Here is a 457026-nt window from a genome sequence, read left to right on the forward strand (position 1 = left end):
CGTCTGCGAGCCCAAGCTGGACGGACTCGCCATCGCGTTGCGGTACGAGAAGGGCGCGTTCGTCCAGGGCGCCACCCGGGGCGACGGCACCACCGGCGAGGACGTCACCGGCAACCTGCGCACCATCCGCAGCCTGCCCATGTCGCTGTTCCCCCAGGACGGCGTGAAGGTGCCGGACGTGCTGGAGGTCCGCGGCGAGGTCTTCATCCGCAAGAAGGACTTCCAGAAGCTCAACGAGAAGCGCGAGGAGGAAGGCGAGCCGCTCTTCGCCAACCCGCGCAACGCCGCCGCCGGCAGCCTGCGCCAGTTGGACCCGCGGATGACGGCCGCCCGGCCCCTCTCCGTGTTCCTCTACGAATGCGTCCCCGGCGATGGCGTGCCTGTCTTCAAGACGCACATCGAGAAGCTGGAGTACCTCAAGACGCTGGGCCTGCCCATCAACCAGTACCGCCGCGCCGAGGGCCTGGAGGGCGTGCGCGAGGCCTATGACGCCTCCCTCAAGGGCCGCCACGAGCTGCCCTTCGAGGTGGACGGCATGGTGGTGAAGGTCGATGACGAGGACCAGCGCAAGCGCCTGGGCCAGGTCTCCAAGAGCCCCCGCTGGGCGGTGGCGTACAAGTTCCCGCCCGAAGAGGAGTCCACGGAGGTGATGGACATCGGCATCCAGGTGGGCCGCACAGGCGCGCTGACGCCGGTGGCGCACCTCAAGCCGGTGAAGGTGGGCGGCGTCACGGTGGCGCGCGCCACGCTGCACAACGAGGACGAGCTGCGCCGCAAGGACGTGCGCCAGGGCGACACCGTCTTCGTGCGCCGCGCCGGTGACGTGATTCCGGAAATCGTCTCCGTGGTGCTGTCCAAGCGCCCCGCGGACTCCGCCCCCTTCGAGTTCCCCAAGCACTGCCCCGTCTGCGACGCGGTGGCGACCAAGGACGAGGACGGCGCCATCATCCGCTGCACGGGCGCCTCCTGCCCCGCACAGCTGGTGGAAAAGATTCGCCACTTCGCCAGCCGCCTGGCCATGGATATCGAAGGTCTGGGCGACAAACTGGCCGCGCAGCTGGTGTCCACTGGCAGGGTGAAGGCGTTCGCGGACCTCTACGCGCTCACCAAGGAGAACCTGCTGACGCTGGAGCGCATGGGCGACAAGAGCGCGGACAACCTCATCGCGTCGCTGGAGCGCTCCAAGCAGACCACGCAGCGCCGCTTCCTCTATGCCCTGGGCATCCGCCACGTGGGTGACGCCACCGCCAAGGCGCTGGCGGAGGCCTTCCCCCAGTCGGAGACGCTCTTTGAGGCCAGCCTGGAGGACATCTCCCGCGTGAAGGACGTGGGCCCCATCATGGCCCAGGTCATCCACACCTTCTTCCAGGAGCCCCAGAACCAGAAGGCCATCCGCGCGCTGCTGGCGGCGGGTGTCCAGCCCGCGGCGCCCCAGGTCGCCACGGGAGGTCCCTTCGTGGGCAAGTCGGTGGTGCTCACCGGCGCGATGACGGGTATGACGCGGGAGCAGGCCAAGGAAGAGGTCGAGCGCCGGGGCGGCAAGGTCGCCGGAAGTGTCTCGCGCAAGACCGATTTCGTCGTGGCCGGTGAGGATGCGGGCAGCAAGCTGAAGAAGGCCCAGGAACTCGGGGTAAGAATCCTGGACGAGCAGGCGTTCCTGCAGATGTTGCAGACGAACACTTAGAGGATGGGGCGGTCCATGAGTGGCACGCGGCGAGCCTCGCTGCGCATCGAAGGCAAGGTGCAGGGCGTCTTCTTCCGGGAGAGCGCCCGCGTTGAGGCCACACGCCTGGGTCTGACAGGCTGGGTGCGCAACCGGCCGGACGGGGCCGTGGAGGCCGTCGTGGAAGGGGAGCCCGCCGTGCTCGAGGAATTCATCCGTTGGTGTCATCGCGGTCCGACGCAGGCCCGGGTTTCGGGCGTTCAGCGCACGGACGGCGAAGCCACCGGCGAGTTCAGTCACTTCAACGTGGAGCGCACGTCATGACGCCCTACGCGCTGGCCTCCCTCCCGGCCATGCTGGGCATCCGGGCCGGGTCCAAGGTCTCCGTCATCAACCCGCCGCGGGGCTTCGTTCAGAAGCTCAACCCGCTGCCGGATGGGGTGGAGTTCCTCATCACCGCGGTGACGGGTCTGGATGTCATCCTCTTCTTCACCGAGGACCCACAGGAGTTGGTGCAGCGGCTGCCGGCCCTGGCCCGCGCCATGGCCCTTACTGGTGGCATCTGGGTGTGCTGGCCGGGGGGCGAAAGCGCCCGCCGGGGCCTCTCCGAGGACTTCGTCCGCCACGCGGCCCTGGACATCGGTCTGGTGGACAACAAAATCTGCACCATCGACGCCACCTGGACAGGCCTCCGGCTGGTGAGGCGGCCCCGAGGGCGACTGGACAAGCCAGGGGAGCGCAAGCAAGCCCCCGCCCAGGCCTGATGCCCTGCCGGGTAGCCGCCCGGCATCTGCCTGACAGTGGATGGAAGCCGTTTCTCGGCTTTACACACCCGGGGGGCCGTGAAAAACTCCCCGTGTTTCTGGACGGTTGTGTGACGCCCCGCGTTGTCGGGGGTCGACGTCTGGTAGGGATTTTGACGGGTTGCGTTCCCGGCTCCTCCGGGCGCGTCAGCCGCACCGAGGCTCCAGTCGCCCCCCCAAGGTGGCCCACGATGGGCACCGACCGGGTGTGGATAGAAGAGCGGGCGGCACGCGCGTCGTGGGGAAGCTCGAACGCGTTGTGAAGACAAGGCCTCGCCCGGCACGGTGCCGGTCGCAATGCGGGGCGCCAATGAACTCGGAGGAGCAGGCGGTGGTCCCCTCGGTCCTCGACAGCGCGCCCCCAGCCGCACCCGGCATGCCCGGGCCGGCGTCGCTCGCTGTAGGCCCGCCGGAGGCCGCCTCTCCCTTCGCAGCGCGCTCGGAGGCGCGGCGTCTCGCCGCCGCCCGTCCGGTGAGGTCCGCCCTACCGCGCGCGCCAGCAGGATTCATCCATGAGCAGCATCCTGGTCATCAACGCCGCGGGTCGCGAGACGCGCGTCGCGCTCGTCGAGGGCGGACACATCGCGGAGTTCTACCTCGAGCGTAAGAAGGACAAGGGCGTCGTCGGGAACATCTACAAGGGCCGCGTCGTCCGGGTGCTCCCCGGCATGCAGGCCGCCTTCGTGGACATTGGCCTGGAGAAGGCCGCGTTCCTCTATGTCAGCGACGTCGTCTACGACCCTGACTTCGCGCGAGCGCAGTTCGAGCTGACCGAAGGTGAGCACGAGGATGCGCCGGACGTCCCGGACGAGTCCGAGGCCGAGGCCGCGGAGGCCGCCGCCCGGCACGCGCCCCCCCGTCACGTGGAGCCGGAGCCGGAGGACGCCCAGTTCGAGCCTGTCGCGGCGCCCACCGAGTCCCTGCCGCGCGACACCGCCCTGGAGCTGGCCGCCAACGCCCCGACGGTGACGCCGCCGGGCGCGGAGACGCCGGTGGCGCCCGCGGAGGAAGCGCCGGCCGCCGGGTCGGAGACGGTGGTGGCCGCCGAGCCGGCCGCGCAGCCCGTCACGCCCGAGCAGATTGTCGCCGTCGAGCCGTCCACGGCAGCGCTCGTGGAGGCCGCGCCTGCTCCGGTGGGTGGTGAGGCCGAGGCCGCGCCCTCCTCCGAGCCTCAGGTGACCGAGGCCGCCGTGGAGCCCGCCGCGAAGGTGGAGTCGCCCGAGGCGGCGCTGGCCGTTGCCGCGGCGTCCGAGCCCGCCGCGGCCGTGGTGGAGACGCCCGTGGAAGCGGCCGAGGGCGAGGCCACCGGTCTTCCCGTCGAGCCCCCTCCGCCCGCCGCCGCCGCGCTGGGAGACATCATCCCCTCGCCCGCCGCGGAGGGCGCGCAGGCCGCGAAGCCGTCCGAGGTCTCCGGCGAGCGCCGCACGCCGCGCGAGGCCCGTGAGGCGCGTGAGCCCCGGAGCCGGGAGAAGGAGCGCGGAGAGAAGGACAAGGGCCGTCGGCCGCAGGAGGAGAAGCGCCGGGGCGACAAGCGCGACGAGGACAAGGAGAAGGCCAAGCCGCGCCGCACCGACAAGATTGAGGACCTGCTGAAGGTGGGCCAGGAAGTCGTCGTCCAGATTTCCAAGGACCCCATCGGCACCAAGGGCGCGCGGCTCACCTCGCACATCTCCATCCCCGGCCGTCACCTGGTGTTCATGCCCACGGTGGACCACGTGGGCATCAGCCGCCGCATCTCCAACGAGAAGGAGCGCCGGCGTCTGCGTGAAATCGTGGACCGCCTGCGCCCGCCCGGAACGGGCTTCATCGTCCGCACCGTCGCGGAGAACGTGCCGCAGGAGAAGCTCGAGAGCGACATCCGGTTCCTCATCGAGGTGTGGAACCAGGTGGTGCGCAAGAACGAGAAGCGCGGCGGCCCCGGCCTGCTGCACCCCGACCTGGACCTCATCCTGCGCGCCACGCGTGACCTCTTCGCGCACGACGTGGAGAAGCTCGTCGTCGATGACCGCGAGGAGTACGAGCGCATCCTCGGCTTCGTCACCGCGCAGGACCCGGCGCTGCGAGACAGGGTGGCCCTGCACGAGGGCGATGACACCGTCTTCGACGCGTACGGCATCGAGCAGGAGCTCCAGCGCGCCACCCAGCGCAAGGTGTGGCTGAAGAGCGGCGGCTACCTCATCATCGACCAGGCAGAGGCGCTCACCGCCATCGACGTCAACTCGGGCCGCTACGTCGGCAAGAAGAGCCTCGAGGAGACCATCACCAAGATCAACGTCGAGGCGGCCAAGGAGATTGTCTACCAGCTCCGGCTGCGCAACATCGGCGGCATCATCATCTGCGACTTCATCGACATGGAGAAGGCGCAGAACCGCGACAAGGTCTTCAAGGCGCTGCAGGAAGCGCTGGGCCGAGACAAGGCCAAGACGAACGTGCTGCGCATCTCCGAGCTGGGCCTCGTGGAGATGACGCGCAAGCGCGTGCGTGAGTCCATTGGCCGCATGCTCCACGAGGACTGCCCGTACTGCGACGGCAACGGCTTCGTGAAGACGGCCACCACCGTGGCCTACGAAATCTTCCGGGAGATTCGCCGCGAAGCGCCGGGCTACAAGGACTCCACGCTGGTCATCAACTGCAACGCGGAAGTGGCGCGCCTGCTCCAGGGCGAGGAGCGCAACGAGCTGCGGCACCTGATGGACCGGTACAACAAGTCCATCCAGGTCAAGGCGCAGCAGAACTACCACCGCGAGCAGTACGACATCTACGGACGCTCGGCCTCCGGCCCGGAGCACAAGGTGGCCTCGTCGCCCGGCTCGGGTGATGGCGAGCTGGCCATGCAGCAGCGCAAGCCCGACAGCAATGGCGGAGGCTACGGCCGCCAGGAGCAGGGCCGGCGCGGCGGTGGTGGTGGTGGCGGCGGCGGTGGTGGCAGGGACCGGGGTGGTGAGCGCGGCGGCGAACGCTCCGAGCGCAGTGAGCGGGGCGGAGACCGTCGCGAGGGCCGCCGCGAGGGCCGGGGTGGTGGAGACCGTCCTCGGGGTGGCGAGCGGGGCGACCGTTCCGAGCGCGGTGGGGAGCGTGGCGAACGCTCCGAGCGCGGCGGCGAACGGGGCGAACGCTCCGAGCGTGGCGGCGAACGGGGTGAGCGCGGCGAGCGTCCCGAGCGCGGCGAGCGGCGTGGCGACCGCGGCGAGCGTGGAGAGCGCGGCGGTTCGCAGAACACGTCTGGTGGAGGCGAGAACGCGGGTGGCTCGACGCCGCCTCCGCCTCCAGCCTCGGGTGGTGGGTCGGAGCCTTCGGGCGGCACGACCTGAGTTCTTTCCGCCGGTCAGTCGTCGGCGCCCTGCCCTGCCGGTGGTTTCAAGGCCGGGGCCGGGAGCCGGCGGCGCTGCACGCCTCGCGCCCTCTTTCCGCCGGGGCAGTAGCTGGCGCCCTTCCCTGAGTGTGGATTCAAGGCCGGGGCTGGGCGCCCGCGGCACTGGCCGGTGCATACGAAGCCCCGCACCGTGTCGGCTTGTGTACGCTGGCAAGCCACCTCAAACCGGGGTGGGCTGGCCCTGGCGGCCGCGGATTGGCTAGCGTGAGCGTCCAAGCCCCAAGGCGGTTCCCGCCTCGCGGCCCGGCCATGTCACACGGATGATGTCCTCGCGCTCCGAGCACGTATCGCCCCGTCTGGGGCCACGTTCCCTCCGCCTTCGTCAGGCCCGCGCCTGGCGCGGCCGGGCCTCTTGAGGGAATCGGTGAAGCTGACGCCCCTGCCGTGGCTCCGTCACTTCCACGAGCGGCTGGCCGCCCAGGCCACCCGGCTCTGGGCGCCCCTGCAGCACACGCCCGTGGGGCTGTTCGCGACGGACACCTTCCTGGCCGCGAAGACGGTGGCCCAGGGCTTTCGCGGGGAGAATCTCCGGCTTCGGGCCGCCGCGCTGACCTACGTCAGCATGTTCTCCCTGGTGCCCCTCCTGACGGTGGCGCTCGTGCTGCTGACCGCCTTCCACCAGGAGGAGTTCAAGGAGAAGCTGCGCTTCGTCGTCAGCGAGGTGCTCAACCCCGGGGTGCGCGGCAAGTCCTCTCAGTTCCTCGACCGGTTCCTGAACCCCACGAACACCGTCGCCATTGGCAGCGTGGGCTTCCTGGCGGTGCTCCTGTCCGCCGGCTCGCTGCTGCGGCAGCTCGACGGCGCCGTCAACGAGCTGTGGGGCATCCGGCGGCAGCGGCCGTGGCGCATCCGGCTGCTCATCTACTCGGGCCTCTTGCTCGTGGGCCCCTTCTTCCTCGCGCTGTCCTTCTCCGGGACGGGCAAGGTCCGCGTCTTCCTTCAGAGCCACGCGCCCTACGCCAGCGCCTTCATCCTGCTGGGCACCACGCTCGTCACCGTGGCCAGCCTCACCCTGCTCTACTACTGGACGCCCTACGCGCATGTCCGCGTCCGGTCCGCGCTCGCCGGAGGCCTGGTGGCCGGCCTGGGGTGGACTTTCGCCAAGCAGGTGTACGCCGCATTCGCGGAGCGCAGCTTCCAGTACAACCCCCTCTACGGTTCGCTCGGCGCGCTCCCGTTGTTCCTGGCGTGGGTCTACGTGAGCTGGCTGTTGGTGCTCTTTGGCGCCCGGCTCTCCTATGCCGTGGAACACACCGCCTTCCGGCACTCCCTCTTCGCCTTTGGAAGCCACCCGCGCGCGCACGAACTGGTCGCCGCCCGTGTCGCCCAGGAGGCCACCCTGGCCTGGGTGGACGGACTGCCGCCTCCCTCGCCGCGCGAGCTGGCGACGCGGCTGCGCGTCCCCGAGTCGCTGGTCCACGAGGTCGTCGACCGCATGGTGGCCGCCGAGTTGCTGGAGCGCCTCCGCAAAGGGGGCCTGCGTCCCGCGAAGGACCCGGCTGCCCTCACGCTGGCGGATACCACGCTCGCCGTGCACGGTGTGATGCTCACCGGCGGCGCGGAGGGATGGAACGGGCCACGGGCGCCCGGATTCGAACAGATGGAGCCCATCTTCCAGGCAGCTGACTGCGCCGGTGTCGACCTGCTACGTCGCACCCGATGGCTGGACCTGGTGGTGCCGCTCCGCCCAGGACTGGCCGAGCCTGCTCCCGCCCCTCCACCCAGGGTGGCCGCAGGGGGAAATCCGTAGAGGTTCTGGGTGGTTGGAAGCTCACCCTGCTTGCACGAAGGATGCGTTCTGTTATGTTTTCAGGATTCGACCACGGGCCAGAGCGCCCTGTTTCCAAGGGGTCACCGGGTTTGCGGGAGCGTCCGATGCTCAAGTCCGATCTGATCAACATCCTCGTGGCCAAGAGGGGCGTGACGCAGAAGCAGGCTGAGGCCACCATCGAGACGATTTTCGAGTCGATGAAGGATGCCCTCTGCCGCGGCGAGAACATCGAGATTCGCGGGCTCGGTGCCTTTCACGTGAAGAACTACCAGGGCTACCAGGGCCGCAACCCGAAGACGGGTCAGGTCATCCCGGTGAAGCCCAAGCGCGGCCTGCTCTTCCGCACGGGCAAGGAGCTGCGCGACCGCGTGAACCGTCCGGCGCCCCAGCAGGCCCAGACGGAGCTGCCCCCGCTTCCCGAAAGCAAGGGGCCGGGCAACACGGGCACGGGGCTCTAAGCCCACCTCCGTCAGCGCCCCACCGCCACCGGTGACAGCCGGCCGATGGGGCGAATCTGGAGGGCCCCATCCAGTTCGCCATAGGTGAGCACCGCGACGTCCGGAAACGCGCCCTCGCACAGTCTGCGCAGGGGCCGCCGGACATCCGGAGCGGTGAGCAGCACGGCCCGTCCCTCGGTGGCCACCTGCCGCACGCCTTCGAGGATTTCCGCCACACGCTCCGGGTCGGGCGCCAGCCCTCGCGGGCCCATGCCGCGCAGCACCTCTTCCACCTCCGGGTCCACGAGGTACGCGTACAGCGGCCCGGTGGGCGCGAACTTGTGGCTGAGGTACCGCCGCAGCGCCTGCCGGCAGCGCTCCGCGAGCGCGACGGCATCCCCTTCCGTCGTCGGCGACACCAGCGCCTCCAGGATGGCTCGCAAGTCCCGGATGCTGACGCCCTCTTGGAGCAGCTTGCGAAGCACATCTGTGAGCAGCGGCAGCGGCACCTTCTGCAGCGCCTCCTTCACGAGCACGGGCGCCTGCGCCTCCAGTCCCTCCAGCAGTCCCTGGACGTCCTGCAGCCCCAGCAGGTCCGCGGCGCGGACACGCAGGATGGCGCGCACGTGGTCCGAGACCAGCTCTCCCGGACGCCGCAGCGGCACTTGCGCCGTCTCCAGCAGGACCCGAGCCGACTCTGGAATGCGGCTGATGACCTTCCCGCTCGAGGGCTCCGTCGCGGCCTCCGCGCTCAACTGGAGGAACGCTAGTTCGTCCGGAGGCGCCAGCGCGTAGAGCGCCGCCGGCAGCACCTGCCCTCCCCCCGCTGGCACTTCGTCCACCAGGACGCGGTACTCGCCCGGGCCCAGGTAGGCGGCCTGCGTGCGCACCCGGATGCCGGGCACCCGAACCCCCAGATCGAAGAACAGCTCGTCCCGCACGCCGTTCAACGTCTTGTGGACAAAGGCCGCGCCCTCCGCTTCGGCCAGCACCGTCAGGTCGGGCGCCAGGTCCAGCGTGAGCGGGGAGACCCCCACGGGCGACGCGGCACTCTCCGGTGGGGCTCCAGCCGCGCCAGGCGCCACGCCTTCCGCGGGCGCGCCTGCTTTCTCTTCGACCTTCGAAACGCCCGCGCGGCTCAGCACATGGCCAAGCCCGCCCAGGCCTCCCGCCAGCAGAAGGAACGTCACGTGCGGCATTCCCGGCATGAGGGCCAACGCGACGCACAGGCCCGCCACCACCCAGAGCGTCCGCGCCTCTCCGAAGAACTGGGCCCCAATCTCCGCCCCCAGTGTGTCCTCTTCCTTCTCCGAGGCGACGCGCGTGACGACGAGGCCCGCGGCCACCGCGATGCACAGCGAGGGAACCTGGGACACCAGCCCGTCACCAATGGCGATGAGCGCGAATGTCGACGCCGCCTCGGCCAGGGGCATGCCTCCCTGCAGCACACCAATGACGGTGCCTCCGAGCAGGTTCACGGCGACGATGACCAGGCCCGCAATCACGTCCCCCTTCACGAACTTCATCGCGCCGTCCATGGCGCCGAACATCTGAGACTCGCGCTCCAGGTCACGCCGCCGGCGCCGGGCTTGCGCCTGGTCGATGGCGCCCGCGCGCAGATCCGCGTCGATGGACATCTGCTTGCCGGGCATCGCGTCCAGCGTGAACCTCGCGGACACCTCCGCCACCCGCTCCGCGCCCTTGGTGACGACCAACAACTGCACCAGCGTGAGGATGGCGAACACCACCGCGCCCACGACGTAGTCGCCCCGGACGACGAACTCACCGAAGGCCTGGATGACGTCTCCCGCGTGCCCCTCCGCGAGCGCGAGCCGCGTGGAGGACACGTTGAGCGCCAACCGGAACAGCGTGGTGAACAACAACAGCGTGGGGAACGACGTCACCTTCAAGGCGTCCCGGGCACGCAGCGCGGCCACCAGCAGGGAAACCGACGCCGCCAGATTGACGGCGAGCCCCGCGTCCAGGAGCCACGCGGGCAAGGGGATGATGAGCGCGCCCAGGACCGCGGCCATGGCAATCGCCAACACCACGTCCGAGGAGTTTCGCGCCTTCAGCAATACCTTCATGAGGGGGTTCATGACGTCTGTCTCCGTGGATGGCCGTCCAGTTCCCGCGCATCCATCGCCGTGCGCAGGACGACCGCCGCCGCCTGGTACAGCTCCTCCGGAATGGGCTCGCCCACGTCGTAGTGGATGAGGCTGCGTGCCAGCGGGATGTCCCGCACCACCGGAATGCCTAGTCGGCGTGCCTGCTCCCGCATGGCGAGCGCATCCCCTTCCCGGGCCTTGGCCACGAGATAGGGCGCCTCACATTCGTCGACGTCGTAGCGGAGCGCGACCGCGATGTGCGTGGGGTTGACGACCACGGCGGTCGCCTTTTGCACCCCGCGTGCCGCACCGCCCTGCGAAAGCTGGCGATGCAGGGCCTTCCGCTGCCCCTTGTGCCGGGGGTCGCCTTCACTCTCCTTGTACTCGCGCTTCATCTCCTCGCGAGTCATCATCAAATCCTTGATGTGGCGCCGCCAGGCCAGCGCGTAGTCCCCCACGCCCAGCACCACCAGCAAACAGGCCAGGCGGCTCGCGAGTCCGGACACGTGCGCGACCACCAGGCTCAAGCCCTCCGTACCGCCCAGCCACGCGGTCTTCATCGCATCCGGAGCGGCCTCCTCCGCATCGCTCCAGACGAGCGCCCCCACCAGGCAGACAATCAGCAGCGTCTTCGCCAGTTCCACCCAGGGGCGCCAACTGAAGAGCCGCTGCATGCCCGCCACGAGACTGATGCGCTCCAGCTTCGGCTCGACATGCTGGAGATCGGCTTCCAAACCCACCGTGGCCACGGACACGAGCAGCGCCGCGGCGAACGCGCCCCCCAGCACCGGGCCACAAAAACGCGCGGCAATCCAGAGCCCTTCCTGCCACGCCCCAAGGTCCTGCTGTCCCAGGAAGAGGTGCTCCGTCCATGCCTGGAGCCTCGCCATGCCCACTGGCGCGGCCTCCGTGAGCCCGAACAAGCCACCCGCCGTCACCGCGCTGGCGTTGAGCAAGCGGCTGCGGGGAATCTGTCCTTTGCGCCGTGCTTCACGAAGGCGCTTCGCGCTGGGCTTCTCTGTCTTCTCCCCACTCACCGCGCCACCTCACCCAACAGCGCCAGCGCGCCTTCCACGGACAACACGCCCGCCAACAGCCGCTCACACAACACGCCCGTCCCCAGCCACAACAAGGCGCCCCCACCCAGAATCTTCAGCGGCGTCCCCACCTCCTGAAGATTCACCTGCGGTGCCGCTCGCGAGGCCAGGCCCAGGAAACAGTCCACGGTCAGCACCGCCGCGGCGATCGGCGCCCCCACCGCCAGCCCCGTGGCCATGGCCGCGCCCGCCAGCAGGACGACATGCAGCGTGCCCGCCTCGGTTGGAACGAAGGCGCCGAGCTTCACCACACCGAACCCACGCAGCACGCTGGATGTGACGAGCGGCCACATGCCACCGGAGACCACCAGCGCCACCAGCAGATGGTAGAGCCCCTCCCCTGCCGCGGACTCACGGCTCCCCGCCAGGGGCAGACTCGCCTCGGCGGAGGTTCCACGGAGCAGGTCGATGAACCGGCCCCCCATGCGCGCGGCATCGAAGGGGAGTGCCGCGACCAACCCCACGGACGTGCCGAAGAGCAGCTCGCGAATCACCAATCCGCCCAGGGCCACCGACGACGTAACAGGCGCATCCAGCACCACGCCCGCCTCCACCCGGAGGAAAAGCGACAGGGACAGAACCAATGCCAGGCGGACCATCGTCGGCGTGGCCTGCCCTCCCAGCAGCGGACACAGGAACGTCATGGGCAGCAGCCGCGCGGCACACAGAGCCACCACGATGATGTCCGGCCCCAGTGACTCGAGCCAGACGCGGAGCGGCTCCAGATTCATGCCGCGACCTCGGAGATGAGCATCAGGAGCTGGTGGGTGAAGCGCGTGAGCTGCCCGGCAATCCAGGGCCCGGCGAGGACCAGTGCCAGGACGGCCGCGCACAGCTTGGGCACCACCGACAACGTGGACTCCTGAAGCTGGGTGGTGGCCTGGAAGAGGCTCGACAAGAACCCCACCACCAGGCTCGCGCCAATTGGCGGCAGCGACGCCATCACCATCAACAGCAGGGCCTCACGTCCCAGGGTGAGGAAGACGTCCTGGGTCATGGCGTCACCGGTAGCCGAGGATGAGGCCCCGCGCGAGCAGCGACCAGCCATCCACGGCGACGAAGAGGAGAATCTTGAAGGGTAGACTCACCTGGCTGGGTGACAGCGTCTGCATGCCCAGCGCGAGCAGCACGTTGGCAATCACCATGTCCAGCACGAGGAACGGGAGGAAGACGAGGAAGCCAATCTGGAAGGCTTCCTTCAGCTCGGTGATGACGAAGGCCGGAATGACGACGAAGAGGTCCGTCTCCCGCACCACGTCCATCTCCTCCACCGGCCGCAGCTCCCGCGCCAGGTCCACGAAGCGCGCTCGCTCCTCAGCGCTCCCGTGCTTGACCAGGAAGGCGCGCAGCGGCTCCGACACGCGGCTCGCGGCGGAGAGCATCTCCGCGCCGGAACCCGACGCCACCTCCGCGTAGGCCACCTGCCCGGCGTCGTACATGCGTTCCATCACCGGGGCCATGATGTGCCCGGTGAGCACCGCCGCCAGGCCCGTGAGCACGATGGTAGGCGGCGCCTGCTGCGTGCCCATGGCCGAGCGGGCCAGCGACAACACGACGGCGATCTTCGAGAAGCTCGTCAGCATCAGCACCGCGAACGGCAGCAGCGACATCACCGCGAGCATGCCCATCATCGACAGAGGGCTGCCCGCGTACGACATCCGCGACAGTGAGCTCTCCGCCGCGGCGGCCACGGCAGGAACCAGCAGGAGCGCTCCCAGCAAGCCGTGGCTCATGGCCCCTCCCGCCTGCCCCGAATCGTGCGGGACCTGGGCATGGGCCGCCGGGCCTGCGCCAGGACATCGCCAAACTCCGGCGCTGGCGCTGCCGTCTCGCGAATCTCCGCGAACGCGTCACCGAAGGCCACCAGGTAGCTGCGCCCATCCACCTCCACGAGCGCCACACCGCACCGCTGCGACAGTCCCGCTCGTGATACGACATTCAGCCGTGGCGCCATGGGTGCGCCCGTGACGACAGCGCCGCGCCGGTGCAACCACCACCCCAGCGCGGCCAGCGCCACGACGCCCAGCAACCACCGCGCGGCCACCATGGTGGACACCCCAGCCACCGGGCCCATCACCGCCAACCCCAGCACCAGTGCCCCCGCCAACAGCAAGCGCGAGCGCGGCGAAGGAACGAAACGCTGTGCATTCATGACGGGGCTCACGGCAGCAGCGCCAGGACGCGGGCTCCTACCTCGCCCTCGATTTCCACCAACTCGGCGCGGGCCACCGCGCGGTCTCCCACGCGCAGCACCACTGGCTCACTGACGTTGATGTGCAGGGGAAGCAGCGCGCCAGGCTTGAGCGCCGCGAGTTCCGACAGGGGAATCATCACCCGCGTCAGCTCGATTTCCACATCCACGGGCAGCGGAGGCATGCCCTCCTCCTGCTTGGTCACGGCCACCATGTCCGACTCCTGGGGAATCCCACGCCCCTGCGCGCGGGTCAGTGAAAAGCCCTCGGCGAGGAAGTCTCCCGAGAGCGCGAATCCGCGCGTCACCAGCCGCCCCGGCCCGAAGAGCTGGCCGGCCTGCTTGCGCACGCCTTCGAAGACGACGACGTCCCCCACCACGAGCGCGTCCAGAGCGTTCGCGGACAGCGGCGTCTGGCCTACGAGGCACCGGGCCTCCAGCGAGGCGGCCAGCACCTCTGGCGCGATGCCCGGCGCACGCTCCACCGGAAGCGCTTGGAACACCGTCTGGACCACCTGTGACGGCAGCAGCAACCGCGCGCCCGCGCGCGACTCGCCCACGGCCACCATCAGCTCAATGCCAACCAAGGGTTCGCGCGGGTCCAAGCGCGCCACCACGTCCGACCTGGACATCGTCACGCCCGCGAGCCGTGGACCGAGCCACGGGTATGCCCCGCCCGCCGCCCTCACCGCGGAGAGCGCGACCAGCAGGACATAGGCCAACGTCGACTCTTCCAACCGGGCCAACTCCGTCACCACGCCGGGCCGCTGCCCCGCGCCAGCGATGCGCTCCAGCCCCATGAAGGCGAGCGCGGGCTCCAGCTCCAGCACCGCCGTGCCTCCCACCGCCGACAGCTCCAGCAGCGCGAAAATCGCGGGCTCGCCCAGTCCGACCGAAGGCGAGACGACGGACTCCAGGAAACGGGCCTCCGCGTTCACCAAACAGCCGAGCTCCCGAGTCAGTGCCGTCGTCACCGCCTCCAGCGCATCCCGTCCGAGGCCCGCGGCCTGGGGCCGCTCCGCGAGCACGAGGTGCGCCCGGGTCAGCCGGCGCGTTCCCAAGCGGCGCAGGGGGCGGACCTTCCGGCTGGAGGCGTATTCGATACGGGTATTCATCGGTGGCTCCGCTGCTGCAACAGGACGCACCCCAACCATGCAGGGCCCCCGCCAGGGGCCGGGCTCGTGGAGTCGCGGGGTTGGGAAGGCATGGCATCCGTGCGCGGGACGCCGGGTACACGGGCCGGGACGGCGCCGCCTCCAGACTCAGCGCGTGGCCTCGCGAATCAGGCGCTCGGCCAGTGCCCCCAGCGCGGGAGGCACCTCTGACGCCTGATGCGCCAGACTTCCGTCGGGAAACAAGGTCCGGTGGTACGGAGGCAGACGCCGAAAGATTTCCCGGCGAAGCATGGGAGGCGCGTCACTCATGAGGCGCCGCAGCCGAGCAGCGGCATCAGCTCGTTCCCCGAACTCCACCGCCACCTTCGCCTGTCGCTGCGCGGAGGGCAGCGCGGACAGACGCTGGAGGTGCTCCCGCGCACGCACCGCCGATTCCTCGCCCAGTTCGCCCAGCAGGGTGCCCGCCCGCTCCCGCCCCAGCACCCACGCGACGAGCGCGAGGCGTTCGAGTGGAATCGGCAAGGGGCCCACGAGACGGGGCACCTCCTCGGTCGGTGCAGCGGCCCGGACGGACGCGGAGCTCCGGCCGGGCCGAGGCTTGCGCCCTACGCGTGTCGCATCCATGCGTTCGCTCTCCATGGACACCTCACGCCACCTTGCGCGCCGGTCCCGGTGACAACACGGGCCGCGCGGGTCCAGGCGGCGCGGACGGAGTCGGCGTCCGGTCGCGGTAGTGCCGCATCCGGAGCGTCACCAGCACCAGCGCTACCGACAGCCCCGTCACCATGAGGCCCAACACCGCCAGGAGGGCACGCAGTCGGGTCAGCGGAGACACGCCCACCACCGTCGGAGCCTCCACTCGGGTGGAGACCTCGTCCACCAACAGCGAGACGGCTTCTGGCGACAGGCCCTCCACACCACCCGCGAGGAGGACCTTCAACGTCTCGGAGGATTGCCGCACCCGTGCCGCATTGCCCGGCGCCACGCGAAGCATGGCCGATGCCTTCGATGGACCCGGGGCCTGTCCCACTCTCGGCGGCGCGGGCACCACCAGGTGGACGCGCGCGAGCAGCACCCCTTCCACGGATTGGAGCGTCTTCTCCAGGCTCCGCTCCATCACCCTCACTCGGCAGACGCTCTCCTCCACCGGCGTGCGCACCAGCCCGCCACCGCCGAAGACGTCACACCCCACTTCCTCCTTCAGCCTCGGCAGCCCCAGCTCCGACAGGATGCGGACCGCGTCCGAGGCGTGCTCGTCCGCCACCTCGATGGACCACGTGGGCTTCTTGCCCGCCTCGGGGACCTTGCGCGCGTCGAGCCCTCGCTCGACGAGCACGGATTGAAGCTCGTTGGCCTGCCGCTCATCCAAGCCATGCTGGATGCGCTCGCGGCAGGCCGTGACGCTCACGAGTAGGAGGACGAAGACAGCGCGACGGAAAAGCAAAAGCATCGGGTGCTCCTCAAACCTGGGTCTGGAGGACCTGCTTGACGCCGCCAGTCGCCTTCTCAACGACCTTGCCGGCGAGGTCGAGTTCCTGGCTCGCCCGGTAGACATGGGCCTGCAACGCGAGCAACTCCGCGGGCGTGAAGCTGCGGCCGGACTGCGCCAACTGAAGGATGTGGTCCAGCCGCTTTTGCGCCTGCCCCACCCGGTCCAACACCTGCGCCGCCTGCTGTGCTCGCGCCGCCTGCACCGAGTCCACGCGAGTGCCCGGCTTCACGTCCGCGCAGCCCGGCGCCGCGGGTCCCACCCCTTCGGCCCGGGAGACACCCCGCGGCGCCGCCGTGGGCGCGGGCTTCGGCGGCCCCTCCGTGGCCACCGGAACCCCTGTGCCCTTCGCAGGCCCCTTCACCTCGTCCAACACCTTGCTGAATCGCTCCCGGCTGGGCTCCACCGCGGGCGACGCGCCCGCTCCCCCCACCGGCCCCAACGTGTCCATGGCCATGGCTGGTGTCGCTCCTCAGCGGATGTTGTTGATGGCCGCCTTCGCGGAGTCGTGGCGGACCTTCATGATGTTGGAGACGGCGGTGTGCTCGCGGCTCTCCTTCTGCATCTCGTTCTGGAGCTGCAGGTAGGCCATGTTGAACTTCTGGCCCTCCGCGGCGAGCACCTTCTGCGCCTCCAGCAGGTCCCACGCCTCCTGGTTGCCCGCCGCGGCCCCCGCACCCGCCGCTCCCCCCGTCTCCGCTGTGGCGGGCATCCCCGCCCCCATCGTCTTCGGCGCCACCGCCGACACCACCGTCTTCGCGCTGGAGACGGCCGCGCTGACGATGGGCCCACCCGGAATCATGCCGCCCACCAGGCCCGCTCCCGAGCGCACCACCTCGTTCGCCGCGCGCGCCAGCACCGTGCCGAAGTCGTTCTGCGGCGTCTGACGCGGAACCGTATGGGTGATGGTCAGTGTGGGAATCCGACTGTCATTGGACACGGGCAGCCTCCTGCGGAGAGTTGCCCGGCCCCATTTCAGCCGCCGTGCCAGGGATAACCCCCGGCAATCCCAGGCGATGAGCCGCCACGGCGGGTCCGGAAGCGCTCCGCGAACCGGGAGGAGCGTCCGGGAGGCTGGACGGCGGCCCTGGCTGGAAACTTGCGTCCGCTCCGGAGTGCCTCAGAGTTGTTGCACCCTGTTGTGTGGAGAAGAGGAGAAACCCGGTGCGGACGACCGATGGCGGCCCCCAGATTGCCGAGCGCTTTCACCCACGCGTCGACGCCAACCTCCCCGTGAAGGTGCTCCTCAAGGGACGCTCGGTGATGGTTCGCGCTCGAGACGTGTCCATGGCGGGCCTGTTCTTGATGGCCCACCCGGCCGACACCGCGCGGGAGCTCGCCATCGCGGTGCCACTGCCTGGCGACCGGGAAATCGTCACCACCTGCCAGATTCGCCGCCGCGAAGTGGACGGTGTGGCGCTGGAGTTCGGCGAGCTGGACTGGGACGACCTCATCGCCCTGGCGCGCTACCTCCACCCGCGCCTGCCCTGAAGCCCGCCTGACTCAGGGCAGCTCCGGCTTCGGCCCCGCTTCGCGCAGCCGCTCCACCAGCGCCATCAGCTCGGCGCCCCGGAAGGGCTTGTGGATGTAGCCGTCCGCCCCCGCCTGGGTGGCGCTCTCCATGTCGGAGCGCTTCGCCTTCGCGGTGAGCATGTAGAGAGGCACCCCCGCGGTGGCCGGGTCCCCCTTGAGGATGCGGCACACGGAAATGCCGTCCAGCTGCGGCAACACCACATCCATCAGGATGAGGTGGAACGTCTGGCTCTTGGCCAGCTTCAGGCCCTCCAGCCCCGTGGCGGCGCACACCACGTCCACGGTGCCGTCACTCAGCATGGAGCGCACCAGCTCCCGGATGACCGGCTCATCCTCGACCAGAAGGATGTGGAAGGGTGCCTGGGAATTGCCAGCCATGGTTCTCCGGACGAAACACGATGCCAATGCCACCCGCCGCGCGCGGTATAGCCCTCCGGGGCGTAGCCGCACCAGGGAGGATGCAACGGATTGTGCAATGGCACCCGTCTCCCCCATACGTAAGCGGGACACACACTGGATGCCTTGCTTTTCGATTAGGAGGGCTGACAGGCGAGCGTAGCCAGGGGGGGCACGGCCCCGTCCAACACGGCCAGAAACCGGGCGCTATGATGACCCGGGAATGACTGCGAAACTCGAATGTCCCGAGTGCCGGGCGGCAGTGGGTGGAAACGACTTCCAGTGCACACAGTGCGGGTTGTTGCTGGACCCGCAGCAGGCCAGCGGGGAGTACGTCATCACCGAGCCCACCATCGTCCGGGCGCTGCTGTCCCCGCCGCAGCGAACGCGCACCATGGAGCTGCCGAGGCCCCCGCCCCAGCACCCCACACCGCATGACCTGGCCACCGCGCGCTTCACGGTTCCCATGGACTCGCACACCGTGCCGCACCTGCGCGCCGGGTTGGACATCGCGCTCCAGCCGCTCCACCCCTTCGAGGCGCACATCGCCTCCTTCATCGACGGGGACCATGCCGTGCCGGAGCTGGCCCAGGCGGCGCGGCTGCCCGAAATCGAGGTGAAGGTCGTCCTCAAGGCCTTGCTGGAGCGCGGCGTCGTGGAGCTCCACCGCCTGCCCGGCGCGCCCGCCATGCGCACGATGACGGACGAGCTGCCCATCCTGGACGGGCAGGACTTCCTCGTGCCAGAGCCCATGGCACTCGGGGACGAGGAGCCTCCCACGCGGCAAGTGCCCCCGAGCCCGCCCATCATCCCACCGCGCACCGTCCGGCGGCTCGGAATCGAGCCAGGGTCGGCGGAGGACTTCCTCCAGCGCGCCGTGCGGTGGGAGCGCGAGGGCCAGGTGGACCGGGCCATCGACGTGCTCACCCGCGCCATTGCCCGGGTGCCCGAAGCCGCGGTGATCTACAGCAAGCTGGCCCTCATCCTGGTCCACCAGCGCAAGGACTACCGGCGGGCTGTGGAGCTGCTGAAGCGCGCGGTGGCGCTGGAGCCGAACCATCCCGTCTTCCAGCAGAACCTGCTCAAGGTGACAGGCCTCGCGGCGGCCTCCCCGAGCCCTCACAAGGAAGAGAAACGCGGCCTCTTCGCGCGCCTCACGGGCCGCCGGAGCTGACCGGCGCCGTGCCGCGGCTCACGTCCAGCCGCCCTCCAGCAGCTGCTCCGCCTCTTCGAGGGAGAAGGCCAGGTAGGCCTCGTGCCCCACGTTCCGGCTGCTGCGCTGGAACCGCACCGCCGCCAACGCGGAGCGCCCCACCACGCGCACCACCCGGCGAAAGCCGCGGACCCGGGCCGCTTCGACAACGCGCTCAATCTGCCCCGAGCCTGACTCCGGGAGCTCCGTCACGCCCGTCAAATCAGACAGGATGTCGAAGCCCGGCCGGAGCCGCTCGAGCGCGCGCAGCGACGCATCGCCAATCTGGAGCGCTTCCTCCTCCGTGACGACACCCCAGAGGCGGATGACCAGCCGGTTCTTGCCAACGAGTGCCTCGACCGAAAACACAGGGCCACGACCTCCTGGCAATACCCGCCATCCCTCCGGAGGCAGTCTACCCTCCAAATGGCGGGCATTTCCAGGCTTTCTCGTCCCTGCCCTCCGCGCACGGCCTCAGATTTCGGCCACGCCTTCCCGCTCGGCCCAGCCCTCCAGGCCGTTGGGCAGACGGATACGGACGAAGCGGCCCGTCTCTTCGAGCAGGCGCACCTTGAGGCCGGCGTGCACCTCGAAGATGGAACGGGCGCCGGGCTGAGGCAGCTCGCGCGCCACCAGCGTGGGCGCCAGCACCACGGCCTCGTGCACCGTGGCCCCCACGTAGGCGTGCGTGGCCACCAGCAGCCCTGACGGCACCGCCACCGCGAAGAGCAGGACCGCCAGCACGCCCACCGCCGTCCGCCGGCCCCGTCCCAGCAACCGCCAGAGCAGCACGAGGACGAAGGCCGCCACCCAGGTGCCCAGGAAGGTCCACGCCACCACCGGGCCATCCGTGGCCGCGGCGACGCGAGGCAGGAAGGCGTCCTCGGCGGTGGCGCCCACCACCTTGTCCACCTGTCGCGCCCGGGCCACCGCGAGGTTGGCTTCCAAATCTGGAGCCTGGCCCCCTTCCTTCCGGGCCTGTTCGAGCGACAGCACCGCGCGGCCCAAATCGCCTTGCGCCAGGTGCGTGGTGCCCAGGTTGTAGAGCACGTCGGGGCCGCCCTGGCCGTTCGCCAGCAGCTTCTCGTAGCCCTCCTTGGCCGCCGCGTAGTCCTCGCGCGCGTAGGCCTCGTTGGCCTTGAGGAAGATGTCCTGCGCCTCTTCCGGCGTGTAGTAGCCGCTCACGCCCAGCCCTCCATGGCCGCCGCGGCGGCATCCATCACCTTCTGTCGCTCGGCCGGGTCACCCCCGCCGCCGTAACGCCCGAAGTCGCACGCCTCCAGCACGAAGAGCACCTTGGCGCGCCGCTCCTCATTCGCGCCCGCCGCTGTCAGCTTCTCGGCGAGCACCTCACGGGTGAGGCCCACCACCGGCATGCCCAGCCGCGCCTCCAGGAAGCCGTGCAGCGCCTTCTCCACCTCGCCGTAGAAGGCCCCCACGTCCCCGCTGGACTGGAGCTTCTCCGCATCCGCCAGACGCTTGCGCGCGGCCTTCGCCTGCTGACGCCCACGCCCCGCCTCGCTGCGCAGCGCCAGCCGCCCGCGCACGCCGCCCATCAGCGTCACGCCCAGCAGCAGCCCCAGCGGGGCCAGCACCGTCGGGACAAAGAAGCCCCGCTTCCACACGGGCACGCCCGGCGCCTCGAATTGGGCCTGGTAGCGCACCGGCCGCAGGCCTCCCGCTGTCAGCACGTTCTTCTGCTCGTTGGCCTGGTCCGACGAAGACTGAGGCGACGCCGAGGCGATGGACGATGCTCCGCCCGCGCCCGCCTCCACCGTAATCGTCACCGGGTCGGTGCGCGCCACCTCGTACTTGCGGGCGCGCGGGTCGAAGTAGGTGAACTCCAGCGCGGGCAACGTGAAGCTGCCCGTGCGCTGCGGCATCACCAGGTACTCCATCACCCGCCGGCCCTGCACACGGTGGCGCTGCGGCGACACCTTGTCCGTCGTGGTGGGGTCATAAATCTTGAGCGCGGCGGGGCCCTTCAGCGCGGGGGGCGTGACGTTCTTCACGTTGCCCACCCCTTCCAGGCTGACCTTCACCGTGACGGGCTGGCCCAGCTCCACGCGCGTCTGCGAGACGTCCATGGACAGCTTCCAGTTGCCCACGTGCGCGTTGGGCATGTCCTCCGGCCCACCGGGCGGCAGCGGCTTCACCTTCACCTTGAGCGCGTTGGACACCCGGTGCACGCGGTGGCCGGCGAAGAGGAAGCCGGTGGTGATGTCCGCCTCCGCGGGGGTGATGGACAGCGTGCCGGACTTCACCGGGAAGATGGCGCGGCGGCGCAGCAGGTAGGCGCGGTACGGGATGCCGTCCACCACGCGCTGCTCGCCCGACAGCTGCGTGGGGCTCTCCACCTCTTCCGTCCAGAAGCCCTCCAGCTTGGGCATGGTGACGGCGTCCACGCTGGACAGGTCCACGCGCGAATAGATGTAGAGCGACAGCGTCACCTGCTCGCCCACGTACACGTTGTCCCGGTCCAGGCTGGCGCGCAGGAAGAGGTCGGAGTCCCCACGGGGAATCGTGGGCCGGTCCGGCTCCATCATGTCGCCGAAGGCCTCTTCCATCTGCTGCATCTGCGACTGGATGCTGGAGAAGGGATCCGGCTGCCGGCCACTCCCGCGCCCCGCCTGGCCGGACGGCGGCGCACCGCCCACCCGGCCGGCCTTCACCGTCAACTCCACGGGCTGCGTGCGGTACGTCTTGCCGCGCACCGTGATTTGCGACGGTGGAATCTTGAGCCGCCCCGCGCGCGTGGCCTGCATCACCAACACGTGCCGCGTGACGTCCTGGATGACGGCGGGGCCACCGCCCGACAGGGAGATGGAGCGCTGGCTGCTGCGCGAGCTGGAGAGGATGGAGAAGTCCCCCGACTCCGGCAACTTCACCTGCGCGTTGGCGGGCGCGTCCACCACCACCACCGTGAGGCGGAAGGTGTCCTCGGTGCCCACCTCCTCACGGTCCGCCGTCTGGTAGAAATCGAGGTCGTCCGAGGCCGCCCACGCCGGCGCGCTGGCCAGCAGGGCGAACACGGCGAACACCACGCCGAGGGCGCTACCAGTCCTTCTCATTCGGCTTCCTCTGCTTCTTCTTCTGCTGGAACCGCCAGAGCTGGAGGTTCTTCTCATTCTGCTTCATCGCATCCAGCAGGCGCTCCGCCTCCTGCCGGTCCAGGTCCGACTGGCTGGAGCCGCCGTCCGCCTCGGATTCCTCCGAGTCTTCTTCTCCCGCGCTGCCGCCGTCGCTGCCACCGTCCTGGGGCTCGCCCTCTCCGTCGTCCTGTCCACCATCCGCGCCGCCGTCCGCGCCCCCGTCCCCCTTGTCCGGTGGGCCCTGGTCGCCGCCGTCCGCGCCTCCGTCGGAGCCGCCGTCGCTGCCACCATCACCGTCGCCACCGTCGGCACCGCCGTCCATGCCGCCATCGCTGGCGCCGCCATCCGCGCCTCCGTCGGCACCGCCGTCCGAGCCACCATCGGTGCCACCGTCCTGGGGCGTGCCGCCGTCGCCCTTCGTGCCGCCGTCCTCGCCGGCATCCGGGCGCCCACCATCACTGCCGCCGTCGTTGCCACCGTCCGTGCCGCCATCCTGGCCCTTGTCCTGCGGCGGCGGCAGGTTGCGCAGCACCACCTCGTAGTTGTGGCGGGCCTGCACGTCCTGCGGGTCCAGCGTGAGCGCGCGCCGGTAGGCCTTCAGCGCTTCCTGCCGGTCTCCGGTGGTCGCATGCAGGTTGCCCAGATTGTACCAGGCCTTCTGCCGGAGGTCGGCGCGGTTGGACTCCGTCACCGACTGGAACAGCGCCTTCGCATCCGCGATGCGCCCCAGCTTGGCCATCGCGTCCGCGCGATTGAAGTCCACCGTGACGTCGTTGGGGCGCTCCTTCTTCGCGGCCTCGAACGCCTCCAGCGCTTCCTCGAAGCGGCCCGCCGTGTACGCCTCGCGGCCCTGCTCCACCAACGGGTGGTCCCGCTCCAGCGGCCCCGCGGCCCACACGGGCGACGGCAACGCCAGCGACGTCACCAGGCCCCACGTCAGCCACCGCGCCGCGCGCGTCTTCACGGCGCTCATGGCGACGGCCTCCGGCGCGACGACGGCAGCAGCAACATGCCCAGCGCCAGCAAGGCCAGCCCCGGAATGGCGAACGACTGGAAGCGCTCGTCGTAGCGGACCGTCACCCGGCTCTCCAGCTCACTCTTCTGCATCTGGTCGATGCGCTCCACCACCTGCGACATGGCCACGCCACGGGGCTGGAAGTAGAAGGTGCCCCCGGTGGCCTCGGCGATGGCCGTCAGCCCCGCCCGGTCCAACCGCGTAATCACCGTCTCCCCCGCGGCGTCCTTCTTGTAGTCCACGAACGCGCCGCGCCGGTCGAAGACGGGGATGGGCTCACCGGACTCCGAGCCCACGCCCACCGCCAGCACCTGCACGCCCGCATCCTTCAGCGCCTCGGTGGCCTCCGCCACGTCGCCCACCAGGTCCTCGCCGTCCGTCAGCAGGACGACCACGCGCTCCTTCGAGCCGCGGTCCGCGTTCTCCAGCACCTGCCGCGACAGTCGCAGCGCCGCGCCCACGTTGGTGCCGCCCTGGGGCATCACCTCCGGGTCCACCGCGCGCAGGAACAGCTTCACCGCCGAGTAGTCCGACGTGAGCGGGGACTGGATGAACGCATCCCCCGCGAACACCACCAGGCCCACGCGGTCGCCCTTCAGCTCGTCCAGCAGCGTGGTCAGTTCCAGCTTCGCGCGCTCCAGGCGGCTGGGCTGGATGTCCCGCGCCAGCATGGACTTGGAGGCATCCAACGCCACCACCACGTCGATGCCGCGCCGCTTCGTCAGCTCGCTCTTGGTGCCACACTGCGGCTGCGCCAGCGCGAAGCCGAAGAGCGCCAACCCCAGGCCGTACAGCCCGCCCTGCGTGGCCGGACGCCACACCGACACGCCCGGCGTGAAGCGCTCCGCGTAGCGTTCATGCAGCAGCGCCCGCACGCGCGAGCGGCGCCGCAGCGCCCCCACCAGCGCGAGCAGGCCCAGCGTCATGCCCGCGAGCACGAACAGCAGGAAGAGGGGCTGCGCGAGCCCCGCCTGGTAGCCGAGCACGGTGAAGCGCCAGGGTTCCACGGGCGTCACGGGAAGACCCTCAGGAAGGAGGCGCGCAGGAGCAACTCCAGCGCGGCGAGGCCGAAGGCGGCCAGGAGGAAGGGATGGAACTCCTCGCGGTAGGTGGCGCTGGCGCCGCCCTCCATCAGCTTCGAGCGCTCCAGCGAATCGAGCACCTTCTGGAGTCCCTCACGCAGCTGCTCGGGGTCCGTGGCGCGGTAGTACTCGCCGCCGGTGCGGTCCGCGATGTCCTGCATCAGCTCCGGGTTGATGGGAATCTCCGTGTCACGCCACACGGTGTTGCCGAACAGGTCCGTGCCTTGCGGGAAGGGCACCTTGCCGCCCTTGCCCACCAGAATCGTGTAGATGGGCACCTTCAGCGCCTGGGCCATGTTCGCCGAGTCCATGGGCGAAATCTTCCCGGAGTTGTTGTCGCCGTCGGTGATGAGCACCACCACCCGGCTCTTCGCCTCCGAGTCCCGCAGGCGATTGAGGGACGTGGCCAGCGCGTCACCAATCGCCGTGCCGTCCTCCAGCACGCGCGTGCGCAGCTGCTTCACCACTTCCTTCAGCACGCCGTAGTCCAACGTCAGCGGCGCCTGCGTGTACGCCGCGCCCGCGAACACCACCAGGCCGATGCGGTCGTTCACCCGGTTGGCGATGAACTCGCTCAGCACTTCCTTGGCGACGTGCATGCGGTTCTGCGGACGGAAGTCACCGGCCTCCATCGACGTGGACAGGTCCAACGCCACCACGATGTCGATGCCCTCCACCGACAAGTCCCGCACGCGCGAGTCACGCACCTGCGGCCGAGCGATGGCCAGCACCGCCGCCGTCACCGCCGCCACGCGCAACAGCGGCAACAGCGGCAACAGGTACGTGCGGAAGCCGCGGCCACCCCGGGCGAAGACGTGCGCCGCGGAGAAACGCAGCGTGGCGCGGGCACGCCGCTCCCGCCAGGCCTGCCAGAGCAGCAGCGGCACGAGCAGCAGTCCCCAGAGCGCCTCGGGGTTATTGAACGCGGGGAGCGGCGGCATTGTCGGGAGCCTGGGGCGGCGGTGGCGGAACGTACGTCGTGTCGATGAGCGAGTAGCCGAAGGCCAGCGCGTCGCGGCAGGCGTCGGCGGAGGCATCCGCGCGTGCGTACTTCACCATGTCCGACTCGGACACGAAGCGCATCAGCGCGTCCTCCGGCAGGCCCGGCGTGGACATGCGCCGCAGCGACGCCATCAGCTCGGAGCTGGTGCACTCCAGCGCCTCGAAGCCGTAACGCTCGCCCAGATAACCACGGACGATTTCGGACAGCCGGAAGTAGAAGTCCTTCACCCGGCCGCGCGAAGGCAGGTCCTCCGCCTTCAGCGCGTCCAGCGCCTTGCGGGTGCGCACGTCCAGGGGCAGCGCCGGCACCACCTCCACGTGCTTGGGCCGGTTCCTCCACCAGCGGAAGAGCACCCAGGCCAGCAGTGCCGCCGCCAGCACGCCCAGCACCGTGAGCACCAAGCGCCACGAACGTATGGGCACCTCCTCCGGCGGCTTGTAGTCGAAGAGGTCCGCGCCCTGCCCTTCCGCTTCCGGCGGCAGCGTGGACGTCACGTCCACCGTGCGGCCCGGCACCGTGAACGCCTTGGGCCCCTCCGGCGTGGCCACGTCGAAGGGCAGCGCGGGCACCGCCACCGAGCCCAGGGCGAAGGCGGACATCCGCACCCGGAACGTGGTGGTCGCAGAGTCCGGCCCGTCCTGGCGCTGGCGCGTCTGGTCCAGGAACTCGAAGTCCCCCGTCTCCTGGGGCACCTTCAGTTCGTAGCGGTGGTCCTTCGGATGGGTGATGACCACCTCGTAGACGAAGGGGTCACCGATGCGGACCTGCTGCGGCTCCAGCCGCACGGACAGGTTCCGCGGTTCGACCTGGTCCGTCGTCGCGGCCGCCGGTGCAGGGGGCTGGGCCCACGCCGGAGCCGCCACCACGAGCCACACCGCCAGCAGGGGGAAGAGCCGGTTCATGCCGCCATCCTCCGGGCCCGCGCGCGGAAGAAGTTCGCCAGCGCCTTGCCGTGGTCATCACCCGCGCGCAGCTCCACGTGGTCCAGCTCCAGCTTCTTGAACAGCTTGCGCCGCTCGTCGCGCGCGGCCTGCATGGCCCGGGCGAAGCGGCCCCGCACGCGCGGGTCGCTGGTGTCGACGACGAAGCGCTCGCCCGTCTCCGGGTCCTCCATGTCCACCAGGCCCAACCGGGGGAAGGCCTCCTCCAACGGGTCCGCCACCACCACTGGCACCAGGTCGTGCTTGCGCCCCACCAGCCGTAGCGGCTTCTCGTAGTCGCGCGCCTGGAAGTCGGAGATGAGGAACGTCACGGCCTTCCGCTTCGCCACCTGCGTCAGGTAGTTGAGCCCCGCGGCCAGGTCCGTCCCACGCCCCTGCGGCTGGAACGTGAGGATGTCGCTCACCAGCCGCAGCACGTGCGTGCGGCCCTTGCGCGGCGGCACCACCTTCTCCACCCGGTCCGAGAAGAGGACGAGCCCCACCCGGTCGTTGTTGGCGATGGCGCTGAACGCAATCTGCGCCGCCACCTCCGCGGCAATCTCCGACTTGGTGCGCTCGCGCGAGCCGAACTCCTTCGACGCGGAGACGTCCACCACCAGCATCACCGTCAGCTCGCGCTCCTCGGTGAAGACCTTGACGTAGGCCTCGTCCATGCGCGCGGTGACGTTCCAGTCGATGATGCGAATCTCGTCACCGGGCTGGTACTGGCGCACCTCGGAGAAGGCCATGCCCCGGCCCTTGAAGACCGAATGGTACTGGCCGGCGAGCATGTCGGAGACCACCTTGCGGGTGCGAATCTCCAGCTTGCGGATGCGGCGGATGAGGTCCTTGGGAAGCACGGGGCGCCTGGCGGGCTCGAGGAGGAAGGGTCAGGGGACTTCGACGCGGTCGAACACGCGCTGGATGATCTTCTCCGGCGTGAGGTCCTCGGCCTCCGCCTCGTACGTCATGGCGACGCGGTGGCGGAGCACGTCGAAGGCAATGGCCTTCACGTCTTCGGGGGTGACGAAGCCGCGGTGGCGCAGGAAGGCGTGCGCGCGCGCCGCCTGGGCCAGCGCGATGGTGGCGCGCGGCGAGGCGCCGAACTGGATGTAGTCCGCCAAATCCTTGAGGCCGTACTTGCTGGGCTCACGCGTGGCGAACACCACGTTGAGGATGTACTCCTTCACCTTCTCGTCCATGTAGATGTGGTGGACGAGCTCGCGCGCACGGACCAGGTGCTGCAGGTCGATGACCCGCTGGGCGCGCGGCGACGAGCCGCCGGACATCCGGTCCATGATGACCTTCTCTTCATCGCGCGTCGGGTAGCCCACCTTCACCTTGAGCATGAAGCGGTCCACCTGCGCCTCGGGCAGCGGGTAGGTGCCTTCCTGCTCGATGGGGTTCTGCGTCGCCAGCACCAGGAAGGGCGAGGGCAACGGGAAGGATTGGTCACCGATGGTGACCTGGCGCTCGGCCATGGCCTCCAGGAGCGCGGACTGCACCTTCGCCGGGGCGCGGTTGATTTCGTCCGCGAGCACGATGTTGGCGAAGATGGGGCCCTTGCGGACGGTGAAGTTCGCCGCCTGCTGGTTGTAGATCATCGTGCCCACCACGTCCGCGGGCAGCAGGTCCGGGGTGAACTGGATGCGCATGAAGGTGGCGCTGAGCGAATCCGCCACGGTGCGCACCGTGAGCGTCTTGGCGAGGCCGGGCACGCCCTCCAGCAGCACGTGTCCGTTGCACAGCAGGCCAATGAGGATGCGCTCCAGCATGTAGCGCTGCCCGACGATGACCTTGCCGGTTTCCTGGTTGAGGACCTCGACGAAGCTGCTTTCCTGCTGCACGCGTTCGGTGAGCGCGCGAATGTCGGTGTTCATGTCGCCTCGTGTCGGACTGGCGGCGGGCAGCCTAGGGTTTACAGGGTATCCGGCTCAACACCGCTGAGGGCCGCGCATTCCAGTATGTTGCCCGTCCGTCCGCCCCTCCTGGAGTGTCCTCCCCATGTACCACTCACAGCCGCCACGCCAACCCCTGTTCCACTCCCGACGGACGGCGGTGTCGAGGAAGCCGGCATGAAGGCCCCCTCGGTGGGGCCGGTGGAAGCCGCGCTGCTGGCCCAGCTGGCCCCGGCGGTGGTCGCGACGGTTCACTGGTTGCCGGGCGGCGGGGCCCTCCGGGTCCTGGAGGCGGGCGCCGGCCCCACGGTGGTGCTGCTCCACGGGCGCGGCGGCGCGGCCTCCCAGTGGTTCACCTACCTGACGGTCCTCGCCCGGGGACACCGCATGCTGGCGGTGGACTTGCCGGGCTTCGGCATGTCGTCCGCCCCCGAAGGCCCGCTGGCCACCGGCGAGGACGCGGCGGCCTTCTTCACCGCCCCCATCGAGGCGCTGCTGTCCCAGCTCGCCCCGGGCCCGGTGGCCGTGGTGGGCCACTCGCTGGGCGGGCTCGTGGCGCTGGAGCTCGCGCTGCGCGGCCGGGTACCGGTGGAGCGGCTGGCCCTGGTGGATGCCATGGGCCTGGGCCCGGAGATGGCGCGAAAAGCCCGCCTCTTCTTCCGCGCCGGTCCCGAACGGCTGGCGCGCTCGCTGGGGCCGTGGGCCTGGGCCCAGATGATGCCGCCGCCCCCGACGCCGCTGGGTGAGCGGCTGGGCGCCCTGGAGTACGAGCTGCTCACCCGCCCGGGCGCCAGCCTTGACGCCACGCGGGCCTTCAACCGGCTCGTGCCCGTGGTCGGCCCTGTCTTTCATCGCGCGGAAAAGCTCGGCGCTGTAACGGCGCCGGTGCTGCTCGTCTGGGGCGAACACGAGGACACGCTGCCCGTCTCCATCGCCGAGCGGGCGGCACGGCGCCTTCCCCAGGCCCGGCTCCTGCGCCTGGACGCAGGCCACAGCCCCCACCAGGAACATCCGGAGCGCGTGCTCCCCGAATTGAAGGCGTTCCTCGCCGTGCCCCAGGAGGGCTAGACCAAGGATTGTGATTCTCGAACGGCTGCCCACGACGAGCTGCCCGCCCGCGATGGTGGCGACCGGCACCAGCGTCCAGGACTCCCTTCGAGGATGTAGCCTCGGCTGGAGTCCGGGTCGTTAACTGCCTGGAACTACGGCAGAGGCCGGCGGAGAAGCCCAGCAGCCGCAAGGTCGCCCGGCCTTTTCCTTGGCCTCGAGTCCTGATGTGCCCCCCTTCTACTTCGTGTGACGCAGCTGGGCTTCCCAGCGCCGGCGCAATGTAGAACGGCGCTCGGGGTAGAGCGCGTCGAGGAAATCCACGCTGAGCAATCGCTCCGTCCTGAAGATCCGAAAGTCCCGACGCAGCTCACACCATGCGATCAACACGCGAACGCCGGTCACGTAGCCCACGAGAATCGGCCACACCGTGCGCTTGCTCGTCGTGCCTTCCGCATCGGCGTAGTGAATGTGGAGCTTCAATTGCTTCCGCGACCACTCACGCAGTCGGCTCAGGTCGACAGTTCCGTCCGGATGCCTCTGCTTCGCCGGCGGAGTGCCCACCACCGGGTCGTCGACCAGCTCGCGCAGGTGCTTCGGTACGATGGCTGCGACCTTCGCCAACACATCTCCCGCTGCTGCCGACAACGTCCTGTCTGCGTTGGCCGCCACCCACTGTGCGCCGAGCACCACTGCCTCGATTTCGCTCGGCGTCAGCATCAACGGCGGCAGGTCGAAGCCGCGCGCTAGCACGTAGCCGACACCCGCTTCTCCTCGAATCGGCACGCGACGCGCCATCAACGCCGCGAGGTCCCGGTACACCGTGCGCTGACTCGTCTCGAGTTGCTCGGCGATCGCGCTGGCCGTCATCGGCCCCTTTGCCCGCCGCAGCACCTGCAGAATCTCGAACAGCCGGTCAGCGCGTCGCATGCGTCCTCTGCGCTATGCCATCGCGGTAAGAATAGCGCAGCTCACGAGGTTGCTGAGCAGGAAGTAGGGAGCGTTGATGACACCGTACAGAACCGGCCGCGGGATGTTCGGGTTGATGGCCACGTTGAACACCGTGGCGACGAGATAGCCGACTCCGCTGATGGCTCCAAACACGAGCGCATTCGACATCGCGTCGATGTGAAACGTTCGCAGCAGAATCGCGTTCGCCACCGTCACCACGAGTCCGCAGAGCAGGGGACCTGCGATGAAGATCGGCTCCGGCTTACGGCCCATGAGGTCGGTGCGCCCGAGCGCCAGCGCATACGGCTTCGGGATGACCCCCATGAACCACGCCGCGCCGAGCATCTGTAGCGCCACGGCCGAGAGAAGAACCGCGAACCAATTGATCGAAAGAGTGAACATCGTGTGCGTCCCCGGCTGAGGTGAGACGCATGAAGTACTGCCACCCTGTTGCCACCGTGGTGGCAGCAGAGAATCGCTTGCTTCACGCCGCCGTCGGTCACCACGTACTGGCCCACCAAGGAACGTGATTCACGAACGGCCGCCTAGCGGGCGCCCGGCAGGCAGGCGCCCGACGGCGTTCGGGTGACACGGGCTGGTCCGGCGGTCGGAGCTCGTCCTGGCGGCGCTTGTCCTGGCCTTCCTGGATGGCAACCGTCCCACCGTGTCACCCACGGACACCACCGCCAGGGAGGCTGCCATGAATCACAAGACGCACGAGCGCCATGACCACGTCCACGCCAAGGGCTGTGGCCATCCCGCCATCCAGCACCAGGACCACGTGGACTATCTACACGACGGGCACCTGCACCACCCGCACTCGGACCACACGGACGAATGCACGCTCGCCGAAGACGCGCGCAATCCCGCGCAATGCACGCCGCAGCATGCCTGTGGTGCCCATGAAGCCACGCACCGCCACGGTCCCTCGTGTGGCCACGCGGCCGCGCCGCACGGGGACCACATGGACTATCTCGTGGACGGCCACCTGCATCACCCGCACGACGGCCACTGCGACGACCACGGCAAGGTGCAGGTCCTGAGCTGAAACGAAGACGTGACGGGAGAGACCTCTCCCCCGGGAGGCCCCGCCCGTCTTCACGCTGGACGGAGGCGTGCCGTCTCAAGCCTGGGACGGCGCGCCCTGCTGTGCCTGCCGGTCCACCAGCTGCTTGCGCACCTCGTTCATGTCGAGCGCGCGCACCTGGCGGATGAGGTCATCCAGCGCGTTGGCCGGCAGCGCTCCCGCCTGTTCGAACAACATGATGCCGTCACGGAAGACCATCAGCGTGGGGATGGAGCGGATGGCGAAAGCCCCCGCGAGTTCCACCTCTGCGTCGGTGTCGAGCTTGCCGAAGACGAGGTCCGGATTCTTCGTGCTCGCCTGTTCGAAAACAGGTGCGAAGGTGCGGCACGGCGCGCACCATTCGGCCCACCAGTCGAGGAGGACGATTCCCTCCTTCGAGACGATTTCCTTGAAGTTGGCTTTGGTGATGTCGGTGGTTGCCATGCCCTGACACTGGGCCCTCCCCCCCGGAGGCGCCAGTGTCAGGATGAGGCCAGCCAGGCTCCCCCCAGGGCCCGACTCCCAGTCACCTTCAGCTCAGCGCGGCGGCGGCCCATGACGGGTGGGCCGCCGGGACAGCGGGCGGGCTCAGCCCCAGACGCTCGCCCGACCCATGAACTGCGCCAGGTCCAGGCGGTTGGACTGCGTCTCGCGGCGGGGGGCCTTCGCCGTGAAGGACTCCAAATCCTGGAGACTGATGTGGACCTCCTTGCTGGACTTGGACTTGCTGGCGCCCTGGTCCACCGAACGCAGCGCCGTGGGGTGGTTGATGAGGAACTGCGCCGCCTCACGGAGCTCCTTCGGCGCGCCGCTGCTCGGGTCCGCCACGCGCTTGAGTTCCGACATGCCGATGTTGTTGTCCCCAGCGCCCTTGCCGCTGGCGTTCATGCCCACGCCCTCGGCGAAGTGGAAGTGGTCCTTGAGCGTCTGGGCCGCCTTGTAGATGTCCATGGGCTCCTGGCGGCTCGCGCCGAAGGGCGGGCGGGACGGAGCGCCGAACGAAGGGCCGCACAGGTCCAGCCGCGGCGGCAGGTTGGGACGGTGCGGGTTGGGCAGGCCGCCCGGGCCACCAAGTCCGCCGCCGAAGCCCCCTCCGAACCCGGAGCCGAACAGCGACGGACGCTGCGGGAAGCCAGGCCGCTGCGGAGCCCCGGAGTCCGCCGCATTGCCCGCGCGCGCTTGGAGGTCCGCCTTGCTCAGGTGCACCTCATTATTGCCGCCTTGGGCCTTGCTGGCGCCCTGGTCCAGCGAGCGCAGGGCGATGGGGTGGTCGAGCACCCATTTCGCGGCGGCGCGGACCTCGGGCGGGAAGCCGCTGTTCGGGTCCGCCACGCGCTTGAGCTCCGACGTCCCGATGTTGTTGTCCCCGGCGCCCTTGCCGCTGGCATTCATGCCCACGCCCTCGATGGCGTCGAAGTGCTTGAGCACCGTCTGCGCCGCCTTGGACGGGTCCATCGACTGATAGGCCGCCTGGTAGCGGTCCGTGGGGCCGCAGCCACGGGTGTTGCTGGAGAAGCCGCTGCACTGGATGGACTTCGCGATGGACAGGCTCATGGTCGTGACTCCTGATAGCGATTGCTACGATGGTTTGGATTGGGGGCAGGTGGCCGTTTCAGCCGAAAGCCCCGCGCGCTAACTACATGAACATTCTCTGTCGGATACGCACGGTGTTTCGTGCGGTGTTTTTATTTGTTTTCGCGCGCTTCCGAGGGGAACGAACACAAAGCAAAAACAAACAAGCCCACCCGCGAAGCGTCTGGCCATTCAAGGCAAGACATCGCGGGTGGGCGGCTCGGTGGTGTCGTTCTCGAAGCGGCTCCAGGCCACTGCAGTGGGTGTGCCAGGGCCCTCCAGCGCCTCCGGAGCCGGGGCGAGGCGCACGCTCAAGAGGAGGACGCCCGGAAAGGCGCTCCGGCGGGCCTGGTAACCGCGGTTGTCAGGTGGCAACAACAGTTGTCACTCCCCTCCCCCGCGTGGGCGCGGTGGTAGCCTGCCCACCGTGGCGGACCCAGGTGACATGGACACAGAGGTGGACGCGCTGGTCCAGACGGCGCCCGTCCCAGTGGCGCGGCGCGGCCCCTTGCGATTGAAGCTGCTGGTGCTCTCCGGGGAACAGGCGGGACGGAGCCACGTGCTGCGCCCAGGGGTGGTCCGGCTCGGCACGTCCTCGACGAGCGACATCGTCTTGACGGACCGCGTCGTGTCCCGGCAGCACCTCCAGTTGGAGGTGACGGACGAACGGGTGGTGGCCACGGACCTGGGCTCGCGCAACGGCTCCTTCCATGAAGGGGTGCGCTTCACCGAGTTGGAGGTACGGCCCGGGGCGTCGCTGACGCTGGGCACAGTCGTCCTCAAGGTGGTGCCGGAGGATTCGCGGGAGCGGCCGCTACCGCTGTCCTCGCGGCGGAGTTTCGGCGCGCTCGTGGGCGCGAGCGTGAAGATGCGCGAGTTGTTCACCGTCCTGGAGCGGGTGGCCGCGGGCGGCGGAGACGTGCTCGTCCAGGGCGAGACGGGGACCGGCAAGGAGCTGTGCGCCGAAGCGATCCATCACGAGAGCACCCGGGCCAGCGGCCCCTTCATCATCGTGGACATCGCCGGGATTCCACCCTCCTTGATGGAGTCGGAGCTCTTCGGGCACGTGAAGGGCGCCTTCACGGGGGCCCACGGAGAGCGCGCCGGGGCCTTCGAGCGTGCCCAGGGAGGCACCGTCTTCCTGGATGAGGTCGGCGAGCTGCCGCTGGAGCTGCAACCCCGGCTCCTGCGCGTGCTGGAGCGCCGGCAGGTGAAGCGCGTGGGCGCCAACGACTACCGCACGGTGGACATGCGCGTCGTCGCGGCCACGCACGTCGACCTGGAGCAGGCCGTGCAGCAGGGCCGGTTCCGCAAGGACCTCTATCACCGGCTGGCGGTGCTCAAGGTCGTCCCGCCGCCGCTGCGGGAGCGGGTGGAGGACCTGCCGCTGCTCATCGACGCCATGCTGGAGCGGCTGCGCCGCCCGCCCAGCGCACTGTCCGAACAGACGCGCGCGCTGCTGGCCCAATACCCCTGGCCCGGCAACGTGCGCGAGCTGCGCAACGTGGTGGAGCAGGCCATCCATCTGGGCGAGGACACCCTGCCGCCCATGGAAGCCCCCTCTGGTTCGACCCGGATGCCGCAGGGCGCGCTCGATGCGGAGCTGCCCTTCAAGGAGGCCAAGGAGCGACTCATCGAGGTCTTCGAGCGGGACTACCTTCAGGGCCTCATCGCGCGCTGCGACCGGAACATCTCCCGCGCGGCCCGCGAGGCGGGCATCGCCCGGGTGTACCTGCGCAAGCTGCTCACGAAGCACGGAATGATGCTCGTGGACGACGACGACTCACGGGATTGAGGAAGACACGCCATGCGACCGACCATCCGCGCACGACCGCTCACCCAAGAGGCCTTCGCGCCATTCGGCGACGTCATCGGGCTGGAGCTCGCGGGCGGCAACAGCGCCAACCAGGGCACGGCCACGCGGTATGACAAGGTGGCCCACCTGACGGGCACGCGTCCCCAGGCAGAGCCCAATCTGGCGGTGTTCCGCTCCGTGGCGAAGTCCCTGCCCTTCGAGGTGCGCCTGCTGGAGCGCCACCCCTGCTCCACGCAAATGTTCGTGGCGCTCGCGTGCCAGCGCTTCCTGGTGGTCGTCTGTCCGGACGACACCCGAGGCGAGCCGGACCTGGACCGGCTGCAAGCCTTCGTGTGCGGCCCGGGCCAGGGCGTGAACTACCGCCCCGGCCAGTGGCACCACCCCATCATCGCACTGGATGGCCCCGCGGACCTGCTGATGCTGGCCTGGGAGGACGGCTCCGCCCTGGACTGCGAGGAGCGCCCCCTCACCACGCCCTTGCTCGTCACCAGCGACTGAACGGCGCTGCGCGCGTCAGTCCTTCAGGTCGTTCATGAAGTGGAGGGGCTCACCAGGTTCCACGGGCTGTCCATCCGGCCCGGTGAGTTCCTTCGAGGAGATGAGCCACACGTCCAGGTCGCCATCCCGGTCGAGATTGGCGACACAGGCGGCCGTGATGGCACACTCAGGGCACTCTCCCGAAAGGCCGACCTGCTTGGCCACGAGCACCGGCAGGTCGCCGAACTTGATGGCCTTCAATTCCGGGTTCGTCGCCACGTCCACACCCACGGCGACGGCGTCCTCCACCGCGGCGGCCCCAGCCGCGTCGCGAGCATCCGCCGGCTCGACACCCGCCAGGAAGGCGAAGTGATTGCCCCGCGGAATGTCATGGTTCAACTTCGCGAAGACAGGCTCATAGGCGTCGTGCTCGGCGTAGTGAGTCATCTGGGCGATGTACCACTGCCTCAACTGCAACTTGCACATGGCCTGCTTCGCCCGGTGCTTGGAACCCTGGAAGCCGCTGATGGCGCCAAGGCTGACGAAGAAGCACGGGATGAGCAGCAAGGCGAAGACACCCGCCACGATGAGGTAGACCTTCTTCCGGCTGGAGCGCGGTACGGAAGCCGTGTTTCCGCATGAGCACTGGATGGTTGAACCCGACTTGAGCCCCGTCACGTCGAGCTTCGTGCCGCACGCCGGACACTTGATATCTGCCATCGAAGAAGAATCCCCCTGTGAATGTCCGCACCCCAATGCGCGGAAGGCGCGGAAGGCGCGGAACCCTATCACCCCCATCTCGCCAACGAGTCATCAATCACAACTTTTTCATCAATAGCAGCGAGTATCCCTTGTGCCCCATTCGATGCGAACAGCGCATGCGCGGTCCCCTCACCGCGCCGGATGCCTTCGCGGACCTGCGGATGCTCGCCAGGGAGGACGGCTCCGCCTGGACTGCGCGGAGCCCCCTGTTCACGCCCCAGTTCGGCCCCAACGGCCGAGCCCGTCACCGCTCAGCGCGTCTGCTGCTCGCGGCTGGACTCGCGCGTCGAGTGGATGCTCTGGAAGCCCGCGATGCACAACTCGGCGCGCAGCGGCGCGGAGTTGTAGTACTGGCCACCGTCATACGGCGTGTCGATGCCGTCGCGGCGGTCCGGATGCGAGTAACCGGCGATGTGCATCATCTCGTGGATGAGCGTCTGGGCAATCTCCGTGTCCCCCTGCGGGAAGAGCACGCCGAAGTTGATCCAGACATCATCTCCACCCAATTCCGCCCGCGCGTTGATGCCGGCCTCGTTCGTACCCGAGTGGTGGATGGACTTGCGGTAGGCATTGCGCAGCGCGGACTTCTCCAGGTTGGTCAGGTGGGTGCAGGTCTGGATGGCGTCCTGCGCGGCCTCGTGGCGCCGCAGCGTCCGGGCCCAGTTGGCGCCCGTGACGGTGGCGGTGTCAGAGCTGAAGCGGTCCTGCATCGCCAGCACGTCCGCGAGCACGTCCCGCGTGTCGGCGTAGCCCGCGTGGATGAGGTGCATGCCGTACACCTGCGTGCCGCTGTACGTGGTGGAGTGGAAGGTGGGCAGGCCCGCGGCGAAGCCGTTCGCGGAGGCGTAGTCGTTGGCGGCGCGCATCATCGCCCCAGCGTCATTCACGTTCGGGTAGCCAATGGCCCAGCCCGGGACGTCGCGGAACTCGACGACGCTGGGGTGGAGGAAGTTGATGCCGTACTCCACAACAGAGCCGTTGAGGCCCTGCTCGAACGCGGGCAGCGCGATGCCCAACCCGTGCGCGTTGCCGTAGTCCTGCGCGCGGCGGAACAACTCCGGGATGTTGCTCAGCGCCGTGTTGCCCAGCGAGGAGCGGGGCACCGCGCGGTAGTGCGCCACGGTGCCCGGCTTGAGCAGCATGGTGCCACGCACCACGCCCGCGCCGTAGTTGGCCTCATGGAAGTTGCCGAAGCCCGCCGCGTAGCCGTGAATGCCCGCGTAGCGGTTGGCGGTGCGAAAGCGGAAGTCACTGGCCGTCTCCAGCGAGGACGCGGTGGTGCCCACGGCCTCCTCGGGCAGCGCCATGTCCGCCATGGCGTCGGCGTCCATCATCTCGCCGCCGCATCCCAGCAACGCCATCGACGTGGAAATGCACACACCCAGGGAGAGACGCTTCATCATCGAGCGCACGGTTGAAACCTTTCTGTGGATTGGCGAGCGAGGCGGAACGGGACTCAGGCCCGTCCATCCGTCGCGCTCAGAGTCAGATACGAAAAGCGCGGGATTTCCGGGTCGTCCGCCCACGGCGATTTCGCCGGGCGAAGCGCCAGCTCCCGGCGGACCGGGCTCGTCAACCGTCGACGTCGTTCACGACATTCGTCGGAGTGCCGGGAGGAACGGCCTCGCCAGACTCATCCTTGAGCGTCCCCGTGGAGATGAGCCAGACATCCACCGTGTCATCGATGTCGATGTTCCCCGCACAGGCCATGGTGACGTAGCAATCCGGGCACGTCCCAAAGACGCCCACCTGCCGAGACACCCACGCGGGGAGGTCCGCCAGGGTGATGGCCCGGCGGCTCGCGTCCCGAGAGCGGTCCACGCCAATACCACCGGCGTCCGCCGGGACCTCGTCCTCCTCCGTGTCGCGCGCCACCAACGGCCCCGTGCCCGTGAAGTACGCGTAGCGGTTGCCACGCTCGGGGATGAAGCCCGCCTTCAGGATGCGCGGCTCGAAGGTGCCGTGCTCGGCGTTGTGGCTGCGCTGGGCGCTGAAGAGGCCGCGGAGGTTCGTCTTGCACTCCTGCTGCTTGGAGCGCACCGGAAGCTTGTTGTAGTTGGGGATGGCGATGGCGGCCAGGACGCCCACACAGGGGCAGAGAAAGAACAGTCCCAGGGCCAGCACCACGCCGCGTGGGCTCCCCCAATAGGAGCGCTTCGGGACGGACGACAGGTTCCCGCAGGCACAGCGGACGATGGCGCCCGGGCCCCGCCCCGTCACGTCGAGCTCGCTGCCGCACTTCGGGCACTCCAGGTTTGCCGCCATGGACAGGGCCCCTTGGCACACGTGCGAGCCACACACGAGGGCGGGCAGCCTAGCATGACCCACGGGCCGACCTTCGGACAGGCGCGGCAGGCATGCGGATGGACGCGCCACCCGGCCGGACCGCTAGACTGCGCCCGTGCTGAAACCCTTGCTCGACCTTGACGCGACGCCTGAACGACTCCGGGCACTCGCGGACGCTGGCGTCCTGACGCCGACCACCCTGGAGCGCGCGCTGCACCTGTCCGTGGCCACCCCGCCGCGGCAGGACTGGCGGCGCTTCCTGTCCACCACGCTGATGGGCCTGGGCGTGCTGCTGGTGCTCGCGGGCGTCATCTATTTCTTCGCGTACAACTGGGCGGACATGCACCGCTTCGCGAAGCTGGGCCTCATCGCGGCGGCCATCACCGGCGCGACGGTGGGCGCCTGGAGGCAAGGCGCGACGCTGGGAGGCCAGCTGTCACTGTTCGCGGCCTCCGTGCTCGTAGGCGCGCTGCTGGCCGTGTACGGACAGGCGTATCAGACGGGCGCGGACCCGTATGAGCTGTTCATCGGCTGGGCCGTGCTCACCCTCCCCTGGGTGGTGGCGTCCCGTTTCGCGCCCCTGGGGCTGCTCACGCTGGTGCTGGTCAACACCGGCATCATCCTCTTCTGGGACCAGGTGCTGGATACGGAGATGGACCAGACGTACTGGCTGGCGGTGGTGCTGGGCGGGCTCAACGGCTTCACCTGGGCCACCTACGAGCACTTCGCCAACCTGCGCGTGTCCTGGCTCCAGGCGCGCTGGGTGCCCCGGGTGCTGGCGGTGATGGCGGTGGCGCCGGTCCTCGTCGCCTCGGTGCCACTCATCATGCACCCGTCGCGAGCCCCCACCGGCGCCGTGGTGGCGCTCCTCCTGGTCCTGGCCTCGCTCGCGGCCGAGTACGCCCTGCACCGGCACCTGAAGGGCGAGCTGTTCATGCTCACGCTCGGCGCGGTGAGCGTGATGACGCTCCTGACCTCCGGCGCCGTCAGCATCGTCTTCGATTCCTACCAGGACGTGGAGGTCCTGGGACTCTTCCTGCTGCCGCTCTTCGTCATCGCCCAGGTGGCGCTCGCGGTGTGGTGGCTCCGGCATGAAGCCCGTGTCACCGGCGCCACGGAGGAGTCCTGACATGGCCCTGCGTCCCTCGTTGCAAGACGTGCTGAACTCGCTCCAGGCCGAAGGCCAGCTCGAGCCCGACGCCGTGGACCGCGCCCGTGTGGCCCTGGAGGCCCATCAGCGCCAGTCCGTGGCCGTGCCCTGGTTCGTGAAGGCCTTCGCCGGCGTCGGCGCCTGGCTGTCCGCCATCTTCGTGCTGAGCTTCTTCGCCTGCGCGGGCCTTTGGGAGGAGCAGGTGGTGATGGGCGTGGTGGGCCTGGGCCTGTGCACGGGCGCGACGATGCTGCGTCGCACGTTGCGCGGCGTCTTCGTGGAGCAGCTCACGCTGGCCCTGTGCCTGGCCGGCGCCGCCATGGCCTCCGCCAGCTTCGGCATCGAAACGGAAAGCGAGAACGTCGGCGCGGTGGTGGCGCTGGTCATCAGCTGCGTGCTGCTCATCGCCTACCCGGACGCCATCCTCCGCTTCCTGAGCACGTTGGCGGTGGTGGGCGCGGCCGGATTCCTCGCCTGGCACGTGGTGGGCGGCTTCGCACTGGACCTGCTGATTCTGGGCTGCGCCGCGCTGATGTACTTCCTCTTCCTGGAGCAGGCCCGGCTGCGACGGGGAGCCATGGGCGAACTGGTGGGGCCGGTGGCCTTCGCGCTCGCGTGCGCCATCCCCGGCGTGCTGCTGGTGCGCGGCATGAAGGACGTGGCCCGACACTTGTTCGACACCGTCTCCGCGCTCCCGGATGCCGTGCTGACGTTGGGACTCACGGCGCTGACGCTGTACACGGCGTGGCGGGTGCTGCGTGAGCTGGCGCTGGAGCCCACCGGCGTGGCGGGCGCGGCGGTGTTCGCGGCGCTGACGCTGGTGGCCGTGCTCACGCCCCATACTCCGGCGGTCATCACCGCCGTGGGCATGCTGGTGCTCGGCTTCCACCGGCGCAGCAGCGTGCTGCTGGGGCTGGCGGTGGCGTACCTGCTCGCGTCGGGCAGTTGGTACTACTACGACCTGGGCCTCACGTTGCTGGCCAAGGCGCTGGCGTTGATGGGCAGTGGCCTGGTGTTCCTGGGCCTGCGTTCGTTCCTGCTGCGGCGCTTCCCCGCCCCGGCGACGGAGGTGCGGTGATGTCGCGCACGGCGGTCATCTTCGGCGGGCTGGCCTTCGCGCTGCTCGTCCCCACGGGGCTCGTCGTCCAGAAGGAGCACGTGCTGCGCTCGGGCACGCCGGTGCTGCTGGAGCTGGCCCCCGTCGACCCGCGCTCGCTGATTCAGGGCGACTACATGGTGCTGGACTACGCCATCAGCCGCGAGCGGGACGCGAACCCCGCCACCACCGCGACCGACGGGAACATGGTGCTGCGGCTGGACGCGAATGGCGTGGGCACCTTCGTGCGCTTCGACACGCCCGACACGCCGCTGGCGCCCGACGAACTCAAGCTCCGGTACCGTCTGCGCAAAGGCCGCTACCGCCTGGGCGCGGAGGCCTTCTTCTTCCAGGAAGGCCACGCCGACCGCTACGAGGGCGCCCGCTACGGCGAGCTGCGCGTGGCGGACAGCGGCTCCAGCGTGCTGGTGGGTCTGCGGGACGCGCAGCGCCAGCCCCTGGGCCGCTGACGCCCTCCTCTGTCGGACGCCGGTCTACCTCCCCACACCCGCTGCAGGTCGAGAAAAGGCCGGGGCTTGCTCTCCGCCGGCCTTTGGCGCATCATCACTTTGATTTCGATACTCAAAATCAAAATCAGGAATGGCGACGATGCCCGGTCAGGGATGCGGCAAGACGGTACTGGCGCGAGGTCCATGCGCTGAAGTGACGCAGTGCTCGTGCGGGCACATCCACCTGGCCATGGGGCCGGTGACGATTCGCGTGGAGGAGGAAGTCCTCCGCGCCATCGGGATGACGCTGGCGGAGGCGCTCCAGCAACTGGGGACACCGCTGGAGTCCCTGTCGAACGAGGACGCCGGGCCCCTGGCGATGAGCGCGCTGGCCGGCGGCGGGTGGAAGCAGTGAGCGCCACCGGCACACGGCGGCTGCCGCGGACGGACGTGTCCGCGCGTGTGAAGCGGTGGGTGGAGCCCCAGCCCCCTGCGTCCCCGCAGCAGCTCCAGTCCACCCCCCCGGCGCCCCTGTCCGTGTTGCTGGCGGAAGGCACGGCGAAGCTGGCCGAGCAGGCGGAGCGCTCGCTGTTCATCCAGTCCCTCTTCTTCGACGCGTGGGAGGGCGGCATCTACGGCCAGTACGTCCGGGCGCAGCACTACGTGAGCCACCTGCGGCAGCTCCACACGCTCTACACGGCGTTCGAAGCGGCGCTGCCCCACGTCATGGGCACCACGCTCACCACCGCGCTGCTGCTGCCCGAGCTGCGGCTGGCCTCCGGGCTGGAAGCGGACCTGACGTACTTCTGCGGCGAGTCCCGGACGGACACCTTCGCCTGCGTGGAGACGCGGCTGCACGCCGAGCGCATCCGGGAGGTGGCCGAGGACGCCCCGCACCTGCTGGTGGCGCACGCCTACGCGCGCTGCGTGCTGGACGTCTTCAGCGGGCACCGCCGGGCGCGGCGAATCACGGACGCCTTCGAGCTGGCGGAAGGCCAGGGCACCACCTTCTACGGCACGGTGCCCGAGGCCGGGCTGGCGGCCTTCCGCGTCCGCTTCCACTCGCGCATCGACGGGCTGGAGCTGGACGAGGACGAGGCGCGCGAGGTGGTGCAGGAAGCGCGCATGGCCTTCCGGCTCCACGCGCTCGTGTGTGACGAGCTGGCCCGGGGCGCCACGGGCATCGCCGCGGGCCCCCACGCCGACGCCCGGTAGTTCCCGGGCGCCGCGGCGGCTCAGACGGCGTCAACCTCCGACAGCAAATCGGAGAAGGGCGAGTTCTCCTCGCCCAGCGCCTTGTAGAGCGAGTCCACCTTCTCCAGCTCGCGCTTGAGCGCCTTGTGGTGGTTGCGGTTCTTCACCAGGCTCTCACGGCCCAGCAGCTTGAAGCCCTCGTCCCGCCCCACCTGGCGGATGGCCAGCCCCAGCACCATGCCGCGGAAGGCATCGGCCAGGTCCAAATCCAACGGGGCATTGCGGCGGCGCGCCTCCGCGACGAAGGCCTGGGCGGCCGCGCGCAGCGCCTCCGGCAGCGGCCGGGCGCCGGGGGCCTGCTCATAGTCGAGCGCCCGCGCGACGTGCTTCTCGTGCAGCACCAGCTCGCCCGTGGCGCCCGCGTGCTCCACCATGGCCAGCGTGTAGGCGCGGCGGACGATGTTGTCGAGCTGCCGCAGGTTTCCCGGCCAGGGGCTTCCCACCAGCAGCCGCTCCGCCTCCTTCATCAGCCGGGCATGGCCGTCCGGCGAGCGCTCGCGGTGCCGGCGGTTCACCATGTACTGCGCCCACAGGGGGATTTCGTCCTGGCGCTCCTGCAGGGCCGGCATGCGCACCGGCAGCACGTTGACGCGGTAGTAGAGGTCCTCGCGGAAGCGGCCGGCGCGAACCTCCGCGTGCAGGTCCGCGTTGGTGCCGATGATGAAGCGCACGTCCGCCTGCCGCTCACCGGTGCCCTCGCCCAGCGGCCGGTAGCTGCGCGACTCCAGCAGGTGCAGCAGCCCCGCCTGGGCCTTGAGCGACAGCTTGTCGATTTCGTCGATGAACAGCGTGCCGCCCTCCGCGCGAGCCACGCTGCCGGGGGCATCTCGCACCGCGCCGGTGAAGGCGCCCTTCTTCCAGCCGAAGAGCTCCGCCATCTGGAGGTCCTCGGGCACCGTCACCAGGTCCAGCGTCTCGAAGGGTTTGCCCCGGCGGTTGGAGCGCTCGTGGCACCAGCGCGCCAGCCGCGACTTGCCCGCGCCGGTGGCGCCGCTGATGAGGATGGTCTCATCCTGAAGCGCGAAGACGCGGAGGATGGGTAGCAGCTCCGCCATGGAGCGCCCCACCACCGGCAGGAATTCATCCACCTCCGGCCGGGCCACGGGCCGCTGCGGCAGCCGGGTCAGGTACGGCGCCGCCACGTCCGCCAGCAGTTGGAGCCGGTCCCCCGCGTCCAGCCAGACGAAGTCCTGCCCCATCGCAGCCAGGCAGTCCGCCTCCAACGAAATCATGCCCTCGATGTCGCCGCCCGGCGTGCGCAGCGGCAGTACGCAGACGTGCGTCGCGTGACGCCCCAGGAAGCGCTGCCGGCTCTCATGGCTGTTGAAGCCCGCCAGGCTCGGGTCCCCCGTCACGGGGGCGTTGGGCGCATGGGGCTGCACCGTGCCGACATTCACGTCGATGGACACCGCGCACCGGTGCTCCACCACCGCGCGCCACGCCGTGGCGGACGTGAAGAAGGGCGTGCCTACACTGGCATCCGTAATCTCCGCTGCCCCTACCTCTAGCGCGGCCAGACTGCGGTAGGCCTCTCCCGGGCGGAGGTGGACGATGCCTCGCAACACCCGGCCCCGGGCTGCGTACCGACTGGACGCAACGGCCTCCTGGGCGACAGCCTGCAGCCTCCGGAGTGTTGCGGCAGCCGCGGCCTCGAAGTCCCTGGCTCCCCGCAAATCCGTGAGGAGTTGTGCCATCTCGTCTTGCTGCATCCACTCGCCTCCGTCCAGTGCCCTCCGACAGGCTCCGTCAGGAACCACATCAGGGGGACGGAGTGTAGCGGAGATGAAGAACGCGGAAGGAGCGGCCCCTCCTTCCGCGTTCCCGAAACTCCGATACTGCGGGGCAGCCCGGTCTCCCGAAGCGCCACGGCAGAACGTCATGCGCGTCCCGTGCCAGACGCGACATTCGTGTGATTCCAGGGGGATGGGTGAACGCGGCCACCACGGAGGGGCCTGACTTGCGTTCCAGCAGGACGCGCCTGCGTCCCATCAGAACGCAGGCCACCTGAAATTCACCACGAGTATCTCTTCCGCCCTCTCAAAACGCCCTCATCGTGAAACCTTGGGCGATTTTTGGGGCGTCGAGGCCCTCTTGGGCGCTTTCCGCGTGGACGCACGCTTGGGCCCGGCAGGGTCCACGGGCTGAGACTCGGGGTCCGGCTGGAGGACGAAGACGCGATCCAACCGGAGGCTTCCCCGCTCCACAGGTGCGTTGATGTCGTAGTCGAAGGTGTACCCGGCCAGCACCCGCATGCCCGCGTCGCGGAACAGCTTCGCCGCCTGGGCATTGCTGTACGTGCGGAAGTACCACTGGGTTTCGATGAGCCAATCCTTGTCCGGCCCGGTGACGCGCAGGCGGTTGCGCATGGGCGAGCGCCGCGCCCGCTGCTCCGGAAGGCCCTCGTTCGTGTTGCAGACGACGCGGTCCTCCCCCACCTGCCCCACCCAGCGCTCGTGTTCGGGCCGGGCGCGCGCGTAGTCCGTGAGGTGGAAGCCGAGCACGTAGATGCCGCCCGGCTTCAAGAGCCGCCGCGTCCCCAGCAGGTGCTGGCGCGCCGCGGCCTCACTGTCCAGGTAGCGGAAGGTCGACACCAGACAGTGCGCCAGGTCCACCTGACCCTCCAGCGACGGGTCGGCGAAGGACTCCATGCGTGACGGCCCCAGCTTCACGCGCCGCCGCTGCGCCGGCGTCAGGCGCTTTCGCGCATGGGCCAGCATCGCCTCGGAGATGTCATAGCCCACCACCCGCAGGCCCCGGCTCGAGGCCTCCTCCACGAGCCGCCCCGCGCCGCAGGCGGGCTCGAGCCACAGCTTGCCGCCCGTGCCGAAGCGCTCGCTGAGCGTCTGGAGGAAGTCCACCTCGCGCACGGTGTCCGTGCCGAAGATGGCTTCGTAGTACTGCGGGTGTTCGTACCAGTCGGTGCGTTTTTCCATGAAGGGCGCTCAGTGGCCGGGGTGCTCGGGGTGCCCCATCAGCCGCGCGAGCAGGAACATCAGCAGCAGGCCCGCGAAGAGCGCCAGCACGTTGCGGCCCGGCTGGTCCTTGCCGTGCCGGTGCACGTGCGGCAGCAGGTCCGACACGGCGATGTAGAGGAACGTACCCGCGGAGAAAGCCAGGGCCTTGGCCGCGAGGCTTTCGAACTGCAGCATCGCGTCGAAGAGGAAGTAGAGCAGCGCGCCGGCCGGCACCATCATCCCGTACAGCGTGGACAGCGACAGGATGGAGGCCTTCGAGCGCCCCTCCGTCTTGAGGATGGAGGCCAGCGACAGCGCGGAGGGCACCTTGTGCGCGACGATGGCCAGCAGCGCCATGCCCCCCACGCCCTCCTCCACCGCCGAACCCAGGGCAATGCCGTCGAACAACGTGTGCGTGGACAGCCCCAGGAAGGCGGTGAGCCCCAGCACGTGGCCCGGATGCACGGAGTGCCCGGTGCCCGCCATGGTGTCTCCGTGGGAGATGTCCTCGCCCGCGTGCGCGACGAGGTAGCGCTCCAGCACCAGCAGGAAGGCGAAGCCCGCGGGCACCAGGGCGAAGGCCCACCATCCGCCACCCAGATACGCCTCCGGCAGCATGTGGAAGAAGGCGGCGCCCAGCATCACGCCCGCGGCGAAAGCCAGGAAGCGCACCAGATGGGTGGGTCGGTCGTTCAAGACGACGACCACGGCGCCAGCCAGCGCGCCGAGGACGATGATGAGGGAATACAGGGCCACCGTGGCCAGGACCGGCGACATGGGGCGCGCACCCTACATCAAAAAACCAAATCAGTAGCGCCGGAGCACCAACAACCCCACCCGGCCCGGTTTCACCTCCACCGGATGCTCCGTCACCTGCCCCCAGCTCGTCACACGCACGGTGTGACTTCCCGCGGGCACGCGGAAGCGCGCCACCTGGAACTCCGCGGGCAGGGAGAGCCAGGAGCGCAGGTCTGGCGCATTCATCGCGTTGAGGACGAGGAAGGTCAGCACGCCCAGTTCATCGCTCTTCGTCAGCGCGCCCACGCCCGCCGCCACGCCCGCCTTCACGGCCACGCCCGCGAGCTGCTTCGCCAGCATGCGTCCAATCCGGTCATTCAGGTGGACCACGGCCACGTCCGCCAGGGACGTCACCGTCACCGCCTGCTGGGACTGGCCCTCCAGGGCGACAGTCACGGGCGGCGCGAGCCCCCGGTTCCGGTAGGTGGGGACTTCAATCAGGTCGCCACCGCCGCCCGGGTCCCTGGAGCCGCGCTGCTTCTCGGGAGACAGGCCCGCCTCCACCACGACGACGAGCTGCCCTTCGTCCGGCGCCAGCGGCGCGTGCGGGACGTCCGGGTACTTCGCCAGCAGCTCCGCGTACATGTCGTCGCGGCCCACCTTCTTCGCCAGCCGCAGCAGGGGTTCGGCCAGCGCGTCCTTTCGGGGCGCGATTTCATAGGCCTTCGCGTAGTCGATGTAGGCCGAGTCCCAGTCCCGCTGGTCCTCCCGGATGACGCCGCCCAGGTAGCGGGCAATCGCGAGCTGCTCGTAGGGCTTCTTCTCCTCGGCGATCATCTTCTCCAGGCGCTCGTTGACCTGGCGGACCTCCACCATGGCGGCTTCGTCGTCGCCCAGTTCCGCGTAGTTGAGCGCCTGGAGGACGGAAATCATCAGCTTCTCGAAGTCCTCCCCTCGGTAGGTGCGCTGACGCTCGTTGGTGACGAGCGTCTTCGCCTCCTCGCTGACGGAGACACTGTCGATCTGCTCGCTGAGCCGTTCCGCCTCCTCGAGCACGGCGTTGCTCTCCGCCCACTGCCCGGCGGCGTGCAACACCATGCCCTTGTCCATGAGCACCAGCAGGCGGTCCTGCGCGGGCCCCTCCTTCGTCGCGGCCTCCAGGGAGGACAGCGCGCGCGAATAGTCCCCCTGTTGGTACGCGGACCGCACGCCCCGGGTGCGCGCCACATAGTCACCCGCACAGCCCGACGACAGGAGGAGCACGCTCGCGAGCGCGAGCGCGCCCCACCCGCTCAGGCGGACCGGGCTGCGGGAGTGGATGGACATGGAAGGGTGCGCCCGTTACCAGCTCACGCCGCGCTTCTCGAACTTCTTGCGGATCTGCTTCTCGTCCGTCCACTCGATGAGGCCGGTCCGCACGTTGCTGAGCTTCGCGGTCATCTTGTAATAGACGAGCTTGTCACGGCCGACCTCCTGGATGATGGAGGCGAGGTCGCCCGTCATCAGGAAGTCCACCGACGTCTGCTGACCCGGGCCCTTGGCGGTGTTCGGGTCGACGTAGCCGGACTGCTGGTACTCGTACTCCTCGGCGATGTCCTGGCGAGCCTGCTGGTCCACCAGGGCGAAGCGGCCCGTCTGCGCCAGCGCCGTCTGGATCTTGTCGCCCAGCGAGCGCATGTCGATGTGCTCGGAGGTGCTGTTCTTCAGCTTGCCCACCAGGACGATGGGCAGCGAGCCATCCGGCCGGGGCTGGGAGAAGCGCGGCGAGGTGGCGAGCGACTCCGCCATCTTCTTCGCGATGAGCTGCAGGTCGTTCTCGTTGAAGCGGTCCGACAGCATCTCGATGGTGTTCGGGTCCTCGTACGTGCCACGCGTGAAGGCGCGCGGGCCCGTGCAGGCGGACAGCGAAGCGGCGAGGCAGGCGGACAGAAGCAGGCGGCGGGTGTTCATGGTGCGGGTCACTCCTAGTTCCATTCGCATTCGAAGCGGCTGCCTTCGAAGTTCCACTTGTAGGCGAGCACCGCGTCGCGGCGGTACCCGGCCGTCAGGCGGCAGACGTTCTGCAGCGACGCACGAGGATAGTCGAAGGTGTAGCGCTGCGACCGCGACAGCTCCTGCGCGGTGAGCTGGGACGGATGCGTGAGCGTGGGGCTGGCGCTGGCGACCACCAGCACGTTGTGCTTGCCGTAGGTGCGCAGCGGCACCTCGCCCGCCAGCTGGACACGGCGCACGGTGCGCGCGACGAGGATGTCGCTGCGGTCCACCGTCGTCTCGTGGCTGTTGCGGCGGCGCAGCAGCTCCGGGATGTTGGCGGTGAAGACGCGGGTGATGTCTCCGTCGTCCACGAAGAAGTAGAGGAACGCCTCGCGCGCGGTGCGGCTCTCCCCGGTGAAGTCCAGCGTCACCAGCAGGTTCAACCCGCGGTTGGGCGCCAGTCCGTGCCGGGACACCGCGGCCAGCACATCCTTGTCCACGCCGGCCTTCTTGAGCCGGATGAGGCCGTCCGCGCTGGCGTCGCAGGCGCAGCGGCGCTCCTCAATCATCTTCACGATTTGCGCGGGCTCGAAGCCTGCCTGGGACAGCTTCGTCAGCTCCTCGTCGGTGAGGGGGAGCTGGTCGGAGCGCTCGTAGATGCGCGGGAGCTGGTTGGGGTCCCACTGGATGATGTTGTAGGTCTGCACGTCTCCGGCCGGAAACGGCAGGTTCACCTGTGGGCTTCCCCGGCCGGAAACAGAGACGGGCGCCTGGCTGGAGGTCAACGCCAGCGTGGCGGCAAGCAGCTGGGCAATCATGTCGAAGCCTCCTTGCTAGAACTTGTAGCCCACGGACATGCCCAGCCGGTGCGTGACGCCGCCACCGCCAATGGGGATGTCCGGGGTGTAGTTGAGGGCCATGAGGATGTTCTCGTGGTCACCCAGGAGGATTTCGGCACCCAGCTGCGGCGAGATGCCGAAGCGCAGGCCCTCTCCCTCCGGGATGACGATGGCACCGGCCTTCAGGCCCGCGGTGAACACCAGCGGCCAGCCCCAGGTCCGGAAGCGCGGACCCACCATGCCGACGAAGCGGCCCCCGTCGAACACGTAGGCACCACTCACGTCCAGCTGGTACCAGTCCGCGCCCCACAGCGACAGCGTGGCGCCCACGAACAGCGGCGGGCCTTCCGGCGCGCCCCGAGGCGGCTTGCGGGAGTTGATGGCCGCGCCCCAGTCGAGCTGGAGCGACACGCTCCGGCCTCCGGGGCCGCTGTAGCCGCCCTTGCCGTACTCGGACTCCTCTGGACCGTCCGTGCGGCCTCGGGATTGGGCACTGGCGGTCAGCGGCACGGTGGCGGCCACCATCGCAAGGGCCCCACACAACCTGACATGACGCATCATCTCGAAGACTCCCCCGGGCGGTAGGTGCGAATTTCCAGCGCTATGACGGCGCGGCGCGCCGACTATTCAAAACCCCATGCCCCCAGGCAAGGGCTCACTGCGCCTGGGGGGCAGCCAGCCTTCACGCCCGAGGCGGCGTGGGCGGCGAATCCGGGGAAGCGGACAGCCGCACCGGATCCAGCTCAGGCGGCGGGAAGGGACGCGCCTCCGTGCGGGTGACGGGCAACCACAGCGGGTGGGCGCGCAGGAAGGCCACCAGCTTCTCGCGCACCAGGGCCCGCAGGTCGAAGAGTTTGCTGAAGTCCGACACGCTGACCAGCGCACGCACCGTGAGGGTCCGGTCCAGCACGTCCAGGACGACCACCGTCGCCACGCGGCCGTCCCACATGGACTTGCCCTCGTTCTCCAGGATGCGGCGAAGCTCCGCGCGGAGCGCGTCAATGTCCGTCTGGAAGTCCACCTGGAGGATGACGGGCCCCAGCATCTCCGGGTTCCCCTTGCTCCAGTTCTGGAAGGGCTTGTCCAGGAACTGAACGATGGGGATGACCAGCCGGCGCTGGTCCCACGTCCGCAGCACCACGTAGGTGAGCGTGATTTTCTCCACCGTGCCCCACTCGCCCTCGGTGATGAGGGTGTCGCCAATGCTGATGGGCTGGGTGATGGAGAGCTGGATGCCGGCCAGCAGCGTACCAATGGACTTCTGCGCCGCGAGGCCGAGCACCAGGCCGGCGATACCAGCGGAGGCCAGCAGTGACACTCCGACGTTGCGCACCACCTCGAACTGGATGAGCAGCAGCGCCGCGGCGATGACGTAGGTGGCCACCTCGAAGATGGCGCGGAGCACCACCAACTGCGTGCTCACGCTGCGTGCCCGCGCCGCGTCCTTCATCTCCGACGACACGCGGCTCTGCACGAAGGCGACGGAGACGTGGAGGATGCGCAGCACGGCCCAGGCCAGCGCCACGACGCTCAACGAATAGCCGATCCGGATGAACAAGCCCTGCGCCGGACGCGGCAGCCGCAAGAGCAGCGTGCCCACCACCAGCAGCGCGGAGAAGGTGAGCAGCTTCAACGGCCCCTTCCCCGAGGAGACCACATCCTCCTCCCAGGTGAACCGGGTCCACCGCGCCACACGGCGGGCGAAGGCCAGGACCAAGCGCTCCAGCAGCACCGCCAGGCCCAGGCTGCCCAGCACCGTCACCAGCAGCCCCAGCCACTGCCAGGGCTCCAGTCCCAGCACCGTGTCACTGAAGAAGAAGGCCGGCAGGAGGCCCACCAGCCGGGGGCCATACTCCGCGAAGAGCGGGTCCACCTGCCGCACCGTGGACTCGCTGAAGACCCAGACCTGCTCCCCCTCAGCAGAGGAGACACGCTGGACGCGGACGGGGACGTTGTTCCCCTGCAACGGAATGGTGCCCAACTGGTCGTAGCGCGCGTCGGCCGGGTCGCCCTCCTGCTCCTTGCTCAGCGAGCTCACGTCCACGGGCAGCTTGCGGTCCAGCACGAACTTGAGCGCGCGGGCCAGCTGGAAGCCCCGCTCCGCCTGCTGGGCGCGGGGGATGTAGTCCAGGTCCAGGTAGTGCGCCGCCAGGGCGTAGTCCCCCCGGTGCGCGGCGGACAGAAAGCCCTGCACGGTGGCCTGCGGCGTCTTCCGGTCCACCGAGGGGGGCGGCGGGTTGAGGCCCGCGTTGAGCGCGGCGGCAGGAAGGCTCCACAGCAGCCCCAGTCCCAGGACGAGTGCTCTCAGGGTCCAACTGTCACGGTGCATCATGGCTGACTTCCATATCCCTTTTCGGATGTCTCACTGGAAAGAAGTCGTCCCCGGAGACCCAGCGGGCGAGCGTGCGGCGGTGGACATCCGAAATCAGGGAAACGCCGGCCCCGGGAGCGCACGGGAAAGCGTTGGTGCGGCGCGTGGGGGTAGGATAGAACGGAGTGAAGGAAGGTCGCCGTGTCCGAGAAGCGAAGAATCCTCCTGATTGATGACAGCGAGATTACGCTCGCGATGGAGAAGGCCGTGCTCGAAGCGCGCGGCTACGAGGTCATCGCCACCTCCACGCTCATGGAGTTCGAGAAGACGCTGCAGACCTGGCGCCCGGACCTCATCCTCACCGACATCCACATGCCCGAGGCCAAGGGCACGGATATCTGTCGCACGCTGAAGAACGAGTACGGCACGCAGGACATCCCCATCGTCCTCTTCTCCAGCCTCCCGGACGACGAGCTGTCCAAGCTGGCCGAACAGGTGGGAGCAGACGGCTCCCTGTCCAAGGTGAATGGACTGGAAGCCATGGGCGAGAAGATCGACGAACTGGTGCAGAGCATCCTCTGGTGAATCCCATGCGTGCCTTCCTCGCCGCGGCCCTGCTGGCCGCGTCGCTCGCTGGCTGTGCACGCAAGGACCCGCCCCCCAAGCCCGCGGAAGCGGACGCTTCGTCTTCGTCGGCCACCGCCGCCGCGGCAGCCAGCCAGGGCCCGGGCGCCATCCTCTTCCTCTCCGCCGACACGCGTGGCTACCTGGGCCCGTGCGGCTGTAGCGAGAACATGCGGGGCGGCATTGCCCGCGCCGCCGCGCAGGTGCAGTCGGCGCGCAAGGGCTCGCTGCCCGTCCTCTATGTGGATGGCGGCAACAGCCTCTTCGGCGAGCAGCGGCTCAAGCCGGGACAAGTGCCCCAGGAGGAGCGCAAGGCCAAGGCGCTCGCGGACGCCATGCGGCACATGGGCCTGGCGGTGCGCGCCACCGGCCCGCTGGACGACACGCAGGGCGTGGACTTCCGCAAGGGCCTGGGGCTGCCGGAGCTGGCGCCGGGCGCGGTGAAGCTGCTGCCCGCGGGCGAACGGAAGGTGGGCGTGGTGGCGGCGACCACGGCCGCGCAGCTCGCGGAGGCCAGCGCCCAGGCCCGCGCGCAGGGAGCGGACTTCGTGGTGGGCCTGCTGGACGTCACGCTGGACGTGGCCCAGCAGGCGGTGGAGCAGCCGAGCCTGAAGGCCGACGTGGTGGTGGCCACCCGCACCGCCACCGAGTTCAGCGGCGAGCAGAACCGGCTGGTGCGGTCCGCGGTGCCGGTGGTGGCGCTGCAGAGCAAGGGACGCTCGCTGCTGCGCGTGGACCTGGCCTATGCGCCCCAGGCGGGCCCCTTTGCGTTGCAGAAGGGTCAGGATGACCTGGAGCGTGAGGCCGCCGCCCTGGAGCAGCGCACGGCGCTGCTGGACAAGGACATCAACCTCCCCGGCACGGACCCGAAGCTCAAGGCGCTCAAGCAGGGCAAACGCGACGAACTGGTGGCGCGCCGGCAGTCCCTGCTGGACGCTCCGCCCGTTACCCCCGACGGCGTCAACGCCTTCACGCTGCGCTTCGTGCCCCTGGAGTCCAGCCTTCCCTCCGACGCGGAGGCGGTTGCGCTGGTGTCCGCCTACGACGCGGACGTGGGGAAGATGAACCTCGCCTGGGCGAAGGCGCATGGACAGGACTGCCCGCCTCCGGCGCCGGGCCGCGCGGGCTTCGTGGGCAACGAGCCCTGCCGCACCTGCCACGAGGACGCCTTCCCCGTCTGGGAGAAGTCCAAGCACCACCACGCCTGGGAGACGCTGGAACAGGTGGGCAAGCAGTTCCACCTCAACTGCGTGGGGTGCCACGTCACCGGCTGGGAGCAGCCCGGCGGCGTTTGCCGGCTGGACAAGGTGGCGGGCCGCGAGGACGTGGGCTGCGAGAGCTGCCACGGTCCGGGCTCGGAGCACGCGGATGCGCCTGGCACCAACAACATCATCGCCTCGCCGGGCGAGAGCGTGTGCGTCACCTGTCACAACCCGGAGAACTCGCCTCACTTCGATTTCGCGACGTACCTGCCGCGCATCGTGGGGCCGGGGCACGGGAAGCCCTAGTCATCCAGGAATCCGGGGCCTCGCCTGGGCGGTTGCTCTTACCGGCCGTCCGAACAAGACGCGCACGCGGCGACTCCTTGTTTGACTGTCAAGGAAAAGGGCGAATACTCCCCCCTTTCGCCCGCCTCCGGGCGCCCGTTCCCGCGACTGTATGCCGCCTCTACCTCTGCTTCTGCTCGCCCTGGCCTCAGCCCCTGCCTCGGGGCTCACCCCACCGCCCGTGGGGCCCGTTCCAGCCAAGGCACAGGTGGTGGCATCCGATGGTGCACACGCCCCCGCAGCGCAGTCACCGGTCGAGAAGGCGCCCACGGCCAGCCTGGAAGCAGCACCCGTTGCCGTGAAGCCGGCAGGCGAGGCTCCGTCGCCGGTGGCTGGTGGCGCGAAGGCACCAACGGCCGCCCCGGAATCTGGCGCCGCGGATACCGCGACCGATGATGTCGATGAGCCCGGTTTGGAGCCGCTGGAGCCCGGCACACCGATGGTGGCCGAGGACGCCTCCGAGCAAGACGAGGCCACGCGCGACGCGGTTGAATCCGAGTCCGCCGAGTTAGAGGAACTGCGCGCCCTGGAGGGCGCCGCGCTGGACCCCGCGTCGCGCTCCACCGCCGAGGTGATGCAGTCGCTGCGGCGGCTCGGGCTCGCCAACCCGCTGCGGATGCGCATGCTGGACGCGCTCGACGAGCACACCTTCCGCGAGGACGAAGAGCTGCCGGAGATTCCGCTCATCACGGACCTGGCCACCTTCGACGTGGGGCAGATTCAGGACCGTTACGACATCCCGGTGGAGATGCAGCCGCTGGTGGCCCAGTACGTCCAGTTCTTCCAGGGGCCCGGGCGACGCTGGTTCCGCAAGTGGATGTCGCGCGCGGCCCGGTACGTGCCGGTGATGCACCCCATCCTGGAGCAGTACGGCCTGCCGAAGGACACGGTGTACCTGGCGATGATTGAGAGCGGCTTCTCGGCGCATGCCTATTCGTGGGCGCACGCGGCGGGGCCGTGGCAGTTCATCTCCAGCACCGGCAAGCAGTACGGACTGAAGCAGGACTTCTGGGTGGACGAGCGGCGGGACCCCATCAAGGCCACCCACGCCGCGGCGTCCTATCTGAAGGACCTCAAGCGCGAGCTGGGGCACTGGTACCTGGCGTGGGCCGGCTACAACACCGGCTCCGGGCGCGTCCGGCGGATGGTGGAGCGGCACGGGACGACGAACTTCTGGCTCCTGTCCGAAGAGCGCGGCCTGGCGAAGGAGACGAAGCACTACGTGCCCAAGCTGATTGCCGCGGCACTGGTGGCCAAGCACCCGGCGGCGTTCGGCTTCAACGAGAACGAGTTCGACCCCGAGCCCGTGCTCGACTTCGACGAGGTGCAGCTCACCGACGCGGCGGACCTGGACGTCGTCGCCCGCGCGGCCGGCGTGCCCGTCAAGGTGGTGCAGGACCTCAACCCCGAGCTGAAGCGCTGGTGCACCCCGCCGGCGACGGCCAAGAAGCCCTACACGCTCCGGCTTCCCAAGGGAGCGGGGACGCTGTTCGCGGACAACTACAAGCGCATCAGCCCCGCGGAGCGACTCACCTTCCGCATCCACAACGTGAAGCGCGGCGACACCCTGTCCCAGATCGCGGAGAAGTACGGCACGGCGTCCGAGGCCATCCTCCAGATGAACCAGCTGAAGTCGGCCCGGACGTTGCGCGTGGGCGGAGAGCTGGTGATTCCGATTCCCGCCGGCAAGAGCTCGGGCGGCGCGCTGGCGACGAAGGTGGCGCAGGCCCGCCGCAGCGGCGTGGTGGTGCGGCCCGAGGACGAGGTACCGGCGGGCACGCCCAAAGGCCCGGTGGCCGCGGGCCCCGTGAAGAAGGAGACCATCAACGGGCGCACGCGCGTGACATACGGCGTGATGTCCGGCGACAGCCTCTGGGTGATTGCGAACAAGTTCAACGTGTCGGTGGACTCGCTGAAGCAGTGGAACAACCTCAAGCGGCGCAACCCCACGCTCCAGGTGGGCTCCACGCTGTTCGTCTGGCCCGATGGCAACACGGCCACCGCCAGCGTGCAGGAGCGCGGCGGCACGGTGCTGGCGAAGCACTCGGTGAGCGTCGCCAAGCCCGCGGGCAAGGCCGGCAAGGTCCACGCGCTGGCGGAGGGCGAGACGCTCTGGTCCATCGCGCAGCGCTACGGCGTCAGCGTGGACGACATCATGCGGTGGAACAAAATCAAGGACCACCGCACCCTCCCCACGGGGAAGGTGCTGCTCCTCAGCGCGCCGTAGTCTCCGGCGCGTACACGGTGAAGGCGAGCTCCGCGCCCACACTGGCGAGTTGCCGGACGACGCGTTCCGGCACAGAGAAGGCGCTCGAATGCGGCTCCAGCCCCGCCTGAATCCCGATATCGAAGCGCCGCTGCGTACAGCCGTCCCACGCCGCGCGCGCCTCTTCGGGAAGGGCCTGGATGCGCCCCGCGAACTCCATCAGCGCGGACTCCACGCTCGTCGGCCAGGAAGACAGCTCCAGACAGGCGAAGTGGGGCTCTTCGTGAAGCGCGAACGCGCCCGGAGCCAGCGCGCGGACCAGGCCCTCAAGCCGGTGCGGGCTTCGGATTTCGAGGTCCACATTCAGGAACGTCGTGGCGGAAGGTGCAGTCCTCAAAGGCAGGCCTCGCGTGGTTGCGCCGGGCGAGCGATTTGCACTGAGGCCGGGGATGACCTCATCCATCTCGCCACCGGAGTCACGCATCTCCTTCCTTCCGCCTGACGTCCCGGACGCGGCATCAACACCCGCCCTGGGGAAGGCAGCACGCAGTCCCAAGCCTGCCTCCCGAGTCACCGTCGACCAGGGTCCTCGGCCCGCGCTGGATGCACGTCCACCGCCCGGGACGCCCTTGCCTCCGGAGGGCGTGGACCGGCCCGCGCGCACTCCAGCGCCCCCTGCCAACGCGCGCTTCACCGGACTGCCCCAACTGGCGGACGTCACGTCAGGGGCCCAGGTCCTCGGCCCCGGCAGCCAGGGCGAGGGCCTCCGCGCTGTACAGGCCGCCCTGCTCGACATGGGCTTCGCCCTGCACGGCGGCGCGGACGGACGCCATGGCCCGCACACCGCCCGAGCACTGCGGAACTTCCAGCTCCACGCCTCGCGCACCTTCCCCGCCGTCCTCCCCACGGGCGCGCTGGATGCCGCCACGCTGCGCGCGCTGGATGCACTGGCGCCAGCGCCAGGGACGCGTGGGCAGACACGGGGACTGCCTTCCGCCTTCTTCGACGGACAGCAGGTCCGCGTGGTGGTGGCCCTCCGGGAGCACCGGACCTTTCTCTTCGACACCCGTGGGCAACTCGTGGACATCTTCCCCAACGCCACGGGCGCCGCGGCCTCCCCTACCCGCACGGGGCTCAAGGTGGTCCGCACGAAGTTGGATCAACTGGCCACCGAAGCGGCCGGCGCACGGCTGTGGAACGACCGCCACGTCTTCGGCGTGCGCATGCTCGACCTCTCCTGGGCGGATGGCCGGCACTCCGGTGAAGAGCTGCACGGAACGAACGCTCCGTCCTTCCTGGGCACCGACGTCTCGCACGGCTGCATCCGCCACTCGAACGAGGCCGTGCGCGTGCTGCACGACGCGCTCTCCGTGGGAGACCGCGTGGCCGTCGTCGAGCACGTGGACGACCCGAACCTGGGCGTACCGCGCCCCGTGGCGTGAGCCCGTGCACCGTGGCCGTGCTTCACCCGGAAGCGAAGCCCAGGCCGCGAAGCCCCGCGTCAGTTGCCGGGCGCGAAGCGGAACAGGCTGGCGGCGAAGTACAGACTGTTGCGCTGGAAGACGCCCTCGGCCGACGTGCCCTTCTCCAGCTTGTCCTGCACCCGCTTGGGCAGGTTTGCGTAGAGGTCCTGCCCCAGCAGCTCCTCGATGCGATCCACGGGCACGCGGTGCGAATCGAGCAGCGGAAGGATGTCCTCTTTCTTCGACGGCCCGTCCTTCATGTTGGGCACGAGGTACGCGTACATCGTGAGGCTGCCGTTCGGCAGCTCGTGGAGGACCGTCTTGAAGTTGTGCGTGGGCACGGCGAGGCGGCGCTCCCCCGCCCCCGTCGTCTCCCGCTTCTCCGGAGGCAGCGGCTGCCCCTTGTCATCCAGGTACAGGTTGCCGGTGAGGATGTACGCCTTGCCGCCCAACGAATTCACGAGGCCCGAGACGCCCTGCTCCAGCGTGCGCCACACCTGCTGGTTGTGGTTGCCATGCTGGGGAGCGATGTTGGTCATCAGGTGGCTCTCGTTCATCGCCTCCTGCGTGGGCGAGTCCTCCGCCGGCTTCATGTGGCCCCGGTCGAAGCCCGTCCGCGTGTAGTCAGAGTCGGTGACGCCGTTGCGGCCCAGCTCGGGGTCGCGAACGAAGGTGCTCTCCAGCCGGGACACCGTCGCGGGCGTCTCGCGGATGTCCGACGCGGACAGCATGTAGCTCACGAAGGTGGGGACGTTGGCCCCCTGGTCCAGCGACAGGCGCGAGTACTCCTTCACCAGGCTGAGCCCCTCCGAGCCCAGCGCTCCGGCGGGGCGCAGTGGGTCCAACTCTCCGGCCGCTTCGGCCACGCGGCTCTGGAACACGGCCATCTGCTGGTCCGGCACCCAGCGGGTGTCCGCGTGCTTGCCCGCCTTCGACGCCTGGATGAATGCGTCCAGCTCCTCCGCGCTGAGCTGGCCGTCTGCATTGCCCCCCAGCAGGTCCGCGCGCCGGGCCACCGTGGCCTGCCAGCCACGCTCGAAGGCGTCCACGTCCACCGCGGAGCCATTTCCCTGCGCGAGCTTCGCGTCCAGCGCGGAGCGCTTCTGCTGAAGCGCGGTGGACGTCAGGTATTGCCCGTCCTCGGGCGCGGCCAGGTAGCGCTCCAGCTCCGCCGCGGACACCTGCCCGTTGCCACCACGCGTCTTGCTGCCCGCCGCGTCGGCGGCCTGCATCAACCCCACCTGCCAGCTGTCATCCTTCCAGCCGAACTTCTCCTGGAGCTCGTTGATGGGCACCTCGCGGGCCGTCGAGCGTCTCCAGCTTCCTCCCGGCGTGGTGACGGCATTGAGGGGCGAAGCGGCCGATGCCGGGCGCGGGGGAACGGCTCGCGTCGTGGTGGGTCGCAGCGTCATCCTGAATGTCCTCGGGGCCGACGAGGTGAAGCACGAGGTGGGGCCCCGCCTCTCATCGTCGGCCGTTCGGCGCGCCAAGTTGCGTCACGGCTCCGTTTTCTTACGAAGAAAAAGAATCCGGGGGTCGTTTCGCACCTGGATATCCGCCTAACCCTTCTTTCCAGGGGCTTTCGACGGGCTCAGGGCCTCGGGGCCCGCCTTCTGGAGGGCCTGGACGATACGCGCCTCCGCCTGGAGCCGCTCCACGTAGTCCGGGGACAGCCCGGCCTCCTCGGCCGACAGCGCCAGGGTGACGAGGAAGGCCTCACTCACGAGCCCCTGAGCGGGCGTCGCGGGCGCCGCGGGCGTGAAGACATGGGCGCTGAGCACGGCCCCGGTGAAGGTGCGCACCTTCACCTGCCGGACCTCGGTGGCGCCCGCCATCGCAGACTCCAGGCGGACCAGCGCGTCCCAGGCGTTCGCGGAAACGCGGCGGAGCATGCCGGGGAGCTTGCGGCCCGGCGCATCCACCAGCCGGGCCACCTTCCCGCCCCAGGCCGCCGACGCCACGTCGTAGACGACGTCCACGTCGAGCGCCTCGGCCAGCTCGCCCTCCAGCACGTCGGGAATGGGCGGGAGCCCCGGGAGGCGCTCGTGCGCAATCGCCGGGGCCAGGTCGAGGGAGTACGCGAACCAGGAACGCGGAGCAGTGGGGCCAGCAGCCATGCCCCCAGTCTCAGCGGGCCGTGCGCCCAGGACAAGCACCTGGGCGTGAGACGGCACCGGCTACTGCGACTCCAGCAGCGCCTTCAGCTCGCGCACTCGCCGGGTGATGTAGTCCCGGTCCAGTTGACGGAAGCCCTCGGGCAGCAACTCGCGGCTGGTGCACTCCTGCACCGCCACCAGGTTCTGCAGCTCGATTTCCAGCGGGTAGCTGGGGGGCACGAAGTCCGCGAGCACCGCGGCCAGGTCGTCCTTCGTCACCGTCTCGCGGCCCTCCGCCAGCGCGCGGAACTTCGAGCGCACCATGACGGCTTCGATGTCCGCGCCGCTGAAGGCGCGCACGCCCTCCGGAATCAGCGTGGAGAAGGAGTCGATGCCGTCCACGGACACGCCCGTCTTCTTGGACATGACCTGGAACAGCTCGTCCCGCTCCGCGTCCGTCTGCGGATAGAAGAGCGCCAGGTGCTCCTCCGCGCGCCCCTGCCGCTTGAGGTCGATGGGCAGCAGGTCCGGCCGCGCCGTCATCAGGAACCAGACAATCTTCCCGCGGTAGAACGTGTTGCCCATGAACGAGGCGATGGAGCCGAACACGCGGCTGCTCGTCCCGGAGTCCCCGCCGGAGTCGCGGTTGCCGAGGAACGTGTCCGCCTCGTCAATCATCACCGCCACCGGCCACAGGGCCTTGAGCAGGTTGAAGATCTTCTCGAGGTTCGCCTCGGTGACGCCCTGCCACTGGCTGCGGAAGTTGAGGAACTTCACCACGGGGATGCCAATCTCCCCGGCGAAGCAGCTCACCATGAACGTCTTGCCCGTGCCCACGGGGCCCGACAGCAGGTAGCCCATGGGCATGACCTCCAGGCGCCCCTTCTTCAGGGCCCCGGCGGCCTGCCGCAGCATCTGCTTGGCCTTGGCGTGTCCCGCCACCGCGTCCAGCGTGTGCACCGGCTCGATGAACTCCAGCAGGCCGTGGCACTCCGCCTGGATGATTTCGCGCTTCTTCTCCTTGAGCAGCTCGGAGGTGATGCGCACCTCGCGCTCCAGCGCCTCGGTGAGCACGCGGTCCAGGTTGATGCGGGACAGACCCGCCGTCATCTTCGCCAAGCCCGCCAGCGGCACGTCCGACACGGACTGGAGCCGCTTGCCCTCCAGCTTGTAGCGCACGTACTCCAGCCGCTCCTCCTCCGTGGGCAGGGGCAGCTCGATGGGCGCCACGTACGGGTTGCGGCTGATGCGCGGCGACACGTCCGCCAGGTTCTCCGCCAGCAGCACCACGGACACGTCGGACGCGAGGAACTGCGGGTCGTGCGCCCACTTGTCCAACGTGGCCACCACGAAGCGGTCCTCGCTGGAGAGGTGGCTCATCTCTCCGCCGGGGACGAGCGTCTCCGCGAAGTCGACGATGAGCGCCAGCGAGCGGCCCTCGCTCAGGCGCATGCGCATGAAGTTCTCCAGAATCTGGAGCGCGCGGCCCGGGTCTCTCGGCATGACCTTGGCGTAGTCGGTGCCGTACATGGCGTCGTAGCCCGCCATGGCCCGCTGCAGGTCCTTCTGCGTCTCCGGCGTCGCGGAGCGGATGCCGGACGACCGGTCATAGAAGATGACGTGGTCCCGGCCGCCGAAGAGCTCCTCGGAGAGGAACGTCTTGAGCGTGCCGAAGCCGCGGCCGCCATCCTCCAGTTGCAGGGGCTGCAAGTCCCGCACGGCCCCGTACAGCAGGAAGGCGCTGACCGTCTTCGTGTAGTACTTCCGGGCCAGTTGCTGGGCCCAACGAGGAAGATCCGCCAGTGGATCCGCCCTGTTCACCTTGCGCACCTTGCTCACGAACTCCCGCCTCCTCTCGCTCCACCCACAGGGGAGCTGGCGCGCCCGCCCCCTGCTCGGGAGGCGGGCCTTCGGCTAACGGCAGCGCGGCTGCCGCTTGAGGGAAACGCTCGCCGTGGCCGGCTCATTGCCTGGCGCCGCGTCCGGGACGTCCACCTCGGCCTCGTTGTGGCACTTCAGCTTCAGGGTGAGCTGCCGCGCGCTGGGGGGCACCTGCACGACGGCGGGCGTGGTGGCGCCCATGTCCTTGCCGTCCACGAAGATGGTGGCACCGGCCGGCTTGGACTCCACCTTCACCGACACCCGCGTCACCGACGGCTCCAGCGTGAGCGACACCTCCACCGGTCCGCCGCCGGACACCGGCACCCGCTTGGACGCCGGCTTGTGGCCAGGCGCACTCACCTCCACCACCCACTCCGGCCCGTTGAGGGGCACGTCCTTGATGTAGGCCGCCGACTTGCCCTGCTCGCGCACCACCCGGCCATCCACCTTCACCTCGGCCATGGCGGGCTCCGTCGTGAGCACCAACGCCGCGGTGCGCACCAGGCTCTCCAGCACCGCCTGCACGGGCGTGACGTCCTTGCCCGCGGCGACCTCCACCGTCTTCGTGAAGGTGTTGTAGCCCTCCGCGCTCACCACCACCATGACCTTGCCGGCGGGCACCTCGCGCAGGAGCGTCGCGCTGCCACCCTCCAGGGGCACCAGCTGCGTGTCCAGGCGCACCTGCAGGCGGCTGCGAACCTCCGAGGGCACACCCTGCAGGTCCACCAGCACGTAGCCCACACCGGGCCCCGACACCGCCCAGCCGATCAGCGCCATCACGAGCACCGCGGCCGCGCCGATGCCGCCGAAGAGCACCTTCCTCGGAATGGGCGCTCGGCCACCCACGGGAGGCATCGCGCCGGTGGGCCGCTCCGGGGCGTCCACATCGTCTTCATCGTCGTACGCGGGGGCCACCGGCGCGGGCGGAGCCACGGGGGCAGGTTGCGGCAACGGGCGGGCCGCGGCCTGCGAGCCGTCGAGCACCGGCACGTCTCGAGTCATCCGCGGCAGGCCCCCACCCCGGCTCGTCCGAGGCGTGGGCCCCGAGGCGGGCGGCGGCGGCGCGTCCGAGGGCGACAGCGAGGGCACGGACATGGACGGCCGCACCACGGGGATGTTCGCGTGCGACAACCGTGGCGGGCCAACGGGCGGCGACAGGGGCGCGGGCGGCGAAATGACCGCCGTCCTGCCGCTGACGGGCTCGTCGTCCTCGTCGTGACCCGGCGTCGACGGCACCTCCAGCGGGGTGATGGCACGCCCGACGGCGGCACCCGGCTGCGTGGTGGGCTCTGGCGTGTCCGCGAACTCGTGGTCGCTGGAGACGAGCTGCGTCGCCCCGCCCTCGTCCTCGTCGGGCGGGGGCGCGGCGGTGGCGGCCGTCAGCTTCGGCAGCGCGGCCAGCGTGGGCGAGCGGCGCACGCCCCCGGGCGGCACCGTCGGCATGGAGCCCGTCATCCGGGGCTGCGGCGCCACCGGCTGCACCACCGGCACGGGCGCCGGAGGCGGCGCGGACGGCATGATGGGGCTGTTGAAGGACGCCGCTTCCAGCGCGGCCTGCATGCCTTCGGGCGGCTTGATGTCCGCGTAGTCCAGCAGGCGCTGCTTCTCGCGCTCCACGTCCTCAGCGAACGTGGACTTCATGTACTGCGCGAGGTCCTTGCGGCTGAAGATGGTGTCGCTGGTGATGAGGAAGCGCTGCAGGTCGTCGCCCAGCTCACTGGCGTACTGGTAGCGCTCGTCCACGTCCTTGGCCAACGCCTTGAGGACGATTCGCTCCAGCGTCTCCGGGATGCGCCGGTTGTACGTGGTGGGCGACGGCACCTCCGCCTTGCGCACCTTCTCCAGCACGCTGAAGTCGCTGTCGCCCACGAAGAGGCGCTCACCGGTCAGCATCTCGTAGAGGCACACGCCAATGGCGAACACGTCCGAACGCCGGTCCAACGGCAGGCCGCGGATCTGCTCCGGGCTCATGTAGCCGAACTTGCCCTTGAGGATGCCCGCCTGCGTCTTGGTCGCCTTGCCGGCCGCCTTCGCGATGCCGAAGTCGATGACTTTGACCTCACCCTCATAGGAGATGAGGATGTTCTGCGGCGAGATGTCGCGGTGGACGATGTTCATGTCCCGCCCCATCCCGTCCTTCTTCCGGTGGGCGTAGTCCAGGCCCTCGCACATCTTGGACACGCAGAAGGCCACCAGCGGCACCGGAGCGGGCTCCCCCTTCTTCCGGCACCGGTCGAAGATGGCCCGCATGTCCTTGCCGGGGATGTACTCCATCGAGATGAAGTAGCTGCCGACGATGTTGCCCAGCTCGTAGATGGACGCGACGTTGGCGTGAGTCAGCTGGACGCTGATCTTCGCCTCGTCGATGAACATCGAGATGAACTCGTCGTCCTCCGCGATGTTGGGGAGGATGCGCTTGATGGCGACGAGCCGCTCGAAGCCGCTCGCGCCGAACTGCTTCCCGCGCCACACCTCCGCCATGCCGCCAATGTTGATGCGGTCCAGAAGGAGGTACTTCCCAAACGGGATGGGCTGCCGCTTCGGTTGAGTGGTCGTCACGTGGGGGAGGGTCCGTTCTCGGCGAGCCTATCGACCGGGGCTCCAGGGGGTCAACCTCGTGAAAGCCCCGCCCAAACTGACCAGGCAGGCAAGCGGCGGATCAGGGCCCCGCCCGAGGAGAACCCGCGTCCGTGTCACCGGCGGGTGACGGTGGGGCAGCAAGGCTGTCGCGGAATGCGGCTCCTGGCTCCGCCTCATCGGGTGGAACGGGGCGAACCAGCAGGAAGCGCGCCTCGCCCGCGACGGACACGACGGCCGGCGGGCCGAAGCGCTCCTCCGCGGGGAGGCCCACCATCGTCACCCAGGCGCCCTGCCGCTCTGGCGCTACGCAGTAGAGAATCGTCCCGGCACGCACGCCGGGTGCATCTCGCACGGGCCCCTCGCAGTCCTTTCTGACCTGGAGGGTGTACGCCGGGAGTGGCTCCCCCCGCACGAGGTACGGCGGCCGGCCCAGTTCCTCCAGCAGGGACTGGAGGAGGCGCGGGTCATCCGGTACCTCCAGCGCGGAGGTACGTTCCTGCGCCGATTGGTGGAAGCGCTGGAGCGCCATGGACGCGATGTCCGTGGACGTCAGCGGCGTGCGGCTCTCCGACAGCACGAGGTCCACGAAGAGCGCGCCCACCAGGACGATGGGCAGCAGCCGGTAGCCCTTGAAGCCCTCCTCCTTGCGCTGGAGCAGGCCCATGACGAACGCGAGCGCGGCCACCGCGGCCACGGCCAGCACCACGGCGGGCCGCTCCAGGGAGGGAACCGTCATGAAGGCGGACACGTCCGCGGTGCGGGCGCGCACGGCGTCGGAGAGGTCGCCTCCGTAAATCCAGGCGATGGCCATCAAGCTCAGCGCGTTGCCGAGCAGCGTCTTGCGAGAAGGAAGTGTCATCCGGCGAGCGTGCGTGCGGGGTCGGTGGCGGCGGCGCGGCGGCTGGGGAAGTACGCGCCCGCGAGCGCGGCGACGAGACCCAGGACGACACCGCCGACCACCACCGGCCAGGGGAAGGAGAAGAAGCTGTCGGGCTTGAAGGGGAAGTTGGGCAGGTAGCCCGCCGCCAGGCGGTTGACGCCCAGGGCCATCAGCAGCGCGGCGATGGTTCCCGCGGCGCCGCCCGCGAGCCCCACCACGGCGGCCTCGGCCAGGACGATGGCGCGGATGTCCGCGCGCGAGGCCCCCACCGCCTGCATGACGCCAATCTCCTTGGCGCGCGCCCGGACGGAGGCGGACAGCGCGTGGGCGATGTTCACCGCCGCGAGGATGCAGATGAGCAGGGACAGCAGCGCCAACGCGGACGTGGTGAGCGCCACGGCCGCGCCCGAGTTCTCCGCCATCCGGCGCTCCTGGTCGTCGATTTCCAGCCCCATGCCCTTCACCGCGTCCACGATGACAGGCACCTGCGACGGGTCCGTGGCGACCAACGTGACGCCGGAGTAGTTCTCCGCGTCCACGCCGAACGCGCGGTTGAGGCGGATGGCCGCGTCCAGCGGAATGGTGATGCCGGCCAGCAGCGCCCGGTCGGACGCCCCCACCACCTGCGCCTGCCTGGGCTGCGTGGGCCCCGACGCGGACGCCGCGGCCACGTAGGAGCGGTTGAACTCCACCGGGAAGCCGAAGCCCACCAGCATGTTGGCGGAGAGCTGGGGCAGCTTGCGCGCCGGGGCGAACGTCTTGTTGTACAGCTCCAGAAGCCGCGTGGACACGAGCGCAGGAATCGGCTGCCCCTCCCCCGCGTCCTTGAACTCGCCCATCTGCACGTCGCCCTGCACCAGCGCCGGCTCCACGCCCAGGGCCAGCACCTCCATGCCCATGCGGAGCCTGGTGCCGAAGAAGACGCCGTCGTAGCGCGTCACCGCGGGCACGCGCACGTTCATCTTCCGGTAGGCGGCCTCCACGCCGGGCAGCTCGCGCAGGCGCTCCACCGTGGGCGCGTCCAGCTTGCCACCGCCCAGCAGCGAGCCCAGCGACACCGCCGGAGGCACCACGTCCACCAGCCGCGCGTCCGTGGGGAAGACCTTCTCCCGGATGACGTGGCCAACGCCCAGGCCCAGGCCCACGAAGAACACCAGCGCGCCCACGCCCATGGCCACGCCGAAGGCGGAGAAGAAGGCCCCCTTGCGCTCGCGGGCGAGGCTCAGCCGGACCAGCCGGGACAGGGCGTCCAGCCTCATGGCGAACCTCCCGTGGCCACCTGAAGTCCCGCGCGCTCCTCCACGAGCTGCCCGTCCTTGAGCCGCAGCACGCGTCCGGCCGCCGCGCTCATCCGTTCCTCATGGGTGACGCACAACACGGTGAGCCCTTCGCGGTGCAGTTCCTGGAACAAGGCGATGACGCCCGTGCCCGTGGCCGCGTCCAGGTTGCCCGTGGGCTCGTCGCACAGCAGCAGGCGGGGCTTGCCGAACAGGGCGCGGGCAATGGCCACGCGCTGCCGCTCGCCGCCGGACAGGCGCACCGGCGCGCGGTCCTTCTTCGCGCCCAGGCCCACGCGCTCCAGCAGCGCCTCCGCGCGCTTGCGGGCATCCGGGGGCGCCGCGCCGAAGTGCGACGGCAACAGCACGTTCTCCACCGCGGAGAGGTTGGGGATGAGGTGGAAGGACTGGAAGACGAAGCCCACGTGCGTGTTGCGGAAGTGCGCCAGGGCCTTGTCGCCCAGGCCTCGCAGCTTCACGCCGCCCACGCGGATGTCGCCGCGGTAGTCGACGTCCAGGCCGCCCAGCAGGTGGAGCAGCGTGGACTTCCCGCTGCCGGACGAGCCCACCACCGCGACGAACTCCCCTTCCGCCACGTCCAGCGACATGCCGTCGAGCACGCGCACCTGGGTGCCGTCGCCGTCCACGTACGTCTTCACGACGTCCCGGGTTTGAATCACGGCGCGGCCGACGGGCTGGAGGTGGCGGCGGAGGGCGCCAGGCGCAGGGACAGCTCCGCCTGGAGCGCCTTCTCCTTGCGGGACACGGCCAGCGTCACGGCGCGCAGGTCATCCACGGCCTCCAGCCAGCGCACGGTGGTGGCCTTGATGGCGAAGCCGCCAATGCCCCAGGCCTCCGACGGCAGGTTCTTCACCGCGTCCGACAGGCGCCGCAAATCCAGCACCGCGCTGAAGGCCGCGTCCTTGCCAGCGTCCTTCAGGTCCGCGGCCACCGGCCCGTCGCCCGAGGGCTTCGCGAGCGAGGCCAGCGTGGACTCCAGCCGCGCCTTGGGCGAGGCCACCACCAGCCGGCCGTTGGGCGCGAGCGCGAAGTGCGCGCCTTCGCCCGCGCGGTAGGACGTGAGGTACACGCGCTGGCCGCTCAGCTCCGACGCCTCCACCTTCGCGCCGAAGTTCTCCGCGATGCGCGGCAGCTGCTCCAGCGTGGACTGCATCTTCGGAGCGTCCTCGGCGTCCGCGAGCGCCACCAGGTGGACGAAGCGGAAGGGGTTGGTGCGGCGCAAATCCAGCACCGGCATGCCCGCGCCCAGATTCACGGTGGGCGACAGGGACAGGCCCAGCACCGTGCCCGGCTTGAGGTTGTCGAGCAGCTCGGCCTTCACGTTGAGGCCGCTGTTCTGCACCGCCCGGGTCAGGTAGCCGCCGGCCAGATAGGGCCACACGCCATCGAGGTGCGACGCGTCCCCGCGGAACTGGGCCACCAGGAAGCTGTCGGCGGGCAGCGAGGTGAGGAGCGTGCTCGCGGAGGGCGCCACCGCGTCCAGCGCCGCCAGGGACGCCTGGGTATCCGGCCAGGGAGCGTCCGCGTTCAGCGTCACCGCGCCGTCCTCGATGCGGCCCGTGAGCGTGACGCCCTGGACGGTGCCCGGCGGCACGAGCCCGGCGCCGCCCGGGAGCCAGACGTGGAAGTCGCGCTGGGCCGGGAGCCGTTGCAGCGACGCCGCCATCACCGGCTCCTTCGCGAGCGAGCGCTCTTCCGGCTGCGTTGCCAGCGTCCCCAGCGTGGCGGCGGTGGGTCCCGCGCCGAGCAGCGCGAAGCGCGTCCCCTTCACGAAGAAGATGCCCAGCGCGGGCGAGGCGCTGCCCGGACGGCTGAAGGTGACCAGGTCCCCACCGTCCACGGAGGACTGCTTCTTGTCGGACGCGCCCAGGCGGCTGCGCGCGAAGTTGCCGAACGTCTCCTCGAGCTTGCCCGCGTCCTTGACGCCCACCACGGAGATGGCGCGGTTGCCGCCGAGGAACGCCGCGCCCGCGCCGAGCTCCGGCGCGATGCCGGCCGTCTCGAGCGCCTGCCGGCTGCGCAGGTCCACGCCAATCTGGCGCATCACCGCGGAGACGTAGCCTTCCGCGGTGGAGAAGTTCTGGAGCTGCGCGGCGAACGAGGCGGCCTTCAGCTTCTGGAAGCGGGCGAGCTTCTCCCCCAGCGCTCCCAGGTCATGGATGACCACGGCGGCCTGCGCGTCGCGCGGCAGGTAGCGGGCCACCCCCACGGTCGCGGCCGGGGCGGCGGGGTCCACGTCCTTGCCACAACGGGAGCAGCCCGCGACGGCGAGCACGAGGAGGAGGGACGGAAGCCAGACTCGGCGGAGCATGCGGGCACCTCAGGCTGCCTGGGGCGGAGAGTCAACCGATTCGTGGAGGCCCCAGAGCCAGTCCGGGAGCCCGGAGGATGGGCAGGCGACGGCCAGTAGACGGCCCCCGGCCCTGGAGCTTCAACGCACCCGGCTGCCGTGGGGCAGCGGGCCCCGCGTCTCCTCGGAGAACTCGAGGAACTGCTCCATCTGCCGCACGGACTCCTCGGTGGCCTCCGCCTCCGCGCTCAGCATGGTGAGCTGGCGGTTGACGACCTCTGGGTCGCGGATGGCCACGGATTGCTCGTGCGTCAGCCGCATCAGGTCCTCGATGCCCGCCAGCTGGTGGCTCACCACCTCGCGGCTCTCACCGGCCTGTTCGAAGCGCGCCAGCCGCTTGCGGAGGATGTCCACGCGGTTCTGCTTCACGTCCTTCAGCCGCGGGTTCGTCTCCCGCGCCACGTCCGCCTCCAGCTCCGCCACCTCGCGCTGCAGGTGCTCGCGGTCGGAGCTGTTCAGGTACGTGCGGTACTGGTTCAGCGTGGAGATGAGCCGCAGGAAGGACGTCAGCAGCGCATCCAACCGGGGCTCGCTGTCTGCCTCCAGCACCTTGCCGCCTGGCAGCTTCCGGTAGTTGGCGAGAATCTTCTCCTTCAGCCCGACGAGCTGCTGGTAGTGCTCGCGCTGAGAGGGCGCCAGGTCCGCCTGGAGCGCGTCCAGCGCCTTGCGCGCCGCTTCCGGGTCGTCGAGCGTGTTCGCCCGCACCGCCCGCTGGAAGCGCTTCATGGACGACATGACGCCCAGGTAGAGGCCTTCCAGGCCCAGGGCCACCAGCATGGGCAGCGGCTCGCCCGTCATGGCCGCCGAGGCAGCCGCCGTGCCCAGCCCCACCAGGTTGGCGGGCATCATGAAGGCGGCCTTGATGTAGTTCGGCGACTTCGCCACGTCCGTCCTCCAGCGTCAGGGGCCGCGAGCCTCCGACACGTACTTCAAGGCCCCCAAATCCTTCGTGTCCTCCGCGGGAGGCACCGGAGGCCCTTGCTTCAACTTCTGGAAGAGCGCCGCGGCGCTCTGGAAGAGCTCGTCATAGGTGACGGGCGCCTCGCCGGAAAGCCCGAAGAAGGCCCGATTGTCCGCCAGCGTGGCCGGCGGCGCGCTGCGGATGGCTTCAATGGGGTCGCCCAGGTACGGCGCCACCTCCCCCAGCATCCGGGCCCCCGCCGTCGGGTCCTTCAAGACACTCTGCCCCGCGTCCAGGAGCCCCCGCAGCACCCGCCGCACGGCATCCGGGTAGCGCGCGGCGAAGTCCCCCCTGGCCACCAGCACCGTGGCCACCAGGTGCGGCGCATCCGCCGTCGTCGCCAGCACCGCGCCTCCCCGGTCCCGAGCCGCCAGCTCCACGTCACCCCACAGCCCCACCACGGCGTCCGCCCGGCCCTCGCGCAGCGCCCGTCCCGCATCCAAGGTGGTGGGTAACTCCACCCAGCGCACGTCCGTGATGCGCAGCCCCGCGCGCGACAGCAACCACAGCGCGAAGTAGTGCGACGAGCCATACGGATACACGCCCAGTCGCTTGCCACGCAGGGAGGCGAGGTCCGGCACGCCCACCGCGGCCAGGGCCTCCTGCCCCCGGCTGCGCCCCACCAGCAGCAGCGTGCGAGGCGCCGCGTCCCGCAGCAACGGCGCCCACGCGGCCAGCCGGTCCACGGACAGGGTGGCCATGTCCACGCCGCCGTTCTCCGCGCCAATGGACAGCGCGTGGCGCAGGTCCTCTTCCTTGGCGAAGAGCACCGCCCGCGCGTCTAGCGCATAGGCCGTCTTCAGCAACCCGTGCGCCGCGCCGGGCGGAGGCACCGGGTTGTCCAGGGTGGTGGCCCCACCCGTCGCCACCAGCAGGCCCGCGGAGGCACCGCGCGGGCTGAAGCCGATGAGCACCGGCCGCAGGGGCACGGAGGCCACGTCCGCCACCGGGGCCGCCACGCCGGCCGGGAAGTCTCCCGGCGACAGGCGGACCGCCTCACGCGTGGACGGGAAGTACCGCTCCTGCAAGCGGTCCAGGTACCCCATGCGCGACGCGAGCGCATAGCTCGCGCCGAGCACACAGAGGAACAGGAAGAGGAAGAGACCTGGACCGCGGTGGAGCTTCATTCAAGGCGGACTACTCGACGCCGACCTTCTTGCCGATGGTCTTCTCCGGACCGCTGCCCACCTCGGACACCGGCGCCGGGCTGCTGACGAGCCCCATCTCCATCTTGAACTGCTTCACCAGCTCGTTGGCCTGGATCTTCTCGGCCTCTTCCTCGATGGACGCCGCGGTGTGGTCCACCGACTCGAGGGCCATCTGCATGCGGGCCTCGTTGATGGCGGACTTCTCCTGCACCTTGCGCAGCATCTCATCGTGGGTCGAGTCGATGCCCGCCACGGTGAAGGACTCCATCGTGTCGGCCACCTTGGCCTGCCACTTGGCGCGGCGCGCCTCGCGGATGGCGTTCATGGCCTCCTGCGTCTTGCGCTCCTTCTCGCGCATGAACGCCTTCTTCACCGACAGGGCCTTCTCGTACGCCTGGCGGGCCGTGGCCAGCTGCTGCTCGTTGCGGCCCAGCGCGTCCTTCTCAATCTGGAGCTTGGAGGCGTACTGCGCGGCCAGGTCGTCACGGCCCGCCTGGATGGCGGCCTTCACCTTGGCCGTCAGCGAGCGCACGTCGTCCTGGTACTTGGCGTTCTCCTTCTCCAGCAGCGTCACGTTCGCCCGGACCATGGCGATGGACTCGTTCATCTTCGGGACCTGGTCGTTCAGGTCACGGACGTTCTGCTCGAGAATCAGCTCAGGGTCCTCGATGGAGGAGACGAAGAACCCGGCGAAGCTACGCATTGCTCTCTTGAATCGTTGCCACATATCGGCGGTCTACCTCCGTCCAGACCTACTTGCAGCCACCTTACACGATCCCCGGGGCGAGCAAGCAGACACAGTCCCAATGTCTTCTCAGTGCTTACGCGCTTCTACCTAAGGCGATTGCGGTGAATCCAAAAGCGTGACGTGACCGTTCTCCGTCGGAAAATGGAGCCCGTCCGCGCTACGCCCGCCCGTCCGTCCGCTTCCGCACGATAGGCGGCAGGGCTTGCAAGCAACGAAGGAAGCAGGGAAAACCCACGCCTCGTGACGTCTCCGCCTCCCGTGCCCGGCCCGCTCGAAGAGACGATGTCCCGGGCCATGGACGCCCAGCGGAGGAGCGTCGTCGGGGCGGGCGCGGCGGTGCGGCTGGTCGGCGCGGCCCTGTTCCTGGCCATCAGCACCACGCTGTGGCTGGCCGGAGGCCGGGACTGGGGCGTGTACCCACCCGCGCTGGGGCTCTACGCCGCGGTCGCCGGCGTGCTGTTCATGCTCCGCCAGCGGCGCGTGGCCCGGGGCCTGGGCGCGGTGCAGTCCCTGGTGGACGTGGGGCTCGTGTACTGGCTTCAGTCCACGACCCTGCCCGTCTCGCCCTTTCCCGCGGGTGTGGCGGGCTTCAGCCTGGGCTTGTTCACGCTCGTCGTCGCCCTGAGCGGGCTGGGCATGCGAGGCACCGTCGTCTACGGCACCGCGCTGTTGTCCGCCATGGCCCAGGCGACGCTCATGCGGCAGGTGGACGTGGGCTGGGGCGCGGTGGCCATCGCCGTGGTGGCGCTGGTGCTGGTGGCCGTGGTGAGCCACTACGGCACCGGGCGGCTGCGCAACCTGGCGGTGACGCTCTCCCACCTGGAAGTGGACCGGGCGCTGGAGGCCCGCCGCTTCCAGGAAGTGGAGGAGGCGCGCCGCACGATTGAGCGCATGCTGGCGGACGCCCAGGCACAGAACGCCGAACTGCAGCGGCTTCAACGGGACAAGGAACAGCTGACCGAGTTCCTGGTCCACGACCTGCGCTCGCCCCTGTCGGCGCTGATGCTGTCCTTGTCGTGGATGGAGCAGGAGGTGCCCCAGCAGGGCATCCTCGGCGAGTCCGTCCGCACGGGACTGGCCGTCACCGCGCGGTTGGACCGGATGATTTCCGACCTCCTGGACGTGCCCCGTCTGGAGGAAGGCCGGCTGGAGCCGCAGCGGGCCACCTTCCCCGCCACGCGCATCGTGGAAGACGTGCGCCGCTCCCTGGAGGGCGTGGCCCGCGCGCGCAAGCTCACCCTGGACGCGGAGGTCCCCGTCCAACTGGAGCTGGAGGGCGACGCCGACCTGCTGGTCCGCGTCCTGGAGAACCTCACCACCAATGCCCTGCGCTACGCCCCGTCGGGCGGGAGGGTGCGCCTGGAAGCCGGCGCGGATGTGGACGGCCGCTGGCTCGCGGTGCGCAACGACGGCCCGCCCATCTCCGAAGAGGCGCGCGGGCGCATCTTCGACAAGTACGGGCAGGCCGACGCGGAGCGGGACAGCCGCCGTGGCTACGGCCTGGGGCTCTACTTCTGCCGGCTCGCCGCGGAGGCCCACGGCGGGCGGTTGGCGGTGGAGGACGCGCCCGGCTGGTCCACGTCCTTCGTGCTGCGGCTGCCGGCCTGAGCCTCAGCCGCTGCGCGCCTTCTTCTGGCGGCGCTTGAGGATGCGCGCCACCTGCGCGTTCGCGTTCGCCAGGACGGAGGGCGCGTCCAACGTGGTGAGCACCCCATCGCGCAGCACCGGCTGGCCGTCGATGAAGACGTGCGTCACGTCGCTGCCCCGCGCGGAGTGCACCAGCGGCACCAGCACGTCCTCGGGCGTGGGGCCCGCGTGCAAGCCACTGACGTCCACCACGGTGATGTCGGCGCGCTTGCCGGGCTCCAGCGAGCCCACCTCGTCCTCCAGGCCCAGCGCCCGGGCGCCGTGCAGCGTGGCCATCTCCAGCACGCGCATGGGCGTCATCGCGCACGGCCCCACGCGCGGGTTGTGCATCACCGCGGCGAGCTTCATCTCGTAGAAGATGTCGAGCGTGTTGTTGCAGGGCGCGCCGTCCGCGCCCAGCGCCACCGCCACGCCGGCCTCCAGCAGCTCCGGCACCTTGGCGATGCCCGACGCCAGCTTGAGGTTGGAGCCGGGGCAGTGGCACACCACCGTGCGGGTGTCGCGCAGGATGTCCTGCTCCTCCTGGGACAGCCACACGCAGTGGGCCATCGTCACATGCGGGCCGGACATCCCCACCGTGTGGAAGAAGGCCACGTTGTCCTCGCCACCGGTGTACTGGCGGACCGCGTCCGTCTCCTTCGCGTTCTCACTGGCGTGGGTGTGGATGCGCAGGCCGTGCTCCTTGGCCAGTCGCGCCACCTCGCGCAACAGCTCCGGGGTGCAGGACAGCACGAAGCGCGGGGCGAAGGCGTAGCGCAGCCGGCCGTCGTGCGTGCCGTGCCAGCGCTCCTTCAGCGCCAGGCTCTCCCGCAGCGACTCCTCGGTGCTCTCGCGCAGGCCCGCGGGCACGCCCGCGCCCGCGTCCATCATCGCCTTGCCGCCCACCAGCCGGAAGCCGGAGTCCCGCGCCGACTCGAAGACGGCGTCGTAGTGGTACACGCTGCCCATATCGAGCGCCGCCGTGGCGCCCGAGCGGATGAGCTCCGCGAAGGTCAGGTCCGCCGAGGCCCGCATGGACGCGGCGTCGTGCGAGGCCTCGAAGGGCCAGATGCGCTCGCGGAGCCAGTCCAGCAGCTCCAGCCCGTCCGCGCGGCCACGGAAGAGCGTCTGACAGGCGTGGAGGTGGCCGTGGATGAGGCCCGGAAGCACCACCTTTCCCGTCACGTCCACCACCCGCCGGGTGCCGCGAGGCTTGAGGCCCCGGCCCACCTTGGCGATGCGGCCATCCTGGACGAGGACGTCCGCATCCACGAGCACCTCGCGCTCGCGGTTCATCGTTACAACCGTGCCACCAGTCAGGAGCAAATCCACGGCGTGCTCAGGCTCTCTCGCTAGAAGAAGTCTTTGGTGAAGGCATGCGGCAGCAGGCCTCCCAGGGTGTAGCGCGCCTCTCCGCCCTTCGGCGTCCGGCTGCGCACGGGCAGCTCCTGCCCGCCAAACTCGGCCATGACCTGCCGGCACATGCCGCACGGAGGACAGGGCTCGGGGGTGTCCACGACGATGGCCACGGCCACCGGCTGGGTGTGCCCCTGGGCCACGCCCGCTGCGAAGGCATTGCGCTCCGCGCAGACGGTGAGCCCGTAGGTGGCGTTCTCCACGTTGCAGCCGGCCACCACGGCGCCGTCCGCATAGAGGACGGCGGCCCCTACGGGGAACCGCGAATAGGGCACGTGGGCGCGCGCTCGCACGCGCGCGGCTTCCTCGAACAGGCGCTCCCAGGGAATCTCGTCCACCATGACGCCCTCCTACACAAAGCCGGATTGAGGTCCGTTACGAGCGGGCCGTGCCGCTCTGCACATCATCCAGGTGGCGCGCGATGGCCAGCTCGGACTCCACCGGCAGGTCCACGAAGCGGACCCGCGCCGCCGGACCGTTGGCGCCCGGGGCGACCTGGAGCACCTCGCCCTTCGCTTCCACCTCATCGGGAAGGATGGGCAGCCGGAAGCGCACTTCCACGCGCGTCCCCTGCTCCCAACCGGAGCCCTGCCAGGCGCAGCCGCCCAGGGACAGGTCCCCCTCATGCTGCTCGAAGTCCCCCGAGCTGCCTTCCCGGCGCACCTTCAGGCGCATGGGGACCCGGGGCGAATCCCGTCGGTCCTCGGCCTTGTCGCTCATCGAGTCGTTCCTCTCGGCCATCGCCGTTACCTCCCTGCCGCTCATGCTCGCGCCACCGCCAGTCATTGAAAACCCACGTGGGTCCTGGCCCGCGAGCCCATACCGTAGACGCGTGCCGCCGTCTCGTGCGAGGCGACGCCCACCCCTCCGACAGCCCTCTCCGCCATGACACGACGTCCCGTCACCCACGCATCATACGGGGGAACACGGGCCCGCGAGGCCGGGAAAATGGGGCCCCCAACCGTTCCAGGCGGGGCCACCTGGCGGATTGCCCGCGCCCCCCGCCCGGTGCTGGCCCCGTGATTCCTGGGGGTGGCGCTCAGGCTGGAACGCCCTGATCCCGGGACGCCCACCAGTCCTCGCCGTAGCTGATGAAGAGCTGCTCGCCGGGGTGGATGTCCCGCAGCGCGTGGTAGCAGAAGACGTCCCGGGTCGCCTCGCGGTGATAGGACGTGTTGGGCTCTCGGGCGTGGTTGTAGATCATCCCATACCCCAGCACGAGCGCCACCCACTCCCCCTCCCGGGGCACCTCGTGCTCGGCCCACTGGAGCAGGAAGACGTAGTCCTGGAGCTGGGGGTTCTGGGAGAGGGCACGCGGCAGCTTGAGGTAGTGGCATTCCTCGATGAGGGCGCCCGCCTTGATGAAGGCGTCGGTGAAGACGCCGTAGCCCCACTCGCACGGACGGACCTTCACGCCCGGATGGATGTACAGCGCCGCGCCCTGGTTCATGGCCCCCTGCTCCGCATGGCTCAGAGCTGAAGGATGGCGCCTTCCCGGTGCGGGGTGAAGCCACAAGTTGCCGCCGTGCTAATGGCGGAAGGGCGGGTCCGGACCACCTCTGTGCGACGGTGCGCCAGGCCGCTAGAGTGCGCGTCCGAAGTTCCTCCCCGCCCGCCCCCATCCCATCCAACGCGCGATGCGTGCGCGGCGGCCTGCCCTTGCCCTGACAACACCATGCTGACCGAATCCGCCGTTTCCGAAACAGCCCCCGTCTGCCCTGACCATGCTGGCGAACCATCCACGGGGACGTGTGAGCGGTGCGGGCGCTTCTTCTGCGCGAAGTGCCGAACAGCCCAGGCGGGTGTCTGCGCCGCCTGCTTCGCCCGGCAGGTCCAGGCACTGCCCTTCACTCGGGCCCGGACGCGGTGGGCGAGCGTGGCCCTGGTGGCGAGCGCGGTCCTCGCCGTCCCTGTCGCCATCCTCAACCTCTGGCTCTACCTGAGCTTCGACAATGGGAGCCCCAGCCTCGAGGACGCCCAGTCCTTCGACCAACTGAACGCGCTGCTCGCGCTCCCCGCCCTGCTGACGATGCTCGCCACCGTGGTCCTCTACCTGCGCTGGCTGCGCCTGAGTGTGAAGACCGCCAATGCCCTGGGCTTGAGCAACGAATCGACGGGCTGGGCCACGTTCTGCTGGTTCATTCCGTTCGCCAACCTCATCAAGCCGCTCGAGGTGGTGAGAGGCCTCTGGCAAGGCTTGGGCGGCCCCCCTGAGAGGCGGTCCATGCTCACGGCCTGGTGGGCGACGTGGATCCTCAGCAACATCATCAGCAACGTCGGCAACACCTTCGCCAGGGCGGATAGCACGAGCGCCACTTCGCTGTCCGTGTCGCTCCTCGCCGGGATTCTGTCAGAGGGCCTCTCCATCGCGGCGGCGGTGCTGTGCATCCGCGTCATCGCGGACATCGAGTCGCTGCTCGTGGCCCGCAGGGCGGAGGCGGAGGCGGCCATGACCGGCGCCACCCCCTGAGGCGCCACGTGAAAGGAGCCCCGCGCCGCGCCCAGGCAGGGCATCGACGGGGGCTCCCAGGTCACCACACGGCTCGGCGCCCTACTCCACCCGCTCGCGGATGAGCGGACGGGCCGCGGGGGCCGCGTCGCCGAACCGGTACGCGGCCAGCAGGCGCGCCTTCACGTTCTCCAGCGAGGCCGCGTCGTTGTAGTGCACGCGCACCACGGGCTCGCCCTGCTTCACGGCCTCGCCCGTCTTCTTCAGCAGCGTGAAGCCCACGGCCGGGTCGATCTTGCTGTCCGTCCGCTGCCGGCCCGCGCCCAGCGCCACCGCCGCCAGGCCCACGCCCTCCGTGTCGATGCCGGTGACGAACCCGTCCCGGGGCGCCACCACGTCCGTGGTGGACTTCGCCTGCGGCAGCAGGGAGTAGTCATCGATGGAGCGCGGGTCTCCGCCCTGCACCTGGACAATCTCCTTCAGCTTGCGCACCGCGCTGCCGTCCTCCACCACCTTGCGCAGCTTCTCGCGCGCCTCCTCCACCGTGGCGGCCTTCTTGCCCAGCACCAGCATCTCCGCCGTGAGGGCATACGTGACCTCGGTGTAGTCCTCCGGAGCGTTGCCGCGGAGCATGTCCACCGCCTCGATGACCTCCAGCGCGTTGCCCACCTTGCGGCCCAGCGGCTGGTCCATGTCGGTGAGCAGGGCCACGACCTTCTTCCCCATCTCCGCGCCCAGGCCAATCATCGTCTTCGCCAGCGTGCGCGCGTCCTCGTCGCGCTTCATGAAGGCGCCACTGCCCACCTTCACGTCCAGCACCAGCGCGTCGATGCCCTCCGCCAGCTTCTTGCTCATGATGGAGGACGCGATCAGCGGGATGCAGTCCACCGTCGCCGTCACGTCCCGCAGGGCATAGAGCTTCTTGTCCGCCGGGGCCACCTGCGCCGTCTGGCCAATCAGGCAGCAGTTCACCTCACGCACCAGCCGCCGGTACTCCGACGTCGGCAGGTTGACGTTGAAGCCGGGGATGGACTCCAGTTTGTCCAGCGTCCCACCCGTGTGCCCCAGGCCCCGGCCCGAAATCATGGGCACCGGAACCCCACACGCGGCGGCCAGCGGCGCCAGGCTGAGGGAGACCTTGTCACCCACCCCGCCCGTCGAATGCTTGTCCACCTTCACACCCGGCGTGTCGGACAGGTCCAGGACCTCGCCGGACTCCAGCATGGCGCGGGCCCAGGCGCCCAGCTCCCGGGAGTCCATGCCCCGGAAGAAGATGGCCATGCTCATGGCCGCCATCTGGTAGTCCGCCACCGTCCCCGCCGTATACGCCTCGATGAATGCACGGATGTCCGCCGGATCCAGCCGGCCGCCATCCCGCTTGGCCTTGATGAGTTCGTAGGGTTGCACGAGGCGAGCCCATAGCAGGAACCCACCCCTTCATGCACTCCGGGAAAGGGCGGGCATCTGGTAGATAGGCGCCTCATGATGCTCCGCCTCCACGTCCTTGCCCTCACCGCCCTCCTGTGCGCGTGCTCCAAGCAGAAGGAAGAAGCGCCCCCCTCCGGCGCCCAGACCCCCGCCGCCGGGAGGACGGAAAAGAAGGCCCTCCCCGTGGGGCTCGTCATCGACGTGGGCGGTCGCGGAGACCACTCCTTCAATGACGCGGCGCTCCGTGGCCTGGAACTGTGGGCCGCGGGCAAGCGCTACGAGGGCGGCAAGTATGTGGACGCCACCCCCGATGAGGTCCGCCAGTCCCTGCCGCCCCACCTGACCTCGGACGCCGCCAGCTTCAAGTCGCTGGCCATCCAGCCCATCGTCCTGCAGAGCAAGGCCCAAGAGGACTACGTCCCCAATCTCCAGCTCCTGGTGGACCAGGGCGCCCGGCTCACCGTGGGCAATGGCTACATGCTGGCCAACGCGGTGCGTACCTCCGCCCAGGAAAACCCAAAGGCCCAGTTCCTGCTCATCGACAGTCAGGTGCTGGACGCGCAGGGCAAGCCCATGAAGCTGCCCAACGTGCGCACCGTCCTCTTCAAGGAGCAGGAGGGCAGCTTCCTCGTGGGCGCGCTGGCCGGGCTGGTGACGAAGACGAACAAGGTGGGCTTCGTGGGCGGCATCGAGGTCCCCCTCATCCAGCGCTTCGAGGTGGGCTACCGCGCGGGCGTGAAGACAACCAACGCCCAGGCGTCCCAGGCGCTCATGTCCGTCTACACGGGCAGCTTCAACAACATGGCCGCCGGCAAGCAGGTGGCGCAGGACCTCATCTCCAAGGGCGCGGACGTCCTCTTCCACGCCGCGGGCGCGGACGGCATCGGCGTCATCCAGGCGGTGAAGGAAGCGCGCGCCGCGGGCAAGAGCGTGTACGCCATTGGCGTGGACTCCGACCAGGCGCACGTGGCGCCGGACGCCATCCTCACGTCGATGATGAAGTACTCCGACCTGGCCGTGTACCAGGCGGCGAAGGACCTGGTGGACGGCACGTTCTCCGCGGGTGAGCAGGTGCTCGGCCTCAAGGAGAACGGCGTGGGCATGGCGCAGGTGCGGGTGGACTTCCCCGGCAAGGCGGAGGCGCTCCAGAAGGTGGAGGCGCTGCGCCAGCGCATCATCTCCGGGACGATCCAGGTCCCGGCCGTCCCGGCGGACCTCGCCTCCTTCCAGGCTGCCGCCCCCTGATTTCCCTCCAGAACATCCACAAGGCCTTCGGCACCTGCGTCTCGCTGGCGGACGCGTCGCTGGACGTGCACCGTGGCGAGCTGCTCGCCGTGGTGGGTGAGAATGGCGCGGGCAAGTCCAGCCTGATGAACGTCCTCTACGGGCTCTACCAGCCGGACGCGGGCGTGCTGTCACTGGACGGCCAGCCCGTGCGCTTCAAGAGCCCTCGGGACGCGATTGCGCGGGGCATCGGCATGGTGCACCAGCACTTCATGCTCGTGCCCACGCTGTCGGTGGCGGAGAACGTGGTGCTGGGCCGCGAGCCCACCCGCAACGGACTGCTGGACCTGGAGCGCGCGGTGCAGGAGGTGTCCGCCACCTGCGCCCGCTTCGGCTTCCAGTTGGAGCCCCGGGCACGGGTGGACACGCTCAGCGTGGGCTCGCAGCAGAAGGTGGAAATCGTCAAGGCGCTGCACCGCGGCGCCCAGGTGCTCATCCTCGACGAGCCCACCGCCGTCCTCACGCCGCAGGAATCCGACGAGCTGGCCCGGGTCATGCGCGGACTCGTCGCTCAGGGCCACACCGTGGTGCTCATCAGCCACAAGCTGAAGGAGGTGCTCGGCGTGGCGGACCGCATCGCCGTCATGCGCCGGGGCCGCTGCGTGGCGGAGGTCCGCGCCGCCGACACCACGGCCGAACAGCTCGCCGCGCTCATGGTGGGTGAAGGACAGCGCGCTCCGGCCGCCGCCACTCCAACCACGGCCGTGTCCCAGGCCCCCGGCGAGTCGCTGCTGGACATACGAGGGCTCCAGGCCACCGGCGACAACGGGCGCCCTGCCCTGCGCGGCGTGGACCTGGAGGTGCGCGCGGGTGAAATCGTCGGCATCGCGGGCGTGGACGGCAACGGGCAGCGCGAGCTGGCGGAGGTCCTCACCGGCCTGCGCCCGCTGACGTCCGGAAGCGGCACGCTGCTGGGGGGGCCCTTGAGCGGTCTCACTCCAGCCCAGGCGCGGACGCGCGGCGTGGGACACATCCCCGAGGACCGGCTCCACCGCGCGGTGGTGAAGGCGCTCAGCGTGGAGGAGAACGTGGCCCTGGGCCGGCACACGCGGCCGCCCTTCGCGAAGGGCCCGTGGATTGATTTCAAGGGCCGCCGCGAGCGCACGCGCGCGCTGACCGTGGCCTACGACGTGCGGCCTCCCGACCCGGAAGTCGCTCTGCGGGCCCTGTCCGGGGGCAACCAGCAGAAGGTGGTGGTGGCGCGCGAGCTGGATGCGCGACCCCGGTTGCTGGTGGTGGTGCAGCCCACGCGCGGGCTGGACGTGGGCGCGGTGGCGCAGGTCCACGCGAAGCTGCGCGAGGCGCGCGACCAGGGCACGGGCGTGCTGCTGGTGTCACTCGATTTGGAAGAGGTGCTGGCCCTGTCGGACCGCGTCTATGTCTTCTTCGAAGGCCGCGTGACGGGCCACTTCCTCCGTCACGAGTTCGACGAGCGCGAGCTGGGACGGCGCATGCTGGGGACCACGGAGCCGGGCCATGCCTGAGCGCGTCAGACAGATGCTGCCGTCGGTGCTCTCCGTGCTGCTGGCGCTGGGCGTGTGCTGGGCGCTCATCGCGCTCACCATGGAGCCGGGCACCGCGACGGACGCCTATCTGCAGATGTTGTGGGGTGGCATCGGCAACTGGCCCGCGTACCTGGACGGCGCCGCGGCCACCGTCATCACCCGTCCGCTGGGCGAGTCCGCGATGAAGGCCGCGATTCTCACCCTCACCGGCCTGTCTGTGGCGGTGGCGTTCAAGGTGGGCCTGTTCAACATCGGCGCGCAGGGACAGATGCTGCTGGGCGCGCTGGCCGCCGCGGTGGTGGGCGCCCAGGTGTCACTGCCGGGCGTGCTGCACGTGCCCGCGGCCTTGCTGGGCGCGGCGCTCGCGGGCGCGGCGTGGGCAGGCATCGCCGGGCTGCTGCGCATCTACCGGGGCGTGCACGAGGTCATCTCCACCATCATGCTCAACTGGGTGGCGCTGAGCCTGGTGGACAACTGGCTGGTCGTGGGCCCGCTGCGCGGCGCGGCCGAAGGCGGCCAGTCCATCACCGGCACCGCCGAAATCCAGGCCACCGCGGTGCTGCCCCGGCTTCTGGGGGAAGGCTCGCGGCTCAACCTGGGCTTCCCGCTGGCGCTCGCCGCGGCGCTGGCGGTGTGGGTGTGGCTGACACGCACGCGCTCCGGCTTCGAGACGCGCGCGGTGGGCATGGGCGCCGAGGCCGCGCGCGCCGCGGGCATCCCCGTGGCCCGGCGCATGGGAATGGCCATGGCGCTCGCGGGGGCCATGGCGGGGCTGGCGGGCGCGGTGCTGGTGCTGGGGACGGAGGGGCGCTACCCCGGCACGTTGGGCGCGCCCTACGGCTTCGACGGCATCGCCATCGCGCTCATCGGCAACAACCACCCGCTGGGCGCCACCGTGTCCGCGCTCTTCTTCGGCGTGCTGCGCGCGGGCGGAACGCGCATGCAGCTGCTCGGCGTGCACAAGAGCTTCCCCGAGCTCATCCAGGGCCTGGCGCTGCTCTTCGTCGCCGGGCGCATGGTGTGGCTGGCGCTGCTGCGCCGGCGGAGCGTGGCGCCCGCTGCGTCGGCGGAGGTGCCCCGTGCTTGATGTCCTCCACTCGCTGCTGTTCTCCACCCTGGACGCGGCGCCGGCGCTCATCTTCGCCGCCCTGGGCGCGGTGCTCTCCGAGCGCGCGGGCGTGATTGCCGTGGGCATGGAGGGGATGATGCGCGTGGGCGCCTTCTGCGCGGCGGTGGCGGCGCTGACGATGCCCACGCCCCTGGCCGTCGTCATGGGCATGCTCGCGGGCGCGGCCCTGGCCGGCGTGCATGGCTTTCTGAGCATCCGCTGGCGCTCGGACCAGGTGGTGTCCGGCATCGCCCTCAACCTGGTGGCCCTGGCCGGCGGCACCTTCCTGCTGGAGTCGCTCTACGGCCCCAACGGCACGCCGCCCATCCAACAGCTCACCCGCTGGAACATCCCCGGGCTCGGCTCCGTGCCGGTGCTGGGCGCACTGTCCGGGCACTCGGCGCCCACGTATCTGGCGCTGCTGCTGCCCTTCGCCTTCCAGGGCCTGCTGACCCGCACGCCCCTGGGCCTGCGGCTGCGCGCGGTGGGCGACAAGCCCCAGGCCGTGGCGACGCTGGGCCTGTCGGTACCGGGGCTGCGCTGGGGCGCGGTGCTGGGCAGCGGGCTGCTGGCGGGCCTGGGCGGCGCGGTGCTGTCCACCGCCGTGCTGGACCGCTTCGAGCAGCACACCCCCGCGGGCCTGGGCTTCATGGCCCTGGCCGCCATGGTGTTCGGCCGGTGGACGCCCGTGGGCGCCTTCCTCGCCGCCACCTTCTTCGCCTTCGGTAACGCGCTGCGCATCGGCCTGGTGTCGAGCGCCCCCGGGCTGGTCGAGCTGATCCCCCAGGGCGTCCTCCTGGCCCTGCCCTATCTGCTCACGCTGGTGGTGCTGACCCTCCAGGGCCAGCGCAGCAGCGCCCCCGCCGCGCTCGGAACGCCCTACGAACAAGAGTCGCGCTGACACTTTGCGCGCAAGCGAGGTCATTTCATACCCGGGTGAAAATCGATTTCGGGTCGGGAGTGACCTCGCCTTTCGTTGGCCGGATTCCAGTTGAGATAACTTTCTCCAGTGTCGCAACGATTCAAACCCCTGACGTTACAGGGCTACCACCGTTGGAGGTGCAATGGGCGGCTCCGACGCGCCGGGACGAAGCGCGGCATGAGCCTCGCATAGACACAGCGCGGTATCGGATCACGTACCGGACTGGACGCAAGCGCCCGGGGGGGAGCTCCATCCAGGGCGAGAGGGGTCCGTAGGACGGCCTGGAACACCCGGGTGAAGTGAAGGCTCACCTGGTCACCATGTAGGGGTGGCGTGATGCTGGAGACGACGGAGACCGCGACGTATCGGCCCCGAGTTCTGGCCGTGGACGTGGAGTCGGGCGGCATGGAGCGGCTGTGCTCCATCCTCGCGCCGGCGGGTTATGACGTGCTGACCGCGAGCGGACTGGCGGCGGCCGCGGCGGCGCATCAATCCGCGGACCTGGTGCTGCTCGACGTGGAGCGCCCTGGCACGGACGGCCTCGCGACGTACCGGCGCCTTCAGGACGCGCTGGGAAGCCCGGCCCTCCCCGTGCTCATGCTGACGCCCAGCGCGGACCGGGAGACGCGCCGAGAGGTGCTCGAGGCGGGCGTGGATGATCTGCTCATCACGGAGCCCCTGGACCCGCTGGAGCTGAAGGTCCGCATCCACACGCTGCTGGAACTCAAGGCGCACCGCGAGCGCGGTGGCCAGCGCGCCGAAGCCCTCAAGGACCCGCGCGCCCGCTGGGTGGAGATGGAGCGGCTGGCCCGCGTGGGCACGCTGGCCGCGGACGTGGCGCAGAACCTGGGTCGCGTGGGCGAAGGCCTCCAGCGGGCGCTGGAGCACGTGCGCACGCGCGCGCTGCAGGGCCTGCCGCCAGACGCCGACGAGCTCAAGAAGCTGGGCGTGGCGGGCGAGCAGATGCGCCTGCACGGCCAGCACCTGCTGTCGCTGGGCACCACCAGTCCGAAGGACATCCAGCGCTTCGACCTGCGCGACCTCATCCCCGCGGTGGTGGAGCGGATGCGTGACGCCGGCCGCCTGGGCACCGCCGAGGTGAAGGTGCAGCTGCCGGACGAGGCCATCGCCGTCGTCTTCAACCGCCGCCAGCTGGAGCAGGTGCTGGTGGAGCTGCTGGCCAACGCGGTGGACGCTGTGGAGGACGTGACGGACCGCCCGCGTCGCATCCACGTGGGCGTGGAGCTGCCGGACATCTTTGGGGACTTCGGCCCGCGCCTGTACGTGAAGGACACAGGCATCGGCATCTTCGAGGACGAGCTGCAGGCCGTCTTCGAGCCCTACTACACGACGAAGGCGCCCGAGAAGGGCGCCGGGTTGGGCCTCACCGTCGCGCGCACCCTGGTGGAAGCCATGGGCGGCGCGGTGACGGTGCAGAGCCGCGTCAACCTGGGCAGCACCTTCACGGTGGAGCTGCCCGAGCAGACGTCGTCCTGGTAGCTAGAAGCGGTAGGCGACGCCGAAGAGCGCTTCCAGCGTGAACTCGGTGTCGTCGATGTCCGGGATGACGGCGGGCCCCAGCCGGACGTTGAAGGTGACGCCCAGCTGGCGGTTGACGAAGTACTCCAGGCCGCCGCCCACGAGGACAGGGAACACCGGACCGATTCCCTCGCCGAAGTAGACGTGGAAGGGGATGTCCAGGCCCAGGTTCACCATGACGGCGCTGCCGGCGGGGATGCCCACCACCAGGCCCACGGGCAGCGCCAGGCCCACGTCGGTGTCATGCCGGTTGAAGTAGAAGAACGGGCCCGGCTGGAAGGTGAGCGCCAGCGAGAAGTTGCGCTCCTTGACGAGCTGCAACCGCATCCACGCCTGGAGCTTGATGCCTGGGTCCGTGTAGCGGACCCAGCCCTCGCGGCCCCAGTTGAAGCTGAACTTGCCGCCGATGTCGAAGCGCTCCGAGCCACCGTGCAGCAGGCCCAGGGAGATGCCGGGCCAGCCAATCTGGCCATGGAAGGCGGTATTGCCCCGTCCCAGCGTTTCACCGGCGAGGACAGACCAACCCTGTCCCCCGCGCTGCGCCAGCGCGGTGGCGGGGAGGGCCAGGAAGCAAGCGAGGAGGACTCCGGGGAGCAGTCGCTTCACACGGTACCTTTCTGCGAGGGCCGCCGAGGAGGGCGGGCGGCGGGTGTGGTGCTGCGTCTCTAGACTCACGCCGGCTGCCCGCGCTCACGCGCGAGGCCGAGGAAAGCATCGATGAAGCGGGCCAGCCGGGACTCGGCGCGCGCACGGGCCTGAGCCAGGGGCTCACCGTCGGCGAGCGTCTCCTTCAGCTCGAAGTAGTATTTGATTTTCGGCTCGGTGCCGGAGGGACGCAGCGTGACGCGGCCGCCGCTCTCCAGCTCGAACGCGACCACGTTGGAGGGAGGCAGGCCCCGCTCGCCCTTCTTGTAGTCACTCACGGCGCGGACGGCGTCACCGCCGATGTGCTTCGGAGGCGAGGCGCGGAACGCGTCCATGATGCCGCGGATGACCTGCGCGCCCGCCGCGCCGGGGAACGTGAAGTTGCGCTGCGAGCCCACGTACAGGCCATGCGCGCGCTGAATCTCCTCCAGGTAGCCCAGCACCGTGGTGCCGCGCGCCTGGCACCACGCCGCCAGGTCCGCCATGACGAGCGCCGAGCCCACGCCGTCCTTGTCGCGCGTCACCGTGCCCACGGTGTAGCCCAGCGCTTCCTCATAACCGAAGACGAAGCGGGTGCCCTCGGCCTGCTCGCGCTCCAGCGCGCGGTTGGCGATCCACTTGAAGCCGGTGAGCACCTCGTCACACGCGGCGCCCAGCGAACGCGCGATGTCCCCCAGCTGCGCCGAGGAGACGATGGTGGTGACGACGTGTGGCTTCCCCTGCTTCGACCCCTGGGTGAGGACGTAGTGGCCCAACAGCACGCCCACCTCGTTGCCCGTCAGCAGCCGCAGCGCCCCATCCGCGTCGCGCGCCATGACGGCCAGCCGGTCCGCGTCCGGGTCATTGGCCAGCACCACGTCCGCCTTCACGCGCTCGGCGGTGGCGGTGGCCAGGTCCATGGCGCCCGGCTCCTCCGGGTTGGGGAAGCGCACGGTGGGGAAGCGGCCATCCGGCTGCTGCTGCTCGGCCACCGGGGTGACGCGCGGGAAGCCCGCCTCGCGCAGGGCCCGCACGGCCCAGTCGCCGCCCACGCCGTGCATGGCGGTGTAGACGATGGACAGCGAGTCGGAGCCCTTGCCCACCACGCGCAGCCCCAGGATGGCGCGCACGTAGGCGTCGCCGATGGCCGCGGGCAAATCCCGCCACAGGCCATTGGCGCGGGCGTCGGCCGGGGTCAGCAGCGGCACGCGGTTGGCGGGCTCCACCCGGGCGATGGCGGAGGCAATGCCCGTGTCATGCGGCGGGATGATCTGCGCGCCGTTGCCCCAATAGACCTTGTAGCCATTGTACTCGGGCGGGTTGTGGCTGGCCGTCACCATGACGGCCGCGGCGGCGTTCAGGTGCAGCGCGGCGAAGGCCACCAGCGGCGTGGGCACCGGCTCCGGGAAGACGTGGGCGGGGATGCCCTCGGCGGCCAGCACCGCGGCGGTGTCCTCGGCCAGTTCGGCGCTCAGGTTGCGCGCGTCGCGGCCCACCACCACGCCCCGGGTGGCGACGTCCGGCACCTGCTCCTTGAGGTAGCGCGCCAGGCCCGCGGTGGTGCGGCGGATGACGGCGCGGTTCATCCGGTTGGGACCGGCGCCCAGCACGCCGCGCAGGCCCGCGGTGCCGAACTCCAGGTCCTGCGAGAAGCGGTCCTCCAGCTCGGCCCAGTCCGCCTTCGCCAGCAGCGCCGCCAGCTCCGCCGCGGTGGACGGGTCCGGGTCCGCCTGACGCCACGCCTCCGCCCGCTCCTTCAGTCCGGTGGTGTCCATGAGCCCTCGAAGCCTCGTGTAGCCGTTGAGGGCGCGCGAGGCACGGGGCTCGCACGCCGGTTGTTCAGGTGTAGTCGGTCAGCTTGCTGCGGGTGGCGCGGCCCTTGGGGCCGTCCTTGTTGCCCTGGCACGTCACGCAGAACTCCGCGTAGGGCATGGCGCGCAGCCTGCCGAGCGGAATCTCGTCGCCGCACTCCTCGCACTCGCCGTAGCCGTCCGGGTCCTCGCGCAGCTTGCCCAGCGCCTTGAGCACGCGGGCCAGCACGCCGTCCATGTTCCGGTTCCGGTTGGAGGCGATGGCCTGCATCATCTCGTTGAGCGGCTGCTCGTCCTCGTCGCCGCCGATGCGCGCGTCATCGGTACGGTTGGGCTCGATTCTCGACGGCGTCTTCTCCGTCAGCTCCGAGTGGAGCGCGAGCAGCAGCGCCTGGAGTTCCTCTCGCTGTTTCGCGTTCACGGTGTCCGCCTCGGGTCAGTACTTCGAGGTGGAGGTCTGCCCGGAGACGATGGCCACCGACGCGGACGCGCCCAGGCGGTTGGCCCCCGCGCGCAGCATCTTCATCGCGTCCTCGGCGGAGCGGATGCCGCCGGACGCCTTCACGCCCACCGTGTCCCCCACCACCCGGCGCATCAGCGCCACGTCCGCCTCGGTGGCCCCGCCCGGACCGAAGCCCGTGGACGTCTTCACGAAGGCGGCGCCCGCGGCCTTGGAGAGCGAGCAGGCAATGACCTTCTCCTCGTCCGTCAGCAGGGCCGTCTCCAGGATGACCTTCACCGGCACGGGCCGGCTGGCCTCCACCACGGCGGCGATGTCCTGGTGCACCAGCGCGTAGTCGTGCGCCTTGAGCGCGCCGACGTTCAGCACCATGTCGATTTCCCGCGCCCCGGCGCGGATGGACTCCCGGGCCTCGAAGGCCTTGGCGGACGGCAGCGAGGCGCCCAGCGGGAAGCCCACCACGGCGATGGGCAGCGTGGACGTGCCAGCCAGCACCCGCGCGGCGGTGGCCACGTGCGTGCTGTTCACGCAGACGGTGGCGAAGCCGTACTGGCGAGCCTCCTCGGCCACCTTCACCACGTCCTCGGCGCGAGCCTCGGGCTTGAGCAGCGTGTGGTCGATGTACGGCGCCAGGTCCGCGTGGGAGCGCACCGTCTCCATGGCCACACGGGCGGTGGACGGGCCCGACGCGGGAGCACTGGCCCCGGGCGTCTGCCCCTCCTTCCACGCCTCGAGCCGGCGGCGCGCCTGGTTGGCAATGTCCTCGACGAAATGGAAGAGGTCTTCGGAGTCGGACATGCCCGGCCCCTTAGCCCACTTCCAGGCCCTCGGGAAGCGCTCGCGGGAGAAGCTCGCATCATCCGATGCCCCTGGGTGCCAGGGGGGGGACGGAGCGGTAGAGTCCACCTCGTGATGTCCTTTGTCCGGTGGCTCGCACTCCTCGTCCTTCTCCTCGCCTCGATTCCAGGCCTGGCGCTGGCCCAATCGGCCGGCCAGCCGCTCACGGTGCATTTCTTCGACGTGGGACAGGGGGACGCCGCGCTCATCATCTCCCCCACCGGCAAGACGGTGCTCATCGACAGCGGCCCGCCCGACGCGCGACACCGCCTGGAGCAGCGGCTGCGCGAGCTGGTGAAGGAGCCGCTGGACCTCGCCATCCTCACGCACCCCCACCTGGACCACCTGGGCGGCATGTCCACCGCGCTGCGCTCGGTGGGGGCCCGGCGCTTCATGGACCCGGGCTTCGACCACCCGAGCGAGGCGTACCGCGACCTGCTCAACGTCGTGGGTGACGAAGTGGGCCAGGTGATGACGCCCGTTCCCAATCCCCAGGACCCGCGCTCCCTGGTCACCATCGGCCTGGGGGATGGCGCGGCCCTCACCGTGCTATGGCCGCGCGTGCCGGAAGACCCCTTCCTCACGGGCACCCGCTCGGACCCGAACTCCAACTCCATCGTCGCCAAGCTGACCTACGGCAAGACGGCCTTCCTCTTCACCGGGGACGCCGAACCGGACACCGAAGCCACGCTGCTGCGCAAGCCCATCAACCTCACCTCCACCGTGCTGAAGGTGGCCCACCACGGCGGGCGGCACTCGTCCACCGCGGACTTCCTGGCCGCGGTGAAGCCCCAGGCCGCCGTCATCTCCGTGGGCGCGAAGAACGACTACGGCCACCCTACCTCCGCGGTGCTGGAGCGCCTGCGCGCGGTGAAGGCCACCGTGTTCCGCACCGACCAGGACGGCGAGGTGGTGGCGACCAGCGACGGCAACGTCGTCTCCCTGCGCGCGGAGAAGCGCGGAGGGGCGTCGGAGCTGGTTCCCGGAGGACTGAAGCCGGGCCCGGTCGCGCTCGGGCCCATCACCCGGGGAACGCGCCGGACCAGCACGCCCCGTGGGCGCGGCGCCGCGTCCGCCCCGGCGGAGGCCCCCGGCACCGACACCACGCAACGCGGCGCGGACGCGTCCCGATACTTCAGCCTCAAGGGCAGCAAGGTGTTTCACAAAGAGAGCTGCCGGACCCTGAAGCGCTCCAAGTCGGACCGCACCGCCTATTCGAGCCGCGCCGAAGCCATGCGCGAGCGCCGCCCCGCCGAGGACTGCCATCCATGAGCTTCCGCCCGCGCTTCGTCCTCGCCGTCCTGCTGGCTCTGGCGGCCTGCAAGGAACCGCCGCCACCTCCCCCGCAGCCGGCGGCCACGCGCCCGGCGGAGCCCCCTCGGCGCTACTTCGGTGGCACCCCGGACGGGAAGCTCCACGTCTACTTCTTCGACGTGGGCCAGGGCGACGCCGCGCTCATCGTGTCGCCAGACGGGTATACGGCGCTGGTGGACACAGGCCCCGCTTCCGCGGCGGAGCACCTGGTGAACCGGCTGCCCGAGCTGCTCACGCAGCGGCTGGACCTGGTGGTGCTCACCCACCCGCATTCGGACCACCATGGCGCGCTGGAGCCGGTGTTGAAGCGCGTGGGCGCCAGGCAACTGCTGGAGCCGCAGCTGGGCGCCACGCCCAAGGCCTATGACGCCCTGCTCGGCGCCGTGGCCAGCCAGGGCGTGGAGTTCATCTCTCCGTCCCCCTCCCCCGCTACGCCCAACGCGCTCCAGCGGCTGCCCCTGGGCGCGGGCGTGTCCCTCACGGTGCTGTGGCCGCGCGCGCCCACCGAGCCGCTGCTCGACGTGCCCGAGGCCGCGCTGGAGGCCAACTCCGTCATCCTCCGGCTCACCTATGGGGACACCGCGGTGCTCTTCATGGCGGACGCGCATGCCCGGACGGTGGACCACCTGCTGGCGCGCAATGCCCCCATGCAGGCCACGCTGCTCAAGGTGGCCGCGCACGGCACCGAAGGGCCCACCACCGCCGCCTTCCTGTCGGCGGTGGGGCCTCGCGCCGCCGTCATCTCCGCGGGCGAAGGCAACCTGATTGGCGCTCCCGCGCCGGCCACGCTCAAGCAGTTGGAGGCCACCGGCGCGCAGGTGTTCCGCACCGACCTGCACGGCGAGGTGCAGGTGGTGAGCGACGGGAAGACGCTCGTCGTCACGCCGCAGCGGCTGTCCGCCGGCGTCCCGGAAGACACGCGCTACAGCTACCTGGGCCTGGGCACGCCCATGCCCCGGGACGCCGCGCTCGCGGGGGACCCCCGGCGTTCGACGGGCCGCTCCGGCACGCGTGACGTCTCGGGCAAGCAGCCCACGGGGAAGATGTACACCCTGAGCCTCGACGACCCGACAGACGAAGGGGCTCCCTCTCGCGCGGGCTCGCGCTCGCGAAGCGGGTCCTCCGATTCAGGCGCCGTGAAGGTGGGGACCTACGTCGGCAGCGTCCGCAGCGACGTGTTCCACAGGCCCACCTGCCGCAACGTCGTGAAGATCAAGTCATCGAACCTGGTGACCTTCTCCAGCCGGGAAGAGGCCTCGCGTGGACGGCGGCCCGCCCGGGACTGCAACCCCTGAGGAGCCACGCCCCATGACGACCCGGGCCACGCTGGACCGCATCGAAGACGACATCGCCGTGTTGGTGGTGGAGGGCCGAGAGGTGACGCGCCCCCTGAGCGAGCTGCCCGAGGGCATCCGCGAGGGCGACGTGCTCGACCTCGACACCCTGGAGGTGGACCGGGAGGCCACCGAGGCCCTGCGCGAGGAGGTGCGCAGGGCCCGCGAGAAGGCGACACGCGGCAAGAAGCCGCCGCCGGCCGGGAGCTTCGACCTCTAGACGGCTACATCGACTTGGAGAGGACCAGCGGAATCTCCAGGTCCACGTCCTCGCCGGCGAAGGCGGAGAAGACCATCCCCTTCGCGCGGTCGCGGATGCAGGTGCCCACCGGGCTGTTGCGGTTCAGGTCCTTGCGGTCGAACGTGGCCGCCTTCACCGTGCCCGAGCTGCCCACGGTGGCCGTCAGCGTCACCTTGCCGCCCTTGAAGGACGGGTTCTTCCGCAGCTCGGCCTCCACGCAGTCCCGGAAGGCGGGCTGCGCCTTCGCCAGGACGCGCTCCACCTCTTCATCGGACGGGCCGCCGACGTCCTCGGTGTCGGCGGCGGCCACTTCCTCGCCGCTGCGCACCGCCGGGTCCACGTCCTTCTTGTCCGGGTCCACGTAGACGGCCTCCAGCGCCCCCTTGGACGGCGCCGCGGCGGCCTCCGGGTCCGCCACCCCGCCGGTACCGGCGGGCGCGGTGGCCGGACGATTGCCCTCCGAGGGGGGCACCGGGCGCTTGCCCTCGGCCGGCGGCTTGGAGGGCGCGGGCGGCGGCGCACGGCCCATCAGCTTGTCGCGCAGCGCGCCCACGCCTTCCGACGAGAAGACGGGTTGCTCCACCGCGTTGCCGCTGGCATCCACTGTCTGCACGCGCAGCGGCACCACGCCCAGCGTCTCTGACAGGACATACGCCAGGCCCAGCGGGACGATGAGCAGCAGCAACGCGAAGACGGCGTACTTCCAGGCGGGGTTGCGGCGCGTGACACCCGACTTCTTGGCGAAGTGGCGCGTGTCCTCCACGGCCTTGCCTTCGTCGTCGTCCTCGCCGCCGCCCAGCGCGGCCCGCGGATCCTCGGGGTACGGCACTCCGTTGTCGTCCTGGGGCTCCGCGTCGTCACCGCCGTTGCGGTTGCCCGGCAGGTCCAGGTCGGAGAACAGCGCGTCGTCCAGCGGCGCGGCTGCGGCGGCCTGGGGCTGCTGCGCGCGGCGGGTCACCTGGGCCTGCTGCTGGGGCTGCTGCTGCGCGCGCGGCAAGGGGTCGCCGTAATAGGTGTTGTCCGGCGCTTCGTCTTCCTCATCCGGCCAGGGCTGCTCGGGCTCGGCGTGCCGCGGCTCGGGCTCTGGAATGAAGGCCTGCGGTTCCGGCTCCCGGCGCGCGGGCGCGCCGCGCGCGGGGCGTGCGGGCTCCGGCGGAGGCGGCGCGGCGATGGCGGGCGGCGGCGGGGGCGGCTCGGCGGCGGGCGGAGGCTCGAAGAGGCCGGCCAGCTCGGGGATGTCCGAACCGCGCTTCCAGTCCGCCATGCCCTGCTGCCAGAAGAAGCTGCGGCCATTCACGGTGTTGGTGGCCACCAGCTCGCGGAGGGCGCCCTCGTCCAGCGGGCCCTCCTGCTTGTTGCGCACCATGACGAACCAGGGCGAACCCGTGGCCTTCATGGGCGCGGCGCGCGTGGGCTCATCGTCCCAGGGCGTCTGCAAGGCGGCCGCGGGCGCCTTCGCCACCGGGGCGGCCGCGATGGGCGCGCTGATGACGGCCGCCGGGGCGGCGCTCGCTTCAGGCTCCGCCAGGGAACGCTCCTGGGCGCGGATGCGTTCCACGTCCGCCAGGGACACCACGCGGGTGTTCTCTTCCTCGGCGGGCCCTTCGACGGTGATGACGTTCTGGCAGTTCTTGCAGCGGACCTTGACCGTCTTGCCGCGGACCTTTTCGTCCGCAATGGAATACCGCTTCTGGCAATTGTCGCAGGTAAAGTTCAAGAGGGGCGTCCAGCTTCCGGGGGAAAACGCGGGCGGGATGCTACCGCTAGAAATCTCCGGCGCAAACCACAGGTTGACTCTGTCTTGCGGCCCAACTATTGAGCCGCCCTCCCCCCTGTCTTCACTCGCCTTTTACACAAGGTGGCGAATGCCGGCGAAGGACCTCGGAACAAAACACGTCTGCTTCAAGTGCCAGACGAAGTTCTACGACATGAAGAAGCCGGACCCGATCTGCCCGAAGTGTGGGGCGGATCAACGGGAAAGCCCGGCGCTCAAGCCACAGCCCGAGGGAAGGCGCGGCCGTCTCGCCGCCGCCCCGAAGGTCATTGAGCCTATCGAACCGGAGGAACCCACCGGTCGCGGCGAAGAAGAGGAGGAGGAGCTGGACTCCTTCGACGACGACGAGGCGGCGGGAGGCGAAAGCGAAGAGGACGAAATCTAGGTTCGCAAGCAACGAGGGGCTCCACGGCGCAAGCTGGGAGCCCCTTCGCTATTCAGGCCATGGCGCTCGCGCCCGGACGGCCTGGCTTCAGTTGGACGAGACGGGCGTCAGCTCCACCAGCGCACGGCGGAGCTGCTCGTACAGGGTCGGCCCCATCTCCTGCATGCCGATGGGCCGGACCGCCGCCTTGCGGGGCGCCTCCAGGCCGCGCATGCCGTTACTCGGGAATGCTTGCTTCTTTGGCTGCTGCTGCATGACTCGGCCCCCTCTTCTCGGTCGTGGCTTCTGCCGTCCGTATAACAATTTTTCCACAGGAACGGAAACCCCAATCGATTCGCGGCTTCTCAACCTTTTAGACGTCGAGCGCCGGAATCCTTCAGGGAGACGGCCTGGCGGGCTACTTCAGGTCAGCCACCGGCCACTCCGCGTCCACCTGGACGCGCTCGCCGGCGCGAACCGTCACGGTGCGGGCTTGTTCTGGAAGCCGCTCGTGCCAGAGGACCAGGGTGTGGGTGCCCTCGGGGACCTCCAGTTGGAAGCGCCCATCCGCGCCGCTGGTCGCGAAGTACCCATGGTTGAAGATGCGCACGCGCGCGCGCATCCAGGGATGGATGTCGCAGTGGATGGGGACTTCGCCCGGCTCGGTGGGCAACTGCCGCTTCACCGTCATTCCCTCCAGCGGCATGGCCACGTTGAAGAAGGCGCGGTTGGTTCCAGAGGCGGCGCGAACGTTGTGGACCAACGGGTCCGAGTTCCGAATGACCAGGGTGCTTCCAGTGCGAGCAGCGAGCACGGGCGGGTCATAGACGCACTGCTTCTGGTCCAGCACGGGCTCCGGCGCGGCGCGGCTGGACGCGGGCAGCGCGTGGCCGTCTCTAAGGGAAACCACGGTGTGGGCCAACGCGCCCTCGCTGCCCACCACGAGCGTGCGCTCCTCCGTCTCCTCGCCGCACACGGAGACGACAGTGCCGATAGTGGGCTGGCGGGCGGGCGATGGGGGAGTGCCGGCAAGACGGACGCGCCCCTCAATGACACCCCACTTCGTGTTCGTGGCGGCGGGCGCTACGGCCGGCGCGGTGGTGGTGGCGGGCGGCGGGGACGCGGACTCCTTGCAGGCGGGAGCGAGCGCGAAGAGAACGATGACGAAGGATGGACGAAGCACGCGCTCCGGTCTAACGGGTGCGTGAAGCTGTTTCAAATGCAGCATGGCAGCAAGGGCCACGAGGGATGACTCATGGCCCATTTGGACGTTGGACCCTCATTATCCTTGTTGGTACAAGAACTAGGCCGTTGCCGTACACGGTGCGGCCCTGTGGGAGGCAGCAACTTTGCGGGAGAAATTGAAAGCGCTGGCGGAGCTGCAGAACGTGGACCTCGAGGTCGCCTCGCTCCGGAAGGCCGCGGACGTTCACCCCCGTCAGATTGCCGAGTTGGAGCGGGAACTGGGTGTGGCCCGCAGCGCCATCGAGGCGGAACGGGCACGCGTCTCCGACATGGAGAAGCAGAAGGCCCAGCTCGAGCAGAACATCACGGACGAGAAGGACAAGGTGAAGAAGTGGGAGACGCGGCTCAGCGAGCAGCGTTCCACCCGCGAGTACTCCGCCCTGGCCCGTGAAATCGACATCGCCAAGAAGGCCAATCTGACGATGGCGGAGGAGCTGGCGGAGCTGACGAAGCAGCTCGGCGGCGCTCGCGAGGCCATCAAGGGCAAGGAGGCCGACTACGCGACGAAGCAGCAGGGCCTTTCCGGCCGGATGACGGAGCTGCGCGGCAAGCTGGGCGAGGCCGAGTCGCAGGTGAAGGGACTGGAAGGCCGTCGCTCGGAAGTCGCGTCGGGCGTGGATGCCACCCTGCTGCGCCGCTACGAGGCGGTGCGCAAGAAGAAGCTGCCCGCCATGGTCGGCGTGGTCGCCGGCACCTGCCAGGGCTGCAACATGAACGTGCCCCCGCAGCTCTACAACCAGCTTCGTACCGGGCTGGGCACGGACATCTGTCCTTCGTGCAACCGCATCATCTACGCGGTGGAAGCGCTGCAGGAAACCCCAGCGGCGGCGAAGTAGCGGCGCGGCTTCGTGGACATGCCCGCGCCGTCCATCATCGACATCCTCCGCCACATCGCGCGTGAGGAGCCGTTGCAAGGGACGGTGCGAGAGTTCCGGGGCCTCACCCGGGAGCACCTCGGGCAGCTCATCGAGGAGGCCGCGCAGCGGCTCGGCGGGATGCTGCCGACCTCCGCCTCGGCGACTCCGGGCTCGCAGGAAACGCCTGGGGCCGTGAGCCCGCCGGTGGATGCGGCGCCTGCTTCCGAATCGCATCCGCGGCTGCGCGTCTATTCGGACGGCGCGGCCCGGGGCAATCCAGGGCCCGCGGGCGCGGGCGCGGTGCTGATGGACCCCTCGGGCAACGTGGTGGCCCGGTTGGGGCGGTTCCTGGGGCATCAGACGAACAACAGCGCGGAGTACATGGGCCTGCTGCTGGGCCTGAAGCACGCGCAGTCCCTGGGCGCGCGCGAGGTGGAAGTCTTCGCGGACAGCGAGCTGCTGATTCGTCAGCTCGGCGGGCGCTACCAGGTGAAGAGCCCGACGCTGAAACCGCTGTATGAAGAGGCGCGGAAGCTACTCAAGGGTTTCACCAAGGTGAAGCTGCACCACGTCCCCCGCGCGCAGAACGCCGAGGCGGATGAGATGAGCAACCGCGCCATTGATGAGCGGCTGTAGTTCTTCCAGTACGGACATCAGGGGGAGTGGTGACTGCCAACAAGCGCCTGTGGTTCATCCGTGCGGGCCGCGATGCCGCGTTCTTCGATGCCTTCCGGACGGAGGGGTACGTCGGCATTGGCTGGGACAAGCTCGGCCAGCTCGCGCCGGACGTGAGTGCGGACGAGCTCGACGCCCGGTTCGCCAAGGCCTACCCGGAGGACAAGGAAGGCACTCGGAGGGTCTGGGCCGCGCAGGTCCGCCGGTTCATGCGCGATGTTGAGCAAGGCGACAGCGCGGTGACCTATGACCCGAACGAGCGCATCTACCTCCTGGGGCGCATCGAATCGAACGTCGAGAACCACGCCGGGCCGCCTCCGCTGGTCCGACGCGTTCGCTGGACGCACCACGTGCTGCGAAACCAGTTGAGCGCGGCGACTCGCAATGGCCTCGGGTCCATCGCCACATTGTTCCGGCCCAACGCGGAAGCCACCACGGAACTCTGGGCGCAAGCCGTGGAACTGGAACGTCCCGTGGCGTCCCTGCCGCCCACGTCGGCCCCCACCGTGGACAGCGACGAGGGCACCGAAGCGGTGCTCCGGGAGGAGCAGTTCGAGAAGGCGGAGCAGTTCATCGAGGACCGTATCGCGAGACTGAACTGGAGCGAGATGCAGGAACTCGTCGCAGGCATCCTCCGCGCCATGGGTTATCGCACGCGCGTCGCCGCGCCTGGCGCGGACCGGGGTGTCGACATCTTCGCTTCACCCGACGGCCTGGGCCTCCAGGAACCCCGCATCTTCTGTGAGGTGAAGCACCGCGTGGGCGAGTCCATGGATTCACAATCCATTCGCGCCTTTCTCGGGGGCCGCAAGCAGGGCGACCGGTGCCTCTACGTCAGCACAGGCGGCTTTACCAAGGATGCGCGTTATGAAGCGGACCGCTCCTCGGTTCCGCTTCGCCTCCTCACCCTCTCCGACCTTCGTGAGCTTCTGGTCGAGCAGTATGAGCACCTCGACGCGGAGACGCGGGCGCTGGTCCCCCTGAAGAAGCTTTACTGGCCCGTCGGGTAGTCGAAGGGCGGGGCGTCAGTCCCACGCAATCTGGTCGAAGGTAGCGCGCAGTTTCGCACCTCGGGCTGGGTGCAGGTGTGCGACCCAGGCGATGCGGCCCAGCAGGTGCGCGCGGAAGTCGGGATGCCCCTCGGTGTTCTGGCTCGCGGGGCCTCGCGTGCGGCACAGGTGGAGAATGGCCTTCAGCCGCTCGTAGTCCACACGGCGAACCGAAGGATGCTCATTCACCACCACGCCCGCGAGCCGCTGCTGGGTACTCCGGTGCATCACCCGCGTCTTCCCTGTGCGTGGCGTGAAGCCCTCCTCGCGGAGAATCTGGCTCACGTAGCGCAGCAACTTGTGCGTGCGCCGGGCCAATGCGTCACCACCCGAGAACGCCAGGTCATCCGCGTAGCGCGTGTACTTCGCGCCCATCGCAGCAGCGAGCGCCGACAGCCGGACATCGAGCCGGTACGCCGCGAGGTTGGCCAGCGCGGGTGACGTGGGCGCCCCCTGGGGCAGGTGACGCGATTCGAGCCTCCGCCCCAGACGCCAGCGCGCGCTCGCCGCGGCGAGTGAATCCGGCCGCCGCGCCTGCGACACCACCGCGCTGGGTGTACGGTTCGTGCAGAGTCCCGCGAGCGCGCTCACCACGCCGTCCGGATAGCCCGCCGTGCGGAACACCGCCCAGATTCGCGCGGGCCGCACGGAGAAGAAGAAGTCCTCAAGGTCCACCCGGACCACCACGGCCTGCCGTGCGTGGGGCTCAGCGAAGCTGCGGACACTCCGACCCGCGACGAAGCCATGCGCCGCGTCGTGCGGCGGGATGTGGGCCAGGATGCCGTGCAGCAGCTTCCGCTGAACCAGCGACAGGTCCAATCCCGGTCGTTCCAACAGGCGCTCTCCGCCGCTGCGCTTCGGAATCCAGGTGTACCGATACCGCCGCCACCGTCCTGGCGAGGACGTGCGCTCGATGCCCGGTACATCCGCCAGCCAGTCCAACTGCGCCACTGTTACGCCCAACCATGCCGCGAGATCGGCTTGAGTCGGCAGCTCTGGCACGGGCCACGGCTGCCGCGCCATCCGCGGCTCGGAAGCAATCCAGCGCACGATGCGCGCACGTGCCGAAGGATCTGTGAAGCCCCGCACGAACGCGGGACGCGAAGCCAACAGGTCCCCGAGCAACTCCATCCGCGCATGCGGCGGACGCGGGAAGAAGATCATCGCGCTGCGAGCCAGGGACGCCACCCAGTGCGCCCGTCCTCCGACGACCTCCGTGCCCCTTTCAACGAGCCCCTTGAGCGTCCAGGGTCCCGCGAGGAACGCGGACGCGAGCGCCTGAGCCACGACACGCCGCTCGCTCATCTTCCACACTCACGCCATGCGGCGGCGTGGCCCCACCTGTCGTGTCTTGCGTGGCCCGGACCGCGGCTTGCCGCGGAGACGGCCGCGCGTGACGGTGTGCTCCTGATGAGTTGTCCCCGGGGGTGCCCCGGAGAGGCAGCGGACCGCAGCTTCACGGACCGGCTACCCGCTGGGTGTCCAAACCGCCGCATGGCCCTCCGACGGTACACGTCGCACTTTCAAAAAGAAAATGCCGTGCACGCACGCCACTTGTGCCGCGAGCGAACGGTGATTGAGTTGCGCCCGTGACGGCTTCCACCGAGACCCAGCGGACCATTCAAGCGGTCTGGAGAATCGAGTCAGCCCGCCTCATCGCGGGCCTCGCACGGATGGTGCGCGACGTGGGCCGCGCGGAGGAACTCGCACAGGACGCGCTCGTCGCCGCGCTCGAGAAATGGCCAGAGTCGGGCGTCCCGGACAACCCGGGCGCGTGGCTCATGGCCACCGCCAAGCGCCGTGCCATCGACGAACTGCGGCGGGACAAGCTCCTCGAGCGCAAGCACGAGGAACTCGGTCACGAACTGGAGTCACTGCAAGGCTCGACCGCGCCGGACCTCGACGCCGCGCTCGACGACGTCGTGGGCGATGACCTGCTGCGCTTGATGTTCGTCTCCTGCCACCCCGTGCTCTCGAAGGAGACACGGGTAGCGCTCACGCTCCGGCTGCTCGGAGGCCTGACGACCGAGGAGATTGCACGCGCCTTCCTCGTCCCCGTCCCCACCGTGGCCCAGCGCATCGTCCGGGCCAAGCGCATGCTCGCGGAGGCACACGTCCCCTTCGAAGTCCCCGAAGGCGGGGAACTGGCCGCCCGACTGTCGACCGTGCTGGAGGTCATCTACCTCGTCTTCAACGAAGGCTACGCGGCGACGGCCGGCGACGACTGGATGCGCCCCGCGCTCTGCGAGGACGCCCTGCGCCTGGGCCGAATCCTGGCGGGACTCGCACCGAAGGAGCCCGAGGTCCATGGTCTCGTCGCGTTGATGGAGATTCAGTCGTCACGCGCACGAGCGCGCGTCGGGCCGAAGGGCGAGCCCGTCCTCCTGCTGGAGCAGAACCGAGCCCTCTGGGACCATCTCCTCATCCGCCGGGGCCTCGCGGCGCTCGAACGCGCCGAGGCGCTGGGAGGCGCCCAGGGCCCCTATGCGCTCCAGGCCGCCATCGCCGCGTGCCACGGCCGCGCCCCCACGGCCGAGGCGACGGACTGGGCACGCATCGCCGCTCTCTACGACACGCTGGCCCAGGTCGTCCCCTCCCCTGTCGTGGAGCTCAATCGGGCGGTCGCCCATTCCATGGCGTTCGGCCCGGAGGAGGGACTGACCCTCGTGGACGCGTTGACCTCGGAGCCATCACTCCAGGGCTACCACCTGCTGCCCAGCGTCCGTGGAGACCTGCTCGGCAAGCTGGGCCGGCTCGGCGAGGCCCGCGCGGAGTTCGAGCAGGCCGCCGCCCTCACGGCGAACACGCGAGAACGCGCTCTGCTCCTCGAACGGGCCGCCGCGTGCGCGCGCGGAACCGGACGTTCTTGAGGTCGGCGGACGCCCCTACCCACCTCCCGGAGTGGACCGCCCCTGCCCGGCTGTTGTAAGCGCAAGGTGCCGGAGCGGCCCGGGTGAACGCCGGTCACCGCAGTCATGGGTGGCGGGAGGAAAGTCCGAGCTCCAGAGGGCAGGGTGCTGGCTAACGGCCAGTCGAGGCGACTCGCAGGAAAGTGCCACAGAAAACAGACCGCCCGTTCCGCAAGGGGCGGGTAAGGGTGAAACGGTGCGGTAAGAGCGCACCGCGTCCGGGGTGACTCGGACGGCTCGGTAAACCCCACCTGGAGCAAGAGCCAATAGGAGCGCGTCCTCGCCGTACGGAGGACAGGGATTGCCCGTCCCACGCGTTCGGGTTGCTCGCTGATGAGGCCCCTGGGCAACCAGGGCCCTAGATGAATGTTCACCGCCCATCCCGAAAGGGGTGGGAACAGAACTCGGCTTACACGGCCGCTCCGGCGTTTTCCCTCTGAAGTCAGCGCGTGGCCCCCCTCCTCGGCGTGGGAACTGCGGTTCTCCACGATGGAGGGGCTTTGCTTCACGGGCCTAGTGTCTCCGGCATGCAAATGCAAACCGGTAGGCACTGGCAACGAAGCGTCCTGGCGGCAGTCGCAGTCCTGGCCCTGTCCGCCTGCAACGTGGGCGACGCGCACGAGGAGCCCCTGGAACTGGGCAGCAACGAAGCGGAGCTCTCCTGTCAGGTGAGCCAGCAGTGCGCGAATGGCACGTCCATCACCTGCGGCTCCGCGAGCGGCATCTGTACCTCCGGCGCTGACAACGGAGGCTGGGTGGAGTGCAACGGGAGCCGGACCTACTGTCCGACGACGACGCCGTGTACCTGCGAGAGCACGCAGCGCACATCCCAGGGCTATGCCTCCAGCTTCAACTGCCCGGCCGCATGGTCCCTGGCGGAGGAAAACGCGTTGGCCCTCGCCGAACAGGCGTGTCCACGGGGGCTCTGCAACGTCGTCACGACGCAGGGCACCTGCACCCGCGTCAACACCACCACGATGAGGGCCGGGTACACCGCCACCTACTCCTGCATGGGGCCCCCGAACTGCCAGTAGCCGGCAGCCCCCAGGTGCCCGCTCAGGCGCGACTCAACGCGCCACGGGCACCTGGCCCAGCAGGATGCGGTCCTTGCCGTCGTTGCGCACGGCGTTCGGGTTGAGGATGCGCAGCCGGGAGTCCGTGCGCGGCTCCCAGAACCCCAGCCAGATGTTCAGCGCGCGGGCCGTCGAGCCGGGCGGCACGTAGATGGGGAACTCGTCCTTCACCGTCTCACCGGGCTTCCACTGCGACGTGGGCAGCATGCCGCCCGCGGGCTTGTGGTCCACGTTGATGCGCTCGGCGCGGCCGTCCGCGTCCTCCACATGGACGAAGATGAGGTAGTCGTCGTCCATGGGCTGGAGCACCTTGAAGTAGAGCGCCACCTTCGCCTGGTCTCCGGGCGTCAGCCGCCCGGGCTCCACCGTGGCCCCCACCAGCTCCACCTTGCCGCCCAGGTTGGCGCCGCTCTTCACGGACAGCGGGGGCACCTGGGTGACGGTAGCCGCGCGCCGCTCCTGCGCGCTGGCGCCGCCGGGCGCCTCCACGATGCAGGCGCTGCCGAGCAGCAGGAGCGACGGGAGCAGGACACAAGAGGGCTTGAGACGCATCACGACTGGGTTCTACCCGGCCACGGGCGCTGCATCCACCGGCGCGTTGGTGTATGCGAACCCGCGCACATGAAGACGCCCAACGCCCTCGACGCCCTGACCGCGCAGGTGCCGCCCGCCCCCTCTCCCGCTCCCACCCCGGGCGGGGGTTCCACGCAGCCGGGCACCGGTACGCCCCCTCCGGACAGCTCCCCCGCGGGCGACGTCGTCGGCATTGGCGCCGCCGCCCTCTTCGTCCTGCTGATGGTGCTGGCCGCCCGGAAGCTGTTCTTCCGCAAGCGCCCCGAGGAGAAGAAGCCCCCCACCGTCCCTCCCGCGGCCGAAAAGCCCGCCCTCCCCGCCGAGCAGCCCCGGCTGCGCGTGGAGCTGCCCCCCTCCGAGGCGGAGGCCGCCCGGCTCCGCGAGGCCGAGGCCGCCCACGACCGCGCCGAGGCCCTGGCCCGCCAGCGCACCGAGGCCGCCCAGGCCGCCCGCACCGCCACGGACGCCGCCGAGCGCGCCCGGCTGGAGGCGGAGGCCCGCGACCTCAAGGAGCGCGAGGAGGAAGAGAAGCGCGCCGAGTACCGCGCCAAGAAGGCTGCGGACGACGAGGCCCGGGAGCGCCGCAAGCGCGAGCAGGTCGAAGCCCAGCGGCTGATGGAGGAGGAGCGCGCCCGCGAGGCCGCCGCCGCCGAGGAAGCCCGCCGCGCCGAGGAGGCCGCCGCGCGCGCCAAGGTGGAGGCCGAGGCCGGCCGCACCCTGGCCCAGGGCCTGGACAAGACCCGGAACCAGGGCTTCATGGCCCGGCTCAATGGCCTGTTCGGCCAGCAGCGCCAGGTGGACGAGTCCGTCCTGGCGGAGCTGGAGGAAATCCTCTTCACCGCCGACATCGGCGTGCGCACCGCCAACCACCTAGTGGAGGTGGCCCGCGAGAAGCTCAAGCGCAACGAGCTGAAGGACCCGGAGCGCATCAAGGGCCTCATCCGCGACGAGGTCGCCCGCATCTGCGACTTGCCCGTGCCGCGCTCCCTGGAAGGCGGCGGCCCGCCGCACGTCGTCATGGTGGTGGGCGTCAACGGCGCCGGGAAGACGACGACCATCGGCAAGCTGGCCGCGAAGCTCACCAGCGAGGGCAAGAAGGTGGTGCTCGCCGCGGGTGACACCTTCCGCGCCGCCGCCACCGAGCAGCTCGACGTGTGGGCCGAGCGCGCCCAGGCCCAGTTGGTGAAGGGCGCCGAGGGCGGAGACCCCAGCGCCGTCATCTTCGAGGCCGTCAAGAAGGCGAAGGAGGAAGGCGCGGACGTCATCATCGCGGACACCGCCGGCCGGCTCCACACCAAGGCTCCGCTGATGGAGGAGCTGAAGAAGGTGAAGCGCGTCATGGACAAGGCCCTGCCCGGCGCGCCGCACGAGGTGCTGCTGGTGCTGGACTCCACCAACGGCCAGAACGCGATTCAGCAGGCCAAGCAGTTCCACGAGGCCGTGGGCGTCAGCGCCATCGCCCTGACGAAGCTGGACGGCACCGCGAAGGGCGGCGTCGTCATTGGCATCTGCGACGAGCTGAAGCTCCCCGTCGTCTGGGTGGGCGTGGGCGAGAAGGTGGCCGACCTGCGCCGCTTCGAGCCGCGCGAGTTCGTCCGCGCCCTCTTCGACTGAGGGCCCGCGTCACTCTCCCATCAGCCCGGGGATGAGCTGCTCCAGCAGCTCCTTCGACTGGGCGTCTATCTCCTGGAAGGCCTCGAAGCCCTGCATGCCCTGGAGCGCCTCCAGGTCCATGCCGGGCAGCGACTGCAGGGCCTCCAGCCCTTCCAGTCCCTCGAAGCCGCCCAGCAGCGACTCCAGACGGGGCTTGCCCAAGTCCTCGTCGCCCTTCGCTTCCCGCCACCAGCGCGTGCGCAGCCGCTCCAGCGCGCTCGCGTTGGCGGGGCTCGCCTTCGCCAGTTCCTTCGTGAAGCAGTCCTTGCACGTCCACTTGAAGCGGTACATGTCCACGTAGGCGCGCAGGGCCTTGAGGAAGGCGGCGTCTCCCACCAGCTTCCGCGAGGCGTGGTGCAGCAGGGGCGCCTTGCCGTAGACGAGCGCGCCGTACTCCATCTCATCCGCGAAGTGGCCCGTGGGCCGGTCCGCGCGGCCGTCCTTCCCACCTGTCATCCGGTACAGGTGGTACTGACCCACCAGCGTCTCCTGGCGCACCGACTCCGCCACCTTCTTGCCGTGCTTCCATTCGAGGTAGAGGAGCGCGGCGTACTGGGCCAGCGACTCATCCACCACGGGCTCCAGGATGGGGTCCGAGCCCACGAGCCCCGCGAAGTACTGGTGCGCCACCTCGTGCGCCACGGTGAACTCCAGCGTGCGCTCCATGGCGCCGTTCAGCTGTCCCAGCACCCCTCCTCCCCCGCCCCCGCTCTGCCCCAGCATGCCCAGCATCGCCTCCAGGTCCTCCATGCCCTGCATGCCGCCGCCCAGCAGCTCGGAGGCCCCCGCCGCGCCGCGGTACAGCTGCGTCGCGATGGTGACCAGCCCCGGGAACTCCATGCCGCCCGCGCCTCCGGACAGAGGCGCCTGCACCACGCGGAAGTGCGTGTACGGCAGCGGCCCCAGACGGCGCTCGAACTCCGCCAGCATCGACGTGGCGTACTTCAACACGCGCTCGCCCGCGGCCTGGTCCGCCGCGGCGTAGTGGCTCTCCACCGTGACGCCATTCACCGTGGCGGTGGAGCTGGCGTAGCCCCGCGACACGAAGAGGGGAAAGTCGCGCACCGCCGCGGCGGCGAAGGCGTAGCGCACCCGCCCATCCCGCTCCGGGACCTCGCCCATGGGCACGCCGGTGGCGTGCACCGCCCAGCCCGTGGGCACGGTGATGGTGGCCAGCACGTGCGCCGGCTCATAGAGGCCCAGGTCTCCAATCCCCTGCGGGCCCTCCCAGGGCCTGCCGTCCTCGCCCACCGGCGGAACCTGGGGCACCACGCCCACCAGACTGATGAAGTCCGCCGTGGCGGAGAACGCCCCGTGGTCGCCGCCCGAAGGACGCCCGCCCCCACCGCCCATCAAACCGCCGAGGAGGCCTCCCGCGGCCCCGCTCGAGGGCGCGGCGGCACGCGGCACCAGGCCCTCCACCGCGACGTCCAGCACCGCGGCGGCACCCGGCGGCACCGGCTCGGACTCCAGGGACAGGCGGTACAGCGTGGGCTCCGGTCGCTCCAGTTTGACGGGCCGGCCGCCCAGCTTCGCGTCCGACAGCGTCACCCGGCGGCCCTGCGCGTTGGGCGTCAGCCGCAGGTACAGCTCGGTGAGCGGATGCTTCCGGGCCAGCACCTCCACCTGCACCCGGCCCTTCACCCCACGGGTCTCCGGGTCCACCTCCAACTGCACGCGGTAGAGCGGCAGCTCCTCCAGGGGCCCCAGCGCCTTCGCGGCCCGCTCACGCTCGGCGGGCTTCAGGTGCTGGAGGCACAGCTGAACCTCGGGAGAAACCAGGGGTTCCGCGGGCGCACCGCCCCACGCCGGCGTCCCGGAGAGCACACACCACAGCAGGCACCCATGGAGGAAGGTCCGCATGCGGCCATGCTAATTGACCCGGGTCACCCCTGCTCATCTACCCTGGACCTCCCATGCATTCTCGAACGCTCGTCATGGCCGCCACCCTGGGGCTGATGGCCTGTGCGCGGCAGGTGCCCGCCTCGGCCACGCCCACCTCCACCTCGACCGAGCCCCGTGCCGTTCGGCTCCTGCTGGACACGCCCGCCCGGGAGACACACACGCTGACCAAGCTGCGCGAAGACATCGAGGTGGACGCCACCGAAGGCGAGCGCACGCCGCGCGTCGTCGCCACCGGCCAGACGCCCACGATGAGCCTGGACGGACGCCGGGCCCGCCTCTACGGCGATGCGAAGGGGACGCTCGGCATCGCCGTGGACAACTTCCTGCTGCTGGAGGTGCTGGACGCCAGTGGACAGGTGACCCGGCGCACCACCGTGGGCTTCACCGAAGCGGTGCACATGGGCCGAGAGCAGGTGGACAGCGTGGGGCGCCGCGCCTTCACCTTCGAAGCGGGCGAAGTGGACATCACCCACCTGCTGCCCGACTCCGCCCCCTTCCAGGTCCGCGCGACCGCGCTGGACACCTGGGGCGTGGGACGGGTGAGCGACGTGTACCTGCTGCTCGCCCCGGACAGCCGCGGCGACAACGACGACCTGCGCGACCAGTAGAACCCGTGGCGCCGTCCCGCCCTCGACGTGGGCGGGACGATTCACGACCGCATCAGAAGCGAATCGCGCCCGCGGGCGGAGGGGCCTGAAGCCCCGCGCCACCACCGCGCACCGAGCGGATGCCGCCCAGCACGGCGTCACACCCCGCTGGACCGCACACAGCCTCGGGGCTCAGCGGGCTGGCACCACCGCCCTGCGTCGCCATCACCGCGCCCACCGTGCCGGCCGCCACCACCGCGCCAATGCCGGCCCACACGTACCAGCGGCCGTACCACGGCTTGGAGCCTTCCACCTCGGGCGTCTCCGGGTCCCCAGTGAACGACAGGCCGGGGGCCGTCTCGTCGTCGCGGTCGAGCTTGGAAGACGGCTCCAACACCGGGCTCTTCGGCACGTCGGCGGTGGCCACGGACGTGTCCAGCAGCGGCCGCAGGTTGCCCGTCACCTCGTACGTCCGTCCCGCGAACACGGTGATGTTGTGCACGTCCGGCTTGAAGCCCGGGGCCCGGAACTCAATCTCGCGTGAACCCGGGCGCAGCAACACGTTGGCCTGCGGCACGGCGCCCACCTGCTGCCCGTCCACCATCACCACCGCGTCCGCTACGTCCGCCGTCAGCGTGGCGAAGCCCATGGTGGCGTCCATGGACACCAGCACCTCCGCCTGCGTGCCCGACTTCACGTCGATGCGCCGCGTGAAGTCGGCGTAACCCTGCCGGCGCACCACCAGGTGGTGCTCGCCCGGGCGGACCTCCACCGGCACGACGGCCGAGGAGAGGACGCCGAACTCCTTCCCATCCACGAACAGCTTCGCGCCGCGCACGTTGCCCGTCATGCGGACGAGCACCTCCGTCTTCGCGGGCGTCAGCGGCGCCAGCAGCAGGTCGTCCTCGGCCGCGGGCTTCTTGCTGCCCTTCGCGGGCGCCTTCGCGCGCGCGGGCTTCTTGGCGGGTGCCTTCGCGGGCTTCTTCTTCACCACCTTGGGCTTGCCCGTGTTGGGCTTCGACGGCGTGGTGAGCGGCGCCAGGAAGTCATCCTGCGCGAGCGCGGCCGAAGGGGCGGCCAGGACAGTCACCAGGGCGAAGACGACGATGCGGTGGAGGCTCATGACGAACCGAAGGTTAGAGAGTCATCCCAAGGGAATCAAACAGAGTCCCAGGGCCTTGCGGATTGGGAGAATATCCGCCCCCCATGCACCGCGTCCTGCCCACACTGGTCCTCCACCTCAGCGTCCTCTCCCTCACCGCGTGCTCCGCGAAGGCGCCGCCCAGGACGGAGCCCGTGCCGCCCGCACCGCCCGCGGTGAAGATTCCCGCCGGCTGCGAGCAGAACCAGGGCGGCGAGTACCACCACGCGGGGAACCCGGCCTTCCGGTACTACGGCGACGATGACGGCAGCACACTCTCACTCGCCGTCGTCCGCGCACATGACTCGGAAGCGGTGGACGCCCCGGACGCGGGCTCGCCATCCATCGTCCTGCGGCGTACACCCGCGGGCTTCGTGGGCGAAACGCGTGCCACCGGCTTCTCCGGCGCGGGGACGCCCTGCCCCGTCACCTTTCCGACAGAGGTGGTGCGGTGCACGGACGCGGGCCTGACGCTGCGCTCGGCGACCAGTACCTCCATCGACGAGGACTGCCGCACGGCCCCGGCGGGCGCCCCCAGCGTGCGGATGGAGCAGGTGCTGCTGCGGGGGCCGCCGGATGCGGGCAGCTCGACGGACGCGGGCACCTAGAAACGCGAAAGGGGTGAGGCGGCGCGGTGCCAGCCTCACCCCTGGCCTTCCCGAAGGAAGGACGCCGCTCAGGCCGCGCGGCGGGGCTGCTCGTCGGCGGCGTCCACCGCGGGGGTGGACTCCACCAGCTTCATCCGGCCGGACAGGCCCTGCAGCAGGCTGGAGCTGCCCACGTACAGGAAGCCCGCCAGGAACAGGACGATGAAGGGCACCGACGTGTAGATGCGCGCGTCGATGGCGAACCACAGCGCGCCGGTGAAGTACGCGGCGAACAGCAGCTCCACCAGCGGCAGCAGCGACTTGCTGCCCCGGTACGCCTTCTTGACGGTGACGGCCTTCTTGCCCTCGGCGCCCGTCTTCGGCGTGCGCGCGAAGCCCGACTGCTGGTTGAGCAGCGCCTCGGCCACCGCCTTGGCGTTGCTGATGGCCATGCCAATCCCCAGGCTCATGAGGAACGGCAGGTACTTCACCCGCTCCCAGCCCTTCGCGCCGCGCTCACGCTGCGCCGCCACATAGAAGAAGCAGACACTGGCGGTGGCCGTGAGGAAGAAGGGCAGGTCCAGGAACAGCGTGCCGTACAGGCCGTGCTGGAAGCGCACCACCATGCTGATGGGCATCAGCACCGACAGCAGCACCATCAACAGGTACGCCATGTTGTTGGTGAGGTGGAAGAAGGCCTCGCGCTTCACCACCAGAGGCAGGTCGCTCTTGAGGATGGTGGGCAGCAGCTTCTTCGCCGTCTGGATGGAGCCCTTGGCCCAGCGATGCTGCTGGCTCTTGAAGGCGTTCATGTCCACCGGCACCTCGGCCGGGGAGATGACCTCGGGCAGGAACACGAACTGCCAGCCCTTCAGCTGGGCGCGGTAGCTCAGGTCCAGGTCCTCGGTGAGCGTGTCGTGCTGCCAGCCGCCCGCGTCGGAAATCGTGTCACGGCGCCAGATGCCGGCGGTGCCGTTGAAGTTGAAGAAGCAGCCCGCGCGGTTGCGCGCGGTGTGCTCGATGATGAAGTGGCCGTCCAGGAAGATGCTCTGGGCCTGCGTCAGCAGCGAGAACTCGCGGTTCAGGTGCCCCCAGCGCACCTGCACCATGCCCACCTTGTCGTCCGAGAAGAACGGCACGGTGCGCATCAGGAAGTCGGGGCTGGGCACGAAGTCCGCGTCGAACACGGCCACGAACTGGCCCTTCGCCAGCTTCAGGCCGTTCTCCAACGCCCCCGCCTTGAAGCCCTGGCGGTTGACGCGGTGGATGTAGACGATGTCGTGACCCTTCTGGCGCTGGCGCTCCACGCATGCCCGGGCGATGCCACATGTCTCATCCGTCGAGTCGTCGAGGACCTGGATTTCGAGCAGGTCGCGCGGGTAGTCGATGCGGCACACCGACTCCACCAGGCGCTCCACCACGTACATCTCATTGAAGATGGGGAGCTGGATGGTGACCTTGGGCAGCGACTCCAGCGCACCCTTCGGCGTCGGCAGCTTGAACTTGTGCCGGTAGTACAGGAACGCCATCCGGTACCTGTGCGAGCCGTAGACTCCCAGCACGCACAAGAGACTGAAATAGACGCCCAGGAAGATGATCTCGACGGTGGTCATCGGTGACGCTCAACCCCTGCCACAGCCCAGAGGGCCTGCGGTCCTTCCGTGCGGGGCGGCCCGGCTGATTCCGTCTCGCGCGGACCGGCGCGAGATGGGTCGTCCAAGCCCCCACATCGTATGTACCCGAAAAGACAAGGTTTTGACCTTCGGGGAGTGATCGGCGCCGGACAATAGGAACGCGTTCAAGGCCGTGTCAAACTATTCCCCGGATTTGAACGTTCCGTTCACGGGGTCCTGACACCCTGCGTCACTCCTACCACACCCAGCTTGTGTCCCTGGCGCCGGGGTTGAAACAACGCCAGGGGTTGACCGACCTGGAGGGTCAGCTCACCGCGCGGCGAGGCGCGCCCAGGCCCGGCGGGGTCTCCACGACGGGGGCCTCCAGGACACCGGCTTCGTCACGGGTGGCCAGCGCCAGGATGCGCTCCGTGAGCGCGGCGAAGTCCAGCCCGGCCCTGGCGGCGATTTTCGGCAGCAGGCTGGTGGGGGTGAAGCCCGGCAGCGTGTTCACCTCCAGCACCACGTCGTTCTCCGTGTCCGAGCACATCATGTCCACCCGCGCCTGCCCGCGGCAGCCCAGCGCGCGGTAGGCCGCCAGCGCCAGGGCCTCCACGTTGGCCACGCGCGTGGGAGACAGCCGGGGTGGGCAGAAGTACGCGGCCCCGCCCTTGTATTTGGCGTCGAAGTCGAAGCCCTCGCGCGGCGTGGCCACCTCGCAGCTGCCCAGCACCTGGCCGCCGAGGATGCCCACCGTGACTTCCCGGCCCGCCACGTAGCGCTCTACCAGGGCCTCGCCGCCGAACCGGCTGGCCTGAGCCACCGCGAACGCCAGCGCCTCCGGCTCACGCACCACGGCCAGCCCCACCGACGAACCGCCGCACGCGGGCTTCACCACGCACGGGAAGCCCAGGTCGCCGTGCAGGGCCAGGGCGCGCCACGCGTCCTCGCGCGCCACCGTGTAGCCATGGGGCGTGGCCAGGTTGTGCAGGCGGAAGAGCCGCTTGGCGAAGGGCTTGTTCATGGCCAGCGCCGACGCCAGCACGCCCGAGCCCGTGTACGGCAGCTCCAGCAGTTCCAGCAGGCCCTGCACCCGGCCGTCCTCGCCCATGCGCCCGTGGAGCGCGACGAAGGCCACGTCCAGTTCGGCCGCGCGCAGTGCCCGGTCCAGGCCCGGCCCCGCGAAGATGCGAGTCACCTGATGGCCCCGGGACTCGAGCGCCGCCACCACGGCCTCTCCCGTCTTGAGCGAAATCTCCCGCTCCTCGCCCCACCCGCCCATCAGCACTCCCACGCGCTTGCCCATGTCGATGTTGCCTCCTGGGCGGAGCACAGAGCATGGATGATGCCAGCCACGCGGCGGTGGGCGGAGCGGGACGGTCTCCCTCGGAAACCGCCTGGGTGAGGGACTTCAGCCACGCCGTGCGCGAAGAGCAGGCGTGTCCTCCGGGCCGCGGCGTGGCCGGGGCGCCACGGAGCGGGCGGCCCGCGTCAGGCGCCGCTCCGTCTCCACGCCGCGAGCCGCGGACCTCGGGTGAGGCAGGTCAGCTGGCCGGGAACTCCGGCTCCAGGACGGGGCCCGGTCCGGTGGTGCCCGCGTCGTCCGGGAGCCCGGCGTCCGGCGCTTCCGAGCCCGCGTCCGGGTCAGTGGTTCCCGAATCCGTGTTCAGGCCACCGTCGGTGTTCAGGCCACCATCGGTGCCAGCATCGGTGCCGCCATCGGACGGCGCGGCGCCGTCGGGGACGCACGCGTTGTCGACGCAGGCGTAGCCCTCCAGGCACTGGTTGAGCTCATCGCAGGGCTGCCCTTCCTCGTCGAAGTCGACGAGGAGGCTGCACGCGGACAGCCCGGTGCCCAGGGCCATGAAAGCAACGAGGTTTCGCAAGGGACGGCGCATGGCTAGTAGTTCCGGAGATCGTCATCGTCGAGTGCGGGCCGCTTCTTCTTCTTCTCTTCCTCTCGCCGCCGCTCCTCCTGCCGCCGCCGCTCTTCCTGCTCGCGCTGCGCCGCGGACTCCTCCTGCTTGCGCCGCTCCTCCAACTCCTTGCGCTGGCGCTCCACCTCTTCACGGCGCTTGCGGAGCTCTTCCTCACGCTGGCGCGCCTCATCCTCCTGCGCGCGCTTGTTGGACGTGCTGGGCTCCTTCTGCGTCGAGGCCGGCACCGCCTGCGCGGGAGGCGGAGGCATGGGCAGCGGCTCCTTCGCCGCGGCGGGGGCCGCCTTCGGCGCGGGAGGCGTGTCCTGCGGCGGCGCGGCCGCGGGGACGGGCGCCGGCGCGGGGCGGCTCGCGCGGGAGGACGACTTCGAACCACCGCTGCCGCCATTGGCGAAGGCCAGGTAGCCGCCCGCGCCCGCCGACGCGAGGCCCAGGAGGATGCCGACGTCGGCCACCAGCGCGTACGACTTGCCCGTGCTCTTGAGGTCCTGGGCGCGGCTGCTGTTCTGCGCCGCGCGCTTGAAGTCATCCGACTTCGCGGAGGCCTCCATGCCGAAGTAGACGCCGCCGGCCAGCAGCGCCACGCCGGTGGCCATCAGCACGTAGCCCACGGTGCGGCGCGTGTTGCTGACGCCACCCGAGAAGTGCGTCACCGGCTTGCCGCCCTGGCGCGGCGCATCCGCCGACACCAGCTGCGCCAGCAGCGCCTGCGAACCGTCCACCAGCCCCTCCCCACGCGGCACCGTCCCCAGCGCGTAGGCCTGGTTGTGGCCATCCGACACGTCCAGGCGCAGGCCCGTCACCTCCAGCGGCGCGGTCCCGGCACCACCGCGCACCAGGAGCGCCAGCACCTGGGACACGCCCGCGAGCGTCCCCAGCTCACGAAGGGCCGCGTCGCGCTCCTGACTCTCCGGCTTGCGCGCCGCCTGCTCGGTGAACGTCTGCAGGCCCTTCTGCGCCGCCACGGGGGCCAGCGTCAGGCTGACCTCGCCCTCGCGCTCCCGGCGCTGCGTCAGCGCGTAGCCCGGCGCCACCACCGTCACGTAGTGGTCCGCGGCCGTGAGGTCGGCGACGTCCACCGGCGAGATGCCCCGGAACTGGCCGTCCACGAACACCTGGGCCGGTACTGGCTCGGTGCTCACGCGCAGGCTGGCCTTGGTGCCGGTGAGCACCGCCTTGCGCTCCTTCTCCACGAAGGTCATCTCCTCCGGCGGGAAGAAGTTGGGCGAGAAGCGCGCCTCCGGGTTCAGCGCCAGCGCGGTGCGAATCTCCAGCTGCGCGGCGGTGTTCTCACCGTTGGCCACCTGCGACGCGGCCTTCATCACCCGCGCGCGGCTCAGCTCGGTGAAGCGCTGGGAGAGGTCGGCGACCTCGTAGCCGCGCACCGCCTTGTCGAAGTGCTCGAGCGCCTTCTCGGTGTCGAGCTCGTCGTAGGCGCGCTGGCCCGCCTTCATCGCCTCGGCGGCCTCGGCCTCACGGGCCTGGCGCTCGCGCTGCCCGTCCGCGTCCAGCGCGTCCGACAGGCGCACCAGCTTCAGCCGCCCCGAGCGCGTCACCGCCAGCTCCGCCTCGCGCGCCAGCCGGGCCGCGTCGCCACGGGCCTCCGCGTCCAGCGCAATGGCCACCACGGTGACCGTAGCCGCATCGGCCGGCGCATCCGCCGTCGCCGCGCTCAAGGCCCGGGGCACCAGCCGCGAGGACACCGGCGTCTGCGCCGCCGCGGGTCCCACGGCCAGCAGTCCCACCAGCCATCCACTCAACGCGGCGTGAACCGCTCGCACATTCGAAGGTCGCATCTCTCGTTCACCTTTTGCTCGTTGCGCATCAAACGGACTGCACAGCGAAATGCAAGTGAGAAGGAGTCCTCAGCGACCCGCTGCCCGAGCTGGAGTACGCGCGGGAGCGGATGCCATGCCATGGAGATAGTCCAGGGCGACCCTCAAGGGATAGTCCTCCAGCTTCGCGGTGACGTCCCAGGGCTTGAGATTCTCCGGCAGGCCTCGGGGCTCCGGCGCGGCGGGCTCGGTCGCGGCCGTCGGCTCGGCGCGGAAGTGGCGCTGCAGGTCCTTCTCCCGCACCACATCGCGCGGCACCTTGCCTCCCGCTTCGTCGGGGACGAGGAAGTCCGGGGTGATGCCGCGCTCCTGGATGCTGCGGCCCTTGGGCGTGTAGTAGCGCGCGATGGTCAGCTTCAGCCCGGAGCCATCCTCCAGCTCGATGACCGTCTGGACGCTGCCCTTGCCGAAGGTGGGCGTGCCCAGGATGCTCGCGCGGCCATGGTCCTGGAGCGCGCCCGCCACGATTTCGGACGCGGAGGCACTGCCCGCGTTGACCAGCACCACGACGGGGTAGTCCTTCTCCGTGTCGCGGTCCTTGCTGCGCTCCACGGTGGCGCTTCGGCCATCCCGCCCCCGCGTGGAGACGATGGGCAGATTGCCCGGCAGGAACCGGTCGCTCACCGCCACCGCCTGGTCCAGCAGCCCGCCCGGGTTGTTGCGCAGGTCCAGCACCAGGCCGCGCAGCTCCTTGCCGCCGTTGAGCGCGCGCAGCCGGTCCAGCTCCTTGCGAAGGTACAGGTCGGTGCGGTCCTGGAAGTTCTTCACCTTCACATGGCCGATACCGCCATGCAGCGCGCCTTCCACGGACACGATGCGGATGTGGTCCCGGATGATGGCGATTTCGCGCGGCGCGCTGAAGCCCTCGCGCATGATGGTCAGCAGCACGCGTCCGCCGGCCGGGCCGCGCATCTTCTGCAGCGCGCGCCCCACGTCCATGCCCTCGGTCCGCTCACCGTCGATGCCGACCAGCTCATCGCCGGCCTTGATGCCCGCGCGCGCCGCGGGGGTGTCGTCGATGGGCGCCACCACCACGATGCGCTCGCCCTTGCGCGCGATTTCGATGCCCAGGCCGCCCCACTCGCCCGAGGTGTCGATTTTCATCTCCCGGTACACGTCGGGCGGGAGGAACACCGTGTGCGGATCCAACGTCTCCAGCATGCCCTGGATGGCGCCGTAGATGAGCCGCTGGCGGTCCGGCGACTCCACGTAGTTGTTCTCCACGTAGGAGAGCACCCGCGCGAACACCTCCAGCTGCCGGTACGTGGCGTCGTCGCGCTCGGCCTGCTCCGCGCGGCCCGCCGTCCCCGCGTCCTTCCTGGGCGGCTCCGCGGCATGCGCCCACGGAGCACTCAGGAGGAAGAAGGCGGTCAGCGCCGCGCGCCATGGCTGGGAGGAACCCGTCACGTCGGTACGTCCTTTCCCGGGGCGGCCCCGGAAGGCTCCGTACCAGTCTACCCGGCCCTCACAGCTCCGCCGAGTCGGCGAAACGCACCAGGTGCGACACCAGCTCGTCCGGGCGCTCCAACTGCGGCACGTGCCCGAAGCCATCCACCACGCGCACCTGCGCATGGGCAGGCAGGTGGGCGCGATACCAGTTCAGCGTCTCCGACGGCAGCAGCCGCTCACTGCCGCCCCACAGGAACAGCAGCGGCATGGCCAGGTTGCGCACCTGCTCCGGCTCCAGGCAGGCGCGCGTGGCCAGCGCCTCCGCGGTCAGCGCCCGCACGGTGGGTGTGTCGTAGAAGTGCCGCAGCTCGTAGGCGAACAGCAGCGCGGGCAGGGGCGGACGGTGGAACAACCGCCGCGTGAAGGCACGCGCCTCCGCGGGGGACTTCACGACGAACGAGTTGAGCAGCGCGGTGTTCTCCGCCTCCGGCAGCTGCGCGCCCGCGGGAGCCACCAGCGCCAGCGCGCGGACCCATTCGGGGTGATCCGCCGCCAGGTTCACCGCCATGGCGCCCCCCAGCGAGTTGCCCACCACGAAGGCCGGCGCCTTCACCACCTCTTCCACGTAGGCGCGCAGCACCTCGAACTGGTTGCGCACACACACCTCTCCGCCGCAGTACTCCACGGAGAAGCCGTGTCCCGGCAGGTCCGGGGCGTACACGCGGGAGAAGCGCTTCGCCATGCCGAAGAGCGTGCGCCCAAAGCCGTTCGCCGAGCCGCCCAGCCCGTGCACCAGCACCACTGGCGGCCCCTTGCCCTGCCCCGTCAACGCGTAGTGGTGCACCGTCTGGTCACCGACCTGCATTGTCGTGGACTCGACACCACGCGCCACCAGCATGTGCCGCAGCGCCTTTTGCATTCCGCCCATCAGGTCCATGCGCTCGCCTGCTCCTCGCAGAAGGGTCCCACGACAATAACAACGCGTCCGCGCATTTGCCGCAACGCGTCAGGGCCCGGGCGCCAGCCACAGGGCGGGGTCGACCGCCTGCCCGCCCTTGCGCACCTCGAAGTACAGGTAGGCGCCCTTGAGGGAACCAGTGTCCCCCACCTCGCCCACCACGTCTCCGGGAAGCACCATGCCGCCCAGTTCGGGGGTGATGGAGGACAGGTGGGCCATGAGGGTGTGGTAGCCGTCGCCGTGGTCCAGGATGAGCAGGTTGCCGTAGCCGCGCAGGGCGCCGGCATAGGCGACGGTGCCCTCGGCCACGGCCCGTACCGGCGTGCCCGCGGCGGCGCGGATGTCCAGACCCTTCTGGACGGTGACGGTGTTGAAGCGCGGGTTGACGACCTTGCCGAAGCCCACCTCGACGATGCCTGACACGGGCCGGGGGAGCTTGCCGCGCAGCGCGCCGAAGCCGCTCGTCGCGGGCAGCTCCTTCAGGTCCTGCACCATCCGCGTCAGCTCCGCGTCGGCCTGCTCCAGCTCGCGCACCGCGCGCCGGGCCAGCTCCGCTTCGCCCGCGAGCGTGCCCACCACCTCCTCCAGCCCTTCTTGCTGCATGCGGGCCAGTCGCTCCTGCTCCTGGAGGAAGGCCATTCGCGCGGCGAGCGACGCCTGGAGCCGCTCCAACTCCCGCGTCGCCTGACGCTGCAAGCGCGCCACGCGCTGTACGGTGCGCAGCAGCTCCAGGTCGCCGGACATGCTGGCCTCCAGCGCCCGGGCTCGCCACACCAGCGCGGCGAAATCCTCGGCCGACAGCAGCACCTCCAGCGGGCGGCGGCGCATCAGGCGGTACAGCGTGCGCAGGCGCGGCGACAGCCGGCGCAGTTGCAACTTCAAAGCCTCGGCCAGCACGGCCTGCTCACGCTCCGCCAGCAGCACGCGCCGGCGGAACACCGCCAGGTCGCCTTCCAGCGAGCGCACGCGCCGGCGGGAGAAGGCGGCCATCTCCTGCATCAGCTCCACGCCCTCCAGCACGGAGAGCTTCTTCGCCTCCACCAACGCCAGCGTCGCGCGCTGCGCGCTCAGCCGCTCACGCACCGCGGCCTGTTCGGCATCCTCGGCCGCCGTCGCCGGAGCCGCCGCCATGGCCGTCGAGGCCCACAGCCCCAGTGCCAGCAGGAGGAGGCGCCAGCTCATACGCGGAGGAAGCGCCCCACGGCGACGAAGCTGCCGCCCAGTCCCAGGCCGCAGCCAGCGCACAGCAACTCCAGCGCCAGCCGGGGCTCCACCCATGGCGCCGCGACACCGGGCCCCAACAGGAAGGCGAAGAGCGCGCCCAACGTGGGCCCCAGCATCCGGCCGAAGGCCCACAGCCCCAAGAGCGCCACCGCCGCGCCGAGCACGCCCTGGAGCAGGCCCTCCAGCAGGAAAGGCGCCTTGACGAAGCGGTCCGTGGCGCCCACCAGCTTCTGGATTTCAATCTCGCCGCGCCGCGAATAGATGGCCAGTTGCAGCGTCGCCGCCACGATGACCACGGTGGCGCCCAGCACCACCGCGAAGGCCACCAGCGAGCCGAAGCGCAGCGCCCGGGCGATGGCGGACAGCCGCTGCACCGCCGCTTCACCGTAGTCCACGCCGGCCACGCCAGGCGCCGCTCGCAGCGTCTTCGCCAGCGCCAGGAGCGCGTCCGGGTTGCGCCGCTCCGGCGGCACGCGCAGTTCCAGCGACACTGGCAGCGGGTTCTCCGGCAGCTCCGCCAGCGCCTCGCCCAGGTCGCCCAACTCCGTGCGCAGCCGTGAAAGCGCGGCGTCTGGCGACACCAGCGTCACCTCGCCGCCGCTGAGCGCCAGCACGCGGGCACGCACCCCGTGGACCTCGTCCGCGTCCAGCTCGGGCGCCAGGTACACCGTCACCTCCACCTCGCCGCCGAGCGACGCCAGGAGGTTGTCCAGCACCCGCGCCGCGCCCCGGGCCATGCCCGCGGAGAACAGGGCGATGGCGATGGTCGTCACCGCGATGAAGTGCACGAAGGGCGAATGCTTCAGCCCCACCGCCGCCGAGCGGCAGAAGTACGCCACCTTCGACAGCGCGCTCATACCACCATCCGGCGCGCCGCCTTGACGCCGTCCTCGTCGGACACAATCTGCCCGCGCTCCAGGCGCACGGTGCGCTTCTGGTAGCGCGACAGCAGCGTCGCATCGTGCGTGGCCACCATCACCGTGGTGCCGCGCACGTTGACCTGCGTGAGCAGGTCCATGATTTCGACGGTGAGCGCCGGGTCCAGGTTGCCGGTGGGCTCGTCCGCCAGGAGGATGGTGGGGTCATTGACGAGCGCCCGCGCGATGACGACGCGCTGCTGCTCTCCACCCGACAGGCGCAGGGGGTAGGAGTCCGCCTTGTGCTCCAACCCCACCAGCTTGAGCATGCGCCGCACCTTCTCGCGCGCCTCCGCGCGGGGCACGCCCAACACGTCCAGCGTGAAGGACACGTTGTCCTCCACCGTCCGGTGCGGCAGCAGCTTGAAGTCCTGGAACACCACCCCGATGTTGCGCCGCAGGTACGGCACCGCGGACTCACGGATGCGGGCGATGTTGCGGCCGCCCACGAGAATCTGCCCCTTGGTGGCCTTCTCCGCGCAGAAGATGAGCTTCAGCAGCGTCGTCTTCCCCGCGCCCGAAGGGCCCGTGAGGAACACGAACTCGCCCTTCTCCACGTTGAGGTTGATGTCCGACAACACCGGTGGGTCGCCGGGATACGCCTTATATACGTGGAAGAACTGAATCATGGCGGCGGGCGGAAGGCCGCCAACCTAGCACGCCCGGGCGGCATCCCCCACGCACGCCCCGCGAGAGGGATTCCTGCCCGTTCGCCCAGGCCGCACGAATATCTGGAGCGATGTCCGGATGGGCACGCCAGGCGCCCACATCCGGAAGACCGCGTGGGCGGGCTACTGCTCGCCTTCGCCCGCCAGGTAGCTGAGGATGACCTCGTCGAGGCTCTTCTCCGAGATGAGGTCCTCGCCGAAGAGCGTCTCCACGCCAATCTCGTTGATCTTCGGCTTCTCCTTGAGGGCGCGCGCCGCGGCGACCTCCGGAGGAACCACCACGGGCGCGGGAACCGCCACGGGCGGAGGAGGCGGAGGCGGCCGCTGCGCCATGGACTGGCCAGGCTGCAGCTTCACCTGCGCCGGGTCCGTATCCGCCGCGAGCTGACCGGGCTGGTAGCTGCGCGCGGTGGACTCGTAGCTGTCGTACACCCCGTTGATGAGGTTGCGCAGCATCTCCTTGTGCTGCTCCTCCATCAACTCACGCACGACCTCCGCGAGGTTCTCCGCGTTGAGGATGTCCGCGTAGGACGTCTTCTTCGACGCGAGGATGTTCCCGCCCACGAACAGGTGGGTGATGATGTGGGGGTTGTTGACGCCCGAGTCCTCGGTCTGGACGTGGTAGACCTTCCCCTTGTGCTTGATGTTGTGATTGAAGCCGGTGACGGCTTTTTCGAAGGTTTTCGTCATCGCCGAGGTCGCGGACCGTACCAGCCGCATCCGCACGACACAAGGTAAGCGTGACCTGCTCTCGTCCTTCGTGCTGCCACACGCACACGAGTGACTCCCTGGCCCACCAGCCGTGCAGGCCACGGCGATTGCCCGGCAGTTCCGTTGAAAAGCTGAAAGCGGCTGGGATACGTACAGGCTGACGGACGGGGTTCTCGACCCCCCCACCAACGGCGAGGACGCCCGGATGAAGACCCAAGAGATTGAAAAGAAGGTGCGCCAGCAAGACGCCCAGGTGCTGGCCCAGGGGTACTCGCCCGCCATCCGCGCGATGGAGATTGCCGCCATCGTCTCCTTCGTCTCCCTGGAGGTGGCGCTGGTGTACCGGCTGTGGGGCAACCCCTATGCGGGCACGTGGCTGCTGCTCAGCGCGGTGCTGCTGGGCTACCTCGCCGCGGACTTCGTCTCCGGCTTCGTCCACTGGATGGGCGACACGTGGGGCTCCACGGAGATGCCGCTGCTGGGCAAGGCGCTCATCCGCCCCTTCCGCGAGCACCACGTGGACGAGAAGGCCATCACCCGCCACGACTTCGTGGAGACCAACGGCAACAACTGCCTCATCTCCCTGCCGGTGGCCATCATGGCCCTGTGCATGCCCATGAGCGGCCCGGGCTGGGTGTTCTGCGCGTCCTTCCTCGGCGCGATGATTTTCTGGGTGATGGCGACCAATCAGTTCCACAAGTGGTCGCACATGGACTCGCCGCCCGCGCTCGTCGGCTTCCTCCAGCGCGTGCACCTCATCCTGCCCCCCGACCACCACCGCATCCATCACACCAAGCCGTACAACAAGTACTACTGCATCACCGTAGGCTGGATGAACAAGCCGCTGACGATGGTCCACTTCTTCCCCACCGCCGAGCGGCTCATCACCTGGGCCACGGGCCTGCTGCCGCGCCAGGACGACATCGGCGCGGAGGCGGCGCGCGCGCTGGTGGTCGCCGCGGGTGGCAGCGAGGCCCCGGTGGTCCAGGCGGCCAAGGAGCTGCTCACCCAGGCCACCGTGCAGGAGAAGCCCGCCTCAACGCGGCCGTAGTCCTCCGCCGTACCAGGACGCCCGCCCGGCCTGCCGCGGCGGGCGTTCGTGCGTCCGCGCCGCGTCACCCGTCAGAAGGTCAGGTCCACCTGCTCCGCGGCGGTGATGGGCCGGCCCAGGAAACGGGCTCCCACCTCCATGAAGCGCTCCGGCACGTCGGTGACGTAGTACGCGTGCTCCGGAGTGCCTCGCGACGCCGGCGCCAGTCCGTCCCGCTCGGACAGCAGCGCGGCCACGGCGTCCGCGGTGGCCTCCGCCGAGTCCACCAGCGCCACGTGCGGCCCCACCACCTCCGCGATGACCCCCTTGAGCAGCGGGTAGTGCGTGCAGCCCAGCACCAGGGTGTCCACGCCGTCGCGGGTGAACTCGGCCAGGTAGTCGCGCGCCACCAGCAGGGGCACGTCGCCCGTGGTCCACCCCTCCTCCGCCAGCGGCACGAAGAGCGGACAGGCGCGGGCCTTCGCCCGCACCCGTGGGTCCGCGGACTCAAGGGCGCGCTGGTAGGCGCCCGATCGGATGGTGCCGGGTGTGCCGATGATACCCACCCCGCCCCCCTGCGTGCGCGCCAGCGCCGCCCGCGCGCCGGGGAGGATGACGCCCACCACCGGCACTGGCAGCGCCGCCTCCAGCGCGGGCAGCGCCACGGCCGAGGCGGTGTTGCACGCCACCACCAGCAGCTTGATGCCGCGCTCCAGGAGGAACTCCGCGTTCTTCAGCGAATAGCGCGTCACCACCTCGCCGGACTTGGTGCCGTAGGGCACCCGCGCGGTGTCCCCCAGGTACACCGTGCTCTCGTGAGGGAGCCGGGACATGAGGGCCTTGAGGACGGTGAGCCCTCCGACGCCTGAATCGAAGACACCAATGGGACTGTGGCTGCCTTGCCGCATGGAGCGTGTCCCTATCACGTTTGATGCCAGCGTCAGCGGCAGCCCCGCTGAACGCACGAAGGGCCGGGATGCATCATCCCGGCCCTCCGCTCACTGCCCAGCCCACCTGACGCGCTCAGTCCTCGATGAGGTACACCGGCAGCGAGGAGTTCGGGCCCGGGAACTGGTGGGCGACCACGTCGATGACAGGCGAGTTGTTCGGCGAGAAGTACTCGCGACCGTCGCGAGCGCTGGCGTACATCTCCACCACGTAACGGCCGGGCCGCAGGAACTGGTACACCACCACCGAGCTTTCATTCGGGCCATCGACGCAGTCGTGCCAGTCACCGACGTCGCCGTACACCAGTTCACCGGTGTGGATGTCGCGGAAGTTGATGCCCACGCGCTGCAGGCCGGCCTCGTAGCAGGTCTGGCGGTTCCCGTAACGCGAGCGCAGCTCCCACCGGACAGAGGCCCCGCCAATGGCCCACATCGACCCGGTGTGGGAGGTCGGCTGCCCCAACTGGGTGAGGATGTCGCCCCCGAAGTAGTACCAGGGCAGGCCATTCCTATCGACGGCGACGAGCTCCAACCCGTGGTAGCCCGGGTCCAGGTACGGCGTGCGGATCTGGTTGGCGGCGTGCCCTTCCCAGCACTCGAAGCGCGCCCAGTCACCGCCATCCACGCTCGCCTCGACGTGGGTGATCCCCGCCTGGTTGCAGTTGGGGCTGGGGCTGTAGCTGTTCGGCGGGAAGAGCCAGCTCAGGTAGGCGAAGGACGGCGGAGCGCCCGTCGGGGTCAGGTCCACGTTCACCGTCACGTTGCCGTCCACGGTGAAGGTTCCATGGGTCTCGTACAGCAACTCATTGCCGTAGCCGACGCCTTCCAGGCGGAACGAGTAGGTCCCCGGCGCGAATCGGTGGAGGACGATGCCGTCGAAGCCGTTCGCCTGGCAGTTGTAGCGGCCGTCGTTGGCCAGCACCTCGCCGGGGATGATGACGTTGACGCCATGGACCGCGCGGACATCGTCGCAGCGCTGACCACCGAAGCTCCAGCGGAAGGTCACATCCCCCTCGTAGCGGGGCACATCGCAGCACGGCTCTTCATGGACGACACAGCCAGGGAGGATCGCAAACAAGCAGAGGAATGCGACCAGCAACCGGGAGTTCATGGGGCACCTGTCGGTGGGGCAGTAAGGTGTTCGGCCCGCTTCTGCTCCATCCGACGGGCGGCGGCGGGAATTATTCACCGCCCTGGGCAATCCAGCTCAAGCAAGCAACCGTTTCCCCATTGTTTGACCCTGTCTTATCGGAGTGTTACGCGCTGCTCCCCATGACGCCCCACCTGCCCCTGGCGCTTGGCGCCATGAACTACGTGGAGATCATCCGCGACGCCTCCCTCATCGAGCTGGCAGTCCTGCTGCTCCTGATGGGCGTATCCGTGGCCTCCTGGGCCCTCATCGCCATGAAGGCGTCCCAGCTCGCCAAGGCTCGCGCACAATCTCTCACCTTCCTCGACACCTTCTGGAAGGCCTCGCGCCTGGAAGCCATCTACCAGACGGCCCAGAAGCTGGACGGCTCGCCGCTGTCGAAGGTCTTCTGCGCTGGCTATGAGGAGCTGACCAAGCTGGCGCAAGCCAAGGAGGGCGGCACCGAAGGCGCGCTGGCCGAACGGCTGGGCGGCATCGAGAACGTGGAGCGCGCGCTCCACCGGGCCTCCACGGCGCAAATCACCGAGCTGGAGAACCGGGTGTCCTTCCTGGGTACCGTGGGCGCGGCGTCGCCCTTCGTGGGCCTGTTCGGCACCGTTATCGGCATCCTGAGCGCGTTCAACCAGATTGCCGAACAGGGCAACGCGACGCTGGCCACGGTGGCCGCGCCGGTGGGCAACGCGCTCTTCGCTACCGCCGCGGGCCTGTTCGCGGCGATTCCGGCGGTGGTCGCCTACAACTCGTTCGTCAGCCGCATCAAGGTGTTCGACACGGAGATGTCGAACTTCTCCGCGGACTTCCTCAACATCATCAAGCGTCACTTCTTCCGGTAGCCGGGGGCCACCATGGGAATGGGCGGAGGAAACCGCGGCGGTGGCCGCACCACCATGAGCGAAATCAACGTCACGCCCATGGTGGACGTGATGTTGGTGCTGCTCATCATCTTCATGGTGACGGCGCCCCTCATCCAGCAGGGCGTGAAGGTGAACCTGCCGGAGACCAAGGCCGCGCCGGTGGAGGCCACGGAGAAGAAGCTGGTCCTCTCCATCGACGCGGGGCGCAAGGTCTACATCGGTGATGCGGAAGTGGCGCTGGAGGAGCTGGAGCAGAAGCTCGCCGCCAACGCCAAGGCGCAGGCCGACAAGGAAGTCTATCTCCACGCGGACCGGGACGTGCCGTACGGTGTGGTGGTGGAGGTCATGGCCGCGGCCCAGCGCGCGGGCATTGGCAACGTGGGCATGATTACGGACCCGTCGACCGGGGGTCGGACGTCCAACACTGGCAAAGGCAAGTCGAAGGAAGCGAAGCGCTAGCCCATGACGCCCTCCGCGGTAAGCCACAGCCTGCTCGTCACGCGCTCCACGCGGCTGTCGCGCTTCGTGGTGGTGTCCGTCGTGGGGCACATCCTGGTGCTGGTGGCGGCGATTGCGTACGCGCGCTACTCCGCCACGCCCAAGGTGGACCTGGACACCAAGCCCATTCGCGCCACGCTGGTGCGCCTGGGCAAGCCGCGCGACTCCAAGCTGCTGCCGCGCAAGGAGCAGCTGCCACCGCCCCCCAAGAAGGTGGACGCACCCAAGCCCGCTCCGGAGGCCCCGCCCCCGGAGCCCTCCCCCGCCAAGGTGGCGGTGCCCATCCCGGGTGTGCAGCCGGAGCCCTCCACGTCCAAGCCCACGCCGCAGAAGGGCGAGACGACCGGCGAGGACCGGCGCAAGCGGCTCTTCGGTGCCTTCGACAAGACGGCCAAGGCGGCCGAGCCCGAGGAGGCGGAGGGCGCCGAGGACGGCGACCCGGACGGCGACTCGGCCACCGCGGAAGGCGAGCGCTACTTCGGCCTGCTCCAGTCGCAGGTCCGCCGCCACTACAGCGTGGCGGACACCATCCCCGAATCCGAGCGGCTGCACCTCAAGGCCATGGTGGCGGTGCGCCTGGGCCGCACGGGTGAAGTGCTGGACGTGAATCTCACCAAGGCCAGTGGGAACGACCTCTTCGACTCGGCCGTCGTCACGGCCGTGCGCAAGGCCGCGCCCTTTTCTCCTCCGCCTGACCATCTCCGGGACGCCCTGCAGAAGAGCGGCGTCAACCTGGTGTTCAACGCCCTATGAAAGCCCTGCTCCTCTCCCTGCTGCTCCTCCCCGTCGTCGCGCTCGCGCAGGCGCCCACCATCGAAATCTCCGGCGCCAACTTCCGCCCGCTGCCCGTGGCGGTACCCGCGCCCCTGACGCAGAACGATGGCGCGAAGGCGTTGGTGGCGCCCTTCGACTTGGCCTTCAGCTTCGACCTGGCCGCCTCCGGCATCCTCCAGGTGCTGGACCGCAAGGGCTTCACGGCGGACGCGAAGGAAGGCATGGCCGCGGCCAGCATCAACTTCAGCCGCTGGGCGGACGTGGGCGCCGAAGCGCTCGTGAAGGTGTCGCTGGCGCAGGACGGCGGCGTGGTGCGCGGTGAGCTACGCCTGTTCAACGTGGGCACCGGCCGCGAGGACCTGAAGGTGTCCAAGGACGCGCCCGCCGATAATGCCTCGCTGCTGGCGCACCGCCTGGCGGACGCGCTCTACCGGCACTTCACCCGCGAGCCCAGCCCCTTCCTGTCCCGCATTACCTATGTGCGCAAGGCGGGCACCAATCGCGACGTCTACGTGGCGGACTGGGACGGCGGCAACGCCCGGGCGCTCACCAAGGGCGGCATCAACATCCTGCCCGCGCTGAGCCAGGACGGCTCGCAGGTCGCCTTCACGACGTACCGCAAGAATCGCCCGGACATCTACGTGCAGTCCCCTGGCGGTGAGGCGAAGGCCGTCATCTCCGGCGGGCAGATGGCCACCGGCGCGGCCTTCTCTCCGGACGGCAAGCGCATCGCGTACTCGCTGGCGGAGGGCGAGAGCGCCCAGGTGTACGTGGCCAACGCGGATGGCAGCGGCGCGCGCGCGCTCACCGACACGCCCTACGGCCTCAACACCAGCCCCACCTGGTCGCCGGACGGCAAGCGCCTTGCCTTCGTGTCCAACCGGGGCGGCAGCCCGCAGGTCTACATCATGAACGCGGATGGCACGGGCGTGCGCCGGCTCACCTTCCAGGGCAACTACAACCAGACGCCGGACTGGTCGCCGCGTGGGGACCTCATCGTCTTCACCGCTCGCGACGAGCGCAACGCCTTCGACCTCTTCACCGTCAGCGTGGAGACGGGCAAGGTGACGCGCCTCACGCAGGACCAGGGCAGCAACGAGGAGCCCGCCTTCTCTCCCAACGGGCGGCTCATCGTCTTCACGTCCACCCGCAATGGCGGCTCGCAGCTCTATGTCATGACGGCGGACGGCAACAACCAGCTGCCGCTGCGCGCCGAGAAGGGCGTCTACCAGACGCCGGACTGGTCGCCGCTGCCGCAGGCGCAGTAGCCGTCCCCTGGGCCTGTGGGGCGCCAGCGAGCGCCCCGCGCCCGGCACCGGGACGTCCGTTGACAGCCGGGGCGCGCTCGGGTCGAGTCCTCCCGCATGAGCGTGCCCTTCCGCATCCACTGGAGCCTGGACCCCGAAGTCGTCTTCCTGAACCACGGTTCGTTCGGCGCCTGCCCGACAGCCGTCCTCCAGCGGCAGGCCGAGCTGCGCGCGCGCCTGGAAGCCGAGCCGGTGCGCTTCCTCCACCGCGAAATCGAGCCGCTGCTGGATGACGCCCGCGCCGCGCTCGCCACGTTCCTCGACGCGGACGCGGACGACCTGGGCTTCGTCCCCAACGCGACGGCGGGGGTGAGCACGGTGCTGCGCTCGCTGCGCTTCGCTCCCGGCGACGAGCTGCTCACCACCGACCACGAGTACAACGCCAGCCGCAACGCGCTGGACTTCGTGGCCGCCCAGTGGGGCGCCAAGGTGGTGGTGGCGAAGCTGCCCTGGCCGGTACCGTCCGCGCAGTCCGTGGTGGACGCGGTGCTGCCCCACGTCACCCCGCGCACGCGTCTGTTCCTGGTGGACCACGTCTCCAGTCAGACGGCCCTGGTGCTGCCGCTGGCGCAGCTCGTCACCGCCCTGCGCGAGCGCGGCGTGGAGACGCTCGTGGATGGCGCGCACGGGCCGGGCATGCTGCCGCTGTCGCTGCGCACGCTGGGCGCCGGCTACTACACGGGCAACTGCCACAAGTGGCTGTGCGCCCCCAAGAGCGCCGCGTTCCTCCACGTCCGGCGCGACCTCCAGCCCGCCATCAAGCCCCTGTCCGTGAGCCACGGGCACAACTCCCGGCGGACGGACCGCTCCCGCTTCCGGCTGGACTTCGACTGGACGGGGACGCACGACCCTTCGGCCGTGCTCTGCGTGCCCGAGGTGATTCGCTTCATGGGCGGGCTGCTTCCCGGCGGCTGGCCGGAAGTCATGGCCTCGAACCGGGCCAAGGTGCTGGCGGCGCAGAACCTGCTGTGCGCGCGGCTGGGCACCCAGCCCACCTGCCCCGAGGACATGGTCGGCAGCATGGCCACGGTGACGCTGCCGGACGGCTTCCCCGAAGTCCCCCAGCCCCCGCTCTACGTGGACCCGCTCCACCTGCGCCTGTTCGACGAATACCGCATCGAGGCGCAAATCACCCCCTGGCCCCGGCCGCCGCACCGGCATGTGCGTCTGTCCGCGCAGCTCTACAACACCCCCGCCGACTACCAGGCCCTGGGCGATGCTTTGGAAGCGCTGCTGCGTTGAGTAGGCTGCCGCGCATGTCGCGTTTCGCCACCATCGACGTCGGAAGCAACTCGGTCCTCCTGCTCGTCGCGGAGCGCACCCCGGAGGGCCGTTTCGAGGCCGTGCGGGAGCGCGCGGAAATCACCCGCCTGGGCCGAGGCGTGGATGCGACGCGCAAGCTCTCCGCCGAAGGCATGGAGGCGACGCTCCAGGTGCTGGAGTCCTTCGCCCGCGAGGCACGCGACCTGGGCGCGGAAGGCATCGCAGTGTCCGCCACCAGCGCCGCGCGTGACGCGGAGAACGGCGCGGAGTTCCTCGCGGCCGCGAAGGCGCGGGCGGACGTGACAGTGGAAATCATCTCCGGCGCCATGGAGGCGGAGCTGTCCTTCGCAGCGGTGCACGCGGACTTCGCGTCGGACGCGGCGGGCCCCCTTCTGGTGCTCGACATCGGCGGCGGCTCCACGGAGTTCATCTACGGCAACCGCGGCGGCCACGTGGACTTCCGCCACAGCTTCGACGTGGGCGCGGTGCGCATGACGGAGCGCTTCGTCGGCTCGGACCCGATGACGTCCGAGGACCGCGCGCGTGTCGAAGCCCACCTGCGCGACACCTTCCGCGCCCTCCCCGCCCCGCCGCCCGGCGCGGCCCTGGTGGGCGTCGCGGGCACGGTGACGACGCTGTACGCCGTGCAGCACGCCATCCACCCCTACGTCCCGGAGCAGGTCCACGGCGGCACGCTGTCCGTGGGCCAGCTGTCCGCCCTGACGGACCGGCTGTGCGCCATGCCGCTGGAAGAGCGGCGCGCCCTGCCCGGCATGCAGCCCAAGCGCGCGGACGTCATCCCCGCGGGCGCCCTCATCCTGCTGGAGTCGGTGAAGGCACTGGGACTGGAGGCCTGCCGCGTCAGTGACAGGGGCCTGCGCTGGGGCCTGCTCGCGCACCGCTTTGGCGCCGGAGCCACCTCTTCATGAACGCCCAACCCGCGGCCTCACCGGCCGCGTCCGCCGTGCCCGCCAGCAACGCGGGTTACGCGCTGCTCATCCTCACCCTCATCAACCTGGTCAACTACCTCGACCGCTACATCGTCGCGGTGGCGCTGCCAGGCATCCAGAAGGAATTCGGCATCAACGACACGCAGTCCGGCCTGCTGGGCACCATGTTCATCGTGGTGTTCATGCTGGCCTCGCCGCTGGGCGGGTTCCTCGGGGACCGCTACCCGCGGCGGCTGCTGGTGGCGGGCGGCGTGATTCTCTGGAGCCTGGCCACCGGGGCCAGCGGACTGGCCACCTCGTTTGGCGCGCTGCTCCTGGCCCGCGCGGTGATTGGCATCGGAGAGGCCGGCTACGGCGCGGTGGCGCCCAGCATCATCTCCGACTTGTACCCGCGCGCGCAGCGCACGCGGATGCTGGCGTTCTTCTACATCGCCATCCCCGTGGGCGCCGCGGCGGGCTACGGCCTGGGCGGGTGGCTGACGCAGGCGTACTCGTGGCACGTCGCCTTCTTCGCGGGCGGCGTGCCCGGCCTGATTCTGGGCGCCATGGCCTTCTTCATGCCGGAGCCCCAGCGCGGCGCCATGGACGGGCCGGATGCGCAGACGAAGATGCCCTTCATGGTGGGCCTGAAGGGGCTGGCGAGGAACTCGGCCTTCTGGGCGGTGACGGCCGGATACACGCTGATGACGTTCTCCATTGGAGGCCTGGGCTTCTGGATGCCCACGTACCTGGTGCGCGAGCGCGGCCTGGCGCAGGACAGCTCGGGCTTCATCTTCGGCGCGATTACGGCGGTGGCCGGCCTGCTGGGGACGGTGGCGGGCGGATGGCTTGGCGACAAGCTGGACCGCAAGCGCGAGGGCGGCGGACTGTGGATGTCCGGCATCGGCCTGATACTGGCGGCCCCGTGCATGTACCTGGCGGTGAACCTGAAGGCCGTGGGCCCCACCTTCGCGGCGATTGCCCTGGCGCAGTTCCTCATCTTCCTCAACAGCGGCCCCATCAACGCGGCCATCGTCAACTGCGTGCAGCCCGCGTTCCGCGCCTTCGCCATGGGCCTGAACGTGCTGTGCATCCACCTGCTGGGTGACGCGATTTCGCCCACGCTCATCGGCAAAATCGCGGACGCGTCCAGCCTGCATACCGCCATCGCGGTGAATGCCCTGCCCGTCCTCCTCGGCGGCTTCGCGCTGCTGCTGGGCGCCAGGCTGTTCCGTGAAGCGGTGCCCCTCGCGCGTCAGGGCTGAGCGGCGGCGTCCAGCCTCGGCCGGTACTCGTCGGCCAGACGCTCCATCTCCAAGGCCAGCCGCTCGCCATCCGCGAGCAGCAGGCCCTTGAGGCGCGCGCGGTTGCCCAGCGTGAAGAACACGCGGATGTCGTGCTGGAGCGACTCCCAGCGCTCGGCGAAGTACAGGGTGAACAGCGCCAGCGGCGGCACGGCGAGGAAGACGGCCACGGCCAGGAGCGCGCTTCCCCACACCGCCGCGGCGGCTGTCAGCACGCCCCACCACACCAGCGCCACCACGAAGGCGGTGAGGAACTTCACCGTGGCCTGCACGTCCAGTTCGGCGTTGCGGCTGGCGAGCCGGGGCAGCTGGTAGGGCAGCCAGAACAGGCCCAGCCCCAGGGCGAACAGCGGCAGGCCCAGCACCAGCGCCAGCACGTTCTTCACCACGAAGGGCACCACGTTCCCCGGCCGGTACACGAGCGCCAGGTCCTCCGGCCCCGTCGCCTGCACCAGCGCCATGCGGTGCCGGAAGTCGGCGAGCTGCGCGCGCAGGGGCTCGAAGCGCTCCGGCTCCTCGGCGCGGAACATCTGGACGCCGCGCGCCCACAGTCGCAGGCGCTCCGCGTCGAGCGCCCCACCCTGCTTGAAGGCGAAGAGCTGCTCGGCCAACTGCGCCAGCGGGAGGTCCGCCCACTGCTCCAGGTTGAGCGTCACCGCGCGAAGCCCGCTGGCGATGCGCTCGGTGAGGGCGCGGACGGCATCGGGCTCCGCGGCGGCGTCCGCGGGCAGGAAGGCCTGCACTTCGATGGCGGGCCCCACGTCGATGAGCACCTCGCTGCGGAACACGTGCTTCTCCGCGTAGGTGAGCCCCACGGGGACGATGCGCACCGGAGCCCCGGCCTTCGCCGCGCTCAGGGCAATGCGCGCCGCGCCCGTCTTCAACTCCGCGAGCCCGGGCTCGGAGTGGCTCTTGCCCTCGGGGAAGATGGTGATGGCGCGCCCCTGCACCAGCGCGCCCTTCGCGGCATCCAGCGTGCCTTCATTGCCGCCCATCTTCGCCGGGTCATCCTGCTTCCGGTACACCGGCAGCGCGTCCAACCCCTTCAGCAGCCAGCCGATGACGGGCATCCGGAACAGCGGCGCCTTCGCCAGGAAGGTCACCTTGCGCCGCGTGAGGATGAACACCAGCGCCGGGTCGATGAGGCCATTGGGGTGGTTGCCCACGAAGAGCACGGGGCCGTCCGGCTCCAGCGCCGGGGCATTCACCTTCACCCGGTAGAAGAGTCGGAGACACAGCGCCACCACCGCACGCACGCACGCGTAGAACACGGAGGAGACTGTACTCCACGTCTCAGGGATACCGGTCCACCACCTGGATGACGCCGGTGTTGTCCTGCACCACGGAGAAGCCCTTCATCGGGCTCGGGTAGGCAATCAGGCCCTCGCCGTCCTTGTCCCAGCGCGAGTCCAGGAGGATGCCGCAAAAGGGCACCGACATCGCCCCGGACTCCGGCAGGAAGATGCGGTCATACCGGCCGAAGACGCGGTGCTTCGTCACGTACAGGCGGCCGCCGATGCGCGCGCCGGGAAGCTGCTGCTCGCCCTGCTCGCGCGGCAGCGCAATCACGAAGCTGTAGTTGTAACGCGCCGGGCCCGGGTGGTCCTGGATGGCATCCACGATGACGGGGACCTTGTCCCCGGGCTTCAGGCCCAGGCGCTCCATCTGCAGCAACGCGCCCCGAGGGCACGTCCCCTCTGGCGGCATCCACTTGGGCCGCGCTGGCCCCTGCGAGGACGCGGAGGTGGTCCGGCAGCCCGCCGCAACCAGGAGCCCCAGGCCCACCACCGTCCACCGCAGCCAGCGCATGCGCACCATCGCCTCCCTCAGAACGTCCCGATGCTGAAGTGGAACTGCGTGGTGGCCTCATTCACCGACTCGTCCGGGTCCAGGTTGAAGCCCACATCGAAGGCCAGCGGCCCCACGGGCGTCACGTAGCGCAGGCCCGCGCCCGCCGTGTAGCGCAGCCGGCCTGGGTCGAACTGCGTCCGGTCCAGCCACAGGTTGCCCGCTTCGACGAAGAGCCCCAGGTCCACGGAGGACAGGGCCGGCAGGCGCAACTCCGCCTTGCCCAGGGTGAAGAGCTCGCCGCCCTGGCTCGCCGGCACCTGCCCCGCGAGCACGGCCTTCAGCTCTGCGGAGCACCCCGACGGAGAAATCAGCGCCCGGCAGTCGCGCAGCCGCTGCTGCAACGCGCCGCGGACGTCCTCCGGCAGCACGCCGTCCTCGCGGAAGCCGCGCAGGCTCGAAGAGCCGCCCAGGTAGAACAGCTTCGAGCCAATGGCCTGGGCATCCTCCTCCAACGGGATGATGGTGCCCGCGCGCGCGGACAGCGCCACGCTCGCCCGCCGCCCCAGGGGGATGTAACCACTGAGGCTGCCCGACAGCTTCACGCCGTCGATGGGGTACGCATCCACGCGGTTGCCCGCTACGTCCGTGGGACGCACGCTCAAGCCACGGGTGAACTCCGCGCTGGAGACGAACACCACGCCTCGGCGAGGGTTGGCCGGGTCGTCCCGGAAGTCGAGCGTGGCGGAGGGACGCAACGAATGCAGCGCGAAGTCGCCGAACGGGTAGCGCAGCCGCTCCCGGTCGGCGCGGTTGAGCAACTCCAGCACGCCCGCGCGCGAGCGCAGCCGGTTGTTCTCCACCTCGTAGGACAGCGACAGGTTGAGCCACGTCGCCGCGGCCCAGTCCATGGCGGCCGCCGCCGCGAACCGCGAGGACACGTAGGAAGGCCGGTGCACGCGCTCGCCAATGAGGTCCAGGCGGGCGCCCACCTGCAGCGGCAGCAGGAAGAACAGCCGCGGCTGCGCCAGCGCGAGGTTGCCCCGGCCTCCCAGGCCATTGAGCCCCTGGAGCTCCACGTCACAGCCCGGAGCCGGACCACCACCGGGAGCCGTCTGCTGGCAGGCGATGCGCCGGTCCCGAGACAGCGCCTCCGCGCTCCAACCCGCGTAGTTGATCTTCCCGCGCGCCAGCAGGCTGAGCCCCAGCCCGTCCAGGTTGCGGTAGGCCGTGTCGAGCGTGATGCGGGGACCATCCACCAGGAAGTAACCGCCAGACACCTGGCCATCCAGCCGGGGCCGCTCCTGGACCGTCACCAGCACGTCCTTGGTGTCCTCGCGCCGGGTGGGGTCCGCCAGCGCGATGTCCACCTGACGGAACACGCCCAGGCGCGCCAACCGGCGCTGGCCCTCCGTCAGCTCATCCAGCGCGACGGGCTTGCCCTCCTCCACCGCGAGATTGGCCAGCACCAGGTCCGGGTCCGTGCGCGTCAGGCCCTGCACCAGAATCTTCCCGACCTTCACCTGCGGGCCCGCGTCCGCGCGGAAGATGACGGTCGCCTGCGTCCCGTCCTCGCCCACGCCCGTCTCCGTGGTGACGCGCGCGAAGAGGTAACCCTGCCGCCCCAGCTCCTGCTCCAGCGCCTGACGCGAGGACTCCACCGTGTCGAAGCTCAGCGGCGCGCCCTCGCGCATGCGCCGGCCCATGACCCAGGCCGTCAGGCCCGGTGGCACACCCTGGAAGTCCACCTTCACCAGGCGCGCCTGGGGGCCCTCCTCCACGTCGAAGTCCGCGACCGCCGTGCGCCCCACCACATCCACCGTCAGGCCCCGGAACGCCACCACCGCGGAGAGGAAGCCCTGCTCGCGGTAGGCCTCGTTCATGGCCTCCACGGCCTCCAGCCACGCATCCTCCACGTACACAGTGGACGCGGGCGGCGGCGGCGCGACGCCCGGGAGCTCCGGGCCGTGACGTCCCTCGGTGTTCAGCGGGTCGTCGAGCATCCGCAGGTCCAGCTCCGGCCGCGTCATGCCCGCCAACACCCGCTCCGCGAGCAGCGCGCGCAGCGTCTCCATTGGCAGCCCGTGGTTGCCGTGGAAGCGCACGTCGGCCACGCGCAGGGGGTGCCCCTCCTCCACGTCGAACACCAGCGCCGCCACCTCGCCATCCGAACGCAGCACCTCGCGGGGACGCACGCGCACGTCGTGGAAGCCGCGGTAGCGGTAGAAGACCTCCATGCGTCGCGCGAGCCGGCCAGCGACGACCTCGTCCATGGGCTCCGAGACGTCGTGCGCCAGCACGCGCTCCAGCACACCCGGCGGGAAGTGGCGGTTGCCGTGGAAGCGCACCACGTAGCGAGGCCCCGCCATCAGCGGCACCGCCACCGACGCGAAGCTGCCCTCCACCAGCACCGCCGGCGCTCCCACCTGCGCACGCCAGTAGCCCTCGCCGCGCAGCAACGTGCGCAGCTCTTCCAGCGAGTTGGACAGACGCGCCCGGTCGAACACCTGCCCCGGCTGCAGCGCCAGCACCTCCAGCAGCCGGGACAGCGGCAGGCCAGGGCTGCCAGAGAAGGTCACCTGCCGCACCCGCGTGGGCAGACCTTCGTCCACGGCGAGCACCACCGCGATGCCATCCGTCACCGGCTCCTGCGTCACCGAGACTCTCGCCGAGTCGTACCCCTTGCGCTGATACGCCTGGAGCACGGACGACACCGCGCCCTGCAGCTCCTCCGCGTCCAGCGGCCCGCCCTCCAGCAAGCTGCTGGCCTCCAGCAGCTCCCCATCCGACAGCACGGCGTTGCCTTCGAAGCGCAGCCGCGCCAGCCGCGCAACGGGCGTGAGCTGGAACATCAGCCGCACCCCGCCTCGCACCGGCTCCGTGCGCGCCACCACGTCCGTGAAGCGGCCCGTGGCCCACAGCCGCTCCACCGAGCGCCGCACCGCGCCCGGTGTCAACGTCTGCCCCTTGCGCACCGCCACCAGGTCGCTCAGCCCCTGCGCGTCGGCGCCTCCGGACAGGTGCAGCTCCACGGCGATGACTTCGGCGCCGAAGCCACCGCCGTCGTCCGCCTGCGCGCGCGCCGCGCCCGGCACGAGGACGCAGAGCACCAGCGCCAGCACCGCGAGGGCCCGGACTACTCGACCTCCCAGCTCAGCTTCAGCTCGAGCCCGAGGTTTCCAAACGAGGCTTCGTTGTTCTCGTTGTCCCACTGGGCCTGCGCGGAGAGTCGGTCATCGAAACGGTACTCGGCCCGCGCCCGCGTGCCGCGCCCGCTCACGGGTTGCGTCATACCGATTTTAAGCTGCTCGCTCAGGAACTTCGACTCCAGTTGCGCGGTGGGCTCCGCTTGCCGGGTGGCGTCGTTGTAGGTGGTCGAAATCTGCAGGGACAAATCCCTCAACACCGGATTGCTGGGCAGGAAGCGCTGGAGCTGCCGGTCCAGGCCCGACACGTTGAAGAGGGCCTCGGCCGCCAGGCCGGCGCTCGCCGAAGCCGCGGTATCCTGGTCTGACGAGGTGAAACCCAGGGTGAGAAGCGAGACGATGTCGCCCTCCACCAGCGCCGGCTCCGAGGAAAGGAGAATCTGCGGGTCTGACGGCTTGCCGAAGGCGTGCAGCTTCACCACGTACTCGCGCACCTGCGTCTGGGCCTGGACCTCGAAGATGGGGTCGATTTGCGTGGGGTCCTGGAACTCGAGCTGCCCCTGACTGATGGTGAAGGGGTTGTTCCGGAAGAAGGCCTGGCTGCCCTCGGCCAGCTCCACCCGGCCCAGCAGTCCCGGCCGCAAGTCCGTCCCCGTCAGTCGCACGTCCCCCAGCAGGCGGGCCTTCGCCAGGTTGTTGTCCACGCGGACGTCGCCGAAGTGGACGTTCACGTCCCAGATGACCCAGGGCTTCGGAGGCTCACCGGACGATGAGGACGAGCCCGCCGCCAGGTGGGTGGTGCGCTTCTGCATCGTCTTCAGCAGCGCATCCACGTCCAGCGCCTTCTGGTAGCGCATCTTCACGATGTCCATGCCACCGGTGACGGTGAAGCCCTTGGGCGGACCAATCACCTGGAGCAGGCCGGAGAAGGTCGCGGGCAGGTCCTCCGTGAGCCGGTAGGGCACCTCGTCCAGTTGGATGGTGAGCCCCAGCCGCTGCGGCAGGAAGCGCTCCAGCCGCACGTCGCCGCGCGCGGACACGCGGCCTTCGTTGAGCTGGCCCTGCAGGTGCTCCACCAGCACGCGCTGGCCCGTCATCTCCACGCGCCCGGCCATGTTGCGCACCTGGACGGGCCAGTCCCGCAACGCCAACCGCATGTCGAACAGCTCCGCGGAGCCGACCACGGAGGGCTTCTCCAGCGTCCCGGAGGCCTCGGCGTCCACGGTGATGCGCCCGGAGGAGCGCTCCACCATGGCGGGCATCAACGACTCCAGCAGACGCAAATCCAACCCGCCCCGCAGCGTCACATTCAGGCCGCGCGGGCTCATCCACCCGCCCAGCGACAGGTCCACGTGCTGCCCCGTGAAGCGGAAGGGCTGCACATCCGTCCGCCCGGCCGCGTACGCCAGCACGATGGGGCCCGCGTTCTCCCCGCGCAGGTCGTCGCGGGAGAGGACCAGCCGCTCCACGGTGGCATTCACTTGCGAGCCCGCGGGCTCCAAAAGCAGGCCCTTGGCGCTCACCGTGCCCGACAGGGCCCCGCTGACGCCCGCCCACAGCGGCGCGTCCGGCAGCAGCGGGCGAATCTCTGGCAACGAGAACGAGCCCTGGGCTTCATAGGGCCAGTTCTCCTGCACCTTCATGCGGATGCGGCCGGTGGCGTCCCGGAAGGGGTGACCCCACACCTCGAAGTTTTTCCCCACCATGCGCCCGGTGAGGTCCATGGCGCCCAGGTTCCGCTCGGCGAAGGTGACGCGCGGCGCGCGCAGCGTGACGTCCACCACCGGCACGTCGGCGGTGCCCGACACAACGCCGTCCATCACCATCGTGCCCTGAATGCCCATGCGCTCGGCGAGCTCCGGGTCCACCGCCTCGGCCAGCGACAGGCCGTCTCCGCCGAAGCGGTAGTCCAACCCGCCCGCGAACGCGAAGGTGCCCTCCGCCCAGGTGCGGCCCAGCGGCCCCGTGAGGGTGGTGCGCTCCAGCACCATCGCCTTGCCATCCACGAAGCGCAGCCGCGCCGCGCCGTCACCCATGCGCCGCCCCAGGTACGTGGTGTCCTTGACGTCGAACGCCACCAGCCCCTCCAGCTTCTCCACGGGGCTGTCCACCTCCACGCGGCCGGTAGCCGTTCCCCCCAGCGTGCCCTGCATCACCGCGAGCGACGGACTCAGGCCCGCCACCACGTCCACCAGGTCCTCGTTTCGCCCCTGGGGGACGTTCACCTCCAGGCGCAGGTTGAGCAGCCGCCCGAAGGACACGCCCGCCTTGCCGTAGTACTGCGTGCGCCCCTTCTGGCCGGAGAAGGCGGGGAACGTGAGCAGGTTGTCCTTGTAGGCCAGCTTCCCCTGCATCACCCCCAACGACAGGTTCCAGAACTCGAAGTCGCGGAAGGACAGGCCCGCCTCCACCTTCACGTCCGCCGCGGGTCCCGTAATCGCGTACGTGGCGTGGCCCCGTCCGGCCCAGGGCAGGCCCGCGATGTGGCCGAAGTCCGCCAGGTCCACGTCGCCCTGCCCGTGGATGTCCAGGCCCAGCCCGCCCGCCAGCAGGAGCACGACATCGCCCGTCACGCGCGAGTGGCCCACCTCCGCGTTGACGTGGCTGAAGGCCACGCGGTCCGGCTGGAGCTTCACCTGCGCCTGCGCGCGGGCCTTGTCGAACTCCAGAATCGTGAGCCCGTCCTTAGGCTGCGTGTCGAACGCATGTGTGGCCAGCACGAACTTCCCGGTCCGCAGGTCCAACGGGCCCGACAGGGAGAAGCGCGGCAGCAGGTTGCCGGACAGCCGAGCGTCCAGCGTGGCCGGGAAATCCACCCAGGAACCCTTCACGCCTGCCCGGTCCAGGATGCGGCCCAACGACGCGTCCTCCGTCGTCAGCGACACCTCCAGCGGGAAGTTCGGCGTGAGCCCCAGCCGCCCCGTCGCGCGCACCTTGCCCGCGCCCACGGGCAGGGTGAGCTCCTCCAGCCGGACGTCTTCACCCGAGTACGACAGGCGCGCGTGCAGGTTCGTCGGGCCGAAGTCCCCGTAGCCCAGGCTGTTGCCCGACAGCTCCAGCGACACCGCGGGGGACGCCACCTTCCCCGCGATGGACACACGCGACCAGAGGTGCCCTGTCGCGGGGCTGGGAATCAGCCGCGCCTGGTAGAGCGCGCGCAGCGGGAGGAACACCTGCGCGTCCAAGGCCAGCCGCGGCGCGCACAGCGAATCCACGCGGCCGGACACCGTGGTGGTGATGTCGTCCAGCGACACCTCGGCGCGCTCCAGCTCCAGCAGGGCCTCGTCCGGGTCCAACGCGCCCGCGATGACCAGCTGCCCTAGCGCCAGCTCGCGTCCGTCCGGGCCCAGGCGCACCCGGCCGCGCCGGGCCTCCACGTCCAACTCGATGACACCCCACTGCTCGTCCCAGCGGACGTCCAGTTCGTCCACCTCCACGCGCCGGCCCTCGGGCAGCGCCAGGCGCAGCTCCGCGCCGGAGATGTCGAGCTTCGCCACGCGCAGGTGCTCGAGCGGCTCCAGGAAGCAGAAGTTGGATTTGGGCTCGGACGGTGCGGAGGGCTGCGACAAATCCAGCGCCACGCGCGGCCGGGACGCCTTCACCTGGGCCAGCGTCAGCCGGCCCCGAAGCGGCTGGAGGAAACCAAGCTGCACCTCCGCCCTGTCCACGGCCACCAGCGGCGAGTCCGTGCCGGGAAGGAACAGCGAGAAGCCGTGCACCACCACGCGGGAGCCCAGCGGGTCCAACTCGCAGCGGCCGAGCCCCACGTCCAGGCCCAGCACGTCGGGCAGGTGCCGGCGGCCCAGCGTGCACGCCACCTCCCAGGTCTCCGGCATGCGCAACAGGAGCACGCTCCCCGACAAGACGAGGAGCACCAACAGCAGCGCCCTGCGCGCACCGTGGCGGCTCTGAGAGGACAAAGCCGCTACAGCTTACCCAGCCCTTCGAGGTAGCGGTCGATCTCCGCGAGGTCCACCTTGCTGCTCGCCGTCCTGGGGAGCGTCGACGCCGAAGCGCTCGGCCGCTCGGCCGCTTGCCCGGCGGGCGTGTTCACCCCGAGCAGGCCCAGGTTCTTCCCGATGCGATGCACCAACTCCGCGGACACCGTCTGCTCGCGCGCGAGGAAGGCCTCGAAGAGCGCGTTGTCGCACAGCGTGTTGATGACGCGGGGCGAGCCGGACGAGTGCTGGTGCACGGCCAGCAGCGCCTCCGGGCTGAAGGGCATGCGCGGGCAGCCCGCGAGCCGGAGGCGGTGCTTGACGTAGGCCTCCGTCGACTCGGCGGTGAAGGGCTCCAGCCGGTAGCGCATGGCCACGCGCTGCGCGAGCGGTGGGTCCAGCTTCAGGTTCTTTTCGATTTCCGGCAGGCCGAAGAAGACGAAGGAGATGAGCTTGCGCTCCGGCACTTCCAGGTTGAGCAGCCCCCGGAACTCCTCCATCAACTCGCGCGTCTCCAGCATCTGCGCCTCGTCGATGAGGACGACGGCCTTCTTGCCGGACTCGTAGATTTGGAGCAGCCGCTGATAGAGCTGCGACAGCAGCGCCAGCTTCTCCTGCGCCGGATTCTCCACACCCAACTGCAGCGCGATGCGGCGTAGCAGCCAGTTGGCGGTGATGCCGGAGTGAATGATGACGAGCAGCGCGGCCTCGTACTCGGACTCCGGAAGCGAGTCGAGCATGCGGCGGGCCAGCGTCGTCTTCCCCGCGCCGATGTCCCCGACGAGGATGGACAGGCCCTTCATGTAGCTCACCGCGTGCATCAGCCGGGTGAGCGCCTGCGAGTGCTGCGCCGAGTTGTAATAGAAGCGGCTGACGGGAGCGTTGGAGAAGGGCTCCTGGGTCAGCTCGAAGAAGTCCAGGTACGTAGTCATGGGCTCGCCGGACCTCGCGGGGTGCAACTACAGGTAGCCGACCTTGCGCGCCTTGGACGCGCCAGCCGCTGGTATCGGAGTGGTGGGCGCCGCGGCCCCCGCGGGTGCGGGCGGACTGCTGGTGGCCTTGGCCCCATTGCCAGAAGGCGTCGGAAGCGGATCCTCCACCGGCTCCACGGAAGCCGCAAGCCGGGACACGTGCCCGGCGACATCCCGGTACTTCCCGTCCATCGCGGCCACGCGCTGGTAGTGGAAGAGCGCCTTGCCCGCATCCCCCTGGGCCTCGTAGGCCGCCGCCAGCTCGAAGCCGAGCGCCTTGGCCGCCTCGCCCGTGGCGTGGGGGTTGCCCAAACCCTCGCGGAAGGCCTCCACGGCCGCGGAGGCGTCGCCGCGCAGCAGCTGGAGCATGCCCATCATGGTGATGCAGTCCAGCTCGCGCTTGCCGCCCGCGCTCCCCTGGCGGGCCACGTCGAACTCGTGGAGCGCGTCGTCGAGCAGGCCCATTTCCTTGTACGCGATGCCCAGGTCGTAGTGCGTGTCCACGTCCTCGGGCTTCACCACCTTGGCCAGGCTCTTCTTGAACTCGGAGAAGACCTCCTCCACCGAGTACTGGAAGTCCTCTTCCGCCGGCAGCGCCGAGGCCCCGGCGTCGTCGCCGAGGTTGTCGATCTCCCCGGCCAGCTCCGCCGCGAGGTCGAACGCGTCGCGCTCGCCGGTGGTCTCCTCGGCGTCCTCGTAGCCGTCCGTGACGGGCTGCACGCTCGGAATCTGCGCCGGCTCCGCGGCCGCGTCCTCCTGCTCCGCGCCGCCTCCCGCCTCCGCCGCCTCCAGCCGCTCCATCAGCTCGGCTGCGCGCGCGTGGCCCGGGAAGGCAATCATCACCGTCTCGAGAATCTCGCGCGCCTCTTCCAGCAGTCCCTGGTCGAGGAAGAACGACGCCTCGTCGCACTCCTCCGCCGCGGGCTCCTCTTCATCGGCGGCGGCCTCGACTTCCGGCTCGGGCTCGGGTTCCGGCTCGACCGCGGGCTCCTCGTAGGCGACCGGCTCGGACAGCTCGTCCGCGGACAGGTCCGGCGCGTCTTCCACGAAGGACTCGTCGTCCACCGCCACGATGGCGTGCGAGGCCGTGGGCTCCTCGAACTCCATCGGGTCGCCCAGCGCCGGAGTCCCGAACGGGTCCTCGTCCAGGTCAGCGGCCGTCAACGGCGCGGCGCCCACGCGCGTGGGCACATCCTCCAGGTCCAGCGGCGGAGGCGCCTCGTCGTCCAGCGTAGGCACATCCAGCGAGTCCAGCGTGGGAACCTGGAGCGTGTCCGGCGAGGCCTCGTCGAGCAGCGCCTGCGTGGGCGCGTGCATCTGCGTGGGCTGCGGCTCGTCCTGGTCCCCGAGCGACAGCGCCTCCATGGACGTGGCGGCGCCGTCGTCCACCAGCGACTCGTCGTCGAGCGAGTAAGCCGCCGCTGCCGCCAGGTCATCATCGCTGGAGGCGACGAGCGGCTCGTCGTCGGTGACGCTGAGGCCCGGCTCGTCGGTCAGCACCAGCCGGTCGTCGTCCGTCACCAGCGTCTCGTCCACCGACGCCGCCGCCAGGTCCTCTGGATCGGGCGTGCCGTACACCTCGAACTCGCCCGAGGTGATGGCCTCGCCCACCAGCGCCTCTTCGCTGATGACGGCGGAGTCGCTGTCCTCCTCGATGACCTCGTCGGAGTCACTCGAGGGCAGCGTGGTCAGCGCCAGTTCGTCACCGGGCGGGTGCAGGAGCGCGTCTTCCGGCGGCGGCGCGACGAGAATCTCGTCGTCGCTGGAGTCCACCAGGATGGCGTCCTCGCCCACCGACTCCACCACGGACACCGTCGGCGCGGCGACCACGGGCCCCGTCGTCCGCAGCACGGACAGGAACGCGGGCACCTCGGGATGGGCGGGATTCTCCTGGAGGATGGTGGCCAGGTACGGCTGCGCGCGCTGCACGTCCGCCGTGCGCGTGCACAGGCGGAGCACGTTCAGCAGCTGCTCCGACGCCTGGGCCATGTTCCCGGACGCGACGTAGATTTGGTACGCCTTCTCGTGGGCGTCGAGGTTCTCCGGCTCGACGGAGAAGACCTTGCGTAGGTGCTCCAGCGCTTTGTCGTGGAGCCCGTACTTGACGTAGACGTCCGTCTCCGTGAGCAGCTTGGAGAGCTGCTCGCGCCCCATCCCCGCCGGAGCGGGAGGTGCCACGGGCGCCGGCGCGGGTGCTGCCGCCGCGGGCTGAGGCGCGGGGCGCGGGGCGGGCTGAGGTGCCGCCGCGGGCTGGGGTGCCGCCGGAGCGGGCTCGGGCGCGCGGCGCGCGACCAGGTCCGGGTCCTCGGGGTCCAGCACTTCAATCTGCGTCCAGACAGCCTCGGCCTCGGTGACGCGGCCGCGCTCCTGATGAATCTTGGCCAGCTCCTTGTAGACGGAGATGGTCTTCGACGTCTGGCCCAGGCCCTGGAACGCCTGCGCCAGCAGCGTGAGCGTCTCCACGTCGCGGCCATCGGCCTTGAAACACACCTGCAGCTTCGCCAGCGCGCGCTTCTGGTCGCCGCGCTGCAGGTACGACGTGGCCAGCTCCTTCGACAGCGGAAGGTTGTCCGGCTCCAGCGCGGACAGCCGCTCGGCCACGCGGAGCCAGTCATCCGCGCGGCTGTTGCGCTTGAGGTACTCGGCGGCGCGCTTGAACTCCTGGGCCGCCTCGCGCGTCATGTTCTCGCGCGCATACAGCTCCGCCAGCTTGATCTTCGACGCCACGTTCTCCGGGTCGAGATCCACCATCTTCTTCAAGGTATCGAGCGACGACTTCGTGTCGCCCGCCTTGTCGTAGTGGTTGGCGACAATCTGGAAGTACGCCATCGCCTCGGACATCAGCCCGAGCTGCTGGTGAAGCTCCGCCAGCTTGAGGTTCACCTCCAGCAGGTTCGGATTGAGCTTGAGGACCTGCTTGTAGAGCGCGACGGCCTTGAGGAAGAAGCCGTCCGACGAGTAGCTCTCCGCGACCTTGGTGAAGAAATGGGCGGCCTGCGGGTTGTCGTTCTTCTTCTGGTACAGCTCCCCCATCTTCTGGAGGACCCGGATGTCCTTCGGGTCGACCTCCAGGACCTTCTGGTACTCCTTGATGGCTTTGTCGTAGGCGCCCTTCGCGACGAGCTTCGCGGCGGCTTCGATGATCTTGTTCTTGTCCATCGAGCGGTGGGCTTCCAGCAGGCCGAAACCCCTTGAACTTCGCGGGTTTCCATCCTCAGCAAGGGGGAGTGTCGGAGGCTAACGGAAAGCTCCGACGCGGGTCAAGAAACGGCCCGGCTCCCCCCCGGGGCCGGATCACCTGCTCGCGTGGCGGCCCGACAAGCGGGAATCCACACCAAGTGTAGGGATGCTACGGCGTCTCCTCGACGGCCTTCTTGAGCCGCCGGGAGCCCGTCTCGCTCGCGAGCAAGCGCTCCACGAACCGGGTGTCGTAATTGCCCTCCTGGAAGGACTCTTCCGCGAGTGCAGCCCGGTGGAACGGGATGTTGGTGCGGATGCCTTCCACGACGTACTCGCCCAGGGCGCGCTGCATGCGGCGGATGGCCGTGGCCCGGTCATCCGCGTGGACGATGAGCTTCGACAGCAGGCTGTCGTAGTACGGCAGCACCGTGTAGTTCTCGTAGGCGCCCGAGTCCACGCGCACCCCATAGCCGCCCGGCACGCTGTAGCCGGTAATCTTCCCGGGCCAAGGGGCGAAGGTGATGGGGTCCTCGGCGTTCACCCGGCACTCGATGGCGTGGCCACGAATCTGGATGTCCTCCTGCTTGAAGCGCAGGGGTTCCCCGTAGGCCAGGCGGATCTGCTCGCTCACCAGATCCACGCCCGTGACGAGCTCCGTCACCGGGTGCTCCACCTGGATTCGCGTGTTCATCTCCATGAAGTAGAACTCGCCGCGCTCGTCGAGCAGGTACTCGATGGTGCCCACGTTGTTGTACGCGAGCCTGCGCATGGCGTTCACGGACACCTCGCCCATGCGCTTGCGCAGCTCAGGCGTCAGCGCCGGCGACGGGCTCTCCTCGATGAGCTTCTGGTGCCGGCGCTGCACCGAGCACTCACGCTCGTTGAGGTGGACGATGTTGCCGTGCTCGTCCGCGACAATCTGGATTTCGATGTGGCGAGGCTTCTCCACGTAGCGCTCGATGTAGAGGTCGCCATTGGAGAACGACGCCACGGCCTCCGCCTGCGCGGTGGAGAACGCCTGCGCCAGCGCGCCCGGCTCGCGGACGATCTTCATCCCCTTGCCACCGCCACCAGCGGCCGCCTTGAGGATGACGGGGAAGCCAATCTCGCGGGCGAAGGCCTCCGCCTCACGCGGGTCCTTCACGGTGCCCGGGCTGCCCGGAAGCAGTGGCAGTCCCGCCTCGCGCGCGGCCTGGCGGGCACGCACCTTGTTGCCCATCAGCCGGAGCATCTCCGGCCGGGGGCCAATGAAGCGGATCTTGCAGTTCTCGCAGACCTCCGCGAACTCGGCGTTCTCCGACAGGAAGCCGTAGCCCGGGTGGATGGCGTCCGCGCGGGTGATTTCGGCGGCGGACAGCAGCTGCGGGACGTTGAGGTAGCTCTCCTTGGACGCCGGCGGGCCGATGCACACCGCCTCGTCTGCGAAGCGGACATGGAGCGCGTTGGCGTCCGCCGTGGAGTGCACCGCGACCGTTGCGATGCCCAACTCCCGGCAGGCGCGGATGACCCGCAGGGCAATCTCCCCGCGGTTGGCGATCAGCACCTTCTTGAACACGTGGGTGTCTCCGTCAGGGCCGTCATGAGGAGCGGCTCGCCCGTGGGACACGGGCGGCGCGCGGACCTCTTCGTCAGGCCACTTCGATGCGGAACAGCGCCTGGCCGAACTCCACCGGCCGGCCGTTCTCCACGAGGATCTCCGCCACCCGGCCGGAGACCTCGGACTCAATCTCGTTCATCAGCTTCATCGCTTCGATGATGCAGAGCACCTGGCCCTTCTTCACCAGGGAGCCCACATCCACGAAGGGAGGCTGGTCCGGCGCCGGGGTCCGGTAGAACGTCCCCACGAAGGGGCTCGTCACCTGGTGGCCGGGCTTCTCCACCGGCTTCTCGGCGGCCGGAGCCGGCGCCGCGGGAGCAGCGGCCGGTGCCGGAGCGGCAACGCGAGGAGCGGCCGGGGCGGTGTATTCCACCCCGGCACTCGCGGCGACGGGAGCCGGCGCGGCGTGATGGACGATGGTCGTCTCGGGCCCCTGGCCGCGGCGGATGAAGAGCTTCTCCTCGCCGCGCTTCCAGACCAGCCGCGTGACGTCAGAGGACTCAAGAATCTCCACGATCTGCCGCAGGGCTTCCACGTCCAGGGACGTGCTCCCCGTGTCAGCGGGACCGCTCGAGGCGGCCTCCGTCCGCGCGGGCGACTGGGCCCGGGTCGACTTGCGCTTCGTTGCCATATCTCGCGTCCCCTTCCCTCCGGCGTCGCTGCCGAGCTGCGAACTAGCCCCTGGTGGCCACGCGCGTCAGGTACTTGCCGTCGCGCGTATCAATCTTCAGCACGTCGCCCTCTTCGATGAAGAGCGGGACGTTGACGGAGTAGCCGGTCTCCAGAACGGCGGGCTTCAGCGCGCCGGAGACGGTATCGCCGCGGATGCCCGGGTCACACTGGGTGACCTTGAGGTCCACGGAGTTCGGCAGCGTCACACCAATGGCCTTGCCATTGTAGAAGAGGACACTGACGTTGATGTTCTCCTTCAGGAAGTTCTTCGCCTCTCCGAGCACCTTCTCACCGAGGAAGGTCTGCTCGTAGTTGCGGGTGTCCATGAAGTAGAACTCTTCGCCCTGGACATAGAGGTACTGCATGTCCTTCTCTTCGATGTCGGGCTTGCCCACCTTCTCGCCGGACTTCAGCGTGGGCTGGAGCACGCGGCCCGTCAGGAGGCTACGAATCGTGGTGCGCACGAACGCGGAGCCCTTGCCGGGCTTGACGTGCTGGAAATCGGCGATTTCAAACGGCTCACCGTCGATTTCGATCTTCAGACCCTTGCGGAACTCGGACGTATCGATGACACCGGCCATGGGGACCGACTCCTTACAGACTCGCAGCAGCGAAAGCTTGAAAAGTCCGGGGTGTCTAGCCCATGCGCCCCTTCCATGGAAGGGGAAAGCAGCGGCGGAAGCGTCGCCTGGATGACTGCTGGCCGGGCATCCGACTAGAGCTCGGCGCGCACCTTGGGTGCGGTGACGCGCAGCACGTAGCGGCCCTTGCCGAAGTTGCCATCCGCGTGAAGGGCGAGCACCAGGAAGTAGTCCGGTGACACCAGCCGCATCACGGTCAGCACCTTCTCACTGTTGACGCTGACCTCACTCACGGTGCCCGTCTTGAGGGTCTCCGCGGCGTTGCGCAGCTGAGTGAGGAGGTTGGCGTACTCCACCCAGGCGCCGTTGAGGTCCAGCTCGGCGCTCTCGTCCTTCTGGAACGTGTCGACGGAGATGCCATCGAAGCCCATCACGCTGCACGCGAGGGCTCCATCGACCTGGTTGACCACCGACTCGAGGTGCGTGCGGAAGGACATGGGCAGAGGCTCTTAGAAAGACGGCCGGGGCCCAGTCAAGGGCCCCGGCGGGCATTGGGACTACGTTTCCTCGGGCTCGGAACACTCGGGAGGGAAGCCATCCTGCCCACCCGGAAGCCCACAGGGCCCGGTGGCCTCGAGCTGCGTTCCCACCGGGCAAGTGAAGCCCGAATCGTAGAAAGTGACGGGGTACGTGGCCTCGTTCGACTCGGTCGACTTGCCGTTGATGGTCTTGCCGATCAGCTTCAGTCGAACGACGACGCTTACGGGCGCAGTACCCCCACCGCCGTAATAGGCGGCGAGGTCAGCGCTCGCATTGGCCCCCAGCAGATCCAGGACCGCGCTGCTGCTCTGCGTCGCGTTCGCAGGCAGGTTGAAGTAGTACGGGTAGACGTCACTCCTGAGCGTCGGCCCCGTGCCTTGCGTTTCGTAGTTCAGCTCGACGTTGGTGACGTAGATGGAAGACTCGTCGCCACCGCCTGTAACGGGGGCATCACCGACGACGACCTCCTGAGAGGAGAGACTGTTCCGTACCTGGAACGCAGCCAGGTAACGGCCCGACGTCGCGAGGTCCAGTGACCCGCCAGGACTGGCGAGCCCCGACTGATTGACCGCACAGGCAGCATCCGGAATGAACGCGTTGAACAACTGGATGTCCGGAGGACTGTCAACACATCCAGTCATGGCCAGCGCCAACGGCACCGCGAGATAGAAGTTCTTCATGAGCGAACGCTCTCCTGCAAGAGGACGCAAAGGAAACCCTACAGGGTCTGCGCGATGGTCTGCCGGTTGAGAATGCGGGGCGTGATGAAGATGAGCAGTTCCTGCCGGGTGTCGGTCTCCGAGTTGTTCTTGAAGAGCAGGCCCAGCACCGGAATCCGCGACAGGAACGGCACCGAATTGACCTGCGTTGCGCCGCGGCGAACGTAGATGCCACCGATGACCGTCGTGTCGCCATCCTTCACGAGCACCTGGGTGTTGGCTTCCTTGCGCTGAATGGAAGGCTGACCGTTGGCACCCGTGCTGGACGGGTCAGGCTGGTTGTTGGACGCATTGATGGACATCAGAACGCTGCCATCCTGGGTGATGTGCGGCGTCACCTCCAACGACAGACGCGCTTCCACGAAGGTGGTGTTCACACCCTGCGCCGACGTCTGGCTGAAGGGAATGGACACACCCTGGCTGATGCGGGCCGTGTTGTTGTCCAGCGTCGTCACCTTCGGCGCGGAGATGGTCTTCACCGAGCCCTCGTTCTCTGCCGCAGACAGACGCAGGTTGAGCTGAAGCGCCCCGCCCGCCGAACCGAACGTGAATCCCATGGCGCCGCCCACACCCTGTCCAGTACCAGTGGGCAGATTGACCGCAAAGTTCGGATTATCAGGGAGACCTGCGCCGGTCCCCGTAACGCCACCCGTCACGGCCAGGTTGTTCGGGAAGATGAGACCAGTTGAGTTTCCAGTCGCCTGCCCCGCGCGAGCCTGACCACCCCACTGAACGCCCAGCGACCGGCTAAAGCTGGTGTTGGCTTCTACGATGCGGCTCTCGATGAGCACTTGCGGCGTCTGCGTATCCAGGCTGCGCACCAGCGAGCGGGCGCGCTCCGTGTTGGAACGCACGTCCTTGACGATGAGGACGTTGGTGCGCTGATCCACCGTCACCGAACCTCGCTCACTCAGCACGTCCTTCACCCTCGCCGCCATATCGGCAGCCACGGCGTAGTTGACCGGGATGAGGTTGACCATCAGGTCCTCCTGCCGCTGGAGCGACGCCTTGCGCTCTTGACGCAGCCGGGCCTCCTCCTCGAGCGTCTTCAGGGGAGCGATTCGGATGATGTTGCCGAACTCCTCCTTGCCCAGCGCCTTGGTACGGAGGACGAGATCCAGCGCCTGATCCCAGGGGACATTGCGCAGGCGGATGGTCACCTTGCCACTGACATCATCCGCCACCACGATGTTCTTCTTGGAGATCTCCGCGATGACGCGGAGGAGATTCTGGATGTCGATGTCCTTGAACTCGAAGGATACGCGCTTCCCACGGTAGCGGGCCTGCTGGGGCGCGCCCTCTGCGGCGTAGGCAGGCGCCTCGGTGGTGAAGCCAGCGGTACGCTGAGCCACGGCCACCTCCTCCGTCTTCACGCCCTTCACATCCAGACGCCACGACAGCGTTCCCGCGCTCTGGGATACCTTTTCTTCAATGGCACCATCGGCGGCCACCACAAGACGCACCTTGCCGCCCTCTCCCGGAACACTGAAGGCGCTGATCATCTTCACCGGCGTATCCAACGCACTGGTGTCGAGGCTGCGCTCGAACTTCTTCGGAAGGCGCGCGTTTTCCAGCGTCAGCACCGCGCTGCGAGGATCCGGCCGGTCCACCTTCCACGCGGAGGTGCCCGACAGCTTCATCACAATGCGGCCCCCCGCGCTGCTCTCCTCGAAGCGCACGTCCTTCACCTCGACCACGGGGGAGGCTTCGGACTTCACGGGCGCCTGACGCAGCGGCTCGACTTCTGCCACGGAGGCTACGACTGCCTGGGTCTCAACGGCCGGCGCAGCCTTCCGCGCAACCGCACGTCCAAGCACCACCTCGAGGCCACGGTTCGCGCGGTCCACTCGGTAGGCAGGCATCGTTCCGCGCACGTCCAGCACCAGGCGAACCTTGTCTGCATGCGCGCCCACACGTACATCGCGCAGCGCCCCCGACTTCACGCGAGGAGCACGCGTCGCGAGGCCGACACCAAACAGGTCGACCGCGAGCCGAGGCGGGTCGGCAAGCTCCAGTACCTCGTAGCGGGCGATGTCACCATCCGCACGAATGCTGAGCGTATCGTCCGCGAACGACATGGCAGTGATGTGCTGGGCCGGATTCGACACCTCCCGCTCATCAGCCTCGGCAGCCACCACGTTTTCCGGGAGCGCGGCCTTGGAGACAGGCGCTGATTCAGCCTGCACCACTTTGGCGGGAGCTGCGGCAGCGACCGAGTGTGGCTTCACCTCCACCGACGCGGTCACCCCTTCCGTCCTGGCCGGAGGCTCGGCGCGCTTCGCTTCAACGGACTGCGCGGCACCATCCACGGAGATGACGACCCGGTTTCCGTCCGCGCGCACGTCATACTGAGACGCCTTGTCCAGCGCCAGCAGCACCCGGCCAACGCTCGCGCGCTGATCAGAGAACTGTGACGCCACGACACCGGAAACCGGTCCAGAGCCCTCGTGGTGTCCCTTGATGCCGGTTGCATCCGCCGACGACAGGTCCACGACAAGGCGCTCCGGCCCGCTCAGCCGGAACACGGTAAAGGTCGGTGGCCGGGTGCCGGTCACCACCACCTGGGCACCCGAGCCCGTGCGGGACACATCAAGTCCCCGCAGCGTATTCAGCTCGGCACCATGCACCCTGGCGCCCACAAGAACGACCGCCCATGCGGCCGCCAACATCCACTTGCCCCTCGTCACAGCGCTCTCCTCGAGCATGCGTCCCCTCAACAAGTTGGAAGCGGGCCACCGCCCGCGGGAGCGCCTTGGAGGGCGCTACTCTCCGTAGTTCCTGCCCGTCATCATGTTGTAGGCGGGGTCCTGCTTCGCATCAGGCTTCAACTGCAGCGTCACCGGATTCTTGATGATCTCTCCGTTGCCGGAGAACACCTCTGTCACCGTCACCGAGTCACGAAGAATCTGAGTGACCTTGCCGCCCTGACGTCCCATGCGAGTGTTGCGACGCACGATGTGCCCACGTCCGGCCGGGTCTTCGACCATCGCGACGGGGCTTGCATCCCCTGTCACCACAGCAACGAGCTTCAGCTGATCCAAGTCGAACGAGCAGAGGGGCTCGTTGCAGGCGGTCACGGGATTGGCGTTCACCGGCCCCAGTTCGTCGATCGGACTCCGGAAAGGGTCGCGCTTGCCCACCGGATTGTACACATAGCTGTAGGAGGGAGCCGCCTGCGCACCAGTCTCGGTGGGGGCCGCCTTCACAGGGACTGCCACCGCAGCCTTGGGCTTTGCAGGCGGGGGCGCAGGAGCCGGCGGCTCCTCGCACGCAGCAAGCACCAGTGCGAGCATCGCGGTGGTCATGGTGGCCTTGAACGTCTTCATCCTCGCTCCCCTTGTCGCCCTACTTCTTGAGCGGATCAAGTTTCTATTTCTTCGAGTTCGAGTTCGAGTTGCCCGCGGTCGACGAAGCGGCCTTCTGCTCGACGAACCGGAACGTCGTGGCCTGGAACTCGCTCTGCAAGACGACCTTCTCGTTCTTGAGTTTGGCCGAGTCGAACTTGATGTTGTTGACGTTGACGATGCGGCGCATGTTGGCCATCTCCTGAAGGAAGAGCGCAATCTCGTGGTAGTTGCCGCTCACCGTCATCTTGATGGGGATGCGTGCGAAGAAATCCCCTCCCCCGACAGACTCCTTGCCAGGGGTCACGCTGGAGAGTTCCAGACCGCTCTTCTTCCCGATGTCGTTGATCTGTGCGAGCAGCTCCTCGATGTCACGCTGCTCCGGAAGTTCCGTGAGCGCCTCCGAGAGCTTCTGCTCCAGCACGTCCATCTCGCGCCGACGCTCATTCAGGTTCTGAGCAATCTCGCTCTTGTCCGCCAGTTCCAGGTCCAGCTTGCGGCGCTCGGCCACGGCCCAACCGATTTCTTCCTCCGTGGGCTGGATGACCATGAAGAAGTTGGCGACGGTGAGGGCACCGACGACGAACGCCAGGCCCCCGAACTTGATGGCTGGCGGCGCCTTGACGAATTGATCCAGGTACTTGTCCATGACGGGCAGCCTTGTCAGATGGCGTAGTTGGAAGTCAGCGTGATCTTGAACTCGACCAGGATCGGGACCCCGACCTGCGCACCGCCAACCTGCTTGGCAGTCTGCAGGTCGATGTTCTTGAAGAACGGGGACACCTGCGCCTCCGGGAACTCTTCGATCGTGGCATCCGAGGTGAGCATCTCTACTCGTGCCGTCTTGCTGTCCCGGCGCCGGTCCACCAGGCGCCCCATGCCCTTGGGCGTCCACACAACGCCGTTGAGCCCGCGCATGAACTCGGCGACTTCGTCATGACTGACGGCCGAGCCATCAATGGAGACGGCGTTGTTGTTCTCCGAGAACGTCTTCACCCACACCTTCTTGGGTGTCGCAGACGCGAGGGCGTCCATCATGCGAACAGGCCCGCTACGGCCCTTGCGCAGCGCATCCAAGACGGCCAGCTTCTTCTCCACTTCGGCCTTCCGGGTGTTGATGTTCTTGACCTCGCCGATGATCTTCTCCAACTCGGCAATCCTCGCCTTGGTGGAAGCGACGCCCGCTTGGTGCGTCTCAAGCTCGCTCTGTCGGTCGTCGTACCAGAGGTAGTTGGCAACGCCAGCGCCAATCAGGACCACCGCGAAGAGGACCAGCACCTGCCGGCCCATCTCACGCTTCTTCACCGCCCGGACGGGCAGCAGGTTGATGCGAATCATCATGTGCGTCGTCTCCAGAGGGTGGTCCGGTCAGGCCAGCTTGTCGCCCGGGCGCCGCAGCGCCAGTCCCACGGCCACCGCCGCCATGGGCGCCACGTCCATGATGAACGCGGGGTCGAACTTCCGGTTGTCCACTTCGATCTTGCGGAAGGGGTTGAGGATCTCCACCGGTACGCCCGTGCGCGCTTCGATGGTCTTGAACAGCGCGGGAATCTTCGCCGTGCCGCCCGACAGGTAGACCTTGCTGAAGTTCGAGTCGGCCGCGGTACCCGCGTAGAAGTCCAGCGAGCGCTGGATTTCGCCCGCGACCTGTTCGGCGACGCTGGAGAGCACCCGCTCCACGTCCTGTGGCACCACCGCGTCCGCGTCAGCGCCGTTGCCACCGATCTTCAGCGCCTCGGCCTCCTCGTAGGAGACGTTCAGCTGCTTCTGGATCTCCTCGGTGAACTGGTTGCCACCGATGGTGACGTCGCGCGTGAACACCGTCGCGCCGTTGGAGATGATGTTGATGTTCACCACCGAAGCGCCCGCGTTGATGAGCACCACCGTCTCACGCTCCGGCACGTCATAGTTGACGGAGAACATGTTCTGGACGGCGAAGGCATCCACGTCCACCACCACCGGGGCCAGGCCCGCCTCGGAGACCACCGTGGTGTAGTCGTTGATCATGTCCTTCTTGGCCGCGACCAGCAGCACGTCCATCTGTCCCGTGGCGTCGTTGCCGCCGCCATCGAGGATCTGCGTGTCGATGTTTACGTCCTTCACATCGAACGGGATGTACTGCTCCGCCTCCCACTGGATGCTCTCCTCGAGCTCGTCCTGGGACATGCGAGGCATCTGAATCTTCTTGATGATGACCGAGTGGCCGGACACGCCGATGGCCACGTCCTTGCCCTTCACCTTCAGCTCGGACATCAGGTCCTGCACGGCCTGGACGATGGCCGTGGAGTTCATCAGCGCGCCGTCGACGATGGCCTCCGGAGGCAGCGGCTTCATCCCGAAGCTCTGCAGCGCGTAGATGACCTCACCGCGCTTGCGCTGCTCCTTGAGGAGAATCATCTTGATGGACGTCGATCCGATATCCAGGCCGAGTACCAGTTTGCCCTTCGCCATGCGTGACTCCGTCGAGAGGCAGCCAGCGTAGCACTGGCCGTCAACCCCTCCTAAAAAGTGCCTGGAGCCCGCCTGCCCTCCGGACGGACGGGAGCCTCGCACCACCCCAACTGCGCCGGGCCCCTCAACACCGTCGCGGAGGCCCGATTTTCCGGCCTCCGGCGCGTTCCGTCAAATGCCAGTCGGCAGTCCGGTTCCTGGACCAGCCCCGCACATCACCCGCGCTCCGCCTCGGCGTCCGGATCGATGCCGTACTCCTTGATTTTGTAGAGGAGCGCCCGGTGGCTGATGTCCAGCAACTCTGCGGCCCGGGTGCGGTTGCCCTTCGTCTTTCGCAGGGCGGCTCGGATGTAGGACTCTTCCAGCTCCCGGATGGCTCGCTTGAGCGACAGGTCACCACCATCCTGTAGCACCGGCTCCCCTTGTTGCTTCTCGCCATGAGGGCCAGGTGGGGACGCGGCCCACAGCCTTTCGGGCAGGTTCGCAGGAAGGATGTGCGGCTCGTCCGCCAACAACACGGCACGCTCCATGGCGTTTTCCAACTCACGGACGTTTCCAGGCCATGCGTAGGACTTCAGGAGCGCCTCAGCCTCTGCGGTGAGCCCGGCGACGGGAGGCTCTCGGTTCAGCTCGCGGTTGAACCGAGCGATGAAGGCTCGCGCCAGCAGTGGCACGTCCTCACGGCGCTCCCGCAGGGGAGGGACGCGGAGGTTCACCACGTTGAGGCGGTAGTACAGGTCCTCACGAAAATCCCCCTTCGCGACCAGGCGAGACAGGTCGCGCAAGGTGGCTGCCACCACGCGCACGTTGACCTTCTCGACGCGATTCTCCCCTACCGGCCGGATTTCTCCCTCCTGGAGGACACGCAGCAGCTTCACCTGGGCGGACAAGGGAAGCTCCCCCACCTCATCCAGGAAGAGGGTGCCCCCATCGGCCTCCGCGAAGAGGCCTCTCTTGGCGGTGCGTGCGTCCGTGAAGGCGCCCTTCGCGTGGCCAAACAGCTCACTCTCGATGAGGCCGGAGGGAATGGCACCACAGTTGACCGCGACGAAAGACATGGGCGCGCGGGGACTGCGAACATGAAGCTCCCGCGCGATGAGCTCCTTCCCGGTGCCGCTCTCGCCACTGATGAGCACGGTGGTGTCCACCGGCGCGAGCCGCGCGACCTGGCGCAGCAACGCATGCAGCGCCGGGCTCTCTCCGAGGATGTGCCCCCCGGGCGTTGAAGGCAGGCTGGCCTGCTTCAGCCGCCGGTTCTCGCGAACCAGCCGCTCCCGCTCCTCCGCCTTTCGGAGGACGAAGACGATTTCGTCCGGTTTGAATGGCTTCTGGACGTAGTCGAACGCTCCCGCGGCGACGGCTTGGAGCGCCTGTTCCTGCGAGCCGTAGGCGCTCATCACTACTGCCGTCAGCGCGGGGTGCGAAGCCAGGGCCTCACGCAGGACGACGAGGCCATCCTTCTTCGGCATGCGCACGTCGCACAACAGCACGTCGTAGTCACGCGCGGCGAGTTCCTTCAGCGCGTCTTCGCCATCGGCCACCGCGCGCACTTCGTAACCGTGGCCGGTGAGCACCAACGTGAGGATGTGCCGGATGGAGGGCTCATCATCGGCAACGAGAATGGTGCGGAACAGGGGCATGGCCGTCTCCACGCATCATCGCCTACCCGCGACAGGGCCGATAGCTCCTGTCCCGAAGACGCAAGCATTTTCCTCAGGGTACGGGCAAGCACACGGTGAAGCGGGCTCCACCACTGGGGATGTTCTCTGCCTCGAGCCTACCGCCCATGACCTGCGCCAGGCGCTGCGACACCGCCAGTCCCAATCCCGTCCCCTCACGTCCTTTGGTCGTGAAGAAGGGCTCGAACAGGCGCGGCATGACGTCCTCGGGGATGCCCGTCCCGTCATCCTCCACGAGCAAACGAACTTCACCCGCCGCCTGTCGCGTGGCAACCCGCACACGTCCCTGCCCCCCCATGGCCTGGGCGGCGTTGAGCAGCAAGTTGATGACAATCTGCGAAAGCGGGCCTGCGTCCGTGCGTGCAAGCGCCCCAGGCTCCAAGTCGAGCATCACCGTCACGCCTGACAGCTCAGGGGAGGCACGAACCAGGCGCACACACGTCTCTACCACCGGGCCAACCTCTACCGGCCCTGGCGACGTGGCCCCGGGGCGTCCCAGGTCAAGCAAGCCCCGGATGATGCGGTCGATGCGCTGCACTTCGTGGTCGATACGCTCCAGGAAGTCCTTCAGCTCCGGCGTGTCCGCCTTGACACGCGCAAGTGCCACGTAGCCCAGGATTCCCGCCAGCGGGTTGCCTACTTCGTGGGCGACGCCCGCGGCCAGCCGTCCGACTGTGGCCATGCGCTCCGAAGCAACCAACTCCGTCTGCGTGCGAGCCAGTTGGGCATGCGACGCGCGCAAAGACGCCATCTGCGCACGAGTGAGCGCCTGTTCCTCGCGGAGCGCCTCCGCCATCCGCTGCAAGGCGCGCTGGATGCGAGACACCAGCGTTCCTCCCTGGGTCGGAACCAGGTGAGCCTCCCAGTCCAACCGACCGAACTGCTCGACCACCGCCTCGGTGCGGCGCAGCGGGCGTCCCACCATCAGGTCCAACACCACGTAGGTGAGGACCGTCAACGCGACCAGGTCGAGCCCCAACACCCAGGGTAGGAGGCCTTGCACACGAGCCAGCGTCGCTTCTTCCGCGCTTCCTTCGGGGACCCAGCGGCGGAGCGCGTCCAACAGCCGGAGGAGTACCGGTTGTACGGACAACCAGGTGAGCCCCGACGACAAAGCCCCCAGTAGGAACGCGACGCTGGCAATCCGCCACTTCATCGCATCCCCGCACGACTCATGGCAGGCCGCCCAGCATCATGGCGATATCCGCAGGCAACACCCGGGAAAGCCACGGCCCCAGCAACAGGAGCTCCAGCCCTGCGAGCGCCAGCCAAGGTCCAAAGGGAATGCTGGTGCGCTCCGGGACCCATTCTTCTTCCTCACCCTCTTCGTCCAAGGGCGCATCAGGGATGGGCTGGACCAGCAGGCACACGGGAACCAACAGCAACCGCTTCCAAAGTGGGAGGCCCGGCTGAGTGAATTCCCAGGTCATCGTGAGCGGGGGCGCATCCTCCACAGGCTCCTCTGGGGTGTTCTCCGTGCGGGGTCCGGCACGCCCCGTTACCAGCAGCATCAGGATGCCCACCACGGCGCCCTGCATGGACGCGAAGAGCAGGACCCCTAGCAGCGCGCGCCAGGACAGGAAGGCTCCGAGCATGGCAACGAGGTACTTGTCCCCCGCGCCCAGGGCCTCTCGCTGGAACACCTTCCATCCGACGTACTCCATCGCCCGAAAGGACAGGAAGCCCACCACCGCGCCAATCAGCGAATCACGAAAGGCGTCCATCCCCAAGGGGAGCGCCAGGGCAATCCCCGCCAGCATTCCCGACACCGTCATGGACAGCGGCAGAATCCAATGGTCCAGGTCAATGAAGGCGAGCGGCACCAGCAAGGATACGAGCACCAGCGCCGGCACCAATTCGTACGTCCAGCCAAAACGGCGCAGGCACGCGAAGAACAGGAGCCCCGTCAGGAGTTCCACCAACGGGTAGCGCACGGAGATGGGCGCGCCGCAGCCCCGACAGCGCGCCCGAAGCGCCAGCCAGGACAGCAGCGGGATGTTTTCGTACCACGCCAGGACGTGCCCGCACCGAGGGCATCGCGAGCGTGGCCGCACGATGCTCTGGTCCAGCGGCACCCGCGCGATGACGACGTTGAGAAAGCTGCCCACGCACAAGCCGAGCACGAACAGGAACACGGCGAACAGGGGCCCGAAGTATCCCGGCAGGGAAGAATGCGTCACAGGGGACGCATCCTACCCGAGCTTCAGCGGAAGTCGCGCCGCTCGAACACAATCGCAGCCAGCACGCAGAAAAGTGCTCCCCACCCTAGTGCGTAGAGCGTGGCCGAGCCCAGCTCCACCGCCGTCACCTCGATGCCATAGGTCGCGCGCGGCCGGAAGTTCAGTCGCTCCAGGTTGGGCAGGGCGTAGTAGGTGGCCTTGCTAACCCATTGGATGAGCTCCACCTTCGACGCGGCCCCCAGGTTGTAGATGTCCGAGCAGAGGTGACCCGCGAAGTACAACCCCGTTGTCACCAGCGCGGAGACAAGCTGGCTGGCGAAAGTGGACATCAGGAACCCGGCGCTGGTGAGGACGAACAACTCCAGGTAGAGCCCTCCGAGCGCGGCCAGCTGCGGCTGGGTGATGGGTGAGCGGTGAAGGACGAGCTGCACCCAGAACAGCAACGTCATCGCGACCAGCAACACGCCCAGAGTCAACATGTTGCCCGCGAGCCGGGCCAGCAAGAACCGGGTTCGCGACAGCGGCTTGGACACCATCAAGAAGATGGTTCTCCGCTCGATTTCGCGGCTGATGAGCCCGGACGACAGGTAGATGGAGAGGAAGACGAGCAGCAGGCTCATCACCCCAAGGCCGAAGTCCGTCACCACCCTGTCGAAGGTGCTGACCGTGACCTCCGTGACGAGCGTCGTGGCCAGGAGGAGTAGCAAGGCGAACGCGGCGACCAGCACCGTCACCCGGTTGCGACGCGCCTCGCGGAACCCATTCCACGCCATGGCAGCGAAGGCCCCCATTACTGAATCTCCCCGCCCACGGTCTGCCCACCTGCCTGCTTCATCGCGTCCAGGAAGAGGTCCTCCAAGGAGAAGCGCGCGGGCTGAACCCGGCTGACACGCCCGCCCTTGTTGATGACGGTCTGCAGCAGCCCATGCGAATCAGCGTCCGGGACCCGCAACAGCACGCGACTGTCCAATTGCTGCGCGTGCTCATACCTGAATCCCAGCGACTGGAGCACCTCCAGCGGCAGCCCGTGCACCACCATCTCCACCGAGGGAGCCTTCGCGGACACCAATTCCTGAACGCTGCCCTCCTGGACCCTCCGCCCCCCCACCAGCACCACCACTCGGTCACAAAGCGATTCGACATCCGAGATGATGTGCGTACAGAAGAGGATGGTCGTCCCCTTCGCGCGCTCGGCCAGGATCAAGTCCCGCATCTGCCGGCGCCCCAGCGGATCCAAACCGGAGGTGGGCTCATCCAGCACCAGCAAGCGAGGCCCACTGATGAGCGCCTGAGCCAGCGCCGTACGTTGCACCATGCCTTTGGAGTAACGGCGAATCTGCAAATCGGACGCTCGCCCCATCCCGACATCGCCGAGCACCCGCTCCACGCGCTGGTCCAACTCATGACCGCTCAGGCCGAAGATGCGCCCAGCCAACGTCACGAACTCACGCCCGGTGAGGTACTCATAAAGCGAAGGGTTCTCCGGCAGAAAGCCCACTTGCCGCCGAACATGCGGCCGATCTGGTGGCTCTCCGAAGAGCAAGGCCTGCCCCTGCGAGGCCCGCACCAACCCCATGAGAATCTTGATGGTCGTGGACTTGCCCGCCCCGTTCGGCCCCAGCAGTCCGTAGACCTGGCCTGGGGCAATCTCAAGGTCCAGTCCCTGGAGCGCCTTGACCTGCTTGTTGAGGAAGAAGCCCACCTTGTACGTCTTGGACAACCCCCGGATGGAAACTGGCAGGTTCGGATCCGACGCGCCCGCGACTGTCATGGCATCTCCTCCGGAAGGTCGAACTGAATGCCACCCGCCGCGATGTCTTCCCGCAGCTCATCCTTCTTCTTCTGGTCGAACATCTCCAACCTGTAGATTCCCGAGGTGGAACGCGCGCGGCCCTGCCTGTCGATGAAGAACTGTCCCTCCAGCGGATCTACGGGCATGGCCCTCAAGTAGCCCGCGCGCACCAGGACAGGGACCGCCTTGGGGCGTTCTCCCCGGTCACGCTGGTAGGCCGCAACAGCCTCGTCGATCTGCGTCAGAAAGCGCTCTCGAAGCAGTTCCTTGATGCGGTGTTCGTACAAGGCTCGTGACTCGTCGTCCTCCGCACCGTCACGCAGCATCTGCGCCAGCTGAAGCCCCATATCGATGTTGCCAGCCTGCGCATAGAGGCGCGTGGCGAGTTGCAGCAGATAGGGGGGCGTCTCAGGGTACTTCGACAACTTCATGAGCTGGTCGGCAGCGGCCTTGTAGTCCCTGTCATACGTCATCTTGTTGTAGGCCAGTTGGAACAGGAACCGGCGGTCGTCCGGGAACTCAACCAGCCCCTTGCTCAGCAGCCGGGATGACAGGTCCGTGTTCGCCCATTCGTCCCTCCCCAGGTTGACGGGGGTGGTGATGGCGCCCCACTCGTAGACGTACCTGAACTTGGGATCGAGGTCCGTCGCCAGATCCGCGAAGAAGAACACGTCCCGGTATTCCGTGTCCGTGTTCGCGCGACCGACCTGCTGGATGGACTGGAGCCAGTAGAAGTCGGCCAACAGCGGCTTCTGCGCCGCCCCCACGATTTCGAGGAACTCTCGCCGGGGGAGGATGGGCCCATCCTTCGTCCGCAATGGCTTGGCCGGCTTCTCTGCCATCACTGCGATGGCGCATACAGCCAGACACAGCACGACGCTCCGCATGAGTTCCCTGGGGTTGTAGAATTGAGAAAGGCCGCCCTCCTGGGGGAGAGCGGCCCGAAGAACAGTGGACCCTCCACTGCTCATTCCACTGAAGGAATGCGAGTTACTGGGCCGCGCCGTCGCAGGCAACGTCGTTGCGCGTGTTGTAGGGGGTGCCGGAGGCAACGTTACCCGCCTCGGAGCACGGACCCACCTGGCCAGAGCCCTCGAAACCGGCGATCACCCAGTCATCGAAGGTCGCCTCGTTGTCCGCGTTGCCACGCGCACCAGCGAAGAAGTTGCAGTTGGGGCAATCTGCGATGGTCGGCTGCACACCGAGGGTCGTGTTCCACCCGGCAGCGCCCTGGGGCACGAAGCGGGCGACAACCGGGGTCGGATCGTCGATGGCGCTGTTGGCACCGAAGCGGAACGAGTCGTTGGAGATGCACGGAACGCCGGCAGCAGGCACCGGAAGGTCAGCCGCATTGCGCACCTCGCAATCGCCGGCCGCAGCGGACACACGGTAACCGTAACGGTTGCCGCGCTCCGGCGCGAAGCCGATTTCGTTAGCGAAGTCGGAGTAACGGTCCTTCTCGGAGAAGAACGACTTCTGCGCGGTGTACAGCGCCTTGAGGTTCGTCTTCGCCTCGGACTGCTTCGAGCGGGCCTGGAACTTGATGAAGTTCGGGATGGCGATGGCGGCCAGGATGCCGATGATGGCGACCACGATCATGAGCTCGATGAGCGTGAAGCCACGGTTGCGGGGGTTGAATCGCGAGACGCGCATGGGGGTCCTCAGAGAAGGTTGCAACGGGGGGCACTGCGCCCGCGGATGGGAGTAGCACTACGCATGCCAACCCAGGTGCGCACGCCAAGCCCCCCAATTCTCAAGGCTTGGAGAAATCCACTCCGCGAGGATGGGTCCAGGGCTGACAAAATTCGGCAGTGACGCTGACGATAACTGTCGATCAGCCTACGCATCCGAAGCGCTCCCGGGCTCCAAGTCATCCGTCAGCCCATGCTTGGCCAACCGGTAGCGGAATGAACGGAACGAAAGGCCCAGCAGCTCCGCGGCACGGGTCTTCACGCCCCCGGCCTGCTTCATCGCCGCGACGAGATAGCGCCGCTCGCTGTCGTCGAGATGCCGCTCCAGGTTGAAGCCCGCCCCCAGCCCTGGCTCGCTGCCCTCCACGGGACGCACGGCGGGGTCTGTATCGCCCCGCACTGCGGGTGGAAGCGTGGAGGGCCCCAGGAGGTCTGAATCCGACAGGGTCGCAGCCCGCTCCACCATGTTCTGCAGCTGCCGCACGTTGCCTGGGAAGGGATAGCGCTCCAATAGCCCCAGTGTCTCGGGGGAGAAACGCAGACCGGGTCGCCCCAACTCCTCCGACATCCTGGACAGGAAGTAGTTCGCCAGCAACGACACGTCGCCGGAACGCTCGCGCAGCGGAGGCAGCTCCAACGTGATGACGTTGAGCCGGTAGAAGAGGTCCTCACGAAACCGTCCGGCCTTTACTTCGGCTTCGAGCCGCCGGTTCGTTGCCGCGATGACACGCGCCTGAAAGGGAATCTCCGCTGCGCTGCCGACCGGCTTCACCTTCCGCTCCTGGAGCACACGAAGCAGCTTCACCTGCGTCGCGAGCGGCATCTCCCCGACCTCGTCCAACATGACGGTGCCGTCGCCTGCCGCCACCAGGAGGCCAGAACGGTCGGTGGTCGCGCCAGTGAATGCCCCCTTCACATGCCCGAAGAGCTCGCTCTCCAGCGTCCCCTCGTTCAACGCCGCGCAGTTGAAGGGCAGGAAGGGACGCGCAGCTCGACTGCCGCGCATATGGATGGCCCGCGCCACCAGTTCCTTCCCCGTCCCGCTCTCCCCCGTCACCAGCACCGTGCTGCGACCGGAAGCGACCTTCTCCACCAAGGCCCAGACCGCCTGCATACGCTCGCTCTGTCCCACCGCGCCATCCAGGCCAGGAAACAGCCGCGCCCTGAGCCCACTGTTCTCCTGACGGAGCGTCCGCTTCTCCAGCGCCTTCTGCACCAGGAGCCGCAACTCCTCGTTGTCGAAGGGCTTGCAGATGTAGTCGTACGCGCCCTCCCGCATCGCCTCGACCGCTGCCGCGGGCGTGCCATAGGCGGTGATGAGCACCACCTCGGGAGACGCCGGCCGGGCCCGAGCCGCCCGCAGGACGTCGAGGCCACTGCCGGTGCCCAGCTTCAAGTCGGAGATGACCAGGTCCACCCCATCCAGGACCAGCACATCACATGCGGCCTTCACACCGGCCACACTCGTCACCGCGTACCCTTCCCGCTGCAGCAGCAGTTCGAGGTACTCACGCATGGACAGCTCGTCATCGACCACGAGGATGTGGCCGCGCGACCCCAGGTCCCCTCCCTGTGCGGATGTCACAGCGGCAACCCCACCACGAACTCGGTGCCCTCATCTCGGTTCGAGCGCACCCTGATGGAGCCGCCGTGGGCCCGGATGATGGAGTGCGCGGTGGACAACCCCAGCCCCGTGCCGCCATCGCGTGTGGTGAAGAACGGCTCGAACAAGTGCCCCATCATCTCCTCCGTGATGCTCCCCCCCGAGTCCCAGATGCGGATTCTCGCCTCATTCTCGCTCCGAGTCAGCGCGACCTTCACCTCACCGCGCGGGCCTGCGGCCAGGAACCCGTTGCGCACGAGGTTGATGAGCACCTGCCGCAGCTGATCCGGGTCAACCGAGACCGGGAGGGGCTCGGGCGCGGTGACTTCGACCCGCACGTCACGTGCCAGTGGATCCACCCGGAGCATGTCCATGGTTTCCGTCACGAGCGAGGCAAGCGGAACCCTCCGCAAGCTGGGCACCGGGGGACGAGCAAAGCGCAGGAAATCCTCGACGAGCCGTGCCAGACGATCCGACTCGCGCATCAAGATGTTGGTGAGCTTCTGGGCCACGTCATCCCGTGCATCCTGCGCCAGCAACTGCGCCGAGCCGCGCATGGACGCCAGCGGGTTGCGCAGTTCGTGCGCCAGCTGCGCAGAGAGTGCGCCCAGGCTGGCGAGCCGATCGGCCCTCTTCAGGTCATCCTCCATCCGGCGGAGCTGGGTGAGGTCCTGGAAGACCATGAGCAAGGCCCCGGGCTCACCCTCCAGTGGCGTTACCGACAGCCCCAGGATGCGCCGTTTCGCGCCCTTTCCCACCACCAATTCACTGCGAGGAGATCGAGGCGCCAGGACCGAAACGCCAGGAAGAAGCGCTTCGACTTCGACGCCAGCGACCTGCGTGGGGTCGACCTGGAGGATTCCGCAACCGGCGGGATTGACATACGTCACGCGGCGCCGCGCATCACACGTCGCCAGCCCCGAGGGCATGGAGGAGAGAATCTGCTGTTGAAGCCGCCCCAACCGCTGGAGGTCCGCCTCGCGAGCAGACAGGGCACCACCTGTCGCGGAGAGCTGACGTGAGAGATAACCCGACAGCACAGCGATGAGGCCCAGGGCCAGGGAGTTGCTGCCCAGGACGAAGAGCACCCGCGTGGGCGGAATCAGCCCACCAGACTCGCCGTCCAGGAGTCGTGAGCCCATGACCAAGGCCCCGAAACACAGGGCAGACGCAGCAGCAGCCCAGAGCGCGCCTCGGCGGTCCAGGACGACCGACGCGCCGATGACGGCCAGGCTATAGAGAAACGTCAGGGGCGAGTCAGAGCCACCGCTGAGGTACACGAGGCCGGTGGCGATGACGACGTCGCCCACGACCTGCACCCAGGCGTCCCCGAGCCCCCCCTGCCCCTTGCGCAGCCGCAGCCCCACCACCACCGTCGACACGTACGCGATGATGATGACCGCGAGCGACAGGGTGTCCGCGTGATTCAGCTCCTGGGAAGGCTGAAGGAGAAGCCGCGCCAGGGTGATGACGAGCGAGAGGCTCGCGGCAACCGTGCGGAACAACACCAACCACACGAGCCGTGAACGAAAAGCGCCCCTCTCCAAAGGGCGCGATCCCGCCACGACAGACCTACTGGATGGCGCCGGCAAGCGAGAAGATCGGCAGGTACATGCCGATGAGGAAGCCACCGACCACGCCGCCGAGGAACACCATCAGCACCGGCTCAATCATCGCCGTGAGGCTGTTGATGGCCGCGTCCACTTCGTCATCGTAAAAGTCGGCGATCTTGTTGAGCATGGTGTCCATGGCGCCCGTCGCCTCACCCACGCCGATCATCTGCACCACCATCGACGGGAACACCTTCGTCTCGGCCAGGGGGCCCGCGATGTTCTTGCCCTCGGCGATCTTCCCGCGAACGTAGATGATGGCGTCTTCCACCGTGCGGTTACCGGCCGTCTTCGCGGTGACGTCCAGCGCGTCCAGGATGGGCACGCCCGAGGAGATCATGGTGCCCAGCGTGCGGGTGAACCGGGCCACGGCCACCTTGCGAAGCACGGGTCCGAAAACGGGCATGAAGAGGAACACCTTGTCCCAGAACTTCCGGCCCCGCGGTTGGCGGTAGCTCCACGAGAACGCCATCACCAACGCGGTGATGGAGCCCGCCACATGGAAGAAGTACTCCTGCGCCATGTGCGAGAAGTTCACGATCATCTGCGTCGGCCCCGGCAGCTCCGAGCCGAAGTCCGCGAACATCTTCTCGAAGACCGGCGTCACCTTCAGCAGAAGCACCGCCGTCACGCCGATGGCAACCAGGATGACGATGATCGGGTAGGTCATCGCGCTCTTGACCTTGGACTTGAGCTTCTCGTTCTTCTCCCGGTACGCCGCGAGCCGGTTGAGAATGGCGTCGAGGATACCGCCCACCTCACCTGCCGCGCAGAGCTGGACGTAGAGTTCGTCGAAGACCTTGGGGTGCTCCTTCAGCGCGTCCGCGAAGGTGCTGCCCTGCTCCACCTTGCCCTTGATGGCGAACAGCACCTTCTTGAAGGAAGGGTTGTCCATCTGGCTCGCAAGGATGTCGAGGCACTGCACCAGCGGGAGGCCGGCGTCGATCATCGTGGCGAACTGACGGGTGAAGATGAGGATGTCCTTGCCTTCGACACCGCCAAAGCCGGGGATCGTGATGTCCCCGTCCAGCATGCTCTTCTTGCGCACCTTGACGGGGTTCAGCCCGAGGGACTTGAGGCGCGCGTTGACGGCCTCGACGTCCATCGCCTCCATCTCACCCTTTTTCGACTCCCCGCTCTTGGTCTTCGCCTCCCAGAGGAACTGGGCGGTGGCCTTCTTGGGAGTTGATGCCGACTTCACTGCTGGGGCTGCCATGAGCTGGACCTCCGCGGGTGCCGCGCCACTCTAACCGCTGATCTCTAAATCCCGGAACTAACGACCACCCGCTCCCCCGCCTGGTCGCTGCATCCCGGGCAGGGCCCCGCCGCCGCCCGTGGCCAGGATGTTGCGCAGCTCCTCCGCGTCGCTAGAGCGCCCGAAGGCCTCGTCCTGGGTGATGAGCCGCCGCAGCAGCAGCGCCGCCAGAGCCTGGTTGAAGGTCTGCATGCCGAACTTCGCCTGGCCGACCTGCATGGACGAGTAGATCTGGTGGACCTTGTCCTCGCGGATGAGGTTCCGGATTGCGGGGTTGGGCACCATCACCTCCAGCGCCAGGATGCGGCCAGGGCCGCCCGCCTTCGCGACCAGCGCCTGGCTCATCACGCCTTCCAGCACGAAGGACATCTGCGCGCGGACCTGCGGCTGCTGGTACGGCGGGAACACGTCCAGCACGCGGTTGATGGTCTGCACCGCGCTATTGGTGTGTAGCGTCGCGTAGCAGATGTGACCCGTCTCGGCGATGGTGAGCGCCGCCTCAATCGTCTCCAGGTCGCGAAGCTCACCGACGAGCACGATGTCCGGGTCCTGGCGGAGGATGTACTTGAGGGCCGTCTTGAAGTTCCGCGTGTCCGCTCCCACCTCGCGCTGATTCACGAGGCAGTTCTTGTGCGGGTGCAGGTACTCGATGGGGTCCTCGATGGTCATGATGTGCTCATGACGCTCGGTGTTGATCTTGTCGATCATCGAGGCCAGCGTGGTGGACTTGCCTGAACCCGTGGGGCCCGTCACCAGGATGAGCCCGCGCGGCTTCTTCACCAGCTCCGCCACCACCGGCGGTAGCCCCAGCTCCTGGAACGTCAGAATCTTGAAGGGAATGGTCCGGAACGCCGCGGCGACCGCGCCACGCTGCATGAAGATGTTGGCGCGGAAGCGCGACAGGCCCTTCACACCGAAGGACAAGTCCAGCTCGTTCTCCTCCTCGAACTTGTGCTTCTGGGCGTCCGTGAGGATGGAGTAGCAGAGCTGCTTCGTCTCCACCGGGGTCAGCGGCGCCGTCTTCAAGGGAACGAGCTCGCCGTCGACGCGAAGCTGCGGCGGAGAGCCGGTGGTGACGTGGAGGTCGGAAGCGCCCTTCTCGACCATCGCCTTGAGGAGCTGGTGCAGGTTGGCCACGGGGGGATGTCCTTCGGGGGGAGTGCGGTGGGAGGGAGGTTGACTAGAAGCGGTCCGGGGCGGTGTTTCCCACCACCTCTTCCAACGTGGTGGCGCCGTCCATCATCTTGCGAAGACCGCTCATGCGCAGGCTGCTCATGCCCAGGCGGATGGCCTCCTGCTTCAGCTCCGCGGCGGAGGCGCCGTTGATGACCAGTTCCTTGAGGCCGTCCCAAAAGGGCATGACCTCGTAGATGGCCACGCGGCCCCGGTAACCACGGTCGTTGCAGTCGCGGCAGCCGACCTTCTCGTACATCGTGAAGGTGCCAATCTTGTCCGGCGGAACACCGGCGTCGATGAGCGCCTGCTCGTCCACGTTCTCCGCCGGCTTCTTGCACGCCGGGCACAGACGGCGCGCCAGACGCTGGGCGAGGATGAGGTTGAGCGACGCCGTCACGAGGAACGGCTCGATGCCCATGTTGAGCAAACGGCTCACCGTACCCGGGGCATCGTTGGTGTGCAGCGTGGAGAGCACCAGGTGGCCCGTGAGCGCCGCCTTCACGCCGATTTCCGCCGTCTCGAAGTCACGGATCTCACCAATCATGATGATGTCCGGGTCCTGGCGAAGGAAGGAGCGCAGCGCCGCGGCGAAGTTCAGGCCGATGTCGTCATGCATCTGCACCTGGTTGATGCCGGCGAAGTTGAACTCGACCGGGTCCTCCGCGGTGCAGATGTTGGTGTCCAGGCCGTTGAGGCTGGAGAGCGCCGAGTACAGCGTCGTCGTCTTGCCCGAGCCCGTGGGGCCCGTCACCAGCACCATGCCGTAGGGACGGTCGATGGCCTCCTTGAACCAGGCCAGCGGCTGCGCGTCGAAGCCCAGCTTCGTCATGTCGAGCTGGAGGTTGCTCTTGTCGAGCAGACGCATCACGACCTTCTCGCCGAAGAGCGTGGGACACACGCTCACGCGGAAGTCCATCTCCTTGCCGCCGCCCATCTTGATCTTGATGCGGCCGTCCTGCGGAAGGCGCCGCTCGGAGATGTCCAGCGAGGCCATGATCTTCAGACGCGACGTAATCGCATTGCGCAGCTTCATCGGCGGGCGCATCACCTCGTACATCACGCCGTCGATGCGGAAGCGGACCCGGAAGTCCTTCTCGTACGGCTCGACGTGGATGTCGGACGCGCGCTTCTTGATGGCGTCCATGAGGATGAGGTTCACCAGCTTGACCACGGGCGCGTCATCCGCGGCCTTGGCCATCTCATCGATGTTCTCCGTCTCCTCCTTGGTGACCTCGATGTCGTCACCGACGTCGCCGACGATGTCCTCCAGCGACGGGCCCTTCTCCGCGTAGTAACGCTCGATGGCCTCGCGGATGGAGACCTCGGAGGCGACCACCGTCTCGATGTTGTAGCCGGTGAGGAACTTCAGGTCGTCCACGGCGAAGATGTTGGACGGGTCGCACATGGCCACGATGAGCGACGGGCCCGCGCGGTTGACGGGCACCACCAGGTGCTTCTCCGCCACTTCCTTCGGCACCAGCTTGATGATGTCCGGCTCGACGTCGAAGTCCTTCAGGTTGATGGCCGGCACGCCGTACTGCTTGGAGAGGAAGTCGGTCAGCTTCGACTCCTCGATGGCGCCCGTCTTGACGAGCGCGGTGCCGATGCGCGTGCCGTTCTTCTGCTGCTCTTCCTGGGCCTTGCGCAGCTGCTGCACGGAGATGAGGTTCTCGCGAACCAGCAGTTCACCGAGTCGACCGGACATTCGTTGATGCCTCTTCCTTGAAGAAGAAAGAAGCGGGCGGGGGCCCGCCTCCGAGCTCAAAGACGCTGGAGCGGTGCCCGGGTGATCCACACCCCATGGCACGGTTCCTGATTGCGAATTAGAGGGGAGCGGCGCGCGCGCGTCAAGGCGCCCTCGCCTGCTCCCCTGCTGTCACAAACCGTTGAACGGACACGGGAAAATTGCTCAGCTCTCCTCGCGCGCAATCACGGCGCGCGCGGCCTCCACGTCACGCTTGATCTGCCCCGTCAGCTCCACCACCGAACCGAACCGCTGCTCGGGGCGCAGGCGGTCGAGGAACTGCACGCGCAGCTCCTTGCCGTACAGGTCGCCGGTGAAGTCGAGCAGGTGCGCTTCGATCGTCACCTCCGTGCCGCCAAAGGTGGGCTTCACACCGATGTTCGCTGCACCGCCATGCCAGGTGCCTTTTGACTCGCCCGGCAGCTGGACGCGGATGGCATAGACGCCCGGTGCGGGGCGCAGCTCGTTCTGCGTGTCCACGTTCGCGGTGGGGAACCCGATGCCCCGCCCCCGCCCTGCGCCCGTCACCACCGTGCCGTCCAGGTCGAAGGGACGGCCCAGCAGTCGCCGCGCCGCGGACACGCGCCCCTCCAGGATGTACTCGCGCACACGTGATGACGACGCCACCACGCCATCCACCGTGACGGGCGGAACCACGTGCACCGTCGCCCCGCGCCGGGCTGCCGCCTCGCGCAGCGTCTCCACGGTGCCGCGCCGGGCAGCGCCGTAGGTGAAGTCGCTGCCCACCACGACGTGCGCGACGCCGAGCACGTCGAAGAGCGCGGCCTCGAAGTCCGCGGGCGGCGTGCGCGCGTATTCGCGCGAGAAGGGCTGCACCACCGCCGCGTCCAGTCCGCACTCCTCGAACAGCTCCAGCTTGCGCGGCAGCAGCGTGATGAGCTTCGGCGCCAGCTCCGGCTGGAGCACCTTGCCCGGGTGGGGATTGAAGGTGAAGGCAGCGGCCCGCCCGTGACGACGCGCCTCCGCGAAGAGGGCCTGATGGCCCACGTGCACACCGTCGAAGTTGCCCAGCGCGAGTGCCTGTCCGGCCAGCGCCCGGCCCGCGTCCGCCACCGCAGGGAAGACCTTCATGGGCTCCCGTATACTCCAGGCCTCGCGTTTTTCCCTGGCCAAACCCGTCGCCGCCGTGGTTGGTGGCGCCCGCCCATGTCCCGTCCTCGCCTGCTCCCCGAGCCCGTCGGCCTCAAGTTCGTCACCCAGGAGACCCCGCCGGACTGGGACGCCGAATTCGGCTTCAGCGGACCGCTCGAGCTGGAAATCGGCTCCGGCGCGGGCGGCCACGCCCTGGAGTACTGCCGCCGTCACCCCGAGGTGCGCTTCGTCGCCTTCGAGTGGCGCAAGAAATACGCGCGCGACACCCAGGACCGCGCGGACAAGGCGGGCCTGCGCAACCTGCGCGTCGTCGAATCCGACGCCCGCTTCATCGTGCCCCGCATCTTCGCACCCGGCTCGCTCGCCGCCATCCACCTCCAGTTCCCCGACCCCTGGTGGAAGCGCTCCCACGCCAAGCGCGCCGTGATTCAGCCCGCGTTCGCCGAGCTGCTGTACGGCAAGCTCGCACCGGGCGGCCTCTTCGACATGCGCACCGACGTCCAGGACCGCGGCGTGACGATGCTCGCCATCCTGGAATCCGCCGGTTTCAAGAACCCCCTGGGTTCAGGTGTTTTCCATCCCTATGACCCAGAGGAAGTGCCCTCCACGAGGGAGCGCCGCTACCTGGCCAGCGGTGAGCCCGTGTATCGGGCGCGGCTATTGAAGCCTGCCTGACGTCGGCGCCCCGGGCGCGCGCCGAGCCCCTTGCATCCCCGGTGCGGGCAGTGAGAATGGCGGGCAACCCCGCACCGCGCGCGGGACGATTGCACCGGGGGCGAGACATTCATGGCGGATGGCGAACGGAAGAGGACGCTGGAGGTCGCCCGCCGTGCCCCCCCCGCAGGGGAACTCAGTGGCCGCACGGTGCTCATCGTGGACGATGACCCGGTGCATGTCCGGCACGTGCGCGACGGCCTGGCTCCTCACGGGTACGTCTTCACCGAGGCCCATGACGGCACCCAGGCGCTGTCCGCCATCCGGGAGTCCCGCCCCGACCTCATCCTCATGGACGTGGAGATGCCGGGATTGGGCGGCGTGGAGGTGTGCCGCATCATCAAGGCGAACGCGGGTGAGGACGGCTTCGGCTTCATCCCCGTGATTCTCATGACGGCCCGGCAGGCCGCGGGAAAGGTGGAGGGGCTGGAGTTGGGGGCGGATGACTACCTGGTGAAGCCCTTCGACATGCTCGAGCTGTCGGCCCGCGTGAAGTCCATGCTGCGGCTGAAGGCGCTGCAAGACGCGCTGGTGGAGAAGAACCGGGAGCTGGACCGCGCCAACAAGGAGCTGGCGGCGCGGCGCGAAGAGCTGCTGGCGCTCACCCGCACGGATGCACTCACCGGCCTGTCGAACCGGCGCGCCTTGGAAGAGCGGCTGAACGACGAGTTCGCCCGCTCGCGACGTTACGGGGCGCCCCTGTCCCTGGTGATGCTGGACATCGACCACTTCAAGCGCATCAACGACAGCTTCGGGCACCCCTTCGGGGACCACGTGCTGAAGGCCGTGGCCCAGACGGCGCGGGCGCGGCTGCGGGAGGTGGACCTGCTGGCGCGTTACGGCGGCGAGGAGTTCATCGCCCTGCTCCCGGAGACAGGCCCCGCGGACGCGCTCCGGGTCTGCGAGCGGGTGCGCGACGCCATCGCTGCCCTGGAGTTGGAGCATGTGGGGGGGAGTGGCAAGCCGCAGTGCGTGCGGCTGACCGCGTCATTGGGCGTGGCCACGGTGCCGTCGGGCGACCTCCCGAGCGCGGAGGCGCTGCTGCGGGCTGCCGACGCCAGCCTCTATGCGGCCAAGGGAGCAGGCCGCAATCGCGTCCATCAGCACGCCGCGTGACATGTCCGAACCTCGGGCTTTCCCCCGGCGGCGCTTTGACCTAAACCCCTGTCCCCATGCGTCTCTCCGCGACGATGCCCTGGCTGGTAGCGCTGGTCCTGCTGCTGGGCCTGGGTGGCTGCAACCGGCCGCGCTTCGGCACCCCGCAGGACGCCTACACGTCCTTCCACCGGCTGGTGAAGCGAGGGGAGCTGCAGCAGGCGTGGGGCGCGCTGTCCAAGCCCACCCAGGACGCGCTGGCGCAGCGTGCACAGGTGGTGGGAGAAGCCTCCGGGGGTGAAGAAAAACCGGAGCCCATGGCCCTCTTCTTCGCGAATGTCCCTCCGCCTCCGGATGTTACGGAGGTCTCACTGGTCCGGGAGGAGGGAGACGTCGCGACAGTGCTCGTGCGCGCGGGAGAAAGCTCCCACGAGGTCCGGATGGTCCGTGAGCCGTCCGGGTGGAAGGTCGACCTTTCAGCATCCCTCCAGCCGTGAAGCCGGGCATGCCCGGAAAACTCGCATCAGGTAACGTACGACTGTGAACGACAGGAAGACACGGCGGGTGATTCCCGCGGTCGAAGTCATCCGGCGCCCGGCAACGACGCCCGGCACTGCCGCTCCGACCCCGACTCCGGCGCCCACGCCGCGCCCCACGCCTACCCCGCGCCCCACGGGCGTGGCGCCCACGCCCCGGCCTGCTGCTGGCTCGGCGCCCCTGCCGACGCCTCGTCCCGCGCCCACGGGTACCGCACCGGCGGCAGCGCCAGCGACAGCGGCCCCCACGCCCCGCCCGACGACGAGCGTGACGCCTGGCGCTCGCCCGCTGGCTCCCCGCCCCTCGGGCCCTGGCATGGGTGCGCCTCCGGGCAGAGCCCCCGGTGGTGGGTTCGGCGGACGCCCCGGCGGCTTCCGGCCGTCCACGCCCCGGCCGCCCCCCACGCCCGAACAGATTCAGGCGCTGGCGGTGCGCGAGCGCGTCCCCGCCCGCATCGCGAAGGGCGAGCTCGAAGGGAAGATGAAGTGCCGCATCTGGCGCAAGCTGCACGCCGAGGAGGCGAAGCGCTTCGACCAGGTGTACGAGCTGATGGGCCAGACGCCCAGCCTGTCCCTGGGTGACGCCTTCGGCGTGCTCCAGAGCGGCATGACGGTGGCCGAGTTCATGGCCCGCAAGGAGCGCACCCAGCGCAAGGCGGCCATCAAGCAGGCGCGCGGCGAGGTCGAAAACGCCGTGGTGGCGGACTTCCTGGCCCGGCTCATCAGCGACAAGGCAGAAGTCTCCGTGGTGCTGGCGGAGCGCTCCCTGTTGGACACGCTGCAGGTCGAGGAGCCCATCGCCTTCACGCTGGAGCGCACGGGCCGCCTGGAGAAGCTCCAGGTGGTGCTGCTGGCCCGGCGCACGGATTGGGAGCGGCTGCTGCCCGGTCTGGAGCGCGATGCCAAGCTGACGCAGAAGCCGTCCGCGGTGGCGCGTCAGCCGGACAAGCGCCCCCACTCGGACCCGCGCGCCTTCCTGGACCACATCGGGCAGACGGTGCGGATGGTGCTGCGCAACGGCATCACCCTCCAGCTTCCGCTGATTCGCGTGGGCCGGTTCGACCTGCTGCTGGGCGAGGAGGGCCACGAAGTCTTCGTCCCGCTCCACGCCCTGCTGCGCTTCGAGCCTGTCGCCTCCACCTCCGACGAGAGCGCCCCCACGGACGAGGCCTGAGGCCCATCCCCGCGGGGGGGCTCGCCCCCTCACCGCCGAGAGAGACATCCATGCGTCAGTTCATCTCCCGCATCATCAAGCCCTGGCTTGCCCTGGCCGCGACGGCCGCCATGGTGGGCATCACCCAGCAAGGGTGCGCGAAGGACGCCGACGCGGCGAAGCCGCCCGCCGTCCCGGAGAAGCGGGAGAACGGCGTACGCATCGTCGAGCTGTCCGTCACCGAGAAGGGCTACGAGCCCAGCCCTGTGAATCTCAAGAAGGGTGAGCCGGTGAAGCTGGTGGTGACGCGCAAGACGGACCACACCTGCGCCACCGAGGTCGTCATGGACGGCTACGACATCAACACGCCGCTGCCGCTCGACCAGCCGGTGGAGATTGCCTTCACGCCGAAGGAGTCCGGCAAGCTGGTGTACGGCTGCGCCATGAACAAGATGATTTCCGGCGTTTTCATGGTCGACTGACGGACGCTGGCCGATTTCTGGGCAGCGCCGCCGGGAGGAGTAGTCTCCGCGGCCTGAATGGGCGGCGCGGCGGAGCTCTTCACCCGGCATGTCTTCCTCGACCTCGAAACCACGGGGCTGGACCCGCGCGTGGACGAGGTCATCGAGCTGGGCTGCATCTTCTTCGAGAACGGGCGCGAGGTGGAACGCTTCGCTCGCATGTACTCGGCGTCGCGGCCCCTCCCCCTCACCATCCGGCGGCTGACGGGCCTGACGGACGCGGACCTCGCAGGGCATCCGCGCTTCGGCACCGACATCGCCGAGCTTCGCGAGAAGCTCTCCGGCTGGACGGTGGTGGCGCACAACGCGCCCTTTGAAAAAGGCTTCCTGCCGGACCTGCTGGGCCCCATCCGCGCCCCGGTGCTCGACTCGTGCGAGTTGATGCACTACCTGCACCCGGAGCTGCCCAGCCACTCGCTGGAGTCGCTGCTGCGCTGGGGCGGGCTCGCGTTGAGGCAGCCACACCGCGCGGTGTCGGACTGCGAGGCGGTGTACTCGGTGCTCGTGCACGCCATGGAGCGCTGCGTCCGCGAGGGCCGTGGCGATGACGTGGTGGACCTGCTCGCCGCGTTGGACCCGCGCAAGGGCGCGGAGCTGCGCCTGGCGATGGAGGGCGTGGGCCTGAAGGACGGCGGCGCGAGCGGCGCGTTCGACTACGAGGAATGGCCGCTGGTGGACCTGCTGTCGCGCCTGGCCGCCGCGTGCCGTGAGGAGGCCGCGCCGCTTTCGCTGGAGGCTCAGGGCTTCCTTCGCGGGAAGCCGGAGCGGCGGCGTGCCGGAGGCGCCACGGCGCTGCCCGAGCCCGAGGCCGATGCCCCCGTGCTGCCGGTGCGTCCGGATGAGGTCTCCGCGCTGCTGGGCGCGGGAGGGGCGCTGGAGCAGGCCGGTGAAGGGTTCATGAGCCGGGCCGCGCAGCTTGACGTCGCGCAGGCGGTGGCGCGGGCGATGTCGGACGGCGGGCAACTGGCGGTGGAGGCCGGCACGGGCACGGGCAAGTCGCTGGCGTACCTGGCTCCCGCGGCGCTCTTCGCCGCGCGCAACGGACGCAAGGTCGGCGTGGCGCCGCACACCAAGACGCTCCAGGACCAGCTCCTGGAGAAGGACCTGCCTCGGCTTCACCGCGCCACGAAGGGCGCCTTCGGCTACGCCCTGCTGAAGGGCCAGACGAACTACCTGTGCCGCCGCCGCGCGCTGGAAGCCACTCGGGTGGAGCCCGGCATGGGGCACTCCGCGCGCGCGCCTCGGGCGTATCTGCGTGCGTACCTGCGTCGCAGTGGCGAAGGAGACCTGGACCGGCTGAGCCACTGGTTCCGCGAGCGCTTCCCGGTGCTGATGGCGCTGGTGCCCGCCGTGCGCTCCGAGGCGTCAACGACGCTGGGCGAGAAGTGCCCGCACTTCCACCGCTGCTTCTATCACTCGGCCGTGGCGCAGGCCCGTGAGGCGGACGTGCTGGTCATCAACCAGTCGCTCGCCTTCGCGTGGCCCGCGCGCTACCCGAAGCTGGACCACCTGGTCCTCGACGAGGCGCACGAGGTGGAAGATGTCGCCACCACCGCACTGACGCTGGAGCTGTCGGACCTGGCCTTCCTCCGCCTCACCGAACGGCTGCATGGCAGGGACGGACGGCGCGGCCTTTTCGCCGAGCTGCGCAAGGCGCTGAGCGCTTCTCGCCGGACGGAGACACGATCGCTGATGGGCGAGGTGGAGGATGGCCTTCGCCGGTTGCTTGACGACGCGCGCGACCTCGGTGCGCGCGTGACGGAGCTGTGCGAGCCCACCGCCACAGCCGTGGGCGAGGACCCGGATGAAGGTGCGTACTCTCCGGAGCTGCGCATCACCGCGACCGTGCGAACCCTGCCCGCCTGGGAGCCGGTACGCGAAGGACTGGAAGGCGTGCGCGGCGCACTCCAGGCGCTGCATGTCCTGCTGTCCGTGCGCGTGCTGGCCGCCCTTCCTGAGCTGGCGGCTCGACAACCCGCGCTGGAGCGGGAGCTGTCTGGTGCCACCACCGAGCTTGGCGAACTGGCGGTGCTCGCGGGCGAGCTGTCCGGAGAGGCCGCGCCAGGACGGTGCTACGCGGCCACCGCGGAACCGAAGCGGCAGCGGTGGAGCTTGAGCGCCCAGCCGGTGGATGTCTCCGCCTACGTGTCGAAGGACTTCGCGGAGAGCAAGCGCACGCTGGTGCTCGCGTCCGCCACGCTGGGCACTGGCGACGGCTTCCCCTTCGTCCTCCGGCGCTTGGGGCTCGACGGGCGCGGAGGCCGACCCGCGCCCCGACTGGTACGCGCGGCCACGCCCTTCAAGCTGCATGAGCAGGCGCTGGTCGTGCTCGTCACCGATGCGCCTCGTGCGCACGAGGAAGCCTTCGTGGAGTGGGCCTCGCTCCGGATTTCGGGCCTGGCACAGACGATGGGAGGCCGGGTGCTGGGGCTGTTCGCGTCGACGCGCCGCATGGAGCGCGTGGGCACGAGCGTCCGCGGACGGCTGGACCCGCTGGGCATCGAGGTGCTGCGGCAGTCACGCGGGCACAGCCGCTCGCTGGCGGCACGGCAGGAGAAGGACACGGGCACCGTGCTGCTGGGGACCAAGAGCTTCTGGCAGGGCGTGGACATCCCCGGCCGAGGCGTCGGCTGCGTGTTCATCGACAAGCTGCCCCTGGAGCCCGCAATGCGTCCGCTGGTGGCCGCGCGCGAGGAGCCCCTCTCTCGCAGCGGCGGCGAATACATGGGCTTCCTCCACTACCGGCTCCCCCGCGCCCTGCTGCAACTGCGCCAGGGCGTGGGCCGGCTCATCCGGGCGACGACGGACCGGGGCGTGGTCATCATCTCGGACCCGGGGCACCCCAGCTACCGTGGCCACCTGATGAACGCGCTGGAGGGCTATCGCGTCGAGGCGCTTCCGTGGGCCCAGGCGCGCCTGCGCATCCACGCGATGCTGAAGGAGACGGGACTCACCGTGGAGTCAGGACCCGCGCGGTCCTGGGGGTGAGCCCCGGAAGGGCTCAGTCTTCGAGCCGGGTGCGGTAGCGCGCATCCAGGGCGCGCAGCTCATGGATGAGTTCAGGGGACGCGCCCGAGCGCTCCGCGGCCAGGAGGACGTTCGCCAAGGTCCTCGCGTCCTCCTCGTTCTGCTCGCGGAGGCGCTGCACCATCTTCCGCGTGGCATCGAAGAGGTCCTGGAGGTCGTCGCCATCCCGAAGCCCGTGCTGGGGTGGACGCAGCCGGCCGTCGTGGACCTCCTGCACCATGCGGCGGATGCGGAAGAGCGGGCCCGCCACCTTGTGCGTCACCACGATGGTCCCCAATCCCACCACCGCGATGAAGGCCACCAGAAAGCCCCCCAGCGCCCACCAGGTGAGCTTCTGCTGCCGCTCCAGCTCAGCGCGTTGGGCAACGATGGCGGCACGCTCGGCCTCGTAGGCCGCGTCGATGGCCCCTGCCTTCTCGCGGAAGCTCGCCTCGAACGTGGGGTCGTCCATCCGAGTCAGCAGCTCGTTGGAGAGCGTGGCGCCGGACAGCTCGCGGCTGACCTCCGCCGCGCGGGAGCGGGCTTCCACCGCCGTCGCTGTCTCGCGCATCAGCGCCTGCGCGCCTCTCACGAGGAAAACGCCCAGCAGCGCCGACAGCACGAGCGTCACTGAGACGATGTACGCCGTCAGCTTGAGCTGGAAGCCCGTTTCGAGAAGGAAGTTGCGCCAGCGCCGCTTGGCTGGCGTCAGGGGCGCCGTGGTCGTCGTCATGTCTCGCTGCTCCACTCGAAGGTCTCCGCCGCTTCCTCCACCGCGCGAGGTACCAGCGCCTTAAGGAGATCGCCAGGCTGAGCGCCCGCGGCATTCACTTCCACCTGCCCCATCAGCGACAGGTCCGGATAGGTGAGGCATACCAGCGCCACCCGCAGTCCGCCGCCGTCCGTCGCATGAAGCTCCGGGGTGATGCGGTAGCCCCGCACCCGAAGCTTCTTCAGCGTGCCCTTCGCCGCCGCCTTCGTCTCCTTCGCGGGCGCGAGCTGGGCCCCGCTCCGCATCAGCCGCGAGCGCAGCCGCGCCTCCGTCGCCTTCACCAGGTCGGCGGGGAGCTTGCCCGTGCGGTCCTTGACCGCCTCGAGCTGCACGTAGAAGCGCGGCGGGCGGGACTGGTACTCCTTCAGGGCCCCCACCGCCTCGCTCACCGCGGATTGGACCGACGCGTCCGCGTCCGCCTTGTGGGCCTGGAGGCAGTCGAGCCCGCCGGGCTCCAGCAGCTTCGCCAGCCCCTTCGCCGCGGCCACGCGCACCAGCTCGCTCTCGTCCTTCAATCCGTTGCACAGCAGCGGCACGGCCTCCGGGTCCTCCGTGGCGCCGAGCACCAGCGCCGCCTGCGAGCGCGAGCGCGGGTCCTTGCTCTTCTGGAGCTGCTTGCCCAGGAAGGCAATACGGGAGTCACCCTGGGCCAGGGCCGCGCAAGGCGCGAGGAGCAACAGGACGAGGGCAGAGGAAAGCAGCTGCATGTGCAGGGAAGGAGTCCGAAGAGTCTAACGCCGTCTGACGATTGGCGAACAGTTGCATGGCCTTGCACATGGAAGACAGTGGGTCATGCCCACTCCCGCCCTGAAGGGCCGTCCCCGCCTCTGTCAGTCCCGGTGTCTGTTCAGACCTGGGGATGCCGTGGGGAGGGCACGGCGCGGGGCGCCAACCCGGGCGGCATATCCACGGCACAGCGGCTCGGGCTCGGCCCCTGGAGCCCCCACAGCCGGTGCCTCCCGCCCCCTCCACGGCAGCAGGACTGGCAGGAATCGAGCCATCCGCTCGGGGATGTGGCCTTCATGCGGTAATGTGCGCGTCTCCAGGAGGGCTCACCAGGTGTCTTTCACGTCCCGGTTGGAAGGTCTGCTCCAGAACGTGGGGTTGGGCGGTATCGTGGGTGAGGTGCGCGCGCGCCTCGGGCTCAAAGAGCCTCGAGACGCATCCGTGCCCCGGGCCTCGGACTTCCCTTCACCGCCTCCCCGTGGCGCCACGCAGCAGACCGTGGTCGAGCGCACGCCGCGTCCCAGGCAAGTCGTCTCCCAGCCGTCCGACGCGCCGCCGCCGGAGCCGACCGTGGCAGAGCGCACTCCGCTACGTAGTGCGGTAACCACCGACGCTGTCGCACCTTCGGCTGCCCAGTCCGCTACGCCTGACCCATCCCGAAAGGTGACGGCGAAGGCGCCTCGCACCGGGGCGAAAAAGAAGAAGCCCGCAGCACGGCAGGCTCAGAGCAGCACGGGAACCAAGTCGGAGAAGCGGACGGCCCGCCCGACTACGAAGGTCAAGAAGCGAGCGCGCCCCGCGAAGGAGGCCGCTTCGCGCGCGACCGGGAATGGCAGCACGGCTGTGGACCAGTTGCTGTCCGCGCTGCGCAGCCATCCGCGGCAGCAGGATCTCATCTCGGCAGGCAAGCAGAAGGACCAGCTCGTGCGGTCGCTCATCCCCCTCTATCTCGCACGCTCGCTCAACGCGGAGCTGGAGGTGACGTCTGGAACAACGTCGCGATTCTGGGGGGAGCTCGGTGTCACCTACGCCGCGCCGAACGCGGCCAAGGCGCTCCGCCTGCACGGTGGTTACGCACAGGACACCCAGAAGGGCAAAGCCATCACGGCTCGGGGCGTCCAGTACGTGGAAGAAATGCTGAGTCGTTTCGGGAACGCCTCCTCGGGTACTTGAACGACGAGCAGCCGCGATGGGCCATAGGGCGCGGGGCGCCCCGTCCTCGCCTCACCCCATCGCGAGCAGACACTTCGTTGAGGCCACCATCACTCGGTTTGAACCGTCCCTGGTGTATCGGCAATCGCCCATGCGCGAGAGTGAACGCCATACTGGACCCAAGCCTGATGCATCGCACCTTCCAGGCACGAGTGCCATGTATCGCCCAAGCATCTGCCAGAGTCACCCCAGACAAACACCAGGTAGGCTCCGTCCTCTTCTTCGGCAATCTCAAGCGACACCGTCTGCCCGAGTTCCCTATGCAGCGACGACTCATGTGTCGCCGAATCAGACAATGAGGTCACACGCGAGCACGGAATCTGGGCAACAAACCTCGGTCCCATCGAAGTCACCTTGCCCTCCGAAAACGTCCTGCCTCACTCCAGTGGCAGTCCCTGTACTCGACTGACTACACGAGCCCTCCGGGCATTCACGGCGCCTGCATCCCTCACCCGTGGATTCCGTCACGCAGTGAACGAGGGTAGGCCACGCGAATCGAAGCACCGAGCCGCCAGTACGCCAATGACTCACGATGAGAGGGCTGGGCAAAGCCGAGCGCCATTCGTGGCCCGTGACAGCGGTACGGCTTCACCTGCCGCCCAAGCGCATGCCGGACAGGTCGCCCTCCTGGCGGGAATCCTTGGAGCCGAAACGGCGAGGACGATGCTGGCGCCCACGTCTCACACCTGATGCGCCGCCAGTATCCCCCTGACTCCCAAAGCCCGCGTCCCGCTGCCCCCCCGCCCGGGCCACCGACCGGGTCAGTCCGGGGTTCCCGGGGTCGTCCGGCACCTCATGCAACCTCCAAGAACTCCTGCGAAGCCGCCTCTTGTGGCATATACCCACACCATGCCTTCCGCCCTGACCGCCTCCGAGATCCGCGAGGCGTTCCTCAAGTTCTTCGAGGAGCGCGGCCACCGCCGTGTGGCGTCCTCCTCCCTGGTGCCCGCCAACGACCCGACGCTGATGTTCACCAACGCGGGCATGGTGCAGTTCAAGGACGTCTTCACCGGCCGTGAGACGCGCGACTACCGCCGCGCCACCACGTCGCAGAAGTGCGTGCGCGCCGGCGGCAAGCACAACGACCTCGACAACGTCGGCTTCACCGCCCGGCACCACACGTTCTTCGAGATGCTCGGGAACTTCTCCTTCGGCGACTACTTCAAGGCCGACGCCATCGCGTATGGCTGGGAGTTCGTCACCCGGACGCTCGGCCTGTCCACCGACCGGCTCGCCGTCACCGTGTTCAACGGCGAGGGCGGCACCCCCTGGGACGAAGAGGCCTACGAGCTGTGGAAGAAGCAGGGCGTCCCCGCCGAGCGCCTCTACAAGCTCGGCCTCAAGGACAACTTCTGGGCCATGGGCGACACCGGCCCCTGCGGCCCCTGCTCCGAAATCCACTACCACCAGGGCGACGACATCCCCTGTGTCGAAGAGGCCGAGGGCAAGAAGTGTCAGGGCGTCGCCTGTGACTGCGACCGGTGGCTCGAAATCTGGAACCTCGTGTTCATGCAGTTCGAGCGCAAGGAGAAGGACGGACCCCTCATCCCCCTGCCGAAGCCGTCCATCGACACCGGCGCGGGCCTGGAGCGCATCGCCTCCGTCGTCCAGGGCAAGCGGTCCAACTACGAGACCGACCTCTTCCAGAACATCCTCGCCACCGTCAGCGGGCTGTGCGGCAAGCCCTACTCGCAGGAGTCCGGCGCGTCCCAGCGCGTGGTCGCGGACCACAGCCGCGCGGCGGCGTTCCTCATCTCGGACGGCGTCCAGCCCTCCAACGAGGGCCGCGGCTACGTCCTGCGCCGCATCATGCGCCGCGCCATCCGGCACGGCACCCAGCAGTTGGGCCTGGAGGACGTCTTCTTCTTCAAGGTCGTCGACCGCGTCATCGAGCTGATGGGCGACGCCTACCCCGAGCTCCGGGAGAGCCGCACCTTCGTCCTGGAGGTCTGCCGGCACGAGGAGACGAGCTTCCGCCAGACGCTCAGCCGCGGCCTCAAGCTCATCGAGGAGGAGCTGTCCGAGCTGCAGAAGGCCGGCGGCAAGCAGCTCTCCGGCGACGTCGTCTTCCTGCTCCACGGCACCTACGGCTTCCCGTGGGACCTTACGCAAATCATCGCCCGGGAGCGCGGACTCGACGTGGACCTGGTCCGCTTCGAGGAGCGCCTCAAGGAAGAGGCGGACAAGAACAAGTTCGCGGGCTCTGGCGACAAGGCCACGGGCGAGATCTACCTGAAGCTGGCGGAGCGGCTCGGGACGACGGAGTTCCTCGGCTATGAGGGCGAGGGACACGAAGGCGAGGGCAGCATCCGGGCCATCGTCAAGGATGGCGCCGAAGTCACGCAAGCCACGCAAGGCGACACGGTGGAGCTGGTCCTGGACCGCACGCCCTTCTACGGCGAGTCCGGCGGCCAGATGGGCGACACCGGCCGCATCGTCGGCCACGGTGGCAAGGCGGTGGCGAAGGTCACCGACGCGCAGCGCCCCGTGCCGGGCCTCGTGGTTCACTCGGTCGAAGTCTCCGAGGGCACCTTCAAGGTCGGCGACATGGTCCAGGCCGGCGTGGACTCGGAGCGCCGCAAGTCCATCCGTGCGAACCACTCCGCGACGCACCTGCTCCACAAGGCGCTCAAGCTCGTGCTCGGTGAGCACGTGAAGCAGGCGGGTTCCGTCGTCGCGCCGGACTACCTGCGCTTCGACTTCGCGCACTTCTCGCCCGCCACGTCCGCGCAGCTCGAGCAGGTCGAGGACCTGGTCAACAACTGGATTCGCGACAACGCGGGGGCCGAGACGCGCGTCATGAGCCTGGAGGACGCGAAGAAGTCCGGCGCCGTCGCCATGTTCGGCGAGAAGTACGGCGAGACGGTTCGCGTCGTTACCGTACACCCCGAGTCCACCGAGCTGTGCGGCGGCACCCACGTGCGCCGCAGCGGTGACATCGGCCTGTTCAAGATTGCCAGCGAGAGCGGCGTGGCGTCCGGCGTGCGCCGCATCGTCGCGCTGACGGGCATCGGCGCGCTCCAGTACGTCCGCGAACAGGAGCACGAGCTGCGCAAGGTGGCCGAGCTGTTCAAGTCGAGCCCGAAGGAAGTCTCCAAGCGCGTCGAGGCGACCCAGAAGCGCGTGAAGGAGCTGGAGCGCAAGGTCGAAGAAGTGGCCGTCAAGGCGCAGACGGCCAGCAGCAAGGACCTGCTGGAGCAGGCTCGCGACGTGAATGGCATGAAGGTCCTGGCCACCCAGGTGGACGCGGCGGACGACAACGTCCTGCGCGGCATGGCGGACCAGCTTCGTGACCGCATCCGCTCGGGCGTGGTCGCCATCGGCGGCGAGAAGGACGGCCGAGCCATCATCCTGGTCGCGGCCACCAAGGACGTCGTGGCCAAGGGCATCAACGCCGGCGCGCTGGTGCGCGAGATGGCCAAGGAAGTCGGCGGCAAGGGCGGCGGCAAGGCGGAGATGGCTCAGGCCGGCGGCCCGGATGCCTCGAAGCTCCCCGCGGCACTGGAGAAGCTGTACGAACTCGTGAAGGGCATGGGCACCGCGTGATGAACCACCGGGCCTCCGCTTCCGTGGCGCTCCTGGCGGCCACCCTCGTTCTGGGTGGCTGCAAGGAGGAGTCCGTGCCTGACTACGCGGGTACGGGTGATGACCGGACGCTTCAGAAGCTCCGCCAGGAAGTGGACCGGGTGAACCAGGGGGGCCGCCCCTCCCAGGGCCCCGAGGCCACGCGCGGAGACCCGAACGCGAACCTCGCGGGCCTGGCCGCGGGCATCAACGTCCCCACCGAGCGCGAATGGGAGCTTCCCTCCCCCAACGACGCCGTGCGCCTGGAGACCCTGTCCGTGAAGCTCACCGGACTGGAGGCGTCGCACTCGGCGAAGGGCTCGGGGAAGGTGAGCCTGACCTCCGAGGACCTGTTCTTCCGCGTGCAGCTCTTGACGCAGAACGTGGGCGGCGCGCCGCTCACCCTGGACCTGGACGGGGCGAAGCTCTTCGGGGCTGAAGGCCAGTCGTACGCCGTGGCCCGGGATGCACAGGTCGTCGGGGGCACCCGCCCCCTTCGGCGCACCTGGGCCCCGGACGAGCGCACCGACGTGGTCCTCCTGTTCGAGCTTCCTCCGGAGGCCCTTCGGGATGACGGGCTGCACCTGTTGCTTCAGGGCTCCGGGGGGGATGTGCGGATTCCCTTGAAATGAGCGGGACCGCGTCCAAGCTCCTCCCGCTTCGCATCCGCCTCCCGTACACGACGGAGGAGGAGTTCATCGACAAGTACGGCTCGAACGTGGCGCGCGGCGGCGTGTTCGTCGCCACGCGCGCCATGAAGCCCGAAGGCACCGGGCTGGCGTTCGAGTTCGTCCTGGCCGATGGGACACGGCTGCTTCGCGGCGAGGGCGTCGTCGTGAAGGCCCAGGTGGACGCGGTGGGCGGGCGTACCGGCATGACCGTGCGCTTCGTGAAGCTGGACGCAGCAAGCAAGGCGCTCATTGACCGGGTGGTGGCGAAACGTACCGGAAGCGTGGAGCCACAAGCTCCCGCCCAGGTCACGCTCCCTCCTCCGGTCCCTGCGCCCGCGCCACCTCCGGGACTCGTTCGCCGCACACCCGGCGCGAAGGCTTCGAATGCGGTGCGTGCCTCGATTCCACCCCACGAGCCCTCGCGGGAGAATGCGCGCGTCGAAGGCACGACGGCTGGAGTTCCTGACGCGGTGGCTGCCAACGGAGCCGCTCTCGCGAGCGCGGTGGCGGCTCCGGAACCCACGCCCATTTCCGATACTGCTACGGCAGATGATGGTGCGCGCGCGGAAGTGCCGGACTCCGGTACGGCTGCTCCGTTCTCCGAGTCCGAGCAAGTGCTGGATGAGCCTGCGTCCAGCACGGACGCGCATGAGGTGTCCGGTGAGGCGGACACGGGCTCAATCGATGCCTCTGACGCGTTCGGCGGGAGTGCTTTCACTGATTCAGGGGCTCCGAGAACACAAGAGGCGGACGCGCGTCCGGGACCTGTCGCCTTTGAAGCTGATTCGAGTGACGGGCTCGACTTCGCCATCACCGCGAGCCTCGCGGCGTCCGAGGATGAAGGCGGCAATGCGAATGCCGTAGCCGAGCGACACGGCCTCGGTGAGCCCGCCCAAACGCCACTCGTCCCGGAGGATTCGTCAACCGACGCCGGCACTGCGCCGACAGCTACCGCGACTCCGGACCTGACGGCGGAAACCTTCGACGCGCTGACCTTGAGCGAGCCAGTGGAGGCGCCTCGAACGCTGCTTCGTGTCCCGCCCGCTCTCCACGCATCCCCGCCTGGTCCTGGTGGACCCGCGCCCGCTGAACTCGACGAAGCTGTCGGTGACGAAACTTCCACCCCGGCATTGCCTGCGCCTGACGAGTCCAAGCCCATACATGGAACGAGTGACGACTCGGCGAGTGATAAGCAGACCGGTGCAACAGCGAGCGATGGACCCGCATCGACAACGGGGCCGGTCGCGGCAGGAGCCGTTGCCTCGACGAAGCACGATGAACCAGCGCCGCGCCTGCATGCGACCTCCGCTCCGGCGACGGATGCAGATGCAGCGGCCTCCCACGGAGCATCTGTCTCTCAGGCGAGCACCCCAATCGTCGCGGAAGCTGGCACTTCCGCAACGAGGGAACCCTCCGCGACGATTCCGGCTACGGGCACCGCTCCCGCCAACGAAGCAGCCACAGAATCCTCCGCGACATCTGCAACCACGAGTGCCGAGCCCACCGCCAAGGGCAGCGATACATCCACGATTCGAGCAGCCGCAGAGGCATCGACCACAAGCGTCGAGCCCGACACTGACACGGGCAACGAAGCAGGTCCGACACCCTCGGGAACGGTTGCCCCCGCGAGCGAAAAGCGCGATGCCAAAGCAGGCGACGCATCACCAACTGAAGCGCCAACTGCCACTTCGACCACAAGCGTCGAGCCCACCACCGAGGCAGGCCACGTAGCAGCCCCGGAGGCTTCCGCGACGGCCGCGCGCCCTCGTGCAAAGCACGCCGCCAAAGCAGGCGACGCATCATCCATCACGAAGCCCTCCGCCGCGACGTCACCACTGAGCGATGCGCCCGTCGCCGAGGCATGCAACGAGGCAGCTACAGAGCCCGAAGCAGCAGCACCGAACACCGAAGAAAGTGGTTCGGTTGTCGCATCCGAATCCACGACGACGACCAACACGGATGACCAAATCGGTAGTGCTCCGCGCGAGGAATCATCTGCGCCGAACACCGAAAAAAGTGGCCTGGGTGTCGCGTCCGAATCCACGACGACAACCAGCACGGATGACCCATCCGGCAGTGCTCCCGGCGAGGCACCATCCACACAGGCGGTGGCCGAGCTCCCGAGCGCACCTGACGTCGCCAAGACGGCGCCCGACGCTCCAGGGGCAAAGTCCGCTGAGCGTTCGCAGGACGCCTCCGCATCAGGTGTCACATCGCCCCAGGTGTCAGTCAGTGCAGCCCCCGCGGCCGAGTCGAGCCGACCAGAGCCGACACGCGCGACCACCGAGCCGCAAGGGGACACCGCCGCTTCCGAAAGCGCGCCCCCCAGCGCGGCCTCGGATGAAGCTTCTCTGCCCAACACGGAAGCAGGCTCCGCGCCCACAGTGGCTGCCACTAAAGCAGCCCCAGCCCGTACCGAATCCGAGCCCACGCCCCCCGTCCCTCAGGACGCGGACGTGCCACGCAACCGCCGCCGTGCCCTGCTCGAAGTCCCCCTTCCCCAGCCGGCCTCGACGCCCGCGCTCCCCGAGGTGGTGCTGGGCATCGACCTGGGCACCTCCCATGCGCGCGTCGCCATAGTCCAGGACGGGACACCCAAGCTCATTCCCCTCCCCGGCACCAACACCACGGACCTCCCCGCGCTCATCGCGGTGAATGGCACCGGAGACCTCGTCGTCGGCGCCGCGGCCCAGACAGAAGGCCAACGCGCTCCCCGCCGTGCCATCTCCGGCCTCAAGCGGCTGCTGGGCCTGAAGCCGCGTTCTCCACAGCTCCGCTGGCTCGCCCCGCTGCTCCCCTTCCCCGTCACCACGGACACGAATGGGGACTCCGCCGTGGAGGTCCGTGGCCGCGTCATCTCGCCCACCCTCTTCACGGCCATGCTGCTTCGCGAGCTGAAGCATGCCGCCGCGACGCACCTGGGCCGCAAGGCGACCCGCGCCGTCATCTGTGCCCCCACGCACTTCACCGACCGCCAGTGCGCGGCCCTTCGCGAAGCCGCCACGCTCGCGGGGCTCGATGCCCAGCGCATCCTCATCGCCCCCGCGGCGGCGGCGCTCGCGTATGCGCATGGCCGAGGGCTCGCGCGAAAGCGGGTGCTCGTCGTGGACCTGGGCGGCGGCGGTCTCCAAGTCTGCGTGGTGCAAGTCACAGGTGACGACCTCGAGGTCATCACCACCGGGGGCGACGCCACCCTCGGCGGCATGGACTTCGATGCACGCATCGCCGAGGCCATCGCCAGCGACCTATCCGAACAAGGCGTGCCCAAGCCGGACCATCCCCTCGACTGGGCCCCCCTGCGCACCGCCGCCGAGTCCACGAAAGTGGCCCTCTCCAGCCGGGAGCAGGTGGACGTCACCCTTCCCTCGGGCACCGTGCCCCCCATCAACCGGGAGCGCGTGGAAGCCCTCACCGCCGACCTCGCCCAGCGCGTCACCACCGTGGTCCGCGACGTGCTCGAATCCAATGCGCTCTCCCCCCAGGGGCTGGACGCGGTGCTCCTCGTCGGCGGGCAGAGTGCCGCGCCCCTGGTCCGCCGCCGGCTCGAAGAGAGCCTGGGCGTGAGCGTGCGTGACGACGTGGACGCGCGAGGCAGCGTGGCCCTGGGCGCCGCGCTGCTCGGACAGGGACTCCTCCTCGCCAAGGCCGGCAAGCCTGCGGCCACTGTCTCCGAGGTGCTCTCCTCACCGCTCGCGGTTGCCGAGCGCGGTGGCACCCTGCGCCGCGTCCTCGAACGGAACACCCGCCTGCCCGCCACCAAGACGCTGGTGCTTCCCACTGTACCGGGTCCACTCGAGCTGGCCCTCTTCCAGGGAGCCGCCACACAGGCATCCGACGCCGAGTACCTCGGCCGGCTCACCCTCAACGTGGAGCGCGCGGGTGAGGTGGAACTGCACCTCGCGCTCTCCGTTGATGGGGCCCTTTCGCTCGAAGCCACCCTGCCCGGCGTGAAGCGGCACGCGGTGTCACTGGCCACGGAGCACCTGGACGACGCGGCCTTCGATGCGCTCATCGCCCGTTCGCCGCTCATCCCCGAGCCGGAGCGGCGCCCGGGTGGCGTGCTGTCCGGTCTGAAGAAGCTCTTCGGCCGCCGCTGAGCCCCTCCCCGCCCGTCCGCGCACAAGACACGGCGTCCTTCGCCCCGTGGGCCGATGTGCCGGCGGCCATCCAGGCCACCGTGCGTCCCTGCGGCTCTCTCTGTAACCGTGGCGACAGATGGCCAGCTTTCCGGTGACTGATTTCCCGGGGAGGAATGCGATGCGACGTTCGATTGTGGGTGGAGCCGCCACGGCGGCGCTGGGCCTGGCGGGACCGGCCTTCGCCATCGAGGCACAGCAGGTGGGCGAGCGACTTCGCGTCGAGGAGCGGCCGCTGGTGGGCATCGACGTCCGGCTGGGCCTCGGCAACTTCACCGGAGACCTCGGCAGCAACACCAAGGTGGGCCCGCTGCTGGGCATCAACGCCAGCGCCTATCCCTGGCAGTACGGCGGCGTCGAGGTCGGCTACGAAGGCCAGCGCTTCCCCATCGACGACTCGCGCCTGCGCGACAACGGCGATGGCGAGGGCGTCTGGCGCCACAACGCCACCCTGCTCGCCAAGGCGGGACCGCTCATCGACGAGAAGTGGCGCCCCTTCGTCGGCGCGGGCGTCGGCCTGAGCTACCTCAACCCCTCGGACGGCGCGGACCGCTTCTACAACAATGACTGGCAGACGGAGCTCCCGCTGGCCGCGGGCCTGGACTACCGCTTCGGCAACCTGGTGGCCGGCGCGCGCGCCACGTACCGCTTCGTCGGCGGGGAGGGCCTCCTCCGAAACCCCGTCACCAACGCCGACGAGAAAGGCAGTCTCTTCAACGGCAACGTGATGATTGGCGGGCAGTTCTAGCCCGCCCCCACGTCACAGGCCGAAGCCGTCCAGCAGCGCCTCGGGGCGGGGATTCTTCTCCCACGCCTCGAGCACCGCCACCGCGGGCGAGCGCCCCGACGCGGCCACCGCGTCCAGCGCGTCCAACAGGGGCGCATCCTGCGCATCCAGCCGCATCAGGCCCCGACGGGAGATGGCCAGCATCTCCGCCGCCAGGCGGTGCAGTTCCTGCGAACCCAGCCGACCGCCGAGCCCCTCGCGCCGCGCCGTGTCATGGAAGGCCAGGTGCTCGGCGTAGGTCAGCTTCGGCAACAGGCGCTCGGCCTCATCCAGCGCGGTGGCATCGTACAGGATGCCGCGCCAGAGGGCGGCGAGCGCTCCCGTCATCGCGGGGTTCACACAGTCCGCGCCGCGCACCTCGATCACCGTCTTCAGCCGCACCTCGGGGAAGAGCGTGGACAGGTGGTCGGTCCAGTCGTTCAGGTCGGGCGGTTTGCCCTCGAAGCCCTCCTTCATCAACTGCCGGAAGGTCAGCTTCGGGTACAGGTACTCGTTGTTGCGCCGCAGGAAGAGCAGCGGCGCGTCCAGCGCCCACTCCACATAGGCGCGATACGAGAACGAGCCGTCGAAGAACGCGGGCAGGTAACCACATCGCGTGGGGTCCACCTCGTCCCAAACGCGGTTGCGGAAAGACAGGTAACCCGACGGTTTGCCCTCCACGATGGGGCTGTTGGCGTACAACGCATTCATCAGCGGGGCGAGCCGCGCCACCACCACCGTCTTGCGGACACAGTCCGCCTCGTCCGCCCAGTCCAGGGACACCTGGCCGGTGGACGTCATCAACATCATGTTCAGCGCCAGCCGGCCGCGCTCCGGCAGCGTGCGACGCATGATGAGGTAGCGCGTCTTCGGCATCCACGGCATCTGCTCCGTCGTGCCAAACGGGCGGTAGCCCAGGAAGACGAGCCGCAAACCCAGCTCCTTTGCGGCGGCGGACACCTCCGACAGGTGCGTCAGGTTCTCCGCATGCGCCTCGCGCGCGGTGACGAAGGGGCTTCCGGACAGCTCCACCTGGCCGCCGGGCTCCAGGGAGATGGTGGCTCCGCCGCGCTGCAGCGCGATGACAGGCGACTCCGGTGTCTCCCGGAACGGCGTGTAGCCCGCCGAGGCCACCCGGTTCAGCAGCGCGCCGACGCCCCGCTCACCGTCATAGGTCGGAGGCTCCGCGGCGCCCACCGGGTAGAGGAACTTCTCATGCTCGAGCCCCAGACGGTGCGCACCGCGGGGCTTCTCGGCGGCTCGGAATCCAGCCAACAGCATGTCGACGGAGGAGATGGGCTCTGAGGCCGCGCGCTTGAGGTCGAGTGACATGGGCGCGCCCTATATAACCTAGACCTTTCGACCCGCCCGGATTTGCGCACTGGCCTTTATGAGCCCACATTCCACCCTCCCCACCATCTCCCCCCAGCCCCGCCTGTCCGATTTCTTCCAGGGGATGGGGCTCCTCGGCCGGGCCTTCTCCCTCATCCTGCGCGACCGCCGGCTGTTCCTGCTGTCCGCCCTCTGTGCCGCCGTCACCGCCGCCGCCCTCGTGGGGCTCGTCTGGCTGCTGTGGCGCTACGCCCCCGGTGCCCTGGAATCCGTCTGGACCCGCCCGGAGAGCTGGTACGGCCAGGCCGCTTGGACCACGGTGCTGGTGTTGTCCGGCCTGGTGCTCTGGGTCGTGGGCGCCAACGTGCTGCCGCCCCTGTTGCTGGCCCCGCTCCAGGATCCACTGTCCGAGCTGACCGAAGAGGCCTGTGGCGGCGGCCCGGGAACCTCTTTCACCGTGGCGGGTTTCGTCCGGGGGCTCGTCACCGGCATCGCCCATACGCTCGCGCGGCTGTTCTTCCTCCTCGCGGGCCTGGCTGTGCTCCTGCCCCTCCACCTGATACCGGGGGTGGGCAGCGTGCTGTGGACGCTCCTCGCCAGCCTGTACACCATGACGTGGATGGCGGGCGAGTACCTGGCCGCTCCCATGACGCGTCACCTGTATCCCTTCGCCGAGGTGCGCCGGATGCTGCGCGAGCGCCGGGCGCTCTGCCTGGGCCTGGGCGCGGGCATCTACGTGCTGCTCTGGGTCCCCATCCTCAACGCCTTCTTCCTCCCGGTGGCCATCGTCGCCGGCACCCTGCTTTATGGCGGGCTGCGCGAGGCCCGGCTGCTGGCGCCCCCTCCTGGGGAGTCCACTACCGCTGCGTTGAAATAAACGCCCGAGCCGGGTGTCCAACCCGGGGAACCGGGAACGCAATGCCCGCCAGGGACGTTCTGCTCCACCAGCAGAGAGGCGATGCCTTGAAGCACCAGGAGCCCGTGATTAGGCTTGCCCGGCCGCTTACAGTGTTCGCCTACTCGGTATAAACGGTCGAAATCTCAAGGCTTCTCGCCACACCCGGGGTGCCGGACAGCGCGCCCCAGCTTGGATGAACCAAATGCCGCGTTTCCTCCGCCGAATCACAGCCGTTGCCGTGCTCCTCGGCGCCTGGGCCCTGGTGGGCAGTGACCGGGCTCCCTTGCCGCTGACCATGGGTGCAGCCGAGGCCGGGCAAGGCTCGTGGGACGGCAGTCTTCCTGCCGTCAAAGGCGAGAAGGCCCCGCACGACCTCAACAGCCTGCGCGTCCTGACGAAGGTCATCCTCTACGTGAAGGAGAACTACGTCGACCCCAAGCGGGTGAAGCCGAAGGAGATGATGATCGCCTCGCTGGAGTACGTCGAGAAGAGCGTTCCCGACGTGCTCGTGGACGGCAACGCGGAGACGGGCAAGCTCAACGTCAACGTGAACGGCAAGCAGCGCGAGTTCGACATCGCCCACGTGGACTCGCTGTGGAAGATGTCCTTCGCGCTCAAGGACGTCTTCGACTTCCTGTCGAAGAACATGCGGCCCATCGAGGACACGCGCGACGTGGAGTACGCGGCCGTCAACGGCATGCTGTCCACGTTGGATCCGCACTCGGTGCTTCTGCGCCCGGAGCTGTACCGGGAGATGAAGCTGTCCACCAAGGGTGAGTTCGGCGGCCTGGGCTTCGTCATCCAGATGCGCGAAGGCAACCTCACCGTGGTCAAGGTGATCCCGAAGACGCCCGCGCACCGCTCCGGCATCCAGAAGGACGACCGCATCAAGAAGATTGGCGAGGAGTCCACCGTCAACATGGACCTCAACGAGGCCGTGTCGAAGCTGCGCGGCCCGGTGGACAGCCGCATCACGATTACCGTGGAGCGCGACGGCTGGGACAAGCCCCGCATCATGACGCTCTCGCGCGCCATGATTTCCATCGAGAGCGTGCAGCACAAGATGCTCTCCAACAACGTGGGCTACATCCGCCTGAAAAACTTCCAGGGCAACACCACCCGTGACCTCGAGGCGGCGCTGACGCAGCTGCGCAAGCAGGCGGACGCGAAGGGCGGCTTCAAGGGCCTGGTGCTCGACATGCGCGGCAACCCGGGCGGCCTCTTGGAGCAGGCCATCCAAGTGTCCGACACGTTCCTGTCCAGCGGCACCATCGTCGCGACGGTGGGCCTGTCCGACAAGCTGCGCGAGGAGAAGCGCGCGCGCGCCACGGATGGCGAGGACAGCTACCCCATCGCCGTGCTGGTGAACGCCGGCAGCGCCTCCGCGTCCGAAATCGTCGCCGGCGCGCTGAAGAACCTCGACCGCGCGACCATCATCGGCCGTCAGACGTTCGGCAAGGGCAGCGTGCAGGTGCTGTACGACTTCCCGGATGACAGCGCGCTGAAGCTGACCATCGCCAAGTACCTGACCCCGGGCGACGTCTCCATCCAGGAGGTCGGTATCGTCCCGGACATCCAACTGGTCCCCACCCGCGCCACCGATGAGCGCGTGGACGTGTTCGCGCCGCGCCGCTCCATGGGCGAGGCCGACCTGGACCAGCACTTCGGCAACCCGGACTCCAGCACCGTCGCCAAGAAGCGCGAGGACGTGCTCGACCGCGAGAAGCCGCTGGAGAGCCTCAAGTACCTGAAGGTGGACGAGAAGCAGGCCCAGGCCACCGCCAAGAAGGAAGAGAGCAAGGCCGCGCCGAAGACGGCCGCCAACGCCAAGAAGCACGGGGACAAGGACCCGCTGCTGGACGTGGACGTGGCCGGCATGGGTGAGGACCTGGACGACCAGCTCGACGCCGAGGCCCAGGAGGAAATCAAGGAGGACTTCGAGGTCCAGTTCGCCCGCGACTTCGTGCTGCGCGCTCCGGCCACCACGCGCAAGGAGCAGCTCAAGCAGGGCAAGGCGTTCATCGACCAGAAGCGCGCCGAGGAGGAGTCCCGCATCAACGCCGCCATCGCCGCGCTGGGCGTGGACTGGAGCGCGGGTCCCACGCCGAAGAACGTGCAGATGGCCGTGTCGCTGACGCCGGGCCCGGACGCGAAGATTCTGGCGGGCGAGGTGATGGAGATGGCGCTGACCGCGGAGAACCGTGGCACCGAGCCGCTCAAGCGCGTGCGCGCCTGGACGGAGAGCGACAACGCCTTCCTGGACCGCCGCGAGTTCCTGTTCGGCGCGCTGGCGCCGGGTGAGAAGAAGACGTGGAAGGTGAAGGTGCGCCTGCCCAAGGACCTCACCAGCCGCCGCGACGACGTGACGGTGCGCTTCTTCGATGACCACGGCGCCCTGCCTGAGACGCGGGTGGCCGAGCTCAACTTCGTGGAGCTGCCCCGCCCCGCCTTCGCCTTCAACTGGCAGGTCATCGACGACTGCGCCACCTGCAACGGCGACGGCACCGTGCAGCGTGGGGAGACTGTCTCCGTGCTGCTGGACGTGACGAACGCGGGCACCGGCACGGCGCTCGACTCCTTCACGCAGATCAAGAATGGCGGCGACGCCAACATCTTCATCGAGAAGGGCCGCTTCAAACTGGGCGAGCTGAAGCCCGGTGAGACGAAGACGGCGCGCTTCCAACTGGAGGTGAAGAAGGGCTTCAAGGGCAACACCTTCCCGCTGAAGCTGGCCATCATCGACGAGCCGCTCGAGGAGTTCGTGATGGAGAAGCTGGAGCTCCCCGTCACCGACGCCGCGATCGCCACGATGGAGCCGAAGAAGGGCTTCGTCCGCGTGGGCGACAAGGTGGACCTGTATGGCGCTCCCGCGCAGGGCGCGCGCGCAGTGGCGAAGCTGAGCGGGACGACGGTGCTGCCCGCCGAGGCGGTCACCAAGGGCTACTACCGCGTGGAGCTGGAGAAGGACCGCTTCGCCTTCGTGCGCAGCCAGGACGCGAAGGAGCTGAAGACGGGCAAGGCCACCGCGCCGAAGGTCACGCTGGTCACCAACCACCGGCCGCCCGACATCCGCCTGGACGTGGATCCGGCCGCTGGCGGCCTGGTGGCCAACGGGGACAAGTTCACGCTCTCCGGCGTGGTGACGGACCCCCACGGGCTCCTGGACGTCTACGTGCTGGTGAACGACCAGAAGGTCTACTTCAAGGGCGTGGACCCCAAGGGCTCCGAGCCGAACACGCTGAAGTTCTCCACGGAGTTCGCGCTGAAGGAGGGCAACAACAACGTGCTGGTGGTGGCGCGCGAGGACAATGACTTTGCCAGCCGCCGCACGCTGGTCATCCGCCGCCGCCCGGCCGAGGTCGCCCAGAAGATGGCGTCCCCCACCGGGAGCCCCTCCAGCAAGCCGCAGCCGCAGTAGGCGCCCCGCGCCCACCTGGCGCGCCGCCTCCTTCCGGGCGGCCTTTCCAGCGAGACTCCCTGAGAGGAGACCGCGGGAGGGGTCGCCCGTTTTGTTGACGCTCCTCGCGAGCAGGCGTTAGCGTCCGGCGCGGTGGGCGCCTTACCGGCCGGTCGCGCGCCCTGGAGGCGGTGACTCGAATGCGGACGTTCAGTCGGTGGGTGGCCCTCGCGGCCTGGGCGTCAGGCGCGTCCGTTGTCGCGGCGCCCAATGACCTGCAGATCGCGCGGTTCGGCAACCCCACGGGCGACAACCCTGTGGCGTCCGCTGACGCGGATTTCCAGGCCTTCGCCCGCATCATGGGCGCGGCCATCACCTCCGTGAACCTGATGCCCCCGGAGACGACGGGCCACTCGGCCTGGGCCATCAACGCGGAGCTCTCCGTGGTGTCGCTGCCCGGCAGCGTGAACATCCCCACGCAGAACGAGCAGCCCTCCACGGTGCTCATCCCCTCCTTCCACGCGCGCAAGGGCCTGCCCTTCTCGCTGGAGCTGGGTGGGCGCGTGGGCTGGGTGGAGAAGAGCAGCCAGGTGGTGGCCACCGGCGAGCTGAAGTGGGCCGCCAACGAGGGCTTCACCTACCTGCCCGACTTCGGCGTGCGCGGACACGTGACGAAGCTGTTCGGCGCCCGGGATTTGGGCCTCACCGTCATGGGCCTGGACTTCGGCGTGGGCAAGCAGTTCCCGCTGGGCGGCATGGTGACGCTGACGCCCTACGGCGGCCTGGACCTGGGCTTCGTCGGCGCGACGTCCAGCCGCATCGACTTCAACCCGGACCGCAGCTTCGATGACACGACGGGGGACGACTCGCGCGTGGCGCTGACGGATACCGCCGCGTACCGGAAGGTGTCCTTCGGCAGCAACATCAACCAGCGCATCTACGGCGGCGTCCGCTTCATCGGCGGCGTGCTCCAGCTGGGCGCGGAGCTGTCGCTGACGCGCACGGGCAGCGTCTCCTACGAGGAGAACGGCAGCACCGTGGACCGGGGCCTGCCGGCCGTCTTCGCCTTCAACACCACGCTCGGCCTGGACTTCTGAGCGCTACGCGGCGGGGTGCAGGGCCTGACGGACCACCCCCGGCCGGTTGGTGATGAGGTAGCTGACCCCCATCCGCTCCAGGACATGGGCGCGCTGGGGGTCATCCACCGTCCACGCCGCCACGCTCATCCCGGCCGCGCGCCATGCGGCCACCCGCTCCGGGGTGCAGGCCTCGTGGAAGGGGTGGACCGAGTGTGACGACACGAGCGGGCTCACCCCGTAGGCCTGCATGGCCCAGGACTTGTCCGGGTCGATGAGCAGCCCCCGGCGCAGCTCCGGCGCCGCGGCCGCCAGGCGGAAGAGACACAGCGGGTTGAAGCTGGAGATGACGACCCGGCCCGCCAGCCCGCGCCGACGCACCAGCCGCGCCACCTGCTCCGCCAGGCCTCCGTCGTCGGCGCGCTCGCACTTGAGCTCGATGTTGACCAGGAACTGAGGTGGCAGGGCCTCCAGCACCTCTTCCAGCAGCGGGATTCGGGCGGGGGCGAAGCCCAGCGGCGAGCCGACGTCCGCCCGCTGGAGCTTCCACCACGGGGTGAGGCGAACCTCCCACGGCAGCCGCGCGAGGCGCTCCAGGCGCTCGTCGTGACAGACGACGACCTCGCCCGAGCCACAGAGCATCGCGTCCAGTTCCACACCATCCGCGCCTTGGCGGACCGCCTCGGCGAAGGCTTCCAGGGTGTTCTCGGGGGCATCGGCGCTGGCGCCACGGTGGGCAAGCAGGAGCATGCCCTCCAGTCTGCGCGGGTGGCCGCCGCCGTGCATCAGAAGTCCAACCGGGCGTGCGGCGGTGGACGCATGGCTTGCCTCCCCCCGCCCTTTGCTGCACTGTGCTCCATCATGCTGGGCCTCGGCCTCGGAGAAATCATCGTCCTCGGCTTCATCCTGTTGGTGGTCTTCTCGGCCGCCCGCATGGGTCAGCTCGGCAATGCCGTGGGCAAGTTCGTGTACTCGTTCCGCAAGGCGTCGCGCGGCGAGGACCTGGTGGATGCGAAGCCGCTGCCTCCGGGCCGCCGCAGCACCACGGACGCCGAGTTCACGGAGCCCGAGCAGCCGCGCCGCCGCTAGGCCCCTCCCCTCCCCAGGATGCGAAGCCCGTCAGTCGTGCCCGCGATGCCCGGGGATGAGTGACGCGGCCGCGGGCCCTGTCCCATGGCCTTCGGCGAGCAGCCGGGAGGCCTGTGCCCGCAAGGCGGGATGCAGGGCAGCGTTCGAGACAAGCTCCCTCAAGTCCGCCGTGTTGAGCAGCGGGACGATTTTCGCGCCCGTCTCCGGCGGCAGGTAGGGGTTGAAGACGAGCGCGCGCCGGATGGCATGGCGCACGGACCAGCGGGATGACTTCCAGATTTCGATGAGCGGCTCGGGTCGGGCCGGGCGGCGCGCGGCGATGCGAACCACCAGCTCCTCGGTGAGCCGGGGGTTGATGAGCACGTTGCGCAGGACGGTGGGATTGCTGACGGTGGCCAGGCGAGACAGGGTGTCCGGGTCCCTCGTGAGGCGGGCCTGCTGCTTCAGGTGCCCGAGCGACTGGGAGAAGGCGTTGGCGTCCGCACGGGCAGCGGCGTCCGCGTCCATCTCCAGCTTCGCGGGGCCTTGGGCGAACAGGTCCGCCACGGTGTCGAGCGATTGGACGTACGCGAGCCGCCGCAGCGACTCCACGTGGGGGATGTGCTCGGCCTCCTGCTCGAGCGCGGCCATGAAGTCCGACAACGCACAGGAGGCGGGCCCCCACCCCGCGCGAGAGAGGGCGATGAGGTGGCCCACCAGCTCGTTGGAGTCGAGCGGATCTCTCCAGGCGAGCTCACGGGCGGCGGCCTTGCGACGGACCTCCGCCCCCCCGCTCAAGGCATGGATGAAGCGCGCGACGGTCCGGGCATCCTCCTGCGTGGGCATGGTGGCTCACTCCGGCCGGGGGGCGGCCTCCGCCGCCTTGGAACGCTCGGGCTCCAGTGTCAGCTCCAACCGGTAGCCCCCCGGATCCACGGGGTGCTCGGGAAAGATGACGACGAAGGGGGCCTTGGCGCCGGGCGCCACGGAGACGGCGGCCTCGTCGACGCGCTGGCGCAGGGCCACGGCCGCGTCGAGTGAGCCCACGGCGTAGAGTTCCTCGGGCGTGGGGACCCCGCCCACGAGCGCCTCGGCGGAGGCCACACGCTGGCTGCCGTCATACAGCGCGGCGCGCACGCGGATGCGGGCAGCGGTGTCCGAATGGTTCGCCGCGTCCCCTCGGACGTAGAAGAGCGACCGGCCCTCGCGCGTCTCGTACAGCCCATTCGTCACATCCACGGCCACGAGCGGCTTCGGCGCGGGCACGAAGAGCGCGCGCAGGGAGTCCAGCGACAGGGCCGACACATCCAGGCGACCCTCGCTCAGATACACCCGGCCGACCGTGCCCAGCACGGCCACCAGGGCCGCGGCCAACACGAAGTTGACGGTGAAGCCCAACGCCTTGCGAAGCCGGCTCGACGGACGGCTCTGCGGGATGCCCACGTCCTCGGGACGCGCGGTGGGCTTGGCCACGGTGACCACGGGCTTCGACGGCAGCCCGTCCATGTCCAGCACCTCGCGCTGGACGCCGCTGGGTGCCCCGACCCGGCCCAGGGTGACGCCAAGGGCCTCCGCGTCATCCACGGCGAGGGGGACATCGCCAAGCAGGGAGGCGTCCGAGGCATCCGAGGTCCCGAACAGCGCGGCGCGGCCCGTGTCCGTGGGCAGCAGGCCGGAATCCTCGCCGTGCCCGCCCACGTCCGAGCCAAGGTCGAACAAGTCCCGGGGATTCGCGGAAGGCTGTATCGCGGCCGGAGGGTCGGCGTGGAGGTCGACGGACGCGAACGGGTCACTCCCGCCTGGAACAGGCCCACTGCCGGACGCGGCGGAAGCGTCAGCGTGGAGGTCGATAGAGGCGAACGGGTCGCTCCCGGCAGGCGGCGGCGCTGCCTTCCGGGTCGACGCGGCAGGTGCCCGCAGGTCAATGGCGGCGAAGGGGTCGTTGCCGCCCGCAGCGGCCGGCGACGACGCATGGAGGTCGACCGCCGAGAGAGGACCACTTTCACCTGAAGGCGACGCGGCCTTGGAGGGCTTCGTGGGCCCGGCGGCGTGAATGTCGGCCGCCGCGAGAGGACCGCTTCCGACTGAAGGTGACGCAGCCCTAGGGGACTTCGCGGGCCCCGCCGCATGGATGTCGATGGACGCGAACGGGTCGCTCCCCACGGGCCGAGGCAGCCCGGGAGCCGCCGACGGAACCGCTGCATCGTCGATGCTGAAGGACGCGAACGGGTCGCTCCCCACGGGCCGAGGCAGCCCGGGAGCCGCTGACGGAACCGTCGCATCGTCGATGTCGATGGATGCGAACGGGTCGTTCTCCACCGGTGGCGGCGCCCCCGTGGCCGTCGATGGCATCGCTGCCGCATCATCGATGTCGATGGACGCGAACGGATCGTCCCCACCATAAGCGGGCGGAGCAGCGGGAGGCGGAGCCGCGCCCGGGCGCATCGTCCCGAGCGCCACGGCGCCCGCAGGCGCGCCCCCCGGAGGCGGCGTCACCGCGCTTCGGCGGAGCGCATTCGTGGCCGCAGCCGACGGCTCGGCAGGCGAAGACGGCCCCAAGAGCTCCGAGAACGGGTCGGCCACCGGCGGCGCGGCGTTTCGGCGAGCACTGGCCGGGGACACGGAGGGCCCAGCGGACTCGGGGACGGGAGGCACGGAGCGGTCCTCCATGCCAGCGGAGCCACCCGCCCCTCGGGCCCCCGCCGCTCGCGCAGGTGCGCTTCCCGGACCAGGGGGCGCAGGCACTGCGGCGGGTGGACGCCCCGAACGCTCAGGGCCTGGAACCACGAAAGCGCCCGGCGGTGGCGCGCGGCCAACCGGCGCATCGGGCGGACGCGCGGCGGGAGGCAGCGGCAGCGACGTAATTCGCGTGGGCTCCCGGAAAACACCGTCTTCCAAGCCCAGGTCCCCGTCCATGCTGTTCCAGTTCGACGCGGGGGCACTGGGGCGAGCAGGCATCGGCTTGCTCGCCTCGACGCCCAGCTCGAAGTAGCCCGGCTTGGTGACGTCCACTGACGTGGGGTCTGGCGCGACCCCAAATTGGGCGAAAGGGTCCACCTGCCCGTCCGAGGAGGGGGCTGGCGGCTCGCCCGGAGCGCCGACAGCGGCCTCGCGGGTGACCCGGAACGTGTTCTGACATTTGGTGCAGCGGACCTTGACCCCCTTCTCGGTCACCTTCTCGTCGGGGATCTTGAACCGCGTCTGGCACCGTTCACACTTGACGATCATTCAGCAGGCCCGGCTGGAAGCACGAGTATAGGACGACGGGGTAGGCACGGCGAGCCGGGTTCACGTTGCTTGCTCGCCCCCACCCCCTCTGCTACGAGAAACGCCCCTGCGAGACTCAGGCGGGGCACGTGGCTTGATGTCGAGCCCAAAAGGGGCGGAGAGACACATGAGCGAGGCTGAGCAAGCAGGCGCTCCGAGCAAGGAGCCGAAGATCATCAAGCGGTACACGAACCGGAAGCTCTACGACACCGTGGAGAGCCGATACGTCACCCTTGATGAGATCGCAGCGATGATCAAGGAGGGCACCGAGGTACGGATTGTCGATAATCGTACCAAGGAGGACCTGACCTCCGTCACCCTCGCGCAGATCATCTTCGAAGAGGAGAAGAAGAAGAACCAGATGCCGCTGTCGGTGCTGCGGGAAATCATCCGCCACCCCGGCGAGTCCATCTCCGGGTTCATCCAGAAGGAGGTCTCCCCGCGAGTCGCCTCCATCCGCGAGGAGGCCGAGTCCCGTCTCGACAAGCTCCTGCGCCGGGACGAGAACGCCCCCCGGGCAGAGGGAGAGCCCGAAGCCCCCGTCGCCCCCCCTGAGGACACCACCGCCGCAGACAACGCCGCGGCAGCTGGGCTCAGCCCGGCCGACCTGCTCAAGGCCAGCCAGCGCGCCTTCGAGGAGTGGCAGCGGCGAATCGACGAGCGCGTGAAGCACGTCGTGGAGAACCTCACCGGCAACCTGCCCGCGCTTGGCCGCGACATGGCTTCGCTCACCCAGCGCCTCGAGGAGCTGGAGAAGAAGCTGGAGCAGGCCGAGCAGCAGAAGAGCCCGCCGAAGCAGGAGTAACCGCGCGGCTTCAGGCCTTCTGTGAGGCCCGCCTCCGCTTGGGGGCGGGCTCTCCGTGCAACTCCGCGGCGATGGCGGCCAGCATCTGTGCGCCCCGGCTGCGCGGCGCGTACTCCCAGATGGTCTGCCCGTGGCTCTGGGCCTCGTCGACCTTCACGTCGTAGCCCAGCGGCGTGGCCGCCAGCGCGTCCGGGAAGTAGGCCTTCAGGCGCTCCAGAATCGCCGTGGCCAGCGCCGTCTTCCGGTACAGCGTGGGCACCACCTTCGTGACGCGAAGGTCCGGCCGCCCTTCCGCCTCGCCCACCTGGCGCACGGTGTCCGCCACCTCCGCGCAGCCATCCAGCGCCAGGTACGTCAGCGCCACCGGCACCACCACCTCGGTGGCGGCCACCAGGATGTTGCGCGTGGTGGTCCCCATGGAGGGCGGCGCGTCGAAGACGATGGCGTCATAGCCCGCCGCTTCCGCCGCGCGCAGGCGGTCCGCCAGCCGGTGGGCCCGGCGTTCATCCGCGGCCACCACGATGGGAAAGTCCGCCATCTCCTTGTAGGCGGGCAGCACATCCAGGCCCTCGAGAGCCGAGCGCTGGACCACGTCCTCGAAGCGCACCGACGAGTCCGTCAGCAGGTGAAACACGTTGCGCGGCAAGGTGCGCACGTCCACGCCCAGGGCCTTGCCCGCGTGGCCCTGCGTGTCCAGGTCCACCAGCAGCACCCGCAGGCCGCGCTCCTTGGCCAGCCAGGCGGCGGTGTTCACCGCCAGGGTCGTCTTGCAGGTCCCGCCCTTCTCATTGATGAACGCGATGCGCCTCATGCCTGGGCACTCCTCATCCACCGAGAAGGTGGCGGCTTCTGACGTGCGGACTACTTCTTCGGGGACTTCGCCGCCAGCAGCGTGTCGACCTTGCCCTCGACGGACGAGAGCAGACGCTCCAGGTCGTCCACCTTCGAACGAAGCTGCTCCAGGTCCGCGGTGGACGGCAGGTTCGCGGCGGACAGGGCCGTGCGCAGGGCGCTGTCCAAGGTGCCCTTCGCCGCCAGGGAGCGCGACACCAGCGTCTGCACCGCCGCCACGAACTTCTCGTTCGAGAGCAGCTGCTGCGCCAGCTTGCCGATGCGCTCCTCGCCCGTCTCCACGAGCTTCTTCATCACCGGGTTGTTCTTGAGCATGAAAACGCGCGTCCTCGCGAGCAAAGCCCTACCGGGCCGTCTGGAAGTCTTGAAGAAAACGCCGCACTCTGCGAGGGGGCAACGCGACGTGTCAAGCAGAGCAACAAGCCGAGGCCAAACGCGTTGACTCCTGTGAACACGATTCCTACGGTTCGCCGCTCTCATTCTATGGCCGGACTACTCGACAAGCGCCTGTGGATCGTCTCCGGCAAGGGCGGAGTCGGCAAAAGCACCGTTGCAGCGGCCCTGGCCCTGCGCTCGGCGCGCGCGGGCAAGCGCACCCTGGTGTGCGAAGTGAACACCCAGGAGCGCGTCAGCCGCTTCCTGGAGCGCCCCGAAGCCGGGCCCGAAGTGGCCCAGTTGGAGCAGAACCTCTGGGCCGTCAACGTGCGCCCCCAGGAGGCCATGCGCGAGTACGGCCTCATGGTCCTCCGCTTCGAGACCCTCTACAAGACGGTCTTCGAGAACCGGCTGGTGCGCCAGTTCCTCCGCTTCATCCCGTCCCTGCAGGAGCTGGTGCTGCTGGGAAAAATCATGTTCCACCTGCAGGAGAAGCTCCCGGACGGGCGCTGGCGGTTCGACACCGTCATCATGGACGCGCCGGCCACGGGCCACGCCATCTCCTTCCTCAGCGTGCCGCAGGTGCTGATTCAAACGGTGCCGCCGGGGCCCATGGCCCGCGAGGCCCAGAAGATGCGCGACCTCCTGGTGGACCCGGCGGTGACGGCCGCCGTGCTGGTGGCGCTCCCCGAGGAGATGCCGGTGAACGAGGCGCTGGAGCTGCACGCGGCGCTGCGGGACAAGGTGAGCCTGCGCACGCACGCGGCGGTGCTCAACCAATCCTTTCCGGAGCGCTTCACCGAAGCGGACCTGGAGGCCCTGGGGGGCCATCCGGAGCTGCTCGCCGTGGCCCAGGCGCACCACGACCGCGCGGCGCAGGCGGTGCTCGCCGGGACGAAGCTGGAGCGCAACCTGCACGCGCCCGTCTACCCCGTCCCCCGGCTCTTCACGCCCGAGTTCGGGCGCAAGGCGATTGAACAGGTCATGGAGCACCTCGAACCTCTCGTGACGGGGGCGGCGTGAGCACGACGGCCCTGTCGCCCGCGCTTGCGGGCAAGCGCGTCCTCATCTGCGTGGGCTCCGGCGGCGTGGGCAAGACGACGGCGGCGGCCGCATTGGCCCTGCGCGCGTCGGTGGATGGGCGCTCCAGCATGGTGTGCACCATCGACCCGGCGCGGCGGCTGGCCAACTCGCTGGGCCTCACGGCGCTGGGCAACGCGGAGACGCGCGTCCCCGCCACCGCGCTGGAGCCACTGGGCGTCCATCCCCGCGCGTCGCTGTACGCGATGATGCTGGACATGAAGCAGACGTGGGACGAGCTCATCACCCGCGTCGCTCCGCCCGAGCAGCGCGAGCGCATCCTGTCCAACCGCTTCTACCAGTCGCTCTCCACGGCCCTGGCGGGCAGCCAGGAATACATCTCCATGGAGAAGCTGTGGGAGCTGCGCCGCAGCAGCAACTACGAGCTCATCGTCCTGGACACGCCGCCCACCGCGCACGCACTGGACTTCCTGGATGCGCCCAACCGCGTGCTGGACTTCCTGGACAACGACGCGGCGAAGTGGCTCCTCACCCCGGCGCTCAAGGCCGGCAAGCTGGGGATGTCCCTGTTCAACCGCGGCGGCTATGTCATGCGGGGCCTGGCCAAGTTCACCGGCACGGAGATGCTCCAGGAGCTCTCCAACTTCATGCTCGCCATCTCCTCGCTCAACGAGGGCTTTCGCGAGCGCGCCCGGGGCGTGCGCCAGCTGCTGGAGGACCCGAACACCGGCTTCGTGCTGGTGACGAGCCCCCACCCCGAGCGAATGGACGAAGCCATCCACTTCCACAAGATGCTCAAGCAGCACCGCATGGAAGTGGTGTCGCTGGTGGTCAACCGTGTGCACCCCATGCCCACGGAGGCACTGTGGGCGGACGCGGCCACGCTGACGCCCAGCCGCCGCGCCAAGGTGGAAGAGACGCTGCGCGAGCAGCAAATCATGGCTGAGCAGGACCGCACCGGCATCGCCCAGCTCCAGGCCGCCTGTCCGGGTGTCCCCATCGTCCAGGTGCCCCGCTTCGCGATGGATGTGCACGATATCTCCGCCCTTTGGCGTACCGGACGCTACCTGGTGGGCGACGAGACACTCGGCTGACACGGCCTGGGGCCCACACGCTTCGGGTCCACCGCCGCGTTTCCCGGTTTCGCACGGTGCTTGTGTGAAACCGCCGCACTTCTTCAGTCCAGCCGTCCGCGGGAAGCAGGCGGCCGGGGAGGCGCGCACGGGTCGGGCGCATTAAGCTGGCGGACCCGATGACGGTGGTGGGAACCCCGCGGTGCCCGGTGCTGTCCGGGAGGGGGAGCCGGTCCAGGAGGATGATGTGGTGAACGGGAGAACGCTGAAGCAGAAGCCTGTCAGCCGGTGGTGGTGGATGGCCGCGCTGGGCGTCGTCGTGTCCGGGTGCCGGACGACGGGCTCCGCCGCGCGGGAGGAGCCGCGGGCGACCGCGCCCAAACAGGAGCTCCACTTCGACGCGGTGACGGTGACGGCGGACCTGGAGCTGGACAAGCTCAACGACGAGGAGCTCTTCGCGGGCGGCACGTCGGCCTTCGCCGCGAACGACTTCCAGCAGGCGGCGCGCTACTTCGGCCGGCTCGTGGACTTCTTCCCCGACAGCCGCCACCGCCGCGCGGCGCTCTACAACGCGGGCCTTGCCCACCAGCGCCTCAAGGAGTGGGAAGAGGCCGGCCACCGTTTCTCCGAGCTGTCGGACCCGGCCAAGGGCCAGGGGGACGCGTTGGACGCGGCCTTCCGCGTGGCGGAGGTGGACTACCACCTGGAGCGCTTTGAACAGGCCTCGAAGCTGCTGGGCATCATCGCCGCGCGCGAGGACCTCCCCCTCAACCGCCGCCTCGAAGCGCAGGTGCAGCAGGGCATCTGCCAGTTGGAGAGTGGCTCGCCGGAAACCGCCGAGGTCACCCTGCGCAAGGCGCTCTCCACCTATGACGCCCTGGAGGACAAGGGCGAGGTGGACGACTACTTCCCCGCCCAGGCCCACTTCTTCATCGGTGAGCTGTACCGCCTCCACTACGACGGTGTGAAGCTGGACCCGGCGAAGGGCGCGGACAAGCTCGCCCAGGACCTCAACTACAAAGCCGAGCTGCTCCTGTCCGCGCAGGGCCACTACCTGCGCTCCATCCGCGTGGGCAACGGCTACTGGGCCACCGCTGCGGGTACGCAGATTGGTTCGCTGTACGAGAACCTCTACGAGCACATGGTGAACTCGCCCGCCCCCGCGGAGCTGGATGCCAGCGAGGCGGAAATCTACCGGCAGGAGCTGCGGAAGAAGATTCGGGTGCTGCTCACCAAATCCATCAACATCTACGAGCGCACGTTGGAGACGGCCGAGCGCATCGGCTCGCAGAGCACCTTCGTGGACCGCACGCGTGAGAGCCTGGCCAAGGTGAAGGCCCTGCTGCTGGCGGACGCGGAGGGCGAGCCCGCGTCGGCGGCGCCTTCCTCCGAGAGAGAGCCGCATACCTGAGCGCAGCAGTAACGCCCCTGGCTGGGCAGGTCGGGGCGCACGGCGTAGCCTGGGGCTTCCATGGAGCCCCTCTTCACGCCCGAGCAACTGGCGGAGATTCACGCCTTCCACCAGCCCTATTACATCCGGGCCGCGGTGGGGCCTTTCGCCAACCTGGCCCTGATGCTGCTCATGTTGGGCGTACTCGTCCAACCGCTCCACCGTCTGGCCGTGGCGGCCGCCGCGGGCCTGGAGCGGCGGCTCGGCTTCCTCCGGGCGGCGCCGGTCAGCCGCGCCTTCTTCCGCGCCATGGACCGGCTGTGGGGCGAGCCCGGCTGGGGCGCGGCGGTGCTCTTCGCCCTCTTCACGGACCTGTTCGTGTCGCTCGTCTACCTGCCGGTGGACGTCTGGTTCAGCTACACGCTGGAGCACCGGCACGGCATGTCCACGCAGACGCCCGCCACCTTCGCCTATGACATGGTCAAGGCCCAACTGCTGGCGGCCTTCGCCATTTCCGCGCTCGTCATCGGCATGTTCGGCCTGGCGCGCAAGCTGCGCCAATGGTGGCTGGTGCTGGGCGTGCCCGTGGCGTTGCTGCTCCTCGTCTCCGGGGCACTGGACCCGTATCGCAGCAGGCTCTTCTTCAACCAGAAACCGCTGCCCGAGGGGCCCCTGCGAACCCGCATCGTGGACCTCATGGAGCAGGCGGACATCGCCTTCGCCGACGTCCTCGTGGAGGAGACCTCCGTCGCCTCGCGCCGGCTGCAAGCCTACTTCGCCGGGCAGGGCCCCACGCGCACCATCGTCCTCAACGACATCATCCTCAAGGAACTCTCGGAGGACGAAGTGCTGGCCGCGGTGGCACACGAAGCGGGCCATGTGAACGAGTCGAAGTGGCCCGCCCGCATCGCTTCATCGCTGATGCTGGTGGCCCTGCTCTTCGCGCTCGACCGCCTCTTGCGCCTGTCCGCGTCGCGGGGCTGGTTCGGCGCCACCCACTTCGCGGACATCCGCAACCTGCCCCTCATCTCCCTGCTCTTCTTCCTCCTCGTGCTGACGGCCAAGCCCCTCTCGGGCGCCTTCTCCCGGGAACGTGAGCGTGAAGCGGACCGCTATGCCCTGCGGCTCACGGGTGACGTGGACGCCTTCCGGCGCATGCTGGTGAAGGCCGCGCGCGTCAACAAGATGGACCCCGAGCCCCCCCGCTGGGTCGTCCTCAAGGGCATGAGCCATCCGCCCATCGGCGAACGGATTGCGTCGCTTCCCACGCCCTGAAACAGCGGTCGACAGGTGGGCTCCCCCCTCCCCTTCCGGCCACGCCTCTTCCCCGAGCCCACCCGCCGACTGCCTCCACCCGGCCGCTCCCCGACAGCCGGGTGGCCCCACTCCCCCCGACTCCGGCACTACGGCTGCGAGTTCTCCTTCAGCTTCTCCACCGCCACCAAGGTGATGGCCTTCACCAGCGCCCGCGCCCGGCGGCCTCCCGCCGTCTCGCCATGCGGGTCCGCCTCCACCGCGTTCGCCAGGTCGGTGAAGCCCTGACGCTCTCCCTTGCGGAGGTAGAGCTCGCCACGGTTCGCCAACGCCACCGGGTTGTCGGGCTCGCGCTCCAGCGCGGCGCTGTACTCGGCGATGGCGTCTTCCAGCTTGCCCAGCTTCTGGTACACGGTGCCCAGCGCCGCCCGCGCCGCCGCGTCCTTCGGGTTTCCCTCCACCAGGCCTTCGAAGAGGATGCGGGCTTCCTCCAGACGACCCGCCGCCGCCAGGTCACACCCCACCTGGGCAATGGCCTTCGCTTCCTCGAAGGTCATCCCCTCCACTTCGGCCCACGTCGCCTCTCCCCGGGCGAACGCCTTCAAGCCCTGCACCGCGCCGCGCTGCATCCGCATGGCCACCGCTCCCTCGTGTTTGATGATGCGTCCCATGACGGCTCAGGCGCTCCGCAGGTTGGAGATGGCCGTCTTCGCCATCTCGTGGAACTTCGAGGACATGTTGCTCATCAGGTCGAACATCGCCTTGCGCTTCTCCACCAGCCGCTGAAGGCGCAGCTCCAGTTCCTGCATGCTGCTCTCCAGCTTCGCGCCCGCCTTCCGGTCCGATTCACCGTTGCCCAACGAGGCCCGCTGCTCGCGCACGTTCGCCATCTGCTCCATCACGTCGAGAATCTCCTCGTCCGTGTCGCTGGAGATGGACATCAAGATGGCTTGAATCTTGTCCTCGATGCTCATGTTGGGGTTGTCGACGATGCTCCGCACATTCGACGAAGCGCCGCCCACTGGCCGGCTTCCGCCGGAGCCATTCGTGGACGACGTTCCGGATGACGCCAGCGCCGCGTCCGCCTGGCGCAGCGCGGCCGTGACATCGGGCCGGCCCACGATGCCGTCCCGAGGCCCCACGCCCGCGGCCATCTCCAGCCGGTCGTAGTAGGCGGGGTGGTCCTTGAAGAACTGCGCGGCGCGCTTCAGCGTCGACGACGCGGCCGGGCTGTTCAGGATGGCATCCAGGTTGTCGCGCGTGAGCACGTTGTCCCGGGCCCCCACCGCGGTATCGAAGGTGTCCCAGTTCGCATTCAGCACGCGCAATGCGTCGTGGTACTCGTGGAAGTCCGGGTCCAGCGGGCTCGCCGTCGAAGTCGGCGGGCTGCCCGGTACAGGCGCGGAGCCACCGCCGCCGGACGTGCCGCCCGTCCCCGGCGCCGTCGTGCCACCACCGCCGGGCGTGCATCCCGTCCCGGGAGGCGTCGTGCCACCGCTTCCAGGGCGCACGGGCCGGCCATACCGCGCGAACTCCGCATCCACCGACTTGAGCTCGCGCTGCAGGTCCTTCACCGAGAAGGTGTCGAGGTTGTACAGCGGAGAGAAGACGCCAATCCTCGCCAGCGGCCCCTGCCGGTCGAGCCGCTCGAAGAGGGCCGTGTTGTCCACCATGAAGCGGGCCGCGTCCCGCAACTGAGGTGACAGGCTGGAGTCCGTGGAGATGCGCTGCAGGTCCTTCTTCGACAGCGAGCCGCTCTTCGTGCCATCCAGCAGGTCCAGTTGCTGGAAGTTCGCCTCCAGCACCTTCAGGGCGTCCGAGTAGTCGAGCATCTTCGGATCCAACGGGCTGCTGCCCGGATTCAGGATGGGCGACGAGGACGCGGAGGGCGCGTAGCCGCTGTCGGCCTTCGAGTTGCCCGAGGAGGACGAGTGGTACTCCGTCTTCGCGGGCGGGTTCTTCGACAGCTCCTGCGCCACGCCCATGGCGCCACTGGCCGCCAGCATGACGTTGCCTGTCGCGACCCCCGCCGCGGTCTTGATGGAGTTGGTGATGAGCGGCGGCAATCCCAGCGCGTTGCCCGCGAAATCCACCGCGGTGGACATGGGGCCAGCCAGCAGGTTGGCCGCACCTTTGAGGAAGTCGAGCATGAACCCTCTCGCGCGACGGGGTTGAAGTGGACGCCGCGCAGTCGTCCTTCGGACGGGACCGCTGGATTGCAGCGGCGGTGCCGTCAGTGGGCGTGGGAGGCCCCCAGCGAATTCCGGCGGTTAGCACTCGCCGAAGCAGGGGCACGTCCCCAGGCGCGGACGGAGCGGTCCACGACGAAGGATTGCGGTTAAGTTCCGCGGCATGCGCACCATGGGCCTGGACCTGGGCACCAAAACCATTGGAGTGGCCGTCTCGGACGGCCTGGGCCTCACGGCCCAAGGCGTCACCACCGTTCGCCGCACGTCGCTCAAGGCGGACCTCGCGGCGCTGGCCACCGTCGCGAGCGAACACGAGGTGACCCACGTCGTGCTGGGCCTGCCGCTCAACATGGACGGCAGCGAGGGCCCGCGCGCCGAGGCGTCCCGGAAGTTCGCGGACACCCTGACTCAGTCGCTGGGCGTGACGGTGGAGCTATGGGACGAGCGGCTGTCGACCGTGGCCGCCACACGGACCCTGCTCGAGGCGGACGTCAGCCGGGCCCGTCGCCGGGAGGTCATCGACCAGGTGGCCGCGCAGTTCATCCTCCAAGGATGGCTGGACGCCCACCGGCCGCCTGATACCGACTACCACCCCGACGACTACGACTCGGAGCCCTGAGGGGGCTTGAGGGCTCCTCCAGGTACCCGCGCTACGGCTGACGCCTGTACACGTGCAGCGGCGCGGTGAAGCCATCCAGCTTCTGGTAGGCCACGCCGTCCAGCAGCAGCGAGCGCTCCTCCAGCTTCACGCCCGCCTCCTTCGCCAGCGCTCCACCGTCGAAGCGGACCAGCACGTCCGGCCGGGCCTCCTGCATGCGCTGGCGGAAGGTGTCCCAGCGCACGCGCGCCAGCCGCTCCTCGGGAAGGCCGGAGAAGAAGGCCAGCTGCAGGTCCATGTAGTTCGGGTCGATGTCGAGCGCGGCGGCCCCACCCTTGGCGGCGACTTCCGCCTTCAGGAACTTCGCCACCTGCATCAGCGCCACGGGATTCGTGGACGTGGGGCTGATGGGGCGCATCGTGGTCTGCAGCGGCCCGTCGGCACGGAACGTATAGATGCCCATCGCCACCGGCACGGCCACGGCGACCAGCACCGTCACGCCCGCCAGGGCCTTGCGCAGCACGGGCCCTCCACGAGCTCCCACCAGCCCGGCGAAGCCGAAGGCCACGAAGACGGGGACCAGCGCGACCTGCGTCACCGTGAAGCGGCCCAGCGGAACGAAGGTCAGCAGCACCGCCGCCCGGAAGGTGAAGTAGGCAGCGGGAAGCACCGCCGCGGCCACCAGCCAGCGAGTGTCCGGACGCGAGCGCCACGCGCGGACCATGCCCGCCATGCCCAGGAGCGCCACGAGGGGCGACAGCGTGAGCATGGCGATGCCGGGCCAGAACCCCAGTTGCTGCAGCCGCCAGAGCACGTTCGACCCCGAGCCCAGGGACGACTTCACCCAGTTGTGGTGGAAGTCCTCCACCGCCGCCACCGGGAAGAACGGGTTGCCGTGCATCAGCTCATTTCCCTGCATCCACAACAGGGGGAACGGCAGGCACACCAAGCCGAAGCCCACGGCCCGGGTCAGCGACACCACCTTGTCCTGGCTGCTGAAGCACAACGCCCCCGTGAGCAGCGGGATGTACATCCACGCGTCGTAGCGAAGCGCGCACGCCAGGTTGAGCATCAACGCCGCCTGGAACAGGGGCAGGAAGCGGTTGTCATCCACGCCTTCCGCGTACAGGGCGAAGGTGGCCAGCATGAAGAAGAGGGACACCGCCTCGCTGCAGGCCGTGGTGGAGAACTGCATGTGCATGCCCCACGCCGCGAAGGACAGGCCAGCCACCACGCCCGCGCGCCAGCCGAAGAGCCGGCGCGTCAGCGCGAACAGCGGCACCACCGACAGCACGCCGAACAGCAGGCTCACCACGCGGCCCGCGACCTCCCGGTCGAACACCGACAGCGCCGCGCCCACCAGGTACATGTGCAACGGACCGAACTGGTAGGCCCCGTCCCCATAGGCGGTGATGATGTGCGGCGCCCGCAACCAGCGCTCCGCCAGCTCCGTGCGCACCACCGCGTCACCGAAGAGGTTCTCATTGACGAAGAACACGCCCAGCCGCGGCACCAGCGCCGCCACCAGCAACAGCCCGACGAGCAGCCAGGTGCCTGGCTCGTGCTGAGGGGCAGGCACCGCCGACAGGCCAGGTGCGTGGGGAGGCGAAACGGAGAGGGGGGCGGGGGCGGTGGCCATGACGCGCGGCAGGATACGCAGGCACGGCCCAAAGCCAAGCCAACGCCCATTGTTCCCTTGCTCGGGGAGCGCGGCCGATTTCACGGTGCGCGAACCTGCTCCCCTTCCGATATCCAGGGGGCTGCAATCATTTCAGGGTGCGCCGGGGCCAAGGGGCTGCCGGACTCCAGCGTCACCCGCGTGCGGCGGACCACCTCCAGCCGCCGGGCGCCCTGCGTCCCCAGCTCGGCGCGCGACGTGTAACTGACCTCCAGCCGCTCGGGAAACGGGCGGCTCAGGTCGAAACGCAGCTCGCCCTCGGCCCTGGGGGTTGGAGGGCCGTCCGCGCCCTGGGACAGAAGAAGGAAGCGCACCCGGCCGCGGGCGCCATCCAGCTCCACCAACTCGTACGTGACGACGGCCAGCCATCCCTCCATGGCCCGCGCCACGACCCAGCGCCCTCCTGCTCCCACGGGCTCTTCTGGAAACCGCGGGGTGACGAGCCAGTCCGAGGACAGCGCCGCCCGCACCAGGGTGCTCAATGCCGCGGAAGCCCCGGGCCCCAGTTGCAGCCATGCCTGAACCGGCGTCCCCCGGTCGGAGAGCACCACGACTCCATCCCGGCCACTCACCGCGCCCAGCTCCTCCGCCAACCGCCACGCTGGCTCCATCCCCTCATCGTCCACGGCGCGGACCTCGGGACGCCCCACCCGCACGTGGTAATGCGCCTGTCCCCTCCCCGCCCCCGCCTGCCATTCCATGTAGAGCGGCACCGAGACCTCGGGGCCATACTCCGTTCGCGACTCGCGGCCGGCCCCCACTCCCAGCACCGTCTCAACCTCGGGAGAGACCGACACCACCATGCCCTGGCTCCACCCTGGCCGCTGCGCCAGCCGCAGCGCGCGGCGGGGTGCGCGCCCCGCATCGAGCAGCGCCGTCGCCACCACGTCTCCCTCCGCAGGAGGGACTGTTGCTTGAACCCATGCGCCAAGAAGACAGGTTGCGACGAGCAGGACGGGCACCAGGAGGCTCCACGGAAGGACAGGCGCCGAGCCCCGTTGCACACGCCATGCTCAGAGGCCTTCCTCTCGTGCACTCCCGATGAGCCGTCCAGGATGGGAGACCCTTCGAGTGAAGCATGGGCTGCACCGCGCCGACGCGGATGAGCCGTGTCGCGTTTCATTCACGGCAAAGCACGCCAACGACGGGCCCCCTTCCCGCGTGCCCGATACCTGGCATGGCATGAAGCGATGTCCGTCGCGCCTCATCGTGACGTGAGCGACGCATCATCCCGTTGTCGCCTCGCGGACGCGTGTCCGGCGCTCAACGCTCACTCGGCACCCGATACCCATCCCGCACGACCGCTCGTCTGCTTTCATGCATGCGACGCCAGCCTCGCCCGTGAAGGCTCCGCGCCGACATGTGGAGTGAACGGGCACGCTGCCCCACAACCCACACGAGCATTGCTGCTGCCGGGCGCTGGGGAAATGACCGTTCAGGCGTTCACTACCCCTCGTGCAGCCGGTGTGCGCCTACCCCCGTGGGCGAGGGCCCTTATAATCAAGATGCCTTTTCACCCCGTGAAGGGGGTGCGCCTTCGGGCGTTCCACCCCTGACACGAGCGTAACGCGCGGTCCCACTCCGCGGCGGGGTCCCGAAGGGGCAGCAGGGCTGTCGTGCCTGGGACCTCGTCGGGGTGGGTGTGGAATGGCAGTCATGCCCTCCAGGTTGACCATTTTGGCCCCCCTGTCGGCGCGGCTTTCCGCGTCCCCGGGTGGCTCCGAGGGAGAGACATGAAGGACGCTGAGAAGGGTTCGTGGGTCTCCAGAATCGCCGCGTTGCAGGACGTGAAGACCTACGCGGAGCTCAACTGGGAAGGCTCGTTCGAGGAGTACCTCGAAATCGTCCGGCAGAACCCCAAGGTCACCCGCACCGCCTTCCAGAGGATCTACGACATGATCCTCAGCCACGGAAAGACGGAGTACATCGACAACAAGAAGAAGCTCATCCGCTACCACTTCTTCAGTGACGAGAAGTTCGGCGGCCGTGACGCCATCTTCGGGCTCGATGTCCCGCTCATGAAGCTGGTCAACGTCTTCAAGTCCGCCGCCCAGGGCTACGGCACCGAGAAGCGCGTCATCCTCCTCCACGGCCCCGTGGGCTCGTCCAAGTCCACCATCGCTCGCCTGCTGAAGAAGGGCACCGAGGACTACTCGAAGACGCCGGAGGGCGCCGCGTACACCTTCTCCTGGCTCACCGACAAGAAGGGCGCCGACGGCGCCCCGGTGAAGGAGAAGATGAAGTGCCCGATGAACGAGGAGCCGCTCAACCTCATCCCCCGGGAGTGGCGCTCCAAGGTCTACGCCGAGGTGTCCCCGCCCGAGTCCGGCTACACCATTCCGGACGGCTCCGAGCTGTGCCCCGCCTGCCGCTTCGTCTTCAAGGAACTGATGACGCAGTACCAGGGCGACTTCGCCAAGGTCATGGGCCACATCCGCGTCAACCGGCTCGTCTTCAGCGAGAAGGACCGCGTGGGCATCGGCACCTTCCAGCCCAAGGACGAGAAGAACCAGGACTCCACCGAGCTCACCGGTGACATCAACTACCGGAAGATCGCCGAGTACGGCTCCGACTCCGACCCGCGCGCCTTCAACTTCGATGGCGAGTTCAACATCGCCAACCGCGGCATCATTGAGTTCGTCGAGGTGCTGAAGCTGGACGTCGCGTTCCTCTACGACCTGCTCGGCGCGTCGCAGGAGCACAAGATCAAGCCGAAGAAGTTCCCGCAGACGGACATCGACGAGGTCATCCTCGGCCACACCAACGAGCCCGAGTACAAGAAGCTCGAGAACAACGAGTTCATGGAGGCCCTGAGAGACCGCACGGTGAAGATTGACGTCCCGTACATCACCAAGCTGTCCGAAGAGGTGAAGATCTACGAGAAGGACTTCAACTCCCGCGCCATCAAGGGCAAGCACATCGCTCCGCACACGCTGGAGATGGCCGCCATGTGGGCCGTCCTCACGCGCCTGGAGGAGCCCAAGAAGCACAACCTGTCGCTGCTCCAGAAGCTCAAGCTCTACAACGGCAAGACGCTCCCGAACTTCACCGAGGACAACATCAAGGAGCTGCGCAAGGAGAGCAACCGCGAGGGCCTGGAGGGCATCTCCCCGCGCTACATCCAGGACAAGATCTCCAACGCCCTGGTGAGCGACAAGGGCGAGGGCTGCATCAACCCCTTCATGGTCCTCAACGAGTTGGAAGCCGGCCTCAAGACGCACTCCCTCATCAACAACGAGGACACGCGCAAGGGAATGAAGGAGCTGCTCACGTCCGTGAAGCAGGAGTACGAGGACATCGTCAAGAACGAGGTCCAGCGCGCCATCTCCGCGGACGAGGACGCCATCGCCAAGCTGTGCGGCAACTACATCGACAACATCAAGGCCTACACCCAGAAGGAGAAGGTCAAGAACAAGTACACCGGCCTCTACGAGGAGCCCGATGAGCGGCTGATGCGGTCCATCGAGGAGAAGATCGACATCCCCGATACCCGCAAGGACGACTTCCGCCGCGAAATCATGAACTACATCGGCGCGCTCGCGGTGGAGGGGAAGACCTTCAACTACCGGACCAACGAGCGGCTCCACAAGTCGCTGGAGCTGAAGCTGTTCGAGGACCAGAAGGACAGCATCAAGCTCAAGAACCTGGTGTCCTCCGTCGTCGACAAGGAGACGCAGGAGAAGATCGACCTGGTGAAGGACCGGATGATGAAGAACTACGGCTACTGCGAGATCTGCTCCACGGACGTGCTGAACTTCGTGGCCAGCATCTTCGCCCGCGGCGACGCGAAGGAGTAACACCAGAGAGGGGCGAGCCGTCGTGACCTTGAAGATCCACCAGGACCACTCCCGCTTCAAACAGATCGTCCGGGGGAAGATCAAAGCCAACCTGCGCAAGTACGTGCAGAAGGGCGAGATGATTGGGAAGAAGGGGAAGGACGCCATCTCCATCCCCATCCCCTTCATCGACATCCCCCGCTTCAAGTACGGCCACAAGGAACAGGGTGGCGTCGGACAGGGTGACGGCGAGGTCGGCCAGCAGCTCGGCCCCGGGGCGGTGGAGCCCGGGGAGGGCAAGCAGGCCGGCCAGGGCGAAGGCGACCACGCCATGGAGGTGGACGTCACGCTCGACGAGCTCGCTCAGATTCTGGGCGAGGAGCTGCAGCTGCCCAACATCGAGCGGCGGCAGAACGAGCGCATCATCACCCAGAAGATCCGCTACACCGGCGTCAACACCACCGGCCCGGAGTCGCTGCGACACTTCAAGCGGACCTTCAAGCAGGCCCTGCGGCGGCAGATTGCCGCTGGCACATATGACCCGGCGCGGCCCGTCATCATCCCCACGCGCGAGGACCGCCGCTACCGCAGCTACAAGCTCCAGGACCTGCCCGAAACGAACGCGGTCATCATCTACATGATGGACGTGTCCGGCTCCATGGGTGACGAGCAGAAGGAGATCGTCCGCATCGAGAGCTTCTGGCTCGATACGTGGCTGCGCCACCAATACAAGGGCCTGGAGGCGCGCTACATCATCCACGACGCGGTGGCGCGCGAGGTGGACCGCGACACGTTCTTCCACACCCGCGAGTCCGGCGGGACGATGATCTCCAGCGCCTACAAGCTCTGCCGGGACATCATCCTGGCGGACTACCCGAAGAGCGCTTGGAACATCTACCCGTTCCACTTCAGCGACGGGGACAACTGGAGCGCGGACGACACGCGGCAGTGCATTGAGATGCTGCGCAACGACGTGCTGCCCAACGTCAACCAGTTCGCCTACGGCCAGGTGGAGTCACCCTACGGCAGCGGCCAGTTCATCAAGGATTTGCGCGAGGCGGTGGGGGACACGCCCAACGTCGCGCTGAGCGAAATCGCGGACAAGGACGCCATCTACGCGTCCATCAAGGACTTCCTCGGCAAGGGCCGCTGACTTCAGCGGTCCTTTCCCACCGGAGCGACTGCCCGATGCCCAAGAGCCTCACCCCTCGCCTCGCCGCGCTCCGGGACGAAATCCATGGCTACGCCAAGGAGTTCGGCCTGGACTTCTTCGACACGCGCTTCGAGATGGTGTCCTACGACGAAATGAACATGGTGGCCGCCTACGGCGGCTTCCCCACCCGCTATCCCCACTGGCGCTGGGGCATGGAGTACGAGCAGCTCGCCAAGGGCTACGAGTACGGGCTGAGTAAAATCTACGAGCTCGTCATCAACAACGACCCTTGCTACGCCTACTTGATGGAGAGCAACCCGGAGGTGGACCAGAAGCTCGTCATGGCCCACGTCTACGGCCACTGCGACTTCTTCAAGAACAACTTCTCCTTCCGGCACACCAACCGCCGGATGATTGATGAGATGGCCAACCACGCCACACGGGTGCGGCGCTGGGTGGACAAGATTGGCGTGGAGAAGGTCGAGGACTTCATCGACCGGACGCTGAGCCTGGAGAACCTCATCGACCAGCACGCGCCGCACATCCGGCGCAACCCGGACCCGAAGAAGGCCGAGGACGAGCTCAAGGCCAACGAGCGCGTGGAGGGCTTCAAGGTGGGCCGCGAGTACATGCGCGGCTACATCAACCCGTCCGAGTTCCTCGACTCGCAGCGCAAGAAGGTGGAGGACGAGAAGCAGCGCGCCAAGAAGTTCCCCGAGCGCCCGCAACGCGACGTGCTGCTCTTCCTGCTGGAGGAGGCGCCGCTGGAGCCGTGGGAAGCGGACATCCTCGCGATTCTGCGCGACGAGGCCTACTACTTCGCGCCCCAGGGCCAGACGAAGATCATGAACGAGGGGTGGGCCAGCTACTGGCACTCCACCATCATGACGCGCCGGGCCCTCAAGGACGACGAAATCATCGACTACGCGGACCACCACTCCGGCACCATGGGGACCCGCCCTGGCGCCATCAACCCATACAAGCTGGGCATCGAGCTGTGGCGGGACATCGAGGAGCGGTGGAACAAGGGCCGCTTCGGCAAGGAGTGGGACGAGTGCGATGATTTGCGCGCGCGCCGCGCCTGGGACAAGAAGCTGGGCGCCGGCCGCGAGAAGATTTTCGAGGTCCGCAAGCACTACAACGACATCACCTTCATCGACACGTTCCTGACACCCGAGTTCGCGATGGAGCAGAAGCTCTTCGTGTACGGCTTCAACGACAAGCGCAACTCGTGGGAGATCCTCGACCGCGAGTTCCGGAAGGTGAAGAACAAGCTCCTCCAGGGGCTCACCAACTTCGGCCAGCCCATCATCGAAGTGGTGGACGGCAACTTCGAGAACCGCAGCGAGCTGCTGCTGGCGCACCGCCACGACGGTCAAGACCTCAAGGGCGACTACGCGCGCGAGACGCTGCGCAACCTCCAGTCCCTGTGGCGCCGGCCCGTCAACATCCTCACGCGGTATGACAACAAGGGCGCCATGCTGCGCTTCGACGGGCAGAGCCACTCCGAGCGGAAGGTGGAACTCTGAGCGGCCCTGCCCGGCCCCGGGCAGTGCGTCAGAGGTTCACCGACGGCATCGCCTGTTCGAGGTAGCGCGGGCCCGCGGACACAGCCTCGTCGATGCGCCGGAGGCCCTGAGGAAACCAGGTGGGCAGCGTCTCCCCGGGGGCAAAGGGAGGCCGGGCCAGGCGCTCCTCGGTGGCTTCAAGCAGCCAGGCAGCCGAGCCCGGAAATTTCCCGGCCCTTCGCTGGGCGAGCGCCAGGGTGTCCACTACACTCGGCCGCCGCCCCCATGAGAATCGCTCCCCTGCTCTGCCTGGCCGCCGCGCTGCTGGCTTCGACGTCCGAAGCCGCGGTCCGTCACGTCATCAAGAACCGCCGTATCGAGCCGCGCCAGACGCTCGCGCAGGCGTTGCACGACGCGCAGCTCCCGGACGCGCAGGTGGCCGCCGTCATCTCCGCGCTGGAGGGCGTGTTCGACTTTCGCAAGTCGCGCGTGGGTGACCAGCTGCGGCTCGTCATGCGCGACGGGGAGTTGGACTTCTTCGACTACCGCCAGAGCATGGTGGACGAGTGGCAGGTCCGCCGCGACGGCGAGAAGTACGTGGGCAGCAAGCGCGCCATCGAAGTGGAGAAGCAGGTCGCTGTCGTTGCGCTGGAAATCCAGTCGTCGCTGTACGAGGCGGCGGTGGCCGCCGGTGAGGACCCGGCCATCGGCATGGTGCTGGCGGACGTGTTCGCCTGGGACATCGACTTCTACCGTGACGTGCGCAAGGGCGACACGGCGCGCGCGCTGGTGGAGAAGTTCGTCTCCAAGGGCCGCCTGCTGCGCTACGGCGACGTGCTGGCGGCGACGTATGCGGGCGGCCTGGTGGGCAACAAGAAGGTGTACCGCTACGTGCTCCCGGACGGGCAGCCCAACTACTTCAACGAGGAGGGCGCCAGCGCGAAGAAGACCTTCCTCAAGACGCCCCTGAAGTACGCCAACGTCACCAGCCGCTTCGGCTCGCGCTTCCACCCGGTGCTCAAGTACCTCAAGGCCCACAACGGCGTGGACTACGGCACCCCCATTGGAACCCCGGTGTGGGCGGTGGCGGACGGCACGGTGACGCAGGCGGGCTACTCGGGCGCCGCAGGCAACATGGTGGTCATCCGCCACGCCAACGGCTTCGAGACGCAGTACATGCACCTGTCGCGCTTCGGCGAAGGCGTCCGCGCGGGCACCCGCGTGCGGCAGAAGCAGGTCATCGCCTACTCCGGCAACACCGGCCGCTCCACCGGGCCGCACCTGCACTTCGGCCTCAAGCGCAACGGCCAGTACACCAACCCGCTCAACCAGCAGTTCCCCCGCGCGGACCCGCTGCCCAAGGAGCTGCTGCCGGACTTCCTCGCCAAGGCACAGGAGCTGACGGGGCAGATGGAGGCCGTGTCCATGGCCGCCGTCGCCGGGCAGGCTGCGGCCATGCCGTGACGCCGTGCGCGTCCCATCCCTGGGACGCGCGCCGCGGGCCTACTCCCAGGTGATGACGTAGTCAGCGCCCGTCACGCCGCGAGGCGTGCCCACCACCCGGCTCTTGCAGCCGACGACGCTCAGCGCCTCCTGCAAGACGCCCTCGTGGTACTGCACCGGCTGCATGTCCCCGTGGAAGGCCAGGCGCACCTGCTTGTCTCCCAGCACGGCGAATTCGCGCCGGCCGTAGCTCACCAGCGTCGAGTACGCGGTGGGCGCGTGGGAGAGGAGCCGCTTGGGGTCGCCCTTGCCGATGAGCCGGTTGAGCGTCTGCCCCACCGTGGACTGGAAGAAGTGCGTGACGGCCGCGGCGCCGCAGGCCCGCACCGCGTCCTCCCTGGAGCCATAGACGGGCGTCAACGCCTCCGAGGTCGCGTACAAGAGGCGCAGGGCATCCACAGCCGGGTAGGAGAAGAAGTCCACCGGGGAGCGCTTGAAGAAGGGCTCACGCAGGCGCGTGGCCGCCTCCGCGCCCAGCTTCCTCTCCGCCAGGTTGAACACCGCGTTGAAGACGAGCCCGCGCACCGTGTCGTCGGGACGGATGACGGCCAATCGTTGTTCGAGGTCGTTCTGCAGAAAGCCCATGGCGGATGGATTTCTACATCAATCCGTCTCCGGGTTGGCGCGCCATCCACCGACAGGCAGTCTGCCGCCCTTCCAGGTGAGCTGTCCCGAGGGGCTGGGACGCGCTTTACCGGTGCGATGCGAGACACGGCTGCGCTAGCCTGACGCACCTTCGCGTACCCGGGAAACCCCGGGGCCCGCGAAACCATGAACCCGCAGCAACTCCGTCCAGAGATACCCAGCGACATGGCCCCTCCTGCCTCCGCCTCCCAGCAGCCCCGCCCCGCCCAGCCGGCCACGACCGACGACAGCGGGCTCGGGCATGACGCGGCCAGCTTGCGCCGTTCCTTCCTCGACCACGTCCGCTATTCGCGCGGAAAGAACTACGAGTCGTCCACCCCTCACGACCGCTTCATGGCGCTGTCGCTCGCGGTGCGTGACAGGCTGGCGGACCGGTGGGTGAAGACGTCGCGCACGTATTACGAGAAGGACGTCAAGCGCGCCTATTACCTGTCCGCCGAGTACCTGCTGGGTCGGGCCCTGGGCAACAACCTGCTGAACCTGGGGATGTACGAAGCGGCCGCCGAGTCGATGCAGGAGGTGGGGGTGGACCTCACCAACCTGCTGGAGATGGAGCCGGACGCGGGCCTGGGCAACGGCGGCCTGGGCCGCCTGGCCGCGTGTTTCATGGAGTCGCTGGCCACGCTGGCCTACCCCGGCATGGGGTACGGCATCCGCTACGAGTTCGGCATCTTCACGCAGGACATCGTCGACGGGTACCAGGTGGAGCGCGCCGACGAGTGGCTCAAGTTCGGCAACCCGTGGGAAATCGTCCGGCCGGAGAAGGCGGTGCCGGTGCGCTTCTTCGGGCGCGTGGAGCACCACCAGGGCCCGGATGGCCGCCCCGTGGCGCGCTGGGTGGGCGGCAAGACGGTGGTGGGTGTTCCGTATGACACGCCCATCGCCGGGTACCACAACAACACCGTCAACACGCTGCGGCTGTGGCAGGCGCGCGCCTCCGAGGAGTTCGACCTGCTGCTGTTCAACGCGGGCGACTACGAGCGCTCGGTGGTGGAGAAGAACGACTCGGAGGTCATCTCCAAGGTCCTCTACCCCAACGACGCGTTCCAGGCCGGCAAGGAGCTGCGGCTCAAGCAGCAGTACTTCTTCGTCGCGTGCTCCATCGCGGACATCGTCCGGCGCTATCTGAAGAACCACACGGACTTCAAGGACTTCTCCCGCAAGGCGGCCATCCAGCTCAACGACACGCACCCGGCCATTGGCGTGGCGGAGCTGATGCGCGTGCTGGTGGACGAGAAGCGCCTGCTCTGGGACGAGGCGTGGACGATTACCCAGGAGACGTTCGGCTACACCAACCACACGCTGCTGGCCGAGGCGATGGAGAAGTGGCCGGCGACGCTCTTCGAGCGACTGCTGCCCCGCCACCTGGAAATCATCTACGAAATCAACTCGCGCTTCCTGCGGCAGGTGCAGATTCGCTACCCGTACGACCAGGAGAAGATGCAGCGGATGAGCCTGGTGGAGGAAGGGGCCGAGAAGAAGATTCGCATGGCCCACCTCGCCGTCGTCGGCAGCCACAGTGTCAACGGCGTGGCCGCGCTGCACACAGACCTGCTGCGCCGGGACGTGCTGACGGACTTCGCGGCCATGAACCCGGAGCGCTTCAACAACAAGACGAACGGCGTGACGCCGCGCCGCTGGCTGGCGTGGTGCAACCCCCGCCTGTCCAAGCTGATTACGTCCCGCATCGGCGAGGGCTGGGCCACGGACCTGGACAAGCTCACCCAGTTGGAGGCGCACGCGGAGGACCCGGAGTTCCGCAAGGCCTTCCGCGACGTGAAGCGCGCCAACAAGGAAGACCTGGCCCGGCACATCCGTGACTTGCGCTGGGTGCAGCTCAATCCGGACGCCATCTTCGACGTGCAGATCAAGCGCCTGCACGAGTACAAGCGCCAGCTCCTCAACGCGCTGCACATCGTGGCGCTGTGGATGAAGGCGCGCAGGGATCCGTCCACCATCATCCACCCGCGGGCGTTCATCTTCGGCGCCAAGGCGGCGCCGGGCTACCACCTGGCGAAGCTGACCATCCGACTCATCAACGGCATCGCCGAGGTGGTGAACAGCGACGCGGGCACCACGGGCCTGCAGGTGGTCTTCGCCCCCAACTACCGGGTGAGCCTGGCCGAGCGCATCATCCCCGCCGCGGACGTGTCCGAGCAGATCTCCACCGCGGGCATGGAGGCGTCCGGCACCGGCAACATGAAGCTGATGCTCAACGGCGCGCTGACGCTGGGCACGCTGGACGGCGCCAACGTGGAGATTCGCGACGCGGTGGGCGACGAGAACTTCTTCCTCTTCGGCCTCACGGCGGACGAGGTGATTGCCCGCAAGCGCGAGGGCTACCGCCCGCGCGACGAGTACAACCAGCACCAGGAGCTGCGCGAGGCGCTGGACCTGATTTCCACCGGCTTCTTCTCGCCGGAGGACAAGCACCTCTTCAAGCCGCTGGTGGACAGCCTCCTGGAGGAGGACCGCTACCTCATGCTGGCGGACTTCCCGTCGTACATGGCGAAGCAAGAGGACGTCGCGCACGCCTACAAAGACGCCGACGGCTGGGCGCGCAAGTGCATCATCAACGTGGCGCGCGGCGGCATCTTCTCCTCGGACCGGACCATCAAGCAGTACGCCGAGGAGATCTGGCGCATCCAGCCGACGCCGGTGGATCCGTGAGCGCAGGGCCCGCCTCCCCTCCCGGCCGGTGACGACGCCGGCCGGAGGGCGTGGTGCGGGCCTTCGTCAACGCCTTCAACCACGACGACCTGGACGCGGTGATGTCGTACCGGACGCACGGTACGAGACGGACGACGGAAAGCTGTCCCGGGGCCTCACGCAGGTGCGTGAGGCCTTCGCGGCGCAGTTTCGCGGTGACTTCGGGCGCATCCGCTTTCTCACCGAGGACATGGTGGTGGATGCGCCCACAGCCCGTGCCAGCTCATGTACCGGCTGTGGTACGGCCAGCACTTCGACTGGTGCGGGCAGGTATTCCCAGGATGGGCTGCCCCTGGTACGACGTGGGAGGCCTTGAGGTCAGGCCGGGACGGGCTCAGTGACTCCAGCAGGCGCCGTAGGCCGTGCGCCCGCAAACACGGTTCGCCTCGCTCTGGCAATTGCCGTAGGTGACGCCGTGGAGGTAGGTCCAATTGGACGTGCTGGTGCACTTGAAGGTACACACGGCGCCCGGGATATGGCCCTCACAGATTGCCTGCTCCGCCGTGGTCAGCGTTGAGCCGTCGGCATCCTCCATCTCCGGCCCGCCGCACGCGCTGACGAGGAATCCGAGCGAAACGCTGGCAAACAAGGTCATCGCCTTCTTCATGGTGTCTTCCCCTTTTGAATGCCAGACATCGCGCCTGGCCCGAAGGGTCATACCCTGCCTCAAAACAGGATAACAAGAATTAACCTAAAAATCTAAATATCCCACATTTCCACCGCGTACCTGCGTTGTACTGAAAACATCCCCGGTGTCCGCCTCGCTTCAGCGGACGTCCAAGGCATCCGGCTCCGCGCACAGGACTGGAGGGTGATTGGCATTGGAGTCGTCACGTCCGAGGACCTGGCGGCATGAGCGTGCAAGCCAAACGGATGCTGGGGACGAGTGCGGTCATCCTGGGACTGCTCTTGGGATGGCGACTCCTTCCCCTGGGACAGACTTCTGGCGCGCCCGCCGACGCAGGCACCGTGAGGGCACAGGGTCGCGGCCGGCCTGCTCTCGTGGGAGGCCCCTCGGGCCGACCGCCCATGCCAGGCGCCGTCAACGCAGCCGCCCCGGTAGCGGAGCCCCTGGACGAGGAATTGGAGGTGCTGCGCCTCTCTTTGCTCGATCGCTTCGGCTCGCGCCTGGATGAGCCGGCTGTCCAACTCCGGATGCTGGAGCAGCTCATGCGGTATTTCCAGGCGCGCTCGCCAGACCAGTGGCGAGAAGAACTCCAGACCTTCCTCCGCAAGGCCTTTCCCAGCCAGTACGAAGCGCTGGCCGCCCTGCTGCGCGACCGTATGGATTATGAAAAGTGGGTCAAGGACAACGACACCTACCTGCGAGGGTTGGACTCAAAGCAGCGCCGTGCCGCCGTCTGGGATGCGCGCAATCGTCTCTTCGGGAAGGAGACCGCGCATCGACTTTGGGACTCGGAACTGAAGCATCAGGCGCTGGTGGACGCGCTTCAGGTGATTGATGCGAGGCAGGACCTGCCCCTCTCCGAGAAGCTGTCTGCCTACAAGGCGCGGCTGGGCGAGGTCTACGGTGACGAGGCACCAGCCCACCTCGCCCGGCATCCGCAGGAGTCGATGAATCGCTTCCTTGCGCTGCCTTCCGTCCAACGCGAGCTGACTGGCATGTCACCGGCCGAACGCGCCCGCAGCCTATGGGCCGTGCGCCAGGAGCTGGGACTGGATGACGAAGCGCTGCGGCGATGGGACGCGCTGGACCAGACACGGGATGCCCGCTGGGAAGCGGGCCTCCGGTACATGGCGGAGCGCGCGACCCTGGCACGGACGCTCTCCGGCGATGCGCTGGAGGCCCGGCTCCAGGAGGTGCGCGCCCGCTACTTCGGCACCGAGGCGGACGTCATCGCCCAGGAGGAGGCCAGTGGCCTCTTCCGCTTCACGCGCCCCCGGCAGTGGGGGCGCAACTGAAACGCGGACGGGACGTCACGCCGCCTGATTGAGCCACTCCTCATAGGCGCGGAAGTCGTAGTCGCGCCCCAGGAAGGCATTCACCAGCCGGGCCGCGTCGTCCGAGCCACCCGGCTCCAGCACCGCGCGCCGGTAGGCCTGAGCGGGCTCAGGGGACAGCATCCCCTTCTGCTGGAACACCGTGAACAGGTCCTTCGCGATGACGAGCGACCACATGTACGTGTAGTAGTTGGACGAGTACCCGTCGAGGTGGCCGAAGGAGAGGTGGAAGTAGGTGCCCTCCACGTACGGGAAGGGTGTGAACTTCCCCTGGAGCTCGCGCACGAGCGACACCGCGTCCACGCCCTCCGGCTTCCGCCGGTACAGCTCCAGGCTGAGCGCCGCGTAGAACATCTGCTGGCGCACCCACAGCCCCTTGCCGAACTCTTCCGCGCGGCGCATGCGCTCCACCACGTCCGCGGGGATGGGCTCGTTCGTCTGATAGTGCTTCGCGAATGTCTGGAGGCTGGCGGTGTCACGCGCCCACTCCTCCAGCATCTGCGAAGGCGCCTCCACGAAGTCCCACTCCGTGCGGACACCGGACACGCCCGCCCAGCGAGTGTGGCCGCCGAAGATGTGGTGCAGCAGGTGGCCGAACTCGTGGAAGAAGGTCTCCACGTCGCTGTGCTGGAGCAGCGCGGGCTCCGCGCCAGGACGGGGGAAGTTGCAGACAAGCACCCCTTCCGGCAGCCGCCGTCCCGACTTCCCGCTCGTCAGCGTGAACTGGGCCGCGTGCTTGTACTTGTCGTCGCGCGGGTGCATGTCCAGGTAGAAGCGCCCGCGCAGCGTGGTGCCCTCGAACACGTCGTAGGCCTCCACGTCCGGGTGCCACACCGGGGCGTCCGCGACGCGGCGGTAGGTGACGCCGAACAGGCGCGCCGTCAGGTCGAGCACGCCCTGCTTCACGCGCGAGTACTCGTAATAGGGCCGCACCACCTGCGAGTCGAAGGCGTACTGCTCCGCCTTCACGCGGTCCTCCAGGTAGGCTTGGTCCCACGGGTTGACGCGCTCGGCGCCGGGAACGTCGCGGCGCTTGCGCTCCAGCAGCGTGGCGTAGTCGCGCTCCATGCGCGCGCCGGACGCGGCGGCGATCTTCTCGATGAAGTCCGAGGCGGCCCCCTCATCCCGAATCATCTTGTCCTCGGTCGCGTAGGCCGCCCAGTTCCGGTAGCCCAGCAGCGTGGCCAGCTCGTTCCGGCGGGACACCATGCGCTGCAGGACGTCCGCGTTGGCGGGATGGCCGCGCTGGCGGAAGACGCGCCACATCTGCTCGCGGGCCTGAGCATCACGCGAGTACGTCATGAAGGGGACGATGTCCGGGTAGTCCGTGGTGATGCGCACCTTGCCGTCCGGCCCGGGCGGGTGGGCGCGCACGTAGTCGTCGGGCAGGCCCTCCAGCGCCGACGGCGCCAGCGCTTCCGTGCGCGTGTCCTGGCGGATGTTGCGGCTGAACTCCTGACCGATGCGGACCAGCTCCTCCTGGAGCGCCTTCACCCGGGCGCGGGTGGCGTCATCCCGGTCCACGCCCGCGCGGCGGAACTCCCGCCGCACCTTCTCCATCCACTTCCGCGTGGCGGCGTCCTCGCCGGACAAATCCAGCGCGGCCAGCACGTCATAGACGCCCCGGTCCATGCGGATGTCGTTGCTGAGCGTCTCCAGGGCCTGCTCGGCGGCCTCGGCGGCCTCGCGCATGGCGGCGTCCGGGTGCGCATGACGGGCAACGCTGGCGCGGGCTCCCGCGTCGTCGAGCGCCGCCGTGGCCTCGTCGTATATCTCCAGCACCTCGCGCGTGACGTAGGGGGGACGGAGGGCCTTGAGCTGGGCGATTCCCTCTCGGGCGGCGGCCATGGCCTCCTCACCGGCGCGCGTGAATTCGGCCGGTGGGCAGGTGACGAGGCGGGCGGCGTCGGGGACTTGGCTCTCTGACACAGTCTGCTCCTGAGCGTGGTGACGGCGAAGGTACGGCCGCAAAGGTAATGCGCCGGACGCCGCGGAGCAGCAGGGATTGGCGGCGGAAATGCGAGAGGCCGCCCGGCGCATGCACGCCCGGCGGCCTCCGTGGGAAACGCGGTGCTTCCAGCCCGGCTACGGCTGTTCCGTCGGGCTCAGGGAGTTCTGTGGCTGACGGATGGCCCGGGTGACGAAGTCCGCGTTGTTGTTGTCCGAGTCCCGGCCGTTGCCGAAGTCCTCGTCACTGCTGCCCGCGGCCATGGTGGCGGAGGTCGAGGTGGACAGGGCCTTCCGCTCCAGGCTGCCACCCGACGCGGGGTGAAAGGGCGCCACCGTGCCTTCGGGCGAGTTCCCTGTGCCCCACGCCACCTTGTCCACCGCCACGTCATTGACGTTGGTCGTCAGCCCAGGACCGATGCGGACATGGCCTCCGGCCGTCGGTGACGCCGAGATGTCGAACACCGTGCCGTAGTTCAGGTCTCGCGCCACGGGACCGGTATAGCCATTGTGCCCCAGCAGGAAGTACCCATGAGCCCGGATGAAAGTCCCCGCGGGAATGGTGTAGCTGCCGCTGTACGAGCCCCCCGTCGCGGACTTGTACTGGAGCCGCCAGCCGCTGATGTCGACGTCCGCATCCGTCGGGTTGTGGAGCTCCACGAACTCGTTCGTCGCCGAGTTCGAAAGGCCGCCGCTCACCTCGCTGATGACGACGTGGTTGGCCACGGCCGGCGCCGGTACCACCGTCACCGTGCCGTAGTTGCCCGTGCTCGCCTGCGCGACGACGCCGTCCTGGTCGCAGTAAACCCACTCCTGGGCCACCTCGGGCCCCTGGGTGAAGCGGTAGCGGAAGCCGTAGATGTAGCTGCCCGGCGCCGCGATGTTCAGCGGGGCCACCAGCTCATCGTTGTTGCCCGGCGTGGCGAAGCCCGCGTTCGCCTGCGCTGGCACCCACGTCCACGAGTCCGGTGACGCGGCGTCAGTCCCATAGCCCAGCTCGGCCACCAGGTGCGGGAAGCCGTCGTTGCCATTCTGGTTCCTGGTGCTCACCTGGGACTCGTAGAACTGGCTGAAGACGGACTCCGCGCGGCCCGCCCGGATGGGCGTGGCGAAGGACTTCGGATACTGGATGGCGCAGTAGTCCACCGGGCCGGTGATCTCCACGCCGCAGGACGCGTTGGCGCCGCCCGGCGTGCCCTGTCCACCGCCAGGAAGTGACGCCTCCGAGTCACACCAGTACCAGGCGTGCTGGCTCGCCCGAGTCCCCACCACCACGGACGACAGGTTCATCGAGCGCCCCGTCGTCTGCGGGAAGGAGGCCGAGTACGCCACGTCATCCACCACGGTGGCGCCCATCTCGACGAAGAGGTGCCCCGTATGGCCAAGCTCGAAGAGCGTGCTCCCGTAGCCGTACTGCGCCGCCACACCGCCGTTGGTGGCCACATCCGTGTTGTTCGCGAGGACGAAGGTGCCCCGGCCTGGGACGATGAGGGGTCGGTCCCCGGCCGTCAGCACGCTGAAGTCCGTCTCGCCGCCCGCGCCATTGTCGAAGCGGATGCGCAGGTTCGTGATGTCCCGCGGTGCGTCGACGGTGCTGGTCAGCTCCACGTATTCGGTGGTGTTCGCATCCGGGCGGTGCATGACCTCGCTGATGACCAACTCCCGTGCCCCGGGCGCGGGCGCCGTGTCACAGGCGCCCTCGATGCAGACACCGTCCTGGCCCGGGCAGACCTCCGAAGCGGGCGTGTACTCGCACTCCGCCAGGCCCGCCGTCACCACGCACGCCTCCGCGTAGGTCACACGCTGTACTCCGTCCGCGGCGCACTCCGGCGCGCGCGGCGTGCAGACGACATCACCGCAGGGCCCCGGCACTTCGATGGAGGCGAAAGCCACGGTGCTGCCATTGTTCGCGCCATCGAAGACGCGGAGCGCGAAGTACCAGGTGGCCGCCTGGGACGGCGGCAGCGCGTGAATCACTTCCTCCGCCTGTCCCGGCGCCCGTGGCGCCGCCGTGGGCACCTCGCTGGCCAGCGCGAAGCTCTGTGGGTCAATCGGCCCCGCGCTGTAGCGCAGCTCGTAGCGAGCGGCGTTGCCCACGCCGCCGTTATCTCCCGTGGCCAGCCACGTCAGGCGCACCGTCATGTTGTCCACGAGGCTGACGCTCAGCACGGGCTCGGCGGGCGCGACGTCGTCGGTGATGGTGACCATCGTGTCAACGGTAGGCAGCGCCGGGTTCTCCGTGGTCGCGGAGAGGACGAAGCTACCCGCCTGATCCACCGTGAGGTCGTTGAAGACGGCCACGCCCGCAACCGGCGCCACCGTCAAGGTGCCGCCCAGCGTCACCCCGACCGCCCCCACCAACTGGAGCGTCACGGACGGCGCCGTGGCGTTCGAGACGTTGCCGAACGCATCCTGCAAGGCCACCCGCGTCTCGGACAGCGGCTCCAGGACGGTGCCCGGCTCCGGAGGCGCGACGAACGCGAGCTGCACGGGCGCACCCGCCTCCACGGAGAAGTCATACGTGTCGGCCACCGCGGCATCGCCGTCCGTGAACGTCACTGACTGCGCACCCGCCGTCTCGAAGGTGATGGTGAAGGTGTGCGCCCCCTGGTCCGCCTCCGTGTACGTGTACGTCGACAACGGCGCGGCCTCCGGGTCCGTGGACGTGGGCTCCACCGTTCCCGCGTACGCCGTCAGCACGTTGCCGAAGCGGTCATGCGCGGAGACGGCGAAGGACTGCGGCTCGCCCGCGACGATGGACTCCGTCGGCCCCACCACCGACAACGCCGTGAGGAGTCCGGGCTGCACCGTCACAGTGGAAGTCCCCGTCAGCGTCGCCGCCGCGGTGTCCGTGACGACGAGCTGGCCACTGCCCACCGCGGCGAACGTCACATTGAAGAGGCGCTGGCCGGCGTCAGACTCAGTGAAGGTGTAGTCCGCAGGGATGGTGGCCTGGGCGTCCCCCGGAATCTCGAAGTGGACCGAGCCCCGGTAACCCGAGGTGAGGTTGCCGTGTGCATCCCGCACCGACACAGTGGCCGCCACGGGCTCGCCCGCGAGGGTCGTCGCGGAAGCCAACTGCACCGTCAACTGTGCAGCGGGGCCAGACAGGACCTGGGTGCTCACCGTCACCGTCAGCCCCGCGTTGCCCGTATCCCGCACCGTCACCGAACGCGCCCCGGAGGTCATCAGCGTCACCGAGAACGTGTGCTGCCCCGCGTCCTGCCCGGGAACGAAGGTGTAGTCCGCGGGCAGCGTCGCCTCCGGGTCATCCGACTCGAAGCGCACCGTGCCAGTGTAGCCCGTGACGATGTTTCCGAAGCCGTCGCGCGCGGTGACGGTGAGGCTCTGCGCCTCGCCGGCCGCCACTGCCGCGGGAAGCGCGCTCAGCTCCAACTCGGCGGCCGCACCGGTGCTCACCTCCACCTCGAGCGTGTCGGTCAGCACCGGCCGCGCCGTGTCCACCACGGTGACGCTCTGGGTCCCCGACGTCAGCAGCATCACGCCGCTGAAGGTCCGCCGGCCCGCATCCGCCACGGTGAACGTGTAGTCACCAGGCAGTTCCGCCTCGGCGTCGGTGGACGTGAAGCGCACCGCACCGGTGTAGCCCGTGGCCACGTTGTCGAAGGCGTCATGGGCCGTCACCACCACGCTGCCCTCGGCGCCCGCGGCCACGGGTGAAACAAGGCCCGTGAGCGCCAGACGGACAGCGTCGCCCGGCTCGACGGTGAACGTGTCGCTGGGCTCCGGGCCCAACCCCGTGGCCGCCGCGATGAAGCGGTGCGTACCCGCCTGCTCCACCACCACGCCCGAGAAGGTCGCCACGCCCGCGACCGCCGCTACCTGCAACGGCGTGAAGCCGGGTTCATCCTCCAGCGTGAGCGTCACCGGCGACGTGGCCGTGGTGACGACCTGTCCGTCGCCATCCAGCAGCGAGACGCGGATGTCCGGCTGCGTGTCGCCCGCGTCACCATCCACGGGCTGCTGGGAGAAGACGAGCCGCGTGACGCCCTGTACCTGCGTCTGCACCATCAAGCTGGCGGAGCGGACCGCGTTGCCCTGGTTGTCCGCCACGCGCAGCGCCACGTGGTAGTTCGTGCCAGGCTGAAGGCCCGTGAGGACGGCGGACTCCTGCGTGCCAGCCTCCGCGGGCTCGCCCAGGCCGCCCACCGGCGTCGCCTGGTTGAAGTCCGCATCCGTCTCAATCGGGTTCAGCGAGTAATGCAGGGCATGCGACGCGGCCCGCCCCTGGTCGCCGTCATCACCCACGGCCATCCAGGACACCGTGACGCTGTCGGGCGTGGCCGTGGTCGCGGCGAGGACAGGGACGGAGGGGAACACATTGTCGATGATGTCGATGTCCGTGCTCGTGGCGGGCGTCAGTCCATCCGCGGTGGCCTGAAGCTGGAAGCGGCCCTCCGTGTCCACGTGCACGCTGGAGAACGACGCCAGCCCCTCCACGGGCGCCACCTCGGTGACACCACGCAGTGGCACGCCACCCGCCGGCACCAGGGACAGCGTCACCGAAGGTGCGCCCACGGGCGTCCGGTTGCCATGCGCATCCTGGAGCACCACCTCCACGGCGGTCAGCGCGGCGCGAACGGACGCATGCGAAGGCACGCGCGCGAAAGCCAATGCCGCGGTCCGGTCCGCCGAGACGCGCACGTCCTGGCGCCCCGCCAGGCCCGCTTGCGCGGCGTCCTGCACGTCGACGCGCTGGGTGCCCGCCCGCCGCAGGGTGATGCCCGTGAAACGGAAGCGGCCCGCGTTCACCTCCGTGAAGGTGTGCCCGCCCGGCAGCGTGGCCGTGGCGTCCGAGGACTGCACGCTCAGCGTGCCGCGATAGCCACTGGCGACGTTGCCGAACGCGTCACGCACCGTCACCTCCGCATCATGCGTGGAGCCCGCGATGGCGGTCTGCGGCAGCCCCGTCACCTCGACGGTGGCGGCGGCGGCCGGCGTCACGTCGAACGAAGGGCTGACCGCGCCCTCGACGCCGGTGGCCTCGGCCTTGAGCTGATAGCCCAGGCCTGCGCGCGTCAGCACCACTTCCTGGAAGCGGGCGACGCCGTCCACGGCCTGAGCCCGGAGCGTGCCTCCCAGGGAAGCCCCACCCGGGCCAGCGGCCAGCGAGAGCGTCACCTCCCCCGTGACGGACGGAACCGGGCGGCCATCGGCGTCCCGGAACTCGACGTCCAGCCCGCCAATGGGTGCACCGGCTCGGGCCGACAGCGAGGCCGCCGCGAAGGCCAGCCTCGAGGCCCGCAGCACGGTGAAGCCGACGACGGGACGCGAACCCAACACCACCGCGCCTCCCTCGGCATCCACCGAGGCCGTCACCCGCTTCGAGCCGCCTCGCGTGGACACCACGGACGCGGTGGCCACGCCCTGGGCATTCGTCCGGTCCGCGGGCTGCGTCACGGTGTTCCCGTCGCCGGAGACCTCCACCCGCACCGTGCGGCCCGCCATGGGCGAGCCGTCCTTCTGCCGCACCGTCACGGTGATGGCGACCCGGTCCACGCCGTCCGCCAGCACCTGCTCCGCCCGGTCCACCTGCACCGTGGAGAGCGCCGCGTCGGGCAGGGACTTCGCTGGCGGCGGGAGCGGCGACGTGGCGCTGTCACCACACCCCACCAGCACAACGCCGAGGCACAGCACGCCCAACCCCAGCAACCGGGTGAGCGCGAGAGGACAACGGGACATGAGCGGCTCCGGGAACGAACGGACCCCGCACGGAAGAGAGCACTCGCGAGGTCCCAGTGCCTTCTACCAGACAACTCCCGTCACCACGTAGACCTCCACCAGAGCTTTGCATCCCGGGTGGAACCCGCGGGGCTATCGTGACCCATGCCCCGTTGAGTGCGTCCCCGTTACATGCCGAGCGCGGCCATGAGCGCCCCGCCGCCCATCAGGGACTGGCCACCGTCGCAGACCATGATGGATCCGGTGATGTAGGACGAGCCTTCCGACGCCAGGAAGAGCGCGAGCTGGGCGATGTCCTGCTTCTTCCCGAAACGCTGGAGCGGCAGGGCCTGGGCGAGCTTGTCGCGGCCCTCGTCGCTGGGGGCCAGCCGGCGCATGCCTTCCGTGTCGTCGATGGGGCCGGGGGTAATCGAGTTGACGCGCACGCCGGAGCCACCCCACTCGATGGCCAGCACGCGGGTGAGCATGTCCACGCCGGCCTTGGCGGCACAGACGTGGGCCTGCATGGCCATGGGGAGATAGGCCTGGGGCGCGGAGATGTTGATGAGGGACGCGCCCGGCTTGCGCAGGTGCTCGAAGGCGGCGCGGCTGATGTTGAAGGTGCCCAGCACGTCGATGTCCATGACGGCCTTGAAGCCGTTGGAGGACATGCCCAGCGCGGGCGCGGGGAAGTTGCCAGCGGCGCCGCACACGACGACGTCCAGCTCACCGTAGGCCTCGCGCACCGTCTGGAGGGCCTTCTCCACGGCGGCATAGTCCCGGACGTCGGCCGCCACGCCCATGGCGGTGCCGTGCGCCTGAAGCCCCTTCACCGCGGCCTCGAGCTTCTCCACGTTGCGGCCGTTGATGGCCACCTTGGCGCCCGCCTTCACGAAGGACTCGGCGATGCCGAGGTTGATGCCACTGCTGCCGCCAGAAATGAACGCCACCTTGCCCGCGAGCAGCCCGTCCCGGAACACGCCATCAGCCATTTGGACCCGTCTCCTGTGGAAGCAACCGGGCAGGGACTTGAACAAACCTGCCGCACTGCGTCCATGACGTTCGCCGGGCGGACAGCGGAACCAGGGGCCGTGTGTTAGAGGTCGCGCCATGACCCGCCGCCGCCCCGAAATCCTCGCCCCCGCAGGGGACCTCGACTCGATGAAGGCCGCGCTCGCCAGTGGCGCGGACGCCATCTATTTCGGACTGGACGAAGGGTTCAACGCACGCGCACGCGCGGAGAACTTCTCGCTCGCCACCCTGCCCGGAACGCTGGCGCTCGTGCACCGCGCCGGCGCCCGCGCCTATCTGACGCTGAACACCCTGGTCTTCGAGCCCGAGCTCCCGGTGGTGGAGAACATCCTGCGCCGCATCGCCGAAGCTGGCGTGGACGCGCTCATCGTCCAGGACCCGGCGATTGCGCTGGTGGCCCGCGCGGTGTGTCCGCAGATGGAGGTCCATGCCTCCACGCAGATGACGATTTCGAGCGCGGAAGGCGCGCGCTTCGCGAAGGGCCTGGGCGCCACGCGCGTGGTGGTGCCGCGCGAGCTGTCCGTGGCGGAGATTCGCCGGCTGGCGTCGGAGACGGACGTGGAGCTGGAGGTCTTCATCCACGGCGCGCTCTGCATGTCGTGGAGCGGTCAGTGCCTCACCAGCGAGGCGTGGGGTGGACGCTCCGCCAACCGGGGACAGTGCGCGCAGTCGTGCCGGCTTCCGTACGACCTGGTGGTGGATGGCCAAACGCGGGAGTTGGGCGACGTGCAGTACCTGCTCAGCCCCAAGGACCTCGCGGGTGTCATGGCGGTGCCGCAGCTGGTGGAGATTGGCGTCCACTCGCTGAAGATTGAAGGCCGGCAGAAGGGGCCGCAGTACGTCGCCACGGCGGTACAGGGCTACCGGCGCTGGGTGGATGGCGTGTCCGCGGGGACGCCGGACACGGGTGCGCTGCGCAAGGACCTGGCGGACATGACGCTGTCGTACAGCCGGGGCTTCTCGCACGGCTTCTTCGCGGGCTCGGACCACCAGACGCTGGTGGAGGGGCGCTTCCCGAAGCACCGGGGCGCGTACCTGGGCCGCGTGGAGTCCGTGCACGGTCGTGACGTGCGCGTGGTGGACGACACGGAGGGACGTCCCTGGACGGGCGGGCTGGGCCAGGACGACGAGAAGGCGCGCCCGGATGCGCCCGTGGGCAAGGTGTCCTCTCCGCTGGAGACGGCGACACCGGTCGCGGCCGAGGTGTCGCCCCGGCCCGGCATGGGCGTGGTGTTCGACGACGGGCACCCCGAGGACAAGCACGAGCCCGGCGGCCCGCTGTTCCGAGTGGAGCGCAAGGGCCGTGGGTGGGTGCTGGGCTTCGGCAATCCCGGTCCGGACATGGGCCGGGTGAAGCCCGGCCAGCGCGTCTGGATGACGAGCGACCCGGCCCTGGCGAAGCGCACGGAGGAACTGCTGGGGCGCGGCGAGCCCGAAGGCCGCGTGCCCTTGGCGCTGACCGTGACCGGCGCCGCCGGTTCGCCGCTGACGGTGCTGGGCCGGGCGCGCGGTGGACACGTCTACTCGGTGTCCAGCGAGGTGCTGCTGGCCGAGGCACGCGGTGGTGGCCTCGACGAAGCGCTGCTGCGCGACAAGCTGGCGGCGCTGGGCGGAACGCCTTTCACGCTGACGGGGCTGGATACGTCCGGACTGGCGGCGGGGCTGCATCTGCCAGTGTCGGAGATGAAGGCGCTGCGTCGCCGCCTGGTGGCGGAGCTGTCGGAAGCCGTGGCGCGCGGTCCGGTGCGGACCGTGAACGAGGGCTCCACGTTGGAGCCCCTGCGCGCGTCGCTGCGCGAGCGGGTGCAGCCTGCGCCCCGGGCGGTGGAGGACGCGCGCTTGCTGCCCCTGTGCCGCACGGACGAGCAGCTCGAAGCGGTGATTGCCGCGGGCCTGCCCGAGGTGGAGCTGGATTGGATGGAGCTGGTGGGCCTGCAGCGCGCGGTGGAGCGTGCGCGCGCGGCGGGGCTGCGCGTGACGATTGCCACGGTGCGCGTGCAGAAGCCGGGCGAGGAAGGCTACGACGCCCGCATCGCGAAGCTGAAGCCGGACGCGGTGCTCGTGCGACACTGGGGCGCGATGATGCACTTCCTGGAGCGGCCGCCCGCGCCCGGGGAGGCGCGCCCTGCCCTGCACGCGGACTTCTCACTCAACGTCACCAACTCCGTGACGGCGCTGCACCTGCTGGGGCTCGGGCTGGACACGCTGACGTTCGCGCATGACCTGGACGCGGTGCAGCTCGGGGCCATGCTGGAGCACCTGCCCGCGGAGCGCTTCACGGTGACGGTGCACCACCACATCTCCACGTTCCACACCGAGCACTGCGTGTATTCCCACACGCTGTCCCACGGGCGTGACTACCGGAGCTGTGGACGGCCGTGCGAGAAGCACCGTGTGTCCTTGAGAGACCACAAGGGGCTGGAGCATCCGGTGGTGGTGGACGTGGGGTGCCGGAACACGGTGTTCAACGCGCAGGCGCAGAGCGCGGCGTCGCTCGTGCCGTCGCTGCTCGCGCGGGGCGTGCGGCGCTTCCGGGTGGAGTTCGTGCGCGAGTCTCGCGAGGAGGCTTCGCGCGTGCTCTCCGCGTATCAGGAGCTGCTGGCCGGCCGCATCTCCCCCGCCGAGACCGTGCGCCGCGCGGCGGTGCATGAACAGTTCGGTGTGACGAAGGGAACGATGAAGGTGCTCAACCCCACGTTCACCGTGCAGCGCTGACACTGAAGCCCGCTGCGTTCAACGGGAGCGCGTGGGCACGGCACGGCGTGAGAAGCGCAGGACGGCACGGAACACGTCTTCCGTGTCGTCCGCGTCCATCCCCTGCTCCGCGGCCCACTGACGCCGGGTCTCCAGCAAGCTCGCCTCGCGCTCCGCGTCTGGCAGCGGGAGTCCATGCCCGGCCTTCAGGTGTGCCGCCTGCTGGATGAGCTGGGCGCGACGATTCAGCAGTTGCACCAGCTCTCGGTCCAACGCATCCACGCGCTCCCGGACGTCCGTCAGCCCAGGCGGCGTGGCGACAGGCTCCGGCGCGCCCGAGCGCCCTGATTCACAACCCAGGTGGAGCCGCGTGAGGGCATCCAGCAGCCGCACCCGTGCGTCCCGCGCGTAGGGATTCTCCGACTGCACGACGCCGAAGAGATGGGGCACCTCCATCCGTGCGTACTCCTCCAGGCGGGCCACGGGCTGGAAGCTGGGCGGCGCGAAGGGCAGGTCCTTTCCGGCCTCCGCCTTGAGCAGTCCGTGCGCCAGGAAGAAGGTGAGCACGTGCGTGCGCGCCATCAGCGCGTCGTGCGCATCCGGCGACAGCTCCGTCACTTCACAGCCGATGCGTTCGAACAGTACCCAGGCCTTGCGCACGGCCTCCGGGTGCAGCTCGTTCGGGCACACCACCGTGCGGCGAGGCAGGTCGCCCCTCGCCAGACTGGCCGGGCCGAACAGCGGATGCGTGCCCACCCAGGGGATGTCCCGCCCCAGCACGGAGGCCAGCACCTGCACGGGCCGCACCTTGACGCTTCCGACGTCGAGCACCGTCTGCGCGGGCGACAGGCGCGGGCGAAGCGCCTCCAGCACCGAGCGCATTCCAGACACGGGCATGGCGAGCACCACCAACTCCGCGCCCTCGACGGCCTCCGCGAGCGTCGGTGCCCTCAGCGCGTCGGGCACGTCGTCCTGGCGCGGCTCGAACACCCGATGCGAGATGCCCGCTTCCAGCAGGAGGCCAGACAGGGCACGGCCAAAGCGGCCGTACCCCAGCAGCGCGATGCTTTCCGTCATGTCGCCGGACTCCGAATCCAAGCTGTTCCTGGAATTCTCGCATCGGCAACACGCGGGACGAAAGCCCCTACGGCCGGGGGCTCAGCGCCCCTGAAAGTGAGGGGGTCGGCGTTCCACGAATGCGGAAAAGGCTTCGGCCAGGTCATGGGACTGGAGGAACGCGGAGTTCCATACCGCCACATAACGCAGGCCATCCGCGATGGATTTGTCCGCGCAGTACTCCATGACCTGCTTGGCGCCCTGGACGACAAGCGGGGCATTTTCGGAGATGCGTTTCGCGGTCGCCCGGGCCTCCTCCAGCAGGGCCTCCGGCGAGGGGAACACCTCGTTCACGAGCCCCATGCGCAAGGCACGCGCCGCGTCCACGTCGCCACCGGTGTAGGCCAGCTCACGCGTGTGGCCCTCGCCGATGATGCGAGGCAGGCGCTGGAGCGCGCCCAGGTCGGCGACGATGCCCACCTTCACCTCGCGCAGGGAGAACTTCGCGTCCTGGGAGCAGTACCGGAAATCACACGCGGCGATGAGGTCCATGCCGCCACCGATGCACCAACCGTGCACGGCGGCGATGACGGGCTTGCGACAGCGGGCCATGCCCTCGGTGGCCTGCTGCATGTCGCCAATCAGCGACAGCAGCTTCAAGCGCTCCAGGGCCAGGTTGCCGTCGCCGGTGAGCAGCGGCCCCAGGGATTCCATCATCCCCATGAGGTCCAGGCCGAAGGTGAAGTGCTTGCCCTCGCCGCGAACCAGCACGACGCGGACGGAGTCATCCGCATCCAGCGCGCGGATGGCCTCGGGCATTTCCCGCCAGAAGTCGGGCCCCATGGCGTTGCCCTTGCCGGGGCCGGTCAGCACCAGCTCGGCGACGCCTTCGTTCTTCTCGATGCGCAGCGACTTGTAGGTCCCGTCCATTCAGGCCTCCGATTCAAGACGTCAGCCGAACTCCACCACCCGCATGCCGAACAGGCGGTCCACCGCGAGCAGCAGGTCGTCATTCACCTGCACCTTGATGGACGTGTTGCCGATGAGCGCCTCGCCCTCGCCCTTGAAGAGCACACTCACCGCCACGGGCGTGGCGCCGGCGTACTTCTTCGCCAGTTCGTGCAGCTTCGCCACCCGCTCCTCCGTGAGCAGGTCCGCCGGCACGCGCAACTCCAGGCGCTTGGTGCGCTTCTCACGCACCGCCTTGAGGCTCTGGATGTCGTCGACGATGAGCTCCGGCGTCGGCGAGTCCTCGTCACGCTGGCTGATCTGCACCGTGCCGGACACCAGGATGGGGTCGTCCGACTTGAGCAGGTGCTCCCAGTTCTCGAACCCCGGCTTGGGCCCCTGCTTCGCCCACTTGCCGTCCCGGCCCATCACGTTGCGCGTGCCGTCCTTGCCCGGGAAGCACACCAGCTCGATGGAGCCGGACAAGTCCTCAATCGTCACCCACGCCATGCGCTTGCCCGTCTTCGTGGGCCGCTCGCGCAGCACCGTGACGATGCCCGCCACCGTGAGCTTGTCGTCCTTGCGCGCGCGCTGCACCGCCGTAATCGGCCGCGCGTAGCGCTTCAGCTCCTTGTCGTACTGGTGCAGCGGATGGCCGGACACGTAGAAGCCAATGGCCTCCTTCTCCAGCGACAGCCGCTCCTTCTCCGACCAGTCCTCCACCTCGACGTAGTCGTCCTTCAGCCCGCCGCCACCGCCATCCGTGGACGGGCCGGCCAACATGCCGAACAGCGAGCTCTGCCCGGCCGCCTTGTCCTTCTGGCTGGCCGAGCCGCGGTTCATCGCCTTCTCGATGGTGTCGAAAATCTGCCGGCGTGAGCGCTTCTCGAAGTCGAAGGAGCCCGCCTTCACCAGCGCTTCCATCACCTTCCGGTTCACCTTGCGGCTGTCCACGCGCTCGCAGAAGTCGAACAGGCTCTTGAAGGGGCCGTCCTTGCGCGCCTCCAGGATGGACTCGATGGCGCCCTCGCCCACGCCCTTGATGGCGCCCAGGCCGAAGCGAATCTTCCCGCTCACCGCGCCGAATTCCATGTCGGACTGATTCACGTCCGGCGGCAGCACCTCGAGGCCCGACTCGCGCGCCTCGCCGATGTGCTTCACCACCTTGTCCGTGTTGTCCTTCTCACTGGAGAGAAGGGCCGCCATGAACTCGCAGGGGAAGTGCGCCTTCAGCCAGGCCGTGTGGATGGTGACCAGGCCGTAGGCCGCCGAGTGGCTCTTGTTGAAGCCGTACTCGGCGAACTTCTCCATCAGGTCGAAGATTTCACCGGCGACCTTGAGGTCGACGTTGTTCTTCGCGCAGCCCTCGAGGAAGCCGGCCCGTTCGGCCTGCATGACCTCGGCCTTCTTCTTGCCCATGGCGCGGCGAAGCAGGTCCGCGCGGCCCAGGGTGTAGCCACCCAGGACCTGCGAAATCTGCATCACCTGCTCCTGGTACACGATGACGCCGTAGGTGTCCTTGAGCACCGGCTCCAGCGCGGGGTGCGGGTACGACACCTTCTCCCGGCCGTGCTTGCGGTTGATGAAGACGTCCACCATGCCGGAGTCCAGCGGACCCGGGCGGTAGAGCGCGCCGGCGGCGATGACGTCTTCGAAGCAGTTCGGCTTGAGCTTCACGACCATTTCCGTGAAGCCGCTGGACTCCATCTGGAAGACGCCGGCCGTGTCGCCCTTGGCCATCAGCTCCCAGGTCTTCTCGTCGTTGAGCGGGATCTCGTGCCGCGGGATGTCCTTGTCGTGGTTGCGCTTCACCAGGTCCAGCGCGTGCTGAATCACCGTGAGCGTCTTCAGACCGAGGAAGTCGAACTTCACCAGGCCGGCCGCTTCCACCTCGTCCTTGGCGAACTGGGTGATGAGCGTCTTCTCACCCGGCGGCTGGTAGACGGGCACGAACTCCCACAGCGGCTTGTCGGCAATCACCACACCCGCGGCGTGCATGCCGGGCTGGCGGTGCAGGCCCTCCAGCGCGAGCGCGATTTCGAGCACGTCCTTCGTGGTGACGGGCTTGCCTTCCACCTCACCGATGTTGGAGGGCGTCTCCATCATCTCCTTGAGGCGAGGCTCCATCTCGATGGCCTCCTTCAAGGTGATGTTGAGCACCTCCGGGACCAGCTTCGCGATGCGGTCACCTTCGCTGAAGGGCAGCGCGAACACGCGGCACACGTCGCGCAGCACGCTCTTCGCCTTCAGCGAGCCGAAGGTGATGATCTGCCCCACGTTCATCTCGCCGTACTTGCGGCCGACGTACTGGATGACCTCGTCCCGGCGGTCCTGGCAGAAGTCGATATCGAAGTCGGGCATCGACACGCGTTCCGGGTTGAGGAAGCGCTCGAACAGGAGGTTGTACGGGATGGGGTCCACGTCGGTGATGCGCAGCGCGTAGGCGACGAGGCTGCCGGCGCCGGAGCCACGGCCGGGGCCCACGGGGATGTTCATCTTCTTCGCCCAGTTGATGAAGTCCTGGACGATGAGGAAGTAGCCGCAGAACCCCATCTTCTGGATGACGCCAATCTCCAGCGCCAGCCGCGCCTGGTACTGCTCGCGGTCGATGGGATAGGTGACAGTGGCCGCCAGCTCCTTGAAGCGCTCGCGCAGGCCCTCATACGCCAGCTCCGCCATGTAGCTGTCCGGCGTGTGGCTGTCGGGCACCTTGAAGGTGGGCAGCATGGGCTTGCCCAGCTTGAGCTCCAGGTTGCACTGCTCGGCGATGCGCTGGGTGTTGTGGACCGCCTCGGGCGTGTCCTTGAAGAACTCCAGCATCTCCGTGGGACTGGTGACGTAGAGCTTGTCCGTGGAGTGCTTCATGCGCTTGCCATCCGCCAGCGTCTTGCCGCTTGCGATGCACATGAGCAGTTCGTGGGCGCGCGCGTCCTCGCGCTTGATGTAGTGCGCGTCCGCGGTGGCGCACAGCGGGATGTCCAGGTCGCGCGAGAGCTGCTTGAGGTTCTCGTTCGCCTTGTCCTGCTCCGGCATCCCGTTGGACTGCACCTCCAGGAAGAAGTGCCCCGGGTCGAAGATGTCCTTGTACTCCTGCGCCGCGCGCCGGGCGTGGTCCATGTCGCCGCGGAAGCACGCGCTGGTGACTTCACCACCCAGGCACGCGGTGAGCGCGAACAGGCCCTTGCTGTGCTCGGCGAGCACCTTCTTGTCGATGCGCGGGTGGTAGTAGAACCCGTGCATGTACGCGGTGGAGGAGAGGTAGCGCAGGTTGGCGTAGCCCTCCGCGTTCTTCGCCACCAGGATGAGGTGGTGGGAGACCTTCTCGGAGCGGTCCTCACGCCCCTTCGGTCCGGCGACGTAGGCCTCCATGCCCAGAATCGGCTTGATGCCGGCGTCCTTCGCCTTCTTGTAGAAGTCGATGGCGCCGAACATGTTGCCGTGGTCCGTCACGGCAACGCTGCTCATCCCCTTCTCCTTCACCGTCTTGATGAGGTCCTTCATCCGGATCGCCCCATCGAGGAGCGAGTAGAGGGTGTGCAGGTGGAGGTGGGTAAAGGACATAAGCGCGTTCCGCTCCTGGAGGCCGGGGTGCCGCCGAACACTAGGGCCGTGCTCCCCTGCTCGCCAGTCCAGTGTTGCCCCTGGCGGAGAAGCGCGGGCGAGGCCGGAAAATCGGCCTCTTGCGGCGTTCCGCCACGAGCGGAAGCCCTGGACGGAAGGCTAACGGCCCGCCCTTCCCACCGCCCGTCTCCGTGGAAGTCACGATGCGTCCAAGCCTCGGGCGCCGGGACGTGGCCCCTGGCCCGGTGAGCGTACGGGCGGCTTCATACTTCTTCACGCCTCGTACAAATCCCAGCAACGGCGGGCCGGCACATTGCCCACCGTCGCCGCGAGTGGTGGCGACTTCACGTGGAGCCGTCCGCGCTCCACCCAGGAGAGAGCCATGATGAAGAGGTTCGCCGTGGTCGGTTCCGCGATGCTCGCCGTCGCGCTGCTCAGCGGCTTCGCGCTGAGGGGAGGCCCCCGCTGGGGCAAGGACCCGGAGCGCGTGAAGCAGTTGGTGACGTGGAAGCTCGACGACAAGCTGGACACGCTGGACGCCACCGAGTCCCAGCGCCAGTCCATCCACGCGGTGAAGGACCGCCTGTTCTCCGACGGGGTGCAGCTGATGCAGGAGCACCGCGCGGTGCGCGAGGAGGCCTTCCAACAGCTCGCGTCGGACACGCCGGACCGGCAGAAGCTCCACGCACTGGTGGACGCGCGCATCGAGGCCATGCGCGCCTTCGCTCACCAGGCGACAGACGCCGCCCTGGAGGTCCACGGCACGCTGACGCCGCAGCAGCGCAAGGAGCTGGCCGAACAGTTCCGCGAACACGTAGGCCCGTAGTCCACGCGCACGCCACCGTGGCGGCAGGACAGGTGGGGTGTGTGCTTGCGGGAAAGGGTGGGCGGGGCGGCGGAGCACGGCTAGTTTAGGTGCGTGAATTACACCGACTACGCAAAGCGGATCCGCGCCCACGCTCAGGTCGCGGACGTCTCCGAATACGGCCGCGTGACGGAAGGGGACCAGGACTACCCCCTCTTCCGGCTCGTCGTCCCGGGAGAGCGTTGGCTGGTCATCACCTCCGGTTTCCACGGGGAGGAACCCGCCGGTCCCCTCACCCTGGCCGAGCACTTCCCGGCGGTGGCGGCGTACGCGGTGGAGCGCGGCGTGGGGCTGCGCGTCTACCCCTGCATCAACCCGTCCGGCTTCGAGGCGGGTACCCGGTATAACCGCAGCGGCGAGAAGCCCAACAACGACTTCCTCCGCTACGAAGTCGCCCCCGGGGAGTGGGTGGGCGAGCTGAACGTCGCGCGGCCCATCCTCCGCTGGGCGCTGTATGACGGCGGCCCCAAGGAGACGCGCGCGATACGCAGCGAGCTGGCGCGCTATGCCGCTCCGGCCGCCGCGCTCGACATCCATCAGGATGACTACCTGGGCGGCGCGTCGACGTACGCGTACACCTTCGGAGACAAGGCCGCCTACCGCCCGCTGGTAGAGGCCAGCGCGAAGCACGTCGCGGTGGTGCGCAGCCAGAAGGTGGACGACCACAGCGTCACCGACGCGGACGGCCTCATCGAGTACCACGACGGCAGCGTCACCGACTGGTACTCGCGCCAGGGAGTGCCCTACACGGCCGCGCTGGAGACGACGACGCCGACACCACGTGACATCTGCGACGCCGTGAATCTCATCTGGATTCGCGGCTTCATCGACCTGGTGGCGCGCGGCGGCTGACGGCGGCGCACCGGGCGAAGCGGCCGGCTACGGCGACCGCGCGTTGCCCACCCGCCGCGACCACAGCGTAAGGAGGTTGCGGACCACCGCGCCCTCGGGGACCTCCGCGCCGTCTGGCACGTCCACCTGGAGACCGCGCGCGGCCAGCGGGGGGAAGGGGCTGTCCTCGCCGGGTGACGTCAGCGGCACGGAGGCATCCGCGGGGCGGAAGCCGAAGGCCAGCGCGCGCTGCTGCACCGGCCGGCTGTGCAGATAGCGCAGCCACTCCAGCGCGGCCTCACGCTGGCGGGGCAGCACCCAGTCCCCTTCCAGCACCGCCGCCGGATGGTCGCTCCAGGACGTGAGCGTCGGATACAAGACCTTCAGCGCCCCCCAGTTCCCCGGCGGCTGGGAGAGCTGGGCGATGGCCAGGTTCTCGTACACCACGGCGATGTCGTAGCGGGCCGGGCCGAAGCGGACCATGTCCGCCATCAGCGCGCCCGTGGACTGCTCGAAGCGGCCCGTGCCCCGCTCCAACTGGCTCAGCCACGTCTGGAACCGCGGCTCCAGCAGGTCGGCCACCGTCAGTCCGCTCTGCTTGCCGTAGAACTCCAGCGACGCCAGCAGCAGCGCCTGGAGCCCGGAGTTGGAGCGCGTGGGGTCCGTGTGGCCCAGCTTCACGAAGCCCCACTCCGGCTGGCCGCCCACCGCGGGCCAGCCCTGGTCGCTGGCCACCGCGTCGTGGATGACCTTCCAGGACACCGCGCCCCCACCACTGGCGCGCTGGAGCACCTCCGCCCGGTCCTCCCACGCCACGAAGACGAGCGGCGTCTTCACCAACGGCCGCGGCGCCGCTTCGCCCTCCGAAGCGAACAGCGGCTCGCGCGTGGCGTCCGTGGCCCAGTCCGACTCCAGCATCCGCAGCACCGCGCTGTCGGCGGGGCTCCACACGGTGGGCCGCTCACGGCCTTCGAGGATGGCCTGCGCGGCCTCCAGTGAGCCCCGGCCCACCAGGTTCACCCGGATGAGCGGATGCGCCTTCTGGAAGTCCGCCGCCGCCTCCTCCACCCACGCCTTCTTCTCCGAGCTGTAGAGGAACGTGATTTCCGTCCGCACCGCGCGGGTGGACACGGGCGCCTGCGCCGCGGGACGTGCCTCCCCCGCGCCGCGCTCCGCGGCGCGCCGCGAGGACAGGTAGAGGGCCCCACCCAACGCCGTGAGCACCCCGATGATGATGAGGACCGCGGGCTTCATGTACCGGCTCGCCCTTCTGGGAACGGGTGCTCTGCGCCTGAGCAGTCTTGTAGGCAACCTCCGCGACGCCGTACAGGGGCGGCACGTCCGCCTCGGAATCCGGGCCTGACCCCGAAGCGTCCGATTTCGCACGTTTGTTTGAACACAAATGACATGTCAGAATGGGCGGATGACGGCAAACATTCGGCAGCTCGTGCTCGCGGGCCTGGGCACGGCGCTGAGCGCGTGCGCGACCAGGCCCGCTCCTCCGGTGGAGCATTATTCGCTCGGCATGTCCCGAGCGGACTACCGGGACTACAAGAAGGCGAAGGCGGACCCCTGTGCGTCCTCGGAGCCGCGGTGGCTGGCGGACGAGCTGACGACGGTGAATGGAACGATGGCCCGCTTCCTCCGGGAGACGGAGAACCTCTCCAAGCTGGACGCGCCGGACCACGCCCAGCAAATGGCGATGATGCGGGAGGCCACCGAGTCCCTTCCTCCCCTCATGGAGGTGCACCGCTACACGCTCAACCGGCTGAAGGAGTGCGGCTTCCGCAACACCGGGGCCTTCCCGGAGATTGCCCGTCGGGGCCACGAGCTGCTGACGGAGGTGGATGCCCGGCTGGAAGAAGGGCCCAAGGTGCTGGCGGAGGTGGCGCTGAAGAATGCCCGCCGGCAGTGGCGCGCGGAGACGCCCGAGCGGGAGGAGGCCGCCCGCCGCACGTGGTGCCCGCCCAATCCCCAGGTGGGGCAGCCGGACCTGTACTACGCCCGGCAGGAGGTGGACGGCCGCAAGCTGTGGCGCTTCTGCGACGGCCACGTGGTGGAGCAGCGCGCCGAGGGTGAGCCCGTGCTCGTGCAGCCCGACAACCTGACGTCGCGCATGCGCCGGCGAATCAAACCCCAGTCCTACCTGGAAGCCGCGCGCGACTACCCGACGGCGGAGATGGACCGTCAGCCCGACAGCGTCTCCTCCTCGGGCCAGGGCGCCGCCAAGAAGTCGTCCGCGCCCGTCGGCAACGGCGGCCCGGGCTAGCCCACCGTTTCCCCTGGAGCGCGAGGGGCCCGCCCACGCGCGCCCAGCAGCCAGCGACGCCGGCGCTTCACGCCTGCAGCCGAGCCAACCGGCTGGCCAGGTGCGCGTCCTTCGCGGCATCGACGGACTGCGCCCAGGTGGCCAACGAGCCACCGCTGGAGGACAGCTGCTCCTCCACGTGCGGCCGCAGATGCGTCCACCGCTTGCTCCACCCTTCCTCAGAAGGCGCGCCCGCCTGACCGGGGCGTTCCGCCAGCAGCATGCCCATGCGCAGCGCCAGCTCGGGCTGCCCCAGCGCCGACGCCTGCCGGGCCACGGTCGTCGCGGCGGGGACGGCGTCCGGCGCGGCGAGCCACACCTCGGCCGCGCGGGTGAAGGCAGCCACGTCCAGTTCGCCCAGCAACGCCAGCGCGTGCCGCAGCGGGAGCCGGCCATCCTTCCTGGGAGCGACGACGCGCTCCATCAGCGCGGTGAAGGTGCCCGCCAGCTCCGCGTGGGCCGCGGGGTCCACGCCGCCCAGGGCCCGCAGCGCGCGCTTCGCACGCCGGGCCCGCGACGTCACCTCCCAGCTCCGCCACCCCAGCCGGGCCCGGAGCGCGGCCAGGGCCTCGGCGGCGGCCTTCAGCGACTCGGGCGTGGGCGTGGCCGCGGGCACGCGACGGGGCAACTCCGCCTTCTTCGGCGCGGACGGCGGCGCGGGCGCGGCCTCGGGGGCGCCGCCCCCCGTCACCTCGCGGTACCCCTCGCGCAGCTTCTCAGCGACCTTCTTCTCGTATTCCTTCCGGGCGCCGGCTTCGTCCGCGAAAGCCTTCTCCCGCCGCTGACCGGCGGTGCCGATGCGGCCGAAGGTGACGATGAAGGTGTTGCCCTTGAGCTCCGGCTCCCAGAACTTGGAGCTGGAGCCTTCCACGAACTCGAACCTTCGCATGCCTCAGAGCATACGCGACGCCGTGCCCTGATGCTCCGCCTTCATCTCGCGGAGCCCTTCTTCACGGGAGCGGCGGCCCTCGTACCCCAGCTCCCGGCGGGCCTTGTCGTCCCGCACCGTCACCTCGCGCCCCATGAGCAGCACCTCGGTGCGGGTGAGCGGAGGCCTGCCGCCCAGGCCGAAGGTGCCCCACAGCAAGTCCCCCACCGTGGCCACCGTCGCGGCCACGCCATATGGCAGGGTGCGCTCGCCCGCGTCCACGCCCTGCGTCGCGAGCATGGCGGTGATGAAGCCTCGGAACTCCACGGGTTCCCCGTCGGTGAGGAAATAGGCCTCGCCGCCGCGGCCCTTCTCCGCCGCCAGCAGCATGCCCTCCACGCAGTTGGCCACGTGGCAGGTGGACGTCAGGTAACGGCCGCCGCCGAACCACCGGAAGCGCCCGGTCCGCACCGCCTCCTGGAACTGCGGCAGCAGCGACGTGTCACCGGCGCCCCAGATGAAGCGGGGACGCACCGCCACGGTGACGAAATCCGGGGCATTCACGCTGAGCACCCGGCGCTCCGCCTCGCCCTTGGTGGAGGGGTAGTCGCCAATGGGGCGCTCGGGCAGGGGCATCGTCTCATCCACCCGCTCCAGGGGCGAGCCATCCGCCAGCACCGCCTCCGTGCTGACGTGGACCAACCGCTTGACGCCCGCGGCGCGCGCCGCCTCCAGCACCCGCTCCGTGCCGCGCACGTTCGTCTCGTAGAACTCGCTGCGCGCGCCCCAGCCCTTCACCACCGCGGCGCAATGAAAGACGGTGTCACAGCCCTCCATGCCCGCCTTCAGCTTCTCCACGTCCGACAGGTCGCCCTCGAAGGGCTCGGCGCCGGCCTCCGTCACCGAGGCCAGCGCCGCGGCGGAGCGCGCCAGGGCCCGAGCGGGCGTCCCGCGCACCTTCAGCGCGGTGAGGAGGTGCCTTCCCACGAAGCCTGAACCACCGGTGACGAATGCCCGCATTGCCCGCACGCTCCTGGGAAGGACTGCTCGCGCTCCTAGCACTCCCGCGCCGGGCCCGATAGAGCGCCCGGCCCGGTTCAGAACATGTCGCGCAGGGAGGGCGGCGGGCCGGCGAAGAGACTGTTCGCCGCGCGCACCGAGGCATCATCGCCCTCCAGCGCGCCCATGGCCCGCAGCGACTCCGCGGACAGGTGACCGGTGTACAGCGGCGCCAACTGCCGCACGTGCAGCCGCAGACCTCCGTCGCCGCCACGGCGGACGCGCGCCTGACCGTCCGAGACCTCCAACACGAAGCGGCCCTGGTTCTCCGGAAAGAGGTCGTCCTCGACGTCCAGATGGAGGGTACCCGTGAGTCCCTCCGGCCAGCCGCGTGCCTCCAGCGCGGAGGCCACGTCCAGCACCCGCACCATCCAGTGCATGTACAGCTTCACCGAGTACGTCTGCTCGCGCAGCAGCAGGAGCAGCGGGTCGTCCACGCCGCCGTACCAGAAGGCGTCCGTGGCCAGGGAGCGGTGGTCCCCCAGGAAGCTCAGAATCCTCCGCGCCGCCGCGGGCGTATGGGCCACGACGTCAGCGAGGAACAGCTCCTGCTTGAAGTCCTTGAGCGGCCGGCGGATGACGTAGAGGTAGCCCTCCACACCGGCGCGGCCCTCCACCAGGTAGCCATGTGCCACCTCGCCGCGCATGTTGCGGACACGGCCCCATGAGAAGTCCCCACGGTCCAGCCAGCCCGGCCGGTGACGCGCGTGGCGCTGGTAGCTCAGGACGATGGCCTGCGTGTCCTTCTCCTCGATGGGCCGGAGCGACAACGTCCGCTCACTGAAGTCCAGCGATGGGACCTGGATGCGAATCTCCTGCCGCGTGCCCGCGTGCTCGTAACCCACGCGCCGGTAGAGCGGCTGCGTCGCGGGATAGAGCACCGACAGCGGGGCGCCCGTCGCGCGGGCCTCGCGCAGCAGGTGCTGCATCAGTCGCGTGGCGGTGCCGCGTCCCCGGTGGACGGGAGACACGCCCACGCCGCCCACGCCGATGACGGGCACGCTGCGCCCGCCGTACCACTGCCCCATGCGGATGAGCACGAGCGTGGCCGCCACCTCGCCGCCCTCGCGCAACAACCGCAGGTCCGGCCGCGACGCCCGCTGCACCCAGGCGGCGTTGTCGGCGGGGGACATGGCATACGACTGCATCATGATGTCCGCGACGGCGGCCATCTCACGTTCGTCTCGCGGCGGTCCGAAGTCGCCAGGCTGCGTCTCCACGCGCATCTCCGTTCACCGATGGCGCACGCAGGCGCCTCTCGGCCGCCCACATTCTCACGACGGCCCGGCCTGCCTGTCGAGCCACAATCCACGGCCAGGCAGGCCCGTGCGCCCGCGTCCGGACAGCAGGTGCGCCGTGAGGCTGCTCCTCCCGCGCCCGGCGAACCGAACCACCGCTTCCACACGACGCACATGGCGGCCTCGTCACCCGAAGGCGACGCGGCTGGTATCCTCGCCGCCATGAAGCGCCCTACCGAGCCCGACGCCCCCGTGATGCCGTCGCTGCTCGTCTTCGCCGTCGCGGTGCTCCTCTTCGGCTCCCCCCTGCGCCGGCTCTGGCTGGCGGAGGGCGCGCCGGGGTACCTGCCCTTCGCGGTGTGGCTGGGCGTCATCCTCCTGGGCGGCTGGGCGGCGCGCCGGAGTCGTGGCCCATGACGCTCGAGCTCGGCTCGCTCGTCGCCGCGTCCGTCGCCTACCTGCTGGTGCTCTTCCTGGTGGCCTACGCGGCGGAGCGAGGCGCCATCCCCGCGCGCATCACCCAGCATCCGCTCGTCTACGCGCTGGCCCTGGGCGTGTACGCCACGTCGTGGTCCTACTTCGGCAGCGTGGGCTACGCGGCCCGGCATGGCTTCCGCTACCTGGGCATCTACCTGGGCGTCACCCTGGCGTGCCTGCTGATTCCCGTGCTGTGGCGCCCGCTGCTGCGCCTGTCCCGCGAGCTGCAACTCACCTCGCTGGCGGACGTGCTGGCCTTCCGCTACCCGGGGCAGTCCACCGGCACGGCGGTGACGCTGTTCCTGCTGGCGGGCAGCCTGCCCTATCTGGCGCTCCAGGTGCGGGCCGTCGTGGAGTCCGCGCGCGTGCTCAGTCCCTCCGCGTCTCCCACGCTAGTGGGCCTTGGCTTCTGCGCGGTCCTCACCGTCTTCTCCGTCCTCTTCGGCGCACGGCACCTCACCCCGCGCGAGCGGCACGAAGGCCTGATGTTGGCCATCGCCTTCGAGTCCGCGGTGAAGCTCGTCGCCCTGGTGGCCGTGGGCGCCTGGGCGGTCTGCAACGTGTTCGGCGGCGTGGACGGGCTGCTGGCCTGGGTGGACGCGCATCCAGAGGCCATCGAAGGGCTCCAGCGCCCGGCGCGGGATGCCTCCTGGTCACCGCTGCTGGTGCTCTCTTGCGCGGCCGCGTTCCTCACGCCTCGCAGCTACCACGTGGCCTTCACCGAGGCCCCGGAGCGAGAGGGACTGGCCACCGCCACCTGGGCCTTCCCGCTCCTGTTGCTGGTGATGAACCTGGTGGTCCCCGTGGTGCTCTGGAGCGGCGAGGCGCTGGGGCTGCCCTGGCCCGCGGACTTTCACGTGCTGGCGGTGCCCGCGTCGCGCGGCGCCACGTGGCTGGCGCTGGGCGCGTTCCTGGGCGGCGTCTCCGCGGCCAGCGCCATGGTCATCGTCACCACGCTGGCCCTGGCGCCCATGTGCCTCACGCACCTGGTGCTGCCGCTGGGCTACGCACGCGGGCAGCCGCATCTCTACGGCTGGCTGCTGTGGGCGCGCCGGCTGCTCATCGGCATCATCATCCTGGCCGGCTACGGCTTCCACTGGCTGCTGAACATCAGCGGCACGGGGCTGGTGGACCTGGGGCTGGTGTCCTTCGTCGCGGTGGCGCAGTTCATCCCGGGCGTGCTGGGGCTGCTGTTCTGGAAGCGGGGCACGCGCGCCGGGCTGCTGACGGGCCTGGCGGTGGGCGCCAGCTTGTGGTTCCTGACGCTGGTGGTGCCCCTGTGGGCGTCGCCGGGCGTCGTCGCGTGGACGCACCGCATGGCGGCGCTGCTCGGGTTCTCCGACAGTGAGCCCTGGGGCTTCGCCACCTTCGCCTCGCTCACGCTCAACGGGCTGGCCTTCATCGGCGTGTCGCTGGCGACGCGCCAGTCCGCCGAGGAAGCGGAGGCCGCGCGGGCCTGCACACGCGAGGAGGCCGCGCCCGCCGCGGGTGGCGTGGTGGCGGGCTCGCCCGACGAGTTCCGTCGCAAGCTGGCCCCGCTGCTGGGTGAGGAGGCCGCGACGGCGGAGGTGGACCGGGCGCTGAAGTCCCTGTCGCTGCCGCAGGACGAGCGCCGGCCCTCCGAGCTGCGCCGCCTGCGCGACGGCGTGGAGCGAAACCTGTCGGGCCTGCTGGGCCCCGTGCTCGCGCGGATGACGGTGGAGGAGGCGCTGCGGCTGGAGCCCGGCGCGCGCACGGCCCTGGCCGAACAACTCCGCTTCGTCGAGGAGCGCCTTCGCGACGCGAGGGGACTGCAAGGCCCGGTGCCCGCGCTGGAGGCCGTGCGCCGCTACCTGCGCCGCATCCTGGAGGACCTTCCGGTGGGCGTCTGCGCCGTGGGGCCGGATGGTGAGGTCGTCATCTGGAACGCGACGCTCGAGCAGCTCTCCGGCGTGCCAGTGGACACAGTGCGTGGCCATCCCCTGGAGGCCCTGCCCGCACCCTGGGGCCCGCTGCTGTCCGGTTTCGCCAGCGGTGTGGACGGAGACACGGAGACGCGTGTCACCGTGGCGGGCGTCGAGCGCATCCTCCGGCTGCACCGCTCGCGGCTCTCTCCCGCGGAGCAGGGCACGGGCACGTCCGAGGGCATGGCCCTCCTGGTGGAGGACTTCACGGCACGAAAGGCCGTGGACGCGCGCATGGCGCATCAGGACCGGCTGGCCTCGCTGGGGCGCGTGGCCGCGGGCGTGGCCCATGAGATTGGCAACCCGCTGACGGCCATCGCCAGCCTGACGCAGAACCTCAAGTACGAGTTGGAGGACCCGGCGGCGGTGCAGGAGCGCGCGGGGCTCATCCTCCAGCAGTGCCGGCGCATCGACGCCATCGTCCGGACGCTGGTGGGCTTCAGCCACGAAGGCACGGTGGGCGGACAGGCGCGGCCCTTCACGCGCGTCGCCGTGGCGCCACTGCTGAGCGAAGCCGTGCAACTGGCGCGGCTGGCGCGCAAGCAGCATGGGGTGAGCTTCGAGCATCGCTGTCCAGAGGGCCTGGAGGTGCAAGGCGACGCGCAGCGGCTGGAGCAGGTGCTCGTCAACCTGCTGACCAACGCGATGGACGCCTCACCCGAGCACGGCATGGTGGAGCTGGAAGCGGACACCGACGGTGGCGCGGTGCGCCTGCGCGTCATGGACCGGGGACACGGGATTCCCACCGAGCTGGCGCAGCGCGTGTTCGAGCCCTTCTTCACCACGAAGGGCCCCGGCGAGGGAACGGGCCTGGGCCTGGCGCTCGCGGCGGGCATCGTCCGAGAGCACGGCGGAACGATGCAGGTGGACAAGCGGCAGGGGGGAGGGACTAGCGTCGTGGTGAGCCTTCCGGAGCCACGCCGGATGGAAGCCAGCGTGAACCCCGAGCGGGAGTCCCCGGCATGAGCCGCATCCTGGTCATCGAAGACGAGCCCATCATCCGCACGGAGCTGCGCCGGCTGCTCGTGCGCGCGGGGCATGACGTGTCCGAGGCGGGCTCGGTCCAGGAGGCGTCGAGCGACTACCCGTTGGACTCGTTCGACCTGGTGCTGTCGGACCTGCGCCTGCCGGGCGCCCCGGGGACGGACATCATCTCCATGTGTCCGGGTGTGCCGGTGCTCATCATGACCAGCTACGCCACCGTGAAGTCGGCGGTGGACGCGATGAAGCTGGGCGCGGTGGACTACATCGCCAAGCCCTTCGACCACGACGAGCTGCTGATGCAGGTGGAGCGGGTGCTGCGCGAAGGCCTGCTGACGCGGCAGAACGCGGCGCTCAAGCGCGAGGTGGAGCAGGCCCACCCCGTCAGCGGCATGGTGGGCAACAGCGCCGCGATGCGCGAGGTCTTCGAGCGCGTCCGCAAGGTGGCGCCCTCCCCCGCCACCGTGCTGGTGCTGGGCGAATCCGGCACGGGCAAGGAGCTGGTGGCGCGGGCCCTCCACGCCCAGAGCCCCCGGGCGGACGGGCCGCTGGTGGCGGTGAACTGCGCGGCCATTCCCGAAGGCCTGCTGGAGAGCGAGCTGTTCGGCCACGAGAAGGGCGCCTTCACCGGCGCGCAGGCCGCGCACCCGGGGCTCGTGGAGGCGGCGCACGGCGGCACGCTCTTCCTGGACGAAATTGGCGAGCTGCCCGCGCCCGCCCAGGCGCGCCTGTTGCGCATGCTCCAGGACGGCGAAGTGCGGCGAGTGGGCGCGACGCGGCCCCGAAAGGTGGACGTGCGCATCGTCGCGGCGACCCACCGGGACCTGCCCCGCCGGGTGCAGGAGGGGTCCTTCCGTCAGGACCTCTACTTCCGCCTGCGCGTGGTGGAGATTCGCCTGCCGCCGCTGCGGGAGCGCACGGAGGACGTGCCCGCGCTGGCCAGGCACCTGCTGGAGAAGGCGAGCCGCAAGATTGGCCGCCCCACGGCGAGCCTGTCTCCCGAGGCCCTGGAAGCGCTCACCTCCCATCCCTGGCCGGGCAACGTGCGCGAGCTGGAGAACGCCCTGGAGCGCGCCGTCATCCTCGCGGATGGCCCGGTGGTGACAGCGGGACTCCTGGCGCTGGAGCTGCCCGACACGGCGGACAGCTTCGGAGCGTCCACCGAGTCCACCGACACAAGCCCTGCCGCCGCCGAGGACGCCACCGGCGCCTCCCCGGACTCCATGGAGGAGTACTTCCGCCGCTTCGTCATGGAGAACCAGGAGCACATGGGCGAGACGGAGCTGGCGAAGCGCCTGGGCATCAGCCGCAAGGCTTTGTGGGAGAAGCGCCAGAAGCTGGGCATCCCTCGCACGCGAGCCTGAGGCACGGCGCCCGCGCGCCTGTCCACTGCCCTCCAGTGCTGGAAGCCCGTCCGCCATGGGCGCCGCCCCGGCACGGCGGAACGCCCGCCGCGCCCCATCGCTAGGATTCCCGCCAACACACCCCAGGGGGGAACTCATGGCAGACAGCGTGCCTGTGATTGGCAGTGGGGCTGGCAATCGCGCGGGGGAAGTCGTTGGCGTCATTCCTCGCGCGGAGTACGGGCGGATGGTGGTGCTCACCACGGTCATGCCCCTGGCCGTCCTCACCACGACGTGGTTCCTGCCGCCGGGATGGAACCTGCTCGGAACGGCCGCCATGCTCACCGGCTTCCTGCTGGTGTTGGGCAAGGCCATCGCGGGCGTACCGCTGGCGCTTCTCATCAGTGAGCGCAACCTGATGAGCCTCTCCCGCTTCCAGGCGCTCGTGTGGACCGTGGTGGTGATGGCGGGCTACCTGACGATGACGCTCTCCCGCGCGAAGTCAGGCGCGTCCAACGCCGTGGGGGTCGACATCCCCCAGGAACTCTGGATTGCCATGGGCATCTCCACCACGTCCCTGCTGGGCACACCGCTGGTGCTGGGCGGCAAGCGCGCGCGCAGCCCGGACGAGAAGCTGGTGCAGAACACCTCCGTCCAGCTCGCGGAGGCGACAGAGGACATCGACGCTCACCGCCAGGGCGTGCTCTACGCCAACGCGAACATGACGGACGCGCGCATGGCGGACATGTTCCAGGGAGACGAGGTGGGCAACACCGCGCACATCGACCTGGCCAAGGTGCAGATGTTCTATTTCACGCTCATCGCCGCGGTGGGCTACTTCATGGACGTGGCCATGTCGGTGGCGCGCGGGATGACCAGCGCGATGCCCGCCCTGTCGCAAGGCATGCTCGCCCTGCTGGCCATCAGCCATGGTGGATACCTGCTAGGAAAGACAGGCGACCACTCGAACTCCAAGCAGACCTGACGCCGCGCGCGAAGCGTTACGACGCAGCGCACGAAGCGTTACCGCGGTAACGCGAACGTCACCTTCGGTAACGTCCTGACGCGCCGAGCCAACCTGCAACGTCTTGAATCTCCGAGCGCGGGGCGTTGGCAGACACGTTGCTCTGTGCTGGAGCATGCGCACTGCCCCCGCACGCATGCTGTCGTTCATGGCCGCGCTCGCGGTCCTGCTGTCAGCCACTCCGTCGAGCGCATTCAAGATTCCCCTCAGCGAGGAGTCCTACCTCAACGTCGCCATCCTCCTGCAGCCGCAGCTCCAGATTGTCGACAAAGGCGCGCCGTCCGGCGGCCCCAGCTCCGACATGTTCCTGCGGCGCACGCGCCTGCTCGTCTTCGGCAACATCACCCAGAAACTGTCGTTCTTCGCCGAAACGGACCAGCCCAACTACGGCAAGAACGGCGACTGGAACGTCGCCTTCTTCATCCAGGACGCGTTCATCTCCTACGAGGTGGCGGAGAAAGTCTGGATTGACGTGGGCATGCTGCTGCCGCCGCTGACGCGCCATGTCCTCCAGGGCGCCATCGCGTTGCAGGCAGTGGACTACCACTCCAACCTGGTCCGCTGGGCACCTGGCGTGGGCAAGGTGTGGCGGGACATCGGCGTGCAGGTCCGCGGCTTCGCCGGCCCCTTGGGCTTCCGGGCCGCCATCTTCAATGGCGTCAACGGCAAGACGACCCCGGATGGCACCGTGCTCAACCCGGACGATTTGCCTCGCGTCACGGCGATGGCGCGCTGGAACTTCTTCACGCGCGAGGAGGACCTCTTCTTCCAAGGCATCTACTTCGCCTCCGAGCCGCGCTTGTCGGTGGGCATCGGCGCCGACTACCAGCCCAAAGCAGTGGCCACGGAGTCCGGTCTCCATGACTCGTTGGGCACGGCCGCGGACGTGTTCCTCGACGTGCCCCTGGCGAACGACCAGGAGTTCGTCTTCAACGCCACCCTCTTCCACTACCGCCAGGGCCTGGACAACCCACAGAGCGGCACGGGCTTCTACGCGGAGACGGGCTGGCGCTTCGGCAAGCTCCAGCCGCTCATCTCCGGCGAGTACTTCAAGGCGCGCGTGGACGGCCAGGACCTGCTCGCGCTCAAGCCCGGCTTCAACATCTGGTTCCAGAAGCACACGCTCAACCTCCGGACAGAGGTCGCCGTCGCGTGGACGGGCGACATCTCCCAGGCGCGTGCCTCCGTGACGGGCACGAGCCAGCTGCAGCTCTTCTACTAACCCTCCTCCACCCCCAAGGATGCCGACGATGGCCCAGACGCAGGACGCGCTCATTCCCACGAAGGACGCCTTCAGCCGCAAAGCCCACGTGAAGAGCCTGGAGGACTACCAGCGCCTCTACCAGCGCAGCATCCAGCAGCCCGAGGCCTTCTGGAGTGAGATGGCCGAACAGCTCACCTGGTTCCACAAGCCAGACGCCATCATGGACCTGGACGCCGAACAGGTGGACTTCTCCTGGTTCGGCGGCGGCAAGCTCAACGCGGCCTACAACTGCATCGACCGGCACGCCAAGGAGCGCCCCGGCAAGGTCGCCATCATCTGGGCGAAGAACGAGCCGGGCGAATACGAATCCATCACCTACCGCGACCTCCAGCACCACGTGGGCCGCGTGGCCAACGTGCTGAAGGCGCACGGCGTGCGCAAGGGCGACCGCGTCTGCATCTACCTGCCCATGGTGCCGGAGCTCGCCTACACCATGCTCGCGTGCGCGCGCATCGGCGCGGTGCACTCCGTGGTGTTCGCCGGCTTCTCATCGGAGGCCCTGCGCGAGCGGATTCTCGACTCCGGCGCCAAGGTGCTCATCACCGCCAACGAAGGTCCGCGAGGCCCCAAGTTCGTGGCCACCAAGGCCATCGCAGACGAGGCCGTGGAGGGCCTGTCCCTGGTGGAGTCCATCCTCGTGGTGCGCCGCACGGGCAAGGATGTGCCCATGCTCGCCGGCCGCGACTACTGGCTGGACGCGGAGATGGCGAAGCACCGCGGCGTCTGTCCCGCGGAGTGGATGGACTCCGAGGACCCGCTCTTCATCCTCTATACGTCCGGCTCCACGGGGAAGCCCAAGGGCGTGCTGCACACCACGGGCGGCTACCTCGTCTACGCGGCCACCACGTTCCGCTACGTCTTCGACATCCAGCCGGAGGACGTCTACTTCTGCGCGGCGGACCTGGGCTGGGTCACCGGCCACAGCTACATCCTCTACGGGCCGCTGATGAACGGCACCACCACGGTGATGTTCGAGTCCACGCCCACCTTCCCGGACGCGGGGCGGCTGTGGCGCGTGGTGGACGACCTCAAGGCCACCATCCTCTACACCGCGCCCACCGCGCTGCGCTCGCTCATCAAGGAGGGTGACGCGTGGGTGAAGAAGTCCTCGCGCCAGTCGCTGCGCCTCCTGGGCAGCGTGGGCGAGCCCATCAACCCGGAGGTGTGGCGCTGGTACCACGACGTCGTGGGCGAAGGCCGCTGCCCGGTGGTGGACACGTGGTGGCAGACGGAGACGGGCGGCATCCTGATTGCGCCGCTGCCGGGGGCCACGCCCACCAAGCCGGGCTCCGCCACCCTGCCCTTCTTCGGCGTGGAGCCGGTGCTGGTGGACGACGAGGGCCGCGTCATCGAAGGCAACGGCGTCAGCGGCAACCTGTGCCTGGCGCGCTCGTGGCCGGGGCAGGCCCGCACGCTGTACGGCCACCACCAGCGCTTCAAGGAGACGTACTACGCGCGCTTCCCCAACCTGTACTTCACCGGTGACGGGTGCCGCCGCGACGAGGACGGGTACTACTGGATTACCGGCCGCGTGGATGACGTGCTCAACGTCTCCGGGCACCGCCTGGGCACCGCCGAGGTGGAGAGCGCGCTGGTGGCCCATGAGGCCGTCGCCGAGGCCGCCGTGGTGGGCTTCCCGCACGACCTCAAGGGCACGGGCGTGTGCGCGTTCGTCACGGTGAAGCCGGACTGGCAGGAGTCCAGCTCCGAGCAAATGGTGGGCGCGCTCAAGGAGCAGGTCCGGCATGTCATTGGCCCCATCGCCACGCCGGACCGGGTGGTGCTGGTCAACGGCCTGCCGAAGACGCGCTCCGGGAAGATTCTGCGCCGCATGCTCCGCAAGATTGCCTCGGGCGAGGTGGAGAACCTGGGTGACGCCAGCACCCTGGCGGACCCGGCGGTGCTCGACGAACTGCTCGCGAAGGCCACACCCCCACAGGCGAAGCGCTGACCGGAGGAGAAACCCCATGTCCACGAATCCGAATGAGGAAGCGCTGGAAGCACTCGCGGCGGCGCGCTGGCGCGTGGCCGGCGTGCTCACCGTGACGACGCTGGTGGCGTACCTGGGCTTCATCCTGCTGGTGGCGTTCAACAAGCCGCTCATGGGGCAGCAGTTCGTCCCCGGCCTGTCCATTGGCATCCTGCTGGGCGCGCTGGTCATCGTCGCGGCCTGGGCGCTGACGGGCATCTACATGCTGTGGGCGAACGGGAAGTACGACCGCGCCCTGCACCAACTCCGCGGTGGGAAGTGAGGCAGGCATGAACCCGGCAGAAACGACGACGCAGCTCGGCCAGCCGAACGCGACGGCCATCCTGTTCTTCCTCATCTTCGTCGGCATCACCCTGGCGATTACTTACTGGGCGGCACGCAAGACGAAGACGACCTCGGAGTTCTTCGCCGCGGGCGGCGGCGTGAGCGCGGCGCAGAACGGCTTCGCGCTCGCGGGCGACTACATGAGCGCCGCCAGCTTCCTGGGCATCGCGGGCCTGGTGGCGACGTCCGGCTTCGACGGGCTCATCTACTCCGTGGGCTGGCTGGTGGGCTGGCCGGTCGTGACGTTCCTCATCGCCGAGCCCCTGCGCAACCTGGGCAAGTACACCTTCGCGGACGTGGTGGCCTACCGGCTGAAGCAGACCCCGGTGCGGCTGTCGGCCGCGGTGGGCACGCTCACCGTGGTCAGCTTCTATCTGATTGCGCAGATGGTGGGCGCCGGCAATCTCATCCACCTGCTGTTCGGCCTGTCCTACGAGATGGCGGTCATCATCGTGGGCGCGGTGATGATTCTCTACGTGCTCTTCGGCGGGATGATTGCCACCACGTGGGTGCAGATCGTCAAGGCGGTGCTGCTGCTGGCAGGCGCCACGGGGCTCGCGGGCATGGTGCTGTCCAAGTTCGGCTTCAGCCCGCTGCGGCTCTTCAACGAGGCCGCCACCCAATACGGCGCGGAGGTGCTGGCACCTGGGAAGCTGGTGAACAACCCGCTGGAGGCCATCTCCCTGGGCGTGGCGCTGATGTTCGGCACCGCGGGCCTGCCGCACATCCTGATGCGCTTCTACACCGTGCCGGACGCGAAGGCGGCGCGCAGCAGCGTCTTCTACGCCACGGGGCTCATCGGCTACTTCTACCTGGTGACGTTCATCCTGGGCTTCGGCGCGTCCGTGCTGGTGGGCCGTCAGGCGATTACCGGCGTGGACAAGGGCGGCAACATGGCAGCGCCCATGCTCGCCGAAGTCGTGGGTGGCACGGGCTTCCTGGGCTTCATCTCCGCCGTCGCCTTCGCCACGATTCTGGCGGTGGTGGCCGGCCTGACGCTGTCCGGCGCGGCGGCGCTGTCCCATGACTTGTGGTCCAGCGTGGTGCGCAAGGGCCAGGCCCCCGAGGCGGAGCAGCTCAAGGTAGCCCGGCTGGCCAGCCTCTTCCTGGGCGTCCTGGCCATCATCCTGGGCGTGGCCTTCAAGGGGCAGAACGTGGCCTTCATGGTGGGTCTTGCCTTCGCCATCGCGGCGAGCGCCAACTTCCCGGCGCTGCTCCTGTCCATGGCCTGGAAGAAGTTCACCACGAATGGCGCGGTGGCCAGCATGCTCACGGGCGCCATCAGCTCGGTGCTCTTCATCTTCCTGTCCCCCACGGTGCAGGTGGACCTCCTGGGCAACACGTCCGCGCTGTTCCCCCTGCGCAACCCGGGCGTCATCACCATTCCCCTGGCGTTCATCGTGGGCGCGGCGGTGTCGCTGCTCTTCCCCGAGCACGAGTCCGCCGCCCGCTTCGCCGAGGTGAAGCACCGGATGCACGTGGGGGCGCCCCAGCCGGCCCCCGCGGTGGCGTCGGTGGCATCGAAGCCGGCCGCGGAGCAGTCCCGCCCCGCTGCCTCGGGTAGCGAAGCCGAGGCCTGAGGACGGGCATTCCCCTGGGGCACGGGTCGCCTACACTGGGCCCGTGTCCAACGCCTCAGAGCAGGGCCCCACCGAGGGCCTCCGCGGTCGGTTGCACGAAATCATCTTCGAGGCGGAGACGCCCGCGGGCAGGGCATTCGACGTCGGCCTCCTGTGGGCCATCCTCTTCAGCATCATCGCGGTGATGCTGGAGAGCGTCGCCTCGGTGCGGGCCCAGTACGGGAGCGTGCTGCTCGGCGTCGAGTGGTTCTTCACGGGCCTGTTCACCCTGGAGTACCTGCTCCGGCTCTTCTCCGTCAGCAAGCCGCTGCGTTACGCCCGCAGCTTCTTCGGGCTGGTGGATTTGCTGGCGATCCTGCCCACCTTCCTGAGCGTGCTGATTCCCGGGGCGCAGTCCCTGCTGGCGATTCGAGTGCTGCGGCTGCTGCGCGTCTTCCGCGTGCTCAAGCTGACGCACCTGCTCGGCCAGGCGGAGGTGCTGCTCACCGCGCTGCGCGCCAGCCGCCCGAAAATCACCGTCTTCCTGGGTACCGTGCTGACCATCGTCGTCATCATGGGCGCGCTGATGTACGTGGTGGAGGGCCAGGAGAACGGCTTCGACAGCATCCCGCGCGCCATGTACTGGGCCATCGTCACCGTGACGACGGTCGGCTTTGGCGACATCACCCCCAAGACGGCACCTGGGCAGTTCATCGCCTCCATCCTGATGGTGATGGGCTACGGCATCATCGCGGTGCCCACGGGCATCGTCTCCGTGGAGCTGGCCGCCGCCACGCGGCACGCGGTGGACAACCGGGCGTGCCCCGCCTGTGGCCAGCAGGGGCATGACCTGGATGCGCATTTCTGCAAGCACTGCGGCCACGGGCTCTAGGTCGCGGGCGCTCGCATGGCCCCCGTACCGGCGGCCGGGCACTTCCTGGACGGGACGGAGGCGGAACGGGCGTCCGATTCCAGCCAATGCTCCTCACAGGGTGAAGCTTATCGACGGAGCCCTGGCTCTCGATGCCCTGGAGGCAACCATGCTCTTCCGCCAGCTCTTCGACACGACGTCGTCGACGTACACCTATCTGCTTGGGGACGAGGAACGAGGAACGGCACTCCTCATCGACCCCTTCGCGGAGAAGCTCGACCGGGACCTCACGCTGCTGCGGGAGCTTGGCCTCTCCCTCACCCATGTGCTCGACACGCACGTGCACGCGGACCATGTCACTGCGTCCGGCCTGCTCCGGACTCGCACGGGCGCCAAGGTGGTGGGCGGCACAGCTGGGGCACCGTGCGCTGACATCCACGTGAAGCATGGCGACACGCTGCGCGCCGGGACCTTCACGCTCCAGGTGCTCGCGACGCCGGGCCACACGGATGACAGCGTGAGCTACCTTTTGGGAGACCGTGTCTTCACCGGGGATGCCCTGCTCATCCGTGGCAATGGCAGGACAGACTTCCAGAATGGGAACGCCGGCACCTTGTATGACTCCATCACCCGAGTGCTGTTCGCGCTTCCCGATGAGACGCTCGTGTACCCGGCCCATGACTACAAAGGGCTGACGGTGACGACCATCGGCGAGGAGAAGCGGCACAACCCGCGCGTGGCCGGCCGGAGCCGCGACGGCTTCATCCAGCTCATGAACAACCTGGGCCTGCCGAAGCCCAAGCTCATCGACGTGGCGGTTCCCGCCAACCGCGCTTGTGGACTGACGGCACCGGTCAGCACGCAAGACAGCCTCACACATTGAGGCACAGGAGGGGCGGCACCAGCTCAAGGCTTGCTGCCCATCCGGCCCGGAGCCCACGCAAACACGCCACGACATCGACTCGCGAGCCTCCGGGAATCTTGGCGCACCCGCCACGTTCCTGAGCCAACCTGTAACAACACGGCAGCGAGCCCCCAGGCATCACACACGCCTGCGACTCCAGGGCAGGTATGTTGATGCCAAGCGCACAACTCGCTGAAACACCCGCCAGAAAGCAGGCCCTCGACGTTCACTCCGCACCACGCTGGGTAGGATGCGGTTCCATGCCACGCACCGCGCATAGGCCGCTGGAAGTGGATGAGGAGAAGCTCGTCCTTCAATTCCCCAGCCTGGACCGTAAGGCCGTGGGTGCTTTCTTCACGCCTGCACCGCTGGCGGAACGCACCCTCGCGCTCGCACTCCAGCACGTAGGGGGAGGCCCCCTCACCGTCGTGGACCCCTCGTGCGGCGCGGGCGCCTTCCTCACCGCCGCTTCGCGGCTGCGGCCCGGCGTCCGGCTCTGCGGCCTTGAGTTGGACCCCGAGGTCGCCCGCCTCTGCCAGGCCCGCGTGCCCGAGGCCACCGTGCGCGCGGGAGACGCGCTGCGAGACGGACTGGAGCCCCTGCTCGCCACCACTCCGCCGGAGCACCAGGAGCTGTGGGTGGGCAACCCGCCCTACAACGGAACCTCCTCCGTGCTGAAGGACCCGGGCACCTATGCCCGGCTGCGCGCCCTGCTCCCCCTGGCGCTGATGCCCGGCACCAGCCTGCGCGACGACTTCGCCTTCTTCCTCCTGGTGGCCGCGCACCGGCTGGCCACCCGCCCCGGCGCGCTCGCCTTCATCACCCCCGCGAGCTTCCTCGACGCCTTCATGTACGCGCCGCTGCGCCAGTCGCTGCTGGAGACGCTCTCCCTGCGCGAGGTGGTGGACCTGGGCCCCGGCGCATTCGCGGGCACGCAGGTGCGGACCTGCATCACCGTGTGGAGCTCCCTCCCGGGCCCCCACCCCGCCCCGCGCTTCGAGCGCCGGGGCATCGGAACTCACTTCACCCCCGAGCCCCCCGAGTGGCGGCTCGCGCCCACCGCGCCCGAGGCCTCCGCCCTGGATGCCCGCTGGCGACAGAGCGGTGAGCCCCTGACACGGCTCGTCCCCGTCAGCCTCCCCGGCGTGAAGACACGCTTCGACGAATTGCTGGTGGACGCCGACCCGGAGCGGCTCCTCACGCGCGTGAAGGACTTCGCGGCCACGCCGGAAGAAGCCCTGCCCGAGTTCGCGAAGGCGCACGGCCTGCCAGAGGAGTTGATGCCCAAGCTGCGCGCACTGAAGGCCGGGCCACCGCTGGAGGTGGACGCCAGCTACGTGCGGCCCTTCTATCGCTACGGCGGCGCGCGCCACCGCGGCAGCGTTCCCCCCGAGGCCCGCGCCTACTGCTACCTGGACCGTCGGCTCGTCCCCCGTGGCGACCACCGGCTGCGCGGCCCCTATGACCCGCACCTGGGCGCGGTGAAGCTGCTCTTCAACGTGCGCGAGCTGCCCCTGTCGGCAGCGCTGCTGGAGGACGAAGGCTGCGTGCATGACCACCGCCACGCGCGCTTCGCCCCGCTCTATGTGCCGCAGCGCCTGCGCGACGAGGGCCTGGGCCTCACCCGGTCCGTGAAGACACGGGACGAACTGGGCCCGCTGGTGCCCAACCTCTCTCCCCAGGGCCTGGCGTGGGCCGAACGCCTGGGCGGCCCCCTGCCCGCCTTCCAGGCACTGGTCCGATTCCTCAACGGGCCGGAAGTCCAAGGCATCTGGGCGCCCGCCTTCGGCGCCTCTCGCGTGGTGCCCGTGCCCCTCACGGAGGAGTGAGCGCTACAGGGCAGATGGCTCGCGTGCCCGCTTGCTTTCCCCAGCGGCGGGCACGAGCAACCGCTAGTGTCCATCTTCGCTCCGTAGCGCACGTCCCAGGAGGAAGACACACTCATGAAGATTCGAGCCCTGCTCACCGCCGCCGCACTGACCGCCGCCCTCCCCGCCCTGGCTCAGGAGAACGCGGGCACGCCGCCGCCGGCGGACAAGAAGACGCAGCCCAAGGGCCAGACGGCCAAGGCCCAGGTGAAGGACTCCGAGGGCAAGGACGTGGGCGAAATCACCCTCGAGCAGACCCAGCAAGGCGTCCTCATCAAGGGCAAGCTGAGCAACCTGCCGCCGGGCCAGCACGCCTTCCACATCCACGAGGTGGGCAAGTGCGAGGGGCCCGCCTTCACCACGGCTGGCGGCCACTTCAACCCCAGCAAGAAGGCCCACGGCCTGCTGGCGCCCAAGGGCAAGCACCAAGGCGACCTGCCCAACCTCTACGTGGCGAGCGACGGCACGGTGCAGTTCGACATCTTTTCGCAGAACGGTCTCACCCTGAAGTCGCTGTTCGACAAGGACGGCTCCGCGGTGGTGGTGCACGCCAAGGAGGACGACTACCACACCGACCCGACGGGCGACGCGGGCGGCCGCATCGCCTGCGGCGTGGTGGAGAAGTCGTAGTCCGCCCCACGCGAGAAGCAACCGGGCCTCTCCCTCGCACTGGGAGAGGCCGCTGTCACACGTAGCCGAAGCGCCGGCGGGCGAACCACTCCGCGCCCAGCAGCGCGATGAGCGCCACCAGGTAGTACCAGCGGTCCCACAGCGGCTGGTCCCTGGCGCGGCCCACCTCCACCACCGGCGGATCCAACAGCGGCACATCCGGAAGGCCGTCCTGCGGCAGCTTGTACGACTTGCCGCCCGTCTCCTTCGCGATCTGCGCCATCAACTCCGGCCGCACGGACGCGTCCGACAACTCGGGCCCCACGGCGCGCACGGCCACCGCGTCCTCGCCCTTGCCCAGGTCCGTCTCGCCCTTCTTCGCGGAGGCCAGCAGCTTGTAGGGCCCGGGCGCGGGGGGCTCGAACTCCAGCCGCACCACGCCGTCCGTCCCCGTGGTGCCCGTCTGCACCGCCACCGGCTTCTGCGTGGCGACGGAGAAGAGCTCCACCCGCACCTGCGCGTCCTGCGCCGGCTGGTAGTCCGCCATCCGCGCCTGCACCACCACGCCCACGGGCCGGCCCGGCTCCACGGACGGCGGGTCCGCCGTCACCTTCAGCGTCGTCAGGTCCGGGTCTCTCACCAGCCACCGGAGCGCATTGCCCCAGAAGCGGTCATACGCGCGGCTGGGCGAGCCATCCTTGTGCGCCGCGAAGGCCCAGTACCAGGAGGCGTCCGTGGCCATCACCAGCGAGCGGCCGCGGCCGTAGTCCCACACGGCCACCAGCGGCGCGTTCTTCCCGCCCACTGTCTGGTGCGGGTGGTCCAGCAGCACCGTGGCCCCCGGACGCGCCTGCGTCATGTTGGCGCCAGGGATGGGCGGCAGCTCCGCCCACGCGGCCTCCGTGCTGGCGGCGCCCATGCCAATGCCCGTCACCGGGTGGCGCAGGCCCTCGGGCGTCAGACGCGGCTTGAAGGCGTCCAGGTTGGCGGGGCCCGCGGCCGCCACCGGCAGCGCCTCCATCAGCGTGGGCATGGTGGCGCGGCCTTCGCCCAGCACACTGTCGCCGCCAATCATCACGAAGGCGCCGCCGTTGTGGACGTAGCGCTCCAGGTTGCGCTCGTACTCGGCGATGGAGAGCGACGGGTCCGAGTGCCCGAAGTTCTGGAAGATGACGACGTCGAAGGTGTCCAGCTTCGTGTCGAAAATCTCCTCCATGGGGAACGGGATGAGGGACAGCTCGCGCTGGTCGTTCACCACGCCCGGGTCGTCCGACAGCGTGCGCAGGATGTAGAAGGACACCAGGTCCACGTTGGCGTCCTGGCGCAAGAGGCCACGCAGGTAGCGCTCGTCCCAGGAGGGCCGTCCCACCACCAGCAGCACGCGCACGCGGTCCCGAATCACCTTCAGCGTGAAGGAGCGCGTGTTGTTGTCCGCCACGGCCTCGCCCGGGAAGGTGGGCACCGTCACCGTGTAGACGAAGCGCCCCGTCTGGTCCGGGGTGAAGGTGAAGGCCACGGGCTTCACGTCGTCCGCGGACTCCATCCGCACCACCTTGCTGGCGACCGTCTTGCCTTCCTGGCTGAGCACCACGGGGATGTCCTGCCCCGCGAAGCCGCGGCCGTGAATCTCCACCTCCACGGTGAGCGAGTTGCGCACGAAGGCGAAGTCATCCACCTTCAGCCCCTCCACGGCGACGTCCTTCAGCGTCTCCTGCCCCACGGTGAAGGTGGAGACGGGGACGTTCAGGTCCGCCAGCGCCGCGCGCGCCCGGCCCACCACGCCCGCCTTGAGCTCGGTGTTGTCCGCGCCGTCGCTGAAGAGCAGCACCCCGGACAGCTTGCGCGAGCCCTGCCCCGCCCCCGCCGCGGCACGCACCGCCGCGAGCAGGTCCGTGGTGCCCGCGCGCGCGGGCGTCTTCAGCGCCTCAGGCGTCACTGGCGCCAGCTCCGGGTCGAAGCCATACAGCTCCACCGTGAAGCGGTCCTGCAGCTCCGCCAGGCGCGGCGCCGCCCGTTCCAGGAAGTCGGCCACTTCTTCGGAGCGCGTGCGTCCGCCCACCTCCGCGGGGAAGCTCATGGACGCGGAGCGGTCCACCAGCACCGCGACGCGGTTCTTCATGCGCGCCACCTGCAGGTGACGGATGCCGGGCTCCAGCAGGAAGAAGAGCGCGGCCAGGCCGGCTCCGACGCGCAGGGCCCAGAGCAGGACCCGGCGCCCGCGCGAGGGCTCACGGCGCACGCCCCAGGCGGCCAGCGCCACGCCCAGCACCAGCCCCAGGGCGAGCAGGACCAACGCCCACGGTGGCAATGGCGAGAGGGTGACGAGCTTCCAGGCGTTGAACGTGGGGGAATTCATCCAGGCTTTCGGCGGAGGGCCGGTGCTTCAGCGCCGCTTGTTGAGGATGAGCGGCAGGTGGACGGCATCGTCCTTGTAGTCCAGGCAGAGGGCATACATGCAGACGTTGATGCCCAGCCGTACCGCCAGCTCGCGCTGGGGCTCGCCACCCGGCGAGACGTCGAACTCGTAGTCACCCGACTCGCTGCGGCTCCACGCCCCGGCCAGGTCGTTCTGCGAGTACAGCACCGCGGCGCGCTTACCCAGGTTGCAGCCCATCAACTGGGGCTTGTTGAGCACCCGCCCGGGCGCCGCGTCCAGCAGGAAGAAGGACTTGAACACCACGTGCTTCGACGGCACCTCGGCCAGCGGGCTCTGCGGCAGCACCCGCGCCATCTCCCGGCGGAAGGACGCATCGAAGCCGGCGCCGTCGCTGGCGTCGTTGGCGTCCGCGAGCATGAAGCCGCCGTACGTCAGGTAGCGGCGCAGGTTGGCCACCTCCGCCTCCTCCAGCGGGGGGAACTCCCCCTCGCCGCCGAAGTAGAGGAACGGGTATTCGAAGAGGTCCGGTGAGCTGAGCGGAAACGGGCGCGCGTCCGGCACGACTTCCACGGAGGTGCGGCGCTGGAGCTCCCAGGCGATGCGGCGCAGCCCGGACAGCCGTGTATCCCAGCGGCCCTTGTGACGGGCCACGGCGGGGATGAAGCGGTTCTTCTCACCGAAGGCATGCGCCCGCCGGGCCAGCAGTGGGGCGAGCGCGGCGGTGCCGAGCAAGAGGTTTCGACGGGTCAGACGCCGCGCGGACATAGGGCGTATCTATATACCGTCGACGGGTATGCGCATTCCCCGGTATAGAACGGCGTCATGGCGAAAGGCGGACAGACGCCCCCGGCGCCCGGCTCGGCGGAGGCACATGCCGCCTGGGCCCGGAAGGAGGCGGGCGACGTGGCTGGTGCACGGCGCGACGCCGAGCGAATCCTCGCGGGCAGTCCGTCCGCCGAGGACCGCGCGGAGGCGGAGGAGTTGCTGCGGCGCACCGCCACCCCGCGCGCCCTCTACGGCTTCGCCCTGCTCGCCGCCACCGTCTTCGTGCTCCTGCTCGTACTCGCAATCGTCCGATACGCGTAAGCTTCGGCGGACCGCATCAAGGAGAATCTGCCATGGAAGGCCTCCTCCAGGCCCTCGGGGCTTACCAGACGTTCAATCCAACCGGCTGGGTGGCCATCTACCGGATGCTGCCCATGTGGGCCGGCATCGTGTGCTGTGTCGCCGGCGTGACGTTGCTCGTCGCCGGTGGGGGCAAGCTGTTCCGCGTGCTCGCGGGCCCCATTGGCGCGGTGCTGGGCCTGCTGTGGACGCCCGTGCTCGTCATGAAACTGGGCCTGCCGGACGTGACGAAGATGGCCACCATCGCCGCCGCGGTGCTGATGGCGCTGGGCTTCCTGCTCCCCACGGCCATCACCTTCCTGGGCGTGGGGGTGCCGCTGGGCCTGCTGGCCGGGCAGATCGCCGGGCAGCAGGACTTCCTGCTGGGCTTCGTGCCGGGCTTCATCATCGGCGGGCTGGTGGGCGCGATGTTGCAACGCCCGGTGGCAGTGATGGTGGCTTCCGCGGTGGGTGCGTGGATGCTCGTCATCGGCGCGCTCGCGGCGCTCCATCAGGTGGGCGGCGTGGTGCAGGCGGTGGCCAGCAAGCCCTGGGGCGTCATCATCGCCGCGGGCCTCTTCGCCGTGGCCGGCGCGGTGTACCAGTTGGCCGTCCGGCCCTCTCCCGAGGAGGCGGACAAGCTTCGCGCGGAGCGTGAGCGGCTCAAGGTGCGGCAGGCGGAGCAACATGCGCTCGAAAAACGGTGGGGGGTCAAGTAGCCCCCAGAGACTGGTGGCCGTGCTTTACGTCCACCTGCCCGGGGCGTAGATTCCGCCGCCTTTCCCCCCGGAAGGATTGATGGGCCAGGCCAGGCGTCAGGAGAAGCAGCACGAGTCCCCCACGGAGCCCGCTCCCCGGCAGGAGCCTCCCGCGAGCACCGCGTGGGTGAAGCCGACGGGACTGACTCGCAAGGGGTGGGCCGTGCTCGTCGGCCTCATCCTGGTCATCCAGTTCCCGCTCATCCACTACGCGCTGCTGCGCGGACAGGCGGAGGTGACGGCGAAGCTGCCCTACACGCAGGACTTCTCCGACCCGAGCGTGGTGGAGCGCGACTTCTTCTCCACGGGTGGCTACTGGCGCGTGCTGCAGGGCGAACTGCTCGCTCCCGGCGTGAAGAACAACCCGCTGTGGCTGCAGGCCCCGCTGCCGGATGACGTCGCCGTGGAATTCGACGTTCGCTCGGAGCTGCCCGCCGGTGACATCCGGGTGGAGCTCTTCGGCAACGGCGTGGACCCGGCCTCCGGCTACATCCTGGTGCAGGGCGGGTGGAACAACTCCACGTCCGTCATTGGCCGGCGCGACATGAACGCGCCCTCCCTGGACGCCCTCCGGCGCCGCGCCGCTCGCGGAGGCCAGGAGAACGTGGACCTGAAGGCCAGCGGCTATTTCAAGGAGAACACCAAGGTCCGGGTGGAGCTGCGAGGCCAGCCGGTGCAGGCGGGGCGCACGTACCACTGGCGCATCGAGCGCCGGGGCTCGCTGCTGCGCTGGTTCGTCGACGGCGAGCTGATGCTGGAGCTGGACGACCCCTTCCCACTCAAGGGCCCAGGGCAGGACCGGCTGGGCCTGTCCGGCTTCGAGTCCCAGATTTTCTACGACAACCTGCGCGTGGACACGCCGGACCGGCTGCCCTTCACGGCGGCGCCGCGCGCGCCCACGCCGCCCCCCGGCCCCTACGCGGACGACTTCAACCGCGACACGCTGGGTGACGCGTGGAACGCCACCAACCCCTCCGCGGTGAAACTGGTGGATGGGGCGCTGGTGGTGGAGCTGATGCACAACCGGCCGGTGTGGCTGAAGCAGCCCATTCCCACCAACGCCACCATTGAATTCGACGCCTGGACGGACAACCCGGAGGGCGACATCAAGGTGGAGGTGTGGGGCGACGGGCGCTCGTTCTACGCGGGCGACCTGCGGCTGCAGTACACCGCCACCGGGTACGTCATCATCTTCGGTGGCTGGCGCAACACCCAGTCCGCCATCGCCCGGCAGAACGAGCACACGAATGATCGGGCGGTGCGCGATGGCGCCGCGGTGGTGCCCGGCAAGCGCCACCACATCAAGATTACCCGCAACGGCGGCACCCTGGCGTGGGAGCTGGATGGCCAGCCCTACCTGACGCTCAAGGACCCCGTCCCGCTGGAGGGCCCACGCAATCAGTACTTCGGCTTCTCCGGTTGGAAGAACCGGGTTCACTTCGACAACTTGAAGATTCAGCCGCTCGCCCCCTAGCGGCGAAGGACAATCACACGTGCGCAGAGTAGGCATCTTCGGCTGGGGCGTCGTCGCCCCCCGGTCCAGGAACATCGAGGCGTTCGAGCGCAACCTCTCGTCGTCCGAAAGCTGGCTGTCCCCCTTCAACGGCTTCGGCCCCGACAACTTCCTCGTCGGCATGCCAGAGTTCGACCTGGCCGACTACAAGCCGTGGATTGACGCGCGCTTCCCGGGCAGCCGCTTCTCGCAGCTCGAGCGGAAGATGGGCCAGCCGACGCAGTTCGCCATTGGCGCCTTCATCCAGTCCCTGGCGCAGAACCCGGGCCTGGAGCAGGAGCTGCAGGCGCTGGGGCCCCGCGCGCACGTCTACGTGGGCACCGGCCTGGGCGACCTGCCCACCATCCGCTCCATCTCCCTGGACCTGTACCGCGCCCAGCGCCGGTGGGACCGCTTCTGGTCCGCGCCGGAGCGCAACGGCGCCCTGCGGAAGTGGCGTGAGACGCAGGAGCCACTGCCCGGCCTTCCGCCGGAGCCGTCCACGGTGGACGAGGCCACGCGCGACGAGGCCGAGGACGCGTGGTGGCACTTCTGGGCGGGCCGCTCGCCGGAGCTGCGCGAGTACCTGGACGAGCTGCGCGAAATCGAAGCCATTGGCGTGCCCGAGGACGGCGACGTGGAGTCCGCCAAGCTGGCCGTCATCAAGGAGAAGCGCACGCGCAACGCCCGGCTCCAGAAGAAGTGGATGTCGCCGGAGCCGCCGTGGAACGCCGTGTCCTCCAACGTGCTGTGGAACATCCACAACACGCCGGCCTCGCAGATTTCGATGATGGGCCGCATCACCGGCATGACGTTCGCCCCGGTGGCCGCGTGCTCGTCGTTCGGCTACGGCCTGCGGCTGGCCATCAACGCGATTCAATTGGGCCAGGCGAAGGCCGTCGTCATGGGCATGACGGACCCGCCGCCGATGCCGCTCACGGTGGGCGGCTTCTACAACGCCCGCGTCATCTCCGCGGACGCCGCCATCTCCAAGCCCCTCACCGCGCTGCGCGGGACGCACATCGCGGGCGGCTCGGTGGTGTGGGTGCTGGGTGACTTGGAGCACTTCGCGGCCAAGGGCTTCAAGCCGCTGGGCATGGAGCCCATCGCGGTGGGCGTCACCGCGGACGCCGACCACATCATCACCCCGTCCAAGGAAGGCCCCACGCTGGCCATCCGCGAGGCCCTGGCCGCCGCTGGCTGCGCCCCGGAGGACGTGGGCAGCTGGGACTTGCACGCCACCGCCACCCCGGGTGACTACCTGGAGGTCCAGAACCTGCGCGACGTGCTGCCCGAGCAGGTGCTGATTACGGCGCGCAAGGGCACCTTCGGCCACGGCATGTCCGCCGGCGGCGGCTGGGAGCTGACGGCGCAGTACCTGGGCTACGGCCAGGGCAAGGTGTTCCCCACGCCGCTGAAGGAAGCGGAGCTCAACAAGCAGATTTCCCGCGTGCACGGCCGCTTCGTCTTCGACGAAGCCGTCGAGGCGCCCGCGGGCTGCGCGGGCAAGCTGTCCATGGGCGTGGGCGGCATCAACGCCTGCGTCATCTCCCGCCCCTGGTCGAAGTAGGGGCGGGTTCCGCCGCGGGACTCAGGGGTGTGCGGCCAGCGCGTCCGCGTCGAAGCGCGCGGCCGCCTCCGGGTCACTGCGACGGAGAATCTCCAGCTCGATTTCCAGGTCCCGGAAGTAGTTCTGCCGGGTGGGGAGGACGCCGCTGGCCTGGCTGCTGTTGACGGCCTGGGCGTAGTCCTCGTCCGTCTTGATTTCCTTGTCCACGTAACCCACGCCAATGGACTGGGTGATGCGGTCTCCGCGCATCACCCGCAGGGCCGTGCCGCCGCTGGTGAGCACGATGCCCTGGACCAGGAAGCGAGACGCCGTGCCTGGGCCCAGGCTGCCGCCGCCGGAGTCCAGCCACTCCGTCTCCAGGACGTAGCGGCCCGGCATCTCCTTCCACGAGTAGCCGTGGCCCCGCAGCACCTCCTGGACGTGGGGCCACAGCTGCGCCAACTCCTGGCGGTAGACGTGGCTGGCCGCCTTGTCACGCACATAGTTCTTGCGCATCGAGCCGGAACAACCCGTGAGCGCCAGCAACGTGGCGACGACGAGACACACTCCCGAGAGGCGGGTGGAGCGGTGCATGAGGGGGTCCCCTGAAGGTGCGAGGAGAACGGCCGGGCGCCCCCAGCATATCGCCAGTGCCCGGCCGGACGCCTCGCCCCTCCCCCGCCGTCAGGCCTTGGGACTGGCCACCAGGTCGAAGTCCGGGATGTGCTCACGCATGAACTCACGCATCCGGTTGATGAGGGCCGCTTCAATCTGCCGGGCCCGCTCCCGGCTGACGCCGTACTTGTCGCCGATGTCCTGGAGCGTCAGGGGCTCGTCGGAGACGAGGCGGCTCTCGAAGATGAAGCGCTCCTTGCCCTCCAGCGTCCGGGCGAACTCGGACAGCTTCTCCCGGAAGAGGGCCTTGAGCTGCTCGGCGCCCAGGCGCTCGTCCGCCGGCATCGAGTTGGACGGCAGGTAGCGGTCCGCCCGGGTGGTCCGCGAGTCGTCGTCGTTGCCCAGGGGCGCGTCGATGGACATCTCGTCGTGTCCCAGCCGCTGGTCCATCTCCACCACGTCCTGCTCGGTGACGTTCAACCGCTCGGCGAGCAGCTTGGGGCTGGCCTCGAAGCCCTGGGCGATGAGCTTCTCCTGCTCCTGGCGCAACTTGAAGAAGAGCTTCCGCTGGGCCTCGGTGGTCCCCAGCTTCACCATCTTCCAGTTGTCCATGATGTAGCGAAGGATGTACGCGCGAATCCACCAGGCGGCGTAGCTGCTCAGCTTCACGCCGCGCTCGGGGTCGTACTTCTTCACCGCCTGCATCAGCCCGATGTTGCCCTCCTGGACCAGGTCCAGCAGGGACAACGGGTTGCGGTGGTACTCATGGGCCAGCTTGACGACCAGGCGCAGGTTGGATGCCACCAGCCGGTAGGCGGCGTTCACATCCCCGGATTCCTTGTAGTGCCGGGCCAGTTGGAGCTCTTCCTCCCGCGTCAGGAGCGGATGGCGCTGCACCTCGGCCATGTAGGCCTGGAGGGGGTCCCTGGGCGTGAGCCCCGTCTCCGCCGAGCGGACGAGCGCCCGGGGGGGCACCACGGGGGTGTCCAGTTCGGCCTCCGGTTCGACCTCCGCCAGCTCCGCCGCGTCCGGCTCCAGGGAATCCGGGTCCGATTGAGCCTCGACTTCCGCCCCCTCCACCTCGGCGTCCACGACGTCGCCAGCCCCGGGCGAGGCCGGCCGTTTCACGCGGGGTCGGGGGGACGTACCTTTGGTTCTTTTCCTCCCATTCGCCATGGGGGCTCCATACAGCAAAGTGCCGCGATTGTTGCCACAGGGTAATGCAGGGGCTATGCCCATGCCTGATGAGCGACATCCAAGAGCCAAACGTGCCGGGGAGTCCGGCGCCTGACGAAGCCCCGACGCGTCCCGCCGAGTACATCGCGGACATCGGCTTCGACGACATGAACCTGTCAGAACCCATCCGCCTCGCCCTGGCGGAGCGCGGTTATACCAACCCCACCCCTGTCCAGGCCCGCGCCTTCCGGCCCGCCATGGAGGGAAAAGACCTCATCGTTCGCAGCAAGACGGGCACCGGTAAGACGGCCGCGTTCGGCCTACCCCTGCTCGAGAAGATTCCCGCCGATGAGCGCCGCGTCCGAGCGCTCATCCTCTGCCCCACTCGCGAGCTCGCCCTCCAGGTGGCGGACGAGCTGAAGATGCTCGCCAAGCACAAGGGGCTGAAAATCGCGGCCATCTACGGCGGCGCCTCCATGAAGCAGCAGGAGGACGCGCTGGAGGAAGGCACCCCCATCATCGTCGGCACGCCGGGACGCGTGTTCGACCACATCAACCGCGGCAACCTGAAGCTCGACGCGTGCGACCACGCCGTCCTGGATGAAGCGGATGAGATGCTGAACCAGGGCTTCTACGAGGAAGTCACGCGCATCCTCGACCGCCTTCCGAAGACGCGCCAGGTGCTGCTCTTCAGCGCCACCGTCCCCACGGACATCCAGAACCTCATCGCGCGCTACACGACGAACGCGGAAACGCTGCTGCTGTCCGGCGACGTCTTCACGGTGGAGCACATCCACCACATCCGCTACGACGTGTCGGACGCCTTCCCCAAGCCGCGCAACCTCATCTACGTGCTGGAGAAGGAAGAGCCGCAGAACGCCATCATCTTCTGCAACACGCGGGATGACACGGCGCTGGTGACGGCGGTGCTCAACCGCAACGGCTTCGACGCGGAGCTGCTCAATGGCGACCTGCCGCAGAAGGAGCGCGAGCGGGTCATGGGCAAGGTGAAGCGCGGCGAGGTGGCCTTCATGGTCGCCACGGACATCGCGGCGCGCGGCATCGACATCTCCGGCCTGGAGTACGTCATCAACTACTCGCTGCCGGAGGACCCGGCGGTGTACCTGCACCGCGTGGGCCGCACCGGCCGCATCGGCAACAAGGGCACCGCCATCAACCTCTTCTCCGGGCGCGAGCTGGCCACGTACACCGCGCTGGAGAAGAAGTACGGCATCAAGTTCGACAAGCGCGAGATGCCGGCCCCGGAAGAGGCCATGCGCCTGTGGACGGAGCGCCACGTGCGCGAAATCCAGGAGGCCGCGGGCGGCTCCGTCTTCGAGGGCTTCCTGCCGCTGGCCGCGCAGCTCAAGCCCCGCGCGGACGCCGACGACCTCATCGCCTTCCTGCTGAAGTACTTCTTCAGCCACCTGCGCATGGAGAAGGCCGCCGCGGCGATGGCGGCGGAGGGGCGTGAGCCTCCGCAGGAGCGCAAGTTCGAGAGCCGCGAGGGCGGCCGGCGCGAGCGCGGCGAGCGCAAGGAGCGTGGCGGTGAGCGCCGCGACCGGGAGCGCGACGACCGGCGCGAGAAGCGTGGCGAGTCCTCCGAGCGCGAGCGCGAGCGCCGGCCCCGCCGTGACGACGCGCGGCGCGAGCGCGGCGGCGAGAGTGGCCGCGGCGCGGCGGCGCTGGAGGCGGGTCCGGGCGAAGCCAAGCTGTGGGTGAACCTGGGGACCGCGGATGGCCTGGGGCCGGGCAGCATCGCCACGGCGCTGGAAGACGCGGGCGCCCCGGTGGGCAAGGTGGTGCGCGCCGAGCTGCGCCCCACCTTCGCCTATGTCTTCGTGGCGGAGGAGGACGCCGCCGCCTTCGAGACCATCAACGGCAAGCAGCACGGCACCAAGACGCTGCGCGTGGAGAAGAGCAAGCCGCGCACGGAGCGTGACGCCACGCCCCGCCCGCCCCCGTCTCCGGACGCGGGCCCCGGCGAGGCGAAGCTGTGGATCAACCTGGGCATGGACGACGGCATGGACGAGGCGAAGCTGCCCGCCGCGCTGGAGGCCGCGGGCGCTCCGGCCGGCAAGGTGCTGCGCACCCTGCTGCGCCCCACCTACGGCTACGCCTACGTGGCCGAGGAGGACGCGCCCGGCTTCGAGGCCGTCAACGGCAAGCCCCACGGCGAGAAGGCGCTGAAGGTGGAGCGTCACCGTCCGCGTGGCGCGCGCACGGAGCGCCGTCCCCGCACGGAGGCCCTGCCGGAGGTTCCCGGCCAGACACGTCTGTGGGTGGGCCTGGGCAAGCAGGACGGGCTGGACGAGGCGGGCGTCGCCGCCGCGCTGGAGGCCGCGGGCGCTCCGGCTGGCAAGGTGCTGCGCACGGACCTGCGCCCCACCTACGCGTATGTCTTCGTCGCCGACGAGGACGTGGCGGCCTTCGAGACCACGCACGGCAAGCCCCACGGCGAGCGCACGCTCAAGGTGGAGCAGGCCAAGCGGAAGTAGTCCCTCAGGTGCCGCCGGTCCCTGGACTGGCGGCCTTCCTGCGCCGCTCACGGTGGTAGTGGGCGGCGCACAGGCTCCGGGCGAGCACCGGCTTCTCACAGCCGGGCTCGCCGCAGCGGGCGGGCTCCGGCCGGACGGCCTGGATGTCCTCCGTTGCCCACGTGGGCTCGTCGAACATCACCTCCGCCACCGACAGCAACCGGTCCACGTCCGCGCGAGCCAGGCCGCGCCCCCGGACGAAGGCCTCCAGCCGGTGGCCACCCGCGTCCTGCGTGTCCTCCAGCCGCAAGAGTTCCCACAGTGGGAGATGGAGCGCGGCGGCCACCTGGAGCAGCGTCTCGTAGCTGGGGCTGCGCTCGCCCCGCTCCAGCAGGGACGCGAAGGACACGGAGATGCCGCAGCGGGCGGCGAAGTCCTCCTGGGTGAGTCCCCGCCGCTCCCGCAGTGTCCGGATGCGCCGGGCCAGTCCCTGGAGGTGTCCGCTCACGGTGGAAGCGTCCGGCGGTTCGGGCGGCATGGCAGTTTCCTATGGTAGCGCACCCCTTCTGTTAAGGTCTCGCGCGCCGCCATCCAGGAGTTTGCCGACACATGAGCGCCGTCGAGGGTACCAACTACTACTTCCGCAAAGCCGCGCGGATCATGGACGTGGGCACCCCCATCGAAACGCTGCTCGCCACGCCCCTGCGCGAGGTGAAGGTCCAGGTCTCCATCGAGATGGACTCCGGGGAGATTCGCACCTTCCTCGGCTACCGGATTCAGCACGACAACAGCCGCGGCCCCATGAAGGGCGGCCTGCGCTACCACCCGATGCTGGACCAGGACGAGTGCGCGTCGCTCGCCTCGCTGATGACGTGGAAGACGGCCGTGGTGAATGTCCCCTATGGCGGCGCCAAGGGCGGCATCGCCTGTGACCCGTCCCAGCTGAGCATCAAGGAGCTGGAGCGCCTCACCCGGAAGTTCGTGGACCAGGTGCAGGACGTCATCGGCCCCACGCGCGACATCCCCGCCCCCGACGTCAACACCAACCCCCAGGTGATGGCGTGGATCATGGACCAGTATTCGCGCTACCACGGCCACTCTCCCGCGGTGGTGACGGGCAAGCCGCTGGAGCTCTACGGCTCCAAGGGCCGCGAGGCCGCCACCGGCCGCGGACTGCTCTACGTGGCGCGTGAAATCCTGCGTGATTTGGGCCTGCCGGTGAAGGGCACGCGCTTCGCGCTCCAGGGCTTCGGCAACGTGGGCGGCCACACCGCGCAGCTCCTCTGGGAGGACGGCGGCGTGGTGGTGGCGGTGGCGGACGCGCTGGGCGGCGTGCGCAACCCGCAGGGCCTGGACATCCCGTCCCTCTTCGAGCACGTGAAGCGCACCGGCACGGTGGCGGGCTTCAGCGGTGGTGCTTCGTGCAGCAACGATGACGTGCTGGGCGCGGACTGTGAGGTCCTCATCCCCGCGGCGCTGGGCCACGTGCTCACCCGGGAGAATGCCCACGCGGTGCGCGCCAAGCTCATCATCGAAGGCGCCAACGGCCCCACCCAGCCGGAGGCCGACGAAATCTTCGAGAAGCGCGGCATCTTCGTGGTGCCGGACGTGCTCGCCAGCGCCGGCGGCGTGACGGTGAGCTACTTCGAGTGGGTGCAGAACCTCCAGCACCTGTCGTGGGAGGAGGACCGCGTCAACGCGGAGCTGGAGAAGTCCATGAAGGAGGCCTACGAGCGCGTGGCGCAGGTGGCGCGCTCCCGGAAGGTCTCCATGCGGACGGCCGCGTACATCCTGGCGATTGGCCGGGTGGGCAAGGCCACCGTGCTGCGCGGCATCTGACGCGGCCCGCCGTGTCACGCGCTGGACGTAGCGCGGCGCGGCAGGCAGCCAGCGGAGCACGCTCTTTCCTCGTGTCGCTTCCGCCCGGGGCTCGCATCCGATAGAGGCGCGCCCATGGTCACCCTCGAGGACATCCAGGCCGCGCGCGAGCGCCTTCGCTCGGCCATCCGCCCCACGCCGTGCCCGCAGTCGGACTACTTCACGGAGCGGACGGAGTGCGCCGCGGTGTTCTTCAAGCTGGAGAACCTCCAGCGCACCGGGGCATTCAAGGAGCGCGGCGCCCTCAACAAGCTGCTGACGCTGACCGAGGACGAGCGGCGCCGGGGCGTCATCGCCGCGTCCGCCGGCAACCACGCGCAGGGCGTGGCGTACCACGCGCGTCGGCTGGGCGTGAGCGCCACCATCGTCATGCCGGAGCGCACCCCGCTCATCAAGGTGTCGCGCACGCGGGATGACTACGGCGCGCGCGTGGTGCTCAAGGGCACCAACTACGACGAGGCCTACGCGGAGGCGCTGCGCATCCAGAAGGCGGAGGACCGCGTCTTCATCCACCCCTTCAATGACGCGCACGTCATCGCCGGCCAGGGCACCATCGGCCTGGAGCTGCTGGAGCAGTGCCCCGACCTGGAGGTGGTGCTCGTCCCCATTGGCGGTGGCGGGCTCATCTCCGGCATCGCGTGCGCGCTGAAGGAGACGCGGCCCGACATCCGCGTGGTGGGCGTGCAGGCGGAGACCATCGCCAGCATGAAGGCGTCGGTGGAGGCGGGCGAGCGCGTGCTGCTGGCCGCCGCGGGCACCACCATCGCGGACGGCATCGCCGTCAAGCGCGTGGGCGACCTCACCTTCCCCATGGTGCAGAAGTACGTGGACGAGGTGGTGGCGGTGGACGAGGAGGAGATTGCCGCCGCCATCCTCACCCTCCTGGAGCAGGAGAAGAGCGTGGTGGAGGGCGCCGGCGCGGTGGGCCTGGCGGCGCTGCTCAGCGGTGACGTTCCCTCCGCGCGGGGCCGGCGCACCGCCATCATCTTGAGCGGTGGCAACATCGACATGAACGTCATCAGCCGCATCATCGAGCGCGGCCTGGTGAAGGCCGGTCGTCTGGTGCAACTGGAGGTCCGGCTGCCGGACCGGCCCGGCATGCTGGCGAAGCTCACCACGCAGGTGGCCGACCTGCGCGCCAATGTCGTGGAGATCCACCACGAGCGCGCCTTCTCCAAGGCGGGCCTGGGGGAGGCCATGGTGGAGGTGACGCTGGAGACCACCGGGCCCGCGCAAATCGAGGAGCTGGAGCGCGCGCTCCACCGGCTGGGCTGGCAGGTGGCCCGCAAGTAACACCCATCCGGGGGCAGGGCCTTGCGCCCGTGCGCCCGTGTCCGGCGATACTCAGGGCATGAGCCCCGCCGCCCTGCTCTCCGCCCTGCTGCTGACCGCCGCCCCTTCTTCTCCCGGACAGAAGGCGAAGTCGCTCGCCGCCAGCCGCGCCTGGGAGGAGCTCTATCTGGCCTTCTCGGCCGGAGAGGCATCGGACGTGCCCGCCCCGCAGCGGGGCACCGTCGCCACGGCGCTCCAGAAGGGCTGCGAGGCGCTGAAGGACGAGGACCCGGTAATGGCGTACTCACTGGGCGAGCGCGCCACCGTCTACGAGGAGTCCGCGGGCGCGCTGCGGTGCCTGGCCCGGGCCGCGCGGAAGACGGACCAGCGGGCCACCGCGGAAGCCGCCCTGCGCAAGGGGCTGGCCCAGTACCCCAAGGACGGTGCCTTCGGCCTGGAGCTGGGGCGGCTGCTGATGGAGGAACAGGACGCGGCGGGCGCCGTGGCGGCGCTGGAGAAGGTGCCGGCGAAGTCGAAGGAGGCCACGGAAGCGAAGCGGCTGCTCGTGCAGGCCCGCGCCAAGACGACGGAGGAGACCGCCGCGCGGCGGGAGGCGGAGCGCCTGGAGCTGCGGATGAATGGCGCCACGAGCGGGCGGCCCACCGTCACGGCCGAAGCCCAGCCCGCGGTGGCCGGCCAGGGCCGGGGCTCCACGCGCTCGGCCAGCCTCAACTACGAGTCGGGCACCGGCGCGGACGGCATGCGGACGCGCTCCAACAGCCGCTTCGTCATCAAGTACTTCAACAACCAGCGCGACTTCGGCCAGCGCGCGGAGTACGAGGGACGAATCGTCGCCGCGCTGGACGAGGCCTACGACTTCACCCGCAGCATGCTGGGCGAGGTGCGACAGGCGCCGGTGGACATCATCCTGTACACACTCGCGGAGTTCCAGACGCACTTCGGCGCGGCGAAGGCGCGAGCGGTGGCCGGGCTCTATTCCGACAACGCCATCCGCATCAACGACGCCGCGGAGCTGACGCAGCAGACCAAGGCCACCCTGGTCCACGAGTACGTACACGCCGCGCTGGATGACTTCTGCGACGGCGACGGCAACAACCTCCCCGTCTGGCTCAACGAGGGCCTGGCCGAGTACGTCGAGTGGCGCTACCTGGGAGGCGAGGACCCCGAGCGGTCGGTCCGGAACTACATGGCCCAGGCCGCCAAGGCGAACTCCCTGCCCAAGCTGGCGCAGATGGAGGGCGCGTCCCTCATCATGCAGCGGAACCCGACGGTCGCCTATGCCACCTCCGCCGTGGCGGTCCGCGAGCTGGTGAAGCGGGGCGGCACGGGCCGGTTCCTCACGATGGTCCGCGAGGTGGGACGGGGAAGACCCATCGACGAGGCCCTGTCGGACCACTACGGCAAGACTCGGGCGAGCCTCGACGAGGACGTCCGGGCCGCTCTCCAGTAGGGGAGGCTGGCAGCCGGGCCCGGGCCAATTGGTTTACCCGTTCCCGGGAGTCCCCTAGACTCGCAGCCCCTCTATTTACGCTGCGACAGAGGCTCGGCTGTACGCTGTCCGCAGCAAGGTGACGGATGTCGGACACGCGCGCAGCGATGAGAGAATTCCGCTTTCTCGACGAGAAGCGGAAGCTGGGAAGCCTGTCTCCGGTGGAGGAGGCTCGCTGGAACGAGCTGCGCGCACAACTGGGCGTGGATGACGCGCCAGCCGCGGACGCCGCCGCCTGGCAGCAGCAGGCCGCGCCCCAGGGCTACTACGCCGCTGACGGCCAGTGGTACCCCTACCCCGCCGGCTACGAGCAGCAGCCCCAGGGCTACTACGCCGACGACGGCCAGTGGTACCCCTACCCCACCGGCTACGAGCAGCAGCCCCAGGGCTACTACGCCGACGACGGCCAGTGGTACCCCTACCCCGTCGGCTACGACCCGAACCAAGGGTACGATCCGAACGCGCAGGCATACGCGCAGCAGGGCTACGACCCGAACGCTCAGGCGTATGACCCGAATGCGCAGGCGTACGCGCAGCAGGGTTACGACCCGAACGCTCAGGCCTACGCACAGCAAGGCTACGACCCGAACGCTCAGGCATATGCGCAGCAGGGTTACGACCCGAATGCGCAGGCGTATGCGCAGCAGGCGTATGATCCGAATGCGGGCTACGCCCAGGGCACTGCCGAAGCGTGGCAGGCGGATCCGCAGGCCTATGCCGCGGAGTCCGTGCAGCAGCAGCCCTACCCCACCGCTCCCGAACCCCAGCCGGCTGTCGAGCCGGACAACCTCAGCCTTTCGGACGACATCGACATTCCCGCGCTGAGCGAGCCCGCGCCGTGGATGACGCCGGGCGCCGGTGGACAGGCGCAGAATGCACTGAGCGCTGAGCAGGAACCCGACATCGAGGCGATGCCCGCCGACGAGGAACCGGCCGCGGCGGATGACCCGTCTGCGTCGTTCGCGGACGTCACCGCGGACCTCCAGCAGGATGCGCAGCCCGTGTCCGAGGAGGCGCAGCCGGAAGCCCTGAGCGTTGCGGAGGATGACTTCTCCGAAGTGGGGTCGGACACCCCGGCGGTGGCCGCCAGCGCCGAGCCCGAGCCTTCCCTGGAGGCGTCGTTCGCCGACCTGTCGATGGAGGTCGAGTCGGCACCGGATGCGCCGGTGGCGCCCACGGGCGACGCCCTGGCCTCGACGGAAGTGGAGGTCCCTTCCTCCGAGGTCGAGTTGCTGGACGGCACCGCCGACAGCGAGCCTGTCCTGGCCCACGAGCAGTCTCCCACCCCCATCGATGATGCGTGGGCCTCCGCGCCGCTCGCCGTCGAGCCTGAGCACGTGGACGTCGCCGATGCGGGCGACATCATCGACGTTGCCGCCATGGCGGAGCCGGAGGCGGCCTCGCAGGTTGCGGATTCCGAAATCGCGCTTGATGCCTCCGACATGGTCGAAGCGTCGGCTGCGGATACGACGGATGCGTGGGACGCGGGTGCGACGACCGACGTGACGGCTGATGCCATTGCGACGGCCGACCACGGCGCGACGGATTTCATCGCGGCCAGCGCGGGCGATACGTACGAGGCACAGCCCGCCGAATTTGCACTCGACACCGCGGATGTGGCTTCGGCCGAAGCCGAGCCCACCGAGATTGCGCTCGATGCAGCCGACGTGAGCGATGCGGCGGTTGAGCACGCCTCGGAGATGGCGTTCGACGCGTCTGCCGAAATCGCGCTCGACACTTCCGATGTCGCCGTGGCGGAGACCTATCCCGAGACGGCCCTCACGGCGTCTGACGCCAGCGATGCCTCGACGGCGGAAGCCTACCCCGCTGCCGACTTCGCGACGGCAGAGGCTTACCCTGCGACGGACTTCGCGACGGCGGAGGCCTACCCCGCGACGGACTTCGCGACGGCCGACGTCAGCGAGGCCGCGACGGCGGAGGCTTATCCCGAGGCGACGCTGACTGCCTTCGAGGCAAGTGATTCGACCGCAGCCGCTCCCGAGTTCGCGCTCGCGGCGTCGGATGTCATCGAAACGTCTGTTCCCGAGCCGGAGCTGGCGGCCGCGGATTCCAGCAGCGAAGTTGTCGCCGAGGCCTCCCCCTACGGCAGCGCAGCAGCCTCGTTCGAGCCCTTCGCCGAGACTGCCTTCAGCGAAGGCGATGCAACCGCCGCTGGCGAACCGTACACCGAAGCGGTGCTCGACGCCGCAGAGGTCAGCGACACGGCAGTGAGCGAGCACGCTTTCGCGACGTCCGAAGCGAGCGAGTCGGCCACTGCCGAGGCGTATCCGGAAGTAGCGCTCGACACCGCCGATGTCAGTGACGCGGCCACGATGGAGTTGGACTCGGCGACGACCGCTGCTGAAGCCACCTCCGACACGGCGCTCGCATCCAGCGAATGGGGCAGCACGGACGCGGTCGAGGAGTTTGCCACTACGGCGCATGCGGCCTCCGACGTCAGCGAATTGGCTGCCTTCGAGACTGCACCCGAGACGGCTCACAGCACCTACGACCACTCGAGTGAGACCTCTGCTGAGAACGAGCTCGTCCTCGACGCGACCGAGATGAGCGAGCCCGAAATCGCTCTCGATGCGTCCGATGTCGCCGAATCGCCTTCCGCCCAGTCGCCTTCCGAAATCACGCTCGACGCCACGGACGTCGCCGAGTCCGCTCCGATTGAGCCGGCCGCGGAGATTTCCCTGGAGGCCTCCGACGTCGCCGAGCCGCAGTCGGCTGAAATCACCCTCGATGCCTCGGAGGTGAGCGAAGAGTCTCCCGCGCAGCAGGGAAGCGTCCCGACGCTGGAGCTCAACGCGGCCGAGGTGTCGTCCGACGAGCCCTCGCTCGATGTCATCGATGTCGAGTCCGCGCCCGGACACGCCGGGGACGAGGCATCGTTCCAGGCCGCTGACGCCGGGAGCGAGCAGCCCACGCTCGAGGTTATCGAAGTCGGTACGGAGGCCACCGCTTCGGAAGTGGACTTTCCGCAGGGGGCTGCGCCCTTCGCGTCGTCGGATGTCCCATCGCTCAAGATCCGGCCGGTCCAGGCGGGTCCGGACCTCCACGCGGAAACGATCGAGGTGGTGGGAGATCCGCCGCATTCGTCCGCACGGCACTCCGCGCGCACGCCTTCCGCCGAGGAGATGTTCGACCTGAGCGGGAACCCCGAAGAGGCCGTGCCTCTCGTGGCAGCGAACGAGTTCCTGGCCCACGGCCACTTCACGCCGACCGATGAGCGCAGTGTGGCGATGGCGGAGGGTGACGCGGGCGCCATCGAGCTGCAGCCTGAATGGGCTTCCACTTCCGAGCAGCCCGCTGCGGAAGCGGCTCAGACGGAATGGGCCACTTCCGGTGAGCAGGCCGCTTCCAACGATGCGTATGCAGGCTGGGAGGATCCTGTTTCGGAAACCGTCGAACTCCAGGCGGAGTGGACAGAGCCTGTCACCGCTTCCGCGTGGACGACCTCCGAGCAAACGGTGCCTGCCACGAGCCACGCGGCGTGGGCGGCTTCCGATGCAGGCATCGCCTCCGAGGCTGGCCAGGCCGAGTGGACCGACTCCACCACCGAGCTCCAGCCCGAATGGGTTGCGGCCGAAGACGCGGCAGCCACTGAAGCTCAACCCGAGTGGGCCACCACCGCGGAGCAGACGCCCACCGAAGCGCAGGCGCAGTGGACCGAGACCGCCGCGCACGCCGCCCCCGGCAGCGAGCAGACGGAATGGGCTGCGAACACGCCAGACGCCACGCTCGAGGCGGCCCAGGCCGACTGGGCTTCCCCCTCCTCCGAGGCCGCGCCCGTCGAACCCCAAGCGGAGTGGGCTGAGCCGACCGCCGAGGACGGCCAGGCCCACTGGGCCACGGCTGAAGCGTCCCCGAGCGAAGGCTGGAACACGGCGTCGACTGAAGCAGCGCCCGTGGAAGTCCAGGCCGAGTGGGCCGAGTCTTCTGAGGCCGCGCCCACTGAGGTTCAGACCGATTGGTCGGCCCCTACGCCCGACGCGGCGCCGGTGGAAGTGCAAGCCGAGTGGGCCGACCCCGCCCAGCAGGATGGCGCCGCCCTGACGGCTGAACCTGCGGCGACGGAGGCCCAGGCCGGATGGGCTGCGCCAGAAACCGCTGACGCCACCACGGATGCCCAGGCAGGTTGGACGACGCCGGGAGCCGACACCGCTCAGTCGGAATGGACTGCCGCTTCGGAAAACGGGTGGGCGACCGCCGAGGCCGCGCAGCCCGAGTGGGCCACGCCCGTCGAGGAAGTCCAGACCGAATGGACTGCGCCTGCGACCGAAGCCGCCGCACAGCCCGAGTGGGCCACGCCTGCGACCGAAGCCGTGCCCGGCGAAGGTCCTCAGCCCGAATGGGCTTCGCCTGCGACCGAGGAAGTCCAGGCCGAGTGGGCGACGCCCGCAGCCGAAGCCGCCACATCGTCGGAGTGGGCTTCGCCTGAGACCGAGGGAGCCCAGTCCGAGTGGGCCACTCCCGCTGCCGATGCCGCGCAGGCCAGCTGGGCCGCAGCGCCCGTGGAAGCCGCGCAGCCGGAGTGGGCTGCGCCTGCGGCTGAAGAGGTTCAGGGCGAGTGGGCCTCTCCCGCTGCCGATGCCGCCGCCCCATCCGAATGGGCTTCGCCTGCGATGGAAGAGGCGCAAGGCGAGTGGGCCACTCCCGCAGCCGATGCCGCCGCTCCGTCGGAATGGGCTTCGCCTGCGACGGAAGAGGCGCAAGGCGAGTGGGCGAATCCCGCTGCCGAGGAAGCTCAGGCCGAGTGGGTAACGCCCGCGGAAGGCGCTGCGCCGTCGTCGGAGTGGGCTTCTCCTGCGACCGAGGAAGTCCAGGCTGAGTGGGCGACGCCCGCCGAAGGCGCTGCACCAGCATCGGAGTGGGCTTCGCCCGCGACGGAGGAAGTCCAGGCTGAGTGGGCGGCGCCTGCGACCGATGCCGCTGCAACGGCGTCGGAATGGGCTTCGCCCGCCACCGAGGAAATCCAGGCCGAGTGGGCCACGCCCACCACCGAAACCGCTGCCCAGCCGGAGTGGGCCTCGCCTGCGCCCGAAGCCGCCCAGCCCGCCTGGGCCGCCCCCACGGAAGGCGCGCAGGCAGAGTGGGCCGCCCCCGAGGCAGAAGAAGTCCAGGGCGAGTGGGCCGCCGCTCCGGCGGAGGGCGCTCAGCAGGAGTGGGCAACCCCCACGGAAGCCCCCCACGCCGAGTGGTCCACGCCCGCCACCGAGGAAGTCCAGGCCGAATGGGCCGACCCCATCGAGGAAGCCGCTCCGGCCGCCGAATGGGCCTCAACGAGCGCGCCTGCTGCCTCGCAGTGGGACACGCCCGCGGACAACGCCCCCGCGGCCTCCGAATGGAACGCGCCCTCAGGTGACGTGCCTGCCAACGCGTGGGCCTCCCCCACGCCGGACACGACACCTGCGGCGAGCGCGGAATGGTCCGCGACCAGCCACGACACCAGCGCGACCTGGGACGCCTCCGCCACCACCGAGTGGTCCTCGGAGCAGACGGCGAACTGGAACGAAGCGCCCGCTGAAGAGGTCTCCCTCGCGGACACGGCCACGCCTGCCTCCACGGAGTGGAATGACGCCTCCGTGGACGTGGAGCCCGTCATGGAGGAGGCCGAGCCCATCGAAGAGGCGTCCGAGTGGGAAGCCGAGCCCATCCAGGACAGCGCGCCCGTGACGTCGCAGTGGGCCGCCGCCAGCACGGACAGCCCCTTCGGCGCGGAGGCACAGGACTTCACCGAGGCCACGCCCATCGAGGAAGAAGAAGTCTCGATGGAGCTCGAGCAGGAGGTCTCCGAAATCGACGTCGAGGAAGAAGCCGTGGTGCCGCCGCCCGCGCCCATCGCCGCCTTCCCCGTCACCGCGCCGGCGCCCGCGCACTTCGCTCAAGCTGCCTCACTGGCCACCGCCGCGCAGCCGCAGCACACCGCCGTCGTCATGCCGGCCGCGCCCGCCAACAGCATCGCCGTGGAGCGTGAGCCGCTCTTCGACGACACCGCCATCGTCGGAGGCACGGCCCTCACCTCCTTCGTGGAAGGCGAGCACCGCGTCATCATCCACACCGTCGAAGGCCAGGTGAAGCGCGGCACCATCCGCGACGCGGACCTGCTCGACGAGGTCATCTCCCTGGAGCAGCAGAGCGGCTTCGCCGCCGAGCAGATTCCGGGCAAGCGCGTGAAGGCCATCTTCTTCATGCTCGCCGCCGGCGCGCGTCAGCCGCAGGTGGAGGGTCAGAAGATTCGGGTCACCTTCAACGACGGACGTCAGGTCGCGGGCTTCTCCCAGGACTTCCAGGGCAGCACGCCGGGCTTCTTCGTCATCCCCGCCGACCAGCGCACCAACACCGCGCGCATCTTCATCTACCGCTCCAGCGTGCAGGCGGTGGCCGAGGGCTGAGCGGGCGCGTCCCCGAAGGACGGGCGGGGCCACCGTGCCCCGCAAATGAAAGAGGGGCCCCCACCACCGTGGGAGGCCCCTCCGTCATTTCAGAAGCAGCGAAGGCTTACTTCTTGTCCGTCGCGGCCGGGGCGCCGGCGTCGGCCTGCTTCACCAGCGACAGCTCCAGGTTCACGGTGACTTCCTCACCCACCGCGACGCCGCCCGCCTCCAGCGCCTGGTTGTAGGCCAGGCCGAAGTCCTTGCGGTTCAGCTTGGTGGTCGCCGTCACGCCCGTGCGGGTGTTGCCCCAGGGGTCCTTGGACTCCTTCGACGGGCCCGTGACGTCCAGGACGACCGGCTTGGTGACGCCGTGCATGGTCAGGTCACCGGTGACCTTCAGCTTGCCCTGGCCCGCCTTCTGGACCTTGGTGGACTTGAAGGTGATCTCCGGGAACTTGGCCGTGTCGAAGAAGTCAGGGGCCCGCAGGTGCTCGTCGCGCTTGGCGTTGCCGGTGTTGACGGTGGACGCGTCCAGCACGGCCTCGACCTTGGACTTGGTGACGTCCTTGTCATCCAGGTTCACCGTGCCGCTCTTCACGTTGAACGAGCCGGTGACGTTCGACACCATCATGTGACGGACGGAAAAGCCGGCGCTGGAGTGCGAGTCATCCACCTTCCAGGTGGAGGCCAGCGCGATGGACGGGAGGGCGAAAAACAGGGCAACGGCGCTCTTCATGGACGTCTTCATAGGAAGTGTACTCCTTGGGGATACGGCGAAGTCAGGCGCGCAGCGCGAAGCTGCGCATGGACAAGGTTCCGTGATGGAAGCCCTCGAATACGGGGGTGAGACGGTCCTCGGGGAGGGCAGCTCCGAGGACGAAATAGAGCGGCATCAAATGTTCGGCCCTTGGATGCGCGAGCCGCGCGTTCGGTGCATCCAACCATGCTTGAAGGCCGGTGAAGTCTCGCGCCTCCAGCTTCTGCGCAATCCACGCATCAAAGGCCGCGGCCCACGGCTCGACGGACGCCGCCTTCTCGTGGAAATTCAGCCGGCGCAGGTTGTGGACGATGCCGCCGCTGCCCATCAACAGCACGCCCTGTGCGCGCAGCGGCCGGAGGAGCTCGCCCATCCGCGCGATGACCGCGGGGCTCGCGCCCAGCGGCATGGAGACCTGGACGACGGGGAGCTTCGCCTCCGGAAAGGCATGCAGCAGCGGCACCCACGCGCCGTGGTCCCACCCGCGCTCCGCGTCAGCCACGGTGGGCAACCCGCCCGCCTTCAACCGGGCGACCACGTCCTCGGCCAGGGACGGCGCACCCGGCGCGCCGTAGCGCAGGCGGTAGAGCGGCTCGGGAAAGCCATAGAAGTCATGGATGAGTGACGGCTGCGCGCTGGCGGTGACGCGAATCTCGCCGGGCGTCTCCCAATGGGCGGACACCACCACCAGGGCCCGCGCCTGGGCCTCGCCGCCGAAGCGCCGCAGTGCCTGCGGGTAGGCATCCGCGTCCAGGGCCACCATCGGTGAGCCGTGAGAGATGAACGCCGCGGGGGCCACGGCCTGGCCGCCGCCAGGGCCACCCGCCCCCAGCACGCCCGCCACCCCGGCCGCCGCCACGCCTTGAAGCACCACGCGTCTGTCGAGTTCGTCGCCCATGACGGCCGCCTTCTAATGCAACCGGAAGACCACGACACCCAAAACCCCAACCTATTGAATTTACTCCACTCCATAAACCTCCCGTGCAACCAGCCTCTCAAAACGATAGAGACTCAACTCATTCTGGAAGGAGTCGTACAGCGTGGGTGGCCGTTTCGAGCTGGACTTGAGTGAGCTGCTGTCCTTCGAGCCGGGGGGCGGGCTCATCCACTTCGGGGGACAGCGCGTGCTGCTGATGGACCCGGTGGCGCTGGGGCTGCTTCGCAAGGAGCTCATCAAGCTGATGGGGATGACGGCGGCGCGCGGCACCTTCACGCGCCTGGGCTACGCGCACGGCTGGCGCACGGCCGAAGCGATGAAGGGCGCGGTTCCCTGGAAGGACGAATCCCTGTGGCGCCGTGCCGGTGGGCGGCTGCACACCCTCCAGGGACAGGTCCGGGTGGAGCCCGTCCAGCGCCGCGCGGACGAAGGCCCGGAGCCCTTCGCCGAGGCGCAGTGGCGCGACTCCTATGAAGCCGAGCAGCACCTGCTGCACCTGGGCCAGTCCGATCAGCCGGTGTGCTGGAGCCTCACCGGCTTCGCGTCCGGCTACATGAGCTACGTCAACGGCAAGCCCATCTACGGCACGGAGCTGCGCTGCGTGGGCAAGGGCGACGCGGCATGCCACTACGTGGGCCGGCCCGCCGAGGAGTGGAGCACCGAGTGCACGGAGGTGCTGCGCCTCTACGAGACTCAGTGCATGGAAGGCATGCTGGCGCAGGTGACGGAGGCGCTGCGGCAGGCGGAGCGCAAGCTGCGCGCAAAGCGGCAGTCGCTGGCGCGCGCGGGCGTGACTGAGGACCCCGCGGGCATGGTGGCGCGCTCGGAGGAGATGCAGCGGGTCATCAACCTGGCGCGCAGGGCGGCGAAGGTGGACTCCACGGTGCTCGTCACGGGTGAAAGCGGCGTGGGCAAGGAGCGCATCGCCCGTCTCATCCATGACGAGTCAGGCCGCGCGCACAAGGCCTTCGTCGCAGTCAACTGCGCCGCCGTCACGGAGAGCCTGCTGGAGAGCGAGCTGTTCGGCCACGCGCGCGGCGCCTTCACCGGCGCCACCCACGACAGGGCCGGCCTCTTCGAAGCGGCCCATGGCGGCACCCTCTTCCTGGATGAAGTGGGCGAGGTGCCCCCGTCCATGCAGGCCAAGCTGCTGCGCGTGCTGCAGGAGCGCGAGGTGCGCCGCGTGGGCGAGAATGCCAGCCGCAAGGTGGACGTGCGGCTGGTGGCCGCCACCAACCGAGACCTCGCGGAGGAGGTCCGCCAGGGACGCTTCCGCCAGGACCTCTACTACCGGCTGCGCGTCATCGAGCTGAAGATTCCGCCGCTGCGTGAGCGCCGCGACGACGTGCTCCCCCTGGCGCGGCTGCTGCTCGCCGAGGCCGCGGAGCGCCTGGGCCGCAGGGTGTCTGGCCTGTCCCCGGACGCGGCGGACCAGTTGCTGCGCTATGCGTGGCCCGGCAACGTGCGTGAGCTGGGAAACGCCGTGGAGCGCGCGGTGGCGCTGTGCGAGGGCACTCGGGTGGAGCGGGAGGACCTGCCGGAGGAGGTCCGCGCCGCGCCCCCCAGCCTGGTGCCCACCGGCAATCCGCAGCGGCTGGAGGACATGGAGAAGCACTACATCCTGGCGGTGCTGGCGCAGAACGGCGGAAACCGCGCGCGCACCGCCGAGCAGCTCGACATCGGCGTGGCGACGCTCTACCGCAAGCTCAAGCAGTACGGCCACCCGGAGGCGGCCCACTGAGTCGCGGAGGGCCCGGCGTCAGTTGAGGTACTGGTCCCGGTCCGGCCGGTCCTGCCGCACCACCTGCAGGTGCTTGGAGCGGCCCTTCAACTGACGCTGCAGCCGCCAGTGCTGCAGGTGCAGCCACAGCTTGCGCGGGTTGGCGCCACGCACGTAGGCGAACGCCATGCAGAGGCCCAGCAGGTCCGGCACCTGCGTCTGCCAGCCACTGGTGACGGCCGACAGCACGACGAAGCCCGCGCCGATGCCCGCCAGGGCGTTGCCCGACAGCGGCAGGCCCCAGAAGTTCGTCTGCCCCCGGCCAATGGTGAGTCCGTAGGACACCCACAGCACCGACGTCATGACGTTGCCGCCCGCGTACGCCTGCACCGTCGCGCCGGGCACCAGCATGGCCAGCAGCGAGGTGATGAGGCCCGCGCTCACCGCGATGCCCAGCACCACCATCAACAGGCGCCTGCCGCCCCAGACGGACTCCAGGTAGCCGCCAATGGACCAGGTGATGATGGCGCCGAAGATGATGCCAATGGGGCTGGACTCGATGAAGGCGTACGTCAGCGGCTGCCACAGGAAGAGCTTCCCGAACACCAGGTCCGGGAACAGCAGCAGCAAGCCACCCGACTGCGACTTCGTGAGGTGAAACATCACGGAGCCAGCCACCAGCGCCACCGCCAACTTGGACGCCGTGGTCTCCAGGCCGGGCAGACCCATGCCGCCGCCCCCGCCTCCGAAGCTCCTCATCGGTCGCATTCAGTACACCATCCTCTCGTTGCTCAGAGCCGTCCAAAGGTGGTGGAACACCGCTCGCTTCGCAACCCCAAATGACGAAGGGCGCCCATCCCCGACACCGGGGAGAGCGCCCTCGAACACCCACGCCTCGTCAACTGCCTCGCGGCCGTTCAAGCCTTCGGCTTGTAGAAGAGCGTGATGGTCAAACAGTGGAACTCCTTGTCGGAGGACTGCGTCACCACCCTGTCGACCACCTCGAGGTTGGAGTTCTCCTTGAGCCACTTGGTGATGTTCTCACCCATGTTCTCGCGGTCACGCGCGAGCGTGGTGGAGAACACCTTGACGCCCGTGAAGCTGATAACGCCCATTCCGACCCTCGTCATAAACCAGAGATTCTGGACGTTTACCCCGAGACGATTCCGCCATCAAGAATCGGGCCCGACAATCCGGCCCTTGCGCGTCCTGGGCATCCCACCCGGGAGGTGGGCTCCCGGGCCTCGCACGGAGCGCGCGGGCCCGGGGGCTGGGACTTCACCGGCCGCTGGCGGCCTTGCGCGACAGGCAGGTGACCTCGTCCTTGCAGGCCGGGCCAATGCCCTCGGGGTGTGCCGTCAGGGGCGTCTTGTCGCTCTCCTCCACGCCACACACCACGCACTTGCGCTTGCGGTTGCGACGCTCGGCGCGGCGCTGCTCCGCGATGGCCTTGGCCCGCTCACGCGCCGTCTTCGCGTCCACCTCGTTGCTCATCTCGCGTCCTGGTTGGAAGTCCTGTGCCATCAGAGCGCCTCGACGAGCACCGCGATGCCCTGGCCGCCACCGATGCAGGCGGACCCGATACCATAGCGGGCGCCGCGACGCTTCAGCTCGTACACCAGCGTGGTGGTGATGCGCGCGCCGGAAGCCCCCAGCGGGTGCCCCACGGCGATGGCGCCGCCGTTGACGTTGGTGCGCTCGCGGGGCAGCCCCAGCTCCTTCTCCACCGCCAGGTACTGCGGCGCGAAGGCCTCGTTGACCTCGAAGAGGTCGATGTCCGACAGCTGACACTGGGCGCGCTCCAGCAGCTGGCGGATGGCCGGCGCGGGGCCGATGCCCATGATTTTCGGATCGCACCCGGAGACGCCCCAGTTGACGAGCCGGCCAATGGGCTGCAGGCCGTGCTTCTTCACGAAGCTGCCGGTGGCCATCACCATGGAGCCGGCGCCGTCGCAGATGCCGCTGGCCGCGCCCGCGTGCACCACGCCGTCCTTCTTGAAGACCTTGGGCAGCTTGCGCAGGCTCTCCACCGTCGTCTCCGGGCGGTTGTGCTCGTCCCGGGACACCACCGTCTCGCCCTTCTTCGTCTTCAGCGTGACGGGGGCGATTTCATCCTGGAAGCGGCCCGCCTCCTGCGCGGCGGCGAAGCGCTTCTGGGTGAGGACGGCGTACTCGTCCACCTGCTCCTGCGTGAGCGAGTAGTCCACCGCGAGTTGCTCGGCGGTGAGCGCCATGGCCTGGCCGGTGTAGCTGTCGGTGAGGGCCGTCCACAGCATGTCCTCCAGGCTGCCCTTGCCCAGCGGCAGGCCCCAGCGGGCGCCGCGGATGACGTGGGGCGCCTGGCTCATGGACTCGGTGCCACCGGCCAGCACGACGGAGGCCTGCTCGGTGAGCATCAGCTCCGCCGCCGTGACGAAGGCCTGGAAGCCGGAGCCACACAGCCGGTTGACGCCCAGCGCGGGCACGGGGACGGGGACGCCGGTGCGCAGGCCCACGTGGCGCGGCAGGTAGATGGCATCCGCGCTGGTCTGCACCACGTTGCCGTAGACGACGTGCTGGACGTCCTCCGGAGACACCTTCGCCTGGGCCAGCGCGGCCTTCGCCGACTCCACGGCGAGGTCGGTGGCGCTGAGGTCCTTCAGGCTTCCCCCGTAGGTACCGAACGGGGTGCGCTTGCCGGACAGGAAGTAGATTTCCTCGTTCTTGGACACGCTCTTCATGGTGGTCGTCTACCTACTCTCATGGGGCGCGCGGTGCACGCGCGCCGTGACGTCGTGACGTGTGGGACGGGCGGGCCTAGGGCGCGCGCGGCCCGAAAAAGGCGCTGGCGACGATGGCAAGCGCGATGACGGTCCACAACAAACCTTGAAGGTTCTGTCTCCGGATTTCCTTGCGGCCGAGCCCCTGGTACCAGGAACGCCCGGCGGCCACCCTGCCTTCCCAGGTGAAATCCCCGGCGGGCTGCAACCCGTCCAGGCGGCGCAGGTGCGCGCGCAGCAGGCGGTCGGGCGGAGCGTCCTCCAGTGAACCCGTCAGGTAGACGCCGGGGACCTCCAGCGCAGGGCGCCGGTAGTCCGCGGTGATGACGAAGCCCCCGGAAGCCAGGGGCGTGAGAAGGTACAGCCGGGGCACGCCGCCCTGCCCCGCATGGAGCGTGGCGAAGACGCGCTCACCCGGGTGGGCCCAATCGTAGGAGCGCGTGGCGCGCTGGAGGCGCGGCTTCTCCTCGTGGCTGCCCAGCGGCACGAACCCCAGCGCCTGGAGCTGGTTGGCGCGCCCCGACAGCTCCAGGGGCAAATCCATCTGGTCCGCGGGCGCCTCGGGCTCCACCCGCACGCTGGACGGGAAGAGGAAGAGGATGCTGCGCCACAGATTCATGGACAGCAGCACGAGCGCCAGCACCAGGCCGGCGACGACGATGCCCAGTTCGGCGAGGACGTTCATGAAGGGAGGACCTCCAGGTGCATCGCCCCCCACGCCATGGGCGCGAGGAGCCGAATGAGGGAGGTCAACAAGGCGGGCCGACCGGAGACCATGGCTCCGGGACCCTAGCGGAAAGCGGCGCCCGCGTGCGCTGGCTTCAGCGCCGGGACGCGCTGGCCGGCAGCGCGCTCCAGCGCTCGACGTCCGCCAGGGTGAGCGGGTCCTCGCCGCGCAGGAACTGCTCCAGGTGCCCCAGCGAGTCCACGCCGAAGAACAGCTCGTCGTCCGCCAGGTAGGTGGGCACGCCAAAGGCCCCGGCGGCCACCGCCGCCTCGGTGTTCCGCCGGACCCGGTCCTTCACCTCCTGCGTCTGGGCCGCCGCGAGCAGCGCCTGGGCGTCCAGCCCCGCGGCCTGAATCGCCGCGCCCACGGCCTCGGGCGACTCCGCCCCCTTCCCGCCGCCCCAGGCGGAGGCATACAGGGCGCTCACCAGCCGGCTCCGGGCCTCCACGTCATCCACGGCGGCCGTCACGCGCAGCGCGAGCAGCGGATTGAAGGGATGCGTCGGCGGCGGCGCGAAGGGCACGCCGAAGTCATGGGCGATGCGGAAGGTCTGCTTGAAGATATAGCTCCGCTTGGGCACGACCTCCGCGGGACCGATGTTTCCCGTCGCGTTGAGCACCCCCGCCAGCAGCACGGGCACCGGCTCCACGGTGCGGCCATGGCGCGCGGCGAGCGCCGGCAGGCGCGTCCAGGCCAGGTAGGCATACGGCGAGATGAAATCCAGCAGGAACCGCAGTGGGGTGTGGGCCATGGCCCGAGTCTAACGCCCCACGTCCGGGCTGTGAGGACACAGTCCCGTCGACTTTCCAGCGTCACATCAGGCGCTCTGACGCAGCTCCCCGGCCCGGCGCTGGAGCGCCCCCCGCAGGGAGCTGGCCAGGGCCAGCAGGCTGGAGGCCCGGGCATCCGTGAAGGCCGCCTCGGCCGCCTCCAGCGCCACCACCGACGACTCCGCGTCCCGCGCGCGCTCCGCGAGCGACAGGCGCACCAGCCCCACCTGGAGCACGTTGCCCGTCAGCTCCGCCAGCGCGAGCGCCCGGCGCAGGTGCACCAGTCCCTCCTCACCGGGCAGCAGCGCCGCCAGCGCCCGGCGGGAGAGGATTTCATCCCACGGGTTGGCCAGCACCGGGTCCGTGGCCCGCGCCAGCGCCGCCTCCGCCGCGTCCTGCGCCGCCACCAGGTTGCCCTGCTCCCGTTCGAAGCGGGACTGGTAGACGCGCAGCAGCGTCTCCATGCGGACGCCGCTCTCGCGCGCGGCGGCCAGGGCCGCGGGAAGTGACCGGCGCGCCGCACCCGCATCCTCGAAGAGCACGTCGCGGCAGGCCTGGTACACCCGCAGGTGACACTGGAGCCACCGGTCCTCCGGCAGCACCCGCGCCAGCGCCTCGGCGCGGGCCACCACCGCGGCCACGTGCTCGTGCTCGCCGCGCTCCAGGTAGTACGGCGGCGTGAAGAGGGCCAGGTTGCGCTCCATCAACCGGGGGTTGCCCAGCCGCCGCACCAGCTCCGTCTTCTCCGTGAAGGCCGGGACGAACGCCGCGCCGTCGCCCGTGAAGGCCGCGCGCGTCACCACCGAGAACAGATGGAAGCCGCGCACGTCCGTGAACCCCTGGGCCTCCGCCACGGCGTACCCGTCGCGGAGCGCCTGCGCGTCCAGCGGCTCCCCGCGCAGCGCCAGGTTCATGTTCATCGTGAAGCCGCCCATGCCCAGCGCCCACGCCAGGCGCTTGGGCAGACGGCCCATCACCTCGCACAGCCCGCGAAGCCGCTTCAGTTGCTCGTACTGCGTCTCCAGCACGCCGGCGAAGCGGCCCGTGTAGGCACACAACTGAGCGGGCGCCAGCTGCGTCGCGGCGCGATAGGGCGACACCTCTGGCTGCTCGGCCCGCACGCGCTCCAGCAGCGCCGTCAACTCGTCCGTGCGCCCCACGCTGGCCAGCGCCATGGCCTGGAGGATGCGCAGCTCGGCCTGCTTCCAGAAGACGTCCGAGGAGCTGGCGAACGCATCCGCCTCGCGCTCGCGGAACAGCGCCTTCAGGCGCGCGGGACGCTCTGCTTCGGGCGCGGCGCACGCGGCCTCCAGCGCGGCCACCGCCTGCGTCCGCCCGTCCACCAGGTCCACCGTGGAGGCCCAGTGGTCGCTCAGCTTCCGCGCGAAGACGAGCGAGGTGGGCGGGTCGCTCGAATAGCCCACCTCCACCATCGTCACCCAGATGCGCAAGAGCAACCTGTCACGGCCCGGGAAGTCCGGCGCGGCCTCCAGCAGCATCGCCGCTTCCTTCAGCAGCAGCGTGGCCTCCAGCAGCGCCTGCGCCTCGATGGCGGCCCGGCCCGCGTCCAGCAGCGGGCCAATGGCCAGCTCCGGCTCCGACGAGCGCAGGTAGTGCCACCCCACCGTGCGAGACAGCTCCGGCCGCGACGAGTGCAGCGTCTGGAGCGCCAGCGCCACGCGGCCGTGCGCCACGCGCCGCGCCTCCTCGGGCGTGCTGTCGTAGACGGCCTGGTGCACGGTGTCGTGCGTGAAGACGTAGCGGCCCTCCACCTCCTGGAGGAACTGCCGCTCCACGATGCCGTCCAGCACCGCGAACAGCTCAGACTCGGGCAGCTCCGCCAGCGCGCGGAGCATGGGCAGCTCCAGGCTGCGGCCCGCAGGCGCCAGCTGGCGCAGCAGCGACACCTGCTCCGCGGGAGCACTGCCCAGACGCGCGAGCACCGCGTCGTGGATGCTGGCGGGCAGCGGCCGTGTGTCCAGTCCCTCGACGGCGTTCCACCGGCCGCCCACCCGCGTCAGCGCGCCTTCCTCCACCAGCGCGCGCAGGCACTCGGTGGCGAAGAAGGCGTTGCCGCCCGTGGTCTCATGCAACCGAGTGACGAAGGCCTCGGGCACGGCCAGCCCCGGCAGCGCCAGCTCCACCAGCGTGCGCACGTGCTCGGCGGCCAGCGGCTCCAGGTCCATGCGGGTGGTTATTTTCTCGTCCACCGTCTGGAAGGCCAGACTCAGGCGGCTCAGCTCGCCGTTCCGGAACGTGCCCACCACCATGCCACGCGTGCCGTACAGCGCGCGGATGAGGACGTTGAGCACCTCCAGCGTGGCGCTGTCGGCCCACTGCAGGTCCTCGAAGCACAGCACCAGCGTCATCCGCCGGCCCAGCGCCTGCACCCACTCCGCCAGCGCGCCGAAGAAGGCCAGCTTCTCCTCGCCCGCCACCGGGCGCACTTCGCCCGCGTCCGGCGTCAGGCCCGGGAGCAGCTGCCGCAGCTTCGGCCCGAGGCGCTCCATCATCTCCGCGGGCGTAAGCGGCACCAGACACCGCACCGCCTGGACGATGGGCGTCAGCGGTGCCTGCCCCTCCGCGCGGCACTGGCCCCGGCCGAAGGGCAGCTCCGCCAGCTTCGCCTGGAGTTCGAACTCCTGGAGCAGCCGCGTCTTGCCCACGCCCGCGGGCGCGCCGATGAGCACCGCGCGGGATTGGCCCCAGTCCGCCTCGGCCAGGCCGTTCATCAGCGCTTCCAGCTCCGCGGCGCGGCCCACCACTTCCGGCACGTGCAGGTAGCTGGCGCGCGCCGACAGCGGCTCCTCCGGCATCGGCTCGCCGCTGGCGTGGCAGAGCGCCTCCATCAGCTCGCTGGCGTCCTGGAAGCGCTCGCGCGGATCCTTCGCCAACAGCAGGAGGATGATCTCCTCCAGCTGCGGATCCACCGGGCAAATCGTGGACGGCTTCGGCGGCGGCCGCGTCAGGTGGTCCGCCAGGAGCGCCGCCGGGGTGTTGCGCTTGAAGGGCAGCCGACGCGTGACCAGGTAGTAGGCCATGACGCCCAGCGAATAGAGGTCCGCGCGCCCGTCGATGCTCGCGCCGCGCTGCCACTCTGGCGCCAGGTACTCCAACGTGCCCTTGAGGCGGCCGGGGCTGGGTGTGCCCAGTTGGTGCATGACGCCGAAGTCCATCAGCTTCACCGCGCCCGCGCTGGTGATGCGGATGTTGCTGGCCTTGATGTCGCAGTGCACGTACAGCCGCGAGTGCAGGAAGGCCAGGACCTGGGACATCTGGATGAGCACGCGGTACAGCGTGCGCGTGTCCAGCGGCGACTCACGCCCCAGCGAACTCAGGTCCTGCCCGTCCACCACCTCCATGGTGATGAAGCGGTTGCCGGCCTCCGTCATGCCCCAGTCGAAGACCTTGAGCGTGCCGGGGTGCTGGAGCTTCTTCATGGCGAAGAACTCGTGCCGGAACATCAGCACCAGCTCCTCCGTCTTGCCCGCCGTCAGGCCCGCGGGGACCTGCATCTCCTTGAGCGCCACCCGGCGGTGCTCGTGCAGGTCCGTGGCCAGCCAGATGCGGCCCATGCCGCCTTCGCCCAGCAGCCCTTCCACCCGATAGCGCCCCGTCACCACCATGCCCACGGCCAACGAGCGGCGCTCCCCGGCGCGCGCTCCCGGCAGGGTGATGGGCGTGCGGATGCGGTCCCCCCACGAACTTGGAGGACGGCTGCGCTCGTCCAGGACTGCTGTCTTCTCCTCGTCGCTCACGAAGGGGAACCGGCGGGGTCAGCGAAATGCAGAAGTTAATGGGATATCACGTTTCCTTGCGGCAGGCACACATCATCAGTGCCGTGTCGGCGTTGAGTGTCGCACCGCGCGTGCCATCCCAGGCGACAAGCACCTGACAACACGGGCCCCGGCTGGACGGCTGCCCAGCAGCCCTGCCCGAAGCCCTGGACGCGTGGGTGCACATCCTCCCTCGGAAGGCGCCGGCCGGATGAGCGGGCCACGAGGGTGACGGATGAGCAACGCGGGCTGGAGGGCGTGGCTGGGGGCGGGCGTGGGGGCGTTGCTGCTGACGGCATGCCACACGTCGGAGGAGGAGACACCGCCGGACCTCGACGACGTGGCGGCGGCGACGGTGACGCTGGAGCCGGGCCACTGTGCGGGCGTGGTGGTGGAAGACGGCCGGCACGTCCTCACCGCCGCGCACTGCCTCCGGAATGAGGACACGGGGGTGCCCTTGTCCTTCCTGGACGGACGCCGGATGGACGGCAGCGCCGTGCACGTGGACCGGGGCCGGGACATCGCCATCCTCCGCCTGGACGCGCCGGCGCCGGTGCGCCCGCTGGACGTCGCCCAGGCCCTGCCCGCTCCGGGCGAGCCGCTGGTGTTCGCGGGCCGCAATGACCGTCCCGACGAGCCTCAGCAGGCCGTGCTGGAGCGGCTGGGCACCTGCCCTTCGCTTCCCGAGGTGCCCGCCGCGCTCTTCACCACCATCCGGGGCCGGCCGGGAGACTCCGGCGCGCCGTTGGTGGACGCGCGCATGCGGGTGGTGGGGCTGGTCCACGGCGGGGCCGCCTGCCGCATCGCCGCGCCCACCGCGGGGCTCGCGGAGGTGGTGGCGCAGCTGTCGCGAAGGGGGCCGGCCCTGGCGCGGCAGGCGCCGCCTCCGCCTCGCTAGGCGGCCCTCCCGTCAGTGGGCCCTGGCGTCGTTGCCCCAGGGGCCGCCCGCTCCGAACTTGAAACTCGAGGCGAACGGGGCGGACCCCTCACGCTCGCCCTACCCACGGAGACGGCACCATGGCTGGCAAGAAGGACAAGGGGCCCCAGGACGCGCGGCCCAGGGACATTGGCGATGACCAGCAGGCGGGCTTCCACGCCGGGGAGAATTTCCAACCGCGCAACCGCGGGCAGGTGGCGGACGCGCAGGACCGTGGCGCGGCGGACGCCTCCCGGCACCTCGCCCACGAGCACGGCGACGCGGCGCCCCACGCCGACACACCGTGGGAGGCGCGCGTGGAGCGCGGCGAGGAGTGGACGTCCCAAGATGTCCCGGAGAGGGAGGCCCGAGGCGACGAGGAGCCGGACTCCGCCGTCTCACGTCAGGGCCTCGTGAGCCCCCCTCCCGAGGAGTAGGCGCCGCGCCACGCACCCCACGGACCCCAGGGGTGCTGGGCACCCCCTCTTGCCCCGGCTGGCGCGTGGGGTGATGCTGGGCCTTTCGCCGGGGGAGAGCGTGTGCACCGGGCACCGCCGGGCGGCTGCCTCCCTGAGAGTCGGGGTGTCGTGAAGCCGAAGGTCCTCATCGTCGAGAATTCGTGGACGATGCGGGAGACGCTCCGTCTCCTGCTCTCCGGCGAGTTTGACTGCACCACGGCGGCCGACGGCGAGTCGGGGCTTCAGCAGGCCCTGGCGCACCCGCCTAATGTGCTCATCTCCGATGTGAACATGGACGGAATGGACGGCTACGCGCTCTGTGGCCACTTCCGCTCCGAGCCCACGCTCAAGCACATCCCCGTCGTCTTCGTCAGCGGCTATGCGCCTCGCACGGAAGGGCCCGCGGACCAGCCCGTCCCGGACGCGTACCTGGTCAAGCCGGTGAAGCCGCCCGTGCTCATCGCCCAGATTCACGCGCTGCTGGCTCGCGCGGAGGCCGTCACCCCGGCCGCGCCCACCATCCAGCCCGCGTGGAAGAGCTGAGGCCGCCCACCCCGAAGCACCCGGCACGGCGCGTCGCGAGTGAGAAGACGGGCGCCGGCCACGCTGGCGCGCGGGACGGTCGCATGGCGCCCGGGCGTTGCCACCAACGAACGGGTGACACGCGGGGGGGGCCGGTGACGATTCGACTCAAGCGGGCGTACGAAGCAGCAAGCCGCACGGATGGGCGGCGCTTCCTGGTGGAACGGCTGTGGCCGCGAGGCGTACGGAAGACAGCGCTTCCCATCGAAGCCTGGCTGAAGGACGCGGCCCCCAGCACCGAGCTGCGGAAGTGGTTTGCACACGACCCCGACCGCTGGTCCGAGTTCTGCCGAAGATACACCGCCGAGCTCGCGGCGAATCCCGCGGCATGGCAGCCCCTGCTCGAGGCCGCGCGCCACGGCACGGTGACGCTCGTCTACAGCGCCCATGACACCGAGCACAACAACGCGGCGGCCCTCCAACAGTTCCTCGAAGAGGCGTCCGGCGGCGCCGCTCCGAAGAAGCCTCCATGCGCCTCGCGGCGAGGCCGGGGCCGCTCGACGCGACACACCTGACGTGCCGCCAAAGGAAAGCGCGCCGTGGCTCAACTCCCCCGGTACGTGGAGTAGCCGAAGGGGCTCAGCAGCAGCGGGACGTGGTAGTGCTCGTCTGGCGCCGTGAGTTCGAACACCACCGTCACCGACGGGTAGAAGCCGCGCACGCCAAGCGCCCGGAAGTACGCCCCGGTGTCGAAGGCCATCCGGTAGACGCCCGGCTCCACGCGCGCCCCCTGGGGCAGGAAGTCGCGCACGCGGCCGTCCTCATTGGTGACGCCGCGAGCCAGTTGCTTCCATTCGCCCGAGTCGCCTTGCAGCTCCAGGGTGATGGGAACACCGGACGCCGGCCGGCCCCGGTGCGTGTCGAGGACGTGAGTGGACAGGGTGCTCATGGCGCCAGCAGCTTCTCCAGTCGGATGCGGGTGATTTTCGCCTGCTCACCGGCCGCGATGCGCAGCTCCTCGTCCGGTGCGTTGTCCAGCCGCTCGCGCAAGAGCTCCAGCATCTCCGCCGCGCTCTTGCCCGTGGCGCACACCAGGAAGATGAAACCGAAGCGTTGCTCGTAGGCGGCATTGCCCTCCGCCAGCCCTTGCAGCACCGCCTCGTCCGCGCCCTGCACCCCACCCTGCTCCTGTGAGGACCACGAGGCGGTTGACGCGAACTTCGCGCGCAACTGGGACACGTCACCGATGCGCGGATGATGCGTCATGGCCTCGCGCCAGTCGTCCGGCCCCGTCTGCTTCCAGAGCCACGCCGACTCCGAGAACAGGTGCTCCGCGTCGCGGAAGGGCCGCGAGCGCACCATGCCGTCCGCCCAGCGGGACGCGCCACAGCAGCGCATCAGCTCCGCGCGCGCCTCCGACGGCAACAGCGAATTGAGTCGAGTCAGTCCGCTGCTCATGCTGGCCACCCGTGGACCCGCAGCCGGCTGACGCCGCCGTCGGGATAGATTTTCAGGCGCACGTGGGTGAAGGGCCCCTTCGCCGCCAGCTCGGACTCGTAGAAGTGGCGGTGGTGCGCTTGGAGCTTCGTGCGCGGCAGCAGCTCCGTCCACGCGATGTCATGCGCGTTGGCGAAGTCCACCACCGGCTCGCGCAGGTAGCAGCCTTCGATGGAGCACGTGTCCGGGTAGTTGCCCTTGAAGAAGGCCGTATCCACCTCCACGCGCTGCACGGTGCCCGGGACGGCGAGCTTCACCACAATCCAGTCGAAGCCCGGCAGCACGCGCTTGCGCCGCGTCTCCCAGCCCTCGCCCATGTTGGCGGCGCGCCCCGGGAGGATGAGGTTGTCCTTGGGGCCGAAGAAGGAGTCATTGCACGCCACCACCGTGCCGCCATTCTCCGCCGCCGCCAGGTCCACCGCACCGCCGGCGTGGGACAGGCGCTCGAAGTCCGGCCGCACCTCGCCATGGACGCGGAAGCGGGCCACGCCGCCATCCGGGAAGATGTTGAGCCGCAGGTGCGTCCAGCGCTTGTCGCTGGCGATGGGGAACAGGTTGCGCGTGCCGCCCTGCAGCTTGAGCTGCGGGAGGATGGGCGTCCAGGTGGCCTCGGCCAGGGCCTCGGGCGTGGGCGAGCCCTCCACCTCCAGCGCATCCACCGAGGCGTACTCGGGGAAGTTGCCGAGGAAGTGGTTGGTGTCGATGTCCACGCCGCGCACCACGCCCGGCAGGCCGAGCTTGAGGATGCACCAGTCATGGCCCGGGACGCGCTTGCGGCGCGACTCCCAGCCGTCCATCCACTTGCCATTCTCGGTGAACTTGCCGGGGATGAAGACGCCCCGGCCGGGCTTCAGCAGGTTCTCCTTCCCCGCGAAGAACTCATCGCTGGCCAGCAGCGCCTGACCGCCCACGTTCTCCGCGGCCAGGTCGATGAATTCCGTGAAGGCAATCCGCAGCTTTCCCTCTTCGGGTGCGTGCATGGTGTGTGTCTCCCAAGTGCTTCAAGCAGCGGCGCGCGTCCCCACGGGGCGGCGCACCCAGAGTCCCGACGGGCGCGGCATCGGCTGGCCGCGCTCGAAAACCTTCGTCCCTCGCAGGAACGTCATCTCCACCACGCCCGTCAACGTCCGGCCCGCGTACGGTGTTATCGGATGACGGTGTAGCAGGCGCTGTGGCTCCACGGCGAATGAAGCGTCCGGGTCGAACACCACCAGGTCCGCGTCCGCGCCGGGCGCCAGCGTCCCCTTGATACCCGCGAGGCCCACCAGCCGCGCGGGAGCTTCGCACATCCAGCGCACCAGCGACTCCAGCCCCAGGCTGCGCCGCTTCGCCTCCGTCCACACCGCCGGCAGGCTGAGCTGCAACGACGCGATGCCGCCCCAGGCCGCGCCGAAGTCGCCGCGATCCAGGTGCTTCAGCGCGGGCGTGCACGGCGAGTGGTCCGACACCACCAGCTCGATGTCCCCCTGCGCCAGCCCGGCCCACAGCCGCTCGCGGTTCTCCGCCTCGCGGATGGGTGGCGCGCACTTGAAGTGAGTAGCGCCGTCCTCAATCTCCTCCGCCGTGAAGCTCAGGTAGTGCGGGCACGTCTCCACCGACACATCCAGGCCCTCGCGCCGGGCCTCGCGCAGCACGGGCAGCGCCTCCGCGGAGGACAGGTGGACGATGTGCACGCGGCAGCGGTGCGCGCGCGCCAGCCCCACCATCATCCGGATGGCCTCGTTCTCCCAGCGCTTCGGACGGGACTCCAGGTAGCCGCGATACGTGCGCGCGTCCCCACCGGCGACCAGCCCCTCCACCGGGGACTCCAGCTCCGCGTGGACGATGAGCGGGACACCCCGGCGCGCGAGGATGGGCATCGCCACATCCAGCACCTCGCGCGTCGCATGCGGGAACTCGTCCACACCGGAGGGGCACAGGAAGCACTTGAAGCCGGAGATGCCCGCGTCGATGAGCGCCTCCAACTCCCCCGCGTTGCCCGGGATGACGCCGCCCCAGAAGGCGTGGTCCACCTGACAACGGCCCTGGGCCGCCTCGGCCTTCAGCTTCAGCGCCGCCAGCGTGGTGGTGGGTGGCAGCGAGTTGAGCGGCATGTCCACCACCGTGGTGATGCCTCCCGCCGCCGCCGCGCGTGTGGCCGTCTCGAAGCCCTCCCATTCCGTGCGGCCGGGCTCGTTGATGTGCGCGTGGCTGTCCACCACACCTGGCATCACCACCTTGTCGCCCACGTCCACCACTGGCAGTCCGGAGGGAGTCTCCGCGTGAGACACCACCGCGGCCACCTTGCCGCCACGCACCACGACCGCCGCCTCGCGCACGCCTTCGCCCGTGACCACGCGCCGGCCGCGCACCACGAACTGCTCTCCACTCATGGCTCGAATTCCTTCTCGTCGTAACCCGCAAGGGACTCGAAGAACGCGTCCCGGTCATCCACGTAGAGCTGCCGCGTCACCCCGGACACGAGCCGGGGCAGGCCGTACTTCATGCCGGAGATGCTCGCGCCCCCGAAGCCCAGCGAGAGCAGGCAGCCAAAGGTGAAGTTGAAGATGCCCTGGAGCCATGGCGCCTGCCCCGGTTGCTTCTCCTGAAGCTCGAAGTGCGCGCCCAGGTACGGGTGCCGCAGCAGGTCCGCGTGCGACTGCCCCTCGGGCGGCGTGTACCGGTCCTTCCACAGGGCGATGTCGCCGTGGAGGCCCGCCAGTTCCGGACGCAGCGACAGGTCCGTCACCGTGCCGCTGCCGATGATGAGCTTGTCGAACACGAACTGCCCATGAGGCGTGGTGACGCGCGCCTGTCCGCCCACCTCTTCCGCGCCGAGCCAGGGACTGCCGCCGTGCAGGTGGAACTGGGGAAAGGCACGCGCCCGGCTGAAAGTGTCCGACGGTGGCAACTGCCCCATCTCGATGATGCGGTGGATGAAACGCCAGCGGTCCGCGTCCGGCAGGTCCGCGTGGTGCTTGAGAAAGCCCACGAACTCCGCCCAGCGGTAGGGATTCACGTTGGGCAGCGTCTTGCGCCGGTAGAAGAGGTGGACCTCGGCCGCGCCGTGCTCCAGCGCAACGGAGGCATTGTCGAACGCGGAGGCCCCGGCGCCGAGCACCCCCACGCGCTTGCCACGCAGGGCCTCGAAGTCGATGGCGTCGCGCGTGTGGGCGTACAGCTCGCGCCGCAGCCCGGCCACCACGGACGGCACCTCCCAGCAACCGGAGCCGTCAATGCCCATGGCCAGCACCACCTTGCGCGCATGCGCCATGTCCGTGGTGCCCTTGCGCGTGTCGACGAGTGGAACGGAGAAGCAGCCCTCCTCCGCGCCCCAGGCGATGGCCCCCGCGCGCGTGCCACACCGCACGGGGATGGCGAGCGTGCGGCGATACCAGTCGAGGTAGTCCGCCCACAGCTCCTTGGGGATTCGGACCATCGCCTCCCACGAACCTTCGCCGTGCTGCGCCTCGTACCAGGACTGGAAGCAGAGGTTGGGCAGGTTGTGGTCCGGGCCCGTCAGGTGCTTGGGTGTCCGCAGCGTGTGCATGCGGGCGAAGGTCTTCCACGGTCCGGCGAGGCCCTGCTCGCAGTCATCCACCACGAGCAGGTTCGTGACGCGCTCACGCATCAGCCCGAAGGCGGCGGTGAGCCCGCTCTGCCCACCACCGATGACGAGCACGTCCAACACGGCCCGTCCGTCCCGCGTGCGGCGCGGCAGCACCCACGGTCTGCGTGGGTACTCCAACTGCTCCAGGTCCTTTCGGATTCGAGTTTCCAGCGCGGCGAGAGCAGAGGCGGAAGGCAGCTCGGCGGGGCTCGAGGGGACGCGCATGGGCCTCATCGTACCCGCGCACCGCGTCAGTGAGCCAAGACGCCCCGGAATGACAGGGAATTGTCCAAAACCTCAAAGGTTCATTGGAGATTACGCCACCTTCAACGCTTCCCCCACTGGGCTGCTTGGCTATGCTGCGCGCCCTTCGTTTCCGCCCGAGGTGAATCCGCGTGATCAACGCCAATACCCGCGTCCCGCCGCCGAAGAACGAGCCTGTCCTCTCCTATGCGCCCGGCACGACCGAGCGCCGGGAGGTGCAGGCCGAGCTGAAGCGCATGGCCGGTGAGCAGATCGACATCCCCGTCATCATCGGCGGCAAGCACATCCGCACCGGCAAGACGGACACCGTGCGCATGCCGCACAACCACTCGCACGTGCTGGCCACGCTGCACGAGGCGGATGCCAGCCACGCGGAGCAGGCCATCCAGGCCGCCCTGGCCGTCAAGGACGACTGGGCTCGCATGCCCTTCCAGTCGCGCGCCGCCATCTTCCTGCGCGCCGCGGAGCTGCTGGCCTCGCGCTACCGCCCCATCCTCAACGCCGCCACCATGCTGGGGCAGTCCAAGACGGCCCACCAGGCGGAGATTGACGCGACGTGCGAGGCCGTGGACTTCCTGCGCTACAACGTCCACTTCGCCGAGCAGATTCTCGGCTGGCAGCCGGAGGCCGCGCACCAGACGTGGAACATGACGGACTACCGTCCGCTGGACGGCTTCGTCTTCGCGGTGGCACCGTTCAACTTCACGGCCATTGCCCTCAACCTGGCCACCGCGCCGGCCATCATGGGCAACGTGGTGCTCTTCAAGCCGTCGTCCACCGCGGCCCTGAGCGCCTGGTACATCATGGAGCTGCTACGCGAGGCGGGCCTGCCCGACGGCGTCATCAACATGCTCCCGGGTGACGGCCCCACGGTGGGCAACCCGGTGCTGGCCAGCCCGCACCTGGGCGGCATCCACTTCACCGGCTCCACGCCGACGTTCAACGCCATGTGGCGCACGGTGGGAGAGAACATCTCCCGCTACAAGCAGTACCCCCGCATCGTCGGCGAGACGGGCGGCAAGGACTTCATCGTCGCCCACCCGTCCGCGGCGGACGACCTGGAGGCGCTCGCGGTGGCCATCGTCCGCGGCGGCTTCGAGTACCAGGGCCAGAAGTGCTCCGCGGCCAGCCGCGTCTTCATCCCCGAATCCCTGTGGCCCAAGCTGAAGCCGCGCCTCCAGGCGCTCATCAGCGAGGTTCGCATGGGCGACGTGTCGGACTTCCGCAACTTCATGGGCGCCGTCATCGACGAGAAGTCCTTCAAGAAGGTCTCCTCGTACATCGACCTGGCCAAGAGCGACAGCGGGGCCAGCATCGTGGCCGGTGGTGACGTGGACCGGAAGCAGGGCTGGTTCGTGAAGCCCACGCTGGTGCAGCTCGACAGCCCCACCCACCGAATCCTCCGCGAGGAGATCTTCGCGCCGCTGGTGGGCCTGCACGTCTACCCGGATGCGAAGTACGAGGAGACGCTGCGTGAGGTCGACCAGGCCGCGTCCTACGCCCTCACCGGCGCGGTGTTCGCGCGCGACCGGAAGGCCATCGACACGGCGCTGCGCGAGCTGCGCCACGCGGCGGGCAACTTCTACATCAACGACAAGCCCACCGGCGCTGTCGTGGGCCAGCAGCCCTTCGGCGGTGGACGCGCGTCCGGCACCAACGACAAGGCGGGCTCGGCGCTCAACCTGGTGCGGTGGACCAGCCCCCGCACCATCAAGGAGACCTTCGTCCCGCCCGTGAAGGTGCCCTACCCCTTCATGGACAACGACCCGAACGAAGGCGCCATCTGAGGCACGTATGAACGGTCCGTTCCCCGGCATCGCAGGACTGGACACGTACGCGCTGGTGGACGGCGGGTGCCGCGTGGAGGTCATTCCTTCACGCGGGGCCCTCGTCAGCCGGATGTACGTAGACGGCGACGAGTGGCTGTACCTCGACGAGGCCACCGTCGCGGACCCGGCGAAGAACGTGCGCGGGGGCATCCCCGTGCTGTTCCCCAACGCCGGGCCGCTGCCGGGGGACACCTACTCCGTGGACCGTCATCAATACACGCTGCAGCAGCACGGCTTCGCGCGGAAGCTGCCGTGGAAGGTGCGGCAGGCGGACGCGTCACAGCTGGTGGTGGAGCTGTCTTCCAACGAGGAGACGCTGCGCCACTTCCCGTGGCGGTTCGACGCACGGCTCACCTTCTCGCTGGCCGGCCAACGGCTCACGCTGGAGAGCGAGTTCGAGAACCAGGACACGCGGCCCATGCCGCTGCACCTGGGCTTCCATCCGTACTTCCGCGTGCCGGACGCGGCGAAGGCCCAAGCGGGCGTGGACACGGACGCCACGCGCGCGTGGGACAACTGGCGCAAGCAGGACGTGGCCGTCACCGGGCTGAACCTCACCGAGGAGGAAGTGGACCTTCACTTGAAGGACCACTCGAAGCCGGGCACGACGCTAGAGCGGGGCCCCGGGCTCAAGCCCATCCGCCTGTCGTGGAGCCCGGAGTACCGCGTCCTCGTCGTGTGGACACTGCGCGGGAAGGACTTCGTCTGCGTGGAGCCGTGGACGGCCGCGAAGGGTGCGCTGGCCACGGGCGAAGGGCTGCCTCACGTGCAGCCCGGGGCGCGGACGTCGCTTCGCTTCGATATCCAAGGCTGAGCGGCAGGGCCCGGAGCCTCCCGGGGCGACTCCTGCACCTTGCTGTTCGGAAATGTCGGGACATTTGCCCGCGCAAAACCCCCGACATTTCCGAACAGCGAGCGCATGGTCCCATTCCGGGCCGGGCCCCTACCCCGTCAGCGCGAGCAACTCGCCTCGCAACCAGCGGTTGCGCGGGTCCGCGTCCGTCTGTCGGTGCCAGTAGACATGAAGCTCCAGTGGGGGCAGTGACAGCGGCATCGGCAGGAGGTGGTTGCCCAGCAGCGCGTGCAACTCCGCCGCGCGCCGCCTCGGCATCGTCAGCAGCAAGTCGGAGTCCGCGACGAGTTTGAACGCGGCCTCGTAGTGCTGGCAGCGGACGACGACGTCACGCTGGTAGCCCAGGCGGCTGAGCACCAGGTCCTCCACGGCCAGCCCGGTGCGGCGCGAGGACACGGTGACGTGCCGGGCCGCCATGTACTTCGCCACGTCCAGCTTGCGCCTGCGTTGGCTCACCACGCAGAAGGTGTCTTGCAACAGGGCCGCGCGCTTCAGCTCCGCGCCGGTCTGCTGCTCCACGTCGATGGAGAGGTCGAGCCGCCCCGACGCGAGGTCCCGCTCCAGCCGCGCCCGGTCGAGCCGGACACTGGAGATGCGGACCTCCGGCGCGTGTGCCCGTAACCGAGCCACGAGCAGCGGGAGAATCGACGGCTCCAGCACGTCGTTCATCGCCACCGTGAACTGGCTTACGTCCCGGCGAGGGTCGAAGCCGCGTCCGCGATGAACCGCCTGTTCGAACAGCGCCAGCGCCTCCCGAATCTCCGGCGCCAGGCGCTCCGCGAACGCCGTGGGCGCCACACCGCGCCCCTCCCGGACGAACAGCGGCGCTCCCAGCTGCTCACGCAGGCGGGCCAGCGCATGGCTCACGGCTGACTGGCTGAGGAACAGGACCTCCGCCGCGCGCGTCAGGTTCCGCTCCCGGAGCACCACGTCGAACACGCGGAAGAGGTTGAGGTCCAGCCGGGCGAGCCGTGCCGAATCCTGAACAGGGTTCATGGTTACACATGACCAACATTCACTGGATGCATCAAGGCCCCATGCGCAGGATGAAGGCCATGGACTTCGAGCCCAGTGAGCGAGCCAAGGACTACCTGGAGCGCGTGAAGCGCTTCATGAGCGAGCACATCCTCCCTGCGGAAAACCGCTACCACGAGGAGCTGCGAGCCACGGCCCAGGGCGGCGACTGGAAGACGTGGCGTGTGCCCCCCGTCATGGAGGAGCTCAAGGCCAAGGCGAAGGCCCAGGGCCTGTGGAACCTGTTCCTCCCCGACGAGAAGCTCGGCGCAGGGCTCAGCACGCTCGAATACGCCCCCATCGCCGAGGAGACGGGCCGCAGCTTCATCGCCCCCGAGGTCTTCAACTGCAGCGCCCCGGACACCGGCAACATGGAGGTGCTCTGGAAGTACGGCTCCGAGACGCAGCAGGATCGCTGGCTGAAGCCGCTGCTGGCCGGGGACATCCGCTCGGTGTTCTGCATGACGGAGCCGGACGTGGCCTCGTCGGATGCCACCAATATGGCGGCCACCGCCATCGTCGACGGCGACGAGGTGGTCCTCAATGGCACCAAGTGGTGGTCCAGCGGCCTGGGGCACCCCAACGCGCAGGTGGTCATCTTCATGGCCCGCACGCCCGACACCGGTGGGGACCGCCACCACCAGCACTCCATGGTGCTGGTGCCGCTGGACGCGCCGGGCGTGAGCATCCGCCGCATGCTTCCCGTGTACGGCGACTATGACGCGCCCCACGGCCACGGCGAAGTCCACTTCCAAGACGTGCGGGTGCCACGCGACAACATCATCGCCGGAGCGGGGATGGGCTTCGAGATTGCCCAGGGCCGGCTCGGGCCGGGGCGCATCCACCACTGCATGCGCTGCATCGGCGCGGCGGAGCGCTCCTTGGAGCTGATGATTGACCGGGGCATGAAGCGCACGGCCTTCGGAAAACCGCTCCTCAACCTGGGTGGCAACCGCGAGAAGGTGGCGGAGGCGCGCATCGCCATCGACCAGGCGCGGCTCTTGACGCTCTACGCGGCCTGGAAGATGGACCAGGTGGGAGCACTTGGAGCCATGACCGAGATTTCCGCCATCAAGGTCGTCGCGCCAAGTGTCCTCCAGAAGGTGGTGGATGACGCCATCCAGCTTCACGGCGGCGCGGGCGTATCCCAAGATACGCCGCTGGCGGGCTTCTTCGCCCAGGCGCGCAGCCTGCGCCTCGCGGATGGCCCGGACGAAGTGCACAAGGGTCTCATCGCCCGCATCGAGCTGTCGAAGCGGGGCTTCTCCCGGAGCTGACGGCCATGGCAACTCAACGCATCTTCATTACCGGTGGTGCCAGCGGACTTGGCAAGGCCATCGCCGTGCGCTTCGCTCGCGCTGGCTGGAAGGTCTGCATCGGCGACGTCAACGACGCACGAGGCGAAGAGGCCTTGAAGGAACTCTCCGCCCTGGCGCCCCAGGCCCATTACCTGCGCTGTGACGTGCGGCGCGAGGAAGACCTGCGCGAGGCCCTGGACTGGCTCACGGACCAGTGGGGCGGCGTGGACGTGGTCATCAACAACGCCGGTGTCGCGCAGGCCGGCGCCATCGAGGACGTGTCGATTGACGACTGGCAGTGGATCATCGACATCAACCTGCTGGGCGTCGTGCGCGGGTGCAAGGTGTTCACGCCTGCCTTCAAGCAGCAGGGCCACGGCCACATCGTCAACGTCGCGTCCATGGCGGGCCTGCTCGATGTGCCGCTGATGAGCAGCTACAACGCGACCAAGGCCGCCGTGGTGTCGCTGTCCGAGACGCTGCACAACGAACTGGCGGAGCACGGCATCGGCGTCAGCGTCGTGTGTCCGTCCTTCTTCAAGACGAACCTGGGTGATTCGCTGCGCACCACGGACCCTCGGCTGGGGGCCACCATGGCGCGGCTGCTGGAGCGCTCCGCCATCACCGCGGATGACATCGCCAACGACGTCTTCGACGCGGTGGCCGAGCGCGGTTTCTACATCCTGCCCCACGCGGACGGCCGCAGGGCTTGGCGGATGAAGCGCCTGCTGCCACGCGAACTCTACGCGTGGGTCATGCGCCGGAACACGCGGGGCATGCGCCCTGGCGCTCATCCAAAGGCCGGCTGAACAAGGGGCCATCACGCATGCCACCGACCGCGACCATCGACCCCGCTGGCACAGTGCGCCCGGGCGAAGAGCTGAACCTCCCCGCCGTGGATGCCTGGCTCAAGGCCCAGGTGCCCACGCTGGAGGGCTCGCCGGAAGTCACGCAGTACGCGGGCGGCGCCTCCAACTGGACGTACCGGCTGAAGTACGCCAACCGGGACCTCATCCTGCGCCGGCCTCCCGCGGGGACAAAGGCGAAGTCCGCGCACGACATGGCCCGTGAGTTCACGGTGCAGCGGGCGCTGAAGCCGGCCTATCCCGTCGTCCCCACCATGGTGGGCCTGTGCCAGGACCCGGCCGTGCTGGGCTCCGACTTCTACGTCATGGAGCGCATCGAGGGGCTCATCCCGCGCAAGCACCTGCCCCGAGGGCTGGCGCTGGACGCGAAGCAGACGCGCGAGCTGTGCCTCAACGTCATCTCCAAGCTCGTGGAGCTGCACGCCGTGGACCCGGCGGCGGTGGGCCTGACGTCACTGGGCAAGGGGCCGGGTTATCCCACGCGGCAGGTGGAGGGCTGGTCGGCGCGCTACGAGAAGGCACAGACGTGGAACGTCGCCAGCTTCCGCTACGTGCGTGACTGGCTCAAGGCGAACACACCCGCGGACATCGCCACCTGCGTCATCCACAACGACTGGCGCTTCGACAACGTGGTGCTCGCCCCGGAGGAGCCCACGCGCATCATCGGCGTGCTCGACTGGGAGATGGCCACCCTGGGTGACCCGCTGATGGACCTGGGCAGCGCGCTGGCCTACTGGGTCCATGCCGATGACGACTTCCTCCTACGCTCCACGCGGCGCCAGCCCACGCACCTGCCCGGCATGCTCCGGCGCGAAGAGGTGGTGGAGTACTACCTGGACCAGACGAAGCTGAAGCCCGCCAACTGGACCTTCTACGAGGTGTTCGGCCTCTTCCGGCTCGCCGTCATCGCCCAGCAGATCTACTACCGGTACCACCACAAGCAGACGCGCAACCCCGCGTTCAGGAACTTCTGGGTGCTGGTCAATTACCTGGGCTGGCGCTGCCACCGGCTCATCCGCAAGGGGGCGCGCTGATGGGCGTGGTGTACCTCGTCCGGCACGGCCAGGCCTCGTTCGGCGCGGCGAACTACGACCAGCTCTCGGAGACGGGCCTCGTGCAGGCCCGGGTGCTTGGTGAGGCCCTTCGCGAGCGGCTGCCCCGCGTGGACGCCGTCGTCACCGGCACCATGGCGCGGCACCAGCAGACGGCGGAGGCGTGTCTCGCCGCGCTCGGCTGCGGCACCGTGGCCGTGCAGACTGCGGGCTTCAACGAGTTCGACCACGAGGAAATCGTCGCCCGGCACACGCCGCGCTACGCGGACCCGGACGTGCTGCGAGCGGAGCTGTCTCAAACGGAGTCGCCCTGGCGCGCCTACCAGGCGCTCTTCACCGACGCCGTGGCCCGCTGGGTGGCCGGCCAGCACGACGCCGAGTACACCGAGCCCTGGTCCGCCTTCGGCAAGCGGTGCCTCCGCGCGATGGATGCCCTCATCCAGGAGATGGGCGCGTCGAAGAACGCGCTCGTCTTCACCTCCGGGGGCACCATCACCGCCATCTGCCAGGAGCTGCTCCGCATCCCCGACGAGCACGCCTTCCGACTCAACCTGACGCTGGCGAACTGCGGCCTCACCAAGGTCATCTACAGCGAGCGCGGCCGTTACCTGTCCACGCTCAACGAGCACAGCCACTTCGAGGGCGCCCAGCGCGCGCTGCTCACATACCGCTGAGCGGCGCACCGTCGTACCGCAAGTCCTCCCACGCCAGCATCGCCCGCTTGCGTGAGGCGCCCCAGCGGTACTCCCCGAAGACGCCCGTCTTGCGCAGCACGCGGTGGCAGGGAATCAAGAGCCCCACGGGATTCTCGCCTACCGCCGAACCCACCGCGCGCATCGCCTTGGGCTTGCCAATGGCGCGCGCGAGGTCCTCGTACGTCGTCACCTCGCCCGACGGCACACGCAGCAGCGCCTGCCACACCTGCACCTGGAAGGGCGTTCCCCGTACCAGCACCGCCAAGGGGCTCGACTCCGAGCCGCCGTGCTCCGCCTGGAAGATGCGCTCCATCCATGGGGCCGTGTCCTCGGCGGACGCCACGAATGTGGCGCGCGGCCACTGCTTGCGCAGCGAGGCGAGCGCCTCCTCCTCGGATTCGCCCGTGAGGAAGTGCAGGCCACAGATGCCACGCTCGCAGACCGCGAGCAGACACGCGCCGAACGGAGACAGGTGGACGCCATGGCGCACGGTGAGCCCTTCGCCGCCCAGCTTGTATTCCCCTGGCGTCATCGACGTCAGCGTCACGAAGAGTTCGTGCAGCCGGCCGCTGCCCGACAAGCCCACCTCCAGCGACGTCTCCAGCACGCTGCGACGCTCGTCGAGCAGGCGCCGGGCCGAACTCAGTGTGTGCACCTGGACGAAGCGCTTGGGGCTGATGCCCGCCCAGCGCGAGAAGAGCCGCTGGAAGTGGAAGGTGCTCAGCCCCACGTGCGCGGCCACGTCGTCCAGGGACGGCTGCTCGCGGGCATGTGCGTCGAGATAGAGGATGGCTTGTTCGATGCGGGCGTAGTCGCTGGATGCCATGCCGATGCTCCTGGGATGCGCTTCGCGAAAACGTATGTCCGCCAACACATGGTGGAGCAACCCGGTTCTTGCGCTGTCCTTGCGCGCCGGGCGTGCGTTGACATGAGGTGTCATTGTGCAACAACGGGAAGGCCCACCCCGCACATCGCCTCAGGCAAGGAGCGCCATGCTTCCAGAGGAAGACTTCCTGGCCGCGGAGGAGGCGCTCAGACAGGCCATGCTCTCGAGCGATGTCACCGCGCTCGACGCCCTCCTCTCCGACGACCTCATCTTCGTCAGCCACACCGGCCGCGTCCTCGACAAGGAAGCCGACCTGGAATCGCATCGCTCGGGAGCCCTGCGCCTCACACGGGTGGACTTCACCGACACACACTTCCGCTACCTTTCCGCGGGCGCCGTGGTCGTCGTTCATGCCGCGCTATCCGGTGAGTTCCAGGGAGCCCACTTCGAAGGAAACTTCCGCTACACGCGCGTGTGGCAGGTCGTGGACGACGCGCCGCAGGTCGTCGCGGCCCAGTGCACGGCGATGGGTTGACTTGACTCCTGAGAGGCGAGCGCTTATCCGTTACCGCCAATGACGTCGCTAAGCGCCATGTGTCGAATGTCGATGCCGGGTGGGCTCTCGCCCTCCAGGTTCGGCTGATGTCCGTCCGACCCTGGTGAGCCACCGAGCCCATCCACCCGCGAGGGTTGGTGGGCTCCGTCGTTTCTGGACGCGCGCTGCCCTCGCACTTTCCCACCGAGGCGCCGCGCTCCATGAGCACGCCGAACAAACGTCCTCTGCATTTCAACTTGCCGCGCGGCCTGTTCCCGGTGCGCGACTGCCCCTGACGGCACGCCGTCTTCTCCCAGCCCTCCGCGTCCAGGAGGGCCGTTCCCGCATCACTCCCGGAGAATCTCCGTGCCCATCACCCACCTCCCCGCTCCACGCCTCTTCGACGCCTCCCTGCCCGACCTGACGCTGGAGGCGGGCGCCCGCATCACGAACCACCTCGTCCGCGGCTGGTGGTGGGGCCCCTCGGAGGACGTCCCCTGGCTCGAGTCGCGCGCACGCGTTCTCTCCGAGGACGAAGCCCAGGCGAGCGCGCTGCGCGTCGTCCGCCGCACCGTGGCCGAACAGCAGGCGCTCGCGGCGGAAGCCCGTCACCGAGGCCCGGCCCGGGCCCCCACGTCCGTCCCCACGGTGCTGCTGGTCCACGCGCTCACCGGCGACATGCGCGCGGGCGGCAAGGGCGGCTGGTGGGAGCCGCTCATCGGCCCGCGGCGCGCGCTGGACCCGTCCCGCGTGCGGCTCCTGTGCTTCAACAACCTGGGCTCCTGCTACGGCACCACCGGCCCCGCCGACGAGGGCTTCCCGCTGCGGACGGACGACGCGCGCTTCGGTCCGCCGTTGCCACTGCCCAAGGGCGACCTGCGCCAGGACGAACAGCGCCTGCCCGCCACCGTCACGCCGTGGGACCAGGCCCGGAGCATCCTGCTGGCCATGGACGCGCTGGGACTGGACGAAGTGGAGCTCGTCACTGGCGGCTCGCTGGGCGGCATGGTGGTGCTCTGCCTCGCGGCGCTGGCGCCAGAGCGCTTCGCGCGGCTCTTCCCCATCGCCACCACGGAGTCCGCCACCGCGTGGGTGGTGGGCCTCAACCACGTGGCGAGGCAGGCCCTGCTGATGGACCCGGGCTTCCCCGAGTCCCCCCGCCGGGGCCTGGAACTGGCCCGGCAGCTCGCGATGCTCACCTACCGCGCGGAGCCCGGCCTGGACGCGCACCAGGGCCGCCCCGACGAGTGGTCCTCACGCGCGCTGCACCCCATGCACAGCTACCTGGAGTACCAGGGCCAGAAGCTGGAGAGCCGCTTCGACGCGCGCGCTTACCTGGCGCAGCTGGGCGCCATGGACCACCACGACTTGTCACGCTTCCCGGGAGGCGGCCTGGCCCGCATCCGCGCGAGCGCGCTGTGCGTGGGCATCGACACCGACCAGCTCTTCTTCCCCAGCCACATGGCGACGCTGGCGCGGCGGCTGCGCGAGCACGGCCTCCACGCCGAGCACGCCACGCTGTCCAGTCAGCACGGGCACGACGGCTTCCTGCTGGAGTGGGACGCCATGGCCGTCCTGCTCGCGCGGGCGCTCGCCCTGCCTACCGCCAGGAGTCCGGTGCACGCCTTCCCGCGCTGGCCGGAAGCGCGCCCCGCCCTCAGCTCACCTTGCGGGACGAAGGCGTGACCACGGCCACCGGCTCGTGGTGGGACCACAGGGGCGGCTCGGCCTCGTGAGTGAAGGCGCGCAGCCGCCGGTACTCCGGATAGGACGCCTGGAGCGACAGCACGTCTCCAGGCCGGATGACCTCGTCCCCCTGCGGGTGGAGCCGCTCCTCGCCACTGCGTTGCAGCGACAGCGCCAGGCAGCCGAACCGGTCCCGCACCTCGGAGATGGTGAGACCCGGCAGGCCCAGGCGCGCCTCGAACAGGGAGACGACCATCAGGTGCTTCGCCAGGTGGAACGAGTGGACGATGCGCGGGTCCATGGCCGCCAGCGCCATGGCCGGGGCCGCCAGCGACGAGCTGGAGAGCGCTTCCGCCTTGAACGTCTCGCGCACCTTGCCGCTCAAGTCGTCATCGAAGAGGCGGATGACCACGCGAATGTCCGGGTTGAGCTTGCGCGCGTCCAGGGCGATGTTGAGGTTCGCCAGGTCGTCGTCCGTCGCGCAGACGATAGCGGACGCGTCCTTCACGTTGGTGCGAGGCAGGCACAGCGGGCTGCGCGTGTCGTCGATGAGCAGCGGCACCAGCTCGTCGCGCAGCGCGGACACGAAGGCCGCGTCCTCGCGCTTCTCCACCACCACCACGTCCTTGCCCATCTCCCGCAGCTGCGTCACCACGCGGTAGCCCACCCGCCCCGCTCCACACACCACGACGTGGCCCTTCATCGTCTCGGAGACCACTTCGATCCACTCCTTGTCGTTCTTGTGCCGGGCGAAGAAGAGGTACGCGAAGCGCACCACACCATCCGCGACCAGCGCAATGCCTGATGGCGGAATCACCAGGTTGAGCATCTCCACCAGCCAGTCGTCCACATAGGGCAGCGACGGCTGGCCATAGAGCAGGAAGTAGGTGTGGTGCAGCGCCTCGCCGAAGTCGATGCGATCGCCGCCCGGTCCCCGGAAGCGCCAGTGGAAGAGCAGCGGCGCTCCCAGGAACAGCACGGCGGACAGCATCAGCGTGGTGCGAAAGCGCCGCACCAGCGCCCGCAGGTAGCGCAGATTGGCCCGGAAGTGCCTGCGGGACTGCTTCATGGAGGCTCCTCGACTACGACGCCGGGGTGATGCCCGTTTCCGCCGAGTTCCGCGCGCGACGCCGCTCCACCATCCACACCAGCAGCACGCCCAGCTCGTAGCAGAGCAGCATGGGGCCGGCCATCAGCGACAGGTTCACCACGTCTCCCGTGGGGGTGATGATGGCCGCCGCGATGAGGCACACCACGAAGGCGTGGCGCTGATACCTGAAGAGCCAGGACGACTTCACCACGCCCACCACGCCCAGCAGGGCCATGACGAGCGGCAGCTCGAAGATGATGCCGAAGGCGAGGATGAGCAGCAGCACCAGCGAGAGCTGCTCGTGCATGGACAACATGGGCCGCGTCCAGCGCGCCGCCTCATGTGCCGCGTGCGCCGTGGCCAGCTCCTTCTCCAGCCGCCACAGCCCCGCCAGTTCCTCGGTGCGCGTGGGGGCGATGCCCGCCAGCAGGCTCGCCGAGCCGTCCATGGCCGCCGCCGCCGCCGCGAAGTCCTTCTTCTCGTAGGCCGTCACGGCCTCCACGCGCTTCTCCACCGCCTGCCGAAGCACGCCGCGGGACTGCGCGCCATAGCCCACCGACGCCGCGTCCAAGAGCCGCCCCAGGCCATCCAGCCGCCCCGTCATCTCCACGCTGGCGGCGGGCGCGACCTCCGGCGCGGGCGCCTGCCCCTCGCCCTCCGCGCGCAGTTGGGTGCTCGTCTCCTTCGCGATGCGCCCCGCTTCCTCCGCTTCACCCAGGCGCAGGAAGCGCAAGGCGTCGTCCGCGCGCAGCCGGGCCGTGTCCAGGCGCTGCTCCAGCGCGAGCGTCTCCTCCTCGTTGAGGAGGAAGGTGAACATGGAGGGCAGCACCGCGAAGTAGCAGAAGGCGGCGCCGAGGAGGAAGGCGATGGAGCCGAACGCCACGAAGGGCGCGGCGAAGCGGCGCTCCTCCGGATACAGGCCGGGCGAGACGAAGCCCCAGATCTGCATCAGGATGACGGGCGTGGTGAGGAAGATGCCGCAGTACACGCCCACCTTCATCAGGACGTTCAGCTCTTCGATGCCGGACGTGTAGATGAGCGAGCGATTCTCGGGCGGCAGCGCATCCAGCACCGGCTGCATCAGCAGGCCGAAAATCGGCTTGGCGAAGACGAGCGAAATCGTCCCCAGGACGAGCACCGCGATGGTGCACCGCATGAGGCGCGAGCGGAGCTCCGTCAGGTGGTCCGCCAGACTCATGCGCAGCTCGGAGTCGGCACCGGGGTTGATGGGCGGGGGGCTCAGGGCTCAGCTCCGTTTCGGGGCGTTGCGCGCCACCGTCCCCGGGATGGGAGACAGCGTGGGCGAGGTGGCGGAGGAAGCAGTCGGCTCGGGAGACGCCTCGGCGGTGGGCTCCGCGCCCGGCTCCGCGGCCACGGCGTCCTGCGCGGGCGTCTCCCCGGCATGCACGTCCGCGGCGGACACGTCACGAGGCCCCTGCGCGTCCATTTCCAGCACCTGCGTGGGCGACGAGGGCTGAGGGGATGCCGCATCGGCCGGAGGCGGCGCGCCGTCCGTGGCGGGAGGCAGGGTGGCCTCGGGCCCACCCACGGCCTGCGGCGGCTGGGGCGCGAAGCGCGTCCCGGGCCTCACGGGCGCGGTGGGAGGCTCTCCGATTTCCTGGTCCATGGCGTAGAACTCACGCTCCACGACGTTGCGGACCTCATCCGTCTGGCGGCGGAATTCGCGCAGGAACTTGCCGATGCCGCGCGCGAGCTCGGGCAACCGCTGCGGCCCGAGAATGAGCAGCGCGGCCACCAGGATGAACACCATTTCGCCTGCGCCGATGTTGAACATTTTTCCTGACGCGCTCCCCGGAGCAGCCCGGTTTATCGCGCCCCAGGGAGACAGGCGCAACCGTTCGTCTCGCCAAAGCATCCGCCCGCCACCCGGAATGGGCGGCAGGCAACCCGAAGGCGCCCTTTCATACTACGCGTGAGAATCCGCCCCGGGCGAGAGCGGAACCGCCATTCCTTGCGAGGGAGCCACCGCCAGCGCCCGTGCCTGCTCCCTGCTGTGCACCCGCCGCTCCACCACCCACAGCAAGGCGGGCAGCAACAGCGTCAGGACCATGGACACTCCGGCCATCCGGGGGATGCCGCCCAGGGTCCCGTCTGGCAGGTCCGTCAGCAGCCGGGCGCTGAGGAAGGCCCCCACGGCGGCGGCCATGTGCTGGACGGCGGACTGAAGGGACATGAAGCGCGCACGCACCGGGTTGTCCGGCACCCGTGACGTCAGCGTGTTGTACGCGACGTTGCGCGTCCCCATGGCCACCATGAAGAGCGTGAAGATGACGGGCACGGGCATCCAGCGCGGCAGGTGGACGAAGCCCACATACGTGGACAGCAGCACCAGCATGGAGCCCACCGTGCCCACCGCGAAGGAGCCGTACCGGTCCACCATGGGCCCCGCCACCCGGAGCGTCGCGAAGCTGGCGATGCCGCCAATGAAGTACGGCAGCCAGAGCAGCTCCCGCGGGTAGCCCACGTTCTGCTGCAGATAGGCGGACAGGTTGGGGATGAGGACGAAGCCCGCCATCATCACCAACGCCGTCATCACGTACGACAATTGGATGTCCCGGTGGCCCAGCAGCTCGAGCACGCCGGCCTGTTGGCGGGGCCCCGCGTCCAGATGGCCGCGCACGGGTGGCAGGTAGAAGATGGCGCCCATCACCACCAGCAGGCCCATGGCGGCCACCGCGAAGAAGGGCACGCGCCAGCCTCCGAACTCGGCCAGCTTCAGCGCCATGGGCACGCCCGCCACCGAGGCCACGGAGAAGGCGCCCATCACCGCGCCCAGCGCGCGTCCGCGCCGCTCCACTGGGACCAGGTCCGCGATGATGGACAGCGACAGCGACGTGGCCGGCCCGCCGAAGATGCCCGCCACCACGCGCGCCAGCAGCAGCGTGGACATCCCCGTGGCGAAGCCACCCGCCGCGGTGGCCACCACCAGGCCCAGCATGGACACCGCCAGCGCCTTGCGGCGGTCGAAGCGGTCCAGGAAGTAGCCACCGGCCAGCCCCGCCACGCTGGCGGCAGCCGTGTACGCGCCGCCAATGATGCCGATGTGCGACGACGCGATGCCCAGCCCCTGCGCGAAGTCCGGGCCCAGCGGCATCACCATCACGAAGTCCAGGATGTTGACGAACTGGACCGCGCCGATGAGCGCCACCACAGCGCGCTCGGAGACCTGTCGTTGATTCGGCATGAAGACGTGTCTACACCCGGAAGCGGCGAACCTCCGCACGGAGGATTTCCGCCTGACGCTGGAGGTTGTCGATGGCCTCCTCCAGCTGCTTCACGGAGCGTGTCTGGTGCTCGGACACCCCCTTGATGGTCTCCACCGCCTTGAGCACCTGCTCGCTGCCCTTCGTCTGCTCCTTCTGGGCGCGGTTCAGGTGGGTGACCATCTCGTTGATGCTCTCGATGGAGCGGGTGATCTGCTTGCTGCCGTGCGCCTGCTCCTGGCTGCTGCGCTGCACGTGGGCGGTGAGCGCCTTCATCTTCTCCGCGCTCTTCATGATCTGCTCGCCGCCGCGGGCCTGCTCGTTGGAGGCCTTGGAAATCTGCTGCACCGTCTCGCTGATGCGGTGGATGGAGGCCGTCACCTGCTTGCTGCCGCGCGCCTGCTCCACGGTGGCCCGGGCAATGGCCTTCACCATCTGCGTGGACTTCTGGGTGCTGTCGTTGATTTTCCGCAGCGCCCCTTCCGCCTCCCGGCCCAGTTGCACGCCCTCCTCCACGCTGCGCACGCCCTGGTTCATCACCACCACGGCGTTGCGGCTCTCCTCCTGGATGCTGCGGATGAGCTCGGCAATCTCCTTCGTGGACGCGCCGGTGCGCTCGGCCAGGTCCTTGATTTCCTCCGCCACCACCGCGAAGCCCTTGCCGTGCTCACCCGCCTGCGCGGCGATGATGGCCGCGTTGAGCGCCAGCAGGTTCGTCTGCTCCGCCACGTCGTCGATGACGTTGAGGATGTTGCCAATCTCGGAGATGCGCCGGCCCAGGCTCTCGATGACGTGGGCCGCGCTGCGGCTGGTCTCCTTGATGCGGTCGATGCCACTGAGCGTCTTGCGCAGCGACTCCACGCCCGTCTGCGCGTCGTCGAAGACCTGCTCGGACAGCCGGGCTGTCTCCTTCGCGTTGGCCTCCACCTGACCGATGGCGGCGTCCATCTGGCTGATGGCCGAGGACGTCTCCTCCGTGGAGGCGGACAGCTCCTGGATGTTGGTGGCCACCTCCTTGATGGAGAACGTCATCTCCTCGATGGCGCTGGTGGTCTCCTCCACGCTGGCGGCCATGGCCTGGACGTTCTCCGCCACCTCGTCGTTGGTAGCGGCCATCTCCATGATGGAGGAGCTGCTCTCCTCGGCGCTCTGGTAGAGGACCTCCACGTTCTCCGCGATGCCACGCAGCGAGGCCATCATCTCCACCATGGAGGAGGACGTCTCCTCCACGCGCGCCTGCACCGTGCCCGCGCCGGACGACACCGTGGTGCCGGTGCGGTGAATCTGCTCCACCACGCCCGCCACCACGTCCGACACGCCGCGCACCCGGCCCAGCGTGTCGCGCCAGCTCTGGGCGATGCGGTTGAGCGCCTCGGCGAGCTGGCCCAGCTCGTCCCGCGTCCCCACGTCCACGCGGCCGGTGAGGTCCGCCTCCGCCAGCCGCCGCGCCATGCCCATCATCGCGTCCAGCGGCACCAGGATGAAGGCGCGGGAGATGAAGAAGGCCACCAGCAGGAACAGCGTCAGGCCGATGCCGAATGCGAGCATCACGACGCGCTGGAGTTCGGTGACGACCGCGTCCAGCCCGGAGTTGTCGAGCACCAGCAGCGCCTGCCCCACCACGCCGCCCGACAGCGTCACCGAGCGCGCCACGGAACGGTCGCCGTTGGCGAAGCGGAAGCCATCCAGCGGCTGGCCCTGCCGGGCCTTCAGCTCCGCATGGAACCACGCGGGCGGCTCGGCCGGGTGGGTGGCCAGCACCTGTCCCTCGCTGGAGAGGACGGCCAGCACCTTGAAGTCGTCGTCGCCCGTGCGCAGCCGCTCCAGGCTGTCGGGCAGGGCCGCGGCGGGTTGGGCCGTGAGCATGCTGACGGCCTGGCTGGCACGGGCCTCGCCCCGCTTCTGCAGGCGCTGCTCCAAGTGGGCTTCCACGCGCGAAGGGACGACGAAGAAGAGCGTCCCCAGGATGAGGGCGAGGACGAGCGCGAAGGAGCCCAGCAGCAGGCTGCGCAGGCCGGGTTTCTTGAACCGGAGAGCCAAGACGAGGCACTGTAGGGAGGGAAACACCGGCAGGGCAAGAACAGGGCGCCAACGCGGCCTGTCCTCCGGGGGCGCTGACTTCCCGCCTGGCGGATGCGTAAGGTCTTTCCGATGTCCTCCACCCTGCTACTGACGGACCCGCTCTTCTTCCAGCACGACCCCGGGCAGGGCCACCCCGAGTCGCCCTCCCGGCTGCGCCGCATCCTCGGGGTGCTGGCCAGCACGCCGGTGAAGGGCACGGTGATGACCGCCCCGCGCTCCGCCACGGAGGCGGAGCTGGCGTCGGTCCACACGCCGGAGCTGCTGGCGTACCTCCAGCGCATCAACGGGCACCGCGCGCAAATCGACCCGGACACCCAGGTGTCCCCCGACAGCGTGGACGCGGCGCGGCTGGCCGCGGGCGCCTCCGTGCAGGCGGTGGAGGCGGTGATGAAGGGCGAGGCCCGCAACGCCTTCGCGCTGGTGCGTCCGCCCGGGCACCATGCCGAGCCCGACAAGGCCATGGGCTTCTGCCTGTACAACAACGCGGCCATCGCCGCGGAGGCTGGCCGGAAGCTGGGCGCCGAGCGCGTGCTGGTGCTCGACTGGGACGTGCACCACGGCAACGGCACGCAAGCGGCGTTCTGGTCTCGCCGGGACGTCATGTACCAGTCGGTGCACCAGTTCCCCTACTTCCCGGGCACCGGCGCCGCGCCGGAGGTGGGCGTTGGCGCGGGCGAGGGCTACACCGTCAACGTGGGCCTGCCGGGCGGCAACTCGGACGCGGACTACGGGATGATTTTCGAGGAGCTGCTGCTGCCCGTGGCGGAGGCGTACCGGCCCCAGCTCATCCTCGTCTCCGCGGGCTTCGACTCGCACCAGCACGACCCGATTGGCGGCATGGACGTCAGCGAGCGCGGCTTCGCGGCCATGTGCTCGGCGATGAAGTCCCTGGCCGACAGCGTGTGCCAGGGCCGGCTGGTGCTGCTGCTGGAGGGCGGCTACTCGCTGGAGGGCCTGTCCCAATCCGTGCATGCCTGCGTGGAGGTGCTCGCCGGGCGCAAGGACAGCTTCCCCACGGGTGACACTCACGCGGACGCGAAGGACGCGCTGCGGATGAGCCGCGAGGCGATGCGGCATTACTGGCCTCGCGTGTAGACGTTGGCAGGACGGCGTGCCAGAAGCCCGGCAGCACACGGGAGGACTGCATGGCGGAGATGAACTACCGGACGGCGTTGGTGACGGGTGCATCCAGCGGCCTGGGACGCGGGCTGGCGCTGTGGCTCGCCAAGCGGGGCGTCCGCGTGTTCGCCGCCGGACGCCGCCTGCCGCAGCTGCACGCCCTGCGGGACGAGGCCCAGGCGGCCGGCGTCACCGTGGAGCCCGTGGAGTTGGACGTCACGAAGGCGGACGCCACCCTGGAGCGCATCCGCGCGTTGGATGCGGAAGCGGGCGGGCTGGACCTGGTGGTGGCCAACGCGGGCGTGGGCGGAACCACGAATGCGAAGCGCCTCCCATGGGAGCGCGTGCGCGGCATCATCGACACCAACGTCACCGGCGCCGCGGCCACGCTGAGCGCCGTGCTGCCCCAAATGGTGGAGCGCAAGCGCGGGCACCTGGTGGGGGTCTCCAGCCTCGCGGGCTTCCGAGGGCTGGCCGGCCACGCGGCCTACTCCGCGTCCAAGGCCTTCCTGTCCACCTTCATGGAGAGCTTGCGCGTGGACCTGCGCGGCACCGGCGTGCGCGTCACCTGCATCTATCCCGGCTTCGTGAAGAGCGAGCTGACGGCCACCAACAACTTCCCCATGCCCTTCCTCATGGAGACGCATGACGCGGTGGAGCTGATGGGCAATGGCATCGTCCGGGGCGACGCGGAGGTGTCCTTCCCCTGGCAGCTCGCGGTGCCCACGCGCCTGGCGAAGGTGCTGCCCAACCCCCTCTTCGACGCTGCCGCGCGGCGGCTGCGCTGACGTTCCCCTTCCCCTTTCCCGGAGACGCCCGGTGACGACGCCACAGCCCTTCGCCCACCGTTTCAGTCAGCTGGCCGAGCAGCGCTCGCCGTTCTGCCTTGGCATCGACCCGTCGAGAGACTTGCTGACGCGTTGGGGCCTGCCCGACAACGCACAGGGACTGCGCGACTTCTGCGAGCGCGTGGCCGACGCGGCGGGGAACTCCGTCGCGGTGGTGAAGCCGCAAAGCGCCTTCTTCGAGCGCCACGGCCCCGCGGGCCTCCAGGTCCTCCAGGAGCTGATGCGGCGCTTCAAGTCCGTGGGCACCCTCACGCTGCTGGACGTGAAGCGCGGGGACATCGGCTCCACCATGGAGGCCTACGCCGAGACTGTCTTCGGCGAGGGCAGCGCCTACGAAGCGGACGCGGCCACCTTCACCGCCTACCTGGGCCTGGGCGCGCTGCTGAAGACGCTGGAGCGGGCGCGCGCGTCCGGCGCCGCCGCCTTCCTGGTGGTGCGCTCCTCCAACCCGGAGGGCACGTCACTCCAGATGTCACGCGGCGACGACGGCCGCACCGTGGCGGAGGCCCTGGCGGACGGCCTGCGCGCCTTCAACGAGAAGCCCGGCCAGGACGCGGCGCCGGTGGCGGGCGCCGTCATGGGCGCCACCCTCCCCGACACGGACCGCGGCGTCATCGAGCGGCTCGGCGGCGCGTTGCTGCTCACGCCCGGCATCGGCGCGCAGGGCGCCGGTTTCGACGACTTGAAGCGCCTGTTCGCCGGGCGCGAGGCGCAGGTCATCCCCACCGCCACGCGCTCGGTGCTGGAGGCGGGGCCGGACACCGCCGCCCTGCGCCAGGCGCTGGAGCGGCACCTGGCGCCCGCCCGCGCCTTCCGGGCTACTGCGCGCCCATCATGAACTGATCCACGTCGACCGTGTTCTTGTCGGGCACCGCGTCCTTCGGCTCGGTGCCCTTCTTGAAGAACATCAGCTCCGAATCCCTGGAGCCCGCGGGGGCAATCTTCCCCGTCTTCTTGTCGATGTGGAGCCGCACCAGGTCCATGGACTGCCACGGGTAGAACTCGGACTGCGGCCGGCCCTCCAGCGCGCTCTTCATGTAGTTGAGCCAGATGGGGAGCGCGGCGCGGCCGCCCGTCTCGTAGCGGCCCAGCGGATGCGGGTTCAAGTCGTAGCCCACCCACGCCACCGTCACCAGGTCGCGGGAGTAGCCGGCGAACCACGCGTCAAAGGAGTCGTTGGTGGTGCCCGTCTTTCCCGCCGCCGGCTTGCCCAGGCGCTGCGCCGGGCCACCGGTGCCCTGGAGCACCACGCCACGCAGCAGGTGCGTGAGGATGAAGCCAGCCTCCGGGCTCATCACCTGCTCGCCCGGCTCGAAGAGGCGCGCGTAGCCGGCGGCCACGCGGTCCTGCAGGGGCGCCCACGCGTCGTCGAAGGCCGTGTGGTCTTCCAGCGTGCGGCCCCAGCGGTCCTCAATCTTGCGGATGAAGAACGTGGGCTTCTTGCGGCCGTAGCGGTTGAAGGTGGCGTAGGCGTTGGCCAGGTCCACCGGATACACGCACGAGGAGCCGAGCGCCGCGGAGAAGTCCATGTTCATGGGCGTGGTGATGCCGAGCTTCGTGCTCCACGCGGCCATGTTCTTCACGCCCACCGCGCCGAACGTCTTCACCGCGGGCACGTTCAGTGAGTTGACCAGCGCCGTGCGCAGCAGCACCTCGCCTTCGAACTTGTCGCTGTAGTTGGCCGGCTTCCACGACACCTTGGTGTCCGGGTCGTGCTCCACAATCGGCGAGTCCACCAGGACGGTGGCCTGCGTCCAGTTCAGCTGCTCCAGCGCCGCCGAGTACACGAAGGGCTTGAAGGAGCTGCCCGGCTGACGGCACGCCTGGAAGGCGCGGTTGAACTCGTTGTCGTCGAAGTCGTAGCCGCCCACCATCGCGGTGAGGTACTGGCGGTGGGGGTCGATGGAGACGAGCGCGCTCTGTGCTTCGGGCGTCTGCTCCAGGCGGAAGAGCTTCACGCCCTCGCTGGGGATTTCGTCCGCGAGCTTCTTGTCCCACTGCTCCTTGTCGTCCGTCAGGTCCTTCTTCGTGACGTGGCGCACCACGATGACGTCGCCCTCGGAGATGGCCTTCTTCACCGAGGTAATCATCATCGCCGGGTAGTAGCCCTCCGGGTTCACCTTGCGCGCCCAGCGCATGCCCAGGAGCGGCAGCCGGCCGGTGTGCCCGCCCACCTGTACGTCCGCGCCCTTGCCGTCCCCGTCAATGGACGTGACGACGGCGACGTAGAGCCGGTTCTCCACCAGCTCCTTCGCGCCCATGAGCTTCTTCGAGCGGTCGATGAAGGCGCGGATGGCCTCCTTCGACGCGAGCTGCTCCACCGGACCGCGCCAGCCCTGGCGCTTGTCCACCGACAGCAGGCCGTGGAGCACCGCGTCCTGCGCGGCGCGCTGACGCTCGCTGTCCATGGTGGTGAAGACCTTGAGGCCGGCCTTGAGCAGCACGGGGTTTCCGTACCGGTCCACCACGTCCTTGCGCACCTGCTCCACGAAGTACGGCGCGAACTCGTGGAACACGTCCTCCACCGGGTACACCTTCACCTCTTCGGCGTTGGCGGCGTCGTGCTCCTCCTGCGAAATCATGCCCTCCACCAGCATGCGGCGCAGCACGTAGGAGCGGCGCTTGCGGGCCGCCTCCGGGCGCAGGAAGGGCGAGTAGCGGCTGGGCGCCTGCGGAAGGCCCGCGATGAGCGTCATCTCGCCCAGCGTCAGGTCGCGCACGTCCTTGCGGTAGTAGTTCTCCGCCGCGCTCTGCACGCCGTAGCTGTGGTGCCCGAGGAAGACGTTGTTGAGGTAGAGGTAGAGAATCTCCTCCTTCGTCAGCGACTCCTCCAGGCGCCGGGCGAGGATGGCCTCGCGAATCTTGCGGGTGAGCGTCTTGGCGGTGGCGGACTTGTAGCCCTCCGCGGAGATGAGCACCGCCTTCGCGGTCTGCTGCGTCAGCGTGGAGCCGCCCTGGATGCCGCCCGAGCGCAGGCCCAGCTTGGAGCTCACCGTCTTGAAGCCGGCGCGCGCGGTGCCCAGCACGTCCACGCCGAAGTGGTCGAAGAAGCTGGAGTCCTCCGACGCGATGAAGGCCTGCACCAGGCGCTTCGGAATCCGCTCGTAGGGCACCACCTTGCGGCGCTCTTCGTAGAACTCGCCGGCCAGCACCGCGTCATCCGTGTAGACCTCGGTGACGATGGGCGGCCAGTACTCGTCCACCTTGGGGATGGCGGGCAGTCCATCCGCGTACACGTAGTACACGGCCGTCACGGCAATCACGGCGGCCGTGGCCCCGGTCAGCGAAAGCCATCCCGCGGTCTTCAGGAGGAACTTCCACCAGCGCTTGGAGGGGACGCCGTCGAGCACCAGCTTCGAGCGGCTGCGGTCAGCGGATTTAGGGTCGGACATACGCGTTTCTTTGTGCCTCGCGGGCGTCAGGGCACCAATGCGGCCCGCTTGAGCACATCTCGGAGCTCGACGGCGAGGGGAGCCTCGACGACCACCTTCGCGCCGCCTTCGGGATGCGGGAATTCGATGCGCTCGGCGTGCAGGAACAACCTTTTGAGCCCCCAGCGCGCCCGCACGTCGCGGTTGAAGGCGAAGTCACCGTACTTCTTGTCCCCAGCCACCGGATGTCCGATGGCGGCCAGATGCCTTCTTATCTGATGCGTGCGCCCGGTCTCGATGGCGCAGGACAGGAGCGCCGCCTCGCTCGACTGCTTCACGACCTTCCACCGGGTGACGGCCGCCTGCATGTTCACCCCTCGACGGGCCTTGGACTCGGCCGTCTGTTGGTGCTCTGACAGGGGCAGGTCGATGACCCCGGAGTCCCGGGGCATCTTTCCCTTCACCAGGGTGAGGTAGCGCTTGCGGGACAGGCCGTGGGTGAAGACCTCGGTGAAATGCACCATGGCCGGGCGCCGCTTGGCCACCAGGATGACGCCGGAGGTCTCCCGGTCCAGCCGGTGTGCGGGCGAGGCCGCGAAGTCGTTGCGGACGGCCTTGGGCCCCAGGTAGGCGCGCACGTAGTCCACCAGCGTTCCGCCGGTGATGCCACTGCCGGTATGGACGGCCATTCCGCTGGGCTTGTCCACGGCCATGAGCCAGTCGTCCTCTCGAAGGATGACCAACCGGCTGGGGTCCACCGGTGGCGGAGGCGGGTCCACTTTCGGACGTTCCGCCCCCACGAGCTGCTGCTCGTCGCCGCGGATGGTGAGCACGTCTCCTTCGGACAGCAACTGCTCGGGTTGCGCACGCTTCCCGTTCACCCGCACCTTCTTGGTGCGAATCATCTTGAAGAGGTGGCTCACCGGAACATTGGGGAGCCGTTTGCGCAGGTGCTTGTCCAGCCGCATCCCGGCGGTGTCGGCTTCGATTCGATACTCGATCATTTGTGCTGGCGCATGGACCAGACCATACGAATAATCCCGGGTCCATGGCGAAAGCCCAGAGTATCGAGAAGCTTCTTCAGAGTGGCTCGGCGGAATGGAACCGGATGCGTAAGTCCGGCCAGGTCGCCACCGACCATACCGGCGCCACCTTCACTCAACTGTTCTCCGCCAACACGGACCTGTCCGGACTGGGCCTCATCGGCTCGGAGTGGGACCGGTGCGACCTGTCCAAGGTCAACTTCCGGGACGCGGACCTTTCCAATGCCTACTTCCACGGCGGCCGGCTCCAGGACTGCGACTTCCGGGGTGCGAACCTCGAAGGCGCGACGTTCGAAAAGCTGAAGCTGCTGCGGTGCGACTTCACGGGCGCCAAGGGGCTCGACGACATCGAGATGGACGACGTGGACATGGACCGCGTCGTCGGTCTGGACGGCGAGGAGGCCCCGCCGCCTCCTCCGCCCCCCGCCCAGGGCATCACCGCCTTCACCCGTGAGCAACGGGAGAAGGCGCTGGGCGTACAGGCCGCCGCGGCGCTCCAGGGTGAGCCCGTTGGCGACGAGCTGCCCCCCTTCCGGCCCCAGGACCCTCCAGGCTCGCTCTTCTTCCGGGCGCTGAAGCGGATGGGCGTGCCCCCGCTGTGGGTGCTGGACGTGCCGGGCCTGCGCCCGCTCCTGCCGCAGCGGCTGCCCCCGGGCAGCTCGCTGGAGACGCTCTACCGCGAGGCGGTGAAGACGCGGCTGGAGAACAAGAAGCCCGCGGCGGACCCGGCGGTGGTGGACCGCGCGCAGAAGGCGCTCCGCATGGGCGCCAAGGACGCCCCGGTGGCGGCCATGTACCTGCGCGAGGTGGGCGTGCTGCCCCTGTTCCGCTTCTCCGCGGCGCAGGTGCTGAAGGGTGCGCTGCGGGAAGAGGTGGAGGTGGATGACCTGACGGGCTCCATCGACCCGCGCACCACGGGCGCGCTCCTGGAGCTGCGCTTGACGCACGAAGTCGTGGAGCACCTGCAGGAGGCGCGGCGCCGGCTGGCGGCCACGCAGCTCTACACGTCGCTCTTGGAGGCGGGCTTCAACCCGGAGAACAACTGGGACGAGGCGCTGGAGTCGAGCGACGCGTCGATGGAGCTGGCGCAGCTGGCCACGGGTGAGGACCGCAATGCCCTGCTGGAGGGCTTCCAGGTCTTCGCGGCGCTGCCGGACGAGGCCCGGCTGCGGCGGCTGGCCTACCTGGCCGAGTCCGTCACCAACCTGGAGCTGGTGAGCCGGCTGCCGGAGGGCATGGAGCCGTCGTGGCTCACGGGCCCCGAGACGCGCGAGTGCCACGAGCGGGAGATGACGTACGTCCAGTCGCTGAAGGCGGAGGAGATTCCCGCCAAGGTGGCGGCGCTGGCGAAGGAAGAGCTGGGCGTGCCCGAGGGTGAAGTTCCCGAGGAGAGCGACGGCGACCTCTTCGTCCACCTGCGCTGTGACGTGTGTGGCAAGGAGAAGCTCATCGTCCAATCACCGGAGGAGTAGCCGTCCGGTGCAGGTCGAGGCCCGCGGGGCCGCGGGGTCCGGGATACGTTCCGGACCTGGCGGCCCCGTGGTGTTTCTGGAGTAAGGGCTCGCGGTGCTACACGCCGGACGAAGGCAGCATGTACGTCACTGGCCTGGGCAGCAGCACCTTCACGGTGTCCCCAGCCCGGATGATGCCGGGGCGCTCCACCCAGGCCACCAGTCCCCGGCGCTGCCACGCCGCCTTCACGAAGCGACTCGCCAGCTTCTGCACGTCTGGATGATGCGCCTCGATGACGCGTCCCGGGCCCGTGCAGGGCTCGTTCTCCCCTTCCACCACCAGCGTCGCGTCCTCGGGGAAGAACAGGCGCGTGCCCGGAGGCAGGTGCGTCAGCCGCGGCACGCCCGCCACTTCCAGGTTCGCGCCCAGCCATGACGCCAGCACGCGCGGAATGCCGAGCGCCTGCGCGACCTGCGCCAGCTCCTCGCTCGACACCAGTGAGAACTGCCGCGTGTTGCGGATGGGCGTCCCCTTGGGGAACCACGGCGTGCGCACGTCCGCCGCTCGCGTCAGGCCCGCGTGGCGGTCGCCCTCCAAGCCCTCGAAGGACACCCGCGCCTCGGGCAGCTCCTTCGTGACGAAGCTCTTGCGCTCGGTGCACACGAGGACGTGCACGATGCGTCCTTCCAGCTGCGGTGTCTTGCGGGCCATCGCCATCCTTCTACCGAACCCGGCCTCCCGCCGCCTGTCAGAACAGCCCGAGCTGCTGCGGCTTCCCGCCCAGCGGGCGCGCGTCCATCCCCGCGTCGCGCAGCGCCTGCGCCAACTCCTCCGCGAAACCGTGGCATGTCAGCACCTCCCGCGCCCCCGTGGCCTTCGCGTAGGACACCAGCCCGGGGAAGTCCGCGTGGTCCGACAGCGGGAAGGCCACGTCCGCGCCGTAACGCCGCACCGCGCCCCGGTCCACCGCCCACCCCGTCAACACCGCCGTCGCCCGAGGCCACAGCGGCGCCAGTGCACCGCCCCGCGCGTGGTGCGGCGGGAAGAAGAGCACCTCCCCCGGCTCCACCTTCCCGTCGTAGCAACGCAGATTTTCAATCGGTACGCCCAGCTCCGCGTAGAGCTGCGCCACCTCGTAGATGGAGGAATGCGCCACCAGTGGGAAGCCGCGTCCCGCCAGGTGCTTCATCGCCTCCTGGCTCTTGCCCAGCGGATAGCCCAGCAGCACCGGCACCGCGCCACGCTCCAACTGCATCCGCAGCCACTGCTCCACCTGCCCCAGCACCTCCGGACGCGGCGGGAAGCGGTAGCGCGGATGACCAAAGGTGGACTCGATGACGAGCGTGTCGCACTCCGCCACCTCCGTCGCCTCGGCGGTGAGCGACGGCGCCACGTTGAGGTCCCCGGTGTAGACGATGCGGCGCCCATCCGGCCGCGTCACGCGAAGCTGCGCGCTGCCCAGGATGTGACCCGCCGGTAGCAGCTCCAGCACCAGCGGACCCAGCTCGAAGGGCTGCCGGAAGGGCACCTCGCGCGGCTCACGCACCGGCCCCAGGCGATGCGTCATGAAACGCAGCGTCGCCGCCGTGGCGATGGTGCTCTCGTGACGGGCAATGTGGTCCGAATGCCCGTGACTCACGAAGCACAGCGGCGACTTGCGCTTCGCATCCAGGGACAGAGGGGTGCCCGTCAGGTGCATCCCGTTTCGCCGCAGCTCCACACTCATGGGAAGGGCCCCGGGTATAGCGCGTCCACCCGCCGGTGGCCGCCTTCACTTCACCGCCCTGCCCGCCCGGCTGGTGGACAGGCCCGATTTGGCTTCACGCATGCCCCGCGACAGGGCCGCTACCGCGCTGGTGCCCTCGCGCGCCACCACCCCCAGGCCGCCGCGCCCACCTCCGACATCAACACGCCCGACAGGATGAGCGCGCCGCCCAGCCACTCGCGAGGCCCGAGCGTCTCGTAGCCCAGCAACACCGAGTACAGCGCGGCGAACACCGACTCCAGCGAGTAGATGAGCGCCGCGCGCACCGCCGTGGTGCGCGCCTGCCCCCACGTCTGGAGGCTGATGGCCAGCGCGCTGGCGAACACCCCGCAGACGAGCACCGCCCCCACGAAGGACGGATGCCACACCACGCGCCGTTCCACGAAGGGCAGGCACAGCGCGGACAGCAGCGCCACCGTCCAGAGCTGCACCGCCACCAGCCCCAGCACGCCCTGCTTCGGCGCATGTCGCTCCGTCATGAGGATGTGGCACGCGTAAGCCACCGCGCAGCCCAGCGACAGCACATCTCCGGACGACAGGCCGCCACTGCCAAGCCCCGCGTCGGGCTGCGTGAAGAGGTAGAGCCCCACCGCCGCGACGCCCACCCCCAGCAGCGAGGTGAACTTCGGCGCCTTCCGGTAGAGCACCATCGACAGCAGCGGCACCAGCAGCACGCACAGCCCGGTGATGAACGCCGAGCGCGAAGGCGTGGTGGTGGTGAGCCCCACCGTCTGCAGCGAGAACCCCAGGAAGAGAAAGGTCCCCAGCATCGTGCCACTGCGCAGGTTGCGCGCCGTCAGCACCTGCCGCCCCGCCAGGGCGCTCAACACCACCGCGCCCACGATGAAGCGCAGCGTGAGGAAGCTGAACGGGTCGCCATGCCCGAGCGCGTCCTTCACCACCACGAAGGTGATGCCCCAGAACGAAGTGATGAGCGCCAGCGCCCCATCCGCACGGAGTCGCTGCGACCGCGACGGGGTCTCCGTGGCGCCCCGCAGCATGTCGGATGTCGAGGTGCTCATAGCGCGCAGTCCATCGGAGAGGATGACGCCGGGCTCGCCACGTGACGTCACGGCGGCCACGGCCGCGGGCTTTTTGACGCAGCCAGGGCGGCCGCGCAACCTCCGGAGGCGCACCTACAGGGTGCGCTCGACGACGACCAGCCGCTTGGAGCGGCCCGTGGCGTCCCAGGCCTCGTTGGCCTGCTGGGTCAGCGTCGCGTCCGCTCGCCGGAACGCCAGCCGCTCGAACGTGCGCAGCGACGCCGTGTTGTCGTCGTCCACGTCCGCGAAGACGTGCGACTGCCCCTGGCGTCGTGCCTCCTCCATCAGGCACTCCAGCAGCCCCGTGGCCACGCCCATGCGTCGCACGCGGGGCGCCACCACCAGGGAGCGCACCCAGACGCCCTCTAGCTGCAAGCCCTCCTGCCGGTAGGAGTCCACCCAGGCGAAGCCGTGCATCCGTCCCTGGGCGTCGAAGGCGCCCGCCGCGGCCCCCCGGCGCCCCGCGTCTGGCAGACCCCAGCGCTCGCGCAGCTGACGGCGCAGGAAACCCGGAGACACCACCAGCCGCTCACTGGCGAAGGCCAGGAGCGGGTCCAGGTCACCGGCCGTCAGGAGCCGCACCTCCAACGGCCCCACCAGGCGGCGACGAAGCGGCAGCGACCATCCGGCGAAGAGGAAGTCCCACACGCCCCGAGACACTATCCGGGTCCGGGGCCAGGCCCACGCCGTGGACGCGGCCTGCTGCGCCAGCCGCAGCGCCGGACGCAGCGGTCTGGGCAGCGGAACCACCCAGCGGCCCCTGCGGATGGCCACCACCCGGCCCAGCGTCACGCCGCCCGGGGCGTCCTGGGGCCCCAGCAGCGAGGCCGTCCGCCACGGCTGCGTGGACACCACCACGTGCGCCACCAGCTCGCGCCCCTGCCGCATCAGCGCGACGTCCCCGGTCGCCAGCGAGCCCGGGCCACAGCGCATCACCCGCACCGAGTCCCCGGCCCGCAGCAGCGGAAACAGGCTTCGCCCCGCGCCACGCACCCACAGCCGGTGCCCCGGAGGCAGTGCCTCCAGCACGTCCAACAACACCTCTGCGGAGGAGGATCTGCGCGAAGGCATGCACCCAGCCTCACGTGCTCCCCGGCCCTTGGGAGCACTCGCGAAATCTACCTGTTGCCCGGTACACACACCAACCGCTGGCGGTGCCGGACGGCTTCCACGCGTTCCCCGCGAGCCTCGGGAGCGAATAAGAGGAAGCCGCGCGCGAAGTGGGAGGAGGTGGCCATGGACACAGCACAGGAAGGTTCAATGGCGCCTCGGCCTGGCTGGTGGAGCCGCCATTGGCGCTGGGTCCTTCCGCTGGGATGCCTGGGGCTCCTCGCCTCGTGTATCGGCCTGGGCGTGCTCGCCACGTACCTGGGCTTCTCCTCCCTGGGGCAGTCCGACGCGCACCGGGAAGCCGTGGCCATCGCCAGCGGCGACGCGCTGGTGCAGCGCGCGCTGGGGACGCCCATCGAAAGTGGCCTGCCCCGGCGCAGCTCCGTGCAGAGCCGCAACGGTGTCTCTCGCGCGCAGTTCTCCCTCCCGCTTGAGGGGCCCGACGGCAAGGGCACGCTGCACGCGCAGGGTGAGAAACGCGGAGACGGCCCCTGGCAGTTCAACAACCTCATCGTCGCCCTGAGCGACGGCACGCTCATCGACCTGCTCCGAGCCGAACCACTCAAGCGCCCTGAGCTGCCACTGCCCGCCGAGCCGCCTTACGCGGACCAGGCCCCGGAGCCCGGAAAAGTGGCGCCGCGCGACGCGGGCCGCGACATCGAGCTGTGAGGTGAAAATGCGAAGGGGCGGCGCGGGGAGGTCCCCACGTCGCCCCTTGCTTCAGGACACATCCGTGCCCTTCGGAACTACTTCAGCTTCGCCAGCTCCGCGCGCAGCTCGGGCAGCACCTTGAAGAGGTCCGCCACCATGCCGTAGTCCGCCACCTGGAAGATGGGGGCCTCGGGGTCCTTGTTGATGGCGACGATGGTCTTCGAGCTCTTCATGCCCGCCAGGTGCTGGATGGCGCCGCTGATGCCCGCCGCGATGTAGAGCGCCGGAGCCACCACCTTGCCCGTCTGGCCGACCTGCAGGTCGTTGGGAACCCAACCCGCGTCGCACACCGCGCGGGACGCGCCCACCGCGGCGCCCAGGTCGTCCGCCAGGCCTTCAATCTCCTTGAAGTCGCCCTTGGTGCCACGACCACCGGAGATGACGACGCGAGCCTCGGTCAGTTCGGGACGCGCGCTCTTCACTTCCTTGAAGTCGACGAACTTCGTCTTGGAGGCCTCGACCTTCGGGCTGAAGGTCTTCACCTCGGCGGCGCCCTGACCGCCAGCGGCGGCGGGGAACTCGGTGGCGCGCAGGGTGAGCACCTTCACCGGCGTGGTGAGCTTCACGTCGGCGAAGACGTTACCGGCCCACATGGGACGGGTGAAGGTGATGTCCGCGCCGCTGCCGTTGATGGCCATGACGTCGGTGGCCATGGCGGCGCGCAGACGGCCTGCCACGCGCGGCAGCAGGTCCTTGCCCTGCGCGGTGGACGCCATGCCGATGTAGTCCGCCTTCAGCTCCTGGGCCAGGGCGGCGATGGCGGGCGCGTAGGTCTCCGCGAGGTAGTGCTCCAACTCGGCGGCGGCGCCCAGGTGGACGGCCTTCGCGCCGTAACCCTTGAGCTCATCAGCGACCTTCGAGGGGTCCTTGCCCACCAGGGCGATGTGAAGCTCACCACCGGCCTTCTCCGCGAGCTGCTTACCGGCGGAGATGGCGTTGAGGGTGGCCTTGCGGAGGTTCCCGTCCGGCTGCTGCTCGGCGACAATGAGAACGATAGGCATTTGGATGACTCCGTAGAGAGTGTGCGGAAGGGCCGCTCAGACGACCTTCGCCTCGTTGTGCAGCTTCTCGACCAGGGCAGGGACGTCCGCGACCTTGATGCCGGCCTTGCGCGCCGGGGGAGCGGACATCTTCAGGACCTGGATGGCGGGGGTGACATCCACGCTCAGCTTGGCCGGCGTCAGCTCCTCGATGGGCTTGCTCTTCGCCTTCATGATGCCCGGGAGGCTGGCGTAGCGCGGCTGGTTGAGCCGCAGGTCCGTGGTGACGACGGCGGGCAGCTGGCACTCCACCGTGGCGAGCCCGTTGTCGACCTCGCGAATCACCTGCACGCTCTTCTTGTCGGCGGAGACGACGATGGCGGGGACCTTGTTCTTCTCCTGCTCGCTCTCCATGGACTCCACCTTGGAGGCGAACGTGGCCTGGCCCCAGCCGAGGAACTCGGCGAGGTACTGGCCCACCTGGTTCTGGTCATCGTCGATGGACTGCTTGCCGAGGATGACGAGGTCCGGCTGCTCCTTCTCAACGACCTTCTGGAGCAGGGCCGCGATGCCGAGCTGGTCCACCGGACCGGTGTGGTTCACCCACACGGCGCGGTGCGCACCCATGGCCAGGGCGTGCCGGAGCTGCTCCTGCACTTCCTTGCCGCCGATGGACACCACGACGACCTCGCCCTGGTGCTTCGCGACGAGCCGAAGTCCTTCTTCGACGCCGATTTCATCGAAGGGGTTGATCTTGTACTTCAGCCCCTCCTGAACGATGCCCGAGCCATCCGGCTTGACCTTGATCTTCGACTCGGGGTCTTCCACGCGCTTGGCGGTGACGAGGATCTTCACGGCGGTGCTTCTCCTTACGGGGAGGAGTTTGGAATCTGGAAAAAACGGTCTGGGTTAATAGGCATTGGCGCGTCGCGGCGGCAATGGGAAACGGCCGCCAGACGCGGTGCCGCGGCGCTACTTGAACAGTTCCCGCGCGATGACGAGCCGCTGAACCTGGCTGGTGCCCTCGTAGACCTGGATGAGCTTGGCGTCGCGCATCAGCTTCTCCACGGGGTACTCCTTGATGTAGCCGTAGCCGCCGTACACCTGGACGGCGTCGGTGGCGACCTTCATGGCCATGTCCGCGGCGAAGCACTTCGCGTAGCTGGACTGGAGGGAGTTGCGCTTGCCCTCGTCCAAGAGCCACGCGCTCTCGTAGGTGAGCATGCGCGCCGCGTGGGTGTTCATGGCCATGTCGGCAATCATGAACTGGATGGCCTGGTGCTCGATGATGGGCTTGCCGAAGGTGCGGCGCTGCGTGGAGTACTCCATGGAGTGCTCCAGCGCGGCGCGGGCGATGCCCACGGAGAACATGGCCGTCAGCGGGCGGCTGTTGTCCAGCGTGGCCATGGCGATGGCGAAGCCCTGACCCTCTTCGCCAATGCGGTTGGCCACCGGGACGCGCACGTCCTCGAACGTCAGCGACACCGTCTCGCTGGCACGCTGGCCCATCTTGTTCTCGTGCTTGCTGACGGAGAGCCCTTCGGGGCGGCCCTCCACCACGAAGCAGGTGATGCCCTTGTGCTTCCTGCCCTTATCCACCGTGGCGAACACCGTGTACTGGCTCGCCTGGCCGCCGTTGGTGATGAAGCACTTGGCGCCGTTGAGGACGTAGTGGTCTCCGTCCAGCCGCGCCGTGGTCTGCATGTTGGCCACGTCGCTGCCGGCCTCGGGCTCCGTGAGACAGAACGAGGAGAACTTCAGCTTCTCCGTGAAGGGCGTGAGCAGCCGCTTCTTCTGCTCCTCGGTCGCGTGGAGGATGATGGGGAGGTTGGCCAGGTCGTTGGCGATGATGGACGTCGCCACGCCCGCACAGCCCCAGCTCAGCTCCTCCGCGACGATGGTCTGGTCCAGGTGGGACAGGCCCACGCCGCCGTACTCGGCGGGTATCGCCATGTTGAGCAGCCCCAGCTCCCACGCGGTCGTCAGCAAATCGAGTGGGAAGGTGGCCGTCTCGTCGTAGTGGGCGGCCTTCGGACGCACCACTTCGCGGGCGAACTTGCGTGCCGCGTCCTGCAGCGCGCGCTGGGCGTCGGTGAGCTGGAATTCCATGGGGACCTCGTGACGGGTTCGGCTCGTTGACTCGGGAGTCAACGAATACATGCCGCGGCGCGAAATCGCCAGTGCAACCCACCGGGAACCGGAGGAGGACGGGCTCCATTTTTCTCAAAAAAACAGGCCCCAACCCCGCAGAGGGATTGGAGCCAAGAAAACCGACGTTAGTCTGTATTTCCGGAGGGTCTATTTGGACGCGGGCGGCTTGGCTGCCTTGGGGACCTTCTCCCAGTCGGCCAGGAACTTCTTGATGCCGGCGTCGGTGAGCGGGTGGTTCGCCAGCTGGGTGATGACGTTGTAGGGCAGCGTGGCCACGTCCGCGCCCAGGCGGGCGGCCTGGAGCACGTGCACGGGGTTGCGCACGCTGGCCACCAGCACCTGCGTGTTGAAGTGCTCGTAGTTCCGGTAGATTTCCAGGATGTGGGAGATGAGCTCCATGCCGTCCTGGGAGATGTCATCCAACCGGCCCACGAAGGGCGACACGTAGGTGGCGCCGGCCTTGGCGCACAGCAGTGCCTGGTTGGCGGAGAAACACAGCGTGACGTTGGTGCGGATGCCCTCGGCGGTCAGCGCCTTGGTGGCCTTCATGCCCTCCACGCCCATGGGAATCTTCACCACGACGTTGTCGTGGATCTTCGCCAGGGAGCGGCCTTCCTTGATGAGCTCGTCCGCTTCCATGGACACACATTCGGCGCTGATGGGGCCATCCACGATGGAGCAGATTTCGCGGATGGTCTCCTCCAGGCCCCGGCCCACCTTGGCGAGCAAGGACGGGTTGGTCGTCACTCCGTCCACGCAGCCCATGGCGTGGGCCTTGCGAATCTCCTCCACGTCGGCGCTGTCGATGAAGAACTTCATCTCGTCCCTCTCTTGAAGGTGGAATGTGCCCCGGCCAAAGGAGGCCGGGCGAGCAGGCGCGTAACCGATGCCCCCCCATGCGTCAAGGGTGGCCACCGCGGGGGGGCGGAGGTAGAAGGCCGGACACTGAACATGGCCCGCCCTTCCCGCTCCGCCGCCAAGAAGCCCCGCCTTCGCGCCCTCCCCGGCCGTCCCGCACAGGCACCTGCCGTCCTCCCCGACGCGGAGGCCACGCTCGCCTATGCGCGCAGCGTGCTGGAGGCCGAGGCCCGCGCCATCCTCGGCGTGACGGAACGTCTGGGAGACGACTTCCTGCGCGCCGTGCAGTTGGTGCGCGACTGCCGGGGCCAGGTCATCGTCACCGGCATGGGCAAGGCGGGCCACATCGGCCAGAAGCTGTCCGCCACCCTGGCCTCCACGGGCATCCGCTCCGTGTACCTCCACCCCGCCGAGGCCGTGCACGGGGACTTGGGCCGCGTGGGCCGGGGCGACGTCATCCTCGCGCTGTCCAACAGTGGCTCCACGGAAGAGCTGATTCGCCTGCTCCCCTCCTTCAAGCGGATGGAGACGCCGGTCATCGCCCTCACCGGCGACGCGAAGAGCCCGCTGGGCCGCGGCGCGGACGTGGTGCTGGACATCGGCGCCATCGCGGAGGCCTGCCCCATGGGCCTCGTGCCCACGGCCTCCACCGCCGCGCTGCACGCGATTGGCGACGCGCTGGCCATGACGGTGCTGCGCTCGCGGCCCTTCGGTACGGAGGATTACGCGCTGCTGCACCCGGGCGGGAAGCTGGGGCGCTCCGTGCAGCGCGTCTTCGAGCTGATGCGCACCGGCAACGCCAACCCGCTGGTGCGCGACACATCCCCCCTGTCCGCGGTGGTGGCGGTGATGACGAAGACGCCCGGCCGTCCGGGCGCCGCGTGCGTGGTGGACAAGGCGGGGAAGCTGGTGGGCATCTTCACCGACGGCGACTTGCGCCGCCGCGTGGAGGCGGGCCTCACCGACTTCACCGTGCCCGTGCGCGAGCTGATGGGGAAGAACCCTCGCTGCGTGACGCCGGAGACACTGGTGCTGGCCGCGGCCACGCAGATGCGCGAGCTGCGGGTGGACCAGCTCCCCGTGGTGGACGTGGAGGGCCGCGCCGTGGGCCTGCTCGACGTGCAGGACCTGCTGGCCGCGAAGTTCGTCTGATGCGAGGGCCGCGGAGGGCCGCCGCGCGGTCCTGCTGAACGTGCAGGACCCGCTGGCCGCGAAGCACTTCTAGCGCGCGGACACTACTTGCCCAGCTTCGCCTGCAGACTCGCCTTGTTGGGATAGTCCGGCGCGTCGGTGGCGAGCTTCTCCCAGAGCGCCTTCGCGCCCTTGTCGTCGCCCTTGGCCTTGAGCGCGTCGCCCAGCTTCTCCACGGAGAGCGGGTCGGTCTGCACGGCCACGCCCCACACGCGCGCCGCCATGGGGCGCTCCAGGCTCACCAGGGACCAGGCCATGCCCGCCTTCGCGCGCCCGTTCTCCGGCTGGAAGGGAACCACGCGCGTGTAGTTCGCGAGCGCTTCCTGGTACTGGCCCTTCGCCAGGAGCTCCTCGCCCTCGTCCACCAGCTTCGCCAGGCCCTGCTCCAGCTCCGGCGTGCGCTCGGTGTTCTTCACCGCGTCCACCATCTCCTGCGACAGCGGCCGAGGCGCATCCGGCGTGGCGGCAGCGGGTGCCTGCGACAGGCGGATGCGGCGGTCCTCCGCGCGCGAGGCCAGCAGTTGCTTGCGGCCCCCCGCCTTCACCGTCTCCTCCACCAGCGCCACCATCCGCTTCGCCATGGGCGCGCGGAACGAATCGGGGTACGTGGTAGCGACCGCCTCGAAGCCCTCGCCCGCCTTCTTCAGCGCCGCCACGTCGTCGCCCTTCGTCTCGAAGAGCAGCGCCGCGCGCGCGTAGAGGGCGTCCTCGTGCAGGGGCTCCACCTCCAGCACGGCGTCGTAGGCCACCAGCGCCTTGCCACTGTCGTTGGACAGGTAGAGCGCGTTGGCCTGCATCACCGCCACGTCCAGCACCGGCGCCAGTGCCGCGCGAGCACAGGCCGCCGCGCCCGCGGCGTCACCCTTCTTCGCGCGCGCCTGCGCGGCGGCGCCCATGTCCTCCACCGGCATGTTCGGGGTGAAGCCGCAGCCCGCCGCCTCCGGGGTGGGCACCACGGCCTTGCCCAGCTTCTTGCGCTGCGCCAGGAACAGCTCCCGCGTGGGCTTCGCGCGCTCCAGCGCCTGCTGGAGGTAGGTGCTGGCCTCCGCGTTGCGGCCATTCACGTAGTACAGGCGGCCCAGCGACGCGGCGATTTCGAAGGTCTTCTCCCGGTCCGCCAGCCCCTCCGTGGAGTCGAGCTGGCGCAGCAGCTCCTCCGCGGACGGCGGCGCCCGGCCCGTGCCCGACATGGGCGGGTGGCCCGGGGGCAGCTGCTCCGGGTTGATGCTGGGAGCCACGCCCCCCGTCGGCGGGTGGCCCTCCGGCATGCCAGAGGTGGCGGGCGAGGCCGTGGTCCCCGGCGGGATGACCGGGTGACCGGGAGGCAACGTCGAGGGCTCGGCGGTCAGCAGCGCCGCGGTGGCCAGGGCAAGGGGCAGGTTCATGTGTCGTTGCTCGAGTAGCTCGCTTCGGGCCACCACGTGGCCTCGCTCCTGCGGACATCCTGCGGGGCGAGTTTCCCGAGGAGCTCCTTCACCGACATCCCCAGTACCGGATGACGCAGGTGAGGCGCCAGTTCCACGAGCGGCTCCAGGGCGAAGCGGCGCTTGTGCAGCTCCAGGTGGGGCACCTGGAGCGAGGGGTCGGCCACCACCTGTCCCTCCCAGAAGAGGATGTCCAGGTCGATGGTGCGCGGGCCCCAGCGCACATCCCGCCTGCGGCCCAGGTCCTTCTCAATCTGCTGAAGGATGCAGAGCAGCCGCTGCGGCGGCAGGCCACACTCCAGGGCCACCACCGCGTTGAGGAAGCGCGGCTGCGGCGGCCCCACGGGGGCGCTGTCGAAAAGCGAGGAGCAGTGGAGCACCGCCACCGCGTCGATGCGGGACAGCGCGGACAGGGCGGCGACGAGGTGATTCTCGCGCTCCCCCTCGTTGGAACCCAACCCGACGTAGACGGTGTCGCTCACGGCTCCATCTCAACAGGGTTCACCAGGGTTCCGATTCCCTCCAGCTCCACCTCCACCGTGTCCCCGGCCGACAGCTTCCCCACACCCGACGGCGTCCCGGTGCTGACGATGTCCCCGGGCAGCAGCGTCATGATGTGGGAGATGAACGACACCAGGCGCGCGGGACTGAAAATCATGTCGGACGTGCGGCTGTCCTGGCGCACCTGCCCGTTCACCCGGCACACAATGTGGAGGTCGTCGGGGGACAGGCCCGTCACCGCCCACGGCCCCGCGCACGCGAAGGTGTCGTAGCCCTTGGCGCGGGTGTGCTGAATCTCGCGGCGCTGGACGTCGCGCGCCGTCACGTCGTTGAAGCAGGTGAGGCCCCAGATGGCGCGCGCGGCGGTGGACTCGTCGGCGTTCTTCAGCTTCTCGCCGATGACGAGCGCCAGCTCCGCCTCGTAGTGGACCTCCTGGCTCGCCTTGGGGATGCGGATGGGCGAGCCCGTGCCGTTGAGCGCCGTGGAGGGCTTGGTGAAGATGAGCGGCTCGGGCGGCACCGGCTTACCCATCTCCTCCGCGTGCTTGCGGTAGTTCTGACCGATACACACGACCTTGGACGCGTCCGACGGCACCAGCAGCGTCAGCGAGGACAGCGAGCGGTGGATGCCCGTCTCCTTCGCGCCGGCCCAGGGTGCGGCGGTGAGGACCGCCACCTCGGAGCCTTCCACCCGGCCGTGGTGCGCACGGCCCTCGTGCAGGAAGCGGCAGTAGCGCGCGGTCGTCATGAAGTCCTCTGGAAGCCGAGCACGTCGGCCATGTCATGGAGACCAGGCGCGCGCCCCGCCACCCAGCGCGCGGCCCTCAGCGCGCCAGCAGCGAACTGGTCTCGGTTGGTGGCGCGGTGCGTGAGTTCGATGCGCTCACCCTCGCCAAGGAAGTACACGGTGTGCTCGCCCACCACGTCGCCGCCCCGGAGCGTCTGCACACCAATCTCGCGCGCGGGCCGCGCGCCAATCTGCCCATGCCGCGCGAAGGTGAGGTCCTCCTGGGTGCGCCCCAGGGCCTCCGCCAGCACGTCCGCCAGCCGCAGCGCGGTGCCGCTGGGCGCGTCCTTCTTCATGCGATGGTGCGCCTCCAGCACCTCCACGTCGAAGCCCGGCCCCAGCACCCGCGCCAGCTCCGCGGCCATGCGGATGACCAGGTTGACGCCCACCGACATGTTCGGCGCGGCGACGATGGGCACCGTCTTCGCGCTCTCCGCCAGCGACGCGGACGCCTCCGGCGTGAAGCCGGTGGAGCCCACCACCAGGGCCACGCCGCGCGCGGCACACACCTTCGCGTGCGCCACGCTCAGCTCCGCGCTGGTGAAGTCGATGACGACGTCCGCCTGCGCGGCGTCCAGCGCCCGCTCCAGGCTGTCCACCACCGTCACGTCCACCGGGCCCAGCCGTGTGGCCACCCCGGCGTCCTGGCCCACCGAGGCGCTGCCCGGCCGCGCCGTGCCTCCCACCACCCGCAGGTCTCCCGAGTCGCGCGCCAGGCGGAGCAACGTGCTGCCCATGCGGCCGGTGATGCCGGTGATGACGGTGCGAATCATGTCTGCCGCGCTCCAGGTAACGGCGGGATGAGGGAAAGCTCAGCCCGTGAGCAGGCCCAGCTGGCGCAGGGTGTCGCGAAGCTTCGCGGCGTTGGGCTCGGTCATCTGCACCAGGGGCAACCGCACTTCGGGCCCGAACAATCCCATCACGTGCAATCCCCACTTCACGGGTGTGGGGCTGGACTCGATGAAGAGCAGGCGGTGCAGCTCGTTCATCCGCACCTGGAGGTCGCGCGCCACCGCGATATTCCCCGCGCGCGCCGCCGCCACCAGGTCCGCCATCATCCGCGGCGCCACGTTGGACGACACGGAGATGACGCCCTTGCCGCCGCAGGCGATGAAGGGCAGCACGGTGAAGTCGTCACCGGACAAGAGCGTCATCCGGTCGCCGCACTTCTCCAGGATGTCGATGGCCCGCGGCATGCTCCCGGTGGCCTCCTTGAGCGCCACCACCTCGGGGATGTCGCACAGCCGCAGCACGGTGTCGGGCAGCAGGTCCACGCCCGTCCGGCCCGGCACGTTGTAGGCGATGATGGGGAAGCCCGGGTGCGCCTTGGCCACCGCGCGGTAGTGCTCCAGCAAGCCCGCCTGCGTGGGCTTGTTGTAGTAGGGCGTGACGATGAGCGTGCCGTCCGCGCCCGCGTCGCGCACGCGGCGCACGCCTTCAATGGTCTCCGCGGTGCTGTTGGAGCCGGCGCCGCCCACCACCGTCACGCGGCCCTTCGCCTCCTCCACCACCACCTTCACCGCGCGGGCCCGCTCATCGGCCGTCATCGTCACGGCTTCACCGGTGGTGCCCATGGGGACCAGCACGCTGGTGCCCCCTTCAATCTGCTGGCGCACCAGCGCCCGGTAGGCGGGCTCATCGAGCGCTCCGTTGCGAAACGGAGTGGCCAGCGCCGTCATGGAGCCTTCGAAGGTCTTCATGCCGGCGCTTATACGTTCAGGCCCGCTCGCCGCGCCAGAGATCCTCGACGCGCTCCCGCTCCCGGACCACGCGCCACGCCTCACCGTCCACCAGCACTTCGGCCGGGCGCGGCCGGGAATTATAAGTGGACGACATACTCATGCCGTATGCGCCCGCGCTCATGATGGCGAACAACTCGCCTGCCTGCGGAAGCACCAGGGGCCGTGCCTTCGCCAGCACGTCGGTGGATTCACACACCGGCCCCACCACGTCTACCTCCACCGCCTTGCCCCTCCGCTTCATGAGGGGTTGCAAGCCGTGGTGCGCCTCGTAGAGCGCAGGGCGCAGCAAGTCATTCATGCCCGCGTCCACCACCACGAAGTGCCGCGCCGGCGTCTTCTTCCGGTACAGCACGCGCGTGAGCAGCACGCCCGCGTTGCCCATCAGCGCCCGGCCCGGCTCCAGGATGAGCGTGGCCCCAGTGGCTCCAGCCGCGGCCATCACGGTGCGGGCGTACTCGTCCGGAGACGGCGGCGTCTCGTCCGAATAGGTGATGCCCAGCCCGCCGCCCACGTCCAGGTAGGCCAGCGGATGGCCCTTCTCCTTGAGCGCGGAGTACAGGCCCGCGACCTTGGACAAGGCCGCGCGAATGGGCGCCGTCTGGGTGAGCTGCGAACCGATGTGGCAATCCAACCCGGCGGCCAGCAGGCCCTTCATCTTCTTCGCGCGCGCGTAGAGGGCCACCGCCTCCTCGAACGGCACGCCGAACTTCGACGTCTTCAGGCCGGTGGAGATGTAACGGTGCGTGCGCGCATCCACGTCCGGATTCACTCGCAGGGCGAATGGCGCGCGGCGCCCCAGGCGGCGGCCCACGGCGTCCAGCGCCTCCAACTCCTCGGCGCTCTCCACGTTGAAGAGGAGGATGCCCGCGGCCAGCGCCGCCTCCATCTCCTCCTGCGTCTTGCCCACGCCAGCGAACACCGTCTTCGCCGTGTCCCCGCCCACATGCCGCACCCGGGCCAGCTCGCCGCCGGAGACGATGTCAAACCCACCGCCCCGCTCGGCGATGAGCCGGAGGATGGCCAGGTTCGAGTTGGCCTTCACCGAGTAGCAGATGAGGTGCGGCCGGTCTCCGAAGGCCTCCGTTACCACCCGGACGTGCCGGGTGAGCGTGGCGGTGGAGTACACGTAGGTGGGCGTGCCCACGGACTCGGCGATGGCCGCCAGCGGCACATCCTCCGCGTGGAGCACGCCCTTGCGGTAGGCGAAGTGATTCACGGGACTCCCGCGTCCTCGGACTCCGGCGGTGACAGCGGCGTCTCCACCCCGGTCTCCGGCGTGGGAGACAGGGTGGGCCCCGACGGCTCCAGGGGCCCTCGCTCCGACTCAGGGGGCGGCGGCTGCGTCTGGGTCGCGGGCGCTGGCGGCGGCCCGGGCGGCCTCGGGGGCCCCTTGATGCCACACGCCGCCAGCGTCAGTGACACGCTGGCGGCCACGCACAGCCGCGCGAGGACCTGGCGCATGGCTAGAACTGCATCCCCAGCCACGCGCGGATGGTCTGCGGCGTGTCCAGGTCGGTGGGCACCGTCGCGTTGAACTCCCGCAGGCCGCTCATCGGGAACAGGATGCCGTAGGCGATGCCGGCGATGAACCCATCCTCCGTCTTGTAGTCCGCGCCCACGTTGACCTCGAGACCCAGCGCCTTGTTCGTGAAGGACGGCGTGGACTGCGCGTACATGGCCTGCGAGTAGATGACGCGGCCGTAGATGTCGAAGCCCTCGGTGATGGTGTACTTCGCCGACGGGCGAACGTAGAACGCGTCCGTCACCCCGACCAGCAGCTCGCGCCATAGGATGAGGTCGATGCGGTAGTCGCGGTTGAAGCGGAAGTTGCGGATGGCGTTGTCCCTGCAGCCGCCCGTGCCGCAGTCGTACTGCGGGCCCTCGAAGTCACCCGGCTCCGTCCGACCGTTGGTGCCCGAACCCGGACGGCTCGGCTGGTTGCCGAAGCCCGGCGCCTTGTCGCCGGAGGCGAAGCCCAGCTCCATGTTCAGCGACAGCTTCTGGTTCAGCAGCCGCAGCTCACCCTGCGCCACGCCGCCGAACTGGGCCACGGTGAGGCTCTGGTTGAGCGTGGGGTCGTTGATGCCGCCCACGTCCAGCGCGCGGTTGCCGATGCGGCCCAACTGGGCGGCGGCCTCGAACTCCAGCCGCCAGTTCTTCTCCTCGTACTTCAGCCACAGGTCCGGCACGAACAGCGACGCGTCGCGCGGGATGAAGCCGGTGTTCTGGCCGTTCGTGGTGGAGCCGTCGTACTCCCACTTCTGGGTGCGGTAGGTGAAGTGCAGGCCGTACTGGAGCACGCCCTGGTTGTTGTCCAGCTTGGAGCGGATGACCTGGTCGGTGTCCCGGCGCGCGATGGCAATCACCCAGCTGTGCGCGTCATCGGACTGGGTCAGGTCGATGGGCTCGCCCACGGTGCCGCGCGTGTCGGTGACGCCCTCCGAGTTGAAGTCCAGCATCGGCGTCACGTACCAGCCCTCGAAGGGGTTGGTGACGAACTGGACGCGGTCCACGGTGTCGCCGAAGTCGCAGTCGAAGCAGGTGCCGTCGTTGCGCAGCATGCCCAGACCCCACTGGCTGCCCATGCGGCCGAAGCGCAGGATGCCCACCGGCGTCTTCACTTCGCCGTAGGCGCGGCGCAGCTTGATGGAGTCCTGGAGCGCGTCCGCCAGCGGGTCCTGGCTCTCGGAGAAGATGCCGAAGAGGTTGCGCGTGTTGCCGGGCAGCAGCGTGTCCGGCATGGCGCCCATGATGAAGTTGTCCAGGCCGAGGACCTCCATCTTCAACGCCACCTGCTCGGAGATGTTGAAGGTGGGCGCCAGGCGCACGCGCATGGTGGCGAAGGACTGGGTGTTCTCCTGCGCGCTGCGAGGCGAGCGCGGGAAGAGCTCCTTGCCGGGCGCCTTGCCCAGGTCGAACTTGTAGAAGAGCGTGGGGCGGACGCGGAAGTAGCCGTCGAGCGTGAAGACCTCGAGCTTGCGCTTCTCCTCCGGGAACTCCTCGGCCCACTCGTCCGTGGCGCCAATGGACTGCTTGGCGGCCTCGGCGCGAATCTCCTCGCGCAGCTCCTCCTTCAGCGCTTCCAGGTCGTCACGGCTGACGCCCTCGCGAGTGGAGGACACAGGCGCGGTCTCCGCGGAAACAGACTCCGCGGGGGCGGGAGCAGCGGGTGCGGCTTCCGCGGGCGCGGGCGGGCTACCCTCCGGCACCGGCGTCTGAGCGGTGGCCGTGGACGAAGCGACGAGTAGCGCCGCCAGCAGGGCGTGAGACATGGGCAACGATCTCCAGGGCCACCTGGGGCGGCCGGGTCTGAAAGGCGGGCGATTCAAGCGACGGGACCAAGGGGTGTCAACGCTTACCAGGGCGGGCCTTCGCGCCGTCAACGGCCGGCGACCCCGCCTCACTTCGGCGTCCGTCCCCCGGCTGGCACCGGGGGCAGTAGTGGGTGGTACGGCCTCCCTGGGTGAAGGACTCGACCCGGGTGCCACACTGGGAGCATGGGCTCCCCGCGCGGCCGTACACCCTGAATGGATTCTCCGAGCGCCCCTCCTCCAGGTACACCGGCTCCTCCCCCTCCTGCTCCTTGAGGCCGAAGTCGATGGAGGCGCGGATGGCCTGGACCAGGCGTTTCCACTCGTCCGGCGTCAGGGAGCCGGGCTGGCGCGAGGGGTGAAGGCCCGCGCGGAAGAGCGCCTCGGCGGCGTGGATGTTGCCCAGGCCGGAGATGCGCTCCTGGTCCATCAGCGCCACCTTCAGCTCTTTCCGTGAGGAGCCCACGGCCTGCTGGAGCTGCCCCGCGGTGAGGCCATCCGCCAGCGGATCCCTCCCCAGGATTCGCACCGCCTCCAGCTCCCGCAGGCGCGCGGCTGGCGCCGGCTCCAGGCGGCCGAACATTCGTGGATCGGAAAAGTGGATGACATGGCCGTCGTCCAGATGAAACCGGGCGCGGCTGTAGGGCGCCACCTGCCCCTCGGTGCGGCGGACGAACTTGCCCGTCATCCCCAGGTGCCCCATCAGCCCCTTGCCGCCCTCGAAGGCGAAGAGCAGGTACTTGCCCCGGCGGACCAGCGACTCCAACCGGCCCGTCAGCGTGTCGAACTGCTGGCGCTCGGCGCCTCGGAAGATGCGGGTGTTCTCCGACTCGGCACGCACGAGGCGCCGGTCGCTGAACCAGCGCACCAGGTTGCGCCGCGCGATTTCGACTTCGGGTAGCTCTGGCATCCTGCCGGGGCACATACACCGGCGGGCGTCCCCACGCACCGCCTACCTGCCGGGCAGCGAACACGGGTGTGGTGGCGGCGCGAAAGCCGGATGCCTGGATGCTTGCACCACGTGGCCCTTGAAGGCAGGTGCCGATGTGGGCCAGCGTCGCGCCTCCCGCGGAGCGACGCGGCGTAGACCTCTGGAAAGAAAGGCAGCACTCGTCATGCAGCGCATCCTCGTGGCGGTACTGGGAGTCACCCTGGCATTGGGCCTGTCGACGGGCTGCACCAAGCAGCGCATCTCCGCCGAGAAGGCCGTGGCCCGCACCCTCATCTCCGACGAGCAGGAGGAGCAGCTCGGCAAGCAGGTCAAGGCGGAGTTGGAGACGAAGGAGAAAATCAAATACGTGCAGAACGCGGCCGTCGTCGACTACGTGCGCGGCATCTCCGCCAGCATCCTGAACCAGGCCTCCAAGGACCGGCCCGGGGTGAAGTGGAAGATCAACGTCATCGACGACCCGAAGATGGTCAACGCCTTCGCCACGCCCGGCGGCTACCTGTACGTCTACACCGGCCTCATCCTGGCCGCGGACACGGAGGCGGAGCTGGCCGGCGTCATGGCGCACGAGGCGGGCCACGTCGTGGGCCGTCACTCCGCGCGCGCCATGGTCAACCAGATGGGCCTGCAGGCCATCACCCAGGCGGCGCTGGGACAGAACCCGGGCACCGTGGCGCAGATCGCCGCGTCGCTGGTGAGCGGCGGCACGCTGCTGGCGCACGGCCGCGGCGAGGAGATTGAAGCCGACGAGTACGGCGCCCGCTACGCCTCCGGTGCGGGCTACGACCCGCGGGGCCTCATCACCTTCTTCGAGAAGCTCCAGAAGGAGCAGGGCGACACGCCCGCGCTGATGAAATGGCTGAGCACGCACCCCACCAACCGGGACCGCATCGCGAACATCCAGAAGATCATCTCGCAGAAGAACCTGCGGGGCAGCAACAACGGCCCGGGCGGGCTTCCCGCCATCAAGCAGGCCCTGGGCGGAAAGTAGTTCCCCAGCCCTCAGTGCAGCGTGGAGGAGCGAGGGTCCTGCTCCTCCACGGTGGGCTCGGGCTCCTGGCCCCGGGCCACGCGTCGCCGCCACCGGAAGCGCGCCAGCTTCGACCGCATGGCGCTGCTGGCGCTCTTGGCCGCGCCGGGCGTCTTCAGGGGCGGCTCCAGCGGCGCGGGCTCCCCGAAGCCGCGGGCGCCCTTCGACTTCCCCTCCACCGAGGCGTGCTCGAGGATGGCGTTGATTTCGCCTCCGACGATGAAGATGAGCCCGGAGAGGTAGAGCCACAGCAGCAGCACCATCACACCACCGATGGAGCCGTAGGTGACGTTGTACTTGCCGAAGTGCTCCACGTACTGCGTGAAGCCCCAGGTGCTCGTCAGCCACAGGCCCGTGCCCAGGACGGAGCCGGGGGTGATGTACTTGAAGCGCTGCTTCACGTCGGGCAGCAGGTAGTAGCAGCACGCCAGCACCAGCATCACCAGTGACGCGGTGAAGGGCCAGCGCAGCCAGGACCACACGAGGTGGAAGGCGTCCACGAGTTGCAGCTTCCCCGCCAGCCACAGCCCCAGCCGCCCGCCGAGCAGGAACACGGCGAAGGACAGCGGGATGAGCAGCGAGCCCATCAGCGTCACCAGCATCGCCAGGCCCTGCGTCTTCCAGAGGGGCCGGGATTCGGAGACGTCGTAGGCCAGGTTGAGCGCGGTGCGCAGCGCATTCACGCCGCGCGACGCGGACCACAGCGTGATGACCAGACCGGCCGTCAGCAGCTTGGGCTGGGGTTGGTTGACCAGGGACCGCAGGTGGCCGGTGATGAGCCCCAACGCGTCACCCGGCACCAAGGGGCGGATGCGGTCCAACATCGCGTCCACCGCGCCCGGGGCGAACGGCAGGTACGCCACCAGCGTGACGAGGAAGAAGAGGAAGGGGAACAGCGAGAACAGCAGGTAGTACGACAGCTGCGCCGCGATGTCGGTGACGCTGTCCTCCTGGAATTCCTTCACGAAGCGTCGGCTGAACTCGCGCCAGGACAGGTGCTTGAGTCTGGGCAACCGCATGCTCGCCTCCTCGCTCCGAGTCGTACCGGGGCTCAGAAGGTGAAAACGGAAGCGCGCTTTGGCAGCAGGCGGCCAGGCGAGCGCACGGCGTGTGGCTCGGCCAAATGGCCTGGTGCGGTGTCGTCAGGCGACGTTGGGCGGGAGGTATCTGCCCAGCAGCGGACGGAGGCGGCCGCGCACCTCGTCGGGGATGCGGCTGCGCTCGGTGCCGATGGCCAGGGCCAGCGCGGTGTCGCAGCGGCAGGTGGCGCGGGCTTCGCCGATGCGAGGCAACGCGCGGCGGATGAGCGCGGCGCCGCTGGCGGTGACGGCCTTCCGGTTGTGGGAGATCTGCGCCAGCAGGTCGTCATGCTCCTGCCCTGGCGCGCGCGGCTGCCACGAATCGTAGTCGGTGGGCAGGGCCACCATGGCGTAGTGGAGCTCCGCCTCGCGGGCGAGCCGGGCCTCGGGCATGCCCGTCATGCCCACCAGGTCTCCTCCCCACGTGCGGTAGAGCATGCTCTCCGCGCGAGTGCTGAGGGACGGGCCTTCGATGCAGACGTAGGTGGCCTCGGTGTGCACGGTCGGCCCCAGCGGGTCCCTGGCGTGCTCGAGCACCTGGCGCAGGGTGCCGCAGAAGGGGTTGCCCAGGTCCACGTGGACGGCGACGTCGTCGAAGAAGGTGCAGGGACGGCGGTAGGTGCGGTCGATGACCTGGTCCGGCAGGGCGAGGTGGAGCGGATGGATGTGCTCGCGCAGGCTGCCCACGGTGCCGGTGGAGAGGACGTGGGTGACGCCCAGGACCTTCAGCGCGTACAGGTTGGCGCGGTAGGGCGCGCGGGTGGCGTTGTAGACGTGGCCGGTGCCATGGCGGGCGACGAAGGTGACGGAGACGCCGTCGAGCTCGGTGGTGACGATGGGGCCCGCGTGAGGACCAAAGGGCGTCTCCAAGATGTGGGACTCGCCCTTCCCGGGGATGCCCAGTGCCTGGGCCAACCCGGGGCTCCCGATGATGCCCACCCTGACAGCCATGTGCCTCCTCATGGCGCGACCATCGCGCCAGGGGACCATAACGCGCCCCCCTGGCGCCGGAACCCCAGAAGACTGGTAGTTTTCGTAATCGCCATGCGAGCCCTTCTGATTCTTGGCCTGACCCTCGCCGCCGGCCCCGCCGCGGCCGCCGTCCCTTCTGGTTGCCAGGAGGACTACGCGACCTGCAAGGAGGACTGCTCCATCCAGTACGGAGGCAGTGGGCGCACCATCAAGCAGCTCACGCACTGTCTGGCCGAATGTCAGGAGGGCGTGGGCCTGTGCGCGGACCGGCACTCGTCGCTGAAGGGCCTGCCCGCCGGCGTCGTGGCGGATCCGCCGAAGAGGCGGAATGGGAAGAAGCTGACCCGCGAGGAGGACCCGTTCGGCGACGGTGATGCGCAGCCCTCGCGCAAGCGCAACAGCCGCGAGGAGGACCCGTTCGGGGATGAGAAGCCCTCGGGCCGGCGGGACGGCTACCGCGCGTCGGAGTCCTCCGCCGCGGCGGAGCCTTCGCGCCGCGCGCCGGAGCCTGTTCCTCCGCCGCCTCCGTCCTCCGGTGTCGCGGTGGAGGCCACGCGGACGGGCGTGTACCGGGCGAGTGAATCGGACCCACCTCCGTCCCCTACCCCCGCATCGGCCCCCGCCGACCCGACGTCCCTGGGCGACCTGGACTCTCCGGATGATGAGCCCGCGGTGATGGCGGCGCCAGAGCCCGCGCCCGCGCCGGCCGCGCCCGAGCCGGTGAAGCCTGCTCCGCCTGCTGTCTCCGCGAGCCCGGCGAAGAAGGACCCGCTGCTCGACGAAGACGTGTCCGACGCTCCGCCTCCGGTGGTGAAGAAGCCCGCGCCCAGCAAGTCCAGCAAGCCGCCGCTGCCGCCCGAGCCCAAGTACGACATCTCCGAGTGGGACCCGAACGGGGACTGACGCGCGCTAGGCCGCTCCGGTTCCGCGCTCGACGTCCAGGATGGCCTGCCAGAGCGCGAACGGGGAAAGGATGCCCGCTTCCGCCAACTCGCGGTAGCGCTCGGCGTAGTCGTTCCAGACGCCGGCCCTGGCCACGACCTCCATGGACTCAGGCAGCACGTACGGACGGCGGCATGCGAAGAAGCGGTCGAAGGCGAAGTCGTAGATGCCTTGCCCGGTCGGCGCGGACAAAAGCCACAGCCGCTTTTCCACCTGAAACAGGTCCTCACCCGGACGAAGCATGGACGCATTCTACGGCGTTCACCGCCGTCCACCCTTTCCAACCGGCGGCCCATCAAGGCCCGTCCTCATCGCGAGACTGAAGCACAGGGAGGCCCCAGCCCTGCTCCGGACATCAACGCGCCTTCCGGAACGTCAGGTTGATGCGATGCCCACCCACCTGCGGATGGTGGCCCGGCTTGAGCGGCGTGACGCCGTGGTAGCGCAGGCGGGCTGGCCCGCCCCAGACGACCACGTCGCCATGGCTCAACCGTACTCGCGCCGGCCTGTCCGCTCGCTCCGCGCCACCGAAGAGGAAGACCGCCGGGAGCCCCAGTGAGACGGAGACGATGGGCGCGGTGAAATCACGCTCGTCCTTGTCCTGGTGCAGCGACATCTTCGCACCGGGCTCGTAGCGATTCACCAGGCACGCATCAGGGATGAACCCTTCGAAGCCCGCCTTCGCGGCGGCCAACTGCGCGAGCCGCGGGAAGACCGCCGGCATCTGCGGCCAGGGCTGCCCCCGCACCGGGTCCACCGCGTCGTAGCGATACCCCGTCCGGTCCGTCACCCAGCCCCACGAACCGCAGCTCGTCATCGCCACCGACATGCGGAAGCCGCCCGGCGTCTCCATGTGGCGGAAGGGTGAAGCGAGCGCGACGTCCTGGACCGCGCTCAGCAACTCCGCGTCGTGAGCCAGCACGAAGCCTCGAAGCACCATGGCACCGGGGCCCAGCGATTCCTCGCGAGGACCCATGCCACCCAGGCCGTCGAACAAGTCCATCGTCATTCGCGCGCCTCAAGCCGCATCATGGAAGATGACGCCGACTGTGTGGCGCTGTCCTGAGCGGATGCGGCTGACGCCGTGCCGGAGGTTGACGCGGTACACGCCTCGCGTGCCCTGCACCGGGCGGTGGTGGACGGCGAACACCACCGCGTCTCCCTGGCGCAGCGGGACGACCTCCGCCCGTGACTGCATGCGCGGACGCTGCTCGGTGAGGACGAACTCGCCTCCCGTGAAGTCCCGCCCGGGCTCCGACAGCAGAATCGCCACCTGGAGCGGGAAGACGTGCTCCCCATAGAGGTCCTGGTGCAGGCAGTTGTAGTCGTCCGCCTCGTACCGCAACAGCAGCGGCGTCGGCCGCACCTGCCCCGCCGCGTGGCAGCGTTCGAGGTACGCCGCATGCGCCTCCGGGTACCGCACCTCGATGCCCATGGCCGTGTTCCAGCGGTTCGCAATCGGCGCGAGCCGGGGGTACAGCGCCTCGCGCAGCCCGGTGACCACGTCCGGCAGCGGGTACTCGAAGTACTTGTACTCGCCCCGCCCGAAGCCGTGGCGAGCCATCACCACGCGGCCGCGGAACACGGCGTCTTCCGGGTACAGCGCCGTCAGGGCATCACACTCGGCCGGCGTGACGAGCCGCTCCAACGTCGCGCAACCTCGCGCGTCCAACTCCTCCGAGACTCGTGCCCAGTCGACGTCGGCCACCCGCTCCGGGACATGATTCACGGAACCTGCGGCGCTGGACGAACGGGCCTTTCGCGCCGTCACCTTCTGCGTGGACACGGTGTCTGCCTCCCTCCAGGAAACCTTGCGGCCATGACTGGACGCTAAAGGGCGAAGGCAGGCACGGCACTCCGAGTCTTGCTACCCGATGCGCGGCGAGGCCTGCGAAGGCGCGGGCGCCACGGCGGGCGACCGGACGTGCGCCGCCTGCGTCAGTCGCACGCCCAGGAGCACGAGCACGCCGCCCACCGCAATCTCCCAGTGCAGCGCCTCGTCCAGGATGGCCCAGGCGGCCAGCGCGGTCGCCGCGGGCTGGAGGTTGGAGAACACGGCCACCTTCGACGCCGGCACCCTCGACAGCGCGAAATACCAGAGCAGATACGCCACCACCGACGTGAGCAGGCTCAGGTAGACGATGGAGTAACGGGCCGCGGGGCTCGCCGCGAGCACCGCCTCCGGCTTCGCGAAGAACGGCGCCATCAGCAGCATCATGAACGTGGAGGCCACCATGCTCCACGACGTCGCGCGAATCGGTCCGTGGATGGCGACGAACGGCTTGCCCTCCGTCGTGTACACCACCCACGACATCACCGCGCCCAGGATGAGCAGGTCTCCCATCAACGAGCCGCTCGCATCCGCCAGCCCGCGCCCCAACAGCAACACCACCACGCCCGCGAACGCCGTGATGATGCCGCCCATCGCCCGGAGCGAGGCCCGCTCATGGCCCCGTCTCAGGCTGAGCAGGTACACGCCCAGCGGCGTCAGCGCGTAGAGCAGCGCCGCGTGCGCCGCCGTCGACTGGGACAGGCCATAGAAGAAGAACACCTGGTTCACCGGCCCCGCCAGCAGGCCCAGCAGCAGCACCCGCCCCCACTCGTTGCGCGGCGGCAGCCGGGGCCCAGGCAGGAAACACAGCAGCAGCATGAACACCGAGCCACTCAACACGAAACGCCACAACACCACCGTGAGCGGCGCCAGCTCCGCCATCGCGCGCTTGCCCGCAAGGTACGTTCCCGCGCTGATGAGGACCTGGAGGATGAGCCCGGCGTAGACAGGGCCCAATGACTGCGGAGAGGTGGACGTCAGGGGTCGAGCTGAAGGAGCGCCCATTGCGCGGCGGTACGTACCAATTCGCTCGAATCGCCGCTGAGCTTTTCCAGTAACGGTTTCGCGTCCGCCTGCTTCGCCACACCCAACGCATACACGGCGTTGCGGCGCAGCCCGTCGTAGCGTGCGCGCGCCAGCGCGGTGCCAGGTATTAGGTGCTCATACTGTTCCACGGTGAGTCCCGCGAGCTCGCGCACGCCCAACTCCGCCACCGCCCGGGGCGCGAAGCGCGGGTGCTCCGCGAACACCGGCCGGCGGTTCAGCGGACACACCTGCTGGCAGATGTCGCAGCCGAAAACCAGGTTGTCGAACTTGAACCGGAACGCCTCCGGCACCTGCTGCTCGCGGTTCTCGATGGTCTGGTAGGACAGGCACGCACGCGCGTCCACGCGCCCGTTGCCCACCAGCGCGCCCGTGGGGCAGGACATGAGGCAGCGGCGGCACGCACCACACCGGTCCGCCGCCGGGCCATTGCCATAGTCGTCGACCTCGGCATCCACCACGAGCGTGGCCAGCAGCACCCACGAGCCATAGGGCTCGGTGATGAAGCAGCCATTCTTCCCCACGTAGCCGAGCCCCGCGCGCGCCGCCCACACCTTCTCCATCAGCGGGCCACTGTCCACGCCTCCGTAGGAGCCCAGCCCCGGGTACATCACGTTGAGCGCCTTGCGGAACGCCTTCATCCGGTCGCGCAGCGTGGAGTGGTAGTCGCGTCCGCGGGCATAACGCGCGATGGGGGAGTCCACCGTCTCCGCGTCGTCGCGCCAGTAGTTGTTCGCGAAGGAGATGACCGTCTTCGCGCCCGGCAGCAGGAGCGAGACGTCCAGACGCTCGGCGGCCCGCTCGCCCATCCAGTCCATGTCCGCCGCGTAGCCCGCCGCCACCCACGACATCAGGAAGTCGGGTGGAATGGGCTCGGCGCGGGCGAACCCCACCAGGTCGAAGCCAACCGAGCTGGCGAGATCACGCAGATGGGCGGTGGGCAGCACGTTCACGGGGCGCGTCCGACTACTTGGAGGGCTTCGCCGGAATCCACTTCACGTCTTCCACGCTCGCCCGGTGGTTGACCACGCGCGCCAGGACGAAGAGCAGGTCGGAGAGCCTGTTGAGATAGACGACCACCGCCTGCGGAATCTTCCCTTCGCGCAACAGCGGCACCGTGCGGCGCTCGGCGCGGCGGCAGACGGTACGCGCCAGGTGCAGTGCGCTCGCGGCCCGCGTGCCTCCAGGCAGGATGAAGTGGGTCATCTGCGGCAGCTCCGCCTCGAAGCCGTCGATGGCGCGCTCCATGTCCTCGGCCCACTCAGGCTTCAGCTCGGGAATGTGCGCCGACGCCTTGGTGCCCTCGGGCGTGGCCAGCACCGCGCCCACCGTGAAGAGCTGGTCCTGGAGCCGGTGGAGCAGCGCGTCCACATCCGTGGGCCCCTCGAAGCTCCGTACGAGGCCGAGGGTCGCGTTCAGCTCGTCCACTTCCCCATACGCGTCCACACGCACGTCGTCCTTCGAGACGCGTCCGCCACCGAACAGACCGGTCTCTCCCGCATCACCCGTCTTCGTATAGAGTTTCATGCCCCGGCTTCTAACGGTGCGTGACGACTGGCGTCCATGAGAAGCCGCACCACGACGTACAGCCCTGTACGGAGTTCACCGCTGGCACGAGCCCCTTGTATCCAGGCGGGGCGCGATCGTACATGGCCCCATGCAGCCCTATCTGTCCCTGCTCGACCACGTCCTGCACCACGGGGTGAAGAAGGGCGACCGGACCGGCACGGGGACGCTCAGCGTCTTCGGACCCCAGCTCCGGTTCGACCTCACGCAAGGCTTCCCGCTCCTCACCACGAAGAAGGTGCACACGAAGTCCATCCTCCATGAGCTGCTGTGGATGCTCGCGGGGGACACCAACGTGCGCACGCTCCAGGCCCAGGGCGTCACCATCTGGGACGAATGGGCCAACGCCGACGGCAGCCTCGGCCCCGTGTACGGGCACCAGTGGCGCTCGTGGACGGCGCCCGATGGTGGGCACATCGACCAGATGGAGGCGCTGGTGGAGGGGCTGAAGAAGAACCCCGACTCGCGCCGCCACATCATCAGCGCGTGGAACGTGGCGGACCTGCCGTCCATGAAGCTGCCGCCCTGCCACGTCCTCTTCCAGTTCTACGTGGCCAACGGGCGGCTGTCCTGCCAGCTCTATCAGCGCAGCGCGGACCTCTTCCTGGGGCTGCCCTTCAACATCGCCTCGTACTCATTGCTGACGATGATGGTGGCGCAGGTGACGGGGCTGCAGGCGCACGAGTTCATCCACACCGTGGGTGACGCGCACCTGTACCTGAACCACGTCGAGCAGGCGAAGACGCAACTGTCGCGCGAGCCGCGCGCCCTGCCTCGCATGCGCATCAACCCCGATGTGACGGACCTCTTCGCCTTCAAGTACGAGGACTTCACGCTCGAAGGCTACGACCCGCACCCCGCCATCAAGGCGCCCGTGGCCGTATGAAGCTGTCCGCCATCGTCGCCATGGCGGCGAACCGTGTCATCGGCGCCGGCAACCAGCTCCCGTGGCGGCTGCCCGCGGACCTCGCGCACTTCAAGCGCATCACCATGGGCCACACCCTGGTGATGGGGCGCAAGACGTACGAGTCCATCGGCCGCCCACTGCCAGGCCGCACCTTCATCGTCGTCACCCGTCAGCGCGACTTCGCGCCCCCGGGCGTCCAGGTGGCGCACTCCGTGGACGAAGCGCTCTCCGTGGCGGAAGCCAGCGGCGACCCGGAGGTCTTCATCGCCGGAGGCGCGGACCTCTACGCCCAGACGATGGACCGCGTGCGGCGCCTCTACCTCACGCGCATCGCCCGGGACTTCCCTGGCGACACCTGGTTTCCTGACGTGGACCTGTCGGGTTGGACGCGCGTCGAAGAGGAAGCACATCCCGACGCCGAGCCACCCCACACCTTCCTCACCTACGAGCGCTGACGCACCCCTCCGCCCGGCGGCGTCTACATGCATGCCCGGGCGAGGGCGCGCGCCCACATTCCCTCCTTCAAACGTTAAGCGCACAATCCAGACCTCACCCGTCAGTCCCAAGGAGCTCCGGATGCACAAGACGTGGATGCGAGGACTTGGATTGGTTGCGGCGGCGGTGATGCTGGCCTGTGGTGGCCCCGTGGAGGAGGCCCCCGTGGACGAAACGGGCAGCGCCGAGCAGGAGCTGCGCCGGTGTGACCTGCAGGGGCGCTGTGCCGCCAACGAGGTCTGCGTGGGCGGCCCCGATGGCACCTGCTACCCGTGCAACCGCTACCCGCAGTACTGCGAAATCATCATCGAGCAGTAGCGCGAAGGTGAAGCACGAGGCGCCCGGCCATCCATCCGGCCGGGGGCCTCCCATCCCGCCACGTGGCACGTCCTGACGCCATGCACACTTCCACGGGATGCAGACCACCCTCCTCTCTCGTCCCATTGAAGTGCCGTGGCGAACCGCGGCCCTCTCCAGCGCCGCCGTGCTCACGGCGTCCAACGTGGCCGCGCTCGTGGCCAGCCTCCGGCTTGCTCCCTTGCTGCGCCACCGGCTGAGGCCGCGGCCTCGTGCCCTGCCCGCACTGGCCGTGGGAGCCACCGCGCTGGGAGCGCTCGCCATCGGCGCGCTCAGCATCGGCACCCTGGCCATCCGAGCGCTGACTATTGGCAAGCTGCGGGGTGACGACTGGCAGGTGGACTCACTCCGCGTGGGCTCGCTCCAGGTCGTGGAGACGATTGGACCCGCGGGCCTGTCTGGCGTGGGCGCGACCTGATGCCGGCTGATTTTGAAGTTGCCTCGCAAGATTGAAAGGCCACCACCCCGCTGGTAGAGGGGGTGGCATGACTCGCGCCGCCTCGCTGCTGCTGTTCCTCCTGCTTGCCCTGCCTGTTGCATCCCGCGCGGACGACGGCGCCTCCGAGGAACGCACGTGGCACCGGCTCATCGGCATCCTCCAGTACCTGGAAGCGGACTATCCGCTCGCCATCGAGTCGCAGTCCGCGTTCGAGCTGGCGGAGCAGAAGAGCTTCGCGGCGGAGGCGGTGGACGCGGCGCGCGGCCTGGGCCCCGCGGCAGCGGCCTTCCTGCCGCGCGTACAGGACATCCAGGCCCGCGTGGACAAGGGTGAGGACCCTGACGGCGTCAGCCGCGACTGCGGTGAGCTGGTGGAGAACCTCGTCACGGCCGGAGGGCTGGCCCGCAGCCCACGCCGCCCGCCGGACCTGGCGCTGGGCCAGTCGCTGTTCGCCACCAACTGCGCCGCGTGCCATGGCGCCGACGGCAGCGCGAACGTGGCCATCGCCGCCAACATGGAGCCGGCGCCCGCCAACTTCCAGGACGCGGAGCTGATGGAAGGCCTCACGCCGTACAAGGCCTTCAACACCACCAGCTTCGGTGTGCCGGGCACCGCGATGCCGGCCTACCCCACCCTGTCCGAGGAGGAGCGCTGGTCGCTGGCCTTCTACGTCTTCACCATGCGCCTGCCCGAGTGCGAGGGCACGCCGCCACGCGTCTCCCTGGAGCGGCTCGCCAACGCCACCGACGCGGACCTGGTGAAGGAGTTCGGCCAGGAGAACCTCGCCTGTCTGCGCCGGAAGATGCTGGACGCGGACGAGGAGCGCTCGCTGCTCGCCGCCCGGGAGAACGTGCAGCAGGCCATGCGCCTGGGCGCCGCGGGTGACATCGCGGGCGCGAAGGCGGCCCTGCTGGACGGCTACCTCAACGGCGTGGAGCCGGTGGAGCCCAAGCTCAGCGCGCGCGACTCGGCGCTGACGCTGAAAATCGAGCAGGGCTTCCTCAAGGCCCGCATGGCGGCGGAGCGCGGCAGCCCGCACCTCCAGGACGAAGGCCGTGAGCTGCTGGCGCTGCTAGACCAGGCGCGGCGTGACTCGGGCACCACCGCGAGCCTGCTGTCCACGATGTGGCTGACGCTGCTCATCCTGCTGCGCGAGGGCTTCGAGGCGACCATCATCGTCGCGGCGCTGCTGGCCGCGCTGCGGAAGATGAAGGCCACCGAGCACGCCCGCGTGGTGCACTTCGGATGGATTTCCGCGCTGATTGTCGGCGCGCTGTCCTACGTGCTCGGCCGCCACCTGCTGGCCGGTGCCCAGCGCGAGTGGATGGAAGGCATCGCCGCGCTCGTGGCGGTGGCCATGCTGCTGTACGCGGCGATGTGGCTCAACGCCCGCTCCAACATCAGCCAGTTCATGGGCGAGCTGCGCGAGAAGATGCAGGGCGCGCTGGGCCGCGGCAGCATGCTGGGCCTGTTCCTCATCGCCTTCACCGCCGTGCTGCGCGAGAGCTTCGAGACGGCCATCTTCCTCCAGGGGCTCGCGCTGGACTCGCCGGAGGGCGTGGCCTGGGGCGCGCTCGCGGGCGCGGTGGCCATGGCGGTGATGGTCCTCTTCATCAACCGGCTGGGTTACCGCCTGCCGATGAAGACGCTCTTCAACGCATCCACCGTCATCCTGGTCCTCACCGCGGTGATGCTGCTGGGCAAGGGCCTGCACTCGCTGCAGGAAGTCGGTGCGCTGCCGCTCGAGCCCCTGCCCTTCCCCTTCATCACCGTGGACATGCTGGGCATCTATCCGGACGCGCTCTCGCTCGTTCCCCAGCTCCTGCTGGGCGGCATTCCGCTGGCCCTTGTCCTGCTCCGCCGAAAGGGCCGTGCCCAGCCTGTTTCCGAGGCCTCCGCGGGTTAGGGCGACGCGCGCCCGTCGTTGCGGTAGCGTGTCCCAGGTGAAGGTTTCGCGAGCGCACTCCATCGGGTTGGCCATGCTGGTCCTCTCCTCGGGCCAGAACGCCGCCTGGGCGCAGGAGCCCCCCGCGAGCGAGCCCGCCCGGGCGCCCGCCTCCGAGCTGACGCCGCCGCCCCTGGTTCCAGCCCCCGGCGGCTGGGACGCGCCGACGCGCCGCGACGAAGACGCCGGGGACGACTCCCGCCCGAGTCAGGAGACGGAAGGCACGACCTCCGTCAACGAACAGGCCCTTCCCAGCAAGGCCCACGCCCGCCCCGCGGACCCCGTGCCAAGGGTGGCGGTGGAGTTCCTGGCCGGCGCCGGTGGCGGCATCATCGCGGGCTCCGTGGGAATGCTCACCGGCTTCATCGTGGGTGCGTCCACGGTGGGCTGCGACGAGTGCGGCATCGTCGCGGGCGTCGGTGGCATCACCGGCGTGGTGGTGGGAATCCCCGCTGGGACGTGGATGGGCGGCAAGCTCATGGGCGGCCAGGGCACCTTCCTCGCCACCGCGGGGGGCAGCCTCGTGGGCTGGGGTGGCGCGCTGATCGGCTCCGCGCTACTGGGCATCGGAGACAACGAACCCGGCGGAGCGGTGTTCCTGCTGCTGCTTCCCGTGGTGGGCGCCGTCGCGGGCTATGAGCTGTCGTCGCCGGGAGAAGAGCGCCCCGCGCTCACCCGCAAGGCCCCGAGCACGTTCCAGGTGGTCCCCGTCGCCGGGATGGGCGAACGCGGGCCGCGCCTGGGCCTCGCCGGAAGCTTCTGAGGCAAAGCCCCCCGGGCTGTTGCGATGACCGGTTGAAAGCGCCGCCCAAAACCCCCGACATTTCCAAACAGCGCACCACGGGACTCGCGCCCGACCCGCGCCGTCCGTTCAGCGCGAAACCCATCACGGAGGCGATGGCATCCGAGCCCGCGCCGTGCTCTCACTACGAGCATCAGCCCCCATGCTCTCCCATCCGAATTGCCCCATCCTGCTGACGCTCCTGCTGCCCGCCCTCGCGCTCGCCCAGCCAACGGATGACGCACCGCGGATGCCAGAGCCCGTGACGCCCGCGCGGCAACGGCCCGTGGTGGATCGGCCATCACCGGCCTCCAGGCCACCGGTCTCTCCCCAGTTGCATCCGTCCCAGGATGCGCCGTTTCCGCTGGGCGCGCGCCTCGTGGGCGAAACGGTGGGCGGCGCGCTGATTGGCGCCTCCAGCCTCGCGGTGACCTTCCTCGGAGGTGTCCTCGTGTCGGACCGGGTGTCCTGCGGCTACAGCGAGTGCCGCTCCGGGAGGAACCTCAGCCTCATCAGCGCTTCGATTGGGATGGGGCTCGGCGCGGCGTCAGGCGTGTACCTGGGAGGCTCGCTGATGGATGCACGCGGCGGATTCCTGCCCACGCTGCTGGGCGGACTGGTGGGAACAGCCGCGCCATTGACCGTCGTGGCGCTGTCGGACGAAGCGTCCTGGGCGGTCCTCACCGCCACCTTCGCCGTACCCGTGGCGACGTCCATCCTCGCATTCGAGCTGTCCCATGGCGCCTACGAGCGGCGACGCCAGCAGGAGCGCCCCGTGGAAATGGTGCCCACGGTGAGCCTGGCCCCGGGAGGAGGGGCGCTCGGACTCGCCGGCCGCTTCTAGGCGCGGAAGTACTGGAGCGACTCCTCACGCACGAGGCCCTCCTCCACCAGCTTCTCCAGGGTGGCCAGCGCGCTGCGCTCCGCGATGGGGTGCATCAGCGGCGGCGTGTCCGCGTAGGCCAGGGACACCACCTGCGCCAGCGTGGCGCCGTTGGGTGGCACGGACTGGAGGATGAGCGCCTCCCGCGCCGCCCGGTGGTCCAGGTACTCCTGGAGCTTCGCGGGCCCGTCCGGAATCGGCGAGCCGTGCGCCGGGTACAGCGTGCTCACGGGCCAGTCCCGCAGCCGCGCGAGCTGCGACAGGTAGTCCCGCATGTGCCCTTCCGGCGGGTCGATGACGATGGTCCCCACGCCGGCCACCATGTCTCCCACCACCGCCGAGCGGCTGCGCTCGTCCACGAGGCACACGTGCCCCTGCGCATGCCCCGGCGTGTGCAACACGCGCCAGCGCTGCGGAACCGCACCCGCCAGCTCCAGCACGTCGCCATCCTCGAGCAACCGCTCCACGGGGAAGTCCAGCCGGTCCGCCGTGCGCGCATGGCACCACAGCGGGATGCCCAGGCGCTCCTTCACCGCGCGCGCGCCGCCCACGTGGTCACCGTGATGGTGGGTGAGCACCACCGCCACTGGCCGCAGCCCCTCCGCCTTCAGGCCGGACACCAGCGACAGCAGCTTCGCGTACTGCTTCACGTCCGCGGCGCCCGGGTCCACGATGAGCAGCTCGCCGTTGCCCAGCACATACGCGTTGGTATGCGCGGCCGGCGGCAGCGTGGGCGTCTCCAGCGCCACCACGCGCACGCCCTGCTGGAATTCGATGCGCTGCGAGACGTAACCCGGACAGAACGGAGGCGTCGCCAGGCGCGCCAGGACGTCGGACGCATCCGTGAAGGCGCCCAGCACCTGGAAGGCATGCACCGCGGGCGGGTGCAGCAGCGCCGTGCCATCTCCCCACCGCGCCAGGGCATCAGCGGGCTTCACCCAGGCGCCCTCCGCGAGCTCGCCGGGCCACCACTCCGCGCGCGCGTGGGCGGGCATCTCCACCAGGTAGAAGCGCGTATCGAAGCGCACGGGCAACGCCGGCGGCGTCACCCACCGGCCCGCGGCCCGGAAGTCATCCGCGTTCAGCGACAACCCCTCCGCCTTCAACAAAGCGCCCCACCCCAGCGTCCCGTCCAGGAGCGCCTTGCGCAGCGACTCCACCTTCACGGCGGACAGCGCCTCGGCGCCGCTGGCCACCAGCACACCCGTCTCCTCGAAGAGCTCGCGCGCCGCGGCCGAGCGCAGCGCCGCCTCCTCCCCGCTGGCGCCCGCCACCGGAACGTCCGCGTCCGCCGCGTCCAGCTTGCCTCCGGGAAAGGCATAGAAGCCGCCCGCGAAGCGAAGCGCCTTGCCGCGCTTCACCCAGAAGACCTCCACGCCCTCCCCCGCGCGCCGGTACAGCAGCGCCACGGAAGAAGGGCGGGCCTCCACCGGACTGTGGGTCAGCAGGTCCAGGCCCAGGCCCAGACTGGGAAGACGCTCGCTCATGATTCCACCGCCTGGCCAAGTACCCGGCCCATCAACGCATGTGCCTTGTCCGCCTGGTCTGGCCGGACGTACAGCCGGACGAGCCGCACCGCGCCACTGTAGCGTTGGTACAGCGGCGTGTAGCGCGCCACCTCGGTCAGCCGGCCGGTGGAGGCGTCGATGATGTACAGGCTCGGCCCACGGCCAGACGGCCCGGAGGTGTACTTGCTGAGCACGTTCTGGGACTCGACGACGTAGTGGTCGAACTTGTGGGACACCAGCGCGCTGCGCAGCACGTCCAGGTCGTAGCCCGTGTCCCGCTCCGTGAACTGCGCCAGCAGCTTGTAGCCCTGCCGCCGGCTGATGCGCTGGGCCCACGGATTCTTGGAGCGGCGCAGCGTGTACCAGAGCGCCGAATCGTCACAGAGCAGGAACTCTTCCGGATCCGAAGGAATCTCGAACTCGCCGGGCGACTCCTCGTAGTAGCGCCGCAGCATGTAGTCGAAGTTCACCGAGGTGTGGTGCAGGTACACCGACACGAACATGTGGTAGCGGCTGAGGAGGAAGTCCTCGAAGGCGAAGGCCGCCGCCCGGCTGAGGGCGAGGTAGGCCCGCCCGTCCTTCATCGCGGGATTGAGGTTGCTGACAATCCAATCCATGTCGTACCGGCCATAGTTGACTCCTGTGTAGAAGGAGTCGCGCAGCAGGTAGTCCATGCGGTCCGCGTCCAGCTCGCCGGAGACGATGGCGCGTAGCAGCGGCGTCCAGTCCACGCCCTGGTGCGTGAAGCCCGGGTCCTTCGGCGGCTTCGCTCCCGACACCAGCGCCACCGCCGCCATGGGCGTAATCCCCATGCCGCCGAAGTGCTTCTCGATGATGGGCGTCAGCGAGCTGTCGAGGAGGATTTTCGCCGTGTAGTCCTCGTGCGTGGCCAGCTCGCCCTCCGCGGTGCCGTCCAGCCAGGACGGCAGGCGCAGGAGCGAGCGCTTCGGAGCGATGCGCTCCGAGGCATGTGACAGCGGCATGTGCCCCAGGTCATGGCAGAGGACCGCCAGACGCACCGCCGCGCAGAAGCGCTCCCGCACGTCCTCCGGCAGCGACGAGCGAGCAGCCACCGCGCCGAACACGCGCGAGGCGACATGCATGGCGCCCAGGGAATGGATGTGGCGCGTGTGCGTGGCCCCGGGAAAGGCCAGGTCCCCGAAGCCAAGCTGTCGGACATACCGCAGCCGCTGGTAGTGCCGGCTGTCGATGACGGCCTTCTCGGGGTCGCTGACCGGGATGGTGCCGTGGATGGGGTCACGGATGCGCATGATTCCCTTTCCATACTCCTGGATACCCCCTCGGGAGGTCATCAAACGTACCGCGAACCTTTCCGGGGGGCAGCCGACCTCGCGTGTGGACTGTGATGGAGGCAGGGGACGTGGTAACCCTCCCGCACCACCGAATGCACATCATCCTGCTGCACAACCGCGACCACGACCTCCTCGAGGACGACCCTGGGCGGGAGGCCCGGGAGGATGTGGTCCGTGTCGTCTCCTCCATGGCGGACGCCCTCAACCGGGGCGATACCCTGGTCGAACCGCTCGCCATCGAAGGTGACCGGTTCGACTTCGTGGACACCCTGCGCCGGCGCCAGCCGGACCTGGTCGTCAACCTCTGCGAATCGTTGGCGGCCGACAGCCGGGGCGAGATGGCCGTCCCCTGCCTGCTGGACGCGCTGGGGCTGGCCTACACGGGCTCGAGCGCGCTGTCCCTGGGCCTGGCGCTGCACAAGCCCAAGGCGAAGGAAGTCCTCGCCGCGCGCGGCGTGTCCACCCCGCCCTTCCGCGTGGTGGAGCGACTGGAGGATGCGCTGGCGGTGGACCTGCCCTGGCCGCTCATCGTCAAGCCCGCGCGCGAAGACGCCAGCATGGGCGTGACGTCGGAGTCCGTGGTGCACGAGCGCGCCGCGCTGGTCCGCGCCTGTGACGCGGTGCTCCGCGAGTTTCATCAGCCGGCCCTGGTGGAGCAGTTCATCCCCGGGCGGGAAATCTATGTGCCGCTGCTCGGCAACCGGCCGCGCCAGGCGCTGCCCCTGACGGAAATCGTCTTCGGTCGTACGTTCGAGGACAGACCCAACATCGTCTCCTACAACGCCAAGTGGGAGGCGGCGTCGGCGGAGTATCGGGACACCACCAGCGGATTGTGCCGGCTGGACGCGAACCTGGAGTCCCGTTGCGTGCAGGTTGCGCTGGAAGCCTTTGCAGCACTGGACTGTCAGGACTATGGACGGGTCGACCTCCGGGTATCCCCGGAGGGCGTGCCCTACGTCATCGACATCAACCCCAACTGCGACCTTCATCCGAGCGCGGGGTTCGCCAAGGCCGCCCTGGCCGCCGGAATGGACTATCCGGCCCTGGCGTCCCGGCTCGTGGAGGTCGCGCTCGAGAGAGCACATGGACATCCGTCCCATCGAAGAAAAGGATCGGGCGCCAATCGCCGCCCTGATTCGAAAGATCGAAACCTTCTCGCCGCAGGAGGTTGAGGTCGCCATCGAGCTGGCGAACACCACGCTCACGCCGGGCAACACGGACTACGCCATCATCGTCGCGGACCGCGGCGGCGAGCTCGTGGGCTACGTCTGCTACGGCCCCACGCCGATGACGGAGGACACCTATGACTTGTACTGGATTGCGTCCGCACCGGAAGTTCGCGGTCAGGGCGTAGGCGCGGCGCTGGTCTCCGCCATGGAGGGCGACCTGCGCCGCCGCAACGGACGCCTCATCCGCGTGGAGACGAGCGCCACCGAGGCCTACGGCCCCACGCGCGGCTTCTACGCCTCCATGAAGTACGGCGAGGAGGCCCGCATCCGGGACTTCTACAAGGTGGGGGACGACCTCATCATCCTCACCAAGCGGCTGTAGTCCCCGCGCCGCCAGGCCGGGCGGGTGAAGACAACGGCCCCTTCCCTCGTTAGAAGGGGCACGATGACTCGCACGCACCGACCGACCTTGCTGGCCCTCGTGCCCCTGTGCGCCCTGCTGGTGGGCGCACCGTCCGCGCTCGCGAGGGCGCCCGCCCCGGCGGCCAAGGCCGCTGCCACCCAGGCTCCCGTCTCCGACGTGGTGAAGGCCGCCCGGCCCAAGGGCGGCGAGTACTTCGGCCTGTACCTCATGGACAAGAAGGTCGGCTGGCTCTTCACCGACCTGGAAGTCCTGCCGGGCCAGCCCGCACGGGTGAAGACGACCAACCAGCTCGTCTTCAAGGCCATGGTGGGCTCGCGCGTGTCGGAGCGCATGCATGACGAGGAGCGCATCTACGAGGCGAAGCCCGGTGGGCGCCTGCTGTCCTTCGTCGTGAAGCAGACGGGTGATGGCGGCACGCAGACGCTGGAGGGCACGGCCACCGCGAACGGCTTCCAGGTGGTGCGCAAGCGCCCGGGCCGCCCCGACGAGACGCTGCCCAAGCTGCCGCCGACGAAGGAGCGAGTGGAGGACGCCGACCCGCCGCGTGTGGCGCTGCTGCGCAAGGCGAAGGTGACGGGCTTCTCGTTGGATGGAATGGACCTGGAGTCCTACGGCCTCTCCACCACCGTGGAGCCCGAGGAGCAGCGGACCATCAACGGCGTGCAGGTGAAGCTGGGCAAGGCCGTCACCGTGTCGGAGAAGGAGAAGGTCCCCGTCGTCTCGTACATCACCCAGCGCGGGGAGATGGTGCTGGTGGACTACGGCACGACGATGCAGGCCCGGAAGGAGACGGAGGCCGTCGCGAAGCGGCTGGACCTGGTGGAAGTCTTCGGCCTCACCCGCGTGGTGCTGCCCAAGCCGCTGCCCGAGTCCGCTCGCACCGTGCCCGGCAACGTCACGCTGGTGGTGCAGGGCCTGCCCGCGAAGTTCCAGGAGCAGACGTACCGCCAGCAGTTCAAGCCGCAGCCGGACGGCAGCGTGGAAGTGACGCTGTCCGCCGCCGCGCCCAAGGCGCGCAAGCCCCTGCCGCTGAAGGACCCGGAGGGCGGAGAGAATCTCAAGTCCACCCTCGTGGTGGAGAGCGAAGCGCCGGCCATCCGCGAGCTGGCGAAGCAGATTGTGGGGACGGAGAAGGACGCGTACCGCATCGCCCAGAAGGTGAACACCTGGGTGTACTCCAACCTGGAGAAGGACTACGGCGCCAGCGCGGACCGGGCCACGGACGTGCTGAGCCAGAAGAAGGGCGACTGCACGGAGCACTCGCTCCTGTCGGTGGCGCTGCTGCGCGCGGCGGGAGTGCCCGCCCGGCGCGTGGACGGCGTCATCTACATGGTGAACCAGGACGGCGTGCCCGCCCTCTACTGGCACGAATGGGTGGAGGCCTTCGTGGGCGAGTGGACCCAACTGGACCCCACCTTCAACCAGGTGGTGGCGGACGCGACCCACTTCGCCTTCGGCAAGGAAGGCAACGCCGAAATCACGCCGCTCATCGGCGCGCTGAAGGTGACGGCCGTCAAGTAACGCAGGCCGCGCCGGCCCCTGCTCAGGGGCCGGTGAGCGCCGCCAGCCGCTGGGCCAACACGTCCGGCTCGGTGACGGGCAGCTCGCAGACGAAGCCCCGGCACAGGTAGGCGGCGGCCCGTCCCTTCACGGGCTCACGTCCTTCGAAAGTCCCTTGCAGCAACGCAGGCACGGGCTGCCCTGGTGCCTTCCAGGCCAGCGCCACCGTGGGCGCGAAGGCACGGTCCATGGCGGCCCGCAGCGGCGCCACGTCGTCGGACGCGCCCGCGACGGTGACGGACGCCGCGCCCTCCAGCAGCGCATCCGCCGCCAGGCCCAGGTAGCCGTAGCCCATGGCGTTTCGCACGAGCCCGTCGTGCATCCGCGCCACGTAGCGCTCCGGCAGCTCCAGGTGCTGCTTGTCACCCGTGAGCGCCGCCAGCTCCACCTGCGCCTCCGTCAGCGTGGAGGCGCCGGACGGGAAGGCGTTGTCGAAGAGGCCATACGTCGCCACCACCAGGTCCTTCTGTCCCCGGGGCGCGGTGAGGTACGCCGCCTTCTCCGAATCCCAGAAGAGGTCCACGGCCCGGCGCACCAGCGCGTCCGCCGCCTCCAGGTACTTCACGTCGAAGGTGGCCTGGTAGAGCGCGGTGAGGCCCGAGGCCAGGTCGCCGTAGTCCTCCAGGAAGCCGTCGATGCGCGCCTGTCCCTCCTGGTACGAGCGCGCCAGCCGCGTCCCGTCCCACGCCTTCTCCAGCACGAAGTCCGCGGCGTCCGCCGCCCACTTCGCCCACTCCGGCTTGCCGAAGACACGTGAGGCCAACGCGAGCCCGCGAATCATGAGCCCGTTCCATCCCGACAGCAGCTTGTCATCCCGGCCCGGCTTCACCCGCCGCTCCCGCACGTCGAAGAGCGTCTGCTTCGCCGCGGCCAGCTCGCGCTCCACGGCGTCTTCGGAGACGCCGCGCTCCCGCGCCAGCTCCGACACGGGCACCACCACCTCCAGCACCGTGGCGCCGTGCTCGAAGTTGCCGCCGGGCTTGATGCCGAAGTGGCGCAGCACCAGCTCCGCCTGCCCTTCCGGCAAGGCCGCGCGGACCTCCTCCGGGCGCCAGACGAAGAACTTCCCCTCCTCGCCCTCGCTGTCAGCGTCCTGCGCCGCGTAGAAGCCGCCACCCACGTCGGTCATCTCGCGGCGAACGTAGGCCACCGTCTCCTCCACCACCTTGCGCCACAGCGGGCGAGGCTCCACCTGCTGCGCCTGCGCGTAGAGGTGCAGGAGCTGCGCGTTGTCGTAGAGCATCTTCTCGAAGTGGGGCACCAGCCAGCGCTCGTCCACCGAGTACCGGTGGAAGCCGCCTCCCAACTGGTCATAGATGCCGCCCAGGGCCATGCGCTCCAACGTCAGGAACACCGCGTCCTTCAACGGCGCGCCCCCGCCTCTTCGCCATGCGCGCAGCATCAGCGCGAAGTTCATCGGGTTGGGGAACTTGGGCGCGCCGCCGAAGCCTCCGTGGACCGCGTCCACCTGCTTCGCCATGCGCTGGCCCATGCCCACCACGTCCGCCGCCGTCAGCACGGCGGGCGCGGCCTCCAGCCCGTAGGTGGCCAGCTCCCCGAGCCCCTCCTCGAACTGGGCCGACTGCCGCTGCACCTCGTCCTGCTTGTTCTCCCACGCGTCCCGCAGCGCCATCAGCAGCCGGGGGAAGCCCGGGCGGCCATAGCGGTCCTGCGGCGGGAAGTAGGTGCCGCCGTAGAAGGGCTTCAGGTCTGGCGTGAGGAACACCGTGAGCGGCCAGCCGCCCCCCTGCCCCATGAGCTGCACCACGCCTTGATAAATCTGGTCCAGGTCTGGCCGCTCCTCGCGGTCCACCTTGATGTTGATGAAACCCTCGTTCATCAGCCGGGCCGTCTCGGGTGACTCGAACGACTCGTGCGCCATGACGTGGCACCAGTGACAGGCGGAGTAGCCCACGGACAGCAGGATGGGCTTGTTCTCCGCCTTCGCCTTCGCGAGCGCCTCTTCCCCCCAGGGAAACCAGTCCACGGGGTTGTGTGCGTGTTGGCGCAGATACGGAGAGGGTTCCCGGGCCAGACGATTGGAAGTGTCAGCTGACGGAGGGGGCGTGGCCATCGGGACTCCAGGAAGAGGAATTGCTGTCGAGATACGAACCCGCGTGAGGGCGGGCAAGCCGAAAGCACTGGAGGGATGGTGGTCAACAGAGGGGCGGACGGAGTAGGTCGCCACCGTGTCTCCGCCGTCTCCCGCCGTCCAACGTCCCGCCTCGACGGGACTCAGTCTGAAGACCTGCGTGGCGCTGCTCGGCGTGGCGATGGGGGCGCGGCTCGCCCTGGTGCTGGGCACGGATGTCTACTTCGACACCGCCTATTACTGGCAATGGGCCCGCAAGCTCGACTGGGGCTACTTCGACCACCCACCCTTGGTGGCATGGCACATCGCCCTGCTGGGCATCGAGGGCACGGCGATGCTGTGCGGCGTGGGGACGGTGGCCGCGGTGTGGCGGCTGGCACGCGACGTCCATGGTGACACGGCGACAGCCTGGCGAGCGGCGGCGCTGTGGAGCGCCGTCCCCGCGGGCGCCGTGGCGGGAGTATGGCCCACGCCTGACTCCCCCCTGCTCCTGTTCTGGACGCTGACCCTGTGGGCCCTGTGGCGGGAGCGATGGGTGGTGGCGGGACTGGCTGGAGGGTGCGCCCTGCTGTCGAAGTACCCGGCCGTGCTGCTGGGCGTGGCGTTCCTCATCACCGCGGTGCGAGCGCGGCGCATGCCTTGGGGCGCGTGGCGCACGGCGACGCTGGCGGGCGCCGTCTTCGCGCCGGTGGTGTTCTGGAACGCGGGCCATGACTGGGTGGGCTTCGCCTTCCAGCTCAGCCATGGCCTGGGACGCGATTGGCGCAGCAGTTGGCACACCTTCGGCGAGTTCCTCGCGGGCCAGCTCGCCCTGGGAGGACCGGTGCTCTTTCCCCTCGCGCTGGTGTACGGCGTGCGCGGTCCGCGCGAGCACTTCCTGCTGCGCATGGCGGCCTGCGTCCCCCTGCTCTTCTTCGGCTACGCGTCGCTGCGCACAAGGGGGGAGGCCAACTGGCCGTCCGCGGCGTACATCGCGGCCTGCGTGGGCGTGGCGGGCATGCGGCCGCTCTGGCAGCGCGCGGCGGCGTTCAGCGGGCTGGCGGTGGTGCTGGTGATGGGCTCGCACCTGCTCTTCCCCTTGCTCCACTTCCGCCGGGATACGGCGCTATGGCGGACGCACGGATGGAGCGTGCTGCGCGAGCTGGCCACACCGCAGCGGCTGTTCCCGGACCTGTCGCCCGACGGCGTGGCCGCCGTGTACGCGCCCAACTACCAACTGGCGTCCCAGGTGGCCTACTACGCGCGGCGGCTCACGAAGACAGGGGCTCCGGCCCGCTTCAGTCAGTACGACCTCTGGTCCGCCCCGGACGTGACGCCCGGACACGACGTGCTGTGGGTGAGCGAGGGAGGGCCTCAGCCTCCCGAGGACCTGGCCTCTCGCTTCACCGCGCTGGAAGGCCCCGTGGAGCTCTTCGGCGACTTCCATGGACGCCGGTTGCACACCTTCCAGGTGTGGCGACTGCGAGCGCGAAAGCCCTGAGCGTCGACTCCGGGGACCTCCGTGTCCCAGCCAACGGGCCTTGTTCACCGACGGGCAGTCTGGTCCCCTGCCTTTGACGGTGCCACGGGTGAGCCATAGGTTGCCGGCTCCAGGTGCGTTGGTGGAGCCGGTCTCTCCCAGGGGCCCGCGGACCTGCTTCCAGGAGGGGCTTGCCGTGACGCACGCATTCCAATCCCCTGCCGCGCCGGATGACGTGGCCCGGATGAACCGCTCCCGGCGGCTCGTGGTGGAGGCGCTGGGGTGTGGCCTGCTCGTGGTGGCCCTGGAGGGTGCCCACCACGGCGCCGAGCACCTGGGCGTGAGCGCCACGGATGGACGTCTCTTCATGTCCCTGGCGGCGGGCGCGGTACTGGCATGCCTGGCCTTCGTGCTTCAGCCGCTCACGGGCGCGCACTTCAATCCCGCGCTCACCTTCGCGGATGCGCTCGAAGACGGCACCCCGTGGCGTGACGTTCCCCTGTACGTGCTGGCCCAGGTGGGAGGCGCCGTCGCGGGCCGGTTGGTGGCCCACGTCATGTGCCATGAGCCGATGCTCGTCGCCGCGCGTGAGCCCGCGGCCAGCTCGGCGCAGTTCGTCACGGAGCTGGTGTCCACCTTCGGGTTGCTCGTCATGGTGCGCGGCTGCGTGCGGAATCGCCCCGCTGCGATTCCTCTGGTGGTCGCCGGCTATCTGGCCGCCACCGTCTGGTTCACCGACTCCCGTGCCCTGGCGAATCCGGCGCTCATCCTCGCCCGGGCGTTCAGCACCCGCCCCAGCGCCATGCACCCCATGGATGTGGAGTCCATCATCGCCGCGCAGTTGCTGGGCGCCGCGCTCGCGGTGCTGCTCTTCCGCTGGTTGCAGCGGGCGCCGCGAATGAAGCAGGCCCGCGTCTGGTCCATCGTCTTCGAATGCTCACAGCCGGAGGTCGCGCAGCAGGCCGTGGGCATCTTCAACCACCTGGCCTCGCCGCAGCGCGCACGGGCCACGGCGCAATGGCGCGCCAGCGAGGACACGGACCTGCCACCGCTCATCATCCGGCTGGTGCTCGCGGGCGAATCCCCCGCGCCATCGCAGCTCGGCGGTGTCTCCTGGCAACTGCCAGTCTCCGCCGACGCGGTGACCACCGAGGAACCCCGGCTCCGCGCGGAGCTCCGAGCCCCCATCCACCAACTCCTCCGAAACCGGGGATGGCTGCGGCTCTACGCTGTCGGCGACGCGGCGCGGGAAGGTCCGGGCGGGCCGCGGCCCTAAGCCAGCCGGCGGTGACGCGCCCGGAACAGGCCGTCGTACAGGCCCAGGAAGAGGTGCCCGCCCAGCGCCAGGCCCTGCTCAATCTCGGCCGCCCCCGCCTCCGTCTCGTAGGGCACATCGAGCTGCCGGTAGAAGCCTTCCGCGTGCTCCTCGTCGAGGTCCGCGTGCGTGGGGTAGTGCACCACCTCGCCATGCTGGAGCCAGCCCCGCGCGACGATGCCGCGTCCCAGTTCCAGGGAGATGCCACTGAACAGGTCCTCGATGATGCCGAACACGGCCAGCCCGGTGAGCGGCCCCTCGAACGCGGCGATGCCCGTGAGTGCGACGTTGAAGGCACGCACCTCCGGCCATGTCCCATGTCGCTCCGCGCGAGCCGTCTCAACTCCCAGGCGCGCGAGGAGCAAGTGGAACGTGCGTTCGTGGCCGTGAGCCAACGTGCCGCGGCCGTGCTCGTCGAAGATGTTCTCCACCAGCGGCAACCGCTGGTTGGGATGTGGCAGACGGCTGACGAGCATCGCCATGGGCCTGGAGAAGTGCGCCACCGCGGAGAAGAACTGGAGCTGCGTCTCGACGAAGTCCTCCCGCGCGAAGGTGCCGTCTCTCAGCGCACACAGGTAGGGCGCGTCCAACGCGTTCCACGCCGCCTTGAGTCCGGCGATGTACTGACGCAGCTTCAGATTTCGGACGAGGGAAGGTGCACCCATGCTGGCGCTCTGACTGGAAAGGAGAGGTCGAGAGAATAGACGGTGCACACCGAATCCTGGGCGATGCCCACCTCACGCAGCCAGCGGACATGGTCCTCCAGCCGCTCGTCGATGCTGAAACAGGTGAGCGCCTCGCCCCCGCGCGCCGCCAACTCCACACCGCAGGTACGAAGGTACTCGCCCCAGCCGTGCGTCCAGGCTTCGGGCGGTGCCGCCAGGTGGACCAGTGGCCACGGGCGTCCCGTGGACAGCCGCTGAAGGTCCTTGTCCCCCGCCGTGGTGCACCACCCCGCCCCTTCCAGCGTCCTGGCGGGAGCGGGTCCCAGGCGGAGCCCCGCTCCCGTGGGACGCGGGGGCGCACGCCGGGTATCCAACGCCTCGAGCCGCGAGGGCGGTACGAAGTAGAGCGCGAGCCGGCTCGCCGGACGTCCCATGCGCAGCGGGTTCCAGCCTCGGGCGATACGCATCACGTCGCCCCGGGCGCCGCGCATGGCCGCGCCGTAGAGGAAACGAATCCGGCGCAGCGGGGGAATGAGGAAGAGGTGCTTGAGGCCCTGAAGCAGGAGCTTCGTGGAGAGCCCGGAGCCCCGCGCGTGCTTCGCCAGCTTGAGGTCGCAGATGTAGAGCGCGTCCACCTTTCGCGACCCGTGCCACACCGGACGCAAGACCCCCGTCACGGAACCGAGCAAGTCGTCGCCACGGAGCGCCAGAAGGAAGTACGCCTCTCCCATGGAGGAGAAGAACGGGTGGTACCCGGGCCCATGGTCGATGAAGAAGTGGTCGGCTCCATCCGCGAGCGGATAGAGGATTTCGCGCTCCAGCAGGCGCAGCCGCTCGACGTAGGGCCCGAGCGAGTCGGGCCGGGCAACGATGAAGCGCACGTCACTCATGGGCTGTCTGGCACGCGGAAGCCGACCTCGATGCGCTCGTAGAACAGGCTCCTGTCCCTGGCAAGCAACTCCGCGCCGAGCGCGTCATCGAACTCGAAGGCAGGCTGGAAGAAGCGGCGAAGGTCCCGGCGGTTGTTGAGCTGACGGATGAGGACGGCGCAACCGGGCCGCGCCTCACGCGCGAGTAAACCTGCCCACTCCGCCACCAGCGCGTCTTCCGACCAGTCGAAGATGTTGGAGAGCGAGATGACGTCGAAGCGGTCCAGGCGCGGCACATCCGGCAACGAGCCCTGGACGAGCGTCAGCGCCAGCGGGCCTTCGGCCCGGAGATACTCGGGGGCATCCTCACGCAGGTACCCGCCGAGCAGCACGTGCTGGAGGAAGGGATTTCGAGGCGCATCCTCGCGCTGGAGCCCGCGTTCGAAGACCGCCTGGAAATAGCCAGGATACGAGCCGGGCTCGGCATGTTGTGTCGCCGCGGGACCGAACATGGTGTTCAGCAGCGGCGCCGCCAGGGCCAGCTCGAAGGCCACGGGCCAGTAGGGCGAAGCGAACCAGCGGGCACAGACCTCCCGGCGTTGTGAGGCCGTGGTGGCCGGCGCGAAGAAGGCGGCGAGTTCATGCGCGGGCGCGACGAACTCCTCGATGAACCGGCGGAGCGTGCGGAAGAGCCCCTCGAATTCGCCGCGCTGATTCAGAGCCGTGGTGTCCTCCTCTTCCACGCTGTAACGCGCCAGCGGAAGGCGACCGAGCCCCTCCGCCTTCTCCCGGACATGCGCGAGCTGACGCGGGTTGAAATCGAAGCCCACCAGTTCGAGCGCTGGATGGCGCCGCGCCAGGGTGAGGAGTGTGCAACCTCCCGAGGCCACCGTGAGCACGGCCCGTGCCCGCGTGCGCTCGACGAGCGCCAGTTCCAGCGCGGCATCCTCCCGGACAACGGCGAACTTCAAGCGAAGGGGCGGCGTCGAAACCAAGCCAGGTTCCATGGCATGGTTCTACCTCGGAACCCCCATGCCGCTCGCGACAGAATCCCTCACCCCTTCGCAGTTGCGTGAATTGGAGCAGGTCGATGCGCGGCACGTTCCGCGGCTCGCCGTGTTCCTCCTGTTCTACCTCGGCGCGGCGGCGCTGTCCGTGGTGCTCGCGGCGCGGGACGCGGCCTGGACAGACTGGCTCGCTCGCGCCCCGCTGTACCTCATCGCCGCGGCGTCGTTGCATGGCATCAGCCTGTTCACCCACGAGGCCGTCCACGGTGGCCTCGCGCGGCGGCCCTGGTTGAACCGGCTGGGTGGCATCGCCTGCGCGCTCCCGGTGTTGCAGAACTACGCGGCCTACAAGGTGCTGCACCTGAAGCACCATGCCGACCTGGGCGGCGGGAAGGACCCGGACCACTACGCCAACTACACGGGTCGGCGCTGGCTGGAGCTGTTGATGCATGTGGGCCGGCTGCTGCTCGGTTACCCCGCGTACATCACGATGATTCCCATCCTGGGCTGGCGGCAGGGGACGGCCGCCGAGCGGCGATGGGTGCTGTTCGAGGTGGCGCTGGCCGTCGCGGGCCTGACGGCCGCGGTCATCTTCATCCCCGGACAGGTGCTGCTCCATGCATGGGCGATTCCGATGCTCCTCCTCAACACCCTGGTCAACGTCCGGGGCATGAGCCAGCACACCTTCCTGCCAGAGAGCACGCACCCGGTCCGAGGCTCCCGGACCATCCTGTCGAACCCGGTGACGCGCTTCTTCATGTGCAACGAGAACTACCACCTGGAGCACCACCTGTATCCCCGCGTGCCCTGGTACAACCTGCCCGAGCTGCACCGGACGCTGCGCGCGGACCTCGTCGCGCAGGGGGCCCCCTTCATCCCGTCCTACTTCTCGTTCGTACGCGGCGTCCTCTCCGGTTCGCTCATCCGAGGGGCGAAACCCGCCACGCCCAATGCCTGAGCGGCTGTACCCGCACGAAGTCCTGCTGGCGGCGTTCGGCATCACCCTCTCGACGGCGCTGGTGTTCGTCGCGGGAGTCTCCGCGGCCGTCACCGTGCAAGCGGTTGGCGGCACGGTGATGTTCATGGGCAGCGTGGCGCTGCTGGCGCGACTGGACGCAGTGGCCCATGTCTTCCGGGCGCGGCTGCTGCTCGCCTACCTCGCGACGTTCTTCTTCTATGCCTCCGTGAAGCAGGCCGTCCCCGCGCTGGGGCTCGTGACGCGTGACGCGTGGCTCCTGTCCGCTGACGTGTTCCTGTTCGGCATCACCCCGGCCGCATGGCTCCAGCGGTGGAGCACGCCCTGGGTCAGCGAGTTCTTCAGTGCCAGCTATCTGGCGTTCCACGGCTACCTGCACCTCGCCATGGCCTGGGCGCTGGTGGGGCCGCGTGCGCGGGCGGAGCGCTTCTTCATCGACGTCTTCTCCGCCTATGTCCCGGGCATCGCCGGCTACTACCTGATGCCCGCCGTCGGGCCCGTGGCCGCCTGGCCGGAGCTGTTCACCCTCCCCATTGAAGGTGGCTGGTTCACACAACTGAATGCCGCCGTCGTGGCGAGCGGCTCGTCCACCTACGACCTCTTCCCCAGCCTGCACACGTACATCACGCTGGTGCTGCTCGAACACGACCGGCGTCAGCACCCGTGGCGATTCCGTCTGATGGTGCCCGTCGCCGTGGCCATCCTCATGTCCACGCTGGTGCTGCGTTATCACTATGCCGTGGACCTGCTGGCGGGCGCCGTGTGGTTCATGGTGTTTCGCGCCTGCTTCCCCCGGCTCCAGGCGCGCTGGGAGGCGCGGACGGCGCTATCGAACCTGGCCCAGGCAGGACAGTGATTGGCCAGACGCCCCGCCCGTGAAAGATTTCAAATCCTCTCAGGAGAACTTCTCCACCATGCTGGTCGGCGCGAACCGCGTCCGGGTGGTGGGGCAGCGCAGCGCGGGCACCAACGGCAACATCACCAAGCTGGTGCTCCCGGACGGCTTCCGGTTCATGTACACCGGGATGGAAGTTCTTCGTCCCGACCGCCCCACATTCCATGGCGTGGGAATTGTCCCGGATGAAGAGATTGTGCCCACCACGGAAGACTTCGCGATGGGCAGAGACGCAGCGCTTTTGAAGGCCATCGACGTGCTCCAAGCACGCGAGCAGGCGCTTGCCGGAGTGAGTGCGAGCGGCGCCTTTCGATGCGGGCGTGTGCAGCGGCAGGATGGCGCTCCACACCCCGTGGAAAGGAGCAGTCATGAACTCACGTTTTCTTGCTGTCGCTGTCCTGGGTGCCGCGATGTTCACCGGCTGTGGTGAGCCGGAGCCCCCCCCTGAGACACCCGCCGGTGAAGGCGTCATCATCCCCTCAGCGGAGACGCAGGGAGGGTCCGCCACCGTCACTGCCGCCGCGTACTGCGACGACGTGACGACGTGGAATTCCGCGTGGGCGGCCCTGGAAGACCAGGTGCTCGTGCTCGTCAACGAGCACCGCGCCGCCGGAGCCGTCTGTGGCGGCGTGGCCAAGCCTCCCGCGCCCCCACTCAGCAACAACGCCCAGCTGCGGTGTGCGGCGCGCAAGCACTCCAAGGACATGGGCACCAACAACTTCATGAGCCACACGGGCTCGGACGGCTCCACGCCCTGGCAGCGGATGAACTGGGCGGGCTACACGTACCGCAACGCCGCGGAGAACGTCGCGGCCGGCTACTCCACGGCCCTGGCCGTGGTGAATGGCTGGATGACCAGCACCGGGCACTGCAACAACATCATGAACCCGGCGCTGCTGGAGATGGGCGTCGGCTACTTCAACGCGCCGAGCAGCACGTACCGGCACTACTGGACGCAGGCCTTCGGCCGGCAGTAACACCGGGATAGAATGCGCGGCCGGGCGCTCATCCAGGGCGCCCGGCTCGCCTCGCTCGTCATGGACCTCGTCCTGCTATTCGTCGGTCTCATCAAGGTGGTGTTCGGCGGCCTCGTCGCCGCGCTGGGCATCTGGCTCGCGCTGCGTGGACTGAGCCGCATCCTCGGCGCCAACCCCGTGGAGGAGCTGCGCCAGGGCAACGTTGCCGCCTGCCTCGTCCACGCCTCCAGCATGGTGTCACTGGGGCTGCTGGTGCAGCACGCGGTGCAGGCCACGTCGGACGCGCTGGACCTCACCGTGCAGAATCCGCCCCTGCATCTGCTGGTCGTCGGCCGCCTGGTCGCGGTGGCCGTCCTGCACGTGGGGCTGTCACTGGGCGTGGGCGTCACGGTGCTCGGCACGGGTGTGCTGCTGTTCGACCGGATGACGCCGGGCATCGACGAGCTGGCGGAAGTGCGCAAGGGCAACGTCGCGGCGGCGCTCATCCTCTCCGCCATCCTGCTGGTCCTGGCGCTGCTGACCGCCCCGGGCCTCCAGGCGGCGCTCAACGGGCTCATCCCCTTCCCCCAGCTCCCTGAAGGGACGCTGCGCGCGCCCGCGTGAAGACGTTCTTCAAATGGATGCTCGGCGTGGTGGGCCTCGCCAGCTGCATCTGCTGCTGCGGCCTGGGCACGCTGGGCCATCTGGCGGGCATGGACATCGCGCCACCGGAGCCCGGCCATCCCAGCGGCGCCCGCGCGGTGGATTTGGGACTGGTGCTGCTCCCGCCGGGCACCTCACCGCAGCGGGCCCGTGACTACGACTGGCGAGCGGACAGCATCCAGCCCCCCGAGCACCACGTCTCCTACGGCCTGGGGACGGCGCTGGCGCAGACCCTGGCGGATGAACACGCGGCGCTGGGCCGCCGGCTGAACTACCGCTCATTGGGCAGGGAGCGCTTCTCGTTCAACGCACCGCCCGGCTGTAGCGCCGACATGCGCTGCATCTACGAGGAACTGATGCGAACCAACGCCGAGCCCGTGCGGAGGCTGGGTGACACGTTCGTCGCCTCCATCCGCGAGCGGAGGCTGGATGCCGCGCAGGCCACGCAGCTCATCGTCGGCTTCGTGCAGCGCATCGACTACGAACTGCCGGAGCACGAGGCCTTCGGCATCGTCCCACCGGCGCTGGTCCCCGCCGAGAATCGCGGCGACTGCGACTCCAAGGCGGTGCTCGCGGTGATGCTGCTGCGGCAGGCGGGAATCGACGCGGTGGTGCTGTACTCCGACCCGCTGTCCCACGCGGCGGTGGGCGTGGGGCTGCCCGGCAAGGGCACGGCGCTGCGCTACGCCGGGCGCAGCTACCTGTACGCGGAGGTCACCTCCCCGGGCTGGCCGCTGGGCATGATTCCGCCCCAATACGACAAGCCCCGGCTGTGGAAGGTGCTGCCCTTGAACGGGGGGCCGGACACGGCGGGCTGACGCCCCTGGGCCTCAGTCCGCCTCGGCGCCTGGCGCCGCGAGCAGGCCCTGCACCAGGTGCTCGTAGGCCTCCTTCATCGGCAGCTCGGAGTCGACCTTGAGCCGCCGCCGGAGTGTCTGGGTCCGCCGGCCATCCCGTGGGTCCACGCCCTCCTTCTGGTACGCCTCCCACCACACCCCGCTTCCACGCCGTTGCCACAGGGGCACGTCGTTGAAGTTGATGCCTCGCTGGAAGAGCAGCTCGTTCTTGTAGCTCACGGGCTTGCCGTCCAGCTCACGGGTGGCCTGCGCCGCGCTCCGGCCCTCCTTGCGCAGCGTCCAGTAGCACCAGCCATGCAGCGAACACCGGCTGCCGTCCGCCTGTCGCCAGAGGAAGTAGTCCAGCACCGCGCGCTCCGAGGCGCCCAGCCATGCCCGGCCGTCGAACACCGCCGGGACACCCGCCGCATGCGTGAAGGTTGCGCTGGCCAGGCCCGCCGCCAGGGACACGACCTTCTCGACGGAGCGGTCGAAGAGCGCCCAGTCCGGCCGGAAGAGCACGGAGATTTCGTCGCTCTGCGTGTAGGCGTAGACGCCTTGGAGTTCCTCCAGCATCACGCTGGCGGTGCGCACCATGAACTGGTGGAACACCGGGTCGAAGGGCTTCTCGTAGCGGGCCTCGGTGAAGCGCGAGAAGCCCCGCCCATCCACGCGCAGCACCACCCAGGCGCCCGGCAGCATGCGCTGGCCGTGGAACACCTCGCCCTGCCTTGCTCGCGCCGCCAGTTCCTCAGGGTCCATCGGGTTCCTCCATCCAGGGTTGGACGCGAATGCCACCGTCGGCGGCCAGCGTCACGTAGAACAGTGCGTCGAAGCCCTCCTCGAGCCGGGGCCGCTCGAGTTGCTTCACGGTGGCGCGCAACGCCACCTCCGGCACCCGGGCACGCCCTTCACGCAAGGCATTGCGCGCCAGGCAGTCCTCCAGCTTCGACGCGAAGTAGTAGCCAATGATTCGGGCCTGGTACTCGCGCCCCAGGGCGATGAGGGGCGCGCGCACGTCCGCGGAGGGATTGGTGTTGTCCACCACCACCGGCCGGCCCGCCGCCAGCGCCTCCGCGATGTAGCGGCGCTGGCGGGCCTCCTTGCGAACGGCGTGAGGCCACAAGTCCTTGCTGACGTGCACGTGCGTGGCCGCGAAACGCTGCCGGTAGAGGCTGCTCTTGCCCGAGCCCTGCAAGCCAACGAAGAGAACCAGGTCCATGACGTGCGGCTCCGGACGCCTCCGATTGAGAGGGGCTGACAGCGATGGCCCCAGCCATAACGCTGCCACGCGAAAAAGACAGTCAACCCGACGAATCTGTCGCGTCCGCAGTGTCATCCCAACGTCACGAATGCCTGTCATTCCAATGAATTCCCAGACTTGGGCATGCATTGACACATTCCGCTTAAGCAGACTAACAAGCACGTCTCGTTTTTCGAGGATTCAAGCGTCGTGCAGCACGGAAGTCCCTCTCAAGGAGACACCGCCATGCGTATGCCGTCCTCGTTGTCCCCGCTGTCCCTCCTGGCCCTCGGTTGGGGCTTGTCCGCGCCAGTCACGGCGCTCGCCGCGAACACGCCGGACCTGCGCCCCGGCGTCATCCGGAGCACCGCGGCGCTGGGCCCCGCCCGGGTCCTCACCGGTGCCGAGGCGGAGAAGGCTCGCCTCGTCACGGGCATCGACCGTGCGGCGAGCGGCACGTATGCCCTTGCCACGGGCGCCGGGCATGTCTTCCACCGGACGGCCCAGCCCATCCATGCGTTGAAGACGCTCGACGTGCCGCGTGCGTCGGTCCAGCTCCACACCTGGCAGGAAGAGACGGCGGACGGCAGGCGCCAGGACTTCTTCGCCTACAGTCAGGGCGGCGTGGCGTTGCTGGGCCGCGTGCAGCCGACCGAGTACCTGGTGCGGCTGGAGCACGCGCGCTTCGACCCGCTGAAGGGCGCACAGCCCCTGGTCGCCGGCCTGCTCACCGCGGACGCAAGCAACACGCTGCACCTGGTGCAGTTCCAAGCCACGCCCCTGCCGGAGTACCGCGACGCCATCAAGGCCGCGGGGGGCAAGGTGCTGCGCTTCCTCACGGACCACACCTTCCTCGTGGAGATGAACGCCAGCACGCACAAGCGCGTCGCCGGGCTGCCCTACGTCCGCTGGGTGGGCGCGTACCATCCGGAGTACCGGGTGGAAGGCGTGCTGCGCGAGTCCCTCCAGGGCCGCGCGTTGAAGCTGGAGCCGCAGCGCTACTCCATCATGGTGGGCGAGCGCGGCGCGGCGCGGCAGGGCGAGGTCGCCTCGCTGGTCCGCACGCTGGGCGGCACGGTGGAGCTCATCGAGGCGGGCGGCCTGCGCGTGGAGGCCACCCTCACCCAGTCCCAGCTGGAGCGGCTGGTGCGCTCCAATGCCGTGCAGTACGTCGACCGCTGGGGCGGTCCGGGTGAGCTCGACAACAACAACGTCCGCGACGTGGGCGGCGCGACCTACCTTGAAGGCGTGGAGGGCTTCACGGGTCAGGGCGTCCGCGGCGAAATCTTCGACACCGAGCTACGCACCACGCACCAGGAGTGGGCAACCCCGCCGCTCATCCACAGCACGTCCACCACGGGCAGCTTCCACGGCACCGCCTGCTACAGCATCAACTTCGCCCGAGGCGTGGACGCGAACGCACGCGGCCTGATTCCGTCCGGACAGGGCATCTTCTACCGCTACAACGAGTCCTCCCAGTTCGGCGGCCCCAAGTCCCGCTACGACATCAACCGGGAGCTCATCGACCCAGCCGGGCCGTACCGCGCCGTGTTCCAGACATCCAGCGTGGGCAGTGCGCAGGTGACGGGCTACACGACCATCTCCGCGGAGGTGGATGACTACCTGTTCCAGTACCCCATCCTCAGCACGCAGTCGCAGAGCAACACCGGCAACCAGAACTCGCGGCCACAGGCGTGGGCGAAGAACATCGTGTCCGTGGGTGGCATGTACCACTACGACGACGCCAGCCGCGGGAATGACCGGTGGAACGGCGGCGCCAGCGTGGGCCCGGCGGCGGACGGCCGCCTCAAGCCGGACCTGTCGTACTACTACGACCTCATCCGCTCCGCGTCGAACACCAGCAACACGTCCTACACCAACTTCGGTGGTACCAGCGCGGCCACGCCGCAGACGTCGGGGCACTTCGGCCTGCTGTTCCAGATGTGGCACGAGGGCGTCTGGGCGGGCTTCGGTGGTGGCGCGGATGTCTTCGCCAGCCGTCCGAAGATGGCCACGGCGAAGGCGCTGATGATCAACATGGCGCATCGCTACAACTGGCTCGCGGGTGGCTCCAACGGCGACCTGACGCGCGCGCGGCAGGGCTGGGGCACCGCGGACGTGAGGCGCCTGTATGACCGCGCCGCCGTGACGAGCATCATCAACGAGACGGACACCCTGCTCCCGCTCGGCACGAACACGTACAACGTCACCGTGGCTCCCGGGGAGACGGAGCTCAACGTCACCATGGTCTACACCGACCCCGCCGGCACGGTGGGCGCGGCGCACGCCCGAATCAACGACCTGTCGCTGCGCGTGACGTCCCCCACCGGCGTCGTCTACTGGGGCAACAACGGCCTGACGGCGAGCAACGTCTCCACGCCGGGCGGTGTGTCGAACACGGTGGATACGGTGGAGAACGTGTTCCTCGCCACCCCCGCCGCCGGCACGTGGACCGTGGAGGTGATTGGTGACGAAATCATCGAGGACACGAATCTGGCGACTCGCGTGCTGGACGCGACCTACGCGCTGGTCGTGAGCGGCGGCAAGATTTAGTAGGCCAGGGTTGAGCTGACGCAGGCGCCGGGCCGGTGTTCCCTTCGTGGGAGTGCCGGCCCGGACTGTTTCTGGAGGGCTACCGCGAGCCGCTCGTACGCCGTGCCAGAAGTTTCGGCGTCACAGGGTGCTCGCGGAGGAGTTCGATGAGCAGGGGCTGGAGCTGCTTGCGGATGGCCTCTTCCAGTCCTGGGATGGCCAGCAACTCCTTGGTGGGGCCCGCGAACGCCATCTGCCTCCGGGGTCCACTCACGGCGACGATAGCCGTCAGTCCCTGCGCCACCCGATCCCAGGGGAATGCCCCCCGCGTCTCACCTGAGAGCTTCGCCAGTGCACCCCGGAGCGCCTGAGTGACGCCCTTCACGTGTGCGCCATGCCGCACGGTCCGCACGGCGTTGGCAAATGACAGCAACGTGCTGCCCTCGTCTTCGCACCACTGCAATGCACACTGGACACGCAGTCCGTCCCACGTGAAATCGAAGGCGATCGGCTCGGGGTGGAGACGCGTCCTCGCCTCCGTGAGGACGTGAGCCCACTGCGCCACACCGCCAGGCAAGTGCCACAGCGTGCGCTCCTCCCGCTGGAGGTCCACGAAAGCAACGCGCAGCCCGGGAGCGAGCGCCGCCAGCTCGCTACAGCGCCGGGAAAGGCGCTCCCGGTCGAAGGCGAGCACCTCGAAGATGGTGGCGTCTGGAACGAAGTGGAGACGTATTCCTCTTTCCGCGGAGACGGGCATCGGCGCCATCGGCGTCACCTCAGACACGTCTCCCTGAGGACGGCCATGCTCGCCCATCAAGCGCCACTGACGCCCCTCCGCCCAGATGTCCACCTGGTAGCGTGACGACAGGGCGAGAGATACGACGAGCATGCTGTCCCAGAACAGCCCCACTTCCAGTGGCTGCCCCAAGAATCGCTTCCCTTCCACCACGGGGACCACATCACCGATAGGTACCGTACGGCTGGTAGAGAAGAGGGCAATGGAGTTGTCCCCGCCCAGCTCCAACACCACGTCTCCGCACTGCCCAAGGATCGCCTCTTCGAGAACCGACTCCAGGAGGAAATAGACGAGGTGATGCAGCCCGAGTTCGCCCGTGTCGCCACAGTACATGCCAGGACGCTTGCGCATCGCATCGAGGATGTCGGTGGGTGGCACCATCCCGACACTCTACTCTGGCCTCGATTGCCCATCCCGTGGACACGAGAGTCCTCGTCCCACTGGCTCCGGCCCCGCCCCAATGGCATGACAGGCCCATGGCCCGTGACGTCTCCTTCTTCGACCAGCTCGGCTCGCTCCTCGCCCAGGAACGCGAGGCCGAGAAAGCCCGCCTGGCCGCGCTCGCCCAGAGCCTCACGCTGCATGAGCGCGAGGAGCACGGCCTGTCCGTCCTGGACCTGGAGTCCATCGAGGAAGAGGTCGGCCTGGGAGGCCGCTTCCTCGTCACCCTGGGCCGCGCGGACCGCCGCCCTCTGCCCACCCGGCTGCACAACGGTGACCTGGTGGCCGTGCTGCCCCGCCGCGCGGAGGTGAAGGAGCCCGCCCGCGCCCTCATCTCCCGTGCCACCGCCACGCGCATCCAGCTCGCCTTCGACCGCTCCCCGCCGCCCTACGTCCACGAGGGCCTCCTGCGCCTGGACGTCGTCCCCAACGACGTCACCTATGACCGGCTGCGCGCCGGGCTCCAGCGCATCAAGGCCCTGGACAAGGGCGCCGAGCGGCACAAGCGCGAGGTCGTCCTGGGCAACGAGCCGCCCCGCTTCGACAAGCCCCGCGAGTTCGAGCCCACCCGCCCCCTCAACCCCGAACAACAGGACGCCACCGCCCGCGCGCTCGCCGCCGAGGACTTCTTCCTGGTCCACGGCCCCCCGGGCACCGGCAAGTCCACCGTGCTGGCCGAGGTCGCCGCCCAGGCCGTGGCGGACGGCAAGCGCCTGTTGTGCACCGCCGCCAGCAACGCCGCCGTGGACCACCTGTTGGACTTGTGCCTGGACAAGGGCCTGCGCGCCATCCGCGTGGGTCACCCCGCCCGCGTGGCCGCGCGGCTCCAGGAGCACACCCTGGACATCGTCGTGGAGTCCCACCCGGACCGCGCCGTCTCCCGCGACCTCTTCGACGAGGCCTTCTCCCTGCTGGGCTACGCGCGCCGCCAGCGCAACCAGGGTCGCAGCCGCGAGCGCTTCGCCAACGCCCGCGCGTCCACCTCGGAAGCCAAGGGCATGCTCGACGAGGCCCGCGCCCTGGAGCGCAAGGCCGTGAAGTCCGTGCTCGCCAACGCGGACGTCATCTGCGTGACGCTCTCCAGCCTCGACTCCGGCGTGCTCTCTGGACAGCAGTTCGACCTGGCGCTGCTCGATGAAGCCACCCAGGCCACCGAGCCCCTGGCGCTGCTGGGCTTCCTGCGCGCGCCCCGCGTCATCCTCGCTGGCGACCCGCAGCAGCTACCGCCCACCGTCCTCTCCCAGGAGGCCGCGAAGGCCGGCCTGGGCGTGAGCCTCTTCGAGCGATTGCTCAAGGACCACGGCGAGGGCGTCAAACGCATGCTGCGCGAGCAGTACCGGATGAACGCGCGCATCATGGATTTCCCCTCGCGGGAGATGTACGGCGGCGAGCTTCGCGCCCACCCCTCCATCGCGGACCGCACGATGGACGCCGTCCTCACGCCCGGCGCGGACGTGGATGCGCCCCCCGTGCTCTACCTGGACACCGCGGGCAAGGGCTTCGACGAAGAAGTCGAGCCCACCACGCGAAGCCTCTTCAACCCCGGCGAGGCTGGACTGGTGGAGGCCCGCGTGCGCGCCCTGCTCGCCGCCGGACTGGCGCCCCGAGAGCTGGCGGTGATTACCCCCTACAGCGCCCAGGCCCATCAGCTCCGCGAGCGCATCGAGGCGCTCAGCCCGGAGGTGGAGGTCGACACCGTCGACGCGTTCCAGGGCCGGGAGAAGGACGCCATCATCGTCTCCCTCACCCGCTCCAACAGCGAGGGGCAGCTCGGCTTCCTCACGGACCTGCGCCGCATGAACGTGGCCCTCACCCGCGCCCGCCGCCACCTCTTCGTCGTGGGCGACTCCGCCACCCTCAGCGGGCACCCCTTCTACGCGCGCTTCGTCGAGGGCACCCAGGCCAGCGGCGGCTACCGCTCCGCCTGGGAATGGCCCGACGCCCAGGACACCTGACACCTCGGGTTGTAACAGGGTAAAGGCAGACCCGCCCTGGGGCACTACGCAATCTATGCGAGGCTTTCCGGCCAAAATTGTCGCAACTGTGCACAATTTTTGTCACCCAGCTCGACAGGCGAGGCGGTGCAGTGCCGGAAATTCGGGCCTTTGAGGCCTCTCTCCTGTGCGGCATGAAACATGCTCTTCCCCGCGGCGGGGAGGAACCGCCACATGTCCCAGCAGGCGAATGTTACGAAGGAAAACGATGTCTGGGTTCTCCGTATCGAGAAGGACAACGGCAAGCAGCAGGAGTACCGCTGCGCCACCGAGAATCAGGCGCGCCAGCTCGCGATGATTCTCTCCCGGCCCGACACGGGTGGGCCGCCGCGGCAACCCGCCGGGCCCCGCTGAACGCGCGCCGCGCCCGGGCGTGGATGACGGTTCTCCCGGGCGCGTGAACCGGGTAAGGCACGGGGCAGGAGGCTCCCGTGTCCGACGCGCTCGAATCCCTCACTGTTGATGCCGAAGGCCTGGCGCTGCATGTCCGGCAGCGCCCCGCGCCCAACGCGCCCGCCGTGCTGTTCCTGCACGGATGGCTGGACCATTCCCACAGCTTCGATGCCCTCATCCCGCACCTGCCCCAGACATGGCGGCTGGTGCTGCTCGACTTCCGGGGCATGGGCCGCAGCGCCCACGTGGGCCCCGGCGCCACCTACCAGTTCAGCGACTACGCGCTCGACGTGGAGGCCACGTTGGACGGGCTGGGCCTGGACGCGGTGCACCTGGTGGGGCACTCGCTGGGCGGCATCGTCTCACAGGCCTACGCCGCCGCCCGCCCGGGGCGCGTGAAGAGCGTGACGCTCATCGAAAGCCTGGGCCCCGCTGGCGGGCCCGCGGAAGGCGCCCTGGGCCGGCTGCGCAGCGCCCTGGATGACGCGCGCCGCCCGCCCAACCGCAAGCGCTACCCCACCGTGGAGACCGCCGCGGCGCGGCTGCTGGAGAACAGCCCCACGCTGACGCAGGACGCGGCGCTGTACCTCGCCCGGCACGGGACGGAGCCCTACGAGGGCGGCTTCGCCTTCACCTTCGACCCGCGCCACCGCCGCCGCTTCGGCATGGGTTATGACGAGGCCCAGTGGATGGCGCTCCAGGCCGGCGTCACCTGCCCGCTGCAGCTCATCCTCGCCACCGGCGGGCTGCGCCACGATGAAGCCCTCATGCGCAACCGTACGCAGGCGCTCCAAACCCTCGCCCATCCACCGCTGCACCTCCCCGGCGGGCACCACGTCCACATGGAGCAGCCCGAAATGGTCGCGGAGGCGCTCATTCGCCTCGCCTCCTGATACTCACCTACACTTCCTCACCGACAGAAGGACGGGAAAGTCTTTCACCCTCCAGAGTATCGCCCTTCCTCTTTGCCAACCTGATGACACCCACATCACGCCAACTTCCTGAAATCAGGGAGACTCCCCCTCGCTCCCTGGGTTGGTACGCAAATTGATGGAGGTGCAGGGGGCGGATCACTCACCGGGCACGGGCCGGTGGGTGTGGGGAGAAGGGTGGGGAGCGGGCAATGAGGATGGGGCTGACAGGGCGTGGACTCACACTGGCGTTGCTCGTAACCGTCGGGACGGCGTGCCACGAGGGGATGGAGACCCGCGCGGTGCAGGCCACCGCGGTGGTGGACACGGACCTCCTCGACTTTGGCGATGTGCCCGTGGGCGAGTGGCGGGAGCGGAAGGTCCGCATCCGCAACGTCGGGTACGTGCCCTTCTCCGCCCTGGACGCGCTGGGTCTGGCCAACAACCCCTCCTACCAAGTGGAGCTGGGCGAAGGCGCCGAGCGGGTGCTGCCGGGCGAGTCCCACGTGGTGCACGTCCGCTTCCACCCGCTCACCGAAGGCCTGGCGACGGAGACGGTGCACGTCAAGACGGACGCCAACCAGGGCGCGGAAGCCCAGGTGCAGGTGATGGGCATGGGCACGCCCACCCCAATCGGCGTGGAGCCGTCCTTCCTGGACTACGAGACGCTCGAGGTGGACAGCGAGCGCACGCTGGAGGTCACGGTGACGAATCCCGTGGACCTGCCGCTGACGCTGACGGTGGTGGGCACGCACCCGGACCCTTTCTCCGCGGACACCCTCACCATCCCCCCACTGTCGTCGCGCAAGGTGAGCACCAGGTACCTGCCCCGCGCGCTGGGGAACATGGGCGCGCGCATGGAGATTCTCTCCTGTGAGGGCTGCACACCGTCCACCGTGGAGCTGAAGGGCAACTCGGTGGCCTCCGCCTTCGTGTTCGACCCGGCGCCCGTCCCCTTCGATTTGATTCCGGTGCATGAGCGCACGCAGTCGTACACACGCGCGCGCAACATCACCTGGCGCCCCGTCACCATCGAGCGGCTGGTGACCAGCGACCATGCCTTCGTGCCGATTTCCCGGCCGGAGGGTTCCCTCGTCGGCCCGGGCGAAGTCGTCGAGATGCAGATGGAGTTCGCGGCGCGCTTCTCCGGTCCCAACGTGGGCGACCTCACGGTGCACTACACGTCCGACAAGGCGCGCAATTCGCAAGTGATTCTGGACGCGCGCGGCGGCCGGCCCACGCTGGCGGTGACGCCGGTGTCGCTGGACTTCGGCGAGGTGCCGGTGGGCGGCAAGGTGGAGCGCGTCATCCGCATCTCCAACGCGGGCACCAACGGCCCCCTCCAGTTCATCGGCGTGGCGGCGGGCGGCGACAGTCCGCAGTTCAGCGTGGACGTGCCCACGCGCGGCACCGAGGCCTATCCGTGGAGCGGCGGCGTCTGGCCCGTGCTGGAGGCGACGCCCGGGCTGCCCATTGCCCCCGGCACCGACGCGCTGGAGCTGAAGGTCTACTTCGAGCCCACCGCGGCGGGCACGTGGACGGCCGCGCTGCGCGTGCGCTCGGATGACCTGTTCAACCCGGAGCGCGAAATCATCCTCACCGGCCGCTCGCGCCCCACCGCGCCGTGCGTGTACGAGTTGACGCCGCAGCCGGTGATGGACTTCGGCAACGTGACGCCGGGCCGGGGCGCGGTGCAGGGCTTCCACTTCCGCAACCCGGGCAGCGCCGAGTGCGCCGTGAAGAACATCCACATCAGCAACGATGGCGGCGGCGTCTTCTTCATGCCGGGCGGCCGGCTCACGGGTGGCGTGGTGCCGTACGACTCGGGCTTCAGCGCCATGGTGGCCTTCCGGCCGCAGGCGGAGGGTGACTTCACCGGCGAGCTGCAGTTGACGGTGAGCAACCCGGCCGCGCCCATGGTGCGCCTGCCCCTCAAGGGCGTGTCCCGGCAGAGCTGCCTGGTGGCGACGCCGTCCTTCGTGGACTTCGGCCCCATCCGCTACGACTGCGCCGCGGCGCCCCGGAAGACGTACGTGGCCAACCGGTGCGGCAGCCCCGTCACTGTGACGGGCGCGGACATCGGCAACGGCACCAGCCACCAGTTCTCGCTGGTGATGCCCATGACGGCGCCCGTCACGCTGGCGCCGGGCGCGGGCTTCGAGTTGGAGGTCGGCTACGCGCGCAACGTGCACGGCCAGCACTTCAGCCCGCTGTACCTGCGCACGCCCAATGAGCCTTCACCCTTGCTCGTGCCGCTGCTGGCGGAGACGAACCACGAGGGCATCCAGGTGGACCGCTTCACGCAGGGCGCCGACAGCCAACTGGACGTCCTCTTCGTGGTGTCCAACACCACCACCATGCAGCAGTACCAGGACCGGCTGAAGGCGGCGATTCCTCAGTGGCTGCAGGCGGCCCAGACGAACGGCGTGGACGTGCGCGTGGGCGTCACCAGCACGGGCCTGGTGGCCCGGGGTCCGCAGTGCGGCGGCGGCGCCAACGGCGGCGAGGCCGGGCGCCTCTTCCCGGTGGATGGCAGCCGGCCTCGCGTGGTCTCCGGCTCCAGCGCCACCGCGGCCGCGGCCATCCAGGCCAACCTGGGCGTGGGCATGTGCCACAACCTGGTGCAGGGCCTGGAGACGATGCGCCAGGCACTCTCCGCGCCCCTGTCCGAGCACATGGATGACCCGCGCACCCCGCAACCCAATGACGGCAACTCCGGCTTCGTCCGCGCGGCGGCCCGCATGGCGGTGGTGGTCCTGGCCGACGAGGACGACAACTCCGGCTTCGGTCCAGAGAGCTACATCCAGTTCCTCCAGACGATGAAGGGGACGGGCATGTCCCACCGCAGCCGGCTCTACGGGCTGGTGCCCACCGACGCCGGCTGCGCGACCGCGGGCAGTGGCTCGGCCCGCTTCACCGCCGTGGCCAACGGCACGGGGGGACAGGTGGCCAACATCTGCGGACAAAACTACGGCGGGCTGCTGGAGCAGGTCATCCAGGGCGCCGGGGAGCCGCAGGCGGACTTCCCGCTCACCGCGGCGCCCACGGGCCTGGGGGAGATGGGCGTGCGCGTCCAGGGCCAGCCGGTGCCCGCGACGCAGTGGGTCTACGACGCGGAGCAGAACGCCATCGTCTTCCAGCCGGGGGCCATCCCCCTGGCCGGCCAGTCGGTGGAGGTCCGCTACCGCAGCCTCTGCGCGGTCCCGTAGGCCCGGCAGGGAGGTCCGGGTCACCCCGGCCAAGACAGGGAAGTCGCGGTGTTACAGGAAATGATGCACCGTGGACTTCCGTGTTCCCACCCGGCGCGGCTATCGTGGCGGACGTCGTGGAAACATTCGGCCGCTACGAGCTGCTTCGGAAACTCGCCATCGGCGGCATGGGCGCCGTCTACCTCGCCCGGCAGAAGGGGCCGGTGGGGTTCCAGAAGCTGCTGGTGGTGAAGCGGCTCCTGCCCCACCTGTCCGAGGACGACGAGTTCATCGACATGTTCCTGGATGAGGGGCGCATCGCCGCGCACCTCAACCACCCCAACATCGCGCAGATCTACGACTTGGGAGACGTGGACGGGCAGTACTTCATCGCCATGGAGTACGTGCATGGCGAGGCCGTGGGCCCCCTGGGCGCCCGGGCCCAGCAGCACGGCATCACCATCCCGCTGGGGCTCAAGTGCCGCATCATCGCGGACGCCGCCGCGGGCCTGGACGCGGCCCACAACGCGCGCAGCCCTTCGGGCCGGAAGCTGGCGTTGATCCACCGCGACGTGTCCCCACAGAACGTGCTGGTGGGCTTCAACGGCGGCGTGAAGCTCATCGACTTCGGCGTGGCCAAGGCGTCCGGGAAGCTGTCCCAGACGATTGTCGGCACCATCAAGGGCAAGCACGCGTACATGTCCCCGGAGCAGGCCCGCGGTGAGCCGCTGGACTCGCGCTCGGACGTGTTCGGCCTGGGGACGGTGTTCTACGAGCTGCTGACTCAGCAGCGCCTCTTCAAGCGAGAGACGGAGCTGGCCACGCTCAAGGCGGTGGTGGGCACGAAGATTGTCCCTCCGTCGGAGGTGGTGCCAGAGATTCCCAAGGCGCTGGACGCCATCGTCTTCAAGGCGCTGGCGCGCAAGCGGGACGAGCGCTTCTCCACGGCCGGTGAGCTGCAGCTCGCGTTGGAGGAGTTCCTCCTCACCCAGAAGCTGCACGCGACGACGGCGCACCTGGCGGCCTTCATGCGGGACATGTACGCGGAGGAGCTGGAAGAGGACCGCTTCGCCACCGAGCCCACCGTCATCAACTTCGACCCGCGTCAGGCGGCGAGGGCCCAGTCCCCCCGGCCTCCTGCTCGCGCCAGCGGTGGGTCCTCCCCCGCGGCGGCGCCTGTACCCGCCGGACAGGCGCGGCCCGCCGCCACTGCCCGTCCGCCGGCCGCCGCGCCGGGTGCGAAACCCGCCCCAGCGAAGCGGCCTCCACCGAAGGGCCCCGGCGGACAGGGCGACGGCGGCAAGTAGCCCGCGGACTAGAAGTTCTTTCCGTCCACCTTCATCACCGGCAGGCCGTCCAGCTCGACGCCGTCCAGGCAGCGGACGTTGATGGCGCGCATCTCCTTGCCATCCGGCATCGTGCCCTTCCCGAACGAGCGGACCCCACACGTGCCACAGAACAGGTGGTGGATGCTCTTCTTGCCGAACTGGTAGTCGGTGATGTGCTCGGCCCCCTTCTGGAGGTTGAACTGCTCCGCGGGGGCGAAGCCCAGCAGCATGCCCGTCTTGAGACAGATGGAACAGTTGCAGGACACCAGCGGCTGGCTCAGGTCCAGGCTCACGTCGTAACGGACCAGACCACAGTGGCAACCACCCTCGTAGCGCTTGGATTCGGACATGCGCGCATCCTGCCCCAACGCGCACGGAAAGAGCGGCACGAAACGATGACGCCTGGCGGTGCGGCTACAGGCTGGCCAGCGCCACGCGGTACAGCGCGCGGTAGCCCATGCGCGGCGCGGATTCGAAGCGCTCCGCGTTGAAGATGTCCTTCAGCAGCGCCTGCCCATCCGGCGACGACTGGAGGCTCAGCAACGTGGACTCCAGCGAGGTCACCAGCTGCGGCGGCAGCCCCATGGCCACCGGGACACCGTCGTTGGGGGCCTCGTCGGTGTACGCAATCAGCTCGAAGCGTCGGCCGGCGCCCGCGCCCAGCACGTCCTCCACGCCGGTGGCGAACGTCAGCCCCGTGGACGCAGGCGGACAGAAGACGCTGGTGACGTCCGCCTTGCCGTCCAGCACCGCCTCCAGCGCGCCCTGGTACGAGCCCGCGAAGTGCTGCGCGAAGAAGGCCCGCGTCGGCTCCAGGCCCTGCGTCTTGAGGTAGGCGGTGGGCAGCAGGTAGCCCGCCACCGAATCCCGGTCCACCCACGCGGCGGTGGTGCCCTTCAGCCGCTCCACCGTCAGCCCCGCGCCCGCCCGGCACACCAGGGCGGAGCGGTAGGACGACATGCCCCGGCGAACGCCGCGCACCACCACGCGCACGCCCATGGCTTCCATGCGCGCGCAGACGAAGGGCGGGGCCCAGGCCGCGTCCGCGCGGCCAGAGAGCAAGTCCTTGGCGAGCGTCTCGTAGCTGGACGCGACGCTCACCTCCACCAGCTTGCCCAGCGCGCGCTGGAGGAACGAGGCAAGTCGGTCTGCGCGCTCTCGCGCCGTTTCGCTGCCCAGCGAAGGGGGCAGGCCGAACCGGAAGGAATGCCGGGGCGTCGAGGGGGCTTGCAGGGTCATACGCCCCCCTAACTACCCCTCCCTGCCCAGGCGCGCCACTTCATCGTCGGCCAGGCCGAACGTGGCCTGGAGCATATCCAGGATTCGCTGCTCGGGATGGCTCGGGGCGCCCCCCGCGTGGGCAATCTTGATGGCCAGCCGGAAGGCCTTCACCCGCTGGGCGTGCGTCGTCAGGCCGTGGGCCAGCACATGGAGTCGCTGGGGCAGGCCCTCGGCGGCCAGGGCCGACACGGACTCACTGACGAAGCTCTGCGCGCGCTCGGGGCTGACGTTCTCGAAGAGGGGGTCGGCCGCGAAGCTCTCCACCAGCGCCCGGGCCTCGGCCTCCTGGAGCTTCCCGTCCGCGGCGCTCACCAGCACCATGACCTCCGCGAACAGGCGCTCCAGCGGCTCGCCCAGCGCCTCCGCCAGGCTGCCGCCGTTCTCGATGACGTCGATGATTTGCGCCACCTCGTCCTCGGAGATGCCCAGCGCGGCCTGGAACGTCTTGAGCAGGCCCAGCTCGTCCCGCGTGGCGCGCTGGTCCGCCAGGGCCACCGCCGCCGCCAGCCCGAAGGCCAGCATCCGGTTCTTGTGGTCCGGCAGCCGGCGCCGCAGCGACGCGAGCACGTCCTCCAGATTCTTCGCCTCCGACAGCCGCTCGGCGCTGGTCTCCACCAGGGCGTTGAGCTCGTCCGGGCGGGTGCCCTCGAACTCCGGGCGCTCCAGCACGCGGCTGAGGAGCGTCTGCATCTCCCGCTGCGAGACGCGCCCGTCGGCCATCGCGGCCAGCAGCATCGCCTCCACCAGTGCGCCGTTGCGGTCGTTCCGCGCCTTCACTGCCTGCTCTCGAGCCATGGGCTGGCGCTCCCTTGCGTGTCCTTCGGTTCGGTCGTCGTGGCCCCTTCCTCGCTGGCGTGCAGCGGGTCGGGGTTGAGCGTCTTGTCCAGCAGGTGACTCGGCCGCACGTTCGCCATGGCGTTGAGGACGCTCTGGCGGACGTTGGGAATTTCCTTGCCCAGCTCCTCCATCAGCCGCTGCATCCGCTTGCGCTGGAGGTTCTCCTGCGTGCCACACAAGTCGCACGGGATGATGGGGAAGGCCATCAACTCCGCGAACTTCGCGATGTCCTTCTCCGGCGCGTAGCACAGCGGGCGGATGACCACGTTGCGCCCGTCGTCGCTGCGCAAGAGCGGCGGCATCGCCTTGATGGAGCCGGCGAAGAAGAGGTTGAGCAGCAGCGTATGGATGAGGTCGTCGCGGTGGTGGCCCAGGGCAATCTTGGTGCACCCCAGCTCCACCGCCGCCGTGTAGAGGATGCCGCGCCGCATGCGCGAGCACACCGAGCACTGCGTCTTCCCCGGAGGCGTCTTCTCCAGGACGATGCTGTAGGTGTCCTCCTTCAGCAGCTTGTACGGGTAGCCCTCCCGCTGGAAGTACGCCTCAAGCTTGTCCGCTGGGAAGCCGGGGTGGCCCTGGTCCAGGTTCACCGCCAGCAATTCGAACTTCACGGGAGCGCGACGCTGGAGCTCCCGCAGGAGGTGCAGCATCGTGTAGGAGTCCTTGCCTCCGGACACGCCCACCATGATGCGGTCCCCGTCCTCAATGAGGCGGTGGTCCGCGATGGCTCGGCCCATGTGGCCAAGCAGACTCTTTTCCAGGCGCTGGACGTCGTTCATCGGCGCGGCCATCCTAGCGGCGGCCCGGGAAAAAACACCTCAATCCCAAGGTCCGGTCCGCTAGCCTGCCCCCCGCAATGCCGACCTACCCGCAAGGTGCCGTTGACGTAGTAGATGCCTCAGGTGAAGAGAGCGCGACCCGCACGCTGGAAGCCGCGCGCGAAATCGCCGTGGACCTGGAGGCGGACTCGATGCACGCCTTCCGCGCCCGGCTGTGCTTCCTTCAGCTCGCCACCGACGACCAGGTCTTCCTGTTGGACACGCTCCAGCCGGGCGTGGTGCCGGGCATGCTCGCCCCGCTGATGGCCGACCCGGCGCGCACCAAGTTCTTCCACGCCGCCCAGGGCGACCTCCAGTTCCTCGCCGAGGTGGGCGTCCGGGTGCGGGGCCTCTTCGACACCCACCGGGCGGCCACCCTGCTGGGGTGGCCCAAGGTGGGCCTGGCCGACCTCGCCCGGGAACGGCTGGGCGTGGAGCTGCCGAAGGAGCACCAGCAGTCGGACTTCTCCATCCGCCCCCTGCCCCCGGGCATGAGGGAGTACATCGCCAATGACGTGCGCTACCTGTGCGAGCTGGGCCGCCAGGTGCGCGACGCCTGCCGCGAGGCCGACATCCTGGAGGAGGTCCTCCTGGACTGCGTCCGCCTGTGTGACGAGGCCGCGGCGCGCCCCGACGTGGGCGCGGACTTCAAGCCCAAGCTGCCCCGCGCCGGGCTGAATCCCACGCAGATGACGCTGGCCCACGCCATTGCCCACGCCCTGCACCGCAAGCGGCTGGAGTGGGCGGAGAAGGACAACGTCCCCATGGGGCGGATGCTCTCCAACATGGCGATGGGTGACATCGCGGTGAAGCTGCCCACCAACCCCAAGGAGCTGGCGCGCATGGCCGGCGTGCGGGGCTCCTTCATCCGCACGCACGGGGAGGAGCTCCTGGCCGTGGTGCGCGAACTGCTGGAGAAGTCGCGCCGGGGCGAACTGGCGCCGGAGCGCGAGCCCAAGGGGCCCAAGGACGCCAACAAGCGCAAGCGCGAGGAGGCCCTCAAGGCCTTCCGCGTGGAGAAGGCCACCGAGCGCAAGGTGACGCCCAGCGTGGTGCTGACCAACCCGTTGATGGACGCGCTGGCCTCGCAGCCCCCGAAGGACGTGGAGGCGCTGGCGCAGGTGCCGTACCTCGGCGAGAAGCGGGTGCGGCTGTACGGCCCCGCGCTCCTTGAGCTGCTGGCCGCCTACCCCGTCCTCAACGCCTGAAGTGAAGGGGGGCCGCGACCTGCTCGCGGCCCTGGCGCCAGTCATGGAGAATGTCCGCCCGCGCGCCCCTTCCCGCCGCGGATGGAGATGCTCCCGGTGCGGTGCCGACACTTCATCCTTCCGCTGCTCGTCCTCTGCCTCGGCGCCTGTGCGGGCTCGCGGCCCCAGCCCGCCCCCACTCCGTCCGCCTCCGCTCGCCCCGTCACGCATGCCGTGACGCCCGAGGAGGAGGCCCCCGTCCTCACCCCGCCGGGCCTGCGGCTGTCTCCGGCCGTGCGGCCCGTGCGGCAGACGGTGACGCTGGAGCTGGACCCGCGGCGGGAGATGTTCAGCGGGACGACGGACATCGAAATCGAGCTGCCCCAGGCCACGCACGAGGTGTGGCTGCACGGGGAGGAGCTCTCCGTGAAGGACGCGGCCTTCATCGTGGCGGGCGCACGGGTGAAGACATCCACGCTGCCCCTGGGCGACACGCTCGTCTTCCTCCCACGTGAGGCGGTGGGCCCCGGCACCGTCATCCTGCGCGTGGCGTACACGGGCCGGGCACGTGCCCGGGAGAGCTCGGGCGTCTACCGCGAGCAGGACGCGGGACGCTGGTACACGATGACGCAGTTCCAGCCGATGGCCGCGCGGCGCGCCTTCCCCTGCTTCGACGAACCCGCCTTCAAGATTCCCTGGCGGCTCACCTTGCGCGTACGTGAGGAGGACGGCGCCTTCGCCAATTCACCGGTGGAGGCGGAGACGCACGGCCCGGATGGATGGAAGACGGTGCGCTTCCAGACGACGCCCCCGCTGCCCTCGTACCTGGTCGCCTTCGCAGTGGGCCCCTTCCAGGCCGTGGACGCGGGCGTCGCGGGCCAACACCGCGTGCCGGTGCGGATGCTGGTGCCGCAGGGCCGCGCCGCGGAGACGGCCTGGGCCGCGCAGACCACGCCCCCGCTGCTGGAGGCGTTGGAGTCCTGGTTCGGCACGCCCTACCCCTACGCGAAGCTGGACGTGCTGGCCCTGCCCGGCACGCAGGGTGGCGCCATGGAGCACCCGGGCCTCATCACCTTCAGCGCCCCGCTCATGCTGGGCCCCGTGGAGGGGGACTCCCTGTGGCGCCAGCGCTACTTCGCGCTGACGCAGGCACACGAGCTGGCCCACCAGTGGTTCGGCAACCTCGTGACGCCCGCGTGGTGGGACGACCTCTGGCTCAACGAGTCCTTCGCGGACTGGCTCGCCTACAAAGTCGTGACGCAGTGGAAGCCCGAATGGCGCGGTGACGTGCGCCGCGTGGAGGCGCGGGGTGATGCCCTGGTGGAGGACCGGCTCGTCAGCGCGCGCAGTGTCCGGCAGCCCATCCAAGCGCCGGGAGACATCCACTCCGCCTTCGACGGCATCACCTACAACAAGGGCGCCGCGGTGCTGGCCATGTTCGAGTCCTGGGTGGGCCCCAACGCCTTCCAGCAAGGCGTGCGGCACTACCTGGACACCCACGCGAGGGGCACCGCCACCACCGAGGACTTCTTCGAAGCCCTCACCCAAGCCACCGGCAAGGACGTGGCGCCCGCCTTCTCCTCCTTCCTGGACCAGCCGGGCGCGCCGCGCGTCGCCATGACGCTGGAGTGCCCCAAGGAGGGACCGCCCCGGCTGGCCCTGGAGCAGCGGCGCTATCTCCCTCTGGGCTCGCCGGGCGGACGCGGCGAGGAACAGGCGTGGCAGGTGCCGGTGTGCGTGCGCTACGCCGCCGGGGGCACGGAGGGCCGCGCCTGCACGGTGCTCTCGGAGTCCAAGGGCACGCTGTCCCTGGATGGCGCGAAGGCCTGCCCGGACTGGGTCCACCCCAACGCGGAAGGCCGCGGCTACTACCACGCGCTGCTGCGCGGTGACGCGCTGGAGCGGCTGACGCGGCAGGGAGGCCGGGGGCTCAGCATCGCCGAGCGCCGCGTCCTGCTGGATGACGCCGAGGCCCTGGTGGCCAGCGGCGACCTGGACGTGGCCCAGGCCCTCACACTGGCCACGCGTCTGCTGCGTGCGGACGACCCGGACCTCGTCATGGGCGCGGCGGCCCTGGTCGCCAGCGTTCGGGATGACTTCGTCCCGCGAGCCGCGTGGCCGAACCGGGCGCGCTTCGTCCGTGGCCTCTTTGGCGGTCAGGCTCGCCAGTTGGGCTTCGTGCCGCGCCCGGACGAAAGCGACGACGTGCGCATGCTGCGGCCCCGGCTGGTGTGGATGGTGGCCCAGTCCGGCGAGGACGCCCTCCTGCGAACGGAGGCCCGGAAGCTCGCGCTGCGCTGGCTGGACGACCGGCGCTCCCTGTCCATGGACGCGGCGCAGGGCGTGCTGGGCGCCGCCGCGGTCTCGGGGGATGCCGTCCTCCACCAGCGCATGCTCGAAGCCCTGCGCACCACCACGGAGAGCCGCGAGCGCGACCTGCTCTTCACCGCCCTGGGAGGCTTCCAGGATGCCGCGCTCGCCAGCGCCAGCCGGGCCCTGCTGCTGGCGCCGGACGTGGACACGCGCGAGGCCCTGCCCATCCTCTTCCGGCAGTTGGAGGAGCAGCCCACCCGCGCGGGTGCGTTCGACTTCCTGCGCGAGCACTTCGAGACGCTCCGGGAGCGGTTGCCGCGCGACATCGCGCCCTGGCTGCTGGGCACCGGCGGATTCTTCTGCGACGCCGAACACCGCGCGCGGTTCGCGGCCTTCTTCGCGTCCTACGCGCCCACCTTTGAAGGGGGTGAGCGCGCCCTGGCGCAGGCGCTGGAGCGCGTGGACCTGTGCATCGCCCAGCGCGAAGCCCTGCGCCCCGGCCTGGAACGCTTCCTGCGCCGCTACTGACGTCAGCGTTTGCGCGCGAGCATCATCCCGTCACGCACCGTGAGCAGCACGTGCTCCACGCGAGGGTCCGCCGCCACCTTCGCGTTGAAGTCGACAATCGCATGGTCACTGGGGCCCTCCGGCTGGAGCACCCGGCCCGACCACAGCACGTTGTCCGCGATGATGAGCCCGCCCGGCCGCAGCAGCGGCAACACCGCGTCCCAGTAGGCGGCGTAGCTCGGCTTGTCCGCGTCGATGAACGCCAGGTCGAATGGCCCCTGGAGCGTCTTCAGGGTGTCCAGCGCCGGACCCATGCGCAGGTCGATTTTCCGCCCATGCGGACTGCGCAGGAAGAAGGCGCGCGCCACGTCGGTGGCCTCGGGGTTGATGTCGCAGGTGATGAGCGACCCGTCATCCGGCAGCGCTTCCGCCATCATCAAGGCCGAGTAGCCGGTGAAGGTCCCGATTTCCAACACCCGCCGCGCACCCGTCAGGGCGACCAGCATGCGCAGGAAGGTGCCTTCCACGGACCCGACCTGCATGTTGGGGGAGGACATCCGCGCATACGTGACATCACGGAGTTCATCGAAGAGGGGCGCGGGTGCCGTGGTGTGAGCGTCCGCGTACGCCTCGATTTCGGGAGGAACGAGGGTGAGCTTGGGCATGTCCCATCGATTAGCACGTACCGCGGGGCCCCCCACTTCAGGTTGCCGTCAGACGCCTCGTGCATAACTTTGTCGTCGCTCTGGATGGAGGAGGTCTCGATGCTGGCAGCCAGAATTGGTGGTGCGCACGCGGATGTGTCCCGGTGCATCGCCGCGAGCCTCCAGTGTCAGGTTTCCTGCGAAGAGGGCATGGCCCGCCGGGTCGCCCGAGGGGAGCCGCTGTCCGGCGAAGTGGTACGCCTGCTTCGACAGTGTGCTGAACTGTGCGAACTGAATGCACGCGCGCTCCAGAAGGAGAGCCGGCTCGCCCGGCGCACCGCGAGCCTGTGCTTCGACCTGGCCAACCTGGTTGCCCGGACCGCGTGGCTGGACGCGGAGGACCGCGATTCGTACACGCTCGCGCGGGACGCGCTGCAATTGGCCCGCGCGTGCAGGCCCCTGCTGTTCGCCTGAGTCAGAAGCGCAGGTGCGGACTGAGCACCAGCGTGGGGCCCGCGCCTGTACAGATGTTGTCCGCAGGCTCCTTGTTGATGTCGCAGCGCTGATAGTAGCCACTCAGGGTGACGCCCAGCGGCCCATGGATGCGGACGTCCATGCCGGCCCCCGCGGCCAGTGCGAGATGCGAACCGGTGTACAGGCGCGGAACAAAGGCATCTGTATCGATATTGGTGGAGGTGCTTCGCCCCACGCGAAGCGCCACCCAGGGTGACACACGCCGGTCCCGCAGGAAGCGGTAGCGCGCCTCCGCGGCAATGCCCCGGAAGGCGCCCCAAGGATGCTGTCGGATTTCCATGTTCCCAGGAGGCTTGGCGTCCAGATCCGCGGCAGGGGACGTGTTGAAGGTCCGGCCCCACTGCAACGCGAGGCCGACTTCCAAATCGAGGGGAGTCACCAGGAGCAGGTGGGCGCTCAGGAGCCCGCCTCGATTGGCGCTGTTTCTACCTGCGAAGAGTCCTCCGCCGCCGGAGAGCAAGACGCCCCACCTCGGCGACGACGGTGTCTCTGACCTCGCAATGCCAGGCAGCAACAGGCTGAACAGCAGAACAGACATCATCAGGCGCGCAGACATCAATACCATCCTCACGGGCGCACGCGCCGACCCGAGTGCTGTCGCGAGTATAGTGACCGGCGCAGCCAATAGGCAAACATTCGTGAGGGAGCCCCATGGACGTCCGCCCTCTGGCTGCTCGACTTCTCAATACCGTCGCCCGCGCGCAGTCGCGGGGCGCTCACGCCGCCCGCTGGACGGGAATCTCAGACAGCATCTCGTTGAGCGCGTCGACCTGTTGCTGCTCGTGGCCCGGCTGAGCCTGGACGATGTCGATGGCGCGCTGGAGCACGCGCCGCGCCGCTTCGGGAGCGTCATGTTGGACGTGGAGGCGGGCCAACTCCACGAGCTGCGGCACCAGATATGGGTCCTGCGCTCCCGCCGCCTGCTCCAACCGCACCAGGGACTCCTGGAGCAGTGAATACGCATCCGTGTGGTTGCGCTCCTTCAAATCGAACGCGGAGCTCTGCAGGACGATGGCGCTCGCGAGCCGGTCCTGCTCCTCGTCCGTCGCGGCCAGGGGCGTCGGCGCCTCGTACCCTCGCGCTTTGAGTGTGCTGTCGAGCTCCTCCAGGACCTTACCTCCCAGTTCGGCGGCGAGCGCCGCGGGGTCCGCGAACAGGCTCAGCGCCGGCTCGCGCTCCTCGGGACGCTGCCCCGGAATGCCCGCGACCCGTGCGACGCGCTCCGTCGGAGGTGGATGCGAGTCATAGGCATCCACGGGCCGGGAAAACAGCTCCTCCCGGATGAGCGACTGGAGCACCGGGGGCGTGTTCAGCGCGACCGAGTCCACGGTGCGGAACAGGTCCCGCGTGGGCCGGCCGGCCTCGCGAAGCCGGAGCGCGACGACGATGCCCCGGTCATAGGCGTCGCTGTTCTCCACCACTTTCGACAGCGCCGCGCCGAAGGCGTCGCCGCCGTACGCGAGCGCGGAGACACGGTCCGCGAGCAACTCCCGGCGGCGCCCATGGCCGGCGGTGATGCGCAGGTAGACAAAGAAGTAGGCGCGCAGGAACCAGCCCACCGGATTGAGGTTGCCTCCTCCCATGGAAAAGATGCTCTGGATGACCTGGATGACCTGCGTCTGGATGCGCGAGATGATGGGCGTCAGGCGCGTCTCGCCGTGCGAGAAGTGCCCGTACTCGTGCGCGAGAATGGACTTCAGCTCCGTCACCGTGAGGCCGCGCATCGCACCAAGCCCCAGATGCAGGATGCGCTCGCCACGTCCCATCAGCACACGGAACCGGCCGCCCGCCTCCCGCACGCCAATCCCCGTGCCCGCGTCGACCAGGACGCGGTCCACCTTGCGAGACTTCGCGACGTCCGCCACCTCCTCCAGGGCCCTGAACAAGGCGGGAGCCTCCGAGACGGCGAGCTCACGGCCCTCTTCGCCCTGCTCGGGGCTGGTGAACACGCCGCGAAGGATGGCGAACAAGCCGCCCAGGCCAATCACCCCGATGACGACGAGCAGCTTCACGGGGACGACGGGCATCATGAACACCAGCAGCAACACGCCGCCAGCGATGGCCACCGTCAGCACCAGCATCATCGGCACGGACACGTAGAACAGGAGTGAAGCGAACCACAGGACGGCGGCATAGAGCCGGTCCACCCGGCGCTCCTGGTGCGTCTGCTCCGCGCGCAGCAAGTGGAGATTGTCCGACTGGAGCTGGCCCAATTGCAGCTTCGAGAGCGCGAGCCCCGCGCCCCACGAGAACAGCAGTGCGCCCCCCAGGAACAGCGCCATCCCCAACGGGATCTGCCAGATGCGATGCATCCAGCGCTGCCGCGACACCTCTTCCTCGATGGCGGACATGAACGGGCTGGGCTCCGCTCCCAGCTCCTTCGCACGCTCGACCGCCTCCAGCGCCTCTTCCAGCGCTCCCGTTTCCGCCAATGCCGCACTCAGCGCCATGTGCGACATGGGCGCGTCCGGCGCGAGTTCCACCAACCGTCGCGCGTGTCTCAGCGCGACGAAAACCTGCTGGCGCTTCATGTAGAGCAGCCACAACTGGTGGTGCGCCACGACATCATCGGGCCAGATTTCGAGGGCGGCGTTCAGGAGTTCCTGCGCCTCGACAGGCCGTTCCTTCCGAAGCTTGATGGCCCCCAAGGCGCTCAGGACATCTCCCCGGCGCGGTCCGTCGATTCCCTGTTCCAGGGCGAGCTTCAAGTACCTCTCGGCATCGTCGAGCTGCCCGAGGTTGAAGTAGTACTTTCCCGCGAGCCGGGAGACGCGAGGATTGTCTGCGGCCTCTTTCAGGAGCCGCTCGATGGCTGGCCCTGCATCGGCGGGAGACGCGCTCTGCGCGACCTCGAACGCCGAGTCATAGACAGTCTCGAGTTCCTCACTAAATGGGAAGAGTTCGGGCGCCTTCTGCTCCGTGCCGGGAGCCTGGAAGGCGAAGAACAGGGCCAGTACGAGCGCGTGCATGCAACCCCCGATGATGTTTCGCGTTCTAGCACGACGGGCAACAGCGCCACCGATGCCCCTCCCGGACTCGATGCGCGGCCAGCGTCATGCACATGGGGCGCGAGAGGACTGATTCTTCTCCCGCGCCCCGGTATCACGTTCCAGCGGTCAAGATGACGCCGGGATTACAGGTCCAGCAGACGCGCCTGGAAGCCGCTGCTCCCCGTCGCCGTGAGCAACACCAGTTGATCGTTGTGGACGAAGACCCGCTGGGCCTTGCCCGGGTAGTACGCCGCCGAGAGGATGTCGAACTGGTGGTTGAGCACCCGAAGCTGCGTCCTGTCTCCCACCGTGTCGATGAGGTAGAGCCGCTCACCGTGGAAGGCGATGTCCACGAACGACAGGCCGATGCTGGTGCGGTACGTCAGGTCCGCCGTGTTGAAGAGGAGGCCACTCCCCGTCACGACCGCGGAGCCATCCGGCCACAGCCGCAGCGGCGCCCTCAGGTTGTAGGCACCATGGTAGGGCGAGTCGATTTCAGCGCCCAGCGTGCCCGCCTCCATGTCCACCTGCACCCGGTTCAGGTCCTGTGGCGAGACGCCGCTATCGGCGAAGTAGATGGTGTTGTTCGCCTCCGAAAACAGCAGGTTCACCGCCGTATCCCGCCAGTCCACCGCTGCGACCCGCGCCCCCGTGGACCGCTGATAGAGCGCGTGCGTATCCCAGGCCCCGGAACCATCGATGGTGAACAGGAAGCGGTCAGCCACCACCATGTTCGACACCGACTCAGGCGCCGCGGCGAAGAAGCGCCCCGCGCCGCCCTCCGTCGGAGCGAAGGCGTCAATGCGTCCCCCTGTGTAGGACAGGTACGTGGCCTGACCATCCGGAGCGACCGCCATCGCGGTCACATCCCCCGTACCGATGTAGGCGGGCAGGAAGCTCCGGGACGACAGATCGAACCGCCGGATCTGATCCGCATTGCCGTCCAGGAAGTGGATGACGCCATCATGCGTCAGCGTTGCATCCTGGTAGGCGAAGGCAAACGCGGCCCCGCCCAGCACCACGCCAGCATCCGGGTCCACGCCGCCATCACTGCCACCATCCGGAGTGGGCTCACCGGTCTCCAGTTCGCCCGTGATGTCGATGCCACCGTTGGTCGTACCCGGGCAGTTGGTGGGGTTGCGATGCAGCACGAGGCTCGCCGAAACCACCTCCCCTGCCACGACATCGACCTGGGAACTACCCGCGTAGACCTCCAACATGGACGCGTTGTACGCAACCACCCGCACGGTCCGGCTCGTGCCCGCGGGCACTTCTGACACCTGCCCCCGGATGGCCGTGCCGTCCACTTGAAGCGGAACAGGCCCGATGACCGACATGCCCAGGCCGGAAACAACGGCATCGGCGGACACGACGCCGCAGACATCCCCCGCCAGGGAGATTTCCATTCGGACGGATTCGGTTTCACCTGCGTTCTCGGACGGTCCCTCGCTGTTGCACGCCGCCACCAGCGCACAGGCCGCCCACATCAGCCCAACTCGACTCGGAATTCTCATGAATGTTCCCCCTCCGCGCGGGTCCACTACGACAAGTGCGGTTCCCGTGCCATGCGTTGCAAACGTGGACTCGGAACTCCCGAGCCCACGGCCACGCAATGACGGCAGACCCTGCAAAGCCTGACACACCCACTGAATTCGCGGCGACCGCCGATGCGCTGGGGCGCAAGAAAGCGTGTCACGCATTAGCGATGGGTTACGACGACCTCATGCATTCCTTGATGCAAGGCCACTGCGGACATTGCCCATGCACGTCTATGAATGCGATTCGCGTCACAACCCCTGGCACATGCCTGTCTGCGGCAGGAGCCCCCCTGAGCCATCGCTCCTCCCGCCGCTACAGTCGCTTCGAACGGCGGCGGACACTGAAACGGCGACGCCACGGCCCGCTCCGGCAAGAGCGGGCACGTCTGGTGTGCCCATACCGGCCTATTCCCACTGCTTCGCGATGTCCTTCTGAGTCGGCTGCGCAGGCGGCGGAACGTAATAGCGCGCCGGGTGGTAATCCCTGTCCGACCAGGTCACCTTCTTCCCGAACTCGCCCACCGCGCCGCGAACCTGGCCGACCGGATACTGACGCTCACGCCCGTCCGTGAAGGCCTCGGCGACGCGCCCATCCTTGAAGACGGCCCGGTAGATGAGCGTCTCCTCATGGCACCGGATGCCCGTGTAGATGGGCTCGTAGCGGACACCGTCGGCACGGAGCAGGTGGTACTCCAGCTTGTTGTACTTCTGGTTGGGCTCGAAGCGCCCCTTGCTGCACCGGGCCACCACCTCGGAGACTTCCTTCAGGAACGCCCGCGAATTGGCCGCCGCTTCCGGAATCAGCCCCGGGGAATGCGTGGGATTCATCCTCGCGATGGCCGCGTCGATGCTCTCATTGAGCAGCTTCGCCAGCGTCGGACTCGAGATGTTCCCTGGCTCCGCGGGTGGCGACAGGTACGGGGTCAAGAAGAAGTAGACGCCCACGCCGATGGCACCCGCGCCCCAGCCCAGCAGCATTGTTTTTCCAGGTTTGATTTGCATCCCCCTTTACAGTGTTGCTCCTCAGCTATCACAGAACGGACAGCCCAGGTACGAGGCGGCATGAATGCCACCTCCTGACTGACGCACGCTCTCTCAACCTCTCAAAGCGAGACACCGTAGAGCGCGCCGTACTTCTCCTTCAGGTACGCCAGGAAGTCCGTGTCGGTGAGCCCCTGCCCCGTCACCTGCTTCACGCGCTCCTCCGCGGAGTGGCGGAAGCCATGCTGGTGCACATGCGTGCGCAGCCAGTCACGCAGGGGCAGCAACTCACCCCGGCCCAGGTGCTCCTCCAACTCCGGCAGGTCGCGCTTCGCGGCGCGGTAGAGCGACGCCGCGTACAGGTTGCCCAGCGAATACGTGGGAAAGTAGCCCAGCTCGCCCCAGGCCCAGTGGATGTCCTGGAGCACGCCTTGCGTGTCATCCGGCGGAGTGACGCCCAGGTACTTCTCCATGCGTGCGTTCCACGCGGCGGGCAGGTCCTCCACCGGCAGCTCGTCGCGCACCAGCAGCAGCTCCAACTCGTAGCGCAGCGCGATGTGCAGGTTGTACGTCACCTCGTCCGACTCGATGCGGATGAGCGACGGCCCCACCGCATTCACCGCGGCGTGGAAGGTCTCCACGTCGGTGCCGGACAGCGCCTCCGGGAAGGCGGCGCGCAGCACGGGGAAGTAGTGCCGCCAGAACGGCAGGCCGCGGCCCACCATGTTCTCCCACAGGCGTGACTGCGACTCGTGCAGTCCCATGGAAGGCGCGGCGGCCAGTGGTGTGCGGTAGAGCTCGGGAGCGAAGCCCTGCTCATACAGGCCGTGGCCGGCTTCGTGGATGGTGCTGAAGATGGACGGGAACGGCGTGGCCGTGTCCACGTGCGTGGTGAGCCGCACGTCCAAGGGGTGCGTGCCCCCGGTGAAGGGGTGGATGCTCAGGTCCTGCCGGCCCGCGTCCAGGTCGAACCCGATGTCCTTCAACAACCGCAGGGTGAAGGCCCACTGCGCGTCCTTGTCGTAGTGACGGCCCATCAGGAAGGGCGCCACCGGCCGGCTCACCGCGGTGAGCTTGCCCACCATGGGGATGAGGTGCTCGCGCAGCGCCGACAGGACCGGCGTCAGGCGCGCCACGCGCATGCCTGGCTCATGACCTTCCAGCAGCGCGTCATAACGCTCCCCGTCATGGCCATACGCGTCCGCCTGCTCCCGGCGCAGCGACAGCAGGCGATGGAGCGCGGGCTGGAAGACGGTGAAGCGCCTTGCCTGCCGGGCTTCCCGCCAGGCATGGATGGCGTCGCTGATGGCTCCCGCGAGCGCCCGTACCAGGGGCGCGGGGACGCGCACCTCCCGCTCCCGCTCCCGCGTCAGCACCGTCACCATGGCCCGGGCGTCGTCGGACAGGTCCGCCTGAGCGGCGGCCTGGGCCAGGGCGTCCCCAAGCCGGGGGTCCACCAGGCGCTCGTGGTGCAGCCCCTGCAGGGTGGAGAGCTGATGGGAGCGGGCGGGGCCGGCCTTGGCGGGCAGGTACGTCTCCATGTCCCACGTGGCCAGGCCGATGAGGCCCTGAAGGTCGCGAAGCTCCTGCATCCGGGTCAGCAGCCAGGTATCCATGCCCGGATTCATAGCCCGCTTCGCGGCGCACTATCGCGAAAGACGCACTCGGGAGTATGAGGGCTGCGCGATGGCCAACGTCATTCAGTTCTTCATGTCCCCCGACGACGAACTCGCCTTCTTCCGCTTCCTGGAGCGCTTCGTCCTGGAGGTGTACCCCCGGCGCGTCCCACAGGATTGGGAGACCTTCCGCGCGAACACGGAGAACCTGGAGCGGCTGCCCCCAGAGGACCTCTACATGGTGGCCTCCGAGCTGGGCGCGGCCATCGTCGACAAGGTGAAGCGGGGCCCGGACAAGGGCTACTGGCGCATCGACGAGGTGCGCTCGCCCGTCATCTTCATGGAGCGCTGCCGCCCCAACGAAGAGGGCGAGCTGCTCAGCGGCAAGATGTGGGCGGAGCTGGACATCACCGCGCAGACGGGCCGGAAGAACGCGGCGCCCGACAAGTTCCGGAGCCTGTTCCTCGAGGTCGAGGAGTACATCAAGAAGACGTACCGCAAGGGCGATCCCAAGGGCTTCTTCGTGGGCCCCAAGACGGCGCGGCTCTGCAAGGAAGGGCTCGTGCTGCGCGACTCCGCCTTCCGCGGCGGCACGGTGTCTCCCTACAAGTAGCCGCGGCGCCTCAGGGCAGGGCCACGGGCAGGGTGAAGGAGAAGGTGCTCCCCTGCCCTTCGTGGCTCTCCACGTTGAGCGTCCCGCCGTGCGCGGCCACCAGACTCCAGGCGATGCTCAGCCCCAGCCCCGTGCCGCGTCCCGGTGAATGGCTGGCCCGCCAGAAGCGCTCGAAGAGGTGCGGCGCGTCCTCGGCGGGGATGCCGGGTCCGGAGTCCTTCACGAAGACGCCCACCTTCGCCCCCTCCACCAGGCGGGCCTGCACCTCAATGGCGCCGCCGGGGGGCGTGAACTTGATGGCGTTGCTCACCAGGTTGGCCAGCACCTGGAGGATGCGCTCGCGGTCGGCGAGCACCGGCGGCAGCTCTGGCGCCAGCGCCACCGTCAGGACCTGCCCCTTCTCCAGCGCGAGCGGCCGGAGCACCTCCAGCGCCTGCGCCAGCAAGGCGTCCACTGGAAGGGGCTGGAGCGTCAGGGGAATGGGCATGCCGCGCAGGCGCGCCCGGTCCAGCAGGTTGCCGATGAGGCTGCTCATCTGCTGCTCGGCGAGGACGATGTTCTCCAGGTAGCGGCGCCGGCGGTGCTCCTTCTCCGGTGCCGTGCCCGCATTCAGAATCATCTCCGCGTTCATCCGCACCGCGAGCAGCGGCGTCTTGATGTCATGGGAGACGACGGTGAGCAGCTCGTCGCGCCAGCGCACGGCCTCCTGGGCCTGAAAGAACAGCGCCTCCGCGCGCTCACGCAGGCGAACTTCGCGGCGCAGGACATGCTCCTTCGCCAGGGCCACGGCCAGAAGGTTCGCCACCGCGTCCAGCAGCGACAGCCCGTCCTCCCCCAGCCCCACCGACTCCACGTGGAGCACGCCCAGGACACCTTCCTTCGCCACCAGCGGCAGGGTGACCGTCCCGGGAACCCGGGCCGGTCCCGTCTTGAACACGCCCTCGATGGCGTCACGCCCTGGCGGGGTTACGCGCTCCAGGCCCACGAGGTACGCGTACGCGGCGGCGGCATGCGCCACGGCCTGGGACGGAGGGGACTCCATGCCCACGGACGAATGCCACGCCACCAGACAGGGCCGCTCCGGAACGGGCACTCCGGACGCATCCACCCCCTCCATCAGGAGCGCGACGCGGACCGGCAGCCATCGGGAAAGGCGGTCCACCAGCGAGGGAAAGCTGGCCGCGACGCCATCGGAAGCGCAGAGCAGCTGGCCGACCTCATGGAGCCGCGCCAGATGGCGGCGGGCCTGCCCCTGCTTTCGCCAGGCGCGACGGGGCCACCGGCGGGAGGCTGGGACGTCCGGGCGGGCGGAGTCATCCCCCGCTGGGCTGCGCGGCGCCTTCACCGGGGGTGCCTCGTCCCTTCCACCGCCGGGCGTTCCACGGCCAGCAGCTCCTCACGGAGCGCGGCGGAGAGGACCTCGCCCGTCAGCGCCCCGAGGACGCGCAGCCACTCCTCGACCAGGACCACCAGCGACTCCTCCAGCCGCTCCGGGTCCAATTCAGCCACGACCGGATGCAGCCCCTCGAAGCGAAGCCCCTCCGACGTGACGGCGAGCGCCGACAAGTGCGGATGGGCCTGGACCACCCGCTGGAGCACCCGCTCCAGGATGACCACCAGGGTGACCTCCCCCAGGGCCGAACGGCCACGGCGCCACAGCGCCTGGAAGCCACGCTCGAACAAGTCCAACAGCGCGGGAGGAGATGGGTGCGGCAGCTGGCGTTGACGCCAGGCACGCACGACCTCGTGAGGTGGAAGGTGCCGCTCTGACATGCAGTGGGCCGGCTGCGGTGCGTCGCGAAAAAGCCCCCGTCGCTTAATGAAGCCCCTGGCGAAAGTCCACTCGCCCAGGGGCTGATACAACCCGGCCGGCGGGCCTCAGCCGCCCGAGGCCACGGTGGTGGCCTGCCGCAACTGCGGGGCCTCCGAGACGAACTTCAGCTCCGGGTGCTTGTCCTCGGCGTGCTGGAGCGCCCAGTCATCCCGGAAGAGCACCAGGGGCAATCCGTCCCGGTCCTGCACCGTCTGACGGTTGCCTTCCCAGTCGAACGCCTTCGGGTCGAAGTTGGCGCCCACCACCCAGCGCGCATGGCTGAAGGGCAGCCGGTCGAGTGCGATCTTCGCGCCGTACTCGTGCTCCAGGCGGTACTGGAGGACCTCGAACTGGAGCGCGCCTACCACGCCGACGATGGGGTCCTTCATGCCCATCTGCAGCTGCTGGAAGATTTGCACCGTGCCCTCCTCGGAGAGCTGCTCCAGGCCCTTCTCCATCTGCTTGCGGCGGAGCGGATCCCGGCTGCGGACGACGGCGAAGAACTCCGGACTGAAGCGCGGCACGCCCTCGAACTCCACGCCGGTGCCCTCCGCCAGCGTGTCGCCGATGCGGTACAGCCCCGGGTCGAACAGGCCGATGACGTCCCCAGGCCACGCGTCCTCGATGGAGGTGCGCTCGGCGGCCATGAACTGGCTCGGCTTGGCCAGACGGACGTCCTTGCCCAGGCGCGAGTGGAAGGCGCTCATGCCCTTCACGTACCGGCCGCTCACCACGCGCATGAAGGCGATGCGGTCGCGGTGCGCGGGGTCCATGTTCGCCTGAATCTTGAAGACGAAGCCGGCGAACTTCGGGTGGGTGGGCTCGCGCGGCCCCTGCGTCGTCAGGCGCGACGTGGGCGCGGGGGCCAGGTCCAGGAAGGCATCCAGGAACGGGCGCACGCCGAAGTTGGTCATCGCGCTGCCGAAGAACATGGGCGTGAGCTGCCCCGCATCGCTCTTCTCGCGGGTGAACTCGTCGCCGCCGATGTCCAGCAGCTCGATCTCCTCGTGCAGCTTCGCCAGCTCCGTCTCGGTGAGGACCGTCTTGATTTCGTCCGAGTCGATGGAGACCGAGCGCTCGCTCACCTCGGACTCACCGTGGGAACCCTCGGTGGAGAAGACGTGGACGACGCGGGCCTGCCGGTCATAGACGCCGCGGAAGTCCGGGCCCATGCCGATGGGCCAGTTCATCGGATAGGAGCGGATGCCGAGCACCTGCTCCAGCTCGTTCATCAACTCCAACGGCTCGCGGCCGTAGCGGTCCAGCTTGTTGACGAAGGTGAAGATGGGGATGCCCCGCAGGCGGCAGACCTTGAAGAGCTTCTTGGTCTGCGGCTCCACGCCCTTGGCGGCGTCGATGAGCATCACCGCCGCGTCCGCCGCGGCCAGGGTGCGGTAGGTGTCCTCGGAGAAGTCCTGGTGGCCCGGCGTGTCCAGCAGGTTCACCGAGTGGTCGCGGTAGCTGAACTGGAGGACGGACGAGGTGACGGAGATGCCGCGCTCCTTCTCCAGCTCCATCCAGTCGGACGTGGCATGCCGCCGCGCCCGCTTGGCCTTCACACTTCCGGCCAGATGGATGGCGCCGCCGTAGAGCAGCAGCTTCTCGGTGAGGGTCGTCTTGCCCGCGTCGGGGTGGGAGATGATCGCGAAGGTGCGCCGCCGGGCGACCTCCCTTTGGAGCTCGTTCGTCATGACCCGGGGCCAACTATCACGGGCGGTGTTTCCTTGCAGCTTGCAAGCGGCGCTTGCCGGCCGGTCGGGGGCCCATGCAAGGCTGCCGACCCACACCTACCTTCGGAGACCGAATGAAGCGCACCCAGCATTCCACTGGAACCCCGTGGGAGCCCCAAGTGGGCTACTCGCGCGCCGTGCGTGTGGGCCCCTTCGTCTCCGTGTCCGGGACGACGGCCACCGATGCCCAGGGAAACATCGTGGGCGTGGGGGACGCCTACCTGCAGGCCCGGCAGACGCTCCAGAACATCCAATCCGCCCTGGAGGCCCTGGGCGCCCGGCTGGAGGACGTGGTGCGCACGCGCATGTACGTCGTGGACATCCAGCAGTGGGAAGCGGTCGGCCGGGCGCATGGCGAGTTCTTCGCCCACATCCGCCCCGCCACGTCGATGGTGGAGGTCAGCCGCCTCATCTCCCCCGAAATCCTGGTGGAGATTGAAGCGGACGCTGTCGTCGCGGACGACCGCTGAAGGCGCGCTCCACAGTCCCTCAACACTTCTCCCGCATCGTGGGCCCCTCAACTCAGCAGGGGGTACCCACGTGTCGAGCCTCAGCAAGTCGTTCAAGAAGGCGGTGAAGAAGGTCAAGAAGACGGCGAAGAAGGCGGGTAACACGGTGGTGGACACCGCCAACAAGGCGGCCGATACCGTCACAGGGACTGCCGGCACGGTCTCCAACCAGGTGAGCCGCGAGGCCGAGCAGCTCGCCCGGGAAGTGGACACACTCACTCGCGACACCGCGAAGCTGGCGGAGCAGGCGTATGCGGAGTCCCTGGCTGCTGGGGAAGCCGCGTGGAACGAGGTGGTGGAGCTGTCCACCCGCTTCCTCACGGACGCGCTGAGCGACGTCGCCGAGGCGCTGGCCGAGGACGTCTACCGCAAGCACCTGGCCCTCCTCGAGAACATGGCCGAGACGGGCTACGCGCTGCTGACGAATCCCACCCGCCGCAAGGAGGTGGACTTCCTCGTGGGCCAGTCCTCCCAGAAGAAGAAGGACGAGGACACGAACAAGACGGTCAGCTCGCTGTCTCAGGACGAGTCGGTCCAGCGCACCGGTAACGAGGCCCGGAGCAAGGGGCTCGGAACCCTCTCCATCGGCAGCGGTGGCGGCGGGACCTTCGGCGCGGGCCTCGAGGGCAGCGTCGGCGTCGCCTTCGACCACCCGGGGCAGACGCAACTCCGGGGCTTCTTCGGCATCGGGGGCGTCGCGGGCATCACCAAGGGTGTGTCGATGACCTTCCAGTTTGGCGTGTGGGCCGACATGCCCTCCAAGCTCGCCGGCCCCGTGCTCGCGGTCAGCCTCGGCGCCAGCGCCGGCAAGTTTTGCGGTAGCACCCAGGTCATCTTCAAGATGCCCGTCACCGAGAAGGAATGGACGGCCTTCGCCACGAGTGGCAGGCTCGACCTCGCGGGCCTCGTCATGTGCCTCGGCGCGGAAGTCAGCACCTTCGCAGAAGACGGCGTGAGCGCCACTGTCGGCTGCGGCTACACCTGGGTGTACTGAGCGACAGCGCTGACACGACGAGACCCACCTGGGGACCGTGTCCATGAACCCATCGGCGCGCATCCTGGTCGTTGAGGACGACGCCCCCATCGCCGCGGGCATCGTTCGTGGATTGAAGCTCGCCGGCTTCCAGGTGGTGCTCGCCACGGATGGCGTGCTCGCGCTCGAGATGGCCGAGCGCGAGCACCCCGACCTGGTGGTGTTGGACCTCAACCTGCCCGGACAGGACGGCTTCGAGTTGCTGGAAGCCTGGCGCTTCCGGCTCCGTGTCCCCGTCATCGTCCTCACCGCGAGACAGGAACTGGAGGCCCGGCTGCGCTCCTTCGGCCTGGGGGCGGTGGACTACCTCCCCAAGCCCTTCTGGATGGAGGAGCTGGTCGCCCGCATCCGCGCGCGCCTCCTTCTCCAGGAGGAGCGCCCGCGACGCGTGCTGCACTGGGACGACGTGAGCCTGGACCTCGACGCACGCGAGGCGAGCCGCGAAGGCACCGGCGCCCTGCCCTTCACGCGCCACGAGTTCGACGTGCTCGCCTATCTCGCGGAGCGCCCGGGACGGGCCCTGACACGCGCCCAGATTGCCCAGCACGCGCTGCCGCCCAGCGAGGAGCGCGATGACCGGACCGTGGACTCTCACATCGCGCGCATCCGCAAGAAGCTGGGGCCGGCGGGCGCGCGCATCCAGACGTCCTGGGGAATTGGCTACCGGTTCGTCCCCGACGAGGAGCCACGGTGAGGCTTCGCAATCGCCTGGCCCAGCGCATCCTCGTGGCCTCGGCGCTCCTGGGCCTGCTGGGCACGCTGGGCGCGTCCGTCCTCGCGATTGTCCTGGGCGTGGATGCCGCGCTGACGCATGGCGTACGGATGTCCGCCGCGCTCGTGCTTGCGCCCCAGGCTTCGGAGTGCCGGACGACGCAGGGATGGCACTTCCGGAGCCCGGACGGTGTGGAGGTGGAGGCGTATGACCTTGCCCAGGTAGGGGCGGGCTCGCCCGGCGCACGTCCGGACCCCAGGCTTCTCGCACGGCTCGCGCAAGGCGAGCGTGAGCCCTCCATCTTCTACCTCCCGCTCTTCCGTCCGGACTCCGCGTGGGCGGGGGCCTCGCTGCTGAAGCTCGCGGAGTCCGGTCCCTGCAGCCTCCTGGAGTTCCGCTGGCCGCGCATGCGCGAGCGCGCCACGGTGGGCTCGTGGGTCCTCGTGTCCGCCGTCCTCTTCACGATGCTCGCGGCGACGCTGTCCACCTTCGCCGTCGTCCACCCCCTTCTCCAGCGCCTCCGCCGTCTGCACCGGGCGGCGGGAATGCTCGGGGCGACCCGGTATCACTCCGCGGCGGATGGCCAGGACGATGAGCTGGGCGAGCTGTCACGGGTGCTCGACACCACCCATGCCCGTGTCCAGGAGGACGCCACCCGCATCGAGGCCCAGAAACACGCGTTGGAGCGACACCTGGCGGACGTCGCGCACGATTTGAAGACACCCATCGCCTCGCTCCAATTGTCGCTGGAGCTGGCCTCGACGACACCCACCGAGCCGACCGCGGCGCTCCTCCGCCAGGGCATCGAGGACACCGTCTACCTCACCTCCCTGGTGGACAACCTCCACCTCGCCTGCCAGCTCGGAGAGGGCATCGACCCGACGGCGGGCGACCCGCGCGTGGAGCTGGGGCAGACCGTGGAGCGCGTGGTGCGCAGGCTCCAGCAGCTCGCGCGGCTGCTTGGGCTGACCGTGGAGTGCTCTCGACCCGACGAGGCGCTCTGGGTGCGCTGCAATCCCACGATGCTGGAGCAGGCCCTGGGCAACCTGCTCCACAACGCCGTCACGCATGGTGAGGCGGGGGGCCACGTCGTGGCTGTCCTGGAGGATACGGAACCCGGACGCTTCCGGCTCACCGTGCTCGACGACGGCCCAGGACTCTCTGCGGAGGAGCTCGAGCGCCTGGGCGAACGCGGGTTCCGCACGCAGGCCACGCGGCGGCGAGCGACCCGGGGCAGCGGGCTTGGCCTGTCCATCGTCCGCGAGCTGTGCCACCGCGTCGGCTTCTCACTCGCCTTCGCGCCCAACCCGCCGCGCGGCCTGAAGGTCGTCATTGAAGGACCTCGCGCCTCCGCGAGCGAGCCGGGCTGAGCGCCTCGGTCGTGAGAGCGGGCTGCAAGTCGGCCGCCCGCCGAGCCCGGTGCCACGGCGCGACCTGAGCGACAGGGGTGGCCATCGTCTTCGACGCGCCCCACCTTGAAGGCAGCCATGGGCGTTTCCTGGAAGGACAACATCGACGTCGCGGATGCGCTGGAGCGCGTCGCGGACCTGCTGGAGGAGCAGGACGCGATGCCCTTCCGGGTCGGCGCCTACCGGAAGGCCGCGGACACCATCGCGCAGTGGCCTCAACCCGTGGCGGAGCTGCTGGCCGAGGAAGGTGAAGCAGGGCTGCGCAAGCTCCCGGGCGTGGGGAAGAGCATCGCCGCGGCGATGGCGGAGCTGATTCGCACAGGACAGCTTTCCCTGCTCCAGCGGCTGGAGACAGACCACTCTCCGGAGCAACTCCTGGCCAGCGTGCCGGGCATCGGCGCGGGGCTGGCGCGCCGCATCCATGACGAGCTGAGCGTGCGGACGCTGGAGGAGTTGGAGCAGGCCGCACACGACGGACGGCTGGAGCGCGTGGAGGGCTTCGGCCCCCGGCGCAGCGAACAGGTGCGCGAGCTGCTGGGCGCACGGCTGGGCAGGGAGCGGCGCGGCGCCGCGCGCCGGAGCGAAGGACGGGATGAAGGCCCCCGGCCGGACGTGGGCGTGCTGCTCCAGGTGGACGAGGAGTACCGGCGGCGCGCGGACGCAGGCGAGCTGCGCCGGATTGCGCCGCGCCGGTTCAACCCCTCTGGCGAAGCATGGCTGCCTGTGCTCAGCAAGAAGCTGGAGGGATGGAACTTCCGCGCGCTCTTCTCCAACACCGCGCTGGCCCACCAGCAGAATGCCACCCATGACTGGGTGGTGCTCTACTTCGACCAGGAAGGCGACGAGGGCCAATGCACCATCGTCACCGCGCATGGCGGTCCGCTCGACGGCCGGCGTGTGGTGCGCGGACGCGAGGTGGAGTGCCTCGCGTACTACGGCGTGGAGTCCGAGGAGGTCGAAGCCCCGCAGCCCGGGGCCTGACGCGCCAGCACGTCAATCATGCAGTGAGATGTAATGGATGAGGGCGGCGTAGAACTCCGGCTCATCGAAGGCGTCCGGCCCGACCCCCACCACATCCACATGGTCCTGAGGCACCACGCTGGACATGGACGTGCTCTGCGGACGCGATGGCGCGTTCAAATCATTGAGCGCGGGAATGGACGCGTCGTCCGTCACCGAGTCGAAGCCGAAGAAGGCGTCGTGGTAGCGCAGCCGACGCCCCATCTGCTGAGAGTTGATGCCCACCATGCCATCGTCATCCGCCTCGTTGCGCACGCCGTCGCCGCAGCCTGCCGCGCCGTCGTTGTCCCCATCCCCCGCGCAGTAGCCGTTGCCGTCGATGTCGAAGAGGAACTCCTTCAACAGGTACAGCGCCGGATTCACATTCCCCCCGAACTGCGCGGTGATGAGTGACACGTAGCGCTCCGCGTAGTTGCTGCTCACCGGATACTTCTCGTTGAAGACCTTCATGCCCGTGACGACACCGTCCGAGGATGAATAGTCATTGAAGACGAGCTGCTTCGCCGCGGCGTAGGCATCATTGCCCGGCGCGTAGACGGAGTCGCCGTAGTAGCGCGCCAGCGCCGCGATGACGCTGGTGACGCCCGGTTTCTGGTCGAGGATGTACTTCGCCACCGGCGAGCCCCGGTGCGGCGAAGACACACTGGCCAGCACCGCCACCGACGTGGCGCCCCTTCGCTCCCGCAGCACGCGCGCCGCCTTCCGCGCGTCGATGCCCCCTTGAGAGTGGCCAATGATGCTCACCTTCGAGGCCCCCGTCGTCGCCATGAAGCCCTCGATGTCGTCCGCCAGGTCCAACCCGCGGACCTCCGAGGACTGGAACGCCGCCACCTGTGCAACGAAGGCGCGCTGTCCCGGGTCGAGGTCGCTGTTGCAGTTCGTGTCGAAGCGCGATTCACAGGCCTCGCCCACGAAGGTGCCGAAGTCGTTCCCCCAGTAGTCGTAGCCGAGCAGGTCATCGAACCCGCCCATGCCGTGCGCGAACACCACGGGGTATTGCGTCTTCGCCGCGCCGGCCCAGGACGCAGGAGCCCCTCCCAGCACTCCGGCGAACAACCCCGTCATGACCACCCTTTGAATCCGATTCATACGTCCCCCCTCGAATGCACCGCAGGGAGGATTGGAGCAGTGGATACGCGGCTCAAGTCACCCGAAAGCGAGCCGCCATCACCCAGGCGACACCCCAGCCCTCGAGCTGTCTTGCGGGCCGCATCCGAAAGCCCGCCCCGGTGACACAAGCCCCCGGGGCGGGACGTGGACTCAGGGCGCAGGCGAATACAATCCGGCGGAGGACAGCGAGCCGCTGGGGCCCAGACCTCCCGACACCAGCACGCGGCCAGAGCCCACCAGCGTCACCACACTCGCGCTGGTGAGCGCCGTGGGCAGCGTTCCGGCGCCGTGCCATTGACCACTGGCCGGGTCATACACCTCGGACGAGGCCAACAAGCCCACGGTGCCTCCTCCGTCACCGCCCAACACCAGCACGCGGCCGGAGGGCAGCAGCGCGGACATCGGCCCGTAGCGGGAGTGCTGCATGGACGTGAGCGAGGTCCAGGTGCCCGTCGCCGGGTCGTAGAGCTCAGCCGTGGCGAGCGCCCCCCGCGAGCCCCAGCCTCCGGCCACCAGCACCTTGCCCGACGGCAGCGCCACCGCCGTGTGTCCATAACGCGTCCCGGACAGGGAGCCGGTGAGCGTCCACTGCCCCGTGGACACGTCATAGAGCTCCGCCGAGGACGTGTCTCCGTCCTGCGTGTTGCCTCCCACCACCAGCACCTTGCCGGACGGCAGTGACGTCGCGGTGTGGTACTGCCGACGGCGGCTCATCACCCCGGTGGCGGTCCACGTCCCGGTCGCCGCGTCATACAGCTCCGCGGTCGCCAGCATGCCGGAGAAGCTGGAGCTCATCCGGCCTCCCGCCACCAGCACCTTGCCATTGGGCAGCAGCGTCGCGGTGTGGCGCGCACGCGGCGCAGCCAGCGCACCCGTGGAAGTCCACGTGCCCGTAGCCGCATCATAGAGCTCCGCCGAGGGCAGATAGCTGGACGACGTGCCCTGGCCTCCCGCGGCCAGCACCTTGCCATTGGGCAGCAGCGTCGCGGTGTGGAGATAGCGCGCGGTGAGCAGCGTGCCCGCCTGCAGCCAGTGGCCCGTGGCCTCGGAGTAGCGCTCCGCGCCCGTCAAAGCCGTGCTGCCATTCGCGGTGCCACCCGCCGCGAGGACCTCGCCCGAAGACAACACCGTCAATGAATGGTGATACCGCGCGGACAGCATGACGTTCGCCGCGCGCCAGGGGAGCGTGGGCGGGACGTAGCGCTCGGCGGAAGCGGTGCGCAGGACGCCGTCCGGGCTGCCGCCCGCGACCAGCACATCCCCCGTTCCCAGCAGCGCGGCGGTATGGCCCAGCCGGCTGGTGCCCATCGAAACAGTGGAGGTCCAGAGCGCGTTGACAGGGTCATACAATGCAGCGCTCTGGAGGTAGGGCTCGCTGCCGTCCGAGCCACCGGTGATGAACACCTCGCCGGAGTGCAGCACCGTCGCGGTGTGGTGCGCGCGCTCGACGGGCATCAGGTTCCCCGCGGAACCCCAGACACCTGTCTCCACGGTGTACAGCTCCGTGCTGCGCGTCGCGGTGATGTCATCCACCAGTCCGCCGGACACCAGCACCTTGCCATTCAGCAGCGCCGTCGAAGCATGCCCCGTGCGCGGCGAGCTCATGGCGGCGGTGGAGGACCAGGTTCCCGTGGCGGGGTCATAGAGCTCCGCGGTCCGGAGGACGGTGCCCCACGAGTTGGAGCGCCCGCCCGACACCAGGACCTTGCCATTGGGCAGCAGCGTCGCCGCGTGTCCCATGCGCGGGACGGTCATGCTGTGGGTGGCGCTCCAGGTCCCCGTGTCGGTGTCATACAGGCGCGCCGTCCTCAACGCGGTTCCCGTGCCGTCCTCGCCGCCCATCACCATCACTTTGCCGTCGAGCAGCAACGTGGCGGTGTGTCCCGAGCGAAGGGAGTCCAGGCTGCCGGTGGAAGACCAGGTCCCGGTGGCCACGTCGTACAGCTCCGCGGTGCCGGTGGTCGCGGCGGCGACGTCACCGCCCACCACCAGCACCTTGCCGGTGGGCAGCAGCGTCGCGGTGTGGCGCCGGCGGATGACATTCATGCTCCCCGCGCTGAGCCACCGCGCGGTCGCCACGTCGTATTGCTCGGCGCTCGTGGAGGACTGGCCACCAGCGACCAGCACGCGGCCATTGGGCAGCACCGTGGCCGTATGGTCCAGCCGCTGAGTGGACATGCTGGGGGTGCCTACCCAACTGACGGAAGCGAGCTCGGCGTCCTGGGTCCATGGCTCATTCAGCGCGTCTGCAAAATCCTCGTGTGAGCATCCTGCGAACACGAGCGTCATCAAGAGCGCGGCCTTGCGGCCGAACCCGACAGGTTCAAACATGAGTGGGGGTCCTTTGTGTGACGGGGGGATGCGCGGAGGGACCGCGCCCGGCGCCTTTACCCCAGCCCTGCACGGGCGGACCATCGCACCACCCAAAACTGAACACATTCAACACATGGGGCATTGGGCACCCACCCGTGCGGGGTGAAAGCCAAAGGTTGCCGCGCCAGGCCATGCAATTCGCGCAATTAAAGAATTGCCAGCCATGCGAACGACGACCTGTATTGAGACGCAGCCCGGGGCAATGAGCACCCATCCCGCCGTCGCGCCACGAACCGCCGTCCTTCTCCGCACGGGCATTCACCAAGGGATGAGACTGCGCTCGCGGCGCTCGTGCTCGCCGCCGCATCTCCCCGCCCGCCCGCACCGCTCCACCACGCCCCAGGACGGGAGACCCTTCGCGGGTTCGCCATTCTGCTGGTGCGCTTCTTCCACCGCCGCCTCCTTCGAATCCTCCCGGCCTGTTTCGTAGGGCTGACTGTCTACGCGCTTGTCCCAGGCGCGCATGAACAGAGCACCCTGGCGCCGCTCTGGCGGTTCCTCGCCTTCACGATGAACCTGAGCCTGGAGGGCAGGACGTTCTCCCATGCCGTGCAAGTCCGCCCTACGTGAAGGACAGGAACGCTCGGAGGGGCGCAGCGGCGACAAACGCGCGGCATCTATCGATAATGCAAACTAATCTCAAAATGAAAATATGAACCATCCAGAGCTCCTTGACTCGGACGGTGCCGCTGTCGACCCGCGGAGCGACGTGGCATATCCGCCGGAACGTCCCTCGGTTTTCGCGGTCACGTTTCGGAGAACTTCCCATGCGCCGTTTCCATCGCCCGCTCGTCGCGGCACTGTTCGCCTCCGGTCTGGCTACCGCTCTTCCCGCCGCTGCTTTCGAGCTGAAGCATGAGACTGGCACGCTGAGCGTGCCAGCCACGCCGTCCCGCCTCGCCGTCTATGACCTCGGCGTGCTCGACACGCTGAACGCGCTCGGCATCCGTGCCGTGGCCGTGCCGAAGTCCACCTTCCCGGCCACGCTGTCCGCCTACAACGGCAATGGCGTGACCCAGGCCGGCAGCCTGTTCGAGCCCGACACCAAGGTCCTCGCGGAGCTGAAGCCGGACCTCATCGTGGTGGGTGGCCGCTCGCGGAAGCAGGCCGAAGCCCTGAGCGCGCTTGCGCCCACCGTGAACATGTCCGTTCGCGCCGACCACTTCGTGGAGGACGTGACGGGCCAGACGCTGGCGCTGGGCAAGTCCTTCGGCAAGCAGAAGGAAGCCGACACGCTGGTGAAGAGCTTCGAGAAGGAGCGGGCGGCGCTGAAGAAGCTGACGGGCGGCAAGTCCGCCGTGATGCTGTTCACCCTGAATGGCAACGTCATGGTGCACGCGCCCGGCGACCGCTTCGGTTATCTCCACGAGCTGACGGGCTTCAACGCCGTGGTCCCGAAGGCGGAGGGCAGCAACGACGGCCCGCGCCCGCAGGCCGGGTCGCCCGAAGCGAAGGCCCGTCAGGAAGCCGCGGCCGCCCTGCTGAAGAAGGCCGTGGCCGCCAACCCGGAGTGGCTGGTGGTGCTGGACCGCGGCGCCGCGACCGGCGGGGGTGAGAACAAGGCCCTGGAGACGCTGGCCAAGCACCCGGAGCTCAGCCAGACCCGCGCCTTCAAGCAGGGCCAGGTCATCGTGGTCGACGCCCCGAGCTGGTACATCGTCGGTGGCGGTATCGCGAACGTGACCAAGCTCGTCCAGGACATGGCCCGCGGCCTGAAGAAGTAGGCCCTGGCGGTCAGCCTCTCCCCAGGGCGGCGCGAGTCACCGCGCTGGGGAGCGGCGTTTCACGCCCCCGTCAACTGCTCGCCGACGTGTACCGGCGGATGGAGCGCAGCCACACCTGACGCGAGCCCCAGGCGAAGAGCCCCGCGCCCACTACCGCGCCCACGAGCGACTGGGGCGGCAGCCGGCCCAGCATGGCCTGCGCCGGGAAGGTCGTCATCAGCGCCAGCGGGATGACGTACGTGAAGACCATCGTCAGCGCGCCGCGCCCCACGCCCTGGAACACCGAGGACGGCCAGCGCGCGAAGTCGAAGATGGACGTGAACAGGTACGTCAGGTTGTCCACCCGCACGACGAAGAACGCCGCGCTCACCGTCAGAATCCACAGCGAGTAGAGCAGGAGCGTGCTCGTCCCCAGCAGCAGCACGGAGGCCAGCAGCCCCGTCACCGACGGCCACCGTCCCAGCAGCGTGAAGGCGTAGGCGAACAACCCGATTCCCGTCAGCACGTTGAAGGCCCGCCACGGTTGGAAGCGCTGCGTGGACACCAGGAACTGCGCGTCCGCCGGCTTGAGCAACACGAAGTCCAGCGTGCCCTTGCGGATGTGCTCCACCACCCCCGTGAGGCTGGGGTTGATAGCGCCCTCCAGGATGCCCTGCAGCAGCGTGAACCAGCCCACCACCAGCAAGGCCTCGCCGAAGCTCCAGCCCTCGATGTTGGGCCGCTCGCTGTAGACGACGAACAGCGGCGCCAGCGCCGTGAAGGTCCAGAAGAGGGACGTCAGCCCCTCCGTGAAGAAGTCCGCGCGGTACTGCAGGGACAGCAGCCCCGACGCCTTGAGTTGAATGCCCAGCAGCCGCAGATAGCGCTTCACCTTCACTTCAGCCCCCGAACGCCGCGAAGCGCCGCACGCCCTGCTTCCACGTCACCGCCGCCAACACGCCCAGCACCGCCACCCAGGCCCACTGGGCCGCAAGCAGCCGCAGGGACTCCTCCCAGCCGTAGGCCCCCGTCAGCATCTCCACCGGGACGCCAATCTGATAGCGGAAGGGCAACCAGTCGATGATGGTGCGCAGCGTGGGCGGCAGCAGCTCCACCGGGTACATGTAGCCGGAGCACACGAAGAAGAGCACCAGCCACACCTCCAGCACCTTCTGGCTGCTCTCCAGGAAGAAGCACAGCGCGCCAATGGCCACGTTGGCCAGGAAGGCCACGGCCCACCCGCCAATCACCGCCAGCACGACGAAGCCCCACTGCCACGCGTGCTGGGGCACCGCCTTCTGCCCCACCAGCGCCACGCTCAGCAGAATCACCGGCACCGCGACCATCAACCGCATGGGGAAGGCGGCGATGCTCTCCACCGCGTAGGCCCACAGCGGGGAGATGGGACGAAGCAGGCGCATGGCCAGCGTCCCCTGCTTCACCTCCCAGTTGATGAGCCACGCCGCCCACGACGTGGCGAGCTGCCGCACCGCGAAGGTGGCCAGGAAGTAGCTGATGAAGTCCGCCTCGCCGAAGCGGCCCACGGGCGCCTCGCGTGACACCGCCATCCACAGCACCATGTTGACCAGCGGCATGGTGGTGGACAGCACCCAGATGAGCATCTCCGCGCGGTAGGCCACCGCCTCCGCGAACCCCACCCGTAGCAGCGTGGGAAAGGCGCGCAGTGTGGTCCGGGCGCTCATGCGGACACCGGCTCCGACGCCGCCGCCCGGCGCGCCTTCGACTCCGCGAACAGCTCGCTCATCACCTCTTCCAGCGGCGCGTTCTCCACCGTGAGGTCCATCACCGGCAACGTGGACAGCGCGCGGGTGATGGTGGCGTTGACCGCCTCCTGCTGGACCTGGAGCACCGCGGTACCGGGCTCATGCGTCACCACCCGGCCCAGCGGAGACAGGCGCTCGGCGTCCACTTCTGCCGACAGGCGCAGCACCACGCGCTTCTCCGGCCGCACCCGCTGCACCAGCGCGTCCAGGCCGCCGTCGTACGACAGGAGGCCCTTGTCGATGACGATGACGCGGGGGCATAGCGCCGCCACGTCGTCCATGTAGTGGCTGGTGAGGATGAGCGTGGCGCCGTACTTCTCGTTGTACTCCTTGATGAACGTCCGCATGGTGGCCTGCATGGCCACGTCCAGCCCGATGGTCGGCTCGTCCAGGAAGAGCACCCGCGGCTGATGGATGAGCGCCGCGGCCAGCTCGCACTTCATCCGCTCCCCCAGCGACAGCTGACGGGTGGGCTTGCCGATGAGGTCCCCGATTTCCAGGAGCTCAATCAGGTCCGACATCGTCTTCTTGTACTGGGCCTGGGGCACGTCGTAGATGGCGCGGTTGAGTTCGAACGTCTCCGCCGGAGGCAGGTCCCACAGGAGCTGCTGTTTCTGCCCCATGACGAGCATGATTTTCTTGAGGAAGGCCTCCTCCCGCTTCTGCGGGACATGGCCGTCCACCGTCACCTCGCCGTCGGAGGGATAGAGCAGGCCGGAGAGGACCTTGAGCGTCGTCGTCTTCCCGGCGCCATTGGGGCCCAGGAAGCCCACCCGCTCCCCAGGGCGGATGTCGAAGGAAATCCCATCCACGGCCTTCACCGTGGTGTAGCTACGGTGGACGAGCGAGCGGAGGGCCGCCTTCAAGCCCGGCGGGCGCTTATGGACTTTGTAGTGCTTGCGAAGGCCACGAACGGAAATCATGTGCGACCAGGATTTAACGCGGTCTCCCCCTCCATGGCGATCTCGCCGTTGACGGCTTGGCGGGACGACAATGGTTTGGCAACGGCCGCGGAGGGACGCGGCCCCACAGGTGAAGGCTGGGTTCGATGAGCAACGCATACAGCAAGGACCTGGAGCGATGGATGCCGCGGCTCATCGCCGTCTGGCGCGCGTCACGCGGCCGGGGCGGTGGCGGCGCCCCGGAGACGCGCCTGACGCCCCAGGAGGTGAAGGAGGTGGCCGCGGGTGTCCGCCAGCTCTCCCTGGGCCTCACCCGGGAGCGGCAGCTCGCCGGCGCGCGGTACATGGACGACCCGAAGCTCCTGGGCGCCTATCTCCTCTTCTACTGGCCGGTGTCCTATGCGCAGGCCCGGCAGGTGCTCGGCGAGCTGCCGAACCGCCCCCGGCAGGTGCTGGACCTGGGCAGCGGTCCGGGCCCGGTGGCCTTCGCCGCCCTGGACGCGGGCGGGGGCCAGGTCACCGCCGCCGACCGCAGCAAGGCCGCCCTCACCCTGGCGCGGAACCTGGCCGCCGAGGCCGGTGAGGCCCTGGCCACCCGAGACTGGGACCCGACGAAGAAGGGCGCCACGCTGCCCGAAGGCCAGTTCGACCTGATTACGATGGGCCACGTCGTCAACGAGCTGTACGGCACGGGAGACGCGGCCACGGCCCCCCGCGCCGCACTGCTGGAGACGATTCTAGCGAAGGTGAAGCGCGGCGGCAGCCTGCTGGTGATGGAGCCCGCGCTGCGCGAGACGAGCCGCGGCCTGCTGCACGTGCGCGACGCCATGGTGGCCAAGGGCTACGCCGTCCGCGCGCCCTGCATGTACCGCGGCCCCTGCCCCGCCCTGGTGAAGGAGACGGACTGGTGCCACGCCGAGCGCGCCTGGCCCATGCCTCGCGTGGTGGAGGAGCTGGCGCGCGCGGCGAGCCTGCACAAGGAATCGCTGAAGATGAGCTACCTGGTGCTGGCCCCCAAGGACGAGGCGTGGCCGGAGCTGACGCCTGGGCGACTGTTCCGCATCGTCTCCGAGCCCCTGGAGGGCAAGGGCCGGCACCGCTACATCGGCTGTGGCCCCGAGGGCCGCGTGGGCCTGGCGATGCAGGAGCGCCACCGCAACGAGCGCAACGAGCGCTTCCTCAAGCTGAACCGGGGCGACGTCATCTCCGTGACGGAGACGGAGCCCAAGGGTGACGGGCTCGCGCTCGACGAGCGCACCGAGGTGCGGGTGGTGGCTCCCGCGGGCAAGGGTGTGCCGCCCCCGCCTCCGAAGGAGGACGCGCCCTCGAGCCCGGGAACCGGCCCACGCCCGGGCGCGCCCTCCTGAGTGAAGCACCCGGCCCCTGACTCCCCGGGGCCGGAAGACGCATGGCCTGGCTCAGTGCCGGGCCTGGGCATCGCCTCCCGTAAGGACGTCGCACATGTGGCGGAAGGCCTTCACGCCGTCCTTCATGGCGCCCACCGCGCCCTGCGCGAGGACGGTGGCCTGCACGCGAACCAGCCGCAGCCGGCGCGGCGCGGGCATGTGAGGCGAAGTCGAAGGACGGATGAGCGAAGCGATGTTCATGGCGTGCTCCGTGGGGTGTGGGAGACAGCCGGCAGTCTCCATGCCGTCCGCGAAGCCCGCGTTGCGGCGCGGTGAACTCGCCGTCACATCGTCCGTGGCATGCCTGACAGAGCGCCCTCCGGGCAGGAAGCCCGCCGCACATTCCAGACCACCTGCCCCCGGCGGACGGAAGGCCCACGGCGGGGCCCCTGTTAGGGTCAGCCGCTCCCACCGCTACGGAAGGCCTGCCCGTGTCCGTGTCCCACCGGCCGCTGCGTTCGCTGTACCCGCCCCTGGAGCCCTACCGCACCGGACGCCTGCGCGTCTCCGGTGGGCATGAGGTGTACTTCGAGGAGAGTGGCAATCCGGAGGGCAAGCCGGTGCTCTTCGTCCACGGGGGGCCCGGCGGAGGAACGGACCCGCGCCAGCGCCGCTTCTTCGACCCGACCGCGTACCGCATCATCCTATTCGACCAGCGTGGCTGCGGACGCAGCACCCCGCATGCGAGCCTGGAGGAGAACACCACCTGGGACCTGGTGGCCGACATGGAGCGGCTGCGCGAGTTCCTGGACATCTCCCGGTGGCAGCTCTTCGGCGGCTCATGGGGCAGCACCCTGTCCCTGGCCTATGCCCAGACACATCCCGAGCGCGTCTCGGAGCTGGTGCTGCGCGGCATCTTCCTGCTGCGCAAGCAGGAGATTGACTGGTTCTATCAGCGAGGCGCCAGCGCCCTCTTCCCGGATGCCTGGGAGTACTACCTGGAGCCCATCCCCCCCGAGGAGCGCGGGGACCTGCTGGCGGCCTACCACCGCCGGCTGATGGGTTCCGACGTGAGGGCGCAGCAGGAGGCCGCGCGCGCGTGGAGCGTGTGGGAAGGACGCACCAGTTGCCTGTACCCCAACGCGGAGCTGGTGGCGCGCAACAGCGGGGACACCTTCGCGCTCGCCTTCGCCCGCATCGAATGCCACTACTTCGTCAACCGGGGCTTCCTGCGCGGCGACACCCAGTTGCTCGACGACGTGCACCGCATCCGCAACATCCCCGCCGTCATCGTCCAGGGGCGCTATGACGTGGTGTGCCCGCCAGAGAGCGCCTGGGCCCTGCACAAGGCCTGGCCAGAGGCGGAGTTCGTCATGGTGTCCGACGCGGGGCACTCCGCGAACGAGCCGGGCAATACCTCCGCGCTGGTGGAAGCCACGGACCGCTTCCGCGGGCGCTAGCGCCGGCTCACGTCAGCGCCGGAACCGCCGCCGTGTCGCGCTCCGAGTCCACGCGGCGGAAATAGAGGATGACCCACAGGCCCACCAGCGCGGCCACCGTCACCATGGCTTCGCCCGCGAACGCCCCTGCCTGCTTTCCCCACGCCGCGGTGGCCTGCTTCCCCACCACCACCGTCAGCGTGTTGAAGAAGGCATGGGCGCCCACCGCGAGCCAGTACCACTTCACCTCGTCGCGGATGAAGCGCTGGAGCACCACCACCGACAGCGCGATGTGCACCACCATGGAGCCCAGCCGCTCGTAGGCCCCCAGCAGCGGCATCCACCAGTCCAGCGCGGCGATGGTGGCCTTGGCCTCCACCACCTGCGCCACCTGCTCCGGCTTCAGCGGCAAGGTGGAGGGGTCCAACGCTGACAGGGCGATGACGTTGACGAGCCCCAGCGCCGACAGCCCGCCCACCAGCAGCGCCGACTCCAGGCCACCGTGGCCCACGCCGAAGCCCACCGCGTCGCGCCAACGGCGGAAGTCCTTCAGCGGCTTGCGGAAGGCCCACAGCCGCGCCGTCTCCTCGAAGAGGCCCGCGGTGAGGGACAGCACGACAATCCAGACGCCCAGAAGCACCGAGGACGTCTTCAGCGCGTCGCGCATGAAGTACTGCGCCACCTGCACCAGGGGCAGCCGGGTGAGCAACTGCGACAGCGCGAACGCCGCCGCGCCCCAGCCCACCACCTTCCAGGCCACGCCCAGCCGCCGGCGCGCCCACAGCACCATGCCCACCGGCATCAGCACGTCGAAGGCAATGGCGACCGCGTAACTGGTGACCAGCCTCGTATCCACAGCGTCCACGCTGCCTCTCCCCTCCAGGAAGCACAGGTTCCTGACGCCCAGCATCGAGGACACCAGCGAAGCGCCGCCCGAATCCAGGGGAAAGTGCCGGCCTCCAAGACTTAACGGCTTTGACCCGAAAAACAGGCGGGGCCGCTCTCTGCGGGGTGGAGCCTCCGGGCCCGCCATTCCCCCAGCAGAAAAGGCAGACGCCATGCAGCTTCCAGGACACCTCCACCGGACGGGCCTCGCGGCCCTGGTGGTCCTCACCACCCTGCTCAGCTTCCTGCTCCCCGCGCATGTCCTGGCGGCGGACCGGGGCGCGTGGGCACCCAACATCCCGTACACCGTGGGCGACATCGTCTCCCATGGAGGCAAGGGCTACGACTGCCGCCAGTCGCATCACTCCATCGTCGGCTGGGAGCCCCCCAACACACCGGCACTCTGGCTGGAACGTACGGGGAACCCACCACCGGACACCCAGGCTCCTTCCGCTCCACCTTCGCTCACGTCGACCGCGAAGACGCATGAGAGCGTGTCGCTGTCCTGGGGCGCCGCCACGGACAACGTGGGCGTCACCGGCTACGAGGTCTTCACCAACGGGGGCACGGCCGCGTCCGCGACCACCTCGGGCGCCACCAGCGCCACGGTGACGGGGCTCTCGGAGAACACGACGTACACGTTCACCGTGAGGGCGCGGGACGCCGCGGGCAACCGCTCCGCGGCGAGCAACGCGCACAGCGTGACGACCTCACCGCGTCCCGCGCCCGACACCGTGCCGCCCTCCACGCCCGGCGCCCTGCGCTCCACCGGCGTGAGCAACAGCAGCGTGTCGCTGTCCTGGAGCGCGTCCACCGACAACGTGGGCGTCACTGGCTACGAAATCTTCGTCAACGGGGGCAGCAACGCGTCCGCGACCACCTCGGGCGCCACCACCGTCACGGTGACGGGCCTGGCCGCGAACACGACCTACTCCTTCACCGTGAAGGCGCGGGATGCCGCGGGCAACCGCTCGGCGGTGAGCAACAGCGTCTCCGCGACGACGGGGACGCCGCCCGCGGGGAACAAAATCATCGTGGGCTACTGGCACAACTTCGACAACGGCTCGACGAACATCCGGCTGCGGGACGTCTCCGCGAAGTACAACATCATCCAGGTCGCCTTCGCCGAGCCCGTGGGTGGCCCGGGCTCCGGCCGCATGGCCTTCGCGCCGTACAACTCGAGCATCGCGGACTTCAAGGCGGACGTCGCCCTGCTCAAGAGCCAGGGCCGCAAGGTGCTCATCTCCATCGGCGGCGCGAATGGCACCGTCCACCTGGATGACGCCACCACGCGGCAGGACTTCGTCACCAGCATGCAGGCCCTCATCGACACCTACGGCTTCGACGGGTTGGATTTGGACCTGGAGGGCAGCTCGCTGTCTCTCAATGGCGGCGACACCGACTTCCGCAACCCCACCACGCCGCGAATCGTCAACGTCATCCAGGCCACGCGCCAGCTCCTCAACCAGAACGGCCCGGGCTTCATCCTCACCATGGCGCCCGAGACGGCCTACGTCCAAGGCGGCATGGCCGCGTACGGCGGCCCCTGGGGCGCGTACCTGCCGGTCATCCACGCGCTCCGAGACAGACTGACGTACCTGCACGTGCAGCACTACAACACCGGCACCGTCATGGCGCTCGACGGCCGGGCCTACGCGCAGAGCACGCCGGACTTCCACGTGGCCATGGCGGAGATGATGCTCCAGGGGTTCCCCGTCGGCGGCAATCCCCAGGCGATGTTCCCAGCGCTGCGGCCGGACCAGGTGCTCATCGGCCTGCCGTCGTCACCGCAGGCGGCGGGCGGCGGGTACACGACGCCGGCCAACGTGCACAAGGCGCTCGACTATCTGCTCAAGGGCCAGCCCTTCGGCGGAACCTACGTGCTGCGCAATCCCGCCGGCTACCCCGGCTTCAAGGGCCTGATGACCTGGTCCATCAACTGGGACGCGTTCACGAACTTCGAGTTCTCCGACAGCCATCGCGCGTACCTGGACACCTCTCCCTAGAGAGCCCCGGCGCGAGGGTGGCGGTCGCTGGATGACAGCGGCCGCTACCCGCGACAGTGCCCCAGCTCGGCCCGCGCCTCCGCCGTCTCCTGGACATAGGCCGTGCGCCACACGGACAGCTCCTCCCAGGCGCGGCGGGCCTCTCCGCAGGCCTCTTCCACCGCGCCCGTCAACCGAAGCGCCCGCGCGAGCCGGCGGCGCAGCCTGGGAACGCGGGCGGAGACCACCTGCCGGGCCGTGAGGTCCGCCAGCGCGGTCCGCAGTGGCGCCAGGGCCTCGGAGGGCTGACCTCGCGCGAGATGGACGTCCCCCAGCAGCAGGAGCGCCTCGATGCGCTCGGACGACGAAGGCCCCAGGTCCCGCTCCATGGCCACGAGCGCCTGGTCCACGTGACGACGGGCCTCGTCCACCTGCCCTAAAAAGAGGAGAGCATCCGCCAGGTAGCGCAGTCCCGAACCGTCCACCTCCCCCTTGTCGGCCAGGGGCCGCTGGAGCGAGACGCCGCGAGCGTGGAAGCCGCGGGCCTCGTCCGGACGCCCCAGGAGACGCAGCAGCCGGCCCACCTCGTGCGCATCCAGCGCCACCTCCGGGTGGGTGGCGCCATAGGCACGCTCGCGATGCGCCAGGAGGCCTCGGGCATACTCCAGCTCCGGCAAACGCTCGCCCTGCTCGCCCAGCACCCCCAGCCGATTGGACTTCACCCCTATCAACACCGGGCTGTCGGCGGCCACGCTCTTGAGCGCCACGGCCCAGCTCTCCTCCGCGGCCTCCCGCGCCTGGGCCCCATGCCCCCGCTCGAAGTAGACGAGGGCCAGGTTGGACAAGGTCCGGGCCACCGACAGGTTCTCCGCACCCAGCGTCTGGCGAAGGATGCCCAGCGCCCGCTTGAGGACGGCCTCGGCGCTCGATAGCTCCCCCAGGAGGGCCAGCGTGCCCCCCAGGTTCGACAGGGCCCGTCCCGTGTCCCGGTGCGCCAGCCCGTGGTGCTTCTCATGGACGCGCAGCGCTTCCTCCTGCCAACGCTTCGCCTCCAGCAACCGCCCCTGTTGCCGGGCCAGCAATCCCAGCCGGCCGTTCAGCTCCGCGCGCGCGAACGTCTGGCCCCGGGCGCTGGCGGTTTCCAGCGAGGCACGTAGCAGCGACTCGGCCTCCGAGAAGCGGCCCTCCTGCTCCAGGAGCTCCGCCTGCACCTGGTCCAGCAGGGTGTCCAGCTCGGCGTCTCGCAGCGTCTCCGCCAATGCCCGGGCGCGATGGAGGAAGGGCCACGCCTCCTGGGGCCGTCCCATTCCGTACCCATGCAGCCAGGCCTGGAAGTGCAGCACCCGCGCGAGCACGCCCAGATGCCGCCCTGCCTCGGCCGCCAGAGAGCCCTGGACCAGGGACTCGCGCGCGTCCTCGAACGCCCCCGCGTCCTCCTGCAATCGCGAGCAGAGAAGATGCGCCTCGGCTTCCAGCGGCCGATGATGGGTGGCGAGCGCGCGCTCCCGGGCGGCCAGCGCGATTCGCAGCGCCTCGGGGGTATGCCCCGCGAGCCTCTCCGCGTTCGCCCGCGCGAGCTCCGCGCGCACCGCGTCCACCTCCGCACGCGCCTTCGGGTCCTCCGGCGGAGACACGGCCTCCTGCAACGTGCGCACGTCCGCGCACCCGCCCACGCCCCCGAGCGAGGCCCCCAGCCCGAAGCCCCGCTCCACCGTCCGCGCGTCCGCGCCCTGGAGCGCCACCGTCAGCCGCGACAGCTCTCCCAGCCGTTGGTCCAGGCACGTCATCCGCAGCCCCAGCGCCGCTTCCGACTGCTCGCCGAAGACACGCGTCGCCTCGCACGCGGACTGATGCGCGCGCGTCCAGTCCTGCGTCCACTGCTCCAGCGTGGAGGCCACGGCCTGGAACGAGGCCTCGGCCGCGGGGGCTCCCGTCCCCAGGAAGGCCTGACGCGTGGCCTCACGCACGGACGCGTCCCAGATGCCCTCGAGGTGCCGCTCACTGCCCTGGCAGGCTTCGCTCGGCGCCGCCGCGGAAGGCCCCAGCACGAGGAACCCCAGGCCCACCAGTCCTCCCGCGAGCACCGCCGTGGCCGCGCTGCGCTTCCAGGCCCCCACCTCCCGCGCGAGGCGGGCTCGCAGCACCTGCATGGACTCGAAGCGCCGCGACGGGTCCACGGAGAGGCCCCGCCGCACCACGGCCTTGAGCCACGAGGGCACGCCCCGCTGCTCCGGACGCACCTCCTGGCGCTGCATGGACGCCAGGAGTTCCTCGCGCGTGGCACCCGCGAAGGGCCGCTGCCCGTTGAGCGCCTCGTAGAGCGCGACGCAGAAGGCGAACTGGTCCGAACGGGCATCCCCCCGCTCTCCGCGAAGCTGCTCCGGCGCGCCGTAGGCGGGGGTCCCCAGGAAGGTCCCCGTGACGGTGAGCGGCGCCTCGCCGGAGTCGATGGCCGCATCCTCCCGAGGAGGCCCCAGTCCCACCGCGGCGTTGGCCAGGCCAAAGTCGGTGATGCGCACCTGACCGTCGCGCGTCAGCAGGACGTTGTCGGGCTTGAAGTCGCGGTGGATGATGCCCAGCGCGTGCGTGGCCGCGAGCCCATCCGCCGCCTGGATGAAGCGCGCCAGGATTTCCCGGCGCGTGCGCGGCTTCTCCGCCAGCCACCGCCGGAGCGTGCCGCCCTCGACGAGCTCCATCACCAGGAAGAGCTGTCCCTGGAACTCGCCCACGTCATGCAGCCGGGCGACATGGGGATGCGACAGGCGGGCCATCGTGCGGGCCTCGCGCTCCAATCGCTGACGCGCCTGGGCCAGCGAGTCCTCACCGAGCCTCGCGAGGTTCAGCAGCTTGAGCGCCACCTTGCGGTCCAGCTCCGGGTCATAGGCGGCATGGACGCGCCCCATGCCACCTTCGCCGAGCAGCCCGAGCACCACGTACCGTCCCACCCGCGCACCGGAGACGAGCAGCCCCGTGTCAACCAACGGGGGAGGATTCTCCAGCCCCCCTAGCGCGGCAAGCACGCTCCGGCACTCCGAGCAGCCGGAGACATGCTGGCGCACCGTCGTCATGCCATCCGGGTCCAACGCGCCGTTCGCAAACCCCGACAGTGCGTTCTCATCCGGGCAGCTCATTCGCGCCCCTCCAGCAGGCCCGAGAGGCTCAAGTCCAGCCGCCCATGGATGGCGCGCATCACGCTGTCCACTTCCGGCTCGGGCAACGACAGGCGTTCAGCGAGCGCGCGCCGCGTCCGCTTCTCCAGCAGCGACTGCACCGCGGTGAGCCGGCGTGACAGGGTGGACTTGTGCAGGTCGAACAGGGCGCCCATGCGCTCCAGGGAGAGGCGCTCGACGAAGTGCAGCCGCAGCAACTCCCGGTCCTCATCGTCCAGCGAGGCCACCGCCCGGACAAAGGCCGCACGCACATGCCCCCGGGCCTCCTCCCGCACGAAGCCCAGCTCCAGGCCGCCCGGCGCGGGGTGTGCGGCGAGCACCTCGGCCTCGACGTGGGACTCTTCTCCCAGCGCCTTGCGCATCCGCAGCGCGAGCCGCGTCGCGGAGATGCTCACCCAGTGCAGCAACGGGCCCGCGCCCGCGTAGCCGAGCAACCGGGACGGCGCCTCCGCGCGAGGCATCAAGAGGTTGGCCCGGAGCGCTTGCAACACCTCGTCCGTGAACACCGGCGAGGGGTGGATGCGCGCCAAGGGAACGCGCAGCTTGAGGAGGACCTCCTGCTCCAGGAGCGCACGGGCCGCTGGCAGTCCCTGCGCGCAGGAGAGCGCGAGCGCGACGTCCCTGGCATGCAGTCGCTCCAGCGCGAGCACCGGGTCCACCGCTCGCGACAGCAGCGCCCCCAGGTGTTGGGCGAAGGCCTTGGACTCGGGCGCGGCGGCGTGGAGGGCCGCGGCCAGGGAGACGGCGCGGTCCACGGCCTCCCTGGCACTCGGCGCCGCACGGAGGCGAGCGGAGGACGGCTCGCCAGCGGCTTGCAACACCCACTCGAAGAACTCCGCGTTCGCCCCATGCATCCCAAGCGCTCCTGACATCACGCTGACGATACATCAAGCCCACGATTCAACGAGACCAGGGCCCGGAGTCACCGGGTGCTCAAACCTTCCGCGCGCTCAGGGCCTCGGCCAGCTCCGCGTAGAGGTGGATGGCGCTGCGGATGGACTTCTCCCAGTCGCCCAGGTGCAGGCTTTCATTCTCCGAATGGGCATAGGTGTACGGGTCCTCCACGCCGATGAGCAGCGCGGGCACGCCGCCCAGCTCCTTCGCGAAGGGCTCCACGAAGGGAATGGAGGCGCCGCAGCCAATGGCGACCGCCTTCGTGCCGTAGCCCTTCTCCAGCGCGCGGAAGGCCGCCTGGAACGCGGGGTGAGACGGGTCCGTGTACCACCAGCCGGACGCGCCCTCCGTGTCGAAGTGGACCTCCAACCCCCACGGGCACACCTTGCGCAGGTGCTCCTTCAGGCGCTGCTCCACGTCGCGCGCCTCCAGGTCCGGGACGATGCGGATGCCCACCCGCGCCCAGGCCGAATCACAGATGATGTTGCGCGCGTCCTTGCGGCTGCTGGCCTGGATGGCATTGATGGCGATGCTCGGCTGACGCCAGTTCATCTCCCACGGATGCGCCCCGCCTCCCAGCACCTGCGCGCCCGGCAGCAGGCCCGACTGCGCGCGGAAGTGCGCCTCGTCTCCGGGCAGGGACTGGATGCTCTGGCGCTCCGCGTCCGTCAGCGGCTTCACGCGCTCACGGATGCCTTCAATGGCGATGGAGCCATCCTCGTGCGTCAGCGTGGCCAGCATGCGGCACAGCGCCATGACGGGGTCCGGCACCGGCCCGCCCCACATGCCCGAGTGCACCGCCTGCCGCAGCGCCCGCACCTCCACGTCCACCGTGACGAGCCCGCGCAGCGCGGTGGTGATGGACGGCAGGCCGGTGTCGAAGTTGGACGTGTCGGTGAGGACGATGGCGTCCGCCTTCAGGAGCGCCGCGTGCTCCTGGAGGAAGGCGCCCAGGAAGTTGCTGCCAATCTCCTCCTCACCCTCGATGATGACCTTCACGTTGAGCGGCAACGCTCCCGCGCCCTTCAGCCACGACTCCACCGCGGACGTGTGCACGACGATGCCCGCCTTGTCGTCCGCCGAGCCGCGGCCGTACAGCCGGCCGTCGCGCTCCACCGGCTCGAACGGAGGGCTCTTCCACGCGGCCTCGTCGCCCGCGGGCTGCACGTCATGGTGCGCGTAGAGCAGCAGCGTGGGCTTGCCCGGCGCCTTGAGCACCTCGCCATAGACGTAGGGGTGCGTGCCCTCGATTTCGAGTAGCTGAACGTTTTCAAAACCACGGTCTTTCAACAGCCGTGCAGTCGCTTCCGCGCTGCGTCGTACCTGCGTCGCATCAAAGCCAGGAAATGAGACACTGGGAATCCGGACGAGGGACTTGAGGTCCTCCAGGTACGTCTGCTTCTTCGACTCGAAGTGTGAGAGAGCGTTGTCGGTGGACATGCTCACCCCTTAACCCAAAAAGGCGGGCAGGCGTGCCATGTCCCCGCGCGGATGTTGCGCGGTCCAAGTATCATCCAGGGCCATGTCCGACACCCCGACCCTGCTGCTCGTCGATGACGACAGTTTCGTGCGCCGTATCCTCAAGGACGTCATCGCCGACACAGGCATCGAGCTGCGGCTGCTCGAGGCCGCGGACGGTGAGGAAGGATTGGCCGTGGCCGCGCGGGAGAAGCCCGCGGTGATGTTCCTGGACCTGTTCATGCCGAAGAAGAGTGGACTGGAGGTCCTGGGCGCCATCAAGACGGTGTCGCCCACCACGCGCGTGTTGGTCATCAGCAGCATGGACGCGGAGCCCGTCGTGGAGCAGGCCATGGCGGCAGGCGCCGTGGGCTTCGTGGGCAAGCCCTTCCATCCGCTCGAGATCGCCTCGGCAGTGCGCCAGGCGCTGGCTCACTGACCCCAGGGGTGTCTGCGTGTCGTCTTCTGCTGTCGGTTACTGGGTCGCGGACAATCTCGGACGTGTGCTGGGGCCCCTGGCGCTCCAGGCCCTCCGGGAACTGATTTCCTCCGGACGCTTGAAGGCCGCGGTGCGCGCCTCGCGGGATGGGACGAACTGGGTCGCCCTGCCGGAGCTGCCCGAGCTGAGCGACTTGTTCGCCAGCGCGCGGCCCTCGCCCTCCCTGGAGCTGCAGCAAGCCGAGCGCCTGCGCGCGCAGATGCGCGCCATGCAGAGCCTGCCGGCCCACGAAGTCTTCGGCCTCAAGCCCACCGCCAACCTGGACGAGCTGCGTCTGGCCTACTTCCGCATGGCCAAGCGCTTCACGCCGGACCACGTATCCCCGGACACGCACCCGGAGCTGAAGAAGGTGTCGGCGGAGATCTTCGACTTCCTGTCGCGCCGCATGCGCGACGCGGAGGCCACCTGGACGCAGGCGGCGCAGGCCCCCCGCCCTCCGCCGCCCGTCGTGCCGGCCGCGCCGCCCCGGCCCCCGCCGGTGGTGCACGCGGCCCCCGCGGCGGTGCGCGCGCCCGTCGTGTCCGCCGCGCCCCCGCCGCGCCCCGTGCAGGCCGCGCCGGTGATGGCGCGGGCACCCATTGCCCCGCCGCCGCCCGCTCCGCCGCCGTCCGCGCCTCCACCGCCCGCCCCGGCCATGCGCCGGGCCGCGGCGGCGCCCACCTATTCCAGCGCGGAGTTCGTCGGCCTGGAGCGGCGTTCGGACGACCGCATCCACGCGGACGTGAAGGTGACGCTGCAGAACGCGGGCATCTTCACCGACCACCGCATCATCAACCTGTCATCGGGCGGACTGTTCATCGCCACGGACAAGCCGCTGCGGCTGGGGACGCTGGTGGAGCTCACCTTGCGCTTCGATGAGCCGTCCCGGGTGCTGACGCTCCGCAGCTCCGTCATCTGGGAGAACTCGCTGGAGGACGGAAAGAACCCGCGCGGCTACGGGTTGCGTCTGAGCCACCTTCGCCCGGAGGAGAAGGAATTCGTTCAGAAGTATCTGGCTCGCGCAAAGGACCTGAAAAAGAAGCCCTGAGGCCAGGCGCTACAGCATCTGTCCCAGGAAGACGGCGCCCGTCATCACGAAGGCCGCCATCACGGCCATGACAGCCTTCAGCTCCAGGTCATCGCGGTCCATCAGGTTCATGAAGTTCATCGTCGTGCCCTCCGAGTGTTGCCCCTCGCCCTTCCATACGGGGTGCGGGAAAACCCATTGCGTCCGCCGCCGCCGGCTCCGCTGAAGTTCCCTTGCGGACGGGGCGGTGGACCCAGAGGATGACCGCCGTGTCCACCGCCTCCGCCGAATACCGGCTGCTCGAAGCGATGCCCCTCCCCACCGCCCTCATCCGCGGTGAGCAGGTGCTACGGGTCAACGCGGCGCTCGCTACCCTGCTGGGCGTTCCGGCGGCGGAGCTGGAAGCCCTGTCACTCTCCGAAAGCATCCGCCGCTTCGTCCCCGCGGAGCGCGGCTGGGTGGAGCCGCTGTACGAATCCCTCGTCCGGGGTGGGCCGCTGCCCGAAGGGCCCGTGTGGGTGCGCGTGCAGCCGGCGAGGGGCCCCCAGCGCACGCTGGCCCTGAGGCATGCGCCCGGAGCGCACCCGGACGAGCTGGTGGTGGTGCTGCTGGAGGCGGAAGCGGAGGACTCCGTGCGGCGCCTCTCGGAGGCGTTGGTGGCGGCCGCCGCGACGATGCTGCGCTGCCGCGACGAGCGGTCGGTGCTGGAGACGGCCGTGGACGCCATCTACCGCCAGGGCTTCTCCGTGTCCGTCATCCACGTGGACGGCGACGCCTTCCGGTACGGGCCCCTGCGGCAGAACCCCTTCATCGTCGCCGAGGCCGAGCAGCTCTACGGCATGCCCCTGGCGGACGTGCGCATTCCGAATGCCGCGCTGCCGCACTTCCTGGAGGTGCTCGAGCGGCGCAAGGCGGCCTTCCACCACGACATGCTTGGCGTGGCGCGCTTCCCGTCTTCAACCCACGGGGGGAGCCCCGTGTGCCAGCTGCATCCGCCAGACATGCGCGGGCTGGACGCGCCCATCCTCGTGGACGGGCATCCGTTCGGCGTGCTCTCCGTGCAGGGTCCCGCCCTCACCCCCGCGGGCGCCAGCACCCTGGAGCTGTTCGCGCAGCTGGTGGGCGGCGCGCTGGAGAACGTGCGCCATCACCAGACGTCCGCGGTGCGGCTGGAGGAGGTGTCCCGGCTCCAGGACGAGCTGGTGGCGCGCGAGCGGCTGGAGGTGCTGGGCGAGGCCGCGGGCGTCGTGGCCCACGAGGTGCGCAATCCCCTGGGCGCCATCCTCAACGCGGTGGCGGTGCTGCGCCGCGAGGCCCACCTGGGGCCCACGGGCCAGGCCGCGGTGGGCATGCTGGAGGAGGAGGCCATCCGGCTGGAGGACATCGTCCGGGACCTGCTGGACGTGGTGCGCCCGTTGGAGCCGCGCCCCCGCCCCGTGCAGTTGGGCGAGCTGGTGCGCCGCGCGCTGGGGCAGATGCATGGCCCGCCGGACGCCCCCACGCTGCGCTTCAGCGTGGACGAGGCCGCGGAGACGCCTCCACTCGAAGGTGACGAGACGCTGCTCCAGCTGGCGGTGACGCACCTGGTGCGCAACGCCGTGCAGGCCTCACCCGCGGGCGGCAAGGTGCGCATGACGGTGGAGCCCGTGGACGGCGGCGTGCGCCTGGTGGTGGAGGACGAAGGGCCCGGCATTCCCGATGTGGACCCGCAGCGCGTCTTCCAGCCCTTCTTCCTCACCCGCGCCAATGGACGGGGGCTGGGGCTGGCCATTGTCCGGCGCGTGGTGCTGGCACACGAGGGCAGCGTACGCGCCAGCAGCCGGCCTCGCGGCGGTGCTCGCTTCGAGCTGTGGCTGCCGCGAGCGCCTAGCCGTATGTCTCCCGTTTGATGCGCTTGTCCTCGATGCCCAGCGCGTGGAGGTGGCCCAGCACCGTCTCCATGAAGCGCGGCGTGGAGGGCGTGCGCGTCTCCAGCGCCTTGCGCCGGTCCCACGGCGTAATCGCCGGGCCGCAGGCGTACACCAGGCACGTGTCCCGGTCCTGAATCAGCTCCTCCAGCAGGGACTGGTGGATGCGGCCCTTCCGCACGGCGGCGCCGAAGCGCGACTCGTCCGTCTCACGGGTGAGCGTGTGCACCACGCGCACGCGGTCCGGGTGCTGGCGCTCCAGGGCGGCCAGCTCTTCGCCGTACAGCACGTCCCCCCACGTCTTGTTGGAGAAGAGGAAGGTGTGGCGCAGCTTCAGCCCCCGGTGGAGCGCGTCCTTGAGGATGGCGAAGTTGGGCACCGCGCCGGAACCGGCCACCAGGTGGACGACGTGCCCGGTGCGCTCCTCCACGTCCTCCGGCAGCACGTAGGGCCCCATGAAGGCCATCACCTTCATCCGCGCGCCGGTGAGCCGGCCATGCACGAGGTAGGGCGACAAGAGCGGCGGATAGCGGGTGAGGCCGGGGATGAACTCCTCGTCCTTCACGGTGATGGCCACCAGCGGCTCGTGCGGCGCGGAGGCGAGCGAGTAGGAACGCTGCGGCTCCTTCCGCCCCTTCTGCTCCTGGAGGTAGGCCGACAGGCGGCCCAATGCGGGGAACTGGTGCGGGTCGATGTTGAGGAACTGCCCGGCCTTGTAATCCAGCGGGACTCCGCCGAAATCCAGGAACAGCGTCGCCGTGTCGTGCGTGTCCATCCGCACGTGGTCGACGGTGACCTCGTATTCCACGGGCTTCCTGGCGCGCGACGCGCGGGCTTCGACCAGACTCATGCGCCCTCCCATAGCCAACCCGCATGGAGGGTGGGAAGAGGGGAAGGAAAAACCGTCCCGCCCCCCAGTCCCACATGAGCGTTGGCTGTACGACGGCCCGCCCGGCAGGCGAGGCGCCGGGACAGGAGGGGTGCTGACGCGCGACACTTGTCGGAACTACATCTGCGGGTGGAGCGTTGAGGGCCTGGGACGACTGCCCCCCTGAGCTAGAGGCGACCGATACGTGCTGCGCATTCTCTTCTTCCTGATGTCGAAGCTGCCAGAAGGCGCCCGCCAGCAGGTGGTCCGCGCCCTGATGGACGGCGTCTGGGACACCCTGGCGAACGAGAAGGTCCTGGGGCGGGAGAACATCCCGGACCAACCCTGCCTCTTTCTCTGCAACCACCTGTCCAACGCGGACGGCTTCACGCTGGACCGGGCCTTCCGGCCGCGCAAGGTCGTCTTCCTGGCCGGAGTGAAGCTGAAGAGCACGGTGATGACGCGCCTGGCGGCGGAGACGATGGAGACCATCGCCATCAAGCCCAACTCGCCCGACATCGAGGCGATGCGGCGGGCGCTGGAGACCATCAAGGCCGGCAAGTCGGTGCTCATCTTCCCGGAAGGCGCGCGCAGCCGCACGGGCACCCTCACCCAGGCGAAGAAGGGACTGTCGCTGATTGCCAAGCGCGCGGGCGTGCCCGTGGTGCCAGTGGCGTTGCAGGGCACGGAGAAGCTGATGCCCATCAACGACTCGGACATGGGCGGCGAGCGGCTCTTCAACGCCGACGTCTTCGTGCGCTTCGGCCCGCCCTTCCGCGTGGAGGCGCTGGAGGCCGAGGTAGCGGGCGCCGAGGACCCGCGCCAGGCCCTGGTGGATGCGATGATGCGCCGGGTGGCGGAGCTGCTGCCGCCCGAGTACCGCGGCTTCTACGCGGATACCCCCGCTCCCGCGGCTCCGGCCCCGGACTGGGAGCGGCCTTCCGCCCCCGCGCCCTGAATGAAGCATTGCGGCGCGCGCCGGGACGCGGACAATGGACGCTCCCGTGACACGCGCCCGCACCGACGAACAGCTCTTTGTCTCCACCCTCCCCGGCCTGGAGCCCGCCCTGGAGGCAGAAGCCTCCGCGCTGGGCTGGAAGCCCCGCCGCGTGGACGGCGGCGTGGAGCTGGAGGGCCCGGCCGGCCTGCACCAGGACGCCAACCTGCGCCTTCGCTGCGCCAGCCGGGTGCTGCTGCGCGTGGGCCACTTCCGCGCGGGAGACTCCGACACCCTTTCCGACCGGCTGGCCGAGTTGGACCTGTCTCACGTCTGGGATGGCCGCTCGCCACCGAAGCTGTCGGTGAGCCTGAACCGCTCCCGCGTGCCAGGGCCCGACGTGGTGTTCTCCGCGGCGGCGTATGCGTGGAACGTGCCCTCGGTGGAGCGCGCGGGGCCGCTCGATGAAGAGGGCGGAGGCCTGGGCCTGACATTGCTGGTGCGGGTGGATGGCGACGCGTTCACCGTGAGCGCCGACACCAGCGGGGATGCGCTGCACCGCCGGGGCTACCGCCAGGAAGTGAGCCGCGCGCCCCTGCGTGAGACGCTGGCGGCGGGCATCCTCCGGCTGGCGGGCTACGACGGCACGCAGCCCCTGGTGGACCCGATGTGCGGCTCGGGCACCTTCCTGGTGGAGGCCGCGTGGATGGCCATGCGCCGGGCGCCAGGACTGCTGCGCGCCTTTGCCTTTGAATCCTTCCCCTCCTTCGATGCCCAGACCTGGGCCGGGCGCAAGGCGCGCGCGGAGGCGGACGCCCTGCCCGCGCCAGGGGCGGCGATTCATGGCTACGACATCAACGCGGGCTCGCTGGGGACGGCGCGGCGCAATGCCCGGCGCGCGGGGGTGACGCTCACGCTGGAGCGGCAAGACGCGCGGACGCTGAAGGCCCCCGTGGAAGGCCCGGGGTTGGTGGTGGTGAATCCGCCCTATGGCAAGCGCGTGGGCGAAGCCGAAGACCTGCCCGCGCTGTACCGGGCGCTGGGGAACACGCTGCGCCAGGGCTTCGCGGGGTGGCGCGCGGCGGTCATCCTTCCGGATGAGGCGCCGCTGATGAAGGCGCTGGGACTGGCGGGGGCGACGAGCCTTCCAGTGCGAAACGGCGGGCTGCGGTGCCGGCTGCTGCTGTCGGGACCGGGGGTGACGTGAGGCCCCGGCCGCCGCCCGCCGCGGCGTGAGGGATGCGAGCCCCGAGCCGCTGCTGCATCGGCGCGAGCGGCACGAGGCTCGGAGCCGCTGCCACCTCGGAACGAGGTGCGCTGACCTGAACGCGCGGCCCCCTGGCCTCCAGGAAGAGGCCAGGCCACAGGGCCCCGGCAAATGCGCCACCGTGAGCGGCGAGGCACCCGAACCGGCAACAACCTGGACTGGTACCTGGAACGACGCGGCGGGAACGCGGACCACACCTTCATCATCACCCAAGGACTGGCTCCGGATGCCATCACGGCGAAGTACGGCGCGCCCCGGGACGTGCTCCACTGCGATGCGTTCGAGGTCTTCCTCTACGGCAAGGACCTGGATGCGCCGATGCGCGCCGGCTTCGCGGCCGAGACAGCCGAGCGAGACGGCACCCGCGCCGGCCCCCCATGAAGACGGCCGTCCGGATGCGCCGTGCCGCCGTGCCGTGGTAACGCGGGCATGTGGAAACCTGGTTCACGCCCTTCGAGCCGAAGCCCCTCGCGGACGAACTCCCCGGGCAATTCCCAAACCCCTTCGACGAGGGCGCGCCCCACGCGCTGGCGCGCCGGGCGGCGGAATGGCTCCAGAGGGAACTCCGGGAAGGCCATCTCGCGCCTGGACTTGCGGCCTCGTGCCTCGACACGTCCGAGGGTGGAAAGATGTTCGGCATCCTCGTGGTCCAGGCGCCTGACGGACGTGTCGGATTCCTCCGCGCCTTCTCGGGCATGCTTGCTGGCCGATGGGACCTCCCCGGATTCGTGCCTCCCCTCTTCGCCCGTGACGAGCGCGAACGACTGGAGCCCGCGGGCGACGCCCTGGTGAAGCGCCTGATGGCCCGTGAGGCGTCCTTCCGCCAGTCCCCCGAGCGCGCCGCCGTCCTGACCGCGCACGACGCGCTGCAAGCACGCCAGACCGAGGCCCGCGCGGCGCTGCGCGCTACACACGACGCCCGGAAGAAGCAGCGCCATGCGAGGCGCACGGACGTCATGGCCTCGGACTCGCTGAGTGAGGAGGCGAAGCGAGCGACGCTGCATGCGCTCGACCAGGAAAGCCGGGGGGACAAGGCGGAATTGCGGAGACTGGAGGCGGAACACGACGAGGCGCAGCGGGCGCTCGCGCCCCAGCGGGCCCGCATGGAGCGGCGGCTTCGCGCCATGGAGCGACTGCGGCGCATCGTCTGCCGTGCGCTGATGAAGCGCCTGCACGACACCTACGTGGTGCCCAATGCACGAGGAGAACACCGTTACCTGCGCGGCCTCTACGCCAGAGGCGAGCCCCCATCGGGCGCGGCGGACTGCGCCGGGCCCAAGCTTCTGGCACATGCCCTCAGCCAGGGCTTCCGTCCGCTTGCGCTCGCCGAGTTCTGGTGGGGTGCTCCTCCTCCCGCGGGAGGCCGGGCCGCCGGCGCGTACTACCCCGCTTGCAAGGACAAGTGCGGGCCGCTGCTGCCGTACATGCTGGACGGTCTCCCTGTCTCCGCGCCCCGGCCCTTCACGGTGCCCGTGCTGCCGTCACGAGGGCTGGACATCGTCTTCGAGGACGAATGGCTCGTGGTGGTGGACAAGCCGGAGGGCCTGCTCTCCCTGCCCGCGAAGGACGTCTCGGTGGAGGACTCCGTGCTCGCCCGGCTGCGCGCGCGATCTCCGGAAGCGACGGGGACGATGCCCGCGCACCGGCTCGACCTGGACACGTCGGGGCTGCTCGTCGCGGCGAAGGACGCGCGCACCTACACGGCCTTGCAGCGCCAGTTCGCCGGGCGCGAGGTGTACAAGCGCTACGTCGCATGGGTCGAAGGAAACGTCCGGGGCGAGCGCGGCACCATCGACTTTCCCATGCGCGTGGACCTGGACGACCGGCCCCGGCAGATTCATGACCCCGTGCACGGCAAGCCCGCGGTGACGGAGTGGCACGCGCTTGAACGCAGCCACGGCCGCACGAAGGTGGCCCTCTTTCCGCTCACCGGGAGGACACACCAGCTGCGCGTTCACGCGGCCCATCCGCTCGGCCTTGGCGCACCCATCGTTGGCGACCGCCTCTATGGCCACCCGGGTCCCCGATTGCATCTGCATGCGGAGGCCCTGTCGTTCCAGCACCCTGTCACGGGACAGCGCATCACGCTGGAGCGGCCGGCGCCCTTCTGACCTCGCGTATCTCGACCGCCAGCCTGCGCCGCACGAGGGCGCCGCGACGCCCGGAGCACCATCGACGCGGGCCCTGGGTGAGAGGTCCCGACCTCGCTGTTCGAACGCGCCGCCCCCTCTGCGCATCCACCGTTCCCGGGCACGCGAAGCAGAGCCCCTCCCTGGGGACGCCCCCCTCAAAGGCGGTGACTTCAATGAGGCGTGCGTCCCTGTCACTGCCCCGGTGGGGCCCCCGCTATCAGCGCGAAGACCAGCACCTGGCGACCGCAGCAGGCAAGGCATGCGTCCTGACCAGCGAGGTGCCAGGCCGCATCGCTATTACAGGCGCCCGCATTCATCCCGGGCCGCGCACCTGGACACCACAGGTGGCGATGTGCGGAGCCTGGCGCCACGACAGGCCGCGTCGCCATGGCAGACGCCCGCGTTCAGCGCGCGACGACGTGCCTAGAAACCACAGCAGGCGATGTACGCGTCCTGGCAAGCGCTGCGGCAAGCCGCGTCGCCATTGCAGGCCGTGAGACCGGCCACGCGGTCCGGCCCACAGAACGAGGGACACGCCTCGAGCGGCCTCGATGCCGCGCGCTCCGCGGACGCGGAGGCGACACAGAGAGGGTCGCCTCCCATGGCCGCATCCACGGCCTCACGCTGCGAGGTCAGGGTGACACCCGCAACCGCCAGGAACAGCAACGCGACAGACACGCCCTTCCTGTTGCGCATGGGAGCCTCTTCCGGCTTGGCACCGCGAACACGCGCCCCGCCCGTCCAGGCGCGAGGCGCGCGCATGACGATGCCAAGCCCCTCATGCGCTGCCAATCCACGCCGGGCGTACGCCCGCGGCGCAGTGCGGCTCACGCCTCTGAGGTGGAAGAAGACACCTCTGGCTCGGAGGCATCTTCGGAGGCATCCGGCTCCGGCGCGGAGACAGTCTCCACCACGGCCGACACCGCCGGCTTCACGCCCAGCTCACGCGTCAGCTTGGGATTCACCCCGGTCTCCGCCAACAGCCGCTCCAGCTGCATGCGCGCGCGCCGGTTCTCCCGGTGTACGCGGCGCCCCAGAATCAGCTCGTTCTTCAGCGAGTGCTCCCAGCCCGTCAGCTCCGTCACCGTCACCTGGTAGCCGAAAGCCTCCAGCGTCAGCGCGCGGATGACGTTCGTCAGGTGCGAGCCGAACTCGCGCCGGTGCCACGCATGCGCGTACAGCAGCGACATGCTACCGCTGCTGGCCACGACGGGGCGCTTCTCCTTGAGCTGCGCGGACACCTCCGCCTGGCAGCACGGCACCACCGCCACGTGGTCCGCGCCATGGCGGATGGCCGCGACGAGCGCATCATCCGTGGCCGTGTCACACGCGTGCAGCGCCATCAGCAGATGGATGCGCTCCGGGTACTGCGCCGTATCGATGTGCGCCGTCTGGAACTGCATCCGCGTGAAGCCCAGCCGTTGAGCGCGGCCCTGGGCCCGCTCCGTCAGGTCCGGCCGGCCTTCGATGGACAGCAGCGTGCCGCTGGCGGCGCCCTTGAGGAACAGCTCGTAGAGGACGAAGCCCAGGTAGGCGTTGCCACTGCCCGCGTCCACCATCACCGCGTTCGGGTGGCGCGCCTGGACATCCTCCACGGCGGGACGCAGCAGGCCCATCAGGTGGTTCACCTGCTTGAGCTTGCGCAGCGCGTCCGCGTTGAGATGCCCCTCGCGCGTGAGCAGGTGCAGCTCGCGCAGCAGCGCGGGGGACTGGTCCGGCAGCAGCTCCCGCCGGACCTGCGAGGCTTTGACGTTGCGCCTCAGACGGACACCACCTCGAGGACCTCGGGAATCATTTCCCGCAGGCGACCCTCGATGCCCATCTTCAGCGTCGCCGTGGACGACGGGCATCCCGCACACGAGCCCTTCATGTGCAGGTAGACGATGCCGTCCTCGAAGCGGTCCAGGGTGATGTCACCACCGTCCATGGCCACCGCCGGGCGGATTTCGCTGTCCAGGATGTCCTGGATGCGCCCTTCCACCGTGCCACCACCGGCCTGTCCCGCCGCCTCGCGGGCCGCCGCCAGCGCCGCCTCGTCCACCACCGGCTCATTCGCCGTCAGGTGGGTGTCCAGCGTGGACATGACCTCGTCATTGAGTTCGTCCCACTCGCCCTCTTCCCCCTTCGTCACCGTCACGAAGTTGGTGCCAATCATCACCGCCGTGACGCCGCGCACGTCCATCAGCTTGCGCGCCAGCGGGGACTTCGCCTGGGCCTCCTCGGGGTTCGTGAAGTTCACCGCCCCGCCCGCCAACAACCGCCGGTCCACCACGTACTTCAGCGTGCTGGGGTTTGGGGTCCACTCGAGCTGGATGTTCACCGACATTCAAATCTCCTTGGACGACTCCTCTAAGGCGCTCGCGGCCCCATAGCAACCCGGCTCGCGGGCTGGCAATCGCCCCTCGCCCCCCTCCGCTCCGGCACCAACCGGTAATCCCAGAAAAATATGAACTCGTAGTGGATTTTGCGTAGACTGGGGGCATGCCCCCGCCACCGCCCCGCGTGCCCGCCAGCGTGTTCGAGGGGTTGTTCGTGCGGGGTCTCCAGGCCGAGGGCCGGCTGGCCCAGGAACTGGAGGCGCTGGGGTACGACAGCCGAAAGCCGGAGTTGGACTACCCCATTTCTCTCTGGCAGCGGGCAGTGGCCCTGGCACGGCGGGAGCGCTACTCGGAGCTCGGTGACGAGGACGCCTACCGGCAGCTGGGCCGCCAGGGCGTCTTCGGCTTCGCGCAGACGCTGGTAGGCCGCGTGGCCGCGGTGGCCCTGCCCATGATTGGGCCTGCGCGGGCCCTGGAGCGGGTGCCTCGCTACCTGGCGATGATGGGCCGCTCGGATGTGGACGTCTCGATGTCCTCCGAAGGCGAGCGCGGCCGCCGCCTCTCCCTGTCGGACCGCTACAACCGGCCCGAGCTGATGGCGGGGGGCCTGGAGGGAATGTTGGAGATGGCCAACGCCCGGCCTCGAATCTCCGTGGAGGAGCGCAGCAGCGGGGGGTACCGTCTGTTCGTGCGCTGGTAGCCCGCCAGCCCCACCCTGGAGCCCCGCGTGTCCTACCCGCCCAGACTCGCCCATCTCGCCACCCGCGCCGTGGTGGTGGCGAAGCTCGTCCCCACCTACGCGCAGGCCCACCACATCGACGAGGAAGAAGCAGCGCAGCGGCTGTCCAGCGCGCTCTCCGGACGGATGCTGCCCACGCTGCTGGATGTCGCGTGGACCGCCATGCGCGGCAAGGCGAAGCGGCTCACCGACGACGGGCTGGTGGAGAAGGTGGCCGCCACCTTGAGTGAGCGGCCCCTGCGGCCGGGACGCATCGCCCCCGTGGGTCCGGCGCTCAGCGCGTTCTTCATCCTGGTGGACCTGGAGGTGGGCACCGCGGGTGACGCCGCGCGGCGGGTCATGGAATCGGACGAGGGACGCCGCCGGGGGGAGGAAGGACTGGCGGAAGCCGGACGCTTCCTCGCCGCGGAGCTGACTCGCGGGAAGTAGCGCCCGGACAGTCGTGGCAGCAGCGGGTACGCATCGTTATAGGCTCGCCCTGGCCCAGGCTCCGACGATGTCGACACCGCTCCCCACCACGCTGCGCATCCTGCGCTCCCTCACCGACGTCCCCCGTGCCACGTGGGATGCGCTGGTGGACGCCCGGGCCACGCCGTTCCTGGAGTGGACCTTCCTCACCGCGCTGGAGGAGAGCGGCTGCGCGGTGCCGGCGCGGGGCTGGCACCCCCGGCACCTGACGCTCTGGCGCGGCTCGCGTCTGGTGGCCGCCGCGCCCGCCTATCTCAAGGACGACAGCGACGGGGAGTTCGTCTTCGACAGCCCCTGGGCCACCGCCGCCGAGCGCGCGGGCCTGCGCTACTACCCGAAGCTCGTGCTCGCCGTCCCCTTCACCCCCGCCACGGGGCGCCGCGTGCTGGTGGCCCCGGGCGAGGACCGCGCCGCGCGCGAGGCGGAGCTGTACGCCGCCGCCCAGGAGTTCGCCCGGGCCGAGCGCCTGTCCGGCATCCACGTCCTCTTCTCCACCGAGGAGGAGCTGCCCGTCCTGGAGGCCCAGGGCTTCGCCGTGCGGCTGGGCGTGCAGTACCACTGGCGCAACCAGGGCTACCGGACGCTGGAGGACTTCCTCGCCCGCTTCCACGCCAAGCGCCGCAACCAGCTGCGCCGGGAGCTGCGCGCCCTGACCGAGCGCGGCATCGAGGTCCGCACCCTGCGCGGGGACGCGCTGGCGGACGTGGACGCGGACACCGTCTACCGCCTGTACGCCACCACGGTGGACAAGTACCCGTGGGGCCAGCGCTTCCTCACCCCGGACTTCTTCGCTCGCGTGCTCGCCCGCTTCCAGCACCGCTGCGAGTGGGTGGAGGCCCGCCGGGAAGGCCGACTGGTGGCCGGTGCGTTCAACTTCACCGGTGCCAACGTTCTGTATGGCCGTTACTGGGGCTGCTTCGAGGAGCACCCCTTCCTTCACTTCAACGTCTGCCTGTACCACCCCGTCTCGGAGGGCATCACCTCCGGGCTGGAGCGCTTCGAGCCGGGCGCGGGGGGAGAGCACAAGCTCACCCGGGGATTCGAGCCGCACCTCACGTACAGTGCGCACCTGCTCCTCCACCCGGGCATGGACAGGGCCGTGCGCGGCTTCCTGGCCCACGAGCGGGCAGCCGTCGAAGGAGGCCTGCCCCAGTGGCGGGCGGAGACTGGTTTCAAGGAGGGGGACTGAAAATCCCCCGCCCGTTCAGCAAAGGGAGTCCGAACGACTTATGGCGCAGAAGCATGAGCACGACACCTCCGTCATCACGGAGTCCGCCCCCAAGCAGAAGCTCAAGAAACCGCCGCTCTACAAGGTGCTCCTGCACAACGACAACTACACGACCCGGGAGTTCGTCGTGGCGGTGCTCAAGGAGGTCTTCCACAAGTCGGAGACGGATGCCGTGCAGATCATGCTGCACGTTCATTACAACGGTGTCGGGGTGGCCGGCGTTTATACGTACGACGTCGCCGAAACGAAGATTCAGACGGTGGAGGCCGCGGCGCAGGAGAACGACATGCCGCTGCGACTCTCCATGGAACCCGAGGAAGGTTGAAACGTGGCAGGACCGCTGATTGCCAAAGAGTTGCAGGCCAGCTTCCGCACCGCCCTGGACGAGGCGCGGAAGATGCGCCACGAGTACCTGACGCTGGAACACCTGCTCCTGGCGCTCACCCGGGACGCGCGCACGCGCGAAGTCTTGAAGGGGTGCGGCGCCAACGTGAAGCAACTCCAGGAGCGCCTGGTCTCCTTCCTGGAGGAGACGGTTGAACGCCTGCCGGAGGGCGTGGACGCCGAGCCGCAGCAGACCATCGGCGTGGAGCGGGTGCTCCACCGCGCCGCCATGCACGCGCTGTCCGCCGAGCAGAAGCTCATCGACGGTGGGGACGTGCTGGTGGCCCTCTTCCGCGAGGACGAGAGCCACGCGCTCTACCTGCTCCAGCAGGAGGGCGTCACCCGGTTGGATTTGCTCAACTACATCTCCCACGGCGTCACCAAGGACGGCGAGGGTGAGGGTGAAGGCGAGGAGAGCGCCGGCCACGCCGCCCCCGCGGGCGACGACGACGAGGGCGAGTCCCCGAAGAAAAGCCCGCTCGAGGCCTACACGGTGCAGCTCAACATCGAGGCCAAGGAGGGGCGCATCGACCCGCTCATCGGCCGCGAGAAGGAGCTGGAGCGCACCATCCAGGTGCTCTGCCGCCGCCGGAAGAACAACCCGCTCTACGTAGGTGAGGCGGGCGTGGGCAAGACGGCCATCGCCGAAGGCCTGGCGCTGCACATCCACGAAGGCCGAGTGCCGGAGGTGCTGAAGGACGCCGTCGTCTACTCGCTGGACATGGGCGCGCTGCTCGCGGGCACCAAGTTCCGCGGCCAGTTCGAGGAGCGGCTCAAGGGTGTGCTCAAGGCCCTGAAGGAGCAGCCGAACGCCATCCTCTTCATCGACGAAATCCACACCATCGTCGGCGCGGGCGCCACCAGCGGCGGCTCCATGGACGCGTCCAACCTGCTCAAGCCGGCGCTGGCCAGCGGGCGGCTGCGCTGCATCGGCTCGACGACGTACCAGGAGTACAAGTCCGCCTTCGAGCGGGACCGGGCCCTGTCACGCCGCTTCCAGAAGATTGAGGTGGGTGAGCCCTCCGTCGAGGACACCATCCTCATCCTGGAAGGGCTGAAGAGCCGCTACGAGGAGCACCACGGGGTGAAGTACCAGCCCGAGGCCATCCGCGCGGCGGCGGAGCTGTCCGCCAAGCACATCAACGACCGGTTCCTGCCGGACAAGGCCATCGACGTCATCGACGAGACGGGCTCGGCCGAGCGGCTCAAGCCGGAGGGCCAGCGCTCCAACACCGTCAGCGGCGCGGACGTGGAGGCCGTCGTCGCGAAGATGGCGCGCATCCCCGCCAAGAGCGTGTCCGCCAGCGAGGGCGTGCAGCTGCAGAATCTGGAGAAGGACCTCCAGGGCGTCATCTTCGGGCAGGACCCGGCCATCAAGGACCTGGTCAGCGCCATCATGCTGGCCCGCTCCGGCCTGCGCGCGCCGGAGAAGCCCATTGGCTCGTTCCTCTTCTCCGGCCCCACGGGCGTGGGCAAGACGGAGCTGGCCAAGCAGCTGGCGCAGTCGCTGGGCGTGGAGTTCCTGCGCTACGACATGAGCGAGTACTCGGAGAAGCACACGGTGAGCCGGCTCATCGGCGCGCCGCCGGGCTACGTCGGCTTCGACCAGGGCGGCCTGCTCACGGACGCCGTGCGCAAGCACCCCTACGCGGTGGTGGTGCTGGATGAAATCGAGAAGGCCCACCCGGACCTCTTCAACATCCTGCTCCAGGTGATGGACCACGCGACGCTGACGGACAACAACGGCCGCAAGGCCGACTTCCGCAACATCGTCCTCATCCTCACCACCAACGCGGGTGCCCAGGAGATGAGCACCAAGGCCATTGGCTTCGGGGACCTCGCGAAGCCGGTGGACGCCACCCGCGCGAAGAAGGCGATTGAGCGCACCTTCACGCCGGAGTTCCGCAACCGCCTGGACGGGTGGATTCTCTTCTCCGGCCTGCCGCCCGAGGTCATCCTCAAGGTGGTGGACAAGGAAGTGCGCCTCCTCCAGAAGATGCTGGACGAGAAGAAGGTGAAGCTGGCGCTGACGCCCGCCGCCCGCGCATGGCTGGCCGAGCACGGCTACGACCCGGCCTTCGGCGCACGCCCCATGGCCCGGCTGGTGGACAACTCGCTGAAGAAGCCGCTCGCCCAGGCGCTCCTCTTCGGGGACCTCAAGAACGGAGGCACCGCCCACTACGACGTGGAGGATGACAACCTCAAGCTGCGCACGGAGCCCGCCACCGCCGAGGTGGCGTAGTCCCCTGCCCGCGCTGGCCGCGGACATGACAAGGCCCCGGTCCCCTTCCCTGGGAGCCGGGGCCTTCGTCTGTCCGCCCGTGACAGCGGGCGAGCGACTACTCGACGCGGTAGCTCTTCACCGCGCTGGAGAGCTGCTCGGAGATGATTTGCAGCGTGGTGGCGGCCTCGCCGGTGGAGCCGATGCGGGCCACCGTCTCATCCATCATCTTGGACAAGTCATTCACCGCCAGGGTGATTTGGTTGATGCCCACGTTCTGCTGGCTGACGGCGGCGGCAATCTGACGGACGGCGGCGGCGTTGTCCTGGACGATGGAGGACAGCTCGCGCAGGTTCTGCCCGCTGGTGCGCACCTGGGCCAGGCCCGACTCCATGCGCTCGGCACCGCGCTCCGTGATTCGCACCGCCAACGTCACCTGGCTGGCGATGTCGTCCAGCAGCTCACGCACGCGCGTGGTGGCTTCGATGGACTGGTCCGCCAGGGCGCGGATTTCGCGCGCCACCACGCCGAAGCCCTTGCCGTGCTCGCCGGAGCGGACGGACTCGATGGCGGCGTTGAGCGCCAGCATGTTGGACTGGTCCGCCAGGTCCTTCACCGTCTGGGTGATGCCGCCAATCTGCTGCGTGCGCTCGCCCAGCTCGACGATTTTCTGGGCAATCTCCCCCACCTGGGCGCGGATGTCGTTGAGCCCCGCCATGGTGAGCTCGATGGAGGCCTCGCCGGACTTGGCCAGCGCGTCGGCGCGCTCGGCCACCGACAGCACGCTCTCCGCCTTCTGCGCGGCCAGCATGGAGGTCTGCTTGATTTCCTGCGCCGTCACCTGCGTCTCCTGCAGCGCCGCGGCCTGCCGGGAGATGGTCTGCGCCTGCTCCGTGGAGGACGAATTCAGGTGCTCGGTGGACTGGGTGAGCGCCACGGCCGCCTGCTGGAGGTTGAGCGTCACCTCGCGCAGCCGCTCCACCATCTGCGAGAAGGAGTTGGCCAGCCGGCCCACCTCGTCACCGCTCTTCACCTGGATGGGGCGCGTCAGGTCACCGGACTCCACGATGTGGCCGGCCACCTCCGTCAGGCTCTTCAGCGGGCCGACGATGCTGCGGCCGAACAGCGCGGACACCGCCACGCCCAGGGCCACCAGCAGCGCCGCGAAGCCCACCATCCGCACGCGCAGCGCGGACACCAGCTCGTCGATGTGGTCCCGGGACACGCCTACGTGCACGGAGCCCAGGCGGCCACCGGCCACCGGCGCCACCACGTCCATGGCGCGCAGGCGGAGGCCCCCGGCGTCTGCTTCCAGCACCGAGCCCGCGCCCGCGGTGGCGACCGCGTCCTTCAGCGCGTCCGGGAAGCCGTCCGGGAAGGTGTGGGCCACCACGTTGCCAGCCGAGTCTTGAATGAAGGCATAAGCCAGGTCCGAATGGCCCACGCTGGCGTCCAGCATGGGTTGGAGCGCGCTGGCCCCCGCCGACACCCCCTGCTCCGCCGCCACCGCCAGCCCGCGGGCCACGTGCCGCCCCGCGCCCAGGTAGCTGTCCGCCAGGTCGCTCTCCAGCCGCCGCGTGGCGACACCGGTGAGCAGGGTGGCCGCCGTCGCGCTGATGAGCGCGGTGACGAGCACGAACTTCGGCGCCAGCCCCAGCGACTGGCGGAACTGCTGCGACAACTGGGAGGCGAAGGATTGTTGCGGGAGGCTCACGGAATCACCGCCGGGGAAACGACGTCAGCACGGCACCCGCGCGGAGGCGGGCAGGTGAAACAGGCACAGGAGGAGCTCACCGGGTGGGTCCTCCCTCGGGGCGTCCGCCCCGGAAGGGGGCGAAGGTACAGCTCTGGAGGATGAGCTCCGGCATGGAAGCCAGGGGCACGCCCTGGTCGGTGGCCTTCACATCCAGCGCGGCGCGAGGCATGCCGAAGACGACCGACGACGCCTCGTCCTGGGAGAAGGTGACGCCGCCCGCCCTGCGGATGGCCAGCAGGCCGCGTGCGCCGTCCTCGCCCATGCCGGTGAGCACCACCCCGCCGCTGCGCCGGCCAAATGCGGCGGCCAGCGACGTCAGCATCACATCCCCGCTGGGGCACGGTCCGCCCCGGCTGGGCTGCAGGCGCGCCAGTCCGGCCGCGTCCACCAGCAGGTCATGCCCGTCCAGCGGGAAGTACACGCGGCCCGGCTCCAGCCGCTCGCCGTCCTTGGCGATGGCCACCGGCAGCGGCGTCACCTGGGACAGCCAGCGCACCATGCCCTGGGTGAAGCCCACGGTGATGTGCTGGGCGATGAGCAGCGGCACCGGCAGCGAGCGAGGCAGCTTGGACAGCACGTCCGCCAGCGCGGGCGGCCCCCCCGTGGAGGCCACCACGCCGAAGATGTCCACCCGCGCGCCAGTGGGGGGCGGCGGCGCGGTGGCCGCACGCGGCCGGCGGGAGATGACGGGCACCTCCGCCATGAGGCACACCGAGTGCGCCAGCTCCTTGCCCCAGCGGCGCAGCTCCTCCGCGTTCGTCACGTTGGGCTTGCCGATGAGCTCCAGCGCGCCGGCGCTCATCGCCTGGAAGCCCAGGTCCACGCCGCGCTGCTCCGCCACCGCGCTCACCACGAGGATGCGCGCGGGGGACTGGGACATGATGGCGGCGATGGCCCCCGGTCCATCCAGGCCGGGCAAGAGCAGGTCCATGGTGATGACATCGGGGCGCAGCAGGCGCGCCAGCTGCACGGCGCGGTTGCCGTCTCCCGCCCGGCCCACGACTTCGATGCGCGGCTCCTCCGTGAGGAGGGCCGTCAGCATGTTCGCCATGGTGGGCGAATCGTCCACCACGAGGACCCGAATGGGCCGCTTGACGCTCACGCGCGACTCCCCCGGCGGCTCATGACGTCCAGCACCTCTGCCAGCAGACGGCCCGCGGCGCACTCGCGCTTGCTGAGGTAGCCGTCCGCGCCCGCCTTCAGGCCCCGCTCGCGCGCCACCGAGCTGTCGTGCGCGGAGACCAGGATGACGGGCAGCGACGCCGTCTCCGGGCGCTCACGCAGCTTCGCGATGAGCTGGATGCCGTCCATCTCCTCCATGTCCAGGTCGCAGATGACGACGTCGTAGGTGTCCGACTGGAGCCGGTCCAGGGCCCGGGCCCCGCTGGCCGCCAGGTGCACCGTGAAGCCGCCCGCCTCCAGCATGGCCCGGTGCAGCGCCCGCGCGGTGAGCGAGTCGTCCACCACCAGCGCCCGCCGCTGCGCCGACACCTGCACCTGCACCGTCTCCGTCACCAGCCAGTCCGGGCGGCAGATGAGCAGCAGCTCGCCACGGCTGAGCGTGGCCGCGCCCTGCCAGGCCGGCACGTCGCGGACTTCCGACGGCAGCGGGCGGATGACCAGATCCCGGTCCCCCACCACCGCGTCCACCACCAGCGCCACGCGCTTGCCACCGCTCTGGACAATCAGCAGCGGCTGCCCTTCGGCCGGCGGCGCCAGGGCGCGCAGGCCCAGCCGCGCCCCCAGGTCCACCACCGACAACAGCTGCCCCTGGTACTCCAAATGCGCCCGGCGCTTGCCCAGGCGCAGCGACTCCGCGCGCGCCAGCTGCGTGGCCTCCACCGCCAGCATGGGCAGGCCCACCAGCTGCTCCAGCACGCGCACCACCAGCACCGGTGAGCTGCCCAGGTCCGTGGGCAGCGTCAGCATGAACCGCGTGCCCTGCCCCGGCGTGCTCGCGACCTCGATGCGGCCCTGCAGCGCCTCCACCGACGCGCGCACCGCGTCCAGGCCCACGCCGCGGCCGGAGGTGTCCGTCACGTCCGTGCGGGTGCTGAAGCCGGACCGGAAGATGAGGTCCCGCAGCTGGTTTTCGTTGAAGCGCGCCGTCTCCTCCGCGGTGACGACGCCGCGCTGCTCGGCCAGGCGTCGCACCACCTCCACGTCGATGCCGGCGCCGTCGTCGGACGCCTCCAGGTAGAGCAGGTTGCCCTGCTGCTCCACGCGCAGGGTGAGCGCGCCCTCGTGGTGCTTGCCCGCGCGCTCACGGTCCGCCGGCAGCTCCAGCCCGTGGTCCACGGCGTTGCGCAGCAGGTGCACCAGCGAGCCCTGCAGCTTCTCCAGCAGGCGCCGGTCCAGCGACACCTCCGAGCCCACCACCGACAGCCGCGCTTCCTTGCCCAGCTGACGGGACAAATCACGCACCATGCGCTGGAGCGGATCCAGGATGGTGCGCACCGGGCGCGTGGTGATGGCCTTGAGGCCATCCTCCAGCGCGTCGACGATGTCACTCGTCTCCTCACCGTCGGTGCGCAGCGAGCGCGCGGTGCCCGACAGCGCCGTACGCGCCTCCGCCGTCTCCGCCAGCAGCCCCTGCTTCGCCAGCAGCACGGCCACCCGCTCCAACTCGCGGCCCCGCTCCTCCACGCGCAGGCGCACCTCGCGCAGGCGCTCCACCTCGCGCATCAGCGCCGTCACCTGCCACGACGACACGCGCCAGCCTGCGTCCGCGGACTCCGGCAGCGCGTCCGGCACGGACACGGGCTCCGCGGACGGAGCCGGCGCGGCGACGGCGGCCACGCCCCCGGAGGCGGCGACCATGGCCGCGGCCTCTTCGGGCGGCGGCGCGTCCGCCACCAGCTGCGCCAGGGCGGCCGCCGGGTCCGGAAGCGCGTCCCCGCGCCCGTCCGCGTGGGCCTGCGCGCGCAGCAGGAAGAGGTCCAGGCCGTGGAGCAGGATGTCCACCACTGGCCGCGGCATCTTCTGAGGGTTGGCCTTCAGCGGGGCGAGCGCGTCCTCCAGCTTGTGGGCGATGTCGCTCAGGTCCTGCATGCCCAGCGAGGCGGCGCTGCCCTTCAAGGTGTGCAGGTGGCGGCCCAGCCGGACGTAGAGCCTGGTGAGGGCGTCCGTCTCCAGGCCCTCGCGCTCCAGCTCCAGCAGGTCCATGGTGACCTTCTGGACCACTTCCTGGGCCTCGACGGCGAAGCCCGCGACGAGCCCCTGCAGCATCGGATCAACGGGCATGACGGGCTCCCGTGCCGCGCGTGGCGGAGAACAGCCGCTTCAGGTCGATAAGGTGGATGAGCTGCCGGTCCTGCGTGAAGACCTCCATCACCGCCCCCTCCGCGCGCACCCGCGCGGCTTCCACCGCGCTCATGGGCAGCGTGGTGGGGCGGGGAATGGCCTCGCAGTCCAGCGCGCACAGCTCGCCGTCACCGCGGTCCACCACCAGCAGCACCGCCGGGTCCTGCCGCCAGCCGTGGCCACCCAGCAGCGACGCCAGGCTGAGCGCGGCCAGCACCTGGCCCTGGAAGCGCAGCACCCCGACGACGTGCGGCGCCGACAGCGGCACCGGCGACACCATCTTCAGGGGCAGCGCGGCGCGCAGCGCCTCCAGGGAGAGCGCGTAGCGCTCCTCACCGAGCGGGAACTCGGCAATCCAGTGGACCGCCTCCTCGACGGTGTTCTCCCCCTGCTCTCGCAGGCGGGACGCGCGCCGCTCCAACAGCTCGCGCGCCTCGGCCTCCTGGGCCTCTTCCAACGTCCGCGGGGTGACCTTCATTCGAGCGCCCCCTGGTTGAGGTAGGCGTCAGCGGACGCCTGGTAGAAACGCGCGGGCAGGGCCTCTGGCCCCTCCACGAGTTGGTCGGGTGGAAGCCGCTCGGCGCGCGAGCGCAAGGCGCGCATCAGCGGCACCGCGCCTTCCCGCGCCCCGGAGCGCTCCCGCAGCAGGGCCAGCTCCAGCAGCCCCGGCAGATAGTCCGGCGCCTGGCGGACCAGGGCCTCCAGCACGGAGGACGCGCCCACCTCGTCGCCTTCCTCGATGCGCTCCAGCGCATTCAGGTGCAGCCGCGTGGGCGGCGGCGGAGGCGCCACGGGCGCCGGAGCGGGCATCAGCGGCGCCACCGGACGGCGGACCGGCGCCGCCACTGGACGGGCACGGGCGGCGGCGCGGGACGCGGCGGCGGCGCGGGCGTTCAGCTCTTCCGGCGTGAGGAGGCGGAAGGCCTGCAGCTCCGGCGGCCCCTCGCGGACCATGCCCGCGGGGACCCGGTCCACCTCCACGGCGCCCAGGAACAACCAGCCGCCGGGGTTGAGCGTGCGCGACAGGAGGGAGATGGCCGCGTCACGCGCGGCGGGAGTGAAATAGGTGAGCACGTTGCGGCAGAGGATGAAGTCGAAGCGGCCGAAGCGCTCGGGCAGCGGCGCCAGCAGGTTCGCCTGGGCGAAGGTGGTGATGCGGCGGACGGGGGGAAGGATGGTGACCTCGCGCTCGCCCGTCTCCGAGTAGAGCGGGAAGAGGCGCGGTGCGGACTCGCGGCGGGACCACGTCCCGTAGGTGGCGCGGCGGGCCGCCTCCAGGCTGGCCTCGTGGATGTCCGTGCCCAGCACCTCCACCGGAAAGCCGTGCGGCAGCGACGCCTGGAGGCACGCGGCCAGCGAATACGCCTCCTCGCCAGACGCGCAGCCCGCGCTCCAGCCCCGCAGGGCCAGGGCACCACGCTGGAGCGCCGCGGGCACGGCCTCGTGGGAGATGAAGCGGAAGTGCTCCGGGTGGCGGAAGAAGTACGTCTCCCCCACCAGGATGGCCTTCACCAGCGCGGTGGCCAGGTGGGAGACGGGATGGAGCAGCTCGCCCAGCAAGTCGGGCGCGGTGCGCCCCCGGGCCAGCTCCGCGCGAACGACGCGGTCCACCGCCTCGGAGGCGATGGCGTCATTGCGAAAGCCAGTGATGCTGGCCACCACTTCCCGCGCGCGGGCCAGCAGCCGCGGGTCGAGCGCTCCGCTCATGCGTTCCGCCCGGCCTCCGCGGCCTCGAGCATCGCGGGCAGCTCCCGCAGGAGCCCCCGCGCGATGAATACCCGCGGGTCCAGGATGGGCAGCGAACGCCCTCCCGACCGCAGCATGCCGATGAGCCCATCGCGCAGCGGGCCATGGTCGGCGCCGCCCACGCGCTCACGCCGGTCGATGTCCGCCGACGCGTACTCCTCGGGGTCCTTCACCGTGTCCACGGCGAGCGCCAGCGACACGCCGTCCGCCTCGATGACGACGAGCATGCGCTCCACGCGCGTCAGCTTGTGCTCCACGCCCAGCCGGCGCGCCACGTCCAGCACGCACAGCGCCGCGCCCCGCACCTCCACGTATTCGCGCAGGTACGCCGGCCCGGTGGGCAGCGGCCGGGTCGCCGGATGCAGCAGGACCTCCCGCACCGCGTCCAGCGGAATGGCGAACTCCAGCTCGCCCACCGTCACGCGAAGCACCAACAGCGAGCCCGTGCGCGCCCGCTGCCGCGCGCTCGTCATGGCCTCGCCCACCGTCTGCAGCAGCTCGTCCGCGCGGAACGGCTTGGCCAGGAAGGCCTCCGCGCCCAGGCCCAGGCACGCCTCCGCGCGCGACTTCTCCGAGGAGATGATGATGACGGGGATGTCGGCCGTGGCCGGATCCGCCTTCATCCGCTGGAGGACCTCGTCGCCGTCCATCTCCGGCATGGACAAATCGAGCAACACCGCCGCCGGACGCAGGCGCCCCACCTTCTCCAGGGCCTCGCGGCCGTTGCTGGCGGTGTGGATGGTGTAGTGGCCGGAGAGGATGGCCCGCTCCAGCGCGAGAATCGCGTCGCTGTCGTCGACGAGCAGCAGGGACGGCAGGCTCACGGCGGTCAGGCCTTGGTGAGGAACTGACGGACCGTTTCCGTCAGCTCGTGGTGGGACAC

397 protein-coding genes, 1 other RNA gene and 2 pseudogenes (2 of these 400 running past the window's edge) are annotated in these 457026 nt (G+C 69.3%); 172 read left to right on the forward strand and 228 right to left on the reverse strand.

Annotated elements, in window-relative coordinates:
• The 6 genes from ligA to BHS09_RS28990 all read left to right on the forward strand — a co-directional run.
• A protein-coding gene (ligA, locus tag BHS09_RS28965) for an NAD-dependent DNA ligase LigA (protein WP_140799643.1) crosses the window boundary here: on the forward strand, positions 1 to 1684 show its 3' portion. It extends 335 nt beyond the left edge of the window; 1684 of the gene's 2019 nt are visible here — the last part of the coding sequence; its start codon lies off the left edge, out of view; the stop codon is at positions 1682 to 1684.
• A gap of 3 nt (positions 1685 to 1687) precedes the next feature.
• Complete coding sequence (locus BHS09_RS28970; RefSeq protein WP_140794665.1) at positions 1688 to 1987, forward strand: acylphosphatase; 300 nt, start codon at positions 1688 to 1690, stop codon at positions 1985 to 1987.
• A complete protein-coding gene (locus BHS09_RS28975; RefSeq protein WP_140794666.1) occupies positions 1984 to 2427 on the forward strand; it encodes a DUF3052 family protein in 444 nt (147 codons plus the stop codon). The genes BHS09_RS28970 and BHS09_RS28975 overlap by 4 nt, the downstream gene beginning before the upstream one ends.
• Before the next feature lie 551 nt (positions 2428 to 2978).
• On the forward strand, positions 2979 to 5777 hold the full coding sequence (locus tag BHS09_RS28980) for an Rne/Rng family ribonuclease (RefSeq protein WP_140794667.1): 2799 nt from the start codon (positions 2979 to 2981) through the stop codon (positions 5775 to 5777).
• 426 nt (positions 5778 to 6203) lie between these two features.
• Positions 6204 to 7589, forward strand: a complete 1386-nt coding sequence (locus BHS09_RS28985; protein ID WP_237077541.1) for a YhjD/YihY/BrkB family envelope integrity protein — start codon at positions 6204 to 6206, stop codon at positions 7587 to 7589.
• Positions 7590 to 7714: 125 nt separating this feature from the next.
• Positions 7715 to 8068 (forward strand): HU family DNA-binding protein, encoded by a 354-nt coding sequence (locus BHS09_RS28990; protein ID WP_011555596.1) that lies wholly within the window; start codon positions 7715 to 7717, stop codon positions 8066 to 8068.
• Positions 8069 to 8079: 11 nt separating this feature from the next.
• Here the strand turns inward: BHS09_RS28990 and BHS09_RS28995 are convergent, their stop codons facing one another.
• The 11 genes from BHS09_RS28995 to BHS09_RS29045 all read right to left on the reverse strand — a co-directional run bounded on the left by BHS09_RS28995 (position 8080) and on the right by BHS09_RS29045 (position 16987).
• Positions 8080 to 10146, reverse strand: coding sequence for a flagellar biosynthesis protein FlhA (locus tag BHS09_RS28995; protein WP_140799644.1), 2067 nt, complete (start codon positions 10144 to 10146; stop codon positions 8080 to 8082).
• Positions 10143 to 11192: an EscU/YscU/HrcU family type III secretion system export apparatus switch protein gene (locus BHS09_RS29000; protein ID WP_140799645.1), complete on the reverse strand. Its 1050-nt coding sequence runs from the start codon at positions 11190 to 11192 to the stop codon at positions 10143 to 10145. The genes BHS09_RS28995 and BHS09_RS29000 overlap by 4 nt, the downstream gene beginning before the upstream one ends.
• The gene (locus BHS09_RS29005; protein WP_140799646.1) at positions 11189 to 11983 is read right to left on the reverse strand and encodes an EscT/YscT/HrcT family type III secretion system export apparatus protein; all 795 of its coding nucleotides are present in this window, start codon (positions 11981 to 11983) and stop codon (positions 11189 to 11191) included. The genes BHS09_RS29000 and BHS09_RS29005 overlap by 4 nt, the downstream gene beginning before the upstream one ends.
• Positions 11980 to 12249 carry a flagellar biosynthetic protein FliQ gene (locus tag BHS09_RS29010; protein WP_011555600.1) on the reverse strand — a complete coding sequence of 90 codons (270 nt, stop codon included), beginning with the start codon at positions 12247 to 12249 and terminating at the stop codon, positions 11980 to 11982. Before BHS09_RS29010 ends, BHS09_RS29005 begins: the two co-directional genes overlap by 4 nt.
• A gap of 4 nt (positions 12250 to 12253) precedes the next feature.
• The gene (gene sctR, locus BHS09_RS29015; RefSeq protein WP_140794672.1) at positions 12254 to 12985 is read right to left on the reverse strand and encodes a type III secretion system export apparatus subunit SctR; all 732 of its coding nucleotides are present in this window, start codon (positions 12983 to 12985) and stop codon (positions 12254 to 12256) included.
• On the reverse strand, positions 12982 to 13404 hold the full coding sequence (locus BHS09_RS29020) for a flagellar biosynthetic protein FliO (RefSeq protein ID WP_237079893.1): 423 nt from the start codon (positions 13402 to 13404) through the stop codon (positions 12982 to 12984). The genes sctR and BHS09_RS29020 overlap by 4 nt, the downstream gene beginning before the upstream one ends.
• Before the next feature lie 8 nt (positions 13405 to 13412).
• Positions 13413 to 14558 carry a type III secretion system cytoplasmic ring protein SctQ gene (gene sctQ / locus BHS09_RS29025; RefSeq protein WP_174260597.1) on the reverse strand — a complete coding sequence of 382 codons (1146 nt, stop codon included), beginning with the start codon at positions 14556 to 14558 and terminating at the stop codon, positions 13413 to 13415.
• A 147-nt stretch (positions 14559 to 14705) separates the two neighbouring features.
• On the reverse strand, positions 14706 to 15089 hold the full coding sequence (locus tag BHS09_RS29030) for a hypothetical protein (RefSeq protein ID WP_237077543.1): 384 nt from the start codon (positions 15087 to 15089) through the stop codon (positions 14706 to 14708).
• A gap of 115 nt (positions 15090 to 15204) precedes the next feature.
• Entirely contained in the window at positions 15205 to 16008 is an 804-nt protein-coding gene (locus tag BHS09_RS29035) for a flagellar M-ring protein FliF (RefSeq protein ID WP_140794675.1), read from the reverse strand.
• A gap of 10 nt (positions 16009 to 16018) precedes the next feature.
• A complete protein-coding gene (locus tag BHS09_RS29040; RefSeq protein WP_140794676.1) occupies positions 16019 to 16504 on the reverse strand; it encodes an ATP-dependent helicase HrpB in 486 nt (161 codons plus the stop codon).
• Positions 16505 to 16519: 15 nt separating this feature from the next.
• A complete protein-coding gene (locus tag BHS09_RS29045; RefSeq protein ID WP_140794677.1) occupies positions 16520 to 16987 on the reverse strand; it encodes a hypothetical protein in 468 nt (155 codons plus the stop codon).
• 224 nt (positions 16988 to 17211) lie between these two features.
• Between BHS09_RS29045 and BHS09_RS29050 the strand changes: the two genes are divergently transcribed.
• Positions 17212 to 17538: a PilZ domain-containing protein gene (locus tag BHS09_RS29050; RefSeq protein WP_174258925.1), complete on the forward strand. Its 327-nt coding sequence runs from the start codon at positions 17212 to 17214 to the stop codon at positions 17536 to 17538.
• A 12-nt stretch (positions 17539 to 17550) separates the two neighbouring features.
• Here the strand turns inward: BHS09_RS29050 and BHS09_RS29055 are convergent, their stop codons facing one another.
• Entirely contained in the window at positions 17551 to 17958 is a 408-nt protein-coding gene (locus BHS09_RS29055) for a response regulator (RefSeq protein WP_140794679.1), read from the reverse strand.
• 241 nt (positions 17959 to 18199) lie between these two features.
• Here BHS09_RS29055 and BHS09_RS29060 point away from each other — a divergent pair, with 241 nt between their 5' ends.
• Positions 18200 to 19150 carry a tetratricopeptide repeat protein gene (locus BHS09_RS29060; protein ID WP_237077544.1) on the forward strand — a complete coding sequence of 317 codons (951 nt, stop codon included), beginning with the start codon at positions 18200 to 18202 and terminating at the stop codon, positions 19148 to 19150.
• Positions 19151 to 19168: 18 nt separating this feature from the next.
• Here the strand turns inward: BHS09_RS29060 and BHS09_RS29065 are convergent, their stop codons facing one another.
• From BHS09_RS29065 to BHS09_RS29105, 9 genes are all read right to left on the reverse strand, one after another.
• Positions 19169 to 19537: a hypothetical protein gene (locus BHS09_RS29065; protein ID WP_237077545.1), complete on the reverse strand. Its 369-nt coding sequence runs from the start codon at positions 19535 to 19537 to the stop codon at positions 19169 to 19171.
• 105 nt (positions 19538 to 19642) lie between these two features.
• Positions 19643 to 20353 carry an SH3 domain-containing protein gene (locus BHS09_RS29070; RefSeq protein ID WP_140794681.1) on the reverse strand — a complete coding sequence of 237 codons (711 nt, stop codon included), beginning with the start codon at positions 20351 to 20353 and terminating at the stop codon, positions 19643 to 19645.
• Positions 20350 to 22239, reverse strand: a complete 1890-nt coding sequence (locus BHS09_RS29075) for a BatD family protein (protein WP_140794682.1) — start codon at positions 22237 to 22239, stop codon at positions 20350 to 20352. The genes BHS09_RS29070 and BHS09_RS29075 overlap by 4 nt, the downstream gene beginning before the upstream one ends.
• The gene (locus BHS09_RS29080) at positions 22223 to 23233 is read right to left on the reverse strand and encodes a tetratricopeptide repeat protein (protein ID WP_140794683.1); all 1011 of its coding nucleotides are present in this window, start codon (positions 23231 to 23233) and stop codon (positions 22223 to 22225) included. Before BHS09_RS29080 ends, BHS09_RS29075 begins: the two co-directional genes overlap by 17 nt.
• Positions 23230 to 24291, reverse strand: coding sequence for a VWA domain-containing protein (locus BHS09_RS29085; RefSeq protein WP_140799648.1), 1062 nt, complete (start codon positions 24289 to 24291; stop codon positions 23230 to 23232). Before BHS09_RS29085 ends, BHS09_RS29080 begins: the two co-directional genes overlap by 4 nt.
• Positions 24288 to 25298 carry a vWA domain-containing protein gene (locus tag BHS09_RS29090; protein ID WP_140794684.1) on the reverse strand — a complete coding sequence of 337 codons (1011 nt, stop codon included), beginning with the start codon at positions 25296 to 25298 and terminating at the stop codon, positions 24288 to 24290. Before BHS09_RS29090 ends, BHS09_RS29085 begins: the two co-directional genes overlap by 4 nt.
• Positions 25273 to 26262 (reverse strand): hypothetical protein, encoded by a 990-nt coding sequence (locus tag BHS09_RS29095; protein WP_140799649.1) that lies wholly within the window; start codon positions 26260 to 26262, stop codon positions 25273 to 25275. Before BHS09_RS29095 ends, BHS09_RS29090 begins: the two co-directional genes overlap by 26 nt.
• Positions 26259 to 27140 (reverse strand): DUF58 domain-containing protein, encoded by an 882-nt coding sequence (locus BHS09_RS29100; RefSeq protein WP_140794686.1) that lies wholly within the window; start codon positions 27138 to 27140, stop codon positions 26259 to 26261. The genes BHS09_RS29095 and BHS09_RS29100 overlap by 4 nt, the downstream gene beginning before the upstream one ends.
• A gap of 30 nt (positions 27141 to 27170) precedes the next feature.
• Positions 27171 to 28160, reverse strand: coding sequence for an AAA family ATPase (locus BHS09_RS29105; RefSeq protein ID WP_140794687.1), 990 nt, complete (start codon positions 28158 to 28160; stop codon positions 27171 to 27173).
• Between the two features lie 195 nt (positions 28161 to 28355).
• Here BHS09_RS29105 and BHS09_RS29110 point away from each other — a divergent pair, with 195 nt between their 5' ends.
• Positions 28356 to 29246 (forward strand): alpha/beta fold hydrolase, encoded by an 891-nt coding sequence (locus BHS09_RS29110; protein ID WP_140799650.1) that lies wholly within the window; start codon positions 28356 to 28358, stop codon positions 29244 to 29246.
• 219 nt (positions 29247 to 29465) lie between these two features.
• On the opposite strand, the gene BHS09_RS29115 is transcribed toward BHS09_RS29110, so the two are convergent.
• A complete protein-coding gene (locus tag BHS09_RS29115) occupies positions 29466 to 30155 on the reverse strand; it encodes a helix-turn-helix transcriptional regulator (protein WP_140799651.1) in 690 nt (229 codons plus the stop codon).
• A gap of 12 nt (positions 30156 to 30167) precedes the next feature.
• Complete coding sequence (locus BHS09_RS29120; RefSeq protein WP_140799652.1) at positions 30168 to 30578, reverse strand: DUF1761 domain-containing protein; 411 nt, start codon at positions 30576 to 30578, stop codon at positions 30168 to 30170.
• Positions 30579 to 30876: 298 nt separating this feature from the next.
• On the opposite strand from BHS09_RS29120, the gene BHS09_RS29125 reads away from it, so the two are divergent.
• Entirely contained in the window at positions 30877 to 31224 is a 348-nt protein-coding gene (locus BHS09_RS29125) for a hypothetical protein (RefSeq protein ID WP_026113776.1), read from the forward strand.
• Between the two features lie 75 nt (positions 31225 to 31299).
• On the opposite strand, the gene trxA is transcribed toward BHS09_RS29125, so the two are convergent.
• Together trxA and BHS09_RS29135 are read right to left on the reverse strand one after the other, a co-directional pair.
• Complete coding sequence (gene trxA, locus BHS09_RS29130) at positions 31300 to 31686, reverse strand: thioredoxin (protein ID WP_140799653.1); 387 nt, start codon at positions 31684 to 31686, stop codon at positions 31300 to 31302.
• Between the two features lie 144 nt (positions 31687 to 31830).
• The gene (locus BHS09_RS29135; RefSeq protein WP_140799654.1) at positions 31831 to 32796 is read right to left on the reverse strand and encodes a hypothetical protein; all 966 of its coding nucleotides are present in this window, start codon (positions 32794 to 32796) and stop codon (positions 31831 to 31833) included.
• A gap of 463 nt (positions 32797 to 33259) precedes the next feature.
• Here BHS09_RS29135 and BHS09_RS29140 point away from each other — a divergent pair, with 463 nt between their 5' ends.
• Together BHS09_RS29140 and BHS09_RS29145 are read left to right on the forward strand one after the other, a co-directional pair.
• Positions 33260 to 34609: a sigma 54-interacting transcriptional regulator gene (locus BHS09_RS29140; protein ID WP_140799655.1), complete on the forward strand. Its 1350-nt coding sequence runs from the start codon at positions 33260 to 33262 to the stop codon at positions 34607 to 34609.
• A 12-nt stretch (positions 34610 to 34621) separates the two neighbouring features.
• Entirely contained in the window at positions 34622 to 35128 is a 507-nt protein-coding gene (locus tag BHS09_RS29145) for an ureidoglycolate lyase (protein WP_140794694.1), read from the forward strand.
• 15 nt (positions 35129 to 35143) lie between these two features.
• Here the strand turns inward: BHS09_RS29145 and BHS09_RS39665 are convergent, their stop codons facing one another.
• The 3 genes from BHS09_RS39665 to BHS09_RS29160 all read right to left on the reverse strand — a co-directional run bounded on the left by BHS09_RS39665 (position 35144) and on the right by BHS09_RS29160 (position 38134).
• Positions 35144 to 35827: a fimbrial protein gene (locus tag BHS09_RS39665; protein WP_237079894.1), complete on the reverse strand. Its 684-nt coding sequence runs from the start codon at positions 35825 to 35827 to the stop codon at positions 35144 to 35146.
• Between the two features lie 293 nt (positions 35828 to 36120).
• Positions 36121 to 37272, reverse strand: coding sequence for a hypothetical protein (locus tag BHS09_RS29155; RefSeq protein ID WP_237077547.1), 1152 nt, complete (start codon positions 37270 to 37272; stop codon positions 36121 to 36123).
• Positions 37273 to 37441: 169 nt separating this feature from the next.
• On the reverse strand, positions 37442 to 38134 hold the full coding sequence (locus BHS09_RS29160) for a type IV pilin protein (RefSeq protein WP_237079895.1): 693 nt from the start codon (positions 38132 to 38134) through the stop codon (positions 37442 to 37444).
• Positions 38135 to 38270: 136 nt separating this feature from the next.
• Between BHS09_RS29160 and BHS09_RS29165 the strand changes: the two genes are divergently transcribed.
• From BHS09_RS29165 to BHS09_RS29185, 5 genes are all read left to right on the forward strand, one after another.
• Positions 38271 to 39284, forward strand: a complete 1014-nt coding sequence (locus BHS09_RS29165; protein ID WP_140799656.1) for a DUF2157 domain-containing protein — start codon at positions 38271 to 38273, stop codon at positions 39282 to 39284.
• Position 39285: 1 nt separating this feature from the next.
• Positions 39286 to 40383 (forward strand): DUF4401 domain-containing protein, encoded by a 1098-nt coding sequence (locus BHS09_RS29170; protein WP_140799657.1) that lies wholly within the window; start codon positions 39286 to 39288, stop codon positions 40381 to 40383.
• Positions 40383 to 40871 (forward strand): GDYXXLXY domain-containing protein, encoded by a 489-nt coding sequence (locus tag BHS09_RS29175; protein ID WP_174260100.1) that lies wholly within the window; start codon positions 40383 to 40385, stop codon positions 40869 to 40871. The genes BHS09_RS29170 and BHS09_RS29175 overlap by 1 nt, the downstream gene beginning before the upstream one ends.
• A gap of 139 nt (positions 40872 to 41010) precedes the next feature.
• Positions 41011 to 41265, forward strand: a complete 255-nt coding sequence (locus tag BHS09_RS29180; RefSeq protein ID WP_174258927.1) for a hypothetical protein — start codon at positions 41011 to 41013, stop codon at positions 41263 to 41265.
• Positions 41262 to 42065, forward strand: coding sequence for a biliverdin-producing heme oxygenase (locus tag BHS09_RS29185; RefSeq protein WP_140794698.1), 804 nt, complete (start codon positions 41262 to 41264; stop codon positions 42063 to 42065). The genes BHS09_RS29180 and BHS09_RS29185 overlap by 4 nt, the downstream gene beginning before the upstream one ends.
• A gap of 20 nt (positions 42066 to 42085) precedes the next feature.
• On the opposite strand, the gene BHS09_RS29190 is transcribed toward BHS09_RS29185, so the two are convergent.
• The 8 genes from BHS09_RS29190 to BHS09_RS29225 form a co-directional block, all read right to left on the reverse strand.
• Positions 42086 to 43813 (reverse strand): sigma-54-dependent transcriptional regulator, encoded by a 1728-nt coding sequence (locus BHS09_RS29190; RefSeq protein ID WP_140794699.1) that lies wholly within the window; start codon positions 43811 to 43813, stop codon positions 42086 to 42088.
• A gap of 339 nt (positions 43814 to 44152) precedes the next feature.
• A complete protein-coding gene (locus BHS09_RS29195; protein ID WP_140799658.1) occupies positions 44153 to 45037 on the reverse strand; it encodes a class I SAM-dependent methyltransferase in 885 nt (294 codons plus the stop codon).
• Positions 45038 to 45046: 9 nt separating this feature from the next.
• On the reverse strand, positions 45047 to 45835 hold the full coding sequence (locus BHS09_RS29200; RefSeq protein ID WP_090490250.1) for a ZIP family metal transporter: 789 nt from the start codon (positions 45833 to 45835) through the stop codon (positions 45047 to 45049).
• A 30-nt stretch (positions 45836 to 45865) separates the two neighbouring features.
• Positions 45866 to 47122 carry a COG3014 family protein gene (locus BHS09_RS29205; RefSeq protein WP_140794702.1) on the reverse strand — a complete coding sequence of 419 codons (1257 nt, stop codon included), beginning with the start codon at positions 47120 to 47122 and terminating at the stop codon, positions 45866 to 45868.
• 15 nt (positions 47123 to 47137) lie between these two features.
• A complete protein-coding gene (gene lpoB / locus BHS09_RS29210) occupies positions 47138 to 47746 on the reverse strand; it encodes a penicillin-binding protein activator LpoB (RefSeq protein WP_090490447.1) in 609 nt (202 codons plus the stop codon).
• A 14-nt stretch (positions 47747 to 47760) separates the two neighbouring features.
• A complete protein-coding gene (locus BHS09_RS29215; RefSeq protein WP_140794703.1) occupies positions 47761 to 48588 on the reverse strand; it encodes a hypothetical protein in 828 nt (275 codons plus the stop codon).
• 15 nt (positions 48589 to 48603) lie between these two features.
• The gene (locus BHS09_RS29220; protein WP_140794704.1) at positions 48604 to 49170 is read right to left on the reverse strand and encodes a hypothetical protein; all 567 of its coding nucleotides are present in this window, start codon (positions 49168 to 49170) and stop codon (positions 48604 to 48606) included.
• A 121-nt stretch (positions 49171 to 49291) separates the two neighbouring features.
• Positions 49292 to 50941: a mechanosensitive ion channel family protein gene (locus BHS09_RS29225; RefSeq protein WP_140799659.1), complete on the reverse strand. Its 1650-nt coding sequence runs from the start codon at positions 50939 to 50941 to the stop codon at positions 49292 to 49294.
• A 180-nt stretch (positions 50942 to 51121) separates the two neighbouring features.
• Between BHS09_RS29225 and BHS09_RS29230 the strand changes: the two genes are divergently transcribed.
• From BHS09_RS29230 to BHS09_RS29240, 3 genes are all read left to right on the forward strand, one after another.
• Positions 51122 to 51505 carry a response regulator gene (locus BHS09_RS29230; RefSeq protein ID WP_002634498.1) on the forward strand — a complete coding sequence of 128 codons (384 nt, stop codon included), beginning with the start codon at positions 51122 to 51124 and terminating at the stop codon, positions 51503 to 51505.
• A 5-nt stretch (positions 51506 to 51510) separates the two neighbouring features.
• On the forward strand, positions 51511 to 53052 hold the full coding sequence (locus tag BHS09_RS29235) for a multiheme c-type cytochrome (protein WP_174260598.1): 1542 nt from the start codon (positions 51511 to 51513) through the stop codon (positions 53050 to 53052).
• A gap of 151 nt (positions 53053 to 53203) precedes the next feature.
• Positions 53204 to 55318 (forward strand): LysM peptidoglycan-binding domain-containing protein, encoded by a 2115-nt coding sequence (locus BHS09_RS29240; RefSeq protein ID WP_140799661.1) that lies wholly within the window; start codon positions 53204 to 53206, stop codon positions 55316 to 55318.
• On the opposite strand, the gene BHS09_RS29245 is transcribed toward BHS09_RS29240, so the two are convergent.
• Complete coding sequence (locus BHS09_RS29245; protein ID WP_237079896.1) at positions 55305 to 55694, reverse strand: hypothetical protein; 390 nt, start codon at positions 55692 to 55694, stop codon at positions 55305 to 55307. The genes BHS09_RS29240 and BHS09_RS29245 overlap by 14 nt on opposite strands.
• A 52-nt stretch (positions 55695 to 55746) precedes the next feature.
• Between BHS09_RS29245 and BHS09_RS29250 the strand changes: the two genes are divergently transcribed.
• Positions 55747 to 56739 (forward strand): L,D-transpeptidase family protein, encoded by a 993-nt coding sequence (locus tag BHS09_RS29250; protein WP_140799662.1) that lies wholly within the window; start codon positions 55747 to 55749, stop codon positions 56737 to 56739.
• A 59-nt stretch (positions 56740 to 56798) separates the two neighbouring features.
• On the opposite strand, the gene BHS09_RS29255 is transcribed toward BHS09_RS29250, so the two are convergent.
• From BHS09_RS29255 to BHS09_RS29305, 11 genes are all read right to left on the reverse strand, one after another.
• A complete protein-coding gene (locus BHS09_RS29255; RefSeq protein WP_140799663.1) occupies positions 56799 to 58250 on the reverse strand; it encodes a DNA/RNA non-specific endonuclease in 1452 nt (483 codons plus the stop codon).
• Between the two features lie 69 nt (positions 58251 to 58319).
• A complete protein-coding gene (locus tag BHS09_RS29260; protein ID WP_174260599.1) occupies positions 58320 to 58877 on the reverse strand; it encodes a gamma-glutamylcyclotransferase family protein in 558 nt (185 codons plus the stop codon).
• A gap of 60 nt (positions 58878 to 58937) precedes the next feature.
• Positions 58938 to 60695: an ATP-binding protein gene (locus BHS09_RS29265; protein ID WP_140794712.1), complete on the reverse strand. Its 1758-nt coding sequence runs from the start codon at positions 60693 to 60695 to the stop codon at positions 58938 to 58940.
• Between the two features lie 75 nt (positions 60696 to 60770).
• Positions 60771 to 63296, reverse strand: coding sequence for a serine/threonine-protein kinase (locus BHS09_RS29270; RefSeq protein WP_140799665.1), 2526 nt, complete (start codon positions 63294 to 63296; stop codon positions 60771 to 60773).
• 100 nt (positions 63297 to 63396) lie between these two features.
• Positions 63397 to 64176, reverse strand: a complete 780-nt coding sequence (locus BHS09_RS29275) for a hypothetical protein (protein WP_140794714.1) — start codon at positions 64174 to 64176, stop codon at positions 63397 to 63399.
• A complete protein-coding gene (locus tag BHS09_RS29280; RefSeq protein WP_140799666.1) occupies positions 64173 to 65456 on the reverse strand; it encodes an FtsX-like permease family protein in 1284 nt (427 codons plus the stop codon). Before BHS09_RS29280 ends, BHS09_RS29275 begins: the two co-directional genes overlap by 4 nt.
• A complete protein-coding gene (locus BHS09_RS29285; RefSeq protein WP_140794716.1) occupies positions 65453 to 66154 on the reverse strand; it encodes an ABC transporter ATP-binding protein in 702 nt (233 codons plus the stop codon). Before BHS09_RS29285 ends, BHS09_RS29280 begins: the two co-directional genes overlap by 4 nt.
• Complete coding sequence (locus BHS09_RS29290; protein ID WP_140799667.1) at positions 66151 to 67806, reverse strand: hypothetical protein; 1656 nt, start codon at positions 67804 to 67806, stop codon at positions 66151 to 66153. The genes BHS09_RS29285 and BHS09_RS29290 overlap by 4 nt, the downstream gene beginning before the upstream one ends.
• 120 nt (positions 67807 to 67926) lie before the next feature.
• Complete coding sequence (locus BHS09_RS29295) at positions 67927 to 68730, reverse strand: hypothetical protein (protein ID WP_140794718.1); 804 nt, start codon at positions 68728 to 68730, stop codon at positions 67927 to 67929.
• A 15-nt stretch (positions 68731 to 68745) separates the two neighbouring features.
• On the reverse strand, positions 68746 to 69933 hold the full coding sequence (locus BHS09_RS29300; RefSeq protein ID WP_140794719.1) for an ABC transporter substrate-binding protein: 1188 nt from the start codon (positions 69931 to 69933) through the stop codon (positions 68746 to 68748).
• A gap of 10 nt (positions 69934 to 69943) precedes the next feature.
• Complete coding sequence (locus BHS09_RS29305; protein ID WP_140794720.1) at positions 69944 to 70681, reverse strand: PspA/IM30 family protein; 738 nt, start codon at positions 70679 to 70681, stop codon at positions 69944 to 69946.
• Between the two features lie 261 nt (positions 70682 to 70942).
• Between BHS09_RS29305 and BHS09_RS29310 the strand changes: the two genes are divergently transcribed.
• The gene (locus BHS09_RS29310; protein ID WP_140794721.1) at positions 70943 to 72310 is read left to right on the forward strand and encodes a sensor histidine kinase; all 1368 of its coding nucleotides are present in this window, start codon (positions 70943 to 70945) and stop codon (positions 72308 to 72310) included.
• A gap of 3 nt (positions 72311 to 72313) precedes the next feature.
• Here the strand turns inward: BHS09_RS29310 and BHS09_RS29315 are convergent, their stop codons facing one another.
• The 4 genes from BHS09_RS29315 to BHS09_RS29330 all read right to left on the reverse strand — a co-directional run bounded on the left by BHS09_RS29315 (position 72314) and on the right by BHS09_RS29330 (position 75194).
• Positions 72314 to 73660 (reverse strand): 5'-deoxyadenosine deaminase, encoded by a 1347-nt coding sequence (locus tag BHS09_RS29315; RefSeq protein WP_140794722.1) that lies wholly within the window; start codon positions 73658 to 73660, stop codon positions 72314 to 72316.
• Between the two features lie 20 nt (positions 73661 to 73680).
• Positions 73681 to 74085, reverse strand: coding sequence for a cytidine deaminase (locus tag BHS09_RS29320; RefSeq protein WP_140794723.1), 405 nt, complete (start codon positions 74083 to 74085; stop codon positions 73681 to 73683).
• 34 nt (positions 74086 to 74119) lie between these two features.
• Positions 74120 to 74485 carry a TIGR02266 family protein gene (locus tag BHS09_RS29325; protein ID WP_237077551.1) on the reverse strand — a complete coding sequence of 122 codons (366 nt, stop codon included), beginning with the start codon at positions 74483 to 74485 and terminating at the stop codon, positions 74120 to 74122.
• 298 nt (positions 74486 to 74783) lie between these two features.
• A complete protein-coding gene (locus tag BHS09_RS29330; RefSeq protein ID WP_140794725.1) occupies positions 74784 to 75194 on the reverse strand; it encodes an SET domain-containing protein-lysine N-methyltransferase in 411 nt (136 codons plus the stop codon).
• A 426-nt stretch (positions 75195 to 75620) separates the two neighbouring features.
• Between BHS09_RS29330 and BHS09_RS29335 the strand changes: the two genes are divergently transcribed.
• Complete coding sequence (locus BHS09_RS29335; protein WP_237079898.1) at positions 75621 to 76214, forward strand: DUF4328 domain-containing protein; 594 nt, start codon at positions 75621 to 75623, stop codon at positions 76212 to 76214.
• An 81-nt stretch (positions 76215 to 76295) separates the two neighbouring features.
• On the opposite strand, the gene BHS09_RS29340 is transcribed toward BHS09_RS29335, so the two are convergent.
• Positions 76296 to 77600 carry a thymidine phosphorylase gene (locus BHS09_RS29340; RefSeq protein WP_140799669.1) on the reverse strand — a complete coding sequence of 435 codons (1305 nt, stop codon included), beginning with the start codon at positions 77598 to 77600 and terminating at the stop codon, positions 76296 to 76298.
• A gap of 75 nt (positions 77601 to 77675) precedes the next feature.
• On the opposite strand from BHS09_RS29340, the gene BHS09_RS29345 reads away from it, so the two are divergent.
• From BHS09_RS29345 to BHS09_RS29365, 5 genes are all read left to right on the forward strand, one after another.
• The gene (locus tag BHS09_RS29345; protein ID WP_140799670.1) at positions 77676 to 78866 is read left to right on the forward strand and encodes a BMP family lipoprotein; all 1191 of its coding nucleotides are present in this window, start codon (positions 77676 to 77678) and stop codon (positions 78864 to 78866) included.
• A gap of 65 nt (positions 78867 to 78931) precedes the next feature.
• Positions 78932 to 80389, forward strand: a complete 1458-nt coding sequence (locus BHS09_RS29350) for an ABC transporter ATP-binding protein (protein ID WP_237079899.1) — start codon at positions 78932 to 78934, stop codon at positions 80387 to 80389.
• On the forward strand, positions 80382 to 81497 hold the full coding sequence (locus BHS09_RS29355; RefSeq protein WP_140794730.1) for an ABC transporter permease: 1116 nt from the start codon (positions 80382 to 80384) through the stop codon (positions 81495 to 81497). Before BHS09_RS29350 ends, BHS09_RS29355 begins: the two co-directional genes overlap by 8 nt.
• Positions 81490 to 82419 carry an ABC transporter permease gene (locus tag BHS09_RS29360; RefSeq protein ID WP_090490275.1) on the forward strand — a complete coding sequence of 310 codons (930 nt, stop codon included), beginning with the start codon at positions 81490 to 81492 and terminating at the stop codon, positions 82417 to 82419. The genes BHS09_RS29355 and BHS09_RS29360 overlap by 8 nt, the downstream gene beginning before the upstream one ends.
• A 357-nt stretch (positions 82420 to 82776) precedes the next feature.
• A complete protein-coding gene (locus tag BHS09_RS29365) occupies positions 82777 to 83940 on the forward strand; it encodes a sensor histidine kinase (protein WP_140794731.1) in 1164 nt (387 codons plus the stop codon).
• Here BHS09_RS29365 and BHS09_RS29370 read toward each other — a convergent pair whose 3' ends face one another.
• From BHS09_RS29370 to deoC, 4 genes are all read right to left on the reverse strand, one after another.
• On the reverse strand, positions 83941 to 84585 hold the full coding sequence (locus tag BHS09_RS29370) for a hypothetical protein (protein ID WP_237077553.1): 645 nt from the start codon (positions 84583 to 84585) through the stop codon (positions 83941 to 83943).
• 65 nt (positions 84586 to 84650) lie between these two features.
• Positions 84651 to 86378: a phospho-sugar mutase gene (locus BHS09_RS29375; protein WP_140799672.1), complete on the reverse strand. Its 1728-nt coding sequence runs from the start codon at positions 86376 to 86378 to the stop codon at positions 84651 to 84653.
• A 64-nt stretch (positions 86379 to 86442) separates the two neighbouring features.
• A complete protein-coding gene (locus BHS09_RS29380) occupies positions 86443 to 86835 on the reverse strand; it encodes a TraR/DksA family transcriptional regulator (protein ID WP_140794734.1) in 393 nt (130 codons plus the stop codon).
• A 15-nt stretch (positions 86836 to 86850) separates the two neighbouring features.
• Positions 86851 to 87672, reverse strand: coding sequence for a deoxyribose-phosphate aldolase (gene deoC / locus BHS09_RS29385; RefSeq protein WP_140799673.1), 822 nt, complete (start codon positions 87670 to 87672; stop codon positions 86851 to 86853).
• Positions 87673 to 87786: 114 nt separating this feature from the next.
• Between deoC and BHS09_RS29390 the strand changes: the two genes are divergently transcribed.
• The 3 genes from BHS09_RS29390 to BHS09_RS29400 are packed head-to-tail and all read left to right on the forward strand — an operon-like array spanning position 87787 to position 90579.
• Complete coding sequence (locus tag BHS09_RS29390; protein WP_140800790.1) at positions 87787 to 88983, forward strand: ComEC/Rec2 family competence protein; 1197 nt, start codon at positions 87787 to 87789, stop codon at positions 88981 to 88983.
• Positions 88980 to 90320, forward strand: a complete 1341-nt coding sequence (locus tag BHS09_RS29395) for a ComEC/Rec2 family competence protein (RefSeq protein ID WP_140799674.1) — start codon at positions 88980 to 88982, stop codon at positions 90318 to 90320. Before BHS09_RS29390 ends, BHS09_RS29395 begins: the two co-directional genes overlap by 4 nt.
• A 13-nt stretch (positions 90321 to 90333) precedes the next feature.
• Positions 90334 to 90579, forward strand: coding sequence for a DUF3006 domain-containing protein (locus BHS09_RS29400; RefSeq protein ID WP_140794737.1), 246 nt, complete (start codon positions 90334 to 90336; stop codon positions 90577 to 90579).
• A gap of 4 nt (positions 90580 to 90583) precedes the next feature.
• Here the strand turns inward: BHS09_RS29400 and BHS09_RS29405 are convergent, their stop codons facing one another.
• Complete coding sequence (locus BHS09_RS29405; protein WP_140799675.1) at positions 90584 to 92317, reverse strand: AgmX/PglI C-terminal domain-containing protein; 1734 nt, start codon at positions 92315 to 92317, stop codon at positions 90584 to 90586.
• A 148-nt stretch (positions 92318 to 92465) separates the two neighbouring features.
• Between BHS09_RS29405 and BHS09_RS29410 the strand changes: the two genes are divergently transcribed.
• Entirely contained in the window at positions 92466 to 92759 is a 294-nt protein-coding gene (locus tag BHS09_RS29410) for a TIGR02300 family protein (protein ID WP_140794739.1), read from the forward strand.
• A gap of 87 nt (positions 92760 to 92846) precedes the next feature.
• On the opposite strand, the gene BHS09_RS38930 is transcribed toward BHS09_RS29410, so the two are convergent.
• A complete protein-coding gene (locus tag BHS09_RS38930; RefSeq protein WP_020478388.1) occupies positions 92847 to 93014 on the reverse strand; it encodes a hypothetical protein in 168 nt (55 codons plus the stop codon).
• A 142-nt stretch (positions 93015 to 93156) separates the two neighbouring features.
• Positions 93157 to 93981, reverse strand: coding sequence for a cupredoxin domain-containing protein (locus BHS09_RS29415; RefSeq protein ID WP_140799676.1), 825 nt, complete (start codon positions 93979 to 93981; stop codon positions 93157 to 93159).
• A gap of 106 nt (positions 93982 to 94087) precedes the next feature.
• Between BHS09_RS29415 and BHS09_RS29420 the strand changes: the two genes are divergently transcribed.
• From BHS09_RS29420 to BHS09_RS29430, 3 genes are read left to right on the forward strand one after another with little or no spacing between them, the layout of a single operon-like run.
• Positions 94088 to 94819, forward strand: coding sequence for a zinc ribbon domain-containing protein (locus tag BHS09_RS29420; protein ID WP_140794741.1), 732 nt, complete (start codon positions 94088 to 94090; stop codon positions 94817 to 94819).
• Between the two features lie 18 nt (positions 94820 to 94837).
• The gene (locus BHS09_RS29425) at positions 94838 to 95476 is read left to right on the forward strand and encodes a ribonuclease HI family protein (RefSeq protein ID WP_140794742.1); all 639 of its coding nucleotides are present in this window, start codon (positions 94838 to 94840) and stop codon (positions 95474 to 95476) included.
• A gap of 29 nt (positions 95477 to 95505) precedes the next feature.
• Positions 95506 to 96525 carry a restriction endonuclease gene (locus BHS09_RS29430; protein ID WP_140794743.1) on the forward strand — a complete coding sequence of 340 codons (1020 nt, stop codon included), beginning with the start codon at positions 95506 to 95508 and terminating at the stop codon, positions 96523 to 96525.
• A gap of 15 nt (positions 96526 to 96540) precedes the next feature.
• On the opposite strand, the gene BHS09_RS29435 is transcribed toward BHS09_RS29430, so the two are convergent.
• Complete coding sequence (locus BHS09_RS29435; RefSeq protein WP_140799677.1) at positions 96541 to 97869, reverse strand: reverse transcriptase family protein; 1329 nt, start codon at positions 97867 to 97869, stop codon at positions 96541 to 96543.
• Positions 97870 to 98153: 284 nt separating this feature from the next.
• On the opposite strand from BHS09_RS29435, the gene BHS09_RS29440 reads away from it, so the two are divergent.
• The 3 genes from BHS09_RS29440 (at position 98154) to BHS09_RS29450 (ending at position 100507) form a co-directional block, all read left to right on the forward strand.
• The gene (locus BHS09_RS29440) at positions 98154 to 99434 is read left to right on the forward strand and encodes an RNA polymerase sigma factor (RefSeq protein WP_140799678.1); all 1281 of its coding nucleotides are present in this window, start codon (positions 98154 to 98156) and stop codon (positions 99432 to 99434) included.
• Positions 99435 to 99505: 71 nt separating this feature from the next.
• An RNA gene (gene rnpB, locus BHS09_RS29445) (RNase P RNA component class A) lies at positions 99506 to 99901 on the forward strand.
• Positions 99902 to 100000: 99 nt separating this feature from the next.
• Positions 100001 to 100507 carry a lipoprotein gene (locus BHS09_RS29450; protein WP_140799679.1) on the forward strand — a complete coding sequence of 169 codons (507 nt, stop codon included), beginning with the start codon at positions 100001 to 100003 and terminating at the stop codon, positions 100505 to 100507.
• A 33-nt stretch (positions 100508 to 100540) separates the two neighbouring features.
• On the opposite strand, the gene BHS09_RS29455 is transcribed toward BHS09_RS29450, so the two are convergent.
• Positions 100541 to 101098: a hypothetical protein gene (locus BHS09_RS29455; protein WP_171445472.1), complete on the reverse strand. Its 558-nt coding sequence runs from the start codon at positions 101096 to 101098 to the stop codon at positions 100541 to 100543.
• Positions 101099 to 101167: 69 nt separating this feature from the next.
• On the opposite strand from BHS09_RS29455, the gene ftsY reads away from it, so the two are divergent.
• Entirely contained in the window at positions 101168 to 102733 is a 1566-nt protein-coding gene (ftsY, locus tag BHS09_RS29460; RefSeq protein ID WP_140794748.1) for a signal recognition particle-docking protein FtsY, read from the forward strand.
• Between the two features lie 9 nt (positions 102734 to 102742).
• Here the strand turns inward: ftsY and BHS09_RS29465 are convergent, their stop codons facing one another.
• On the reverse strand, positions 102743 to 104635 hold the full coding sequence (locus tag BHS09_RS29465) for a M1 family aminopeptidase (protein WP_140794749.1): 1893 nt from the start codon (positions 104633 to 104635) through the stop codon (positions 102743 to 102745).
• A gap of 53 nt (positions 104636 to 104688) precedes the next feature.
• Between BHS09_RS29465 and BHS09_RS29470 the strand changes: the two genes are divergently transcribed.
• Complete coding sequence (locus BHS09_RS29470; RefSeq protein ID WP_140799680.1) at positions 104689 to 105285, forward strand: hypothetical protein; 597 nt, start codon at positions 104689 to 104691, stop codon at positions 105283 to 105285.
• Between the two features lie 52 nt (positions 105286 to 105337).
• Here BHS09_RS29470 and BHS09_RS29475 read toward each other — a convergent pair whose 3' ends face one another.
• Positions 105338 to 106387 (reverse strand): PEGA domain-containing protein, encoded by a 1050-nt coding sequence (locus BHS09_RS29475; RefSeq protein WP_140799681.1) that lies wholly within the window; start codon positions 106385 to 106387, stop codon positions 105338 to 105340.
• A gap of 83 nt (positions 106388 to 106470) precedes the next feature.
• On the opposite strand from BHS09_RS29475, the gene BHS09_RS29480 reads away from it, so the two are divergent.
• Positions 106471 to 107013, forward strand: a complete 543-nt coding sequence (locus BHS09_RS29480) for a hypothetical protein (protein WP_174260600.1) — start codon at positions 106471 to 106473, stop codon at positions 107011 to 107013.
• A gap of 68 nt (positions 107014 to 107081) precedes the next feature.
• Here the strand turns inward: BHS09_RS29480 and BHS09_RS29485 are convergent, their stop codons facing one another.
• From BHS09_RS29485 to BHS09_RS29530, 10 genes are all read right to left on the reverse strand, one after another.
• Positions 107082 to 108605, reverse strand: a complete 1524-nt coding sequence (locus BHS09_RS29485; protein ID WP_011555691.1) for a cellulose synthase family protein — start codon at positions 108603 to 108605, stop codon at positions 107082 to 107084.
• A gap of 325 nt (positions 108606 to 108930) precedes the next feature.
• On the reverse strand, positions 108931 to 109911 hold the full coding sequence (locus tag BHS09_RS29490; protein WP_140799683.1) for a D-alanine--D-alanine ligase: 981 nt from the start codon (positions 109909 to 109911) through the stop codon (positions 108931 to 108933).
• Positions 109912 to 110149: 238 nt separating this feature from the next.
• Positions 110150 to 110503: a hypothetical protein gene (locus BHS09_RS29495; RefSeq protein ID WP_140799684.1), complete on the reverse strand. Its 354-nt coding sequence runs from the start codon at positions 110501 to 110503 to the stop codon at positions 110150 to 110152.
• A 2-nt stretch (positions 110504 to 110505) separates the two neighbouring features.
• The gene (locus BHS09_RS29500) at positions 110506 to 112338 is read right to left on the reverse strand and encodes a PEGA domain-containing protein (protein WP_140799685.1); all 1833 of its coding nucleotides are present in this window, start codon (positions 112336 to 112338) and stop codon (positions 110506 to 110508) included.
• Positions 112339 to 112407: 69 nt separating this feature from the next.
• The gene (locus BHS09_RS29505) at positions 112408 to 113784 is read right to left on the reverse strand and encodes a S41 family peptidase (RefSeq protein WP_140794756.1); all 1377 of its coding nucleotides are present in this window, start codon (positions 113782 to 113784) and stop codon (positions 112408 to 112410) included.
• A gap of 58 nt (positions 113785 to 113842) precedes the next feature.
• Positions 113843 to 114703 carry an alpha/beta fold hydrolase gene (locus BHS09_RS29510; protein WP_140794757.1) on the reverse strand — a complete coding sequence of 287 codons (861 nt, stop codon included), beginning with the start codon at positions 114701 to 114703 and terminating at the stop codon, positions 113843 to 113845.
• Between the two features lie 69 nt (positions 114704 to 114772).
• Positions 114773 to 115906, reverse strand: a complete 1134-nt coding sequence (locus BHS09_RS29515; protein WP_418763969.1) for a murein hydrolase activator EnvC family protein — start codon at positions 115904 to 115906, stop codon at positions 114773 to 114775.
• Positions 115903 to 116805, reverse strand: coding sequence for a cell division protein FtsX (locus tag BHS09_RS29520; protein ID WP_140794759.1), 903 nt, complete (start codon positions 116803 to 116805; stop codon positions 115903 to 115905). The genes BHS09_RS29515 and BHS09_RS29520 overlap by 4 nt, the downstream gene beginning before the upstream one ends.
• Positions 116802 to 117494 carry a cell division ATP-binding protein FtsE gene (gene ftsE, locus BHS09_RS29525; RefSeq protein ID WP_140794760.1) on the reverse strand — a complete coding sequence of 231 codons (693 nt, stop codon included), beginning with the start codon at positions 117492 to 117494 and terminating at the stop codon, positions 116802 to 116804. Before ftsE ends, BHS09_RS29520 begins: the two co-directional genes overlap by 4 nt.
• A gap of 162 nt (positions 117495 to 117656) precedes the next feature.
• Entirely contained in the window at positions 117657 to 118223 is a 567-nt protein-coding gene (locus tag BHS09_RS29530; RefSeq protein ID WP_090490308.1) for a hypothetical protein, read from the reverse strand.
• Positions 118224 to 118449: 226 nt separating this feature from the next.
• Between BHS09_RS29530 and carF the strand changes: the two genes are divergently transcribed.
• On the forward strand, positions 118450 to 119295 hold the full coding sequence (gene carF / locus BHS09_RS29535) for a plasmanylethanolamine desaturase (protein WP_140794761.1): 846 nt from the start codon (positions 118450 to 118452) through the stop codon (positions 119293 to 119295).
• A gap of 71 nt (positions 119296 to 119366) precedes the next feature.
• On the opposite strand, the gene murI is transcribed toward carF, so the two are convergent.
• Together murI and BHS09_RS29545 are read right to left on the reverse strand one after the other, a co-directional pair.
• Positions 119367 to 120182: a glutamate racemase gene (gene murI, locus BHS09_RS29540; RefSeq protein WP_140799686.1), complete on the reverse strand. Its 816-nt coding sequence runs from the start codon at positions 120180 to 120182 to the stop codon at positions 119367 to 119369.
• Positions 120183 to 120297: 115 nt separating this feature from the next.
• A complete protein-coding gene (locus BHS09_RS29545) occupies positions 120298 to 121248 on the reverse strand; it encodes a hypothetical protein (RefSeq protein WP_225888078.1) in 951 nt (316 codons plus the stop codon).
• Between the two features lie 245 nt (positions 121249 to 121493).
• Here BHS09_RS29545 and BHS09_RS29550 point away from each other — a divergent pair, with 245 nt between their 5' ends.
• The 7 genes from BHS09_RS29550 to BHS09_RS29580 all read left to right on the forward strand — a co-directional run bounded on the left by BHS09_RS29550 (position 121494) and on the right by BHS09_RS29580 (position 128261).
• Positions 121494 to 122204, forward strand: coding sequence for a MotA/TolQ/ExbB proton channel family protein (locus BHS09_RS29550; protein ID WP_011555704.1), 711 nt, complete (start codon positions 121494 to 121496; stop codon positions 122202 to 122204).
• Positions 122205 to 122216: 12 nt separating this feature from the next.
• Positions 122217 to 122684 carry a protein TolR gene (gene tolR / locus BHS09_RS29555; RefSeq protein ID WP_140794764.1) on the forward strand — a complete coding sequence of 156 codons (468 nt, stop codon included), beginning with the start codon at positions 122217 to 122219 and terminating at the stop codon, positions 122682 to 122684.
• Positions 122685 to 122687: 3 nt separating this feature from the next.
• Entirely contained in the window at positions 122688 to 123476 is a 789-nt protein-coding gene (locus BHS09_RS29560) for an energy transducer TonB (RefSeq protein ID WP_140799687.1), read from the forward strand.
• Positions 123473 to 124765 (forward strand): Tol-Pal system beta propeller repeat protein TolB, encoded by a 1293-nt coding sequence (gene tolB / locus BHS09_RS29565; protein ID WP_140799688.1) that lies wholly within the window; start codon positions 123473 to 123475, stop codon positions 124763 to 124765. Before BHS09_RS29560 ends, tolB begins: the two co-directional genes overlap by 4 nt.
• A 96-nt stretch (positions 124766 to 124861) precedes the next feature.
• Positions 124862 to 126046, forward strand: coding sequence for an aminotransferase class V-fold PLP-dependent enzyme (locus BHS09_RS29570; RefSeq protein WP_140799689.1), 1185 nt, complete (start codon positions 124862 to 124864; stop codon positions 126044 to 126046).
• Between the two features lie 14 nt (positions 126047 to 126060).
• Positions 126061 to 126996 (forward strand): Ppx/GppA phosphatase family protein, encoded by a 936-nt coding sequence (locus tag BHS09_RS29575; RefSeq protein WP_140799690.1) that lies wholly within the window; start codon positions 126061 to 126063, stop codon positions 126994 to 126996.
• Complete coding sequence (locus tag BHS09_RS29580; protein WP_140794769.1) at positions 126993 to 128261, forward strand: spinster family MFS transporter; 1269 nt, start codon at positions 126993 to 126995, stop codon at positions 128259 to 128261. The genes BHS09_RS29575 and BHS09_RS29580 overlap by 4 nt, the downstream gene beginning before the upstream one ends.
• Here the strand turns inward: BHS09_RS29580 and BHS09_RS29585 are convergent.
• The 29 genes from BHS09_RS29585 to BHS09_RS29725 all read right to left on the reverse strand — a co-directional run bounded on the left by BHS09_RS29585 (position 128252) and on the right by BHS09_RS29725 (position 167049).
• Entirely contained in the window at positions 128252 to 129571 is a 1320-nt protein-coding gene (locus BHS09_RS29585) for a lysophospholipid acyltransferase family protein (RefSeq protein WP_140799691.1), read from the reverse strand. The two genes, BHS09_RS29580 and BHS09_RS29585, sit on opposite strands and share 10 nt — an antisense overlap.
• 22 nt (positions 129572 to 129593) lie before the next feature.
• On the reverse strand, positions 129594 to 130109 hold the full coding sequence (locus BHS09_RS29590; RefSeq protein WP_237077554.1) for a hypothetical protein: 516 nt from the start codon (positions 130107 to 130109) through the stop codon (positions 129594 to 129596).
• A gap of 17 nt (positions 130110 to 130126) precedes the next feature.
• Entirely contained in the window at positions 130127 to 133210 is a 3084-nt protein-coding gene (locus BHS09_RS29595) for a POTRA domain-containing protein (protein WP_140799692.1), read from the reverse strand.
• A 14-nt stretch (positions 133211 to 133224) separates the two neighbouring features.
• A complete protein-coding gene (locus tag BHS09_RS29600) occupies positions 133225 to 137154 on the reverse strand; it encodes a translocation/assembly module TamB domain-containing protein (protein WP_140794773.1) in 3930 nt (1309 codons plus the stop codon).
• Between the two features lie 5 nt (positions 137155 to 137159).
• Entirely contained in the window at positions 137160 to 138104 is a 945-nt protein-coding gene (locus BHS09_RS29605; protein ID WP_140799693.1) for an ExeA family protein, read from the reverse strand.
• Positions 138105 to 138131: 27 nt separating this feature from the next.
• The gene (gene sgmX, locus BHS09_RS29610; protein WP_140799694.1) at positions 138132 to 141302 is read right to left on the reverse strand and encodes a type IV pili formation protein SgmX; all 3171 of its coding nucleotides are present in this window, start codon (positions 141300 to 141302) and stop codon (positions 138132 to 138134) included.
• A gap of 190 nt (positions 141303 to 141492) precedes the next feature.
• Positions 141493 to 142878: an acetyl-CoA carboxylase biotin carboxylase subunit gene (accC, locus tag BHS09_RS29615; protein ID WP_140794776.1), complete on the reverse strand. Its 1386-nt coding sequence runs from the start codon at positions 142876 to 142878 to the stop codon at positions 141493 to 141495.
• A gap of 73 nt (positions 142879 to 142951) precedes the next feature.
• Positions 142952 to 143551, reverse strand: a complete 600-nt coding sequence (gene accB / locus BHS09_RS29620) for an acetyl-CoA carboxylase biotin carboxyl carrier protein (RefSeq protein ID WP_140799695.1) — start codon at positions 143549 to 143551, stop codon at positions 142952 to 142954.
• 43 nt (positions 143552 to 143594) lie between these two features.
• The gene (gene efp, locus BHS09_RS29625; protein ID WP_140794778.1) at positions 143595 to 144173 is read right to left on the reverse strand and encodes an elongation factor P; all 579 of its coding nucleotides are present in this window, start codon (positions 144171 to 144173) and stop codon (positions 143595 to 143597) included.
• A gap of 134 nt (positions 144174 to 144307) precedes the next feature.
• Positions 144308 to 144670: a roadblock/LC7 domain-containing protein gene (locus BHS09_RS29630; RefSeq protein ID WP_140794779.1), complete on the reverse strand. Its 363-nt coding sequence runs from the start codon at positions 144668 to 144670 to the stop codon at positions 144308 to 144310.
• 60 nt (positions 144671 to 144730) lie between these two features.
• Entirely contained in the window at positions 144731 to 145393 is a 663-nt protein-coding gene (locus BHS09_RS29635) for a hypothetical protein (RefSeq protein WP_237077555.1), read from the reverse strand.
• A gap of 38 nt (positions 145394 to 145431) precedes the next feature.
• A complete protein-coding gene (pilQ, locus tag BHS09_RS29640; RefSeq protein ID WP_140799696.1) occupies positions 145432 to 148137 on the reverse strand; it encodes a type IV pilus secretin PilQ in 2706 nt (901 codons plus the stop codon).
• A gap of 57 nt (positions 148138 to 148194) precedes the next feature.
• Entirely contained in the window at positions 148195 to 148758 is a 564-nt protein-coding gene (locus BHS09_RS29645) for a pilus assembly protein PilP (protein WP_174259355.1), read from the reverse strand.
• 43 nt (positions 148759 to 148801) lie between these two features.
• Positions 148802 to 149425, reverse strand: a complete 624-nt coding sequence (locus BHS09_RS29650; protein WP_140794783.1) for a type IV pilus inner membrane component PilO — start codon at positions 149423 to 149425, stop codon at positions 148802 to 148804.
• Between the two features lie 14 nt (positions 149426 to 149439).
• Positions 149440 to 150117 (reverse strand): PilN domain-containing protein, encoded by a 678-nt coding sequence (locus tag BHS09_RS29655; RefSeq protein ID WP_140794784.1) that lies wholly within the window; start codon positions 150115 to 150117, stop codon positions 149440 to 149442.
• Positions 150118 to 150144: 27 nt separating this feature from the next.
• A complete protein-coding gene (gene pilM, locus BHS09_RS29660; RefSeq protein WP_174259356.1) occupies positions 150145 to 151227 on the reverse strand; it encodes a type IV pilus assembly protein PilM in 1083 nt (360 codons plus the stop codon).
• A 215-nt stretch (positions 151228 to 151442) separates the two neighbouring features.
• Complete coding sequence (locus tag BHS09_RS29665) at positions 151443 to 152867, reverse strand: sigma-54-dependent transcriptional regulator (RefSeq protein ID WP_140794786.1); 1425 nt, start codon at positions 152865 to 152867, stop codon at positions 151443 to 151445.
• A gap of 73 nt (positions 152868 to 152940) precedes the next feature.
• Positions 152941 to 154062 carry a sensor histidine kinase gene (locus BHS09_RS29670; RefSeq protein WP_140794787.1) on the reverse strand — a complete coding sequence of 374 codons (1122 nt, stop codon included), beginning with the start codon at positions 154060 to 154062 and terminating at the stop codon, positions 152941 to 152943.
• 16 nt (positions 154063 to 154078) lie between these two features.
• Entirely contained in the window at positions 154079 to 155086 is a 1008-nt protein-coding gene (locus tag BHS09_RS29675) for a prepilin peptidase (RefSeq protein ID WP_140794788.1), read from the reverse strand.
• Between the two features lie 23 nt (positions 155087 to 155109).
• A complete protein-coding gene (locus tag BHS09_RS29680) occupies positions 155110 to 155877 on the reverse strand; it encodes an ABC transporter permease (protein WP_140794789.1) in 768 nt (255 codons plus the stop codon).
• Positions 155877 to 156857, reverse strand: a complete 981-nt coding sequence (locus BHS09_RS29685) for an ABC transporter ATP-binding protein (RefSeq protein WP_140799697.1) — start codon at positions 156855 to 156857, stop codon at positions 155877 to 155879. Before BHS09_RS29685 ends, BHS09_RS29680 begins: the two co-directional genes overlap by 1 nt.
• Positions 156854 to 157720 (reverse strand): ABC transporter, encoded by an 867-nt coding sequence (locus tag BHS09_RS29690; RefSeq protein ID WP_237079900.1) that lies wholly within the window; start codon positions 157718 to 157720, stop codon positions 156854 to 156856. The genes BHS09_RS29685 and BHS09_RS29690 overlap by 4 nt, the downstream gene beginning before the upstream one ends.
• A 148-nt stretch (positions 157721 to 157868) precedes the next feature.
• Entirely contained in the window at positions 157869 to 158531 is a 663-nt protein-coding gene (gene pilA, locus BHS09_RS29695) for a type IV pilin protein PilA (RefSeq protein WP_011555734.1), read from the reverse strand.
• A 186-nt stretch (positions 158532 to 158717) separates the two neighbouring features.
• Entirely contained in the window at positions 158718 to 160154 is a 1437-nt protein-coding gene (locus tag BHS09_RS29700; protein WP_140799699.1) for a sigma-54-dependent transcriptional regulator, read from the reverse strand.
• A complete protein-coding gene (locus tag BHS09_RS29705; RefSeq protein ID WP_140800791.1) occupies positions 160151 to 161683 on the reverse strand; it encodes a two-component system sensor histidine kinase NtrB in 1533 nt (510 codons plus the stop codon). The genes BHS09_RS29700 and BHS09_RS29705 overlap by 4 nt, the downstream gene beginning before the upstream one ends.
• A gap of 61 nt (positions 161684 to 161744) precedes the next feature.
• The gene (pilC, locus tag BHS09_RS29710) at positions 161745 to 162998 is read right to left on the reverse strand and encodes a type IV pilus assembly protein PilC (protein ID WP_140794793.1); all 1254 of its coding nucleotides are present in this window, start codon (positions 162996 to 162998) and stop codon (positions 161745 to 161747) included.
• A 57-nt stretch (positions 162999 to 163055) separates the two neighbouring features.
• Positions 163056 to 164174, reverse strand: coding sequence for a type IV pilus twitching motility protein PilT (locus tag BHS09_RS29715; RefSeq protein ID WP_140794794.1), 1119 nt, complete (start codon positions 164172 to 164174; stop codon positions 163056 to 163058).
• 43 nt (positions 164175 to 164217) lie between these two features.
• A complete protein-coding gene (gene pilB, locus BHS09_RS29720; RefSeq protein WP_011555739.1) occupies positions 164218 to 165918 on the reverse strand; it encodes a type IV-A pilus assembly ATPase PilB in 1701 nt (566 codons plus the stop codon).
• Positions 165919 to 166122: 204 nt separating this feature from the next.
• A complete protein-coding gene (locus BHS09_RS29725) occupies positions 166123 to 167049 on the reverse strand; it encodes a bifunctional riboflavin kinase/FAD synthetase (protein WP_140794795.1) in 927 nt (308 codons plus the stop codon).
• 75 nt (positions 167050 to 167124) lie between these two features.
• On the opposite strand from BHS09_RS29725, the gene trmB reads away from it, so the two are divergent.
• The 6 genes from trmB to BHS09_RS29755 all read left to right on the forward strand — a co-directional run bounded on the left by trmB (position 167125) and on the right by BHS09_RS29755 (position 174077).
• Complete coding sequence (gene trmB / locus BHS09_RS29730) at positions 167125 to 167745, forward strand: tRNA (guanine(46)-N(7))-methyltransferase TrmB (protein WP_140794796.1); 621 nt, start codon at positions 167125 to 167127, stop codon at positions 167743 to 167745.
• A 111-nt stretch (positions 167746 to 167856) separates the two neighbouring features.
• Positions 167857 to 168900 (forward strand): diguanylate cyclase, encoded by a 1044-nt coding sequence (locus BHS09_RS29735; protein WP_140794797.1) that lies wholly within the window; start codon positions 167857 to 167859, stop codon positions 168898 to 168900.
• A gap of 56 nt (positions 168901 to 168956) precedes the next feature.
• Positions 168957 to 169376, forward strand: coding sequence for a nuclear transport factor 2 family protein (locus BHS09_RS29740; protein WP_140794798.1), 420 nt, complete (start codon positions 168957 to 168959; stop codon positions 169374 to 169376).
• 355 nt (positions 169377 to 169731) lie between these two features.
• On the forward strand, positions 169732 to 170589 hold the full coding sequence (locus tag BHS09_RS29745; protein WP_237079901.1) for a hypothetical protein: 858 nt from the start codon (positions 169732 to 169734) through the stop codon (positions 170587 to 170589).
• A 50-nt stretch (positions 170590 to 170639) separates the two neighbouring features.
• Positions 170640 to 171050 (forward strand): cupredoxin domain-containing protein, encoded by a 411-nt coding sequence (locus BHS09_RS29750; protein ID WP_140794800.1) that lies wholly within the window; start codon positions 170640 to 170642, stop codon positions 171048 to 171050.
• Positions 171051 to 171107: 57 nt separating this feature from the next.
• Positions 171108 to 174077: a helicase C-terminal domain-containing protein gene (locus BHS09_RS29755; protein ID WP_140799701.1), complete on the forward strand. Its 2970-nt coding sequence runs from the start codon at positions 171108 to 171110 to the stop codon at positions 174075 to 174077.
• A 13-nt stretch (positions 174078 to 174090) separates the two neighbouring features.
• Here BHS09_RS29755 and BHS09_RS29760 read toward each other — a convergent pair whose 3' ends face one another.
• Both BHS09_RS29760 and BHS09_RS29765 read right to left on the reverse strand, forming a co-directional pair.
• Positions 174091 to 174828 (reverse strand): hypothetical protein, encoded by a 738-nt coding sequence (locus tag BHS09_RS29760; protein WP_011555747.1) that lies wholly within the window; start codon positions 174826 to 174828, stop codon positions 174091 to 174093.
• Positions 174825 to 175574 carry a HEAT repeat domain-containing protein gene (locus BHS09_RS29765; RefSeq protein ID WP_140799702.1) on the reverse strand — a complete coding sequence of 250 codons (750 nt, stop codon included), beginning with the start codon at positions 175572 to 175574 and terminating at the stop codon, positions 174825 to 174827. The genes BHS09_RS29760 and BHS09_RS29765 overlap by 4 nt, the downstream gene beginning before the upstream one ends.
• Positions 175575 to 176256: 682 nt before the next feature.
• Between BHS09_RS29765 and BHS09_RS39670 the strand changes: the two genes are divergently transcribed.
• The 4 genes and pseudogenes from BHS09_RS39670 to BHS09_RS39675 all read left to right on the forward strand — a co-directional run.
• Positions 176257 to 176766 carry a hypothetical protein gene (locus tag BHS09_RS39670; RefSeq protein WP_237077558.1) on the forward strand — a complete coding sequence of 170 codons (510 nt, stop codon included), beginning with the start codon at positions 176257 to 176259 and terminating at the stop codon, positions 176764 to 176766.
• 888 nt (positions 176767 to 177654) lie between these two features.
• Positions 177655 to 180351: an alanine--tRNA ligase gene (gene alaS / locus BHS09_RS29775; RefSeq protein WP_140799704.1), complete on the forward strand. Its 2697-nt coding sequence runs from the start codon at positions 177655 to 177657 to the stop codon at positions 180349 to 180351.
• On the forward strand, positions 180348 to 181001 hold the full coding sequence (locus BHS09_RS29780; protein WP_140799705.1) for a hypothetical protein: 654 nt from the start codon (positions 180348 to 180350) through the stop codon (positions 180999 to 181001). Before alaS ends, BHS09_RS29780 begins: the two co-directional genes overlap by 4 nt.
• Positions 180998 to 181294: pseudogene (locus BHS09_RS39675) on the forward strand (TIGR02266 family protein); the annotation flags it as partial. The gene BHS09_RS29780 and the pseudogene BHS09_RS39675, both read left to right, overlap by 4 nt.
• Positions 181295 to 182397: 1103 nt before the next feature.
• On the opposite strand, the gene BHS09_RS38755 reads toward BHS09_RS39675, so the two are convergent.
• Positions 182398 to 183099, reverse strand: coding sequence for a hypothetical protein (locus tag BHS09_RS38755; RefSeq protein WP_162520986.1), 702 nt, complete (start codon positions 183097 to 183099; stop codon positions 182398 to 182400).
• Between the two features lie 397 nt (positions 183100 to 183496).
• Between BHS09_RS38755 and BHS09_RS29790 the strand changes: the two genes are divergently transcribed.
• Together BHS09_RS29790 and BHS09_RS29795 are read left to right on the forward strand one after the other, a co-directional pair.
• Positions 183497 to 185137 (forward strand): Hsp70 family protein, encoded by a 1641-nt coding sequence (locus tag BHS09_RS29790; RefSeq protein ID WP_237080473.1) that lies wholly within the window; start codon positions 183497 to 183499, stop codon positions 185135 to 185137.
• A gap of 118 nt (positions 185138 to 185255) precedes the next feature.
• On the forward strand, positions 185256 to 185924 hold the full coding sequence (locus tag BHS09_RS29795) for a hypothetical protein (RefSeq protein ID WP_140799706.1): 669 nt from the start codon (positions 185256 to 185258) through the stop codon (positions 185922 to 185924).
• A gap of 12 nt (positions 185925 to 185936) precedes the next feature.
• Here BHS09_RS29795 and BHS09_RS29800 read toward each other — a convergent pair whose 3' ends face one another.
• Positions 185937 to 187274, reverse strand: coding sequence for a glutamate--cysteine ligase (locus BHS09_RS29800; protein ID WP_140799707.1), 1338 nt, complete (start codon positions 187272 to 187274; stop codon positions 185937 to 185939).
• 58 nt (positions 187275 to 187332) lie between these two features.
• On the opposite strand from BHS09_RS29800, the gene BHS09_RS29805 reads away from it, so the two are divergent.
• The 3 genes from BHS09_RS29805 (at position 187333) to BHS09_RS29815 (ending at position 192666) form a co-directional block, all read left to right on the forward strand.
• Complete coding sequence (locus BHS09_RS29805; RefSeq protein WP_140799708.1) at positions 187333 to 188151, forward strand: EI24 domain-containing protein; 819 nt, start codon at positions 187333 to 187335, stop codon at positions 188149 to 188151.
• 214 nt (positions 188152 to 188365) lie between these two features.
• The gene (locus BHS09_RS29810) at positions 188366 to 191590 is read left to right on the forward strand and encodes an MXAN_5808 family serine peptidase (RefSeq protein ID WP_140799709.1); all 3225 of its coding nucleotides are present in this window, start codon (positions 188366 to 188368) and stop codon (positions 191588 to 191590) included.
• Between the two features lie 179 nt (positions 191591 to 191769).
• On the forward strand, positions 191770 to 192666 hold the full coding sequence (locus tag BHS09_RS29815) for a hypothetical protein (protein WP_174258932.1): 897 nt from the start codon (positions 191770 to 191772) through the stop codon (positions 192664 to 192666).
• A gap of 3 nt (positions 192667 to 192669) precedes the next feature.
• Here the strand turns inward: BHS09_RS29815 and BHS09_RS29820 are convergent, their stop codons facing one another.
• Positions 192670 to 193395 (reverse strand): glycerophosphodiester phosphodiesterase, encoded by a 726-nt coding sequence (locus BHS09_RS29820; protein WP_140799710.1) that lies wholly within the window; start codon positions 193393 to 193395, stop codon positions 192670 to 192672.
• A 69-nt stretch (positions 193396 to 193464) separates the two neighbouring features.
• Between BHS09_RS29820 and BHS09_RS29825 the strand changes: the two genes are divergently transcribed.
• A complete protein-coding gene (locus BHS09_RS29825) occupies positions 193465 to 193734 on the forward strand; it encodes a twin-arginine translocase TatA/TatE family subunit (RefSeq protein WP_011555762.1) in 270 nt (89 codons plus the stop codon).
• 30 nt (positions 193735 to 193764) lie between these two features.
• Here BHS09_RS29825 and BHS09_RS29830 read toward each other — a convergent pair whose 3' ends face one another.
• The 3 genes and pseudogenes from BHS09_RS29830 to BHS09_RS39980 form a co-directional block, all read right to left on the reverse strand.
• Positions 193765 to 194559 (reverse strand): hypothetical protein, encoded by a 795-nt coding sequence (locus tag BHS09_RS29830; RefSeq protein ID WP_140799711.1) that lies wholly within the window; start codon positions 194557 to 194559, stop codon positions 193765 to 193767.
• A 6-nt stretch (positions 194560 to 194565) separates the two neighbouring features.
• Entirely contained in the window at positions 194566 to 196368 is a 1803-nt protein-coding gene (locus BHS09_RS29835) for a hypothetical protein (RefSeq protein ID WP_237080482.1), read from the reverse strand.
• Between the two features lie 474 nt (positions 196369 to 196842).
• Positions 196843 to 196941: pseudogene (locus BHS09_RS39980) on the reverse strand (zinc-ribbon domain-containing protein); the annotation flags it as partial.
• 166 nt (positions 196942 to 197107) lie between these two features.
• Between BHS09_RS39980 and BHS09_RS29840 the strand changes: the two are divergent.
• Positions 197108 to 197785, forward strand: a complete 678-nt coding sequence (locus BHS09_RS29840; RefSeq protein ID WP_140799713.1) for a polyhydroxyalkanoate synthesis regulator DNA-binding domain-containing protein — start codon at positions 197108 to 197110, stop codon at positions 197783 to 197785.
• Positions 197786 to 197795: 10 nt separating this feature from the next.
• On the opposite strand, the gene BHS09_RS29845 is transcribed toward BHS09_RS29840, so the two are convergent.
• Both BHS09_RS29845 and BHS09_RS29850 read right to left on the reverse strand, forming a co-directional pair.
• The gene (locus BHS09_RS29845) at positions 197796 to 198596 is read right to left on the reverse strand and encodes a ParA family protein (protein WP_140799714.1); all 801 of its coding nucleotides are present in this window, start codon (positions 198594 to 198596) and stop codon (positions 197796 to 197798) included.
• Between the two features lie 50 nt (positions 198597 to 198646).
• Positions 198647 to 198952 carry a hypothetical protein gene (locus tag BHS09_RS29850; protein WP_020478456.1) on the reverse strand — a complete coding sequence of 102 codons (306 nt, stop codon included), beginning with the start codon at positions 198950 to 198952 and terminating at the stop codon, positions 198647 to 198649.
• A 168-nt stretch (positions 198953 to 199120) separates the two neighbouring features.
• Between BHS09_RS29850 and BHS09_RS29855 the strand changes: the two genes are divergently transcribed.
• The 4 genes from BHS09_RS29855 to BHS09_RS29870 all read left to right on the forward strand — a co-directional run bounded on the left by BHS09_RS29855 (position 199121) and on the right by BHS09_RS29870 (position 203791).
• Positions 199121 to 200035 (forward strand): ArsA family ATPase, encoded by a 915-nt coding sequence (locus tag BHS09_RS29855; protein WP_026113791.1) that lies wholly within the window; start codon positions 199121 to 199123, stop codon positions 200033 to 200035.
• Complete coding sequence (locus BHS09_RS29860) at positions 200032 to 201147, forward strand: ArsA family ATPase (protein WP_140794818.1); 1116 nt, start codon at positions 200032 to 200034, stop codon at positions 201145 to 201147. Before BHS09_RS29855 ends, BHS09_RS29860 begins: the two co-directional genes overlap by 4 nt.
• A 277-nt stretch (positions 201148 to 201424) precedes the next feature.
• On the forward strand, positions 201425 to 202537 hold the full coding sequence (locus BHS09_RS29865) for a tetratricopeptide repeat protein (protein ID WP_174260661.1): 1113 nt from the start codon (positions 201425 to 201427) through the stop codon (positions 202535 to 202537).
• Between the two features lie 60 nt (positions 202538 to 202597).
• Complete coding sequence (locus tag BHS09_RS29870; RefSeq protein WP_140794820.1) at positions 202598 to 203791, forward strand: M48 family metalloprotease; 1194 nt, start codon at positions 202598 to 202600, stop codon at positions 203789 to 203791.
• A 128-nt stretch (positions 203792 to 203919) separates the two neighbouring features.
• Here BHS09_RS29870 and BHS09_RS29875 read toward each other — a convergent pair whose 3' ends face one another.
• On the reverse strand, positions 203920 to 204441 hold the full coding sequence (locus BHS09_RS29875) for a tetratricopeptide repeat protein (protein WP_140794821.1): 522 nt from the start codon (positions 204439 to 204441) through the stop codon (positions 203920 to 203922).
• 6 nt (positions 204442 to 204447) lie between these two features.
• Entirely contained in the window at positions 204448 to 205920 is a 1473-nt protein-coding gene (locus BHS09_RS29880) for a hypothetical protein (protein ID WP_140799716.1), read from the reverse strand.
• Positions 205921 to 206122: 202 nt separating this feature from the next.
• Between BHS09_RS29880 and ruvX the strand changes: the two genes are divergently transcribed.
• Positions 206123 to 206578: a Holliday junction resolvase RuvX gene (gene ruvX / locus BHS09_RS29885; protein ID WP_140794823.1), complete on the forward strand. Its 456-nt coding sequence runs from the start codon at positions 206123 to 206125 to the stop codon at positions 206576 to 206578.
• A gap of 31 nt (positions 206579 to 206609) precedes the next feature.
• On the opposite strand, the gene BHS09_RS29890 is transcribed toward ruvX, so the two are convergent.
• Together BHS09_RS29890 and BHS09_RS29895 are read right to left on the reverse strand one after the other, a co-directional pair.
• Positions 206610 to 208196 carry an ArnT family glycosyltransferase gene (locus BHS09_RS29890; RefSeq protein WP_237079903.1) on the reverse strand — a complete coding sequence of 529 codons (1587 nt, stop codon included), beginning with the start codon at positions 208194 to 208196 and terminating at the stop codon, positions 206610 to 206612.
• A gap of 80 nt (positions 208197 to 208276) precedes the next feature.
• Positions 208277 to 209122 carry a hypothetical protein gene (locus tag BHS09_RS29895; protein ID WP_237079904.1) on the reverse strand — a complete coding sequence of 282 codons (846 nt, stop codon included), beginning with the start codon at positions 209120 to 209122 and terminating at the stop codon, positions 208277 to 208279.
• 846 nt (positions 209123 to 209968) lie between these two features.
• Here BHS09_RS29895 and BHS09_RS29900 point away from each other — a divergent pair.
• The 3 genes from BHS09_RS29900 to BHS09_RS29910 are packed head-to-tail and all read left to right on the forward strand — an operon-like array spanning position 209969 to position 214693.
• Positions 209969 to 212032 carry a PrkA family serine protein kinase gene (locus BHS09_RS29900; RefSeq protein WP_140794826.1) on the forward strand — a complete coding sequence of 688 codons (2064 nt, stop codon included), beginning with the start codon at positions 209969 to 209971 and terminating at the stop codon, positions 212030 to 212032.
• Positions 212033 to 212054: 22 nt separating this feature from the next.
• Positions 212055 to 213164, forward strand: coding sequence for a DUF444 family protein (locus BHS09_RS29905; protein WP_090490373.1), 1110 nt, complete (start codon positions 212055 to 212057; stop codon positions 213162 to 213164).
• 35 nt (positions 213165 to 213199) lie between these two features.
• Complete coding sequence (locus tag BHS09_RS29910) at positions 213200 to 214693, forward strand: SpoVR family protein (RefSeq protein WP_140794827.1); 1494 nt, start codon at positions 213200 to 213202, stop codon at positions 214691 to 214693.
• 28 nt (positions 214694 to 214721) lie between these two features.
• Here BHS09_RS29910 and BHS09_RS29915 read toward each other — a convergent pair whose 3' ends face one another.
• Positions 214722 to 214937, reverse strand: coding sequence for a hypothetical protein (locus tag BHS09_RS29915; protein WP_140799719.1), 216 nt, complete (start codon positions 214935 to 214937; stop codon positions 214722 to 214724).
• A 20-nt stretch (positions 214938 to 214957) separates the two neighbouring features.
• On the opposite strand from BHS09_RS29915, the gene BHS09_RS29920 reads away from it, so the two are divergent.
• A complete protein-coding gene (locus BHS09_RS29920) occupies positions 214958 to 216136 on the forward strand; it encodes a M23 family metallopeptidase (RefSeq protein WP_140794828.1) in 1179 nt (392 codons plus the stop codon).
• A gap of 39 nt (positions 216137 to 216175) precedes the next feature.
• On the opposite strand, the gene BHS09_RS29925 is transcribed toward BHS09_RS29920, so the two are convergent.
• Complete coding sequence (locus BHS09_RS29925; protein WP_140794829.1) at positions 216176 to 216760, reverse strand: TIGR02265 family protein; 585 nt, start codon at positions 216758 to 216760, stop codon at positions 216176 to 216178.
• Positions 216761 to 216985: 225 nt separating this feature from the next.
• Here BHS09_RS29925 and BHS09_RS29930 point away from each other — a divergent pair, with 225 nt between their 5' ends.
• The gene (locus BHS09_RS29930; protein ID WP_140799720.1) at positions 216986 to 219490 is read left to right on the forward strand and encodes a glycogen/starch/alpha-glucan phosphorylase; all 2505 of its coding nucleotides are present in this window, start codon (positions 216986 to 216988) and stop codon (positions 219488 to 219490) included.
• Positions 219491 to 219863: 373 nt separating this feature from the next.
• Here the strand turns inward: BHS09_RS29930 and BHS09_RS29940 are convergent, their stop codons facing one another.
• Positions 219864 to 220136 (reverse strand): hypothetical protein, encoded by a 273-nt coding sequence (locus tag BHS09_RS29940; protein ID WP_140794832.1) that lies wholly within the window; start codon positions 220134 to 220136, stop codon positions 219864 to 219866.
• 482 nt (positions 220137 to 220618) lie between these two features.
• Here BHS09_RS29940 and BHS09_RS29945 point away from each other — a divergent pair, with 482 nt between their 5' ends.
• Positions 220619 to 221452, forward strand: coding sequence for a hypothetical protein (locus tag BHS09_RS29945; RefSeq protein ID WP_237079905.1), 834 nt, complete (start codon positions 220619 to 220621; stop codon positions 221450 to 221452).
• Between the two features lie 15 nt (positions 221453 to 221467).
• Here BHS09_RS29945 and BHS09_RS29950 read toward each other — a convergent pair whose 3' ends face one another.
• The 3 genes from BHS09_RS29950 to BHS09_RS29960 all read right to left on the reverse strand — a co-directional run bounded on the left by BHS09_RS29950 (position 221468) and on the right by BHS09_RS29960 (position 230112).
• Positions 221468 to 223531: a M3 family metallopeptidase gene (locus tag BHS09_RS29950; protein WP_418763970.1), complete on the reverse strand. Its 2064-nt coding sequence runs from the start codon at positions 223529 to 223531 to the stop codon at positions 221468 to 221470.
• 45 nt (positions 223532 to 223576) lie between these two features.
• Entirely contained in the window at positions 223577 to 229141 is a 5565-nt protein-coding gene (locus BHS09_RS29955; RefSeq protein WP_140799722.1) for a lamin tail domain-containing protein, read from the reverse strand.
• 167 nt (positions 229142 to 229308) lie between these two features.
• A complete protein-coding gene (locus BHS09_RS29960) occupies positions 229309 to 230112 on the reverse strand; it encodes an SDR family oxidoreductase (RefSeq protein WP_140794836.1) in 804 nt (267 codons plus the stop codon).
• A gap of 118 nt (positions 230113 to 230230) precedes the next feature.
• Between BHS09_RS29960 and BHS09_RS29965 the strand changes: the two genes are divergently transcribed.
• Positions 230231 to 232867 carry a U32 family peptidase gene (locus tag BHS09_RS29965; RefSeq protein WP_140799723.1) on the forward strand — a complete coding sequence of 879 codons (2637 nt, stop codon included), beginning with the start codon at positions 230231 to 230233 and terminating at the stop codon, positions 232865 to 232867.
• A gap of 18 nt (positions 232868 to 232885) precedes the next feature.
• Here the strand turns inward: BHS09_RS29965 and BHS09_RS29970 are convergent, their stop codons facing one another.
• The 3 genes from BHS09_RS29970 to dnaE form a co-directional block, all read right to left on the reverse strand.
• Positions 232886 to 233923: a prephenate dehydrogenase/arogenate dehydrogenase family protein gene (locus BHS09_RS29970; protein ID WP_140799724.1), complete on the reverse strand. Its 1038-nt coding sequence runs from the start codon at positions 233921 to 233923 to the stop codon at positions 232886 to 232888.
• An 81-nt stretch (positions 233924 to 234004) separates the two neighbouring features.
• Positions 234005 to 234832 (reverse strand): crotonase/enoyl-CoA hydratase family protein, encoded by an 828-nt coding sequence (locus tag BHS09_RS29975; RefSeq protein WP_140794839.1) that lies wholly within the window; start codon positions 234830 to 234832, stop codon positions 234005 to 234007.
• 21 nt (positions 234833 to 234853) lie between these two features.
• On the reverse strand, positions 234854 to 238411 hold the full coding sequence (dnaE, locus tag BHS09_RS29980; protein WP_140794840.1) for a DNA polymerase III subunit alpha: 3558 nt from the start codon (positions 238409 to 238411) through the stop codon (positions 234854 to 234856).
• 382 nt (positions 238412 to 238793) lie between these two features.
• Between dnaE and BHS09_RS29985 the strand changes: the two genes are divergently transcribed.
• Positions 238794 to 239237 carry a Spy/CpxP family protein refolding chaperone gene (locus tag BHS09_RS29985; protein WP_237079906.1) on the forward strand — a complete coding sequence of 148 codons (444 nt, stop codon included), beginning with the start codon at positions 238794 to 238796 and terminating at the stop codon, positions 239235 to 239237.
• A gap of 93 nt (positions 239238 to 239330) precedes the next feature.
• Positions 239331 to 240128, forward strand: coding sequence for a M14 family metallopeptidase (locus BHS09_RS29990; RefSeq protein WP_140794842.1), 798 nt, complete (start codon positions 239331 to 239333; stop codon positions 240126 to 240128).
• Between the two features lie 27 nt (positions 240129 to 240155).
• Here BHS09_RS29990 and BHS09_RS29995 read toward each other — a convergent pair whose 3' ends face one another.
• Positions 240156 to 241361, reverse strand: a complete 1206-nt coding sequence (locus tag BHS09_RS29995) for a substrate-binding domain-containing protein (protein ID WP_140799726.1) — start codon at positions 241359 to 241361, stop codon at positions 240156 to 240158.
• A 169-nt stretch (positions 241362 to 241530) separates the two neighbouring features.
• On the opposite strand from BHS09_RS29995, the gene BHS09_RS30000 reads away from it, so the two are divergent.
• Positions 241531 to 242376 carry a hypothetical protein gene (locus tag BHS09_RS30000; protein WP_237079907.1) on the forward strand — a complete coding sequence of 282 codons (846 nt, stop codon included), beginning with the start codon at positions 241531 to 241533 and terminating at the stop codon, positions 242374 to 242376.
• A gap of 67 nt (positions 242377 to 242443) precedes the next feature.
• Here the strand turns inward: BHS09_RS30000 and BHS09_RS30005 are convergent, their stop codons facing one another.
• The 3 genes from BHS09_RS30005 to BHS09_RS30015 form a co-directional block, all read right to left on the reverse strand.
• A complete protein-coding gene (locus tag BHS09_RS30005; protein ID WP_140799728.1) occupies positions 242444 to 243304 on the reverse strand; it encodes a WGR domain-containing protein in 861 nt (286 codons plus the stop codon).
• 3 nt (positions 243305 to 243307) lie between these two features.
• On the reverse strand, positions 243308 to 244303 hold the full coding sequence (locus BHS09_RS30010; RefSeq protein ID WP_140799729.1) for an NAD-dependent epimerase/dehydratase family protein: 996 nt from the start codon (positions 244301 to 244303) through the stop codon (positions 243308 to 243310).
• A 77-nt stretch (positions 244304 to 244380) separates the two neighbouring features.
• A complete protein-coding gene (locus BHS09_RS30015; protein ID WP_237077565.1) occupies positions 244381 to 245562 on the reverse strand; it encodes a GNAT family N-acetyltransferase in 1182 nt (393 codons plus the stop codon).
• A 240-nt stretch (positions 245563 to 245802) separates the two neighbouring features.
• On the opposite strand from BHS09_RS30015, the gene BHS09_RS30020 reads away from it, so the two are divergent.
• The 12 genes from BHS09_RS30020 (at position 245803) to BHS09_RS30075 (ending at position 260758) form a co-directional block, all read left to right on the forward strand.
• Positions 245803 to 245997 (forward strand): hypothetical protein, encoded by a 195-nt coding sequence (locus BHS09_RS30020; RefSeq protein WP_140794848.1) that lies wholly within the window; start codon positions 245803 to 245805, stop codon positions 245995 to 245997.
• The gene (locus tag BHS09_RS30025) at positions 245994 to 248966 is read left to right on the forward strand and encodes an ATP-binding protein (RefSeq protein ID WP_140799730.1); all 2973 of its coding nucleotides are present in this window, start codon (positions 245994 to 245996) and stop codon (positions 248964 to 248966) included. The genes BHS09_RS30020 and BHS09_RS30025 overlap by 4 nt, the downstream gene beginning before the upstream one ends.
• Positions 248963 to 250345, forward strand: a complete 1383-nt coding sequence (locus BHS09_RS30030; protein ID WP_140799731.1) for a sigma-54-dependent transcriptional regulator — start codon at positions 248963 to 248965, stop codon at positions 250343 to 250345. The genes BHS09_RS30025 and BHS09_RS30030 overlap by 4 nt, the downstream gene beginning before the upstream one ends.
• Before the next feature lie 136 nt (positions 250346 to 250481).
• The gene (locus BHS09_RS30035) at positions 250482 to 251309 is read left to right on the forward strand and encodes a hypothetical protein (protein WP_140799732.1); all 828 of its coding nucleotides are present in this window, start codon (positions 250482 to 250484) and stop codon (positions 251307 to 251309) included.
• 154 nt (positions 251310 to 251463) lie between these two features.
• Positions 251464 to 252570 carry a hypothetical protein gene (locus BHS09_RS30040; RefSeq protein WP_237079908.1) on the forward strand — a complete coding sequence of 369 codons (1107 nt, stop codon included), beginning with the start codon at positions 251464 to 251466 and terminating at the stop codon, positions 252568 to 252570.
• 28 nt (positions 252571 to 252598) lie between these two features.
• Positions 252599 to 254563, forward strand: a complete 1965-nt coding sequence (acs, locus tag BHS09_RS30045) for an acetate--CoA ligase (RefSeq protein ID WP_140799734.1) — start codon at positions 252599 to 252601, stop codon at positions 254561 to 254563.
• 16 nt (positions 254564 to 254579) lie between these two features.
• Positions 254580 to 254864, forward strand: a complete 285-nt coding sequence (locus BHS09_RS30050; protein ID WP_140799735.1) for a DUF485 domain-containing protein — start codon at positions 254580 to 254582, stop codon at positions 254862 to 254864.
• Between the two features lie 7 nt (positions 254865 to 254871).
• The gene (locus BHS09_RS30055) at positions 254872 to 256506 is read left to right on the forward strand and encodes a sodium:solute symporter family transporter (RefSeq protein ID WP_140799736.1); all 1635 of its coding nucleotides are present in this window, start codon (positions 254872 to 254874) and stop codon (positions 256504 to 256506) included.
• Between the two features lie 43 nt (positions 256507 to 256549).
• A complete protein-coding gene (locus BHS09_RS30060) occupies positions 256550 to 257377 on the forward strand; it encodes an ion transporter (protein WP_140794856.1) in 828 nt (275 codons plus the stop codon).
• A 148-nt stretch (positions 257378 to 257525) separates the two neighbouring features.
• Positions 257526 to 258239 carry an MBL fold metallo-hydrolase gene (locus tag BHS09_RS30065; protein WP_140799737.1) on the forward strand — a complete coding sequence of 238 codons (714 nt, stop codon included), beginning with the start codon at positions 257526 to 257528 and terminating at the stop codon, positions 258237 to 258239.
• A gap of 281 nt (positions 258240 to 258520) precedes the next feature.
• Positions 258521 to 260089: an HsdM family class I SAM-dependent methyltransferase gene (locus BHS09_RS30070; RefSeq protein WP_174258933.1), complete on the forward strand. Its 1569-nt coding sequence runs from the start codon at positions 258521 to 258523 to the stop codon at positions 260087 to 260089.
• Positions 260090 to 260203: 114 nt separating this feature from the next.
• On the forward strand, positions 260204 to 260758 hold the full coding sequence (locus BHS09_RS30075; protein WP_140794859.1) for a superoxide dismutase family protein: 555 nt from the start codon (positions 260204 to 260206) through the stop codon (positions 260756 to 260758).
• A 55-nt stretch (positions 260759 to 260813) separates the two neighbouring features.
• Here the strand turns inward: BHS09_RS30075 and BHS09_RS30080 are convergent, their stop codons facing one another.
• Positions 260814 to 263093, reverse strand: coding sequence for a glutamine amidotransferase (locus BHS09_RS30080; RefSeq protein ID WP_140799738.1), 2280 nt, complete (start codon positions 263091 to 263093; stop codon positions 260814 to 260816).
• 27 nt (positions 263094 to 263120) lie between these two features.
• On the reverse strand, positions 263121 to 263879 hold the full coding sequence (locus BHS09_RS30085; protein WP_140794861.1) for a DUF4159 domain-containing protein: 759 nt from the start codon (positions 263877 to 263879) through the stop codon (positions 263121 to 263123).
• A 57-nt stretch (positions 263880 to 263936) separates the two neighbouring features.
• Between BHS09_RS30085 and BHS09_RS30090 the strand changes: the two genes are divergently transcribed.
• From BHS09_RS30090 to BHS09_RS30105, 4 genes are all read left to right on the forward strand, one after another.
• Positions 263937 to 264200 (forward strand): molecular chaperone DnaJ, encoded by a 264-nt coding sequence (locus tag BHS09_RS30090; protein WP_140799739.1) that lies wholly within the window; start codon positions 263937 to 263939, stop codon positions 264198 to 264200.
• 32 nt (positions 264201 to 264232) lie between these two features.
• Complete coding sequence (locus BHS09_RS30095; RefSeq protein ID WP_140794863.1) at positions 264233 to 264937, forward strand: hypothetical protein; 705 nt, start codon at positions 264233 to 264235, stop codon at positions 264935 to 264937.
• 79 nt (positions 264938 to 265016) lie between these two features.
• A complete protein-coding gene (locus tag BHS09_RS30100; RefSeq protein WP_140799740.1) occupies positions 265017 to 266450 on the forward strand; it encodes a DUF6250 domain-containing protein in 1434 nt (477 codons plus the stop codon).
• 19 nt (positions 266451 to 266469) lie between these two features.
• Positions 266470 to 268038 carry a beta-ketoacyl synthase N-terminal-like domain-containing protein gene (locus BHS09_RS30105; RefSeq protein WP_140794865.1) on the forward strand — a complete coding sequence of 523 codons (1569 nt, stop codon included), beginning with the start codon at positions 266470 to 266472 and terminating at the stop codon, positions 268036 to 268038.
• 21 nt (positions 268039 to 268059) lie between these two features.
• Here BHS09_RS30105 and BHS09_RS30110 read toward each other — a convergent pair whose 3' ends face one another.
• Together BHS09_RS30110 and BHS09_RS30115 are read right to left on the reverse strand one after the other, a co-directional pair.
• The gene (locus BHS09_RS30110) at positions 268060 to 268611 is read right to left on the reverse strand and encodes a hypothetical protein (RefSeq protein WP_140794866.1); all 552 of its coding nucleotides are present in this window, start codon (positions 268609 to 268611) and stop codon (positions 268060 to 268062) included.
• A 90-nt stretch (positions 268612 to 268701) separates the two neighbouring features.
• Entirely contained in the window at positions 268702 to 269808 is a 1107-nt protein-coding gene (locus BHS09_RS30115) for a sigma-70 family RNA polymerase sigma factor (protein ID WP_140799741.1), read from the reverse strand.
• Between the two features lie 68 nt (positions 269809 to 269876).
• Between BHS09_RS30115 and BHS09_RS30120 the strand changes: the two genes are divergently transcribed.
• Positions 269877 to 272306: a DEAD/DEAH box helicase gene (locus tag BHS09_RS30120; RefSeq protein WP_140799742.1), complete on the forward strand. Its 2430-nt coding sequence runs from the start codon at positions 269877 to 269879 to the stop codon at positions 272304 to 272306.
• A 4-nt stretch (positions 272307 to 272310) separates the two neighbouring features.
• Here the strand turns inward: BHS09_RS30120 and BHS09_RS30125 are convergent, their stop codons facing one another.
• Positions 272311 to 272823, reverse strand: a complete 513-nt coding sequence (locus tag BHS09_RS30125) for a helix-turn-helix domain-containing protein (protein ID WP_140794869.1) — start codon at positions 272821 to 272823, stop codon at positions 272311 to 272313.
• A gap of 71 nt (positions 272824 to 272894) precedes the next feature.
• Here BHS09_RS30125 and BHS09_RS30130 point away from each other — a divergent pair, with 71 nt between their 5' ends.
• The 4 genes from BHS09_RS30130 (at position 272895) to BHS09_RS30145 (ending at position 283346) form a co-directional block, all read left to right on the forward strand.
• The gene (locus tag BHS09_RS30130) at positions 272895 to 274124 is read left to right on the forward strand and encodes a Glu/Leu/Phe/Val family dehydrogenase (RefSeq protein WP_140794870.1); all 1230 of its coding nucleotides are present in this window, start codon (positions 272895 to 272897) and stop codon (positions 274122 to 274124) included.
• Positions 274125 to 274238: 114 nt separating this feature from the next.
• Positions 274239 to 275456, forward strand: a complete 1218-nt coding sequence (ilvA, locus tag BHS09_RS30135; protein WP_140794871.1) for a threonine ammonia-lyase — start codon at positions 274239 to 274241, stop codon at positions 275454 to 275456.
• Positions 275457 to 275514: 58 nt separating this feature from the next.
• Positions 275515 to 276906 carry a peptidase MA family metallohydrolase gene (locus BHS09_RS30140; protein WP_174258934.1) on the forward strand — a complete coding sequence of 464 codons (1392 nt, stop codon included), beginning with the start codon at positions 275515 to 275517 and terminating at the stop codon, positions 276904 to 276906.
• 146 nt (positions 276907 to 277052) lie between these two features.
• On the forward strand, positions 277053 to 283346 hold the full coding sequence (locus BHS09_RS30145; protein ID WP_237079909.1) for a DUF6982 domain-containing protein: 6294 nt from the start codon (positions 277053 to 277055) through the stop codon (positions 283344 to 283346).
• A 106-nt stretch (positions 283347 to 283452) separates the two neighbouring features.
• Here BHS09_RS30145 and BHS09_RS30150 read toward each other — a convergent pair whose 3' ends face one another.
• On the reverse strand, positions 283453 to 284076 hold the full coding sequence (locus tag BHS09_RS30150; RefSeq protein ID WP_140794874.1) for a YceI family protein: 624 nt from the start codon (positions 284074 to 284076) through the stop codon (positions 283453 to 283455).
• Positions 284077 to 284107: 31 nt separating this feature from the next.
• Positions 284108 to 284983, reverse strand: a complete 876-nt coding sequence (locus tag BHS09_RS30155; protein WP_140799744.1) for a dioxygenase family protein — start codon at positions 284981 to 284983, stop codon at positions 284108 to 284110.
• 142 nt (positions 284984 to 285125) lie between these two features.
• On the opposite strand from BHS09_RS30155, the gene BHS09_RS30160 reads away from it, so the two are divergent.
• Entirely contained in the window at positions 285126 to 286763 is a 1638-nt protein-coding gene (locus BHS09_RS30160) for a sigma-54-dependent Fis family transcriptional regulator (RefSeq protein ID WP_140794876.1), read from the forward strand.
• Between the two features lie 18 nt (positions 286764 to 286781).
• On the opposite strand, the gene BHS09_RS30165 is transcribed toward BHS09_RS30160, so the two are convergent.
• The 7 genes from BHS09_RS30165 to BHS09_RS30195 form a co-directional block, all read right to left on the reverse strand.
• Positions 286782 to 287510: a DUF1751 domain-containing protein gene (locus BHS09_RS30165; protein WP_140794877.1), complete on the reverse strand. Its 729-nt coding sequence runs from the start codon at positions 287508 to 287510 to the stop codon at positions 286782 to 286784.
• Positions 287511 to 287659: 149 nt separating this feature from the next.
• Positions 287660 to 287857 (reverse strand): hypothetical protein, encoded by a 198-nt coding sequence (locus tag BHS09_RS30170; protein ID WP_013938428.1) that lies wholly within the window; start codon positions 287855 to 287857, stop codon positions 287660 to 287662.
• 163 nt (positions 287858 to 288020) lie between these two features.
• A complete protein-coding gene (locus tag BHS09_RS30175) occupies positions 288021 to 288236 on the reverse strand; it encodes a hypothetical protein (RefSeq protein ID WP_013938427.1) in 216 nt (71 codons plus the stop codon).
• A 29-nt stretch (positions 288237 to 288265) separates the two neighbouring features.
• Positions 288266 to 289462, reverse strand: a complete 1197-nt coding sequence (locus BHS09_RS30180) for an acetyl-CoA C-acetyltransferase (RefSeq protein ID WP_140794878.1) — start codon at positions 289460 to 289462, stop codon at positions 288266 to 288268.
• Between the two features lie 76 nt (positions 289463 to 289538).
• A complete protein-coding gene (locus tag BHS09_RS30185; protein WP_140794879.1) occupies positions 289539 to 290186 on the reverse strand; it encodes a hypothetical protein in 648 nt (215 codons plus the stop codon).
• Positions 290187 to 290322: 136 nt separating this feature from the next.
• Positions 290323 to 290979: a 2-hydroxychromene-2-carboxylate isomerase gene (locus BHS09_RS30190; protein WP_140799745.1), complete on the reverse strand. Its 657-nt coding sequence runs from the start codon at positions 290977 to 290979 to the stop codon at positions 290323 to 290325.
• A 66-nt stretch (positions 290980 to 291045) separates the two neighbouring features.
• Positions 291046 to 294630, reverse strand: coding sequence for a protein kinase domain-containing protein (locus BHS09_RS30195; RefSeq protein ID WP_140800793.1), 3585 nt, complete (start codon positions 294628 to 294630; stop codon positions 291046 to 291048).
• A 379-nt stretch (positions 294631 to 295009) separates the two neighbouring features.
• On the opposite strand from BHS09_RS30195, the gene BHS09_RS30200 reads away from it, so the two are divergent.
• From BHS09_RS30200 to BHS09_RS30215, 4 genes are all read left to right on the forward strand, one after another.
• Positions 295010 to 295672: a S1 family peptidase gene (locus BHS09_RS30200; protein WP_140799746.1), complete on the forward strand. Its 663-nt coding sequence runs from the start codon at positions 295010 to 295012 to the stop codon at positions 295670 to 295672.
• 119 nt (positions 295673 to 295791) lie between these two features.
• Complete coding sequence (locus BHS09_RS30205) at positions 295792 to 296127, forward strand: hypothetical protein (protein WP_228565456.1); 336 nt, start codon at positions 295792 to 295794, stop codon at positions 296125 to 296127.
• Between the two features lie 150 nt (positions 296128 to 296277).
• Positions 296278 to 296691, forward strand: a complete 414-nt coding sequence (locus BHS09_RS30210; RefSeq protein ID WP_174258935.1) for a response regulator — start codon at positions 296278 to 296280, stop codon at positions 296689 to 296691.
• Positions 296692 to 296825: 134 nt separating this feature from the next.
• Complete coding sequence (locus BHS09_RS30215) at positions 296826 to 297245, forward strand: DUF488 domain-containing protein (RefSeq protein ID WP_140799747.1); 420 nt, start codon at positions 296826 to 296828, stop codon at positions 297243 to 297245.
• A 29-nt stretch (positions 297246 to 297274) separates the two neighbouring features.
• Here BHS09_RS30215 and uraH read toward each other — a convergent pair whose 3' ends face one another.
• The 5 genes from uraH to BHS09_RS30240 are packed head-to-tail and all read right to left on the reverse strand — an operon-like array spanning position 297275 to position 301981.
• Positions 297275 to 297619, reverse strand: coding sequence for a hydroxyisourate hydrolase (gene uraH / locus BHS09_RS30220; protein ID WP_140794884.1), 345 nt, complete (start codon positions 297617 to 297619; stop codon positions 297275 to 297277).
• Positions 297616 to 298128, reverse strand: a complete 513-nt coding sequence (gene uraD, locus BHS09_RS30225; protein ID WP_140799748.1) for a 2-oxo-4-hydroxy-4-carboxy-5-ureidoimidazoline decarboxylase — start codon at positions 298126 to 298128, stop codon at positions 297616 to 297618. Before uraD ends, uraH begins: the two co-directional genes overlap by 4 nt.
• Positions 298125 to 299147, reverse strand: a complete 1023-nt coding sequence (alc, locus tag BHS09_RS30230) for an allantoicase (RefSeq protein ID WP_140799749.1) — start codon at positions 299145 to 299147, stop codon at positions 298125 to 298127. The genes uraD and alc overlap by 4 nt, the downstream gene beginning before the upstream one ends.
• A 21-nt stretch (positions 299148 to 299168) precedes the next feature.
• The gene (gene allB, locus BHS09_RS30235) at positions 299169 to 300539 is read right to left on the reverse strand and encodes an allantoinase AllB (protein ID WP_140799750.1); all 1371 of its coding nucleotides are present in this window, start codon (positions 300537 to 300539) and stop codon (positions 299169 to 299171) included.
• Positions 300536 to 301981, reverse strand: coding sequence for a SidA/IucD/PvdA family monooxygenase (locus BHS09_RS30240; protein WP_140799751.1), 1446 nt, complete (start codon positions 301979 to 301981; stop codon positions 300536 to 300538). Before BHS09_RS30240 ends, allB begins: the two co-directional genes overlap by 4 nt.
• Before the next feature lie 170 nt (positions 301982 to 302151).
• Between BHS09_RS30240 and pruA the strand changes: the two genes are divergently transcribed.
• Both pruA and BHS09_RS30250 read left to right on the forward strand, forming a co-directional pair.
• The gene (pruA, locus tag BHS09_RS30245; protein WP_140794889.1) at positions 302152 to 303807 is read left to right on the forward strand and encodes an L-glutamate gamma-semialdehyde dehydrogenase; all 1656 of its coding nucleotides are present in this window, start codon (positions 302152 to 302154) and stop codon (positions 303805 to 303807) included.
• A 7-nt stretch (positions 303808 to 303814) separates the two neighbouring features.
• Complete coding sequence (locus BHS09_RS30250; RefSeq protein WP_140799752.1) at positions 303815 to 304663, forward strand: aldose epimerase family protein; 849 nt, start codon at positions 303815 to 303817, stop codon at positions 304661 to 304663.
• Positions 304664 to 304792: 129 nt separating this feature from the next.
• Here BHS09_RS30250 and BHS09_RS30255 read toward each other — a convergent pair whose 3' ends face one another.
• Complete coding sequence (locus BHS09_RS30255; RefSeq protein ID WP_140794891.1) at positions 304793 to 305698, reverse strand: LysR family transcriptional regulator; 906 nt, start codon at positions 305696 to 305698, stop codon at positions 304793 to 304795.
• A 59-nt stretch (positions 305699 to 305757) separates the two neighbouring features.
• On the opposite strand from BHS09_RS30255, the gene BHS09_RS30260 reads away from it, so the two are divergent.
• The 4 genes from BHS09_RS30260 to BHS09_RS30275 are packed head-to-tail and all read left to right on the forward strand — an operon-like array spanning position 305758 to position 309606.
• The gene (locus BHS09_RS30260; protein ID WP_140800794.1) at positions 305758 to 306993 is read left to right on the forward strand and encodes an acyl-CoA dehydrogenase family protein; all 1236 of its coding nucleotides are present in this window, start codon (positions 305758 to 305760) and stop codon (positions 306991 to 306993) included.
• Positions 306994 to 306998: 5 nt separating this feature from the next.
• Positions 306999 to 307823, forward strand: coding sequence for an SDR family oxidoreductase (locus BHS09_RS30265; RefSeq protein WP_140794892.1), 825 nt, complete (start codon positions 306999 to 307001; stop codon positions 307821 to 307823).
• Between the two features lie 17 nt (positions 307824 to 307840).
• Entirely contained in the window at positions 307841 to 308914 is a 1074-nt protein-coding gene (locus BHS09_RS30270) for a phosphotransferase family protein (protein WP_140799753.1), read from the forward strand.
• The gene (locus BHS09_RS30275) at positions 308914 to 309606 is read left to right on the forward strand and encodes a histidine phosphatase family protein (protein ID WP_140799754.1); all 693 of its coding nucleotides are present in this window, start codon (positions 308914 to 308916) and stop codon (positions 309604 to 309606) included. The genes BHS09_RS30270 and BHS09_RS30275 overlap by 1 nt, the downstream gene beginning before the upstream one ends.
• Here the strand turns inward: BHS09_RS30275 and BHS09_RS30280 are convergent.
• The gene (locus BHS09_RS30280) at positions 309593 to 310453 is read right to left on the reverse strand and encodes a methylated-DNA--[protein]-cysteine S-methyltransferase (RefSeq protein ID WP_174258936.1); all 861 of its coding nucleotides are present in this window, start codon (positions 310451 to 310453) and stop codon (positions 309593 to 309595) included. The genes BHS09_RS30275 and BHS09_RS30280 overlap by 14 nt on opposite strands.
• 166 nt (positions 310454 to 310619) lie before the next feature.
• Between BHS09_RS30280 and BHS09_RS30285 the strand changes: the two genes are divergently transcribed.
• Together BHS09_RS30285 and BHS09_RS30290 are read left to right on the forward strand one after the other, a co-directional pair.
• Positions 310620 to 310988, forward strand: coding sequence for a nuclear transport factor 2 family protein (locus tag BHS09_RS30285; RefSeq protein ID WP_237077572.1), 369 nt, complete (start codon positions 310620 to 310622; stop codon positions 310986 to 310988).
• Between the two features lie 366 nt (positions 310989 to 311354).
• Entirely contained in the window at positions 311355 to 312674 is a 1320-nt protein-coding gene (locus BHS09_RS30290; protein WP_140799756.1) for an alpha/beta fold hydrolase, read from the forward strand.
• Here BHS09_RS30290 and BHS09_RS30295 read toward each other — a convergent pair.
• The 5 genes from BHS09_RS30295 to BHS09_RS30315 form a co-directional block, all read right to left on the reverse strand.
• Positions 312646 to 313743: a potassium channel family protein gene (locus BHS09_RS30295; RefSeq protein WP_140794898.1), complete on the reverse strand. Its 1098-nt coding sequence runs from the start codon at positions 313741 to 313743 to the stop codon at positions 312646 to 312648. The two genes, BHS09_RS30290 and BHS09_RS30295, sit on opposite strands and share 29 nt — an antisense overlap.
• Positions 313744 to 313756: 13 nt before the next feature.
• A complete protein-coding gene (gene tatC / locus BHS09_RS30300; RefSeq protein WP_140794899.1) occupies positions 313757 to 314962 on the reverse strand; it encodes a twin-arginine translocase subunit TatC in 1206 nt (401 codons plus the stop codon).
• A 48-nt stretch (positions 314963 to 315010) separates the two neighbouring features.
• Positions 315011 to 315559 carry a Sec-independent protein translocase subunit TatA/TatB gene (locus tag BHS09_RS30305; RefSeq protein WP_140794900.1) on the reverse strand — a complete coding sequence of 183 codons (549 nt, stop codon included), beginning with the start codon at positions 315557 to 315559 and terminating at the stop codon, positions 315011 to 315013.
• A 132-nt stretch (positions 315560 to 315691) separates the two neighbouring features.
• The gene (locus BHS09_RS30310) at positions 315692 to 316969 is read right to left on the reverse strand and encodes an MFS transporter (RefSeq protein ID WP_140794901.1); all 1278 of its coding nucleotides are present in this window, start codon (positions 316967 to 316969) and stop codon (positions 315692 to 315694) included.
• Between the two features lie 10 nt (positions 316970 to 316979).
• The gene (locus BHS09_RS30315) at positions 316980 to 319028 is read right to left on the reverse strand and encodes a methyl-accepting chemotaxis protein (protein ID WP_140794902.1); all 2049 of its coding nucleotides are present in this window, start codon (positions 319026 to 319028) and stop codon (positions 316980 to 316982) included.
• A gap of 111 nt (positions 319029 to 319139) precedes the next feature.
• Here BHS09_RS30315 and BHS09_RS30320 point away from each other — a divergent pair, with 111 nt between their 5' ends.
• The 3 genes from BHS09_RS30320 to pyrF are packed head-to-tail and all read left to right on the forward strand — an operon-like array spanning position 319140 to position 321875.
• On the forward strand, positions 319140 to 320165 hold the full coding sequence (locus BHS09_RS30320; protein WP_237077575.1) for a histone deacetylase family protein: 1026 nt from the start codon (positions 319140 to 319142) through the stop codon (positions 320163 to 320165).
• Between the two features lie 50 nt (positions 320166 to 320215).
• Entirely contained in the window at positions 320216 to 320977 is a 762-nt protein-coding gene (locus BHS09_RS30325; protein ID WP_140794904.1) for an SDR family oxidoreductase, read from the forward strand.
• A 31-nt stretch (positions 320978 to 321008) separates the two neighbouring features.
• Positions 321009 to 321875: an orotidine-5'-phosphate decarboxylase gene (gene pyrF / locus BHS09_RS30330; protein WP_140799757.1), complete on the forward strand. Its 867-nt coding sequence runs from the start codon at positions 321009 to 321011 to the stop codon at positions 321873 to 321875.
• Here pyrF and BHS09_RS30335 read toward each other — a convergent pair.
• Both BHS09_RS30335 and BHS09_RS30340 read right to left on the reverse strand, forming a co-directional pair.
• The gene (locus tag BHS09_RS30335; protein WP_140794906.1) at positions 321856 to 324429 is read right to left on the reverse strand and encodes a penicillin-binding protein 1A; all 2574 of its coding nucleotides are present in this window, start codon (positions 324427 to 324429) and stop codon (positions 321856 to 321858) included. The genes pyrF and BHS09_RS30335 overlap by 20 nt on opposite strands.
• 26 nt (positions 324430 to 324455) lie before the next feature.
• Complete coding sequence (locus BHS09_RS30340; protein ID WP_140794907.1) at positions 324456 to 325412, reverse strand: RluA family pseudouridine synthase; 957 nt, start codon at positions 325410 to 325412, stop codon at positions 324456 to 324458.
• 44 nt (positions 325413 to 325456) lie between these two features.
• On the opposite strand from BHS09_RS30340, the gene BHS09_RS30345 reads away from it, so the two are divergent.
• A complete protein-coding gene (locus BHS09_RS30345) occupies positions 325457 to 326923 on the forward strand; it encodes a pentapeptide repeat-containing protein (protein ID WP_174257122.1) in 1467 nt (488 codons plus the stop codon).
• Positions 326924 to 327020: 97 nt separating this feature from the next.
• Here BHS09_RS30345 and BHS09_RS30350 read toward each other — a convergent pair whose 3' ends face one another.
• From BHS09_RS30350 to BHS09_RS30365, 4 genes are all read right to left on the reverse strand, one after another.
• Complete coding sequence (locus BHS09_RS30350; protein ID WP_140794909.1) at positions 327021 to 327614, reverse strand: MOSC domain-containing protein; 594 nt, start codon at positions 327612 to 327614, stop codon at positions 327021 to 327023.
• Positions 327615 to 327651: 37 nt separating this feature from the next.
• On the reverse strand, positions 327652 to 328629 hold the full coding sequence (locus BHS09_RS30355) for an MBL fold metallo-hydrolase (protein ID WP_140799758.1): 978 nt from the start codon (positions 328627 to 328629) through the stop codon (positions 327652 to 327654).
• Positions 328630 to 328748: 119 nt separating this feature from the next.
• Positions 328749 to 329804 (reverse strand): DMT family transporter, encoded by a 1056-nt coding sequence (locus BHS09_RS30360; RefSeq protein WP_140799759.1) that lies wholly within the window; start codon positions 329802 to 329804, stop codon positions 328749 to 328751.
• Positions 329805 to 330782, reverse strand: coding sequence for a GNAT family N-acetyltransferase (locus BHS09_RS30365; RefSeq protein ID WP_140799760.1), 978 nt, complete (start codon positions 330780 to 330782; stop codon positions 329805 to 329807).
• Positions 330783 to 330971: 189 nt separating this feature from the next.
• Here BHS09_RS30365 and BHS09_RS30370 point away from each other — a divergent pair, with 189 nt between their 5' ends.
• Entirely contained in the window at positions 330972 to 331490 is a 519-nt protein-coding gene (locus BHS09_RS30370; RefSeq protein WP_237077578.1) for a cytochrome c oxidase assembly factor Coa1 family protein, read from the forward strand.
• Positions 331491 to 331567: 77 nt separating this feature from the next.
• Here the strand turns inward: BHS09_RS30370 and BHS09_RS30375 are convergent, their stop codons facing one another.
• The 4 genes from BHS09_RS30375 to fsa form a co-directional block, all read right to left on the reverse strand.
• Complete coding sequence (locus BHS09_RS30375) at positions 331568 to 332533, reverse strand: electron transfer flavoprotein subunit alpha/FixB family protein (RefSeq protein WP_011555870.1); 966 nt, start codon at positions 332531 to 332533, stop codon at positions 331568 to 331570.
• Between the two features lie 36 nt (positions 332534 to 332569).
• Positions 332570 to 333367 carry an electron transfer flavoprotein subunit beta/FixA family protein gene (locus BHS09_RS30380; RefSeq protein WP_011555871.1) on the reverse strand — a complete coding sequence of 266 codons (798 nt, stop codon included), beginning with the start codon at positions 333365 to 333367 and terminating at the stop codon, positions 332570 to 332572.
• A gap of 117 nt (positions 333368 to 333484) precedes the next feature.
• On the reverse strand, positions 333485 to 334621 hold the full coding sequence (locus BHS09_RS30385; protein ID WP_140799761.1) for an acyl-CoA dehydrogenase family protein: 1137 nt from the start codon (positions 334619 to 334621) through the stop codon (positions 333485 to 333487).
• 189 nt (positions 334622 to 334810) lie between these two features.
• A complete protein-coding gene (gene fsa, locus BHS09_RS30390) occupies positions 334811 to 335482 on the reverse strand; it encodes a fructose-6-phosphate aldolase (RefSeq protein ID WP_140794915.1) in 672 nt (223 codons plus the stop codon).
• Positions 335483 to 335614: 132 nt separating this feature from the next.
• On the opposite strand from fsa, the gene BHS09_RS30395 reads away from it, so the two are divergent.
• Positions 335615 to 336673 (forward strand): KpsF/GutQ family sugar-phosphate isomerase, encoded by a 1059-nt coding sequence (locus BHS09_RS30395; protein WP_140794916.1) that lies wholly within the window; start codon positions 335615 to 335617, stop codon positions 336671 to 336673.
• Between the two features lie 83 nt (positions 336674 to 336756).
• Here BHS09_RS30395 and BHS09_RS30400 read toward each other — a convergent pair whose 3' ends face one another.
• The 9 genes from BHS09_RS30400 to mutM form a co-directional block, all read right to left on the reverse strand.
• Positions 336757 to 338097, reverse strand: a complete 1341-nt coding sequence (locus tag BHS09_RS30400; protein ID WP_140799762.1) for a tetratricopeptide repeat protein — start codon at positions 338095 to 338097, stop codon at positions 336757 to 336759.
• Positions 338094 to 338618, reverse strand: a complete 525-nt coding sequence (gene folK / locus BHS09_RS30405; RefSeq protein ID WP_140794918.1) for a 2-amino-4-hydroxy-6-hydroxymethyldihydropteridine diphosphokinase — start codon at positions 338616 to 338618, stop codon at positions 338094 to 338096. Before folK ends, BHS09_RS30400 begins: the two co-directional genes overlap by 4 nt.
• Positions 338615 to 339385 carry a fumarylacetoacetate hydrolase family protein gene (locus BHS09_RS30410; protein WP_140799763.1) on the reverse strand — a complete coding sequence of 257 codons (771 nt, stop codon included), beginning with the start codon at positions 339383 to 339385 and terminating at the stop codon, positions 338615 to 338617. The genes folK and BHS09_RS30410 overlap by 4 nt, the downstream gene beginning before the upstream one ends.
• Positions 339382 to 340197, reverse strand: coding sequence for a 4-hydroxy-tetrahydrodipicolinate reductase (dapB, locus tag BHS09_RS30415; RefSeq protein WP_140799764.1), 816 nt, complete (start codon positions 340195 to 340197; stop codon positions 339382 to 339384). Before dapB ends, BHS09_RS30410 begins: the two co-directional genes overlap by 4 nt.
• A 39-nt stretch (positions 340198 to 340236) precedes the next feature.
• A complete protein-coding gene (gene dapA / locus BHS09_RS30420) occupies positions 340237 to 341124 on the reverse strand; it encodes a 4-hydroxy-tetrahydrodipicolinate synthase (RefSeq protein ID WP_140794921.1) in 888 nt (295 codons plus the stop codon).
• 16 nt (positions 341125 to 341140) lie between these two features.
• Positions 341141 to 342382: a diaminopimelate decarboxylase gene (gene lysA, locus BHS09_RS30425; RefSeq protein WP_140799765.1), complete on the reverse strand. Its 1242-nt coding sequence runs from the start codon at positions 342380 to 342382 to the stop codon at positions 341141 to 341143.
• Complete coding sequence (lptM, locus tag BHS09_RS30430) at positions 342379 to 342627, reverse strand: LPS translocon maturation chaperone LptM (protein ID WP_174259358.1); 249 nt, start codon at positions 342625 to 342627, stop codon at positions 342379 to 342381. The genes lysA and lptM overlap by 4 nt, the downstream gene beginning before the upstream one ends.
• Before the next feature lie 2 nt (positions 342628 to 342629).
• A complete protein-coding gene (locus BHS09_RS30435) occupies positions 342630 to 344438 on the reverse strand; it encodes a TIGR04551 family protein (RefSeq protein WP_140799767.1) in 1809 nt (602 codons plus the stop codon).
• 76 nt (positions 344439 to 344514) lie between these two features.
• The gene (gene mutM / locus BHS09_RS30440; protein ID WP_140799768.1) at positions 344515 to 345387 is read right to left on the reverse strand and encodes a bifunctional DNA-formamidopyrimidine glycosylase/DNA-(apurinic or apyrimidinic site) lyase; all 873 of its coding nucleotides are present in this window, start codon (positions 345385 to 345387) and stop codon (positions 344515 to 344517) included.
• Between the two features lie 205 nt (positions 345388 to 345592).
• Between mutM and BHS09_RS30445 the strand changes: the two genes are divergently transcribed.
• Complete coding sequence (locus BHS09_RS30445) at positions 345593 to 346417, forward strand: M48 family metallopeptidase (RefSeq protein WP_140794926.1); 825 nt, start codon at positions 345593 to 345595, stop codon at positions 346415 to 346417.
• A gap of 11 nt (positions 346418 to 346428) precedes the next feature.
• Here BHS09_RS30445 and BHS09_RS30450 read toward each other — a convergent pair whose 3' ends face one another.
• Together BHS09_RS30450 and BHS09_RS30455 are read right to left on the reverse strand one after the other, a co-directional pair.
• Positions 346429 to 347475 (reverse strand): YihY/virulence factor BrkB family protein, encoded by a 1047-nt coding sequence (locus tag BHS09_RS30450; RefSeq protein WP_140794927.1) that lies wholly within the window; start codon positions 347473 to 347475, stop codon positions 346429 to 346431.
• Between the two features lie 123 nt (positions 347476 to 347598).
• On the reverse strand, positions 347599 to 348486 hold the full coding sequence (locus tag BHS09_RS30455) for an MTAP family purine nucleoside phosphorylase (protein ID WP_140794928.1): 888 nt from the start codon (positions 348484 to 348486) through the stop codon (positions 347599 to 347601).
• Positions 348487 to 348579: 93 nt separating this feature from the next.
• Between BHS09_RS30455 and BHS09_RS30460 the strand changes: the two genes are divergently transcribed.
• A complete protein-coding gene (locus BHS09_RS30460; RefSeq protein ID WP_140794929.1) occupies positions 348580 to 349410 on the forward strand; it encodes a hypothetical protein in 831 nt (276 codons plus the stop codon).
• A 6-nt stretch (positions 349411 to 349416) separates the two neighbouring features.
• Here the strand turns inward: BHS09_RS30460 and BHS09_RS30465 are convergent, their stop codons facing one another.
• The 6 genes from BHS09_RS30465 to BHS09_RS30490 all read right to left on the reverse strand — a co-directional run bounded on the left by BHS09_RS30465 (position 349417) and on the right by BHS09_RS30490 (position 353851).
• Positions 349417 to 349692, reverse strand: a complete 276-nt coding sequence (locus BHS09_RS30465) for a hypothetical protein (RefSeq protein ID WP_237077579.1) — start codon at positions 349690 to 349692, stop codon at positions 349417 to 349419.
• 112 nt (positions 349693 to 349804) lie between these two features.
• Positions 349805 to 350458 (reverse strand): DNA oxidative demethylase AlkB, encoded by a 654-nt coding sequence (gene alkB / locus BHS09_RS30470; RefSeq protein ID WP_140794930.1) that lies wholly within the window; start codon positions 350456 to 350458, stop codon positions 349805 to 349807.
• 9 nt (positions 350459 to 350467) lie between these two features.
• Positions 350468 to 351235, reverse strand: coding sequence for a 2OG-Fe(II) oxygenase (locus BHS09_RS30475; protein ID WP_201799741.1), 768 nt, complete (start codon positions 351233 to 351235; stop codon positions 350468 to 350470).
• A gap of 81 nt (positions 351236 to 351316) precedes the next feature.
• Positions 351317 to 352285, reverse strand: coding sequence for a DMT family transporter (locus BHS09_RS30480; protein ID WP_140794931.1), 969 nt, complete (start codon positions 352283 to 352285; stop codon positions 351317 to 351319).
• Complete coding sequence (gene queG, locus BHS09_RS30485; protein ID WP_140794932.1) at positions 352258 to 353277, reverse strand: tRNA epoxyqueuosine(34) reductase QueG; 1020 nt, start codon at positions 353275 to 353277, stop codon at positions 352258 to 352260. Before queG ends, BHS09_RS30480 begins: the two co-directional genes overlap by 28 nt.
• 13 nt (positions 353278 to 353290) lie before the next feature.
• The gene (locus BHS09_RS30490; protein WP_140794933.1) at positions 353291 to 353851 is read right to left on the reverse strand and encodes a cob(I)yrinic acid a,c-diamide adenosyltransferase; all 561 of its coding nucleotides are present in this window, start codon (positions 353849 to 353851) and stop codon (positions 353291 to 353293) included.
• A 130-nt stretch (positions 353852 to 353981) separates the two neighbouring features.
• Here BHS09_RS30490 and BHS09_RS30495 point away from each other — a divergent pair, with 130 nt between their 5' ends.
• From BHS09_RS30495 to BHS09_RS30525, 7 genes are all read left to right on the forward strand, one after another.
• A complete protein-coding gene (locus BHS09_RS30495) occupies positions 353982 to 354776 on the forward strand; it encodes a thymidylate synthase (RefSeq protein WP_140794934.1) in 795 nt (264 codons plus the stop codon).
• Positions 354773 to 355252, forward strand: a complete 480-nt coding sequence (locus tag BHS09_RS30500) for a dihydrofolate reductase (RefSeq protein ID WP_140799769.1) — start codon at positions 354773 to 354775, stop codon at positions 355250 to 355252. The genes BHS09_RS30495 and BHS09_RS30500 overlap by 4 nt, the downstream gene beginning before the upstream one ends.
• Before the next feature lie 121 nt (positions 355253 to 355373).
• Complete coding sequence (locus BHS09_RS30505; protein ID WP_140794936.1) at positions 355374 to 355610, forward strand: hypothetical protein; 237 nt, start codon at positions 355374 to 355376, stop codon at positions 355608 to 355610.
• 97 nt (positions 355611 to 355707) lie between these two features.
• Positions 355708 to 356067 (forward strand): hypothetical protein, encoded by a 360-nt coding sequence (locus tag BHS09_RS30510; RefSeq protein WP_140794937.1) that lies wholly within the window; start codon positions 355708 to 355710, stop codon positions 356065 to 356067.
• A gap of 67 nt (positions 356068 to 356134) precedes the next feature.
• On the forward strand, positions 356135 to 357994 hold the full coding sequence (locus tag BHS09_RS30515) for a cytochrome c/FTR1 family iron permease (RefSeq protein ID WP_140794938.1): 1860 nt from the start codon (positions 356135 to 356137) through the stop codon (positions 357992 to 357994).
• Between the two features lie 37 nt (positions 357995 to 358031).
• Positions 358032 to 358796, forward strand: coding sequence for a GlsB/YeaQ/YmgE family stress response membrane protein (locus BHS09_RS30520; RefSeq protein WP_237079910.1), 765 nt, complete (start codon positions 358032 to 358034; stop codon positions 358794 to 358796).
• A gap of 181 nt (positions 358797 to 358977) precedes the next feature.
• Positions 358978 to 359658 (forward strand): hypothetical protein, encoded by a 681-nt coding sequence (locus tag BHS09_RS30525; protein WP_237079911.1) that lies wholly within the window; start codon positions 358978 to 358980, stop codon positions 359656 to 359658.
• Here BHS09_RS30525 and BHS09_RS30530 read toward each other — a convergent pair.
• Together BHS09_RS30530 and BHS09_RS30535 are read right to left on the reverse strand one after the other, a co-directional pair.
• Positions 359655 to 361184 (reverse strand): MBL fold metallo-hydrolase, encoded by a 1530-nt coding sequence (locus BHS09_RS30530; protein ID WP_140794941.1) that lies wholly within the window; start codon positions 361182 to 361184, stop codon positions 359655 to 359657. The two genes, BHS09_RS30525 and BHS09_RS30530, sit on opposite strands and share 4 nt — an antisense overlap.
• Positions 361181 to 362476: an HD domain-containing protein gene (locus tag BHS09_RS30535; RefSeq protein WP_140794942.1), complete on the reverse strand. Its 1296-nt coding sequence runs from the start codon at positions 362474 to 362476 to the stop codon at positions 361181 to 361183. Before BHS09_RS30535 ends, BHS09_RS30530 begins: the two co-directional genes overlap by 4 nt.
• Before the next feature lie 134 nt (positions 362477 to 362610).
• Between BHS09_RS30535 and BHS09_RS30540 the strand changes: the two genes are divergently transcribed.
• The 3 genes from BHS09_RS30540 (at position 362611) to BHS09_RS30550 (ending at position 365632) form a co-directional block, all read left to right on the forward strand.
• Positions 362611 to 363690 (forward strand): D-alanine--D-alanine ligase family protein, encoded by a 1080-nt coding sequence (locus tag BHS09_RS30540; protein ID WP_140796660.1) that lies wholly within the window; start codon positions 362611 to 362613, stop codon positions 363688 to 363690.
• The gene (locus tag BHS09_RS30545) at positions 363602 to 364069 is read left to right on the forward strand and encodes a GNAT family N-acetyltransferase (RefSeq protein WP_140794943.1); all 468 of its coding nucleotides are present in this window, start codon (positions 363602 to 363604) and stop codon (positions 364067 to 364069) included. Before BHS09_RS30540 ends, BHS09_RS30545 begins: the two co-directional genes overlap by 89 nt.
• A 63-nt stretch (positions 364070 to 364132) precedes the next feature.
• Positions 364133 to 365632 carry a transglutaminase-like domain-containing protein gene (locus BHS09_RS30550; RefSeq protein ID WP_174260601.1) on the forward strand — a complete coding sequence of 500 codons (1500 nt, stop codon included), beginning with the start codon at positions 364133 to 364135 and terminating at the stop codon, positions 365630 to 365632.
• 22 nt (positions 365633 to 365654) lie between these two features.
• Here BHS09_RS30550 and BHS09_RS30555 read toward each other — a convergent pair whose 3' ends face one another.
• Entirely contained in the window at positions 365655 to 367745 is a 2091-nt protein-coding gene (locus BHS09_RS30555; RefSeq protein ID WP_140799773.1) for a thioredoxin domain-containing protein, read from the reverse strand.
• A gap of 199 nt (positions 367746 to 367944) precedes the next feature.
• Between BHS09_RS30555 and BHS09_RS30560 the strand changes: the two genes are divergently transcribed.
• Both BHS09_RS30560 and BHS09_RS30565 read left to right on the forward strand, forming a co-directional pair.
• A complete protein-coding gene (locus BHS09_RS30560; RefSeq protein ID WP_335929706.1) occupies positions 367945 to 369243 on the forward strand; it encodes a glycosyltransferase family 39 protein in 1299 nt (432 codons plus the stop codon).
• A gap of 175 nt (positions 369244 to 369418) precedes the next feature.
• Complete coding sequence (locus BHS09_RS30565; protein ID WP_140799774.1) at positions 369419 to 370498, forward strand: aquaporin; 1080 nt, start codon at positions 369419 to 369421, stop codon at positions 370496 to 370498.
• Here BHS09_RS30565 and BHS09_RS30570 read toward each other — a convergent pair.
• From BHS09_RS30570 to BHS09_RS30580, 3 genes are read right to left on the reverse strand one after another with little or no spacing between them, the layout of a single operon-like run.
• On the reverse strand, positions 370495 to 371202 hold the full coding sequence (locus tag BHS09_RS30570; RefSeq protein ID WP_140794947.1) for a TenA family transcriptional regulator: 708 nt from the start codon (positions 371200 to 371202) through the stop codon (positions 370495 to 370497). The two genes, BHS09_RS30565 and BHS09_RS30570, sit on opposite strands and share 4 nt — an antisense overlap.
• On the reverse strand, positions 371172 to 372092 hold the full coding sequence (locus BHS09_RS30575; protein WP_140799775.1) for a GNAT family N-acetyltransferase: 921 nt from the start codon (positions 372090 to 372092) through the stop codon (positions 371172 to 371174). Before BHS09_RS30575 ends, BHS09_RS30570 begins: the two co-directional genes overlap by 31 nt.
• Complete coding sequence (locus BHS09_RS30580) at positions 372089 to 373078, reverse strand: DUF3419 family protein (RefSeq protein WP_140799776.1); 990 nt, start codon at positions 373076 to 373078, stop codon at positions 372089 to 372091. Before BHS09_RS30580 ends, BHS09_RS30575 begins: the two co-directional genes overlap by 4 nt.
• Before the next feature lie 25 nt (positions 373079 to 373103).
• Here BHS09_RS30580 and BHS09_RS30585 point away from each other — a divergent pair, with 25 nt between their 5' ends.
• The 6 genes from BHS09_RS30585 to BHS09_RS30610 are packed head-to-tail and all read left to right on the forward strand — an operon-like array spanning position 373104 to position 377386.
• Positions 373104 to 374036, forward strand: a complete 933-nt coding sequence (locus BHS09_RS30585; RefSeq protein ID WP_237079914.1) for a fatty acid desaturase family protein — start codon at positions 373104 to 373106, stop codon at positions 374034 to 374036.
• Positions 374029 to 374910, forward strand: a complete 882-nt coding sequence (locus BHS09_RS30590; protein ID WP_140799778.1) for a phosphatase PAP2 family protein — start codon at positions 374029 to 374031, stop codon at positions 374908 to 374910. The genes BHS09_RS30585 and BHS09_RS30590 overlap by 8 nt, the downstream gene beginning before the upstream one ends.
• 19 nt (positions 374911 to 374929) lie before the next feature.
• Positions 374930 to 375379, forward strand: coding sequence for a S41 family peptidase (locus BHS09_RS30595; protein ID WP_174260468.1), 450 nt, complete (start codon positions 374930 to 374932; stop codon positions 375377 to 375379).
• The gene (locus tag BHS09_RS30600) at positions 375318 to 375926 is read left to right on the forward strand and encodes a CAP domain-containing protein (RefSeq protein ID WP_237079915.1); all 609 of its coding nucleotides are present in this window, start codon (positions 375318 to 375320) and stop codon (positions 375924 to 375926) included. The genes BHS09_RS30595 and BHS09_RS30600 overlap by 62 nt, the downstream gene beginning before the upstream one ends.
• A 12-nt stretch (positions 375927 to 375938) precedes the next feature.
• Complete coding sequence (locus tag BHS09_RS30605) at positions 375939 to 376529, forward strand: DUF350 domain-containing protein (RefSeq protein WP_140794954.1); 591 nt, start codon at positions 375939 to 375941, stop codon at positions 376527 to 376529.
• Complete coding sequence (locus BHS09_RS30610) at positions 376526 to 377386, forward strand: hypothetical protein (RefSeq protein WP_140799781.1); 861 nt, start codon at positions 376526 to 376528, stop codon at positions 377384 to 377386. Before BHS09_RS30605 ends, BHS09_RS30610 begins: the two co-directional genes overlap by 4 nt.
• Before the next feature lie 12 nt (positions 377387 to 377398).
• On the opposite strand, the gene BHS09_RS30615 is transcribed toward BHS09_RS30610, so the two are convergent.
• Together BHS09_RS30615 and BHS09_RS30620 are read right to left on the reverse strand one after the other, a co-directional pair.
• Positions 377399 to 378166 carry a tRNA(His) guanylyltransferase Thg1 family protein gene (locus BHS09_RS30615; protein ID WP_140794956.1) on the reverse strand — a complete coding sequence of 256 codons (768 nt, stop codon included), beginning with the start codon at positions 378164 to 378166 and terminating at the stop codon, positions 377399 to 377401.
• On the reverse strand, positions 378156 to 378626 hold the full coding sequence (locus BHS09_RS30620; protein ID WP_140799782.1) for an ATP-binding protein: 471 nt from the start codon (positions 378624 to 378626) through the stop codon (positions 378156 to 378158). The genes BHS09_RS30615 and BHS09_RS30620 overlap by 11 nt, the downstream gene beginning before the upstream one ends.
• Positions 378627 to 378893: 267 nt before the next feature.
• On the opposite strand from BHS09_RS30620, the gene BHS09_RS30625 reads away from it, so the two are divergent.
• Positions 378894 to 381200: a S8 family serine peptidase gene (locus BHS09_RS30625; RefSeq protein ID WP_140794958.1), complete on the forward strand. Its 2307-nt coding sequence runs from the start codon at positions 378894 to 378896 to the stop codon at positions 381198 to 381200.
• 79 nt (positions 381201 to 381279) lie between these two features.
• Here the strand turns inward: BHS09_RS30625 and BHS09_RS30630 are convergent, their stop codons facing one another.
• Complete coding sequence (locus tag BHS09_RS30630) at positions 381280 to 382356, reverse strand: DNA topoisomerase subunit B (RefSeq protein WP_140799783.1); 1077 nt, start codon at positions 382354 to 382356, stop codon at positions 381280 to 381282.
• 95 nt (positions 382357 to 382451) lie between these two features.
• Between BHS09_RS30630 and BHS09_RS30635 the strand changes: the two genes are divergently transcribed.
• From BHS09_RS30635 to BHS09_RS30655, 5 genes are all read left to right on the forward strand, one after another.
• Complete coding sequence (locus BHS09_RS30635; protein ID WP_140799784.1) at positions 382452 to 384371, forward strand: AAA domain-containing protein; 1920 nt, start codon at positions 382452 to 382454, stop codon at positions 384369 to 384371.
• 213 nt (positions 384372 to 384584) lie between these two features.
• Entirely contained in the window at positions 384585 to 384764 is a 180-nt protein-coding gene (locus tag BHS09_RS30640; protein ID WP_225888111.1) for a hypothetical protein, read from the forward strand.
• A 77-nt stretch (positions 384765 to 384841) separates the two neighbouring features.
• Entirely contained in the window at positions 384842 to 385696 is an 855-nt protein-coding gene (locus tag BHS09_RS30645; RefSeq protein WP_140799785.1) for an alpha/beta hydrolase, read from the forward strand.
• A gap of 230 nt (positions 385697 to 385926) precedes the next feature.
• A complete protein-coding gene (locus BHS09_RS30650) occupies positions 385927 to 388923 on the forward strand; it encodes a choice-of-anchor D domain-containing protein (protein WP_140799786.1) in 2997 nt (998 codons plus the stop codon).
• A gap of 80 nt (positions 388924 to 389003) precedes the next feature.
• Positions 389004 to 390209 carry a serine/threonine protein kinase gene (locus BHS09_RS30655; protein WP_140799787.1) on the forward strand — a complete coding sequence of 402 codons (1206 nt, stop codon included), beginning with the start codon at positions 389004 to 389006 and terminating at the stop codon, positions 390207 to 390209.
• Between the two features lie 8 nt (positions 390210 to 390217).
• On the opposite strand, the gene BHS09_RS30660 is transcribed toward BHS09_RS30655, so the two are convergent.
• The 4 genes from BHS09_RS30660 to ttcA all read right to left on the reverse strand — a co-directional run bounded on the left by BHS09_RS30660 (position 390218) and on the right by ttcA (position 393139).
• Positions 390218 to 390580, reverse strand: a complete 363-nt coding sequence (locus tag BHS09_RS30660) for a GFA family protein (RefSeq protein ID WP_174258939.1) — start codon at positions 390578 to 390580, stop codon at positions 390218 to 390220.
• Positions 390581 to 390644: 64 nt separating this feature from the next.
• Positions 390645 to 391469, reverse strand: coding sequence for a phosphate/phosphite/phosphonate ABC transporter substrate-binding protein (locus tag BHS09_RS30665; protein ID WP_140794965.1), 825 nt, complete (start codon positions 391467 to 391469; stop codon positions 390645 to 390647).
• Positions 391470 to 391481: 12 nt separating this feature from the next.
• The gene (locus BHS09_RS30670; RefSeq protein WP_140794966.1) at positions 391482 to 392306 is read right to left on the reverse strand and encodes a TerB family tellurite resistance protein; all 825 of its coding nucleotides are present in this window, start codon (positions 392304 to 392306) and stop codon (positions 391482 to 391484) included.
• Positions 392285 to 393139 carry a tRNA 2-thiocytidine(32) synthetase TtcA gene (gene ttcA, locus BHS09_RS30675; RefSeq protein WP_011555929.1) on the reverse strand — a complete coding sequence of 285 codons (855 nt, stop codon included), beginning with the start codon at positions 393137 to 393139 and terminating at the stop codon, positions 392285 to 392287. The genes BHS09_RS30670 and ttcA overlap by 22 nt, the downstream gene beginning before the upstream one ends.
• A 65-nt stretch (positions 393140 to 393204) precedes the next feature.
• Here ttcA and BHS09_RS30680 point away from each other — a divergent pair, with 65 nt between their 5' ends.
• The gene (locus tag BHS09_RS30680; RefSeq protein ID WP_140794967.1) at positions 393205 to 394374 is read left to right on the forward strand and encodes a ribonuclease D; all 1170 of its coding nucleotides are present in this window, start codon (positions 393205 to 393207) and stop codon (positions 394372 to 394374) included.
• A gap of 87 nt (positions 394375 to 394461) precedes the next feature.
• Complete coding sequence (locus BHS09_RS30685; RefSeq protein ID WP_237079916.1) at positions 394462 to 397194, forward strand: M1 family metallopeptidase; 2733 nt, start codon at positions 394462 to 394464, stop codon at positions 397192 to 397194.
• A gap of 2 nt (positions 397195 to 397196) precedes the next feature.
• Here BHS09_RS30685 and BHS09_RS30690 read toward each other — a convergent pair whose 3' ends face one another.
• Positions 397197 to 397838 (reverse strand): O-methyltransferase, encoded by a 642-nt coding sequence (locus BHS09_RS30690; RefSeq protein WP_140799789.1) that lies wholly within the window; start codon positions 397836 to 397838, stop codon positions 397197 to 397199.
• Positions 397839 to 397937: 99 nt separating this feature from the next.
• Between BHS09_RS30690 and BHS09_RS30695 the strand changes: the two genes are divergently transcribed.
• Positions 397938 to 398291 carry a four-helix bundle copper-binding protein gene (locus BHS09_RS30695; protein WP_225888113.1) on the forward strand — a complete coding sequence of 118 codons (354 nt, stop codon included), beginning with the start codon at positions 397938 to 397940 and terminating at the stop codon, positions 398289 to 398291.
• A gap of 1 nt (position 398292) precedes the next feature.
• Here BHS09_RS30695 and BHS09_RS30700 read toward each other — a convergent pair whose 3' ends face one another.
• From BHS09_RS30700 to BHS09_RS30720, 5 genes are all read right to left on the reverse strand, one after another.
• Positions 398293 to 398631 carry a hypothetical protein gene (locus tag BHS09_RS30700; protein WP_140799790.1) on the reverse strand — a complete coding sequence of 113 codons (339 nt, stop codon included), beginning with the start codon at positions 398629 to 398631 and terminating at the stop codon, positions 398293 to 398295.
• Between the two features lie 436 nt (positions 398632 to 399067).
• Complete coding sequence (locus tag BHS09_RS30705) at positions 399068 to 401320, reverse strand: M48 family metallopeptidase (protein WP_140799791.1); 2253 nt, start codon at positions 401318 to 401320, stop codon at positions 399068 to 399070.
• Between the two features lie 164 nt (positions 401321 to 401484).
• On the reverse strand, positions 401485 to 402747 hold the full coding sequence (locus BHS09_RS30710) for an NHL repeat-containing protein (protein ID WP_237079917.1): 1263 nt from the start codon (positions 402745 to 402747) through the stop codon (positions 401485 to 401487).
• 537 nt (positions 402748 to 403284) lie between these two features.
• Complete coding sequence (locus BHS09_RS30715) at positions 403285 to 403857, reverse strand: hypothetical protein (RefSeq protein ID WP_140799793.1); 573 nt, start codon at positions 403855 to 403857, stop codon at positions 403285 to 403287.
• 125 nt (positions 403858 to 403982) lie between these two features.
• Positions 403983 to 405476, reverse strand: a complete 1494-nt coding sequence (locus BHS09_RS30720; RefSeq protein ID WP_237077597.1) for a carboxypeptidase M32 — start codon at positions 405474 to 405476, stop codon at positions 403983 to 403985.
• Between the two features lie 70 nt (positions 405477 to 405546).
• On the opposite strand from BHS09_RS30720, the gene BHS09_RS30725 reads away from it, so the two are divergent.
• Positions 405547 to 406089 (forward strand): hypothetical protein, encoded by a 543-nt coding sequence (locus tag BHS09_RS30725; protein ID WP_174258940.1) that lies wholly within the window; start codon positions 405547 to 405549, stop codon positions 406087 to 406089.
• Between the two features lie 10 nt (positions 406090 to 406099).
• Here the strand turns inward: BHS09_RS30725 and BHS09_RS30730 are convergent, their stop codons facing one another.
• The 3 genes from BHS09_RS30730 to BHS09_RS30740 form a co-directional block, all read right to left on the reverse strand.
• Positions 406100 to 407434, reverse strand: coding sequence for a sensor histidine kinase (locus tag BHS09_RS30730; protein WP_140794975.1), 1335 nt, complete (start codon positions 407432 to 407434; stop codon positions 406100 to 406102).
• Entirely contained in the window at positions 407431 to 407829 is a 399-nt protein-coding gene (locus BHS09_RS30735) for a hypothetical protein (RefSeq protein WP_237078485.1), read from the reverse strand. Before BHS09_RS30735 ends, BHS09_RS30730 begins: the two co-directional genes overlap by 4 nt.
• Before the next feature lie 138 nt (positions 407830 to 407967).
• The gene (locus tag BHS09_RS30740; RefSeq protein WP_140799794.1) at positions 407968 to 409593 is read right to left on the reverse strand and encodes a peptide chain release factor 3; all 1626 of its coding nucleotides are present in this window, start codon (positions 409591 to 409593) and stop codon (positions 407968 to 407970) included.
• A 113-nt stretch (positions 409594 to 409706) separates the two neighbouring features.
• Between BHS09_RS30740 and BHS09_RS30745 the strand changes: the two genes are divergently transcribed.
• From BHS09_RS30745 to BHS09_RS30765, 5 genes are all read left to right on the forward strand, one after another.
• A complete protein-coding gene (locus BHS09_RS30745) occupies positions 409707 to 410102 on the forward strand; it encodes a RidA family protein (RefSeq protein ID WP_140794978.1) in 396 nt (131 codons plus the stop codon).
• 70 nt (positions 410103 to 410172) lie between these two features.
• Positions 410173 to 411135, forward strand: a complete 963-nt coding sequence (locus BHS09_RS30750) for a hypothetical protein (protein WP_140799795.1) — start codon at positions 410173 to 410175, stop codon at positions 411133 to 411135.
• Between the two features lie 43 nt (positions 411136 to 411178).
• Positions 411179 to 411868 carry a response regulator transcription factor gene (locus BHS09_RS30755; protein WP_043613108.1) on the forward strand — a complete coding sequence of 230 codons (690 nt, stop codon included), beginning with the start codon at positions 411179 to 411181 and terminating at the stop codon, positions 411866 to 411868.
• Complete coding sequence (locus BHS09_RS30760; RefSeq protein ID WP_140794980.1) at positions 411865 to 413256, forward strand: sensor histidine kinase; 1392 nt, start codon at positions 411865 to 411867, stop codon at positions 413254 to 413256. Before BHS09_RS30755 ends, BHS09_RS30760 begins: the two co-directional genes overlap by 4 nt.
• Positions 413257 to 413373: 117 nt before the next feature.
• Positions 413374 to 414276 (forward strand): helix-hairpin-helix domain-containing protein, encoded by a 903-nt coding sequence (locus BHS09_RS30765; RefSeq protein ID WP_174259361.1) that lies wholly within the window; start codon positions 413374 to 413376, stop codon positions 414274 to 414276.
• 12 nt (positions 414277 to 414288) lie between these two features.
• On the opposite strand, the gene BHS09_RS30770 is transcribed toward BHS09_RS30765, so the two are convergent.
• Together BHS09_RS30770 and BHS09_RS30775 are read right to left on the reverse strand one after the other, a co-directional pair.
• A complete protein-coding gene (locus BHS09_RS30770; RefSeq protein ID WP_140799796.1) occupies positions 414289 to 415404 on the reverse strand; it encodes an esterase/lipase family protein in 1116 nt (371 codons plus the stop codon).
• 171 nt (positions 415405 to 415575) lie between these two features.
• Positions 415576 to 417603 (reverse strand): Kelch repeat-containing protein, encoded by a 2028-nt coding sequence (locus BHS09_RS30775; RefSeq protein WP_237079918.1) that lies wholly within the window; start codon positions 417601 to 417603, stop codon positions 415576 to 415578.
• 962 nt (positions 417604 to 418565) lie between these two features.
• On the opposite strand from BHS09_RS30775, the gene BHS09_RS30780 reads away from it, so the two are divergent.
• Positions 418566 to 419522, forward strand: coding sequence for a siderophore ABC transporter substrate-binding protein (locus BHS09_RS30780; protein ID WP_140799797.1), 957 nt, complete (start codon positions 418566 to 418568; stop codon positions 419520 to 419522).
• Positions 419523 to 419592: 70 nt separating this feature from the next.
• Here the strand turns inward: BHS09_RS30780 and BHS09_RS30785 are convergent, their stop codons facing one another.
• Genes BHS09_RS30785 through BHS09_RS30795 form a run of 3 tightly spaced genes read right to left on the reverse strand, consistent with a single transcriptional unit; the run spans position 419593 to position 422208 of the window.
• A complete protein-coding gene (locus BHS09_RS30785; RefSeq protein WP_140794985.1) occupies positions 419593 to 420399 on the reverse strand; it encodes an ABC transporter permease in 807 nt (268 codons plus the stop codon).
• A gap of 1 nt (position 420400) precedes the next feature.
• A complete protein-coding gene (locus BHS09_RS30790) occupies positions 420401 to 421204 on the reverse strand; it encodes an ABC transporter permease (protein WP_140794986.1) in 804 nt (267 codons plus the stop codon).
• The gene (locus BHS09_RS30795; RefSeq protein ID WP_140794987.1) at positions 421201 to 422208 is read right to left on the reverse strand and encodes an ABC transporter ATP-binding protein; all 1008 of its coding nucleotides are present in this window, start codon (positions 422206 to 422208) and stop codon (positions 421201 to 421203) included. The genes BHS09_RS30790 and BHS09_RS30795 overlap by 4 nt, the downstream gene beginning before the upstream one ends.
• A 125-nt stretch (positions 422209 to 422333) precedes the next feature.
• Between BHS09_RS30795 and BHS09_RS30800 the strand changes: the two genes are divergently transcribed.
• Positions 422334 to 423554, forward strand: a complete 1221-nt coding sequence (locus tag BHS09_RS30800) for a small ribosomal subunit Rsm22 family protein (protein ID WP_140799798.1) — start codon at positions 422334 to 422336, stop codon at positions 423552 to 423554.
• Between the two features lie 51 nt (positions 423555 to 423605).
• On the opposite strand, the gene BHS09_RS30805 is transcribed toward BHS09_RS30800, so the two are convergent.
• On the reverse strand, positions 423606 to 423794 hold the full coding sequence (locus BHS09_RS30805) for a hypothetical protein (RefSeq protein WP_140794989.1): 189 nt from the start codon (positions 423792 to 423794) through the stop codon (positions 423606 to 423608).
• Positions 423795 to 424024: 230 nt separating this feature from the next.
• Here BHS09_RS30805 and pip point away from each other — a divergent pair, with 230 nt between their 5' ends.
• Positions 424025 to 424993, forward strand: coding sequence for a prolyl aminopeptidase (pip, locus tag BHS09_RS30810; RefSeq protein WP_140794990.1), 969 nt, complete (start codon positions 424025 to 424027; stop codon positions 424991 to 424993).
• 7 nt (positions 424994 to 425000) lie between these two features.
• Here the strand turns inward: pip and BHS09_RS30815 are convergent, their stop codons facing one another.
• On the reverse strand, positions 425001 to 425882 hold the full coding sequence (locus BHS09_RS30815; RefSeq protein ID WP_140799799.1) for a YhfC family intramembrane metalloprotease: 882 nt from the start codon (positions 425880 to 425882) through the stop codon (positions 425001 to 425003).
• Between the two features lie 148 nt (positions 425883 to 426030).
• On the opposite strand from BHS09_RS30815, the gene BHS09_RS30820 reads away from it, so the two are divergent.
• Positions 426031 to 427863: a fibronectin type III domain-containing protein gene (locus BHS09_RS30820; RefSeq protein ID WP_140799800.1), complete on the forward strand. Its 1833-nt coding sequence runs from the start codon at positions 426031 to 426033 to the stop codon at positions 427861 to 427863.
• 44 nt (positions 427864 to 427907) lie between these two features.
• Here BHS09_RS30820 and BHS09_RS30825 read toward each other — a convergent pair whose 3' ends face one another.
• The 3 genes from BHS09_RS30825 to BHS09_RS30835 all read right to left on the reverse strand — a co-directional run bounded on the left by BHS09_RS30825 (position 427908) and on the right by BHS09_RS30835 (position 433346).
• Positions 427908 to 430973: a serine/threonine-protein kinase gene (locus BHS09_RS30825; protein ID WP_140799801.1), complete on the reverse strand. Its 3066-nt coding sequence runs from the start codon at positions 430971 to 430973 to the stop codon at positions 427908 to 427910.
• A complete protein-coding gene (locus BHS09_RS30830) occupies positions 430970 to 431866 on the reverse strand; it encodes a transcriptional regulator (protein WP_140799802.1) in 897 nt (298 codons plus the stop codon). Before BHS09_RS30830 ends, BHS09_RS30825 begins: the two co-directional genes overlap by 4 nt.
• Positions 431867 to 431945: 79 nt before the next feature.
• Complete coding sequence (locus BHS09_RS30835) at positions 431946 to 433346, reverse strand: M20/M25/M40 family metallo-hydrolase (RefSeq protein ID WP_174260104.1); 1401 nt, start codon at positions 433344 to 433346, stop codon at positions 431946 to 431948.
• A gap of 82 nt (positions 433347 to 433428) precedes the next feature.
• Between BHS09_RS30835 and BHS09_RS30840 the strand changes: the two genes are divergently transcribed.
• The 3 genes from BHS09_RS30840 (at position 433429) to BHS09_RS30850 (ending at position 436758) form a co-directional block, all read left to right on the forward strand.
• Positions 433429 to 433803, forward strand: a complete 375-nt coding sequence (locus BHS09_RS30840) for a response regulator (protein WP_002635842.1) — start codon at positions 433429 to 433431, stop codon at positions 433801 to 433803.
• A 16-nt stretch (positions 433804 to 433819) separates the two neighbouring features.
• A complete protein-coding gene (locus BHS09_RS30845; protein ID WP_237079919.1) occupies positions 433820 to 434890 on the forward strand; it encodes a TIGR02266 family protein in 1071 nt (356 codons plus the stop codon).
• A 239-nt stretch (positions 434891 to 435129) separates the two neighbouring features.
• On the forward strand, positions 435130 to 436758 hold the full coding sequence (locus BHS09_RS30850) for a sensor histidine kinase (protein WP_174260602.1): 1629 nt from the start codon (positions 435130 to 435132) through the stop codon (positions 436756 to 436758).
• On the opposite strand, the gene BHS09_RS30855 is transcribed toward BHS09_RS30850, so the two are convergent.
• Positions 436736 to 437626 (reverse strand): ferredoxin reductase domain-containing protein, encoded by an 891-nt coding sequence (locus BHS09_RS30855; protein WP_174258944.1) that lies wholly within the window; start codon positions 437624 to 437626, stop codon positions 436736 to 436738. The two genes, BHS09_RS30850 and BHS09_RS30855, sit on opposite strands and share 23 nt — an antisense overlap.
• A 223-nt stretch (positions 437627 to 437849) precedes the next feature.
• Between BHS09_RS30855 and BHS09_RS30860 the strand changes: the two genes are divergently transcribed.
• The 4 genes from BHS09_RS30860 (at position 437850) to BHS09_RS30875 (ending at position 441959) form a co-directional block, all read left to right on the forward strand.
• A complete protein-coding gene (locus tag BHS09_RS30860; RefSeq protein WP_140799804.1) occupies positions 437850 to 438602 on the forward strand; it encodes a lysophospholipid acyltransferase family protein in 753 nt (250 codons plus the stop codon).
• A 34-nt stretch (positions 438603 to 438636) separates the two neighbouring features.
• Complete coding sequence (locus BHS09_RS30865; protein WP_140799805.1) at positions 438637 to 439788, forward strand: THUMP domain-containing class I SAM-dependent RNA methyltransferase; 1152 nt, start codon at positions 438637 to 438639, stop codon at positions 439786 to 439788.
• Between the two features lie 171 nt (positions 439789 to 439959).
• Positions 439960 to 440229, forward strand: coding sequence for a hypothetical protein (locus BHS09_RS30870; RefSeq protein WP_140799806.1), 270 nt, complete (start codon positions 439960 to 439962; stop codon positions 440227 to 440229).
• 50 nt (positions 440230 to 440279) lie between these two features.
• A complete protein-coding gene (locus BHS09_RS30875; protein ID WP_140799807.1) occupies positions 440280 to 441959 on the forward strand; it encodes an RluA family pseudouridine synthase in 1680 nt (559 codons plus the stop codon).
• Positions 441960 to 442403: 444 nt separating this feature from the next.
• Here the strand turns inward: BHS09_RS30875 and BHS09_RS30880 are convergent, their stop codons facing one another.
• The 3 genes from BHS09_RS30880 to BHS09_RS30890 all read right to left on the reverse strand — a co-directional run bounded on the left by BHS09_RS30880 (position 442404) and on the right by BHS09_RS30890 (position 444306).
• On the reverse strand, positions 442404 to 442676 hold the full coding sequence (locus tag BHS09_RS30880; protein WP_140799808.1) for a hypothetical protein: 273 nt from the start codon (positions 442674 to 442676) through the stop codon (positions 442404 to 442406).
• 131 nt (positions 442677 to 442807) lie between these two features.
• Positions 442808 to 443830, reverse strand: a complete 1023-nt coding sequence (locus tag BHS09_RS30885) for a class I SAM-dependent methyltransferase (protein WP_140795002.1) — start codon at positions 443828 to 443830, stop codon at positions 442808 to 442810.
• Positions 443740 to 444306, reverse strand: a complete 567-nt coding sequence (locus tag BHS09_RS30890; protein ID WP_140795003.1) for a NifU family protein — start codon at positions 444304 to 444306, stop codon at positions 443740 to 443742. Before BHS09_RS30890 ends, BHS09_RS30885 begins: the two co-directional genes overlap by 91 nt.
• A 155-nt stretch (positions 444307 to 444461) precedes the next feature.
• Between BHS09_RS30890 and BHS09_RS30895 the strand changes: the two genes are divergently transcribed.
• The 5 genes from BHS09_RS30895 (at position 444462) to clpA (ending at position 449359) form a co-directional block, all read left to right on the forward strand.
• Complete coding sequence (locus tag BHS09_RS30895; RefSeq protein WP_140799809.1) at positions 444462 to 444998, forward strand: DUF2378 family protein; 537 nt, start codon at positions 444462 to 444464, stop codon at positions 444996 to 444998.
• A gap of 27 nt (positions 444999 to 445025) precedes the next feature.
• The gene (locus BHS09_RS30900) at positions 445026 to 445466 is read left to right on the forward strand and encodes a hypothetical protein (protein ID WP_174258945.1); all 441 of its coding nucleotides are present in this window, start codon (positions 445026 to 445028) and stop codon (positions 445464 to 445466) included.
• Between the two features lie 67 nt (positions 445467 to 445533).
• Positions 445534 to 446694 carry a GNAT family N-acetyltransferase gene (locus tag BHS09_RS30905; protein WP_140799810.1) on the forward strand — a complete coding sequence of 387 codons (1161 nt, stop codon included), beginning with the start codon at positions 445534 to 445536 and terminating at the stop codon, positions 446692 to 446694.
• A gap of 40 nt (positions 446695 to 446734) precedes the next feature.
• Entirely contained in the window at positions 446735 to 447058 is a 324-nt protein-coding gene (locus tag BHS09_RS30910; RefSeq protein ID WP_011555974.1) for an ATP-dependent Clp protease adaptor ClpS, read from the forward strand.
• Positions 447059 to 447061: 3 nt separating this feature from the next.
• The gene (gene clpA, locus BHS09_RS30915) at positions 447062 to 449359 is read left to right on the forward strand and encodes an ATP-dependent Clp protease ATP-binding subunit ClpA (RefSeq protein WP_140799811.1); all 2298 of its coding nucleotides are present in this window, start codon (positions 447062 to 447064) and stop codon (positions 449357 to 449359) included.
• 97 nt (positions 449360 to 449456) lie between these two features.
• On the opposite strand, the gene BHS09_RS30920 is transcribed toward clpA, so the two are convergent.
• The 7 genes from BHS09_RS30920 to BHS09_RS30950 all read right to left on the reverse strand — a co-directional run.
• A complete protein-coding gene (locus BHS09_RS30920; protein ID WP_140799812.1) occupies positions 449457 to 451052 on the reverse strand; it encodes a methyl-accepting chemotaxis protein in 1596 nt (531 codons plus the stop codon).
• Positions 451053 to 451128: 76 nt separating this feature from the next.
• The gene (locus BHS09_RS30925) at positions 451129 to 452196 is read right to left on the reverse strand and encodes a chemotaxis protein CheB (RefSeq protein ID WP_140795009.1); all 1068 of its coding nucleotides are present in this window, start codon (positions 452194 to 452196) and stop codon (positions 451129 to 451131) included.
• The gene (locus tag BHS09_RS30930; RefSeq protein ID WP_140799813.1) at positions 452193 to 454337 is read right to left on the reverse strand and encodes a hybrid sensor histidine kinase/response regulator; all 2145 of its coding nucleotides are present in this window, start codon (positions 454335 to 454337) and stop codon (positions 452193 to 452195) included. Before BHS09_RS30930 ends, BHS09_RS30925 begins: the two co-directional genes overlap by 4 nt.
• On the reverse strand, positions 454327 to 454875 hold the full coding sequence (locus BHS09_RS30935) for a chemotaxis protein CheW (RefSeq protein WP_140795011.1): 549 nt from the start codon (positions 454873 to 454875) through the stop codon (positions 454327 to 454329). The genes BHS09_RS30930 and BHS09_RS30935 overlap by 11 nt, the downstream gene beginning before the upstream one ends.
• Positions 454872 to 456104: a CheR family methyltransferase gene (locus tag BHS09_RS30940; RefSeq protein WP_140795012.1), complete on the reverse strand. Its 1233-nt coding sequence runs from the start codon at positions 456102 to 456104 to the stop codon at positions 454872 to 454874. The genes BHS09_RS30935 and BHS09_RS30940 overlap by 4 nt, the downstream gene beginning before the upstream one ends.
• Positions 456101 to 456967 carry a response regulator gene (locus BHS09_RS30945; protein ID WP_140795013.1) on the reverse strand — a complete coding sequence of 289 codons (867 nt, stop codon included), beginning with the start codon at positions 456965 to 456967 and terminating at the stop codon, positions 456101 to 456103. The genes BHS09_RS30940 and BHS09_RS30945 overlap by 4 nt, the downstream gene beginning before the upstream one ends.
• Before the next feature lie 5 nt (positions 456968 to 456972).
• Positions 456973 to 457026: the 3' portion of a response regulator gene (locus tag BHS09_RS30950; RefSeq protein WP_011555982.1), read on the reverse strand. Its footprint extends 333 nt past the window's final position; 54 of the gene's 387 nt are visible here — the last part of the coding sequence; its start codon lies beyond the right edge, outside the window; it ends in the stop codon at positions 456973 to 456975.

Origin of the sequence: Myxococcus xanthus, from assembly GCF_006402735.1 — a bacterium.
GTDB lineage: Bacteria > Myxococcota > Myxococcia > Myxococcales > Myxococcaceae > Myxococcus > Myxococcus xanthus_A.

What these genes read in the sequence shown, in the direction of transcription:
- BHS09_RS30620 (WP_140799782.1), bottom strand. Translation starts at nt 378,626, where the DNA reads ATGGACCTGGTTCTCTTCGTTGGCTTGCAGGGCTCGGGCAAGAGCAGC.
- BHS09_RS30770 (WP_140799796.1), bottom strand. Translation starts at nt 415,404, where the DNA reads ATGAATCGGATTCAAAGGGTGGTCATGACGGGGTTGTTCGCCGGAGTG.
- BHS09_RS29750 (WP_140794800.1), top strand. Translation starts at nt 170,640, where the DNA reads ATGCGTCAGTTCATCTCCCGCATCATCAAGCCCTGGCTTGCCCTGGCC.
- uraD (WP_140799748.1), bottom strand. Translation starts at nt 298,128, where the DNA reads ATGAGCAGCGGACTGACTCGACTCAATTCGCTGTTGCCGTCGGAGGCG.
- BHS09_RS30465 (WP_237077579.1), bottom strand. Translation starts at nt 349,692, where the DNA reads ATGCTTCGTCCGGGTGAGGACCTGTTTCAGGTGGAAAAGCGGCTGTGG.
- allB (WP_140799750.1), bottom strand. Translation starts at nt 300,539, where the DNA reads ATGAGTGGAGAGCAGTTCGTGGTGCGCGGCCGGCGCGTGGTCACGGGC.
- BHS09_RS29685 (WP_140799697.1), bottom strand. Translation starts at nt 156,857, where the DNA reads ATGACAGTCGCGGGCGCGTCGGATCCGAACCTGCCAGTTTCCATCCGG.
- BHS09_RS29435 (WP_140799677.1), bottom strand. Translation starts at nt 97,869, where the DNA reads ATGAGCGAGCGGCGTGTCGTGGCTCAGGCGCTCGCGTCCGCGTTCCTC.
- BHS09_RS30555 (WP_140799773.1), bottom strand. Translation starts at nt 367,745, where the DNA reads ATGGCCACGCCCCCTCCGTCAGCTGACACTTCCAATCGTCTGGCCCGG.
- BHS09_RS30550 (WP_174260601.1), top strand. Translation starts at nt 364,133, where the DNA reads ATGACTCGCACGCACCGACCGACCTTGCTGGCCCTCGTGCCCCTGTGC.
- BHS09_RS30350 (WP_140794909.1), bottom strand. Translation starts at nt 327,614, where the DNA reads ATGGCCCGCAAGACACCGCAGCTGGAAGGACGCATCGTGCACGTCCTC.
- BHS09_RS29135 (WP_140799654.1), bottom strand. Translation starts at nt 32,796, where the DNA reads ATGAGCCTGTCCATCGCGAAGTCCATCCAGTGCAGCGGCTTCTCCAGC.
- sctQ (WP_174260597.1), bottom strand. Translation starts at nt 14,558, where the DNA reads ATGAATACCCGTATCGAATACGCCTCCAGCCGGAAGGTCCGCCCCCTG.
- BHS09_RS30775 (WP_237079918.1), bottom strand. Translation starts at nt 417,603, where the DNA reads ATGTCCACTCAGCGGCTGGACCATACGGCCACGGTGCTGCCCAATGGC.
- BHS09_RS30640 (WP_225888111.1), top strand. Translation starts at nt 384,585, where the DNA reads ATGTCCCAGCAGGCGAATGTTACGAAGGAAAACGATGTCTGGGTTCTC.
- BHS09_RS29160 (WP_237079895.1), bottom strand. Translation starts at nt 38,134, where the DNA reads ATGGCGGCAAACCTGGAGTGCCCGAAGTGCGGCAGCGAGCTCGACGTG.
- dnaE (WP_140794840.1), bottom strand. Translation starts at nt 238,411, where the DNA reads ATGTCCTTTACCCACCTCCACCTGCACACCCTCTACTCGCTCCTCGAT.
- BHS09_RS30100 (WP_140799740.1), top strand. Translation starts at nt 265,017, where the DNA reads ATGGGCCAGGCCAGGCGTCAGGAGAAGCAGCACGAGTCCCCCACGGAG.
- BHS09_RS30800 (WP_140799798.1), top strand. Translation starts at nt 422,334, where the DNA reads ATGAGCAACGCATACAGCAAGGACCTGGAGCGATGGATGCCGCGGCTC.
- BHS09_RS30725 (WP_174258940.1), top strand. Translation starts at nt 405,547, where the DNA reads ATGGCCAACGTCATTCAGTTCTTCATGTCCCCCGACGACGAACTCGCC.
- BHS09_RS30880 (WP_140799808.1), bottom strand. Translation starts at nt 442,676, where the DNA reads ATGCGCAACAGGAAGGGCGTGTCTGTCGCGTTGCTGTTCCTGGCGGTT.
- BHS09_RS29095 (WP_140799649.1), bottom strand. Translation starts at nt 26,262, where the DNA reads ATGAACCGGCTCTTCCCCCTGCTGGCGGTGTGGCTCGTGGTGGCGGCT.
- BHS09_RS29570 (WP_140799689.1), top strand. Translation starts at nt 124,862, where the DNA reads ATGAGCGTGCCCTTCCGCATCCACTGGAGCCTGGACCCCGAAGTCGTC.
- BHS09_RS29040 (WP_140794676.1), bottom strand. Translation starts at nt 16,504, where the DNA reads ATGGCCATGGACACGTTGGGGCCGGTGGGGGGAGCGGGCGCGTCGCCC.
- BHS09_RS30600 (WP_237079915.1), top strand. Translation starts at nt 375,318, where the DNA reads ATGAACTCACGTTTTCTTGCTGTCGCTGTCCTGGGTGCCGCGATGTTC.
- BHS09_RS29800 (WP_140799707.1), bottom strand. Translation starts at nt 187,274, where the DNA reads ATGTCACTCGACCTCAAGCGCGCGGCCTCAGAGCCCATCTCCTCCGTC.
- BHS09_RS29985 (WP_237079906.1), top strand. Translation starts at nt 238,794, where the DNA reads ATGATGAAGAGGTTCGCCGTGGTCGGTTCCGCGATGCTCGCCGTCGCG.
- BHS09_RS29765 (WP_140799702.1), bottom strand. Translation starts at nt 175,574, where the DNA reads ATGCAGCTGCTTTCCTCTGCCCTCGTCCTGTTGCTCCTCGCGCCTTGC.
- efp (WP_140794778.1), bottom strand. Translation starts at nt 144,173, where the DNA reads ATGGCCGGTGTCATCGATACGTCCGAGTTCCGCAAGGGTCTGAAGATC.
- BHS09_RS30480 (WP_140794931.1), bottom strand. Translation starts at nt 352,285, where the DNA reads ATGGGCGCTCCTTCAGCTCGACCCCTGACGTCCACCTCTCCGCAGTCA.
- BHS09_RS30140 (WP_174258934.1), top strand. Translation starts at nt 275,515, where the DNA reads ATGAGCCCCGCCGCCCTGCTCTCCGCCCTGCTGCTGACCGCCGCCCCT.
- BHS09_RS29410 (WP_140794739.1), top strand. Translation starts at nt 92,466, where the DNA reads ATGCCGGCGAAGGACCTCGGAACAAAACACGTCTGCTTCAAGTGCCAG.
- BHS09_RS30935 (WP_140795011.1), bottom strand. Translation starts at nt 454,875, where the DNA reads ATGAAGGTCACCCCGCGGACGTTGGAAGAGGCCCAGGAGGCCGAGGCG.
- BHS09_RS30605 (WP_140794954.1), top strand. Translation starts at nt 375,939, where the DNA reads ATGCGCGGCCGGGCGCTCATCCAGGGCGCCCGGCTCGCCTCGCTCGTC.
- BHS09_RS30905 (WP_140799810.1), top strand. Translation starts at nt 445,534, where the DNA reads ATGTCGACACCGCTCCCCACCACGCTGCGCATCCTGCGCTCCCTCACC.
- BHS09_RS29390 (WP_140800790.1), top strand. Translation starts at nt 87,787, where the DNA reads ATGTCCTTTGTCCGGTGGCTCGCACTCCTCGTCCTTCTCCTCGCCTCG.
- BHS09_RS30740 (WP_140799794.1), bottom strand. Translation starts at nt 409,593, where the DNA reads ATGACGAACGAGCTCCAAAGGGAGGTCGCCCGGCGGCGCACCTTCGCG.
- BHS09_RS30625 (WP_140794958.1), top strand. Translation starts at nt 378,894, where the DNA reads ATGCGTATGCCGTCCTCGTTGTCCCCGCTGTCCCTCCTGGCCCTCGGT.
- BHS09_RS29630 (WP_140794779.1), bottom strand. Translation starts at nt 144,670, where the DNA reads ATGTCCTTCCGCACGCACCTCGAGTCGGTGGTCAACCAGGTCGATGGA.
- BHS09_RS30545 (WP_140794943.1), top strand. Translation starts at nt 363,602, where the DNA reads ATGGACATCCGTCCCATCGAAGAAAAGGATCGGGCGCCAATCGCCGCC.
- BHS09_RS29175 (WP_174260100.1), top strand. Translation starts at nt 40,383, where the DNA reads ATGTCGCGCACGGCGGTCATCTTCGGCGGGCTGGCCTTCGCGCTGCTC.
- BHS09_RS29520 (WP_140794759.1), bottom strand. Translation starts at nt 116,805, where the DNA reads ATGAGCGCGCTGTCGAAGGTGGCGTACTTCTGCCGCTCGGCGGCGGTG.
- trmB (WP_140794796.1), top strand. Translation starts at nt 167,125, where the DNA reads ATGTCCCGTCCTCGCCTGCTCCCCGAGCCCGTCGGCCTCAAGTTCGTC.
- BHS09_RS30585 (WP_237079914.1), top strand. Translation starts at nt 373,104, where the DNA reads ATGCCGCTCGCGACAGAATCCCTCACCCCTTCGCAGTTGCGTGAATTG.
- BHS09_RS28980 (WP_140794667.1), top strand. Translation starts at nt 2,979, where the DNA reads ATGAGCAGCATCCTGGTCATCAACGCCGCGGGTCGCGAGACGCGCGTC.
- BHS09_RS30780 (WP_140799797.1), top strand. Translation starts at nt 418,566, where the DNA reads ATGCGCCGTTTCCATCGCCCGCTCGTCGCGGCACTGTTCGCCTCCGGT.
- BHS09_RS30270 (WP_140799753.1), top strand. Translation starts at nt 307,841, where the DNA reads ATGCCACCGACCGCGACCATCGACCCCGCTGGCACAGTGCGCCCGGGC.
- BHS09_RS29815 (WP_174258932.1), top strand. Translation starts at nt 191,770, where the DNA reads ATGCGGACGTTCAGTCGGTGGGTGGCCCTCGCGGCCTGGGCGTCAGGC.
- BHS09_RS30180 (WP_140794878.1), bottom strand. Translation starts at nt 289,462, where the DNA reads ATGAAGAGCGTGTCCAAGAACGAGGAAATCTACTTCCTGTCCGGCAAG.
- BHS09_RS29890 (WP_237079903.1), bottom strand. Translation starts at nt 208,196, where the DNA reads ATGGCCACCGCCCCCGCCCCCCTCTCCGTTTCGCCTCCCCACGCACCT.
- BHS09_RS30490 (WP_140794933.1), bottom strand. Translation starts at nt 353,851, where the DNA reads ATGAAACTCTATACGAAGACGGGTGATGCGGGAGAGACCGGTCTGTTC.
- BHS09_RS30855 (WP_174258944.1), bottom strand. Translation starts at nt 437,626, where the DNA reads ATGAGTCTGGTCGAAGCCCGCGCGTCGCGCGCCAGGAAGCCCGTGGAA.
- BHS09_RS30085 (WP_140794861.1), bottom strand. Translation starts at nt 263,879, where the DNA reads ATGTCCGCGCGGCGTCTGACCCGTCGAAACCTCTTGCTCGGCACCGCC.
- BHS09_RS29090 (WP_140794684.1), bottom strand. Translation starts at nt 25,298, where the DNA reads ATGCCGCCGCTCCCCGCGTTCAATAACCCCGAGGCGCTCTGGGGACTG.
- ttcA (WP_011555929.1), bottom strand. Translation starts at nt 393,139, where the DNA reads ATGGCCGCGCCGATGAACGACGTCCAGCGCCTGGAAAAGAGTCTGCTT.
- BHS09_RS30525 (WP_237079911.1), top strand. Translation starts at nt 358,978, where the DNA reads ATGCTCTCCCATCCGAATTGCCCCATCCTGCTGACGCTCCTGCTGCCC.
- BHS09_RS30240 (WP_140799751.1), bottom strand. Translation starts at nt 301,981, where the DNA reads ATGCGCGTCCCCTCGAGCCCCGCCGAGCTGCCTTCCGCCTCTGCTCTC.
- BHS09_RS30820 (WP_140799800.1), top strand. Translation starts at nt 426,031, where the DNA reads ATGCAGCTTCCAGGACACCTCCACCGGACGGGCCTCGCGGCCCTGGTG.
- BHS09_RS30345 (WP_174257122.1), top strand. Translation starts at nt 325,457, where the DNA reads ATGGCGAAAGCCCAGAGTATCGAGAAGCTTCTTCAGAGTGGCTCGGCG.
- BHS09_RS29560 (WP_140799687.1), top strand. Translation starts at nt 122,688, where the DNA reads ATGACGCCCTCCGCGGTAAGCCACAGCCTGCTCGTCACGCGCTCCACG.
- BHS09_RS30825 (WP_140799801.1), bottom strand. Translation starts at nt 430,973, where the DNA reads ATGAGCTGCCCGGATGAGAACGCACTGTCGGGGTTTGCGAACGGCGCG.
- BHS09_RS29300 (WP_140794719.1), bottom strand. Translation starts at nt 69,933, where the DNA reads ATGAAGCTCCACCGCGGTCCAGGTCTCTTCCTCTTCCTGTTCCTCTGT.
- BHS09_RS29455 (WP_171445472.1), bottom strand. Translation starts at nt 101,098, where the DNA reads ATGCGTCTCAAGCCCTCTTGTGTCCTGCTCCCGTCGCTCCTGCTGCTC.
- BHS09_RS29195 (WP_140799658.1), bottom strand. Translation starts at nt 45,037, where the DNA reads ATGGAAAAACGCACCGACTGGTACGAACACCCGCAGTACTACGAAGCC.
- pilQ (WP_140799696.1), bottom strand. Translation starts at nt 148,137, where the DNA reads ATGCTCGAGGAGAGCGCTGTGACGAGGGGCAAGTGGATGTTGGCGGCC.
- BHS09_RS29725 (WP_140794795.1), bottom strand. Translation starts at nt 167,049, where the DNA reads ATGAAGGTCTTCCCTGCGGTGGCGGACGCGGGCCGGGCGCTGGCCGGA.
- BHS09_RS30070 (WP_174258933.1), top strand. Translation starts at nt 258,521, where the DNA reads ATGCCACGCACCGCGCATAGGCCGCTGGAAGTGGATGAGGAGAAGCTC.
- BHS09_RS29850 (WP_020478456.1), bottom strand. Translation starts at nt 198,952, where the DNA reads ATGCTCAAGAACAACCCGGTGATGAAGAAGCTCGTGGAGACGGGCGAG.
- BHS09_RS29425 (WP_140794742.1), top strand. Translation starts at nt 94,838, where the DNA reads ATGCCCGCGCCGTCCATCATCGACATCCTCCGCCACATCGCGCGTGAG.
- acs (WP_140799734.1), top strand. Translation starts at nt 252,599, where the DNA reads ATGGCCCAGACGCAGGACGCGCTCATTCCCACGAAGGACGCCTTCAGC.
- BHS09_RS29490 (WP_140799683.1), bottom strand. Translation starts at nt 109,911, where the DNA reads ATGGGCAAGCGCGTGGGAGTGCTGATGGGCGGGTGGGGCGAGGAGCGG.
- BHS09_RS30055 (WP_140799736.1), top strand. Translation starts at nt 254,872, where the DNA reads ATGAACCCGGCAGAAACGACGACGCAGCTCGGCCAGCCGAACGCGACG.
- BHS09_RS30870 (WP_140799806.1), top strand. Translation starts at nt 439,960, where the DNA reads ATGCGCCACCGTGAGCGGCGAGGCACCCGAACCGGCAACAACCTGGAC.
- BHS09_RS29810 (WP_140799709.1), top strand. Translation starts at nt 188,366, where the DNA reads ATGAACCAAATGCCGCGTTTCCTCCGCCGAATCACAGCCGTTGCCGTG.
- BHS09_RS29450 (WP_140799679.1), top strand. Translation starts at nt 100,001, where the DNA reads ATGCAAATGCAAACCGGTAGGCACTGGCAACGAAGCGTCCTGGCGGCA.
- BHS09_RS30910 (WP_011555974.1), top strand. Translation starts at nt 446,735, where the DNA reads ATGGCGCAGAAGCATGAGCACGACACCTCCGTCATCACGGAGTCCGCC.
- BHS09_RS30830 (WP_140799802.1), bottom strand. Translation starts at nt 431,866, where the DNA reads ATGCATGGGGCGAACGCGGAGTTCTTCGAGTGGGTGTTGCAAGCCGCT.
- BHS09_RS29395 (WP_140799674.1), top strand. Translation starts at nt 88,980, where the DNA reads ATGAGCTTCCGCCCGCGCTTCGTCCTCGCCGTCCTGCTGGCTCTGGCG.
- BHS09_RS30275 (WP_140799754.1), top strand. Translation starts at nt 308,914, where the DNA reads ATGGGCGTGGTGTACCTCGTCCGGCACGGCCAGGCCTCGTTCGGCGCG.
- dapB (WP_140799764.1), bottom strand. Translation starts at nt 340,197, where the DNA reads ATGATTCGCACCGTCATCACCGGCATCACCGGCCGCATGGGCAGCACG.
- BHS09_RS30940 (WP_140795012.1), bottom strand. Translation starts at nt 456,104, where the DNA reads ATGAGCGGAGCGCTCGACCCGCGGCTGCTGGCCCGCGCGCGGGAAGTG.
- BHS09_RS29930 (WP_140799720.1), top strand. Translation starts at nt 216,986, where the DNA reads ATGGCCCCTCCTGCCTCCGCCTCCCAGCAGCCCCGCCCCGCCCAGCCG.
- BHS09_RS29500 (WP_140799685.1), bottom strand. Translation starts at nt 112,338, where the DNA reads ATGCGACCTTCGAATGTGCGAGCGGTTCACGCCGCGTTGAGTGGATGG.
- BHS09_RS30500 (WP_140799769.1), top strand. Translation starts at nt 354,773, where the DNA reads ATGAAGCTGTCCGCCATCGTCGCCATGGCGGCGAACCGTGTCATCGGC.
- BHS09_RS30155 (WP_140799744.1), bottom strand. Translation starts at nt 284,983, where the DNA reads ATGGGCGACGAACTCGACAGACGCGTGGTGCTTCAAGGCGTGGCGGCG.
- BHS09_RS30365 (WP_140799760.1), bottom strand. Translation starts at nt 330,782, where the DNA reads ATGCCTTCGCGCAGATCCTCCTCCGCAGAGGTGTTGTTGGACGTGCTG.
- BHS09_RS30010 (WP_140799729.1), bottom strand. Translation starts at nt 244,303, where the DNA reads ATGCGGGCATTCGTCACCGGTGGTTCAGGCTTCGTGGGAAGGCACCTC.
- BHS09_RS29375 (WP_140799672.1), bottom strand. Translation starts at nt 86,378, where the DNA reads ATGGACACCACCGGACTGAAGGAGCGGGCGGAGGCGTGGCGTCAGGCG.
- BHS09_RS30560 (WP_335929706.1), top strand. Translation starts at nt 367,945, where the DNA reads ATGGGGGCGCGGCTCGCCCTGGTGCTGGGCACGGATGTCTACTTCGAC.
- BHS09_RS30745 (WP_140794978.1), top strand. Translation starts at nt 409,707, where the DNA reads ATGAAGCGCACCCAGCATTCCACTGGAACCCCGTGGGAGCCCCAAGTG.
- BHS09_RS30690 (WP_140799789.1), bottom strand. Translation starts at nt 397,838, where the DNA reads ATGCCCAAGCTCACCCTCGTTCCTCCCGAAATCGAGGCGTACGCGGAC.
- BHS09_RS29845 (WP_140799714.1), bottom strand. Translation starts at nt 198,596, where the DNA reads ATGAGGCGCATCGCGTTCATCAATGAGAAGGGCGGGACCTGCAAGACG.
- BHS09_RS29020 (WP_237079893.1), bottom strand. Translation starts at nt 13,404, where the DNA reads ATGAATGCACAGCGTTTCGTTCCTTCGCCGCGCTCGCGCTTGCTGTTG.
- BHS09_RS30115 (WP_140799741.1), bottom strand. Translation starts at nt 269,808, where the DNA reads ATGGCGAATGGGAGGAAAAGAACCAAAGGTACGTCCCCCCGACCCCGC.
- BHS09_RS30630 (WP_140799783.1), bottom strand. Translation starts at nt 382,356, where the DNA reads ATGGTGCCACCCACCGACATCCTCGATGCGATGCGCAAGCGTCCTGGC.
- dapA (WP_140794921.1), bottom strand. Translation starts at nt 341,124, where the DNA reads ATGAAGACCTTCGAAGGCTCCATGACGGCGCTGGCCACTCCGTTTCGC.
- BHS09_RS30670 (WP_140794966.1), bottom strand. Translation starts at nt 392,306, where the DNA reads ATGGCTCGAGAGCAGGCAGTGAAGGCGCGGAACGACCGCAACGGCGCA.
- BHS09_RS29145 (WP_140794694.1), top strand. Translation starts at nt 34,622, where the DNA reads ATGCGACCGACCATCCGCGCACGACCGCTCACCCAAGAGGCCTTCGCG.
- BHS09_RS30840 (WP_002635842.1), top strand. Translation starts at nt 433,429, where the DNA reads ATGTCCGACACCCCGACCCTGCTGCTCGTCGATGACGACAGTTTCGTG.
- BHS09_RS29125 (WP_026113776.1), top strand. Translation starts at nt 30,877, where the DNA reads ATGAATCACAAGACGCACGAGCGCCATGACCACGTCCACGCCAAGGGC.
- BHS09_RS30540 (WP_140796660.1), top strand. Translation starts at nt 362,611, where the DNA reads ATGCACATCATCCTGCTGCACAACCGCGACCACGACCTCCTCGAGGAC.
- BHS09_RS28975 (WP_140794666.1), top strand. Translation starts at nt 1,984, where the DNA reads ATGACGCCCTACGCGCTGGCCTCCCTCCCGGCCATGCTGGGCATCCGG.
- ilvA (WP_140794871.1), top strand. Translation starts at nt 274,239, where the DNA reads ATGGTCACCCTCGAGGACATCCAGGCCGCGCGCGAGCGCCTTCGCTCG.
- BHS09_RS29940 (WP_140794832.1), bottom strand. Translation starts at nt 220,136, where the DNA reads ATGAAGAAGGCGATGACCTTGTTTGCCAGCGTTTCGCTCGGATTCCTC.
- BHS09_RS29250 (WP_140799662.1), top strand. Translation starts at nt 55,747, where the DNA reads ATGACCTCATCCATCTCGCCACCGGAGTCACGCATCTCCTTCCTTCCG.
- BHS09_RS30835 (WP_174260104.1), bottom strand. Translation starts at nt 433,346, where the DNA reads ATGTCCACCGACAACGCTCTCTCACACTTCGAGTCGAAGAAGCAGACG.
- BHS09_RS29205 (WP_140794702.1), bottom strand. Translation starts at nt 47,122, where the DNA reads ATGTCCATCCACTCCCGCAGCCCGGTCCGCCTGAGCGGGTGGGGCGCG.
- BHS09_RS29215 (WP_140794703.1), bottom strand. Translation starts at nt 48,588, where the DNA reads ATGATTGCCCAGCTGCTTGCCGCCACGCTGGCGTTGACCTCCAGCCAG.
- BHS09_RS29995 (WP_140799726.1), bottom strand. Translation starts at nt 241,361, where the DNA reads ATGAAGCCCGCGGTCCTCATCATCATCGGGGTGCTCACGGCGTTGGGT.
- tolB (WP_140799688.1), top strand. Translation starts at nt 123,473, where the DNA reads ATGAAAGCCCTGCTCCTCTCCCTGCTGCTCCTCCCCGTCGTCGCGCTC.
- BHS09_RS30815 (WP_140799799.1), bottom strand. Translation starts at nt 425,882, where the DNA reads ATGCTGGGCGTCAGGAACCTGTGCTTCCTGGAGGGGAGAGGCAGCGTG.
- mutM (WP_140799768.1), bottom strand. Translation starts at nt 345,387, where the DNA reads ATGCCAGAGCTACCCGAAGTCGAAATCGCGCGGCGCAACCTGGTGCGC.
- BHS09_RS30335 (WP_140794906.1), bottom strand. Translation starts at nt 324,429, where the DNA reads ATGTCCGACCCTAAATCCGCTGACCGCAGCCGCTCGAAGCTGGTGCTC.
- BHS09_RS30175 (WP_013938427.1), bottom strand. Translation starts at nt 288,236, where the DNA reads ATGAGCAACGAGGTGGACGCGAAGACGGCGCGTGAGCGGGCCAAGGCC.
- lpoB (WP_090490447.1), bottom strand. Translation starts at nt 47,746, where the DNA reads ATGAACACCCGCCGCCTGCTTCTGTCCGCCTGCCTCGCCGCTTCGCTG.
- BHS09_RS30080 (WP_140799738.1), bottom strand. Translation starts at nt 263,093, where the DNA reads ATGAATTCCCCCACGTTCAACGCCTGGAAGCTCGTCACCCTCTCGCCA.
- BHS09_RS30445 (WP_140794926.1), top strand. Translation starts at nt 345,593, where the DNA reads ATGCAGCGCATCCTCGTGGCGGTACTGGGAGTCACCCTGGCATTGGGC.
- deoC (WP_140799673.1), bottom strand. Translation starts at nt 87,672, where the DNA reads ATGTCCGACTCCGAAGACCTCTTCCATTTCGTCGAGGACATTGCCAAC.
- BHS09_RS29870 (WP_140794820.1), top strand. Translation starts at nt 202,598, where the DNA reads ATGGAGCCCCTCTTCACGCCCGAGCAACTGGCGGAGATTCACGCCTTC.
- BHS09_RS30150 (WP_140794874.1), bottom strand. Translation starts at nt 284,076, where the DNA reads ATGAAGACGTCCATGAAGAGCGCCGTTGCCCTGTTTTTCGCCCTCCCG.
- BHS09_RS29530 (WP_090490308.1), bottom strand. Translation starts at nt 118,223, where the DNA reads ATGACGAAAACCTTCGAAAAAGCCGTCACCGGCTTCAATCACAACATC.
- BHS09_RS29005 (WP_140799646.1), bottom strand. Translation starts at nt 11,983, where the DNA reads ATGAATCTGGAGCCGCTCCGCGTCTGGCTCGAGTCACTGGGGCCGGAC.
- BHS09_RS29670 (WP_140794787.1), bottom strand. Translation starts at nt 154,062, where the DNA reads ATGAAGTGGCGGATTGCCAGCGTCGCGTTCCTACTGGGGGCTTTGTCG.
- BHS09_RS30370 (WP_237077578.1), top strand. Translation starts at nt 330,972, where the DNA reads ATGGCGCCTCGGCCTGGCTGGTGGAGCCGCCATTGGCGCTGGGTCCTT.
- uraH (WP_140794884.1), bottom strand. Translation starts at nt 297,619, where the DNA reads ATGAGCACCCTGTCCACTCACGTCCTCGACACGCACCGGGGCCGGCCG.
- BHS09_RS30450 (WP_140794927.1), bottom strand. Translation starts at nt 347,475, where the DNA reads ATGCGGTTGCCCAGACTCAAGCACCTGTCCTGGCGCGAGTTCAGCCGA.
- BHS09_RS29665 (WP_140794786.1), bottom strand. Translation starts at nt 152,867, where the DNA reads ATGCCCCTGTTCCGCACCATTCTCGTTGCCGATGATGAGCCCTCCATC.
- BHS09_RS30885 (WP_140795002.1), bottom strand. Translation starts at nt 443,830, where the DNA reads ATGCCCGTCGTCCACGGCGACGCTGAAGATGGGCATCGAGGGTCGCCT.
- BHS09_RS29120 (WP_140799652.1), bottom strand. Translation starts at nt 30,578, where the DNA reads ATGTTCACTCTTTCGATCAATTGGTTCGCGGTTCTTCTCTCGGCCGTG.
- BHS09_RS29170 (WP_140799657.1), top strand. Translation starts at nt 39,286, where the DNA reads ATGGCCCTGCGTCCCTCGTTGCAAGACGTGCTGAACTCGCTCCAGGCC.
- ruvX (WP_140794823.1), top strand. Translation starts at nt 206,123, where the DNA reads ATGCGCACCATGGGCCTGGACCTGGGCACCAAAACCATTGGAGTGGCC.
- BHS09_RS29155 (WP_237077547.1), bottom strand. Translation starts at nt 37,272, where the DNA reads ATGATGAAGCGTCTCTCCCTGGGTGTGTGCATTTCCACGTCGATGGCG.
- BHS09_RS29010 (WP_011555600.1), bottom strand. Translation starts at nt 12,249, where the DNA reads ATGACCCAGGACGTCTTCCTCACCCTGGGACGTGAGGCCCTGCTGTTG.
- BHS09_RS29575 (WP_140799690.1), top strand. Translation starts at nt 126,061, where the DNA reads ATGTCGCGTTTCGCCACCATCGACGTCGGAAGCAACTCGGTCCTCCTG.
- BHS09_RS30515 (WP_140794938.1), top strand. Translation starts at nt 356,135, where the DNA reads ATGACTCGCGCCGCCTCGCTGCTGCTGTTCCTCCTGCTTGCCCTGCCT.
- BHS09_RS30205 (WP_228565456.1), top strand. Translation starts at nt 295,792, where the DNA reads ATGGCTGGCAAGAAGGACAAGGGGCCCCAGGACGCGCGGCCCAGGGAC.
- BHS09_RS29690 (WP_237079900.1), bottom strand. Translation starts at nt 157,720, where the DNA reads ATGGCAGAGAAGCCGGCCAAGCCATTGCGGACGAAGGATGGGCCCATC.
- BHS09_RS30170 (WP_013938428.1), bottom strand. Translation starts at nt 287,857, where the DNA reads ATGGGCGTTATCAGCTTCACGGGCGTCAAGGTGTTCTCCACCACGCTC.
- BHS09_RS30765 (WP_174259361.1), top strand. Translation starts at nt 413,374, where the DNA reads ATGGGCGTTTCCTGGAAGGACAACATCGACGTCGCGGATGCGCTGGAG.
- BHS09_RS29400 (WP_140794737.1), top strand. Translation starts at nt 90,334, where the DNA reads ATGACGACCCGGGCCACGCTGGACCGCATCGAAGACGACATCGCCGTG.
- BHS09_RS30895 (WP_140799809.1), top strand. Translation starts at nt 444,462, where the DNA reads ATGCCCCCGCCACCGCCCCGCGTGCCCGCCAGCGTGTTCGAGGGGTTG.
- BHS09_RS29655 (WP_140794784.1), bottom strand. Translation starts at nt 150,117, where the DNA reads ATGATGATTCGCATCAACCTGCTGCCCGTCCGGGCGGTGAAGAAGCGT.
- BHS09_RS30865 (WP_140799805.1), top strand. Translation starts at nt 438,637, where the DNA reads ATGGACGCTCCCGTGACACGCGCCCGCACCGACGAACAGCTCTTTGTC.
- BHS09_RS29900 (WP_140794826.1), top strand. Translation starts at nt 209,969, where the DNA reads ATGAAGGACGCTGAGAAGGGTTCGTGGGTCTCCAGAATCGCCGCGTTG.
- pilM (WP_174259356.1), bottom strand. Translation starts at nt 151,227, where the DNA reads ATGGCGAAGGGCAAACTGGTACTCGGCCTGGATATCGGATCGACGTCC.
- lptM (WP_174259358.1), bottom strand. Translation starts at nt 342,627, where the DNA reads ATGCGCCAGGTCCTCGCGCGGCTGTGCGTGGCCGCCAGCGTGTCACTG.
- BHS09_RS28970 (WP_140794665.1), top strand. Translation starts at nt 1,688, where the DNA reads ATGGGGCGGTCCATGAGTGGCACGCGGCGAGCCTCGCTGCGCATCGAA.
- BHS09_RS29960 (WP_140794836.1), bottom strand. Translation starts at nt 230,112, where the DNA reads ATGGCTGATGGCGTGTTCCGGGACGGGCTGCTCGCGGGCAAGGTGGCG.
- BHS09_RS30685 (WP_237079916.1), top strand. Translation starts at nt 394,462, where the DNA reads ATGCTCCCGGTGCGGTGCCGACACTTCATCCTTCCGCTGCTCGTCCTC.
- BHS09_RS30400 (WP_140799762.1), bottom strand. Translation starts at nt 338,097, where the DNA reads ATGAACCTGCCCCTTGCCCTGGCCACCGCGGCGCTGCTGACCGCCGAG.
- BHS09_RS30035 (WP_140799732.1), top strand. Translation starts at nt 250,482, where the DNA reads ATGGCAGACAGCGTGCCTGTGATTGGCAGTGGGGCTGGCAATCGCGCG.
- BHS09_RS29495 (WP_140799684.1), bottom strand. Translation starts at nt 110,503, where the DNA reads ATGCGCCGTCCCTTGCGAAACCTCGTTGCTTTCATGGCCCTGGGCACC.
- BHS09_RS29855 (WP_026113791.1), top strand. Translation starts at nt 199,121, where the DNA reads ATGGCCGGACTACTCGACAAGCGCCTGTGGATCGTCTCCGGCAAGGGC.
- BHS09_RS30650 (WP_140799786.1), top strand. Translation starts at nt 385,927, where the DNA reads ATGAGGATGGGGCTGACAGGGCGTGGACTCACACTGGCGTTGCTCGTA.
- BHS09_RS29680 (WP_140794789.1), bottom strand. Translation starts at nt 155,877, where the DNA reads ATGGGGGCCTTCGCTGCCATGGCGTGGAATGGGTTCCGCGAGGCGCGT.
- BHS09_RS30375 (WP_011555870.1), bottom strand. Translation starts at nt 332,533, where the DNA reads ATGCCTATCGTTCTCATTGTCGCCGAGCAGCAGCCGGACGGGAACCTC.
- BHS09_RS30460 (WP_140794929.1), top strand. Translation starts at nt 348,580, where the DNA reads ATGCGAGCCCTTCTGATTCTTGGCCTGACCCTCGCCGCCGGCCCCGCC.
- BHS09_RS29805 (WP_140799708.1), top strand. Translation starts at nt 187,333, where the DNA reads ATGAGCCCACATTCCACCCTCCCCACCATCTCCCCCCAGCCCCGCCTG.
- BHS09_RS30510 (WP_140794937.1), top strand. Translation starts at nt 355,708, where the DNA reads ATGCAGACCACCCTCCTCTCTCGTCCCATTGAAGTGCCGTGGCGAACC.
- BHS09_RS29275 (WP_140794714.1), bottom strand. Translation starts at nt 64,176, where the DNA reads ATGACACTTCCTTCTCGCAAGACGCTGCTCGGCAACGCGCTGAGCTTG.
- BHS09_RS29740 (WP_140794798.1), top strand. Translation starts at nt 168,957, where the DNA reads ATGCGTCTCTCCGCGACGATGCCCTGGCTGGTAGCGCTGGTCCTGCTG.
- BHS09_RS30005 (WP_140799728.1), bottom strand. Translation starts at nt 243,304, where the DNA reads ATGCGAAGGTTCGAGTTCGTGGAAGGCTCCAGCTCCAAGTTCTGGGAG.
- BHS09_RS30305 (WP_140794900.1), bottom strand. Translation starts at nt 315,559, where the DNA reads ATGTTCAACATCGGCGCAGGCGAAATGGTGTTCATCCTGGTGGCCGCG.
- BHS09_RS30635 (WP_140799784.1), top strand. Translation starts at nt 382,452, where the DNA reads ATGGCCCGTGACGTCTCCTTCTTCGACCAGCTCGGCTCGCTCCTCGCC.
- BHS09_RS29925 (WP_140794829.1), bottom strand. Translation starts at nt 216,760, where the DNA reads ATGGGCTTTCTGCAGAACGACCTCGAACAACGATTGGCCGTCATCCGT.
- trxA (WP_140799653.1), bottom strand. Translation starts at nt 31,686, where the DNA reads ATGGCAACCACCGACATCACCAAAGCCAACTTCAAGGAAATCGTCTCG.
- BHS09_RS30930 (WP_140799813.1), bottom strand. Translation starts at nt 454,337, where the DNA reads ATGCCCGTTGATCCGATGCTGCAGGGGCTCGTCGCGGGCTTCGCCGTC.
- BHS09_RS30320 (WP_237077575.1), top strand. Translation starts at nt 319,140, where the DNA reads ATGTCCTCCACCCTGCTACTGACGGACCCGCTCTTCTTCCAGCACGAC.
- BHS09_RS30410 (WP_140799763.1), bottom strand. Translation starts at nt 339,385, where the DNA reads ATGACGACCGCGCGCTACTGCCGCTTCCTGCACGAGGGCCGTGCGCAC.
- ftsY (WP_140794748.1), top strand. Translation starts at nt 101,168, where the DNA reads ATGAAGACGCCCAACGCCCTCGACGCCCTGACCGCGCAGGTGCCGCCC.
- BHS09_RS30790 (WP_140794986.1), bottom strand. Translation starts at nt 421,204, where the DNA reads ATGAGCGCCCGGACCACACTGCGCGCCTTTCCCACGCTGCTACGGGTG.
- BHS09_RS29075 (WP_140794682.1), bottom strand. Translation starts at nt 22,239, where the DNA reads ATGAGAAGGACTGGTAGCGCCCTCGGCGTGGTGTTCGCCGTGTTCGCC.
- BHS09_RS30455 (WP_140794928.1), bottom strand. Translation starts at nt 348,486, where the DNA reads ATGGCTGTCAGGGTGGGCATCATCGGGAGCCCCGGGTTGGCCCAGGCA.
- BHS09_RS29745 (WP_237079901.1), top strand. Translation starts at nt 169,732, where the DNA reads ATGGGTGCGCCTCCGGGCAGAGCCCCCGGTGGTGGGTTCGGCGGACGC.
- BHS09_RS29290 (WP_140799667.1), bottom strand. Translation starts at nt 67,806, where the DNA reads ATGCTCCGCCGAGTCTGGCTTCCGTCCCTCCTCCTCGTGCTCGCCGTC.
- BHS09_RS29320 (WP_140794723.1), bottom strand. Translation starts at nt 74,085, where the DNA reads ATGGTGGACGAGATTCCCTGGGAGCGCCTGTTCGAGGAAGCCGCGCGC.
- BHS09_RS29035 (WP_140794675.1), bottom strand. Translation starts at nt 16,008, where the DNA reads ATGCTTTTGCTTTTCCGTCGCGCTGTCTTCGTCCTCCTACTCGTGAGC.
- BHS09_RS30615 (WP_140794956.1), bottom strand. Translation starts at nt 378,166, where the DNA reads ATGGACCCTGAGGAACTGGCGGCGCGAGCAAGGCAGGGCGAGGTGTTC.
- BHS09_RS29755 (WP_140799701.1), top strand. Translation starts at nt 171,108, where the DNA reads ATGGGCGGCGCGGCGGAGCTCTTCACCCGGCATGTCTTCCTCGACCTC.
- BHS09_RS29115 (WP_140799651.1), bottom strand. Translation starts at nt 30,155, where the DNA reads ATGCGACGCGCTGACCGGCTGTTCGAGATTCTGCAGGTGCTGCGGCGG.
- BHS09_RS29840 (WP_140799713.1), top strand. Translation starts at nt 197,108, where the DNA reads ATGAGCGAGGCTGAGCAAGCAGGCGCTCCGAGCAAGGAGCCGAAGATC.
- BHS09_RS29550 (WP_011555704.1), top strand. Translation starts at nt 121,494, where the DNA reads ATGACGCCCCACCTGCCCCTGGCGCTTGGCGCCATGAACTACGTGGAG.
- alc (WP_140799749.1), bottom strand. Translation starts at nt 299,147, where the DNA reads ATGCACGCACCCGAAGAGGGAAAGCTGCGGATTGCCTTCACGGAATTC.
- BHS09_RS29760 (WP_011555747.1), bottom strand. Translation starts at nt 174,828, where the DNA reads ATGACGACGACCACGGCGCCCCTGACGCCAGCCAAGCGGCGCTGGCGC.
- BHS09_RS30125 (WP_140794869.1), bottom strand. Translation starts at nt 272,823, where the DNA reads ATGCCGCCCGAACCGCCGGACGCTTCCACCGTGAGCGGACACCTCCAG.
- BHS09_RS29515 (WP_418763969.1), bottom strand. Translation starts at nt 115,906, where the DNA reads ATGAGCTGGCGCCTCCTCCTGCTGGCACTGGGGCTGTGGGCCTCGACG.
- BHS09_RS30665 (WP_140794965.1), bottom strand. Translation starts at nt 391,469, where the DNA reads ATGACCCTGCAAGCCCCCTCGACGCCCCGGCATTCCTTCCGGTTCGGC.
- BHS09_RS29735 (WP_140794797.1), top strand. Translation starts at nt 167,857, where the DNA reads ATGGCGGATGGCGAACGGAAGAGGACGCTGGAGGTCGCCCGCCGTGCC.
- BHS09_RS30285 (WP_237077572.1), top strand. Translation starts at nt 310,620, where the DNA reads ATGCTTCCAGAGGAAGACTTCCTGGCCGCGGAGGAGGCGCTCAGACAG.
- BHS09_RS30805 (WP_140794989.1), bottom strand. Translation starts at nt 423,794, where the DNA reads ATGAACATCGCTTCGCTCATCCGTCCTTCGACTTCGCCTCACATGCCC.
- pilA (WP_011555734.1), bottom strand. Translation starts at nt 158,531, where the DNA reads ATGCGCGTCTCGCGATTCAACCCCCGCAACCGTGGCTTCACGCTCATC.
- alaS (WP_140799704.1), top strand. Translation starts at nt 177,655, where the DNA reads ATGCCTTCCGCCCTGACCGCCTCCGAGATCCGCGAGGCGTTCCTCAAG.
- BHS09_RS29645 (WP_174259355.1), bottom strand. Translation starts at nt 148,758, where the DNA reads ATGAAGACGTTCAAGGCCACCATGACCACCGCGATGCTCGCACTGGTG.
- tatC (WP_140794899.1), bottom strand. Translation starts at nt 314,962, where the DNA reads ATGAGTCTGGCGGACCACCTGACGGAGCTCCGCTCGCGCCTCATGCGG.
- BHS09_RS30850 (WP_174260602.1), top strand. Translation starts at nt 435,130, where the DNA reads ATGACCGCCGTGTCCACCGCCTCCGCCGAATACCGGCTGCTCGAAGCG.
- BHS09_RS29260 (WP_174260599.1), bottom strand. Translation starts at nt 58,877, where the DNA reads ATGGCTGCTGGCCCCACTGCTCCGCGTTCCTGGTTCGCGTACTCCCTC.
- BHS09_RS30720 (WP_237077597.1), bottom strand. Translation starts at nt 405,476, where the DNA reads ATGGATACCTGGCTGCTGACCCGGATGCAGGAGCTTCGCGACCTTCAG.
- BHS09_RS30435 (WP_140799767.1), bottom strand. Translation starts at nt 344,438, where the DNA reads ATGTCTCACGCCCTGCTGGCGGCGCTACTCGTCGCTTCGTCCACGGCC.
- BHS09_RS30095 (WP_140794863.1), top strand. Translation starts at nt 264,233, where the DNA reads ATGGAAGGCCTCCTCCAGGCCCTCGGGGCTTACCAGACGTTCAATCCA.
- BHS09_RS30075 (WP_140794859.1), top strand. Translation starts at nt 260,204, where the DNA reads ATGAAGATTCGAGCCCTGCTCACCGCCGCCGCACTGACCGCCGCCCTC.
- BHS09_RS29795 (WP_140799706.1), top strand. Translation starts at nt 185,256, where the DNA reads ATGGCCAGCTTTCCGGTGACTGATTTCCCGGGGAGGAATGCGATGCGA.
- BHS09_RS29580 (WP_140794769.1), top strand. Translation starts at nt 126,993, where the DNA reads ATGAACGCCCAACCCGCGGCCTCACCGGCCGCGTCCGCCGTGCCCGCC.
- ftsE (WP_140794760.1), bottom strand. Translation starts at nt 117,494, where the DNA reads ATGATTCAGTTCTTCCACGTATATAAGGCGTATCCCGGCGACCCACCG.
- BHS09_RS30695 (WP_225888113.1), top strand. Translation starts at nt 397,938, where the DNA reads ATGCTGGCAGCCAGAATTGGTGGTGCGCACGCGGATGTGTCCCGGTGC.
- BHS09_RS29465 (WP_140794749.1), bottom strand. Translation starts at nt 104,635, where the DNA reads ATGCGGACCTTCCTCCATGGGTGCCTGCTGTGGTGTGTGCTCTCCGGG.
- BHS09_RS29235 (WP_174260598.1), top strand. Translation starts at nt 51,511, where the DNA reads ATGCGTGCCTTCCTCGCCGCGGCCCTGCTGGCCGCGTCGCTCGCTGGC.
- BHS09_RS30385 (WP_140799761.1), bottom strand. Translation starts at nt 334,621, where the DNA reads ATGGAATTCCAGCTCACCGACGCCCAGCGCGCGCTGCAGGACGCGGCA.
- BHS09_RS30295 (WP_140794898.1), bottom strand. Translation starts at nt 313,743, where the DNA reads ATGAAGCAGTCCCGCAGGCACTTCCGGGCCAATCTGCGCTACCTGCGG.
- BHS09_RS29865 (WP_174260661.1), top strand. Translation starts at nt 201,425, where the DNA reads ATGGCCGCGCTGGGCGTCGTCGTGTCCGGGTGCCGGACGACGGGCTCC.
- BHS09_RS30165 (WP_140794877.1), bottom strand. Translation starts at nt 287,510, where the DNA reads ATGCGACCGATGAGGAGCTTCGGAGGCGGGGGCGGCGGCATGGGTCTG.
- BHS09_RS29830 (WP_140799711.1), bottom strand. Translation starts at nt 194,559, where the DNA reads ATGCCCACGCAGGAGGATGCCCGGACCGTCGCGCGCTTCATCCATGCC.
- BHS09_RS30260 (WP_140800794.1), top strand. Translation starts at nt 305,758, where the DNA reads ATGGACTTCGAGCCCAGTGAGCGAGCCAAGGACTACCTGGAGCGCGTG.
- BHS09_RS30715 (WP_140799793.1), bottom strand. Translation starts at nt 403,857, where the DNA reads ATGCTGCTGGGCTGGGGCGCGGGTGCCATCGGCGTGGGCGTCTACTTC.
- BHS09_RS30310 (WP_140794901.1), bottom strand. Translation starts at nt 316,969, where the DNA reads ATGCCGAATCAACGACAGGTCTCCGAGCGCGCTGTGGTGGCGCTCATC.
- BHS09_RS29975 (WP_140794839.1), bottom strand. Translation starts at nt 234,832, where the DNA reads ATGGACGGGACCTACAAGTCGCTGCGCATCGAGAAGAACGAAGGCGTC.
- BHS09_RS29590 (WP_237077554.1), bottom strand. Translation starts at nt 130,109, where the DNA reads ATGCGCTGGCTGCGGTGGACGGTGGTGGGCCTGGGGCTCCTGGTTGCG.
- BHS09_RS30200 (WP_140799746.1), top strand. Translation starts at nt 295,010, where the DNA reads ATGAGCAACGCGGGCTGGAGGGCGTGGCTGGGGGCGGGCGTGGGGGCG.
- BHS09_RS30535 (WP_140794942.1), bottom strand. Translation starts at nt 362,476, where the DNA reads ATGCGCATCCGTGACCCCATCCACGGCACCATCCCGGTCAGCGACCCC.
- BHS09_RS30505 (WP_140794936.1), top strand. Translation starts at nt 355,374, where the DNA reads ATGCACAAGACGTGGATGCGAGGACTTGGATTGGTTGCGGCGGCGGTG.
- BHS09_RS30795 (WP_140794987.1), bottom strand. Translation starts at nt 422,208, where the DNA reads ATGATTTCCGTTCGTGGCCTTCGCAAGCACTACAAAGTCCATAAGCGC.
- pilC (WP_140794793.1), bottom strand. Translation starts at nt 162,998, where the DNA reads ATGGCAGCCCCAGCAGTGAAGTCGGCATCAACTCCCAAGAAGGCCACC.
- BHS09_RS29605 (WP_140799693.1), bottom strand. Translation starts at nt 138,104, where the DNA reads ATGACTACGTACCTGGACTTCTTCGAGCTGACCCAGGAGCCCTTCTCC.
- BHS09_RS30325 (WP_140794904.1), top strand. Translation starts at nt 320,216, where the DNA reads ATGGCGGAGATGAACTACCGGACGGCGTTGGTGACGGGTGCATCCAGC.
- BHS09_RS30340 (WP_140794907.1), bottom strand. Translation starts at nt 325,412, where the DNA reads ATGATCGAGTATCGAATCGAAGCCGACACCGCCGGGATGCGGCTGGAC.
- BHS09_RS30495 (WP_140794934.1), top strand. Translation starts at nt 353,982, where the DNA reads ATGCAGCCCTATCTGTCCCTGCTCGACCACGTCCTGCACCACGGGGTG.
- BHS09_RS30110 (WP_140794866.1), bottom strand. Translation starts at nt 268,611, where the DNA reads ATGCACCGCTCCACCCGCCTCTCGGGAGTGTGTCTCGTCGTCGCCACG.
- fsa (WP_140794915.1), bottom strand. Translation starts at nt 335,482, where the DNA reads ATGAAGTTCTTCATCGACAGCGCCGACGTGGAGGAGATTCGCAAGGCC.
- pilB (WP_011555739.1), bottom strand. Translation starts at nt 165,918, where the DNA reads ATGTCCGGTCGACTCGGTGAACTGCTGGTTCGCGAGAACCTCATCTCC.
- BHS09_RS29510 (WP_140794757.1), bottom strand. Translation starts at nt 114,703, where the DNA reads ATGGACCTGATGGGCGGAATGCAAAAGGCGCTGCGGCACATGCTGGTG.
- BHS09_RS29965 (WP_140799723.1), top strand. Translation starts at nt 230,231, where the DNA reads ATGACCCGCCGCCGCCCCGAAATCCTCGCCCCCGCAGGGGACCTCGAC.
- BHS09_RS30590 (WP_140799778.1), top strand. Translation starts at nt 374,029, where the DNA reads ATGCCTGAGCGGCTGTACCCGCACGAAGTCCTGCTGGCGGCGTTCGGC.
- BHS09_RS30705 (WP_140799791.1), bottom strand. Translation starts at nt 401,320, where the DNA reads ATGCACGCGCTCGTACTGGCCCTGTTCTTCGCCTTCCAGGCTCCCGGC.
- BHS09_RS30580 (WP_140799776.1), bottom strand. Translation starts at nt 373,078, where the DNA reads ATGGAACCTGGCTTGGTTTCGACGCCGCCCCTTCGCTTGAAGTTCGCC.
- BHS09_RS29955 (WP_140799722.1), bottom strand. Translation starts at nt 229,141, where the DNA reads ATGTCCCGTTGTCCTCTCGCGCTCACCCGGTTGCTGGGGTTGGGCGTG.
- BHS09_RS29485 (WP_011555691.1), bottom strand. Translation starts at nt 108,605, where the DNA reads ATGACCACCGTCGAGATCATCTTCCTGGGCGTCTATTTCAGTCTCTTG.
- BHS09_RS29055 (WP_140794679.1), bottom strand. Translation starts at nt 17,958, where the DNA reads ATGGCTGGCAATTCCCAGGCACCCTTCCACATCCTTCTGGTCGAGGAT.
- BHS09_RS30090 (WP_140799739.1), top strand. Translation starts at nt 263,937, where the DNA reads ATGGCGAAAGGCGGACAGACGCCCCCGGCGCCCGGCTCGGCGGAGGCA.
- BHS09_RS30145 (WP_237079909.1), top strand. Translation starts at nt 277,053, where the DNA reads ATGAGAGAATTCCGCTTTCTCGACGAGAAGCGGAAGCTGGGAAGCCTG.
- BHS09_RS29650 (WP_140794783.1), bottom strand. Translation starts at nt 149,425, where the DNA reads ATGGACAAGTACCTGGATCAATTCGTCAAGGCGCCGCCAGCCATCAAG.
- BHS09_RS30250 (WP_140799752.1), top strand. Translation starts at nt 303,815, where the DNA reads ATGAACGGTCCGTTCCCCGGCATCGCAGGACTGGACACGTACGCGCTG.
- sctR (WP_140794672.1), bottom strand. Translation starts at nt 12,985, where the DNA reads ATGAGCCACGGCTTGCTGGGAGCGCTCCTGCTGGTTCCTGCCGTGGCC.
- BHS09_RS29080 (WP_140794683.1), bottom strand. Translation starts at nt 23,233, where the DNA reads ATGAGCGCCGTGAAGACGCGCGCGGCGCGGTGGCTGACGTGGGGCCTG.
- BHS09_RS29365 (WP_140794731.1), top strand. Translation starts at nt 82,777, where the DNA reads ATGCTGGAGACGACGGAGACCGCGACGTATCGGCCCCGAGTTCTGGCC.
- carF (WP_140794761.1), top strand. Translation starts at nt 118,450, where the DNA reads ATGAAGACCCAAGAGATTGAAAAGAAGGTGCGCCAGCAAGACGCCCAG.
- BHS09_RS30755 (WP_043613108.1), top strand. Translation starts at nt 411,179, where the DNA reads ATGAACCCATCGGCGCGCATCCTGGTCGTTGAGGACGACGCCCCCATC.
- alkB (WP_140794930.1), bottom strand. Translation starts at nt 350,458, where the DNA reads ATGACGATGGACTTGTTCGACGGCCTGGGTGGCATGGGTCCTCGCGAG.
- BHS09_RS30700 (WP_140799790.1), bottom strand. Translation starts at nt 398,631, where the DNA reads ATGGAAATCCGACAGCATCCTTGGGGCGCCTTCCGGGGCATTGCCGCG.
- BHS09_RS30120 (WP_140799742.1), top strand. Translation starts at nt 269,877, where the DNA reads ATGAGCGACATCCAAGAGCCAAACGTGCCGGGGAGTCCGGCGCCTGAC.
- BHS09_RS30130 (WP_140794870.1), top strand. Translation starts at nt 272,895, where the DNA reads ATGAGCGCCGTCGAGGGTACCAACTACTACTTCCGCAAAGCCGCGCGG.
- BHS09_RS29880 (WP_140799716.1), bottom strand. Translation starts at nt 205,920, where the DNA reads ATGCTCGACTTCCTCAAAGGTGCGGCCAACCTGCTGGCTGGCCCCATG.
- BHS09_RS29225 (WP_140799659.1), bottom strand. Translation starts at nt 50,941, where the DNA reads ATGATGCACCGTGACAGTTGGACCCTGAGAGCACTCGTCCTGGGACTG.
- BHS09_RS29825 (WP_011555762.1), top strand. Translation starts at nt 193,465, where the DNA reads ATGGCTTGCCTCCCCCCGCCCTTTGCTGCACTGTGCTCCATCATGCTG.
- sgmX (WP_140799694.1), bottom strand. Translation starts at nt 141,302, where the DNA reads ATGGACAAGAACAAGATCATCGAAGCCGCCGCGAAGCTCGTCGCGAAG.
- BHS09_RS30025 (WP_140799730.1), top strand. Translation starts at nt 245,994, where the DNA reads ATGACGCTCGAGCTCGGCTCGCTCGTCGCCGCGTCCGTCGCCTACCTG.
- BHS09_RS30255 (WP_140794891.1), bottom strand. Translation starts at nt 305,698, where the DNA reads ATGAACCCTGTTCAGGATTCGGCACGGCTCGCCCGGCTGGACCTCAAC.
- BHS09_RS29635 (WP_237077555.1), bottom strand. Translation starts at nt 145,393, where the DNA reads ATGAAGAACTTCTATCTCGCGGTGCCGTTGGCGCTGGCCATGACTGGA.
- BHS09_RS29920 (WP_140794828.1), top strand. Translation starts at nt 214,958, where the DNA reads ATGAGAATCGCTCCCCTGCTCTGCCTGGCCGCCGCGCTGCTGGCTTCG.
- BHS09_RS29970 (WP_140799724.1), bottom strand. Translation starts at nt 233,923, where the DNA reads ATGACGGAAAGCATCGCGCTGCTGGGGTACGGCCGCTTTGGCCGTGCC.
- BHS09_RS30030 (WP_140799731.1), top strand. Translation starts at nt 248,963, where the DNA reads ATGAGCCGCATCCTGGTCATCGAAGACGAGCCCATCATCCGCACGGAG.
- BHS09_RS29060 (WP_237077544.1), top strand. Translation starts at nt 18,200, where the DNA reads ATGACTGCGAAACTCGAATGTCCCGAGTGCCGGGCGGCAGTGGGTGGA.
- BHS09_RS30040 (WP_237079908.1), top strand. Translation starts at nt 251,464, where the DNA reads ATGCGCACTGCCCCCGCACGCATGCTGTCGTTCATGGCCGCGCTCGCG.
- BHS09_RS30265 (WP_140794892.1), top strand. Translation starts at nt 306,999, where the DNA reads ATGGCAACTCAACGCATCTTCATTACCGGTGGTGCCAGCGGACTTGGC.
- BHS09_RS30280 (WP_174258936.1), bottom strand. Translation starts at nt 310,453, where the DNA reads ATGGCATCCAGCGACTACGCCCGCATCGAACAAGCCATCCTCTATCTC.
- BHS09_RS29475 (WP_140799681.1), bottom strand. Translation starts at nt 106,387, where the DNA reads ATGAGCCTCCACCGCATCGTCGTCTTCGCCCTGGTGACTGTCCTGGCC.
- murI (WP_140799686.1), bottom strand. Translation starts at nt 120,182, where the DNA reads ATGCGGCAAGGCAGCCACAGTCCCATTGGTGTCTTCGATTCAGGCGTC.
- BHS09_RS30065 (WP_140799737.1), top strand. Translation starts at nt 257,526, where the DNA reads ATGCTCTTCCGCCAGCTCTTCGACACGACGTCGTCGACGTACACCTAT.
- BHS09_RS29305 (WP_140794720.1), bottom strand. Translation starts at nt 70,681, where the DNA reads ATGTGGCAACGATTCAAGAGAGCAATGCGTAGCTTCGCCGGGTTCTTC.
- BHS09_RS30890 (WP_140795003.1), bottom strand. Translation starts at nt 444,306, where the DNA reads ATGTCGGTGAACATCCAGCTCGAGTGGACCCCAAACCCCAGCACGCTG.
- BHS09_RS38930 (WP_020478388.1), bottom strand. Translation starts at nt 93,014, where the DNA reads ATGCAGCAGCAGCCAAAGAAGCAAGCATTCCCGAGTAACGGCATGCGC.
- BHS09_RS29910 (WP_140794827.1), top strand. Translation starts at nt 213,200, where the DNA reads ATGCCCAAGAGCCTCACCCCTCGCCTCGCCGCGCTCCGGGACGAAATC.
- BHS09_RS30530 (WP_140794941.1), bottom strand. Translation starts at nt 361,184, where the DNA reads ATGAGCGAGCGTCTTCCCAGTCTGGGCCTGGGCCTGGACCTGCTGACC.
- BHS09_RS30570 (WP_140794947.1), bottom strand. Translation starts at nt 371,202, where the DNA reads ATGGGTGCACCTTCCCTCGTCCGAAATCTGAAGCTGCGTCAGTACATC.
- BHS09_RS29820 (WP_140799710.1), bottom strand. Translation starts at nt 193,395, where the DNA reads ATGCTCCTGCTTGCCCACCGTGGCGCCAGCGCCGATGCCCCCGAGAAC.
- BHS09_RS30000 (WP_237079907.1), top strand. Translation starts at nt 241,531, where the DNA reads ATGACGGCAAACATTCGGCAGCTCGTGCTCGCGGGCCTGGGCACGGCG.
- BHS09_RS28995 (WP_140799644.1), bottom strand. Translation starts at nt 10,146, where the DNA reads ATGAACCCCCTCATGAAGGTATTGCTGAAGGCGCGAAACTCCTCGGAC.
- BHS09_RS30185 (WP_140794879.1), bottom strand. Translation starts at nt 290,186, where the DNA reads ATGAACGTCCTCGCCGAACTGGGCATCGTCGTCGCCGGCCTGGTGCTG.
- BHS09_RS30660 (WP_174258939.1), bottom strand. Translation starts at nt 390,580, where the DNA reads ATGTCCGAATCCAAGCGCTACGAGGGTGGTTGCCACTGTGGTCTGGTC.
- BHS09_RS29240 (WP_140799661.1), top strand. Translation starts at nt 53,204, where the DNA reads ATGCCGCCTCTACCTCTGCTTCTGCTCGCCCTGGCCTCAGCCCCTGCC.
- BHS09_RS29875 (WP_140794821.1), bottom strand. Translation starts at nt 204,441, where the DNA reads ATGGGACGCATCATCAAACACGAGGGAGCGGTGGCCATGCGGATGCAG.
- BHS09_RS29200 (WP_090490250.1), bottom strand. Translation starts at nt 45,835, where the DNA reads ATGTCGCCGGTCCTGGCCACGGTGGCCCTGTATTCCCTCATCATCGTC.
- BHS09_RS30190 (WP_140799745.1), bottom strand. Translation starts at nt 290,979, where the DNA reads ATGGCCCACACCCCACTGCGGTTCCTGCTGGATTTCATCTCGCCGTAT.
- BHS09_RS30355 (WP_140799758.1), bottom strand. Translation starts at nt 328,629, where the DNA reads ATGAGTGTGGAGCTGCGGCGAAACGGGATGCACCTGACGGGCACCCCT.
- BHS09_RS29105 (WP_140794687.1), bottom strand. Translation starts at nt 28,160, where the DNA reads ATGAACACCGACATTCGCGCGCTCACCGAACGCGTGCAGCAGGAAAGC.
- BHS09_RS30050 (WP_140799735.1), top strand. Translation starts at nt 254,580, where the DNA reads ATGTCCACGAATCCGAATGAGGAAGCGCTGGAAGCACTCGCGGCGGCG.
- BHS09_RS30575 (WP_140799775.1), bottom strand. Translation starts at nt 372,092, where the DNA reads ATGAGTGACGTGCGCTTCATCGTTGCCCGGCCCGACTCGCTCGGGCCC.
- tolR (WP_140794764.1), top strand. Translation starts at nt 122,217, where the DNA reads ATGGGAATGGGCGGAGGAAACCGCGGCGGTGGCCGCACCACCATGAGC.
- BHS09_RS30680 (WP_140794967.1), top strand. Translation starts at nt 393,205, where the DNA reads ATGCCGACCTACCCGCAAGGTGCCGTTGACGTAGTAGATGCCTCAGGT.
- BHS09_RS29470 (WP_140799680.1), top strand. Translation starts at nt 104,689, where the DNA reads ATGCATTCTCGAACGCTCGTCATGGCCGCCACCCTGGGGCTGATGGCC.
- BHS09_RS29220 (WP_140794704.1), bottom strand. Translation starts at nt 49,170, where the DNA reads ATGATGCGTCATGTCAGGTTGTGTGGGGCCCTTGCGATGGTGGCCGCC.
- BHS09_RS29190 (WP_140794699.1), bottom strand. Translation starts at nt 43,813, where the DNA reads ATGCAGCAAGACGAGATGGCACAACTCCTCACGGATTTGCGGGGAGCC.
- BHS09_RS29110 (WP_140799650.1), top strand. Translation starts at nt 28,356, where the DNA reads ATGAAGGCCCCCTCGGTGGGGCCGGTGGAAGCCGCGCTGCTGGCCCAG.
- BHS09_RS30395 (WP_140794916.1), top strand. Translation starts at nt 335,615, where the DNA reads ATGGCCCGCCCTTCCCGCTCCGCCGCCAAGAAGCCCCGCCTTCGCGCC.
- BHS09_RS29325 (WP_237077551.1), bottom strand. Translation starts at nt 74,485, where the DNA reads ATGGCCGAGAGGAACGACTCGATGAGCGACAAGGCCGAGGACCGACGG.
- BHS09_RS30020 (WP_140794848.1), top strand. Translation starts at nt 245,803, where the DNA reads ATGAAGCGCCCTACCGAGCCCGACGCCCCCGTGATGCCGTCGCTGCTC.
- BHS09_RS29180 (WP_174258927.1), top strand. Translation starts at nt 41,011, where the DNA reads ATGCCCGGTCAGGGATGCGGCAAGACGGTACTGGCGCGAGGTCCATGC.
- BHS09_RS28990 (WP_011555596.1), top strand. Translation starts at nt 7,715, where the DNA reads ATGCTCAAGTCCGATCTGATCAACATCCTCGTGGCCAAGAGGGGCGTG.
- BHS09_RS29355 (WP_140794730.1), top strand. Translation starts at nt 80,382, where the DNA reads ATGCCTGAGCGCGTCAGACAGATGCTGCCGTCGGTGCTCTCCGTGCTG.
- BHS09_RS29140 (WP_140799655.1), top strand. Translation starts at nt 33,260, where the DNA reads ATGGACACAGAGGTGGACGCGCTGGTCCAGACGGCGCCCGTCCCAGTG.
- accB (WP_140799695.1), bottom strand. Translation starts at nt 143,551, where the DNA reads ATGGCAACGAAGCGCAAGTCGACCCGGGCCCAGTCGCCCGCGCGGACG.
- BHS09_RS29950 (WP_418763970.1), bottom strand. Translation starts at nt 223,531, where the DNA reads ATGCGCCGGGCGGCCTCTCGCATTTCCGCCGCCAATCCCTGCTGCTCC.
- BHS09_RS29280 (WP_140799666.1), bottom strand. Translation starts at nt 65,456, where the DNA reads ATGAGGCTGGACGCCCTGTCCCGGCTGGTCCGGCTGAGCCTCGCCCGC.
- BHS09_RS30710 (WP_237079917.1), bottom strand. Translation starts at nt 402,747, where the DNA reads ATGGAAATCTCCCTGGCGGGGGATGTCTGCGGCGTCGTGTCCGCCGAT.
- BHS09_RS29480 (WP_174260600.1), top strand. Translation starts at nt 106,471, where the DNA reads ATGCACCGCGTCCTGCCCACACTGGTCCTCCACCTCAGCGTCCTCTCC.
- BHS09_RS29330 (WP_140794725.1), bottom strand. Translation starts at nt 75,194, where the DNA reads ATGAACCAGGGCGCGGCGCTGTACATCCATCCGGGCGTGAAGGTCCGT.
- BHS09_RS29345 (WP_140799670.1), top strand. Translation starts at nt 77,676, where the DNA reads ATGATGCTCCGCCTCCACGTCCTTGCCCTCACCGCCCTCCTGTGCGCG.
- BHS09_RS39665 (WP_237079894.1), bottom strand. Translation starts at nt 35,827, where the DNA reads ATGGCAGATATCAAGTGTCCGGCGTGCGGCACGAAGCTCGACGTGACG.